The organism is Actinocorallia herbida, assembly GCF_003751225.1.
Classification (GTDB): Bacteria; Actinomycetota; Actinomycetes; order Streptosporangiales; family Streptosporangiaceae; genus Actinocorallia; species Actinocorallia herbida.
This window is the reverse complement of sequence record NZ_RJKE01000001.1, coordinates 4138475-4588665: the sequence shown is the minus strand read 5'-3', so window position 1 is coordinate 4588665 and position 450191 is coordinate 4138475. Positions and strand designations below refer to the sequence as shown.

General features: G+C 72.5%; 432 protein-coding genes and 4 pseudogenes (2 of these 436 running past the window's edge). 209 read left to right on the top strand and 227 right to left on the bottom strand.

The genetic code is table 11. The features are described 5' to 3' along the window. The 6 genes in view from EDD29_RS21240 to EDD29_RS21215 are tightly spaced (at most 50 nt apart) and all read right to left on the bottom strand, a layout consistent with a single transcriptional unit that may run on beyond the window. On the bottom strand, positions 1 to 36 hold the start of the coding sequence (locus tag EDD29_RS21240; RefSeq protein ID WP_123666098.1) for a hypothetical protein. It extends 1065 nt beyond the left edge of the window; the window shows 36 of its 1101 coding nt (coding positions 1-36); the start codon lies at positions 34 to 36; its stop codon lies beyond the left edge, outside the window. After that, positions 33 to 1226: a DegT/DnrJ/EryC1/StrS family aminotransferase gene (locus EDD29_RS21235; RefSeq protein WP_123666097.1), complete on the bottom strand. Its 1194-nt coding sequence runs from the start codon at positions 1224 to 1226 to the stop codon at positions 33 to 35. Before EDD29_RS21235 ends, EDD29_RS21240 begins: the two co-directional genes overlap by 4 nt. 9 nt (positions 1227 to 1235) lie before the next feature. Then, positions 1236 to 2153 (bottom strand): DegT/DnrJ/EryC1/StrS family aminotransferase, encoded by a 918-nt coding sequence (locus EDD29_RS21230; RefSeq protein ID WP_123666096.1) that lies wholly within the window; start codon positions 2151 to 2153, stop codon positions 1236 to 1238. Continuing rightward, positions 2140 to 3132 carry a GNAT family N-acetyltransferase gene (locus tag EDD29_RS21225; RefSeq protein ID WP_170201492.1) on the bottom strand — a complete coding sequence of 331 codons (993 nt, stop codon included), beginning with the start codon at positions 3130 to 3132 and terminating at the stop codon, positions 2140 to 2142. Before EDD29_RS21225 ends, EDD29_RS21230 begins: the two co-directional genes overlap by 14 nt. A gap of 50 nt (positions 3133 to 3182) precedes the next feature. After that, positions 3183 to 4088, bottom strand: coding sequence for a hypothetical protein (locus EDD29_RS21220; RefSeq protein WP_123666094.1), 906 nt, complete (start codon positions 4086 to 4088; stop codon positions 3183 to 3185). Between the two features lie 4 nt (positions 4089 to 4092). Continuing rightward, positions 4093 to 4950, bottom strand: coding sequence for an NAD(P)-dependent oxidoreductase (locus EDD29_RS21215; RefSeq protein WP_281280913.1), 858 nt, complete (start codon positions 4948 to 4950; stop codon positions 4093 to 4095). A 359-nt stretch (positions 4951 to 5309) separates the two neighbouring features. Between EDD29_RS21215 and EDD29_RS21210 the strand changes: the two genes are divergently transcribed. Next, a complete protein-coding gene (locus EDD29_RS21210; protein ID WP_148086036.1) occupies positions 5310 to 5837 on the top strand; it encodes a hypothetical protein in 528 nt (175 codons plus the stop codon). A gap of 4 nt (positions 5838 to 5841) precedes the next feature. On the opposite strand, the gene EDD29_RS21205 is transcribed toward EDD29_RS21210, so the two are convergent. Continuing rightward, positions 5842 to 6489, bottom strand: coding sequence for a CoA transferase subunit B (locus tag EDD29_RS21205; RefSeq protein ID WP_123666091.1), 648 nt, complete (start codon positions 6487 to 6489; stop codon positions 5842 to 5844). Position 6490: 1 nt separating this feature from the next. Then, positions 6491 to 7210 (bottom strand): CoA transferase subunit A, encoded by a 720-nt coding sequence (locus EDD29_RS21200; RefSeq protein ID WP_123666090.1) that lies wholly within the window; start codon positions 7208 to 7210, stop codon positions 6491 to 6493. A gap of 170 nt (positions 7211 to 7380) precedes the next feature. On the opposite strand from EDD29_RS21200, the gene EDD29_RS21195 reads away from it, so the two are divergent. Beyond that, on the top strand, positions 7381 to 8133 hold the full coding sequence (locus tag EDD29_RS21195) for an IclR family transcriptional regulator (protein WP_211359819.1): 753 nt from the start codon (positions 7381 to 7383) through the stop codon (positions 8131 to 8133). Positions 8134 to 8148: 15 nt separating this feature from the next. On the opposite strand, the gene EDD29_RS21190 is transcribed toward EDD29_RS21195, so the two are convergent. Then, positions 8149 to 9120 carry a helix-turn-helix transcriptional regulator gene (locus EDD29_RS21190; RefSeq protein ID WP_123666089.1) on the bottom strand — a complete coding sequence of 324 codons (972 nt, stop codon included), beginning with the start codon at positions 9118 to 9120 and terminating at the stop codon, positions 8149 to 8151. A gap of 95 nt (positions 9121 to 9215) precedes the next feature. On the opposite strand from EDD29_RS21190, the gene EDD29_RS21185 reads away from it, so the two are divergent. The 4 genes from EDD29_RS21185 (at position 9216) to EDD29_RS21170 (ending at position 12371) form a co-directional block, all read left to right on the top strand. Beyond that, positions 9216 to 9950, top strand: a complete 735-nt coding sequence (locus EDD29_RS21185; RefSeq protein WP_123666088.1) for an NIPSNAP family protein — start codon at positions 9216 to 9218, stop codon at positions 9948 to 9950. 124 nt (positions 9951 to 10074) lie between these two features. Continuing rightward, positions 10075 to 10407, top strand: coding sequence for a HEAT repeat domain-containing protein (locus tag EDD29_RS21180; protein ID WP_123666087.1), 333 nt, complete (start codon positions 10075 to 10077; stop codon positions 10405 to 10407). Between the two features lie 59 nt (positions 10408 to 10466). Beyond that, a complete protein-coding gene (locus tag EDD29_RS21175; protein WP_123666086.1) occupies positions 10467 to 11303 on the top strand; it encodes an alpha/beta fold hydrolase in 837 nt (278 codons plus the stop codon). Positions 11304 to 11339: 36 nt separating this feature from the next. Further along, the gene (locus EDD29_RS21170) at positions 11340 to 12371 is read left to right on the top strand and encodes a dipeptidase (protein ID WP_123666085.1); all 1032 of its coding nucleotides are present in this window, start codon (positions 11340 to 11342) and stop codon (positions 12369 to 12371) included. Between the two features lie 28 nt (positions 12372 to 12399). On the opposite strand, the gene EDD29_RS21165 is transcribed toward EDD29_RS21170, so the two are convergent. Continuing rightward, positions 12400 to 12813: a hypothetical protein gene (locus EDD29_RS21165; protein WP_123666084.1), complete on the bottom strand. Its 414-nt coding sequence runs from the start codon at positions 12811 to 12813 to the stop codon at positions 12400 to 12402. Between the two features lie 297 nt (positions 12814 to 13110). On the opposite strand from EDD29_RS21165, the gene EDD29_RS21160 reads away from it, so the two are divergent. The 8 genes from EDD29_RS21160 (at position 13111) to EDD29_RS21125 (ending at position 20011) form a co-directional block, all read left to right on the top strand. Further along, a complete protein-coding gene (locus EDD29_RS21160) occupies positions 13111 to 13632 on the top strand; it encodes a DUF4760 domain-containing protein (RefSeq protein ID WP_123666083.1) in 522 nt (173 codons plus the stop codon). Positions 13633 to 13788: 156 nt separating this feature from the next. Next, on the top strand, positions 13789 to 14172 hold the full coding sequence (locus tag EDD29_RS21155) for a hypothetical protein (RefSeq protein ID WP_123666082.1): 384 nt from the start codon (positions 13789 to 13791) through the stop codon (positions 14170 to 14172). A 65-nt stretch (positions 14173 to 14237) separates the two neighbouring features. Continuing rightward, positions 14238 to 14927 carry a response regulator transcription factor gene (locus tag EDD29_RS21150; RefSeq protein WP_246052901.1) on the top strand — a complete coding sequence of 230 codons (690 nt, stop codon included), beginning with the start codon at positions 14238 to 14240 and terminating at the stop codon, positions 14925 to 14927. After that, entirely contained in the window at positions 14924 to 16363 is a 1440-nt protein-coding gene (locus EDD29_RS21145; RefSeq protein ID WP_123666081.1) for a sensor histidine kinase, read from the top strand. The genes EDD29_RS21150 and EDD29_RS21145 overlap by 4 nt, the downstream gene beginning before the upstream one ends. A 63-nt stretch (positions 16364 to 16426) precedes the next feature. Next, positions 16427 to 16957, top strand: coding sequence for a hypothetical protein (locus EDD29_RS21140; RefSeq protein ID WP_148086035.1), 531 nt, complete (start codon positions 16427 to 16429; stop codon positions 16955 to 16957). After that, entirely contained in the window at positions 16954 to 18114 is a 1161-nt protein-coding gene (locus tag EDD29_RS21135; RefSeq protein ID WP_123666079.1) for a peptidoglycan-binding protein, read from the top strand. The genes EDD29_RS21140 and EDD29_RS21135 overlap by 4 nt, the downstream gene beginning before the upstream one ends. Further along, positions 18111 to 18800, top strand: coding sequence for an ABC transporter ATP-binding protein (locus EDD29_RS21130; protein ID WP_246052899.1), 690 nt, complete (start codon positions 18111 to 18113; stop codon positions 18798 to 18800). Before EDD29_RS21135 ends, EDD29_RS21130 begins: the two co-directional genes overlap by 4 nt. Further along, positions 18797 to 20011, top strand: a complete 1215-nt coding sequence (locus EDD29_RS21125) for an ABC transporter permease (RefSeq protein WP_123666078.1) — start codon at positions 18797 to 18799, stop codon at positions 20009 to 20011. The genes EDD29_RS21130 and EDD29_RS21125 overlap by 4 nt, the downstream gene beginning before the upstream one ends. A 439-nt stretch (positions 20012 to 20450) precedes the next feature. Here the strand turns inward: EDD29_RS21125 and EDD29_RS21120 are convergent, their stop codons facing one another. Further along, the gene (locus EDD29_RS21120; protein ID WP_123666077.1) at positions 20451 to 22250 is read right to left on the bottom strand and encodes an ABC transporter ATP-binding protein; all 1800 of its coding nucleotides are present in this window, start codon (positions 22248 to 22250) and stop codon (positions 20451 to 20453) included. Between the two features lie 79 nt (positions 22251 to 22329). On the opposite strand from EDD29_RS21120, the gene EDD29_RS21115 reads away from it, so the two are divergent. Next, positions 22330 to 22746, top strand: a complete 417-nt coding sequence (locus EDD29_RS21115; protein WP_123666076.1) for a MarR family winged helix-turn-helix transcriptional regulator — start codon at positions 22330 to 22332, stop codon at positions 22744 to 22746. Between the two features lie 151 nt (positions 22747 to 22897). Here EDD29_RS21115 and EDD29_RS21110 read toward each other — a convergent pair whose 3' ends face one another. The 10 genes from EDD29_RS21110 to EDD29_RS21065 all read right to left on the bottom strand — a co-directional run bounded on the left by EDD29_RS21110 (position 22898) and on the right by EDD29_RS21065 (position 33574). Then, entirely contained in the window at positions 22898 to 23260 is a 363-nt protein-coding gene (locus tag EDD29_RS21110; protein WP_123666075.1) for a hypothetical protein, read from the bottom strand. Positions 23261 to 23317: 57 nt separating this feature from the next. Then, on the bottom strand, positions 23318 to 23932 hold the full coding sequence (locus tag EDD29_RS21105) for a nuclear transport factor 2 family protein (RefSeq protein WP_123666074.1): 615 nt from the start codon (positions 23930 to 23932) through the stop codon (positions 23318 to 23320). A 41-nt stretch (positions 23933 to 23973) separates the two neighbouring features. After that, complete coding sequence (locus EDD29_RS21100; protein WP_123666073.1) at positions 23974 to 24960, bottom strand: PhnD/SsuA/transferrin family substrate-binding protein; 987 nt, start codon at positions 24958 to 24960, stop codon at positions 23974 to 23976. Then, complete coding sequence (locus EDD29_RS21095; RefSeq protein WP_123670598.1) at positions 24957 to 25703, bottom strand: ABC transporter ATP-binding protein; 747 nt, start codon at positions 25701 to 25703, stop codon at positions 24957 to 24959. The genes EDD29_RS21100 and EDD29_RS21095 overlap by 4 nt, the downstream gene beginning before the upstream one ends. Further along, a complete protein-coding gene (locus EDD29_RS21090) occupies positions 25703 to 26533 on the bottom strand; it encodes an ABC transporter permease (protein WP_211359818.1) in 831 nt (276 codons plus the stop codon). Before EDD29_RS21090 ends, EDD29_RS21095 begins: the two co-directional genes overlap by 1 nt. Beyond that, positions 26530 to 27951 carry an FAD-dependent oxidoreductase gene (locus EDD29_RS21085; protein WP_123666072.1) on the bottom strand — a complete coding sequence of 474 codons (1422 nt, stop codon included), beginning with the start codon at positions 27949 to 27951 and terminating at the stop codon, positions 26530 to 26532. The genes EDD29_RS21090 and EDD29_RS21085 overlap by 4 nt, the downstream gene beginning before the upstream one ends. 220 nt (positions 27952 to 28171) lie before the next feature. Continuing rightward, positions 28172 to 29083 carry an enoyl-CoA hydratase gene (locus EDD29_RS21080; protein WP_123666071.1) on the bottom strand — a complete coding sequence of 304 codons (912 nt, stop codon included), beginning with the start codon at positions 29081 to 29083 and terminating at the stop codon, positions 28172 to 28174. Positions 29084 to 29117: 34 nt separating this feature from the next. After that, the gene (locus EDD29_RS21075; RefSeq protein ID WP_123666070.1) at positions 29118 to 30584 is read right to left on the bottom strand and encodes an AMP-binding protein; all 1467 of its coding nucleotides are present in this window, start codon (positions 30582 to 30584) and stop codon (positions 29118 to 29120) included. Then, positions 30581 to 32035, bottom strand: a complete 1455-nt coding sequence (locus tag EDD29_RS21070) for an AMP-binding protein (protein ID WP_123666069.1) — start codon at positions 32033 to 32035, stop codon at positions 30581 to 30583. Before EDD29_RS21070 ends, EDD29_RS21075 begins: the two co-directional genes overlap by 4 nt. 3 nt (positions 32036 to 32038) lie before the next feature. Beyond that, positions 32039 to 33574: a carboxylesterase/lipase family protein gene (locus EDD29_RS21065; protein WP_123666068.1), complete on the bottom strand. Its 1536-nt coding sequence runs from the start codon at positions 33572 to 33574 to the stop codon at positions 32039 to 32041. A gap of 191 nt (positions 33575 to 33765) precedes the next feature. Here EDD29_RS21065 and EDD29_RS21060 point away from each other — a divergent pair, with 191 nt between their 5' ends. Beyond that, entirely contained in the window at positions 33766 to 36606 is a 2841-nt protein-coding gene (locus EDD29_RS21060; RefSeq protein ID WP_170201491.1) for a helix-turn-helix transcriptional regulator, read from the top strand. 16 nt (positions 36607 to 36622) lie between these two features. Here the strand turns inward: EDD29_RS21060 and EDD29_RS21055 are convergent, their stop codons facing one another. Genes EDD29_RS21055 through EDD29_RS21035 form a run of 4 tightly spaced genes read right to left on the bottom strand, consistent with a single transcriptional unit; the run spans position 36623 to position 41119 of the window. After that, on the bottom strand, positions 36623 to 37468 hold the full coding sequence (locus EDD29_RS21055) for an enoyl-CoA hydratase/isomerase family protein (protein ID WP_123666066.1): 846 nt from the start codon (positions 37466 to 37468) through the stop codon (positions 36623 to 36625). Further along, positions 37465 to 38502 (bottom strand): ABC transporter permease, encoded by a 1038-nt coding sequence (locus tag EDD29_RS21050; RefSeq protein WP_123666065.1) that lies wholly within the window; start codon positions 38500 to 38502, stop codon positions 37465 to 37467. The genes EDD29_RS21055 and EDD29_RS21050 overlap by 4 nt, the downstream gene beginning before the upstream one ends. Further along, positions 38499 to 40022, bottom strand: a complete 1524-nt coding sequence (locus tag EDD29_RS45550; RefSeq protein WP_170201490.1) for a sugar ABC transporter ATP-binding protein — start codon at positions 40020 to 40022, stop codon at positions 38499 to 38501. Before EDD29_RS45550 ends, EDD29_RS21050 begins: the two co-directional genes overlap by 4 nt. Then, positions 40019 to 41119 carry a sugar ABC transporter substrate-binding protein gene (locus EDD29_RS21035; RefSeq protein WP_123666063.1) on the bottom strand — a complete coding sequence of 367 codons (1101 nt, stop codon included), beginning with the start codon at positions 41117 to 41119 and terminating at the stop codon, positions 40019 to 40021. Before EDD29_RS21035 ends, EDD29_RS45550 begins: the two co-directional genes overlap by 4 nt. 265 nt (positions 41120 to 41384) lie before the next feature. Between EDD29_RS21035 and EDD29_RS21030 the strand changes: the two genes are divergently transcribed. Beyond that, positions 41385 to 41915, top strand: a complete 531-nt coding sequence (locus EDD29_RS21030) for a DM13 domain-containing protein (protein WP_123666062.1) — start codon at positions 41385 to 41387, stop codon at positions 41913 to 41915. 221 nt (positions 41916 to 42136) lie between these two features. On the opposite strand, the gene EDD29_RS21025 is transcribed toward EDD29_RS21030, so the two are convergent. Then, positions 42137 to 42961 (bottom strand): alpha/beta hydrolase, encoded by an 825-nt coding sequence (locus tag EDD29_RS21025; RefSeq protein ID WP_123666061.1) that lies wholly within the window; start codon positions 42959 to 42961, stop codon positions 42137 to 42139. A 166-nt stretch (positions 42962 to 43127) separates the two neighbouring features. On the opposite strand from EDD29_RS21025, the gene EDD29_RS21020 reads away from it, so the two are divergent. The 3 genes from EDD29_RS21020 (at position 43128) to EDD29_RS21010 (ending at position 46555) form a co-directional block, all read left to right on the top strand. Beyond that, positions 43128 to 44102, top strand: a complete 975-nt coding sequence (locus EDD29_RS21020; RefSeq protein WP_123666060.1) for a hypothetical protein — start codon at positions 43128 to 43130, stop codon at positions 44100 to 44102. Between the two features lie 109 nt (positions 44103 to 44211). Further along, complete coding sequence (locus tag EDD29_RS21015; protein ID WP_123666059.1) at positions 44212 to 45417, top strand: acyl-CoA dehydrogenase family protein; 1206 nt, start codon at positions 44212 to 44214, stop codon at positions 45415 to 45417. 16 nt (positions 45418 to 45433) lie between these two features. Then, entirely contained in the window at positions 45434 to 46555 is a 1122-nt protein-coding gene (locus EDD29_RS21010) for an acyl-CoA dehydrogenase family protein (RefSeq protein ID WP_123666058.1), read from the top strand. 122 nt (positions 46556 to 46677) lie between these two features. Here EDD29_RS21010 and EDD29_RS21005 read toward each other — a convergent pair whose 3' ends face one another. After that, positions 46678 to 47250, bottom strand: coding sequence for a TetR/AcrR family transcriptional regulator (locus tag EDD29_RS21005; protein ID WP_123666057.1), 573 nt, complete (start codon positions 47248 to 47250; stop codon positions 46678 to 46680). 173 nt (positions 47251 to 47423) lie between these two features. On the opposite strand from EDD29_RS21005, the gene EDD29_RS21000 reads away from it, so the two are divergent. Further along, entirely contained in the window at positions 47424 to 48074 is a 651-nt protein-coding gene (locus tag EDD29_RS21000; RefSeq protein ID WP_123666056.1) for a pentapeptide repeat-containing protein, read from the top strand. 48 nt (positions 48075 to 48122) lie between these two features. On the opposite strand, the gene EDD29_RS20995 is transcribed toward EDD29_RS21000, so the two are convergent. Further along, positions 48123 to 49058: a LysR family transcriptional regulator gene (locus EDD29_RS20995; RefSeq protein ID WP_123666055.1), complete on the bottom strand. Its 936-nt coding sequence runs from the start codon at positions 49056 to 49058 to the stop codon at positions 48123 to 48125. 137 nt (positions 49059 to 49195) lie between these two features. Here EDD29_RS20995 and EDD29_RS20990 point away from each other — a divergent pair, with 137 nt between their 5' ends. Both EDD29_RS20990 and EDD29_RS20985 read left to right on the top strand, forming a co-directional pair. After that, positions 49196 to 50440 carry an MFS transporter gene (locus EDD29_RS20990; RefSeq protein ID WP_123666054.1) on the top strand — a complete coding sequence of 415 codons (1245 nt, stop codon included), beginning with the start codon at positions 49196 to 49198 and terminating at the stop codon, positions 50438 to 50440. A 133-nt stretch (positions 50441 to 50573) separates the two neighbouring features. Next, entirely contained in the window at positions 50574 to 51380 is an 807-nt protein-coding gene (locus tag EDD29_RS20985; RefSeq protein WP_123666053.1) for a VOC family protein, read from the top strand. Here EDD29_RS20985 and EDD29_RS20980 read toward each other — a convergent pair. Next, a complete protein-coding gene (locus EDD29_RS20980) occupies positions 51377 to 51964 on the bottom strand; it encodes a TetR/AcrR family transcriptional regulator (RefSeq protein WP_123666052.1) in 588 nt (195 codons plus the stop codon). The genes EDD29_RS20985 and EDD29_RS20980 overlap by 4 nt on opposite strands. A gap of 80 nt (positions 51965 to 52044) precedes the next feature. Here EDD29_RS20980 and EDD29_RS20975 point away from each other — a divergent pair, with 80 nt between their 5' ends. Together EDD29_RS20975 and EDD29_RS20970 are read left to right on the top strand one after the other, a co-directional pair. Next, the gene (locus tag EDD29_RS20975) at positions 52045 to 52998 is read left to right on the top strand and encodes a quinone oxidoreductase family protein (protein ID WP_123666051.1); all 954 of its coding nucleotides are present in this window, start codon (positions 52045 to 52047) and stop codon (positions 52996 to 52998) included. Between the two features lie 426 nt (positions 52999 to 53424). Next, entirely contained in the window at positions 53425 to 53775 is a 351-nt protein-coding gene (locus tag EDD29_RS20970; protein ID WP_123666050.1) for a hypothetical protein, read from the top strand. Between the two features lie 34 nt (positions 53776 to 53809). Here EDD29_RS20970 and EDD29_RS20965 read toward each other — a convergent pair whose 3' ends face one another. From EDD29_RS20965 to EDD29_RS20945, 6 genes are all read right to left on the bottom strand, one after another. Further along, entirely contained in the window at positions 53810 to 54256 is a 447-nt protein-coding gene (locus tag EDD29_RS20965; protein WP_123666049.1) for an OsmC family protein, read from the bottom strand. 170 nt (positions 54257 to 54426) lie between these two features. Further along, complete coding sequence (locus EDD29_RS45545) at positions 54427 to 54588, bottom strand: hypothetical protein (RefSeq protein WP_170201489.1); 162 nt, start codon at positions 54586 to 54588, stop codon at positions 54427 to 54429. 39 nt (positions 54589 to 54627) lie between these two features. Next, the gene (locus EDD29_RS20960) at positions 54628 to 55773 is read right to left on the bottom strand and encodes a DMT family transporter (RefSeq protein WP_246052897.1); all 1146 of its coding nucleotides are present in this window, start codon (positions 55771 to 55773) and stop codon (positions 54628 to 54630) included. A gap of 113 nt (positions 55774 to 55886) precedes the next feature. After that, on the bottom strand, positions 55887 to 57113 hold the full coding sequence (locus EDD29_RS20955) for an oxygenase MpaB family protein (RefSeq protein ID WP_123666047.1): 1227 nt from the start codon (positions 57111 to 57113) through the stop codon (positions 55887 to 55889). Between the two features lie 237 nt (positions 57114 to 57350). Further along, positions 57351 to 58496 carry a bifunctional glutamate N-acetyltransferase/amino-acid acetyltransferase ArgJ gene (gene argJ / locus EDD29_RS20950; RefSeq protein WP_123666046.1) on the bottom strand — a complete coding sequence of 382 codons (1146 nt, stop codon included), beginning with the start codon at positions 58494 to 58496 and terminating at the stop codon, positions 57351 to 57353. Between the two features lie 106 nt (positions 58497 to 58602). Next, a complete protein-coding gene (locus EDD29_RS20945; protein ID WP_170201488.1) occupies positions 58603 to 59049 on the bottom strand; it encodes an Lrp/AsnC family transcriptional regulator in 447 nt (148 codons plus the stop codon). A gap of 156 nt (positions 59050 to 59205) precedes the next feature. Between EDD29_RS20945 and EDD29_RS20940 the strand changes: the two genes are divergently transcribed. The 3 genes from EDD29_RS20940 to EDD29_RS20930 all read left to right on the top strand — a co-directional run bounded on the left by EDD29_RS20940 (position 59206) and on the right by EDD29_RS20930 (position 64577). Beyond that, a complete protein-coding gene (locus tag EDD29_RS20940; RefSeq protein ID WP_211359817.1) occupies positions 59206 to 62622 on the top strand; it encodes an indolepyruvate ferredoxin oxidoreductase family protein in 3417 nt (1138 codons plus the stop codon). 753 nt (positions 62623 to 63375) lie between these two features. Beyond that, positions 63376 to 63810: an AbfB domain-containing protein gene (locus EDD29_RS20935; protein WP_123666044.1), complete on the top strand. Its 435-nt coding sequence runs from the start codon at positions 63376 to 63378 to the stop codon at positions 63808 to 63810. A gap of 182 nt (positions 63811 to 63992) precedes the next feature. Next, positions 63993 to 64577 carry a TerD family protein gene (locus EDD29_RS20930; RefSeq protein WP_123666043.1) on the top strand — a complete coding sequence of 195 codons (585 nt, stop codon included), beginning with the start codon at positions 63993 to 63995 and terminating at the stop codon, positions 64575 to 64577. A gap of 325 nt (positions 64578 to 64902) precedes the next feature. Here the strand turns inward: EDD29_RS20930 and EDD29_RS20925 are convergent, their stop codons facing one another. Beyond that, on the bottom strand, positions 64903 to 65892 hold the full coding sequence (locus EDD29_RS20925) for a helix-turn-helix transcriptional regulator (protein ID WP_123666042.1): 990 nt from the start codon (positions 65890 to 65892) through the stop codon (positions 64903 to 64905). Between the two features lie 106 nt (positions 65893 to 65998). Between EDD29_RS20925 and EDD29_RS20920 the strand changes: the two genes are divergently transcribed. Further along, positions 65999 to 66415: a VOC family protein gene (locus tag EDD29_RS20920; RefSeq protein ID WP_123666041.1), complete on the top strand. Its 417-nt coding sequence runs from the start codon at positions 65999 to 66001 to the stop codon at positions 66413 to 66415. Between the two features lie 57 nt (positions 66416 to 66472). Here the strand turns inward: EDD29_RS20920 and EDD29_RS20915 are convergent, their stop codons facing one another. The 13 genes from EDD29_RS20915 to EDD29_RS20860 all read right to left on the bottom strand — a co-directional run bounded on the left by EDD29_RS20915 (position 66473) and on the right by EDD29_RS20860 (position 80002). Beyond that, entirely contained in the window at positions 66473 to 67168 is a 696-nt protein-coding gene (locus EDD29_RS20915) for an SAM-dependent methyltransferase (protein ID WP_123666040.1), read from the bottom strand. Next, entirely contained in the window at positions 67165 to 67482 is a 318-nt protein-coding gene (locus tag EDD29_RS20910; protein WP_123666039.1) for a hypothetical protein, read from the bottom strand. The genes EDD29_RS20915 and EDD29_RS20910 overlap by 4 nt, the downstream gene beginning before the upstream one ends. Before the next feature lie 26 nt (positions 67483 to 67508). Then, the gene (locus EDD29_RS20905) at positions 67509 to 68033 is read right to left on the bottom strand and encodes a nuclear transport factor 2 family protein (protein ID WP_123666038.1); all 525 of its coding nucleotides are present in this window, start codon (positions 68031 to 68033) and stop codon (positions 67509 to 67511) included. Beyond that, complete coding sequence (locus EDD29_RS20900; RefSeq protein ID WP_123666037.1) at positions 68030 to 69277, bottom strand: aromatic ring-hydroxylating oxygenase subunit alpha; 1248 nt, start codon at positions 69275 to 69277, stop codon at positions 68030 to 68032. The genes EDD29_RS20905 and EDD29_RS20900 overlap by 4 nt, the downstream gene beginning before the upstream one ends. A 10-nt stretch (positions 69278 to 69287) precedes the next feature. Continuing rightward, entirely contained in the window at positions 69288 to 70799 is a 1512-nt protein-coding gene (locus EDD29_RS20895; protein WP_123666036.1) for an amidohydrolase family protein, read from the bottom strand. After that, positions 70796 to 71242, bottom strand: a complete 447-nt coding sequence (locus EDD29_RS20890) for a (2Fe-2S)-binding protein (RefSeq protein ID WP_123666035.1) — start codon at positions 71240 to 71242, stop codon at positions 70796 to 70798. The genes EDD29_RS20895 and EDD29_RS20890 overlap by 4 nt, the downstream gene beginning before the upstream one ends. Further along, complete coding sequence (locus EDD29_RS20885; protein WP_170201486.1) at positions 71239 to 74160, bottom strand: molybdopterin cofactor-binding domain-containing protein; 2922 nt, start codon at positions 74158 to 74160, stop codon at positions 71239 to 71241. The genes EDD29_RS20890 and EDD29_RS20885 overlap by 4 nt, the downstream gene beginning before the upstream one ends. Positions 74161 to 74234: 74 nt before the next feature. Beyond that, the gene (locus EDD29_RS45540; RefSeq protein ID WP_170201485.1) at positions 74235 to 75374 is read right to left on the bottom strand and encodes an ABC transporter substrate-binding protein; all 1140 of its coding nucleotides are present in this window, start codon (positions 75372 to 75374) and stop codon (positions 74235 to 74237) included. A gap of 109 nt (positions 75375 to 75483) precedes the next feature. Next, on the bottom strand, positions 75484 to 76350 hold the full coding sequence (locus EDD29_RS20880; protein ID WP_211359816.1) for an ABC transporter permease: 867 nt from the start codon (positions 76348 to 76350) through the stop codon (positions 75484 to 75486). A gap of 47 nt (positions 76351 to 76397) precedes the next feature. After that, on the bottom strand, positions 76398 to 77183 hold the full coding sequence (locus tag EDD29_RS20875; RefSeq protein ID WP_123666032.1) for an ABC transporter ATP-binding protein: 786 nt from the start codon (positions 77181 to 77183) through the stop codon (positions 76398 to 76400). Further along, positions 77180 to 78034: an aspartate dehydrogenase domain-containing protein gene (locus EDD29_RS20870; RefSeq protein WP_211359815.1), complete on the bottom strand. Its 855-nt coding sequence runs from the start codon at positions 78032 to 78034 to the stop codon at positions 77180 to 77182. Before EDD29_RS20870 ends, EDD29_RS20875 begins: the two co-directional genes overlap by 4 nt. 124 nt (positions 78035 to 78158) lie before the next feature. Next, complete coding sequence (locus tag EDD29_RS20865; RefSeq protein WP_170201484.1) at positions 78159 to 79568, bottom strand: gamma-glutamyltransferase; 1410 nt, start codon at positions 79566 to 79568, stop codon at positions 78159 to 78161. Then, positions 79565 to 80002: a VOC family protein gene (locus EDD29_RS20860; RefSeq protein ID WP_123666030.1), complete on the bottom strand. Its 438-nt coding sequence runs from the start codon at positions 80000 to 80002 to the stop codon at positions 79565 to 79567. The genes EDD29_RS20865 and EDD29_RS20860 overlap by 4 nt, the downstream gene beginning before the upstream one ends. A 277-nt stretch (positions 80003 to 80279) precedes the next feature. On the opposite strand from EDD29_RS20860, the gene EDD29_RS20855 reads away from it, so the two are divergent. The 3 genes from EDD29_RS20855 to EDD29_RS20845 all read left to right on the top strand — a co-directional run bounded on the left by EDD29_RS20855 (position 80280) and on the right by EDD29_RS20845 (position 86545). Further along, positions 80280 to 80933 (top strand): GntR family transcriptional regulator, encoded by a 654-nt coding sequence (locus EDD29_RS20855; protein WP_123666029.1) that lies wholly within the window; start codon positions 80280 to 80282, stop codon positions 80931 to 80933. 1260 nt (positions 80934 to 82193) lie between these two features. Beyond that, complete coding sequence (locus EDD29_RS20850) at positions 82194 to 84974, top strand: helix-turn-helix transcriptional regulator (RefSeq protein ID WP_211359814.1); 2781 nt, start codon at positions 82194 to 82196, stop codon at positions 84972 to 84974. A gap of 110 nt (positions 84975 to 85084) precedes the next feature. Beyond that, positions 85085 to 86545, top strand: coding sequence for a glycoside hydrolase family 5 protein (locus tag EDD29_RS20845; RefSeq protein WP_123666027.1), 1461 nt, complete (start codon positions 85085 to 85087; stop codon positions 86543 to 86545). A gap of 128 nt (positions 86546 to 86673) precedes the next feature. On the opposite strand, the gene EDD29_RS20840 is transcribed toward EDD29_RS20845, so the two are convergent. Genes EDD29_RS20840 through EDD29_RS20820 form a run of 5 tightly spaced genes read right to left on the bottom strand, consistent with a single transcriptional unit; the run spans position 86674 to position 92152 of the window. After that, the gene (locus EDD29_RS20840; RefSeq protein ID WP_123666026.1) at positions 86674 to 87774 is read right to left on the bottom strand and encodes a ferritin-like domain-containing protein; all 1101 of its coding nucleotides are present in this window, start codon (positions 87772 to 87774) and stop codon (positions 86674 to 86676) included. Between the two features lie 46 nt (positions 87775 to 87820). Next, positions 87821 to 89554: an L-aspartate oxidase gene (locus tag EDD29_RS20835; RefSeq protein ID WP_123666025.1), complete on the bottom strand. Its 1734-nt coding sequence runs from the start codon at positions 89552 to 89554 to the stop codon at positions 87821 to 87823. Positions 89555 to 89605: 51 nt separating this feature from the next. Further along, positions 89606 to 90367: an SDR family oxidoreductase gene (locus EDD29_RS20830; protein WP_246052891.1), complete on the bottom strand. Its 762-nt coding sequence runs from the start codon at positions 90365 to 90367 to the stop codon at positions 89606 to 89608. Positions 90368 to 90372: 5 nt separating this feature from the next. Beyond that, positions 90373 to 90786 (bottom strand): cupin domain-containing protein, encoded by a 414-nt coding sequence (locus tag EDD29_RS20825; RefSeq protein WP_123666024.1) that lies wholly within the window; start codon positions 90784 to 90786, stop codon positions 90373 to 90375. Between the two features lie 46 nt (positions 90787 to 90832). After that, a complete protein-coding gene (locus EDD29_RS20820; protein ID WP_123666023.1) occupies positions 90833 to 92152 on the bottom strand; it encodes an NAD(P)/FAD-dependent oxidoreductase in 1320 nt (439 codons plus the stop codon). A 168-nt stretch (positions 92153 to 92320) separates the two neighbouring features. On the opposite strand from EDD29_RS20820, the gene EDD29_RS20815 reads away from it, so the two are divergent. The 4 genes from EDD29_RS20815 (at position 92321) to EDD29_RS20800 (ending at position 95776) form a co-directional block, all read left to right on the top strand. After that, entirely contained in the window at positions 92321 to 93754 is a 1434-nt protein-coding gene (locus EDD29_RS20815) for an aldehyde dehydrogenase family protein (protein WP_123666022.1), read from the top strand. Positions 93755 to 93858: 104 nt separating this feature from the next. After that, complete coding sequence (locus EDD29_RS20810; RefSeq protein WP_123666021.1) at positions 93859 to 94722, top strand: helix-turn-helix transcriptional regulator; 864 nt, start codon at positions 93859 to 93861, stop codon at positions 94720 to 94722. A gap of 16 nt (positions 94723 to 94738) precedes the next feature. Then, positions 94739 to 94990 carry a GntR family transcriptional regulator gene (locus tag EDD29_RS20805; RefSeq protein ID WP_123666020.1) on the top strand — a complete coding sequence of 84 codons (252 nt, stop codon included), beginning with the start codon at positions 94739 to 94741 and terminating at the stop codon, positions 94988 to 94990. Between the two features lie 120 nt (positions 94991 to 95110). Beyond that, on the top strand, positions 95111 to 95776 hold the full coding sequence (locus EDD29_RS20800) for a hypothetical protein (protein WP_123666019.1): 666 nt from the start codon (positions 95111 to 95113) through the stop codon (positions 95774 to 95776). 139 nt (positions 95777 to 95915) lie between these two features. Here EDD29_RS20800 and EDD29_RS20795 read toward each other — a convergent pair whose 3' ends face one another. Continuing rightward, positions 95916 to 96236, bottom strand: coding sequence for an enoyl-CoA hydratase/isomerase family protein (locus EDD29_RS20795; protein ID WP_123666018.1), 321 nt, complete (start codon positions 96234 to 96236; stop codon positions 95916 to 95918). Here EDD29_RS20795 and EDD29_RS20790 point away from each other — a divergent pair. Beyond that, positions 96235 to 96549, top strand: a complete 315-nt coding sequence (locus EDD29_RS20790; protein WP_123666017.1) for a hypothetical protein — start codon at positions 96235 to 96237, stop codon at positions 96547 to 96549. The genes EDD29_RS20795 and EDD29_RS20790 overlap by 2 nt on opposite strands. A 4-nt stretch (positions 96550 to 96553) precedes the next feature. On the opposite strand, the gene EDD29_RS20785 is transcribed toward EDD29_RS20790, so the two are convergent. Together EDD29_RS20785 and EDD29_RS20780 are read right to left on the bottom strand one after the other, a co-directional pair. Further along, positions 96554 to 97480 (bottom strand): WD40 repeat domain-containing protein, encoded by a 927-nt coding sequence (locus tag EDD29_RS20785; protein WP_123666016.1) that lies wholly within the window; start codon positions 97478 to 97480, stop codon positions 96554 to 96556. A 191-nt stretch (positions 97481 to 97671) separates the two neighbouring features. Continuing rightward, a complete protein-coding gene (locus tag EDD29_RS20780; protein WP_123666015.1) occupies positions 97672 to 98472 on the bottom strand; it encodes a hypothetical protein in 801 nt (266 codons plus the stop codon). 205 nt (positions 98473 to 98677) lie between these two features. On the opposite strand from EDD29_RS20780, the gene EDD29_RS20775 reads away from it, so the two are divergent. Further along, positions 98678 to 99529, top strand: a complete 852-nt coding sequence (locus EDD29_RS20775) for a hypothetical protein (RefSeq protein ID WP_123666014.1) — start codon at positions 98678 to 98680, stop codon at positions 99527 to 99529. A 71-nt stretch (positions 99530 to 99600) separates the two neighbouring features. Next, entirely contained in the window at positions 99601 to 99783 is a 183-nt protein-coding gene (locus tag EDD29_RS20770) for a hypothetical protein (RefSeq protein ID WP_148086032.1), read from the top strand. 34 nt (positions 99784 to 99817) lie between these two features. On the opposite strand, the gene EDD29_RS20765 is transcribed toward EDD29_RS20770, so the two are convergent. Beyond that, entirely contained in the window at positions 99818 to 101323 is a 1506-nt protein-coding gene (locus EDD29_RS20765) for an alkaline phosphatase D family protein (RefSeq protein ID WP_123666012.1), read from the bottom strand. A gap of 183 nt (positions 101324 to 101506) precedes the next feature. Between EDD29_RS20765 and EDD29_RS20760 the strand changes: the two genes are divergently transcribed. The 5 genes from EDD29_RS20760 (at position 101507) to EDD29_RS20740 (ending at position 107344) form a co-directional block, all read left to right on the top strand. Beyond that, the gene (locus tag EDD29_RS20760; RefSeq protein ID WP_246052889.1) at positions 101507 to 101755 is read left to right on the top strand and encodes a UBP-type zinc finger domain-containing protein; all 249 of its coding nucleotides are present in this window, start codon (positions 101507 to 101509) and stop codon (positions 101753 to 101755) included. Positions 101756 to 101801: 46 nt separating this feature from the next. Beyond that, positions 101802 to 103211 (top strand): serine hydrolase domain-containing protein, encoded by a 1410-nt coding sequence (locus EDD29_RS20755; RefSeq protein WP_123666010.1) that lies wholly within the window; start codon positions 101802 to 101804, stop codon positions 103209 to 103211. A 125-nt stretch (positions 103212 to 103336) separates the two neighbouring features. Next, positions 103337 to 105079 carry a 3-oxosteroid 1-dehydrogenase gene (gene kstD / locus EDD29_RS20750; RefSeq protein ID WP_425454979.1) on the top strand — a complete coding sequence of 581 codons (1743 nt, stop codon included), beginning with the start codon at positions 103337 to 103339 and terminating at the stop codon, positions 105077 to 105079. 98 nt (positions 105080 to 105177) lie between these two features. Then, positions 105178 to 105963, top strand: a complete 786-nt coding sequence (locus EDD29_RS20745; protein ID WP_123666008.1) for an IclR family transcriptional regulator — start codon at positions 105178 to 105180, stop codon at positions 105961 to 105963. A gap of 175 nt (positions 105964 to 106138) precedes the next feature. Continuing rightward, entirely contained in the window at positions 106139 to 107344 is a 1206-nt protein-coding gene (locus tag EDD29_RS20740) for an MFS transporter (RefSeq protein WP_123666007.1), read from the top strand. A gap of 96 nt (positions 107345 to 107440) precedes the next feature. Here EDD29_RS20740 and EDD29_RS20735 read toward each other — a convergent pair whose 3' ends face one another. Beyond that, complete coding sequence (locus EDD29_RS20735) at positions 107441 to 108076, bottom strand: TetR/AcrR family transcriptional regulator (protein WP_123666006.1); 636 nt, start codon at positions 108074 to 108076, stop codon at positions 107441 to 107443. Positions 108077 to 108162: 86 nt separating this feature from the next. Here EDD29_RS20735 and EDD29_RS20730 point away from each other — a divergent pair, with 86 nt between their 5' ends. Continuing rightward, positions 108163 to 109167 carry an oxygenase MpaB family protein gene (locus EDD29_RS20730; protein WP_123666005.1) on the top strand — a complete coding sequence of 335 codons (1005 nt, stop codon included), beginning with the start codon at positions 108163 to 108165 and terminating at the stop codon, positions 109165 to 109167. Positions 109168 to 109220: 53 nt separating this feature from the next. On the opposite strand, the gene EDD29_RS20725 is transcribed toward EDD29_RS20730, so the two are convergent. Together EDD29_RS20725 and EDD29_RS20720 are read right to left on the bottom strand one after the other, a co-directional pair. Further along, positions 109221 to 109856, bottom strand: a complete 636-nt coding sequence (locus tag EDD29_RS20725) for a DJ-1/PfpI family protein (protein ID WP_123666004.1) — start codon at positions 109854 to 109856, stop codon at positions 109221 to 109223. After that, complete coding sequence (locus tag EDD29_RS20720) at positions 109856 to 110821, bottom strand: GlxA family transcriptional regulator (RefSeq protein ID WP_123666003.1); 966 nt, start codon at positions 110819 to 110821, stop codon at positions 109856 to 109858. Before EDD29_RS20720 ends, EDD29_RS20725 begins: the two co-directional genes overlap by 1 nt. Positions 110822 to 110950: 129 nt before the next feature. Here EDD29_RS20720 and EDD29_RS20715 point away from each other — a divergent pair, with 129 nt between their 5' ends. After that, a complete protein-coding gene (locus tag EDD29_RS20715; RefSeq protein WP_123666002.1) occupies positions 110951 to 111445 on the top strand; it encodes a DUF1877 family protein in 495 nt (164 codons plus the stop codon). 190 nt (positions 111446 to 111635) lie between these two features. On the opposite strand, the gene EDD29_RS20710 is transcribed toward EDD29_RS20715, so the two are convergent. Then, on the bottom strand, positions 111636 to 112499 hold the full coding sequence (locus EDD29_RS20710; protein WP_123666001.1) for a mycofactocin-coupled SDR family oxidoreductase: 864 nt from the start codon (positions 112497 to 112499) through the stop codon (positions 111636 to 111638). 89 nt (positions 112500 to 112588) lie between these two features. On the opposite strand from EDD29_RS20710, the gene EDD29_RS20705 reads away from it, so the two are divergent. Both EDD29_RS20705 and EDD29_RS20700 read left to right on the top strand, forming a co-directional pair. Then, on the top strand, positions 112589 to 113149 hold the full coding sequence (locus EDD29_RS20705; RefSeq protein WP_123670594.1) for a TetR/AcrR family transcriptional regulator: 561 nt from the start codon (positions 112589 to 112591) through the stop codon (positions 113147 to 113149). A gap of 207 nt (positions 113150 to 113356) precedes the next feature. Further along, positions 113357 to 114565, top strand: coding sequence for a cytochrome P450 (locus EDD29_RS20700; protein ID WP_148086030.1), 1209 nt, complete (start codon positions 113357 to 113359; stop codon positions 114563 to 114565). 398 nt (positions 114566 to 114963) lie between these two features. On the opposite strand, the gene EDD29_RS20695 is transcribed toward EDD29_RS20700, so the two are convergent. Then, on the bottom strand, positions 114964 to 115482 hold the full coding sequence (locus tag EDD29_RS20695) for a hypothetical protein (RefSeq protein ID WP_123665999.1): 519 nt from the start codon (positions 115480 to 115482) through the stop codon (positions 114964 to 114966). A gap of 141 nt (positions 115483 to 115623) precedes the next feature. Here EDD29_RS20695 and EDD29_RS20690 point away from each other — a divergent pair, with 141 nt between their 5' ends. Continuing rightward, positions 115624 to 116553: an NADP-dependent oxidoreductase gene (locus tag EDD29_RS20690; protein WP_123665998.1), complete on the top strand. Its 930-nt coding sequence runs from the start codon at positions 115624 to 115626 to the stop codon at positions 116551 to 116553. 87 nt (positions 116554 to 116640) lie between these two features. Continuing rightward, a complete protein-coding gene (locus tag EDD29_RS20685; RefSeq protein ID WP_123665997.1) occupies positions 116641 to 117939 on the top strand; it encodes a metal-dependent hydrolase family protein in 1299 nt (432 codons plus the stop codon). A gap of 5 nt (positions 117940 to 117944) precedes the next feature. On the opposite strand, the gene EDD29_RS20680 is transcribed toward EDD29_RS20685, so the two are convergent. The 6 genes from EDD29_RS20680 to EDD29_RS20655 all read right to left on the bottom strand — a co-directional run bounded on the left by EDD29_RS20680 (position 117945) and on the right by EDD29_RS20655 (position 124952). Then, positions 117945 to 118895 carry an NAD(P)/FAD-dependent oxidoreductase gene (locus tag EDD29_RS20680; RefSeq protein WP_123665996.1) on the bottom strand — a complete coding sequence of 317 codons (951 nt, stop codon included), beginning with the start codon at positions 118893 to 118895 and terminating at the stop codon, positions 117945 to 117947. Between the two features lie 185 nt (positions 118896 to 119080). After that, positions 119081 to 119833: a PP2C family protein-serine/threonine phosphatase gene (locus EDD29_RS20675; RefSeq protein WP_123665995.1), complete on the bottom strand. Its 753-nt coding sequence runs from the start codon at positions 119831 to 119833 to the stop codon at positions 119081 to 119083. Positions 119834 to 120207: 374 nt separating this feature from the next. Further along, the gene (locus tag EDD29_RS20670; protein ID WP_246052886.1) at positions 120208 to 121356 is read right to left on the bottom strand and encodes a Gfo/Idh/MocA family protein; all 1149 of its coding nucleotides are present in this window, start codon (positions 121354 to 121356) and stop codon (positions 120208 to 120210) included. Positions 121357 to 121390: 34 nt separating this feature from the next. Next, entirely contained in the window at positions 121391 to 122440 is a 1050-nt protein-coding gene (locus EDD29_RS20665) for an ABC transporter substrate-binding protein (protein ID WP_123665994.1), read from the bottom strand. Positions 122441 to 122478: 38 nt separating this feature from the next. Next, positions 122479 to 123474, bottom strand: coding sequence for an ABC transporter permease (locus EDD29_RS20660; RefSeq protein ID WP_123665993.1), 996 nt, complete (start codon positions 123472 to 123474; stop codon positions 122479 to 122481). Further along, positions 123471 to 124952, bottom strand: a complete 1482-nt coding sequence (locus EDD29_RS20655; RefSeq protein WP_246052884.1) for a sugar ABC transporter ATP-binding protein — start codon at positions 124950 to 124952, stop codon at positions 123471 to 123473. Before EDD29_RS20655 ends, EDD29_RS20660 begins: the two co-directional genes overlap by 4 nt. A gap of 104 nt (positions 124953 to 125056) precedes the next feature. Between EDD29_RS20655 and EDD29_RS20650 the strand changes: the two genes are divergently transcribed. Both EDD29_RS20650 and EDD29_RS20645 read left to right on the top strand, forming a co-directional pair. Then, complete coding sequence (locus EDD29_RS20650) at positions 125057 to 126274, top strand: ROK family transcriptional regulator (protein WP_246052883.1); 1218 nt, start codon at positions 125057 to 125059, stop codon at positions 126272 to 126274. A gap of 107 nt (positions 126275 to 126381) precedes the next feature. After that, complete coding sequence (locus EDD29_RS20645) at positions 126382 to 127389, top strand: sugar phosphate isomerase/epimerase family protein (protein WP_123665990.1); 1008 nt, start codon at positions 126382 to 126384, stop codon at positions 127387 to 127389. Positions 127390 to 127393: 4 nt separating this feature from the next. Here EDD29_RS20645 and EDD29_RS45535 read toward each other — a convergent pair whose 3' ends face one another. Further along, complete coding sequence (locus EDD29_RS45535) at positions 127394 to 127567, bottom strand: hypothetical protein (RefSeq protein ID WP_170201483.1); 174 nt, start codon at positions 127565 to 127567, stop codon at positions 127394 to 127396. 316 nt (positions 127568 to 127883) lie between these two features. Between EDD29_RS45535 and EDD29_RS20640 the strand changes: the two genes are divergently transcribed. Next, positions 127884 to 128555, top strand: coding sequence for a hemerythrin domain-containing protein (locus EDD29_RS20640; RefSeq protein WP_123665989.1), 672 nt, complete (start codon positions 127884 to 127886; stop codon positions 128553 to 128555). Here the strand turns inward: EDD29_RS20640 and EDD29_RS20635 are convergent. After that, entirely contained in the window at positions 128530 to 130854 is a 2325-nt protein-coding gene (locus EDD29_RS20635; RefSeq protein ID WP_123665988.1) for an ATP-binding protein, read from the bottom strand. The two genes, EDD29_RS20640 and EDD29_RS20635, sit on opposite strands and share 26 nt — an antisense overlap. Positions 130855 to 130965: 111 nt before the next feature. On the opposite strand from EDD29_RS20635, the gene EDD29_RS20630 reads away from it, so the two are divergent. Continuing rightward, positions 130966 to 131382, top strand: coding sequence for a hypothetical protein (locus EDD29_RS20630; protein ID WP_123665987.1), 417 nt, complete (start codon positions 130966 to 130968; stop codon positions 131380 to 131382). A gap of 35 nt (positions 131383 to 131417) precedes the next feature. Here the strand turns inward: EDD29_RS20630 and EDD29_RS20625 are convergent, their stop codons facing one another. Continuing rightward, positions 131418 to 132047 (bottom strand): TetR family transcriptional regulator, encoded by a 630-nt coding sequence (locus EDD29_RS20625; RefSeq protein ID WP_123665986.1) that lies wholly within the window; start codon positions 132045 to 132047, stop codon positions 131418 to 131420. A 308-nt stretch (positions 132048 to 132355) separates the two neighbouring features. Between EDD29_RS20625 and EDD29_RS20620 the strand changes: the two genes are divergently transcribed. The 6 genes from EDD29_RS20620 to EDD29_RS20595 all read left to right on the top strand — a co-directional run bounded on the left by EDD29_RS20620 (position 132356) and on the right by EDD29_RS20595 (position 138348). Further along, positions 132356 to 133432: a hypothetical protein gene (locus EDD29_RS20620; protein WP_123665985.1), complete on the top strand. Its 1077-nt coding sequence runs from the start codon at positions 132356 to 132358 to the stop codon at positions 133430 to 133432. Positions 133433 to 133471: 39 nt separating this feature from the next. Beyond that, the gene (locus EDD29_RS20615; RefSeq protein ID WP_123665984.1) at positions 133472 to 133996 is read left to right on the top strand and encodes a hypothetical protein; all 525 of its coding nucleotides are present in this window, start codon (positions 133472 to 133474) and stop codon (positions 133994 to 133996) included. A 151-nt stretch (positions 133997 to 134147) separates the two neighbouring features. Continuing rightward, entirely contained in the window at positions 134148 to 135926 is a 1779-nt protein-coding gene (locus tag EDD29_RS20610) for an N-acyl-D-amino-acid deacylase family protein (RefSeq protein ID WP_123665983.1), read from the top strand. Beyond that, positions 135927 to 136547, top strand: a complete 621-nt coding sequence (locus EDD29_RS20605; protein ID WP_123665982.1) for a TetR/AcrR family transcriptional regulator — start codon at positions 135927 to 135929, stop codon at positions 136545 to 136547. 135 nt (positions 136548 to 136682) lie between these two features. Next, a complete protein-coding gene (locus EDD29_RS20600) occupies positions 136683 to 137828 on the top strand; it encodes a magnesium and cobalt transport protein CorA (protein WP_123665981.1) in 1146 nt (381 codons plus the stop codon). A 67-nt stretch (positions 137829 to 137895) separates the two neighbouring features. After that, on the top strand, positions 137896 to 138348 hold the full coding sequence (locus EDD29_RS20595) for a hypothetical protein (protein ID WP_123665980.1): 453 nt from the start codon (positions 137896 to 137898) through the stop codon (positions 138346 to 138348). Positions 138349 to 138388: 40 nt separating this feature from the next. Here EDD29_RS20595 and EDD29_RS20590 read toward each other — a convergent pair whose 3' ends face one another. After that, on the bottom strand, positions 138389 to 138955 hold the full coding sequence (locus EDD29_RS20590) for a TetR/AcrR family transcriptional regulator (protein ID WP_123670592.1): 567 nt from the start codon (positions 138953 to 138955) through the stop codon (positions 138389 to 138391). Between the two features lie 119 nt (positions 138956 to 139074). On the opposite strand from EDD29_RS20590, the gene EDD29_RS20585 reads away from it, so the two are divergent. Continuing rightward, complete coding sequence (locus tag EDD29_RS20585) at positions 139075 to 140478, top strand: MFS transporter (RefSeq protein WP_211359812.1); 1404 nt, start codon at positions 139075 to 139077, stop codon at positions 140476 to 140478. Positions 140479 to 140666: 188 nt separating this feature from the next. Here the strand turns inward: EDD29_RS20585 and EDD29_RS20580 are convergent, their stop codons facing one another. Next, positions 140667 to 140999, bottom strand: a complete 333-nt coding sequence (locus EDD29_RS20580) for a hypothetical protein (protein WP_123665978.1) — start codon at positions 140997 to 140999, stop codon at positions 140667 to 140669. A gap of 96 nt (positions 141000 to 141095) precedes the next feature. Between EDD29_RS20580 and EDD29_RS20575 the strand changes: the two genes are divergently transcribed. After that, entirely contained in the window at positions 141096 to 142019 is a 924-nt protein-coding gene (locus tag EDD29_RS20575) for a MerR family transcriptional regulator (RefSeq protein ID WP_211359811.1), read from the top strand. A gap of 111 nt (positions 142020 to 142130) precedes the next feature. Here the strand turns inward: EDD29_RS20575 and EDD29_RS20570 are convergent, their stop codons facing one another. Next, positions 142131 to 142952 (bottom strand): SDR family oxidoreductase, encoded by an 822-nt coding sequence (locus EDD29_RS20570; protein WP_123665977.1) that lies wholly within the window; start codon positions 142950 to 142952, stop codon positions 142131 to 142133. Between the two features lie 77 nt (positions 142953 to 143029). Between EDD29_RS20570 and EDD29_RS20565 the strand changes: the two genes are divergently transcribed. Then, the gene (locus EDD29_RS20565; protein ID WP_123665976.1) at positions 143030 to 144313 is read left to right on the top strand and encodes a TetR/AcrR family transcriptional regulator; all 1284 of its coding nucleotides are present in this window, start codon (positions 143030 to 143032) and stop codon (positions 144311 to 144313) included. A gap of 73 nt (positions 144314 to 144386) precedes the next feature. On the opposite strand, the gene EDD29_RS20560 is transcribed toward EDD29_RS20565, so the two are convergent. Both EDD29_RS20560 and EDD29_RS20555 read right to left on the bottom strand, forming a co-directional pair. Next, complete coding sequence (locus tag EDD29_RS20560; protein ID WP_123665975.1) at positions 144387 to 144797, bottom strand: nuclear transport factor 2 family protein; 411 nt, start codon at positions 144795 to 144797, stop codon at positions 144387 to 144389. A gap of 72 nt (positions 144798 to 144869) precedes the next feature. Next, complete coding sequence (locus tag EDD29_RS20555) at positions 144870 to 146216, bottom strand: MFS transporter (RefSeq protein ID WP_170201482.1); 1347 nt, start codon at positions 146214 to 146216, stop codon at positions 144870 to 144872. Between the two features lie 302 nt (positions 146217 to 146518). Between EDD29_RS20555 and EDD29_RS20550 the strand changes: the two genes are divergently transcribed. Beyond that, a complete protein-coding gene (locus EDD29_RS20550) occupies positions 146519 to 147382 on the top strand; it encodes an LLM class F420-dependent oxidoreductase (protein ID WP_123665973.1) in 864 nt (287 codons plus the stop codon). Between the two features lie 58 nt (positions 147383 to 147440). Then, on the top strand, positions 147441 to 148703 hold the full coding sequence (locus EDD29_RS20545; RefSeq protein WP_123665972.1) for an amidohydrolase family protein: 1263 nt from the start codon (positions 147441 to 147443) through the stop codon (positions 148701 to 148703). Positions 148704 to 148756: 53 nt separating this feature from the next. On the opposite strand, the gene EDD29_RS20540 is transcribed toward EDD29_RS20545, so the two are convergent. After that, positions 148757 to 149533 (bottom strand): SDR family NAD(P)-dependent oxidoreductase, encoded by a 777-nt coding sequence (locus EDD29_RS20540; RefSeq protein WP_123665971.1) that lies wholly within the window; start codon positions 149531 to 149533, stop codon positions 148757 to 148759. 269 nt (positions 149534 to 149802) lie between these two features. Between EDD29_RS20540 and EDD29_RS20535 the strand changes: the two genes are divergently transcribed. Together EDD29_RS20535 and EDD29_RS20530 are read left to right on the top strand one after the other, a co-directional pair. Continuing rightward, complete coding sequence (locus tag EDD29_RS20535; protein ID WP_123665970.1) at positions 149803 to 150336, top strand: FAS1-like dehydratase domain-containing protein; 534 nt, start codon at positions 149803 to 149805, stop codon at positions 150334 to 150336. Between the two features lie 17 nt (positions 150337 to 150353). Then, a complete protein-coding gene (locus EDD29_RS20530) occupies positions 150354 to 150809 on the top strand; it encodes a MaoC/PaaZ C-terminal domain-containing protein (RefSeq protein WP_123665969.1) in 456 nt (151 codons plus the stop codon). Between the two features lie 120 nt (positions 150810 to 150929). Here the strand turns inward: EDD29_RS20530 and EDD29_RS20525 are convergent, their stop codons facing one another. The 5 genes from EDD29_RS20525 to EDD29_RS20505 all read right to left on the bottom strand — a co-directional run bounded on the left by EDD29_RS20525 (position 150930) and on the right by EDD29_RS20505 (position 155768). Then, on the bottom strand, positions 150930 to 151859 hold the full coding sequence (locus EDD29_RS20525) for a VOC family protein (protein WP_123665968.1): 930 nt from the start codon (positions 151857 to 151859) through the stop codon (positions 150930 to 150932). A gap of 13 nt (positions 151860 to 151872) precedes the next feature. Beyond that, a complete protein-coding gene (locus EDD29_RS20520; RefSeq protein ID WP_123665967.1) occupies positions 151873 to 152208 on the bottom strand; it encodes a hypothetical protein in 336 nt (111 codons plus the stop codon). 51 nt (positions 152209 to 152259) lie between these two features. Then, positions 152260 to 153675 carry a carboxyl transferase domain-containing protein gene (locus tag EDD29_RS20515; RefSeq protein ID WP_123665966.1) on the bottom strand — a complete coding sequence of 472 codons (1416 nt, stop codon included), beginning with the start codon at positions 153673 to 153675 and terminating at the stop codon, positions 152260 to 152262. After that, positions 153665 to 154519 carry a 3-hydroxyacyl-CoA dehydrogenase family protein gene (locus tag EDD29_RS20510; RefSeq protein ID WP_123665965.1) on the bottom strand — a complete coding sequence of 285 codons (855 nt, stop codon included), beginning with the start codon at positions 154517 to 154519 and terminating at the stop codon, positions 153665 to 153667. The genes EDD29_RS20515 and EDD29_RS20510 overlap by 11 nt, the downstream gene beginning before the upstream one ends. An 85-nt stretch (positions 154520 to 154604) precedes the next feature. Then, on the bottom strand, positions 154605 to 155768 hold the full coding sequence (locus EDD29_RS20505) for a thiolase family protein (protein WP_123665964.1): 1164 nt from the start codon (positions 155766 to 155768) through the stop codon (positions 154605 to 154607). Between the two features lie 233 nt (positions 155769 to 156001). Here EDD29_RS20505 and EDD29_RS47745 point away from each other — a divergent pair, with 233 nt between their 5' ends. Together EDD29_RS47745 and EDD29_RS46375 are read left to right on the top strand one after the other, a co-directional pair. Continuing rightward, positions 156002 to 157039 carry a LacI family DNA-binding transcriptional regulator gene (locus tag EDD29_RS47745; RefSeq protein WP_281280910.1) on the top strand — a complete coding sequence of 346 codons (1038 nt, stop codon included), beginning with the start codon at positions 156002 to 156004 and terminating at the stop codon, positions 157037 to 157039. Between the two features lie 166 nt (positions 157040 to 157205). Further along, on the top strand, positions 157206 to 158042 hold the full coding sequence (locus tag EDD29_RS46375) for an FAD-binding protein (RefSeq protein WP_211359810.1): 837 nt from the start codon (positions 157206 to 157208) through the stop codon (positions 158040 to 158042). 76 nt (positions 158043 to 158118) lie between these two features. Here the strand turns inward: EDD29_RS46375 and EDD29_RS20490 are convergent, their stop codons facing one another. Then, positions 158119 to 158916: an enoyl-CoA hydratase/isomerase family protein gene (locus EDD29_RS20490; RefSeq protein ID WP_123665962.1), complete on the bottom strand. Its 798-nt coding sequence runs from the start codon at positions 158914 to 158916 to the stop codon at positions 158119 to 158121. A 62-nt stretch (positions 158917 to 158978) separates the two neighbouring features. Then, positions 158979 to 159377: an ArsR/SmtB family transcription factor gene (locus EDD29_RS20485; protein WP_123665961.1), complete on the bottom strand. Its 399-nt coding sequence runs from the start codon at positions 159375 to 159377 to the stop codon at positions 158979 to 158981. A gap of 336 nt (positions 159378 to 159713) precedes the next feature. Here EDD29_RS20485 and EDD29_RS20480 point away from each other — a divergent pair, with 336 nt between their 5' ends. The 17 genes from EDD29_RS20480 (at position 159714) to EDD29_RS20400 (ending at position 177306) form a co-directional block, all read left to right on the top strand. Continuing rightward, positions 159714 to 160850 carry an acyl-CoA dehydrogenase family protein gene (locus EDD29_RS20480; protein ID WP_123665960.1) on the top strand — a complete coding sequence of 379 codons (1137 nt, stop codon included), beginning with the start codon at positions 159714 to 159716 and terminating at the stop codon, positions 160848 to 160850. A gap of 5 nt (positions 160851 to 160855) precedes the next feature. Then, the gene (locus tag EDD29_RS20475) at positions 160856 to 162100 is read left to right on the top strand and encodes an acyl-CoA dehydrogenase family protein (RefSeq protein ID WP_123665959.1); all 1245 of its coding nucleotides are present in this window, start codon (positions 160856 to 160858) and stop codon (positions 162098 to 162100) included. Between the two features lie 11 nt (positions 162101 to 162111). Continuing rightward, positions 162112 to 163611: a class I adenylate-forming enzyme family protein gene (locus tag EDD29_RS20470; protein ID WP_123665958.1), complete on the top strand. Its 1500-nt coding sequence runs from the start codon at positions 162112 to 162114 to the stop codon at positions 163609 to 163611. A 105-nt stretch (positions 163612 to 163716) separates the two neighbouring features. Next, entirely contained in the window at positions 163717 to 164487 is a 771-nt protein-coding gene (locus EDD29_RS20465; protein ID WP_123665957.1) for an SDR family NAD(P)-dependent oxidoreductase, read from the top strand. Positions 164488 to 164782: 295 nt separating this feature from the next. Next, positions 164783 to 166003, top strand: a complete 1221-nt coding sequence (locus tag EDD29_RS20460; RefSeq protein ID WP_123665956.1) for a CaiB/BaiF CoA transferase family protein — start codon at positions 164783 to 164785, stop codon at positions 166001 to 166003. Next, positions 166000 to 166830 carry an NAD(P)-dependent oxidoreductase gene (locus EDD29_RS20455; RefSeq protein ID WP_123665955.1) on the top strand — a complete coding sequence of 277 codons (831 nt, stop codon included), beginning with the start codon at positions 166000 to 166002 and terminating at the stop codon, positions 166828 to 166830. Before EDD29_RS20460 ends, EDD29_RS20455 begins: the two co-directional genes overlap by 4 nt. Next, entirely contained in the window at positions 166827 to 167651 is an 825-nt protein-coding gene (locus EDD29_RS20450) for an NAD(P)-dependent oxidoreductase (RefSeq protein WP_123665954.1), read from the top strand. Before EDD29_RS20455 ends, EDD29_RS20450 begins: the two co-directional genes overlap by 4 nt. Before the next feature lie 29 nt (positions 167652 to 167680). Continuing rightward, on the top strand, positions 167681 to 169147 hold the full coding sequence (locus EDD29_RS20445; protein ID WP_246052880.1) for an aldehyde dehydrogenase family protein: 1467 nt from the start codon (positions 167681 to 167683) through the stop codon (positions 169145 to 169147). A gap of 62 nt (positions 169148 to 169209) precedes the next feature. Continuing rightward, entirely contained in the window at positions 169210 to 170073 is an 864-nt protein-coding gene (locus EDD29_RS20440) for a mycofactocin-coupled SDR family oxidoreductase (RefSeq protein WP_123665953.1), read from the top strand. A 16-nt stretch (positions 170074 to 170089) separates the two neighbouring features. Beyond that, the gene (locus EDD29_RS20435) at positions 170090 to 170281 is read left to right on the top strand and encodes a ferredoxin (protein WP_123665952.1); all 192 of its coding nucleotides are present in this window, start codon (positions 170090 to 170092) and stop codon (positions 170279 to 170281) included. Between the two features lie 33 nt (positions 170282 to 170314). Beyond that, the gene (locus EDD29_RS20430; RefSeq protein ID WP_123665951.1) at positions 170315 to 171682 is read left to right on the top strand and encodes a cytochrome P450; all 1368 of its coding nucleotides are present in this window, start codon (positions 170315 to 170317) and stop codon (positions 171680 to 171682) included. 44 nt (positions 171683 to 171726) lie between these two features. Beyond that, positions 171727 to 172056 carry a ferredoxin gene (gene fdxA / locus EDD29_RS20425; protein ID WP_123665950.1) on the top strand — a complete coding sequence of 110 codons (330 nt, stop codon included), beginning with the start codon at positions 171727 to 171729 and terminating at the stop codon, positions 172054 to 172056. Beyond that, entirely contained in the window at positions 172053 to 173717 is a 1665-nt protein-coding gene (locus tag EDD29_RS20420; RefSeq protein WP_123665949.1) for a thiolase C-terminal domain-containing protein, read from the top strand. Before fdxA ends, EDD29_RS20420 begins: the two co-directional genes overlap by 4 nt. A 47-nt stretch (positions 173718 to 173764) precedes the next feature. Next, positions 173765 to 175246: an NAD-dependent succinate-semialdehyde dehydrogenase gene (locus EDD29_RS20415; protein ID WP_211359809.1), complete on the top strand. Its 1482-nt coding sequence runs from the start codon at positions 173765 to 173767 to the stop codon at positions 175244 to 175246. Positions 175247 to 175279: 33 nt separating this feature from the next. Next, complete coding sequence (locus EDD29_RS20410; RefSeq protein WP_123665947.1) at positions 175280 to 175582, top strand: hypothetical protein; 303 nt, start codon at positions 175280 to 175282, stop codon at positions 175580 to 175582. A gap of 4 nt (positions 175583 to 175586) precedes the next feature. Beyond that, positions 175587 to 176780: an NAD(P)/FAD-dependent oxidoreductase gene (locus EDD29_RS20405; protein WP_123665946.1), complete on the top strand. Its 1194-nt coding sequence runs from the start codon at positions 175587 to 175589 to the stop codon at positions 176778 to 176780. Positions 176781 to 176787: 7 nt separating this feature from the next. Then, complete coding sequence (locus EDD29_RS20400; protein WP_123665945.1) at positions 176788 to 177306, top strand: DoxX family protein; 519 nt, start codon at positions 176788 to 176790, stop codon at positions 177304 to 177306. 194 nt (positions 177307 to 177500) lie between these two features. Here the strand turns inward: EDD29_RS20400 and EDD29_RS20395 are convergent, their stop codons facing one another. Next, entirely contained in the window at positions 177501 to 178469 is a 969-nt protein-coding gene (locus EDD29_RS20395; RefSeq protein WP_123665944.1) for a GlxA family transcriptional regulator, read from the bottom strand. A 97-nt stretch (positions 178470 to 178566) separates the two neighbouring features. Between EDD29_RS20395 and EDD29_RS20390 the strand changes: the two genes are divergently transcribed. Together EDD29_RS20390 and EDD29_RS20385 are read left to right on the top strand one after the other, a co-directional pair. Further along, entirely contained in the window at positions 178567 to 178980 is a 414-nt protein-coding gene (locus tag EDD29_RS20390; RefSeq protein WP_123665943.1) for a hypothetical protein, read from the top strand. A 439-nt stretch (positions 178981 to 179419) separates the two neighbouring features. Beyond that, the gene (locus tag EDD29_RS20385; protein WP_123665942.1) at positions 179420 to 180523 is read left to right on the top strand and encodes an NAD(P)-dependent alcohol dehydrogenase; all 1104 of its coding nucleotides are present in this window, start codon (positions 179420 to 179422) and stop codon (positions 180521 to 180523) included. 165 nt (positions 180524 to 180688) lie between these two features. Here the strand turns inward: EDD29_RS20385 and EDD29_RS44945 are convergent, their stop codons facing one another. Together EDD29_RS44945 and EDD29_RS48140 are read right to left on the bottom strand one after the other, a co-directional pair. Next, on the bottom strand, positions 180689 to 180910 hold the full coding sequence (locus EDD29_RS44945) for a hypothetical protein (RefSeq protein ID WP_148086029.1): 222 nt from the start codon (positions 180908 to 180910) through the stop codon (positions 180689 to 180691). A gap of 46 nt (positions 180911 to 180956) precedes the next feature. After that, positions 180957 to 181571, bottom strand: a complete 615-nt coding sequence (locus EDD29_RS48140) for a DUF6896 domain-containing protein (RefSeq protein WP_425454978.1) — start codon at positions 181569 to 181571, stop codon at positions 180957 to 180959. Between EDD29_RS48140 and EDD29_RS20375 the strand changes: the two genes are divergently transcribed. Beyond that, positions 181570 to 181953 carry a hypothetical protein gene (locus tag EDD29_RS20375; RefSeq protein WP_123665940.1) on the top strand — a complete coding sequence of 128 codons (384 nt, stop codon included), beginning with the start codon at positions 181570 to 181572 and terminating at the stop codon, positions 181951 to 181953. The genes EDD29_RS48140 and EDD29_RS20375 overlap by 2 nt on opposite strands. A gap of 398 nt (positions 181954 to 182351) precedes the next feature. After that, positions 182352 to 183656 (top strand): hypothetical protein, encoded by a 1305-nt coding sequence (locus tag EDD29_RS20370; RefSeq protein ID WP_123665939.1) that lies wholly within the window; start codon positions 182352 to 182354, stop codon positions 183654 to 183656. Positions 183657 to 184074: 418 nt separating this feature from the next. Here EDD29_RS20370 and EDD29_RS47740 read toward each other — a convergent pair whose 3' ends face one another. Then, a complete protein-coding gene (locus EDD29_RS47740; protein ID WP_123665938.1) occupies positions 184075 to 185541 on the bottom strand; it encodes a cytochrome P450 in 1467 nt (488 codons plus the stop codon). Positions 185542 to 185620: 79 nt separating this feature from the next. Between EDD29_RS47740 and EDD29_RS20360 the strand changes: the two genes are divergently transcribed. Next, positions 185621 to 186229: a TetR family transcriptional regulator gene (locus EDD29_RS20360; protein WP_123665937.1), complete on the top strand. Its 609-nt coding sequence runs from the start codon at positions 185621 to 185623 to the stop codon at positions 186227 to 186229. Between the two features lie 192 nt (positions 186230 to 186421). On the opposite strand, the gene EDD29_RS20355 is transcribed toward EDD29_RS20360, so the two are convergent. From EDD29_RS20355 to EDD29_RS20345, 3 genes are all read right to left on the bottom strand, one after another. Beyond that, on the bottom strand, positions 186422 to 186859 hold the full coding sequence (locus EDD29_RS20355) for a DUF4279 domain-containing protein (protein WP_123665936.1): 438 nt from the start codon (positions 186857 to 186859) through the stop codon (positions 186422 to 186424). 134 nt (positions 186860 to 186993) lie between these two features. Further along, positions 186994 to 187596 (bottom strand): nucleoside deaminase, encoded by a 603-nt coding sequence (locus EDD29_RS20350; protein WP_123665935.1) that lies wholly within the window; start codon positions 187594 to 187596, stop codon positions 186994 to 186996. Positions 187597 to 187917: 321 nt separating this feature from the next. Next, a complete protein-coding gene (locus EDD29_RS20345; RefSeq protein WP_123665934.1) occupies positions 187918 to 189087 on the bottom strand; it encodes an MFS transporter in 1170 nt (389 codons plus the stop codon). Positions 189088 to 189197: 110 nt separating this feature from the next. Between EDD29_RS20345 and EDD29_RS20340 the strand changes: the two genes are divergently transcribed. From EDD29_RS20340 to EDD29_RS20330, 3 genes are all read left to right on the top strand, one after another. Next, positions 189198 to 189668, top strand: coding sequence for a MarR family winged helix-turn-helix transcriptional regulator (locus tag EDD29_RS20340; RefSeq protein WP_123665933.1), 471 nt, complete (start codon positions 189198 to 189200; stop codon positions 189666 to 189668). A gap of 186 nt (positions 189669 to 189854) precedes the next feature. Beyond that, the gene (locus tag EDD29_RS20335) at positions 189855 to 190922 is read left to right on the top strand and encodes a DUF6745 domain-containing protein (RefSeq protein WP_123665932.1); all 1068 of its coding nucleotides are present in this window, start codon (positions 189855 to 189857) and stop codon (positions 190920 to 190922) included. A gap of 29 nt (positions 190923 to 190951) precedes the next feature. Continuing rightward, complete coding sequence (locus EDD29_RS20330) at positions 190952 to 191392, top strand: hypothetical protein (protein WP_211359808.1); 441 nt, start codon at positions 190952 to 190954, stop codon at positions 191390 to 191392. 71 nt (positions 191393 to 191463) lie between these two features. On the opposite strand, the gene EDD29_RS20325 is transcribed toward EDD29_RS20330, so the two are convergent. The 12 genes from EDD29_RS20325 to EDD29_RS20270 form a co-directional block, all read right to left on the bottom strand. Beyond that, on the bottom strand, positions 191464 to 192303 hold the full coding sequence (locus EDD29_RS20325; protein ID WP_123665931.1) for an HpcH/HpaI aldolase/citrate lyase family protein: 840 nt from the start codon (positions 192301 to 192303) through the stop codon (positions 191464 to 191466). Next, positions 192300 to 193463 carry an acyl-CoA dehydrogenase family protein gene (locus tag EDD29_RS20320; protein WP_123665930.1) on the bottom strand — a complete coding sequence of 388 codons (1164 nt, stop codon included), beginning with the start codon at positions 193461 to 193463 and terminating at the stop codon, positions 192300 to 192302. Before EDD29_RS20320 ends, EDD29_RS20325 begins: the two co-directional genes overlap by 4 nt. Positions 193464 to 193466: 3 nt before the next feature. Beyond that, entirely contained in the window at positions 193467 to 193916 is a 450-nt protein-coding gene (locus EDD29_RS47735) for a Zn-ribbon domain-containing OB-fold protein (protein ID WP_281280909.1), read from the bottom strand. After that, the gene (locus tag EDD29_RS20310; RefSeq protein WP_123665929.1) at positions 193913 to 195055 is read right to left on the bottom strand and encodes an acetyl-CoA acetyltransferase; all 1143 of its coding nucleotides are present in this window, start codon (positions 195053 to 195055) and stop codon (positions 193913 to 193915) included. The genes EDD29_RS47735 and EDD29_RS20310 overlap by 4 nt, the downstream gene beginning before the upstream one ends. Then, positions 195052 to 196143, bottom strand: a complete 1092-nt coding sequence (locus EDD29_RS20305; RefSeq protein ID WP_123665928.1) for a RidA family protein — start codon at positions 196141 to 196143, stop codon at positions 195052 to 195054. Before EDD29_RS20305 ends, EDD29_RS20310 begins: the two co-directional genes overlap by 4 nt. Next, positions 196133 to 197473 (bottom strand): MmgE/PrpD family protein, encoded by a 1341-nt coding sequence (locus EDD29_RS20300; protein ID WP_123665927.1) that lies wholly within the window; start codon positions 197471 to 197473, stop codon positions 196133 to 196135. Before EDD29_RS20300 ends, EDD29_RS20305 begins: the two co-directional genes overlap by 11 nt. Next, positions 197470 to 198669: a CaiB/BaiF CoA transferase family protein gene (locus tag EDD29_RS20295; protein WP_123665926.1), complete on the bottom strand. Its 1200-nt coding sequence runs from the start codon at positions 198667 to 198669 to the stop codon at positions 197470 to 197472. Before EDD29_RS20295 ends, EDD29_RS20300 begins: the two co-directional genes overlap by 4 nt. Beyond that, positions 198666 to 199694, bottom strand: a complete 1029-nt coding sequence (locus tag EDD29_RS20290) for an LLM class flavin-dependent oxidoreductase (protein ID WP_123665925.1) — start codon at positions 199692 to 199694, stop codon at positions 198666 to 198668. Before EDD29_RS20290 ends, EDD29_RS20295 begins: the two co-directional genes overlap by 4 nt. After that, on the bottom strand, positions 199691 to 200242 hold the full coding sequence (locus EDD29_RS20285; protein ID WP_123665924.1) for a MaoC family dehydratase: 552 nt from the start codon (positions 200240 to 200242) through the stop codon (positions 199691 to 199693). Before EDD29_RS20285 ends, EDD29_RS20290 begins: the two co-directional genes overlap by 4 nt. Positions 200243 to 200345: 103 nt before the next feature. Continuing rightward, positions 200346 to 200804, bottom strand: a complete 459-nt coding sequence (locus EDD29_RS20280; protein ID WP_246052878.1) for a MaoC/PaaZ C-terminal domain-containing protein — start codon at positions 200802 to 200804, stop codon at positions 200346 to 200348. Next, complete coding sequence (locus EDD29_RS20275) at positions 200801 to 201301, bottom strand: FAS1-like dehydratase domain-containing protein (protein ID WP_123665923.1); 501 nt, start codon at positions 201299 to 201301, stop codon at positions 200801 to 200803. Before EDD29_RS20275 ends, EDD29_RS20280 begins: the two co-directional genes overlap by 4 nt. A 107-nt stretch (positions 201302 to 201408) precedes the next feature. Next, the gene (locus EDD29_RS20270) at positions 201409 to 202128 is read right to left on the bottom strand and encodes a FadR/GntR family transcriptional regulator (protein ID WP_170201480.1); all 720 of its coding nucleotides are present in this window, start codon (positions 202126 to 202128) and stop codon (positions 201409 to 201411) included. Between the two features lie 395 nt (positions 202129 to 202523). Between EDD29_RS20270 and EDD29_RS20265 the strand changes: the two genes are divergently transcribed. The 3 genes from EDD29_RS20265 to EDD29_RS20255 are packed head-to-tail and all read left to right on the top strand — an operon-like array spanning position 202524 to position 206014. Further along, on the top strand, positions 202524 to 203945 hold the full coding sequence (locus EDD29_RS20265) for a hemolysin family protein (protein ID WP_123665921.1): 1422 nt from the start codon (positions 202524 to 202526) through the stop codon (positions 203943 to 203945). Next, a complete protein-coding gene (locus EDD29_RS20260; RefSeq protein WP_211359807.1) occupies positions 203942 to 204967 on the top strand; it encodes a hemolysin family protein in 1026 nt (341 codons plus the stop codon). The genes EDD29_RS20265 and EDD29_RS20260 overlap by 4 nt, the downstream gene beginning before the upstream one ends. 24 nt (positions 204968 to 204991) lie before the next feature. Further along, a complete protein-coding gene (locus EDD29_RS20255) occupies positions 204992 to 206014 on the top strand; it encodes an NADP-dependent oxidoreductase (protein ID WP_123665920.1) in 1023 nt (340 codons plus the stop codon). 134 nt (positions 206015 to 206148) lie between these two features. Here the strand turns inward: EDD29_RS20255 and EDD29_RS20250 are convergent, their stop codons facing one another. The 4 genes from EDD29_RS20250 to EDD29_RS20235 form a co-directional block, all read right to left on the bottom strand. After that, positions 206149 to 206655 (bottom strand): hypothetical protein, encoded by a 507-nt coding sequence (locus tag EDD29_RS20250; RefSeq protein WP_123665919.1) that lies wholly within the window; start codon positions 206653 to 206655, stop codon positions 206149 to 206151. 261 nt (positions 206656 to 206916) lie between these two features. Continuing rightward, positions 206917 to 207519, bottom strand: a complete 603-nt coding sequence (locus EDD29_RS20245) for a sulfite oxidase-like oxidoreductase (protein ID WP_123665918.1) — start codon at positions 207517 to 207519, stop codon at positions 206917 to 206919. A 41-nt stretch (positions 207520 to 207560) separates the two neighbouring features. Continuing rightward, positions 207561 to 208985, bottom strand: a complete 1425-nt coding sequence (locus EDD29_RS20240; RefSeq protein ID WP_246052877.1) for a basic amino acid/polyamine antiporter — start codon at positions 208983 to 208985, stop codon at positions 207561 to 207563. A gap of 113 nt (positions 208986 to 209098) precedes the next feature. Continuing rightward, positions 209099 to 210496, bottom strand: a complete 1398-nt coding sequence (locus EDD29_RS20235; protein WP_123665917.1) for a sulfatase family protein — start codon at positions 210494 to 210496, stop codon at positions 209099 to 209101. A gap of 151 nt (positions 210497 to 210647) precedes the next feature. On the opposite strand from EDD29_RS20235, the gene EDD29_RS20230 reads away from it, so the two are divergent. Beyond that, complete coding sequence (locus tag EDD29_RS20230) at positions 210648 to 211181, top strand: hypothetical protein (RefSeq protein ID WP_148086028.1); 534 nt, start codon at positions 210648 to 210650, stop codon at positions 211179 to 211181. Continuing rightward, positions 211178 to 211699, top strand: a complete 522-nt coding sequence (locus EDD29_RS20225) for an OmpA family protein (protein ID WP_123665915.1) — start codon at positions 211178 to 211180, stop codon at positions 211697 to 211699. The genes EDD29_RS20230 and EDD29_RS20225 overlap by 4 nt, the downstream gene beginning before the upstream one ends. A gap of 10 nt (positions 211700 to 211709) precedes the next feature. On the opposite strand, the gene EDD29_RS20220 is transcribed toward EDD29_RS20225, so the two are convergent. The 5 genes from EDD29_RS20220 to EDD29_RS20200 are packed head-to-tail and all read right to left on the bottom strand — an operon-like array spanning position 211710 to position 216919. Next, the gene (locus EDD29_RS20220; RefSeq protein ID WP_123665914.1) at positions 211710 to 213143 is read right to left on the bottom strand and encodes a rhamnulokinase; all 1434 of its coding nucleotides are present in this window, start codon (positions 213141 to 213143) and stop codon (positions 211710 to 211712) included. Beyond that, positions 213140 to 213733, bottom strand: a complete 594-nt coding sequence (locus EDD29_RS20215) for a LutC/YkgG family protein (protein ID WP_123665913.1) — start codon at positions 213731 to 213733, stop codon at positions 213140 to 213142. Before EDD29_RS20215 ends, EDD29_RS20220 begins: the two co-directional genes overlap by 4 nt. Continuing rightward, positions 213730 to 215178 (bottom strand): lactate utilization protein B, encoded by a 1449-nt coding sequence (locus EDD29_RS20210; protein ID WP_246052874.1) that lies wholly within the window; start codon positions 215176 to 215178, stop codon positions 213730 to 213732. The genes EDD29_RS20215 and EDD29_RS20210 overlap by 4 nt, the downstream gene beginning before the upstream one ends. Then, complete coding sequence (locus EDD29_RS20205; protein ID WP_123665912.1) at positions 215175 to 215903, bottom strand: (Fe-S)-binding protein; 729 nt, start codon at positions 215901 to 215903, stop codon at positions 215175 to 215177. Before EDD29_RS20205 ends, EDD29_RS20210 begins: the two co-directional genes overlap by 4 nt. After that, positions 215900 to 216919, bottom strand: a complete 1020-nt coding sequence (locus EDD29_RS20200) for a LacI family DNA-binding transcriptional regulator (protein WP_123665911.1) — start codon at positions 216917 to 216919, stop codon at positions 215900 to 215902. Before EDD29_RS20200 ends, EDD29_RS20205 begins: the two co-directional genes overlap by 4 nt. A 200-nt stretch (positions 216920 to 217119) precedes the next feature. On the opposite strand from EDD29_RS20200, the gene EDD29_RS20195 reads away from it, so the two are divergent. From EDD29_RS20195 to EDD29_RS20160, 8 genes are all read left to right on the top strand, one after another. Continuing rightward, entirely contained in the window at positions 217120 to 218631 is a 1512-nt protein-coding gene (locus EDD29_RS20195) for a sugar ABC transporter ATP-binding protein (protein ID WP_123665910.1), read from the top strand. Continuing rightward, entirely contained in the window at positions 218628 to 219683 is a 1056-nt protein-coding gene (locus tag EDD29_RS20190; protein ID WP_123665909.1) for an ABC transporter permease, read from the top strand. Before EDD29_RS20195 ends, EDD29_RS20190 begins: the two co-directional genes overlap by 4 nt. Further along, positions 219673 to 220692 (top strand): ABC transporter permease, encoded by a 1020-nt coding sequence (locus EDD29_RS20185; RefSeq protein ID WP_123665908.1) that lies wholly within the window; start codon positions 219673 to 219675, stop codon positions 220690 to 220692. The genes EDD29_RS20190 and EDD29_RS20185 overlap by 11 nt, the downstream gene beginning before the upstream one ends. Positions 220693 to 220769: 77 nt before the next feature. Next, positions 220770 to 221858 carry a rhamnose ABC transporter substrate-binding protein gene (gene rhaS / locus EDD29_RS20180; RefSeq protein WP_123665907.1) on the top strand — a complete coding sequence of 363 codons (1089 nt, stop codon included), beginning with the start codon at positions 220770 to 220772 and terminating at the stop codon, positions 221856 to 221858. 65 nt (positions 221859 to 221923) lie between these two features. Beyond that, entirely contained in the window at positions 221924 to 222247 is a 324-nt protein-coding gene (locus tag EDD29_RS20175; protein ID WP_123670583.1) for an L-rhamnose mutarotase, read from the top strand. A gap of 62 nt (positions 222248 to 222309) precedes the next feature. After that, positions 222310 to 223467: an L-rhamnose isomerase gene (gene rhaI / locus EDD29_RS20170; RefSeq protein ID WP_123665906.1), complete on the top strand. Its 1158-nt coding sequence runs from the start codon at positions 222310 to 222312 to the stop codon at positions 223465 to 223467. A 4-nt stretch (positions 223468 to 223471) separates the two neighbouring features. Next, positions 223472 to 225532: a bifunctional aldolase/short-chain dehydrogenase gene (locus EDD29_RS20165; protein ID WP_123665905.1), complete on the top strand. Its 2061-nt coding sequence runs from the start codon at positions 223472 to 223474 to the stop codon at positions 225530 to 225532. A gap of 189 nt (positions 225533 to 225721) precedes the next feature. Then, positions 225722 to 225991, top strand: coding sequence for a hypothetical protein (locus tag EDD29_RS20160; protein ID WP_123665904.1), 270 nt, complete (start codon positions 225722 to 225724; stop codon positions 225989 to 225991). A 24-nt stretch (positions 225992 to 226015) separates the two neighbouring features. Here the strand turns inward: EDD29_RS20160 and EDD29_RS20155 are convergent, their stop codons facing one another. Continuing rightward, the gene (locus tag EDD29_RS20155; RefSeq protein ID WP_123665903.1) at positions 226016 to 226516 is read right to left on the bottom strand and encodes a hypothetical protein; all 501 of its coding nucleotides are present in this window, start codon (positions 226514 to 226516) and stop codon (positions 226016 to 226018) included. A gap of 256 nt (positions 226517 to 226772) precedes the next feature. On the opposite strand from EDD29_RS20155, the gene EDD29_RS20150 reads away from it, so the two are divergent. After that, positions 226773 to 230216 (top strand): NACHT domain-containing protein, encoded by a 3444-nt coding sequence (locus EDD29_RS20150; RefSeq protein WP_123665902.1) that lies wholly within the window; start codon positions 226773 to 226775, stop codon positions 230214 to 230216. Between the two features lies 1 nt (position 230217). On the opposite strand, the gene EDD29_RS20145 is transcribed toward EDD29_RS20150, so the two are convergent. Further along, positions 230218 to 231135: a LysR family transcriptional regulator gene (locus EDD29_RS20145; protein WP_123665901.1), complete on the bottom strand. Its 918-nt coding sequence runs from the start codon at positions 231133 to 231135 to the stop codon at positions 230218 to 230220. 117 nt (positions 231136 to 231252) lie between these two features. Here EDD29_RS20145 and EDD29_RS20140 point away from each other — a divergent pair, with 117 nt between their 5' ends. Continuing rightward, positions 231253 to 232404, top strand: a complete 1152-nt coding sequence (locus tag EDD29_RS20140; RefSeq protein ID WP_123665900.1) for a CaiB/BaiF CoA transferase family protein — start codon at positions 231253 to 231255, stop codon at positions 232402 to 232404. A gap of 64 nt (positions 232405 to 232468) precedes the next feature. Here EDD29_RS20140 and EDD29_RS20135 read toward each other — a convergent pair whose 3' ends face one another. The 7 genes from EDD29_RS20135 to EDD29_RS20110 form a co-directional block, all read right to left on the bottom strand. Further along, on the bottom strand, positions 232469 to 233035 hold the full coding sequence (locus tag EDD29_RS20135) for a GTP-binding protein (protein ID WP_123665899.1): 567 nt from the start codon (positions 233033 to 233035) through the stop codon (positions 232469 to 232471). Continuing rightward, entirely contained in the window at positions 233019 to 233483 is a 465-nt protein-coding gene (locus EDD29_RS20130; protein WP_246052872.1) for a DUF742 domain-containing protein, read from the bottom strand. Before EDD29_RS20130 ends, EDD29_RS20135 begins: the two co-directional genes overlap by 17 nt. Continuing rightward, positions 233480 to 233728 carry a roadblock/LC7 domain-containing protein gene (locus EDD29_RS47005; protein WP_246053426.1) on the bottom strand — a complete coding sequence of 83 codons (249 nt, stop codon included), beginning with the start codon at positions 233726 to 233728 and terminating at the stop codon, positions 233480 to 233482. Before EDD29_RS47005 ends, EDD29_RS20130 begins: the two co-directional genes overlap by 4 nt. Further along, positions 233725 to 233901, bottom strand: coding sequence for a roadblock/LC7 domain-containing protein (locus EDD29_RS47000; protein ID WP_246053757.1), 177 nt, complete (start codon positions 233899 to 233901; stop codon positions 233725 to 233727). The genes EDD29_RS47005 and EDD29_RS47000 overlap by 4 nt, the downstream gene beginning before the upstream one ends. Beyond that, the gene (locus tag EDD29_RS20120; protein WP_123665898.1) at positions 233898 to 236291 is read right to left on the bottom strand and encodes a sensor histidine kinase; all 2394 of its coding nucleotides are present in this window, start codon (positions 236289 to 236291) and stop codon (positions 233898 to 233900) included. The genes EDD29_RS47000 and EDD29_RS20120 overlap by 4 nt, the downstream gene beginning before the upstream one ends. Before the next feature lie 234 nt (positions 236292 to 236525). Beyond that, a complete protein-coding gene (locus EDD29_RS20115) occupies positions 236526 to 237560 on the bottom strand; it encodes a phosphotransferase family protein (protein ID WP_211359806.1) in 1035 nt (344 codons plus the stop codon). Positions 237561 to 237571: 11 nt separating this feature from the next. After that, entirely contained in the window at positions 237572 to 238855 is a 1284-nt protein-coding gene (locus EDD29_RS20110; RefSeq protein WP_123665897.1) for an acyl-CoA dehydrogenase family protein, read from the bottom strand. Between the two features lie 159 nt (positions 238856 to 239014). Here EDD29_RS20110 and EDD29_RS20105 point away from each other — a divergent pair, with 159 nt between their 5' ends. Continuing rightward, positions 239015 to 239647 (top strand): helix-turn-helix domain-containing protein, encoded by a 633-nt coding sequence (locus EDD29_RS20105; RefSeq protein WP_246052870.1) that lies wholly within the window; start codon positions 239015 to 239017, stop codon positions 239645 to 239647. 64 nt (positions 239648 to 239711) lie between these two features. After that, positions 239712 to 241367 (top strand): collagen-binding domain-containing protein, encoded by a 1656-nt coding sequence (locus EDD29_RS20100; RefSeq protein WP_148086027.1) that lies wholly within the window; start codon positions 239712 to 239714, stop codon positions 241365 to 241367. A gap of 15 nt (positions 241368 to 241382) precedes the next feature. On the opposite strand, the gene EDD29_RS45530 is transcribed toward EDD29_RS20100, so the two are convergent. Then, positions 241383 to 241520, bottom strand: a complete 138-nt coding sequence (locus EDD29_RS45530; RefSeq protein ID WP_170201478.1) for a hypothetical protein — start codon at positions 241518 to 241520, stop codon at positions 241383 to 241385. Next, positions 241517 to 242161, bottom strand: coding sequence for a hypothetical protein (locus tag EDD29_RS20095; RefSeq protein WP_123665894.1), 645 nt, complete (start codon positions 242159 to 242161; stop codon positions 241517 to 241519). Before EDD29_RS20095 ends, EDD29_RS45530 begins: the two co-directional genes overlap by 4 nt. A gap of 184 nt (positions 242162 to 242345) precedes the next feature. Here EDD29_RS20095 and EDD29_RS20090 point away from each other — a divergent pair, with 184 nt between their 5' ends. The 3 genes from EDD29_RS20090 to EDD29_RS20080 all read left to right on the top strand — a co-directional run bounded on the left by EDD29_RS20090 (position 242346) and on the right by EDD29_RS20080 (position 246503). Continuing rightward, positions 242346 to 244445, top strand: coding sequence for a sensor histidine kinase (locus EDD29_RS20090; RefSeq protein ID WP_123665893.1), 2100 nt, complete (start codon positions 242346 to 242348; stop codon positions 244443 to 244445). Continuing rightward, positions 244442 to 245092, top strand: a complete 651-nt coding sequence (locus tag EDD29_RS20085) for a response regulator transcription factor (RefSeq protein ID WP_123670580.1) — start codon at positions 244442 to 244444, stop codon at positions 245090 to 245092. Before EDD29_RS20090 ends, EDD29_RS20085 begins: the two co-directional genes overlap by 4 nt. 142 nt (positions 245093 to 245234) lie before the next feature. After that, positions 245235 to 246503 (top strand): SGNH/GDSL hydrolase family protein, encoded by a 1269-nt coding sequence (locus tag EDD29_RS20080; RefSeq protein ID WP_123665892.1) that lies wholly within the window; start codon positions 245235 to 245237, stop codon positions 246501 to 246503. Positions 246504 to 246573: 70 nt separating this feature from the next. Here the strand turns inward: EDD29_RS20080 and EDD29_RS20075 are convergent, their stop codons facing one another. Beyond that, positions 246574 to 247050 (bottom strand): GbsR/MarR family transcriptional regulator, encoded by a 477-nt coding sequence (locus EDD29_RS20075; protein WP_123665891.1) that lies wholly within the window; start codon positions 247048 to 247050, stop codon positions 246574 to 246576. Between the two features lie 61 nt (positions 247051 to 247111). Here EDD29_RS20075 and EDD29_RS20070 point away from each other — a divergent pair, with 61 nt between their 5' ends. Then, complete coding sequence (locus EDD29_RS20070; RefSeq protein ID WP_123665890.1) at positions 247112 to 248017, top strand: ABC transporter ATP-binding protein; 906 nt, start codon at positions 247112 to 247114, stop codon at positions 248015 to 248017. Continuing rightward, the gene (locus tag EDD29_RS20065) at positions 248014 to 249597 is read left to right on the top strand and encodes an ABC transporter permease (protein ID WP_123665889.1); all 1584 of its coding nucleotides are present in this window, start codon (positions 248014 to 248016) and stop codon (positions 249595 to 249597) included. The genes EDD29_RS20070 and EDD29_RS20065 overlap by 4 nt, the downstream gene beginning before the upstream one ends. Positions 249598 to 249781: 184 nt before the next feature. Here EDD29_RS20065 and EDD29_RS20060 read toward each other — a convergent pair whose 3' ends face one another. Both EDD29_RS20060 and EDD29_RS20055 read right to left on the bottom strand, forming a co-directional pair. After that, positions 249782 to 250084 (bottom strand): hypothetical protein, encoded by a 303-nt coding sequence (locus tag EDD29_RS20060; protein ID WP_246052868.1) that lies wholly within the window; start codon positions 250082 to 250084, stop codon positions 249782 to 249784. Positions 250085 to 250203: 119 nt separating this feature from the next. Continuing rightward, entirely contained in the window at positions 250204 to 250635 is a 432-nt protein-coding gene (locus tag EDD29_RS20055) for a VOC family protein (RefSeq protein WP_246052867.1), read from the bottom strand. Between the two features lie 149 nt (positions 250636 to 250784). Between EDD29_RS20055 and EDD29_RS20050 the strand changes: the two genes are divergently transcribed. Continuing rightward, positions 250785 to 251012 (top strand): DUF2630 family protein, encoded by a 228-nt coding sequence (locus tag EDD29_RS20050; RefSeq protein WP_123665887.1) that lies wholly within the window; start codon positions 250785 to 250787, stop codon positions 251010 to 251012. A gap of 100 nt (positions 251013 to 251112) precedes the next feature. Here EDD29_RS20050 and EDD29_RS20045 read toward each other — a convergent pair whose 3' ends face one another. Both EDD29_RS20045 and EDD29_RS20040 read right to left on the bottom strand, forming a co-directional pair. After that, the gene (locus EDD29_RS20045) at positions 251113 to 251745 is read right to left on the bottom strand and encodes a histidine phosphatase family protein (RefSeq protein WP_123665886.1); all 633 of its coding nucleotides are present in this window, start codon (positions 251743 to 251745) and stop codon (positions 251113 to 251115) included. A gap of 90 nt (positions 251746 to 251835) precedes the next feature. Beyond that, a complete protein-coding gene (locus EDD29_RS20040) occupies positions 251836 to 252624 on the bottom strand; it encodes a carbon-nitrogen hydrolase family protein (protein WP_123665885.1) in 789 nt (262 codons plus the stop codon). 170 nt (positions 252625 to 252794) lie between these two features. Here EDD29_RS20040 and EDD29_RS20035 point away from each other — a divergent pair, with 170 nt between their 5' ends. Beyond that, positions 252795 to 253808, top strand: a complete 1014-nt coding sequence (locus EDD29_RS20035; RefSeq protein WP_123665884.1) for a hypothetical protein — start codon at positions 252795 to 252797, stop codon at positions 253806 to 253808. Here EDD29_RS20035 and EDD29_RS20030 read toward each other — a convergent pair. Then, positions 253731 to 254345 carry a TetR/AcrR family transcriptional regulator gene (locus tag EDD29_RS20030; RefSeq protein ID WP_123665883.1) on the bottom strand — a complete coding sequence of 205 codons (615 nt, stop codon included), beginning with the start codon at positions 254343 to 254345 and terminating at the stop codon, positions 253731 to 253733. The genes EDD29_RS20035 and EDD29_RS20030 overlap by 78 nt on opposite strands. A gap of 115 nt (positions 254346 to 254460) precedes the next feature. Here EDD29_RS20030 and EDD29_RS20025 point away from each other — a divergent pair, with 115 nt between their 5' ends. After that, the gene (locus EDD29_RS20025; protein WP_123665882.1) at positions 254461 to 255483 is read left to right on the top strand and encodes a glycoside hydrolase family 113 protein; all 1023 of its coding nucleotides are present in this window, start codon (positions 254461 to 254463) and stop codon (positions 255481 to 255483) included. A gap of 415 nt (positions 255484 to 255898) precedes the next feature. On the opposite strand, the gene EDD29_RS20020 is transcribed toward EDD29_RS20025, so the two are convergent. Then, complete coding sequence (locus EDD29_RS20020) at positions 255899 to 257578, bottom strand: ABC-F family ATP-binding cassette domain-containing protein (protein WP_123665881.1); 1680 nt, start codon at positions 257576 to 257578, stop codon at positions 255899 to 255901. 265 nt (positions 257579 to 257843) lie between these two features. Continuing rightward, entirely contained in the window at positions 257844 to 258530 is a 687-nt protein-coding gene (locus EDD29_RS20010) for a nitroreductase family protein (protein WP_123665879.1), read from the bottom strand. Positions 258531 to 258665: 135 nt separating this feature from the next. Between EDD29_RS20010 and EDD29_RS20005 the strand changes: the two genes are divergently transcribed. Beyond that, on the top strand, positions 258666 to 258974 hold the full coding sequence (locus EDD29_RS20005; RefSeq protein ID WP_211359805.1) for a glyoxalase/bleomycin resistance/dioxygenase family protein: 309 nt from the start codon (positions 258666 to 258668) through the stop codon (positions 258972 to 258974). A 52-nt stretch (positions 258975 to 259026) separates the two neighbouring features. Here EDD29_RS20005 and EDD29_RS20000 read toward each other — a convergent pair whose 3' ends face one another. The 3 genes from EDD29_RS20000 to EDD29_RS19990 form a co-directional block, all read right to left on the bottom strand. Then, positions 259027 to 261051 carry a phosphocholine-specific phospholipase C gene (locus tag EDD29_RS20000; RefSeq protein ID WP_123665877.1) on the bottom strand — a complete coding sequence of 675 codons (2025 nt, stop codon included), beginning with the start codon at positions 261049 to 261051 and terminating at the stop codon, positions 259027 to 259029. 111 nt (positions 261052 to 261162) lie between these two features. Further along, positions 261163 to 262227 (bottom strand): DNA polymerase III subunit beta family protein, encoded by a 1065-nt coding sequence (locus EDD29_RS19995; protein WP_123665876.1) that lies wholly within the window; start codon positions 262225 to 262227, stop codon positions 261163 to 261165. A 60-nt stretch (positions 262228 to 262287) separates the two neighbouring features. After that, complete coding sequence (locus tag EDD29_RS19990) at positions 262288 to 262971, bottom strand: HAD family hydrolase (protein ID WP_123665875.1); 684 nt, start codon at positions 262969 to 262971, stop codon at positions 262288 to 262290. Between the two features lie 119 nt (positions 262972 to 263090). Between EDD29_RS19990 and EDD29_RS19985 the strand changes: the two genes are divergently transcribed. The 4 genes from EDD29_RS19985 to EDD29_RS19970 all read left to right on the top strand — a co-directional run bounded on the left by EDD29_RS19985 (position 263091) and on the right by EDD29_RS19970 (position 267756). After that, positions 263091 to 263912, top strand: coding sequence for a phosphatase PAP2 family protein (locus EDD29_RS19985; RefSeq protein ID WP_211359804.1), 822 nt, complete (start codon positions 263091 to 263093; stop codon positions 263910 to 263912). A gap of 132 nt (positions 263913 to 264044) precedes the next feature. Further along, entirely contained in the window at positions 264045 to 264566 is a 522-nt protein-coding gene (locus tag EDD29_RS19980) for a (2Fe-2S)-binding protein (protein WP_123665874.1), read from the top strand. Then, on the top strand, positions 264566 to 265555 hold the full coding sequence (locus EDD29_RS19975; RefSeq protein WP_123670578.1) for an FAD binding domain-containing protein: 990 nt from the start codon (positions 264566 to 264568) through the stop codon (positions 265553 to 265555). Before EDD29_RS19980 ends, EDD29_RS19975 begins: the two co-directional genes overlap by 1 nt. Continuing rightward, entirely contained in the window at positions 265552 to 267756 is a 2205-nt protein-coding gene (locus tag EDD29_RS19970; RefSeq protein ID WP_123665873.1) for a xanthine dehydrogenase family protein molybdopterin-binding subunit, read from the top strand. Before EDD29_RS19975 ends, EDD29_RS19970 begins: the two co-directional genes overlap by 4 nt. A gap of 34 nt (positions 267757 to 267790) precedes the next feature. Here EDD29_RS19970 and EDD29_RS19965 read toward each other — a convergent pair whose 3' ends face one another. Beyond that, positions 267791 to 268402, bottom strand: a complete 612-nt coding sequence (locus EDD29_RS19965; protein ID WP_123665872.1) for a TetR/AcrR family transcriptional regulator — start codon at positions 268400 to 268402, stop codon at positions 267791 to 267793. 107 nt (positions 268403 to 268509) lie between these two features. Here EDD29_RS19965 and EDD29_RS19960 point away from each other — a divergent pair, with 107 nt between their 5' ends. The 3 genes from EDD29_RS19960 (at position 268510) to EDD29_RS19950 (ending at position 271191) form a co-directional block, all read left to right on the top strand. Then, positions 268510 to 269142: an FMN-dependent NADH-azoreductase gene (locus EDD29_RS19960; protein WP_123665871.1), complete on the top strand. Its 633-nt coding sequence runs from the start codon at positions 268510 to 268512 to the stop codon at positions 269140 to 269142. 138 nt (positions 269143 to 269280) lie between these two features. Further along, complete coding sequence (locus EDD29_RS19955) at positions 269281 to 270156, top strand: acyl-CoA thioesterase (protein WP_170201477.1); 876 nt, start codon at positions 269281 to 269283, stop codon at positions 270154 to 270156. Between the two features lie 54 nt (positions 270157 to 270210). Beyond that, on the top strand, positions 270211 to 271191 hold the full coding sequence (locus EDD29_RS19950; RefSeq protein WP_123665869.1) for an LLM class F420-dependent oxidoreductase: 981 nt from the start codon (positions 270211 to 270213) through the stop codon (positions 271189 to 271191). A gap of 7 nt (positions 271192 to 271198) precedes the next feature. Here EDD29_RS19950 and EDD29_RS19945 read toward each other — a convergent pair whose 3' ends face one another. The 8 genes from EDD29_RS19945 to EDD29_RS19910 all read right to left on the bottom strand — a co-directional run bounded on the left by EDD29_RS19945 (position 271199) and on the right by EDD29_RS19910 (position 279237). Further along, complete coding sequence (locus tag EDD29_RS19945; protein WP_123665868.1) at positions 271199 to 272140, bottom strand: winged helix-turn-helix transcriptional regulator; 942 nt, start codon at positions 272138 to 272140, stop codon at positions 271199 to 271201. Positions 272141 to 272222: 82 nt separating this feature from the next. After that, positions 272223 to 272627 carry an SgcJ/EcaC family oxidoreductase gene (locus tag EDD29_RS19940; RefSeq protein WP_211359803.1) on the bottom strand — a complete coding sequence of 135 codons (405 nt, stop codon included), beginning with the start codon at positions 272625 to 272627 and terminating at the stop codon, positions 272223 to 272225. Positions 272628 to 272629: 2 nt separating this feature from the next. After that, a complete protein-coding gene (locus tag EDD29_RS19935) occupies positions 272630 to 274354 on the bottom strand; it encodes a class I adenylate-forming enzyme family protein (RefSeq protein ID WP_123665866.1) in 1725 nt (574 codons plus the stop codon). Between the two features lie 83 nt (positions 274355 to 274437). After that, positions 274438 to 275706 (bottom strand): ABC transporter substrate-binding protein, encoded by a 1269-nt coding sequence (locus EDD29_RS19930; RefSeq protein ID WP_123665865.1) that lies wholly within the window; start codon positions 275704 to 275706, stop codon positions 274438 to 274440. Positions 275707 to 275714: 8 nt separating this feature from the next. Continuing rightward, on the bottom strand, positions 275715 to 276845 hold the full coding sequence (locus tag EDD29_RS19925; protein WP_123665864.1) for a branched-chain amino acid ABC transporter permease: 1131 nt from the start codon (positions 276843 to 276845) through the stop codon (positions 275715 to 275717). Then, entirely contained in the window at positions 276842 to 277738 is an 897-nt protein-coding gene (locus EDD29_RS19920; protein WP_123665863.1) for a branched-chain amino acid ABC transporter permease, read from the bottom strand. The genes EDD29_RS19925 and EDD29_RS19920 overlap by 4 nt, the downstream gene beginning before the upstream one ends. Positions 277739 to 277750: 12 nt before the next feature. Further along, the gene (locus tag EDD29_RS19915) at positions 277751 to 278461 is read right to left on the bottom strand and encodes an ABC transporter ATP-binding protein (protein ID WP_123665862.1); all 711 of its coding nucleotides are present in this window, start codon (positions 278459 to 278461) and stop codon (positions 277751 to 277753) included. Next, positions 278458 to 279237, bottom strand: coding sequence for an ABC transporter ATP-binding protein (locus EDD29_RS19910; protein ID WP_123665861.1), 780 nt, complete (start codon positions 279235 to 279237; stop codon positions 278458 to 278460). Before EDD29_RS19910 ends, EDD29_RS19915 begins: the two co-directional genes overlap by 4 nt. 216 nt (positions 279238 to 279453) lie before the next feature. On the opposite strand from EDD29_RS19910, the gene EDD29_RS19905 reads away from it, so the two are divergent. From EDD29_RS19905 to helR, 6 genes are all read left to right on the top strand, one after another. Then, positions 279454 to 280020: a nuclear transport factor 2 family protein gene (locus tag EDD29_RS19905; RefSeq protein ID WP_211359802.1), complete on the top strand. Its 567-nt coding sequence runs from the start codon at positions 279454 to 279456 to the stop codon at positions 280018 to 280020. Next, entirely contained in the window at positions 280017 to 280769 is a 753-nt protein-coding gene (locus tag EDD29_RS19900; RefSeq protein WP_123665859.1) for an SDR family oxidoreductase, read from the top strand. The genes EDD29_RS19905 and EDD29_RS19900 overlap by 4 nt, the downstream gene beginning before the upstream one ends. Beyond that, entirely contained in the window at positions 280766 to 281464 is a 699-nt protein-coding gene (locus EDD29_RS19895; protein WP_123665858.1) for a VOC family protein, read from the top strand. Before EDD29_RS19900 ends, EDD29_RS19895 begins: the two co-directional genes overlap by 4 nt. Continuing rightward, on the top strand, positions 281461 to 282516 hold the full coding sequence (locus EDD29_RS19890; protein ID WP_123665857.1) for an NAD(P)H-dependent amine dehydrogenase family protein: 1056 nt from the start codon (positions 281461 to 281463) through the stop codon (positions 282514 to 282516). The genes EDD29_RS19895 and EDD29_RS19890 overlap by 4 nt, the downstream gene beginning before the upstream one ends. After that, on the top strand, positions 282513 to 284114 hold the full coding sequence (locus tag EDD29_RS19885) for a long-chain-fatty-acid--CoA ligase (RefSeq protein ID WP_123665856.1): 1602 nt from the start codon (positions 282513 to 282515) through the stop codon (positions 284112 to 284114). The genes EDD29_RS19890 and EDD29_RS19885 overlap by 4 nt, the downstream gene beginning before the upstream one ends. Positions 284115 to 284382: 268 nt before the next feature. Next, positions 284383 to 286548, top strand: a complete 2166-nt coding sequence (helR, locus tag EDD29_RS19880; protein WP_123665855.1) for an RNA polymerase recycling motor ATPase HelR — start codon at positions 284383 to 284385, stop codon at positions 286546 to 286548. A gap of 37 nt (positions 286549 to 286585) precedes the next feature. Here helR and EDD29_RS19875 read toward each other — a convergent pair whose 3' ends face one another. The 6 genes from EDD29_RS19875 to EDD29_RS19850 all read right to left on the bottom strand — a co-directional run bounded on the left by EDD29_RS19875 (position 286586) and on the right by EDD29_RS19850 (position 293927). Next, on the bottom strand, positions 286586 to 287431 hold the full coding sequence (locus tag EDD29_RS19875; RefSeq protein ID WP_148086026.1) for an aldo/keto reductase: 846 nt from the start codon (positions 287429 to 287431) through the stop codon (positions 286586 to 286588). A 168-nt stretch (positions 287432 to 287599) separates the two neighbouring features. After that, complete coding sequence (locus EDD29_RS46995; protein WP_246053756.1) at positions 287600 to 287863, bottom strand: hypothetical protein; 264 nt, start codon at positions 287861 to 287863, stop codon at positions 287600 to 287602. A gap of 768 nt (positions 287864 to 288631) precedes the next feature. Beyond that, positions 288632 to 290152 carry an AMP-binding protein gene (locus EDD29_RS19865; protein ID WP_123665852.1) on the bottom strand — a complete coding sequence of 507 codons (1521 nt, stop codon included), beginning with the start codon at positions 290150 to 290152 and terminating at the stop codon, positions 288632 to 288634. Between the two features lie 33 nt (positions 290153 to 290185). Next, positions 290186 to 291166: a winged helix-turn-helix transcriptional regulator gene (locus EDD29_RS19860; RefSeq protein ID WP_211360435.1), complete on the bottom strand. Its 981-nt coding sequence runs from the start codon at positions 291164 to 291166 to the stop codon at positions 290186 to 290188. Positions 291167 to 291182: 16 nt separating this feature from the next. After that, positions 291183 to 292697 carry a carotenoid oxygenase family protein gene (locus EDD29_RS19855; RefSeq protein WP_123665851.1) on the bottom strand — a complete coding sequence of 505 codons (1515 nt, stop codon included), beginning with the start codon at positions 292695 to 292697 and terminating at the stop codon, positions 291183 to 291185. 12 nt (positions 292698 to 292709) lie between these two features. Further along, the gene (locus EDD29_RS19850) at positions 292710 to 293927 is read right to left on the bottom strand and encodes an acetyl-CoA acetyltransferase (RefSeq protein ID WP_123665850.1); all 1218 of its coding nucleotides are present in this window, start codon (positions 293925 to 293927) and stop codon (positions 292710 to 292712) included. A gap of 193 nt (positions 293928 to 294120) precedes the next feature. Here EDD29_RS19850 and EDD29_RS19845 point away from each other — a divergent pair, with 193 nt between their 5' ends. The 3 genes from EDD29_RS19845 to EDD29_RS19835 are packed head-to-tail and all read left to right on the top strand — an operon-like array spanning position 294121 to position 297028. Further along, positions 294121 to 295329: an acetyl-CoA C-acyltransferase gene (locus EDD29_RS19845; RefSeq protein ID WP_123665849.1), complete on the top strand. Its 1209-nt coding sequence runs from the start codon at positions 294121 to 294123 to the stop codon at positions 295327 to 295329. Continuing rightward, positions 295326 to 296216, top strand: a complete 891-nt coding sequence (locus EDD29_RS19840; protein WP_123665848.1) for an SDR family NAD(P)-dependent oxidoreductase — start codon at positions 295326 to 295328, stop codon at positions 296214 to 296216. The genes EDD29_RS19845 and EDD29_RS19840 overlap by 4 nt, the downstream gene beginning before the upstream one ends. Next, the gene (locus tag EDD29_RS19835; RefSeq protein WP_246052865.1) at positions 296213 to 297028 is read left to right on the top strand and encodes a DUF1295 domain-containing protein; all 816 of its coding nucleotides are present in this window, start codon (positions 296213 to 296215) and stop codon (positions 297026 to 297028) included. The genes EDD29_RS19840 and EDD29_RS19835 overlap by 4 nt, the downstream gene beginning before the upstream one ends. Before the next feature lie 58 nt (positions 297029 to 297086). Here the strand turns inward: EDD29_RS19835 and EDD29_RS19830 are convergent, their stop codons facing one another. After that, positions 297087 to 297770, bottom strand: a complete 684-nt coding sequence (locus EDD29_RS19830; protein ID WP_148086025.1) for a SpoIIE family protein phosphatase — start codon at positions 297768 to 297770, stop codon at positions 297087 to 297089. Positions 297771 to 297962: 192 nt separating this feature from the next. Between EDD29_RS19830 and EDD29_RS19825 the strand changes: the two genes are divergently transcribed. The 5 genes from EDD29_RS19825 (at position 297963) to EDD29_RS19805 (ending at position 306079) form a co-directional block, all read left to right on the top strand. Then, positions 297963 to 300026, top strand: a complete 2064-nt coding sequence (locus EDD29_RS19825; RefSeq protein ID WP_123665846.1) for an ATP-binding protein — start codon at positions 297963 to 297965, stop codon at positions 300024 to 300026. A 125-nt stretch (positions 300027 to 300151) separates the two neighbouring features. Then, positions 300152 to 301786, top strand: coding sequence for a serine/threonine-protein kinase (locus tag EDD29_RS19820; protein WP_170201476.1), 1635 nt, complete (start codon positions 300152 to 300154; stop codon positions 301784 to 301786). Positions 301787 to 301789: 3 nt separating this feature from the next. Next, the gene (locus EDD29_RS19815) at positions 301790 to 303247 is read left to right on the top strand and encodes a serine/threonine-protein kinase (RefSeq protein WP_123665844.1); all 1458 of its coding nucleotides are present in this window, start codon (positions 301790 to 301792) and stop codon (positions 303245 to 303247) included. Then, positions 303244 to 304527 (top strand): protein kinase family protein, encoded by a 1284-nt coding sequence (locus EDD29_RS19810; RefSeq protein ID WP_123665843.1) that lies wholly within the window; start codon positions 303244 to 303246, stop codon positions 304525 to 304527. The genes EDD29_RS19815 and EDD29_RS19810 overlap by 4 nt, the downstream gene beginning before the upstream one ends. Then, entirely contained in the window at positions 304520 to 306079 is a 1560-nt protein-coding gene (locus EDD29_RS19805; RefSeq protein WP_123665842.1) for a serine/threonine-protein kinase, read from the top strand. Before EDD29_RS19810 ends, EDD29_RS19805 begins: the two co-directional genes overlap by 8 nt. A gap of 181 nt (positions 306080 to 306260) precedes the next feature. On the opposite strand, the gene EDD29_RS46985 is transcribed toward EDD29_RS19805, so the two are convergent. From EDD29_RS46985 to EDD29_RS19785, 5 genes are all read right to left on the bottom strand, one after another. Then, a complete protein-coding gene (locus EDD29_RS46985; RefSeq protein WP_170201475.1) occupies positions 306261 to 306476 on the bottom strand; it encodes a helix-turn-helix domain-containing protein in 216 nt (71 codons plus the stop codon). Next, entirely contained in the window at positions 306473 to 306961 is a 489-nt protein-coding gene (locus EDD29_RS45520) for a recombinase family protein (RefSeq protein WP_170201474.1), read from the bottom strand. The genes EDD29_RS46985 and EDD29_RS45520 overlap by 4 nt, the downstream gene beginning before the upstream one ends. A 31-nt stretch (positions 306962 to 306992) precedes the next feature. Continuing rightward, the gene (locus EDD29_RS19795; RefSeq protein ID WP_123665841.1) at positions 306993 to 307340 is read right to left on the bottom strand and encodes a hypothetical protein; all 348 of its coding nucleotides are present in this window, start codon (positions 307338 to 307340) and stop codon (positions 306993 to 306995) included. Positions 307341 to 307390: 50 nt separating this feature from the next. Continuing rightward, positions 307391 to 307906: a hypothetical protein gene (locus EDD29_RS19790; protein ID WP_148086024.1), complete on the bottom strand. Its 516-nt coding sequence runs from the start codon at positions 307904 to 307906 to the stop codon at positions 307391 to 307393. 304 nt (positions 307907 to 308210) lie between these two features. Continuing rightward, on the bottom strand, positions 308211 to 309413 hold the full coding sequence (locus EDD29_RS19785; protein WP_123665839.1) for an MFS transporter: 1203 nt from the start codon (positions 309411 to 309413) through the stop codon (positions 308211 to 308213). A 96-nt stretch (positions 309414 to 309509) separates the two neighbouring features. Here EDD29_RS19785 and EDD29_RS19780 point away from each other — a divergent pair, with 96 nt between their 5' ends. The 3 genes from EDD29_RS19780 to EDD29_RS19770 all read left to right on the top strand — a co-directional run bounded on the left by EDD29_RS19780 (position 309510) and on the right by EDD29_RS19770 (position 311693). Further along, positions 309510 to 310133, top strand: a complete 624-nt coding sequence (locus EDD29_RS19780) for a TetR/AcrR family transcriptional regulator (RefSeq protein WP_123665838.1) — start codon at positions 309510 to 309512, stop codon at positions 310131 to 310133. 500 nt (positions 310134 to 310633) lie between these two features. Continuing rightward, positions 310634 to 310918: a hypothetical protein gene (locus tag EDD29_RS19775; protein ID WP_123665837.1), complete on the top strand. Its 285-nt coding sequence runs from the start codon at positions 310634 to 310636 to the stop codon at positions 310916 to 310918. A 274-nt stretch (positions 310919 to 311192) separates the two neighbouring features. Then, on the top strand, positions 311193 to 311693 hold the full coding sequence (locus tag EDD29_RS19770; protein WP_123665836.1) for a peptidylprolyl isomerase: 501 nt from the start codon (positions 311193 to 311195) through the stop codon (positions 311691 to 311693). 305 nt (positions 311694 to 311998) lie between these two features. On the opposite strand, the gene EDD29_RS19765 is transcribed toward EDD29_RS19770, so the two are convergent. Beyond that, complete coding sequence (locus tag EDD29_RS19765) at positions 311999 to 312970, bottom strand: Tn3 family transposase (protein ID WP_170201473.1); 972 nt, start codon at positions 312968 to 312970, stop codon at positions 311999 to 312001. A gap of 110 nt (positions 312971 to 313080) precedes the next feature. Beyond that, the gene (locus tag EDD29_RS19760) at positions 313081 to 313533 is read right to left on the bottom strand and encodes a MerR family transcriptional regulator (RefSeq protein WP_123665834.1); all 453 of its coding nucleotides are present in this window, start codon (positions 313531 to 313533) and stop codon (positions 313081 to 313083) included. Between the two features lie 47 nt (positions 313534 to 313580). On the opposite strand from EDD29_RS19760, the gene EDD29_RS19755 reads away from it, so the two are divergent. Beyond that, on the top strand, positions 313581 to 314393 hold the full coding sequence (locus EDD29_RS19755; protein WP_123665833.1) for an MBL fold metallo-hydrolase: 813 nt from the start codon (positions 313581 to 313583) through the stop codon (positions 314391 to 314393). A gap of 233 nt (positions 314394 to 314626) precedes the next feature. Here the strand turns inward: EDD29_RS19755 and EDD29_RS46980 are convergent, their stop codons facing one another. After that, positions 314627 to 315673, bottom strand: coding sequence for a hypothetical protein (locus EDD29_RS46980; protein ID WP_246052863.1), 1047 nt, complete (start codon positions 315671 to 315673; stop codon positions 314627 to 314629). A gap of 50 nt (positions 315674 to 315723) precedes the next feature. Next, positions 315724 to 316071 (bottom strand): annotated as a pseudogene (locus tag EDD29_RS48135) (DUF4158 domain-containing protein); the annotation flags it as partial. 461 nt (positions 316072 to 316532) lie between these two features. Between EDD29_RS48135 and EDD29_RS19740 the strand changes: the two are divergent. The 14 genes from EDD29_RS19740 (at position 316533) to EDD29_RS19675 (ending at position 330483) form a co-directional block, all read left to right on the top strand. Continuing rightward, complete coding sequence (locus EDD29_RS19740) at positions 316533 to 317765, top strand: MFS transporter (RefSeq protein ID WP_170201472.1); 1233 nt, start codon at positions 316533 to 316535, stop codon at positions 317763 to 317765. A gap of 364 nt (positions 317766 to 318129) precedes the next feature. Continuing rightward, on the top strand, positions 318130 to 318843 hold the full coding sequence (locus tag EDD29_RS19735) for an N-acyl amino acid synthase FeeM domain-containing protein (RefSeq protein ID WP_123665829.1): 714 nt from the start codon (positions 318130 to 318132) through the stop codon (positions 318841 to 318843). Between the two features lie 12 nt (positions 318844 to 318855). Continuing rightward, a complete protein-coding gene (locus EDD29_RS19730) occupies positions 318856 to 320460 on the top strand; it encodes a tryptophan 7-halogenase (protein WP_170201471.1) in 1605 nt (534 codons plus the stop codon). Beyond that, positions 320447 to 321013 (top strand): carboxymuconolactone decarboxylase family protein, encoded by a 567-nt coding sequence (locus EDD29_RS19725; protein ID WP_123665827.1) that lies wholly within the window; start codon positions 320447 to 320449, stop codon positions 321011 to 321013. Before EDD29_RS19730 ends, EDD29_RS19725 begins: the two co-directional genes overlap by 14 nt. After that, positions 321010 to 321699: a ferritin family protein gene (locus tag EDD29_RS19720; protein WP_123665826.1), complete on the top strand. Its 690-nt coding sequence runs from the start codon at positions 321010 to 321012 to the stop codon at positions 321697 to 321699. Before EDD29_RS19725 ends, EDD29_RS19720 begins: the two co-directional genes overlap by 4 nt. Before the next feature lie 2 nt (positions 321700 to 321701). Continuing rightward, positions 321702 to 322370, top strand: coding sequence for an iron-containing redox enzyme family protein (locus EDD29_RS19715; RefSeq protein ID WP_123665825.1), 669 nt, complete (start codon positions 321702 to 321704; stop codon positions 322368 to 322370). After that, the gene (locus EDD29_RS19710) at positions 322367 to 323929 is read left to right on the top strand and encodes an AMP-binding protein (RefSeq protein WP_123665824.1); all 1563 of its coding nucleotides are present in this window, start codon (positions 322367 to 322369) and stop codon (positions 323927 to 323929) included. Before EDD29_RS19715 ends, EDD29_RS19710 begins: the two co-directional genes overlap by 4 nt. Positions 323930 to 323946: 17 nt before the next feature. Then, positions 323947 to 324732, top strand: coding sequence for an alpha/beta fold hydrolase (locus EDD29_RS19705; RefSeq protein ID WP_123665823.1), 786 nt, complete (start codon positions 323947 to 323949; stop codon positions 324730 to 324732). After that, a complete protein-coding gene (locus EDD29_RS19700) occupies positions 324729 to 325610 on the top strand; it encodes an alpha/beta fold hydrolase (protein ID WP_123665822.1) in 882 nt (293 codons plus the stop codon). Before EDD29_RS19705 ends, EDD29_RS19700 begins: the two co-directional genes overlap by 4 nt. Beyond that, a complete protein-coding gene (locus tag EDD29_RS19695) occupies positions 325607 to 326344 on the top strand; it encodes a TauD/TfdA family dioxygenase (protein ID WP_123665821.1) in 738 nt (245 codons plus the stop codon). Before EDD29_RS19700 ends, EDD29_RS19695 begins: the two co-directional genes overlap by 4 nt. Beyond that, positions 326341 to 327060 (top strand): aspartate/glutamate racemase family protein, encoded by a 720-nt coding sequence (locus EDD29_RS19690; protein WP_123665820.1) that lies wholly within the window; start codon positions 326341 to 326343, stop codon positions 327058 to 327060. The genes EDD29_RS19695 and EDD29_RS19690 overlap by 4 nt, the downstream gene beginning before the upstream one ends. Continuing rightward, complete coding sequence (locus tag EDD29_RS19685) at positions 327057 to 328463, top strand: DUF6025 family protein (protein ID WP_123665819.1); 1407 nt, start codon at positions 327057 to 327059, stop codon at positions 328461 to 328463. The genes EDD29_RS19690 and EDD29_RS19685 overlap by 4 nt, the downstream gene beginning before the upstream one ends. Further along, positions 328460 to 329176, top strand: coding sequence for a hypothetical protein (locus EDD29_RS19680; protein WP_123665818.1), 717 nt, complete (start codon positions 328460 to 328462; stop codon positions 329174 to 329176). The genes EDD29_RS19685 and EDD29_RS19680 overlap by 4 nt, the downstream gene beginning before the upstream one ends. Continuing rightward, positions 329173 to 330483: a cation:proton antiporter gene (locus tag EDD29_RS19675; protein WP_123670575.1), complete on the top strand. Its 1311-nt coding sequence runs from the start codon at positions 329173 to 329175 to the stop codon at positions 330481 to 330483. Before EDD29_RS19680 ends, EDD29_RS19675 begins: the two co-directional genes overlap by 4 nt. A 19-nt stretch (positions 330484 to 330502) precedes the next feature. On the opposite strand, the gene EDD29_RS19670 is transcribed toward EDD29_RS19675, so the two are convergent. After that, positions 330503 to 331456 (bottom strand): DMT family transporter, encoded by a 954-nt coding sequence (locus tag EDD29_RS19670; RefSeq protein WP_123665817.1) that lies wholly within the window; start codon positions 331454 to 331456, stop codon positions 330503 to 330505. 99 nt (positions 331457 to 331555) lie between these two features. Between EDD29_RS19670 and EDD29_RS19665 the strand changes: the two genes are divergently transcribed. Further along, the gene (locus EDD29_RS19665) at positions 331556 to 332467 is read left to right on the top strand and encodes a LysR family transcriptional regulator (protein ID WP_123665816.1); all 912 of its coding nucleotides are present in this window, start codon (positions 331556 to 331558) and stop codon (positions 332465 to 332467) included. 19 nt (positions 332468 to 332486) lie between these two features. On the opposite strand, the gene EDD29_RS19660 is transcribed toward EDD29_RS19665, so the two are convergent. Continuing rightward, on the bottom strand, positions 332487 to 333332 hold the full coding sequence (locus EDD29_RS19660) for a glycoside hydrolase family 16 protein (RefSeq protein WP_123665815.1): 846 nt from the start codon (positions 333330 to 333332) through the stop codon (positions 332487 to 332489). 103 nt (positions 333333 to 333435) lie between these two features. Continuing rightward, complete coding sequence (locus EDD29_RS19655) at positions 333436 to 334584, bottom strand: tyrosine-type recombinase/integrase (RefSeq protein ID WP_123665814.1); 1149 nt, start codon at positions 334582 to 334584, stop codon at positions 333436 to 333438. 170 nt (positions 334585 to 334754) lie between these two features. On the opposite strand from EDD29_RS19655, the gene EDD29_RS19650 reads away from it, so the two are divergent. After that, the gene (locus EDD29_RS19650; protein ID WP_123665813.1) at positions 334755 to 335888 is read left to right on the top strand and encodes a coiled-coil domain-containing protein; all 1134 of its coding nucleotides are present in this window, start codon (positions 334755 to 334757) and stop codon (positions 335886 to 335888) included. A gap of 357 nt (positions 335889 to 336245) precedes the next feature. Further along, a complete protein-coding gene (locus tag EDD29_RS19645) occupies positions 336246 to 336671 on the top strand; it encodes a VOC family protein (protein WP_211360311.1) in 426 nt (141 codons plus the stop codon). Between the two features lie 84 nt (positions 336672 to 336755). On the opposite strand, the gene EDD29_RS19640 is transcribed toward EDD29_RS19645, so the two are convergent. The 4 genes and pseudogenes from EDD29_RS19640 to EDD29_RS19630 form a co-directional block, all read right to left on the bottom strand. Next, entirely contained in the window at positions 336756 to 337547 is a 792-nt protein-coding gene (locus EDD29_RS19640; RefSeq protein ID WP_246052861.1) for a transposase, read from the bottom strand. 10 nt (positions 337548 to 337557) lie between these two features. Beyond that, a pseudogene (locus EDD29_RS48130) lies at positions 337558 to 337677 on the bottom strand (Tn3 family transposase); the annotation flags it as partial. 33 nt (positions 337678 to 337710) lie between these two features. After that, a complete protein-coding gene (locus EDD29_RS19635) occupies positions 337711 to 338001 on the bottom strand; it encodes a DUF4158 domain-containing protein (protein WP_123665810.1) in 291 nt (96 codons plus the stop codon). A 293-nt stretch (positions 338002 to 338294) separates the two neighbouring features. After that, positions 338295 to 338894, bottom strand: coding sequence for a hypothetical protein (locus tag EDD29_RS19630; RefSeq protein WP_123665809.1), 600 nt, complete (start codon positions 338892 to 338894; stop codon positions 338295 to 338297). A 247-nt stretch (positions 338895 to 339141) separates the two neighbouring features. On the opposite strand from EDD29_RS19630, the gene EDD29_RS19625 reads away from it, so the two are divergent. Next, the gene (locus tag EDD29_RS19625) at positions 339142 to 339480 is read left to right on the top strand and encodes a YrdB family protein (RefSeq protein WP_123665808.1); all 339 of its coding nucleotides are present in this window, start codon (positions 339142 to 339144) and stop codon (positions 339478 to 339480) included. A gap of 92 nt (positions 339481 to 339572) precedes the next feature. Here EDD29_RS19625 and EDD29_RS19620 read toward each other — a convergent pair whose 3' ends face one another. The 6 genes from EDD29_RS19620 to EDD29_RS19595 form a co-directional block, all read right to left on the bottom strand. After that, entirely contained in the window at positions 339573 to 341171 is a 1599-nt protein-coding gene (locus tag EDD29_RS19620; RefSeq protein ID WP_148086022.1) for an amidohydrolase family protein, read from the bottom strand. Between the two features lie 95 nt (positions 341172 to 341266). Beyond that, complete coding sequence (locus EDD29_RS19615; RefSeq protein WP_148086021.1) at positions 341267 to 343054, bottom strand: protein kinase family protein; 1788 nt, start codon at positions 343052 to 343054, stop codon at positions 341267 to 341269. A gap of 94 nt (positions 343055 to 343148) precedes the next feature. Continuing rightward, the gene (locus EDD29_RS19610) at positions 343149 to 344423 is read right to left on the bottom strand and encodes an RNA polymerase sigma factor (RefSeq protein WP_123665805.1); all 1275 of its coding nucleotides are present in this window, start codon (positions 344421 to 344423) and stop codon (positions 343149 to 343151) included. A gap of 2 nt (positions 344424 to 344425) precedes the next feature. Continuing rightward, entirely contained in the window at positions 344426 to 344776 is a 351-nt protein-coding gene (locus tag EDD29_RS19605; protein ID WP_123670574.1) for a YciI family protein, read from the bottom strand. A 126-nt stretch (positions 344777 to 344902) separates the two neighbouring features. Continuing rightward, positions 344903 to 345364 carry a pyridoxamine 5'-phosphate oxidase family protein gene (locus EDD29_RS19600; protein WP_123665804.1) on the bottom strand — a complete coding sequence of 154 codons (462 nt, stop codon included), beginning with the start codon at positions 345362 to 345364 and terminating at the stop codon, positions 344903 to 344905. Positions 345365 to 346061: 697 nt separating this feature from the next. Beyond that, positions 346062 to 347039 carry an NAD(P)/FAD-dependent oxidoreductase gene (locus EDD29_RS19595; protein ID WP_123665803.1) on the bottom strand — a complete coding sequence of 326 codons (978 nt, stop codon included), beginning with the start codon at positions 347037 to 347039 and terminating at the stop codon, positions 346062 to 346064. A gap of 193 nt (positions 347040 to 347232) precedes the next feature. Here EDD29_RS19595 and EDD29_RS19590 point away from each other — a divergent pair, with 193 nt between their 5' ends. Further along, complete coding sequence (locus EDD29_RS19590; RefSeq protein ID WP_123665802.1) at positions 347233 to 347823, top strand: helix-turn-helix domain-containing protein; 591 nt, start codon at positions 347233 to 347235, stop codon at positions 347821 to 347823. Positions 347824 to 347945: 122 nt separating this feature from the next. On the opposite strand, the gene EDD29_RS44935 is transcribed toward EDD29_RS19590, so the two are convergent. Next, positions 347946 to 348440: a hypothetical protein gene (locus EDD29_RS44935; RefSeq protein WP_148086020.1), complete on the bottom strand. Its 495-nt coding sequence runs from the start codon at positions 348438 to 348440 to the stop codon at positions 347946 to 347948. A gap of 86 nt (positions 348441 to 348526) precedes the next feature. Between EDD29_RS44935 and EDD29_RS19580 the strand changes: the two genes are divergently transcribed. Next, entirely contained in the window at positions 348527 to 349594 is a 1068-nt protein-coding gene (locus EDD29_RS19580) for a helix-turn-helix domain-containing protein (RefSeq protein WP_170201470.1), read from the top strand. On the opposite strand, the gene EDD29_RS19575 is transcribed toward EDD29_RS19580, so the two are convergent. From EDD29_RS19575 to EDD29_RS19565, 4 genes are all read right to left on the bottom strand, one after another. Next, entirely contained in the window at positions 349591 to 350427 is an 837-nt protein-coding gene (locus EDD29_RS19575; protein WP_123665799.1) for an alpha/beta hydrolase, read from the bottom strand. The two genes, EDD29_RS19580 and EDD29_RS19575, sit on opposite strands and share 4 nt — an antisense overlap. Before the next feature lie 14 nt (positions 350428 to 350441). After that, a complete protein-coding gene (locus EDD29_RS46370; protein WP_211359801.1) occupies positions 350442 to 350651 on the bottom strand; it encodes a hypothetical protein in 210 nt (69 codons plus the stop codon). Between the two features lie 228 nt (positions 350652 to 350879). Then, a complete protein-coding gene (locus EDD29_RS44930) occupies positions 350880 to 351119 on the bottom strand; it encodes a hypothetical protein (RefSeq protein ID WP_148086018.1) in 240 nt (79 codons plus the stop codon). Continuing rightward, positions 351116 to 351385 (bottom strand): DUF6343 family protein, encoded by a 270-nt coding sequence (locus EDD29_RS19565; RefSeq protein ID WP_123665798.1) that lies wholly within the window; start codon positions 351383 to 351385, stop codon positions 351116 to 351118. The genes EDD29_RS44930 and EDD29_RS19565 overlap by 4 nt, the downstream gene beginning before the upstream one ends. A gap of 152 nt (positions 351386 to 351537) precedes the next feature. Between EDD29_RS19565 and EDD29_RS19560 the strand changes: the two genes are divergently transcribed. Continuing rightward, positions 351538 to 352800: a sensor histidine kinase gene (locus EDD29_RS19560; RefSeq protein ID WP_123665797.1), complete on the top strand. Its 1263-nt coding sequence runs from the start codon at positions 351538 to 351540 to the stop codon at positions 352798 to 352800. Here EDD29_RS19560 and EDD29_RS19555 read toward each other — a convergent pair. Beyond that, positions 352778 to 353815: a chitinase gene (locus EDD29_RS19555; protein WP_123665796.1), complete on the bottom strand. Its 1038-nt coding sequence runs from the start codon at positions 353813 to 353815 to the stop codon at positions 352778 to 352780. The genes EDD29_RS19560 and EDD29_RS19555 overlap by 23 nt on opposite strands. Before the next feature lie 209 nt (positions 353816 to 354024). On the opposite strand from EDD29_RS19555, the gene EDD29_RS19550 reads away from it, so the two are divergent. From EDD29_RS19550 to EDD29_RS19530, 5 genes are read left to right on the top strand one after another with little or no spacing between them, the layout of a single operon-like run. Then, positions 354025 to 355068: an NAD-dependent epimerase/dehydratase family protein gene (locus tag EDD29_RS19550; protein WP_123665795.1), complete on the top strand. Its 1044-nt coding sequence runs from the start codon at positions 354025 to 354027 to the stop codon at positions 355066 to 355068. A 52-nt stretch (positions 355069 to 355120) separates the two neighbouring features. Continuing rightward, positions 355121 to 355366, top strand: a complete 246-nt coding sequence (locus EDD29_RS19545; protein WP_123665794.1) for a hypothetical protein — start codon at positions 355121 to 355123, stop codon at positions 355364 to 355366. 21 nt (positions 355367 to 355387) lie between these two features. Further along, a complete protein-coding gene (locus EDD29_RS19540; RefSeq protein ID WP_123665793.1) occupies positions 355388 to 355792 on the top strand; it encodes a DUF2795 domain-containing protein in 405 nt (134 codons plus the stop codon). A 9-nt stretch (positions 355793 to 355801) separates the two neighbouring features. Continuing rightward, the gene (locus tag EDD29_RS19535) at positions 355802 to 355984 is read left to right on the top strand and encodes a hypothetical protein (RefSeq protein WP_123665792.1); all 183 of its coding nucleotides are present in this window, start codon (positions 355802 to 355804) and stop codon (positions 355982 to 355984) included. Positions 355985 to 356015: 31 nt separating this feature from the next. Continuing rightward, a complete protein-coding gene (locus tag EDD29_RS19530) occupies positions 356016 to 356210 on the top strand; it encodes a Tn3 family transposase (RefSeq protein WP_123665791.1) in 195 nt (64 codons plus the stop codon). Positions 356211 to 356623: 413 nt separating this feature from the next. On the opposite strand, the gene EDD29_RS19525 is transcribed toward EDD29_RS19530, so the two are convergent. Further along, the gene (locus EDD29_RS19525) at positions 356624 to 359350 is read right to left on the bottom strand and encodes a hypothetical protein (RefSeq protein ID WP_123665790.1); all 2727 of its coding nucleotides are present in this window, start codon (positions 359348 to 359350) and stop codon (positions 356624 to 356626) included. Between the two features lie 719 nt (positions 359351 to 360069). Between EDD29_RS19525 and EDD29_RS19520 the strand changes: the two genes are divergently transcribed. The 15 genes and pseudogenes from EDD29_RS19520 to EDD29_RS19450 all read left to right on the top strand — a co-directional run bounded on the left by EDD29_RS19520 (position 360070) and on the right by EDD29_RS19450 (position 373061). Then, positions 360070 to 361032: a tyrosine-type recombinase/integrase gene (locus EDD29_RS19520; protein WP_123665789.1), complete on the top strand. Its 963-nt coding sequence runs from the start codon at positions 360070 to 360072 to the stop codon at positions 361030 to 361032. Between the two features lie 265 nt (positions 361033 to 361297). Then, positions 361298 to 361489 (top strand): annotated as a pseudogene (locus tag EDD29_RS48125) (pentapeptide repeat-containing protein); the annotation flags it as partial. A gap of 44 nt (positions 361490 to 361533) precedes the next feature. Further along, positions 361534 to 361869 (top strand): annotated as a pseudogene (locus EDD29_RS48120) (pentapeptide repeat-containing protein); the annotation flags it as partial. A 284-nt stretch (positions 361870 to 362153) separates the two neighbouring features. Further along, positions 362154 to 363122 carry an HAD-IA family hydrolase gene (locus tag EDD29_RS46975; RefSeq protein ID WP_246052859.1) on the top strand — a complete coding sequence of 323 codons (969 nt, stop codon included), beginning with the start codon at positions 362154 to 362156 and terminating at the stop codon, positions 363120 to 363122. Positions 363123 to 363287: 165 nt separating this feature from the next. Then, positions 363288 to 363716: a DoxX family membrane protein gene (locus tag EDD29_RS19500; RefSeq protein ID WP_123665786.1), complete on the top strand. Its 429-nt coding sequence runs from the start codon at positions 363288 to 363290 to the stop codon at positions 363714 to 363716. 90 nt (positions 363717 to 363806) lie between these two features. Continuing rightward, positions 363807 to 364124 (top strand): YciI family protein, encoded by a 318-nt coding sequence (locus EDD29_RS19495; protein ID WP_123665785.1) that lies wholly within the window; start codon positions 363807 to 363809, stop codon positions 364122 to 364124. Positions 364125 to 364130: 6 nt separating this feature from the next. Continuing rightward, on the top strand, positions 364131 to 366083 hold the full coding sequence (locus EDD29_RS19490) for a sigma-70 family RNA polymerase sigma factor (RefSeq protein ID WP_123665784.1): 1953 nt from the start codon (positions 364131 to 364133) through the stop codon (positions 366081 to 366083). A gap of 76 nt (positions 366084 to 366159) precedes the next feature. Further along, the gene (locus tag EDD29_RS19485) at positions 366160 to 366552 is read left to right on the top strand and encodes a GntR family transcriptional regulator (protein WP_123670573.1); all 393 of its coding nucleotides are present in this window, start codon (positions 366160 to 366162) and stop codon (positions 366550 to 366552) included. Beyond that, the gene (locus EDD29_RS19480) at positions 366549 to 367442 is read left to right on the top strand and encodes an ABC transporter ATP-binding protein (RefSeq protein ID WP_123665783.1); all 894 of its coding nucleotides are present in this window, start codon (positions 366549 to 366551) and stop codon (positions 367440 to 367442) included. Before EDD29_RS19485 ends, EDD29_RS19480 begins: the two co-directional genes overlap by 4 nt. Beyond that, the gene (locus EDD29_RS19475) at positions 367439 to 368455 is read left to right on the top strand and encodes an ABC transporter permease subunit (RefSeq protein WP_123665782.1); all 1017 of its coding nucleotides are present in this window, start codon (positions 367439 to 367441) and stop codon (positions 368453 to 368455) included. The genes EDD29_RS19480 and EDD29_RS19475 overlap by 4 nt, the downstream gene beginning before the upstream one ends. Before the next feature lie 182 nt (positions 368456 to 368637). Continuing rightward, positions 368638 to 369597 carry an ABC transporter substrate-binding protein gene (locus EDD29_RS19470; RefSeq protein ID WP_123665781.1) on the top strand — a complete coding sequence of 320 codons (960 nt, stop codon included), beginning with the start codon at positions 368638 to 368640 and terminating at the stop codon, positions 369595 to 369597. Next, positions 369594 to 370415, top strand: a complete 822-nt coding sequence (locus tag EDD29_RS19465) for an ABC transporter permease (protein WP_123665780.1) — start codon at positions 369594 to 369596, stop codon at positions 370413 to 370415. Before EDD29_RS19470 ends, EDD29_RS19465 begins: the two co-directional genes overlap by 4 nt. Beyond that, entirely contained in the window at positions 370412 to 371233 is an 822-nt protein-coding gene (locus EDD29_RS19460) for an ABC transporter permease (protein ID WP_211359800.1), read from the top strand. Before EDD29_RS19465 ends, EDD29_RS19460 begins: the two co-directional genes overlap by 4 nt. Next, positions 371230 to 372042, top strand: coding sequence for an ABC transporter ATP-binding protein (locus EDD29_RS19455; RefSeq protein ID WP_425454977.1), 813 nt, complete (start codon positions 371230 to 371232; stop codon positions 372040 to 372042). The genes EDD29_RS19460 and EDD29_RS19455 overlap by 4 nt, the downstream gene beginning before the upstream one ends. Positions 372043 to 372413: 371 nt before the next feature. After that, positions 372414 to 373061: a SnoaL-like polyketide cyclase gene (locus tag EDD29_RS19450; protein WP_123665778.1), complete on the top strand. Its 648-nt coding sequence runs from the start codon at positions 372414 to 372416 to the stop codon at positions 373059 to 373061. Between the two features lie 615 nt (positions 373062 to 373676). Here the strand turns inward: EDD29_RS19450 and EDD29_RS19445 are convergent. The 3 genes from EDD29_RS19445 to EDD29_RS19435 form a co-directional block, all read right to left on the bottom strand. Then, positions 373677 to 376106, bottom strand: coding sequence for an FdhF/YdeP family oxidoreductase (locus EDD29_RS19445; RefSeq protein WP_123665777.1), 2430 nt, complete (start codon positions 376104 to 376106; stop codon positions 373677 to 373679). A gap of 174 nt (positions 376107 to 376280) precedes the next feature. Next, on the bottom strand, positions 376281 to 377009 hold the full coding sequence (locus tag EDD29_RS19440; protein ID WP_123665776.1) for a GNAT family N-acetyltransferase: 729 nt from the start codon (positions 377007 to 377009) through the stop codon (positions 376281 to 376283). Positions 377010 to 377101: 92 nt separating this feature from the next. Next, positions 377102 to 377368 (bottom strand): helix-turn-helix domain-containing protein, encoded by a 267-nt coding sequence (locus EDD29_RS19435; protein ID WP_123665775.1) that lies wholly within the window; start codon positions 377366 to 377368, stop codon positions 377102 to 377104. Positions 377369 to 377426: 58 nt separating this feature from the next. Between EDD29_RS19435 and map the strand changes: the two genes are divergently transcribed. Next, a complete protein-coding gene (map, locus tag EDD29_RS19430) occupies positions 377427 to 378194 on the top strand; it encodes a type I methionyl aminopeptidase (RefSeq protein ID WP_123665774.1) in 768 nt (255 codons plus the stop codon). 41 nt (positions 378195 to 378235) lie between these two features. Here map and EDD29_RS19425 read toward each other — a convergent pair whose 3' ends face one another. Continuing rightward, complete coding sequence (locus EDD29_RS19425; RefSeq protein ID WP_123665773.1) at positions 378236 to 378823, bottom strand: TMEM165/GDT1 family protein; 588 nt, start codon at positions 378821 to 378823, stop codon at positions 378236 to 378238. Positions 378824 to 379226: 403 nt separating this feature from the next. On the opposite strand from EDD29_RS19425, the gene EDD29_RS19420 reads away from it, so the two are divergent. After that, positions 379227 to 380669, top strand: a complete 1443-nt coding sequence (locus tag EDD29_RS19420; RefSeq protein ID WP_123665772.1) for an MFS transporter — start codon at positions 379227 to 379229, stop codon at positions 380667 to 380669. Positions 380670 to 380721: 52 nt separating this feature from the next. Here EDD29_RS19420 and EDD29_RS19415 read toward each other — a convergent pair whose 3' ends face one another. Next, positions 380722 to 381027, bottom strand: coding sequence for a GNAT family N-acetyltransferase (locus EDD29_RS19415; protein ID WP_123665771.1), 306 nt, complete (start codon positions 381025 to 381027; stop codon positions 380722 to 380724). Positions 381028 to 381214: 187 nt separating this feature from the next. Here EDD29_RS19415 and EDD29_RS19410 point away from each other — a divergent pair, with 187 nt between their 5' ends. Both EDD29_RS19410 and EDD29_RS19405 read left to right on the top strand, forming a co-directional pair. Continuing rightward, positions 381215 to 382771: a long-chain-fatty-acid--CoA ligase gene (locus EDD29_RS19410; protein ID WP_123665770.1), complete on the top strand. Its 1557-nt coding sequence runs from the start codon at positions 381215 to 381217 to the stop codon at positions 382769 to 382771. A 110-nt stretch (positions 382772 to 382881) separates the two neighbouring features. Beyond that, positions 382882 to 383652, top strand: a complete 771-nt coding sequence (locus EDD29_RS19405; RefSeq protein ID WP_246052857.1) for a DUF3152 domain-containing protein — start codon at positions 382882 to 382884, stop codon at positions 383650 to 383652. 3 nt (positions 383653 to 383655) lie between these two features. Here EDD29_RS19405 and EDD29_RS19400 read toward each other — a convergent pair whose 3' ends face one another. Then, complete coding sequence (locus tag EDD29_RS19400) at positions 383656 to 385236, bottom strand: GMC family oxidoreductase (protein WP_211359799.1); 1581 nt, start codon at positions 385234 to 385236, stop codon at positions 383656 to 383658. 251 nt (positions 385237 to 385487) lie between these two features. On the opposite strand from EDD29_RS19400, the gene EDD29_RS19395 reads away from it, so the two are divergent. After that, positions 385488 to 386915 (top strand): hypothetical protein, encoded by a 1428-nt coding sequence (locus EDD29_RS19395; protein WP_123665768.1) that lies wholly within the window; start codon positions 385488 to 385490, stop codon positions 386913 to 386915. Here EDD29_RS19395 and EDD29_RS19390 read toward each other — a convergent pair. Both EDD29_RS19390 and EDD29_RS19385 read right to left on the bottom strand, forming a co-directional pair. Continuing rightward, entirely contained in the window at positions 386902 to 387264 is a 363-nt protein-coding gene (locus EDD29_RS19390; RefSeq protein ID WP_123665767.1) for a hypothetical protein, read from the bottom strand. The two genes, EDD29_RS19395 and EDD29_RS19390, sit on opposite strands and share 14 nt — an antisense overlap. 263 nt (positions 387265 to 387527) lie before the next feature. Further along, a complete protein-coding gene (locus EDD29_RS19385) occupies positions 387528 to 388076 on the bottom strand; it encodes an FtsX-like permease family protein (protein ID WP_123665766.1) in 549 nt (182 codons plus the stop codon). Between the two features lie 32 nt (positions 388077 to 388108). On the opposite strand from EDD29_RS19385, the gene EDD29_RS19380 reads away from it, so the two are divergent. From EDD29_RS19380 to EDD29_RS19370, 3 genes are all read left to right on the top strand, one after another. Then, positions 388109 to 388528 carry a hypothetical protein gene (locus EDD29_RS19380; RefSeq protein ID WP_123665765.1) on the top strand — a complete coding sequence of 140 codons (420 nt, stop codon included), beginning with the start codon at positions 388109 to 388111 and terminating at the stop codon, positions 388526 to 388528. 74 nt (positions 388529 to 388602) lie between these two features. Next, positions 388603 to 389439 carry a DUF817 domain-containing protein gene (locus EDD29_RS19375; protein ID WP_246052855.1) on the top strand — a complete coding sequence of 279 codons (837 nt, stop codon included), beginning with the start codon at positions 388603 to 388605 and terminating at the stop codon, positions 389437 to 389439. A gap of 28 nt (positions 389440 to 389467) precedes the next feature. Continuing rightward, positions 389468 to 389980 (top strand): DUF6790 family protein, encoded by a 513-nt coding sequence (locus EDD29_RS19370; protein WP_123670570.1) that lies wholly within the window; start codon positions 389468 to 389470, stop codon positions 389978 to 389980. Here the strand turns inward: EDD29_RS19370 and EDD29_RS19365 are convergent. Next, complete coding sequence (locus tag EDD29_RS19365) at positions 389971 to 391284, bottom strand: metallophosphoesterase (RefSeq protein ID WP_246052853.1); 1314 nt, start codon at positions 391282 to 391284, stop codon at positions 389971 to 389973. The genes EDD29_RS19370 and EDD29_RS19365 overlap by 10 nt on opposite strands. Positions 391285 to 391512: 228 nt before the next feature. Continuing rightward, positions 391513 to 391887, bottom strand: a complete 375-nt coding sequence (locus EDD29_RS19360; RefSeq protein WP_123665763.1) for a hypothetical protein — start codon at positions 391885 to 391887, stop codon at positions 391513 to 391515. A gap of 246 nt (positions 391888 to 392133) precedes the next feature. Here EDD29_RS19360 and EDD29_RS19355 point away from each other — a divergent pair, with 246 nt between their 5' ends. Next, positions 392134 to 393144 carry an SMP-30/gluconolactonase/LRE family protein gene (locus EDD29_RS19355; protein WP_123665762.1) on the top strand — a complete coding sequence of 337 codons (1011 nt, stop codon included), beginning with the start codon at positions 392134 to 392136 and terminating at the stop codon, positions 393142 to 393144. 50 nt (positions 393145 to 393194) lie between these two features. Here the strand turns inward: EDD29_RS19355 and EDD29_RS19350 are convergent, their stop codons facing one another. The 4 genes from EDD29_RS19350 to EDD29_RS19335 are packed head-to-tail and all read right to left on the bottom strand — an operon-like array spanning position 393195 to position 396939. Further along, entirely contained in the window at positions 393195 to 395432 is a 2238-nt protein-coding gene (locus EDD29_RS19350) for a heavy metal translocating P-type ATPase (protein WP_123665761.1), read from the bottom strand. Between the two features lie 33 nt (positions 395433 to 395465). After that, a complete protein-coding gene (locus EDD29_RS19345; RefSeq protein ID WP_123665760.1) occupies positions 395466 to 396392 on the bottom strand; it encodes a hypothetical protein in 927 nt (308 codons plus the stop codon). After that, complete coding sequence (locus tag EDD29_RS19340) at positions 396392 to 396604, bottom strand: heavy-metal-associated domain-containing protein (protein ID WP_123665759.1); 213 nt, start codon at positions 396602 to 396604, stop codon at positions 396392 to 396394. The genes EDD29_RS19345 and EDD29_RS19340 overlap by 1 nt, the downstream gene beginning before the upstream one ends. 26 nt (positions 396605 to 396630) lie before the next feature. Then, positions 396631 to 396939 (bottom strand): metal-sensitive transcriptional regulator, encoded by a 309-nt coding sequence (locus EDD29_RS19335; RefSeq protein WP_123665758.1) that lies wholly within the window; start codon positions 396937 to 396939, stop codon positions 396631 to 396633. Positions 396940 to 397094: 155 nt separating this feature from the next. Between EDD29_RS19335 and EDD29_RS19330 the strand changes: the two genes are divergently transcribed. Then, complete coding sequence (locus EDD29_RS19330) at positions 397095 to 397685, top strand: HD domain-containing protein (RefSeq protein ID WP_123665757.1); 591 nt, start codon at positions 397095 to 397097, stop codon at positions 397683 to 397685. Positions 397686 to 397807: 122 nt separating this feature from the next. On the opposite strand, the gene EDD29_RS19325 is transcribed toward EDD29_RS19330, so the two are convergent. Next, a complete protein-coding gene (locus EDD29_RS19325; RefSeq protein WP_123665756.1) occupies positions 397808 to 398647 on the bottom strand; it encodes a DUF4253 domain-containing protein in 840 nt (279 codons plus the stop codon). Between the two features lie 95 nt (positions 398648 to 398742). Here EDD29_RS19325 and EDD29_RS19320 point away from each other — a divergent pair, with 95 nt between their 5' ends. Then, positions 398743 to 399102: an MmcQ/YjbR family DNA-binding protein gene (locus tag EDD29_RS19320; RefSeq protein ID WP_123665755.1), complete on the top strand. Its 360-nt coding sequence runs from the start codon at positions 398743 to 398745 to the stop codon at positions 399100 to 399102. A 277-nt stretch (positions 399103 to 399379) separates the two neighbouring features. Here the strand turns inward: EDD29_RS19320 and EDD29_RS19315 are convergent, their stop codons facing one another. The 4 genes from EDD29_RS19315 to EDD29_RS19300 all read right to left on the bottom strand — a co-directional run bounded on the left by EDD29_RS19315 (position 399380) and on the right by EDD29_RS19300 (position 405457). After that, positions 399380 to 400468, bottom strand: coding sequence for a zinc-binding dehydrogenase (locus tag EDD29_RS19315; protein ID WP_123665754.1), 1089 nt, complete (start codon positions 400466 to 400468; stop codon positions 399380 to 399382). Beyond that, a complete protein-coding gene (locus tag EDD29_RS19310) occupies positions 400465 to 401109 on the bottom strand; it encodes a TetR/AcrR family transcriptional regulator (protein WP_170201469.1) in 645 nt (214 codons plus the stop codon). The genes EDD29_RS19315 and EDD29_RS19310 overlap by 4 nt, the downstream gene beginning before the upstream one ends. A 128-nt stretch (positions 401110 to 401237) precedes the next feature. Continuing rightward, positions 401238 to 404873: a methionine synthase gene (gene metH / locus EDD29_RS19305; protein WP_123665752.1), complete on the bottom strand. Its 3636-nt coding sequence runs from the start codon at positions 404871 to 404873 to the stop codon at positions 401238 to 401240. A gap of 206 nt (positions 404874 to 405079) precedes the next feature. After that, positions 405080 to 405457 carry a DUF2255 family protein gene (locus EDD29_RS19300; RefSeq protein ID WP_123665751.1) on the bottom strand — a complete coding sequence of 126 codons (378 nt, stop codon included), beginning with the start codon at positions 405455 to 405457 and terminating at the stop codon, positions 405080 to 405082. A 456-nt stretch (positions 405458 to 405913) separates the two neighbouring features. Here EDD29_RS19300 and add point away from each other — a divergent pair, with 456 nt between their 5' ends. Then, positions 405914 to 406894, top strand: a complete 981-nt coding sequence (gene add / locus EDD29_RS19295) for an adenosine deaminase (protein ID WP_123665750.1) — start codon at positions 405914 to 405916, stop codon at positions 406892 to 406894. Positions 406895 to 406965: 71 nt separating this feature from the next. Here add and EDD29_RS19290 read toward each other — a convergent pair whose 3' ends face one another. The 9 genes from EDD29_RS19290 to EDD29_RS19250 form a co-directional block, all read right to left on the bottom strand. Beyond that, entirely contained in the window at positions 406966 to 407334 is a 369-nt protein-coding gene (locus EDD29_RS19290; protein ID WP_123665749.1) for a histone-like nucleoid-structuring protein Lsr2, read from the bottom strand. Positions 407335 to 407495: 161 nt separating this feature from the next. Next, positions 407496 to 408716: an ROK family transcriptional regulator gene (locus tag EDD29_RS19285; protein ID WP_246052851.1), complete on the bottom strand. Its 1221-nt coding sequence runs from the start codon at positions 408714 to 408716 to the stop codon at positions 407496 to 407498. 88 nt (positions 408717 to 408804) lie between these two features. Beyond that, positions 408805 to 409911, bottom strand: a complete 1107-nt coding sequence (locus EDD29_RS45515) for a S8 family serine peptidase (protein WP_170201468.1) — start codon at positions 409909 to 409911, stop codon at positions 408805 to 408807. Next, on the bottom strand, positions 409905 to 410633 hold the full coding sequence (locus EDD29_RS19275; RefSeq protein ID WP_123665747.1) for a hypothetical protein: 729 nt from the start codon (positions 410631 to 410633) through the stop codon (positions 409905 to 409907). The genes EDD29_RS45515 and EDD29_RS19275 overlap by 7 nt, the downstream gene beginning before the upstream one ends. An 84-nt stretch (positions 410634 to 410717) precedes the next feature. Beyond that, positions 410718 to 411341, bottom strand: coding sequence for a nucleotidyltransferase domain-containing protein (locus EDD29_RS19270; protein WP_123665746.1), 624 nt, complete (start codon positions 411339 to 411341; stop codon positions 410718 to 410720). Between the two features lie 67 nt (positions 411342 to 411408). Then, a complete protein-coding gene (locus tag EDD29_RS19265) occupies positions 411409 to 412239 on the bottom strand; it encodes a hypothetical protein (RefSeq protein ID WP_123665745.1) in 831 nt (276 codons plus the stop codon). A gap of 49 nt (positions 412240 to 412288) precedes the next feature. Then, positions 412289 to 413734, bottom strand: coding sequence for an L-fucose/L-arabinose isomerase family protein (locus EDD29_RS19260; RefSeq protein WP_123665744.1), 1446 nt, complete (start codon positions 413732 to 413734; stop codon positions 412289 to 412291). A gap of 411 nt (positions 413735 to 414145) precedes the next feature. Further along, positions 414146 to 415132, bottom strand: a complete 987-nt coding sequence (locus EDD29_RS19255) for a LacI family DNA-binding transcriptional regulator (RefSeq protein ID WP_123665743.1) — start codon at positions 415130 to 415132, stop codon at positions 414146 to 414148. Positions 415133 to 415195: 63 nt separating this feature from the next. After that, positions 415196 to 416107 (bottom strand): LysR family transcriptional regulator, encoded by a 912-nt coding sequence (locus EDD29_RS19250; protein WP_123665742.1) that lies wholly within the window; start codon positions 416105 to 416107, stop codon positions 415196 to 415198. Positions 416108 to 416225: 118 nt separating this feature from the next. On the opposite strand from EDD29_RS19250, the gene EDD29_RS19245 reads away from it, so the two are divergent. Beyond that, entirely contained in the window at positions 416226 to 417185 is a 960-nt protein-coding gene (locus EDD29_RS19245) for an EamA family transporter (RefSeq protein WP_211359797.1), read from the top strand. A gap of 194 nt (positions 417186 to 417379) precedes the next feature. Next, on the top strand, positions 417380 to 420121 hold the full coding sequence (locus EDD29_RS19240; protein WP_148086017.1) for a BTAD domain-containing putative transcriptional regulator: 2742 nt from the start codon (positions 417380 to 417382) through the stop codon (positions 420119 to 420121). Here EDD29_RS19240 and EDD29_RS19235 read toward each other — a convergent pair. The 5 genes from EDD29_RS19235 to EDD29_RS19215 form a co-directional block, all read right to left on the bottom strand. Continuing rightward, on the bottom strand, positions 420118 to 420579 hold the full coding sequence (locus tag EDD29_RS19235; RefSeq protein ID WP_211359796.1) for a molybdopterin-dependent oxidoreductase: 462 nt from the start codon (positions 420577 to 420579) through the stop codon (positions 420118 to 420120). The two genes, EDD29_RS19240 and EDD29_RS19235, sit on opposite strands and share 4 nt — an antisense overlap. A 169-nt stretch (positions 420580 to 420748) precedes the next feature. Beyond that, positions 420749 to 421804: a 4-hydroxy-2-oxovalerate aldolase gene (dmpG, locus tag EDD29_RS19230; protein WP_246052849.1), complete on the bottom strand. Its 1056-nt coding sequence runs from the start codon at positions 421802 to 421804 to the stop codon at positions 420749 to 420751. Next, positions 421801 to 422775: an acetaldehyde dehydrogenase (acetylating) gene (locus EDD29_RS19225; protein WP_123665740.1), complete on the bottom strand. Its 975-nt coding sequence runs from the start codon at positions 422773 to 422775 to the stop codon at positions 421801 to 421803. The genes dmpG and EDD29_RS19225 overlap by 4 nt, the downstream gene beginning before the upstream one ends. Before the next feature lie 11 nt (positions 422776 to 422786). Continuing rightward, positions 422787 to 423599, bottom strand: a complete 813-nt coding sequence (locus EDD29_RS19220) for a 2-keto-4-pentenoate hydratase (protein ID WP_123665739.1) — start codon at positions 423597 to 423599, stop codon at positions 422787 to 422789. Between the two features lie 116 nt (positions 423600 to 423715). Further along, positions 423716 to 424495 carry an IclR family transcriptional regulator gene (locus tag EDD29_RS19215; protein ID WP_211359795.1) on the bottom strand — a complete coding sequence of 260 codons (780 nt, stop codon included), beginning with the start codon at positions 424493 to 424495 and terminating at the stop codon, positions 423716 to 423718. Positions 424496 to 424618: 123 nt separating this feature from the next. Between EDD29_RS19215 and EDD29_RS19210 the strand changes: the two genes are divergently transcribed. Next, positions 424619 to 425581, top strand: coding sequence for a zinc-binding dehydrogenase (locus EDD29_RS19210; RefSeq protein ID WP_123665738.1), 963 nt, complete (start codon positions 424619 to 424621; stop codon positions 425579 to 425581). Between the two features lie 44 nt (positions 425582 to 425625). Here EDD29_RS19210 and EDD29_RS19205 read toward each other — a convergent pair whose 3' ends face one another. Together EDD29_RS19205 and EDD29_RS19200 are read right to left on the bottom strand one after the other, a co-directional pair. Then, positions 425626 to 426198, bottom strand: coding sequence for a TerD family protein (locus EDD29_RS19205; protein WP_123665737.1), 573 nt, complete (start codon positions 426196 to 426198; stop codon positions 425626 to 425628). 71 nt (positions 426199 to 426269) lie between these two features. After that, on the bottom strand, positions 426270 to 426725 hold the full coding sequence (locus tag EDD29_RS19200; RefSeq protein ID WP_123665736.1) for a tellurite resistance TerB family protein: 456 nt from the start codon (positions 426723 to 426725) through the stop codon (positions 426270 to 426272). 278 nt (positions 426726 to 427003) lie between these two features. Between EDD29_RS19200 and EDD29_RS19195 the strand changes: the two genes are divergently transcribed. Further along, on the top strand, positions 427004 to 427381 hold the full coding sequence (locus tag EDD29_RS19195; protein ID WP_123670563.1) for a BlaI/MecI/CopY family transcriptional regulator: 378 nt from the start codon (positions 427004 to 427006) through the stop codon (positions 427379 to 427381). A 315-nt stretch (positions 427382 to 427696) separates the two neighbouring features. Here EDD29_RS19195 and EDD29_RS19190 read toward each other — a convergent pair whose 3' ends face one another. The 5 genes from EDD29_RS19190 to EDD29_RS19170 form a co-directional block, all read right to left on the bottom strand. Further along, positions 427697 to 427918: an MbtH family protein gene (locus tag EDD29_RS19190; RefSeq protein WP_123665735.1), complete on the bottom strand. Its 222-nt coding sequence runs from the start codon at positions 427916 to 427918 to the stop codon at positions 427697 to 427699. A gap of 122 nt (positions 427919 to 428040) precedes the next feature. Beyond that, positions 428041 to 428931 carry a M56 family metallopeptidase gene (locus EDD29_RS19185; RefSeq protein WP_211359794.1) on the bottom strand — a complete coding sequence of 297 codons (891 nt, stop codon included), beginning with the start codon at positions 428929 to 428931 and terminating at the stop codon, positions 428041 to 428043. Positions 428932 to 429496: 565 nt separating this feature from the next. Next, complete coding sequence (locus EDD29_RS19180) at positions 429497 to 429916, bottom strand: hypothetical protein (RefSeq protein ID WP_123665734.1); 420 nt, start codon at positions 429914 to 429916, stop codon at positions 429497 to 429499. 286 nt (positions 429917 to 430202) lie between these two features. Further along, the gene (locus EDD29_RS19175; protein ID WP_123665733.1) at positions 430203 to 431411 is read right to left on the bottom strand and encodes a ferredoxin reductase domain-containing protein; all 1209 of its coding nucleotides are present in this window, start codon (positions 431409 to 431411) and stop codon (positions 430203 to 430205) included. Between the two features lie 839 nt (positions 431412 to 432250). Continuing rightward, entirely contained in the window at positions 432251 to 434629 is a 2379-nt protein-coding gene (locus EDD29_RS19170) for an alpha/beta hydrolase family protein (RefSeq protein WP_123665732.1), read from the bottom strand. A 208-nt stretch (positions 434630 to 434837) separates the two neighbouring features. Between EDD29_RS19170 and EDD29_RS19165 the strand changes: the two genes are divergently transcribed. Beyond that, complete coding sequence (locus tag EDD29_RS19165; protein WP_425454976.1) at positions 434838 to 436268, top strand: FAD-binding oxidoreductase; 1431 nt, start codon at positions 434838 to 434840, stop codon at positions 436266 to 436268. On the opposite strand, the gene EDD29_RS19160 is transcribed toward EDD29_RS19165, so the two are convergent. After that, a complete protein-coding gene (locus tag EDD29_RS19160) occupies positions 436265 to 437674 on the bottom strand; it encodes a glucose-6-phosphate dehydrogenase (RefSeq protein WP_170201467.1) in 1410 nt (469 codons plus the stop codon). The genes EDD29_RS19165 and EDD29_RS19160 overlap by 4 nt on opposite strands. A 73-nt stretch (positions 437675 to 437747) precedes the next feature. Further along, positions 437748 to 439391: an amidohydrolase gene (locus EDD29_RS19155; RefSeq protein WP_123665730.1), complete on the bottom strand. Its 1644-nt coding sequence runs from the start codon at positions 439389 to 439391 to the stop codon at positions 437748 to 437750. 228 nt (positions 439392 to 439619) lie between these two features. Between EDD29_RS19155 and EDD29_RS19150 the strand changes: the two genes are divergently transcribed. The 6 genes from EDD29_RS19150 to EDD29_RS19125 are packed head-to-tail and all read left to right on the top strand — an operon-like array spanning position 439620 to position 445009. Then, complete coding sequence (locus tag EDD29_RS19150) at positions 439620 to 441134, top strand: ABC transporter substrate-binding protein (RefSeq protein ID WP_123665729.1); 1515 nt, start codon at positions 439620 to 439622, stop codon at positions 441132 to 441134. Between the two features lie 2 nt (positions 441135 to 441136). Further along, positions 441137 to 442126 (top strand): ABC transporter permease, encoded by a 990-nt coding sequence (locus EDD29_RS19145; protein ID WP_170201466.1) that lies wholly within the window; start codon positions 441137 to 441139, stop codon positions 442124 to 442126. Continuing rightward, positions 442123 to 442959 carry an ABC transporter permease gene (locus tag EDD29_RS19140; RefSeq protein ID WP_123665728.1) on the top strand — a complete coding sequence of 279 codons (837 nt, stop codon included), beginning with the start codon at positions 442123 to 442125 and terminating at the stop codon, positions 442957 to 442959. Before EDD29_RS19145 ends, EDD29_RS19140 begins: the two co-directional genes overlap by 4 nt. Beyond that, positions 442952 to 443860, top strand: coding sequence for an ABC transporter ATP-binding protein (locus tag EDD29_RS19135; RefSeq protein WP_148086016.1), 909 nt, complete (start codon positions 442952 to 442954; stop codon positions 443858 to 443860). The genes EDD29_RS19140 and EDD29_RS19135 overlap by 8 nt, the downstream gene beginning before the upstream one ends. After that, a complete protein-coding gene (locus EDD29_RS19130) occupies positions 443853 to 444599 on the top strand; it encodes an ATP-binding cassette domain-containing protein (RefSeq protein WP_123665726.1) in 747 nt (248 codons plus the stop codon). Before EDD29_RS19135 ends, EDD29_RS19130 begins: the two co-directional genes overlap by 8 nt. 11 nt (positions 444600 to 444610) lie before the next feature. Then, positions 444611 to 445009 carry an ACT domain-containing protein gene (locus EDD29_RS19125; protein WP_123665725.1) on the top strand — a complete coding sequence of 133 codons (399 nt, stop codon included), beginning with the start codon at positions 444611 to 444613 and terminating at the stop codon, positions 445007 to 445009. A gap of 4 nt (positions 445010 to 445013) precedes the next feature. Here EDD29_RS19125 and proC read toward each other — a convergent pair whose 3' ends face one another. The 5 genes from proC to EDD29_RS19100 all read right to left on the bottom strand — a co-directional run. Beyond that, a complete protein-coding gene (gene proC, locus EDD29_RS19120) occupies positions 445014 to 446429 on the bottom strand; it encodes a pyrroline-5-carboxylate reductase (RefSeq protein ID WP_123665724.1) in 1416 nt (471 codons plus the stop codon). Between the two features lie 71 nt (positions 446430 to 446500). Next, positions 446501 to 447379, bottom strand: a complete 879-nt coding sequence (locus tag EDD29_RS19115) for a pirin family protein (RefSeq protein WP_123665723.1) — start codon at positions 447377 to 447379, stop codon at positions 446501 to 446503. A 72-nt stretch (positions 447380 to 447451) separates the two neighbouring features. After that, positions 447452 to 448081: a DUF305 domain-containing protein gene (locus EDD29_RS19110; RefSeq protein WP_123665722.1), complete on the bottom strand. Its 630-nt coding sequence runs from the start codon at positions 448079 to 448081 to the stop codon at positions 447452 to 447454. Next, positions 448078 to 449589: an LVIVD repeat-containing protein gene (locus tag EDD29_RS19105; RefSeq protein WP_148086015.1), complete on the bottom strand. Its 1512-nt coding sequence runs from the start codon at positions 449587 to 449589 to the stop codon at positions 448078 to 448080. The genes EDD29_RS19110 and EDD29_RS19105 overlap by 4 nt, the downstream gene beginning before the upstream one ends. A gap of 176 nt (positions 449590 to 449765) precedes the next feature. Continuing rightward, on the bottom strand, positions 449766 to 450191 hold the 3' end of the coding sequence (locus tag EDD29_RS19100; protein WP_123665720.1) for an enoyl-CoA hydratase/isomerase family protein. Its footprint extends 444 nt past the window's final position; 426 of the gene's 870 nt are visible here — the last part of the coding sequence; its start codon lies off the right edge, out of view; its stop codon occupies positions 449766 to 449768.

Sequence of the window (450191 nt, the reverse complement as noted above, 5' to 3'; positions counted from 1 at the left end):
GAACGCCGTGGCCAGCACGGCCACCCGCGCGGTCACGACGCCCCGTTCCGCGCGCTCTCGGCCAGCAGGCCCCGGTTGGCGCGGACGGCCTCGGCGACCGCGGCCAGTCCGGCCTCGGTCACGTACTTCGACGACGGCACACTGAGGATCCGCGGGGCCAGCTCCTCCGCCGTCTTCGGCCCCGGCAGCGCGGCGAGGTGCTTGCGCAGCCCCTCGTCGCGCCGGAACACCCCGAATTCGGGGAAGGTCTTCCGCCAGACCACGCGGGCCAGCACCTGCTCCGCGCGGAGCGCGGCGCAGAACCGCTGCGCGCTCATCGCGTCGCGCGCCAGCAGCAGGGTGTGCGTGGCCGCGTCCCGGTCCGGGGCCTCGCTGTCGATGACGGCCGGGGCGACGTCGGCGCCGAGCAGCTCCCGCAGCCGCGCGCGGTGGGCCCGCTGCCGGGAGATCGTGTCGTCGAGCATCCGCGCCTGGTCCATGACCAGTGCCGCCTGCAACTCGGTCATCCGCAGGTTGTCCCCGAGGACGGCGCGCTCGTCGTCCCAGTCGGGCAGCCCGCCCGCGCCGCGCACCGCGCCCAGGTCGGCCATCCGGTACACCTTCTCGACCAGGTCCGCCCGGCCGGCGACCAGGCCGCCCTCACCCGAGGACACCTGCTTGGACTGCTGGAAGCTGGTGACCGCGACGTCCCCGAGCGTGCCGGCGACGCCGTGCAGGGTGCCCGCGCCGAGCGCCTGGCTCACGTCCTCGATCAGCGGCACGCCCAGCCGGTCGCACAGGTCGCGCATCCCGCGCACCGCCACGGAGTGCCCCTGGACGTGCACCAGCATCACCGCCGCGACGGGGAACGGCGGGGCCACCAGCAGATCGGTGCTGTCCGTCAGCGGCTCGACCAGGTCCATCGGGATCGGCACCGCGCCGACGGAGGCGATCGCCATGGCGCACGCGATGAACGAGTAGGCGCTGACCAGCACGCGGTCGCCGGGACCCACGCCCAGCGCGCGCAGGGCGAGCCGCAGGCCCACGGTCCCGTTGGCGACCGCGGTCGCCGCCTCCTTACCGAAGTGCTCGGCGAAGCGGGCCTCGACGAGGCTGTTGAGGGACTCCCGTTCGGTCTCCACGTAACGGAACAGCTGCCCGTCGCGCAGGACCGACCGCAGGCAGGTCAGCGAGTCGGGTTCTTCGCGCGACAGGTCGAAGAACTGGTGCGGGTTCACGAAGGTCATGGCGTCGGCTCATCCGATCTTGACGAGGAAGGGGTCGGCCGGTCTACCGGGACCGCGGACCACCCGTTTGGCGAAGTCCTGGAACATGGGGAGCCCCGAGGGAGGCACCGGGTGCATCGGCTGCACGCCGCCGAGCGTCCGCCGCAGCCGCGGTACCTGCGCCGCCGACCCGGGCCCCACGGGGTACAGCGGCACCCGGGTCCACCCCGCGCTGCTGTCCGGCGGCCGCGGCGGCAGGCGGAAGTGCGCGGAGAGGTCGCTGTCGAGGAACGCGGCGACCGCGGCCCGCCGCGCGGCGAGCCGCCGGTCGGCGGCCGCGATCGCGGCGGGCAGGTCGTCGAGCAGCCGGACGGGCAGGCGCGCCGGAGACGAGGGCCGAGGCGATCGCCTGTCCCTTACGTCACCGTGGGAGACGGCCCCGCGCAGCACGCCGGGCGGCCCCAGCAGCGCACCACCGCCGCCCAGCGACACCGGCTTCGACGACCCGAACGACGTCACGGCGAGCGTGCCCACGGAACCCGAGATCCGCCCCCGCGCCAGGGTGCCCCAGGTCTGGGCCACGTCCTCGATCACGGTGATGCCCGGGGGCAGCGTGTCGACGATGCCGCGCACGTCGCACGGCAGGCCGTAGTGGTGCGCGGCCACGACCGCCCGGGTCCGCGCGGACAGCGCGGCCGCCACGTCGTCCGGGCTCAGCGTCAGCGCAGGGCCGACGCCCACGAACACCGGCACGGCGCCCCGGCGGACGACCGCGGCCGCGATCGAAGGGCAGCCGAGGTCGGGGACGACGACCTCGTCGCCCGCGCCGACCCCGAGCACCTCGAAGGCGACCTCGAGGGCGGCGGAGCCCGAGGCGGTGAAGACCACGTCGGGCTGGCCGAACCGGCGCGCCAGCTCCACCGCTCCCGGGTGCTCACTCGAAGGCATGGCGCAGCCCCCTTCCGCCGTCACGGGCCCGTCCGGTCCGCTCGTCCAGCGCGCGCCGGTCGCGGGCCTGCGCGGCGCCGAGTTCCGGGTCGCCGCACCAGACGTCGATCCGGGGGACCCGGTGGGTGTGCAGCAGGTCCTTGACGGTGTCGGGGCCGCCGAACAGGTCGACCACGCGCAGCCCGCGGTCGCCCCACTGCCGGACCAGGCCCTCGGTGAGCAGGTAGAGGCCGGGGGAGTAGCGCCGGTAGGACTCGTCGTAGGACCACTTGAGGCAGGTCAGCCGGTCGCCCGCGCGGGAGTCGAGCCGGAACGCGACGGGAGCGCCGCCGTCGCGCAGGAACGTGACGCCGACGACGCCGTCGCGCACCAGCCCGCCGTAGAGCGCCGCCTGGTCACCGCGCTCGCGCATGCTCTGGCCGCGCGCTGCCTTCCACGACCGGTCGTCGACGGCGAGCATGTCCCGCGCGGCGGCCTCGCCCGTCGTCCCGTGGTCCAGCACCAGCCCGTCGCGTTCGACGAGGCGGCGCTTGCGGTCCGGCTGCGAGGTGCCGCGCTCGCGGACCCGGTCCCGCAGGTCCAGGCCCTGCCGGGTCCAGTCGATCAGCGAGTTCGGCGGCCGGTCCCAGCACGCGAACTCACCGTGCCCGGACACCTCCGCGTACCGGTCGTCCACCAGCGGCAGGTACACCGGCAGGCCGGTGGCCCGCCGGACCGCCGCGACCACCGGCACCAGCCGCGCGGCGCACGGCTCCGTCGTGCCGAGAAGCGGCTCGTCGGCCCCGACGGCCGAGCACATCGCCGGACCGCGGGTGAACGCGGCGACCACGTCGTCGCCCGTCGCCACGAGGATCCGGCTCCCCGCCGCGCTCAGGGCACGCGCGTAGGCGGGCGACTGCTGCACCCGCACGCCCGTCCGCTCGTACGCGTCCTGCCAGCGCTGGACCCGGGCGGGCGAGAGGTCTTCCAACGCCGCCACTTGGATCGTTCCCGTGCGTGCGGACGCGGGGGCCGTCCGCTCCGCGCCCGTCATCCGAGCTCCGCCTCGGACCGCGCGGACCGCTGCCACCGCACCTGCGGGTACGCCGCGGCGCGGGCGCCGAACCCCGCCATGAACCGGTCGATGCCGGGGATCACGCTGCCCTCGAAATCGAAGCTCAGGGCCGAAAGCTCCGCCGCGGACCCGCTGATCGCCGCGTCGACGAGCAGGCTGGGCACCCCGCGCGTGCCGTCGCGGTCGAACCAGGAGTGCAGGAGGATCGCGGTGGCCGCCGAGCGCAGGACGAACACCTGGCCGCGGCAGACCCCGTCGCCGTCGACCGCGGAAAGGCACAGCGTCGGGTGATCCCGGTCGACCTCCAGGCCGGACCTGCGGCGTGCGGCGACGGCCTCCGCGGGCTGGCCCACGATCGCCCGCGCGAAGTCGAACCGTTCCGGCGGCACCCGCTCGACCGTGTGGCGGACGGCCGCCGCGCGGATGTGGTTGTGCACGGTCGGCAGGTAACCGGAGCGGACGGCGGCGCCGTCGGTGGTGTCGAGCACGCGGGTGTGCCGGCACAGGACGTCGGCACCCGCTTCGAGCAGCGCGGCGACCTCGCCGAACCGCGGATCCATGGGCAGCTCGACGGCGTCGGCGCGCTCCATCAGGGTGGCGGCCATCGCCATGACCACCCGGTGCCGCGCGCTCGGGTGCAGCTCCGGGTCGACCCAGGGGGAGGCGTAGGGCAGCAGACGGAACGCGCGCCGTGCGAAGACCGGGTCCTGACCGTCGAGGGGACAGACCCAGGTGCCGACGGCCTTGCCCTGCCGGGAGAGGCAGACCAGGTCGAGGGTGCTCCCGTAGAGCCGGGACGCCGCGAGGGAGTTCCACACCTGGACGGGCAGCTCGCGGGTCAGGGCGTCCAGCTCCCCGTCCTCAAGGATCCGACACCGCATGGGCCTATCCCCGGCCGCTCAGACCGACCTCGGCGGTCGCCTCCGCCGGCCGCATGGTGTCGAGCAGGGCGAAGGTCTCTTCCAAGGTGGTCGGCACCGCGCCCGCGGCGGTCGTCATCTCCCGCACCATGCCCAGCTCCGCGGCCGTGCGGTCGCGCACGACGGCCGGCGCGCCCCGGCCGTCGAGGATCGCCGCGTCGAGATCCGAGTAGTGCAGCAGGGCCCAGCTCGATCCGGTGGAGGCGGCCAGCGCCCCGCGCAGCACGTCGACGTCGAGGCCCATCGACCGGCCCGCTTCGAGCGCCTGCAGGGCCGCGTGCCGGTTGCTGTAGAGCAGCCAGTTGTTGCAGAGCTTGGCGGCCATCCCCGCCCCGGGCGCCCCGACGTGCACGACGTTGTCGGCGTAGGTCTCCAGCACCGGCCGGGAGACGGCCAGGTCGGCGTCCGTGCCGCCGACGAGCAACGACAGCGAGCCCTCGCTGATCTTTCCGTCGCGGCGGCTGAGCGCGGCGTCGACGAGCGTGTGCCCGTAGCGGTCCGCGACACGGCGCCGCAGGTCGAGCACGAGCTGCGGGGTGACCGTGGTGTGCAGCACGATGAGGGAGCCCGGCATGGCGCGGGCGCCCAGACCGTCGTCGGCGAAGAGCAGCGCCTCCAGGTCGGGCAGCCGCTTGACCACGACCAGGTGCGCCGGTGCCGTCGCGGCGACCTCGCCGACCGACCCGCCGCAACGGAACCCGGGCGAGACGATCTCCGGATCGGCGACCGGATCGTACGCGGCGAGCGCGGACCCGCGGCGCACCAGGCACCGGGCGATCTCCGCACCCATCTCACCGAGGCCATAAATGGCGATATCCGGCAATTTCTCCCCCTTGGACAGTGGCGCTCGGCGGCAAGGTCACGCGATGCGGACGGTCCTTTCGGCATTCCGCATTCACCCGCAACCGCACCAGCTGCAACCACCAGGATGGTACTCCAGGGGTGAGATTCTCCTAGCGGTTCACGCGCCGCGTCCCCGGCCTTTCCAAAAGCGCAGGAATGAACCGCCCGAATTCCTTTCCTGAGCACCACTGAGCGCAATTCCACCCTGTCCCGGGCGGCTCGGGACAGGGCACCCTGCCGGTCGTGCGCGGCGGCCTCTAACGTCGGCGCGGAGATCCGCGCCGGAAGCCCGCGCTTCGGGGCGCGAAGGAGCGTGCGAGGGAAGGGATGGTCGGGGACGTGGGCGCTAGGGCGATCTCGGTGCGGCTGTCGGGCGACGGGGCGAGGCACGCGTGGGCGGAGGCCGTCCACCACAAGGCGACCGAGGCGATCTGGCGGGAGGTCGGGCTGGACCCCGCCGGCGATCTCGCCTACTACGCGGGGGCGGAACTGAGCCGCACGGTCGACGGCGACGCGGCGTCGTGGTGGTTCGGCGACCCCGGCGGATGCTGCGGCCGCTCCGCCCACGCCTGGGCGCACTGGTTCGAGCACGTGCTGTGCGCGGGCTGGCCGCTCTTCACCCACCTGGCCGGGGAGCACGGACTCGTCCTCGAAGGCTCCCCACCGGCTTACGCCGACCTGACCGCCGGCGGAGCCCTCGTCGTCCTCCGCCGCGGCCTCTGGATCGCCGAGGAATCCGGCCTCTTCGGCGACGACGCCCACGTCCCCCTGGCCGACCTGACCCCCGGCGAACGCGCCGCGCACGCCTCCGCCCGACGCCACTGCCAGTGCACCCTGTGCGTCGACCTCCCCCCGGAAGTCCGCTGACCGGTCAGCCGGTGAGGGGGCGGCCGTCGGTGATGGGGGCGGCGGTGGCGGTGCGGAGGGTGTCGAGGTCGACGCCGGGGGCCAGGCGGCGCAGGACGAGGGCGTCGGGGGTGACGTCGAGGACGGCGAGGTCGGTGATGACGCGGTCGACGACGGCCACGCCGGTGAGGGGGAGGGTGCAGGTCTGGACGATCTTGGGGGTGCCGTCCTTGGCGACGTGGTCGGTGAGGACGACGACGCGGCGGGTACCCGCGACGAGGTCCATGGCGCCGCCCATGCCCTTGACCATCTTGCCGGGGACCGACCAGTTGGCCAGGTCGCCCGACGCGCTCACCTGGAGGGCGCCGAGGATCGCGATGTCGACGTGGCCGCCGCGGATCATCGCGAAGCTCTCGGCCGAGTCGAAGAAGGACGCGCCGGGCACCGTGGTGACGGTCTGCTTGCCCGCGTTGATCAGGTCGGCGTCCTCTTCGCCCTCGTAGGGGAAGGCGCCCATCCCGAGCAGGCCGTTCTCGCTCTGGAGCAGCACCCGCACCCCGTCGGGGAGGAAGTTCGCGACCAGCGTCGGGATGCCGATCCCGAGGTTGACGTAGTCGCCGTCGCGCAGTTCGCCCGCGGCGATGGCGGCCATCTCGTCACGTGTCCAGGCCATGTCAGATCCCCTGTCCCACGGCGGCCGGGCGGGGCCGGACCGTGCGCTGCTCGATGTCCTTGGGCCGGTCCGACGCGCGGACGACGTGGTCGACGTAGATGCCGGGCGTCATGACGTCGTCGGGGTCGAGGAATCCGGGGTCCACGATCTCTGCCTGCACGACGCAGACCCTCCCGGCCGCGGCGGCCGGCGGGTTGAAGTTCCGGGCGGTGCGGCGGTAGCGCAGGTTGCCCTCGGCGTCGGCGACGCGGGCGTGCACCAGCGAGAGGTCGGCGACGATGCCGCGCTCCAGGATGTGGACGTGCCCGTCGAACACCTCGTGCGGCTTGCCCTCCGCGACCTCGGTGCCCACGCCGGTGCGGGTGTAGAAGCCGGCGATGCCCGCCCCTCCTGCGCGCAGCCGCTCCGCGAGCGTGCCCTGGGGGCAGAACTCCACGTCGAGCTCCCCGTCCAGGTACTGCCGGGCGAACAGCTTGTTCTCCCCGACGTAGGAGGAGATCGCCTTGACGACCTGCCTGTTCTCCAGGAGCAGGCCGAGGCCCTTGCCGTCGACGCCCATGTTGTTGGACACGATCGTCAGATCCCGCACGCCTGAGTCGCGGACCGCCTCGATCAGGTCGCTCGGGATCCCCGAGAGGCCGAATCCGCCGACCGCGATGACCATTCCGTCGCGCAGGACACCGGTCAGCGCCTCGGACGCGCTGCCACGCAGCTTCGACATCCGCGCTCCCTTCAGGATGGACGCGATCCGACCGGATCACCGTCCGTTCAGTGGACGGGTCCATTTATCCCGCTGAGCTGTACTGACCGTCAATCAGCGAGCGAGATCCTCCCACCTGGCAGACGGCGCACCGGCCAGACGTCCACTCAGTGGACGCTAGGATAAGGACCGTGAAGGACGCGGGTGTCGTGCAGCGGTCGGCCGCGCTGCTGCGCGAGCTGTCCAGGCACACGGCCGAGGGCGCGACCACCACGGTCGTGGCTCGCGAGACGGGCCTGCCGCGCGCGACGGCCCACCGGCTGCTGGAGTCCCTCGCGGCGGAGGGCCTGGTCGACCGGGACGCCAGAACGGGCCACTGGCACCTGGGACCGGAGACCTACGTCCTGGGCATGGCCGCCGCGTCCCGCTACGGGATCACCCGGGAGGCCCGGCGCAGCGTGCTCCGGCTGGCGAAGGAGACCGGCGAGAGCGCCTTCTTCTCCGTCCGCCGCGGCGATGAGACCGTCGTCCTGCTCCGGGAGGACGGAGACTTCCCCATCCGCTCCTACGTCCTCTACGAAGGCGCCCGCTTCCCCCTCGGCGTCGTCTCCGCCGGCCTCGCCCTCCTCGCGTACCTGCCCGACCGCGAGATCGACGACTACCTGGCCAGAGCCGACCTGGCCGTGCGCTGGGGCCCCGGACACGCGGAGCCCGCGGTGCGCGAACGGCTGGCCGCCACTCGCGAGCACGGCTGGTCCGTCAACCCCGGCCTCGTCGTCGAAGGCTCCTGGGGCATGGCCGCCGCGGTCTTCTCCGCCGCCGGAACCCCCGAATACGCCCTCACCATCACCGGCATCGAACCCCGCTTCCGCCCCGACCGCCTCCCCTCCCTGGGCCGCCTCCTCCTCGAGGAATCCCACCGCCTCACCCGCCTCGATCCCTGACCGCGGCCCGCCCGCTCAGCCGTAGGCCCCGGCGAGCGTCCGTACGGTCTCGGCCATCGCCGCGCGCAGTTCGGGCGGGGCGACCACCACGACGTCCGCGCCCAGCCGCAGCAGTTCCCCGCAGGCGTGCCCGACGCCCTCGGTCGGGATGACCGCCTCGACCCACCCGTCCTCGCCGACGGCGGTCGCGGTGGCCTCCACGGCCCTGACGACCTCCGGCGGCAGGTTGTCCGGCAGCCTCCGGAGCCCGGCCGGGGACAGCCGGACGGTGGCCGTGCCGGTGAAGCGGCGGCCCTGGAAATCGGCGAGGTAGGCGGCCCAGTGCACACGGAGGTCGAAGTCCCGTGGTCGGTCGAACCGGTCGCCCGTCGGCGTCGCGGCGAGCACCTGGCCCACCCGGTAGGTCGCGGCCCCGTCTCGCGTGGCGGCCACGAGGTACCAGACACCCGACTTGAGCACCAGCCCGTAGGGGCGAAGGCGGCGTCGCACCTCCTGCGGCGTACGCCACCTGCGGTAGCGCACGTCCACCACGGTTCGGTCGAGCACCGCCGCGACGAGCACGGGCAGGAACGGGGTCTCCTCGGGCTCCCGGTACCAGCCGGGCGCGTCGAGGTGGAACACTTCGGCGGTCCGCGCCGCGGCCGCGCGGGGGCCCGCCGGGAGCGCGGTGAGCAGCTTCAGCCGGGCCGCCGTGGCCTCCTCGGCCAGGCCCACGTCGGCCGCGGCGCCGGGCAGCCCGGCGAAGAACAACGCCCGCGCCTCATCCTCGCTCAGCCCCGTCAGGCGGGTGCGGTAGCCGTCGACCAGCCGGTGGCCGCCGCCCCTGCCGGGCTCCGCGTAGACGGGGAACCCCGCCTCCTGGAGCCGTGCGAAGTCGCGGTAGGCGGTCCGCACGGAGACGCCGAGGTCGGCGGCGGCCGTCCGGGCGGAGACGCGGCCGCGTGTCTGGAGCAGGAGGAGCAGCGACAGAAGACGACCGGTGGACATGGACCGATTCTCCCGACGAACCCTGACAGATCCTGGCACGCCGCGCTCGTACCGTCGGTCCCCGTCCTCGATCGAAGACCGTGAAGGAGACCGCCATGACCGCGCGAGCGCCCGCCGCCGTACCCGTCGCACCCGCCGTGATCGAACTGCGCCGCTACACCCTGCGCCCAGGACGGCGCGACGAACTCGTCGACCTGTTCGACCGGGAGTTCGTGGAGACCCAGGAGGCCGCCGGGATGAGCGTGCTCGGCCAGTTCCGCGACCTCGGCGACCCCGACCGGTTCGTCTGGCTGCGCGGCTTCCCTGACATGGAGGCGCGGCGCGACTCGCTGACCGCCTTCTACGGCGGTCCCGTCTGGGCCGAACACGGCCCCCGGGCGAACGCCACGATGCTCGACTCCGACGACGTGCTGCTCCTGCGCCCCGTGTCCGGGGGTTTCGGAGTCTCCTCCGCGGTGCGGCCTCCGGCCGGGGCCGCGCCGCCGGACGGGTTCGTCGCCATCGTCGTCTGGTCGTTCCCCGTCCAGGAGTCCGAGGGAGCCGCGGCGATCCGGGACCGCCTCGTACCCTTGCTCGGCGAGACCGGGCCCGCGCCCATCGCCGTGCTCGTCACCGAGCACGCGCCCAACACCTTCCCACGGCTGCCCGTGCGGAGCGGTGAGAACGTCGTCGCGGTCCTCGCCTCCTACCCGGGCGAGGCCGCCGCGCGCGCCCACCTCGCCGCGGTGCGGGCGCACCCCGTCGTCAAGGAGGAGGCCACGGCCGGTATCGCGGGAGCGAGGGTGGAGGTGCTCCGGCTGGCCCCCACCGGCCGCTCCCTGGTCCGCTGAACCGCCTGGAACGTCGGCGCGCCCGCCCGGCCGTCCGCGGGGCGCCCGGCGCGGGCCGTCATCACGACCTGAGACCCACGGGTCCCCGACCGGACTGTCGGCCGTTCGGGCTACCGTGCTGTCCATGTCCCAGCGCCACTTCGACCGCGCCCTGTCACGCCTCCGCGACCCGGACCCGGCCGCCCGCCGGTCGGGCTTCGACTTCATCCTCGAACACGCCGACTCCTACGCCGCCCCGCTGGCCGAGGCCTTCACCGCGGAGACCTCCCCGGAACTCCGCCGACTCCTCCTCGAGCTCATCGCGGAGGCCCGCTCTCCCACGACCCTCGACCTCCTCGCCGCCCATCTCGCAGACTCCGACCCCCTGATCCGCGTCTGGTCCGCCCGGGGCCTGGAAGCCCTGGACACCCCCGACGCCCGCCGAGCCCTCGCGACCGCCCCGGCGGACCTCCCCTGAGACGCGCCCGCGGAGGGCCCGGAAACCGGTGATCCACCGCGGCGTCGTACGGTGTATGGATGACTTCTGGTCGGATCGTCTCGTTCGCCCGTGATGGGCTGGTCTTTGACGTCGTCGACGAAGGGCCCGCGGACGGGGAGGTCGTCGTCCTGCTGCACGGTTTTCCGCAGACGTCCGGGTCGTGGAGGATCCTGGCCCCCCACCTGCACGCGGCCGGGTACCGGACCCTGGCGCCGGACCAGCGCGGGTACTCGCCGCGGGCGCGGCCGCGCGGACGCTTCGCCTACCGGATATCGGCGCTCGTCGAGGACGTCGTCGCCCTCATCGAGGCGGCTGGAGGAGGCCGGGTGCACGTCGTCGGCCACGACTGGGGCGCCGCGGTCGCCTGGTCGCTGGCCGCGGCACGACCCGACCTCGTCGCGACGGTGACCGCGCTCTCGGTCCCGCACCCCATCGCCTTCGTCCGCGCGCTGTTCACCAGCCGCCAGTTCTTCCTGTCCTGGTACATGTTCTTCTTCCAGCTGCCCTGGCTGCCCGAGCGCGTCCTGCGCGGCCTCGCCGCGTCCGAGGCCGTCCGGTCACGACTGGCCAAGGGCATGAACCTCCGCGACGTCGACCATCTCCGCGACCCGGCGAACACCACCCCCGCCGTCAACTGGTACCGCGGCATGCCCTTCAACGGCCCCTCCCGCCTCACCAGAAGCACCATCACCGTCCCCACCCTCTACATCCACAGCGACCGCGACCCCGCCCTCGGCGCCAAGGCCGCCGCCCTCACCCGCCGCCACGTGGCGGCCCCGTACGCCTTCCACACCCTCGAAGGCGTCAACCACTGGATCCCCGAAGAGGCGGCCCCCCAGGTCGCCGCCCTCCTCCTGCCGCACCTCGCCCGGTAACGAAGCCTCCGTCGCCGACGGGTTACAGTGCCGGTCATGCCTGCTGAGTTGCATGCGAACGCGGTCGTGGCCGACGCGCACAACGACCTGCTGATGGCGGTAGTGGCCCGTCCGCCCGCACGGTGGGCGTCGTTCTTCCGGGAGCGGTGGCTGCCGCAGCTCCGCGCGGGCGGAGTCGACCTGCAGGTGCTGCCGGTGTTCATCGACGACGGGTTCAGGCCCGAGGGGGCGCTGCGCGAGACGCTCCGGATGATCGAGTGCGCGCACGTGATCGCCGAGGGGAACGCCGAGGATGTCCGGCTCTGCCTCGACGGGCCGCAGATCGACGCGGCGCTGACCGAGGGGAAGATCGCGCTGGTCCTGGCGCTGGAGAGCATGCCGGGGCTCGACGCGAACGTCGAACTCCTGCCGACCCTGCACCGGCTCGGCGTCCGGATCGCCTCGCTGGCGCACTGGGGACGCACCCCGCTCGCCGACGGCAGCGGCGAGGACGCGACCGCGAGCCGGCTGACCGCCGCGGGCGTCGCGGCGGTGGCCGAGATGGAGCGGCTCGGCGTTCTGCTGGACATCTCCCACCTGGGTGCGAGCGGGGTGGCGCACGTCCTGGAGCTCGCGTCCAGGCCGGTGCTCGCCACCCACTCCAGCGCCCGCGCGTTGCGCGACCACCACCGCAATCTGACCGATGACCAGATCCGGGGCGTCGCGGCCACCGGCGGCGTGGTCTGCGTGAACTTCCTGCCGGGCTTCCTCGCCGCCGATCCGGCCGACTACACCGTCGCCCGGCTGGCCGACCACATCGAGCACGTCGCATCGGTGGCGGGCGTCGACCACGTCGGCCTCGGCCCCGACTTCGTCCACGAGGTCTTCACCGACCTCACCCCGCCCTGCTGCGAGGATCCCGCGGCCACCGTCGACTTCGACGTCATGGCCACCCTCCCCGGCCTCGCCGGACCCTCGGGCCTGCCCCTGCTCACCGCCGAACTCCTCGCCCGCAAGCTGCCCGAGCCCGACATCCACAAGATCCTCGGCGGCAACCTCCACCGCCTGCTCACCACCTACCTGACCTGACCTGACCCGCCCGCTGAGGCCGCCGGTCTCAGCGCCAGTGGGCGGAGTCGGTGAGGAAGTGGTGGAGGCGGGCCATGGCTTGTTCGGCGTCGGTGAGCTGGTCGGGCGTCGGGATGACGGTGCCGTAGTCGTGGCCGGCCACTTCGGGCAGGGACCGCCACGACAGGATGGGGTTGAGCGCCAGGATGACCTGGCTGAGACACCAGGCGAGGGGCCCATGGCACGAGGCGACGCAGATCGCGGCGGCGGCCAGCCCCTCCCGCAGATCCTCCAACCGCTCCCGCACCCCCGCCACCTCGGCCGACGGCCGACCGAACGACCCGAGCGTCACCCGGAGCTCCTCCGCACGAGCCCGCTCGGTCCTGGACATACGCCAGTGCCCCGCCGCCAGATCCCGCAACGCCTCATCGATGACGCCTTCGACCGCGCCGTCCATGCCCATAGAAGGACCGTACTGATCAACCCGCCCCCGAGTAGAGCCTTTGGTCCCGACCGAGCCTTCCGGCACGAACGGGTGAGCTCGGCACCGACACCGCCTACGGTGTTTCCGCAGCCTGGAGCCGGTCCGTACCTCTGCGGCTTCGTCGAACACAGAGCCCACCTGCCCAATGCCGACCCCGACACCCCAGCAAGACGTCCTTCCGATGCTGTACATCAGAGCGCTCCAGTAACGGGGCCGACTATGGGCAGATCGTCAAAGTCGCGGCAGAGGTGCGGAATCCGTCCGTAGTTTGGGTTCGTGGACTCGACCGTTGTACTGAATCTCGCCGCGCTGTCGATCTCCCTGACGGCGCTCGTCATCTCGATCCGCCTGGGTCTCCGGCAGATCCGGGTGGCCAGTGGAGGGCTGCATCTGCCCGTGGTGCTGGAGACCTTTGACTACTCACGCAGTACCGCGTGGTTCGAGGCGCAGGAATATGTGCTGACCACGCTGGCGCACGAACACCACGCCGAAACCGGCTGGCGCGGCCTGCCTGAAGAGGCGCGCACCCACGTGAACATCATCGGGTTGTTCTATGACGACCTGGGAAAGCTGGTGGCGCACGGGGTGATCGACCAGAGTTTGGTGATCGGCTCTTACGGCATGAACATTGTGCGCCTATGGGATTCTTTGGCTCCCTTCGTCTATACGGAGCGGCGTGAGCACGTACCGCAGTTCTGGATGTACTTCGAAGATCTCGCGGCACGGACGGCCGCTCTGCCTCCGGAGACCGTTTACGCGGAACTGCAGATGCGATCACGGCCACCCCGACTGGACTGAGCGCATCGACGACCTATGACGTGGCCGCGCATGTGGTGAGCCGGTCGGCCGGGTCGTGGCGCAGGGCCTCGTCGCGGTCATCGGCGTGGAGCGTGCACTGTGTCCGGATATGTCGGCTGTTGGTCTTCGGGTGGGGGGTGTGGGATGGTCCCGGGCATGATCGAGGGGAACAGGCCGGGTGGCGAGGGTGGGCGGCCCGATGATCGGGTGGCGTCCGGGTTGCGCTTCGGCACGGAACTCGTCGCTTGGGTCGGCACGCCTTGGGCGCTGGCCGGCCACTCGTGGTGGGCGGCGGTGGTGTCGGTGGTGGTGTTGATCGGGCTGCCGACGGTCTTCGCGACGCCGGGGGACAAGACGCAGGTGATCGTCGCGGTGCCCGGGTGGGTGACCGTTCTGCTGGTGCTGCTCCAGCTGGTCGCCGCGGTGGTCTCGTCCTGGGTGGTCTGGCCCGGCTGGGTGGCGGCGGGGGTGGCGGTGCTCGCGGTCGCGGCGCTGTGCGCCGAGCTGTCGCGCTGGCGGTGGCTGCTCGCCCGCCGGTGAGGCGTCAGGTGAGGCCCACGGCGGCTCCCATCGGATTCTGAGGTTTCTCAGGTATTCCTTGGGGCGTGAGTGAGACGACGCGGATTCTCGTGGTGGACGACGAGCCGAGCATCAGGGAGCTGCTGGTGCAGACGCTCCGGCTGGTCGGATTCGAGGTGTCGGCGGCCGGATCGGGGCGCGAGGCCGTCGACGTCGCGGCGAGGACGGCCCCGGCGCTGGTGGTCCTCGACGTCATGCTGCCGGACCTCGACGGGTTCGAGACCGCGCGGAGGCTGCGGGGGTCGGGCCGGGACGTGCCGATCGTCTTCCTCACCGCCCGGGACGCGGTCGAGGACCGCATCACCGGGCTGACCGCCGGCGGGGACGACTACGTCACCAAGCCGTTCTCCCTGGAAGAACTCGTGCTGCGGATCAAGGCGGTCCTCAGGCGGGTCTCCGGCGGCGGCGTGGCCGGGGAGCGGCTGCGGTGCGGCGACCTCGTCCTCGATGAGGACTCGCACGAGGCATGGCGCGGCGACCGTCCGATCGAGCTGTCGCCGACCGAGTTCAAACTGCTGCGGTACCTGATGGAGAACGCCGGACGGGTGGTCAGCAAGGGGCAGATCCTCGACCGGGTCTGGAAGTACGACTTCTCCGGGGACAGCCGGATCGTCGAGACCTACGTCTACTACCTGCGCAAGAAGATCGACCTCACCGGCCCGCCGCTGATCCACACGGTGCGCGGCGTGGGCTACCGCCTCAGGGAGGCGCGATGAGGCCGCGGGGTCCCGGCCGCTGGTCGCTGCGCTCCCGGCTCGCGCTGACGGCCGCCGTCCTGACCGCGTGCGGGCTGCTCGCGGCCAACGGGGCCGGGCTGTTCCTGCTGCGCTCCCATCTCATCGCCCAGGTCGACGAGCGGCTCGGCACGATGACGTCGAGCGTCACCAGCGTCACGCCGCAGCAGATCGAGCGGTTGCGCGAGATCCTGGTGGAGCTCGCGCCCGTCCGGCTCAGCGCAGGCGCCCTCGATCCGCAGGAGTTCCAGCTCTACTTCCTGGCCGAGGAAGGAGCCAGGAGGATCCTCCCGCCGGACGACGCCGAGGCCGGGCCCGACCTTCCGGGGCGGACCGCGCTGGCAGGACGAGCGGGAGACGGTCCGTTCACCGTCTCGGGCACCTCGGGCGGATCCTGGCGGGTCGAGGTGATGACGCTGCCCGGCGGTTTCCTGGCGCTCGGCGCGTCGTCGCTGGCGGAGGCCGACACCACGTTCCAGCGGATGCTGCTGATCAATCTCGTGGTCATGGTCGGGGTGCTCGGCGCGCTGGGCCTGGTCGCCCGGCTGGTCGTCGGGGTGGGGCTGCGGCCGCTGTCCCGGATGGAGGCCGTCGCGGCGCAGATCGCCGCGGGCGACTACGCGCGCCGGGTCGCCGACGCCGATCCGCACAGTGAGCCGGGCCGGCTCGGCCGCGCGATCAACACGATGCTCGACCGGGTCGAGAGCGAGATCGGCGCGCGCAAGGCGTCCGAGGAGTCGATGCGCCGGTTCCTCGCGGACGCCTCGCACGAGCTGCGCACGCCCCTGACGTCCATCCGGGGCTTCGCCGAACTCGCCCGGTGGGGCGGATCTGCGGACGCGGCGCTGGCGAAGGTGGAGGCGGAGGCCGCCCGGATGGGCGTCCTGGTGGACGATCTGCTGCTCCTGGCCAGGATGGACGAGCGGCGCAGGCTCGAACTGGCACCGGTCGACCTGCTCGCGCTGGCCGCGGAGCTCGTCCGTGATGTGCATATGCGGCATCCGTCCCGGAAGGTACGGCTCGCCGGACTCGACCAGGACCGCGCGTATTTCGAACCCGTCCTTGTCCGGGGGGACGAGCTGCGGCTCCGGCAGATCGTCGGGAACCTCCTCGACAACGCGGTGCGGCACACGCCCGAGGACGCCTCGGTCACCGTCCGGGTGGGGTCGGCGCGGCCGGGCCGGGCGGTCGTCGAGGTGGCCGACACCGGGCCGGGGGTCGCGCCGGCCGACGCGCCGCACATCTTCGAGCGGTTCTACCGGGCGGACCGGGCGCGATCGGCCGACGGCGGGACGGGGCTGGGGCTGGCGATCGCGTCGGTCCTCACACAGGCGCACGAGGGGCGGCTTGAGCTCGGGGAGACGCCGGGCGGCGGCGCCACCTTCCGGCTGCTGCTGCCGATTCCCAGCGGGCTCTGACCTTCGTCTGACGGTCCGCTGAACCTCCTTCACCAGGATTCCCCTTCGACGAAGGGAATCCCTGTGCGAAGAACGATGACCGCGGTGTGCGTGCTGGCGCTCGGCCTGCTGACGGGCTGCGGCGGCGGTGACGGAGGCTCGAAGGTCGCGACCCTGTCCACGGACGGGCCCTCGGGAGCGACGGCCTCCGCCGCGCCGGGCGACGCGGACCAGGCGAGGGCGTTCACCCAGTGCCTGCGGGACAACGGGATCCAGATCGACGACCCCGACCCGAAGACCGGGCGGCTCGACCGAGACTCACTCGGCGGCGTGGACGAGGCGAAGGCGGGGAAGGCGCTGGAGGCGTGCCGCGACCTGATGCCGCAGCAGAACGAGGCGCTGGCCGCCCTTCAGAACCCGGACGCCGAGACCAAGGCGAAGATGGTGGATTTCGCCCAGTGCATGCGGGACGCGGGGCATGACTTCCCCGACCCGGGCCCCGACGGCTTCGATTTCACCGAGCTCGCCGGCGGCGGAACCGACGAGGGGCTCAGGGACGACGCCCTCGCCTGCCTGAAGGAGCACCCCTTCGCCGACCTCGGAGGCCTCGGATGACCCTCCTGAGCGAGGACCCGAAAGCCGGGGAGACGGAGCGACCCACGGTGCCGTCGAGCCCCCGACCGCGTCGAAGGGTTCGCGTCCTCGTCCTCTCCGCCGGGGGCCTCGTCGCGGTGGGCGCGGTGGCCTGGGCGGCGATCGGCTTCGACGCGGGTGCCGACCCGGGTCCGGAGGCCCCGTCCGGGCCTCCCGCGACCGCGAAGATCGAACAGCGCACCCTGACCGAGACCGAGACGGTCTCCGGCGCGCTCGGCTACGGGGACGTCCACACCGCCTCCGTCGCCGCGGGCCAGGCCGGCGTCACCGGGACGATCACGTGGATCCCCGCGGAGGGCGACATCGTGAAGCGCGGCGGGACCGTCTACGGCGTGGACGGTCGCAAGGTACCGCTCCTGTTCGGGACCACGCCCGTCTACCGGACGCTCTCCTCCGGCGTCGAGGGCAAGGACGTGAAGATGCTGGAGCGCAATCTCGCGGCGCTCGGCTACGCCGGGTTCACCGTCGACGCGGAGTTCACCTCCGCCACGTCCGACGCCGTCTCCCACTGGCAGGAGGACCTCGGCCTTGACGAGACCGGCGTCCTCGCCAAGGGCGACGCGGTCGTGGCCCCGGGCGCCGTCCGCGTCGCCCAGGTCCACCTCGGCGTCGGCGACGCCGCGACCGGCCCCGTGGTCGGCTGGACGGACACCGCCCGCCTCGTCACGGTCGACCTCGAACCGCGGTTCGAGGATCTGGTCTCCCGGGGCACGAAGGCCACCGTCGAGCTGCCGAACGGGGACCGGGTCGACGCCACCGTCACGTCGGTCGGCACCACCGCGACCGCGGCCGCCCCGGGTGGCGCGGGCGCCGCCGCGCCCGCCGCCGAGGACGCCACGGTCGCGGTCGAGCTGGCGGTCGGGGACCAGAAGGGGCTGGGCCGATACCAGGCCTCGCCGGTCGACGTGACGTTCACCTCCGCGGAGCACAAGGACGTCCTGGCCGTCCCGGTCACCGCGCTCGTCGCGCTCCGCGAGGGCGGCTACGCGGTCGAGGCGGTCGGCGAGGACGGCACGACGGGCTATGTGTGGGTCGAGACCGGGGCGTTCGCGAACGGCCTGGTCGAGATCCGCGGTGAAGGTCTCGCCGCCGGCATGACCGTGGGGGTGCCGAAGTGATCAGCCCCCCTCCGGTCGTGGAGCTCGCCGGGGTCTCCAAGAGGTACGGCGACCTGTTCGCGCTGCGCGACGCCGATCTGACGATCGCGCGAGGCGAGCTGCTCGCGGTCGTCGGGCCCTCGGGCTCGGGCAAGTCGACCCTGCTCAACATCATCGGCACGCTGAGCCGCCCCACGTCCGGGTCGGTGCGGATCGACGGCTGGGACGTGGCCGACCTCGGCGACCGCGAGCTGTCGGCGCTGCGCGGCGGCACGATCGGGTTCGTCTTCCAGCAGTTCCACCTCGCGGCCGGGATCCCGGCGCTCGACAATGTCGCCGACGGCCTGCTCTACCGTGGCGTGGCCCGCGCCGAACGGCTGCGGCTCGCCGAACGGGCGCTGCGCAGGGTCGGGCTCGGCGGCAGGCTCGGCCACCGGCCGCACGAGCTGTCCGGCGGGGAGAAGCAGCGGGTGGCGATCGCCCGCGCCGTCCTCGGCGATCCGCCGCTGCTGCTCGCCGACGAGCCGACCGGCGCGCTCGACTCGCGTTCCGGCCGGATCGTCATGGACGTGCTGCACGACCTGAACGCCGCGGGCACCACCATCGTCATCATCACCCACGACACCGACATCGCCGCGTCGCTGCCCCGCGCCGTCCGGATGAGGGACGGCCGGATCGCTGAGGACACCCCGGCGGCCGTCAGATGACCGCGGTCGTGCGCGACCGGCCCAGGCCCCGTCCGGCGCGGCTCGCCCCCGCCGACGTGTTCGGGCTCGGCGTCTCCGGGCTGCGGTCCCGGCCGCTGCGGGTCGTCCTGTCGGCACTGGGCATCGCCATCGGCATCGCCGCGATGGTCTGCGTGGTGGGCATCTCGACGTCGAGCCGGGAGGAGCTCAACCGGCGGCTGGCGACGCTCGGCACCAACCTGCTGACCGTCGAGACCGGCCAGTCGTTCGGCGGCGACGCGCGGCTGCCCGCCGAGTCGGTGGCGATGATCGGCGCGATCGGGCCCGTGGAGTCGGTCTCCGCGATCGGCGAGACGGACGCCAAGGTCTACCGCAACGACAGGATCGGGGCCGAGCACACCGGAGGGATCGGGGTCTACGCGGCGCGCACCGACCTGCCGGCGACGGTCGGCGCCGAGGTGGTGGCCGGTCGCTGGCTCGACGAGGCGTCCGCCGGATACCCGGTGACGGTCCTCGGCCCGGAGGCGGCCGCCGTGCTCGGCGTGCACTCCGTCGGCGTCGACGTCCAGGTCTGGCTCGGCGGCCGCTGGTTCACCGTCGCCGGCATCCTCGCGCCCAACGAGCTCGCCCCCGAGCTGGACACCGCGGCCCTGGTCGGCTGGCCAGAGGCCGCCGCGCAGCTCGGCTTCGACGGCCGCCCCACGACGATCTACACCCGGGCGGAGAAGGAGGCGGTGGCCGACGTCCAGGCGGTCCTCGGCGCCACCGCGAACCCCGAGGAGCCGAGCGCGGTCACGGTCTCCCGCCCGTCGGACGCGCTGGCCGCGGGCCGGGCGGCGGACGAGACGCTCGGGGCGCTGCTGCTCGCGCTGGGCGCGGTGTCCCTGCTGGTCGGCGGCGTCGGCGTGGCCAACACCATGGTCATCTCCGTCCTGGAACGCCGGGCGGAGATCGGCCTGCGGCGCTCCCTGGGCGCGACGCGGCCCCAGATCCGCGTCCAGTTCCTCGTCGAATCCCAGCTCCTGTCCCTGCTGGGAGGCGTCGCCGGCGTCCTGATCGGGGTGGTGGTCACCTTCGGATACGCCACGGCCCAGGGGTGGCCCGGCGTCGTCCCCGCCTGGGCCGTGCTCGCCGCGGTCGCCTCGACCCTCGGCATCGGCGCCATCGCCGGTCTCTACCCCGCCATCCGCGCCTCCCGCCTTCCCCCGACGGAGGCCCTCTCCTCGGCCTGACCCGCCCGGCCCGCGGACGGTCCGCGCCGGATGGCACGTGCCCGAACGTTCCTCCCGACCCGCACACCCCCTTGGCCGGACGGCCACCTCGGCCTGTGCGGAGTGCCCCCGCGACCGGCTCGTTCGGTCCAGGGGGCACTTCCGTTCCTCCGATGGGGCCCGGCCCGGCCATCGGGGTGCGTCCGGCCGGCAGGCTCGGGTCGGTGGGCGGGGCCGAAGACGGATCTGACGCTCGGAGACGGTGGGCCGCGGTCGGCACCTGGTCGGTGAGGCAGGGGCGTCGGGCGAGCCGATGCCGTGCTCGCCGGAGAGATCCGGGGCCGCATGAGGGAGGTCGGCGAACTCGGCGGGGGCCCGGCCGCAGTCCCCGCGCACGTGGTGCCGTGCCGGGCCGCTCCTGGTGGGCCGCCCACGAAGGCCCCGGGGACGGCCGCTCGGGTCAGGGGGCGGGGGCCAGGTCGGGGGAGCGGCCGGCCAGGGCGGCGTAGGGGCCGCCCGCGGTGACGAGGTCGGCGTGGGTGCCCTGGTCGATGACCCGGCCGTGGCCGAGGACGATGATCTGGTCGGCGTCGCGGATGGTGGAGAGGCGGTGCGCGATGGTGATGGTGGTGCGGCCCCGGGAGAGGGCGTCGAGCGCGTGCTGGAGCTCGCGTTCCGTGGTGTTGTCGAGGGCGCTGGTCGCCTCGTCGAGGACGAGCACGGGCGGGTCGCGCAGGAGGGTGCGGGCGATGGCCAGGCGCTGCTTCTCGCCGCCGGAGAAGCGGTAGCCGCGCTCGCCGACGAGGGTGGCGTAGCCGTCGGGGAGGGACATGATGTGGTCGTGGATGCGGGCGGCGCGGGCCGCGCGCTCCAGCTCGGCGTCGGTGGCGTCGGGCTTGGCGAAGCGGAGGTTGTCGGCGATGGAGGCGTGGAAGAGGTAGGTCTCCTGGGAGACGACCCCGACGGCGGCGGCGAGGGTCTCGGCGGACAGGTCGCGGACGTCGACGCCGTCGATCGTCACGGTCCCCGAGGTGGCGTCGTAGAGCCGGGGGATCAGGTAGCCGAGGGTGGTCTTGCCGGAGCCGGTGTGCCCGACGACGGCGAGGCTGCCGCCCGCGGGGACGGTGACGGTCACGTCGTCCAGGGCCTTGCGGTCGGGGGTGTAGGCGAAGCCGACGTGGTCCAGGCGCACCTCGCCGCGCACCTCGGGCAGCGCGACGGGGTCGGCGGGCTCGACGACGTCGGGCCGCAGGTCGAGGTATTCGAAGATGCGGCGGAACAGGGCGGTCGAGGTCTGCAGGTCCACGCCCGTGGACAGCAGCATCATCAGCGGCCGGAAGAGGTTGCCCTGAAGGCTGGTGAACGCGACGAGCGTGCCGATCGACACCAGCGGGCTGCCGTGCGCGGACGCGAAGCCGGCCACCCAGTAGAGGATCGCCGGGATGGTCGACATGACCAGCTGGATGTTGGAGATGCGCCAGCGGCCCGACGTGTCCGCGCGGATCTCCAGGTCGGCGAGCTTCTCGGACTGGGCGGCGAACGCCTCGGTCAGCGAGGTCGAGCGGCCCATGGTGCGGCCGAGCAGGATGCCGCTGACCGACAGGGACTCCTCGACCGTCGAGGACATCCGGGCGAGGTGCTTCTGGCGTTCGGTGGTGATCTTCTTGCGCTGCCCGCCGACCTGCTTGCTGATCAGCACGAACAGCGGCAGCATCACCAGGGACACCAGGGTGAGCCGCCAGTCGAGGGCGATCATGGCGACGAGGGTCGCGGTGACCGTCGTCAGGTTGGAGACGAGCTGGTTGGCGGTCGAGGTGACCGTCGACTGCATGCCGCCGATGTCGTTGGCGATGCGCGACTGGACCTCGCCGGTGCGCGTCCGGGTGAAGAACGCCAGCGACATGCGCTGCATGTGCGCGTAGACGGACGTGCGCAGGTCGTGCATGATCCGCTGGCCGACGCGGGTCGAGAGATAGGTCTGCAGGACCGTGAACACGTTGGTGACCACCGCGACGGCGATCATGCCGAGCGCGAGCAGGCTCAGCAGCCCGACCCGGCCCTGAGGGAGCGCGGTGTCGAGGATCTCGCGCAGCAGGAAGGCCGAGGCCACGGACACCAGTGAGGACAGCACCACGAAAAGGGTGATGACCAGCAGTGGGCCGCGGTAGGGCGTGAACAGGCGCAGGATCCGAGGGATGTCGGTGCCCCGGGAGGTCTCCTGAGCGGGTTTCTGGACGGTGTGGGGTTTCCGGAAGGTCATCGTCGCCTCCTTGATGAGTTCAGCTCTTAGTGAGGTTACCTCATATTCTTCGGAGCGAACAATGAGATAGACTCTGACCATGGACTCAGCCCAGTTGGCCGACCTCCTGATGCAGGCGGCGCACCGCATCAGGCGCGGGGAGAAGCAGGCGATGGCCCCGCTCGGGCTCACCCCCGCCCAGGCCAGGGCGCTGCGCGTCATCCTCAACGCACCCGAGCCGCCCCGGATGGCGGCCCTCGCCGACGCCCTGCGGATCGTCCCCCGCTCGGTCACCAGCGTCATCGACGCCCTGGAGCGGGAGGACCTCGTCACCCGGGCCCCCGATCCGGGCAACCGCCGCGCCATCCTCCTGCACCCCACCGCGAAGGCCCGGGGCGTGGGCGCCCGGATGCGCGAGGCCCGCCGCATCACCGCCGAGTCCCTCTTCGCCGCCCTCTCCGAGACCCAGCGCGCCGAACTCGGCACCCTGCTCACCGCCCTGACCGCCGACCGCTGAACGCACCGGCGATACGGTCGCGGCCGCTTCGGCGACGCGGTCTCGGCCACCGACGCCGGTGCCTGCGAAGGCCCCGGCCTCCGACTCCCGCCGCCGTGACATGCCCAGGGCCCGCCGCGCTTCCGCGCGGCGGGCCCTGGGCGGTGCGGGGTCAGAGGCGGGTGATGACGGGTTCGCGGGCGAAGGACCGGACGGCGAGCCGGAACACGGCGAGGTCGACGAGCAGGACCGCGGCCGAGGCGGCGAGCGCGATCCGCACGTCGAACAGCGGCAGTCCCGTCGCCTGCCCGAGGACGAGGGCGAGCACCGGCAGGACGACGGGCACCGACGCGCCCTGGGCGCCCTGCACGGTGGTGGAGCGGCCGGAGACCGCGACGATGACGCTCGCGGCGAGGAAGCCGATGAGCGGCGCCGGCAGCAGGACGAGGACGCACCGCCAGGTCGGGAAGAAGAGGCCGTCGAAGAGCAGGCCCGCGAGCACGTGGACGAGCACCGTGCAGACGAGGAACGACACCCAGGTCGGGGGATCCCGACCTGTCCGGCGCGCCGTCGATTGAGGCCGTCTCGGCGGCTACCGGGCCTCCTCCTGGAGATAGACCGGCTTCTCCTGGATGGTCCGTTCGGCGACGGAGCCGGGGCGCAGCCGGTCGCGGAGGGTGTACCAGAGGTCGTCGGGGTGGTATCCGCTGGCGAGATCGGGGCTGGCGATGCCCGTGAAGGGGGAGGGCGCGGCGGGCTCCCAGCGTTCGTAGCCACCGCTGACGACCAGGCGGTGGGCTATGCGCCACCGACCGTCACGGCGCTCGAAGCGGTCGAGGAAGCGGAGCGAGCGCAGGTAGTCGTGGCGCACGCCGTTCTGGTTCACCGGGTTGAGGCTCAGAGCGGACGAGTCCGCGAAGGCGATGTCGCCTTCGAGCTCGACGTAGGTGGAGGGCACCATCAGGCCCTTCGACGTGATGGGCGCCGCGGCCCACGCCTGGACGACGAAGTCGAGGAATCCCGCGAGGTCGCCGTTGATGCGGTACGGCTCCATCTCGTAGTGCTCGTAGATCCCGTCGGGATGGAAGACCGTCGAGAGCAGCTCGCGGTCATGCCGTTCCTGGGCGCGCGCGTAGCGCAGCACCACCTCGCGGATGTCGTGCTCGTCGACGAGCTCGCGCAGGCGGGTCTCAAGGTCGCCGGACATGGGGTCCTCCTCAGCTCGGCGGCGGGCGACGGCGTCGGCCGTCACTCGCCGATCCGGTCGTTGTACTGGGCGTCGAAGTGGTCGGCCACGGCGACGCCGGACTTGACCCGGCCGGTGGTCGCCAGGGCGTCATAGGTGTCCTGGAGCCCCTGGGTCACCGAGGCGTCGAGCGGGACGGGCTGGATCGGGTCGGCGAACGACAGCCTGAGCTGCTCGGCGGGGACCTGGGTGGCCTTCGACAGCTGCGCCAGGAGCTCGTCGGTGTGCGCGTTGGTGTACGTCAGGGACTTCTTGAACCTGGTGATGTAGTCGAGCGCGGCCTCGACCTTCTTCGGGTCCTCGCGCGCCTTGTCGGACAGGACCCAGTAGTTCTGGGCGTTCCACAGGCCGTCCTCGCCGGTGACCAGCCAGCGGGCCTTGCCCTCCGCCACCAGCGAGCCGCCGGGCGGGGTGCAGGTGGCCAGCGCGTCGACCTTGCCGCTGACGAACGCGGCCTGCTGCTCGGGGATGGTCGCGAGGTCGACCTTCTCGACGTCCTTCAGGTAGTCGAGCCCGGCCCGCTGGAAGGAGCGGATCGCGATGATCTCGCCCGCGGTGGACACCCCGTTGCCGACGGTCTTGCCCCGCAGGTCGGCGACGGTCTTCGCGGTCGAGCCCTTCGGCACGAGGACGCCGCAGAAGCCCTTCGCCCGCTGCTGCGCGTACACGATCGTGAACGGAAGGTCCTGGCCGGCGAGGGTCGAGGTGATCACGTCGCCGAGCAGGAGCAGGTCGGCCCGGCCCGAGGCCAGCGCGGAGGCGAGGTCCTTCGGCGTCGAGGCGTTGACCTCCTCGACGGTGTAGGGGGTGTCGAACTCGTTCGCCGTCTTCAGGAACGCGTTGGTCGTCGCGCCGACGGAGACCGCGAGCTTCGTGGAGGAGAGGTCGCCGTCGTCGGCGCCGCCGCCCGGGGGCTCGGCGCCGGTGCAGGCACTGGCCAGCAGCGCGGTGGCCGCCGCGGCCGCGAGGAGGAGCCGGGATCCGATCATGATGCTTCCTTTGTTTCGCCGGAGCGGAAATCGGTGGTGGGCGCGGCGCCGAGCTCCGCGAGCAGCAGGCGCCGCAGCCGGTCGAGCTCGGGCGCCGAGGACGGGTCGCGCCCGATGTGCCGGGTGTCGACGTCGTGCTCGATGCGCCCCGCGGACATCACCAGGACGCGGTCACCCAGGAGCACGGCTTCCTCGACGTCGTGGGTCACCAGCACGGTGGCGGGGCGGTGCCGCGCGGCGAGCCGCTGGACCAGGTCCTGCATCCGCAGCCGGGTCAGCGCGTCGAGCGCGGCGAAGGGTTCGTCCAGGAGGAGCAGGCGGGGCTCGCGGACCAGGGCCCGCCCCAGCGCGACCCGCTGGGCCTGGCCGCCGGACAGCGTGGCGGGCCACGCGTCGGCGTGCCCGTCGAGTTCGACCTCGGTCAGCGCGGCGAGCGCCCGGGGCCGGGCGTCCGCGCCCGCGCCGCCGCCGAACAGCACGTTGTCGAGGACCCGGCGCCACGGCAGCAGCCGGGGCTCCTGGAAGACCACGGCGGTCGGGCTCGGCGCGCTGACCACCCCGGAGTCCGTCTCGTCGATGCCCGCCAGGATCCGCAGCAGGGTGGTCTTGCCGCACCCGCTGGGGCCGAGCAGGCAGACGAACTCCCCGGGGCGCACGTCGAGGTCGAGGCCGTCGATCACGCTGCGTTCGCCGAAGGACCGGTGCACGTCCCTGAGGACGACGCCGTCGGTGGAGGCCGGCATCAGCGACCCCCGAAGGACGCGCGCCACACCAGGAAGCGGCGCTCCAGCGACCGGACCAGGACGTCGACCGCGATGCCGAGCAGGCAGTACACGATGACGCAGGCGAAGATCGTGTCGGTGTCGACGTACTGCTGGGCCGTCATCAGCAGGTAGCCCAGACCGCTCGTCGCGTTCAGGGTCTCGGCGATGACGAGGGCCAACACGGAGATCGAGAAGGAGAAGCGCAGGCCCACCAGCGTCTGGGGCATCGCCCCGGGCAGCAGCACGTGGCGGATGACCTGCCATTGCGTCTTGCCCATCGCGCCGGCCATCTCGATCAGCCCGCGGTCGACGCCCCGGACGCCCGCGTAGACGTTGAGGTAGACCGGGAAGAAGCACGCCATCGCGATCAGCAGGATCTTCGGCAGCTCGCCGAACCCGAACCACACGACGAACACCGAGGTCAGCGCGAACACCGGCACCGTGCGCACCATCTGCACGGTCGAGTCGATCAGCTCCTCGCCCAGGGTCCACAGGCCCGCGGCGACCCCGAGCAGGAGGGCCGTGGCGACCCCGAGCCCGAGGCCGAGCGCCGCGCGGCACACCGAGATCAGCAGGTTGCCCGGCAGGGTCCCGTCGACGGTCAGCTCCACCAGCCGGGACGCGGTCCGCACCGGCGAGGAGAACAGCCTGACGTCGATGACGCCGGAGGCCGCGGCGGTCTGCCAGGCGGCGATCAGGAACACGGGCACGATCGCCCGGCGCACCAGCGCGGCCGCGTCGCCGGGCGGCCCGCCCGACTGGGCCTGACGCGAACTCGGCCGTGCCTTCGTGGCGGCGAGCCCGGTCACGCGGTCTCCCGCAGGGCGGTCGCGACGAGTTCGAGGGTGCGGGCGCGGTCGGGTCCGGGCGAGGCCGCGGCGACCCCTCGGGCACGGGCCTCCCGCGCGCGCTCGACGACGGCGGGGTCGTGGAACAGGGCGTCCGGTGGGTCGATGAGCGCCATGCTGCGCAGCACCGCGCGCAGGAACTCCGGCTGCTCGCCGAGGAACGGCAGCACCCCGTGACTGAGCAGGCTCTCCTCCTCGGCCGCCGCCGCGTCGGCGGGCGGGACGGGCAGGCCGCGCCACCGGTAGCGGCGGAGCCGGTCGGTGACCGCGGAGATCTCGTGGATGAGCCGGTTCTGCGCCTCGACGGCCCGGTGGTGGGCGAGTTCCACGCCGTCGTCCGAGGCGAGGGCGGGCGCCACCGCGAACGCGTGCGTCAGGGCCATCGCGATGCCCCAGGCGCGCATCGGGTTGGTGGTGCTCAAGGCGTCGCCGACCGCGACGAGCCCGCGGACGAGCGGCCGGTCGCCCACCACGTAGTGGTGCCGCGTGTTGTGGTTGTTGGCCATCACCTGCGGTTCGTGCAGAGGGGTGCCGTCGAACCTGCCGGTCCAGGCGGCCAACGCCGGGATCTCGGCGGCCAGCGCGTCCCAGGAGGCGCCGTGGCGGAGCTCGCGCAGTTCGTGGTCCCAGGTCGGGACGCCGAACACGGCGCCGTAGGTCCGGTGGTCGCCGACGAAGGTCCAGTAGTGCAGGTGGCCCAGGTCGCCGCGCGGCATGCCCAGGTAGTCCGGCCGCCGGTCCGGCGCGGCCCGGAAGTAGCGCGAGTAGTAGATGAGCTCGCACGGCTCCGAGTCGGTCCGGAGGTCGGCCCCCGCCTCGCGGAGCCACTGCGGCACCGGAGTGCGGCGGCCTGCGGCGTCGACGACCAGATCGGCGTCGAGGCGGGTCCCGTCGGCGAGGAGCACTCCGTTGACGACGGGCGTCGCGCCCGGCGTGAGGCCCAGCGCGTGCACCTTGCCGACCAGGAGGCGCACCTTCCCGTCGTGCTCGAGCGCGCGGCGGAGCGCGAGTTCGAACGCGGGACGGCGGCACACCAGCCCGGTCAGCGCGGCGTCCTCGGGACGGCGCAGCTCCGGCGGCAGCAGGGCCTCGATCGGGTTGACCTCCTCGATGCCGTCGGCCCGGAGCAGGTCGAGGACGTCGGGCGCCTCCGCCAGCAGCAGCTCGCGCACCCGGGCGGACAGGTTGTGGACGAGCCGCCACTGCGGCACCGACGGGCGCGCCCAGTGCGTGAAGGCCTCGTCGCCGTCGCGGAGCGCGGGCATCGCGTCGCGTTCGACGACCACGACGTCGTGTCCGGCCCGCGACGCGGACAGCGCGGTGGCGAGGCCCGCGAGACCGGCTCCGATGACCACGAGGCGGGCGGGTGTGGCTGACATGGGGCTCTCCTGTGATTCCTGCGGTATTAAGTCTTTTATTCCGATAGGAATAGTCGTGATTCGGCATGGCCTGCGCACCCGGGGTGAAGACGCCGGGTGAGCCCGGGCGACCCGGGGGCGGACGGCGGCCGATCATCCGGCCGGCCGCCGTCCGTTCAAGCGGGGGAGACCGGCGAGGAGCCGGGGCCGGGCCCCGGTCCCTCCGCCGCGTCGCCGGACGTCACGCCCAGGCGCCGCCGACGCTGTCCTTGACCGCGAGCGCCACCGGCGGCGCGGTGCGCCAGTCCGGCACCCCGTCCTCCTCCTTGGCCAGCGGCCAGTCGCTGCCGTGCAGCTCGGCCCAGTGCGCGTGCAGCACGTGGTGCAGCGAGAACGCCGCGGAGAGCGCGATCTGGAAGCCCTGGGCGTCGACGCTCTGGTTGACCGCCTCCTTGGTGCCCAGCGACGCCGCGGTCGGCACCAGCGCGATGCGCTGCGCGAACTCGAGGGTCCGCTGCGCGAGGTCCTCCACCGGGAACACCTTGCTGACCATGCCCAGGCGATGCGCCTCATCGGCGTCGATCGCGTCGCCGGTCAGCAGCAGCTCCTTGGCCTTGCGCGGCCCGAACTCCCAGGGGTGCGCGAAGTACTCCACGCCCGCGCCCCCGAGCCGGGGACCGACCGGGTCGGCGAACCGCGCGTTCTCCGCGGCGACGATGAGGTCGCACGCCCAGGCCAGCATCAGGCCCGCTGCGAAGATCTCGCCCTGCACCTGAGCGATGGTGATCTTGCGCAGGTTGCGCCACCGCTTCGTGTTCTCCTGGAAGTAGTGGTGCTCCTGCAGCATCCGTCGCTCGGCGGCGAGGCGGGTCCCGCCGTTGAACCCGTAGGTGGGGTGCTGGGACGGGCCGGGGGTGCTCTCCGCAAGGTACTCGCGCGAGCCGAGGTCGTGGCCCGAGGAGAACGTCGGACCCTCCCCGGCGAGGATGACGACCCGGACGACGTCGTCGCGCTCGGCGCGCAGGAACGCCTCGTCCAGCTCGACGAGGAGGCCGCGGCTCTGCGCGTTGCGGCGCTCCGGCCGGTTCAACGAGATGCGCACGACCTTGCCGTCGTCGAACGTCTCGTACTTCAGGTAGCGGTACTCGGTCATGGGGCTCCTTCTTCCAGGTCGATCCGGATTGACGTCAAGACGAGAGCAGGGCGAGCTCACGCTCGCGCACCTCCGCGCGCCGCACCTTCCCCGCCTCGTCCCGCAGGGGGTGGTCCACGAAGCGGAAGGAGCGCGGCACCTTGTAGCGGACCAGGCGCTCGCCCACGAACTCCGCGAGCGCCTCGGCGGACAGCTCCCCGTCGGCCTGGACGACGGCGTGCACGCGCTGCCCCAGGTCGTCGTCGGGCAGCCCCACCACGGCCGCGGTCAGCACCCGCGGGTGTTCGAGGATCGCCGCCTCGACCTCCGCCGGGTACACGTTCGCGCCCCCGGAGACGACGAGGTCGAGGCGGCGGTCGCTCAGGAACAGATAGCCCTCTTCGTCGAAGTGCCCGAGGTCGCCGATGGTCTCCCAGCCGCCCGGCTTCTCGACGGTCTCGGCGCCGAGGTAGCGGTAGGTCGGGGGCGTGCCGGCGGGACGGCGCATCTGGATCTCGCCGATCTCCCCGGCCGGGAGCGGGCGGCCCGCCCCGTCGACGACGCGCATCTCCCCGGCGGCGACCCGGCCGACGGAGCCGGGATGGGCGAGCCAGTCGGTGCCGTCGATCGAGGTGATCGCGATGCCCTCGGTGCCGCCGTAGCCCTCGTGCAGCCGGGCGCCGCCGACCAGGTCGATCCACCGCCGCTTGAGCCAGGGAGGGCAGGGCGCGCCGGTGTGGAAGACGTGCTCCAGCGAGCCGAGGTCGTAGGCGCCGGGGCGCTCATCGACGAGCTGGACGATGCGGTGCATCATCGTCGGCACCAGGCTGAGCCACTGCACGCGGTGGCGCTGGACCGCCTCGAGGACCGCCTCGGCGTCGAACCGCGGCAGCACCACCACGTGCTGGCCGAGGTGGGAGCCGAGCATCGACCAGGCGAACGGCGCGTTGTGGTACAGCGGTCCCGGCACGAGCTGCACCTGATGGGACCGCATCCCGAAGACGGCGGCGGACGCCTCCACGTTGAACGCGCTCGACGCCCCCGAAAGGATGATCTTGGGCACGCCGGTGCTGCCGCCCGAGGTCGGCGCCTTCCACGACGGCGAGACCCGCGAAGGCAGCGGCGTCTCCTCCAGCGTGGCATCCGGCTCGAATCCGGCGGGCAGGCAGGCGCGTCCACCGGCCACCGCGGCGTCGAACCCGATGACCAGCGACGGGTCGGCGAGCTTCAGCACCTGGGCGAGCTCGGCCGGGGGGAGCCGGTAGGACAGCGGCTGGGGGACGGCGCCGAGCTTCCAGATCGCGTAGCAGGACTCGTAGAACTCGACGCCGTTGGGCAGGCCGACGCTCACCAGGTCGCCCTGCGCCACACCGAGGCGCCGGTAGGCGCGGGCGAGGCGGTTGGCGCGCGCCTCGAGCCGCGCGAACGTCACGGTGCGGCCGTCGCCGGTCACCGCCGGATCGTCCGGTCTCGCCGCGGCGTGTGCCGTCAGGAGGTCCCCGACGGGGAGTGGGTCGGTCATGTGCGGGCCACCTCTCGATCGCGCAGCGCGCTGCGCCGTACTTTTCCCGCGTCGTCGCGCAGGACCTCCTCGACGAACCGCACGGTGCGGGGGACCTTGTAGCCGGCGAGCCTCGCCGCGGCGAACGCCTTGACCTCGTCCTCGTCCAAGGGCCGCCCGCCGGTCTGCACGAGCGCGTGCACCCGCGCGCCCAGATCTTCGTCGGGCAGGCCGATGACGACGACGGAGGCGACGTCCGGGTGCTCCTGGATCGCCGACTCGACCTCGGCCGGGTAGACGTTCGCGCCCCCGGTCACGATCATGTCGACGCGCCGGTCGGCCAGATAGAGGTATCCGTCCTCGTCGAGGCTGCCGAGGTCGCCGAGCGACTCCCAGCCGTCGCCGAACTCGCGGGGTTCCGCGCCGATGTACCGGTACGTCGGGGGCGTCCCGGCGCTCCGGCGGAGCACGACCTCGCCGACCACGCCGGGCGGTGCCGGCGTGCCGTCGGGGTCGAGCACCGCGATCTCGCCCGTGACCGGGCGGCCGACCGAGCCGCGCCGCCGCTGCCACGCGACGCCGTCGATGGTCGTGAAGGCCTGGCTTTCCGTGCCGCCGTACAGCTCCCAGATCCGGGCCGCGCCGACCAGCTCGATCCACCGGTCCTTGAGCCACTCGGGGCACGGGCCGCCCATGTGCCAGACGACCTCGAGCGAGCTCAGGTCGTACCTGCCGGGATCGGCGTCGATGAGCCGCAGCATCCGCAGCATCATCGTCGGCACGAGGTTGACGATGGTGACGCGGTGCTCGGCGATCGCCGTGAGCGCCGCGGCGGCGTCGAACCGCGGCATGACGACGACGTGCTGGCCGAGGTACGAGCCGACGGTGGAAAGGGTCAGCGGCGCGTTGTGGTAGAGCGGTCCGGGGACCAATTGCACCTGTCCGGGCCGCAGCAGGAAGATCCGGGCCAGCGCCTCGACGTCGGGTGCGCCGGTGTGGCCGGAGACGATCAGTTTCGGGCGTCCGGTGCTGCCGCCGGAGGTGGGCGCCTTCCAGGACGGGGACACCGCCGACGGCAGCGGGCCGTCGGAGAGGTCCGGGTCGGGCTCGAACCCCGGTGCGAGCACCTGTCGGCCGGGCACGAGGTCGGCGACCGCGCCGATCACCAGGGACGGATCGGCGAGCGCCACGATCCGCGCCAGCTCGGGGCCCGGCAGCCTGGCGGACACCGGCTGCGGGACCGCGCCGATCTTCCAGAGCGCGTAGAAGACCGCGAAGGTCTCGATGGAGTTCGGGAGCGCGACGGTGACCAGGTCGCCGTGCCCGACGCCGCGCCGCTGATAGGCGCGGGCCAGCCGGTTGGCGCGGGACTCCAGCCCCGCCCAGGTGATCGACCGGTCGCCGCAGGTGAACGCGAGCTCGTCCGGCCGCCTCGTGGCGTGCCCGGTGAGGATGTCGCCTACGGGACGCAACGCTCAGGCTCCCGACGCGGCGGTGTCGGACCACAGCGCCAGCTCGTCGCCACCGGGGTTCGCGACGACCCGGTGGTCGGGCGACAGCTCGAGCACCGGCCGGGTGTCGCCGTCGTACGCGGGCCACTCGGGCAGGCCCGCGTGGTTCGGGTCGCCGGTGCCGATGAAGGCCACCCAGGCCCGGTGGATGTCGTCGGCGAGCCGCTGTGGCGCGTCCGGCCCGGTCAGCGCCTCGGCCATCGGGGTGCCGAGCGCGTCGAACACGAACGGGAGCTCGACCGAGTGCGCCGCGCCGATCGCCCCGCCGAACGCGGTCGACGGCCAGGTGAACCGGTAGCAGAACGTGCTGCCGGGCCGCTGCGCGGCGTGCGCGTCGGCGAGCCGGGTGGAGCCCACCCGATAGGAGCGGTCGGTCTCCAGCGCCGCGAGCAGGTCGACCTTCGAGGCGTCCGGCCGGTCCTGCGCGTAGACCTTGAGCGCTTCCGCGCCACGCCCCGGGAAGGTCGCCTCGAACAGCGCGTCCACCAGCTCGTCGGCCACCGACATCATGCCGAGGGCGAACACGATGCGGAACTCGTCGCGGTTCGTGCCGATGAGCAGGTCGACGTCGGCGAGCCTGCCGTCCCGCGCCACCTCCAGCGGGCGCTCCGGGAGCACCGCGCCGCCGACGACGGGCATCAACGGGTTCATCTGGGCCGCGATCTCCGGGCCGTACCGGGCGGCGTCGCGGTTCGCGACGTCCTCGAACAGCTCCTTGACCGCCTGCAGCACGTATTCGGGGTGCAGCTCCCGCACCTCGCCCACCGAGTCGAGATCGGGCGCCAGGGCGGCGAGCCGCTCCTTGAGCTCGCGGGCGATGATCCGGCCGGACTCCTGGGAGAGCAGCGGATCGGGGTAGGCGCTCTGCGCGATGGCACGGGCGAACAGGCCCTGTGCCGCCGGTGCGGCGAGCAGCGCGCACACCGCGGTGCCGCCGGCCGACTCGCCCGCGACGGTGACGCGGTCCGGGTCGCCGCCGAACGCGGAGATGTTGGCGCGCACCCACCGCAGCGCCGCGATCTGGTCGAGCGTGCCGTAGTCACCCCCGTCGGGGTCGTCCTCCACGAACAGGTAGCCGTCCACGCCGAGGCGGTAGTTGATCGTCACCGTCACGACGCCGGAGCGCGCGAACGCGCCGCGCTCGATGAGGTCGTCGGCGCTGCTGCCGAACAGGAACGCGCCGCCGTGGATCCACACCAGCACCGGGAGGCCGCTCGCGCCGGGATCGGGGGTCCAGACGTTGACCGAGAGGCAGTCCTCGCCGGTGGGGTGGCCCGGGGAGAAGATGTCGCCGACGGCGCCGTCCGGCCGCGGCTGCGGCGCCGCCGCGCCGTAGGCGAGGGCCGGCCGCACGCCGGTCCAGCCCTCCGGCGCGACGGGGGGACGGAACCGGAGCGGACCCACCGGGGCCTGCGCGTAGGGGATGCCTCGGAAGACCGCGATCCCGTCCTCGACCGTTCCCTCGACCTGTCCGTAAGTCGTCGACACCAACACACTCATGCCAGCCTCCTCGCTGTCGTTGCCGCAGTCGATGATCCGGAGAAACCGGCACCCTGGCACAGAGGGTGCCACCCGCGAATTAAGCGGGGGCCTGTCCAATGCCAGGGGAAAGAGCCGCTGAGGCGGAAAAGCCTCGACATTCACAGGATGTTACGCCTGTGTTACATTCATCCCGGAAGTCGAGGAGAGTGGTGACGACGCAGCCGCGCGGGGGCCTGGTGGCCGGTGACGACGTGCCGCTGACCGGCCGGGCCGAGGATCTGAAGACCGTCGAAGAACGCGTCGGAGACCCGGCGGACCCGGCCGGGCGCGCGGTGCTGATCGTCGGTGAGGCGGGCATCGGCAAGTCCCGGCTCCTCGCGAGCGCAGGCGCGGCCATGCGCGAGCGCGGCTGGACGGTGTTCGACATCCAGGCCGATGAACTCGACCACATGGTCCCCTACGCGGGTCTGCGGCACGCGATCGTGAAGGGGCTGCCCGCCATGGACGACGACCTCGCGTCGTCGGCCCGGGACCTCCTCACCGCGCTGGACGTCGCCGCCGCGCACTCGACCGCCTCGGTGCGTGCGACCGCGTCGCGCTTCTTCACCGCCCTGACCGCGGAGCGCCCGGTGGCGCTGGCGTTCGACGAACTGGCGCAGTCCGACGTCGACACCGTCGTCCTGGTCGGCCATCTCCTGCGGCTACGCGGAGGGCACGCGCTGGTCCTGCTCGGCAACATGCGCGACCGCGAGCCGGGGACGCCGTCCGCCGTCACGCCGCTGCTCGAACGCCTGCGGGGCGAGAAGCGGATCTCCGAGATCGCGCTCGGCCGGCTGTCCGACGACGCCATCGAGCGGATCGCCGCCACGGTGCTCGGACCCGCCGCCGACACCGCCGCGTGGATCGACACCATCCACCGGCTGAGCGCGGGCAACCCGCTGTTCGCCATCGAGGCGAGCCTCAGCGTGCGCGAGTCCGGGGCGGCGGGGGAGGCCGCGGGCTTGGGCGCCGCGGAGGGCATCGAGTTCACCGAGGACCGGCGCCGCGCCTTCGTGCGCCGGGTGCTGCGGATCGACCCGCCCGCCGCCGCGCTGAGCCGTGCGGTGGCGCTCCTCGGTGTGGTCGGCCACGCCCGGGTGGGCCTGGCCGCCATGCTCGCCGGTCTCACCCACGAGCAGGCCGACACCGCCTTCGACAGCCTGGTGAGCCGCGGCGTCCTGCGCCTGCGGGACCGCAACGGGTACAGCGTGAGCCACGAACTGGTCCGTGAGGCGCTCTACCAGGAGATAGGCCCCGCCCAGCGGTGGCGATGGCACCGGACGGCGGCCGAGCAGCTGGCCGCGCTGCCGTCGTCGCCCGCGGTCGACCTGGAGATCGCGCACCACATCCAGCATGTCGCCGAGGTCGGCGACGAACGGGCGATCGCGACGCTGACCCGGGCGGCCGAGCGGGCCTGCGACGCCGCGCCCGGGTCGTCGGTCGGCTGGTACCGGAAGGCGATCGGCGTCCTTCCCGATGAGGACGCACGGCGTCCGGCGCTGCTCGCGCGCCTCTCCCGCGCCTACCTGCTGGCCGGGCGGCCCGACGAGGCGGTCGGCGCGGGGCTGCGCGCCCTGGCCCTGATGCCGGAGGGCGTCGCGCGGACTCGCCTGGTGACCCAGGTCGTCGACGGCATGGTGCTCGCGGGCGAGATGCACGACGCGGTCGGCCTCATCGACGACGAGCTGCCCAGGTCCGCCTCCAGCCTGACGTTCCTGGCCAAGGCCGCGCACATCCACATGGGCGTGGGCCGGGCCGGCGAGGCGCTCGACCGGGCACGGGAGGTGGAGGCCGGGCTGCCCTCGCTCTCCCCGCAGGAGCGGATCGTCGCGATCGGCCACCTGATGCGGATGCGTTTCGTGCAGCGGCGCGTCGACGAGCTCCCGCGGCTGTGCGCGATGATGGAGCGGGCCGCCGACGAGGCCCCCGCGCCGTTCGAGCTCGCCGCGCTCGCCGTCGTCAGCTACGCGCACGCCGGCACGGGGGAGACCCGCCTCGCCTCGGCCGCCATCGCGCGGGCCCAGCAGGTGCAGGCGACCGTCGGGTGGACCCTCTACAACAACGACCTGGCCACCGCGCAGGTCCAGAACGCGGACCACCTCGGTGACTGGTCGGCGGCGCTGTCGATCATCGACGCCACCGCGCACGACCTCGAGCTGACCGGCTCGCGCATGCACCTCGGCGTGATGCGCACGGCGGAGATCGAGATCCTGGCCAACCGCGGCGACTGGGCCGCGGCGCGCCGCGCGGCCGAGAAGCCGCTCTCCGGCGACGCGCACTGCGACGCGATCCAGGTCTGGGCGCGCGCGGGCTTCCACCTGCTCAGCGGCGACCTGGAGGCGGCCCGCAGCGACCTCAAGCTCCAGCTGGAGCGGCCGACGATGCCGCGCTGGGTGCGCGCGCTGCTGCTGAGCCGCCTCGCCGACACCGAGATCGCCGCCGGCCGGTCGCGGCTCGCCGCCGAACTGGTCGCGGACCTGCTGGACGAGGGGCGCGACGTCGTCGACCACCCCACCTATGTGGCGGTCCGGCTCGCGCACGGCCGCGCCACCGGGGACGTCGCGGAGCTGCTCGAGGCGATGCGGGTCGCCGACGCGCACGCCCTGGCCCTGCACCGCGGCTCGGTCCGGCTGGCGCTGGGGATGCTCGACCACGAGGCCGCGGAACACCTGACCGAGGCCGCCCGGATCTTCCAGACCCTGGGCGCGGCGCCGTGGAAGCAGCGGGCCGTTGCCGAGCTGCGCCGCCGCGGCATGCCGCTGCCGCGCCTGCGCACCAGGCCGAGCCGGCTGCTCACCGAGACCGAGGAGCAGATCGTGCGCCTGGTCCAGCAGCGGTTCACCAACCGCGAGATCGCCTCGGCCGTCTTCCTCAGCGTGAAGACGGTCGAGGCGTATCTGAGCCGCATCTACACCAAGACCGGCTGCGGCAACCGGGTCGAGCTGGCCCGGGCCGTCGAGTCGGGCCACCTGCGGCCCGCCGGAGAGGCGGGCCCGCCCGGCCCGCGCTGACGGCCCGGACCGCCCGTCACTCGATCCCGAACGCCTCGCGGAGCGGACCGCTCAGCGGGGCGGGCGGGCCGATCGCCGCGCCGAGGCACTCGTGCGCCATGCCGAACGCGATCTCCTTGACGAACAGCTCACGCCACGGCTGGATCAGGGTCGCCCGCGCGAGCCTGCGCTGCACCCGGCTCTTGGTCATGAACCACTCGCGGGCGATCTGCCAGGCGCGCTCCAGCACCTGGTCGGCGGGCAGCACCTCGCCGACGAGCCCGAGCGCGAGCGCCTCCCGGGCGTCGATGACCTGCCCGGAGTACAGGAAGTAGCGGCCGCGGTTGTGCCCGAGGAGTTCGCGGAACACGGTGTGGACGCCGTCGCCCGGCACGATCCCCAGGCCGTCCCAGTGGCCGTCGGAGAACACCGTGGTGTCGGAGCAGATCACGATGTCGTTGAGGAGGGCGAGCTCCGCGTGGGTCAGGACGGGGCCGTTGATCGCCGCGATGACCGGCACCTGGAGGCCGAGCAGCGCCATCGGCTCGCGGACCTGGTCGCGGTAGGTCAGGTCGTAGCCGGTGTTCCAGTTGTCCCAGCGCTCCAGCATGCCCCGGCCACGGTACTCGTCGGTGTCGATCGCGGCGTTGAACGTGTCCCCGGTGCCGGTGATGATCACGACCTCGACGTCCTCGTCGTGGTCGATGGCCTGGAGCAGCGGGATCAGCTGGCGGTGCGGGCCGCCGCCCCAGCGCAGGGGGCCGTCCTTCGTGTGCATCCGGACTTCGAGGATGCCGTCCTCGAAGCGGAGCTTGAAGAATTCCCCGAAATGCGGTGCGTACTGGTCGAGCCGGGTCCGGAAGAGGGGGTCGAAGGTCGTCATGCGAGGTCTCCGTTTCTTGGTCTGACGAGTGCGAGCAGGCGGCCGCCCCACAGGGAGAGCCCGACCGCGATGATGAGGGCGAGGCCGTTGAAGAGATCGGTGATCCAGTCCGGCGTCCCCGCGAGCTGGAGGCCCTTGACGCCGGTGGCGAGCAGGAAGATCGCGAGGAGCGTGCCGACCACGTTGAACTTCCCGGGCTTGATCTGCGTGGTGCCGAGGAAGGCCGCCGCGAACGCCGGGAGCAGATAGGCCGGGCCGAGCCCCGGCGTGGCCGTGCTCAGCTTCGAGGCGAGCAGGATCCCGGCGCACGAGGCGAGGGCGGACGAGACCACCAGCGACCCGGCCACGACGCGGCCTGTGCGCACCCCGGCCAGCCGGGCCGCGTCGGGCCCCGCGCCGGTGGCCCCGGTCCGGCGGCCGAGCGGAGTGTGTTCGAGGACGTACCAGACGACGGCGGCGATGCCGAACATGTAGAGCGCGATCGCCGGGACGCCGAAGGGCATCCCCGAGGTCAGGTTCGTCAGCGAGTCGGGCACGCCGCTGATGATCTGATCGTGCGACAGCGCTCGGGCCGGTGCGACCAGCACCGAGCTCATCGCCAGGGTCGCGATGAGGCTGTCGATGCCGACCACGACGACGAGGAAGGCGTTGACCGAGCCGACGAGGACCCCGGCGCCGACGGTCAGCACCACGGCCGGGAGCAGGGGCATCCCGGCGTCGGCGGTCAGCGCCGAGACCATGACGGCCGACAGGCCGAGCGTCGCGCCGACGGAGAGGTCGAACGCGCCCGCGGCCAGGGCGGGCAGCACGCCGATCGCGACGATCGCCGTGATGGCCTGCTCGCCCGCGAGCGTCTGCACGGTCAGCTTGGTCAGGAAGGTGTCGGGCACCCATGCCGCGAACAGCGCGATCAGCGCCGCCCAGATGATCAAGCCCGTGTAGTCGGACAGTTGCGAGGTCCACGGGCGGCGCGCCGGACTGGGCGTCGGCGGTCCTGCGGTCTCCTCGGCCGACGCGATGTCGGTGGTGGTCATGCGCGGTCAGCGCCCCTCTGGTTCACGGGGTCTCCCGGCCTCGCCAGGATCCCCTTGCTGATGGCGTCGGCGGTCAGTGCGCGCCCGCTGAGCTCGGCCCGGATCCGCCCCCCGGCGACCACGAGCACCCGGTCGCAGATCGCGGCGAGCTCCTCGTGGTCGGTGGAGGCGACGACGACGGACAGGCCCTGTCCGGTTCGCTCGGTGAGCTGCTCGTAGATCGCGGCCTTCGATCCGACGTCGATGCCCTGGGTGGGCTCGTCGAGCAGCAGGACCGCCGGGTCGCACCGGAACCAGCGGGCGAGCATGACCTTCTGCTGGTTGCCGCCGCTCAACCGGGACAGCGGCGCCTCCCCGTCGGCCGGCACCACGCGCAGCCGGTCGAGCCAGGCCGAGGACTCGCGGCGTTCGCGGCTGAGCGACATCCACCCGGCCCGGTTGCTCCGCAGCCGGGGGAGGGTCAGGTTCTCGCGCAGCGACATCGACGGCGTGGCGCCCTCGCCCGCGCGGTCGGCCGGAATCAGGGCGAGGCCGTGCGCGATCGCGGCCGGCGGGGTGAGCGCGTCGTACGTCGTGCCGCCGAGCCGCAGTTCGCCGCCTGTCCACGGGCGGGCGCCGAACAGCAGGTACGGGATCTCCTCCCGGCCCGACCCCGCGAGGCCGGCGATCCCGAGCACCTCGCCGCGGTGGACGTCGAGGTCCACCTCGGTGACGGTCCGGCCGGTCAGCCCGCGCGCGGAGAGCACGACCTCGTCCCGGGAGTGCGGCGCGGCCGGATAGAACTCGTCGAGCCGCCGTCCCACGATGAGCTCGACGAGACCGTCGTGGTCCAGCCGGCCCACCGGCGAGGTCGCCACCCGGCGGGCGTCGCGCAGGACGGTGACCCGGTCGGCGATGGCGAACACCTCCTCAAGGCGGTGGGTCACGTAGAGGACGGTGCCGCCGTCGTCGCGGATCCTGCGGATCAGGGCGAAGACCTGCTCGACCTCGGTCTTCGGCAGGGAGGCGGTGACCTCGTCCAGGACCAGCACCCGCGCCGGGGGGGCCGCGGGGTGCAGCGCCCGCACGACCGCGACCATCGTGCGCTGCGACGACGACAGCTCCCCGACGAGCCGGTCGGGGTCGAGGTCGATCCCGAACGCGGCGAGATGGGCCGCGGCGGCGGCGCGCTCGCGGCGGTGGCCCAGCCAGCGGCGTCCCGCGTACCGCTCGCCGAGCGCCAGGTTGTCGGTGACGTCGAGCTTGTCGATCAGCGCGAGGTCCTGGTGGACGAAGCGCAGTCCGGCGGCGTAGGCGGCCGCCGCGTCCCCGAGGGCGAGCGGCGCGCCGAGCACCGACGCCTCGGCCGGGCCGTCCGGCGCGTGGAAGCCGGCGAGCACCTTGATCAGCGTCGACTTGCCCGACCCGTTCTGCCCGAGCAGCGCGTGCACCTCACCGGCGTGGAGTTCGAGATCGACGCCCGCGAGCGCCCGCTGCGACCCGAACACCTTGCTCACCGAGTGGAGCTCGAGTGCCTTCACCCGAGTCCCCAGGCCGTCAGGAAGGCGGTGCGGCTGTCCGGGACGTCCCAGGCGTGCTCGAGGTCGGCCTCGTCGATGTTGGCCTTGTCGAACAGCTGCCGCTGGCCGACGGGGTCGGCCAGGTCTTCCGGGAGTTCCGCGCCGGACAGGAGCCGGGCCGCCGCGTCGACCATGCGCCAGCCGACCGAGATCTCCTCGTTCGGGATGGCGGCGGCCTGCAGCCCCTTCTTGACCTCGGCGAGATCCTGCAGCTGCGCGTTCGAGGTGACCAGGTGGACCTTGCCGAGCCCGGCGCTCTTCAGCGCCTGTGCCACGCCGAGCGCGCCGGATCCGGTGGTGATCACGTAGTCCACGTCCGGGTGGCGCTGGATGTGGCTGATGACCTGGCCGGGGATGGTCTTGCCCGCCTGGGCCAGCTGCACCTCGAGTTCGGCGAAGGAACAGCCGGGACAGGTCGCGGCGGCCTCCTTCGCGGCGTCCCGGACGCTGAGCTGCAGCGGGATCGAGGGGTCGAAGGCGAGCAGGATGTGGGCCTTGCCCCCGGAGTCGGCGATCGCGTACTCGGTCATCGCCGTGGCGTTCGCCTTGCGGAAGGCCACCGAGCCGATGGACGCGTCGACGCCGTGTTCGCCCGGCTTCGTGGGCCCGGCCGTCAGGATGACCCGGATGCCTGCCTTCTCCGCGTCGTCGAGCTGCTCGGCGATCGCCTGGATCGGCAGCACGTCGATCGCGAGGATGACGTCGGGCTTCGCCGCGACCGCCTGCGTCCAGGCCGCCAGGATCGCCTCCGGCGTGACCTCGGGACGCAGCGTGGTGAGCTTCCACCCGAGCGCCTCGGCCGCGGGCTCGATGCCGCTCGTGACCGTCGCGCACTCGGGATACTTGCACCCCAGCCAGATCACGCTCTTACCGCTCGGCGGGCTCTTCTCCAGCTTGGGCAGCGCGATAGGCACCGGATCCCGTCGCAGCGCGTCGACGTCCGTCCGGACCTGTGCGGGCACCGTCGCGGCGACGCCGTCGGCATCGCCGCCGTCCGCGCCGCCGCTGCCGCAGGCCGCGAGCACCGAGGCCATCGCGCACACGGCGACCGCCAGCACGCCCGCTCTTCCAGAACCCCACAGACCGCCACTGATGCCATTGCTCCGTGAGCGCATTTCCGTTCCTCCCTCATCCGAACACCGCGCCGTCCGGCCGTCCTGGCCGCCGGCGCACCGACCCCGCCCGGCGATCCGAGACTCGCGCGGACGTGACGGGGAACACAGTGGGGAAGAACCCCCGGCATAACGCGCCGCAACCCCTCACCCGGAAGCGCCGCGCGCCGCATGATGGTGGGACACCCCGTCCGAACCGGAGGAACACCAGGTGGAACGCCGCACGAGAAGGGCCGTACTGCCGGCCGTCGCCATCGCGGGCACGGCCCTGCTGGTGGCCGCTCTCCTGGTCTTCGAGCCCTGGAAGCTCTGGGTGAACGAGACCGTCCAGGAGCCGCTTCCCACGGCGGTCCCCACCTCGACGGCCGGTCCCGGCCCGGCGGCGGCCCCCGTCGCCGTGGCGCAGGGAACCTTCGTCAGCCACGAGCACTCCACGACGGGTACCGCGAAGGTCATCCGCCTGCCGGACGGCTCGCACACCCTGCGCCTCGAGGGCCTGAACACCAGCAACGGCCCGGACCTGCACGTCTGGCTCAGCGACGCCCCGGTCAAGAAGGGCCGCTCAGGCTGGACCGTCTTCGACGACGGAAAGCACGTCGACGTGGCCGAACTCAAGGGCAACCGAGGCGACCAGAACTACCCGCTCCCCGCGAACCTCGACTGGCCGGCCTACCCCAGCGTCAGCATCTGGTGCGCCCGCTTCCACGTCTCCTTCGGCGCCGCCCCCCTCACCCGCACCTGAACCCCGCCCGTGTCCCGAGCGCCGGGGCCAGGTGTCCTCGGGGAGGGCTGGTCTCCCACCAGGCTGAGTCGGAGGGCCGGGCGGTGCGCAGGGCCTGGGGGCGGTGGTCTCGACGAAGCCGAGGAGGCTCGTGAGCTGGGCCGAGACCGCCTGACGGCAACGCACGGGCCCGATCACCGTCGTGGTGATCGGGCCCAGGGGTCGGCGGGGTTCGGAAGGGGCTATGCGGGGGCCGGCGGGAGGTGGGCGTCCAGCCAGGCGACGATCTCGGTGAGGACCTCGGCCTTCTCGGGTTCGTTGTGGGGCTCGTGGTAGAGGCCGTCGAAGACGCGGACGGTGAGGTCGGGGGAGGCGGCGTGGGCGCGGACCACCTCGGTGGCGCTGACGGGCATGAGGCGGTCTGCGCCGCCGTGGACGAGGAGGAGGGGGAGGGTGAGGCCACGGAGGCGGGCGGGCATGGCGGTGGCCGCGGTGAGGATCTCGGCGCCGGTGCGGGCGACGATCTTGCCGGTGTGGTTCAGCGGGTCGGCGCGGTAGGCGGCGACGACCTCCGGGTCCCGGCTGACCGCCTCGATGTCCAGCGCCAGCACACCGAGGTCGGGGAGGAAACGGGACAGGACGGGCGCGAAGGCGCGCTGGACGGCGTTCGACGCGCTCGTGTCGAGCGCGGGCGCGGAGATGACCGCGCCGACGACGCGCGGGTGCCGCTCGCCGGTCAGGTAGGTGAGGGCGACGAGCCCGCCGAGGCTGTGCCCGTACACGAACACCGGCACGTCCGGGTGACGGTCCGCCGCCATCGTGACGAGGGCCGCGACGCCTGCCACGGTCGTGTCCATGCCGTCGATGTTGCCGCGGTTGCCGGGGGATCGGCCGTGCCCGGGATGGTCGACGGCGTAGCACGCGTAGCCCGCCTCGCCCAGCCGGGCGGCGACGGGCGCGTAGCGGCCGCCGTGCTCGTGCACCCCGTGCACGAAGACCACCACGCCGACCGGCGCCTCGACCGTCCAGCCCTGCCAGTACTGCCCGTTCTCCAGCCGGCCTTCCATGTCCGTGCACCCTTCTGTCCGGGGCGAGCCGGGCCACCGCCCCGCTCGTCCCGGCGACGCTACAAGGTGAGGCCGCCCGAGCGCACGATCGGGCAGGTCGCGCCCGGGGTCGAAATCTGTCGGTGACCGCTGGTAGATCTTGGCCTCCCAGAGCGAGGAGGCCATCGTGCGGTTCGTCAGCCCGCCCCGCAACTTGAACGTCGCGGCGCTCTTCCCCGGGATCGAGCGGTTCGCCAGGGAGGCGGTGCGGCTGCATCCGAGGGCGGGAGCGCCGGGCACCGGCGAGAGCTCGGTGGGCGGTCCGCTGCTCTGGCCGTCCGACGAGGAATGGCCCACCTGCTCGGAGCCGCACGCCGAGTACGCCCTGTTCTGCCTGGCCGAGGCCCGGGAGCGGAGGACGATCCTCGCCCAGGTGAAGACACAGGGGCACGCCCCCACCGGCGCGCTGCGGGCCCGCATGTACGAGCTGCTGTCCAGGGAGTTTCCGCTGTCGTCGGTCGAGGCCCCCGTGCCGATGCTGCCCGTCGCCCAGCTGTACGCGCGGGACGTGCCCGGCCTGCCCTGCCCCGAGGGCGCGGACCTGCTTCAGGTGCTGTGGTGCCCGCTCGATCACGAGTCCCTGCCGTACACGGCCTACGGACCGGACGTCCGCCTGCGCTGGCGTGAGTCTGGAGCGGTCGCCGATCCCCTCGCCGTCTACCCCGAGCCACGCGTGATCGCCGAGCCGTACCTGGTGAGCCCGTGCGCCGTGTACCCGGAGACGGTCGTCGAGTACCCCTACCCGCAGCAGCTTCCCGTGCCGTTGGAAAGGGCCATCGAGGCGTGGGAGACGGAGGTGGACGGGGACTACGCCTTCGTGCTCGCCCTGCGCAAGGGCGTCAAGGTGGGCGGCTGGGGCGACTGGTCGCTGACGGACCACTTCGAGATCGTCTGCCCCGAGTGCGGCTCCCGCATGGACGAGAATCTGCTCCTCACCCTCGGCGGCACCGAGGGCGACTCCGACGACCGGTGGCTCGTCGAACGGGATCGGGGAGCCCACCACGCCGACGACGTCGGTTTCACGATCGGCGACGACTACGCGCTCTACGTCTACCCGTGCCCGGCCTCCTTCGACCACGCCCCGGCGATCGTCATCCAGTGACCCGGGCGCCGGGCGGGGTTCGGTGGTGGCCGGTGTGGGGGCACCGGCCCTGAGGGCGTACCGTGCGCATCGTGATATTTGTGTTTTCAGATGGGAGGGGAGCCGCGCGATGAATCTGGAACCCAAGCCCGAACTCGAGGCCTTCCGCCAAGAGGTCGCGGAGTTCCTCGACACGGCGCCGACGGACGTCATCCGGGAGGCCGGGCGCAAGACGACGAGCGTCTTCGCCCCCTTCGACGCGACGATGGCATGGCAGAAGATCCTGAACGGCAAGGGCTGGGCCGCGCCGGAGTGGCCGGTGGAGCACGGCGGCACCGGCTGGTCGGCCGAGGAGCGCTTCGTCTTCGCCGAGGAGTACTGCAAGCGGAACCTGCCCCCGTTGCTGCCCAACTGCCTGAAGATGATCGGCCCGCTGATCATCGACCTCGGCACCGAGGAGCAGAAGGCCAGGTACCTGCCTCGCATCCTCGCCGGGGACGACTACTGGACCCAGGGCTACTCCGAGCCTGAGGCCGGTTCCGACCTGGCCTCGCTGACCTGTTCCGCGGTGGCCGACGGCGACGACTACATCATCAACGGCAGCAAGACCTGGACGACCCTGGCGCACCGGGCGAACCGGATGTTCATGCTGGTCCGCACCAGCAGCGAGGGCAGGAAGCAGCAGGGGATCACGTTCCTGCTCCTGGACCGGGTCGACTACCCCGGCATGGAGATCAGGCCCATCGTCGGCCTGGACGGCTTCCCCGAGCAGTGCGAGGTGTTCTTCGACGACGTCCGGGTGCCCCAGTCGGGCCGTGTCGGGGCCGAGAACGAGGGCTGGACCGTCGCCAAGCACCTGCTGAAGTACGAGCGCGGCTCGTCTTCGCAGGCCCCGTGGCTGTACCGGTTCGTCCGGATGATCCGTGAGGCGGCCGCGACCCGCACCTCTCCGTTCGGCGGCACGCTCGCGCAGGACCCGGTCTTCCAGCGGGAGCTCGGCGAGCTCGAGGCGGACGTGGCGTCGGTGGAGGCGGTCGAGAAGCTCGCGGTGAGCGGCCACCCCCTCGCGCACGACCTCGCCTTCCCCTCGTTCAACAAGACCGTCGGCACCGAGCTGATCCAGCGCCTGACCTCCCTGATGGCCAGGGTGAGCGGACTGGAAGGGCTCTCGCTCCAGCTCCAGGCTCTGACCGTCGGCGGCGGGACCGCGCCCCTGGGCGACGGCTTCGACCTGATCGCCATGCCCTACTACCTCAACAGCCGGGCCGCCTCGATCTACGCGGGCACCAACGAGGTGCAGCGCGACCTGATCGCCCGCTCCCTCATGAGCCGCTGACCGCAGGAGAGCGACGATGGACTTCACCTTCACCGACGAGCAGACGATGCTGCGCGAGAGCGTCGCCCGTTACCTCGCGAAGAACTACGCCTTCGAGGCGCGCCAGGCGATCGTGCGATCCGATCGCCCCTTCTCGGCCGAGGTCTGGCAGGCCCTCGCCGACTTCGGGCTGCTCGCCCTGCCGTTCCCCGAGGCACTCGACGGGCTGGGCGGCTCGGTCGTCGATCTCGTCGCCGTCGGCGAGCTGTTCGGCGAGCACCTGGTGGTCGAGCCCTACCTGTCCTCGATCCTGCTGGCCGGGCGGGCGCTGGCCGAGGTGGGCGACCACCCCCGGGCCGAGCACTGGCTCGGCCGGCTCATGGCGGGCGAGGCGCTCGCCGCGTTCGCCCACGAGGAGGGCGCGGGCACGGCCGACCCGTCGCTGGTGGCCGTGTCGTGCACGAAGGCGGGCGGCGGGTACCGGCTCGACGGCGAGAAGCGCCTGGTGCTCGGCGGCGCGAACGCCGACGTCCTGGTGGTCACCGCGCGCGTCGACGGAGCCCCCGGAAGCCCCGACGGACTGGCGCTGCTGGTCGTCGAGCCGGGCGCCCCCGGCGTCCGGATCACCCCCTTCAAGACGCTGGACGGCAGGAGCGCCGCCCACCTCGCCTTCGACGGGGTCGAGATCCCGGCGGACGACCTCCTGACGGCCGACGCCCACGGGGCGATCACCCGCACCCTGGACGGCGCCGTCATCGCCCTGGCCGCCGAGGCGGTCGGCGCCATGACGGCCCTGCTCCGCCAGACCGGCGAGTACGCCGGGTCACGGCGGCAGTTCGGTGTCCCGATCGCGACCTTCCAGACCGTCGCCCACCGGCTGGCCGACATGAAGATCGCGCACACCAAGGCCCGCGGCACCCTGCTCTACACCGCCGCGCTCGCCGAGGCCGGCCGGGCCACCCGGCGCGACGTGTCGGTGCTCAAGGCCCAGGTCGGCAGGCTCGGCCGCGCCCTCGCCGAAGCCGCGGTGCAGACCCATGGCGGCATCGGCATGACCGACGAGCTCGCCATCGGCCACTACCTGAAGCGCCTCCTCGCCATCGACGCCATGTTCGGCGACAGCGACTACCACTACCGCGTGGTCGGCGCGGGCGCCTGACGGACGCCGGGCCCGCCCACCGGACCTGCCCGGTCCGGTGGGCGGGCCCGGGGGTCGGGAGGCCGAAGGGGCCGGCGCCCGGACGGCTCCGGCCACGTCGAGCCCGCGCTCGGGGAGACCGGTCAGGGCCTGGCGAGGAAGGACCGGACGAGGGTCTCGGCGAGGAGGCGGCCCGCCTCGTCGGGCGTGCGGCGGCCGGTCAGGGCCTGGTCGTTCGCGGCGACGGCGAGGGCGTGCACCATCGCGTAGGTCCAGTCGGGCGGGAGGCCGCGCTCGAGCTCGCCGCGGTCCTGGGCGGCGGTGATCCAGGCGAGCAGCGGCTCCTGCGGGTCGGGGTCCTTCCAGGGGCCGGCGACGGACAGGTCGCGGTGCGCGTCGAGGAAGCGGAAGCGCTCGCCGACGCGCACGATCTCGGGACCGAGCCTGCGCAGCACCGCGGCCGCGGAGCCGCCTTCGGCGACGGCCGCGGTGACGATCGCGCGCTGCTCCTCGATCGCCCGGCCGAACAGGGCGCGGACGAGGTCCTCGCGGGTGGGGAAGTGCCGGTAGACGGTCGTCCGGCCGACTCCGGAGGCCGCGGCGATCTCCTGCATGCTCGCGTCGGGGCGGGTCCCGAGCATGCCGATCGCGGCGGCGAGAACGGCGTCCCGGTTGCGCTGCGCGTCGGCGCGCAGGGGCTGGTTCGGCGGTGTCATGGGCAGGTCGGCTCGCAGAGGGTCGGCGGAGTCAAGTGGAACACCACAGTACCAAGTGGTACTGTGCCGTTCCGTTTATCGGTGGCAATGGTGGCCATCCTGCCACGGGCTCCGCGCGCGGGACCCGAACGGCGGGGCCGCCCGCCCGCCGCCCCGGCCCAGGAAAGGGACCCATGCCCAAGCCGCGCTCGCTCACCGACCTGCCCTACGCGAGGTTCCTGGCCGCCGCCGACGGGCCGCCCGTCCGGTCGGGCGACTACGAGACCGTCCATTTCGCCGACCTCGACCTCACCGGCGTCCAGGCCGACGGCGCGCGGTTCCTGGAGAGCGCGTTCTCCTCGGTGGACCTCACCGACGCCCGGCTGCGGAACGCCCTGTTCAACGAGGTGTGGATGCAGTCGGGGCGGCTGGTCGGCACGAATCTCGCCGAGTCCCGGTGGCTGGACTCGGAGGTCTGCGTGGCCTCCCTGGCCGGCACCGCCCTCTACGGGGCGGAGCTGACCCGGGTGGCGTTCTTCGGCTGCAAACTCGTCGCGGTGAACCTCCGCGAGGCCCGCCTGCGCGATGTCGTCTTCGCCGACTGCTCGCTCGACGGCGTCGACCTCACCGGCGCGACCCTCACCAACGTCTCGTTCCCCGGGTCCACGCTCCACGACGTCGCCCTCGACCGCACGACCATGCGGCACGTCGACCTCCGCCAGGCCCGCGACCTGTCCTTCCAGGCGGGCCGCGACTCCCTCGCCGGTCTCACCGTGAACCCACACCAGCTCCTCGGGCTGGCCCCCGCCTTCGCCCAGATCCTCGGCGTCACCGTCGCCGACTGACCGAGACGACGGGGGTGCGCACCTTTCGGCCCGGCGTCGCCCCGGTCGTCAGCGCGGAGTCGCCCAGTCCGGCGCCCAGGTCCCGGCGGCGTCCCGGTCGGCCGCCGTGGCGGCGAGGTGGGTGCGGAGGGCGGCCAGTGCCGGGTGGGGGTTGTCGCGGTGCCAGAGGAGCGAATGCGGGTAGACGGGGGTCGGGTCGGTCACCGGGATGCGGCGCAGGCCGTGGTCGGCGGGCCAGACGAGGCGCATGTGCGCGCCCATGAAGGTGGCCAGGGAAGGGGTGTCGGCGATGGTGTCGAGGAGCGCGTCGGAGCCGAAGTTGGGGCCGGTCACCTCGATGGTGAGGCCGAACTCGGCGACGAGGTCGTCGTAGTAGACGGTCCACTCGGTGCCGGGGGTGAGGCCGGGCATCCAGATCCGCTGCCCGGCGAGCTGCGCGACGGTCACCGACTTGGCGTTCGCCAGCGTGTGGGCGGGACCGGTGAGGAGCTGGAGCGGCTCGTTCAGCACCCGGACGGACTCGAGGTCCTCGGGAAGGGGCCGGCCGGGCACGCCGACGGCGCGGAAGGACGCGTCGATCGCACCGGAGCGGAGGGCGGCGACGGCCACCTCGAGGTCGAACAGCATCAGCACGTCGAGGTCGATCTCGGGGTGCGCGCGATGGAAACCGCGCATCAGGCCCGACTGGGCGCTGCGCGAGGAGAGCACATCGACGCGCAGGGGACGGCGGCCGGGACGCACGGACGCCTCCGCGCGCTCCGCGGCGCGCAGCAGCTCGCGCGCGTGGGGCAGGAACGCCTGCCCGTCGATGGTGAGCTCGGCGCCGCGCGGGGTGCGCGTGAACAACCGCACGCCGAGGGCGCGCTCCAGCACGGCGACGCGCTTGGAGACGGCCTGCTGGCTGACCGAGAGCTCCGCGGCGGCCTCCTGGAACAGCCCGGCTTCCGCGACGGCGACGAAGGTGCGTACCGCTTCGATATCCACGCCGACCCACCCTAGTGAACAACCGATGGTTGTGCATGACCGGCAGATTGGTTGTTTGACCAGTAATGCCGCGCCCGCTTAGCTCTCAATGGTCAACGTCAGGTTGTTCACATGAGGTTTCGAGGGGTGCGCTGAGCATGGCGGGCAGAAGACGGTTGGGCCGGCGGTTCGGCTGGTTGTGGACGGCGTACGCGGTGAGCGCGTACGGGACCGGGCTGGGGTTCGGGGCGCTGCCCCTGATCGCCGTACTGGTGCTGCACGCCGGTCCCGCCGAGGTGTCCGCGCTGTCCGCGGTAGGGCCCGCGGTGGGTGCGCTGGTCGCGGTGCCGCTCGCGCCGTGGGTGGAGTTCCGGCGCAAGCGCCCGGTCATGATCATGATGGATCTGGCCCGGTTCGCGGCCATGGCGACGATCCCGGTCGCCTACGCCTTCGGACGGCTCGGGTTCGTCCAGCTGCTCGTGGTCTCGATCGTGGTCGCCGCGGCCAAGATCGCGTTCGGGGCGGCCGGCGGGGCCTACCTCAAGTCCCTCGTACGGCCGGATGACCTGCTCGTGGCCAACGCGCGGTTCGAATCCACGAACTGGAGCTCCATCGCGGTCGGGCCGCCGCTGGGCGGGGCGGCGATCGGCCTGTTCGGACCGGTCGTCACCGTGGCGGCCGACGCCTTCAGCTACCTGTTCTCCGCGCTGGCCGTCACCGCGATCGGCGGCGGGGAGGAGGCGCCGCGACCGGCCGGTGCCAAGACGGTCGGGTCCGGTGGGGTGCTCGACGGCTGGCGCCACATCATGGGGCATCCCGGGCTGCGGGCGCTCTACCTCAACAACATGCTCGTCTCCGGCCTGATCATGGCGACCGAGCCCGTACTGGCCGTGCTCCTGCTGCGCGAACTCGACTTCGCCCCGTGGCAGTACGGCCTCGCCTTCGCCGCCCCCTGCCTGGGCGGGCTCATCGGGTCCCGGCTGGCCCGGCGGGTCGTGGTCCGCCACGGCAGGGACCGGGTGTTCCGGGTCGTCGGCACCCTGAGGGCCGTCTGGCTGATCGGCCTGGCCTTCGTCGGCCCCGGCGTGGTCGGCCTCGTCACCGTGATGGCCGTCGAGCTGGCGATCATCATCAACATGAGCCTGTTCACCCCGGTGCTCGCCACCTACCGGCTCGAACAGACCCCGAAGCATCTCCTCGCCCGCACCCTGACGGCCTGGTCGATCGGCCAGCAGGCGGCCATCGCCGTCCTCACCGCGCTGTCCGGGCTGCTCGCCGCCGCCACCGGCCCGCGCACCGTTCTCACGGTTGCGGGACTGCTCATCCTGACCACCCCGCTCCTGCTTCCCCGAAGGAACCACCCGTCTCAGCACGAGCCGGAACCGTCCCGAAGCCACTCGTGAGCCCCGCAACCGCCGCCGAAGCCCGCAGCCGTCCGCGTCGCGGGGCCGCGGGCCGGGCGAGAGGTTGGCTAGGGGTGGCAAAGGTCTGGTTCGGTGGTGTTCGGGGTGGTGCGGGGGCGGTGACGATGAAGGTATGCCGCGACGAGACCGGTATCCGCCGGGAGCACCCTGCTGGGCGGAGCTGACCGCCCAGGACCTCGGGGAGGCGGTGCGGTTCTACGGGGAACTCTTCGGGTGGGAGATCGTTCCGCTGCGGGAGGGCTACCTGCGGTTCACGCTCGACGGCGCCGCGGTGGCGGGGGTCTGGCCGGAGCCCGCCTCGAGCGGGGCCGCGGGCTGGACGGTGTACTTCACGGTCGAGGACATCCGGGCGCTGACCCTTCTGGTGGAGGAGGCGGGCGGCCGGGTCGTCATGGAGCCGACCGAACTGGAGGACTACGGGGTGCTCGGCGGTTACCTCGATCCCGAGGGCGTGCACTTCATGGGCTGGCAGCCGCGGAGCAAGGCGGGCGCCGAGGTCGTCGCGGAGGACCGCACCTGGGCGTGGACCGAGCTGTTCACCCGCGACATGGAGGCCGCCGAGTCTTTCTATCCGCGGGTGTTCGGCTGGGGGAGGGCCAGGCAGGGGCTGCGCGTCCGGTGGATCACCGAGGGGCGCCCGGTGGCCTCCATGCTGCCGATCACCCCCGAGGTCCCCGACGAGGCGCTCGCGACCTGGCTCGTGCACTTCTGCGTGCCCGATGTGGAGGCCGCGGCGCGGCGCGCGGAGGAGCTGGGCGCGCATCGCATCGCCACCTACACCGACCCGCTCTACGGACTCGGTGTGTCGCTCACCGACCCGCAGAACGCCACGTTCCTCCTGACCTCGACGTCCACCGCGCTGGCGCGCGCACGACCACCCTCCCGCGAGCCGGACGAGGACGGGCCGGAGGGGTTCTAGGCTTCGGCGTCGTCCGGCAGGGGCGCGCCCGTGAGCGTCAGGTGGGCGACGCGGATGATGCCCTCCCGGATCTCCTCCGGTGACCTGCCCTGGGTCTCGACGAGCAGGTCGACGAACTGGCCGCGGGGGAGGTTGAGGATGGAGTGCGCCACGAACTCGGCGTCCTCCGCCCGGAGGTCGGGCCGGGCCTCCGCGACCACCTCGGCCATATGGCGCTGCCAGATCACATAGTGCCTGATCCGCTCGGCCCCGGGACCCCCGGACATCGCGCGCAGGAGCGGCCGTCCCGGCACCGTCATCCGGTCGTAGAGCTCGGCGACGAACCGGAGGATTCTCGGCACGGGCGGGACGCTCCGGTCGTCCAGCCGGGCCAGTGCGCCCGGCGCCCAGTCCTGGGTGAGCTGCTCGAACACCGCCGCGATCAGTCCCTCCCGGTCGGTGAACCGCCGGAAGAGCGTGCCCTTGCCCACGCCGGCCTCCGCCGCGATGTCGTTCATGGACACCTGGTCCGCGCCGTTCTCCACGATCAGCCGGTAGGCGGCGGACAGGATCGCGCGCCGGTTCCGTTCGGCGTCCGCACGCATGCCGATCACTCCCTTGACATAACCGGACCATCGGTCCGTATGCTTAACCGGACCAGCGGTCCACTATCTGGGAGACTCTAATGCGCACCGTCCGCTTCCACCAATACGGCGGCCCCGACACCCTCCGGGTGGACGAGGTCCCCGACCCGGTGCCCGCCGCCGGAGAGCTGCTGATCCGGGTCGAGGCCGCGGGCATCGGCTTCGCCGACCTCCAGCTGCGCTCCGGCGCCCTGCGCGCCTGGGCCCCCGGCCTGCCCCTGCCGTACAACCCCGGCCACGAGGCGGTCGGCACGGTCGTCGACGCCGGGGCCGCCACCGCCCTGATCGGCACGCGGGTCATGGTCGTCTCGCCCGCCGGCGGCGCCTACGCGGACCTGCTGACGGTCCCCGAGGCCGCCGTCGTCCCCCTGCCCGACGGCGTCGACGCCCACCACGCCCTCGCACTCCTCGGTCAGGGCACGACCGCCGTCGGCGTCCTGGACAAGGCCGGCGTCGCGCCCGGCGAACGCGTCCTGGTCGAGGCGGCCACCGGCGGCGTCGGCAGCCTGCTCGTCCAGCTCGCCAAGCACGCCGGGGCCGAGGTGATCGCCGCGGTCCACGGCGAGGCCAAGGCGGCCGTCGCCCGCGACCTCGGCGCCGACGCGATCGCCGACCTCACCGACCCCGAATGGGCCGCCGGCGTCGGCCCGGTCCACGCGGTCCTGGAATCCATCGGCGGCCCCGTCACCCGCACCGCACTCGGCCTCCTCCAGCCCTCCGTGGGGCGCATGGTCGTCTACGGCGACCTCAGCGGCCTGCCGCACGCGATCGACACCGAGACCGTCTACCTCCGCGCCCTGTCCGTCCTCGGCTTCGCCACCGCCCTCATGCCCCCCGAACGCCTCGCCCCGCTCCGCGACCGCGCCTTCGCCCTGGCCGCCACCGGCACCCTCAAGCCCCTCATCGGCTCGACCCGCCCCCTCACCGAGGCCGCCGCCGCCCACACCGCCATCGAATCCCGCACCACGATCGGCAAGAACACCCTCGTCCCCTGACGCCCCCGGGCCATGACGGGGGCGGTCGACTCCAACGGCTCGATCGCCCCCGCTTCCCTCCGATGCGGCGGTCCTCGACACCTGTTGCCGCCGCGGCTCATCTGAGCTCATCGACCCGCGCATCGGCGACTTGAGGGGCCGGAATCTACGACCTGCGCACCGATCCGGATGAGGTGCGCGACCTCGCCGCCGACCCCGGCCACCGCGCCGTCCTCGACGCCCACCTCTCGACGTCGGCGACAACGGCTTCATCCCCGAGGGCTCTCCCACCGAGGGCCACGACCAGAGCCGCGCCCCCGGCGTCTACCCCCTGCCCCGGGTCCTGGCCGTCGCCGCCACCGCCATCCGGCGCGACCCGGTCGAGCCGCCCCGGCTCGTGGCCGACCTGGACGACGCCAACGAGGTCGTCCGCTACCCGGCCTGCTGATGCTCGACGCCGAGGCGGCCCCCGCCGCGGAGTCCCTGGCCGGGCACCTGGAGACCGACACCTCACCTCACGTGGGCGTCGTCCTGGCCGAAGTCCTGGCTCGCCTGGGGCGCGCCGAACACGCCGTGCCCTTCCTGACGGACACCCTGGACCACCACCCGAACGCCGGGGTCCGCCTCCAGGAGCTCAACGCCCTCACCCACCTCGGCTCCGCCGCCCGTCCGGCGCTCCCCGCGATCACCAGCGCCGCCTTCTCCTCCGACGAGTACCTCCGCAACGCGGGGCGCCATCTCCTGCTCGTCCTCAACGACGTCTATCGCCCCGGCTTCCCGGCCTACTTCCCCTTCTGATCTGAGCCGACGGGCCCGGCCCGGGTCCGCCGGGTCAGTGCAGGGACTGGGGGGTGCGGGCCGGTTCCGCGGCGCGGTCGGTGGGGGAGCAGGTGACGGTCGCGGTGACCTTGGGGGCGACGTCCAGGGAGGCGAGGATCGGGCAGGGATCGATGGCCTTGAGCAGGTCCTCCTGGTCGCTCGGCCTGAGCGACCAGGGGAGGCGGACGTCGAGGGAGATCGATCCGACGCGGAGCGGCTCGCCCGCGAGCAGGGTGAAGTGGGTGCCCACCTCGAGCCCGGTGTGGGGGAGACTGTGGTCCTTCAGGTGGTGGCGGGCGTAGTAGGCGACGCAGGCGGCGAGCGACGCGGCGAAGAGTTCGAGCGGCGTGGGCCCCGAGTCGTACCCGCCCGCGCGCGGCTGGTCGACGTGCAGGACGTGGTCGCGGATGAAGATGGCGTAGGCGTCGTCCTCCTGGTGGACGACCGTGATCTCGTTCATGGCGAAGCCCCTCGTTCGGTCGGCTCGGTCCTGCGGTGGCGAGGGGCTGTAGGGACGGGACGGTGTCGAGCCGGGCGACCCGTCCCCGGCGAACGCCGTACCTTATATCCCGATTGTGCGGGTATGTCCGCCGAACCGACAGTGTTCGTGGGGCCGCCTTGCCCAGACCTTTAGCCCACGTTGCCCCGACGGCCCGCCGGGCGGCCGCCGGACGTCCTGCGGGTGCAGGGGCTCTCGGGCTTGGCGATGGTCGCCGAGGTGCCGGTGGGAAGGCGCATCCGCAGCGCCCTGGTGACCCGGGCCCGGTGGCCGACCTCGTGTGCGGCGCGCACGCCCGCACCCGCGCACTCGGACCGGAATCCGCACGGCCGTCATGGCAGGTCCTTCCGTGAACGGATGGGGAGCGACGGCTGGGTGCCCTCGGTCCGTCGGGTGCGGTGGGCAGGAGGGCCGGGGGGCTCGGGCCGGAACCGGGGTTCCGGGCCCGAGCCGTCCCGGGCGGCCGGGGGAACGGTGTCGCCGGGGAAGGCGGTCGGGGGGTCTTCGGTGAGGAGGGCGGCGAGCCGCGCCCGCACCGCGGGGGTCAGGATCTTCTTTCGGGCGGCGCCGCGCCGGGCCGCGAGCGCCGTCCCGTTCTGCTCGTGCCGGGGGAAGGCGAGGACCGCGAGGACGGCGAGGGCGAAACCGGTCCAGCGCAGGGAGGTCCCGCCCGTGTCGGAGGGCCACGTCTCGTCGTAGAGCACCGTGCTCGAGAGCACGACAGCGGTGCGGCCGCTGACGGCGATGAGCACGGCGACGACGATGAGCCTGCACCGCTGGAGGGCGACCTGGAGCTGGATGAGGGTGACCCCGGCCATGCCCAGGATCAGGAGCGGGTAGGGCGAGGACACCACGCCGGCGACGGAGCGTTCGACCGACCAGATCGCGGCGATCCCGCGGGCGCCGGCCTCGGCGATGCCCGCGCAGAACCCCGCGCTGAGCCCGTAGGCCACGCCCGCGAGCGGCCTGCCGTGCCGCCCGCCGGCCTTCCGGTCGCCCACGAGCCAGACGAGACCGGCGATGGCGGCGGGCGGGACGATGACGAGGATCAGCGGCGCGGGGAACCACGCGTCGGTGGTGTTCAGGTCGGCGGCGGACGAGCGGCCCGACAGACCGAGCAGGACCACCGCGAGCACGGCGAGCGCGGCCATGGTCCACTCGCGCCGGCTGAGGCGCTCCCGCAGGACGACCGCGGCGTAGGCCAGCAGGAGCAGCAGGCTGAACCCGAGCAGGGGCTGGGCGATGTTAGAGGGCAGCATGGCGAAGGTGACGATCTGCCCGGCGAGCCCGACGAACAGCAGCAACCCGCCCGTGAACCAGACGGGGTCGCTCAGCATGGACATCGTCGTATGGATCGGTCGGCTTCCGCGCAAAGGCGGCATCCTTCGCGCCGCTCGCTGGAACAGAAGGAAAGACGCGAAGTAGACGCATGTTCCCGCGACGGCCAGGAAGGCCCAGCCGAGACCCGTTCCTTCCACGGCCGGATCCTCCTCGTCTCGGCGTCGTGCCGTCCCGACCCCCGATGTCGGGACGGGGCCTTGCGGTGGGTGCGGCCTGGTTCCCGGGGTGAGGGCCGGGCCGCACGGCGCGATCAGTAGTTCGGGTTGTTCATGACGGGGATCTGGATGCTGATCGGGAACTTGGCCCCGGACAGCAGGAACAGGACGCCCAGGCGGAGGATCTCGTCGAAGGCCCAGTAGGACTTCTGAAGGATGCCGGGCGCGTCCTCCAGGGACAGGAGTCCTTCGCGGACGGCCACGAAGGGCTCCCAGGCCGTCTCGAAGACCTCGTCCCAGAAGGGGGTGTCGCGGATCTGGAGCCAGTCGGCGATCTCCTCGCCGAGGGTGTACCGGGTGAGGGCGGCCAGGATCGGCTTGGTGAGGACGGTGCCGTCGATGAAGGACGCGAGGCCCAGGAGCGTGTCGGCGAGCTTGATGCCCTCGGGGGTGGGCGCGAGGATCGGGGTGAGGACCTGGGCGGCCTGCGCGTTGGCCTCGTCCCAGGAGGCGGGGATGTACTCGTCGAGGATGCCGAGCATGTGCGCGGTGAGCTGCCAGGAGTGCAGGAACGCCTCGGACTCGGCCGGCTCGATCGGCACCTTCCACTTGACCAGGTTCTGCATGACCGAGGTGGGGAGGCTGTGCCAGGTGACCATCATGTCGGCCTGGGAGATGGGGATCTCCTCGTCCGCGGCCTTCTGCCAGTAGATGGACTTCGGCAGCAGGTGCCGCACCCCGGCGTGCGCGAGGCGGGTCTTGACGCAGGTGACGATCATCTCGCCGTCGGGCTGGAAGGCGTTGGCCGAGCCGACGTCGTACCCGAGCTTGGCGGTCTTGGTGATGCGGTCGCGCATGTCCGCGCCGCCCTTGGAGTAGTACACGGCGCGGGCTTCGCGGGGGATGACCGTGCTCATCATGCCGGAGACGAATCCGTAGGAGACGCCGAGGTACAGGCCGCGCTTCTCGTTGAAGTCGACGGCCTTCTCGAGCTTGGCCTGGTCGGTCCACGCGGGGAGCCGCCTGGCCTTCTCGATGAACGCGACGAGGTCGGCGGGCAGCCCGGCGGGGAGCGCCTGCCCGTTCTTCGTCCACTTCTTGAGCAGCTTGTTGACCGCGTCTGTCTCACCGCGTTCGATGATCCCCGCGACGACGGGGTCCGCGTCGGCGTCCCACACGTACTTGGGGTCCAGACCCGCGCCCTCGCCCACGACCGAACCGGCCGGCGACCACGACCACGCGGGCATCGCCGACGCCAGCGCGCCGACCGCGCCCAGCGCCCCGCCCGCCACCAGCACATCACGCCTACTGCGCTCGACCATCGTGCATACCTCCAACAGCCAATGGGGTGGACTGATACGGTGATACATGGATTGCATCTCCGTATCAGCTAGCGAAACCCATCAGAGCACACGGAGTCAGGCGAGACAAGACCTATCTTGTGTCTCGAAAAAGGAAACCCTCCAGTGAGGGCGCGCGACGACGACGGCCCGCCCTTTCCCGGCACCGGGAAGGTGCGAGGAAGGGCGGGCCGTCAGGGGATTCGGGCGGAGGCCGGGTCAGGTGGTGTAGTCGGCGTTGATGCGGACGTAGCCGTCGCTCAGGTCGCAGCCCCAGACGCGGGCCTGGGCGTGGCCGGTGTTCAGGGAGACGTGGATGAGGACCTCGTCGGCGGACATGACGGCGGTGAGGGCATCGAGGTCGGGGGCGTCGGCGGGGTAGACGGTGAGGGAGCCGAAGCGGATCTCGACGCGGTCCGGGTCGATGTCGGTCTCGTCCTTGCACTTGCCGACGGCCATCGCGACTCGGCCCCAGTTCGGGTCGCCGCCGTGGACCGCGGTCTTGACCAGGGGCGAGTTGACGATCGCCTTGGCGACCGTGCGGGCCTGGGCCTCGTCGCGGGCCCGGTCGACGAGCACCTCGATGAGCTTGGTGGCGCCCTCGCCGTCCTTGGCGACCTGCTTGGTGAGGTCCAGCGCGACGGTGTGCAGCGCCTCCTCGAACTCCGCGAGGTCGACCTCGCCGGCCAGCCCGTTCGCGAGGATGACCGCGCTGTCGCTGGTGGAGGTGTCGGTGTCGACGCTGACGCAGTTGAACGTCCGGTCCATGACCCGGCGGAACATCGCGTCGAGCACCGGCGCGGGGATCCGCGCGTCGGTGAAGTAGTAGGTGAGCAGGGTCGCCATGTCCGGCTCGATCATGCCGACGCCCTTGGCCACCCCGACGAGGGTCGCCCCGCCGATCGTCGCGCGGACCAGCTTGGGGTGGGTGTCGGTCGTCATGATGGCCTCGGCGACAGCCTGGAAGTCGGGCTCGGGAGCGGGCTCGACCTTCCCGATCCCGGCGCGCATGACGTCCATCGGGTAGCGCCGGCCGATCACGCCCGTCGACCCGATCGCGATCTCCTCGGGCGCGCACCCGACCAGCTCCGCGGCCAGCGCGACGACCTCGGCGGCATCCTCGCGCCCGCGCTCACCCGTCGCGACGTTCGCGTTCTTCGACACCGTGACGACCGCCCGCACCGACCCGTCGCCGAGGTGCTCCCGGCTCAGCAGCACACTCGGCCCGGCGAACCGCGACCGCGTGAACACCCCCGCCGCCGCGCACGGCACCTCCGACGCCACCACCGAGAAGTCCCGAGTCCCGTCCTTGATCCCCAAGTTCGCCACGAACGTCCGGAATCCAAGTGGGTTCGACCGCTGCACGTGATTCCTCCTGCACCCGAGTTACGACCCCGATGACCAAGGGTCGCCTCCGATGTTAAGCCCCCGCCTTCCCCCCGCCCCGAGAAGGGCGCGAGGGGAGGGCGGGTCAGCGGGTCCAGGAGGCGAGGACCATGAGGGTCTTGGTGCCGGTGACGTCGCCGGCGCGGCGGAGGCGGTCGATGATCTTCTGGAGGTGGCCGAGGTCGCGGGCGCGGATGCGGATGAGGGCGTCGGGGTCGCCGGCGATGGTGAATACGGCCTGTACTTCGGGGATCTCGGTGGCGGTGCGCATGATGCGGTCGACCGGGGTGGTGCCCTGGTAGCGGAGTTCGGTGAACGCCTCGATGCCCCAGCCGAGCTTGGCGTGGTCGATCTGCACGGTGAAGCCGGTGATCACGCCGGTCTCGCGGAGGCGGTCGACCCGGCGTTTGACCGCGGCGACGGAGAGCCCGATCTCGGCGGCCATCTCGGAGAAGGTCCTGCGGCCGTCCTCCCTGAGCAGGCCGAGTATGCGGTGGTCCAGGGCGTCCACGTCGGGCATGGGCTCGGGCATGGGCCCACCTTTCGGTGCAAAAGATTTCGGTGAAGTGGCGATCAGCCTAGTATTTTTTGCGTCTTGTCCGCTATCTCGCGCGCATTACTTGCGTGCCGGCCTTCGGGTTGCTGTGCTGGGGATCACACCGCAGGCCCGCTGGACCAGGAGGATCGCGTGAGCGTCTCGCCCCGAACGGTGACCCTCGAAGACAAGTACGCGGCGACGGACGGCACGGTCCTCGTCTCGGGAGTGCAGGCGCTGGTCCGGCTGACGCTGGAGCAGCGCCGCCTCGACGCCGAGCGCGGCCTGAACACGGGCGTCTTCGTCTCCGGCTACCAGGGCTCCCCGCTGGGCGCCGTCGATCTGGAGATGGGCCGCGCCGCGCGGCACCTCGCGCCGATGGGCGTGGTGTTCCGGCCCGGCCTGAACGAGGAGCTCGCGGCCACCGCGGTGGCCGGCACCCAGGTGCTCGACCGCCTGCCCGGCCGCCGCCACGACGGGATCGCCGCCTTCTGGTACGGCAAGAACCCGGGGCTCGACCGGGCCGCCGACGCGATCCGGCACGGCAACGTCGCGGGCACCGCGCCGCTCGGCGGGGCCGTGGCCTGGATCGGCGACGACCCGGGCAGCAAGTCCTCGACCGTGCCCAGCTCGTGCGAGCCGATGTGCCAGAGCCTCACCATGCCGCTGCTCGCGCCCGGCTCGGTGGCGGAGGTCGTCGAGCTCGGGCTGCACGCCGTCGCGCTCTCCCGCGCCACCGGCCTGTGGACCGGGCTCAAGATCATCGCGGACGTCGCCGACGCCTCCGCCACCGTCGACCTCGCCCTCCTGCGCAAGGGCGTCCCGCTGCCGGACGGCGCCCCGCGCGGCACCCGGCCCGCGCTCGTCGGACCCGCCTCGCTGGACGCCGAGCACGACATGCTCACCCGTCGGCTCGACCTCGCGCGCGCCTACGCCCGCGCGCACTCCCTCAACCGGGTGACGTTCGACGCACGGCACGCCACGCTGGGCGTCCTCGCCTCCGGCACGTCCTACGCCGTCGTGGAGCGCGCGCTCGACGACCTCGGCCTGGACGAAGCCGCCATGGACCACCTCGGGCTCCGGCTCATCAAGCTCGCCATGCCCTTCCCGGTGGCGTACGACGACCTCGCCGCCATGACGTCGGACCTCGACACCGTGCTCGTGGTGGAGGACAAGGTGCCGTTCCTCGAAGGGCACCTCAAGCAGGCGCTGTACGGCGGCGCGCGGTCGCCCCGGGTGCGGGGCAGGGATCTGCTGACCGCGCGCGGCACCCTCGCGGCCGAGGACGTGGCCGAGGCGCTCGCCGTGTGCGTCGGCCGCGACAGGCTGCCCCGGACCACCGCCGTCCTCGCGCCCGCGCCCGCGCCGCGCCGTCGGCTCCCGCTGGTCGCGGCCCGCACCCCGTTCTTCTGCTCCGGCTGCCCGCACAACGCCTCGACGCGCACCGGCGATGGCACGCTCGTCGGCGTGGGCATCGGCTGCCACGCCATGATCGCCCTGGACGGCGAGGGCCGCGGCACCCAGGTCGGCCTCACCCAGATGGGCGGCGAAGGAGCCCAGTGGATCGGCCTCGCGCCGTTCACCGACGACCCGCACTTCGTGCAGAACCTCGGCGACGGGACCTTCCACCACTCCGGCTCCCTGGCGATCCGCGCCGCCGTCGCCGCCGGGGTCTCGCTCACCTACAAGTTGCTCTACAACGACGCGGTGGCGATGACCGGCGGCCAGCGGGCCGAGGGCCGCCTCGACGTCCCCGCCCTGACGCACTGGCTGGCCACCGAAGGGGTGCGCCGGATCATCGTCACCACACCCGAGCCCGAGTCGTACCGCGGTGTCCGGATCGCCCAGAACGCCGTCGTGCGCCACCGGGACGACCTGCCGGAATCCGAACGGGAGCTCGCCGAGGTCGAGGGCGTCACGGTGCTGATCCACGACGACCGGTGCGCCGCGGAGGAGCGGCGGCTGCGCAAGCGCGGAAAGCTCCCCACGCCGACGGCGAAGGTCGTGGTGAACGAGCGGGTCTGCGAAGGCTGCGGCGACTGCGGCGAGGTCTCGACCTGCCTCTCGGTGCACCCCGTCGAGACCGAGTTCGGCCGCAAGACGCGCATCCACCAGGCGTCCTGCAACGCCGACCTGAGCTGCCTGAAGGGCGACTGCCCCTCGTTCCTGCTCGTCGAACCCGGTGCCCGCAGGCCGCGCCGGGCTCCGGCGGCCCCTCCCGTCGAGCTGACGGAGCCGGTCTCCCGGTTCCCGGACGGGCCGGTGCTGCTGCGCCTGCCGGGGATCGGCGGCACCGGGGTCGTCACGGTCTCGCAGATCCTCCAGATGGCGGCGCACCTCGACGGGCTGCACGCGGCGGGCCTGGACCAGACGGGCCTCGCGCAGAAGGGCGGCCCCGTCGTCAGCGACGTCCGGATCTCCCCGCACCCCGTCGAAGGCTCGATCCGCGCCGCGCGCGGCACCGTCGACGTGCTCCTCGGCTTCGACCCGCTCGGCGCCGCCGCGGACGGCAACCTCGCGACCGCCTCCGCCGGCCGCACGATCGCGGTGGTGAACACCGCGGTCGTGCCCACCGCCGCCATGGTCACCGGCCGCGCCGAGACGCCCGTCTCGTTCGCCGCCGCGACCGCGCGGATCGAGTCCGCGACCCGGGCCGCCGACAACCTGTACCTCGACGCCCACGGTCTGTCCGAGGCCCTGTTCGACGACCACATGCCCGCGAACCTCCTGCTCGTCGGCGCCGCCTACCAGCACGGCTGCGTCCCGGTCTCCGCCGAGTCGATCGAGCACGCGATCCGGCTCAACGGCGCGGGCGTCGAGAAGAACCTGGCGGCCTTCCGGTGGGGCCGCGCCGCGGTCCTCGACCGCGCGGCCGTGTCCCGCGCCGCGCTCCCCGCGCCTCCCGCCGAAGCATCCGACGAGGCCGCGACGTTCGAGGAGGTCCTGTCCCGCCGCACCGCGGATCTGACCGGCTACCAGAACGCGGCTTACGCCCGCTCCTACGCCGACGATGTGCGCCGGGTCGCCGCGCTCGCGGTCGACCGCGCAGGCGAGGACGACGGCACGCGCATCGCCCTGGCCTACGCCCGGGGCCTGCACAAGCTCATGGCCTACAAGGACGAGTACGAGGTCGCCCGGCTCCACCTCGACCCCGCCGAGAAGGCCCGCCGCGACCACGAGTTCGGCCCCGACGCCGTCATCTCGGTTCTGCTGCACCCCCCGCTCCTGCGCGCCATGGGCCTTAAGCGCAAGATCACACTACGCCGCTCCGCAGGCCCCGTCTTCCGCGCTCTGCGCGCCGCCCGGTTCCTCCGCGGCACCCCCTTCGACCCCTTCGGCCACGCCGAGCTCCGCCGTGTCGAACGCGCCCTCATCACCGAATACCGCACCCTCATCGACGCGGCCCTGCCCCACCTCACCCCCGCCACCGCCGCCACCCTCACCACCCTCGCCGGCCTCCCCGACCGGATCCGCGGCTACGAGCACCTCAAACTCACCACCATCGCCACCTTCCGCACCCAGGCCCAGACCCTCCTCACCCACCTGACCACCTCGGCGACCCCGGTCTGAAACGACCGCCTCGCGAACACCGACGGTCCAGCGCGAGGTGATCGGTCGGCCGGACGGGGCACGGAGATCGCGATCCACACCCTGCCATCGCGTCGTCCATCGAGACGGACTCGCGTCCTGCGACGCGACGACCGACGACAGGACGGCGGCCCGTGGCGTTCGGGACGAGGCACCGGTCAGCGGGAGGCGGGGCGGGGCCGGTGCTGGTGCGAAGGACGATCGGCGGGATGACGCAATTGATCGAACCGGTTCTCCTGGTTCGTCTCCGTCACCCCGTACACCCCGTAGGTCGCCTCCATCAGGGAGGGCCGCCCGTCGGTGCGGGCGGCTCCGCCCCTTCGCGCGGTGGGAAGGCCGGGTGCGGTGATCGGTGCGGGATTTCTGTTCTGCGGGCGGACGGTGGGCGGCCTCCTTGAGTGGGCCCGGTCGAGCGGCGGGCCCCTGTGGAACGAACGTCCCTCGTCGGCTCTGGAGCCCTCATGCTGCTGCGACCCCTTGCGCAGATGCCGGCGCCGGTCTTCGCCTCCTGCGCGCTTGTTCTCGGCGCGTCGCCGGAAGCGTCGGCGGCGGTGCCGTGTGATCCGCCCGCGCCGGTGAAGGAGCCCGCCGCGAGCAGGGCGGTGGGGAGCGGGACCGCGGCCGTGCCGGGCACGGCGTCGAGCGCTTCGCCCGAAGCCGCGGCCTCCGGCCCCGGAACCGAGCCCGTCGACCTCGACGCGGCCGACGCCCTCGCGCCCCGCGGCGCCGACGACGCTGCCCCTCGGATCGTGGTCACTGGAGTCGGCCGGCCGGCGCGGCGGCTTCCTCGTGGCCGAGGGCGATTTCCCCGTCCTCGCCCCGGTGACCGGCGCCGGCGGCAGGACCCTCAGGAGCCGCGCGACCTACACCGTCGTCCGCGGCCTGGCCGCCCCCCGCTGCGTCTCCCTGCGCGCCGCCGACGGCCGCTACCTGCGCCACTCCGGCATGCGGCTCCGTCTCTCCGCCGCCGAAGCGACCGCCCTCTTCGGCGAGGACGCCACCTTCTGCCCCGAACCGGGACGCCGGAAGGGCACGGTCGCGCTCCGCTCCCACAACTACCCGGAACACGCCCTCCGGGCCCACCCCGACGGCATCCGGCTCGACTTCCTGGGCGCCGCGAGAGCCGACCCGTCGGGCTCCTTCCTCGTCCGCGCCCCCTGGGCCCGCTGACCTTCGCCCGTCCGCTCGGCTCCGGCGGCCCGGGTGGGGAACTCTCCGAAGGGCGGATACGTTTGTTACTACGCCTGTAGTAGGAGCTGGGTCACAGATCCGGCTCCCACCGCGCGCGCACCACGCAGCAATAAGGGCCTCACCCCCCAGACGGCTCGCAACGAACGGTTGGAGAAGGACCCATGGCCATCACCCTCACCAAAGAAGACGGCGCCGCCGACCTCACGGGCATCACGCACATGTCCGTCGGGGTCTCCTGGGATCCTTCCGCGGGGGCCAGCGGCGGCATCCTCGGCCGGGCCCGCCGCAAGAAGGGCGTGGACCTGGACCTGATCGCGGTGCTCCTGCAGGGGGCGGAACCCGTGCGCTTCGCGGGCCTGGACTCCCTGGACCCGCTGGGCAACGGCTCCGTCAAGCACTCCGGCGACGAGCAGACCGGCGCCGCCGAGGGCGACGACGAGACCGTCCACGTCACCTTCGCCGACGTCCCCGCCGCGATCACGTCGATCGTCTTCATCGCCGCCGCGTTCAAGCGGGGAAGCTCCTTCGACAAGGCCAACAACGTCTCCTTCAAGATCTACGACGCCACGGGCGGCTCCAGCAGCCAGGTCGCCGACATCTGGCCGTCCCTCCTCGGCACCGACAACGCCAACGCCATCTGCCGCGCCTTCCGGAACGGCGGCTCCTGGCAGCTTGAGGTCATCAACCGGGTCGGCAAGATCAAGCAGGGCGACCGCCCGGCCCTGATCCGCTTCGCGGTGCAGTAAGCCCCTCAGGGCGCCGCGCGGATGCCGCCGCCCAGTGAGGAGAGAGCCCGGTGCCGGTCCAGGCCACGGACGGCGAGGGCGGCCAGGGCGGCGGCTCGTCGGGCGGGGTCGACGCGAACAGCATGACCGGCCCCGACCACCCGCTCAACGTGGAGGCCGTGATCGCCGTCCGTCGACGTCGCCGTCCTGCGCCGTCAGGCCATCGCGTTCACCGAGGCGACGCTGGAGCTGTGCGCTGTGCCGTGGGAGCAACTGCACGCACGCCTTGATACCAGAGCATTTCGGATACCGGAGCATTTCGCCAGGCGTGATCCCGGCACTGTCGTCAGCGTCCTGCGGAGTTCGCGTGCGGGTCTTCGGCGGCGGCCCCGTACCGGGCGGCGAGGAGCGCGAAGGCGGCGGTGAGCTCGGGAGGGGAGACGACGGTGAGGGGCGCGTCGAAACGGCCCAGGGAGGCGGCGAGGGCGACCCAGGACCACGAGCCGGTGATCAGGCGGCAGCGGTCGGGGCCCACGGCTTCGACCAGGCCGTCGCCGACATAGGGGAGGACCTCGTGGGCGGGGAGGGAGAGGACGACCTCGCCGGTGCAGGCCCAGGCGTCGGCGGTGCCGGAGCCCTTGAAACGGGCGGACAGGAACGTGGCGAGGTCATCGCCGGGGACCTGGCGGGGAGCGAACCGGGGGCCTGTCGGGGTGCGGGGCGTCATCCGGTCGAGGCGGAACAGCCGCCAGTCCGCGCGGTCCAGATCCCACGCGACGAGGTACCAGCGGCCGCCGCTCGCGACGACGTGGTGCGGTTCGACGCGTCTGGGGACCGCCGCCCCGTCCGGGGCGCGGCCGACCGGGATGTGGTCGAACCGCAGCTCCTCGCGAGCCGTCACGGCGGCGCTCACCTCGACCAGCACGCCCGGATCCGGCGCGGGGCCGCCGGGGAGCGCGGTGACCGCCACGCCGTCGACACGGTGCCGCAGCCGGGCGGGGAGCACCTGCCGGACCGTCGCGAGGGCCCGCGCGGCGGCCTCGCCGATCTCGGTGCCCCCCACCGCAGACGCCGTCCGCAGCGCGACGGCCAGCGCGATCGCCTGCTCGTCGTCGAACAGCAGCGGGGGAAGCGCCGCGCCCGCGTCCAGCCGATACCCGCCGTCCGGGCCTTTCGCCGCGCTGATCCGGTACCCGAGCTCCCGCAGCCGGTCGACGTCCCGGCGCACCGTCCGGACGCTGACGTCCAGCCGCTCGGCGAGCACCCGGCCGGGCCAGTCCCGCCGAGTCTGGAGGAGCGACAGCAGCGTCAGCATGCGGGACGGGGTTCCGGTCATGCCGTGCATCCTCCCTCGAATGGCGGACAGGAACTGACCGCCACCGCTGCGAGGCTCCGTGACGCCCGGGATCCACCGGGCGCACTCAACGAGCACGGAGCGCATCATGACCATCGCCGTCACCCCGCACCTGAACTTCCGCGGCACCGCACGCGCGGCCCTGGAGTTCTACCGGTCGGTCTTCGGCGGAGAGCTGACGATCATCAGCTACGCCGACATGGGCGACGCCGCCGCCGAGACCGCCGATCACGTCGCCTGGGGCCAGGTCGCCACCGCCGACGGCTTCCGCATCATGGCCTACGACGTCTACCCCCACCTCGACTGGGACCGGGGCCGCGACCCGTTCTTCGTCTCCGTCCGAGGCACCGCCCCCGAAGAACTCCGCGCCTGCTGGGACGGCCTCGCCGCCGACGCCGTGATCAAACAGCCCCTCGCCCCCTCCCCCTGGTCCCCCCTGTACGGCCTGCTCACCGACCGCTTCGGCATCACCTGGACCCTCGACATCGCCGCCGCCCCGGCCTGACCGCTCCCTGCCTCCTCCGTCCGGGTGGCCGTCCGGATGGAGGAGGCGCGGGCGGGGTCATTCGGGGAAGGTGAACATGCGGGCTCCGGGGGTGAAGGCGGGGGGAGGGACGGTGAGGCGGTGGGTTCCGGCGGCGAAGGCGTTGGCGTCGGGGGTGCGGGACGCACCGGTGAAGCCGGCGGTGGTGAAGGCGTCCAGGACCAGGGACAGGTCGGTCAGGGCCTGGCCGTGGGTGGACCAGATGACCGCGGCGTGCGGGGCGCAGAGCCGGGGGAGCATGCGGATCGTGCGGAGGGTGTCGGTCCGGCCGATGTGCGCGAACGGGCCGCTGATGAGGACGAGGTCGGCGGGCACGGCGCCGACGTAGGCGTCGGTGAGTCCCGCGTCGGCCACCAGGACCTCGACGTGTTCGAGGTCGGTGCTGCCGAGCGCGCCGTGGAGGAACGACGCGTTCAGCGGCTCCAGTTCGATCATCCGGGCGGCCACGTCACGTCCGCGAGGGTGCGTGATCAGCATCGGCAGCAGGTCGCGGGCCTGGCCGGCGCAGACGCTGACCGCCTTCAACGGGCCCGGCGGGGCGGCGTCGAGCGCTTCGGCGATGAGCTCCTGCACGGCGTCGAGCCGGTCGGTCTGCGCCGAGCCGATCTCGTCGTACGGGGCGTGCCATCGGTACCAGGACCGGTCGGTGAGCACGCCGCCCGGATCCGCGCCGGGCGGGGGACCGGGCGGCGTCGTCGGCTCGGGGGCGCTCATCGGGCGGCGAGGCCGAGGCGCTGGAGGCGGTCCTCGGCCGAGCCCTCGATGACGCACGCGAGCTGCTCGGCGTTGATCGTGGCCATGCCCTCTATCTGCTTCTGCGCCAGGTGCTCGGTCTCGAACGCGGCCATCGACGCGAAGTGCGCCTCGAGCACCATGTGGTGCAGGCCGCCGAAGGCGGGCGCCCAGACGTCGTACGGGGTCAGCCCGGCTTCGATCAGCAGCTCGTTCTTCTGCTTCTGCAGCGCGACGAACCGGGGAAGGGCGCCGAACTTGAGGTTGCGCAGGATCTGGTGACGGTAGGGAAGCACTGTTCTCTCTCCAGGGTGGAAGCGGTTCAGGGGGTCTGCAGGTGGGGGACCTTCACCCAGCCCTGGTCGAACGGGGTGGTGAAGAAGTTGTGGACGCGCATGTACGACAGGAGCCAGGTGCCGTCGACGCGCCTGAAGTCGTTGTGGTACTTGCCGGCGATCCACAGCGGCCGGTCCCCGCGATAGGTGCACGCCTGGAAGTACATGAACTGGCCGGTCGCCCGGTCCGGGTCGCCGTCCACGCCGAGCTGGATCGCGGTGTTGGTCACGAAGTGCGCGGAGAACGGCATGCGCTCGACGTTCCGGTCGAACTTCCTGGTCAGCGCCTCGTGGCCGGTCGCCGCCCAGCCCGGGTTGCCGTGCGGGCCGATGCTCTCCCAGGAGCCGTCCTCGGTGAAGAGCACGGCGACCTTCGCGCCTTTGCCGGACTCGGCGTCGGTCGCCGCCATGTAGTCGACCATCAGCTGTTCGATCGCCCTTTCGGACTCCAGGGCGTCGACCTTGGCCGCGAGGGTCGCGACGAGGGCGGCGAGGTCGGTGGTGGTGGTCATGCGAGCTCCTTGAGTGCCTTCTGGTAGCGGGCCAGCAGCCAGGTGTTGAGCTGCGGGATGTTGGACTCCATCCAGGAGAGCGGGCCGCGCGGCGCGTAGCGGGAGTTCAGGCCCTGCTGGAGCGCGGCGGTGGTGACGGCGTCCTGGTGGATGGCGAGGGCCTTGCGCTCCATGAACTTCTCGTACGCCTCGTGGAATCCGGGCTCCTCGACCGCGCTCCTCGGGTAGAGGTTGACCCGGCGCAGGTCCATCGAGCCGGGGCCGTTCGGGTGGATGAAGGCGAGCTGCACGAAGGTCGGCTGGAGGATGGAGAACAGCATCGGCGGGATCGACGCGAACATGACGCGCTTGCGCTGCTCCTCGCCGAGGCCGGGGATGATCTGCGTGGTGCGCCTGCCGTCGGTGCTGGCCAGCCCGGCGTTCTCGTCGAGCAGGTAGGTCGGGTGCATGACCTGGCCGTCGCCCTCGTCGAACGTGATGAACCGGGCGTTCTTGGCGGGCGCCGCCTCGTGCACGCCGCGGTGCACATAGCTGGTGTGGTAGGGCTCGAGGGCGTTGTCGTGGTGGATCTTCCAGTTCCACCGCTGGTCCTTGAACTCGAACGGCTCGAGCGGCACCAGGTCCGCGATGTGGAAGGTGCCGAGCTCCTCGTCCATCTTCGCGACGGTCGGGGCGAGCGGCGCGGCGTCGTCGTCGAAGTTGATGAAGACGAGCCCGTGGAAGATCTCGTGCCGGATCCGCGGTAGCCGGATCGTCTCGCGCAGCCGCTTCACCGGAACGGTCTCGGTCATCGACGGGGCCGCGACCAGTCTGCCGTCGAGGCCGAACTGCCAGTTGTGGTACGGGCAGACCATCCGTGTGGCCGACACACAGGTCATCGACTTGCCTTCGGCCGCCCGCTTCTCGGCAGCGAGCCCGCCGAACAGCGGGTGGCCCCGGTGCCGGCAGACCGCCGACATGACCCTGACGTCGCCCTCGGTGTCGCGCAGCATGACGATCGGCTCGCCGAGGACGGTCAGCGGGAGCTGGTCGCCCGGCTCGGGCACCTCGCCGACGTGCCCGATGCACAGCCACTCGCGGGAGAAGACCGCCTCCTTCTCGAACTGCCAGAACTCCTCGCTGGTGTACACCTCGGGCGGCAGCAGCCGGGCCGTGGCGACGGGATCGGTGACACGGTCGACGTCGGCAAGGATCCGGCGGGCCTCCGCGATCACACGGGGGTCCAGGGGCGCGGTGCGACTCATGGTTCTCCTCTCAGCTTTCCGGTCGAGCACTCGACGGGATCTTGTATCCAAAACTCGATGAGGTCTTCCCCGGTGCCAAAGCCCGGCGGGGGACACGGCTGCGCCAGGGGCGGACGGCCGGGATGCCGGCCTCGGCGGTGATCCGCGCGGCCCGTTCGTTCACCTCGTCCACCAGGGACGTCTCCGCGGCTGGATCGAGCCAGTCGGCGACGCCGTCGCGGATCACCACGCGACCGGCGACGAGCACGGTGCGGACGTCCCGTCCCGTCGCCTGCCAGGCGAGCATCGCGGGCAGGCCGGGCGCCGGATTGAGGTGCGGCGCGGCGGCGTCGAGCAGGATCACATCGGCCTGGAGGCCGGGGACCAGGGCGCCGACCGTGCCTTCGAGCCCCGCCGCGCGGGCGCCGCCGAGGGTGGCGGTCTCCAGCAGTTCCTCGGCGGTGAGGGCGCCCGCGTCGCGGTTGACCGCGCGCTGGACCACGCCGAGGGTCTTGAGGTCGGCGAGCACGTCGCAGCCGTCGTTGCAGTTGGCGTCGTCGGTGCCGATGCCGACCGTGATCGCGGCCTGGAGCATCGCCGGGACGGGCGCGACGCCCGAGCCCAGCACCCCGTTGCTCACCGGCTGGGTGGAGATCCTGGTGTCGGCGGCCGCGATGAGCCGCAGGTCGCGCGGGCCGAGGTGCACGGCGTGGCCGAGCAGCAGGCGGTCGTCGAGGAGGTGGTGGGAGGCCAGGTACTCGACGGCCGACATCTCGCCGACGGGCCTGTCGTCCGGGGTCTCGGCGAGGTGCAGCGCCCAGATGCCGTCGTGCTCGTGCGCCAGGGCACGGCTGCCGACCAGCGCGCGCAGGCCGGCCGTGCTGGCGGTGGACGGCGAAGCGCACACCCGGATCCGGCCCGAGGCGGCCCGGTCGTGCCGCCGGTACATCTCCGCGAGATCGGCGAGGACCGCGTCGGTGTCGCGCAGGACGGACGCCGGCCGCACACCGGGCTCGCGGGCCCGGATCGTGTCCATCAGCTCGGGCGAGCCGGGCCGCCGGGCATCGGTGAACATCCGGGCGTAGACGGCGCGGATGCCCGTGTCGCTGAGGACGCGCACGGCGGCGTCGATCGCGGGAAGCGGGTCGAAGGGGTGCACATGGTCGTTGAGGACCACGGTCGTGACACCCGCGCGGAGGCTTTCCAGGACGAAGTGGCGCAGCGCCGTCTCCAGGTCGGCGAGCGTGTACCGGGCCAGGCCCGGATAGAGGTCGTTGAAGAGCCAGTCGGTGAGGCCGCGGTCCTGGTTGCCGCCCGCCCGGAGCAGGATCGGGGACCCGTGGGTGTGCGCGTTGACCAGACCCGGCATGACGACCGACCGGGACGCGTCGATGATCTCGCAGCCCGGCGGGATCGCGACGGTGTCGGCGGGCCCGACCGCGACGATGGAGTCGTCCTCGATCAGGACCGTGCCCCGGTCCAGGACGCGGCGCTCGGCGTCCATGGTGAGGACCCGGCCGCCGACGATGGCCTTCCCGCTCATGCGGCCGCCTCTCCGTGCGCGCGGAGGGCCGCCGCGACGATCGCCGCGTAGCCGGTGCAGCGGCAGAGGTTCCCGTCCAGCGCGCGGCGGACCGTCTCGGCGGCCAGCGGCTTCCCGCGCCGCTCGCGCAGGAGCGCCGACAGGGTGACCAGCATGCCGGGCGTGCAGTAGCCGCACTGGACCGCGCCTTCTGCGGCGAACGCCTCGATGAGCCGGGCATCGGCGGAGGTCCGCGCCGTCGCGACCGCGCGCCCGTCCGCCTCGACCGCGCCGACCAGGCACGACGGCGTCGGCGCGCCCTCCAGCAGGACCGTGCAGCTGCCGCAGTGGCCGGTGTCGCAGCCGGTCGGCAGGGGGTGCGCGACGTCTTCGATCAGCTGCCGCAGACTCGACCAGGGCCGCGGCTCGGCCTCGACCGTCCGGCCGTCCAGGGTGAACTTCAAGGGGTCTCCTCCAGAATGCGGCGTGCGAGGACGCCGAAGGGGCGCGCGTGCCCGGTGCAGGCCGCGGCGACCTCGTCGAGGGGGGCGCGCCGTTCGAGCAGCCGCTCGGCGTCGCGCAGCCGCTCGGGCCGCGCCGCGCGCAGCCGGGCGACGACCCGGACCCGGTCCGCACCCGGGGGCCGGGGCAGCCACGCGATCGCGACGGCCGCCTCGGGCGGCGCGACGGAGGGCCGCACACCGGTCCGGGCGTAGCCCAGACGCCGGGGGACGTCCGTCTCGATCGCGGTGACGAGACCCGGCGCGGCACCGTCGAGCACCTCGTCGAGGCCGACGTCGCCCTCCGGGGTGAGCAGGACGGCGTCCACGGCGAGGAGGGGAACGGCGAGGTCACGCCGCCCGCCTTCGGCCGCCAGGAGGTTCCCGACGACCGTCGCCCTCCGCCGGACCGCGGGCGTGCCGAACCAGCCGAGATCCTCCGGGAGGCACCGGGCGACGGTCCGGGCCTCGCCCACCGTGGTCCGCGCGTCGAACCTGATCCTTCCGTCCCCGATCCGGGGCGGCTCAGGGCTGATGCCGCTGAGCAGGATCACCGTGGACGGCCGGAGCCCGCCCGTGTTGAACCGGGGCAGCAGCGCGGTGCCTCCGGCCAGCACCGTGGCGTCCGGATGCGCGCGGAGCAGCGCCGCGGCCTCCGTCCAGGAGGTCGGCCGCAGCACGACGCCAGGGCCCGGGTCGTCCCCGGCCCGTCGTTCGGCGTCCTCGCCGGGCGGAGAGGGGGCGAGCCGGTAGGCGGGGACGCGGTCCACCGGGGAGCCGTCGGCGGCGCGCAGCGCGGCGGCGACGGCGGCCGGGCTGGAGACCAGCGGCCCCTCGCCGATGCCCTTGGCGCCGAAGGCGAGCCGGTCGTCGGCGTGCTCCAGGGGGACCGCGATCACCTCGGGGACGTCCGAGGCCAGCGGCAGCAGGTAGTCGCCGAAGCCCTTGGCGCGCGGGCGGCCTTCGCCGTCGACCGGGATCTCCTCGAACAGCGCGAACCCCGCGCCCTGCACCGAGCCGCCGACGAGCTGCCCGCGCACGCCGACCGGGTCGATCGCCCGGCCGACGTCCTGGGCGGCGACGAGCTGGACCAGCCGGGCCGTGCCGAGCTCGGGATCCACGTCCACCACGGCGCGATGGGCCGTGAGCTGGAAGGCCTGGTGGAGGTGCCCGGTGCCGGTGCGCGCGTCGGTCTCCTGCGTCGGCAGGCCGGGGTTCACCGCCTCGGCGGTCAGCACGGCGCCGTCCAGGAGTTCGGGCAGGCCGACCGACCGCCAGTCCGGGAGCCCGCGCGCCTCGGCGAGGCCGTTGAGCCGGGCGAGCAGGTCGCGGCAGGCCAGGTCGGCGGCCCCGCCGCTGGCCATCGACTGACGGCTCGCCTTGGACCCGCCCGCGACCGGAAGCCCGGTCGTCGACTCGGCCAGGCGGACGGGGACGTCGGGGAAGTGGCTGCCGACGATCCGGGCCAGCACCGCGCCGATGCCCTGGCCGACCTCCGCCGCCGCGCTGCGCACGGTCAGGCCGGTCGCGTCGAGCCGGAGCCCGATGCCCGCCGGGTCGGGGCGGCCGTCGCCCAGGCCCGCGCTCTTGATGCCGATCGCGTAGCCGACGCCGCGGCCCGGCGCGTCCGGCGGCAGCGGGACGCCGTCGAGCGCGGCGAGCACCGCGGCGGGGGCGGCCGTGCCCGTCAGGGGCTGACGGCTGGTGGCCAGCGGCTCGCCCTGGGCCAGGAGGTTCCGGCGGCGCAGCTCGCGCGGGTCGAGCCCCAGCTCGGCGGCGAGCAGGTCGATCGTGGACTCGATGCCGAAGCACGCCTGGGTGGCGCCGAACCCGCGCAGCGCGCCCGAGACGGGATTGTTCGTGTGAACCGTCCGGGTACGGACGCGCACCGACGGGATACGGTAGGGTCCCGCGGCGAAGTAGTGCACGATCTTGCTGATCGGCAGCGACGTGCTGGCGTACGCGCCCCCGTCGAGCAGGAGATCGGCGTCGAGCGCGACGAGACGCCCGGCGCGGTCGGCGGACAGGGCGTAGTCCATCGTCGCCGGGTGCCGGTGCGGGTGGGCGTGCAGTGACTCGGCCCGGCCGTACACGGCGCGCACCGGCCGTCCGGTCCGCAGCGCGGCGAGGCAGAGATGGACGTGCAGGGTGATGTCCTCGCGTCCGCCGAACGCCCCGCCCACCCCCGCCAGGCGCACGAGCACCTTCTCCGGCGGCAGGCCCAGCGCGAGCGCGATCGAGCGGCGGTCCTCGTGCACGTCCTGGGTGGCCACGTCGAGGACGACCGAGCCGTCCGGTCCCGGAGACGCGAGCCCGGCCTCGGGGGCGAGGAACGCGGCGTCCTGCCGTCCGGTCCGCCACCGGGCGCTCACCTTGACGGCCCCGTGCACGCCGTCTCCGTGCGCCAGCTCCAGCTCCGCGACGAGGTTCGACTCCGCCCCGACCAGAGGCGCTCCGGCCTCCAGTGCCGCGAACGGGTCGAGCAGCGGCTCGGCAGGCCGGATCACCGGCTCGACCAGCAGGGCCATCCGCCGCGCGGCCTCGGCCGTCTCGGCCACCACGAACGCGACGGGCTCGCCCGCGTACCGGACCCGGTCGATCGCGAGGACCGGGGTGTCGGCCGTCTTGAGCCCGAGATGCCGCGCGCCGGGAACGTCCGCGGCCGTCAGCACGAGCCGCGCGCCGGGCACCCGCAGCGCCGCGTCGGTCCGGACCGCGTCCAGCATCCCGCTCGCGACGGTGCCGCGCACCGTCGCGCCGTGCAGTTCGCCTGCGGCGTGCAGCCCGGTGGCATAGGCGAAGTCCCCGGCGAGTTTCGCCGCGGCGTCCGGCCGGACACCGCGCGACCCGACCCGGAGGCCCCGCGAGGCGTTCCTCGGCACGGTGCTCCTTCCTGCGTTGACGGGGTGGGGAGGACCGGGCCGTCGGCGCGTCCGACGGCCCGGGTGACCGGTGCTCAGTCGGTGAGGCCGATGGACGGGTCGACGAACTCGTTGGTGAAGAGGTCCGCCGGGGCGAGGCCGTCCTTCACCTGCTTGTTCTGGTTCGCGAAGATCGGCCGGAGGATGTCGATCATCTTCTGCATCCGGGCCTCGTCGAAGTTGCCGAGCGTGCCCTCGGCGTCGTCGGCGATCAGTTCGCGCTCCTTGATCACCTTGATCGCGTCGGCGTTCAGCCCGGTCGAGGTCTTGCCGGGCGAGTTGAGCTCCTCGTTCATCTCGGTGATGCGCGCGGTGATGGCCGTCGGCTCGGCCAGATAGTCGGCGGTGGCCTGCTGCGCCATCGGCACGAACGCCTTCAGGCAGGAGGCGTACTTCGTGATCTGGTCCGGCAGCATCGAGAGCATCGACGCGTAGTTGTGGTAGCCCGAGTCGTAGACGAGCAGGGAGCCGATCGGCTTCTTCCACTGCGCGTACTCGTTCTCGAACTTGTACGGCTCACTGGTGATCAGGCCGGACTGCACGTCCTTGCCGGCGTCGGCGATGAACGTGTCCGGCCCGCCGCCGTAGGACCCGTCGAGCTGCTCCTCCTTGATCTGGCCGGAGCCGACCAGGTAGTCCATGTAGGTGGAGCCCTCGAAGAAGAGCACCTTGGCGTTCGACTCGCCGATGTCGGCGATGGACTTGAAGTCGTAGGTGGCCGGGTCGAAGACGAGGACCTGCGGGTCCTTGTCGAAGTAGTTCATGACGGCCTTGGTCGGCTGCTTCGCCGAGTTCTGGATCGCCTCGTCCGAGGCGAGCAGGCCGATGTTCATCGTGTCGGCGTCGTCGGCCGTGTAGAGCTGGGTGGTGACCTGCTGGTTGCCGGTCAGCGGGCCGCCCGCGCGGACCTCGACCCTCACGCCCCCGAGGTCGCCGGAGTAGACGCCCGCGCTCGAGTCGAACGCGCCGTCCGGGCCGATCAGGTTGTACATGCCGCCGTACTCGGCCTCGGGATACCAGCTCGTCTGGATCGCGATGGTCGCGGGGCAGCCCGCGTCGACCAGCGCGCCGGTGCCGGTGCCGGCCCCGGCGTCCGATCCGTCGTCGCCGCCGCAGGCGGCCGTCGCGGCGAGCGCCAGCAGGGTCGGCACGACGAGAAGCTTGGTGCGCTTCATGGTTCTCCTAAAGGGAGGAGGGGAGGGGGGAGAGGCGGGGCGGGAGGTCTTCTGGGCACGGCCGGGCCGCCGGGTCGCTACGGAGAGCGGCTCGGCGCGTTCGGACGGGTCAGTCCCGGGCGGAGGCGTGCCAGTTCCGCAGGACCCGGTGGGTGATCACCGTGTTCAGGACGAACAGGGCGAGCCCGAGCAGGGAGGAGAAGAGCAGCGCCGTGTAGAGCCGCTCGGTCTCGAGGTTGGTGCGGTAGACGTCGAGGAGCCTGCCGATGCCCGGCTCGCCCTGGCGGAAGAAGAAGTCGGCGACGATCGCGCCGATCACGGCGAGCCCGCCCGAGGTGCGCAGGCCGGTGAGGATGCTCGGGAGGGCGGACGGCAGGCTCAGCCGCCAGAACCGCTCGAGGCGGTCGGCCTTCATCAGGGTGAACAGGTCGCGCTGGCTCGGCTCGACCGACTTCAGGCCGAACAGGGTGCTGGTGATGATCGGGAAGAGGCCGAGGATCGTGCAGATGATGATGCGGCTCGACGTGCCGTAGCCGAACCACAGGCCGACCAGCGGGGTCAGCGCCAGGATCGGGAGGGTCTGCAGGATGACCGCGTACGGGTAGAAGGAGCGTTCGACCCACTTCGCCTGCGACATCATGACCGCGAACACCGTGCCGATGCCGATCGCGAGCGCGAAACCGGACAGCGCGACGATCGTCGTCATCCGCAGCCCTTCGAGGATCTCGCCGAGGTTCGCCCAGTCGAGCATCCCGACCCTGACGACCTCATGCGGGGGCGGCAGCAGGAACCTGCGGCGCTCGGACAGGAGCACGTAGGAGATCAGGTACCAGATGCCGATCGCGGCGAGGAAGACGCCGACCGGGGGCAGGACGTTCTTCACGGTGCCGGTCAGCCGGCCGGGCTTCTTCACGCTCGGGGCGGCGGCCTTCGGGATGGCCGCCGCGGCCGCGGCCGGGGTGTCGATGGTGGTCACCGCTCCGCCTTTCATGTGGTCCGGTTCCGGGTCGGGTGACGGCGCGCTCATGCGGCGTCCCGCAGGCACTCGCCGATCTCGCCGGTCAGCCGGGCGAAGGCGGCGTCGGCGCGCAGCGCGGGTTCGCGGTGCCCGTCGAAGGGGACGTCGAAGCTCCCGACGACCCGGCCGGGCCGGGCCGACATCACCACCACGCGGGTGGACAGGAACACCGCCTCGGCGATCGAGTGCGTGACGAACACGCCCGCGAAGCGCTGGGCCCGGAAGATGCGCAGGAGCTCGCCGTTGAGCCGCTCCCTGGTGATCTCGTCGATCGCGCCGAAGGGCTCGTCGAAGAGGAACAGCTCGGGGTCCAGGGTCAGCGCACGGGCCAGGCTGGCGCGCATCTTCATGCCGCCGGAGAGCTGGCTGGGATAGTTCTCCTCGAAGCCCCTGAGCCCGACCATGTCGATCGCGTCGAGCGCCTTCCGTCGCCGCTCCGCCTTGCCGACGTGCTGGAGCTGGGTGCACAGCTCGACGTTGGCCAGCACCGTGCGCCACGGCAGCAGGGTCGGGTCCTGGAACACGTAGCCGATCGCGTCGGTCGACACGTGCATGCTTCCGCCCGTCCGGGACTCCAGTCCCGCCGCGATCCGCAGCAGCGTGCTCTTGCCGCAGCCGGACGGGCCCACGAGGGAGACGAACTCGCCGCGCCGCACCGCGAGGTCCACGGCGTCCACCGCGTGCACCCCGTTGCCGAAGTGCATGTCGACCTCCCGCATGCGCAGCAGGGTTCCGTCGGGGGCCCAGTCCTGCTCGGCCGCGGCCGGGGCGCCTGTCGCCGTTGTGCTCATGTTCTGTCCTCGGTGTCGTGACGGGAATCGGTGCCCCGGCGCGGTGCCACCAGCAGTCCGGCGCCGTGGCCGGCGGCCAGCGACTCCAGCAGGGTGACCACCGACCAGGGGGTGACGGCTGAGGTCCGGCCCCCGGAGCCCGGCGCGACCGCGTTGGCCACGCTCAGCTCGTAGTCGCCGAGTGGCGACGCCATCGTCACCACGTGGCGGGTCATGGCCGCCGCCGGATCGGCGACCATCACCACGGTGACGCCGTCGAGCCCGAGGGTGGCCAGCGCCAGCGCGACGGCGACGTTGGCGGTCTTGGGATGCGCCAGCGCGGCGGCCCGCGCCGAACCGCGGAAGACCTCGACCGGGCGGTCGGCCTCGACGCCCAGCGCGGCGGGCCGCTTCGTCGTGGTCAGCACCACCGACGCCGGCGGGCCCTCGGGCCGCCCGTCCAGGGCGCGTGCCGCGGCGGCGAACAGGTCGAGCCCGCCGATCGCGCCGGACGGCACCAGCACCCGCCCGGGTCCCTCGGGCAGATCCCGGGTGAACTCCGGGTCGGCGAGGACGCCACAGGAGCAGAGCACGACGTCGACCCCGGCCTCGACCGCGCGCGGCACCCAGGCACGGGCCGCCTCCGCCCCCGCCGCCTCGACCAGGACCTCGGTGCCGCGCAGCAGCTCGGCGGGCCGTCCGGCGGTGGTGGAGCGGACGACGCCCGCGAGCGAGCAGCCCGCGACGTCACCGGCGCGGAGCAACCCGGCGAGCGTGCCACCCAGCGCGCCGACCCCGAGAAGCCGGACCCGCAGACCCGCACCTGCCCTCGCTCGCGCCGGCTGCGGCCGGTGCGCGGCGACGGCGTTCACGGTGTCACCGCCGAGGTGTTCACGCGGGGGGCGGCGACGGCGAGCGGTGCGCCGCTGAGGAGCCGTAGACGGAAGCCTGCGGGGCTCGGTCGTGTCGGCTGCGACCGGTGGGTCGTGATGGCGTTCACAGGGCCACCGCCGCGGTGTCCTGGCGGGGGTCGGCGACTGCGGTGAGGGTGCCGTCGGCGTCGCGCCGGACGATCGTGTGGGCGGAGCGGGCGCCGAACTCGGGGAGGCGGTCGCCTTCGCGGAGGAGGTCGCCGGAGGCGGTGAACTCCCAGCGTGGGGCGGCCAGGGCGGTGGCGAGCGCGGCGGGGGCCAGGTCGGGGGCCAGGTCGGGGGGCAGATCGAGCAGACGGCGCAGCGTCTGGGTGTTCCAGGGCACCTGCTGCTCGCCGCCGGGGGTGGCGCCGAGCACCCAGGCGCCCGAGGAGTCCTTGGCCGCCCAGGCGTGGAGCGTCGTCGGGGGCCGGGATCCGGGGAGGGGGGCGTTCGGGTGGCCGGGCAGGAAGGTGAAGCCGCGGCCCGCCCGGTTGGACAGGACCAGGTCGAGGCCGGGGACGACGAGCCCGCTGCCGTAGCGGGGGAAGGAGTTGGAGTGCACCAGCACCACGAGGTTGCCCTCGGCGTCGGCCGCGGCGACCGTGGAGGTGCCGTCGACGAGCGCGGGCGGGAGGCCCGTGGGCGCGCGGAGTCCCGCGAGGGCGGCCCGCACCGCCTCCGGAGCGCCGCCCTCGGCCAGGGCCGCGAGCAGCGCCGGACCGTAGGTAGGGGCCGGAGTGGCCCAGACGTCGGTGCCGTCGATCGGCGCGTGCCCCGCGGGCGTCTCCAGCGGCGGGACCGGGCGCAGATCGGCCGGTTCCACGACGCCGCCGTGCCCGGTGACGTAGGCGACGACCCGCTCGCCGAGCGCGCCCGTGAAGAGCTCGGCGCCGCGGTCGGCGAACTCGGTCAGCACATCGGCCAGGCCGGGCAGGCGCACCCGGGACCCGAGCGGTAGGGGGCCGTCGGTGGGGGAGTAGCGGGTGCCCTGCGGCTGCCACTCGGTGAGGACGTCAAGGGACTCGGCGACCAGCCGCCGATTGACGGACGACCAGATGATGCCGCGCCGCGCCAGGTCGATCGCGGGCCGGGTGAGCGCGGCGAGGCCGAGCCTGCCGCGCGCGGCGAGGGCGCTGTATCCCGCGGGGGCGCCCGGCACGCCGACCGACAGCGGGCCGGTCACGCAGGGGGCCCAGCCCGTCGCCTCGGCCGCCCCGTAGAGCCGGGCCGGGGCCTTGCCGACGGAGATCAGGGAGGCCGGACGGTCGGCGTCCGCACCCAGGTGCAGGGCCACGACGTCGCCGGCCGGCCCGCACTTCGACGGCAGCAGGACGGTCTCGGCCAGGGCCGCGGCGACGGCCGCGTCGTACGCGTTACCGCCCTGGAGCAGGATCGCGGTGCCGATCGCGGCGGCGGGGCGGGCGCCGGCCGCGACCGCTCCCAGGGTGCCGGAGGCGACCGCGCGGCGCGCCAGTTCAGTGTGCTGCGTCATGCGCCCGGGTTCACCTGGCTCGGACCGTAGTGGCGGAGTTCGATGGTGTTGCCGTCCGGGTCGTTGATGTAGAGGAGGTCGGCGGGGCCCAGCGCGCCCCATCGGCGGTAGGGGCCCTCCGCGACCTCGAACCGCTCCTTCAAGGCGAACAGGTCGGTCTCGCCGATGACCAGCGCGAAGTGGGAGACGTTCGTGCCGGTCTTCTCGCGACGGGCGTCCAGGTCGAGGATCTGGCCGGGACGCACCTCGACGGACGGGAAGGGCACGGTCCCGGCGCGGAACTCCTCCAGCCGGTGCACCATGAAGCCGAACTTCTCCGTGTACCAGCGCACCGACGCCTCGGGGTCGGCCACGCGGAGCACGATGTGATCGATCTGCTCGACCCGCACCACGGCGGTGTCGGGCGTGGCAGGGATGAAGGTGTACGCGGTCATGGGGATTTTGTATCCCGTGATCGTGAACGAAGAAGACGCGGTTTGTAACTAAGCTGTTTCGTGGCGTCCGAAATGTCGCTTCGCGGCTGAGAGCGGGGGCGCGGGGTGCCCCGATCCGGGGTCTCGGGGCCGGTCTTCGGGTGGTGTCTCGCGATGATCCACTACCGAACGCTGTGCACAGGTAGGGCGGTTAGTGCATCATGTATCCAGAGAATTGACGGGTCGTTGGTGATGCCGTCCGGTCTGAGGCCGGGCGGAGGGCGGATGGAGAGCACGAGTGACGACGATCGGTGCCCGGCACCGCAATCTGCGCGACGAGACGGTCGACGAACTCCGCCGGCTGATCCTCGGGGGCGACCTGGAACCGGGCGCCCACCTCACCGAGCTCGCCATCTCCGAACGTCTCGGCGTGTCCCGCCTCCCCGTGCGCGAGGCGTTCCGCCGCCTGGAGGCCGAGGGCCTGCTCGAGGCGATCCCCCGCCGGGGCGTCCGGGTCGCCCAGCTCGACAGCGACGAGCTGGAGACGGTCCGCGAGATCCGCGTCGCCCTCGAACTGATGGCCGTCCGCCGCACCGTCGAACGCGGCGACGACGAGGTCCTCGCCGAGCTGCGCGCCCTGCTCGAAGCCGGCAACGGACAGTCCCCGGACTCCGGCGCCGCGAAGCTGGACGAGCTGAACGACGAGTTCCACGAGCTTCTCTCCCGGGGCAGCGGCTCCCGCTTCCTCTCCGACTCCCTCCGCTCCGTCCGCAACCAGGCCCACCACCTCGTCGGCGGCAAGAGCGCCGCGGTCGCCCGCTCCTGGGAAGAGCACGCCCGCATCATCGAGGCGGTCCTCGACCGCGACGCCGAATTCGCCATGCTCCTCATGCGCCGCCACCTCGCCGTCCGCCACGAGAACCAGGGCCTGCCCAAGCCCGCCGGCTCCTAGGGCCTGTCTGATCGTTCGCGGGTCCAGAGGATGAGGCCGGCCGGCAGCACGCCTGCTCGGTAGCGGCCAGCTTGTCGTAGCGGGTGGCGATGGCTCCGAACTGCTCGAGCCGGTTGACGCAGCGCTCGACCTGGTCTGCGGTCGTGGTGGCCATCGGTGTCCAGTGCGGGTGGCCGTGCCCTTCACGACCAGGTGCGTCTTGCGCGTCGGTCCGCCGTGGGAACGGCCGATCCCTTGTCTGGAAAGTGCCTTGCCGTGATCATCCTGCTCGGTCGTCCCCCGCAGGGCCCCCCTTTTGAGCGGCTCCCGCCGAATGCTGATGGGCCCGGGGCGATCGTGGAGTCGACCGCGAACGTCCCGACGATCCTGCCGGCCGCGTCGTCCTTGACCTGGACTTCTTCCAGCGGACGCGCCCACGTGCCGTCCTCGTCCCACCGTTCGGACCGCTCGTAGCAGGTCTGCCAAGCCGAGGTCCCGGGGCGTCGGGTGCGGATGAGTCTGTCGATCTCATCTCTTCGTGTGATGTCGGGGGTCGGCGTTCCGGCGAACATTGAGGTCATGCGGGTGCGGACCTCCCGCGGAGGGCGAGGGGAACCCCGCGAAAGGTCCGCACCCCGGTCGAGGGACGCGTGGCTCGGTGCGACGAGGCACCGGGGCACGCGTAGGCGCCCCCACTTCACTCGGTCCTCCGTGCCCGGACCGAGCGGAGTGGGGACACCGCCGCCCGGCGATCTTCAGGCCGGAGCGGGCGACCCGTCTCTAAGGACGGCTGACGGCCCGGGTCTCCGCACCGTCGGGTGAATCCGCCGCCGTCCCGGGGATCGACGCCTCTCGGCCACGCTCTCTCGGAGACGTCCGCCCTTGCGGCGGGCGGGCCGCTCCCAGGGGCCCTCTACGCCGACGGTCATCCGCGCCCTCGGTCGGTGCGTCGCGTGCGGACTTCTCGGGAGAGACCTCGCGGATCCCCGCGAAGCCCGCGGCTCCGCGACTCTCACCCGGCGCGCATACGGGTTCACGATGTGCGCCGGAAGGCCGGGGCCGCGCGCTGGTGGGCGTCTGTCCGCAGGGATTTCGCCGCTCCGGCCCGTCCCGGGGATCATGCACCGGGTGCATGACGGGGTCCGCGGGATCGGAACGCATGAACTTTAGGCGCGGGTTCGCTGAGCAGGCCGATGTGATGAGATATTGCATTGAATGCAAAGTCGGGCATGGTTTTGGCCGGTGATGCGTGATGTGGAACATATGGCGGGGGTGTCCGAGATGTCTGGTGTGGGCCGTGGTGGCAGACGGTCGGCGGTGGGCGGCGGCCCGCAACCGATGCTGCTGGGCCGCGAGGCCGAGTGCGTGAAGCTCGACCGGCTCCTGGCCGACGTCCGGAGCGGGGAGAGCCGGGTGCTGGTGCTGCGCGGCGAGGCCGGGGTCGGCAAGTCGGCGCTGCTCGACCGGCTCGTCTCCCGGGCCTCGGACTGCCGGGTCGTGACGGCCGCGGGAGTCCAGTCGGAGATGGAGCTGCCCTTCGCGGCGGTCCACCAGCTGTGCCTGCCGATGCTCGACCTCCTCGACACCCTGCCCGAGCCGCAGCATGACGCCCTCGGCACCGCGTTCGGGATGCGCTCAGGCCCGGCGCCCGACCAGTTCCTCATCAGCCTCGCCGTCCTCAACCTCCTGGCCCAGGCCGCCGACGAACGTCCCCTCGTCTGTGTGATCGACGACGCGCAGTGGCTCGACCGCGCGTCCGCCCAGGTCCTCATGTTCGTGGCCCGCCGCCTCATGGCCGAGAGAGTGGCCTGTGTCTTCGCCGTCCGCGAGTCCGGCGAGACTCACGCGCTGCCCGGGCTGCCCGTGCTGGAGATCGGCGGCCTGCGCGACGCCGACGCGCGGACCCTCGTCCGCCGGGTGGTCCCCGGACCGCTGGACGAGGAGGTGCGCGACCGGATCGTCTTCGAGTCGCGCGGCAACCCCCTCGCCCTGCTGGAACTGCCGCGGTCCGCCTCCGCGGGCGGATTCCTGGCCGCCCCGACCGGTCAGTCCCTGTCGGGCCGCCTCGAGGACGGCTTCCAGCGAAGGCTCAGCGGGCTGTCGGCCGACACCCGGATGATGCTGCTGCTGGCCGCCGCCGAGCCGCTCGGCGATCCGGCCCTGCTGTGGCGTGCCGCCGACGTGCTCGGGGCGGACACCTCGGCGGTCGACGCGGCCGACGAACTCGTCGACTTCGGCGACCGGGTCCGGTTCCGGCACCCCCTGGTCCGCTCCGCGGTCTACAACGCGGCGGCCCCCAGGGAGCGCCGGGAGGTCCACCGCGCGCTGGCCGAGGCGACCGACGCCGCCACCGACCCGGACCGGCGGGCCTGGCACCGCGCGCAGAGCGCAGCCCACCCCGACGAGGACATCGCCGCGGAGCTCGAGCACTCGGCCGGCCGCGCCATGGGCCGCGGCGGCCTGGTCGCCGCCGCCGCTTTCCTGGAGCGGGCCGTCGGGCTCACCCCGGACCCCCGCGCCCGCGCCGACCGCGCACTGGACGCCGCCCGCGCCAAGCTCCTCGCCGGCGCGCCGGAACCCGCCCTGGCGCTGCTCGCCGCGGCCGAGGCGGGGCCGCCGGACGAACTGCGCCGCCTCAAGGCCGAGTCCCTGCGCGCCGAGATCTCCCTGACGTCCAACCGCGGTGCCTCTGCTCCCGCGATCCTGCTCAAGGCGGCCGAACAGCTCGAACCGCTCGACACCGAGCTGTCCCGCGACACGTACCTCCAGGCCCTGTCCGTCGCGATGAGCGTCCTGCCCACCTGGGAGGGCATCATCGAGGTCGCGGCGGCGACCCGCGCGGCGCCCCCCGTGACCGGTGCCCCCCGCGTCACGGACCTCATCCTCGACGGCCTGTCCCTGCTCTACACCAAGGACGCCCTGACGGCCGCGCCCGCGCTGCGGCGGGCCGTGACCGTCGTCCTGGGCGAGGAGACCGACCCCGCGGAACAGCTCAGATGGCTCTGGTTCATCAACTTCTTCGCCATGGCGGTGTGGGACGACGAGACCTGCCGAGACCTCGCCGACTCGTCCCTCCGCCTGGTCCGCGACTCCGGCGCGTTCGCGCTGCTGCCTTTGGTGCTCAGCCTCTCCACGATGATGTACATCTTCGAGGGCGACCTCGCCGAGGCCGAGACCCTGAACGAGGAGGCGAAGGCGCACGCCGTCGCCGCCGACGTCTGGACGACCTCCGGAACCATGGTGCAGACGGGCGGTGACGTCGGCCTCGCCGCGTTCCGCGGCGAGGTCACCGCGACCGAGCAGCTCGCCGAGGCCATCGCGAAGGAGAGCGCGGTCCGTGGCGAGGGCCGGACGCTGGAGATCTGCCAATGGGTCAGGTCGGTCCTCTACAACGGGCTGGGCCAGTACGACAAGGCGCTGGAGGCCGTCCTCCTGTCCACCGTGGACCACACCGCGCCGAGCGGCGTCGGCGTCCACTGGGCGCCCCTCGAACTGATCGAGGCGGCGGTGCGCACCGGCCGCCTCGAACTCGCCGAGCAGGCGCTCGAGCGGTTCTCCTGGTCGACCCAGGCGGGCGGCGTCGACTGGGGACTCGGCCTCGAAGCCCGCTGCCGGGCGCTGATCAGCGAGGGGGACGAGGCCGACCGCCTCTACCGGGAGGCGATCGAGCGGCTCGGCCGCACCCGGATGCGTCCCGACCTCGCCCGCGCCCACCTGCTCTACGGCGAGTGGCTGCGCCGCGAACGCCGCCGGGTCGAGGCCCGCGAGCAGCTCCGCACCGCGTTCGACCTGTTCACCGAGATCGGCATGAAGGCGTTCGCCGAGCGGACGGAGCGGGAACTCCTCGCCACCGGTGAGACCGCCAGGAAGCGGAACGTCGAGACGACCGAGGAGCTCACCCCGCAGGAGGCGCAGATCGCCAGGCTCGCCCGCACCGGCCTCACCAACAAGGAGATCGCCGAGCGCCTGTACGTGAGCCCCCGGACGGTCGAGTACCACCTGCGGAAGGTGTTCGCGAAGTTCGGCGTCACCTCCCGGCACCAGCTCGTCGACCTGCCCTGAGCCGCGCGTCCGGCGCGCCGCCGGAGGCCGACAGGGGACAGGGCACTTCCCGGGTGGAGTGACGCGGGGCACAATGAGCCGCCCCTCGGCACTGCGACGGTGGAGGTGACATGACACTGCGGGCTCTTCTCGTGACGGGTGCGCTCGTCCTTTCGGCACTGTGGGCGCCCGCTCCGGTGGGCGCCGACAGCGGGTGGACCCTGCCCCGGCTGACGGTCGAAGGCCGCGTCATCAAGGACGTGACGGGCCGGACCGTGCTGCTCCGCGGCGTCAACGTCAACCAGCTGAACGACTACGCCGACAACGGGCAGGACCTCCCCACCGTCGTGCCCCTCGACCGGACGGACTTCGCGGAGATCGCCGCGCTCGGGTTCAACGTCGTCAGGTTGAACCTCGCCTGGTCCGCGCTGGAACCGACCCCCGGGGCGTTCGACCCGGAGTACGTCGCCCGGATCAGGCAGGCCGTCGGGGACGCCGCCGACCACGGCCTCTACACCGTTCTCGACATGCACCAGGACGCCTGGGGCAAGACCGTCGGGACCCCGCCCGGCAAGACCTGCCCGTCCGGGACCGTCCCCGGGATCGGGTGGGACGGCGCCCCCGCCTGGGCGACCAGGACCGACGGCTGGTCCACGTGCACGGTGCTGGTCCGCGAGGTCTCCCCCGCCGTCGCGCGCGCCTTCCAGCACTTCTACGACGACACCGACGGCGTCCAGACCCACCTCGTCCGCACCTGGGGACGGCTCGCCGCCGAGTTCCGGGACGAACCGGCCGTCGCGGGCTACGACCTGCTGAACGAGCCGAACCCGGGCCTGCGCACCCCGGTCGCGGCCGCCCGCCAGATCGGCGCCTTCTACCGGCGCGCCATCGACGAGATCCGCGCCGCAGAGACGGGCGGATTCCCGCACCTCGTCATCTTCGAGCCTTCCGTCCTCTGGTCGGGTTTCGGCCTTGACGCGCTGCCTCCCCGCGCCTCCATCGCCGACCCTCTCGCCGTCTTCTCCCCGCACCTGTACAACGAGTCCATCACCGTGGCGCCCTTCCCGTCGATAGAGACGGGCTTCGCCCTGGCCGATGCCTCCGCGGCCTTCCTCGGCGTCCCCCTCTGGACCGGCGAATGGGGCTGGTTCGGCGACCCCGCGACCGACCGCCCCAAGGTCGACCGCTTCCTGGACGCCCTCGACACCCGCCACACCGGCGGCGCCTGGTGGTCCTGGAAACAGGCCTGCGGCGATCCCCACGCCGTCCGGGACGCCAACACCCACGACCCCCAGAACAACCTCTCTCGCATCGACTGCCCCTCCGGCACCTCCCTGGGCGTCCACCCCGACCGCGCCGCCCCGCTCTCCCGCCCCTACCCCCGGGCCCTCCCCGGCACCGCCCTCAAGACCACCCCCACCGAGATCTCCGGTACCCGCCACACCGGCTCCTGCCTCCTGGAGGCCTGGTACCCCACCCGCCCCACCGTCCTCACCACCCGGAACCTCACCGACCTCCAGCTCACCGAGCTCAACGGCGGCTGGCGCCTCACCGCCTGCGCCACCTCCACCTACACCCTGAAGACCACCTGACCCCGAACCCGTCGCCCCGGCCACACCCGAGGACCAGGGACCGCCTGCCGCCCGCGCAGGGCAGGCGATGCGCAGGATTCTGCACACCGGCTGACCTGCCGGGGGAGGATCGTTTCGGTGCAGCGGCTTCAGCGGGGGAGTGGGGCCAAGGGGAGGCGGCGTTTCAGTGGGGGTGCGCCGTAGGAGAGGTAGGGGGCGTCGGGGTGGACGGTGAGGTGGCGGGGGTCGGCGGGGCCCCAGCGGCGGGATTCGGGATAGACGTATTCGAAGGTGGGGCCTGCGGTGGTTCGGGGGGTTTCGGGGGTGTTCATTAGGGCTTGGGCTTGGGCTTTGAGGCCGTAGAGGGTGGCGGTGGCGGTGGGGAAGAGGCGGGGGACGCCGGTGAAAGACTGCTCCAGGAGATGGAGGACGGCGCAGTAGGTGTGGTTGAACTCGTCCTGGGCGGTGCGGACCCGGGTGCCGGGGGCGTGGTCGGCCAGGCGGGGGTCGGCGGCCATGGGACGGACCGCGGTGAGGTCGACCGTGAGGGGGCTGCCGGTGGGGCCGGAGCGGGGGGTGTCGCCGTAGCGGTAGCGGCGGCCCGACCGGAGTTCGCGGAGCCCGGGGCGGCGGCCGTGTCGTGTGCGCGGGCCGGTGAGCTCCTTGAGCGCGGCCTGCGCCGACGCCAGGCCGTCGACGCGGATCAGGTGTCCGGCGGCGGGACCGAAGGGGGCGGAGGCCACCTGGCGGGCGGGGTCGCCGCCGAAGACCTCGGGTTCGCCCAGGTCGGCGCACAGGGTGCGCAGGCCGTCGCCGATCGCGGCGTGGAGTTCGGCCGGTGCGGTGAACCGCCCGGACTCCGCCGACGCCCAGGGCGGCGCCGGGTCGTCGAGCCTGAGGAACATGTCGAGCGCCTCCGGACCGAAGGGGAGGAGCGAGACCTCGAGGGACGGGTCGCAGTGGGGGAGCGGCCGCGGATACGGGTGGGGCAGCATCCGCGGCGAGTCCAGCCGGGGCGTGCCGCCGACGGCGTTGAGCAGGTTCGCGGCCAGCGCCAGGTGGAGCAGCCGCTCCGCGATGGCGCCGGCCATGACCGTGACGGCGTCGGGGTTGCGTCCCGCGTCGAGCGAGAACAGCGCGCACAGGTACGCGGGCAGCACCGCGTGCTCGACTTCGAGAGCCCATTGCAGATGCTCGCGCAGGTCCTCCGGAGTGCGGATGCGCCTGTCCTGGGCTGCCGGGTGCTGCACGGATGCCTCGCTTCGACGAGAACGGGTGGGTCTGCGCGCGAAGCGGCTACTCGACGAGCTTGTGCCCGGACGTGTCGACCTCGCGCATCAGCGAGGCGATCTCCTCGGGAACCGGCGGCAGTTCCTCACGCTCGATCTTGCCCGGCCCCGCCCACACCAGGTTGACGCGGAGGTCGGGATCGAGCGCCGGATAATCCGACCGGTTGTGGCACCCTCGCGTCTCCCGGCGTTCCAGTGCCGCCTCGAGCGTCGCCCGCGCGGCCAGTGCGGTCCCCTTGACGTCGAAGGCGTGCGCGAGGTCCTGATATCCAGCGATATCGGGGTGGATGCCGAGATCCGCGAACCGCTCCTCGACCGCGTCGAGTTCGGCGAGCCCCTTCAGCAGCCCCGTCTCGTCCCGGACGACCCCCGCGTGCTCGGTCATGATGTCGCGAACACCCCGCTGGAGAACGCGCACGTTCTCCCGTCCGTCGCGCGTGAGCAGCTCGTCGATCTCCCGCCGAGCCTCCTCGACCGCCCACGAGGACCGCTGCTGCGCCGAGAGCGAGGCCGAGTACGAGGCCGCCGCCGCGCCCGTGATCCGCCCGTAGACCAGCAGCTCGATCAGCGAGTTCCCGCCCAGCCGGTTGGCCCCGTGCAGCCCGCTCGCCGCCTCCCCGATCGCGTACAGTCCCTCGACGTCCGTGCTGTGGTCCTCCGGCCGCACCCAGACCCCGCCCATCGAGTAGTGCGCCGTCGGGGCGATCTCGATCGGCTTCTCGGTGATGTCGAGCATCTGGAGCTCCAGCAGCGTCTGGTGCACGCGCGGCAGCCGCTCCATGATCGTCTCGCGCGGCAGGTGGGACACGTCGAGCCAGACCCCGCCCTTCGCCGTCCCGCGTCCCTCCCTGATCTCGGTGAACGCGGCGAGCGCGACCCGGTCCCGTGTGGACAACTCCATCCGTTCCGGGTCGTACCGCCGCATGAACCGCTCGCCGCGCGCGTTCAGGAGGTGCCCGCCCTCGCCGCGCGCCGCCTCCGACACCAGCGTGCCCGCCGCGTCGTCCGGTTCGAGCAGCCCGGACGGGTGGAACTGGACGAGTTCGGGATCCCGCACCCGGGCCCCGGCGAGGACGGCGAGCCGGAACGTGTCGCCGGTGTTCTCGTCGCGCCGGGAGGAGGTGCGCCGCCAGATCCGCGTGTGCCCGCCCGTCGCCAGGATGACGGCGTCGGCGTGGATGACGTACCGGGTCCCGTCGTTCAGGTCGAACCCGTAGGCCCCGAAGACGACGTTGTCCCGCACCAGGAGACGGGTGATGTAGACCGTGTCCAGGATCGGCACGGCCAGCTCCGTCGCCCGGTGGACGAGCGTCCGCTGGATCTCCAGCCCGGTGTAGTCGCCGCTGAACGCGGTGCGCCGCCACGTGTGCGCGCCGAAGAACCGCTGGGAGATCCGCCCGTCGGCCTCCCGCGCGAACGGCATCCCGTACCTGACGAGGTCGTCGATGCCCCGCGCCGCGTTCTCCGTGACGATCCTGACGACCTCGGGATGCGCCAGCAGGTAGCTCTCCTTGATGGTGTCGGCCGCGTGCTGGCGCCAGCTGTCCTCCGGGTCCATCGTGCCGAGCGCCGCGTTGATGCCGCCCGCCGCGAGCGTCGTGTGCGCGTCGGTTCTGGGCCGTTTGCCGACGGCGAGCACACCGACGCCGCGCTCGGCGAGCTCGATCGACGCGCGCAGCCCCGCGCCGCCGGTGCCGATGACGAGGACGGGGGTGGAGAGCCGCCGCTCGGGGACGTTCATGTGTCGTTCTCCTTCGTTGACGTCCGGTCCCTGGAGGGGCCGGCGGGAGGTTCAGTGCGGAAGGCGGAGCCAGCTCTCGAACCGGGTCGGGGTGATCCGGGCACGTCCGGCGTCGGGGATGAGCCCGCGCCCGCGCGCCGGTGCGCCGAAGTACCGCGCGTACGGGTCGGTGACGACGAGGCGCGGATCGTCCCGCGCGCTCAGCGCGCGGGCGACGAGCTGATCGAGCCGGAACCTTTCGGGCCCCGCCACCTCGACGGGCTCGTCCAGCGGCTCCCCTTCGACGGTCCGGCACAGCTCGGCCGCCACATCGTCGACCGCCACCGGCTGGCACGGGACCGGCGCGACCCGGACGGTCCTGCCCTCGGTCGCGGTGTCGGCGACGTCCGGCGTGGACTCGAAGAACTGGGTCGCCCGCACGATCGAGTGCGGTACCGGACTCCGCCGGATCAGCCCCTCCTGCGCCACTTTCGCCCGGAACCAGCCGTCCCCGGGGATCCGCCCGACGCCCACCATCGACAGCGCGACATGGTGGGACACCCCGGCCGCCTCCGCCACCGCGAGCACATTGCGCGTGGCGGCGGTGCAGAGGGCGAGCACCTCCTTCGCGTCGGCGCCGGGGTGCCCGATCACGTCCACGACGACCCGGGCCCCGTCGAGCGCCGCGCGCAGCCCCGCCCCGGTGAGCGGGTAGGCGTCCGGGCCCGGCGCGACCGCGACGGCCTCGTGGCCTCGGGCGCGCAGCCGGTCCACCACCTTGGCGCCGAGCAGCCCGGTCCCGCCGATGACCGCGACCTTCATCGGGCGCGTCACGGCCTTCACGCCGGCCGCCGCGCCGACGCCCGCTCGGCGAGCTCGGACTCCTCGACGAGGGTCAGCATCGGCTGCCCCGGCGCGCAGAGCATGGTGACGAGGAAACGCAGCCGGGTGTCCGTCCGGTTGTTGCCGTCCTGGTAGTGGATGACGTCGCCGCCGGGCTCCCAGAACGTCTCCCCGGCGCGGACGACCCGGGGGGCCTCGCCTTCGATCTCCAGCAGCATCTCGCCCTCCAGCACGTACCCGAAGGCGGGACCGGAGTGGCGGTGCGGGGGCGTCCCGGGATCGCCGGGCGGGTACTCGATGACGACGGTCATCACGTGCGGGCCGTCGGGGATGGACGCCGGATGGGCCTCCTGGAGCACGGTCAGCGCGTTCTGCCAGGCCCCGTACGGCGGACGGTCGGTCGTTCCCATGATGGATTCCCTTCGTTGGATTCGTGGGTCTGCGTGCCGAGCGGCCTCAGCGGCCGGAGACGAACGCCTCGCGGGGGTTCTGCCCTGCGGCGAGCGAGACGATGTCGCGGCCGAACACGGCGGCCGTCAGCCAGACCGCGAAGACACGGCTCTTGCGCTCCCAGGTCGGGATGGCCAGCACGTGGTAGCCGCGGTGCATGACCCAGGCGGCGAAGCCCTTGATGACGACGCGGCGGTGCTCGAAGACGCCCCGGCCGATCCCCAGCGTCGCGACCGCGCCGAGGCTGCGATGCAGGTACGGCCGCGGCTCCTTGCCGCGCAGGACCGCGACGACGTTGTCGGCGAGCAGCCTGCCCTGCCGGACCGCGTGCTGGGCGTTCGGCACGGTCAGCACGCCGGGCGCGGAGGAGTCGGGCACCGAGAGGTCGGGGATCGCCGCGTCGTCGCCCGCGGCCCAGGCGTCGAGCACGGGCGCGTCGTCGGTGCCGACCCGCAGGTCGGCCCGGACGGTGAGCAGGCCGCGCCCGTTGATCGGCAGATCGGTGTGCCGGTGGACGAGCGCGGTCGCGGCGTTCCCGGCGGTCCAGACGATCAGCTCCGAGTCGAACTGCTCGCCGGTCGACAGGACGATATGCCCGTCCTCCGCCGAGACGACCTGGGTGCCGAGGTGGACGAGCCCGCCCCGTCGCTCGAGTTCGCGCACCACCCACGCGCCGGGCCCGGCGGAGACCTCGGGGAGGATCCGCTCGGCGGCCTCGACCAGGTGGAACCGCAGCTCCGTCGGATCGAGCTCCGGATACTTCCGGACCAGCGACGCCGCCAGCGACAGGAGCTCCCCGAACCCTTCGACGCCGGAGAAACCGCCGCCCACGAACGTCACGGTGAGCAGCCGCTCCCGCAGCGGCGACCCTTCCGGGAGCTGCGCCGCCTCGTCGAACGCGGTCAGCAGCCGGTCCCGGATCGCCACGGCCTCCTCGACGTGCTTGAGGCCGATCGCGTGCTCGGCGATCCCCGGCACGGCGAACGTGCGCGTCACCGCCCCCGCGGTGACCAGGACGATGTCGTAGGAGAGCTCGAACTCCTCGCCCCGCGCCGGGCGCACCGTGACGGTCTTGCGTGCATGGTCGATCCCGGTGACGGTCCCGGCGAACAGCCGCGTACGGCGCAGATGCCCGCGGTGCGCGACGGCGGCGTGCCGGGCCTCGATCGAACCGGCGATCACCTCGGGCAGGAACGGCTGGTACGTCATGTACGGACGCGGGTCGATGAGGACGATCTCCGCCTCGTCGCGGCGGAGCCTCCGCTCCAGCCGCCGGGCCGCGGTGAACCCCGCGTAACCGCCTCCCACCACCATGATCGTCCGCATTTCGCCCCCGCATCCCGGTTCGGTCCTGATGTCATCCACTGAGACCGATGGGCGGTGCGGTTTGTGACCGGACGTCCGGCACGGCGGCGCTCGCGGCTCCGAGTGTGGCGGCGATCACGGGACATGTCGTCCCTGGTTGCCGGGGTTCCCGCGAGGTCATATGGACCCATGAACGAGACAGACACCAAGGTCTTCCCCGCCCCGTCCCACTGGATCGACGGCAAGGCGGTCCCCGCCTCCGGCGACCTGATCGACGTCACCGACCCGGCCACCGGCAAGGTGATCGCGCAGGTTCCCGCCGGCACCGCCGCGGACGTCGACACCGCCGTCGAGGCCGCGCTCGCCGCCTTCCCCGCCTGGTCGGCCACCTCGCCCGAGGAGCGGGCGACCGTGCTCCAGAGGGTCGCCGACCTCATGCGGGAGCGCGCGGAGGACATCGCGACGACCATCTCCGCCGAGATGGGCGCGCCCATCTCCCTCGCCCGCAACGCGCAGGCGGCGCTGCCCGTCCTCGCCACCGAGGTGAGCATCGCCGCGGCCGCGGACTTCCCGTGGACCGAGGAGATCGCGAACTCGCTGATCGTGCGCGAACCGATCGGCGTGGTGGGCGCGATCACGCCCTGGAACTTCCCGCTCCAGCAGCTGGTGACGAAGGTGGTTCCGGCGCTGCTGGCCGGCAACACCGTCGTGTTGAAGCCGTCGGAGGTCGCGCCGCTGAGCGCCCGGATCTTCGCCGAGATCACCACTGACGCGGGGCTGCCGGACGGCGTGCTCAACCTCGTGAACGGCACGGGTCCCGTGGTCGGCGAGGCGATCTCCGGCCACCCGAAGATCGACATGATCTCCTTCACCGGCTCCACCGCGGCCGGCAAGAAGATCACCGTGGCGGCCGCCGCGAACGTCAAGCGGGTCGCGCTGGAACTGGGCGGCAAGGCGGCCCACATCATCCTGCCCGACGCCGACCTCGAAGAGGCGGTCGTGCGCGGCCTGTCCTACGCCTGGATCAACGGCGGTCAGGCCTGCGGCGCCTGGTCGCGGATGCTGGTCCCCGCGGAACTGCACGATCGGGCGGTGGAGATCCTCCGCGAGGCCGCGGCGAACTACACCGTCGGCGACCCGACCGACCCGGCCACGATCATCGGCCCGCTGGCCTCGGAGACCCAGCGGCAGCGCGTCGAGTCCTACATCGAGAAGGGCATCGCCGACGGCGCGACCCTGATCGTCGGCGGACCCGGCCGGCCCGACGGGCTCGACACCGGCGCGTACGTCAAGCCGACCATCTTCGCGAACGTCGACCCGTACTCGGTGATCGCGCAGGAGGAGATCTTCGGTCCCGTCCTCATGGTCATCCCCTACGTCGACGACGACGAGGCGGTGGAGATCGCCAACAGCACGATCTACGGGCTGAGCGCCGCCATCGCGGGCGAGCCGGAGCACGCGATGGCCATCGCCAGGCGGCTGCGGGTCGGCCAGGTCGACGTCAACCACGCCGACCTGAACTTCCTCGCCCCGTTCGGCGGGTACAAGCAGTCCGGCAACGGCCGCGAGCTGGGCCACGAGGGACTCGCCGAGTTCCTCGAGACCAAGGCCATCGGCCGCTGATCCACCGACGCCCGCCGGTCCCGGTCGCCCGGGGCCGGCGGGCGTGGAACAAGCACCCGCCCCCGTGCGTTGACGGAGATCCGGACGGTACGGGGAGGAACTGGATGGACCGCGGCGAACTCGCTCGATTCCTGCGCAGCAGGCGCGAGGCTCTGCAACCCGAGGACGTCGGACTGCCGCGGAGCAGACATCGCAGGACGAGCGGACTGCGCCGCGAGGAGGTCGCCGAACTCGCCGCGATCTCCGCCGACTACTACAGCCGGATCGAGCAGCAGCGCGGGCCGCGCCCGTCGGCGCAGGTCCTGGGCGCCATCGCGGACGCCCTCCGGCTCACCCCGGAGGAGCGCGACCACCTGTTCCGCCTCGCCGGGCACCCGGTGCCGGCGCGGGTCGCGGCCGATCCCGTCGACGCGGGCATCATGCAGATCTTCCAGCAGCTCGAGGACTCGCCCGCGCAGATCACCAACCAGCGCGGCGAGGTCCTGGCGCAGAACCGGCTCTCCCGGCTGCTCCTCGGCGACCAGACCCGGCACGAGGGTTTCGCCCGCTCCTTCGCCTACCGCTGGTTCACCGATCCCGCCGAGCGTCTGCTCACCCCGGCCGAGGACCGCGACCGGCACAGCCGCACCCTCACCGCCCAGCTCCTCGCCGCGCGCACCCGGGACCCGAAGGACGCCGGCACCGCGGCCCTGGTCGACGAACTCCGCGACGCGAGCCCCGAGTTCGCCGCCCTCTGGCACGACCGCCCCGTCGTCGGCCCGTACTGCCCGGCCAAGCATCTGGACCACCCGCTCGTCGGCCCCCTCACCCTCAACGGCCAGACCCTCCTGGACCCGGCCCACCCCCACCGCCTCACCGTCTTCACCCCTGCGGACCCCGACACGGACAGCCGCCTGGCCCTCCTGTCCGTCCTCGCCGACGAGACCCCGATGATCCACACCCGTGCCCACGCCCAGACCACGCCCTGACGTCGAAGAAGGCGACATGAGCTCAACCGCGAGGGGCGCCTCCTCGCAGATCGCGGAATCCCTCAAACACCGCGTCACCGACGGCGTCTACGCCCCAGGCACCAAGCTCCCCTCGGAATCGGCCCTCTGCGCCGAGTTCGGCGTCACCCGCAACACGATGCGCCGAGCACTCTCCGCCCTGGAGAAGGCGGGTCTGGTCGTGACGATCCCCGGCACGGGCCGCACGGTCCGCGACCCGGACGGACCCACCAGGCCCTCTCCGCCGTAGAAGGCGCCGATCTCGTCCGAGATCCCCACCTGGCCTTTGGTCACCCGAGGGGAGCATTCGATTTCGGAACGTTGCACATTGGGCCTATCGGACCGCCCGTTCCGCGCCTAGTGTGACGGCATGGGCGGCAGGGACGAGGCGCTGCGCTCGGTGGCGGGGTTCTACCGGAGATCGGGCTGCATCAGGGGGCCGATTCCGGAGAGGCTGCTGCGGGACCGGTGGCGGTACCACACGGGCTGGGAGATGCGGATCTCCGTCGAGCCCGCGGACATCGAGACGCTCCAGACCGCGATGCGCTCCGCGGGGATCAGTGTGGCCTCGGCGTTCCGGGAGCGGGGCCGGTTCGTGCAGCCGATCTACCAGAGGCACGTCGTCGCCGCGCTGGTGCGCGAGGCGCGCGAGGAGATGCCGCCGGGCCTCGGCCCGCAGTCCTGGGGGAGCGCGGAAAGCCGGCCGCCGACGCCGGAGCGGCGGACCGGCGAGCGGGACCGGGCGCTGCGGATGGTCGGGCACTTCTTCCGCGAGGGCGGGACGGTCTACGCGCCCGTCCCCGATCCGCAGGCTTCTCCCCGCCTGACGTGGCGGCGTTCCGCGAGGTGGAGCGCCCACATCGCGGTGGCTCCCGACGCCCGGGTGGTCGCCACCTTGCAGGGCCACCTCGCCAAGGCGGGACTGCGAACGGCGAAACTCATCCCCCGTCCGGGCGTCGTGGTGCAGCCGGTGCACGGCCGGGAGCAGGTCCTCGTCCTCCTCCGCGCGGCCGGCGTCGAGACCCGCGGCCTGTGAGCCCGCCGCTCCGGCGCCTCCCCGAGGTCCCGGTGAGAGAAGCCCGCCGCTCTTCTTCCACCGCGCGGCGCCTACGGGAGGACGGCTTCCAGGTCGAGTTCGGCGGGACGGGTCTGGGCACCGGCGGCGAGGACGGCGGTCATGCGTTCGACGGCTTCGGGGGAGGTGAACACCTGGCGGATGAGGGTGTCCTCGATGAGGAGCCCTCGGGCAGGGGAAGGGCTGAGGCTTCAACGGCCTCGACGGCCGCGGCGACGGCGTGCGGAGGGCGGCCGGCGATGCGACGGGCCAGGCCGGCCACGAAGGCGTCGAGCCCGTCGGCGGGCAGGGCGCGGTTGATCCATCCGTAGCGTTCGGCGAGGTCGGCGTCGAACGCGGCGCCGCCGAGGATGATCTCGAGGGCGCGGGCCCGGCCCGTCAGGCGAGGCAGGTGCTGGGTGCCGCCCGCGCCGGGGAACATGCCGAGCGGCCTCGGGCTGGGCGAACAGGGCGGTGCCGCGCGCGGCGAAGCGCAGGTCCAGCGCGAGGAGGAACTCCGCGCCCGCGCCGCGCGCCCGTCCGGCGACCTTGCCGATCGTGATCTGCGGGAGCGTGCGGATCGCTTCGAACAGGGTCGCCGGCGGCGCGAGCGTGCCCGGCTCCTGGGTGGCGAACGCCGCCAGCACCTCGGGCTGCTCGACCACCGACAGGTCGCCGTGCGCGATGAAGAACCTTCCGACGTGGACGTGGAACCGGGTCCCCTCCTCCGCTCCCTCCCTCCCGAAACCCCCTGACACCTCAGGTGAGGCGGACCTCAAGCGCGCTTTCGGGAACCCTGTGGCAGAGAACGGACTCCGCCGGGCCGATGTGGATCCGGTGATCCGCCAGCCGGACGCCCCCGAGCGGCTCCCCTCCCCACGCGCCGCCCCTGAAGAAGCCGCTTCCGAACGACCTGCCCAGGTACCGCCCGGTGACCGGATTCCAGTGCCGCACCTCATGTCCGAGAGAGAAGGAGACACCAAGACGAACCTCTCCTTCGACGACCACGAAGGACAGGTCGTGGACGGCCGCGCTGAGCACGGCATCGCAGTCCACCAGAACCGGCTTCGCGCCCGCACCGGCCCGGACGTCCCAAATGGCGATGACGCCGCCCTCCTCACAGACGGCGAGTACCTTCTTTCCATCGGAAAGAGCGCCGAAGGCGATCCGGTTCGCCGCCATCCCGATATCGAGCGGCCTGCCGAGCGGCCGACCGCTCTCCAGATCCCAGTAGCGGACGATCTCGTCGTCGGAGCTGCCAATGATGACCGTCTGCCCTTCGGCCCCCTTCTGGACCTCCACCGCAAGAACCGGGCATTCGGTCCGCAGCGGCTCCCCGAACGGGTTTCCGTGGGCGTCCCACCGCAGTACCTCACAGAAGTGGCTCGGCGCGACGATCACCACGTCACCGCCAGGAAGCTCCCCCTGTCTCAGGCGCCCGAGTCGGCCTCCCCAGCTGGATGTGCCTATTCCTCCGGCGATCGGCGAGACGATTTCCTCCCCGACGAACGGGTTCCACGACCGCAGCCCTCTGCCCGTAGCACCCGCCAACGCGACGGAACCGTCCGCGTTCCGTACGAACATCAGATCGCGACTGCGGTCGCGGCCCTCGGCGACCGACCACAGCAGGAGCCCCGTGGCGGCGTCCCAGCATTTCACCGTCCGGTCGACGACCCCCGCGAACAACGGCGGCCCGCCACCACCCGCCGGTGCATAAGCCGGATACCGAAGCCGGTCATCCACATTCGTCAGAACGACCGAACCCACATTGCTCCCATCGATAACAATGGGAGCAATGGTACCGTCCGTCCCGATTCAAGCGCTTCCCGTACCCCAGGCGTGCCCGCCTCCCGCAACACCCGCCCGAGCCGAGCGGTCTAACCCATTTGGTCCTCTAGAGGGGCCCCTAGCAGGCCGTCCAGTTCGGCATACGGAATCTTGATCTCCTGACTGTTGCACGACATCGGGTATCCGAGCTTCCACAACGCCAGGCGAAACGTGAGGCCTTGCTTCGTCGGCCAGACCGAGGCCACCTTTTCAGCGGGCTTGTCGGACACGAAGTCCGTCGGTTCGAACGGCCGTGTGCCTTCGACGGTCCCGCAGAGCTTTCCGCCTTCGCCGTTCCGCACCAGAAGGTCCTCCAGCGTTCGTGTGCCGTCCGGAGTGCCGATCCGTTCCGCGAGCAGCTCGCGGGTTCCCAGCTCGCGGCCATCCTTGAGATCGATGGTGAGATAGGTGCTCGACCAGCTGACGTATCTGCCGAACTCCCCTCCATCCGTGTCGAACTTGTAGCTGACCGACACCAAGCGGGGGCCGTGCAGACCGACGGTCGCCCTGCTCGTCAGCAGCCGGGTCTTGGGGATCGACGGATCGAGCGGCTCCGGGTCGTCGGGAAAGGCCAGTTGGTCCAGGAACCTCTGCAGCGGCTCGGTCGCCGCGCCCTTCAACCGCTGGTTGATGCGGTCGGCCAGTGCCCGGTCGCTCAGTCCGTTCACTTGAGCGTACTGAATCTTCTGTCGGATTTCGAGGTCGACATGTCTTTTGCGAACGGTGCGGAGTTCGACGGTGATCTCTTCGGCGGGAGTGGGTGTCGTGGAGCCCGGTTCGTCGCCGGAGCAGGAGGAGGAGAGCGAGATTGCCAACGCCGTCACGATGACAATGCGAATGATTGGCCGCATGTGGCCTCCAAGGCCGTGGAGGAGCTTCTCCGGGTGAAATTTGCCATGCCTCCGCTATTTTGACTTCGTGCCGCGCAGCAACGCCACACGGCGACGAAATAGGAACCAGCGCACCAGGAACACCGCTCCTCCGTCCACGCCTCCCGCTTCGGGCGACAAGCGGTATGCGCTGTACACGGCGGTCATCACGAGCACCGTAGGGGCGGTGATCACCGTGCTCCTGCTCTACGTTCAGCCCTGGGTGACCAACGTGATCCCGCCACCGCCCACCCCGACTCCGAAGTTCCAGGGCGAAGCCGTGAAGGTCACCAAGGTGACACCGGTCGAGCGGGAGGACGACCATTCGTGGCTGCTTCCCGGTCCGACGGACGACGCCGCCGTCGTCGCGCTCAACCGTGAGATCGACGCCGCCGGCGGGCTGGGGAGTCGGGGCGGAGACAGGGCCATGCGCGAGTTCGGTGCGGTCGAGGCCAGATACTCCACCGTTGAAGTGGAGTTGGAGGGCAACCGTGCAGGGCCTGTCAGGATCACCGACATCCGGGCCGTCGCCGACTGCAGTGAGCCGTTGTCCGGTACGTACTTCGACGGTAGCCCGCAGGGGGGAGAGAAGGTCGTCAAGATCGGATTCGACCTGGACTCCAGATCTCCGGTGGCGCAGAAGATGGAGCGCCGGGCGGGTGAGGACGAGCCCCGCTTCGCCGGCCCCTACTTCGCCGACGAGAAGTACAGTCTGCACAATGGTGAGCAATTGACCGTCCGGCTCACCGCCCGGGCATTCAATGGCTTTTGCGAGTACCGCTACGAGCTCGAGTTGATCGTGGCGGGAAAGCCGACGACCCAGCTCTTTCCTTCGAAATCAGACGAGCCATTTCGGGTCTCCGGATTTCACGTGCTGCGCGGCTACGAGAACCTGCCGCCGTACGCTCGATCGCAGAACGTTGATTGCACCCGCTATCAGAGCGTCTACGCGGGTGGTTTCTACCAGGCCTCTCAGCCGGATACGCCATGGGTGCCGTCCAAGGACGCAGAGCATCGCTGTACTGGCCAAGGCGGCTGATATCGACGGCGGGGAGCCGGCGGGAACGGAATTCTCGTGGCAGTGATCAGGTCGAAGCACCCGCGATGTGCATGACGACCGCGGTGCCGCGGATGCGCGAGAGGGGCTTCGACGAGTTCCACGGCGCGCCCACCGCCGACCGGGTCGGAGACCTGGAGCGGCTCCTCGGCGAGCAGTTCGAGTCGGACGAGGCCCGATGGGGAGCCGGGGAGCGAGGCCAGGGGCCCGGCTCCGGGTGGGAGGCGGGCCCCTGAGGGACCTCGGGTGAGGAGGCCCGAGGGGGTGCGGTCAGGGGGTGAGGGTCTTGGTGTAGAGGGCGGTGCCGTTGAGGTCGATGAGCTTGACCGTCAGGGCCTTGGTGCGGGAGTCGATGGCCACGTGCCCGAAGAACTGGGCGCCTTCTGCGGGGGAGGCGTTGGCCCGGGGGCCCACCTTGATGAACTCCTGGGACGGACCGAGGCTCGGGTCGAGGGCGTTCGGGCCGAAGGTGCCCGCGTTGAGGGGGCCGGCGACGAACTCCCAGAAGGGGGTGAAGTCCTTGAAGGTGGCACGGTCGGGGGAGTAGTGGTGGGCCGCGGTGTAGTGGACGTCGGCGGTGAGGAAGACGATGCCGGTGACGTCGTGGCGGTGGGCGTGGCGGAGGACGTCGGCGATCTCGCGTTCGCGGCCCTTGGGCAGGCCCGGGTCGGTGTTGCCGACGCCTTCCTGGTTGACGGCGCCGTCGGGGACGATCAGGCCGATCGGGAGGTCGTTGGCGATGACCTTCCAGGTCGCGCGGGAGGAGCGGAGCTCGCGCTTGAGCCACGCGGTCTGCTCCGGGCCGAGGAGGCCGGGGCCGTCGGTCTCCAGGTTCGCGGTGTTGGGGTTCTTGTAGGTCCGCATGTCCAGGACGAAGACGTCGAGGTCGGGGCCGTAGGAGAGCTTGCGGTAGAGGGTCTTGCCGGGGGTGATGGGCAGGTACTCGTGGGCGGCCTGGGAGGCACGGGCGGCGAGGACGTCGACGTTCTTCTCGGTGTAGCGGACGTCGTCGAGGATCTGGCCCGGATACCAGTTGTTGCGCACCTCGTGGTCGTCCCACTGGTAGACGATCGGCACCTGCGCGTTGAAGGCGCGGAGGTGCGCGTCCAGGAGGTTGTAGCGGAACTGGCCGCGGTACTCGGCGAGGGTCTCGGCGACCTTGGCCTTCTCGGCGGTCACGAGGTTGCGCCAGGCGGTGCCGTCGGGCAGCGCGACGGTCTCGGTGAGCGGGCCGTCGGAGTAGACGAAGTCACCGCTGCACAGGAAGAAGTCGGGACGGGTCGCGGCCATCGCGGCGAAGATCTTGTAGCCGCCGAACGCCTCGTTGATGCCCCAGCCCTGTCCGGCGAGGTCGCCGGCCCAGACGAAGCTGACGTCCCCGTGCCGCTCCGGCGCGGTCCGGAAGGAGCCCCGCTCGGCCGCCGACTCCGACCGGCCGTCGTCGAGCGTCACCCGGTAGTGGATGTCGCGCCCCGAAGGCAGGCCGGAAAGGCGGACCTGCCCGGTGAGGTCGCTGCCGGGGGCGAGCCACGGACCCCGGACGGTCCGGGAGCCGCGGAAGTCCGGCCGGGTGGCGTACTCGACGAACATGCGGGACGGGCGGTCGGCGCGCGTCCACACCAGGGCGCGCCCGCCGGAGACGTCGCCGGACTGGACGCCGTGCGTGATCGACGGGCGGACCCGGGCCAGTGCGGGGGCGGCGAAGGCCCCGGGGACGGCGAGCGCGCCCCCGGCCACGAGGCCGGTGCGCAGCAGATCGCGGCGGGAGAAGGACATGGGTGCTCCAAGAACGGTTCGGGTGCCGACCAAGATCGTGCTGGCAGCGTCCGTCCGGCGTGTGACGTGCGGGTGAACCGGGGATGAGGTGCGCGCGGAGGTCACGCGACACGAGGGGGAGCAATGCGGTGGAGGGTCGCGGCGGACGAGAGATACGTGCCGACGGACCGGAGTTGCGTTCACGTGGACGACGCGGCCGCCGCGTCCGTCGGCACGGCCCGCGGCTGTGATGGCTGCGCGCGGGCCGGGACCCGCTGGGTGCACTTGCGAGAGTGCCTGACCTGCGGGCATGTGGGCTGCTGCGACACCTCACCGTGGGGGCATGCCCGGGCGCACTTCGCTGCGCACGGGCACCCCCTCGTCCGTTCGACGGAGCCCGGCGAGAAGTGGGGCTGGTGCTTCCACGACGAGGTCTTCATCGTCCCGTCGTGACGGCCGGGCCGCTTTCAGGGGATTCGTTCGACCGGGGGAGGCCGCGATGGCTCGAGGTGCGGGAAAGCGCGGGGCCGTCGCCGTCGCGGTGGCGCTGCTGCTGACGGCGCAGGGGTGCGGGGAGGAGAACTCCTCCATGAAGGCGCTCCAGGTGCTCAAGTCGCCCACCGCGTCGCCCGCGCCGCTGGACGCCGCGACCATGGCCCGGCTCGACGGCGCCGTCAAAGGCGTGATGCGGGAGGCGAAGGTCCCCGGCGTCATCGTGGGCTTCTGGCGGCCCGGGAGCGATCCGTACGTCCGTGCCTTCGGCATCGCCGACAAGGAAGAGAACACCGCGATGAGCACCGATCTGCACATGCGGATCGGGAGCGTCACCAAGACCTTCACCGTGACGGCCGTGCTCAAGCTCGTCGACGACGGCCTGATGGGCCTGGACGACCCGATCTCCGACTACGTGGGCGGCGTGCCGAACGGCGACGGGATCACGCTCAGGCAGCTCGCGGAGATGCGGAGCGGCCTGTACAACTACACCGAGGACCCGGCCTGGGAGAAGGCGCTGGAGAAGGATCCGCGGCGCGCCTGGACGCCCCGCGAGCTGCTCGACCACAGCTTCGACCATCCGCCGGTGTTCGCGCCGGGCGAGCGGTTCCAGTACAGCAACACCAACACGGTCCTGCTCGGCCTCGCCGTCGAGAAGGCCTCCGGCCGGGATCTCCAGGACTACCTGACGACGGAGGTGATCGAGCCGGCCGGGCTGAAAGACACCACGTTCCCGACGAACGCCGACATCCCGAATCCCCATGCGCACGGCTACACCGCCCAGGACGAGTCGGGGAAGGTCGTCGACGCCACCGACTGGGACCCTTCGTGGGCGTGGGCCGCCGGGGCCATGACGTCCACCTTGGGCGACATGAAGAGGTGGGCTCCCGCACTCGCCGAAGGCGCCCTCCTGAAGCCCGAGACCCAGGTCGAGCGTTTGAACGCGCCGGCTTCGGGCGTTCCGGGGCTGCGGTACGGGCTCGGCATCTTCGACGACCACGGGTGGCTCGGCCACAACGGCTCGATCCCGGGATACCAGACGGTCGTCGTCCAGCTCCCGGAGGAGGACGCCACCCTTGTCGTCCTCGCCAACACCGACGTCCCGCACGAAGGCAACGAGGTGAGCACCCTGTTCGCCCAGGCCGTCACCTCGATCGTCACCCCTGAGCACGTCTACACACTGCCGCCTTCGCCGGTGGCCTCGCCGACGGCCACGGCGACCTCTCCTACACCCACGGCCACCGAATCGCCCACAAGAACGGCAACGCCCACGAGGCCCGCCACCCCGATCGCCCCGGCTCCCAGGACCACACCGCCCACGTCACCCCGGACGTTCGAGACGCCCACTCCCGCGACGCCGCCGACGACCGCGCGCCCGCCCGTCACACCCACCGTGCCCGCGTCGCCCGGAGGCTGAGCGCGGCCGGAAGCGGGTGTTGACAAGTGGGTCCGTGAGAACGGATGCTCTCGATGTGACTCATGTCACATGATCGCGGCACTCGGCGCGAGGTGCCTCCGTCCCCGCGTCGAAAGGTGTTCCTCGTGCCCGTGCGACCCCCCACCCCCAGCAGACGCCAGGTACTCGGCGGCGCGATCGGCACCCTCGTCGGTGTCGCGGTCGCTCCGCACACGGCGGCCCACGCCGCCGCGGCCACCTACGACGTGGTCGTGGTCGGTGCGGGAGCCGCCGGGATGACCGCGGCGCTCACCGCGGCCGAGCGCGGCCTCAGCGTGCTCGTCGTGGAGAAGGCCGCCAAGTTCGGCGGCTCCGCGGCCCGCTCCGGCGCCGGGATCTGGCTGCCGAACAACTCCGTCATCCTCGCCGCCGGGGTGCCCGACACCGCGGCCAAGGCCGCGGCCTACCTCGACGCAGTGGTCGGCTCCGACGTCCCGGCCGACCGGAAGGCGGCCTTCCTGGCCAAGGGTCCGGAGATGCTGGACTTCGTCATGGCCAACAGCCCGTCCAGGTTCCTGTGGATGGAGGGCTACTCCGACTACTATCCCGGGCTCGCGGGCGGCATGCCGAACGGCAGGTCCATCGAGCCCGCGATGTTCGACGGGAACCTGCTCGGCGCGGAGCGGGCGAACCTGAACCCGTCCTACATCCCGACTCCCGACGGCGTCACGATCTACAGCCACGAGTACCGGTGGCTGAACATCGCGCTCGTCAACGCGACGGGCGCGGCGGTGTCGACCAGGACCGTCGCCCGGTGGGTCGCGGCGAAGTCGGCGGGCAAGGACCCCCTGACCATGGGCCAGGCCCTCGCGGGCGGCCTGCGCGCAGGGCTGCTGCGGTCGAACGTGCCCGTGTGGCTGAGCAGCCCGCTCACGGAGCTGCTGCACGACGCCTCGGGCCGGGTGACCGGCGTGACGGTCGACCGGAACGGCACGGCCACCACGGTCAACGCGACCCGCGGCGTCATCGTCTGCTCCGGCGGCTTCGAGCGCAACGCGGCGATGCGCGCCCAGTACCAGCAGCAGCCGATCGGCACGGACTGGACGGTCGGCGCCCACTCCAACACCGGCGACGGCATCCTCGCCGGGATCGGGGCGGGCGCGCAGGTCTCCCTCATGGAGGACTCCTGGTGGGGTCCGGCCATCCCGCTGCCGGACGAGCCGTACTTCTGCCTGTCCGAGCGGACCCTGCCGGGCGGCTTCATCGTCAACCAGCAGGGCAGGCGGTTCGTCAACGAGGCCGCGCCCTACAGCGACGTCGTCCACATCATGTACCAGCAGAACGCGACGGCGCCGGACATCCCGTGCTGGCTGATCGTCGACCAGAACTACCGGAACCGGTACCTGTTCAAGGACCTCTCCCCGACGTACCCGTTCCCGGACGGCTGGTACGCGGCCGGCGCGGTGAAGAAGGCCTGGAACATCCCGGCCCTCGCCGACGCGATCGGCGTCCCCCGCACGAACTTCTGGAACACCTACACCCGCTTCAACGGCTTCGCCTACTCCGGCAAGGACCTGGACTTCAAGCGCGGTGACTCGGTCTACGACCACTACTTCACCGACCCGGGCGTCTCCCCGAACTCCTGCCTGGCCCCCCTCCTCACCGCCCCGTTCTACGCGCTCAAGATCGTCCCCGGCGATCTGGGCACCAAGGGCGGCATGGTCACCGACGCCCGCGCCCGCGTCCTCAACGGCTCCGGCGCCGTGATCCCCGGCCTGTACGCCGCGGGGAACTGCTCCAGCGCCGTCATGGGCCACAGCTACGCCGGCGCAGGCTCCACCCTCGGCCCCGCCATGACCTTCGGCTACATCGCCGCCAAGGACATCTGATCCCGGCCCGGCCCGGGAGCCGTCCCACCCGGCGGCTCCCGGGCCGGCCGCGGCGGCCGTGCGCGGAACGGGTTTCCCCGGTCGCCTAACGTGAAGAGATGAACGAGGCGAAGGCTCCCGGGGTGGCGGCGAAGGTCATGGGAATTCTCGACGCGTTCGCGCCGGGCGATCCGGCGCTGACGCTGACCGAGATCTGTCGGCGGACCGGGCTGCCGCTCGCCACCGGGCACCGGCTGATCGGCGAGCTGGTGGCCGGGGGCTTCCTGGAGCGGCGCAGGGACGGGTCCTACCGGGTGGGGCTCCGGCTGTGGCAGATCGCGGCCCAGGCGTCGGCCGCGACCGTGCTGCGGGAGCTGGCCCTGCCGTTCATGCAGGACCTGTACGAGGCGACGCACGAGAACGTGCAGCTGGCGATCGTCCGGGAGGGGCGGGCGCTGTACCTGGAGCGGATCCGGGGCCCCCGGTCGGTGCCGATCGTCTCGCGGGTGGGCACGGAGCTGCCGCTGCACGCGACCGGGGTCGGGAAGATCTTCCTCGCGTTCGGGCCCGCCGAACTCCTCGAACGGGCGATCGGAGACGGTCTCGGGGCGCTCACCCGGCAGACGATCACCGATCCCGCGCGGCTCCGCGCCGAGCTGGCGGAGGTACGGCGGGAGGGCTTCGCGGTGACCCGGGAGGAGATGACGCTCGGGTCCTGTTCGGTGGCCGCTCCGGTCCGCGACGCGCGTGGCGGGGTGGTGGCGGCGCTCTCCCTCGTGGCACGGAGCGGAGCCGTCGACGTCCGGCGGCTGGCCCCGGTGGTGGTCGCCGAGGCCAGGGCGCTGTCACGCGACATCGCGACCCGGGGCAATCCGGAGATCCTGGCCGAACCCTCCTTCCGCTGAGCGGAATTCCTGGCGCGGGTCGCCGGGCCATGTCCAAGAAGTTCCCTGGGGAGTTTCAGGTTTTGCCTGGATCTTCCACTCAGCGGAAGTTTCCGTACGGTGTGGGCCGCATCACTGGAAACACTGGCAACTCGTGGGACTCAGCTCACACCCGCCCATCCCCCGAGAGGTCCTCATGAACAATCAGTCCGGACGCACGGTGACGCTGCTGTGCTGGGCGGCGGTCCTCCTGGACGGCTTCGACCTCGTGGTGCTCGGCACCGTCCTGCCCGTGCTGCTCGGCGACGAGGTCTGGGGCCTGACCCCCGCCACGGCGACCACGGTCACCACGGTCGGCCTGATCGGCATGACGATCGGCGCCCTCACCATCGGCCCGGTCACCGATCGGATCGGCCGCCGTAAGGCGCTGATCGCCTCCATCGTGATCTTCTCCGTCCTCACCCTCCTGTGCGCCTTCGCCCAGTCGGCGGCGATGTTCGGCGCGCTCCGGTTCCTCGCCGGCCTGGGATTGGGCGGCTGCCTGCCGATCGCGCTCACGCTGGCCAACGAGTACGCGAGCAGCGGGCGGCGCAGCAGCTCCACCACGCTGATCATGACCGGCTACCACGTCGGCGCCGTCCTGACGGCCCTGCTCGGCCTCCTGATCCTGCCGCACTGGCAGGCCATGTTCGTGATCGGTGCGCTGCCCGCGCTCGTGCTGGTCCCCCTGATGCTGAAGTACCTGCCGGAGTCCGCGGCGTTCGAGCGGTCCACCGGCCACTCCGGCCTGGAGTCCATCCGCACCCTGTTCCGCGGCGGCCTCGGCCTGTCGACCCTGGCGTTCTGGGTCGCGTCCTTCATGGGCCTGCTGCTGGTCTACGGCCTCAACACCTGGCTGCCGACGATCATGCGGTCGGCGGGCTACCCGCTGGGCGCGTCCCTCGGCCTGCTGCTGACGCTCAACGTCGGCGCCGTCACCGGCCTGCTGATCGCCGGGTTCGTCGCCGACCGGATCGGCGTGCGTCCTTCCGTCCTCGCCTGGTTCGGCGGCGCGACGGTCTTCCTGGCGCTGCTGAGCATCAAGCTCCCGGGCGGCGCGCTGTACGCGGCGGTGTTCCTCACCGGCTGCTTCGTCTTCAGCGCCCAGGTGCTGGTCTACGCCTATGTCGCCGCCGTCTACCCCGACCGCGCCCGCGCCACCGCGATGGGCGCCGTCGCCGGCGTCGGCCGCCTCGGCGCCATCGCGGGGCCGATCCTGGGCGGTGCGATGGTCACCGCGGGCACCGCCTACCCCTGGGGCTTCTACGCCTTCGCGATCGTCGGCGCCCTCGGCGCGACCGCGGTCCTGGCCGTCCGCGCCCGGACCGCCGCCCCGGCCCGCGTCAAGGCCGCGCAGCACTGACGGAAGGTTCGCCGACGGGATGCGTCGTCCGATCGGACGACGCATCCCGTCGGCGTTCTCGATGTCGGGGGCGGCGCGGGCCACCGGGGCGAGAGGTCAGGAGGAGGCCGCGCGGACCGCGGCGTCGTGGAAGGCGAGGGCGAGGGACACGGCGGTCTCCACGACGGGGTCGAGGTCGTCGCCCAGACGGCCCTCGGCCCACTGCCTGGCCAGCTCCGACATGGCGCCGGTGAACATCGTGGCGGCGACGACGAGGGCGAGGGACGGGTCGGGGACCCGGGTCATCGCGAGCAGGCCGTCGAGGAGGTCGGTCTGGGCGGCGCGGCGGCGGTCGGCGAGCACCTCGTTGCCGCGGGCCTCGGCGAACAGGATGCGGCCGCGGCGCGGGTCGGCGCTGAGGAAGCGCAGCACGGCGCTGACGCCCGCGCGGGTGCGGGGCTCGGGCTGGGGGCCCGCGTCCTCGAGCGCGCTGAGCAGGGCCTCGCCCAGGGCCGTCGCCTCGCGGTCGTGGACGGCGGCGAGCAGGCCCGAGGTGTCGGTGAAGTTCTCGTAGAAGTAGCGGGTGTGCAGGCCCGCCTCGCGGCACACCGCGCGCACGGTGAGCGCGGTCTCGCCCTCGTCGCCGAACAGCCGGAAGGCGGCCTGGACGAGCATGTCGCGCCGCTCGTCCTTGCGGCGCGCTACGGGCACCCCCGCCCAGCGCGTGGCCGCGCCGCCCCGCTGTGTCGCCATGAAGGCAGCCTACCAAGTCTGGACACGACCGTGCCCAGAAACCTATTCTGGTGACACTCGTAGCCACAAAATTCAGGGAGCACGGGATGGCCGTCGCGAACCCCATAGCCACGCGCTTCGACAAGGCCTTCGACGCGGAGGTCCGCCGAAGGTTCTTCCGCGGCCTCGACTTCGCCGAACCCAAGGGCGACCCGGGCTGGTTCGGGCCCGACAGCGCCGTCTGGTACGTGCACTCCCACCTGCCGACACTCGTGCTCGGCCTCGTCGCGGCCGCCTACATCGAGGGCCTCGACCCGAGCATCAGCTGGATGGGACACGACCACTCGCGGCTCGTCGAGCGGGTGGACGGCAAGGCGACCGGGGGGATCGACCCCGAAGGGGCGGCCGTGCGCCTCGGGCACTCCGTGTCGTTCTTCGTCGGGACGGCCTACGGGTCCACCGCGACCGCGGAGAGGCTCGCGAAGACCGTGCGGGCGATGCACCACACCGTCAAGGGGGTCCGCCCCGACGGGCTGCCCTACGACGCCGACGACCCCGACTGGCTGCGGTGGAACTACGCGACCGTCGTCTGGGGCCTGGCGACGGCGCACGAGCGATACCACGCCAGGCCGCTGCGCGGGGCCGACCTCGATCGGTACTACGGCGAGTTCGTCCGGGTAGGCGAAGCGCTCGGAGGCACCGACCTGCCTACGACCAAGGCAGAGGTCCTCGAATGCCTGGAGTCCTACCTGCCCAAGCTCGCGGTGACGCCCATCAAGGCGTTCGCCACCGGACCCAACGTCGAAGGTAACGGGATCCCTCCGTGGGCCCCCGGCAGCGCGTTCATGGACTGGGCCGCGCGCGACCTCCTTCCGCGCTGGGCCCAGAAGCTCTGCCTGTACCGTCCGCCCAACCGGGTCGAGCTGAAGTTCAAGCGCAGCGCGCTGTGGCTGGCGCTGAACGGGCTGCACGAGGCCGCCGGGCCCATCCGGGAGTTCCAGGAGGCGAAGGGCCGCGTCGCCGGGGGGACCACCAGCAAGCCGGTCGCCTCCACCGCGCCCCTGGAGGCCGACCCCTTCCGCAGCAGGGAAGAGGTCGAGGCGGGCATCTGACGGGACGCGGGTGACGGACCCCGTACGTCACCCGCGTCGCCGTGCCGTCCGCGTCAGGCCGTCACGACGAGGTTGCTCTCGCGCAGGCTCTCGACAAGAGAGGCCGGGGCCTTGGCGGGGGAGCCCATGTCGTAGGGCGGCTGCGGGTCGTACTCCACGACGAGCTGGATGGACTCGGCCACCCGGTCGCCCGCGAGCGCGCCGCTGAGCGTCAGCGCGAGGTCGATCCCGGCCGACACCCCCGCGGCCGTCGCGTACTTGCCGTCCATGACGACCCGGTCGGTGACGGCGACGGCCCCGAACGCCTCGAGCAGTTCCATGCAGATCCAGTGGGACGTCGCCCGGCGCCCGGTGAGCAGGCCCGCCGCGGCGAGCAGCACGGATCCCGAGCAGACCGACGTCGTCCACGAGGTGCCCGCGTCGACGCCGCGAAGCCACTCCAGGTACGGCTCGCTGTTCAGCGCCTCCGCGGTGCCCGGACCGCCGGGAACGAGGACGATGTCCGGAGAGGGCACCTCCGCGAGGGACGCGTCCGCGGTGAGGGCGAGGCTCCGCATGTCCGTCCTGACGGGTCCGGGACGGACCGCGGCGAAGACGACCTCCGCCCCGGGGATCCGGGACAGGATCTCGTAGGGGCCGACGGCGTCGAGGGCGGTGAAGTCCTCGTAGAGCGGGATGGCTATCTGCATCAGGTACCTCCGGTCGGGTGAGGGTGGAAGCGGCGGCGGTACTCCGCGGGCGGGACATGGAGCGCGCGCAGGAACGCGCGCCGCATCGCCTCGGGAGTGCCGTACCCGCAAGCACGCGCTATCTGCGCGATGCCTTCGTCGGTGTCCTCCAGCAGCCGCCGGGCCGCCTCGACCCGGACGCCTTCGACGTACCGGCCGGGCGTCATGCCGACCTCCGCGGCGAAGGCGCGGGCGAAGTGCCGGGGGGACAGGGCCGAGCGCCTGGCGAGCGTCTCCACCGACAGGTCCTCGCCGGGGTGCTCGTCGATCCAGCGCTGCACGTCGCGCAGCGGGCGCCGGGCGGCGGTCTGCGCGGCGAGATGGGCGCTGAACTGGGCCTGGTCGCCCGGCCGCCGCAGGAACACCACGAGATGGCGGGCGGTGAGCAGGGCGAGGTCGCGGCCCAGGTCGTCCTCGACCAGCGCGAGCGCGAGGTCGATGCCCGCGGTGACGCCCGCCGACGTGGCGATGCGCCCGTCCCGGACGTAGATCGGGTCGGGATCGACGGTCACGTCCGGATGGCGGCGGGCGAGCGCCGCGCAGTAGGCCCAGTGGGTGGTCGCGCGACGCCCGCTGAGCAGCCCCGCCTCGGCGAGCAGGAACGCGCCCGTGCACACCGACACCACGCGGGCGGCACCCTGCGCCAGCGCGCTGATGCGCGCCGCAAGGGCGGGCTGCGGACGCACGGTGCCCGCGCCGCCGGGCACGACGAGCGTGTGCGGGGCGTCGACCCGCGCGAGGTCGGCGTCCGGCAGCAGGCGCAGACCCGAGGTCGTGCGGACGGCGGCCCCGCCCGGCGACGCGGTCGTGACCGAGTAAGCGCCGGGGACGGCCACGGCCGCGCCCTGGAAGACCTCCAGGGGACCGGTGACGTCGAGACTCTGCACCCCGTCGAAGAGGACGATGAGGACACCGCGTGCTGCCATGCCGTCAGCCTCGCAGCGGAGCCCGATGGCGGCAATGACAGGTCTCCCACCTTTCCTGCCATCGTCGCGGGCCGTGTCCGCGCGGTTCCGGAAAATGTCGGACCCTGCTCGTAGCCTGGCCGGGTGAGCATGAACGGCAGGTACGCGAGGATCACGGCGCGCAAACTCGGCGCGGCCATCGTCGACGAGAAATGGGCCCGCGGATACGTCGAGGCCCTGGCCGAGGCGGCGGCCGAAGCGCCCGCGCCACCCGAGCGCGCCCGCACGCTCGGCATCGCCTGGACCTGGCAGGCCCTGGCCTTCCTCCTGGCCCGCGCCGCCTTCCCCGTCGACCTCGTCCACGGCGGCAAGGAGTTCGCCGCCGACGGCTGGGGCCACGGCCCGCCCCGCTACCTCGAACCCGACGAAGTGACCCAGGCCGCCCAAGCCCTCGTCGGCACCCCCTTCACCACCCTCGCCGAGGGACTCTCCCCAGCCGACCTCGCCGCCGCCGACCTCTACCCGTCGGCCAAGTGGACCTCCCCGGACGCCCTGATCGAGGTGCAGTCCTTCTACGAGCCCCTCCGCGCCTTCGTTCGCGCCGCCGCCCGCGAACGCGAAGCCCTCCTCCTCTGGATCGATTGATCCCGCGTCGGGCGGGCCCGGCCGCCGGATCGGGACATGCCGATGCCGACTCCTGAGGTGCGCGCCTGAGGAGTCGGCCTATGCGCGATCCGCTTCGGGTCCCCGCTCCCGTCGGCCCTGACTTCGGCGGGGTCCGAGGTCGGCGGGTGGGAAGGGCGGGCGCTCGACGGTGCCGAGCGCCCGGGGCGGATCAGGGGGTGCCGGCGGTGGTCTGGGTGAGGAGGGTGCCGGCGTCGACCTTGAGCTGGAGGCCGGTGACCATGCGGGAGGCGTCGGAGGCCAGGAAGAGGACGGCCTCGGAGATGTCCTCGGGCTGCATGGTGGGGACCGGGAGGCGGTGCATGGACTGGAAGCCGGGCTGGGCGTCCTCCCAGGTGGGGTTCTCCAGGTCGGGGCGGAACAGGCGGTAGAGCGCGTCGTTGCGGATCATCGCGGTGTCCACGTTGCCGGGCAGGACCGCGTTGACGCGGATCGACCGCGGGGCGAGCTGCAGCGCCAGGTCGTGGACGAGCCGGGAGACGGCCCGCTTGGAGTGGCTGTAGGCGGCGCCGCCGGGGCCCGCCGCGGGGCTGTCCACCGAGCCGGCCATCATCGCGGCCATGGAGGAGATGCAGATGAGCGACGCGTTCTCGCGCAGGTGCGGGAACGCCGCTTCCAGGGTGTTGATGACGCCGCTGAGGTTGATGGAGACGGTGTCGAACCAGCCGATCATGGGCACGGTCGGGCCGACCATGCTGACGCCGGCGTTGGCGACGACGATGTCGATGCCGCCCAGTTCCGCCACGGCCTCGGTGACGGCGGTGGCCAGCGGCGTCCGCTCGCGCACGTCGGCGACGCGGGTGACCACGCGCCTTCCGAGCTCGCGTACGAGGCGGGCGGTCTCCTCCAGGTCGGCCTCGGTGGCGAGGTCGTAGGGGGAGGACGGGATCTGCGCGCAGATGTCGACGGCGATGATGTCCGCGCCCTCACCCGCGAGTTTCACCGCGTGGCTGCGTCCCTGACCGCGCGCCGCACCCGTGATGAAGGCGACCTTGCCTTCGAGCTTTCCGGCCATGCTTCGACTCCTCGAACTCCCGGTCGACTTACCGACCGGATTGGTCGGTGAATCTACCGCAAAGCTCACCAAAAGGTAAGATGGCGGTCATGGCGAGAGTGTTCCGGCAACAGATCGACGAGGGCATCCTCGACCGGGCGGCCGGGCTGTTCGCCCGGCACGGGTTCACCCAGACCTCGGTGCAGGCGGTCGCCGACGCCGTCGGCCTGTCCAAGGCCGGCCTGCTGCACTACTTCCCGTCCAAGGAGGCGCTGCGCGAGGCGGTCTTCCGGCGCAGCCTGGAGTTGCAGCGGGAGGTCCACGACCAGGTCGCCGACCTCCCGCCGGGCCCCGAGCGCGACCGCCTCGCCATCGAGACCATCGTCGACCAGGCCATGGCCCGCCCCGGCCTCGTCTCCCTCACCCTCGGCCTGCACACCACCCTCGACGCGTGGGCCGTCGAGACCCGCACGCTGGTCGAGGCCTTCGGCACGGGCCCCGACCCCGAGCCGGAACGCCTCATGCGCATCACCGGAGCCCTCGGCGCCCTCTCCATCCTCGTCCTCGCCGCCCATCGGGCCGGCAAGGGCTCCGCCTGGCGCCCCCACGTCGTCGCCACGAGCTACGACGCCCTGGGCCACTCGCGTGAGATCCCGGAGGCCGCGCGCTAGACGTGCCGGGCGGAGGCGGCGCGTCTCCTGACGGGCGTGCCGGGCGGGGACGGGGTCTGACAACGATGGTTGCGGGGGGCGAGGGAATGAGTGCGGGGCGGCCCTTACTGCAAAAGGGGAAGATCGCGGCTCTGTTGATCACATCGAGTGGGCGAATTACGATCATTTCGGTAAGCAGACGGATTCTCGCCGTTCGGAGGATGCCAGGTGACCGAAGCCGCTTCGTTGACGTGTCCCTATAACGGGACGCCCAGATATCCGTTCGACGGGGGCGAGCCGACGGCATACCTGAACGAGGTGTACTTCGCGCTGGGGCCGGGCGTCTGGCCGATCTGGCTCGACCTCGCGGACCGGCCCGCGTTCCTCGTCAACGGGCACGCGCTGCTGACCGAGGTGTTCACCAGGTCGGAGGACTTCCTCCAGCCGGTCGATCCGATGCCCGGCGTCGTCCCGATCCAGGGCACCATGCTGGCGATGACCGGAAAGGACCACCTGCGGGTGCGCAGGCCCTCCGCCCGGCCGTTCGGGCGGGCCGAGGTCGAGCGGCGCCGCGCCCGCGTCCGCGGGTTCGTCGACGAGCGGCTCGCGGCCTTCGAGGGACGGGAGCGCTTCGACCTCGTCGCGGAGTACGCGACCCCGCTGACCCTGCAGGTGCTCGGCGAGATCATCGGCGTGCCCGAGGAGGACCTGCCCCTGTTCGTGAGCTGGGGCGACAGGTTCCTCAACTTCTCCGACCCGCTCGACGCCCGGGCCGCGGTCCAGGAGATGTGCGCGCACATCGGGAGCCTGCTGGAGCAGCGGCGCGGGGGAGCGTCCCGCGACGACATCCTGTCGGCCTACGCGGGTGGGCAGGGCGCCGACGTCACGACGGCGGAGGCCGTCATGGTCGGCGCGAACATCGTCTCCGGCGGGTGGGAGACCACCACGACCGCGATCACCTCGATCGTCCTGCATCTGCTGACGCACGGACCGGTGCCGGGCCGCACGTTCTGGGACGCGCTGCGCGAGGACCCGTCGCTCATCCCGAACGCGGTCCAGGAGCTGCTGCGCACCCGGCCCGCCAGCGGCGACGACGGTCCGCCGCGCATCGCCGCCCGCGACCTGGAGCTCGGCGGGGTCGCGATCCCGGCCGGCAGCGTCCTGATCCTCGGCAAGTACGGCGCGAGCTCCGACCCCGGCGTGTTCCCCGACCCGCGCACGGTCGACCTGACGCGTCCCAACGCCCGCGACCACCTGGCCTTCGGCGCGGGCCCGCACATCTGCCCGGGCAAGTGGCTCGCGATCGTCATCCTCGAGGAGACGATCGCCGCGCTGGTGGCCCGCTTCCCGTCGCTCCGGCCGACGGGCGACCCGCTCGCCTGGCGCAAGCGCTCCGGCGCCCGCCGCCCGGAGCAGCTCTGGCTGCAGCCCGCCTGACAGGGCGGTACCGCGCCCCGTGCCGACGGCTCCGGGGCGCGGTTCTCCGCCGCGACGAGCCCGGCGAATTCGCCATGACAATGGTGGTTTTCGGTGTGGGGCAGAGCGGGATCGCCGCTCGGGAAACCACCTCCGCGGCCGGCAACGCGGATATCGCCCCGATCGGCTTATCCCGGTCCCGCAGATCGCGTTGAATTTCTTGCGTTAGTGGAACGGTCGAGAGCGCCGTCCGCTCAGCCGGATCGGCGTCGGTGGAGACCGACGGGTCGTGCGGGGCGGAGAGTCGGCCCGCGCCGGAGCCGTCGTCGGCGTGCCGCCGACGGGATCACGCCCGCAGGGTGCGGCGCAGCGGCAGATCGAGCGGCGTGGCACTGCGGCGTCGGCGCGACGGGCGCCGTTCAGCGGACGGGGCCGCGCACGGTGTCGGCGGCCCAGGCCGTGATGCGGCCGGCGAGGGAGGCGCGGCCGTCGAGCAGGTGCCGGGAGAAGGCGGTCCGCTCGTGCGCGAGGACGGCGGCCTCCCAGACGCACGGGGCGAGGCCGACGTGGCCGGGCCGCAGCAGTTCCGGCTTGCCCACCGGGCCCGTGAAGATCGCCAGATCGGCCCTGCGCCCCTCGATCCACGTGTGGACGAGGACGTGGTCGCCGTCGCCGCCCGCGTGGCAGATCAGCACGGCGAGGCCGAGGGAGCCGCGCGCGGCGCCGAGCTGGAGGTGGGTCCCGGCGAGGCGGAGCGCGGCCTCCAGATCCTGGTCGGTGACGGACCGGCCGGGCGCCTCGACACCGTACACCTTCACCAGATGGCCGCCCGCCTCACGGGTCCCGCACGCCCGCACCTCCCGGTCGTGGTGGTCGTCGGCGAGGGCGAGCAGCGCCTCCTCGTCCAGGGAGGCCGGTAGCTCTCGGTGCTCGATCATGTACCTATGATGCCTGAACGTCCGGTTGGCGGGTCGCGGAGGCCCCGCCCGAGGCGGCACGGCTTCGGGGAAAGACCGGCGAAGATCGTCGTCCGCGCGGCATGCTTGACCTGCGGAGCAGTGCGATTCTTTGGAGAAACGATGAAGGCAGTGCGGTTCCACGGCTACGGCGACGCCGACGTGCTCGTGCACGAGGAGGCCGACCGGCCGTCGCCCGGCCCCGGCCAGGTGCTGCTGCGGGTCGCGGCCACCTCGTTCAACCCGGTCGACGCGCAGATCCGGGCAGGGCTGCTCCAGCAGGCCTACCCCCTGGCGCTTCCGCACATCCCCGGCATCGACGCCGCGGGGACCGTCGAGGAACTCGGCGAAGACGTGACGGGCTGGGCGGAGGGCGCCGCCGTCCTCGCGTTCCTGCCGCTGGGCGGCCCCGGCGCGTCGGCGGAGTTCGTGCTCGTCCCGGCCGGGCTCCTCACCGCGGCGCCGACCGGCATCCCGCTCGCCGACGCCGCGGCGCTCCCCGCGCCCGGTCTGACGGCCTGGCAGGCGCTGTACGAGCACGCGAGCCTGGTCCCGGGCCAGACCGTGCTGATCAACGGGGCGGGCGGCGCGGTCGGCGGGTACGCGGTGCAGCTCGCCGCCCGGGCGGGGGCCACGGTCACCGCGACCGCGGGCCCGGCGAGCGCGGCGCGGCTCACCGCGTTCGGCGCCGCCCACCTCGTCGACTACACCGCGACCCCGGTCGCGGAGTCCGCCGACAGATACGACGTCGTGCTGAACCTCGTGCCCACCGGTCCGGACCAGTCGGTCGGGCTCACCGGGCTGGTCGCCGACGACGGCGTCCTGGTCAGCGCGACGACCCCCGCCCCGGAGGACGCCGCCCGCGGGGTGCGCGCGGTCCGCATGTTCGCCCGCTCCGACGCCGCCCAGCTCGCGGCCCTCGTCGCCAAGGTCGACGCGGGGGAGCTCACCGTGGACGTGGCCGCCCGCCGCCCCCTGGCCGACCTCCCCGCCCTCCACACCGAGTACGCCGAAGGCACCCGCCTGGGCCGCACCGTCATCACCGTCCCCTGACGTCTCCGGGCCCGGCGGCCGCATCGCCGCCGGGCCACCGGTCCCGTGTGCGGGGCCCGCGCGCTGGGGAGAGGAGGGGAAGGGCGGATGGGGGCATCCGCGGGGAGTGAGGGCGCGGTGGGGTCCGACGCGATCGTCTTCGAGGACGTGCGGGTGTTCGACGGGGTGGGAGAGGGGCTGAGCGAACCGCGGGAGGTGTGCGTCGAGGGCCGGAAGATCGTCGCGCGGGTGAGCGCGACCGAGCCCTTGCGAATCGCGGGGGGCGGGCGGGTGCTGATGCCGGGGCTCACCGACGCGCACGTCCATCTGTTCGCGGCGGCGAGTTCGATGCAGGGGCTGCTGTTCGGGGGCGACGGGGTCGGGTACTACAGCGCGCTCGCCGAGGCCGGGCGGATGCTGATGCGGGGGTTCACCACGGTCCGCGATATGGCCGGGGACGTCAGCGCGCTCAGGCAGGTCCTCGACGCCGGGGCCTTCCCCGGACCGCGCATCTACCCGAGCCAGGCGGCGCTCTCCCAGACGGCGGGGCACGGCGACTTCTCCGGGGCGCACGACGACGCGACGGTCTTCTGCGGGCGGCCTTCACGCGCGGAGGGGATCGGGTTCATGCGCGTCGCCGACGGCCGGGACAGGGTGCTCGCGGCGGTCCGGGAGCAGCTCAAGCGCGGCGCGACCCAGATCAAGGTGATGGCGGGGGGCGGCGTGACCTCGTACTACGACCCGCTCGACGTCGTGCAGTTCACCGAGGACGAACTGCGCGCCGCCGTCGAGGCCGCCGCCGACTGGGGCACCTACGTGGCGGCGCACGTCTACAACGACACGGGCATCCGCCGCGCGGTCGCCGCCGGGATCAAGTCGATCGAGCACGGTCATCTCGCCGGGAGCCGCGAGACGGTCGAGCTGCTCGCCGAGCACGACGTGTGGCTCAGCACCCAGCCGTTCGTCGAGAGCGACGACGCCCGCTACGACCCGGCCGCGCTCGCCAAGCACAAGCAGGTGTGCGAGGGCGTCGCCCGGACCTTCGAGTGGGCCCGGGCGTCTGGGACGAAACTGGCCTTCGGTACGGATCTCCTGCTCGACCCGCAGACCGCCGCAAGGCAGGGCGAGATGTTCACCCGCCTGTCCGGGCATTTCGGATTCACCCCGGTCGAGGCGCTCCGGATGGCGACCTCCGGAAACGCCGAGTTGTTCCGCCTCTCCGGCGAACGCGACCCCTACAAGGAGGCGCGCCTCGGCGTCATCGAACCCGGCGCCTGGGCCGACCTCCTCATCGTGGAGGGCGATCCCACCCGCGACCTCGCCATGTTCGCCACCCCTGAGACGGGCCTCGCGGTGATCGTCAAAGACGGCCGCATCTACAAGAACACCCTGACCGGGGCGTCGTGACGGCGTTAGAGACCGTGGTGGCGGTCGGCGCGGTTCGCGCAGATCCGGGCTTCCACGGCCGCGGAGAACGGGCCCTGGGCGAAGAGGACCGCCTCAGCGGTCTCCTCGGCGACGAGATCGGCGTTGATCGCGGTCGCGGCGAGGGCGCCCTGAGCGCGGGCGGCGGCGAGGGGGGAGGCCGGGTCGGTGACGTCGCCGGCGGCCCAGACCCCGGGAGCGCGGGTGTGGCCCGCGAGGCCGCTCGGCAGGAAGGTGCCGTGGCCGTCGGGGTGCTCGACGGGGCGGAGGCCGACCGCGGCGAGGAACCCCGCGCGTGCGGCCTTGCGCGGGTCGACGGCGACGACGTCGCGCGGGATCACCGTCCCGTCGTCGAGCCGGACCCCGGTGACGCGGTCGGCCGCCTCGATCGCGGTGACCCTGCCGTCGACGAGCGTGATCCCGCGTGCGGCGAGCCGCTCGGTGTCCTCGGCGGACGGTTTCCCGGTCCCGGTGAACAGGGCGACGTCGGCGCTCCACTGCCGCCACAGCAGCGCCCGGCCTACGCCTTCCGGCCCCTCGCCGAGCACCCCGATCGCCGTGTCGCGCACCGCCCAGCCGTGCCGGTAGGGGCAGTCGACGGCGTCGCGCCCCCACCGCGCGGCGAGCCCGTCGATCGAGGGCAGTTCGTCCTCCGCGCCCGTCGCCACGAGCACCCGGCGCGCCGAGACCCGCCGTCCGTCCGCGAGCAGCACGGAGAAGCGGCCGAGGCGCCGGCCGACCGCGGCCACCTCGCCCTGCACGACCCTGCCCCCGTGCCTGCGCACCTCGACCACCATCGTCGCGTCGCGGCCGCCCCCCACGTCGTACACGAGGACCGACCGGCGTGCCCGCGCGAGCGTCAACGCCCCGCTCAGGCCCGCCTCGCCCCCGCCGACGACCACCACGTCGTAGTCGTCGCGCAGCCCGCGCTCACCCACCCTTGACCTCCCGGTCCAGCAAAGTCCGTTGCCGATACGGCACGCCGGAGCACGGCGTTCCCCAGCGCTCTGGGACGCCCGGACCCCCGCCCGGGAACGCCCCGACAATGGAGACGGCGAAACCCGTCGCTTCGTTCGATCGTCTTGCGCCGAGCCCCCGAAGCGGCGCCGCCGCGCCGCCGCGCTCAGGAAAGGAAGGGGCTCCGGAAGGGCAGGGCACGGCCGAGCGGACGGGCGGGGGAGGTGCGCTGGGCGAGGAGGACGCACGCGTCGTCCCGCCGGTCGGTGAAGTCGAGGGCGGCGAGCGCGGCCTCCGGAGCGCGGGGCGCGGCGGCCAGACGGGCGCGGAGGGCCGCGATGCCCTGCTCGATGCCGTGGGGGCGCTCGACCATGCCGTCGGTGTAGAGGCAGAGGGTCGCGCCGGGCGGGAGGCGGAGAGCCCGCTGGTCGTAGCGCTGGTCGGGGAAGGCGCCCAGGAGGAGGCCGTCGGGCGCGGGCAGGGGACGGGCGCCCGAGGCGTCGGTGAGCAGGATCGGGGGATGCCCGGCCCTGGCCCACGTCACGGTGCCGGTCGACGGACGGAAGCGGGCGACGACCGCGGTCGCGGTGACGTCGGGGTGCCGGGCGCACACCGCGTCGTTGAGGAGGCGGAGGACGGTCGCGGGCGGGTGCCCCGCGGCGGCGAACCCGGCGAGGGCGTGCCGCAGCGCGAGCATGGCGGCGGTCGCGGGCAGACCGTGGCCGACGACGTCGCCCACCGACAGGACCACGTCGCCGCCTTCGAGCGGCTGCACGAGGCACCAGTCCCCGCTGAGGTCGAGTCCGGGCGAGAGACCCTGGTTGCACGCGGCCAGGCGCAGCCCCTCGACCCGTGGGAGCAGCCGGGCCCGGACGGCCAGGCGACGCGGTGGCGGTGCGGTCGTCATGGCTGGTGTCATGCCATGACGCTAGGAGATCGGGCAGCGCGGTACATCGGTCAACTGACTGCTCCCGTGACGTACCGGAACGTCCGGTGGTCCGGGCGGGATCCGGGGTGGCACTCCCCGCGCGGCGTCTCGACGCGACGGCCGCACGGGGACCCGGGTCCCGCCCGTACTCACTGGACCCGGTGTCGGGCTCTTGAGAGCCCGGCTTCGCCGGGGAGCCCGTCACCGGGCTGTGTTCAGGGGCCCGGTGGACGGGCTCTTGAGAGCCCGGCTTCGCCGGGGAGCCCGTCACCGGGCTGTGTTCAGGGGCCCGGTGGACGGGCTCTTGGGGAGCCCCGCTTCGCCGGGGAGCCCGTCACCGGGCCGGACGGCGGGGTCGGGTGGGGTCAGGTGGGGATCGGTGTCCAGACGCTGGAGGCCGCCGCGCTCGCTTCGACGGCGGCCAGGACGCGCTGGACCTGGAGCCCGTCGGCGAAGGACGGGCTGGGCGGTTTCCCGGCGGCGACGCAGTCCAGGAAGTCGCGGATCTCGTGGGTGAACGTGTGCTCGTAGCCGAGTCCGTGCCCTGGCGGCCACCAGGCCGCGGCGTACGGGTGGCCCGGCTCCGTCGCGAGGATGCGCCGGAACCCGGCTTCCTCCGGCGGAAGGGTGTGGTCGTGGAACTCGAGTTCGTTGAGCCTTTCGAAGTCGAAGGCGAGGCTGCCGAGGGATCCGTTGATCTCCAGGCGCAGCGCGTTCTTCCGGCCCGCGGCGAACCGGGTCGCCTCGAACGTCGCCAGCGCCCCTCCGGACATCCGGGCGAGGAACACCGCGGCGTCGTCGACCGTGACGGGCCCGCTGCCCGGACCGTCGGCGAGCGGGCGTTCCTTGACGAAGGTCTCGGTGAGCGCCGAGACCCCCGTGACCGCCTCTCCCGTGACGAACTGGGCCAGGTCGATGATGTGCGCGCCGATGTCGCCGAGCGCCCCCGACCCGGCCCGCGCCCGGTCCAGCCGCCAGACCAGCGGATGGGCGGGATCGACGATCCAGTCCTGAAGGTACGTCGCGCGCACGTGCCGGATCGAGCCCAGCCGTCCCGAGGCGACGAGCCGCCGCGCGTACGCGACGGCCGGGACCCGCCGGTAGTTGAACCCGACCATGCTGAGCACCCCGTGCGCCTCGGCCTGCTGCGCCGCCTCGGCCATCTCCTCGGCCTCGGCGACGGTGTTGGCCAGCGGCTTCTCGCACAGCACGTGCTTGCCCGCCGCGAGCGCCGCGAGGGCGATCTCGGCGTGCGCGTCGCCGGGCGCGCAGATGTCCACGATGTGCACGTCGTCGCGTGCGACGAGGTCGCGCCAGTCGGTCACCGCGTGCGCCCAGCCGAGGTCGGCCGCGGCGCGCTCGACGCGCCGCGACCGCCCCGCGAGGACCGTCATCGAAGCCCGCACCGGCAGGTCGAAGAACGCCCCGACGCTGCGCCACGCCTGCGCGTGGACGCGGCCCATGAAGGCGTACCCGACCATGCCGACCCCGAGCGTGGGCCTGTCGTCGGTCACGTGTGGTCCCTTTCTTCTCCGGATGCGAACCGGCTCAGGATTCGAAGCCGAGCGGCAGGTAGGTGTCCACGTTGTCCTTGGTGATGGTCTCCGAGGCCAGCGTGATCGACTGCGGCACCTGGTGCTCGACGAGGTCGCTCATGCCCTTGCCCTGCGCGATGAGCCTGGCGAGCTTCACGGCCGACGACGCCATCGTCGGGCTGTAGGTGACGGTCGCCTCCAGCACGCTGGAGCCCGACTGGATCTCCCGCATCGCGTTGGCCGACCCGGCGCCGCCCACGAGGAAGAACTCGGTGCGGCCCGCCTCCTTGATGGCCGCGAGGACGCCGACGCCCTGATCGTCATCGTGGTTCCAGATCGCGTCGATCTTCTTGTGCGCCTGGAGCAGGTTGCCGGTGACCTCGTTGCCGGACTGCACGGTGAACTGCGCGGCCTGCTGGGCGGTGACGGTGAACCCGTAGGTCTTGAGCGCGTCGGCGAAGCCCTTCGACCGGTCCTGGGTGAGCGGGAGCGTCGCGATGCCCTGGATCTCCAGGATGACGGGCTTCGCGACGCCCTTCTCCTTGAGCTTCGCGCCGACGTAGTGCCCGGCCGCGACGCCCATGCCGTAGTTGTCGCCGCCGATCCACGTCCGGTAGGAGAGCTTGTCGGGGAAGATCCGGTCGAGGTTGACGACGGGGATGCCCGCGTCGCTGGCCTTGCGCGCGATCTGGTTGAGCTGCTGGCCGTCGTTCGGCAGCAGCACGAGCGCGTTCACCTTCGCCGCGATGAGCGACTCGACGGCGGCGATCTGGGTGTTGATGTCGTTGGTCGGCTCGACCGCCTTGAACTCCACGTCGGAGTACTGGCCGGCGGTGGCCTCGGCGTTCTTGGCGATGGCCGCGATCCAGCCGTGGTCGGCGGCGGGCGCGGAGAAGCCGATGACGACCTTCGCGCCCGGCTCGTCGTTGGCGCCCGTCGCGGCGGCGGCGGGGGCCGCGGGCGCGGAGGCCTCGGGGTCGTTGCCGGTGCAGGCGGTGGCGAGGGCGGCGGTGCCCACGACCGCCCCGCTGAACAGGAAGCCGCGGCGTCCTAGCTTGGACATGGTTCTCCTTGCTGATGGGTGGGGGGAGGGGAAGGAGGTCACGTGGTGCCGGGGAGGCTGCGGCGCTGGAGCAGCACCGCGGCGACGATGATCAGGCCCTTGGCGACGAGCTGGTCGCTGGTGTTGAGCCCGTTGAGGATGAAGAGATTCGTGATGACGGTGAAGATCAGCAGCCCGAGGATCGAGCCGATGATGGTGCCGCGGCCCCCGGTGAGCAGGGTGCCGCCGATGATGACCGCGGCGATGGCGTCGAGTTCGTAGAGGTTGCCGTGGGTAGAGGAGCCCGTCGTCGTGCGGGCCATGATGAGGAGCGCGGCGACGCCGCAGCAGAACCCGGACAGCGCGTACAGCAGCAGCGTGTGCCGCCGCACGTCGATCCCGGCGAGCCGCGCCGCCTCGGGGTTGCCGCCGACCGCGTAGGTGCGGCGGCCGAACGTGGTGCGGTTGAGCAGCACCCAGCCCGCCGCGACGACCGCGGCGAAGACGTAGACGAGGATCGGCAGCCCGAGGAACCGCTCGATCGACAGCGCCACGATCGCGTCGTTCTCGGGCTTGACGAGCTGGGTCTTGCGGTCCGACAGCCGCTGCGCGAGCCCGCTCGCGGCGACCATCATCGCCAGCGTCGCGATGAACGGGACCATCCGCCCGTAGGCGACGAGCAGCCCGCTGACGGCCCCGGCCCCGGTTCCGACGAGGATCGCGCAGACCGCCATGACGACCGGCCCGTACGACTGGGTCGCCAGGGTCGTCGCCCACACCGAGGCGAGCGCCATCACCGCGCCGACCGACAGGTCGATGCCGCCGCCGATGATGACGAACGTCATCCCGACGGTGATGACGCCGATCGTCGAGGCGAGCGCGAGGACGCTCACGAGATTGGCCGAGGTGGCGAAGGAGTCGGGCCGGGTGAGCAGCCCGACGAGGGCGAGCAGCGCGAGCGCCGCGAGCAGGCCGAGGTGGCGGCGTCCGGCGCGGAGGCCCGTGAGGGAGACGGCGAGGGCCTTCGGGGCGGCGAGGGTGGGGGAGCCCTTCACAGCGCGCTTCCTTCCATGATCATGTCGAGGACGCGGTGTTCGTCGAGGTCGGCCGCGGGGGCGGTGCGCACCGCTCTGCCCTCGCGCAGGACGACGACGCGGTCGGCGAGGCCGAGGACCTCGGGTAGTTCACTGGAGACGAGCAGGACGCCGATCCCGTCGTCGGCGAGGGCGCGGATGACGGCGTAGAGATCGGCCCGCGCGCCGACGTCGACGCCCCGGGTGGGCTCGTCCAGCAGGAGGAGCCTGCGGCGGTCCAGGAGCCAGCGGGCGAGCACGGCCTTCTGCTGGTTGCCGCCGGAAAGGGTGCGGATCGGACGGTCCGGGTCGGCGGGGCGGAGGCCGAGCGCGTCGATCTGGGCGACGGCCTCGGCGCGCTCCCGGCGGCGGTCGAGCCAGCCGAACCTGGCATAGCGGCCGAGCCCGCTCAGCGTGATGTTCCGGGTGACGCTCTCGTCCAGAAGGAGGGCCTGTGCCTTGCGCTCCTCGGGGGCGAGCCCGATCCCGCGCGCCACCGCCGCGCCGATCCCGCGCACCGGCTTCCCGTCGAGCAGCACCTTCCCGCCGGACGGACGGGCGCCGTAGACGGCTTCCAGGATCTCCGACCTGCCCGAGCCGACGAGCCCGGCGAGGCCGACGATCTCCCCGGCCCGGACGGTGAACGACACGTCAGAGACGACGCCGGGGACCGTCAGCTCCTCGACGCGCAGGACCTCGGGCCGGCCGTCGTGCGAGCCCGGCACGGGGCGTTCGGGGAAGACCTCGGCCATGTCCCGGCCCGTCATCAGCGCGACGATCTCGCGGGTGGGCGTGCCGCGCGCGGGCAGCCCGGACGCCACGGTCCTGCCGTCCTTGAGCACGGTGACGCGGTCGCCGATCTCGCGGATCTCCTCGAGCCGGTGCGAGATGTAGACGACGGCGACGCCCTGCGCGGTCAGCTCGCCGATGATCCGGAAGAGGTTCGCGACCTCGTCGTGGGCGAGGGCGGCCGACGGTTCGTCCATGACGATGACGCGGGCGTCGTGGGAGAGCGCGCGGGCCATCGAGACGACCTGCTTGCCCGCCGGGGACAGCGACCCGACTTCGGCGGCGGGGGAGACCTCACCGTGCCCGAGCCGGGCGAGCAGCGCCGAGGCGGCGCGCCGGGCGTCGCCGGTGCGCACGAACCCGAGCCGGGACTTCTCGTGCCCGAGGAAGACGTTGTCGGCGACGCTCAGCCCGTCCACGAGGTCGAGCTCCTGGTAGAGGGTCGCGATGCCGCGCCGGAGCGCCGCGACGGGCGTCGGCAGCCTGACCTCCGCGCCGCCGAGCCGGATCGTCCCCTCGTCGGGCTGGTGGGCGCCCGCGAGGGTCTTGATGAGCGTGGACTTGCCCGCGCCGTTCTGCCCGAGCAGGCAGTGGACCTCGCCGGGAAGTACCGCAAGATCGACGCCGTCGAGGGCGCGGACCCCGGGAAACTGCTTGACGATGCCGGTCATTACGAGGATTGGACTGCTTATGTCCTCCATGTTTCGGGACGATAGAGAGAACTTATGATTCTTGTCAACGAAAGTCCGAGGCTGGCCGCGATAACATGGCGGTCATGCCACAGGATCCCCAGATCGCCGGAGCGGGGGCGCTGCTCGCGATCCTCCGGGACGGCCGGGCCCGCACCCGCGCCGAACTCGCCCAGCTCACCGGGCTCGCCCGCTCGACGGTGTCGCAGCGGCTCGACGCGCTGATGCAGGACGGCTGGGTGGTGGCGACCGAGGACGCCATCTCCTCCGGCGGCAGACCCGCCGCGGCGTTCGTGTTCAACGAGTCGGTCCGGGTCGTCCTCACCGCCGACCTCGGCGCGACCCACGCCCGGCTCGCGGTCCTCGACCTGGGCATGTCCGTGCTCGCGGAACGCGCCGTCGAACTGCACGTCGACCGGGGACCGCGCGACACCCTCGGCAGGGTCGTCGCCGAGTTCGAGACGCTGCTCGCCGGGCTCGGCCGCGAGCTCGCGCAGGTGTGCGGCGTCGGCGTCGGCCTCCCCGGACCCGTCGACCACGGCACCGGACGGCCCGCCAACCCGCCGATCATGCCCGGCTGGGACGGCTTCCCCGTCCCCGAATGGCTGGGCGAACGGCTCGGCGCGCCCGTGCTCGTCGACAACGACGTGAACATCATGGCGCTCGGCGAGCACTGGACCGTCGGGCAGGACACCGACCATCTCATCTTCATCAAGATCGGCACCGGCATCGGCTGCGGCATCATCTCCGGGCGGAGGCTGCACCGGGGCGCGCAGGGCGCGGCGGGCGACGTCGGGCACATCCGAGCCGTCCTGGCCGATGGCGGCTCGGCCGGCGACGCGGTGTGCCGGTGCGGGAACATCGGCTGCCTCGAAGCGGTCGCGAGCGGGGCGTCGATGGCGGCGGAGTTGCGCGCGCAGGGCGTGGCCGCCGACGGCAGCCGCGACGTCGTCGCGCTGCTGCGCGCAGGGGACACCCGCGCGGCCCGGCTCATCCGGCAGGCCGGCCGCGAGGTCGGCGGGGTCATGGCCGCGATCGTCAACTTCTTCAACCCGTCCGTCATCGTCATCGGCGGGGACATCGCGGACGCGGGCGAGCACGTCCTCGCCGGGGTCCGCGAGGCCATCTACAGCCGCTCGCTGCCGCTGGCCACCCAGCATCTGACGATCCGGGCCAGCCGCCTCGGGGACCGCGCGGGCGTCATCGGGGCCGCCGCGATGGTCGTCGAGCACGTGCTCGCGCCGGACATGATCGACCAGTCCGTCCAGGCGCGGGCCGTTGACCCGGCGGCGCCCGTCGGGTGACAATGCCGGTGTTCCGGACGCGGGCGGTGGCACGCCCCGCACGTTCGGACGCCCACCCGTGACGTGGTCGACGCACACGTCCCCGCAGCTTCGCGAGGAGACCCGTCATGCCGCGTCCCGTCACGCTCTTCACCGGCCAGTGGGCCGACCTGCCGTTCGAAGAGGTCTGCCGCCTCGCCTCCGGGTGGGGCTACGACGGGCTGGAGATCGCCTGCTGGGGCGACCACTTCGAAGTCGACCGGGCGCTCGCCGAACCCGGGTACGTCAAAGGCCGTCGGGAGATTCTCGAGCGGCATGGGCTGAACGTCTGGACCATCTCGAACCATCTCGTAGGACAGGCCGTCTGCGACCACCCGATAGACGAGCGGCACAAGGCGATCGTCCCCGAGCGCATCTGGGGGGACGGGGAGGCCGAGGGGGTGCGTCAGCGGGCGGCGAAGGAGATCGCGGACACCGCGCGGGCCGCCGCCCTGCTCGGCGTGGACACGGTCGTCGGGTTCACCGGATCCTCGATCTGGCACACCGTGGCGATGTTCCCGCCCGTCCCGGACGAGGTGATCGAGCGCGGCTACGCCGACTTCGCCGAGCGCTTCCACCCCATCCTCGACGTGTTCGACGCCGAGGGCGTCCGCTTCGCCCACGAGGTCCACCCCAGCGAGATCGCCTACGACTACTGGACCACGGTCAAGGCCCTCGACGCGATCGACCGCCGCCCCGCCTTCGGCCTCAACTGGGACCCGAGCCACTTCGTCTGGCAGGACCTCGACCCCGTCGGGTTCCTCCTCGACTTCGCCGACCGGATCTACCACGTCGACTGCAAGGACACCCGCCGCCGCACGGGCAACGGCCGCAACGGCCGCCTGGGCTCCCACCTCCCCTGGGGCGACCCGCGCCGCGGCTGGGACTTCGTCTCCACCGGCCACGGCGACGTCCCCTGGGAAGACGCCTTCCGCGCCCTCAACCACATCGCCTACACCGGCCCCATCTCCATCGAATGGGAGGACGCCGGCATGGACCGCCTCCAGGGCGCCCCCGACGCCCTCACCTTCATCCGCTCCCTCACCCGCATCGAACCCCCCGCCACCTCCTTCGACTCCGCCTTCTCCCGACACTGACCCCTCAGCGGAGCCCCGGCGAACCGAGCCGGGGCTCCGCGAGGTCGGGCGAGCGCAACAGCGGCGGCTGGAGCAGCCTCGCGGGCCCGCGCCGGTAGAGCGCAGCGGGCCTGCCGATCCCGGAACCGTCGCGCTCACCCGTAGCAACGACGAACCCCTCGGCCCTGTATCGGATCATCCTGACCGACCGGGTCGCTTATTTGACGCTCTACTCCGAGGTGGAGCATGGGCGGAACTCGCCCTGCTTCCGGGTTCGCCGCCCCGGCGTGCTCTACGACTTCGCGCTTCGCGCCTTCGCGATGGCCTGGGAGACCGGTCGGGCACCCGGCGCCTGAACCGTCGGCCGTCTGAGCGGAGGCGGGCGAGGTTCCGGCAGGGCGGCGCGGCGCCGCGCGCCGGTCCCCGCGGGCGGCGTGGGGTGCGGCGCAGGTGTGGGTCCAGTGGTGGGGTGCTGTGGGTTCTGGTGGCGGGGGCGGCGCGCGCACGCTTGGCCCATGAACACCACCACGAGTTCCGGCCCTGCCCTCATCGACGTCCACGACATGGTCGTGGTCCACCGCGCGTTCCGTCGCGAGTTCCGGATCCTGGCGGAGCTGCTGCGCGCCGTTCCGGCCGGCGATCTGGCCAGGGCGGCCGTCGTCGCCGAGCACGCCAGGCTCGCGCTCGCCGGGCTGAGCCTCCATCACGGCAGTGAGGACGACCTGCTGTGGCCGCTGCTCCTGGAGCGGGCCGCGCCGTCGGCCGAGCTGATCGGCCGGATGGAGGCGCAGCACGGTGAGGCCGAGTCCCTGATCACCCGGATCGAGCCCGCGCTCGCCCGGTGGGAGGCCGAGGCCCGTCCGGCGGCGGGCGAGGAGGTGGCCGTGCTAATGGGCGAACTCGCCACCACGCTTCTGGCGCACCTCGACGAGGAGGAGCGGTCGGTCCTGCCGCTGGCGGCGCGCTGCCTGACCCAGGAGGAATGGGCGTCGATCGGGCAGGCCGGGGTCGCCAAGATGACCAAGGCGGAGCTGCCGATCATGTTCGGCATGGTCATGGAGGACGCGACGCCCGAGGAGCGCAGGGCGCTGCTCGGCGGCCTGCCCCTGCCCGTGCGGCTGCTGCTGCGGACGTGGGGCGCCCGCGCCTACCGGCGGTACGTCAGCCGGGTCCGCGACGGACGCTGATCCGGGCGACCAGGTCGAGCACCTCATCGGTGCGGAGGGTTCTGCCGTGCTCCCAGGCGCGGCGGAACTCCTCCTCCGGCAGCCGCCGGCGCAGGGCGTCCAGCTGCGTCTCGGCCGCGTCGGAGTCGGGCCGGAACGCCACGGTGAGCAGCGACGCCTCGGCGGTCGCGGAGGCGGCGGCGAAGAGCGACGCGGCGACCGCGGGTTCCGCGTGGCGGACCGCCACCCCGGCGAGCGCGGACAGTGAGTAGACCAGGGTCCACGTCGTCCGGACCTCGACGGCCAGGCGCGTGGCCTCGGTGAGATGCCGGAGGGCCGCCCCGTCGTCGTCGGCGTGCAGCGCCAGCGTGGCCTGCATGTTCAGGGCCGTGGCGAGGGTGAACGCCAGCTCGGCGCCGCGCGCGGTCCGCTCCGCGGCGTCGAGCGCCGCGACGCTCGCGCCGGGCTCGCCGCGCAGCAGCAGGAGCTGTGCCTCGACGATCCGGGCGTGCGCCGCGGCCCAGGGGTCGCCGAGCGGGCCCACCAGCGCCGACAGCTCGGCGACGCGCGAGCCCGCCTCCGCGAGGTCTCCGGCGAACACCGACGCCATGCTCCAGAGGATCAGCGCGTCGGCCAGCAGGCCTTGGTCTCCGCCCGCCCGCGCGTCGGCCACCGCGGTGTCCGGCATCTCACGCACTGCGGCGATGTCCCCGGTCGCCAGCCGCAGTCCGGCCAGGGCGACGCGCGCCGCGGCCCGGCCGAGCCCGTCGAGACCGCCTTCGTCGGCGAGGGCGAGGATCTGCTCCCACCACCGGATCCCCTCGCCCGCGTGCCCGCGCAGGGCCCAGTACAGCCAGGTGTCGCCGCCGAGACGCGCCGCCGTGGCCAGGTCGCCCGCCGCGATCAGGGTGCGCAGCGCCGAGCGGAGGTTCGCGTGCGTCTCCTCCAGCCGGTCCAGCCACGCGCCCTGGTCGGCCCCGCGCAGCCCCGCCCTGGCGTCCCTGCCGAGCTCGGCGTGGTAGCGGGCGTGCCGCTCCGCCAGGGCCGCCGCCTCCACGGGGTCCGCCAGCGCGGCGGCGTAGTGGCGGACGGGTTCGAGCAGCCGATAGCGGCCCGGAGCCTGCGGGGCCACCAGGGACTGGTCGACCAGGCCGTCGAGCGCGGGGAGGACGCCCGTTCCGCCGACGACCGCCTCGACGGCGTCGAGGTCGAACCCGCCGCGGAACACCGAGAGCGCCCTCAGCAGGCTCTGCTCGGCGTCGGTGAGCAGCTGGTAGCTCCAGTCCAGCGTCGCGCCCATGGTGCGCTGCCGCGTCGGCAGGTCGCGGAGCCGCGCGGTGCCGAGTGCGGTGTCCAGCCGGGTGAGGAGCTGCGCGGGCGGGAGGTGGCGGAGATGCGACGCGGCGAGCTCCAGCGCCAGCGGAAGCCCATCGAGCCGACGGCAGATCGCCGCCACCGCCGCGGCGTTGCGGTGGTCGATCGTGAAGTCCGGCGCGACGGCCCGGGCCCGGTCGGCGAACAGCTGCGCCGCGGCCGACCAGGCGACGGCGTTCACGTCGGCCTCGCGCGGCAGCCCCAGGGGCGCCAGGGGGTACTCCTGCTCGGCGCGGATGCGCAGCGGCGCGCGGCTGGTGGCCAGGATGACGAGCCCGGGACAGCGGCCGAGCAGGTCGGCGATGCCGGGGGCGATCTCCAGCACGTGCTCGAGGTTGTCCAGCACCACCACCTGCGCGCGGTCGCCGAGGAACGCCGCGATGGCGTCGGTGGGGTCGCCGGTCGCGGCGTGCAGCCCGACCGCCCTGGCGACGGTCGGCAGCACGAGTTCGGCCGAAAGCACCGAGGCCAGCTCGGCGGCCACCGCCGCGCCGCCGCCGTCCCCGCGCAGCGCCGCGGCGACCTCCCACGCCAGCCGCGTCTTGCCCACCCCGCCCGGTCCGGTCACCGTGACGAGCCGGGCGGGCCCGGTCCGCAGCAGCGCGACGACCTCGGCGAGCTCCCTGTCGCGGCCCAGGATCGGGGTCGGCGGCACCGGGAACGCGGTGCGGCCGATGACGGGCGCGGCCCGCGGCTCCGGTGGCGCCGGTGGGGGAGATCCGCCCTGCGCGGCCTCGGCGAGGATCCGGCGGTCCTCGTCGGCCAGGCCCAGCGCGTCCGCGAGGGCCCGGACCGTCGTCGGGTAGGGACGCCGCCGCTCGCCCCGCTCCAGGGAGCCGACGGCCTTGGCGGTCAGTCCCGCGCGTTCGGCGAGTTCCTCCTGGCTGAGCGCCGCGGCCTGGCGGAAGCGGCGGAGATGCGCGGCGAACGCGCCTGCCGGCCTCATCCCGCGGCGCACCGGATGTGGCTGTGGTGTGGACCCGCTGTGGGTGTCGGGCGGGACCGCGGCGATCGACACTCAGACCACAGCGACGGACGATCCAGAACGGGAACCGACATGCGCACCACCTCCACCCTCACGGCCACCCCCACCGGCCGGACCACCTACTCACGTCAGATGTTCGCGGTCCTCGCCGCGGCCTTCACCCTCTCCGTCGTGCACACCGGGTACGCGTGGGCCGCCGACCTGGAGAGCCCGGACTTCAACGTCCGGACGCCGCTCGCCTGGATCTTCTACGCGGTGTGCTTCGGGATGACCGCCCTGTCCCGCAACGACAAGCGCTGGGCCCAGTGGACGGTGCAGGTCTTCCTCGTCGTGGTGCTCGTCATCGGCGTCTTCGTCTACCCGCAGATGTTCGAGCTGCGCCAGCAGACCGTCTTCGGCTGGTTCGAGAACGACGTCTACGTCGGCCTGCTCATCGTCGCGACCTACCTCAGCGTACTGCGGCTGCGCCGCGTCGACCTGGTGAGCTGAACCGCCCCAACCGTACAGGACGGGAGATCCGCGGCCTAGCGGGGAAAGGCCGCGGACGGGGGCAGCGGCGCGTACTCCGGGAGGGGATCGCCCTCCAGCGCGCGGATGAAGTCCTCGACCATGGCGAGGGTCTCGGTGTGGCCGGTGACGAATCCGAGCGCCTCCTCCATGAGGACGACCCGGGAGACCGCGGTCAGCAGCACGATCATGACGCTCGGGGGATACCTGTCGCTCGGCAGGTCGTAACGGGCGAGCACGTCGGAGAGCGCGGCGGTCTGGGCGGTGCGGAACTTCTCGGAGTACGCGGCGATCTCGGCGCGGACCGCCTCGCGCCGGCTGGCGAGGCCGACGAAGGCCATGGTGATCGCGACCGCGTACGGGTCGGTGCTGAACCGCCACAGCGCCCACAGCGGCTGGGGAGAGGCGAGGGCGGCGGCCTGCGCGGCGAGGCCGTCGTCGGCGCGGCGCCGGAAGACCGCGAGGACGAGCTCGTCCATCGTGCGGAAGTAGTAATGCACGAGCTGGGGCTTGAGGTTCGCTCTCGCCGCGACCCTGCGCGAGCTGATCGCGGTGTGCCCTTCCTCGAGCAGCAACTGCTCGGCCGCGTCGAGGAGAAGTCTCCGGTTCTTCGCCTCGGGCGCACCGATCCGGCGCGGCGATGCCATGGCGTGACCTCCCGTACGTCGACCCGGATGATCTTCCGAGCGCTGCGCGAACATCGTAATGGCACTTCACCTGCTCCTCAGCCCGCGATCATCCCATCATGCTGGGCATCCGCTCAGCAATGCTAGGCGGATGCCCAGCATCGGCCGCGCCTACGAGGAGTGAGAATGCCCGGCTCGCGCACCCGCGGAAAGATCACCGTTTCCCGGCGCGGGAGCCCCGTGGACATCTAAAGTCGCAAATCCCCCATTGAGCGCCATTGGCGGGCGCGCCACCCGCGCGTCTCCGTTCCACCCCCTGGAGCACGTCCGTGAAGCGAACCCTCTGCCTGCTGCTGCCGGCCGTTCTGACGGCGCCCTTCGCCGCCACGCCCGCGGTGGCCGCACCCGAGTTCTGGAAGACCCACCTCGAGAGCCCGGACTACGACTTGGACCGGGTCGAGTCCTTCGGGAAGGCCGACACCTGGTTCTACGGGGAGGCCGTCGTCGTCGGCGAACAGGCACCCGTCTGGCACTGGAACGGCAAGCGCCTCGTGAAGACGAAGCTGCCCGCCGCGTTCGAAGGGTCGCTCGCCGACGTCGATTTCGCCGCCCGCACCAATGGCTGGGCCGTCGGGTTCGACCGGGAGCCGAGCGGTCGGGCGAAGGTCGTCGTTCTGCGCTGGAACGGGAAGAAATGGCGGATCGTTCGGAAGGGGAACACCGGCACCCGTTCGTCGGGCGGTCCCGCGATCAAGGTGCTGGGCGGCGGGGCCGTCGTCGTCACCGGCCTGTCGCGAGGAAAGACGCTGCTCCAGTGGCGGTTCAACGGCAAGACGTGGAAAGAGGTCGAGACGAAGGCGGATCTCACCGCTTTCTCCGGGAGGTACGCCGTCGGCGTCTTCGGGAACGGGCCGGGTCTGGCCCGCTGGACCGGGAAGTCCTGGAAGCGCGTCAAGGTGGGTGCGCTCCCCGCCGTCGGCGCGAAGGACTTCCTGGAGATGGAACACGTGGAGGCCGCCTCCGCGAAGGACGTCTGGGTCACGGCGGACGTGTACAAGGCCGACGAAACCGGTGGCACCTACGTTGTGCACTGGAACGGCGAGCGGTGGAAGCGCATCCGGGTGCCGATTCCCGTCACGGGGGTCGTCCACGACATCGCCTCAGACGGCCGCGGCGGGCTGTGGGTCGCCGCCGAGCCCGCCAACCGGGACATCGACACCGTGGGCACCACGACCCGGCTCCTGCACCGGCTCCCGTCGGGCAAGTGGAAGCAGATGCCGACCGACGTCCTCGCCTTCGGCCTCGCCCGGGTCCCCGGGTCCACGGCACTCTGGGCCGTGGGCGAACGGCTGCCCTCAGGTCCGCTGAACGTCCACGGAATTTTCACCCGCGGCGGAGCCGAGTAGCCCGCGCCGGCGATCGGAGCAGGGCACTAAGGTCGGGGCATGCCTGACGCCGACGCCCTGCTCCGCCGTATCGAGGCCACCCCGGAACTCGCCGAACTCCTCGCCTGGCCCGCGGACTTCGACCTCGCCCGGCGCGATCCCGTCGAGGAACTGCGGCTGCCGTCGGGCCTCGCGCTCACCCCGGTCGCGGGCGACGGGGCCGGCGGCACGTTCTTCCTGTGCGGGCCGGACGGCGCCATACGGCCCGTGCTCTACGCCGATTCCGAGGGGCAGGCCGCGCTGATCGCCGCGGACCTGCCGGAAGCCGTCGCCCTGGTCGCCGCGCACCCGTACTGGCGCGACCTCCTGCACGGGCACCCGGCGGCCGAGCTCGAAGCGGAGTTCGCCGACGACGACCCGGACTTCCCCGAGACCCGTGCCCGGCTCCTCGCCCTCCTCGAAGTCGACCCTCCCTCGGCGGAGGACGCCCTCGCCCGGCTGCGCGCCGCCGTCGCGCGGACCGTTCCTGACTTCGTGCCCTTCGCGACCCACCCCGAGGGCAAGACGTCCTACGAACTCCTGTGACGCTGTATTCACTGGGCCCGGTACGCGGGCGCTTTGAGAACCCGGCTTCGCCGGGGCGCCCGCGTACCGGGCTGTATTCACTGGGCCCGGTACGGACGGGAACCGCGCGCGGCCATTGACATGTAGCGACCGATCGGTTTCTCTCTTGGGCATGGCTCATGACGTGGTGATCAGAGGCGCACGGTGGTTCGACGGGACGGGCGGGCCGTCGGCCGTCCGGGACCTCGGGATCAAGGACGGGCGGGTGGCCGCGGTGTCGGCCGAGCCGCTCGACGGCGACGGCGCGCGGGTCATCGAGGCCGCGGGCAAGTGGGTGATGCCGGGCTTCATCGACATCCACACGCACTACGACGCGGAAGTGCTGTTCGGCCCTGGGCTGGGGGAGTCCCTGCGGCACGGGGTGACGACGGTGGTGTTCGGGTCCTGCTCCCTGTCGACGGTCCACGTTGGGCCGCTCGACGCCGCCGACCTGTTCAGCCGGGTCGAGGCGGTGCCGCGCGAGCACGTCATGCGGTCGCTGGAGGAGCGCGGCGGGTGGACCGACGCCGCCGGATACCTCGCGGCCCTTGAGGAACTGCCTCTCGGCCCGAACGTGACGGCGTTCCTCGGCCACTCCGATCTGCGCGCCGCCGTCATGGGCCTCGGCCGGGCGACGGACAAGGCGGTCCAGCCGACCGCCGAAGAGCTGCGCAAGATGGAGCTCCTCCTGGTGGACGCCCTCAAGGCCGGCATGCTCGGTCTCTCGGAGATGCGCAATCCGTGGGACAAGCTCGACGGCGAGCGCTACCGCTCCCGCACCCTTCCCTCCACGTTCGCGAACCGGAAGGAGCGCCGCAGACTGCACCGGATCGTGCGGAGCGCGGGCCGGGTGCTCCAGTCGATCCCGAACCTCGTCTACCCGTACGAACTGGTGCCCGCGCTCGTCGAATCCATCGGCCGGGGCCGCAAGAAGCCCCTGAAGACGAGCTTCCTGACCGCCGCCGACGTCAAGGCCAACCCCGCGGCGATGCACCTCATGGGCCCGCTGGCCCGGCTCGTCAACCGGCTCGGCGCGGACTTCCGGTGGCAGCACCTGCCCGTCCCGTTCCAGGTGCACGCCGACGGCATCGACCTCGTCGTCTTCGAGGAGTTCGGCTCCGGCGCGGCCGCCCTGCACCTGAAGGACGAGGTCGAGCGCAACGCCCTCCTCAAGGACGAGGACTACCGCCGCCGCTTCCGCCGCGACTACGAGAACAGGTGGACGCCGCGCGTCTGGCACCGCGATCTCTACGACGCCCACATCGTCGCCTGCCCCGACGCGTCCGTCGTCGGCAGGACCTTCGGCCAGGTCGGCGACGAGCGGGGCCTCCACCCCGTCGACGCGTTCCTCGACCTCGTCGTCGAGCACGGCCCCGAGGTCCGCTGGCACACCACGATCTCCAACCACCGCCCCGCCGCGCTGAACAAGCTGAGCAGCCTGCCGGAGGTCCAGATGGGCTTCTCCGACGCGGGCGCGCACCTCAGGAACATGGCCTTCTACAACTTCGGGCTCCGGCTGCTCCGCCGGGCCCACCACGAGGGCTTCATGACGATCGAGCGCGCCGTGCACCGGCTCACCGGCGAACTCGGCGCCTGGTACGGCATCGACGCGGGCTTCCTGCGCGAGGGCGACCGGGCCGACCTCGTCATCGTCGACCCGGCGGGACTGGACGCGAGCCTGGACGAGGTCCACGAGGCCCCGGCCGACGCCTACGACGGCCTCGTCCGCATGGTCAACCGGAACGACGCGGCGGTCGCCGCGGTCCTCGTCGCGGGCACCGAACTGTACGGAGACGGCGCGTTCGGCCCCGACTTCGGCGTCCGCCGGACGGGCCGGTTCCTGCGCGCGGGCGAGACCGTCGGCACCGTCGATCCCCGCACCCTGCCCGGCCCGGCGGCTACGCTCGGCTGAATGCAGACCGACGCGCCCCGCCGCCGCACCCAGCGCGAACGCAAGGAGGCGACCGTGGCCCGTCTCGTCGACGCCGCCATCGCGGCCCTCGCCGAGACGGGCTACGCGGGCACCTCCCTGGGCGAGATCTGCGCCCGCTCCGGCGTCTCGCGCGGCGGCCTGTTCCGCCACTTCGACTCGCGCCTCGCCCTCCTGCTCGCGGCGGCCGAGGAGGTCGCCCGCCGCCACCTCGCCGTGGTCGGCGAACGGATCGCCGCGGACCCGCCGGCCGACGCCCGCGCCGCCCTGGCGCTGATGCGCGAACGGCACAGGGCCGCGGAGAACGTCGTCTGGTTCGAGCTGATGGTCGCCGCCCGCACCGACCCCGCCCTCCACGCGGGCCTCGCCCCGATCGCCGAGCGCTTCCACGCCGACATCGCCGCGGCCGCCCGCTCGATCCCCGCCCTCGCCGCACTTCCCGACGCGGTCCTCACCCTCCTCGTCACCGCGGCCCGCAACCACTTCGACGGCGAAGCCATCTCCCGCACCCTCACCCCCGACCCCGTCGCCGAAGACGCCGCGCTGGCCTTCCTCGCCGACTACGCCGCCCACGTCCTCACCCGGCTCCCGGAGCGCTGCTGATCCCGGCCGCGGGTCCGGGCCCGCCAGGAACCCGGGTGGGGCGATCCGCATAGACTGGGGCCGCCGGGACGGCGGAGTCCGGGGGACGCCGGAGTCCTCGTCGGCGCTCGGGCGCGGGGAGGACGAGGGGGTTCGATGGCGGATCAGCACCGGATGCGCGGGCTGCTGCGCAAACGCCAGGAGACCCCGGGAGGCAAGGCCGAGCGGGCGCCTGAGCGGGACATGGACCCGGAGGCAGGGGAGGACCACCCGCCGGTCGAGAACAGCCTCGTCGACACCGCCCTCTACGTCGGCGGAAGGCGGATCGACTCGCCGCCGACGCTCGCCGACACGTTCAAGCGCCTCCAGGAGCGGCCGGGGAGCATCGCCTGGATAGGGCTGTACCGGCCCGCCGAGTCCCAGCTGCTCACCCTCGCCGAGCGGTTCGGCCTGCACGAGCTCGCCGTCGAGGACGCGATCGTCGCGCACCAGCGGCCCAAGCTGGAACGGTACGGCGACACCCTGTTCGCGGTGCTGCGCGCGGCCCGCTACGACGACGCCGACGAGGAGGTCGACTTCGGCGAGCTGCACGTGTTCGTCGGGCCGAACTTCGTGGTGACGGTCCGGCACAGCGAGGCGCCCGACCTCGCCATCGTGCGCCGCCGCATGGAGGACGACCCCGACCTGCTCAGGCTGGGCCCGGAGGCCATCCTCTACGCCGTCATGGACGCCGTGGTCGACGGGTACGCGCCCGTCGTCGCCGGCCTCCAGAACGACATCGACGAGATCGAGACCGAGGTGTTCCGCCTCGAACCGGGCGTCTCCCGCCGTATCTACGAGCTGTCGCGCGAGGTCGTCGAGTTCCAGCGCGCCACCCGTCCCCTCCTGCGCATGCTGGAGGCCCTGTCGGCGGGATTCGCCAAGTACCACACCGACGAGGAGCTCCAGCGCTACCTGCGGGACGTCGCCGACCACGCCACGATCGTCGCCGAACGCGTCGACACCTTCCGCCAGGCGCTCACCGACATCCTCACCGTCAACGCGACGCTGGTCACCCAGGCCCAGAACGAGGAGATGCGCAACCTCGCCCTGGCCAACACCGCCCAGAACGAGGAGATCAAGAAGATCTCCTCGTGGGCCGCGATCCTCTTCGCCCCGACGCTCATCGGCACCGTCTACGGCATGAACTTCGACCACATGCCGGAACTCCACTGGCGCGTCGGGTACCCCTTCGCCCTCTCCCTCATGGCCGCCACCTGCGTCACCCTCTATATCCTGTTCAAACGCCGCGACTGGCTCTAACCGCCCCGCGCCGCCGCTGTGGCATGATGCCGAACTCGTGGCCGCTCTTTGAGGGGGTTCGCCGGGTATGGCGGTGGTGCTGGTCTTCGTCCTGCTGTTCCAGCTCATCTGGGGCCACACCCAGCGCGTCCGGTTCCGGACCGCGCTGTGGCGCCCGCTGCTGCCGGTCGCGCGTGACAGCACCCTTCGCGCCGCGCTCCTCGCCCTCGCTCTGCAGGCAGAATCCGGGCTCGCCTACCTGGCTGTCGCGGTCCTCGGCGCCCTGGCCGCCGACGCGCTGGGCGCCCCCTGGCTCGCGCTGGCCGTGGTGGCCCTCGCCGGCCTCCTCTACTGGCCCGTCATCACCATGGCGGTCCCCGACAAGTCCACCTACTACGCGGAGGTCCGCGCCGCCCTCGCCGCCGCGGGCGCCACTCCCGCCCAGCAGCGTGCCGCCGCCTGGACCGGCGGCGCCGCCGCCCTCTTCTGGGGCCTCCCCCTCGCCCTGACCACCCCCGCCGTCCTCGCCCTCGCCCCCTGACCTTCCGCGCCGAGGGCCTACCGGGTGGCGGACGGGCCGGTCAGCGGGGGCGGAGGCCGTCGACGGCGAAGCCGAGGACGCGGTCGCGCTGGTCGTCGTCCTCGTAGACGACGCCGGCGATGCCCGCGACCAGGCGGATCACGTCCTGGATGTCGGCGTCGGACCGGGCGGTGCCGGCCTCCTGGGCGCGGCTGAGGATCGGCTCGCCCGATTCGAGGATGACGGTGCGGCAGTTCTGGATGACCTCGGAGTCGCGGTTGAGCGCGTCGAGCAGCACGTGCTTGGTGCCCACGTACTCCACGAAGCTGCCGAGCCAGGCGACCAGGGCGTCCCACGGCTCGGCGTTGAGGAGCCGTTCGGACGCCTCGGCCAGCCGCGCCACCTCGCTCACGTAGACGGCCTCGATGAGGTCGTCCCGGGTGGGGAAGTTGCGGTAGAGCGTACCGATTCCGACTTCGGCCCGGCGGGCGATGCCCTCCAGGGAGGCCTCGGTGCCCTGCTCGGCGAAGGCGTCGCGGGCGGCGGCGAGCAGGGCCTCGTAGTTGCGCCGGGCGTCGGTGCGGCGTGGTCTGCGGGCCGTGATCTTCTCGAAGGCGCTCGTGCTCATGACGGACATTCTCCCCTAGGGGAACAAAGTGGAGGGGTCCTCCGCTATAGTGCAAAACGGAGGTACCCTCCGATCGGAGGATGCCTCCACTCTACCCTTCACGTGACGAAACGAGCATGATGAACTCCGCACGTACCTTCACCGCACTCGCGGTGACGGCGCTCACGTTCGCTACCCTGCAAAGCCTCCTCGTGCCCGTGCTCCCGGTCATCCAGCAGGACCTGCACACCGACGCCGCGGGCGCCACCTGGACCCTCACCGCCTGGCTGATCACCGCCGCCGTCGCGACGCCCCTGCTGGGCCGGATCGGCGACCTCGCCGGAAAACGCCGGATCTTCCTCGTCACCGTGGCCGCCGTCGGCGTCGGCAGCGTCGTCGCCGCACTGGCGCCGACCCTCGGCGTCCTCCTCGCCGCCCGTGTCCTGCAGGGACTCGGCGGCGCCATGTTCCCGCTGGCCTTCGGCATCCTGCGCGACACCTTCCCCGCCGCCAGGCTCCCCGCGGGCATCGGCGCGTTCTCCGCGCTCACCGCGGTCGGCGCCGGACTCGGCACCGTCCTGGCCGGACCCCTCGCGGCGGCGCTGGGCTGGCGCGGACTCTTCCTCATCCCGCTCGTCGGGATGCTGGTCGGCGCCGTGCTCACACTGCGCTGGGTGCCCGACTCCACCACGCGCGCCGGTGGACGCGTCAACGTCCCGGCGGCCGTCCTGCTCGCGGGCTGGCTCGTCGCGCTGCTGCTGCCGCTGAGCTCCGGCGCGCAGTGGGGCTGGGGCTCCCCGGCCGTCATCGGCCTGTTCGTCCTCGCCGCCGTCCTGGTCGCCGCCTGGGCACTGGTCGAACTGCGCTCGCGCACCCCGCTCGTCGACCTGCGGACGCTCGCGGCCCCGGCCCTGTGGTCGACGAACCTCGCCGCGGTCTTCTTCGGCGCCGCCATGTTCGGCGTCTTCGCCTACTTCCCGCGCTTCGCCCAGACCCCGGCCTCCAGCGGCTACGGGCTCGGCCTGACGGTCGGCGAATCCGGCCTGCTCATGCTCCCCATGCTCATCACCATGGCGGCGATGGGATTCCTCGCCGGCCCGCTCACCCGGTTCGTCGAACCCCGCAGGCAGTTGATCGCCGCCGCTCTGCTCCTCGCCCTCCCGACCGCCTCGCTCGCCCTGTTCCACCACAACGCCTGGCAACTGGGCACCGCGGCGGCCTTCTTCGGCATCGGCCTGGGCGCCGGCTTCGCCGCGATGACCACGGTCGTCGTCCAGAACGTCCCGCCCACCGAGACCGGCGTCGCCAGCGGCGTCAACGCCAACCTCCGCACCATCGGCAGCGCGCTCGGCACCGTCCTCCTCACCGCCATCGTCACCGGTACCGCCGGGCCGACCGGCATCCCCACCGAATCCGGCTACGAGTACGGCTTCCTCACCCTCGCCGCCCTCGCCGTGGTCTCCGCCCTCATCGTCATCACCGCCCGCCCCCACCGCCGGCCCGCGCCCGCCCCCGTCGAAGCCCTGACCCCAGAACCCGTCTGATCCCGGCACTCCGACGCCGACACCGCGGCGGCCTCCCCAGGCCGCCGCGGTCGTCGTGCGTCTCCTGGCAGGCCACGGGCCTACGCGACGCCGCCGGTGCGCTCGGTCCGAGTACGTTGAGCAGGGCCGGCGTCTCGGCGGCCTCCATGAGCGCGGCCGCGAGGTCGTTCGGGGCGGATGCGGGCGAGTCAGTCCAGGTCGCGGCGGGAGCCTGTGGCGCGGGCTTGGCGGGCGTCGGCCCAGGCTTCTTCGAATTCGGTCTCGGACAGGGGTTCGGGGTCCGTGTAGTCCCAGTCCGGTGATGCCGCGCTCCAGGAGAGGGGGACGCCGTAGGTCTCGCCGTACTCGTTGATCGTGTCGTTCCGGAAGGCGGCTTCCACCTCGTCGAGGGAGCACGCGATGACCGCGAGGCGCTCGGGTCCTTCGAGCATGACCACGCGACGGAAGTAGCCGTCGTGGTCGATCTCGAAGAAGAACGACAGGTCTTCGTCGTCCTGCCGCGCGTGAACCCACCGTCTCATGGGCCCATGATGCGGCACATCGCCGGATTCGGCCATTCGTCACCCTCTCGGAGCGCGGGTTGCATCTCCTGTTACGGGAGGTGGGACGGTGGGGGAGTGCGGTATTCGATCGGTGAGGTCGCCCGGCTGGCCGGGTCGACGGTCAAGACGGTCCGGTTCTACTCGGATGAGGGACTGGTTCCGGTGGAGGGGCGGGATCCGTCGGGGCACCGGCGGTACGGGGCGGACGCCCTTGCCCGGATCGGGTTGATCAGGACCCTGCGGGAGCTGGGGATCGACCTGGGGACGGTGCGGAAGATCCTCGACCGGGAGACGGGGCTCGCCGACGTCGCCGCCGCGCACGCCGAGGCCGTGGCCGTCCAGCTGAGAGCGCTGCGGTTGCGGCACGCCGTCCTGACGGCCGCCGCCCGGCGGTCCGCGACCCCGGAGGAACTGGAACTCATGCACAGTCTCGCCCGCCTGTCCGCCGCCGAGCGCGACTCCCTCGTCGCGTCCTTCCTGGACAGCACCTTCACCGGTCCGGTGCTGCGCGGCATCCGCACCTCGCTGACGCCCGCGCTGCCCGACGACCCCACCCCCGACCAGCTGGACGCCTGGGTGGAACTGGCCGAACTCATCCAGGACGAGCGGTTCCGCCACCTCATGCGCGACGTCTACGAGGAGTACGCCGCCTCCGCCCGTGGCCACACCGGCCCGCCGCGCCGCCACATCGTCGCCGTCATCCAGGCGGCGACGGCGCCGGCTCTCGCCGCGGGCACCGCCCCGGACTCGCCGGAGGCCGCCGCGCTCGTCGACGAGGTGCTCACCGCCTACGCGGCACTCCTGACCGACCCACCCGGGGACCGCGCCCTGCGCGCCAAGCTCCGCGCCCACCTCCAGGCGGCCAACGACCCCCGCCGCGAGCGCTACTTCACCCTGCTCGCCCGCGTCAACGGCTGGGGAGACTCCAGGCACCCCCGCCGCGAACTCGACTGGCTCCTCAGCGCCCTCGACGCACCGCGGAGGACAGGCGCTCTCTAGCGAGCCGCTGCCCCGCACGCGCCCCGAATCGACGATGCCGGTCGGGGCTCGCGGGGTCTTGTCCTGTCCGATCGGCCAATATTGACCGATCGGACAGGACAAGGGGTGGGGTCAGACGGGGGTGGTCACGCCGGCGGTGGCACCGCCGTCCACCAGGAGGTCGGTGCCCGAGATGAAGGTCGCGTCGGGGCCCAGGAGGAAGGCGGCGGCGGTGGCGATGTCCTCGGGGGTGCCCACGCGCTTGGCGTTGGAGGCGGCGATCATGGCGCGCATGTTGTCGCCGCTGTCGCCGGAGAGTTCCTCCATGCCCATGGGGGTGGCGATGACGCCGGGGCTGATGGAGTTGACGCGGGCGCCTCGGCGGGACCAGGTCGAGCTCGCGGCGCGGACGCGCAGGTGGTTGGCGTGCTTGGCGAAGACGTAGGCGAAGCCGCTGTTGCCGGCGAACTTGGCGGGGTCGGTCAGGGGGAGGGACAGAAGGTCGTCGGCGGGGGCCGTGGCGAGGAGGGCCGCGTCCTCGGGGGGCAGGGCGGGCATGTGGTGGCCGGCCATGCTGGAGATCACGAGGCCGGCGGCGCCCTCGGCGACGATCGTGCCGAACTCGTCGAGGACGAGCGCGACGCCCAGGAGGTCGACCGCGAGGATCGCCGCGACGGGGGCCTGGACGGGGGAGAGGCCCGCGGTGTGGACGACCTTGGCGACGTCGCCGAGGCCCGCGGCGGTCTTCGCGAGGGCCGCGACGGACTCGCGCGAGGTCACGTCGACGAGCTGGGTGGTCACCCGCTGGCCTTCGCCGGAGAGCCGGGCGGCGGCGGCCTCCAGGACCCCGGCGTCGAAGTCGGCGAGGAGGAGGTGCGTGCCGGAGCCGACGCGGCGGGCGATCGCCTCGCCCATGCCTCCGGTGCCGATGACCACTACCACCTGGTCAGCCATGGATTCTTCCCTTCGGGGGCGGGTAATTCCAACATCTGTTGGATTTCCAACAGCCGTCGGAATAATACCCTGGGATCGTGACCGTTCACCCGACCGCCAACCCCCGCGCCCAGCGCACCCGGGCGCGGCTGCAGGACGCGCTGCTCGACCTCGTCGCCGAACACGACCTCGACCAGATCTCGGTGTCCGACGTCACCAAGCGCGCGGGCGTCAACCGCTCGACCTTCTACGAGCACTTCACCGACACCCACGATCTCGCCGCGCACGCCTGCACCGCGCTGTTCGACGGGATCATCGCGGCCGCGCCCGTCGTCGGCCCCGGCTCCCCGCCCGAGGTCCTGGGCATCGGCGGCGACGCCCTCGCCGACCTCTTCGCCCGCATCGGCGAACGCGCCGACCTCTACCGGGCCCTCCTCGGCCCGACCGGCAGCGCCCGCGTCATCGACCATCTCCGACGCCGCCTCACGATCGCGATCCACGTCAACTTCACCCACCCCACCGCCGCCAGCCACGCCGACGACCCGGCCGACATCCCCGACGACCCGACCGCGGCCCTCCTCGCCGGCACCCTCCTGTCCGCCGCCACCGACTGGCTCCACCGCGCCCACCCCGAGACCCCCGCCGAACTCAGCGCGCGGATAGCCCCCGCCTTGGCCGCCCTGCTGGCCGACCACCCTTCCCTCATCGAAATGGGCCTCGTCCCGCCCGCCCCGTCCGACGGACCGGAGCCGGGCGACGCCCAGGGCACGTCCGCGCCGGAGGCCGGAACCGCACCGGGCGTCCCGGAGGCACCTCGGACACGCGGAAGCGGAGCGCATCCGCGCGGGGCGGCGCTGCACGACAAGCTGCTGGACGCCGCCCTTCGCCTGTTCGTCGCGCGCGGGTACCGGGGCACCTCGCTGCAGGACATCGCGTCCGAGGTCGGCTGCGCCAAGGCCTCGGTGCTCTACCACTTCTCCGACAAGCAGGCGATCCTGCGCGAACTGCTCACCCCCGCCGTCACGGAGTTCCTCGCGCTGGGCGCGCGCCTGACCCTCTTCCCCGACGACCAGGTCGCCGAGGCGACCGTCCGGGGGTTCGCCGACATCACCCTGCGCCACCGCCGCCAGGTCGGTCTCCTCCTGTCCGACGTGGCGGAGACCACCGGCGCCCTCGACGTAGACGACGGTCTCGACCTGGGCGAACTCCTCATCACCTCCCTTTCCGGCCGGTCCGCCGACCCCCAGATCCGCATGCGCGCCTGGATGGCCCTCGGCACGATCCTGCTGGGCAGCGCGGGCAGCACCCACCTCGCCCTCCCGCCCGCCGACGCCCACGCCGCCCTGGTCCACGGCGCCCTCCGCGCCCTCACCCCCGACTGACTCCGGACCGGCTCCCCGGCGGCTCTGCGGCCGCCCATCCTCCGACGGCGGACGAGGCCGGATCCGGGGCGCGTCAGGACTTCGGCGGAACGATGTCGAGACGGAGGCGGGTCAGGCGGGTGGTCTTGATGCGCCAGCCGTCCGCGGTGCGGACGTAGGTCTCGTGGTAGTGGCCGAAGCCCGTGACGTCGGTTCCGTCGGGGAAGCGCAGGCGGTCCTCCATGGCCCAGACGCCCTGCGCGGTGGAGGCGGAGGGGAAGGAGATCTCCGGCATGTAGCAGTGGTGGACGGTGACCACCCCGGTGAGCTGGGGGACGAGGAACGCGAGGAACGCCTCGGCGCCCTCGATGACGCGGCCGCCGCCTTCGCTGAGGTCCACGACGACGTCGGCGGTGAAGAGGCCCGCGTAGGCGGTCCAGTCCTTGGCGTCGAGGAGACGGCAGTAGCGGGCCTTGAGCTGCTTGACGGCTTCGAGATCGTCCACGGGGAGTCCTTTCGGGGGACGAGAGGGGCCGGTCCCCCCAGAGAACAGGAGGAACCGGCCGGGTGGAAGGGGTCAGACGGGGTCGGGCGCCGGCTGGGACTCGGCGGACGCCGGGTCGGCGGAGTCCACCCCAGCGACGTAGTGCACGGCCCGGAACGAGAGCGCGACGAACGCGATGAGGCAGACGGCCACGATCCAGAGCCCCGGGCCGAGGGTCGAGCCCGTCGCGGTGACGAGGACGGCGGCGACGAACGGGGCGACGCCGCTGCCGAAGACCGTGCCGATGTTCTGGCCGAAGTTGGCGCCGGTGTAGCGGACCCGGGCGGGGAAGAGCTCGGCGATGTAGCTGAAGGCGGGCGCCTGCACGAGCGCGCCGAGCAGGCTGAACGAGCCCATCACCACGATGAGCTGGAGCACCCCGTCGGCCCGCGAGATGAAGTGCAGCACCGGGAACGACACCACGAGGTAGCCGCACAGCACCGCGGCGAGGACGCGGCGCTGCCCGAAACGGTCGCACAGGCGGCCCGCCACCGGGGAGAGCAGGGCGATCGGAAGGCCCATCAGCGCGCTGGCGGCGAACACCTGCTCGCCGGGGATGCCGCGTTCGCCGACCAGGTAGGAGTGGAACCAGATCGCGGTGTTCGGCGCGCCGTTGGCGGCCATCGCGATGCCGCCCGCGATGAGCAGGTTGCGGCGGTGCGTCCGGAAGATCTCGCGCAGCGGCGTCTTGACGACCTCGCGCTGCGCGGCGATCTCGGTGAACTCGGGAGAGTCCTCCAGCCGCGACCTGATGAGCAGGGCGAAGACGGCGAGGGGAGCCGCGAGGAAGAACGCGATCCGCCAGCCGTAGGACGTCATGGCGTCGCCGCCGAGCGTGCCCGCGAGGATCGCGGCGACGACCGAGCTGACGGTACCGCCGGCGAGCGCCCCCATCGGGGTCAGCGACGCCATGAAGACCCGCCGGGACCTGGGCACGGACTCCAGGACATAGGTGATCGAGCCCAGCATCTCGCTGCCCGCCGAGATGCCCTGCCCGAGCCGCAGCAGCACCAGGAGGACCGGCGCCGCGATCCCGATGCTGTCGTACGTCGGCAGGAGGGCGACGAGCGTGCTGCACAGGCCCATCAGCAGGACGCTCGCGACGAGGGCGTGCCGGCGGCCGTGCCGGTCGCCGATCCTGCCGAAGATGATCCCGCCGACGGGCCGGGCGACGAAGCCCGCGCCGAAGACGGCGAGGCCGGTGAGCAGGGACGTCGAGGGGTCGTCGGCCGGGAAGAAGAGCGGCGAGAAGTAGACGGTGAGGACGCCGTACAGGGCGAAGTCGTAGTACTCGATGAAGGTTCCGACGAACCCTGCGAAGGCCGCCTTGCGGGCGGCCGGGGGCAGGGGTTCACGGGGGACTGACGGATCGCGTCGCATGTGGGGGGTCTCCCGAAGAAATGGCGGGCGCGAGCGCACGCCGGGTGGGGGTCTGTCGGGACGATCCCGGCCGAGGCAGCTCCGGTGACTCAGCTCACAGATCGAGAGATTTAAATCTAAGGAACGGTATGTCCGGTCTGTCAAGCATCCGGCGGTGCCGATCCTGGCCCCGTGTGATCCATCGATCCACCCGTCTCGTCTCGCCCGACCCATTGCGTCCGCCCCGGTCGGTGCGCAATGATGCGATAGATGGATGCATATCGAATTATCCCGCAACGCAGCGGGGAGGCCCGGAGCACCCCATGAGACTTGCCCTGCACATCAACGACTACGCGAGCTTCGGCGAGCCCCGGCAGATGGCCGGCGCGCTGACCCGCGTCGCGCGGACGGCCGAGGACGCCGGTTTCGCCAGGCTCAGCCTCACCGACCACCTGTGGCAGATCAGCCTCATCGGCGAGGAGAACGAGCCGATGCTGGAGGCCTACACGGCGCTCGGCTTCCTCGCCGGGCAGACCCGGAAGATCGAGCTCCAGACGCTCGTCACCGCGGCGACGTACCGCGCGCCCGGCCTGCTCGCCAAGATGGTCACCACCCTCGACGTGCTGTCGGGTGGCAGGGCCTGGCTGGGCATCGGCGCGGGCTGGAACGACGAGGAGGCCCAGGGCCTCGGGCTCCCGTTCGCCCCGCAGCGCGAGCGCTTCGCCCGCCTCGAGGAGACGCTGGAGATCTGCCTCCAGATGTGGAGCGAGAGCACCTCGTCCTATCTGGGCCAGCACTACCAGCTCGCCAGCACGCTGAACGAGCCGCGCCCGGTCTCCTCGCCGCGGGTCCTCGTCGGCGGCGGCGGAGAGCGGACGACCCTGCGCATCGCCGCGAAGTACGCCGACGCCTTCAACGTCTTCGGCGGAGCCGACGCGGGCCAGAAGATCACCAGGCTGCTCGAGCACTGCGACCAGCTCGGCCGCGACCACCGCGAGATCGAGAAGACCGCGGTCCTGCCCGTCGCGACCGAGGAGGCCGGCTGGGTCGACGCCCTGATGGGCGAGCTGGACCGCCTCCACCGGACGGGCTTCACGACCGTCTACTGCGCGCTTCCCGCCGTCGCGTCCCTCACCCCGCTGGAGACGCTCGGCACCAAGGTCATCCCCGAGATCTCCCAGTGGTGACCGGCGCTCCGACGCGCCCCCACGACCTCCCCGACCGGACCTAGAGAGGAACACCCCCGTGAACGTCGAAGACCTGATCCTGGTGAGCATCGACGACCATGTGGTCGAGCCGCGCGACATGTTCGACAACCATGTGCCGGCCAAGTACAAGGACCAGGCGCCCAAGTCCATCATGGACGAGAACGGCTACGAGAAGTGGTGGTTCCAGGGTGTCGCCAGCGCGTCCAGCAGCCTGAACGCGGTGGTCGGCTGGCCGAACGAGGAGTGGGGGATGAACCCCTCGACGTTCGCCGAGATGCGGCCCGGCAGCTACAACATCCATGAGCGCGTCAGGGACATGGACCGCAACGGGATCCTGGCGTCGATGTGCTTCCCGTCGTTCGCCGGCTTCAGCGCCAGGTTCTTCCAGGAGGCCGAGGACAAGGACCTGGCCCTCATCATGCTGAAGGCCTACAACGACTGGCACATCGACGAGTGGGCCGCCACGTACCCGGGCCGCTTCATCCCGATCGCGCTCGGCCCCGTGTGGAACCCGGAGGAGCTTGCGAAGGAGGTGCGGCGGGTCGCGGCCAAGGGCGTCAAGGCCGTGACGATGCCGGAGCTGCCGCACATCCAGGGCCTGCCGAGCTACCACGACCTGGAGTACTGGGACCCGTTCTTCCGCGCGGTGTCGGAGACCGGCGTGGTCATGTGCCTGCACATCGGGCAGGGCTTCGGCGCGATCAAGATGGCGCCGGACGCGCCGATCGACAACATGATCATCCTGGCCACCCAGGTGTCGACGTTCGCCGCGCAGGACCTGCTGTGGGGCGGGGCGATGACGAAGTACCCGGACCTGAAGATCGCCTGGTCGGAGGCGGGCATCGGCTGGATCCCGTTCTACCTGGACCGCTGCGACCGGCACTACACGAACCAGAAGTGGCTCGGCCACGACCTCGGCGGCAAGCTGCCCAGCGACATCTTCCGCGAGCACTCGCTGGCCTGCTACGTCACCGACCCGACCGCGCTGAAGGTCCGGCACGACATCGGCGTCGACATCATCGCCTGGGAGTGCGACTACCCCCACTCGGACTCCATCTGGCCGAACGCCCCCGAGTTCGTCCTCGACGAGATGCAGGGCTCCGGCGTGCCCGACGACGAGATCAATAAGATCACCTGGCAGAACACCTGCCGATTCTTCGACATCGACCCGTTCGCGGTCATCCCGAAGGAGCAGGCGACGGTCGGCGCGCTGCGCGCGCAGTCCCCGGACGTCGACACCACCATTCGTTCGAAGCACGAATGGCGCGAGCTCTACGCGCAGAACCACGCGTCGTCCTGAGCGTGCCGGGAGCCGTCGGCGCGCGACCCGCGAGGGCCGCGCGCCGACGCGTTTCACAGGGCGAAGGAGTAGCCGCCGTTGACGGGGTAGGTCTGGCCGGTCACCCATCCGGCCTGCGGCCCGGACAGGAACGCGATCATCGCGGCGACCTCGTCGGGCCGCCCCGAGCGGCGGATCACGTACCGGCTGACGGCCTGGGCGAGTTCCGGGGCGTCGGGGTCGTCCTCGGCCCGGTCGGGGCCGACGGTGCCGAGGGAGACACAGTTGACCGTCACGCCGTACCTGCCGACCTCGCGGGCCAGCGCGCGGCTGAACCCCGCCGCGCCCGCCTTGGCCGCGGAGTACGCCGCCATGGTCGGCTCACCGAGGCGGCCGGCGTCGGAGATGATCGTCACCACCCTGCCCCACGACCGCTCGATCATGGCGGGCACGAACGCGCGGGCGGTGTGCATCACGCCGTACAGGTTGACGTTGAGGAAGCCGTCCCAGTCGGCGGGGTCGGTGGCGACGAAGGGGGCGAAGTCGTCGCGGGTGGGCCCGGTGACGCGGCCGGCGTTGCCCGCGTTGTTCACCAGGACGTCCAGGGGCCCGATCGCCTCGGCGGCGGCCCGCACGGAGCCGAAGTCCGTCACGTCGAAGACGGTGCCGGAGGCCTTGCCCCCGGCCGCGGTGATCTCGGCGGCGACGGCGTCGGCCCGGTCCCGGTCGAGGTCGTTGACGATCACCTCGGCGCCCCGGCGGGCCAGCTCGCGGGCGATCACGCGGCCCATGCCCTGGCCCGCGCCCGTCACCAGGGCGCGCCTTCCGGCGTGCGTCTGCTCTGCGGTCATCTGGGAGCCCTTCTCTCGGGGTGGGCTCCGCGGTCGCCGACGGCTCTGCTCCGGCCGCGCGGCGGCGCGGAGAGGTCTCTGGTGCCCGGCCGACGCGAGTCGGCTCGGGCCCGCCTCCACCGTAGAAGGCGGCACGCGGTCCGTCCATAGTTGATTCGAGATTTCTACATCTATCCATCAATACAGTACGATCAGCACGTGAAAGCACGACTCACCCGGCGCTTCGGCCACCAGGGCGCGCAGGGGAGAGGGAAAGGGACAGACGGCACATGAGCGAACGCGAAGACAGCCTCATCCGGCCCGACATGCTGGAGGTCATCGGCAGGCCCTACCGGCGGCAGACCTCCTATCCGGTCGGCGCGTCCGACATCCGCCGCTGGGCGGCCGCGGTCCACTTCCCGGCCAAGCCCCCCGCGCGGTACACCGACCCGCGCGCCGCGCAGGAGGGCGGCCTGGTCGCCCCACTGGACTTCAACCCCTTCGCCTGGGGCGCGGCGGAACTCACCGGCACGGGCGTCGAGATCGACCTCGACCCCTCCTACCGCAGCTCCGGCGCGATGGAGCACTTCCTCGGCGTCCGGCCACCCGAGCTCAAGCGCGCGCTCAACGGGGGTGTCTCCGCGACCTACACGGGCGTGCCCGTCCGTCCCGGTGACGTGATCACCTCCGCGTCGGCCGTCGAGCGGTACTCCGAGCGCACCGGCCGCCTCGGCCGGATGCTGATGACCGACACCGCCACTCTCTGGACGAACCAGGACGGCGACGAGGTCAAGACCTTCCGCATGACCCTCATCCGCTACTGACCTTCCGGGAGGAACCGATGACCGACACCGCCGTGCACGCCGCCCTCGCGGAGTCCGCCGCGACCGAAGAGACCACCGAAGGCACCTCCGTCCCGGGCTTCACCCGGACCGCGGGCCTCGAGGCGTGGAACCGCTACGCCGCCGTCAACGACGAGTTCGTGGGCATCCACATGGACGACGAGGCGGGCCGGGCCGCGGGCTACCCGGGCGCCATCGGCATGGGCAACCTCATCTGGGGCTGGCTGCACTGCATGCTCGACGAGTGGGTCGTCGGGCGGGGCAGGCTCGAGCACCTCGAATGCCGGTTCAAGGCACCCGCGCTCAAGGGCGACGAGGTGGTCTGCGGAGGCGTCGTGACCGCGCGGGAGACCGCCCGCGACGGAGCCGTCTCCCTGACCGTCGAGGTGTGGGCCGACCGCCAGAACGGCGACAGGCTCGTCGCCGGCACGGCCCGCTTGATCCTCAACGCCTGACCGGGCGAGTGAAAGGCCCCTGAGACGGAATCCGTCTCAGGGGCCTTTCTGGTCGTACGACCGGTAGGAGCGGACCGACCAGCGCCGGAGGACGGCCCGCCCCTCGCGGGGAGTCGCGGATCAGGCCGGGCCGACCTCGAACTCCTCGCTGCCGAAGTACAGGGGAGCCCCGAAGGAGTCCTCGACGTTCGTCACCAGGAGGTCGGGCCGGAGCCGGGTCGTGCGGACGTCGTTCTTGTTGAGCCAGGTCTCGGCCGCGTCCACGTCGCCGACCTTGAACCGCAGGCTGAAGATCATGTTGCCCCATCGGGCGACATGCCGTCCGAGGTCGGAGTCCTCCTCCAGTGGCTCGACCAGCTGGAGCAGGCAGTCACCGAGCCGGAGGATCTCCGACTTGGCCTGGAGGTCGGCGTCCACGCCCGAGCGGATCGGCACGGCCTGCATGGTGTCGGCGTAGATCTTGACCGCCGACTCCAGGTCCTTCACGCCGAGCGTCACGCACTCGAACTTCTCGAGGGTGAGCGGGTGGGTCTGCCACATCTTCGCCAGCGACGACCAGGTGTCCAGGTCGCGCGGGTCCTGCGGCATGTCCGTCCGGCACAGCTCGACCATGAGTCCGGCGGTGTCGCGCGGGCTCGGGAAGACGTAGGCGGTCTCCGGGTCGAACGTCTCGATCCGGCCGCCGCCGGGCTTGCCGATGTAGATGCCGGCCTCCAGCATCCGCTCGGCGAGGCCGACGAGGTCGTCCACCTTGTAGCCGACCGAGTGCAGGTGCCTGCCGAACTTCGTGTAGAACTTGCCGACCGGGAGCTTCGGATTGACCGGCTCGGCGGGCGACATCGTCTCGATGCACAGGTCGCCGATCATGAGGAGGGTCGCGTGTCGGTCCTCCCAGGGGAGGTAGTTGGGCTCCTCGACGCCCATGTAGACGAACCCGCCGAAGACCCGCTCGTACCACTCGCGGAGTTCCTGGGCGTCATCGGACATGTGCACGACATGGACCATCCGGCCGATGCCGAAGTCGCCGGTCAGCTCGGGCTGCTGCTTCATCGGTGTGTCTCCCTCAGTCCTCGGCCGATTCGACGACGGCCCACTCCAGCACCGGCGGACGGGTGGTGTAGTCCATCAGTTCCGACTGCCTGAGCCGTCCCGCCTTGGCGGCCTCGACGAGCTGCGCGGCGGCCTTCGCCACGTCGTCGTCGGCGAGCTCGTAGACGGTCAGGAACCGGGGCTGGTCCGTCGAACCGGGCTCCGCGGCGACGCGGTGGCGTACGACCCGGTCGATCGCCGGGATCGCGGCCCGGACGTCGGGGATGTGGACCTCGTCGTACCACTTGGCGAACGCGTCGGCGCCGTCCGGAACCGGGCTGCTCCACGCGAACAGCGTTGCTCTGCCCATGTCGGGTCTCCTTCTCTCGATGTGCGGATGCTGGGGAAGGCCTGAGGCGGCCTAGGACGTCACGGCGGCGGCGGTGGCCGCGTCGGGCCTGCCGTCCCGCGCGCCCGGCCGCGCGTGCGCGAGGGCGTCGGCGACCGCGGCCCGGACGGCCGCGGTGTCCTCGGCGACCACGGCGTCGGCGACGCCGAGCCGCACCAGGTCGCGGGGGGTCATGCGCAGCGCCCGGGTCAGCTCCGGGGCGCGGGCGGAGTCGCGGTACAGGACCGCGGCCCCCGCCTCGGGCCCGATGACGGAGAACACGGCTCCGTCCAGGACCAGAAGGTGGTCGGTGTGCGCGAGCGCCATGGCCCCGCCGCTCCCGCCCTCCCCGACCACGAGGCAGACGCTCGGGGACCTGAGTTCGGCGAGCGCGAGCAGGGTCCTGGCGATCTCGCGCGCCACCCCGCCCGCCTCGGAGTCCGGCCGCGGGTCGGCGCCGGGGGTGTCGACCAGGGTGACGACCGGCAGCCCGAGCCGGTCGGCGAGCCGGACCGCGCGCTGGGCGAGCCGGAAGGCGCCGGGGCCGGGGGCCCCGGGCGTCCGTCCGGCGAACCTGTCCATCGCGACGACGACCGCACGGCGTCCGCCGAGGACGGCGATCCCCGCCCGGATCGCCGGGTCGGACCCGCCGATCCCGGTCCAGGAGTCGGTGAGCCAGGCCGCCCACTCCAGGCCGGACGGCCGCAGCGCGCCCCTGGCCCGGATCAGATGGTCGTAGGGGTCGGGCCGGGACGGGCTGGTGTCCGGCGCGGCCGGGCGGCCCTCCGGCAGGACCAGCGGGCCGCCGTCGGCCGCGCCGACCGCCGCGGCGAGCCAGTCCCAGCACTCCTCCGGCGGGACGATCGCGTCGATCAGGCCGTGGCCCAGCGCCGACTCCGCGGTGTGCGAGGTCGGCGGCGGGTACGCCCCCGTCACCTCGGCCACCACGCGCGGGCCGCCGAAGCCGATGGTCGCGTCCGGCTGGGCGGCGCGCAGGTCCGTCAGCGACGCGAACGACGCGAAGACGCCGCCGGTCGTGGGGGAGCGGAGGTAGGCGGCCGAGCGGAGCCCCGCCGCCGCGTGCCGCGCGGCGGCCGAGACCGTGCGCGGCATCTGGAGCAGGGAGATCATCCCCTCCTGGAGCCGCGCGCCCCCGGTCGAGACCGTCTGGACGACCGGGAGCCCGGCCGCCGAGGCGCGGTCGAAGGCCCGGACGATCCGGACCCCGGCGACCGCGCCCATCGTGCCGCCCGAGCGCCGGAAGTCGCAGTCGATCCAGACGGCCGGGGACCCGGCGAGGTCCACCAGGGCGGTGCGCACCGACTCGTCGGCCGAGGCGGGCGCGGTGTAGCCGGGGAACTCCAGGACGTCGGCCGAGCGCAGGTCGTCGTCCCAGGACTCGACGACCTCGGCGGCGCCCCGTTCGGGCGCGAGCGGATCAATCGTCATAGGTGTAGAAGCCCCGCCCGGTCTTGCGGCCCAGCCAGCCGAGCCGCACGTACTGCTTGAGCAGCGGCGGCGGGAAGTAGCGCGGGTCCTTGTACTCCTCGTACATGGACGCGGCCATGTCGTGGACGATGTCGAGGCCGATGAGGTCGGAAAGCCGGAACGGTCCCATCTTGTGGTTGAACCCGAGGGTGATCACCGCGTCGATGGACTCCATGTCGGCTACGCCGCGCTCGAAGGCCCGGATCGCGTCGAGCAGGTAGGGGACGATGAGGAGGTTGCCCACGAAGCCCGGGACGTCGTTGACCAGGACGGGCGACTTGCCGAGGCCGGTGGCGAACTCCGTCAGGGCGTCGATGCAGTGCTGCTCGGTCACCGGGGTCTTGATGACCTCGATGAGGCGCATCGCCGGGACCGGGTTGAAGAAGTGCAGGCCGACGACCTGCTCGGGGCGGGACGTGGCCGCGGCCAGGATGACCAGGGGGATGGTGGAGGTGTTGGAGGCGATGAGGGTGTCGGGGCCGACCAGCCGGTCGATCTCGCCGAGCAGCCGCTTCTTGAGCTCGACGTCCTCGTAGACCGCCTCGACGACGAGGTCGGCCTTGGTGATCTCGGTGAGGTCGGTGGTCAGGGTGAAGGCCGACATGGCCAGTTCGACCTGCTCCGGGGTGATCTTGCCGCGCGCCGCGGTGGCGGCGAGCCCCGCGCTGATCCGTTCGCGGGCCGCGGCGACCCCGGCCTCGGACGCCTCGACGCCGACGACCTCCAGGCCGTGCTGGGCGGCGAGCTGCACGATGCCGCCGCCCATCGTGCCGCAGCCGACGACGGCGATCTTGCTGATGTTCATGGTGGGATACCTCGCCGATCGGGTGAGCTCAGGGTGAGCAGGGTGGACGGCCGCACCGTGGCCGGTGCGGCCGGAAGCGAAGGGGTCAGGGCACTTCGATGATCACGGCGCCGCCCTGGCCGCCGCCCGCGCACATGGTGGCCAGGCCGCGGCCGCCGCCTCTGCGGCGCAGCTCGTGGACCAGCGTGGTGACCATGCGGGCGCCGCTGGCGGCGATCGGGTGGCCGAGGCTGCACCCGCTGCCGTAGATGTTGACGCGGGCCTCGTCGATCCCGAGTTCCCGGCAGGCCGCGACGGGGACCGAGGCGAACGCCTCGTTGATCTCCCACAGGTCGATGTCGGCCACGCTCAGCCCGGTCTTGTCCAGGATCTTCGTCGCGGCGTCGATCGCGCCGACACCGGTGTACTTCGGGTCGACGCCGACCGAGGCCCACGCCCGGACGACGGCGAGGACGGGGATGCCCTCCTCGCGGGCCAGGTCGTCGGCGAGGACGGCGAGCGCGGCGGCCGCGTCGTTGGTGCCGCAGGCGTTGCCGGCGGTGATCGAGTAGCCCTCGATCTCGGGGCGGAGCGGCTTGAGCGAGGCCATCTTCTCCGCGGTGGTCGTCGCCCGGGGGTGCTCGTCGGCGGCGAACTCGACGATCTCGCCGTCCAGGCGGGTCACCTTGATCGGGGCGATCTCGTCGGTGAACAGGCCGACGGCCGTCGCGGTGACCGCGCGCTGGTGGGAGCGCAGCGCCCAGGCGTCCATCTGCTCGCGGGTGAGGCCGTACTTCTGCGCGACGTTCCAGCCGACGGTCATGTCGGTGAAGTCGTTGGCGTCCTCGGTGTAGGGGAAGGTCGGGGGCGTGCGGCGCTCGGGGGAGTGCGGGGCGGCCCAGGTGAGGGCCGGGCCCAGCGACGACGAGTTCGCGCCGCCCGCGACGACCGCCCGCTCCGATCCGGCGCGGATGCCCGCGGCGGCCATGCCGAGCGCGGTGAGGCTGCTGGCGCAGTGCCGGTTCACCGCCACGCCGGGGACGTGGGTCATCCCGGCGGCGACCGCGGCGTAGCGGGCGAGATCGCCGCCGCCGTACAGGGTCTCGCCGAAGATCACGTCGTCGAACCGCTCGGGCGCGAGGCCCGAGCGGCGGACCGCCTCCTGCAGCACGTGGACGGCGAGGTCCTCGGCCGGGGTCGCGGCGAGCGTGCCCTTCCTCGCGGTTCCGATGGGGGTGCGGACCGCACTGACGATCACGGCTTCGGGCACGGGGCCACCTCACTCCTGGGGGTCGATGTGGCCGCCGGGCGCGGCGCCGCCCGGCGACGACTCGAACCATAACCGATATTTCTAAAGTCGTAAATGTATCCATCGACATGATCCGTAAGATCGATGCCTCCCGGCGCGCGCCGGCGCCGCCGACTGCCGTACGGTGGGAGTTGCGGAGTCGGGGACCCGCGCCGCGCGCGGAGCCGTGCCGGCTTCGACCCTCAGGAGACGATGTGTCCAGGCAGCCGACGGGTGAGGACGCCCCGTCCGGCCGCGCGCGCCCCGCCACGAGCGCCGACGTGGCAAGGGCCGCCGGAGTCTCCCGGGCGACCGTCAGCCATGTCCTGAACAACCAGGTGGAGCGGTTCAGCGCCGAGACCGTGGAACGGGTCCGTGACGCGGCGCTCTCCCTGGGCTATGTCCGTTCGGCCGCGGGCCGGGCGCTGGTGATGGGCCGTAGCGACTTCGTCGTCCTGGTCCTGCCCTACACGACGTTCACCAACGTCCAGGACGTCATCGAGGTGCTGTCGTCCGAGGTCGAGAAGATCGGGCTCAGCCCGGTCGTCCACTTCAGCGTCCCGCGCGCCCAGACCGCCACGTCGCGGCGGCTCCAGCACATGGTCGAGACGCTGCGGCCCGCGGGCGTGGTCGATCTCGGCGGCCTGTCGCCGCACGACATCGCGTTCCTCGACGAGGTCGGCTGCATGCTCGTCAACGGCGAGGGCCAAGGACAGCAGCAGCCGGACTACAACACCGCGATCGGCGACTTCCAGGCCCGCCACCTCAGGGCCAGGGGCTATCCCACGCTCGCCTACGGCTTCCTGTCCGACGCGCGCGACGACCCCTACGGCCAGATGCGCGCCGACGCCGTCGCCGCCTACTGCGCCCAGGAGCGCCTCGCGCCCCCGCTCTACCTCCGCGTCCCCCTGGAGCAGGAGGGCGCCCGCAAGGTCCTGGAAGAGGCGCTGCCCCGCACCGGCGTGCCCCTGGCCGTCGCCTGCTACAACGACCTCGTCGCCCTGGCCCTCGCCGACGCCGCCAAGTCCCTGGGCCTCGACGTGCCGCGCGACCTCGCCGTCATCGGCGTCGAGTACGCCCCCTTCGGCCAGGTCATCACCCCCCGCCTGACCACGATCGCCGCCGACGTCCCGGTCTCCCTCTCCCACATCATTCAGGCGCTCGACGAGGGATTCGGCGGCTTCCGCGCCTCCGAGATCCGGGTCGGCACCGCGGAAGAGGCCTTCCGCATCGTTCAGGGCGAAACCACCTGACCCGACCCGGAGCGGACCACGGCGCGGAGATTCCCCCCGAGGTCAGGCCCCTTTCCCTCCGACCGTTGACACGTGTCACCCAGGTTCATAGGGTGGGCGGCGTCGACGAGAATCAGCTCTGCGGGATCACCCCCCCCGCGGGCCGTGCTGGCGAGGAGGCTGGCCGATGGCGCTGGACGGACATGTCGATGTGGTCGTCGTCGGATTCGGCGTGGCGGGAGCCGCGGCGGCCTTGGCGGCGGCGCATGCCGACGCCCGGGTGCTGGTCCTCGACCAGGATCCCCTGACCGAGCGGAGACCCGGAATCCCCCGCCCCGAACGTCCCCGCGAGATGCTGCGGGCCGGACTGCGCGCCGCCGCGCGGGAGGCCGGCGTCGAGGTGCGCCCGCACGCCAGGGCGCACGAACTGCTCGTCGTGGGCGGTGAGGTGTGCGGGCTCGGCTACGCGACCCTGCCGTCCCGCGCCGCCGCGCTCGGCCACCGGATACTGCGCAGGATGGGCGAGCGGGCCACCACCCGGGTGCGCCCGGTGCTGGCCAGGGCCGCCGAGGCGGTGTGGGAGGCGGGATTCAGCGTCGCCGAGGTGGACTGCTCATCGGTCGTCCTCGCGATGGACTCCCGGCACTGGGAGTTCGTCGGCCCCGCGACCTGGTCGGCCGCGCACACGGCCCGCGCCGAGGCGGCCGCCCCGGGCACCCGGTCGCGGTGGCCCGAGTTCCCGGCCGACGGACCCACCCCGGAACTCGCCGTCCGCGCCTGGTGCGCCCACGGCGACGGCTCCCTCACCGAGGTCCAGAGCGAACTGGGCGTGGACGAGGAGACCGGCGCGATCCTCGTCGGAGGGCATCTCCCGGTCCCCGGCCTCTACGCCGCGGTCCGCACCTGCCGCGCGGACGCCGCCGACCCCGGCGCGCACGCGGTGATGACCGCGGGCCGTCGCGCCGGCAGCGGCGCGGTCAACACCGACGGCAGATACGGCACCCGCATCAGGGCTGTCGGCTGACCGCCGCCTTCGCCGGCCCGCCCGCTCGGGCCTCAGCCGGTGCGAAGGCCGGAGGCGCTTTCACACCGGAGTTCGCTCATCTGCCGCGGAACTGCGGCGCCCTGTTCTCGCGGAAGGCGGCGATGCCCTCGTGCAGGTCCGAGGTGGTCATGGTGACGGGCTGGGCGAGGGCCTCCCACTGGAGGGAGGCTTCGAGGCCGGCGGCGGACTGTTCGAGGCCGGTCTTGGTGAGGCGCAGCGCGATCGGGGCGGCCTCGGCGATCCGGGCGGCGGACTCCAGCGCCTGCTGGAGCGCGTCGTCGCCGACACCGGTGACCAGGCCCCAGTCGAGTGCCTGGTCGGGGGCGACCTCGCGGCCGGTGTAGAGCATCTCGCGGGCGCGGGTGACGCCGATCGCCTCGGGCAGCAGCCAGGTCGAGGCCATGCCGCCGTGGGTGCCGCGATAGATGAACGGCACGCTGAAACGCGCGGTGCGGGAGGCATAGCGCAGGTCGCAGGCGAGGGTGAGGCACACGCCCGCGCCGACGGCCGGGCCGTTGACCGCGGCGATCACCGGGAAGGGCAGGGCGCGGGGCCGCAGCCAGCTCCGGTAGAAGGGCAGCATCCGCTCGCGCAGCCGGTCGATCGTGACGTCCTCGGCCGATCCCTGGTCGAGCCAGGAGAGGTCGGCGCCGGAGCAGAACGAGCTGCCCGCGCCGGTCACCACGAGGACCCTGGTCTCCCGGTCGGCCGCGACGGCGTCGATGGCCAGGTCCCAGGCCCGGGTCATCTCCTCGGTCATCGCGTTGCGCACGCCCGGCAGGTTCAGCGTGACGAGCCGGACCCCGGGTCCGGGATCGCTGAGCACCACCGCGTCACTGGAGGCGGCCGCCATGAACGGATCCCTTCTGTCGTCAGGGCCGAAACGCTATCGCAGGACCGCGCGGGTCCCGCGTGCTACCAGGTGAGGAGTCCGGCCGGGGCGTCGGTGTCGCCCGAGGCGGCGGCGAGGCGCGGCTGCTCGGCACGGGCCGGCGCGGCGGACTCGGCGGGCGCCGGGGCCTCGACGAGGCGGGGGCCGGGAGCCAGCTTCCACAGCTCGTCGATCACCTCGCGCAGGACCTCGTGGCGCAGTGTGTAGAAGTAGTTCCTGCCGCGCTTGTGCACCTCGATCAGCCCGGCCTGGGTCAGGATCTTGGTGTGGTAGGAGATCGTGGTCTTGGAGACGGGCAGCGTGTCCTCAAGGACGCTGCACGCGAACTCCTCCTCCTGCGCGATCTGCTGGACGATGTTCCACCGGATCGGGTCGCTCAGCGCTTTCAGGACCTCGGTGGTGGCGACGGTCTCGCGTGGCATGACGGCCCCTCCTCTCCACGGGTCAGCGGGCCGGTGCTCCGACCGGGCAACGTTCTCCGGATCGATGCTTCGAGCATTCGGCAACCATGAACTTATCTCAACGGAAAGCATACGGCTCGGCCCCTGGGCGTGACCCTTCCCACAGGGATGATCTAGGACCCGCGCTTACTCACCGGAGTGATAGTGACGGATACTTCGATACATTGACAAGTGTATGTCCGTCGTGTTCAGTAAGGGCATATCCGCTAGTGGCGCCCGGCCTCCGTGATGTCCACCCCCACACCCCCCGGACCGCGAGGCCGCGCCCTTCGTTGTGCACACGTGAGAGGAGTCTCGATGGAGTTGACGCTCTCGTCGGATCAGAAGCTCTTCCAGACCTCGGCCCGACGGCTCCTTGAGAAGGAGTACCCCCTGGACCGGATCCGGGCCATGCGGGACGGCGAGCCGCGCTGGAGCCGGGACTGGTGGCAGCAGGGCGCCGAGCTGGGCTGGGCCGCCGCCATCGTGCCCGAGGAGCTGGGCGGCGGCAGCGTCTCCGGCGAGGGCGTCCGCGACCTCGCCGTGCTGGCCGAGGAGCTGGGCGCGGGCGTGAGCCCCGGCCCGCTGCTCCCGGTCAACGTCGTCCTCGCCGCCCTGGTCGAGACGCACGGCGCGGGCCCCGACCACAGCGCGGAGGTCGAGGCGTTGGTGGCGGGGGAGAGCGTCGCGAGCTGGGCGGTGTACGAGCCCGGCGGCGAGTGGTCGCCCCTGGCGCCCGCGCTCACCGCGACCCCCGACGGCGACGGCTACGTCCTCGACGGCCTCAAGGACCGCGTCCAGGAGGCCGAGCAGGCCGATCTGCTGCTGGTCACCGCGCGGACCCCCGACGGCGTCGCGCAGTTCCTCGTCCCGACCGGGGCCGACGGCGTGACCGTCACTCCGCAGTGGAACGTCGACCTGTCGCGCACCTACGGCGAGGTCGCCTTCGCCGGCGTGCGCGTCGGCGCCGACGCCCTCGTGGGCGCGCCCGGAGCGGACGAGGTGATCGAGCGGCAGCTCCAGATCGCGGTCCTGATCCAGTGCGCGGAGGTCTGCGCCGTCCTGGAGCGGGTCTTCGCGATGACCGTCCAGTGGGCGTTCGACCGCTACTCCTTCGGCCGCCCGCTGGCGTCCTACCAGGAGCTCAAGCACCGCTTCGCCGACATGCGCACCTGGCTGGAGGCGTCTCACGCCACCACCCAGGCCGCCGCCGCGGCCATCCAGGAGAGGTCGCCGGAGGCCGCCGAGCTGGCCAGCGTCGCCAAGTCCTTCGTGGGCGAGAAGTCCCTGCTCATCGTGCAGGACTGCGTGCAGATCCACGGCGGCATCGGGGTGACGTGGGAGCACGACCTGCACCTCTTCCTCCGCCGCACGACGGTCGACCAGGCCCTGTACGGGACTCCTGAGGACCACCGACTGCGCCTCGCCGACCTCGCCGCCACCCCGAAGGGCTGATCAGCATGACCGACACCACGATGGAGAGCGTCGAGTCGTTCCGCCTCCGCGCGCGGGCCTGGCTCGCCGCGCACATGCCGCGCCGGGACGCCGAGGCGGAGGCCGCCGAACTCCCCGAGGACGACATCGGCGACTGGCTGCGGGCCCGCGAACTCCAGCAGCTGCTGTACAGCGGCGGGTTCGCCGGGATCTGCTTCCCCAAGGAGTACGACGGCCTGGGCCTGACCCCGGCGCACCAGCTCGCCTTCAACGAGGAGAGCGCCGGCTACGAGATGCCGCTGGCGCTGAACCTCCCCTCGTTCGCCATCTGCGCGGCGACGATCCTGGACTGCGGCACCGAGGAGCAGAAGCGCGACCGGATCGGCGGGGCCATCCGGGGCGAGGAGATCCTCTGCCAGTTCCTGTCCGAGCCCAGCGGCGGCTCCGACCTGGCCGGCCTGATCACCAGGGCCGACCGGGACGGTGACGACTTCGTGATCAACGGCTCCAAGACCTGGAGCACCTCGGCCTACGCCGCGGACTGGGCGCTGTGCCTGGCCCGCACCAACTGGGACGTGCCGAAGCACCGCGGCCTCACCATGTTCCTGATGCCGACCAAGGCACCGGGCATCACGATGAACCGCGTCCGCATGGTCAACGGCTCTTTGGAGTTCTGCGACGAGTTCTTCGACAACGTCGTCCTGCCCGCGTCCGCGGTCGTCGGCGAGGTCGACGGCGGCTGGGCGGTCGCGTCCCGGCAGCTCTTCCACGAGCGCAACTCGATGGGCGGCGGCTCCCCGTACGTCAGCGGTCAGCGCGACAAGGGCGGCATGTCCCATGTCACCCCGTTCGACGTCGCCGCGGTGTCGGGCCGCTCCGCCGACCCGCGGGTGCGCGAGATGGTCGGCCGCAGCCTCGTCATGGAGAAGGTCGCCGAGCAGACCGCGACGCGGGTCACCCGCGGGATCGCCTCGGGCGCGCTGCCGCCCACCGCGGCCTCTCTCCTGCGCCTGCTGCACGCCGAGTACTCCCAGCTGAACGACGACCTCGCCGTGCGGATCGCCGGATCCCGGATCGGGTTCGGCGAGGCCGGGGGGCAGGGCCCCACCGGCCGCGCCTCGATCGGCTACCTCATGCGCCAGGGCGGCAGCCTCGGCGGCGGCAGCACCGAGATGGCACGCAACGTCATCAGCGAGCGGGTCCTCGGCATGCCCCGGGAGGCCGCGCTCGACCGCGACGTCCCGTTCAACCAGGTCAAGCGCGGACGCTGAGGGCGGGCACGATGAACCTCTCGATGATCCTGGACATGGTCGCAGACGGCCTGGGCGACCGGGTCCTCGTCGGTGACCCCGTCAGCGGGCTCACCGGCGCCGGGCTGCGCGACCGTGCCAGGGCCGGTGCCGCGAAACTCCACGCGGAGGGCGCCGACCGGCTGGTCTACCTCGGCCCGAACGGCCCGGCGTTCCCCGTCGCGCTGTTCGCGGCGAGTCTCGCCGGGGTGCCGTTCCTGCCGGTCAACTACCGGCTGGGCGCCGAGCAGCTCGCCGACATCATGGCCCGGCAGGACGCTCCCCTCGTCGTCACCGACACCCCCGAGCGGGTGCCCGGCGCGCGGACCCTCGGCGTCGCGGAGTTCCTCGCGCTGCCCGCGAGCGACCACGGGTCCGACGCGGCCCTGACGACCGACCCCGAGTCCGTGGCCGTCCTGCTCATGACGAGCGGGACGACCGCGGCCCCCAAGAGCGCGGTGCTGCGGCATCAGAACCTCACCGCCTACCTGTTCGGCTCGGTGGAGTTCGCCTCGGTGCCCGACACCGACGCGACCCTGGTGAGCGTGCCGCCGTACCACATCGCGGCCGTCGCCAACGCGCTGTCGAACCTCTACAGCGGACGCCGGATCGTCTACCTGGACCAGTTCACGCCCGCCGGCTGGCTGGACACCGTCGGGAGCCAGCGTGTGACGCACGCGATGGTGGTCCCGACCATGCTGGCCAGGATCGTCGCCGAACTGCGCGACCGCGACGTGCCGGGCCCGGAGTGCCTGAAGTCGCTGTCCTACGGCGGTGCGAAGGTCGCGGCCGAGGTCGTCGAGGAGGCGCTGACGCGGTTCCCCGGCACGGGGTTCGTCAACGCCTACGGGCTCACCGAGACCGCGTCCTCGATCGCCGTCCTGGGGCCCGACGACCACCGCACCGCGATCGAGGCCGCGGACCCCGACGTCCGGGCCAGGCTCGGATCGGTCGGCAGGGCGCTGCCGTCGGTCGAGATCGAGGTGCAGGGCGAGGACGGGACGCCCTGCGCGCCCGGCGTCGTCGGCGACATCGTCGTGCGCGGGCCGCAGGTGGCCGGGGAGTACCTGGAGGCGGGCAGCAAGGTCCGCGGGGACGGCTGGTTCCCCACCCGTGACCGCGGCTACCTCGACGCCGAGGGCTACCTCTTCGTCCGGGGGCGCGCCGACGACACGATCATCAGGGGCGGCGAGAACATCGCGCCCGCCGAGATCGAGGACGTGCTGAGCGGGCATCCCGCCGTCGCCGACGCGGTCGTGGCGGGCGTGCCCGACCTGGAGTGGGGCCAGCAGATCGGCGCCTTCGTCATCGTCCGGCCCGGCCGGACCGTGGACGCCGAGGAACTGCGGGCCTGGGTCCGCGAGCGCCTCCGGGGCTCGAAGACCCCGCGCTACGTCGAGTTCCTCGCCGAGTTCCCGGTGAACCCGACCGGTAAGGTCCTCCGCCGCGACCTCGTCGCCCTCGTGCACCCCGACGCCTCGGTCTCCGCCTAGCGCGCTAGGCAAGGGCCCTGCCTCGTGGCAGGGTCCTGCGCCCGGCGCCGAGCCGGGCGCACATCACCCCCGCGGGCGCGTGCGCCCGCGCCAGAGGAGGACGCAATGAATCTGGAAGGCGCATCCGCCCTCGTCGTCGGCGGGGCCGGCGGCTTCGGTGAGGCGACCGTGCGGCGGCTGGTGCAGGCCGGCGCGGTCGTGGTGGTCGCGGACATGGCCGAGGACAAGGGCAAGGCCCTGGAAGCCGACCTCGGCGGGGACAAGGTGCGCTTCCTGGCCACCGACGTCACCAGCGAGGAGTCCGTGGCGGCGGCGGTCGCCGCGGCGCAGTCGCTCGGCACGCTGCGGGTCTCGGTGATCGTGCACGGAGGGCCCGCAGCGGGCCGCCGGATGGTGAACCGGAACGGCGAGTTCTACCCGCTGGAGACTTTTCGGAAGACCACCGACATCTTCCTGGGCGGCACCTACAACGTGCTCGCCCAGTCGGCCGCGGCGATGACCAAGAACGAACCCCTGGAGTCGGGGCAGCGCGGCGTCGTCATCATGACCGCGTCGATCGCGGGCTTCGAGTCGCAGGTCGGGCAGACCGACTACGCGGCGGCCAAGGGCGGCGTCATCAGCCTGACCCTCGCCGCGGCCCGTGACCTCGCGCCGACCGGCGTGCGCGTCATGTCGATCGCGCCCGGCACGTTCTTCACGCCCGCGTTCCGGATGGCCGAGGAGGACGCCCAGGCCAAGTGGGGCCCCGGCGTGCCCAACCCCAAGCGGATGGGCCATGTCGACGAGTACGCGCGGCTCGCGCTGCACATCGTGGACAACGACTACCTGAACGGCGAGGTGATCCGCGTCGACGGCGCGGTCCGCTTCAACGTCTAGGAGTCTCTGAGACCGCCTGCCGGGGTTCGCGACACCCGCCGGGGCATCCGTGCGGATGCCCCGGCGGGTGTTCGTGCTTTCACGCTTCGAACATCATCGAAATATTCTTCAAGAGCAGGCGGGTGAGGTCTTGCTCACTAAATAGTTCGATGGATATTGTTCTATCGAACCGAGGGTCACCCGGGGCACCGCGAGAGCGGCCCGGCCCCGGTCGTCCACCCCTTCCGATTCCGCAGTCTTCGCCGGATCTCCGACCGGCGTGAGGAAGTCGAGGTCTCTTCCTGTGTTCCTACCGATGCAAGGCGTCCGGGTCATCGAGGTCGCCCAGTTCACCTTCGTGCCGTCGGCCGGCGCCGTCCTCGCGGACTGGGGCGCCGACGTCATCAAGATCGAGCACGCGGAGAAGGGCGACGCCCAGCGCGGTCTGGTGAAGGTCTACGGCCAGAGCGTCGTGGACGACGCCTCCACCTTCGCGCCGATCATGGACGGCCCCAACCGCGGCAAGCGCAGCCTCGGCCTGTCCCTGGAGAAGCCCGAGTCCAAGGCGATCCTCGCCGAGCTGGTCCGCGGCGCCGACGTCTTCCTCACCAACTTCCTGCCGGGCGCCCGCAAGCGGCTCGGCATCGACGTCGAGGACATCCGCGCGCTCAACCCCGAGATCGTCTACGCGTCCGGCACCAGCTTCGCGCACAGCGGCCCCGAGTCCGACAACGGCGGCTACGACGGCACCGCCTTCTGGGCCCGCGCGGGCAACGCCGACAGCTCCACCCCGCCCGGCTACGACCGGATCATCTCCCAGCCCGGCGGCGCCTTCGGCGACAACATCGGCGGGATGACGATCGCCGGCGGCATCGCCGCCGCGCTGTTCGCCCGCAGCCAGGGTCAGGGCGCGCCCACCGTGGACATCTCCCTGCTCGGCGTGGGCGCCTGGGCCAACCAGCTCAACGTGAACATGGCGCTGCTCGCGGGCGCCCCGCTGCCCAAGTACGACCCGCGCCAGGCGCAGGCGGTGCCGAACCCCCTGTCGAACAACTACCTGACCGCCGACGGCCGGTGGCTCAGCCTGATCATGCTCCAGCCGGGTCGCTACTGGGCGGACTTCTGCGTGAAGGTCGGCCGCCCCGACCTCGCGACCGACGAGCGCTTCGACACCGCGGAGAAGCTGACGGCGAACTCCGCCGAGGCCGTCGCGATCATCAAGGACCTCCTGCTCCAGCGCACCAAGGACGAGTGGGTCAAGGCCTTCGAGGACATGGAGGGCCAGTGGTCGGTCGTCCAGAACAACTTCGAGGTCGGCCATGACCCGGCGCTGCGCGGGATCGGCCAGATCGCCGACGTCGTCGACGCCGAGGGCAGGACCCAGAAGCTCGTCGCCAGCCCCGTCCAGTTCGACCGGGAGCCGATCCGCCTCAAGCGGGCCCCCCAGTTCGCCGAGCACACCGACGAGATCCTGCGCGAGCTCGGCCTCAGCGACGAGGAACTGATCACGCTGAAGATCGCGGGTGCCGTCACATGAGCGACGTGGCGTCCGTCGGGTTCATCGGACTCGGCAGCCAGGGCGCGCCGATGGCGCGCCGCATCATCGAGGCGGGCTTCCCGACCACGCTGTGGGCGCGCCGCCCCGAGACCCTCGAGCCCTTCGCGGACACCGCGGCCTCGATCGCGGTCTCGCCCGCCGAGGTCGGCGCCGCCAGCGACCTCGCGTGCGTCTGCGTCCTCGACGACGCGGGGGTCGAGGAGGTCGTCTCCGGCCCGAACGGGCTGCTGGAGGGCATGCGCCCCGGCGGTGTGATCGCGGTGCACAGCACCGTCCATCCCGAGACCTGCGCCCGGCTCGCCGAGCGCGCGGCCGAGCGCGGCGTCGGCCTGGTCGACGCCCCGGTCAGCGGCGGCGGACCCGCCGCCGAGGTGGGCAGCCTCCTGGTGATGGCGGCCGGAGAGGCCGGGACCGTCGAGCGCTGCCGGCCGGTCTTCGCGACCTACGGCGACCCGATCGTGCACCTCGGCCCCGTCGGCGCCGGACAGCGGGCCAAGCTGATCAACAACCTGCTGCTGGCCGCCAACCTCGGAGTCGCCGAGAGCGCCTTCGCGCTGGCCCGCGAGCTGGGCGTCGACCCGGCGCAGCTCGCCGTGGTGCTGTCCCGCGGCTCGGGCTCGAGCTTCGCGACGGGCATGCTGCCCCGCGCCGGATTCGTGCTCGCCCCGATGGGCGGCAAGGCGGGCCCGCTGCTCCAGAAGGACGCCCGCATCGTCGCCGAACTCGCCGAGGCGAACGGCGTCAAGGCATCTTCGGTCTTCGCCGCCGCCGACGCCGCCCTGGAGTCGATGGGCTGCGCCCGATGAGCGCGCTCAGGCTCGGCTTCGTGGGCGCGGGCCGGATGGGCGGCCAGATGGTCCGGCGGCTGCTCGCCGCGGGCCACGAGGTGACCGTCCTCGAGGCGTCCGAGGAGGCCCGCGCGGAACTCGCCGCCGCGGGCGCCAAGGCCACCGCGAACGTCGCCGACCTCGCCGACGCCCAGATGGTCGGCGTGTGCGTGCACACCGACGCCCAGGTCCGGTCGGTCTGCCTCGACGGCGGGCTCATCGACACCCTCGCCGAAGGCGCCGCGCTCATCGTGCACACCACGTGCAGCCCCCGGACCGTCGAGCTGCTCGGCGGGTACGCGGCCAAGCGCGGGATCGCCGTCGTGGACGCCGCGATCAGCGGCGGCCCGCACGACATCGCCGCCGGGACGATCACCCTCCTCGTCGGCGGCACGGCCGAGGCGTTCGCGCAGGTCAGGCCGTTCCTCGCCGCGTACGGCGACCCCATCCTGCACCTCGGCGCGCTCGGCGACGGCCAGCGGATCAAGCTGCTCAACAACGCGGTCTTCGCCGCGAACATCGGCATCGTCGGCCAGGCCGTCGCCGTCGCCGCGCAGCTCGGCGTCGCCGAGACCGCCCTGCTCCAGGCGCTGGAGCACGGCAGCGGCGCCAGCCGGGCGCTCGCCGGGATCGCCGGGCGCGGCTCGGTCGCCGGGTTCGCCTCCGCCGTCGCGGAGTTCCTCGGCAAGGACCTCACCGTCGTCCGCGAGACGGCGGCCGACCTCGGCGCCGACCTCGGCGCGCTGAACGACGCGCACGCGGTCCTCGCCCCCCTGCTCTGGCCCGCCCAGGACGCCTGAGCCCCACCCCGAACGCACCTGGAGAACCTGTGACCAAACTCGGTGAGCGCATGTTCATCGGCGGCGAGCTGGTCGCCGCCGCCGGAGGACGCACGTTCGACAACATCAACCCGGCCACGGAAGAGGTCATCGGCGCGGTGCCCGAGGCGTCGGCCGCCGACGTCGAGCGCGCGATCGCCTCCGCCCGCCGCGCCTTCGACACCACGAGCTGGTCCACCGACGTGGAGCTGCGCCGCCGCTGCCTCGTCCAGCTCCGCGACGCCCTGCGCGCGAACGTCGAGGAGCTGCGCGGCCTGGTCGTCGCCGAGATCGGCGTGCCCGTCATGCTCACCGGCGGGATCGCGCTGGAGGCCGCGATCGGCTACTTCGACCACTACATCGGACTGCTCGACACCTACGAGTTCGAGCGCGTCCTGCCGGCCAAGGACATCTTCGGCGGGCCGAGCGAGCGGATCATCCGGCGCGAGGCGGCCGGGGTCGTCGCCGCGATCACCCCGTGGAACTATCCGTTCTACCTGAACATCTGCAAGGTCGGCGCGGCGCTCGCGGCGGGCTGCACGGTCGTGCTGAAGCCCGCCCCGGACTCGCCGTGGAGCGCGCTCGCGCTGGGCGCCATCGCGGCCGAGCACACCGACCTGCCCGCCGGCGTGTTCAACGTGGTCACCACCAGCGACACCCGGGTGGCCTCCCTGCTCACCTCGCATCCCGACGTCGACGCCGTCACCCTCACCGGCTCGACCGTCACCGGCCGCCGGGTCATGGCCGCGGCCGCCGACACGGTCAAGCGGGTCACCCTGGAGCTGGGCGGCAAGTCCGCCGCGGTGCTCCTGGACGACGCCCCGCTCGAGGCGATCATCCCGGGCCTCGCCGGGGGCGTCTGCACGCACGCGGGCCAGGGCTGCACCCAGCTCACCCGGCTCCTCGTGCCCCGCTCCCGCCTGGACGACGCGGTCGGCCTCGCCGCCGCCGTCATGCCGAACATCCCGTGGGGCGACCCGACCGACCCGAAGAACCTGATGGGCCCGGTCATCAACGCCGCCCAGCGCGACAGCATCCACCGCTTCTACGAGTCCGCGGCGAAGGACGGCCGCGTGGTCGTCGGGGGTAAGCCCACCGAGCGCTTCGACCGCGGCTACTTCGTGGAGCCCACCCTCATCACCGACATCGACCCCAAGGCGTCGGTCGCCCAGGAGGAGATCTTCGGCCCCGCCCTCGTCGTGCTGCCCTACGACGACGACGAGGACGCCCTCCGCGTCGCCGACGGCACCATCTTCGGCCTGTCCGCCGCGGTGTTCAGCGCGGACACCGACCGGGCGATGGCCATGGCCAGGCGGTTCCGCACCGGCACCGTCAGCGTCAACGGCGCCCAGTGGTTCGACGTCGAGTCCCCCTTCGGCGGCTACAAGCAGAGCGGCATCGGCCGCGAATGGGGCACCGAGGGCCTTGAGGACTTCCTCGAGGTCAAGACCATCTCCCGTCCCCCCGTCGCGGGCTGACCGGTCCCCGGATCCCCCCGGCGGTCCCGCTTCACCACCCCCACAGAAAGAGAGGCACCATCATGGGCCGAGTAGAAGGCAAGGTCGCTTTCATCACCGGAGCCGCGCGCGGACAGGGCCGCAGCCACGCGGTCCGGCTCGCCGAAGAAGGCGCCGACATCATCGCCGTGGACATCTGCCACGACATCGAGACCAACATGTACCCGCTGGCGACCCCCGAGGACCTCCAGGAGACCGCCCGCCTCGTGGAGAAGCTCGGCCGCCGCGTCGTGGCGGTCCAGGCCGACGTCCGCGACCGCTCCCAGCTGACCGCCGCGCTGGAGCGGGGTGTCGCCGAGCTCGGCGGGCTCGACGTGGTCGTCGCCCAGGCCGGGATCATGCCGTCGCACGGCGAGCCGCCGACCATGACCGGCTGGATCGACGTCGTCGACACCAACCTCCTCGGCGTCATCAACGCCTCGCACGCCTCCATCCCGCACCTCAAGGAAGGCGGCGTCATCATCGCCACCGGCTCGGCCGCGGCGTTCATGACGGGCATGCAGATCGCCCAGCCCGGCAAGGACCCGGGCGGCGCCGGCTACCAGTACGCCAAGCGCGCCCTGTCGGAGTTCATCCACGAGCTGGCCCGCAACCTCGCGCCCCGCTCGATCCGCGCCAACGCGGTGCACCCGACCAACTGCAACACCGACATGCTCAACAGCGAGCCGATGTACAAGGCGTTCCGGCCCGACCTGGAGAACCCGACCCGCGAGGACGCCCTCCCGGCGTTCCCGGCACAGCAGGCCATGCCGATCCCCTACATCGAGCCCGTCGACATCAGCAACGCGGTCGTCTACCTCGCGTCTGAGGAGGCCCGCTACGTCACCGGCCTCCAGCTCCGCGTGGACGGCGGCTCGTACCTGAAGTTCCACGACTTCCACGTCTGATCCCGGAGGAGGACCAATGAAGGTTCGCGTCGACGGAGAACTGTGCCAGGGGCACACCCTCTGCGCCATGAACGCGCCCGCGCTGTTCGCGCTGCGCGACGAGGACGGCCACGCGTACGCGCTGCACGAGGACGTCCCGGCCGAGCTGGAAGGCGAGGCCAAGGAAGCCGTCCGTTCCTGTCCCGAGCAGGCCGTCGTCCTGTTCTGACCCCCGTCCGATCTCGGGGGAGGAGAGAGAGACTTGAGCACCGAGGAAGAGCGGTCCGCGGACGCGGAGCGCAAGAAGCACGTCATCAGCCTGGACCGGCACTCGCCGCGGTACCGCGTCGAGTTCGAGGAGCTCGCCACGGAGTTCCACGGCAAGTGCCCGGTCGCCTGGAACGACACGCACGACGGCTACTGGTTCGCCAGCGGCAACAAGGAGCTGTTCGACATCGCGCGGCGCGCGGATGTGCTGTCGAACGACCACGACGTCACCGGCACCAAGCGGGGCTACCGCGGGATCAACATCCCGCCGCCCCCGGCCGGCCAGGCCCGCCGCGGCGGCTTCCTGGAGATGGACCCGCCGGAGCAGCGGTACTACCGGCAGGCCCTGAACCCCTACCTGTCGCCCGCGGCGGTGGCCCGGTGGAAGCCGGTCATCGAGGAGCTGACCCGCGCCTGCCTCGATGAGAAGATCGAGTCCGGGCAGATCGACTTCGTCGACGACCTGGCCAACATCGTCCCGGCGGTGTTCACCCTGGCGATGCTGGGGCTGCCGCTCAAGGACTGGGACATCTACTGCGAGCCCACCCACGCCGCCGTCTACACCCGGCCGAACACGCCGGAGGCGGACCGGGTGCGGCAGCTCCAGATGGAGATGGGCGTGACGCTCATGAAGAGCGTCTACGACATCCGGGACAACCCCAAGCCCGGCCTGGTCCACGAGCTGCTGACCGTCGAGATCAACGGCTACCGGCCGGACGACAACGAGATCTTCGGTGTGCTCGGGCTGCTCATCGGCGGAGGGTTCGACACCACCACCGCGCTGACCGCGCACGCCCTGGAGTGGCTGTCGGAGAACCCCGAGGAGCGCGACCGGCTGAGCCGGGAGCGGGACACGCTGCTGGACAGCGCGACCGAGGAGTTCCTCCGGTTCTACACCCCCGCCCAGGGCGACGGCCGCACCATCTCCGAGAGCTGCGTCATCAACGGGACGGAGTTCGAGGAGGGCGACCGGATCTGGCTGTCGTGGGCGATGGCCAACCGGGACGAGACGGTCTTCGAGGACCCGCACAACGTCCACCTGGACCGCAAGGGCAACCGGCACGCCAGCTTCGGCCTCGGCATCCACCGGTGCATCGGGTCCAACGTGGCGCGCGCGGTGTTCAAGATCATGCTCGCCGCGGTGCTCGACCGGATGCCCGACTTCGTGTGCACGCCCGGCGGCGGGGTGCACTACGACACCACCGGCATCATCAACGGGATGAAGCACCTCCCGGCGACCTTCACCCCCGGAAAGCGGCTCGGACCGGGCCTGGTGGAGACGATCGCCCGGATGCAGGCTGTCTGCGACGAGCAGCGCCTCGCCGAACCCGTCACCGTCCGCGCCGCGACGGCCAAGCTCTAGGCCGCCGGCACCAACTCAGCAAGACAGACGAAGGGGAGTGCGTCGTGGCCTATGTGGTGGCCCAGCCCTGTGTCGACGTTCTCGACAGATCCTGTGTGGACGCCTGTCCGGTCGACTGCATCTACCCGGGCGAGCGGATGGCCTACATCCAGCCCGACGAGTGCGTCGACTGCGGCGCCTGCGAGCAGGTGTGCCCCGTGGGGGCCATCTACTACGAGGAGGACCTCCCGGAGGACTGGGGGACCTACACCAGGATCAACGCGGAGGTCTTCATCGAGGTGGGGGCGCTCGGTGGCGCGTCCGGCATGGCGACGGACGCTCTGCCCGACCACGAACTCGTCGCGGCCCTGCCGCGCAAGGAGGCAAGCGCATGAGCGAGCGACCGCTCCCCTTCGTCACCCCTTGGAACGACTACTACTGGCGGTCGGGGGCCGACGGCGTCCTCCGGATCAAGGAGTGCGCCGCGTGCGCGGCCCTCGTCCACCCGCCCAAGCCGGGGTGCCCGTCGTGTCCGAGCGCCGCGCTGGAGGTCCGCGAGGTCTCCGGCCGCGGCACGCTCTTCGGCTTCACGGTGAGCCACCGGTTCCAGCTCCCGGGGGTCCCCTCGCCCGTGATCGTCGCCCAGGTCGCGCTGGACGAGGACCCCCGGGTCAAGCTCTCCACCCGGCTGGTGGACTGCGCGGAGGAGGACCTGTACCTCGGCATGGCCGTGGAGGTCGCCTTCGAGCAGGTCGAGGACGTGTGGCTGCCGAACTTCCGGCCCGCGCCCGACCAGCCCGCCGAGCCCGCGGCGCTGCCCGAGGACGAGCTGCCCGCCGAGCGGGTGCGCGAGTTCGTCAGGCCCGCCGTGACGACCCGCAGGTTCGAGGACGACGCGGTCCTGTCGGGCGTCGGCAGGTCGGTGTCCGGGCGGCGGCTGATGACCGACCCGCTCGCCCTCACCGTCGAGGCGTGCCGCGCGGCCGTCGCCGACGCCGGGCTCACCATGGCCGACATCGACGGCCTGGCCACCTACCCGGGCGGCGGCCTGGAGCACGGCATGGGCGAGGGCGGAGTCACCGCACTGGAGGCCGCCCTGTGCGTCCGGCCGACCTGGTTCAACGGCGGCGGCGAGACGTTCGGGCCCGGCGGCTCGATCATCGCGGCGATGCTCGCGGTGTCGGCGGGGCTCGCCCGGCACGTCCTGTGCTTCCGGACGGTCTGGCAGTCCACGTCGGAGACCCTGATGCGGACCGGCGCGATGCCGCCCCCGCCGCGCGGGCGCTCGGCCGGCGACATGGGCTGGACCATGCCCTTCGGCGGCACGTCGGCGGCGCACACGCTCGCGCAGACCGCGCAGCGGCACTTCCACAAGTACGGGACGACCCGCGAGACGCTCGGCTGGATCGCGCTCAACCAGCGCGCCAACGCGGCGCTCGATCCGACGGCCGTCTACCGCGAGCCGATGACGATGGACGACTACCTCGGCGCCCGGCCGATCACCACGCCGTTCGGGCTGTTCGACTGCGACGTCCCGGTGGACGCGTCCATCGCGGTCGTCGTCTCGGCCGCCGAGACCGCCGGGGACCTGCGGGTCCGGCCGGTCCGGATCGAGGCGGTCGGCACCCAGATCGTGGAACGGCTGGAGTGGGACCAGAGCACCTCGACGCACGAGCCGCAGGTGCTCGGCCCGGCCGCGCACCTCTGGACGCGGACGGATCTGCGGCCGTCGGACGTGGACGTCGCCGAACTGTACGACGGTTTCACGTTCAACTGCCTGTCGTGGATCGAGGCGCTCGGCTTCTGCGGCATCGGCGAGGCCAAGGACTTCCTCGACGGCGGCAAGAACATCGCCCGCGACGGCGTCCTGCCGCTCAACACGCACGGTGGCCAGCTCTCGCACGGCCGCACCCACGGCATGGGCCTGGTCCACGAGGCGATCACCCAGCTCAGGGGCGACGCCGGGGACCGCCAGGTCGCCGGCGCCCGGGTGGCCGCGGTGAGCAGCGGCGGCCTCACCCCCAGCGGGGTGCTGCTGCTGCGGACCGACTCATGAGCGGCCGGTCTTCCGCCGGGACGGAACCCTCGGGGATCATGGACACTATGACTGATGTGCAACCGTCGATCGGAGAGCGCGTGCGGACCGGGGAGACCCTGTTCATCGACGGCAAGTGGCAGGGCGCCGACGACGGGCTGGCCTTCGACGTCACCGACCCGGCGACCGGCCGGGTCATCGGCGCCGCCGCCGACGCGGGGGCGGCCGAGACCGACCGGGCGATCGCCGCCGCGTCCGAGGCCTTCGAGCCCTGGCGCAAGGAGACCGCTTACAGGCGCGCCGAGGTGCTGTGGAAGGCGCACGCGCTGATGGCCGAGCGCGCCGAGGACCTCGCGGCGCTGATGACCCTGGAGCAGGGCAAGCCGCTCAAGGCGGCCCGCAACGAGGTCAGGTACGCGCTCGGCTTCCTCGCGTGGTTCGCCGAAGAGGCCAAGCGCGTCTATGGCAGCTCGATCCCTTCGGCGCGGGCCGACCAGCGGTTGACGGTGCTGCGCCAGCCCGTGGGCGTGGTCGCCGCGATCACGCCGTGGAACTACCCGATCTCGATGATCACCCGCAAGGTGGGCCCCGCGCTGGCGGCGGGCTGCACGGTCGTGCTGAAGCCCGCCGAGCAGACGCCGCTGTGCGCGGTGGCGGTCTTCGAGATCCTCGCCGAGGCGGGGCTGCCCGCCGGGGTCGTCAACCTGGTGACGACCTCGCGTCCCGAGGCCGTCGGCGACAGGCTGCTCGACGCGCGTGAGGTCAGGAAGCTGACGTTCACCGGGTCCACCGAGGTCGGCAAGCTGCTCGGCGCACGGGCCGCGGCCACCATGAAGCGGGTCTCGATGGAGCTCGGCGGGCACGCGCCCATGCTGGTGTTCCCCGACGCCGACCCGGTCCACGCGGCCAAGGGCGCGGCGCTGGTGAAGTTCCTCAACACCGGCCAGGCGTGCATCAGCCCGAACCGGATCTTCGTGCACCGGTCCGTCATCGAGGCGTTCACCGCGGAACTCGTCGCGCGGGTCGGCAAACTCGCCGCCGGGCCGGGGGACCGGGCCGGGGTCTCGATCGGGCCGCTCGTGGACGAGGCCGCCGTCGCGAAGGTGTCCGGGCAGGTCGAGGACGCCGTCGCCAAGGGCGCCAGGCTGCTGGTCGGCGGCCACCGCCTCACCGAGGACGGCCTCGACGCCGGGACCTTCTACGCGCCGACCGTCCTGGCCGACGTGGACGAGACCATGCGCATCTACCGCGAGGAGACCTTCGGTCCCGTCGCCGCGGTGATCCCCTTCGACGACGAGGACGAGGCGATCCGGCGGGCCAACGACACCGAATACGGCCTCGCCTCCTACGTCTACACCACCGACCTCGGCCGGGCCCAGCGCGTCTCGGAGGCGCTGCGGTTCGGCATCGTCGGTGTCAACGACATCGACCCGACCGGCGCCGCGGCCCCGTTCGGCGGCGTCGGCGCGAGCGGCCTCGGCCGCGAGGGCGGCGCCCAGGGCATCGACGAGTACCTCGACGTGAAGCTCGTCGGCACCGTCGCCCGCTAGAACCCCCTGTACACAGGCAAGAAGGAGCACCCGATGAAGCTGCGTGTGGGACAGACCCTCCGGAGCACCGTGGACGGGACCGCCCTGGTCGTCGTCCGGGCCCCCGAGGACGACCTCGCCGTCACCTGCGGCGGGCTCGACATGTCCGAGGAGCAGGTCGCCGCCAAGTCCCCGGCCCTCGCCGGGGCCGGCTCCGGCGTCCTGCTCGGTAAGCGCTACACCGTCGACGGGGTCGACGTGGAGCTGCTGTGCGTCATGGGCGGCGACCACGCGGTCTCCGTCAACGGCGCCGAGGTCGCGCAGAAGTCCGCCAAGCCGCTGCCCGCGTCGGACTGACGCGATGGCCAAGCAGGCACATGTGGTCGTCGTCGGCGCGGGCCTCGGCGGGATCAGGACGATCGAGCGGCTGCGCGCCGAGGGCCACACCGGCCCGATCACCCTGGTCGGCGCCGAAGCCCACCCGCCTTACGACAGGCCTCCGCTGTCCAAGCAGATCCTCAAAGGCCAGTGGGAGCCCGAGCGCGTCGTGCTGCGCGACGACTCGGCGCTCGCCGAGCTCGACGTCACGGCCCGGCTCGGTGCGCGGGCCGTGGGCCTGCGCGGGACGACGGTCGAGCTGGCCGACGGCGAATCGGTCACCGGGGACGCCGTGGTCGTCGCGACCGGCGTCGTCGCGCGGACTCTTCCCGAGCAGCCTTCCGGCGTGTTCACCTTGCGCACCCTCGACGACGCGCTCGCGTTGCGCGACGCGCTGGAGACCGCGCGCTCGCTCCTCATCGTCGGGGCCGGGTTCATCGGCGCCGAGGTGGCCTGCGCCGCCGCGGAACGCGGCATCGAGGTGACCGTCCTGGAGGCGGGCACCGTGCCGTGCGAACGGGCGCTGGGCCCGCGCGGTGGAGGGCTCGCGGCGCGGCTCTTCACCGAGGGCGGCGTGAAGCTGCTGTGCGGCTCGGCGTTCGCCCGGTTCGTGGACGCCCGCACGGTGGAACTCGCCGACGGCGCCACCCTGACGGCCGACGTGATCCTGGTGAGCGTCGGGGCGGTCCCCGACCTCGCCTGGCTGGACGGCACGGGCCTCACCACCCGCGACGGTCTCGCCTGCGACGCCTCCGGCAGGGTCGTCGGCACGGAGAACGTGTGGGCCGTCGGCGACGCCGCGGCCTGGTGGGACGGCGACGCGGCGGGCCACCACAGGGCCGAGCACTGGACGACCACGATCGACCAGGCCGCGGCCGTCGCGTGCGGGATCGCCGGCACCGAAGCGCCGACTGCGGGACCCGCCTATGTGTGGTCCGACCAGTTCGGCATGAAGGTGCAGACGGTCGGCCGTACGGGCGCCGCCGACGAGGTGGTGACGCTGCACGGTGAGGGACTCGAAGGAGGCCCGGTGAAGGGCACCGTCCTGGGGTACTTCACCGGGGGCGTGCTGAGGGGCGTCGCGTCCTTCGGGGCGCCCGGCCTGTTCGTCAGGTACCGCGCGCACGTCGCCTCCGGCGCCGACCGCGCCGCGGTACTCGCGCAGGCGGGGCGGTGACCGGCCGATGATCGAGATCGACCTCGCCGCGGCCCTGCTGCGCGCCACCCTCGGCATCACCATGCTCGCGCACGGCTGGAACCACGCGTTCGGCGGCGGGAAACTGCCCGGCACCGCGCGCTGGTTCGAGTCCATCGGCATCCGCCCTGGACGCGTCCACGCCCTGTTCGCCACCCTCGCCGAACTCGGCGCGGGCGCCCTGCTGCTCCTCGGCCTGCTCAACGCGCTCGCCGCGGCCGCCGTCGTCGGCACGATGACCGTCGCCCTGATCGCCAACCACATCAGGAACGGCTTCTTCATCTTCCGCCCCGGCGAAGGCTACGAGTACGTCCTGATGATCATCATCGCGGCGTGCGCCCTCGGCGCGCTGGGCCCCGGCCGCTGGTCCGCCGACCACCTGATCGGCTTCACCCTCGACGGCCTCCCCGGTCTGGCCGTCGCGGCCCTCCTGGGCGGTGGAGGCGGCCTGGCCCTCCTCGCCGCCTGTTGGCGCCCGAACCGCCCCAAGGCGGATCCCGCGCCCTGAGAACGTCCGGCGGCCCGGAGGACGGGCACCCCTCCGAGCCGCCGGCCGACCCCTTCCTCGCCCTGCGCCTCCCTCTTCCGCCCTCGGCCTTCTCCTCTGACGAGCAGGACCTCGCCGACCTCCGGCCCATGAAGCTCCGCCGCTTGAGTCTCCGAACCCACGGCCGCGGGCGGACGGCTCGGTGGAGCACGCGGTCAGTCTTCGGGTGGGGACTGGGTGTGGCGGTAGCGGCTGGGGGAGAGCCCATAGCGGTCGGTGAAGGCCTGGCGGAGGGTTTCGGGGGTCTTGAAGCCGCAGCGGACGGCGATGGAGGGGAGCGGGAGGGCGGTGCCCGACAGGAGGTGGGCGGCCGCCTCAGTGCGGGCACGGCGGACGTAGCGGCCGGGGGTGAGGCCGGTGTGGCGGCGGAAGAGCCGGGTGAGGTGGCGTTCGCTCACACCGGCCAGGGCGGCGAGGGAGGCCGCGGTCAGGTCTTCGTGGAGGTGGGCGACTATGTGCTCGACGACCCCGTCCACCACGCCGTCGCCGACGGGCGCGGGCGCGGTGTGGATGCTCATCTGCGCCTGATTGCCGGGCCTCTGGAGGTACGTCACCAGATGCCGGGCGATGTCCCGGGCGAAGGCCGGGCCGTGGTCCTCGGCGATGAACGCCAGCGTGAGGTCCAGGGCGCTCATGACGCCCGCGGCGGTGCTCACCGCGCCGTCCCGGATGAAGATCGGGTCGGGGTCCACGGTGACCGCGGGATGCCGCGAGGCGAGGCGCTCGGCGAAGCTCCAGTGGGTCGTCGCCCGCCGCCCGTCGAGGAGGCCCGTCGCCGCGAGGACCGTCGCGCCCGTGCAGACCGAGGCGACGCGCCGGCTCTCCCGGGCCAGCCTGCGCACATCACCGACGAGCCGCGCGTCGGCGGCGGCCTCCTCGTGCCCCAGGCCACCGGAGACGATCAGGGTGTCCAGCGGCCCGGTGACGCGCTCCAGGGCGCACTGCCCCCGCAGCGTCAGCCCGCTCCCGCAGGTGATCGGCGCTCCGCCCGGCGTCGCGAGCACGGTGTCGTAGTGCGGCCGCCGAGCGCGGACGTTGGCGGCGGCGAACGCCGACGTGACGCACGCGATGTCCAGCAGCTCCGCCGCGTGGTAGCCCACGACGACGATCCTCCGCCCGTCCATGCCCGGACCCTACGCCGGACGGACCTGGTGTCCAAGATTCCGGACCCGTTCCGGCCGCGGGCTGGGCCGCCGGGATCCCGCACGGGATCGTCGGGGCATGGAAGAGACGACGCCGGCACGGCCGGCCCGGCGCTGGGGGCGCTTCGCGCTCCACTACCTGGAGATGGTCCTCGCGATGTTCGCGGGCATGCTGCTGCTCGGCATGCTCCGCTCGGCCCTGGGAGTCCTCGACTTCTCCTACGAACGCGACCCGGAGCCCGCCTACCTCCTCATGGCCTTCGACATGTCCGTCGGGATGGCCGCCTGGATGCGCTTCCGCGGCCACGGATGGCCGGCCACCCTGGAGATGTGCGCCGCCATGTTCCTCCCGGCCGTCCCGCTGTTCCCGCTCCTGTGGCTGGACGTCATCGACGGCGAGGGCCTGATGGTCGCCGCGCACGTCGCCATGTTCCTCCTCATGCTCGCCGCCATGCTCCGCCGCCTGGACGAGTACACCCACGCCCACCACTGAGCCCGTCCGCCCGAGCCGCAGCACCGGCGTGGGCGCGGCCTGGAACGGGGACCGCCCGCAGCGCTCCTCCGGTCGGGGTCGGGAAGGGGCGCGGGTGCAGCGCCTCCGGCCCGATGCCGAAGGAGCGCACCGCCTCGTAGGAGGATGCGAGCGTCCGGCCCGGAGGGGGAGAGCGGACTCGGGCCCGTTCGCCAACGCGCCGGGCTTCAGGCCGCGCGAGCCGCGGGCCATCGGCGCGCGGTGGGAGTAAGTGATCGTTGACAGAACGGGGTTCGGGGTTAAGAGTGGCCGCAGCGTGGAGTGGGTCATCGGGCCGGGGCGGACCAGAGGAGGGCACCGCGCGGCGTGTGCCGTGGGGACCGGTTCGCCGGGCTGTCGGGCCGGCTCCGTGCGCCCGTCGGCCTTCGGGCCGAGCCGCCGCCCCAGATTGGATCTTCGCATGACCGAGTCCCGCGCCGCAGTCCTCCGTGACACCGCGGCAGCCTTCAGCATAGAGACCGTCACCGTCGACGCGCCGGGACCGGGGGAGGCGCTGGTCCGCGTGGTCGGCGCGGGCATGTGCCACACCGACCAGCTCGGCCGCGCCGGGGTGTTCGGCGAGACGTTCCTGCCCGCGGTCCTCGGCCACGAGGGTTCCGGGGTCGTCGAGGCGGTCGGCCCCGGCGTCACCGCGGTCGAGCCCGGCGACCATGTCGTCCTCACCTTCGAGTACTGCGGCAAGTGCCCGGCCTGCATCTCCGGTGCGCCCGCCAACTGCGCCCTGTTCGAGCTGAGCAACCTGACGGGCCTGCGCCCCGACGGCACCGGCTCGGCCAAGGACGCCTCCGGCGCGCCCCTCACCAGCCGCTGGTTCGGCCAGTCGTCGTTCGCCGAGTACACGCTCGCGACCGAGCGGAACATGGTGAAGGTCGACAAGGACATCCCCCTCGCCCTGCTCGGCCCACTCGGCTGCGGAATCCAGACCGGCGCGGGCGCCGTCCTCAACTCCGCGAAGCTCTCGCCGGGCGAGTCGATCGCGGTCTTCGGCGTCGGCGCGGTCGGTCTCGCCGCGATCATGGCCGCGAAGGCGTCCGGCGCGAGCGACATCGTCGCCGTCGACCTCAACCCCGCCCGGCGCGAGGCCGCGCTGGAGCTCGGCGCCACCCGTGCGGTGGACGGCGCCGACCCGAACCTCGCCGCCGAGATCCGCGCGGGCGGTCCCGGCGTCGACATCACCTTCGACACCACCGGCGTCACCGCCGCGATGAGCGCCGCCGTCGACGTCCTCAACCGTCCCGGCCGGTGCATCCTCGTCGGCGCGGGCATGGACATGTTCACCGTCCACCCCGCGGGCCTCGTCGGGAAGACCGTCACCTACGTCTACGAGGGCGACGCGATCCCGCAGCTCTTCATCCCCCGCCTCATCGGGCTGTGGAAGCAGGGCCTCTTCCCCTTCGACAAGCTCATCACCTCCTACCCGCTCGACCAGATCAACCAGGCCGAAGCCGACACCCACAAGGGGACCGTCATCAAGCCGGTCCTGCTGATGGGCCCCGAAGCCTGACCCGCGTCCCCGTCGCCGGCCGCCCGCCACCGGTCGCGGAGCCGCTGTCCGCTTCGGCCGTTCCCCTGGGCGCCGACGTCCGTCTGCCCGGCCGCACGCGGCCGGGCAGACGGCGAGGAGGACGGAGGGCGGTGGTCAGGGCGGCCGCGACCGCCATGGCCTCCGCTATGACGGGCGGGCGGGCTTGCCGTAGAGCGAGACCCTGTCGTCGACCTCCATGTCGTACGCGCGCCCGAGGAACAGGTCCGCCCGCACCGGTTCTCGCGCGACCTGGACCGTCCACTCGCAGTACGTCCAGGTCATCGAGTACCCGGCCCATCGGAAGTTCGCCCGGTAGCGCACCGCCTGCCCCGGTCCGAGCCCGGCCAGCGGAAGCACCCGCCCCATCACGGGAAAGGAGGCACGCACCGGCTGCCGCTCCACGCGCACCACATCATCCGCTTCCGGTCGCAGCCTCAACCACCCCAGATCCGCCGGCCTCGGGAGCACCCGGACCTCCTCCTGCGGCACGTACCCCCTGGCCTCCCGAAGCATCACCTCGTGCACGAGCACCTCCCCCTCCACCCTGTCCGGCACGGGAACCGGAAACGCCCGGGGAAGTCGGCCGCGCGCCGTCGCCTCCGCAGCCCCTCTCCCGGCCGAAGTCCACTCCGTCCGCACCCGCTGCACCACGATCACGCCGAACTCCTCCTCGCCGAACCCGCCTGCCCCACCGTGAGGTACCACCCGTACGTCGACGGCACCCGCTCGACCACTCCCTCCCCGGCCACCTCGTCCAGCGCCCGGGAGACCTCCGCGACGTCAGCGCCTCCACCCCGATCGACTGCGCGAACCCGCGGCCGCGCCAGGCGTCGAACCGGACCGACGGAGCCTCCGGTCCCGGATCCACATCGACCTCGCCCCCGTCGACCGCCGTGAACGGACACCCGAACCCGTGCACGCCGTATCCCACCCCTCCTTCCCGCACCCCGCCCGATCCCGCCGATCCAACCGGTCTTCCGAGCCCGACCGGCCCGTATGCGTACCGATTCACCGAGAATGGTCGCATGATGGACCGGGTCATTGATCTCGATCGAGCCGCCGCCGAGATCGTCGCGCGGGCGGCCGTCTGGACGGAGGTCGGGCTCGGCGTCAGTCCTGTGACCTGGCGGGACGGGCGCACGGCGTGGCCGTACAGGCTGGAGAACGACCGTGCCCTCATCACCGATCCCGACTCGCTCGGGCTCCGCGTACACGGCCCGGACGGCGAGGCCGAACTCGTGCTCGTCCTCTACCGAGGTGGCTGGGCCGACCTGGACCTGCTGATCGCCGACGAGATCGTGGTCGAAGTCGCAACGGTCGAGACCCCGGACGCTTTCGGCGCGTTCCTGGACGCCGTGATGACACGCTTTCTCGGCGCCCCCAGCGAGTCTGGCACCATCACGCCCTGACGACCGACCCATCCCGTCGAGCCGGACCGTCCATCCGGAGCGTCGCTCCGGGGGCGCGGTCCGCTGTCGGCCTGCCTGCGCGCGGGTCGATCGCCCGGACCGTCGTCTTCGGGGGAACGGTGCCGGGGCGCTGCGCCGTCGTTCCTGAACTGCCTTGTGCGTGCGGATCGTCCCGTGCGGATCGTCGTACTCAGGGCGGCGTTGTGTTCTGGGCGGGTTCCAGGCGCTCGCGCTCGCCGCCGAGTTCGTCCCGGACGTCGTGGGTGAAGGAGCTGCTCGTCGGAGAGGTTCTGGGCGGGGGCCCGGTGGACGGAGGGAACGGGGGTCGGGGTGGGGCGAACCTTGGGGGAGCGGGCGGCGTCCGAACTCGGCGACGGGGCGATGAGACGGAGGGTGTCGTGGGCGGAGTCGGGTGGGGGAAGGTCGTCGCGCGGGGCGCGGTGCTGGTGGGCGGCGGGCTCGTGGTGTGCGCGGTCACCGGGTGGGCGTCGGGGGCGGGCGGGCTCGTCGGGGGCGCGATCGGGCTGGGCGCGGCGTTGACGCTGGTGGGGGCGTGGATGCTGCTGGACGACTGGGGGCCCGCGTGGGCGGCGGTGGCCACCTGCCTGCTGGCGGGTCTGCCCCTGCTCGCACTCCAGCAGGCAGGCGTCCCGGCGAACCTCTACCTGCGGGCGGCCGGAGACCGCACGCAGGCGGTCGTCGTCGGCGTGGAGCATGTGACGACGAAGCGCGGAGGCTACGACGTCTACCGGTTGGCCGGAGCCGACGGGCGCACGATCGACGGAGACCTCGAGGGAGCCGCCGACGGGCTCGCGCCGGGGGCCCCGCTGGACGTGGTCGTCGATCCGGCGGGGATCCTCGAGCCCCGGCTCGCGGCCGAGACCGACGACCGGGACCACGACATCCTCGGCCTCGTGGCGTTCGCGGCCTGGACCCTGCTCGTCGCCATGACGCTGGTGCTCGGTGAGCTCGCGGCACGCCGCGGCACCCCTGAGGCGCGCGGCGGCGCACCCACGGCGGCGGGGCCGCGCCGGTTCGTGCCGGAGAGCGTGGGCGTGCGGGCGGCGCTCATCACCGTGGGGCTGGCGGCGGCCTCCCTGCTGGAAGGCTGGGCGATCGCGGCGTTCCCCTCGCCGGTCCCGTGGATCCTCGGGGTGCCGCTCGGGATCGCCGCGCTCGGCGCGCCGTTCCTGCTCGCGGCGGCGACGAAGGTCAAGGTGGACGGGCAGCAGGCGTGGTGGCCCGCCTGGACCGGTCTCCTGTTCGCCGGGGCGGTCTTCATCGGCGGCTGCGTCATCCCCAAGGACGCCTACCTGAACGCCTTCGGCGACCGCACGACCGGCACCGTCGCCGGGACCGTCTGCGAGCAGACCGATGCGAACGCCTCGGGCTGCTACTACGAGTACACCCTGACCGACCCCGAAGGCCGCCCCTACGACGGCACCCTGGGTGCGCCCCGCCTGTACGGCCAGGGCACCGAACTCCCCATCCTCGCCGACCCCCGCGGCGACGTCGCGCCGCAGCTCGTCACCGACGACCGCGCGGACTTCGCCTACCGCTTCGCCGCCGTGGGCCTCGTCGGCTTCGCCGCCACCTCCCTGGCCGCCACCCTCAAACACCGCTCCCAGCAGCGCACCCCGGCACCTCCTCCCCGAACCCGCCGCCGCACCCGCCCCCCAACGGTCAAACGCAGGAAATCCTGACAGCACCCCTCCGCAGCGGCCCCTGGCAATCGCACCGCCAGTCCGACCCCATCGCCGCGCTCGGGGACACCGGACCGTCCTCAGCTCGCCGCGGCACAGCGGCGCCGCCCAGAAGCGGGTCCTTCTCGCCCTCGGTGGCGGCCCGGGCCTTGAGGTCCGCGGGCTCTTCGTGAACGTCGCGTCGTTGCAGGTGGTGTCGACGTGCCGGGCCATCCCGGCCCGCCCGTCGCACCCGCGACGGCATCGCGATCCGCAGCCGGTGTCGGCTCGGCACGGGCTACGCCCCGCTCGCACCCGCACCCGCACTCGGACGGGCGGAGGGCCCGTGTCCGGGCGGTCCGAGACACGGCCTCCCCGAAATCGTCACCCCGGCGACCGTGGGATCCGCCCCTTGATCCGCGGCGGCTGCCTCAGGTGGCTACGGGCCGACCGTCATCGCCGTGCCGGCCCTCACCCCGGTTCTCCGCCCGCCCGACGGTACGCTCCGCGCCCGCCGCATCGCACACTGCCCCTCTGCGAGGCCAGGTGCGCCGCGAGCCTCGCTCGCGCAGGCGAACAGGTGCCCCGGCCCGCTCTGGCGCGTCGTGTGCGCTCCGGCCGGCTCCGAACGCTTACGCCCGTCCATCCGAGGACCGCGCCGCGCTGGACCGAGGTGGGTCGCCACGGCACGGCGGCCCGGCCCGGCCGGTAAGGACGGGAGGAGGCCGGTGGCGGGTAGGGAGTGCCAGCCTCGGGTGAAGGGGGAGGAGATGCGTTCGGCGGTGGAGAGGTCGACGCCGATGTGGGGGTGGCGGGAGTAGAGCTCTTCCAGGGCGATGCGGGCCTGGAGTTTGGCCAGGTGGGAGCCGATGCAGAAGTGGACGCCGCTGGCGAAGCCGAGGTGGCGGCCGATCGAGCGGGTGATGTCGAGATCGCCGGCGGTGGGGCCGTACTCGCGTTCGTCGCGGCCCGCCGAGCCGTAGAGCATCATCACCTTCTCGCCCTCGGGGATCTCGACGTCGTGCAGCACGACGGGGCGGGTGGTGGTGCGGGCCAGGGCCTGGACCGAGCCTTCCAGCCGGAGGAACTCCATCAGGGCGTTCGGGATGAGGGACGGATCGGCGACGAGGAGTTCGCGCTGGGCGTGGTCGGCGTCGAGCAGCATGACGCCGTGCGAGATGAGGTTGCCGGTGGTGTCGTTGCCGCCCGCGACCATGACGAAACAGAACCCGAGGATGTCCCAGTCGGTGAGGCGTTCGCCCTCGACCTCGGCGGCGGTGAGGGCGCTGATGAGATCGTCGCCGGGATCGGCGCGGCGGGCGGTGATGACGGCGCCGAAGTACTCGAACATCTCGGCCACCGCGGTGACGGCCGCCTCGTCGTCGAGCTTCAGGCCCTCGTCCTGGATCGTGGTGAGCGCGGAGACCCAGGGATCGAAGCGCGTGCGGTCGGCCTCGGGCACGCCGAGCAGGTGCGCGAGCGCGAAGGTGGGCAGGGGCGAGGCGTAGTCGCGGTGCAGATCGGGGATCCGGCCGTCGGCCGCTTTGCGCTCCATCAGCGCCAGGCGCTCGCGGACGAACGCGCGCAGCAGCTCCTCCATCCCGCCTATGCGCCGTGGCGTGAACCCCGCCGACACGAGGCGGCGCAGCATGCTGTGCCGCGGAGGATCGAGCATGACGATGGTCGGCGCGAGGCCGAGCGCGGTGATCTCGTCGGGGAAGAAGGTGAGGCCCTGCGCCGACGACCAGGTGCCGGGATCGCGCACGGCCTCCCAGATGTCGGCGAACCGGGACAGCGCCCAATAGTGCGGGGACTCGTGCCGATGGACGGGATCGGCGTCGCGCAGCGCGCGATACGCGGGATACGGATCGGACTGGAAGTCGGGATCGAACGGGTCGTAACGCATGGCAGGACCTCGCGTTCCGGATTCGGCGACACACGATTTAACGGCACTCGTTATTAACGCCCTCTGTTAGTATCACCCCATGGCCAGGAACGCAACCGAGACCAGGGCCAGGCTCGTGCAGGCCGGGGCCCGGCTGTTCGCCGAGCAGGGCGTGGCCGCCGCCAAGACGCGCGACATCGTCTGGCTCGCGGGCCAGGCCAACGACTCGGCGATCACCTACCACTTCGGCTCACGCGAGGGCCTGCTCGAGGCGATCCTGCGCGCGGGGATGGACCGGATGGAGCCCGTCCGCGCGTCCGCCGACCTCGCGGGCGCCGATGTCCGGGGGGTCGTCGCGGCGATCGTCGAACCGATCGCGGCGGAGCTGGAGACCGAGGAGGGCCGGGACTTCCTGCGCGTCGTCGCCCAGGTCTCCGGCCAGGCGGGCGTCCGCACCCGTGAGGCCCCGCCGTTCCTCGCGGGCACCGAGATCGCCCGTCAGCTCTCCGTCCTGGAGAAGTCCCTGGCCGCGCGTCTCCCCGAGCCCGTCGCCCTGGAACGCGTCGCCGCCCTCATCGCCTTCCTCACCGCGGCCCTCGCCGACCGCGCCGCCCGCCCCGAACCCCACCTCCTCCCGCACGCCGCCTTCACCGCCGATCTCACCGCCATGCTGTCGGCCGCACTCCAGGCCCCGCCCCCACCCCTGTGACGCCGTGCGGTTGCTCGGCGGAAGACGGTGGTGCGTCCAACCACGGGGAGGCACGGCCGCGAACCCGCCCGGCGAGTGGACGCGCTCGTTCCGGCTGCGGCCGGATGCGCCGGACGCCTTCCTTGACGAGTCAAGGCCTCTCTGGCCTGACCGGCGCGGAGCCGTTCGAGGCCGATCGGGGGTGAGGGTGAGTCAGTCGCCGGTGAGGTCGTATTCGTCGACGTCCGAAGAAGCACCGGTCTCGATGAGGAAGTCCAGCACGTCCGTATCGAGGTGCCGGCCGAACAGGTCGGGGCCGTCCGCCTCGCCGGACGGAGGCCGTTCGTCGGTGAAGCAGCGCACGATCTCGAGGACGGCGCCGCCCCCCGGGGACTCGCCGCGCAGCCGGCGGGCGAGGTCGGCGAGGCCGTCGAGGTGGGGCCGCAGTCCGGTGAGGACGCAGGAGATCTGTTCGTCGACGCAGAGGCCCGGTTCGCGGCAGGAGATCTCCCAGCGGTGCGTGACGGGGACGGCCGGGCGGCTGTCGCGGACGGTGGCCTCATCGGGTTCGACGCCGAGGTGGGCCGTCACCGCAGCCGCTGAGGTGCGCTCGCTGAACAGTGCGAAGTGCACATACTGGCTGGTCGGCACGCGCAGAGGATAGCGCCGGGCCGATCTCCCCCCGGGGACGGCGACGGCACTCGTCGCGGAAGCGATGCGGACCCGGCGGTTCCGTGAGGGCGTCCGCCCGGACGGGCTCCGGGCGGACGTGGCGGGCGAAAGGGTCAGGAGGCGCCCCGGGCGTTGTAGACGACGGCGTCTTCGCGGGAGCCGTATTCCTTGAAGACGGCCACGGCCTCATGGGGGGAGTCGCCGTAGGCGACCTCGATGCCTCGAGCGGCGAACTGGGCCTGCCAGTCGTCGCGCATGGGGCCTTCGTCGAAGCCGGTGAGCTCTTCCAGTTCGGGGCCGTCGCCGGCCAGCAGGAGGCGGCGGACGCCGGACCACATGGCGGCGCCGTAGCACATGACGCAGGGGCGCCAGTTGACGACGAGCTCGAGGTCGGGGGTGCCGGGAGCGCCCAGGTCCCAGCGGCCCAGACGGGTCTGGGCGAGGGACAAGGCCGTCACTTCCGCGTGCACGGAAGACAGGTCGGACGCCAGGACGACGTTCACGCCCGCCGAGATGACGCGTCCGCTCTCCCGTTCCACGACGAGGGCGGCGAAGGGGCCGCCTGTGTCCTCGCGGTGGTTGCGCGAGGCGAGCCGATTGGTGAGGTCGAGCCTTTCGCGGTCCGTGGGCAGGGCTTCGGGCACGTCGGCCATCTCCTCCAGCACCCAGGCGGGAAGGCGGGCGCCGAACGAGGTGGCGAGTGCGGAAACGTCCATGGGAGTCCTCCGGGCGGGATCGGGCGGTGCAGAAGTGGGTTGCGGCCGGTACGCGGGCGCGTCCGGACCTCGGATCAGGCCCGCGGGGCCCGCGCCCGATGGCTCCCGTGGGCCACGCGGCCCCTGGTCCACGCGGTCCGGTGGACGAGCCGCCGCAGATCGCCCGCTGTCCGCACCCGTCTCACCTCCGCTCGTCTCCGGCGCCTTCGCGGTGCCGGGCCCGTGGATTCCGTCGAGAACAAAGTCTCCCATGCCGGTGTCCGCTCAGTTCCACCCTGGTTACGGATGGATTGCCCGGCTGGGCGGGCGCGAATCCGGACGTCAGGCCGGCGAAGGCAGCGCGACGGGGGCGCGCCGCTCCAGCCCGTGCGACACGCCGGCGACGCCGAGTGCCAACGCGGCGAGGATCGCGCCGACGATGTTCGGCGAGGTGTACCCGTGCCCGGCCGCGATGACGAGGCCGCCGAGCCAGGCGGCGAGGGCGTTCCCGAGGTTGAACGCGCCGATGTTGACCGCGGAGGCGAGGGTGGGCGCGCCGGCCGCGTGGTCGAGGACGCGCTTCTGGAGCGGCGGCACCGTCGCGAAGCCGAGCGCGCCGACGAGGACGAGCGTGACGGCGGCGGGCACGGGGGAGCGCGCGGTGAAGGTGAAGAGGGCGAGGACAAGGGCGAGCCCGCCGAGTGAGGCGTACAGCATCGGCATCAGCGCGCGGTCGGCGTACTTCCCACCGACGAGGTTCCCGACGACCATGCCGATGCCGAACAGGACGAGCAGCCAGGTGACCGACGACTCGGCGAACCCGGCGGCCTCGGTCATCATCGGCGCGATGTAGGTGATCGCGGCGAAGACCCCGCCGAAGCCGAGCACGGTCATCGCCATGGCCAGGAGCACCTGGACGTCGCCGAGCGAGCGGATCTCGTGCCGCAGCCGCACCCCGGACGGGGCGGGGATCTCCGGGACGAGCCGGGCGATCCCGACGAGGGCGGCGAGGCCGAGCAGCGCGACCCCGCCGAACGCCACCCGCCAGCCCAGGGTCTGGCCGATGAACGTGCCCAGGGGGACCCCGACGACGTTGGCCACGGTCAGCCCGGTGAACATCGCCGCGATGGCCCCGGCCCGCCGCTCGGGGGCGACGAGCCCCGCGGCGACGACCGAGCCGATGCCGAAGAACGCCCCATGGGTGAGGGAGGCGACGATCCGCCCGAGAAGCATCACCCCGAAGACGGGGGCGACCGCCGACAGGGCGTTCCCGGCGATGAACAGCACCATGAGCAGCATGAGCATCTTCTTGCGTGACACGCGGGTGCCGAGGGCCGTCATGAGCGGGGCGCCCGCCATGACGCCGAGGGCGTAGCCGGTCACGAGCCAGCCCGCGACGGGGATGGAGACCCCGAACTCGGCGGCGGTGAGCGGCAGCAGGCCCATCATCACGAACTCGGTGGTCCCGATGGCGAAGGCCCCGATGGCCAGGGCGAGGAGCGCGAGAGGCACGAGGGCCCTCCTGAATCATTGCACGAGTATGTATCCAGCGCTGACAATAGTTGCAAGCGCTGGCTACGTGCAAACGCGGTATATCGGCTCGGCTTTGATACCCTTGCCGCATGACCGCCACCGACCCCGCCCTGACCTCGCTGGCCCAGGGCTGGTGCGCGCTGTCGCTGCTGCACGGCAGGATCGAGGCCCACATCGAACGGGCGCTGGAGGCCGGGCACGGCCTGAGCGTCCGCGAGTACTCCCTGCTCGACGTGCTGAGCCGCCAGCACGACGGTGAGGGAGGCCACCTCCAGATGAAGCAGGTCGCCGACGCCGTCGTGCTCAGCCAGAGCGCCACCACCCGGCTCGTCACCCGCCTGGAGAACCGCGGGCTCCTCGCGCGCTACCTCTGCCCGACGGACAGGCGCGGCATCTACACCAACGTCACCTCCGAGGGCCGGGCCCTCCTGGAGGCCGCCCGCCCCACGAACGAGCGCGCCCTGCGCGAGGCCCTGGCCGAAGCCGCCGAGTACCCCGAACTGGCCCCCCTCGTGGAGGCGGTCTCCGCGGTCCCCGCCGCCCGCCGCGACCTCGTCTGACGGCCCGTGCGGCCCCGTCCAGAAGCGCCTCAGCGGCCGTGATGGGTCCGCCCGGGTCGAGACCCCCGAACGAGCACCGCTGTCCTCCCAGGGTGCTCCCTGGCCGCCTCGGGGCTGGACAGGCCCGGAGATGTCTGCCACCCTGAACCACATGATCAATGGAAAGGGGCGTCACGCCCTAGTGAGATGACGGGATCGCTGCGACGGGAAGTCGCGCTGATCCGTCAGGAATGGCTGGGCAGGACGCTGTCGACGTCGCCCGCCGATCATCCGGCCGCCGAAGCGGCCATCTCCTCGCTGTACCGAGAAGCCGGGTTCGCTCCGCCGCGTTTCCACTGGGCCGACTCGCCGCTGTCGGCGCTCAGCACCCTTCCCCCGGGCGTCCGCTCCCTCCCGCAGCAAGTCGACGCGCTGCCGGTGGCGATGGCGCTGCGCCGCCGGATCTTGGACACCGGGCACGCCGTGGACTCCCTGGTCAGGCCGTACGGCGCGCTCGTCGAGGCACGCCGCTCGATCCGCTTTCCGGTCGAGTCCGCCGCGGCCGCGGTCCTGGCCCCGGGCGTCGCGGCCGCCCTGGACGCGCGGCGGGGCCTCTCCGGCGCCTGGTACCAGGTGATGTCGGGCGGCTGGGCGGCGGAGGTGGAGGGAGCGCGCCGGTGCTTCGATCCGGCGCTCCCACCGGACGCCGTCCGGTTCCTCGACCTGTGGATGTCCGCCGCGTCGTCCGCGGGCTGGTGGTGGCCGCACGAGCATGTGTGCGTGGTGTCGGAGCGGCCCGTCGAGATCCACACCGAGCCCGACGGCGATGGCGGGAGGGTCCGCCTTCACCGCGCCGACGGCCCGGCGGTCCGCTACGCCGACGGCTGGGCGGTGCACTCCTGGCACGGGAGGACGGTCCCGTCATGGGTGATCGAGGATCCGTCGGCCGGACGGATCTCCCGGGAGGACAACGTGGAGATCCGGCGCTGCGCGATCGAGCGGATGGGCTGGGGCGACTACCTCGACCAGGCCGGGCTCGCCCTGATCGCGACGGCTGCCGATCCCGGCAATTCGGGCTTCGAGCTGCACCTCTACAACACCGAGACCGCCGGTACCCGGGTGCTCCTCGCGGTGAACGGCTCCGTCGAACGCGACGGGCGGCGCCGCCGGTACGGCCTGACCGTGCCGGGGCACCTCACCGATCCCGTCGCCGCTGCGGGCTGGACCTACGGCCTGACCCGCGACCAGTACGCCACTCTCACCCGCCGGACCTGAGGTCCGCCGAGAACCCCATGGTGATGCGCATGAACGTGACCCTTGTCGACCTCTGTCACCAGACCGGCCTCGTGCCGCTCGACCACCTCGACTTCGAGGCGGACATCCCCGTCATCGACGGACTCCAGGCCCAGGGCGATCTCATCGTCGTCCCGTCGGCGATGCTCGCCGGCGTCGTGTCGACCCCTGACAGGGCGGGGTGGACCGAGGTTCCGCCCGAGGGCGTCGTCCTCCTGCGCGGCGAGGACGGCGGGAACCCGCACACCCTCGTCGCCGACCCGGGCGTCTGCCGGTGGATCGCGGGAGCCCACGACCGGGACCGGCTCGCCCTCGGCCTCTTCGAGGCGACCGCGCCGGTCTACCTCCTGCACCCCGAGCACGGCGCGTCGGGCTGCGCGCCCGGCACCTACGTGGTGCGGCGGCAGCGCGAGCTGTCGGGCCGCCGGGAGGTCCGGCTCATCGCCGACTGAGAAGGCGAGAGCCCGCCGGGGTCCCCCGGCGGGCTCATAAGACGACCTCGCGCGCACGGGGGCGCGCGAGGTCACCCGAGGAGGCGGCGTGCGGAGCGGACCACCGCCTCGTCGATCAGGCGGCCCTCGGCGTCCACGCAGACACCGGAGCCCGACGCCAGCGCGACCGCATAGCGCGCTAGGACGTCCTTCGCCTTGGCTACCGCCTCGGCGGAATGCGTGAAGACCTCGTTCACGACCGCGACCTGCGCCGGGTGGATGCAGGCGCGCCCCCAGAACCCGAGCCGCCGCAGCGCCTCGGACGACTCCCGCAGCCCGTCGAGGTCACGGAAGTTCACGCTGACGGGCGCGATCGGCGCGGCGATCCCGGCCGCCGCGCTCGCCGCGACGACCTGGGACCTGCACCACAGCAGCTCGACGCCCTCGGGCCCGGGCTCGATCCCGAGGTCGGCCGCGAGGTCGGCCTCGCCCAGCTGGAGCCGCGTGACGCGCGGGGCACGCGCCAGGTCGCGGGCCCGGAAGACCGCCTCGCCGGACTCCAGCAAAGGCACCACGCCGAGCGGGGCCACCGAGCGCTCGCCCTCCAACGACGCGAGGAGCGCGTCGAGCGCCACGAGGTCGTCCGGCTCCTCGGCCTTGGCCACGCACACGCCCGCGACCCCGGGCGCCACGACGGCCCGCAGGTCGTCGTGCCCCTGCTCACCCGGATTGATCCGGATCCACACCGCGGGCCCCGAGAGGTCGTCACGTGAGGCGAGCCAGGACGCGACGGTCGCGCGCGCGGCCTCCTTGCCGCTCTGCGGAACCGCGTCCTCCAGGTCGACGATCAGCTCGTCCGCGCCCCGGCCGAGCGCCTTCGCGAGCTTGTCCGGCGCGTCCCCCGGGACATAAAGGGCAGAGCGGGCGGTCATCCGACGGAGCCCTTGCCGCTGATGAGCGCCTTGGCGATGACCGTCCGCATGATGTCGTTGGTGCCCTCGCCGATGCTCATCAGGGGCGCGTCCCGGTACAGGCGCTCCACGACGAACTCCTTGGAGTATCCGTAGCCGCCGTGGACCTGCATGGACGTGAGCGCGCACTCGATCGCGGCCTCGGAAGCGAACGTCTTGGCCATGCCGGCCTCCATGTCGATCCGCTGGCCCGCGTCGGCCTGGGAGGCGGCCCAGTAGACGAGCAGCCGCGACGCCTGGACCTTGATCCCCATTTCGGCGATCTTCAGCTGAATGGCCTGGAAGTCGTGGATGGGCTTGCCGAACGCCTCGCGCTGCGCGGCGTAGCCGAGGGCCTCGTCGTAGGCGGCCTGGGCGATGCCGAGCGAGCGCGCGGCGACGTTGATGCGCCCGGTCTCCAGCCCCGAGAGCACCTGCTGCATGCCGCGCCCCTCGACGCCGCCGAGCAGGTTCTCCTTCGGCACCCGGCAGTCGCTGATGGTGATCTCGCACGACTCGGTGCCCTTGTAGCCGAGTTTGGGCAGGTCGCGGGAGACCTCGAAGCCGGGCGTGCCGGCGTCGATGAGCAGCACCGACATGCCCTTGTGCGCGGGCGAGGCGGTCGGGTCGGTCTTCACCAGCACCGGCAGCGGGTCCGCGTACCGCGCGTTGGTGATCCACGTCTTCGCGCCGTTGACGACGTAGTGGTCGCCCTCCAAGCGCGCGGTGGTCGAGATGCCCTGGAGGTCGGTGCCCGCGCCGGGCTCGGTGAGGCCGATGCCGGTGCGCCGCTCGCCCGTCGCCAGGGAGGGCAGCAGCCGGGACTTCTGCTCCTCGGTGCCGTGCCTGGCGATCATCCAGCAGGCCAGGGAGTGGCTGCCGAGGATGCCCGCGATGCCCATCCACGCCTTGGAGATCTCCTCGAAGACCAGCGCGAACGACACCATGTCGACGCCGAGGCCGCCGTACTCCTCCGGCACGGTCAGCCCGAACAGCCCGAGCCGCTTCATGCCCTCGACGATCTCGGTGGGGTAGCGGCCGGAGGCCTCCCACTCCATCGCCACGGGGAGGATCTCCTTGTTGGCGAAGTCCCGCAGCGTGTCGCGGAAGAGCTTCTGCTCCTCGGAAAGGGCGAAGTCCATCGGTCAGTCCTTGTTCTCGGCGGGGACGGGCCCGGCGGGGTCGGGCTCGGCGGGATCGGGCTCGGCGGGGCGGAACACGGGCAGATGGCGGCCGTCGGGCAGCACCCGCCAGGCGACCCGCACGGGGTCGTCGCACCGCCAGGAGCCGGGCTCGGCGCCCTCCAGGTTGGTCAGCAGGATCGGCCCCTCGGCGAGCCGGACGCGCGCGACGACATAGGGCGCTTCGAGGTCGGGCCGGGGGGAGCGGTGCACGATCGTGTACGCGTCGACGGTCGCGTCGCCGGACACGTCGGTGAAGTCCAGGTCGGTGCCGCCGCAGGAGGTGCACAGCGCGCGAGGGTAGTGCTGGAGGCGCCCGCACGCGACGCAGTGCTGGACGGTCAGGCGCCGCTGCCGGGTGGCCTCCCACCAGGGCTCGGTGATCTCGTCGACGGGGATGTCCGGAGCGCTCATCGGTCGGCCCCCAGCAGGACTGTGGCGTGGGTGGAGAAGATGCCGCCGGTACCGTGCGCGAGCGCGATCTCGGCGCCGGGCACCTGCCGGTCGCCGCACTCGCCGCGCAGCTGCCGGACCGCCTCGACCAGCAGGAGCAGCCCGAACATGCCCGGGTGGTTGTAGGACAGGCCGCCGCCCGAGGTGTTCGTCGGCAGGGCTCCGCCGGGACGCGTCGCGCCGGAGGCGACGAGCGCGCCGGCCTCGCCCGGCTTGCAGAACCCGAGCCCTTCGAGGGTGAGCAGCACCGTGATGGTGAACGAGTCGTAGAGCTGGAGCACGTCCACGTCCGACGGCTCGAGTCCGGCCATCGCGAAGGCCGCGTGCCCCGAGGCGAACGAGCCGGGCCGCAGCAGGTCGTCCGCCGCGATCATGCCCGCGTTGGTGGTCGACTCGCCGTACCCGAGCACCACGACGGGCGGTTGAGGCAGGTCCCGGGCCCGTTCCAGCGAGGTGAGCACGACCGCGCCGCCCCCGTCGGTGACGAGGCAGCAGTCCGCGACGGTGAGGGGAGAAGACACCGGCTTGGCTCCGAGCACCTCTTCGAGGGTCAAGGGCCCGGCCTCGTAACGGAACGCCTTCGGGTTGCGAAGGGCCCACTCCCGAGCGGCGACGGCCACTTCGCCCAGCCATTCCCGGCCGCCCTTGTAGGTGTGCAGGTACCGCTGCGCGGCCATCGCGTAATACGACAGCGGGAACAGCGGCCCGTACGGGTCCTCGAACTGGGCCTGGGGGAGGTGCGACTCCTGCACCCCGCCGAGCGACCGGGAGCGGGCCGACCGCTGGTTGGAGCCGTAGGAGATGACGACGGTCGAGCACTGCCCCGCCTCGATCGCCTGCGCGGCCCGGGCGAGGTACATCTCGAAGGCGGAGCCGCCCGCGAACGTCGAGTCCGACCAGGCGGGCTCGATGCCGAGGTACTCGGCGAGCTGTGGCGTGGAGAACCGGGAGACGCCCGAAGTGGCCAGGCCGTCCACGTCGGCGAGGGTGAGCCCGGCGTCGGCGAGCGCGCGGGTGACGCCCTGCGTCTGGAGGGTGAGGATCGACTTGTTCGTCACCCCGAGGTCGGACTCGGCGGCCCCGACGATCGCGACGGTCATGCCTCGCCGCCGGGGAAGACCGCGGTCGGCACGACCTCGATGAGGAACTCCGGCCGCAGCAGCGCCGAGCACACCACCGACGTCAGGGCAGGGGTGTCGCCGAAGTACTTGCGCCGGATCTCCGCGACCTCGGGGTACCGCGGGACCGCGTCCGGGGTGATGTACTCCACGAGCCGTGTCACGGAGCCGTAGGGCAGGTCCTCGCCCAGTCCGGCCTCACGGAGCACGGTGGCGATGCTCGCGTACGTGTACTCGGCCTGCGCGAGGAGGTCGTCCTCGAAAATGGCCTTCTGGGTGGCGGGCTCCAGGGAGCCGAACCCCGACATGAACAGGGTCCGACCGTTGGACAGGCCCGGCTTGTACGTCAGGGTCGCGTACCGCTTCCAGCCCGGGTTCACGGCCTGGAACGGGACGGTCGTGGCGATCGCGTCGAGGGAGACCATCGCGCCCGGCACCACGGCCTGGTCGATGACGATCCCCGCCGCGCCGGGGTGGATCGGCCTGCCGTCGCTCCCGGTGCCGCCGAGGAGTTCCTTGCGCGGCCGTCCGCAGCGCGGGTACTGCGACCGGGTCGCGCGCGCCGTGTAGTCCGTCGTCTGGACGAGGGCGTCCAGACCCAGCCCTGCGGCCTTCAGCAGCTCGCCGGTCTTCTCCAGCGTGTACCGGTACTGCTCGCGGAAGTCGTCGGCGTGCACGATCGCCGTGCCGTCGTGCGGGTGGACGCTCGGCAGGTAGACGATGTCGTCCGCGATCCGGACGGTGCCCCGGTGGAAGCCGGAGTCGGGGTGCGCCTCGATGAGCGTGCCGCCGCCGGGGAAGGCGGTCAGCTCCACCGCGAGGACCGCGCCGGCCTCGGGCAGCGCCTCCACGCCCACGGTCGCCACGGGCACGAGCTGCCCGTCGAGGGCCGCGGTCCGGGCGGTCTCGACCTCGGCGTACCCGTTGAGCGCCGTGCCGGTGGCGTACTCCACGACGTACACGACGTCGGACGGGCCGAGGCCCGCCTCGGCGAGCGCCGTGAACGCGCCGGCGTAGGCCGCGGCGACGTCTCCCGAGACCGCGGACAGCCGGGTGGTGCTAGAGCTCATGGTTCTCCAATGCGCTGATGAGGGCGGCCGGGGACGCCGCGTCGGCCAGGGAAAGGATCGCGTCGACGACGGCCTCGCCGCCGGGCCCCAGGTTGGCCAGGGCCTTGGCGCGCACGAGCGCGTCGATCGCGGGGTCGTCGGGCCCGCCGCCGCTGCGGCCGACCTCGCCCGCGACGGTCTCGCCGGAGTCGAGCCGGACGAGGACGCGGCCCGGCTGGTCTGCGGCGACGCCGGGGAAGTCGACGACCTCCGTGCGCACCTTCGCGGCGAGGGCGCGCAGTTCCGGCCGCTCGATCCGCCGATAGGTGCCGATGGTGACCTCGCCGTCGGTGAGCATCGCCGCGACGCTCCACGGGAGGCTGAACTTCGCGTCGTAGGACGTTCTGGGCGTCTCCTTGCCCGGACCGCACACGATCTTGGCCGCGTCCGGGTGGGCCCGCACGGTGATCTCCGCGACCCGGTCGAGCGGCACGCCGAGCGCGCGCGCCTCGCGGGCCGCGTCGAGCTGGGCGTGCATGAGCTGGCACGCCGGATACGGCTTGACCGTGATCCGGGCCGCCTCCCAGCGCTCGCCGAGCCCGCCGAGGATCGCCGCACGGTCGGCGTCGCGCCGGGCGAGCGCGCGGTAGAGGCCGTACTCGCCTTCGAAGACCGTGGCCGGGCCGGTGGCCCCGGCGGAGGCGAGGGCGGCGGCGGTGAGGCCGTCGGAGGCGGCGAAACCGGGGTGCAGCTGCTTGGTGGAGCTGCCCGTGTTGAGGAATTCGAGCAGGCCGCCCGCGCGGCTGCCCGCGACGCCGAGCGCCTGCACCGTCTCCGTGACGGTCAGGCCGCGCAGCCGGGCCGCGGTGAGGGCCGCGGCGAAGACGCCGCACGCCTCGGTGGCGTGCAGGCCGACCGCGTGGAAGGCGTGCGGGGCCGCCGCGCCGAGCCGGCAGATCGTCTCCAGCCCGATCACCAGGGCCGTCACCGCCTCCGCGCCGGACACCGCGCCGCCCTCGGCGAGCACGACGGGCACGACCGGGGCCGAGGCGTGCACGAGGCCGCCCGCGTGGGTGTCGTCGAAGTCGAGCGCGTGGATGAGCACACCGTTGGCCAGCGCCGCGGCGTGCCGGGAGACGCGGGAGCGCCCGCCGAGCACGAGCGCGTCGCCGGGTCCCATCGCCCCGGCCGTGCGCACCGCGGCGTCCGCCGCGCCCGCCCGGGCCCCGGCGAACGCGTTTCCGACCGCGTCGAGCAGATGCCGCAGCGCGGCCGCGCGCACCGGCTCCGGCACGTCCTCCGGCCGCAGCGCGAGCGCCCAGGCGGCGAGTTCCTCGGCGATCGTGCTCATGCGGGCGTCCCGAACGCGCCCTCGCCGGTGAGCGCGGCGATCCGCTCGGCGGAGTAGCCGAGCCCGGACAGCACCTCGTCCTGGTGCTCGCCGCGCTGCGGGGCCCTGACGTACTCGGGCTGCTGCGCTCCGACCCGGACGGGTGAAGCGAGGTTCTTCAGGGTGCCGTACCGGGGGTGCTCGGTCTCCACGATGAGGTCGCGGGCGAGGGTGTGCTCCTCGGCGAGCGCCTGGGACACGTCGTTGATCGGCCCGCACGGGATGGCGGCGGCCGTCATCGGCGCCAGCCACTCCGCGACGGTCCGGGTCGCGAGGATCTTCTCCAGCTCGGGGAGCAGGATCCCGGCGTTGCGCTGCCGGTCGGCGAAGGCGGCGAACCGCGGGTCCTCGGCCAGGTCGGGACGGCCGATCACGACGGTCAGGCGCTCCCAGAACTTCTGCTTGGCGCATCCGACGACGATCCAGCCGTCGGCCGCCTCGAACGCCTGGAACGGTACCAGCGACGGGTGCGCGGAGTGCCGGGTCCGGACCGGGGTGAATCCGGCGTTCAGGTGCCAGGTGCCGGGATAGGTGAGCATCGAGACCGCCGTGTCGTACAGCGACACGTCGCAGTCCATGCCGACGCCGTCGCGCCGGGCCGCGTGCAGCGCCGTCAGCAGCGAGAGGGCCGCGACGTACCCGCCGGTGTAGTCGACCAGGGAGAGGCCGGACTTGGCGGGCGGCCCGTCCGGCTCTCCGGTGAGGTCCATCCAGCCCGCGAGGCCCTGGAGGATGTAGTCGTACCCCGGCTGCGCCGCGCGCGGGCCCGTCATCCCGAACCCGGTCAGCGAGCAGCAGACGATCTTCGGGTTGACGTGCTTGAGGTCGTCGTAGGTGATCCGCAGCTTCTTCGGCACGTCACCGCGCAGGTTGGAGTACACCGCGTCCGCGCCCCGGACCAGGTCCTCGAACACCGCGCGGCCCGCGGGCGTCGACATGTCCAGCGAGATCGACTTCTTGTTCCGGTTGAAGGTCTCGTAGAAGATCGAGTCCTCGTCCTCGGCGTACGGCGGCACGTACCGTCCGACGTCCCCGCCGGTCCGCGGATCCTCGATCTTGATGATCTCCGCGCCCTGGTCCGCCAGGTGCAGCGAGCCGAACGGGCCCGCCCCGTACTGCTCCAGGGAGATGATCCTGACGTCCTCCAGCGGCTTCACGACAGCTCCCTGATGAGGTCGATGATGCGGGCCTGGGCGGCCCGGATGTCGGCGGGGTCGAGGCCGTGGGTCGGCGGGGTCAGCTTGACGGAGTCGGCGAGGCCCGCGTAGGCCGAGACCCGTTCCGCGACCTCGTCGAGTGTGCCCGTCAGGGTAAGGGCGTCGGTCATCCGGTCGGAGACCGCGGGGGCCAGGAAGTCCGCGCCCGCGCCCGCCCGGAATGCCGCGATGACCTTCTCCTGGTCCTCGGCGAGGCCGTGGAAGGCGAAGAACTCCGCGTAGGTGCGTACCGAGGCGTAGAACCCCGCGGTACCGGCGGCCCTACCGCGTGCCACCGCCTTGTCGTCGTCGATCGAGCAGGCGGCCGAGACCACGACGTCCAGGGACGCCCGGTCCCGGCCCGCCTCGGCCAGGCCCTCGGCCAGCGGGGGAAGGGAGCGCTCGGCCAGCCAGGAGGGGGAGCACAGTTCGTGCGAGATCCAGCCGTCGCCGATCTCGCCCGCGAGCTTGGTCATCGCCGGGCCCATCGCGGCCACGTACACCGGGATCTCCTTGCGGGCCTGCGGGTAGGGCCGCTGGTAGCCGCGGATCCTGACGGGCTCGTGCTCGCCCTCCAGCGCGATCGGCGCCCCGTCGGCGGCGTGCGCGACGATCTCCCGGACCGCCGCGACGGTCTCGCGCAGATGGGTCACGGGCCTGCCCCACCGGGCGTTGTGCCAGTCCTCGTTCAGCCGCTTGACCCCCGTGCCGAGGCCGAGGACGAACCTGCCGCCGGACATCTCGTCGAGGTCCATCGCCTCCAGGGCGGTCACCATGGGGCTGCGGGTGAACGCGAGCGCGATCGCGGTGCCGACGCGGGCCCGGGTGGTGCCCGCGGCGAGCGCCGCCGCCGAGACGGTGGCGCTGCGGTGCAGTTCGGGCACCCACAGGGTGGTCGCGCCGGCCTCCTCGGCCGCCCGTCCCGCCGCGACGAGCTCCGCCAGGGTCTCGCCCCAGGGACCGAAGGTGATCTTGAGCTCGCTCACGCGTCGGCCTTGTCGCCGGAGGCGGGAGCGGGCAGCGTCATCTCGCCGCTCTTGGCCTTCGGGAAGTAGCCCTTGTCGTTCTTGGCGCCGCGCTTGTAGACCATCGCCGACCGGGTCCAGGAGACGACCTCGTCGCCGTCCTGGTTCAGGCCGCGGGTCTTGCAGGTGAGGATCCCGGCGTACGGCCTCGACTTGGACTCGCGCTTGTCCAGCACGATCGACTCGGCGTACAGGGTGTCGCCGATGAACACCGGGTGGGGGAGCTTGATGTCGGTCCAGCCGAGGTTGAACATCGCGTTCTGTGACATGTCGATCACCGACAGGCCGACGACCAGGGCGACGGTCAGCCCCGAGTTGACGATGATCTTGCCGTAGGGGGCGCGGGCCGCGAAGTCGGCGTTGAAGTGGTTCTGATTGGTGTTCAGCGTGAGCAGCGTGAACCAGGTGTTGTCGGTCTCGTTGACCGTCCGGCCGAAGGGGTGCTGGTAGACGTCGCCGATGACGAAGTCCTCGTAGTACTTGCCGATCCCGGCCTCGTGAACGGTCATGGCGTCTCCTTCTGGGACAGGGCCGTAAAAAGTCAGACCTTTACTCCGGAGAATAAAGGTCTGAGGTATTCGGGATCAAGTGCCCGAGCGGGATCGGTGCCGGTCAGCCCGCCGCGGGGCCGTCAGGGGTGCCCAGCAGGACGCGCGCGCGGGCGGGCGCCGCGGCCACCCTGGCCGCCTCGCCGTCCGGCCCGACGACGACCACGCGCTGCTCCAGCACCAGGTAGTCCTCGCCGACCTCGGTCACCGACCCCTCGCACCTGACGATCTCCTCGGCGAAGACCAGCGCCTTGAACGTGAAGTCCAGCTTGTGCACGAACGACTGCGGGCCGAGCCAGTCCTGGATCTGCTCCACCAGGAGCGCCCCGAACACCTGCCCGTCGACGACCGGGCCCGGGACCTGGGCCTTCTTCACGTACTCGGGGTCGTAGTGCAGCCGATACCAGTCCCAGGTGGCGCCCGCGTAGGCGACCATGTCGGCCAGGCCGATCCTGCGTTCCAGCGGCGGGACCGTGTCTCCCACCGAAAAGGTCCCGACCGCGTACTTCCCGGCCTCGGTCACTGCCCGCCCTCCAGTTCCACGAAGATGATCGTCTCCTCGTTCTCCGCGAGGAGGCCGCCGTTCCGGTCGGTGTAGGTCGCCTTGGAGGAGATGATCAGCATCTCGGCGCCCGACCTCGTCGTCTTGCCCGTGACGTCGGTGATCTCCCAGGTGGCGGTGACGACGTCGTCCGGGCGGATCCTGCGGTGGAAGGTGTAGGAGTTCCCGCCGCGCACCTTGCGGGTGCCGGGGATCTCGATGCCCCACTCGTGCCCGGCGTAGCCGTCGGCCGGGATCGGCAGGTTGGCGTACTGGTTGGTCTCGCAGATCAGGGTGAGCGGCGCGGTGACGCCGCGCAGGCCCTGCGCGCGGGCGTACTCGGGGTCGGAGTAGAGCGGGTTGTGGTCGCCGATGGCGAGGCCGAAGTACCGGCCGGCCGCGCCGCCGAACTCCTCCGGCGCGGTGTAGACCCGCTTGCTTCCGACGAGCGCCCGGACCTCATCGGTCAGGAGTTTCATGACTCGTCCCCTACAGGAAATGAGGTTCGATGGGAGCCGTCCGACGGTCAACGTCAGACATATCGCGGAGTCTAGGGGAGCGGACCGGGCGCGGGTCAAGCCTCCGGCTACTCCCGGTAGGCCCCGCGGATGTTGCCGAGGTGGGTGCGCATCGCCGCGCTGGCGCCCGGTCCGTCGCCCGCCTCGATCCGGTCGATGATCAGCTGGTGGTCGTCGTCGACGAGGGACCAGAACTCGGGCTGCTCGGGCTTCAGGAATCTGGTGCGCAGCACGTGGAAGACCGGCTCGGTCATCATCGTGAGCAGGCCGTTGCCGCTCGCGTCCATGACCACGTTGTGGAAGTCGCGGTGCTCGCGGAACTTGCTGCTGCGGCCGCGGGAGCGCTTCTCCCGGTCCATCGCGGTGCGCAGCGCCTCCAGGTGCCGCTCCTCGCGGCGCTCGGCCGCCAGCGCCGCCGCCGGGACCTCCAGCAGCTCGCGCGCCTCGAGGATGGCCACCAAGGGCAGGTCGTCCGAGCCGGACATCAGGCCGAGCCCGACCTCCAGGTAGTCGCTGATCTGGTCCGGGGCGATCCGGCAGACGAACGTGCCGCCCGTCGTGCCGCGTGTGGTGCGCACCAGCCCCTGCGAGGTGAGGACCCGCAGCGCCTCCCGGACCGTGCTGCGGCTGACGCCGAAGTTCCCGCCGATCTCGTTCTCCGGCGGCAGCCTGTCGCCCGGTGCCAGGGAGCCGTCGAGGATGAGGTCGCGGAGCTGGTCGGCCACCTGCTGGTAGGCCGGGCGCAGCCGGGTCACCGGCAGCGACGGGGCCGCGCCCCCCTCGGTCACTCTCGCCATGTTCCGCCCCGGTTCGCAAAGGTCAGACGTTGAAGACGGCGGGCCCGCGAGAACGGGCGCACGGCCGTGTGCCCCATCATCGCACGCGCCGCAGGGACGCACCACGGCCGCCGATCGGGCCTCCGGGCGGAAAAATCTGACCTTTTCCGACCCGCGGCGAGGGGGGAAACGGGGTGAGGGGCGGAAAGGGGAGGGCGCTGCTTGTGAGAGCCGGGTGGCAGGGTATGACCTGAGTGATCAAAGTCGTTCCGGTGGGAACCGGACGAACCACCTGATCGTTGTACACATCATCCCGTTCGATCACAGAGAGCCATCTTGGACCCCGACCATCCCCACTCCAGGCCCCGCAAGACCCCTGCGTTCTCGGCTCCCGGGTCGGGCCGCCGATGATCACAGTGCTCTCCCTGCTGCTCGGCGTCGCCGTGGTCCTCGCGATCACCGCCCTGACCGGCTACTTCGTGGCCCAGGAATTCGCCTTCATGTCCGTGGACCGCTCGCGGCTCCACGCGCGCGCCGACGCCGGTGACAAGACCGCGGGCCGCACCCTGAAGGTCACCCGCCGCACCTCCTTCATGCTCTCGGGCGCCCAGCTCGGCATCACCGTGACGGGCCTGCTCGTCGGTTATGTCGCCGAGCCCCTGATCGGCCGCGCGTTCGGCGACATCCTCGGCGGCACCGGCGTGCCGACGGGCGCGGGCGTCGCCATCGGCACGGTCCTCGCCCTCGCCTTCTCCACCCTCGTGCAGATGGTGTTCGGCGAGCTGTTCCCCAAGAACCTCGCCATCGCCCGGCCGGAACCCGTCGCGCGCTGGCTGACCAGGTCGACCCTCGTCTACCTCAAGGCGTTCGGCTGGCTGATCCACGTGTTCGACGCGGCCTCCAACCTGCTGCTGAGGATGCTGCGGATCGAGCCCGTGCACGACGTGGAGCACTCCGCCACCGCGCGGGACCTCGCCCACATCGTCAAGGACTCCCGGCGCAGCGGCGATCTGCCGCCCGACCTGTCGATCCTGCTCGACCGGATCCTCGACTTCCCGCACCGGGACGTCGAGCACGCGATGATCCCGCGCTCGCGCGTGGACGTCGTGGAGACCGACGAGACCATCGCCGACGTCCGGATGCAGATGAGCACCGGCCACTCCCGGTACCCGGTGCTGGACGAGGACGACCACGTCATCGGCGTCGTCCACCTCGAGGACGTGCTCGCCGCCCCCGACAACACCCTGCCCGCCACGTCGATCATGCGCCCCGCGACGGTCCTGGCGACCCTGACGCCGCTGCCCGCGGCGCTGGAGCGGATGACCGCGGACAAGGCCCAGCTCGCCTGCGCCATCGACGAGTTCGGCGGCTTCGCCGGCATCCTCACCCTCGAGGACATGTCGGAGGAGCTGGTCGGCGAGATCACCGACGAGCACGACGTGGACGAGGAGGCCTCGGCCACGGTCGCGGGCGACGCCTGGATCATCCCGGGCGACTTCCACATCGACGAGGTCGAGCGGACCATCGACAGCCGGCTCCCCGAGGGCGACTACGAGACCATCGCGGGCCTCGTCATCGCCGCCCACGGCGGGCTGCCCGAGGCGGGGGTCAAGCTCGACATCGAGCTGCCCGCCGACCCCGCCGATCTCGCCATGACCGACGAGCCGCCCACCCGCTGGGTGCACGTGGAGGTCCTGGAGATCGACAACCATGTCCCGTCGTCCATCCGCCTGGAGGTCGACCCGCCCGAGGACCACGTGCACGACGACCCGGCACCCGACGACCGTGAACTGAAGGACCTCGACGTGAAGGAAGGCGAGAGCGCGTGACCGGCAACCCCTGGATCGTGCTCGCGGTGACCGTCGCGATCATCGTCCTGAGCGCGTTCTTCGTCGCCGTCGAGTTCGCCCTGATCGCGGCCAAGCGGCACCGGCTGGAGGACGAGGCGCAGACCAGCAGGTCGGCGCGGGCGGCGCTGCGCAGCGCCTCGGAACTCACGGTGCTGCTGGCGGGTTCCCAGCTCGGCATCACCGTCTGCACCCTGGCGCTCGGAGCGATCACCAAGCCCGCGGTGCACCACTGGCTCACCCCCGTGTTCGAGCACTGGGGCGCGCCGCTGTGGGTCGCCGACGCCGCGGGGTTCGTCCTCGCCCTGGTGATCGTGACGTTCCTGCACCTGGTCATCGGCGAGATGGCGCCCAAGTCGTGGGCGATCGCCCACCCGGAGAGGTCCGCGACGCTGCTGGCGCTGCCGATGCGCGGCTTCATGTGGCTGACCAGGCCGCTGCTCACCGGGCTCAACAACCTCGCCAACCGGTGCCTGCACCGGGTCGGCGTGGACCCGGCCGACCAGGTCGCCGCGGGCCAGGACCCGGCCGCGCTGCGCCATCTGGTGGAGCACTCGGCGAACGTCGGGGCGCTCGACCCGCGCTACTCGTCCCAGTTCTCCGGCGCGATCGACCTCCAGAACCTGAGGATCGGCGAGCTGGTGAAGCGCGGCGTCCGGCCGACGTCGGTCGAGCGCGCCGCGACGGTCGCCGAGGTGCAGGAGGTGAGCCGCGGGTCCGGCCATCTGCGGATCCTGGTGCCGGGGCCCGGCACCGACTGGGGCGTGGTCCATGTCCGCGACACGCTCGCCTCGCCCGACGACGCCCCGATCGAGGAGCTGATCCGCCCGGCGTACGCCATGGACGGGGGGACCCCGGTCTATGCGGCGCTCACCCAGATGCGGGAGACCGCCAACCAGCTCGTGCTGGTCACCGAGGACGGCGAGGTCGCCGGCGTCGTCACGATCACCGACGTGCTGCGCCGCCTCAACCCCCGACAGGGAGGGGCCTTGACCCCGGCATGACGCCCATGGGGTAGGGGTAGAGGCATGGCTTCACTCATTGGCCGCGAATGGCGGCTCCAGCGCCGTCCCGTCGGCGTTCCCGTGCCCGAGGACTTCTCCCTCACCGAGGTCGAGGTCCCCGGGCCGGGCCCCGGACAGCTCCTCGTACGCAACCGCTTCCTGTCGGTCGACCCCTACATGCGGGGGCGGATGTCGGACGCCAAGTCCTACGCCGCCCCCTACGGGCTGGACGAGCCCATGACGGGCGGCGCGATCGGCGAGGTGGTGGAGAGCGAGGCCGAGGGGTTCGCCCCCGGCGACCTCGTGCGGCACGGCCTCGGATGGCGCGAGTACGCCCTCCTGGAGTCCGGCGAGGCGTCCGTGCTCCGGCCCACCGAAGGCGTCCCGCTCAGCGCCTACCTGGGCGTCCTGGGGATGACCGGGCTCACCGCCTACGCGGGGCTGATGCGGGTCGCGGACTTTCGGCCCGGCGACCGGGTCTTCGTGTCCGGCGCGGCCGGGGCCGTCGGCAGCACCGTCGGCCAGATCGCGCGGCTCAAGGGCGCGGAACTCGTCGTCGGCTCGGCGGGCAGCCCGGAGAAGGTCGCCTGGCTGCGCGACGACCTGGGCTTCGACCGGGCCTTCGACTACAAGCGGGGCCGGGTCGACGAGCAACTCGCCAAGGCCGCGCCCGAAGGGATCGACGTCTACTTCGACAACGTCGGCGGCGACCACCTCGAGGCCGCGCTCGGCGCGCTCCGCCTCAAGGGCAGGATCGCGGTCTGCGGCATGATCTCCCGCTACAACGACACCGAACCCGCGCCGGGCCCGAACAACCTCGTCAGGCTGATCCAGACCCGCGGCAGGATCGAGGGATTCCTCGTCGGCGACCACGCCGACCTCGCCGGCGAGTTCCACCGCGACATGGGCCCGAAGGTCGCCTCCGGCGAACTCAAGCACCGCGAGACCTTCACCGACGGAATCGAAAGCGCCCTCGACGCCTTTCTCGGCGTCCTGGAAGGCGCCAACACCGGCAAGATGATCGTCCGCCTCGACCATTCCCGCTGAATTGGTGCAGAACTGATCGGCATATAAAAGCCTGGCACGAGAGCGTGCGGGATCGCGCCCTCCCGGACGGATCTGTCGCCGGGAGGGCGCGGAGGAAAGGAAGGGCGGCATGGTGCCGCCCTTCCCGCGTTCGGTCAGGGGTAGGAGACCGAGAGGACGGGCGTGCCGGCGGTCCGGTTCAGCAGGAACGTGTGGTTCAGCGTGTAGGGGCTCGGGCACAGGAACCCGCCCGAGGTCTTGCTGATGCTCGCGTTGATGAACCGCAGTTCGACGCCGCCGGAGACGTTGAAGAGGTGGCCGACGACGCTCCCCGCGTAGGTGCACGACGGGGTGGCGACGTTCACGCTCACGCCCAGGGTGACCTTGGCGGCGGACCCGGCCAGCGTGGCCGTGCTGAGGGGGCCGGACCAGGGCGACGGGATCGTGATGCCGGCGCAGCTGAAGTTGACCGTGCTCAGCGAGAGCGCGTTGGGCGAGATGCTGCCGGCGACCGTGGTCGGGCTGCACAGGGACGAGGTCAGCGAGGTGCCGCTGATGGCGCCGGAGGTGGGCGTGTTCCAGTCGGCGAGGGCGGGGGCCGCGAGGACGATGGAGGCGGCGCCGGCGGCACCGACGGTCGCGAGGGCACGCGAGAAGCGCATGGGGTGTCACTACTCCTGACAGGGTGGGGAGTGAGACCCATTTCCGCACATGTCGGGTGCGCGGCGGCGGGTCTCTTTTCATTGAAAGTAAAGAACCCGTGGAATGCCGTCAATTGGAAGAGTTGCATGGTGCGTGTCCGGAATGTGACACCCATCCAGAGTTTCGGGCCCGGCGCCTTATTAAGGTGCCGGATCCGAGGGGAAAGGGCGATTCCGCTTCGACGTCGGCGGTGAAGTCGGGGAACGGAGGGAGGGCGGGGCTCAGTCGCCCTGGAGGCGTTGCTCGCGCCACGGGTCGCCGTAGTCGTGGTAACCGTCCGTCTCCCAGAAGCCCGCGATGTGCCGGGTCGTCAGGCGGAGGCTCTTCAGCCACTTCGCGGACTTCCAGAAGTACAGGTGCGGGACGAGCAGCCGGGCCGGGCCGCCGTGCTCGGGTTCGAGCGGTTCGCCTCCGTAGGCGTGGACGAGCCAGGCCTTGCCGCCGGTGAGGTCGGCCAGGGGGAGGTTGGTGCTGTAACCGCCGTAGGAGTAGGCGAGCGCGTAGTCCGCCTCGGTCTCGATCCCGTCGAGGAGGACGTCGAGGGAGACGCCGCGCCACCGGGTGTCGAACTTCGACCAGCGGGTGACGCAGTGGATGTCGGCGCGCACGTCCTCCTGCGGCAGCGCCAGCATCTCCGCCCAGGTCCAGACCCGCTCCGCGCCCGTCTCGGTCTCGATCGTGAACCGCCAGCGCGCCTCGGTGACCGTGGGGGTGGGCCCCGCGGACAGGACGGGGAAGCCCGTGGTGAGGTACTGGCCGGGCGGCAGCCGGGGGCCGGACGGGGTTCTGGGCCGTCCGTGGAATCCCGGCGAGAGTTCGTTCATGAGCCGATTCTCCCGCGTTCCGCCCGAGGTGGCGCGGCGGGTCAGATGGTGAGCGCGCGGGTGGCGAGCAGGACCACGCCGACGGCGGCGCCCGCGAGGATCAGGAGGAAGAGCGCGGCCTCCGGGGCGCTGAAGACGCGTCTGCCCTGCTCGCGGCGGGTGAGCGCGAACAGGATCGTGCCCGGCGCGTAGATGATGCAGGAGAGCAGGAGGAAGTCCAGGCCCGCCGCCCAGATGAGGAACGCCGTGTAGAGGACGGCGAGGCCCGCGATCAGCAGGTGCCTGGTCCGTGGCGCCGGGTCGTCACGGTAGGTCTCCCGGGTCACGGCGAGCTTGAGAGAGTAGGCGGCGGCCAGGAGGTAGGGCACGAGCGACAGCGAGCTGCACAGCTTGAGGGTGAACGTGAACGCGTCGTCGGAGAACAGGGTCGTGAGGAGGACGACGGTGGTCAGCGCGCTGGACAGGACGATCGCCGCCACCGGGGCCTCGGCGGCGTTCTGCCGCGACAGGAACGTCGGCATGTCGCGGTCGGCGGCGGCGACGAACAGCACCTCGGCGGCCATGAGCGTCCAGGCGAGGTAGGCGCCGAGGACGGAGATGATGAGCCCGACGCTGATGAACGCCGACCCCCACGACCCGGCCGCCGCGCTCAGCACCCCGCCCATCGACGGCTGCCGCAGGTCGGCCAGCTCGCCGCGCGGCAGGATCCCATAAGACAGCAGCGTCACCGAGGCGAAGAGCGCGAGCACGCTGAGGAATCCGAGCACGGTCGCCCGTCCGACGTCCCGGCGGCGCCGCGAGTACCGCGAGTAGACGCTCGCGCCCTCGATGCCGAGGAACACGAACACGGTCACCAGCATCGTGTCGCGGACCTGCGCGACCAGCCCCGGCGAACCCGGGCCGCCCCACAGGTTCCCGGAGAAGACCCCCGCGTCCAGGGAGACCAGGACGACCACGACGAACACGAGGATCGGCACGAGCTTGGCCCAGGTGACGATCTTGTTGATCGCCGCGGCCTGCTGGACGCCGCGCAGGATCAGCCAGGCGAACGCCCATACGCCGACCGCCGAGATGACGACCGCGAGCAGCGTGTCGCCCTCCCCGAGGCCGGGGAACAGCTGCCCGAGCGTCGACTTGATGAGCACCCAGTAGGTGACGTTCCCGACGCACGCGCTCGCCCAGTACCCGAAGGCCGAGAGGAACCCGGGCCACTCGCCGAATCCGGCCTTCGCGTAGGCGTACACGCCCGCGTTCAGGTCGGGTCGCCGCACCGCGAGGATCTGGAACACGAACGCGAGCATGAGCATGCCCGCGCCCGCGATGGCCCAGGCGATGACCGCCCCGACGACCCCCGTCGCCTGCCCGAAGTTGCCGGGCAGCGAGAACACGCCCGCGCCGACCATCGAGCCGATGACCATGGCCGTCAGCGCGGGCAGCGCCATCGTGCGCTCGTGCTCCGCCGCCACGGCACCTCCCGTCCCGTCTACGGGGGCCTTTCCCGTGGCGGGGGAGGACACGCCGGGTTTGCCCCGAGCCGCCGCGATCATGGCCGGGCCATGACGCCCGGGGAGCGGACCCGTCAGGCGGCGCGGTCGGCTTTGAGGCGGGCGGCGAGGGCGGGGATGCCCCAGGCGCGCTCCTGCGCCCGGGTGGCGCGGTGCAGCTTGTTGACGAGCTGGTACGGGTCGCGTTTCAGGTCGTAGTACTCGCGGAAGAGCACCTTGCCGGTGCCGACCTCGTCTCCCGCGGCGTCGGTGCGCAGGGCGTAGTACTCGGTGTACTGCCCGGTCCTGCTCACGTGGGCGGCCCAGGAGTTCGGCGGCCGGTCGTCGCCGCCCTGCCGCCAGAACTCGATGAGCAGGTGGTCGCGCGAGGCCCGGCCGAGGAGCGAGTGGCCGTCCTGCGGAGTGGTCGGCTCGATCCCCGCGGCGTCCAGGACGGTCGCGGAGATGTCGATGTTGGCGACGAGCCTGCCGTCCTTGGTGCCGGAGGCGAGGCCGCCGGCGGGCCACGACAGGAGGAAGGGGACCTCGTAAGCGGGGCGGTAGGGCACCGACTTCCTCGTCCAGCCGTGGTCGGCCCACAGGTAGCCGTTGTCGCCGATGAAGATGACGAGGGTGTTGTCGAGCTGCCCGGTGGCCTTGAGCTCGTCGTGGAGCGCCCCGACGGCGTCGTCCACGGACCGGAGGGTGCGCAGCTGGCCGCGGCGGATGGTCCGGCCCCGGGACAGCGACGCGTGCGCCTCCCGGAGGTAAGGAGGCTTGTCGCTCTTGTCCTTCTCCGTGACGGACGGGCGGCCCGCCCACCCCGGCACCTTGAGGTCCTCGTACTTCTCCTCTGGGGTGAAGGGGGCGTGCGCGCCGTAAGGGGCGACGTAGGCGAACCAGGGCCGAGGGTCCGTCGCGCCCTTCCGGATGAAGGCGCGCGCGAAGTCGCGGATCCGGTGCGTGGTGTACCCGGGCAGCTCGGCGATCTTCCCGTTGCGGTTGAACCTGCCGTTGACGTAGCCGACCGGGCTGAGCAGGGCGTAGTCCTCGAAGTGCTCGGGCGGCATGGCTATGCGCCACTCGTTGAGGTACTTGCCGAACATGCCGTTGCGGTATCCGGCGTCGGCGAGATGGCGCTGGAAGGTGGTGCTCTGGTCGAGGTTCAGCTTGTGGAAGTTGTCGCGGACCCCGTGGTTATGGGCGTAGCGGCCGGAGAAGATGGAGGCTCTGGACGGCGCGCACAGCGGGGTCGTCGCGTGCCCGCGGGTGAACTCCACCCCGCTGCCGCCGAGCCACTTCCGCGTCTTGCGCAGCGCCCAGGCCAGCTGCTTGGGCTGGTCGTCGGTGACGATCACCAGGATGTTCGGCCGCGCGCCCGCCCGCCGCACCGGTGGGGCCCCGGCCGCCGCGCCCGCCGTCCCCGCCGCGGCGATCGCGGCCGCCGCTCCGGCCAGGAACCCGCGCCTCGCCAGGCTTCCTTCCGCACCCAAGCGGCACCCCTCTCCGTCGCGGCACGGGATCTCGGCCCGGGCCGTCAGGGCCTAAAGCATACTTTTCCGATAGGAAAGGAACAAGAGTCGCCCGGGAATCTCGGGAATCGGTCGAACTTATCCAGATCGTCGGGCATCCCAAGATCACATGATGAGACTTCAGTGGCCGGTGTGCGCGGTGGTGCTGGCGTTGTCGGCGGGGTGCAGCACGGCCGGCCCTTCGGAGGAGAGCCCGGGGAGCCCGGAGACCGCGGCGGCGACGCAGGCCCCGCAGTCCGCGCAGGTCGCCGACCCGGCCAAGGTGCTCGCCCAGGCCACCTTCGACGGGCCCCGCGGGAAGTTCGAGCTCGGCGTCGTGAGCCTCACCGCGCGCGGGAGGCTCGCCGACCTCACGCTGACGATGACGCCGCACTACCCGGGCTTCGCCGAGAAGTCCGTGCTGGCCGTCGGCTACTTCACCGGCGTCTACCCGGAGGTCACCCTGGTCGACCCGGTGAACCTCAAGCGGTACCTGGTGGTCAAGGACTCCGCGGGCGCCATGCTCGGCGCGGGCAACGAGGCGTACAACATCGACCGGCCGAACACGCTGAGCTACACGTTCGCCGCCCCGCCCGGGGACGTCGGGACCCTCGACGTGTACTTCGCGAGCTTCCCGCCGTTCCGCGGCGTCCCGGTCACCCGATGAGGCGTACCGTCGCCGCGGCCCTGTGCCTGCTGCTCCTGCCCGGCGCGGCGGTCGCCGCCGAGCCGGACGTGCCGAATCCGGAGTCCTCGATCACGACGCTGACCCCGGAAGCGCTCGATCTGCTCCTTGAGGAGTCGGTGATCCCGCTGGAGCACGAGGAGCAGCGCGGTGCCGCCACCACCGTCCGCATCAGCTCGGACGTGCTGTTCGAGTTCGACTCGGCCACGCTGACCCCCGAGGCGGCCGCCCACCTCGCCCGGATCGCCGCCCGGCTGACGGGCGGGCGGACCGAGATCGCCGGCTTCACCGACTCCCTCGGCGCCCCCGCCTACAACCGGAAGCTGTCCCGGCAGCGCGCTGAGGCCGTCAAGGCCGAACTCGCCGGGCTCGGCGTCGAGAACCTCACGGCGCGGGGCCGCGGTGAAGCCGACCCCGTGGCGCCCAACCAGATCGGCGGCCGGGACAACCCGAGCGGCCGCGCCGAGAACCGCCGCGTGGAGATCACCTTCACCCCCTGAGGCCCCGGACCTAGACGGTGGTGAAGGACTCCAGCCGGGAGGCGGCGTCCAGCCACGGGGTCTCGGGGGTCGAGGGGAAGTAGCGCGCCAGCGGCTGGGTCTCGGCGATGAGGGCGCGGAGCGACGGCAGATCGGGGATCAGGCCGAGCGCGCGCGCCTGCATGCCGATGTTGCCGAGCGCCGTGGCCTCGGCCGGACCGGCGATGACGGGCAGGCCCGTGGCGTCCGCGGTGAGCTGGCAGAGCAGTGCGTTGCGCGAACCGCCGCCGACCAGGTGGACCGCGTCGATCCGGCGGCCCGACAGCGCGGCCGCCTCGCGCAGCACGGCGCGGTGCGCGAGGGCGAGGCTGTCCATGATGCAGCGGACGGTCTCGGCCCGGGTGCCGGGCACCGCCTGGCCCGTCCGCGAGCAGTACGCGGCGATCCGGGAGGGCATGTCGCCGGGCTGCATGAACGACGGGTCGTTGGGGTCGACGACGCTGCGCGGGCCGGGCACCTCGGCGGCGGCCGCCAGCAGGGCGGGCAGCTCGGACGACGGCATGCCCCACACCCGCATGGACTCCGAGACCAGCCACATGCCCATGACGTTGCGCAGGTACCGGACGGTCCCGTCGACGCCCGCCTCGTTGGTGAAGTTCGCCGTGCGGCTCGCCTCGGTGCGGATCGGCGCGGGCAGCTCCACCCCGGCCAGGGACCAGGTGCCGCAGGAGATGTAGGCGAAGTTCGCGTCGGTCGCGGGCACCGCCGCGACCGCGGAGGCGGTGTCGTGGGAGGCGACGGCCGTCAGCGGCACCCCGGGCAGCCCGGTGGCGGCCTTCAGGAGCCCGGAGGGGCTCCCCGGCTGCCTCAGCTCCGGCAGGAGGCCCGCGGGGATCCCGAGGGCCCCGACGACCTCGGCCGACCACGCGCCCGTGCTCGCGTCGTACAGGCCCGTCGTGGACGCATTGGTGGCCTCCGCCCCGCGCTCGCCGGTCAGCCAGTAGGCGAGGAGGTCCGGGATGAGCAGCATGGTCTCGGCCCGGTCCAGCAGGCGCTCGGCGGCGAGCTGGTACAGCGTGTTGAACGGCAGGAACTGGAGGCCGTTGACCGCGTACAGGCGCTCGGGCGAGATCTTGGCGTGGACGTCGTCGATGACCGCCTCGGTCCGGTCGTCCCGGTAGTGCACGGGGTTGCCGAGCAGCGCCCCGGAGGCGTCGAGCAGCCCGTAGTCGACGGCCCAGCTGTCGATGCCGACGGAGGAGATGCCGGTCCCGGCCTGCGCGAGCCCGTCGAGGACGTCCCGGTAGAGCCCGAGGATGTCCCAGTGGAGCGTTCCGGAGACCTCGACGGGCCGGTTCGGGAACCGGTGGACCTCGGTCAGATCGAGCAGGCCGTCACCGACCCGCGCGGTGATGACGCGCCCACTGGTCGCGCCAAGATCCACGGCGGCGATGCGTGCGGTCATACGAGGAAAACCTCCAGGGTGCGGGGGCCGTGGACGCCCTCCACGCGCGACAGTTCGATGTCGCTGGTCGCGGAGGGGCCCGAGATGAAGGTGAGCGGCCGGGTGATGTCCAGCCGGCCGAGTCCGTCGGGGAGGTCGGCGGCGACCTGGTCGGCCCGCACGACGACGAGGTGGTGGTCGGGCACGAGGGTGAGCGCCCGCCGCCCTTGCGCGGCGCCGTGGTCCAGCACGATCGTGCCGGTCTCGGCGATGCCGACGGCGCAGCCGGTGATGGTGCCGGAGACCCGTTCCAGGTCGGCGTCCGGGCCGAGGCGCCGGGACGGCTCGATCGAGCCGGTCCAGGCGGCCGGGACGCCCTCGGGCACCACGTACGCGCCGAGCCGCAACGCCGCGGCGAGGGCTCCCGGCAGCTCGGCCTCGGTCACCCGGTGCACGATCGCTCGGTAGTGCGCGACCCGCTCGGCGAACAGCTCGACGAGCCCGTCGCCGTGGTGCCGTTCCAGGTAGCCCCGGTGCAGCAGCAGGTACTCGGCGTCCGGGTCGCCCTCGGGCGCGCCGAGGCGGCCGAGGATGGCGTCGCGCGCGCTCATGAGGCGTCCTTCCGGTCTGCGGAGTCGCCATGGGTGCGCTTCCACCAGGCGCGGAACGACTCCTTGGGGATGGGCGGCAGGTCGCGGGTGTCGGCCCACGCGCGCGGGAAGCGCAGGTGCGGCGCGAGCGACCGGGCCCTGCCCGCGAGGGTCTGGCCGAGCGCGAGCCGGGCGGGGGAGCGCAGCCCCCACGCCGCCACCTTCATGACGGTCTTCTCCGGAAGCTTCTTGGCCGCTTTCGCCCGCAGGTGCACCAGCACCTCGGGGATGTCGATGGCGACCGGGCACACCTCGTAGCAGGCGCCGCACAGCGACGACGCGAACGGCAGCGAGGCGTCGACCTTCGAGCCGATGCCCCGGATCTGCGGCGAAAGGATCGCGCCGATCGGGCCCGGGTAGGGCGAGCCGTAGGCGTGGCCGCCCGCGCGCGCGTAGACCGGGCAGACGTTCAGGCAGGCCGAGCAGCGGATGCAGCGCAGCGCCTGGCGGCCGACCTCCTCGTCGCGGACGTCGGTGCGCCCGTTGTCCAGCAGGACGAGGTGGAAGTTCTGCGGCCCGTCGCCGGGCGTGACACCCGTCCACGCCGACGTGTAGGGGTTCATCCGCTCCGCCGTCGAGGAGCGCGGCAGGAGCTGGAGGAACACCTCGAGGTCCCGGGCGCTCGGCAGCAGCTTCTCGATGCCCATGACGGTGATCAGCGTCTCCGGCAAAGTCAGGCACATCCGCCCGTTGCCCTCGGACTCCACCACGAGGATGGTCCCGGTGTCGGCGATCGCGAAGTTCGCCCCCGAGACGGCGACCTTCGCCGACAGGAACTTCGCGCGCAGGTGGCGGCGGGCCGCCTCGGCGAGGTCGGCGGGCTCGTCGGTCAGGCCCTCGGGCGCCGACGGCATCCGGTGGCTGAACAGGTCACGGATCTCGGCCCGGTTCTTGTGGATCGCCGGGACGAGGATGTGCGACGGCCGGTCGTCGGCGAGCTGCACGATGAGTTCGGCGAGGTCGGTCTCCAGCGCGGTGATGCCGTGCTCGGCCAGCGCCTCGTTGAGCCCGATCTCCTGCGTGGCCATCGACTTGACCTTGACGACCTCGGTCTCGCCGGTCTCCTTGATGAGCCGCGCGACGATCGCGTTGGCCTCCTCGGCGTCGCGCGCCCAGTGCACCACGCCCCCGGCCTCGGTGACCTTCCCCTCCAGCATCCGGAGGTAGTGGCCGAGGTACTCCAGGGTGTGGTCCTTGATGCGCTTGCCCGCGTCGCGCAGCTCGGCCCAGTCGTCCAGTTCGGCGACGGCGGCGGCGCGGCGCTCGCGGATCGTGCCGGTGGCGTGCGCGAGGTTGCGGCGCAGCCTGGTGTCGGCGACCGCCTCGTGGGCGGCCTTGGGGAACGCGGGCATCCCGACGTAGGTCGGCATCCGTGACGCGGTGGCGTCCTTGGCGATGTCGCTCATCGGTCGCTCGCAAGGATCTCGGCGAGGTGCATGACCCGCACCCCGCTGCGCTGCCGGGACAGGGTGCCGCCGATGTGCATCAGGCACGAGTTGTCGACGGCGCACAGCACCTCGGCGCGGGTCTGCTTCACGGCGGCGGTCTTGTCGGCGCACATCGCGGCCGACACGTCCGCGTTCTTCAGCGCGAAGGTGCCGCCGAAGCCGCAGCACTCGGTCGCGTCGGGCAGGTCCACCAGGTCGATGCCCCGCACCTCGCGCAGGAGCTGGAGGGGCTTGTCGCCGAGCTTCAGCATGCGCAGGCCGTGGCAGGTCGGATGGTAGGTGACCCGGTGCGGGAAGACGGCGCCGACGTCGGTGACGCCCAGGACGTCGACGAGCAGTTCCGCGAGCTCGTGGACGCGGGGCGTCAGCGCGAAGGCGCGCTCGGCGAGGCGGTGGTCGCCTTGCCGGGCCGCGGTCTTGCCGTGCCAGTCGCGCACCATGGCCGCGCACGAGCCGGACGGCGCGACGATCGCGTCGTACTCCTCGAACGTGTCGGTGAACGATCTGACGAGCGGCAGCGCCTGCTCGGGGTAGCCGGTGTTGAGGTGCATCTGCCCGCAGCAGGTCTGCGCCTCGGGGAAGACCACCTCGTGGCCGAGCCGCTCCAGGATCCGGACCACGGCCTTGCCGGTTCCGGGGAAGAGCGTGTCGTTCACGCAGGTGGCGAATAGGGCGATCTTCACGGTCTTGTCGACTCCCGCACGACGAGCTCGGGTTGGAAGAGGATCTGCTGGTGCGCGTGCCCCTCGGGGTCGTCGCACTCGTCCAGCAGCAGTTCGGCGGCGATCCTGCCGAGTCGGTAGGTCGGCTGGCGCACCGAGCTGAGCTGGACCGAGGACGCCGTGGCGTACTCGATGTCGTCGTACCCGATGACGAGCACGCGCTCGGGCACGCGGACGCCCTGCCGGAGCAAAGTTCGCAGGACGCCCATGGCCAGCAGGTCGTTGGCGCAGAAGATGGCGTCGGGCAGCTCGGCCAGCAGGTGGTCCGCGGCCTCCTGCCCGGACGCCGGGGTCATGTCCGCGACGGTCACGTCCCGGATCGAGCCGTGCCCGGCGAGCTCCACGGCCTTCTGGGCGCCGGAGCGCCGGTCGGCGCACTGCCTCAGGGACATCGGCCCCGAGACGTAGGCGATGTCGCGGGCGCCGGTCTCCAGCAGGTGGGTGACGGCCATCTGGCCGCCCGCCACGTCGTCGACGGTGACCGAGCACTGCTGCGGCCGGGTGGCGGCGTGGTCGAGCATGACGGCGGCGATGTGCCGTTCGTAGAGCAGGTCGAGCCGGTCGGGGCCGCCGCTGTCGACGGGGGTGACCAGCACGCCCCGCACGCCCTGCTCGGCGAGCATCCGCAGGTTGCGGTGCTCGCGGTCGGGCGAGGTGGCGGAGCTGCACAGGATGACGGCGTGGCCCCGCTCGCTCATCAGGTCCTCGACGCCGCGCGCGAGGCTGGTGAAGAACGGGTTGGCGAGGTCGTGGACCATCAGCCCGATCAGGCGGCCCTGGCCCGCGCGGAGGCTGGAGGCCGATCCGTTGCGGACGAAACCGAGCGCCCGGATGGCCTCTTCGACCCGTTCCCGGGTGGCCGTGGCGACCCTTTCGGGCCGGTTGAGCACGTTGGAGACGGTTCCGGGGGAGACGCCGGCGGCCTTCGCGACCTGCTTGATGCCGACGGTCCCCGGGCCGGGCGGTGACGTCGCCATGGGGCTCCTCGTAGATCGGGGGGTTCGTGGGCAGAAAGCATCACATACTTTGAGACCATCTTTAAAACGTGTCAAGTACGTAAATTTGCCGTGACGTGGGACTTGACGGGCTGGTCACCTCGGATCTACGTTCATCCACCAACACAGCATTAAAACGATTTTCGTCAGAAGGAACCCGCTATGAGATCAGGAGGCCGCGAGTGAGCGAACAGTCACCCGTGCTGGCGCTGGTCGACGTGAGCAAGTCGTTCGGCGCCGTGCGCGCTCTCAAGGGCGTGCGCCTTGAGCTGTATGCGGGCGAGGTCCATGCTCTTGCCGGTGAGAACGGCGCCGGCAAGTCGACCCTGGTGAAGACCTTCGCGGGCGTGCACCGCCCCGATTCCGGCCGCATCCTCCTGGGCGGCGAGCCGGTGGTCTTCAACAGCCCCGCCGACGCCCAGCGCGCCGGCGTCGCGGTCATCTACCAGGAGCCCACCCTGTTCCCCGACCTCTCGGTCGCGGAGAACATCTTCATGGGCCGCCAGCCCCGCTCCGCGCTCGGCCGGATCGACCGCAAGACCATGCACGCCAAGGCCGCGGAGCTGTTCCGCCGCCTGGGCGTGGCGCTCGACCCGCGCCGCCCCGCCAAGGGCCTGTCGATCGCCGACCAGCAGGTCGTGGAGATCGCCAAGGCCATCTCGCGGGACGCCAGGGTCCTGATCATGGACGAGCCGACCGCGGCCCTCACCGGCCAGGAGACCGCTCGGCTCTTCAACGTCGTCGCGGCGCTGAAGGCCCAGGGCTGCGCCCTGCTGTTCATCTCGCACCGGCTCGAGGAGATCTTCGCGATCTGCCAGCGGGTCACCACCCTGCGGGACGGCGCCTGGATCGCCAGCGAGCGGATCGAGGAGCTGGACGAGGACAAGCTGGTCAACCGCATGGTCGGCCGCGACCTCGACGAGCTCTACCCCAAGCAGGACGTCGTCCCGGGCGAGGTCGCCCTGAAGGTCTCCCGGCTCACCCGCGAGGGCACCTTCACCGACGTCTCCTTCGACGTCCGCCGCGGCGAGATCGTCGCCCTGGCCGGACTCGTCGGCGCGGGACGGACCGAGGTCGCCCGCGCGATCTTCGGCATCGACCGCTGGGATGCCGGGAGCGTCGAGGTCGCCGGCAGCCCGCTCAAGAACTCCAGCCCGACCGGGGCGATGGCCGCAGGCGTGGCGCTGGTCCCCGAGGACCGCCGCCAGCAGGGCCTGGTCATGGAGATGTCCATCGAGCGCAACCTCGGCCTCACCCGGCTGAAGGCGCTCAGCAAGGGCCCGTTCATCTCCCGCGCCGCCGAGCACGCGAACGCCGCGGACTGGGCGGTGCGCCTCCAGCTCAAGTACGGCAAGGCCACCGACCACGTCGGCGTCCTGTCCGGAGGCAACCAGCAGAAGGTCGTCCTGGCCAAGTGGCTGGCGACCGACCCGTCGGTCCTGATCGTCGACGAGCCCACCCGCGGCATCGACGTCGGCACCAAGGCCGAGGTGCACCGGCTCCTGTCGGAGCTCGCCGCCCAGGGCCTGGCCGTCCTCATGATCTCCTCGGACCTGCCCGAGGTCATCGGCATGGCCGACCGAGTCCTCGTCATGCACGAGGGCCGGATCACCGCCGAGATCCCGCGTGCCGAGGCGACCGAGGAGTCCATCATGTCGGCCGCCACCGGCCGCCCCGGCAAGGAGGCCGCATGACCGCCGTGACCGCTTCCCCGACGGCGACGCCGCCCACACCGCCCGCCCCGATCCAGGACAAGGACGGCCTGCTCGACAAGGTGCTGCGCGCCCGCGAGCTGACCATCGCCGCCGCCCTGATCCTCCTGGTCGTGGCGACGACCATCGCCAACCCGCGGTTCCTGTCGGCCCAGGGCGTCGAGGACATCTTCCTCAACGCCTCGATCCTGACGCTCCTCGCGGTCGGCCAGACCCTCGTGGTCGTCACCCGGAACATCGACCTGTCCGTCGGCTCCGTCGTCGGCCTGGTCGCGTTCGTCACCGGCAAGCTCGTCACCGACGGGCACTCGATCGCCTTCGCCGTCATCGTCGGCCTGGTGATCGGCGTCGTCTGCGGCCTCGTCAACGGCCTGCTCGTCAGCTTCTGCCGGGTCCCGGCCCTCGTGGTCACCCTCGGCATGCTGTACGTGATCAAGGGCATCGACTACTACATCGCCGAAGGCCAGCAGATCAACGCGGCCAATGTCCCGCAGGGCCTGCTGGACCTGGGCAGCGGCGGCTTCCTCGGGGTGCCCTACCTGCCGGTCATCGCCGTCGCGATCATGTTCATCGTCGGCTACTACCTGCGGGCCTACCCGTCGGGCCGCGAGTTCTACGCGATCGGCTCCAACCCCGAGGCCGCGCGCCTCGCGGGCGTCCCGATCAGCAAGCGCGTCCTCACCGCCTACGTGGTGAACGGGCTCCTCGCCGGTGTCGCGGGCGTGCTGTGGCTGTCCCGCTTCGGCACCGTCGTCGCGGACAACGCCGCGGGCTGGGAGCTGACGGTCGTCAGCGCGGTCGTCGTCGGCGGTGTCGCCATCGTCGGCGGCGTCGGCACGGTCTACGGCGCGGCGCTGGGCGCGCTGCTGCTCACCACGATCGGCAGCGTCCTCGTGGTGCTGAAGGTCAACTCGTTCTGGCAGGACGCCCTCACCGGCCTCCTGCTGCTGCTGGCGATCAGCGCGGACCGGCTGGTCTCGCTGCGCGTCGCCCGTACCCTGCGCAAGAGGAGTGCCGCACGCCATGGCTCCTGACCTCATCGCCCGCCGCGCTCCCGCGCTGGGCAAGATCCTCCGCTGGGACGTCCTCGTCGGCGTCATGCTCGTCGCGGTCTTCGGCGCGGGGCTGGGCACCAACGAGAACTTCGGGAACTCCGACAACATCGCGTTCGCGCTGAGCGACCTCGCCGAGATCGCCCTCATCGCGCTGCCGATGACCCTGCTCGTCGTCTGTGGCGAGGTCGACCTGTCGGTCGCCTCCGTCCTCGGCCTGTCGAGCGCGCTCACCGGATACCTCTGGAACGCGGGCTGGACGTTCGAGACGATCGTCCCGTTCGTCCTGGTGGTCGGCGCGATCTGCGGCCTCGTCAACGGACTGCTCGTGACGAAGCTCGGACTCCCGTCCCTGGCCGTCACCATCGGCACGATGACCCTCTACCGGGGCCTCGCCTACGTCGTCCTCGGCACCGAGGCCGTCTCGGAGTTCCCCCAGGTGTACTCCGAGTGGGCCACCGAGACCGTCCCGGGCACCGCGATCCCCTACTCGGTCGCGCTGTTCATCGTCCTGGCGATCATCACCGGCCTGCTGCTGCACGCCACCGGCCTCGGCCGCAGCCTGTTCGCCATCGGCAACTCCGAGGACGCCGCGTTCTTCGCCGGCATCCGGGTGAAGCGGATCAAGCTGATCCTCTTCGTCGTCACCGGCTTCGTCGCGGCCTTCGCGGGCATCGTCTTCACCCTGCGCTACGGCAGCGCCCGGGCCGACAACGGTGCGGGCCTGGAGATGAGCGTCATCGCCGCGGTCCTCCTGGGCGGCGTCGACTTCGACGGCGGCAAGGGCACCCTCGGCGGCGTCATCGCCGGCGTCCTGCTCATCGGCGTGCTGCGCAACCTCCTCATGCTCGACGACGTCTCGACCGAGGTCCAGGCGATCGTCACCGGCCTGCTGCTGGTGATCTCGGTCCTCGCGCCCCGCCTCGCGGTCCTGTACCGCGAAGGCAGATCGCGAAGGCGCGCGGTCGCCGAGGCCTCCGCATCGGGCTGACACGGCCCCGAGAACCTTCCCTCCCCGAGAACCACACGGTTCCCTCCACCCCTTCCACCCTGGAAAGGCCACTGAAAGTGATCACTCCCCTCCGCGGCGTGCGCACCACGCTGTCGATCGCGACCGCCGGCTTCCTGGCGCTGAGCCTGGTCGCCTGTGGTGGCGGCACGACGAAGGACTCGGCGAGCAACGACGCCGGATCCAACAGCGGCACGACCGCGACCGCCGACCCCAACGCCCCGATCAAGGACGGCCTGAAGCTCGCCTTCCTGCCGAAGCAGATCAACAACCCGTACGAGACGATCGTCGACCACGCGGGCATCGAGGCGGCCAAGGAGTTCAAGGGCGAGGCCAAGGAGGTCGGCCCGTCCGACGCCTCCGCGTCCTCCCAGGTCTCCTACGTCAACACCCTCGTCCAGCAGGGCCACGACGCGATCCTGATCGCGGCCAACGACGCCAACGCCGTCTGCGGCCCGCTCAAGTCCGCGCGTGACAAGGGCGTCAAGGTCGTGGCCTACGACTCCGACACCAACCCGGACTGCCGCGACATCTTCATCAACCAGGCGAGCTCCGAGGCCATCGGCCGCAGCCAGGTCCAGCTCCTGTCCGAGCAGATCGGCGGCGAGGGTGAGATCGCGATCCTGTCGGCGACGGCGAACGCGACGAACCAGAACACCTGGATCGAGTTCATGCAGGACGAGCTCAAGAAGCCCGAGTACGCGAAGATCAAGCTCGTCAAGATCGCCTACGGTGACGACGACGACCAGAAGTCCTTCCAGCAGACCCAGGGCCTGCTCCAGGCGTACCCGAACCTGAAGGGCATCATCTCGCCCACCACGGTCGGCATCTCCGCCGCCGCGCGCTACATCTCCTCCTCGGAGTACAAGGGCAAGGTCGTCCTGACCGGCCTCGGCACCCCGAACCAGATGCGCAAGTACGTCAAGGACGGCACCGTCGCGTCCTTCGCCCTCTGGAACCCGAACGACCTGGGCTACCTGGCCTCCTACGCCGCCGCTGCCCTGGCCTCCGGCCAGATCACCGGTGCCGAGGGCGAGGTCCTGAAGGCCGGCAAGCTCGGCGAGCGCACGATCGGCGCCAACGGGGAGATCATCCTCGGCGACCCGTTCACGTTCGACAAGAGCAACATCGACCAGTTCGACTTCTGATCCGTGCGCGGGCCCTCCTCCGGGAGGGCCCGCCCCCTCTGGCAGTGCAGAAAGGCCTGACGAAGATGCGACGTGTGTGCTTCCTGCTGAAGGTGCGCAAGGACCGTATGGCGGAGTACAAGGAGCGGCACGCCGCGGTCTGGCCCGAGATGCAGGCCGCGCTCCGCGACACCGGCTGGCACAACTACTCCCTCTTCCTCCGGGAGGACGACGGCCTGCTCGTCGGCTACCTGGAGACCGACGACTTCGACAAGGCCCTGACCGGCATGGACGCCACCGCGGTGAACGCCCGCTGGCAGGCCGAGATGGCCGAGTTCTTCGAGGACCTCGACGGCGCGGCGCCCGACACCGGGATGCTGCCGCTCACCGAGGTGTTCCACCTGGCATAACGCCCCTTTGTGACCGAGCTTCGACGACTACCCGCACCACCTGTGATTTTCGGGGATGGAAAATGACTGACATCAGCGCCGGGCTGGACCGCCTGGCCATCGAGACGCCTTCGTGGGCCTACGGCAACTCCGGCACCCGCTTCAAGGTGTTCGCGCAGGCGGGCGTCCCGCGCGACCCGTTCGAGAAGATCGCCGACGCGGCCCAGGTGCACGCCTACACCGGCGCCGCCCCGACCGTCGCGCTGCACATCCCCTGGGACAAGGTCGACGACTACGCCGCGCTCGCCGCCTACGCCAAGGACCAGGGCGTCGAGCTGGGGACGATCAACGCCAACGTCTTCCAGGACGACGACTACATGCTCGGCTCGGTCACCCACCCCGACCCCCGGGTCCGGCGCAAGGCGACCGACCACCTGCTCGAGTGCGTCGACGTCATGGACGCCACCGGGTCGCGCGACCTCAAGCTGTGGTTCTCCGACGGCACGAACTACCCGGGCCAGGACGACATCCGCGCCCGCCAGGACCGCCTCGCCGAGGCCCTCGCCGAGGTCTACGCCAGGATCGGCGACGACCAGCGCCTCCAGCTCGAGTACAAGTTCTTCGAGCCCGCGTTCTACACCACCGACGTGCCCGACTGGGGCACCTCGCTGCTGCACTGCCTCGCGCTCGGCCCGAAGGCCGTGGTCTGCGTCGACACCGGCCACCACGCGCCCGGCACGAACATCGAGTTCATCGTCGCCCAGCTGCTGCGCGTCGGCCGCCTCGGCGCCTTCGACTTCAACTCCCGGTTCTACGCCGACGACGACCTGATGGTCGGCGCCGCGGACCCGTTCCAGCTCTTCCGGATCATGCACGAGGTGATCCGCGGGGGCGGCCTCGACGCCGACTCCGAAGTGGCCTTCATGCTCGACCAGTGCCACAACATCGAGCCTAAGGTCCAGGGCCAGATGCGCTCTGTCATGAACGTCCAGGAGGCCACCGCCAAGGCCCTCCTGATCGACACCGCGGCCCTCAAGGCCGCGCAGAACTCCGGCGACGTGCTGGGCGCGAACGGCGTCCTCATGGACGCCTACAACACCGATGTCCGTCCGCTGCTCGCCGAGTGGCGCGAGGCCAAGGGCCTGGCGGGCGACCCGATCGCCGCCTACAAGGCGTCCGGGTACCTCGAGAAGATCTCCGCCGAGCGTGTCGGCGGCAACCAGGCCGGCTGGGGGGCTTGATCAGATGAGCGACGCTGTGAACACCGTGGTGCAGGACCTGCTGAACCGCTGTCACGAGCTCGGCGCCGACCCGCGCAACACCAACTACGCGGGGGGGAACGCCTCCGCCAAGGGCGTCGAGACCGACCCGGTCACCGGCGAGCCCGTCGACCTCATGTGGGTCAAGGGCTCCGGCGGCGACCTGGGCACCCTCAAGGCGGCCGGCCTCGCCGTGCTCCGCCTCGACCGGCTGCGCGCCCTCGTGGACGTGTACCCGGGCGTGGAGCGCGAGGACGAGATGGTCGCCGCGTTCGACTTCTGCGCGCACGGCAAGGGCGGCGCGGCGCCGTCCATCGACACGGCCATGCACGGCCTCGTCGAGGCCGCGCACGTGGACCACCTCCACCCGGACAGCGGCATCGCCATCGCGACCGCTGCCGACGGTGAGGAACTGACCCGGAGGATCTTCGGGGACAAGGTGGCGTGGGTGCCGTGGCGGCGCCCGGGATTCCAGTTGGGGCTGGACATCGCGGCGATCAAGGCGGAGAACCCGCAGGCGATCGGCGTGATCCTGGGCGGCCACGGCATCACCGCGTGGGGCGAGACCTCCGCGGAGTGCCAGGCCAACTCCCTCGAGATCATCCGCGCCGCGGAGGCCTTCCTGGCCGAGCACGGCAAGGCCGAGCCCTTCGGCCCGGTCATCGCCGGGTACGAGGCGCTGCCGGAGGACGTCCGGCGCGCCCGCGCGGCCGAGCTGTTCCCGCTCATCCGGGGCCTGGCCTCCACCGACCGTCCGCAGGTCGGGCACTTCACCGACGCGGACGTCGTCCTGGACTTCGTCTCGCGCGCCGAGCACCCGCGCCTCGCCGCGCTCGGCACCTCCTGCCCGGACCACTTCCTGCGCACCAAGGTGTCGCCGATGGTCCTGGACCTGGCTCCCGACGCGCCGGTCGAGGACGTCAAGGCCCGGCTGAAGGAACTGCACGCGCAGTACCGCGAGGACTACGCGGGCTACTACGACCGCAACAAGGTCGAGGGCTCCCCGGCCATGCGCGGCGCCGACCCGGCGATCGTGCTCGTGCCCGGCGTCGGCATGTTCTCCTTCGGCGCGAACAAGCAGACCGCGCGCGTCGCGGGCGAGTTCTACGTCAACGCCATCAACGTGATGCGCGGCGCCGAGTCCGTCTCGACCTATGCGCCGATCGACGAGAACGAGAAGTTCCGCATCGAGTACTGGTCCCTCGAGGAGGCCAAGCTCCAGCGGATGCCCAAGCCGAAGCCGCTCGCGACCCGCGTCGCGTTCGTCACCGGCGGCGGCTCCGGCATCGGCGCGGCCACCGCCCGTCGGCTGGCCGACGAGGGCGCCTGCGTCGTCGTCGCGGACCGGGACCTCGCCGCGGCCGAGAAGATCGCCGCCGAGCTGGGCGGAGGCGCGCTCCAGGCGTCCGACGTCGCCATCGCGGTCGCCGCGGACGTCACCAGCGAGGACGAGATCAAGGCCGGCCTCGCCGAGGCGGTCCTCGCCTTCGGCGGTGTCGACCTGATCGTCAACAACGCGGGCCTGTCGCTGTCCAAGCCGCTGCTGGACACCACGGTCGCCGACTGGGACCTCCAGCACAACGTCATGGCGCGCGGTTCGTTCCTGGTCTCCCGCGAGGCCGCCCGGATCATGATCGACCAGGCGATGGGCGGCGACATCGTCTACATCTCCTCGAAGAACTCGATCTTCGCGGGCCCGAACAACATCGCCTACAGCGCGACCAAGGCCGACCAGGCCCACCAGGTCCGCCTCCTGGCCGCCGAACTCGGCGAGTACGGCGTCAAGGTGAACGGCATCAACCCCGACGGCGTCGTGCGCGGCTCGGGCATCTTCGCCGGAGGCTGGGGCGCCAAGCGCGCCGCCGTCTACGGCGTCGACGAGGAGAACCTGGGCGAGTTCTACGCCCAGCGCACCCTCCTCAAGCGCGAGGTCCTTCCCGAGCACGTCGCCAACGCGGTCTTCGCCCTCACCGGCGGCGACCTCACCCACACCACCGGCCTCCACATCCCCGTGGACGCCGGCGTGGCGGCGGCCTTCCTCCGCTAGAACTCCCCTCCCGGGGAAACGACCGCGTCCGGCCTATGGGGGGCCGGACGCGGTTCCCTTTCCCCCGAAGCGCACCGAAGAGCACCGCCGAGAGTCGGATTTGCCGCATTCTCCGGGCGGGGCGAAGTGGGCTTTGCGCGGGGCGGCTTAGGCTGGGAGGGGGAGGGTGCAGCCGAGAGGAGCACCATCATGGCGGAGTACATGGGAGACGGGATGTCTCCCGAACAGGCGAGACTGCTCGACGAAGCGCAGGTCGCGATCGGGCAGGCCCTCGATGATGTGCGCAAGCGCATGCCCGACCTGGAGGTCCGGCTCGCGGAGTGGCCGGGTCCCGGCGACGCGTCCTGCATGTCCGAGGACGGGTGCGAGGGCTTCACGGGCACGCCCTCGAAGCCCTGCCGGACGCTGATCCCCGGAGGTAGGTGCGGGCACGCCTTCACCCGGCACTGGGTGTACTGAGACGGCGTCCGTCGCGTCCGGGCGTCAGGATTCCCGGCCGGTGAGGAAGTGCAGGTTCAGCCAGGGCAGTTCCGGCGCCTCGCCTCCGGTCCAGTGGGCGACCGCGTCGAAGACCGCGTGGTGCCACTGGAGGAACCCGAGCGCGGCCATCACCAGCAGGAGAACGGCCATCGTCGCGTACGTGCCCGCGTCGGACTGCGCGTGCTCGGGCACGACGATCCGCGGATCGGACCTGCGGTAGCGCACCTGGACGATGTCGTGCGGAAAGACCGGCGTCTCCTGCCCGGCGACCGCGACGACCTGGGCGCCGTGGCCGGTCGTGAACCGGACCCGGGTCCGGTAGGGCGCGTCCAGCGAGACGTCCGGGGGCGTCGGCGCGCACTCCAGCACCTCGCCGGACGTGTGGGACACCCCCTCCCGCAACCGCGTCCGCACGACGGCCTGCACGGCCGCGTACACCGAGCAGGTCAGCAGCGCGCCGACGACCACAACACTGAGCATGACGAGAACGACCTCGACCGGCACCGCGCACCTCCATGGGGGGACCGCCTCACACTAGGCGCGCTCGCCCCTCCCTTCCAGGGGCCTGTGTCCCTCTCGCACGGCCGGAGTGGGACTCCGGTCCCGTCACGCGTCCCGGTCTCCGGTGATCCGTACTACCGGACACAGACGCCATTTCGGATCTGTCACGATGTCGCCACTCTGCGGGGGCGATGACCGTGCCTCGGGAGAGGGTTGAGCCGGATGATCCCCCGGAGACGAAAGCTCACTGGCCTCCACAATGCGCTCGATCCTGTACACGGTTCTGACCCTGATGTCGGCGTTCACCCTCGTCGCGGCGGGCGTCGCGGTCAACCAGATCCTCGATGACGGCGAACTCAGCCGGCACTGGGCATATCTGGCCTTCGGCCTGGCGGTGGCGGGCGCGCTGTTCGCGACCGCGCTGACGCAGACCGCGAGAGAGAGCGCTGCATCCCCGGGCGTCAGACGGCGCGCTTACATGAGACGGGTAAGGGCCGCCGTGTCGGACATGGAGACGATCGGCGTCGTCACCCAGGGCGAGTTCGTCCTGCGTTCCGAGCAGGTCTACGTGGACGTCATGCTCCAGCCTCGCCCGGCCGCCGACATCGCCGCCGACAGCGGCATCGGAACCGACGAGCCCGACGATACGGACGCCGGGGAACCGGGGAATGATCCGAGCGAAGCCGATCGCCGCTCGGTGGGCGACCTGCTCGCGGGGAGGCGTCAGCCCCTCGGCTCGTTCCTGAAGAGAGGGTCGGTGCTGGCCGTCCTCGGCGCGGCGGGATCGGGCAAGACCACACTCGCCAGGCACACCACCCTCGATCTCGCCGGCCGGCGTCCGTGGGGATTCTGGCGGCACCGGCCCGTGCCCGTCCTGCTCTACCTGCGCGACCACGCCACCGGGATCCTCGGCGAGAAGCCACAGGACCTCGCAGAAGCCGCCGCCTCGGCACGGTGGCTGCGGGGCGTGATCCCGGCGAACTGGTTGCGCGCCCGGCTCGACCGCGGTAGGTGCGTCGTCCTGCTGGACGGGCTCGACGAGGTGGCCTCGGAGGCGGACCGGAGGCGGGTGAGGGATTGGGTGACCGATCAGATCGGCAGGTATCCCGAGAACTCCTTCGTGATCACGTCACGGCCGCACGGCTACCTGTCGAACCCGCTGCCGAACGCCGATGTCCTTCAGGTACAGCGCTTCACGGTCGACCAGATCGCCCGGTTCCTGCGCGCCTGGTACCGCGCGGTGGAGCAGCGGGCCCGGCAGGGCTCCCCGGCCGACGTCCAGGCACACGCCGACCGGAAGTCCGCCGACCTCATCGCCCGGGTCCGTGACACTCCGGCCCTCCAGGACCTCGCGGCCAATCCGCTGCTCCTGACGATGATCGCGCTCGTGCACCGCTACCGGGGCGAACTGCCGGGGAGCCGTGCCGGCCTGTACGCGGAGATGTGCATCGTGCTCCTGCACCGGCGGAGCGAGGCCAAGAACCTCGCCGACCCGACCGAGCTGAGCGGTTCGCAGAAGGAGACGGTGATCCGGCATCTGGCCCTGCACATGATGCGGAATCAGCGGCGCGACATCCGGGACGGGGAGGCCTGGGACGCGATCGACCAGCCGCTCAAGGCCGTCACGGAGCGGCTGACGGCGAGGGCGTTCCTCGACGGGATCAGGGCCTGCGGCCTGCTCGTGGAGCGGGAGAGCGGCCTGTACGGCTTCGCCCACCTGACGCTCCAGGAGTATCTCGCCGCGGCGCACCTGCGGGCCGAGCCCGGTGAGGCGGGCCTGCTCACGTCCGGCGTGGACGACCCTTGGTGGAGGGAGACGACGCTGCTATGGGCGGCCGGAGCCGATGCGACCCCGGTCGTCGAGGCATGCCTGGCGTCGGGGACGGTCCGTGCCCTCGCGCTCGCCTTCGACTGCGCGGACCAGGCCGAGCGCCTGACCCCGACGGCCCGTCAACGCCTCAACCGGCTCCTCACCGAGACGGGTGCCGACGATCCGGCGCGGACCAGGCTGACCTCGGCCGTGGCCGCTTCCCGTGTCCTGTACGCGACGGTTCGTCTGCCGAACGGCACCGGGGTCTGCGCACGTCCGGTGATCGGTGACCTGTGGCACCGGTTCGTAGCGGACGCGCGCCGCCGCAGACTCAGCCTGCCCGACCACGCCGGCGGACAGGAGGTGGCGACCGGAATGTGGGCGACCGACGCCGTTCTCTACCTGGACTGGCTGAACCGCCTCTTCGATGACGGCACGGGCTACCGCTTCCCCGATCAGGAAGAGATGGCGCACCCGGGCGTTCTGGAAATCCCGTCCTTGGCGAGGCGGCCGGTGTGGGTCCGGCGCGACGCGGAACTCGTCCTGCATGTACCGCCCGGCGTCGCGCACCCCTACGCGCTGCGAAACGAAGTATCCGTCCGGCTCGCTCGCCTGATCGCCGATCATCTGCACTTCCCCCTCGCGCTCGCCGGAGGCTCGTCGCTTCTCGGTCTTCCCGAGCTGCTCGTCTACGCCCGCTTGGACGAAGGCGTCGGCGACATACCGGTGAGGCGCCAGGCCACCCTGCTCGAACTCGTCGTCACGGTGCAAGCGCTCGTCGCGTTCGCTCGCGAGCCTGGCGCCGGCCTACGTGCTCGCACCTATGCGTTCGGCCGGGCTCGGACACTGCTCGAGGGGTTCCCGGTCCCGCAGCAGGGTTGGGAGGCGTCGGCCGGGGACCTGCGGTTGGCGGAGCTCCACGCGGATTCCACGCGCGAGATCACCCGCATCGAGGGCCTCGCCCAGCGGTTCGGCGGTGGCTATGACCAGGCACTCGGCCGGGACCTGCACCGCCTGCACAACGCACTCGTCGGCTACCTGCGTGAGTTCCACGGTCCGGCGGGCGTCGGGTATCAGGGCATCTTCTCGGACCTGTCGGTCGGGCCTCGGTTCGCGTTCGACCCGCTCGGCCCGCTCCGCACCGTCCTTCAGCCGACGGTTCGGCTGGGCCTGCCCCGCGGACGCTCCCGTGACCTCAGCGTTGCGTGTGCGCGGGTCAAGGAGTCGGCAGACCCTGATCCCGCCAGGCTCGCTCTCGCGCGCGAGATCGCTCTGCAGCGCCCGATCGATGGTTCGGACGGCGGCGGCTTCGGCCTCACGCTCGCCCGCACTTTCACCGATGCCCTGAACGGCGCGGAGGAGGAGAGCACCGGAGCGCGGGCTTTCAAGGAGCTGGCGCTGGCCCGGGCCCACCGTAGGAAGGGCCTGTCCCTGGATGAGGTCATGATCGCCGTGGCGGAGAGCCTGACCGGGGCCTGGACGGAAGCACAGGGCGGGCGGCGCCGTGCCGCCAGAGCGGCCCTGTTCGAGGATTTCCTCCGTACGGCGCTGGAGTCGCTCCTGCCCGGGACGCCCTGGGCGGGGGATCCACTCGCCGCACTCCAGCACGCGCTGGAAGAGCTGCCCGCCGACTGCCCCAGGGAGGTGACCGACCTTCTCAGCGGGGCTCAGCGACTGCTCGGGCCGGTCTGGGACCGCCGTCAGCACGCCGTGCGGACGGCCGACGTCGCCATGGCCGCGGCCGCGGTGCTCACCGCACTCCTGCTTCTACGGAGCTCCGGTGCGCCGGCACCGGTGGCCGTCGAAAGGCTGCGGGGACTGCTCGGCATGCTCGCGGTCATCGCGACAGGGCAGGAGGTCGGCGGTCAGGCCGTTGTTCTCGTGCGGGTTTGAGTCAGGCGTCCGGCGCGTCCTGGCCGGTGGCCTCGGTCCAGAAGAGGTGGGTCGAGGGGTTGGGGGAACGGGGGAGCATGACGAGGCGGAGGGAGGTCGGGGAGGGGGCGGGGGTGAGGGGGCGGATGACGGTGCCGCGGTAGCGGGTGCGGAGGGGGGCGGGGAACTCGCCGTAGGTGAGGAGGCCGCGTTCGGTGGCGAACGAGCTGAGGGCGTCCGGCATGGCTTCGGGGCCGGTGACGAGGAGGGCTCCGGCGTCACGGAGGGCGGCGTACCGGGCGTCGTAGAGGGCGGGGTTGAGGGCGCGGTCGAAGGTGGCGACGGAGTGGCCGGCGAGGTCGGCCAGGGTGAGGGGGCCGGAGTCCGAGGCCAGGGGGTGGCCGTCGGGGGCGGAGACGGCCTGGACGAGGGTGTCGACGACGTAGGTGCGCAGGCCGGTGGCGTCGAAGGGTTCGGAGGCGAAGGCGAGATCGAGCGACCCGTCGCGGAGCAGGTCGAGGAGGCGCGGCGTCCAGTGGTAGTCGAGGTGGACGGGGATGCCGGGGTGCGCGGCCATGAACCTCGAGACGACACGGCGCCTTCCCGGATAGCGCGTGGTGTAGAAGGGCGCGCCGATGCGGAGGCCGTCCTGGCTGCGCCGCACGACCTGGGCCTCGGCGGCGAGGTCGCGGGCCGCCTCGACGAGGCGCCGCGCGGCGGGCAGGAGGCGGGCGCCCTCGTCGGTGAGGCGGATGCGCCGGCGGGCGCGGTCGAACAGGCGCACCCCGAGATCCCGTTCGAGGTGGCGGACCTGGGTGGACACCCACGGCTGGGCGAGCCGCAGGTGCTCGGCCGCCTCGATGAACGAGCCGTGCTCGGCCACCGCGAGGAAGCACGTGACCCGCGAAAGGCTGAGCTGGAGACCGGCCTCTGACGCCATGACCTGAGGGTATACGAGATCGCTATAGGTCGGCCCCGAACCCGTATTGGACGCGGGACCCCCAGAGGCGCTGGACTCGTCCCACACACCCCACCCCACGCACGAGGAGGACGCCCCATGAGCGCAGGCGGCAGGCCGTTGGAGGGCTTCCTGGTCCTGGACTTCACGCAGGTCGTCGCGGGCCCCCTCGCCGCGATGATCCTCGCCGATCTCGGCGCCCGCGTGATCAAGATCGAGCCGCCGCAGGGCGACGCGGCCCGCCAGCTCGGGCCGAACCCCAAGCGCGGCTACCTCGGCGGCATGTTCGAGACCTACAACCGGGACAAGGAGTCCATCGTCCTCAACCTGACGGACGAGGCGGACCGGGCCCGCGCGCTCGAACTCGTCGACAGGGCGGACGTGCTCCTGGAGTCCTCCCGCGTCGGCGTCATGGACCGGCTCGGGCTCGGCGCCGAGGCGATGACGGAGCGGAACCCGCGCCTGGTCTACGCGTCCATCACCGGGTACGGCGAGCGGGGCCCGAACGCCGAGCGTGGCGGCGTCGACATGTCGCTCCAGGGCGAGACCGGCTGGATGTCGATCACCGGTGAGCCCGACGGCCCGCCCACCAAGCTCGGCGCGGTCCCCATCGACGTGTCCACCGGCCATGTCGCCGCGCAGGGGATCCTCGCGGCGCTCCTCGGCAGGACCCGGCACGGCAAGGGCGAGATCGTCCGGGTGTCGCTGTTCGACGTCGGCTGCCACCTGCACGCGCACGACTTCACCGACTACCTGATGATGGGCTGGACGGCCCGCCGTACCGGCAACTTCCCTGCGGTCACCGCCCCCGCGGGCGTCTACGAGACCGCCGACGGCTCTCTCGTCCTCGCCGCCTACATGCCGCACCACTGGAAGGCGGCTCTGGCGGTGTTCGACGACTCCCGCCTGGAGGACCCGGCTTTCGCGTCCATGCGCGACAGGGTGATGCACCGGGAGACGCTGGTGCCGATCCTCCAGTCGATCCTCAAGACCCGGCCGACCGCCGAGTGGGTCGCCCGCTTCGACGCGGCGCGCCTCACCACCGGCGAGGTCCGCGACACCGGGCAGGCCGCGGACTCCGACCAGTTCGCCGCCGCGGAACTCGCCCTGGAGTTCGGCGGCGCCGAGGGCCGGGACGTCCGCACGCTGCGCACGCCCGCCCGGTTCGCCTCGTTCGGCCCGCGCGAGCACGCCCGCGCGCCGCAGCTCGACGGCGACCGCGACGACGTGCTGACCTGGCTCAACGACTGACGAAGGCGCGTGGGGACGGGCGCCGCGCGCCCGTCCCCACGGCTCCCTGCCCGCGCGCAGGGGGTCAGTGGGCACCCGCGGTGATGGCGCTGTCGAGCAGGGCGATGACGACCTCCTTCACCGAGTCGCGGCGCCGCGCGTCACAGGCGACCAGGGGCACGTGGCCGGGCAGCCCGAGCGCCTCGCGTACCTCCTCGACCTCGAAGTGCTCGGCGTCGGGGAACCGGTTGACGCCGACGGCGAAGGGGACGCCCATGTCCTCGAAGAAGTCCAGGGACGGGTAGCACTGGTCGATCCTGCGGGTGTCGACCAGCACGACGGCGCCGATCGCCCCTTCGATGAGGTCGTCCCACAGGAAGGCGAACCGCTCCTGTCCGGGCGTGCCGAACAGGTACAGCACCAGGGAACGGTCCAGGGTGACGCGGCCGAAGTCGAACGCCACGGTGGTCGTCGTTTTGCGTTCGACGCCCGTCGTGTCGTCGATGCCCGCCGACGCGTCGGTCATGGCGGCCTCGGTGGTGAGCGGCTCGATCTCGGAGATGGCGCCGACGAACGTGGTCTTCCCGACCCCGAATCCGCCCGAGATGATGATCTTCGCCGACAGCGGCGACGGTTCAGAGGGCGCGGACACCTTCACGGATCCTTTCCAGCAGTTCCCTGGACCGCAGGTCCTGCGGGTCCGCCCGGTCATGGACGGTGGCCAGCCGTTCGGACACCAGATCGGCGATCAGCACCCGCGCCACCCCGATCGGGACGCGGAGCCGCCCGGCGACCTCGGCCACCGAGACGGGCCGCTGGCACAGCTCGACGATGCGGCGCCGCTCGAACGTCAGCGGCGCGGACAGTGCGGCGGGCGCCGCGCTGACCAGGGTCTCCACCCGCAGGCGCTCGTCCACCGGACGGGTCCGCCCGCCCGTCACGATGAACGGCCGGACGAAGGAGCCGGACTCCTCCTCGGCGCCGTCCCGCGGCACCGGCACGGTCGGCGTCCCGGGCAGGACGGGGCGGCGCCGCTCCTCCCGGATCTCGATCATGCGCGGATCGGGCAGCCGCGGCCCGTTCTCGTCGCGCCCGCTCATCGGAGCGCCTCGTGCTTGAGCCGGGCGACGATCTGCGGGGTGAGCAGCCCGCCGAACCGCTCGCACAACAGGGCGATCTCGTGGCCGACCAGGCCGAGGTCGCAGTCGGCGGTCGCCACGACGCCCAGACAGCTGCCGTCCGAGATGGACGACACGAGCAGGAAGCCGCGCCGCATCTCCACCATCACCAGCCGCATGCCCTCGAACCCGTACTCGTGGGACGCGCTGCGGGCGAGGCTCGTCAGTCCGGAGACGATCGCGGACAGCCGCTCCGACCCTTGCGGTCCAGCCCCGCGGAGCGGGCCATGAGCAGCCCGTCGGAGGAGACGGCGACCGCGTCGGCGACGCCGTCGGTGGCACGTACGAAGTTGGCGAGCAGCCAGGTGAAGGACTGCACCTCCGATGCCGTCTGCGTCATCGTCCAGCTCTCCTTTCCGAACCCGGGTGGCCGGGAGCGTTCCTGTGGCGCTCTGCTGAGCCTTGGCCTGCCTCGTCGTGCTCTGCCGGGATGCGCCGTCCCGCGCCGGGCTCCGTGGCACGGTCCGGCTCGGCCCGCCGGAAGCCCGACCGCAGGCCGTTGAGCATCGACTGGACCTCGCCGGGAGTCCGGTCGGCCGCCGCGGGTGCCTGCCCGCTCGGCTGCTCCGGCGCGGCCCGGCGCCGGTGCCCGCCGGGGGAGCGGGGAGGTCGTTTGGCCAGGCCGCCCGCGGTCCGCCCGGCCGGAGCCGTCTGGCCCGTCGGCACCGCGGGCCGGGACGCCACGGCGAGGTCCGCGGCGGAGCCCGCGCCGACCGCCACGGGCTCGGGCACCGGCCCGGCCTGCGGCTCGGGCCCGCCCAGCAGAGCGCCGGGCAGCACGATCCGGGCGGTGACCCCGTTGAGCGGCGACTCGTGCAGCCAGACCCGGACGCCCAGCCGGTCGGCCAGCCTGCCGACCACGTAGTGGCCGAGATCGCGCGTCGGCCGCATGAGGAAGCTCCGCCGCCCGGCCAGCCGGGCGTTGGCCTCGGCGAGTGCCTCGGGCGACATGCCGATGCCCTGGTCGACGATCGCGATCTGGTACTCCGCGCCCGTCACCCGGGCCGACACCTCGACCTCCTGGTCGGGCGGGGAGAAGGACAGGGCGTTCTCCACCAGCTCGGCGAGGAGGTGGGAGAGCTCCGCGGCGATCGTGCCGCGCACGAGGCCGTCGTCGACGCGGCGCAGCAGGACCCGCCGGTAGTCCTCGACCTCTGCGAACGCCGACCGCAGGACGTCTCCGACGGGGACCGCGCCGGTCCAGCGGCGTGGACTGTGCTCCCCGACGAGGACGAGCAGCGACTCGGCGTTGCGGCGCATCCGGGTGGCAAGGTGGTCCAGTTCGAAGAGGTTCGCGAGCTGGTTGGGATCGGCCTCCTCCTTCTCCAGGGTGGAGATGAAGCCGAGCTGGCGGCGTACCAGGTTCTGGTTGCGGCGGCCCAGGTCGGCCAGCGACTCGGCGGTGTTGCGGCGCATCACGGCCTGCTCGACCGCGAGCCGCACCGCGGTCTCTTGGAGGTGGTCGAGGGCCGCGGTGATCTCGGTGAACTCAGCCAGTTCGGTCGGTTCCGCCGCGCGCCGGCCGCGCAGGGCCCGGGAGTGCGCCAGCACGACGGCGTCCGGGTCGTCCGCCGCCTGGATTCCCGCGACCGCCGCGGGCAGCCGCTGCTCGGCCGCGCCGTGCGCCTCGGTGGTCAGCAGCCGCAGCGGCCGGATGATCGACCGGAACGTGGTCAGCCCGAGGGCCACGGCCATGAGCAGGACCGCGAGCACGCCGCCGCCGTAGCGCAGGAGGGCGATGCGCGCGTCGGCCTCGACCTCGGCGGCCCATGCCCGGACGTCCCCGGCGACCTGCCGCTGCACCTCGTAGAGCGCGTCGATGAACCCGGTCGCGGAGTTCCACCAGTTCTCTGGGCGGATCCGCAGGCGCGCGGTGGGGTCGGCGAGAGCCCGCTGCTCGAACGCCAGCATCGCGGCGCCCTGCTGGGCGTGCTGCGCCGAGGCGAACCGCTGCGCCCACGCGGGCTCGGCCAGCCTGGTGAACTCCGCGAAACCGGCGATCCGCCGTGCACGGATCTCCGCGACCTGTGCGTACTCTCCTTCGCCGAACCGCCCCGTCGCGAACACGCCGTTGAGCGCGCCGCGCTCCTGCCCGGTGGCCTCCTTGCCCGCGCTGAGCGCGCGCAGTGCGGCGAGCCCGGTGCGGAGCCGCGGGTGGTCCTGCCCGGCGCCACCGGCGAACGCCGCCTCGTCGAGCGTGGCGATCGCGGAGGTGTAGAAGGCGAAGACCTCCGCCTTGGTGGTGCGAACCGCGTCGACGGCGCCGCGCTGGGCGGCGAACTCCGCCGACGGGGTGAGGGCCGCGCGGATCCGGGCGGCTTCGGCCGAGCCGGTTTCGGTGAGCAGGTCCTCCAGTGCCGACCTCGCCGCGTCGGACCCGGTGCGGGCCCGCGCGAGATCGGCGCGGTAGCCGCGCTCGCCGCCGATGAGCCCCACGCTCAGGCCTCGTTCGCGCTGGAGCGCGTGGTCGAGGTCCTGCGCGGACAGCACCAGCGCTATGTTGCGCGCGGTCGCTGCGGCGTCCCGCAGGACCGCCGGCTGGCCGAGCACCCCGAAGCCCGCCACGCCCACGAAGAGCAGCGTCGGCACCGCGAGCACCGTCGCGATCCGCGCGCGGACGGTGCGCGGCCCCCGGCGCCCGCGCCGCCGGGCCTCCGTGGCGTTCGGGACGGGCGCGGGTGCCTCTCCGTCCGAGGCCGGTGCGGTCGCCGCGCGCCTCCGCGCGCTCATCGCCGTTCCCAGGTTGCGTTCATGACGCCGGAAGCTAGGCGCCCCGTATTTCCCGGGTGCTGCCTGACCGTGTGGCAGCCGTGCACGTCGCGTCACGGTCCCGCGGCGCCCGCGTGAGATCACCCAGGCGGGCACAGGGCGCGGCAGAACATGCGTTGGCGCGGGCCGCCGCGCCGGACGCCGACGTTCGCCGCGCCCGGTCGACGAACCGGGCGCGGCGCGCCGTGCCGGTGCTCAGCCGGTGATGCCGCGGGCCCGCTCGAACAGGCCGAGGGTCATCGCGTGCAGGAGGTCGCCGGTGTCCTTGGGGGCCTTGCCCGCGCAGGCGCGGGCATGCGTGCCCTCCAGGACGATGCCGAGCTTGAAGCAGGCGAGCACCTCGTACCAGTCGACGGCGTCGAGGTTCCTGGTGCTGCGCTCCGCGTAGGCGGCGATCAGCTCGTCCCGGGTGGCCAGGCCGCCCGCCGCGCCGAGCGGACCGGCGATCGAGACCGCGTCGCCGACCGGCCAGGTCGCCAGCAGCCAGCCGAGGTCGAGCAGCGGGTCGCCGATGGTCGACATCTCCCAGTCGACGATCGCCGCCACCTGGGGCCCGGTCGGTGAGAACATCAGGTTCGCCAGGTGGTAGTCGCCGTGCATGACGCCCGGCCGCCACTCGGACGGCCGGTGGTCCTCCAGCCAGGACGCGACGTGCTCCAGACCCGGGATCTCCGGCCCCGGGTAGCCGTCGAGCTTGCCGTAGCCCTCGAGCTCGCTCATCCAGCGTGGCACCTGGCGTTCCAGGAACCCCTCGGGCGAGCCGTAGTCGGCCAGCCCGACGGCCTCGTGGTCGACCGCGCCGAGCTTCGACAGCGCGACGACGGCCTCGAGGCCCATCCGGTGCCGCACCGAGGCGTCACCGGCGTGGAGGTCGGGCAGGTACGTGGTCGCGTTGAACCCGTCGACGGGCGTCATCAGGTAGAAGACCGCGCCGCCCATGACGTTCTCGTTCCCGCAGACCGCGATGATCCGCGGCGCGGGCACGCCGGTGCCGTCCAGGGCGGTGAGGACGCGCGCCTCGCGGCGCAGCACGTCGTTGGTGCGCGGGCGCAGGTGCCGCGGCCCGCGGCGCAGCACGTACGTGGTGCCGCCCCGCCGGAACCGCAGCAGGATGTTCTGGGTGCCGCCGCCCAGCTCCTTGATGTCCTCGATGGGCCCGAGGGGCAGGCCCTTCTCGTCCATCCAGGAGGCGAGTACGGCGAGGTCGACGGCTTCCGGCGGGGTGGTCATGGGCGGCTGCCTCAGGTCGGGGCCGGACCGGCGTACTTGGCCCTTGCGGCTTCGCGCCGGTGGGGCAGGTACTGGGTCGGCCATTCGGTCGGGGAAGGCTCGTGGTCGGCGAGCAGGCGCCGCGCTATCGAGCTCTGGTGCACCTCGGTGGGCCCGTCCATGATGCCCATCAAAGGCGCCTGCTGCCAGAGCCGGGCCAGCGGGGTGTCGCTGGAGACGCCCAGCGCGCCGTGCAGGTGCATCGCCTTGTAGACGACGTCGTGGAAGACGCGCGCGGCCGCGACCTTGCACATCGCGATCTGGGTGCGGGCGTCCTTGGTGGAGGACTGGTCGATGAGCCACGCGGTGTGCAGGATCATCAGCCGGAACTGCTGGATCTGGATGTGGCAGTCGGCGATCGTCGCCTGCACGAGCTGCTTGGAGGCCAGCGGCCGGCCACCGTAGACCTCGCGGGACAGGGCCCGCTCGCACATCATGTCGAAGGCGAGGTTGACCGCGGCGACCGTGCGCATCGCGTGGTGGATGCGCCCGCCGCCGAGCCTGGCCTGGGAGACCGCGAAGGCCCCGCCGCGCTCGCCGAGCAGCGCGTCGCCGCCGACCTTGACGTCGTTGTAGCGGATGTGCGCGTGGTGGCCCTGGCCGGACCGCTCGCCCATGGTGGCGACGTTGCGCAGGATCTCGATGCCGGGCGTGTCGGTCGGCACGAGGAACATCGACATGCGCCTGCGCGGGTCGGCGTCGGGGTCGGTGACCGCCATGACGATGAGGAAGTCGGCGATGTCGGCGTTGGAAGTGAAGTACTTCTCTCCGCGGATGATCCAGCCGTCGCCGTCGGGGAACGCGGCGCACTTGAACGTGCGGGGGTCGGCGCCGCCGGTCTGCTCCGTCATGGAGAAGGCGCTGAAGCAGCGGCCGTCCAGCAGGGGCTCGAGGTAGCGCTTCTTCTGGTCCTCGGTGCCGAACATGGCGATGATCTCGGCGTTGCCGGTGTCGGGGGCCTGGCAGCCGAAGACGAACGAGGCGAGGTGGGAGCGGCCGATCAGCTCGTTCATCAGGGCGAGCTTGAGCTGGCCGTATCCCTGGCCGCCGAGTTCGGCGCCGAGGTGGCAGGCCCACAGGCCCTGTTCCTTCACCTTGTCCTTGAGCGGCTCGATGATCGGGCGCAGGTCGCCCTTGAGCCCTTGGTGGACCTTGCCGCCCCAGACGAGTTCGAGGGGTTCGACCTCGTCGCGGATGAACGCGTCCATCCAGTCGAGTTTCTGCTGGAACTCGGGGTCGGTCGAGAAGTCCCACATGGGCGCCTCCTGGGGGTGGGGAGCACTGAGCCCAAGGGGCCGGGCGCCCCGGCGTGACCGGGGTTCGCGAGCGTCCGGCTCCTGGGGCGGAAGACACTGCGCCGCGAACGTATAATACGTCCGTATTAATGGTCAATGCGGACGCATGGGAGTGGGCCTGTGGAAGGCACCCGGGAACGGCTCATCACCGCAGCGGAGGAGCTGTTCGCCGCGCAGGGCGTCGACGCGGTCAGCCTCCGCGAGATAGTGCGCAGCTCGGGCGCGCGCAACGCGACGGCGCTGCACTACCACTTCGGCGACCGCGACGGGCTCGTCCGGGCCGTCCTCGCCAAGCACACGCCCGGCGTGGAGGCGGGGCGGCACATCCTCCTGGACGCTTACGAGGCGGCGGGGGCGCCCGACGTGCGCGCGCTGGCCGGGGCGCTGGTCCGCCCGCTCGCGGCCAAGCTCGCCGACCCCGCCGGCGGGCCGTCCTATCTGCGGCTGCTCGCCGACCTCGCCAACCGCCCGCGCCCCTGGATCGACCCGGCCGCGATGGAGGACCCCGCCAACAGCCTGTTCCGGTGGCGCGCGCTGCTGACGCCGCTGCTGGACGAGACCTCACTCCAGCTGCACCGCCGCTTCGTCACCTACCGGTTCACCATCACCGAGCTGGCTCGGCGCGCCCAGGCCGCGCCGAGCGCCGACGCGCGGCTGTTCACCAGCCACACCGTCGACCTCGTGGCCGCGCTGCTCCAGGCGTCGCCGTCGGCGGAGACCGCCAGGCTCACCGCGGAACGGCCCAGGTCCTGACCCGTACCGGCGTGCCGTGATCACGGTGGTTGCCCGGAAGGTCGCGCTGCGTGATCATCGGACGATGAAGATCAACTACACCGTCCGCGGCGTGCTGGGCATCGCCATCGCGGGCGCGCTCGCCGCAGCGGTCGGTGGGATCGCCGTCGGCGCCGTCGGCGAGTCCCCGGGCGCCGTGCCCTACGCGCCCGTCGACCCGATGGCCGACGCCCGGGGCTTCAACGTCGTCGTCGAGGGGAACGCCCGCGTCACCGGCAACGAGAACGAGGCGACGATGGCGATCGGCGGGAACCTGTCGATCGGGGGGACCTACAACGTCGGCAACGAGGGGAGAGGCGGGTTCACGTTCCCCGGGGACGCCGCGGCGACGGCCCTGGTCGTCGGGGGCCGGGTGAACTTCGCGGACAGCGTCGCCGGTGGTGTCGTGCGGGTCCTGGACAACGGGTACCTGAAGGTCGGCGACGTCTCCAACGGGGACGTCCTCGTCACCGACGCCAACAACGCGCTGCGGGACACCCGGGAGGTGCCCGACGGCGCCGGGTACGACGCCACCCCGCACGTGGAGCTGACGACGCGGCAGCCGGTCGCCTCCGTCAGCGCGGCCACGGGCCTGGACTTCGCCGCCCTGTTCGGGGAGTTCCGCGCCAGGTCCGCCGAACTCGCCGAGTGCGAGAACACCGTGATCCTGCGCGACACCGCGGGGGACCCGCTCCCCGACCAGGACACGGTGCCCACGCAGAGCAACCTCAGGATCGAACTGACCGAGGGCGTCACCAACGTCCTGAACATCACCGCCGAGAACCTGGCGAACATCGCGAGCATCACCTACTCCCCGGTGCCGTCGGCGGACACGCCGCTGCTGGTCAACGTCGACACCACCGGGGTGGGCGACACGTTCACCTGGCCGGTCAACACCGACAACATCGCGGGCCCGCAGGCGCCCTACATCCTCTGGAACTTCCCGACCGCCACCTCCATCACCATGCCGGAGAGCGGCGCCGACAGCCTTGAGGGCACCCTGTACGCGCCGAACGCGCACCTGACCGACCTCGACTCCTCCAACATCGAGGGCGACATCGTCGTCGCGGAGCTCACGCACGGTTCGGCCACGGCCAACGGCGGCGAGTTCCACTACTTCCCGTTCGCGGCGACCCTCGACTGCGGGGCGAGCCCGAGTCCGAGCCCGACGGTGACGACGCCCACCCCCACGGTGACGCCCACGCCGACGACCGTGCCGATCGCGGACGGCGGCCTGGTCGTCGAGAAGCGGGCGGACCGGACGCACGCCGACGTCGGGGACATCATCGACTTCACCATCACCGCGCGGAACGTCACCGACCAGACCCGCGCGGAGACCCTGACCGATGACCTGTCCGACCTGCTCCAGTTCGCCTCCGTCGTCGGCACCCCGACGGCGTCCCTGCCCGAGCTGACCTTCGACTCGCCCCTGCTCACCTGGAACGGCGACCTGGACCCGGGTGAGAGCGTCACCATCTCCTACACGGTCCGGGCGACGGCCGAGGGGGAGATCCACAACGTCGTCACCTGGCCGGGCGGCAGCGAGTGCCTGGAGGTGTGGGTCTGGGACCGCGACCGGCCGTACCCGTCCGGCGAGCACCACCCGTCCGGCCGGCCACGCCCGGGCGCGCACTGCAACCCGGGCGGGAACGGCGTGCCCGAGGACCCGAACCACTGGCACCTGTCACGCCCGCCTCAGTGACTCCCTCAGGGCACCTCACGCAGGGCCGCGCATCCGCACCGGGGACGCGCGGCCCTGCCGCATCGAGCGGCCGATTCCCGCGATGCCGGCCGACAGGCCGCTGCCGGACTCGATGACGGTGAGCGCCCGGCCGAGGGCGCGCTCCGATCTCATGGCCCATCGCGGTCGCTCGGCACGGTGGTGGCGGGCGGTCTGATGAGGAGGATGACGCCGAGGACCGTGTAGGTCGCGCCCGCCCACGCCGCCAGGAGCCACGCGGCGGCGTCCTCCAGGGCGAGGACGCGGCCTATGGGCTCGACCGGCAGGGAGAGGGCACCGGCGAGCGGGAGCCAGCGGGCGGGGCCGTGCCAGCGGCCCGTCCGGGCGATCGCGAGGCCGACGGCGAGCACGCCGGCCTGCGCCGCGAGCCAGACCGGCCGGGTGCCCGCGAGCCACTCGGGCCGGTCCTCGGTGTCCATGGCGAGGCCGACGAGCATGATCGCGAAGGTCGCGCCCAGCGCGCCGACCAGGGGTCCGAGCGCCGCCCACGCGATCCGGCGGCCCAGGCGCGGCCCGGCCGCGCCGCTCCGCGCGGCCAGGACGCACAGCGCGAGGAGCGCGGCGAGGTAGGGCAGCCGGGTCAAGTACTCCACGTAGGTGACGCCGCCTCCTTCGGGCTCGTGGGTCCGGCCCACCGTCGCCATCAGGGGGCCCGCGGCCAGGAGCAGTCCGGTGACCGGGGCGGCGACGACCGCGCCCCGGTCCGGCGGTTCCGGCAGCGGGTAGACCTCGCTGCGCTCGACCCAGATGGGCATGCTCGGCTCCTTCCGCGGATCCCGTCTTCGCGCTCCACGGTCGGGCAGGGCGGTCCCGGGCGGCCAGGGAGCGGAGCCGCCGTGTCCGTCCCGCTTCGGAGGGACGCCGCGGCGGCCGTTGTCCCTGGCAGGACGGGACACCGCTCCCGCGAGCGCGGGCCGTCGGGAATGGGACGCTGGGCCCATGCCTCCCGAGGACCTCCCGGCGCCGAGCACGGCGGACCGGGCGCTGCGCGCCGCGGCCGTGCTCGCCGCGGCCGGCTCGCTCGCCGCGTCCGCGGCCTCGGCGTGGCTGTCGGAGACGAGGCCGCCGGGTCCGATTCCGTGGGCGCTGGACTGGGGGTACTGGAGTTCGGCGGGCTCCGGCCTCGCCCTCGTGCTGCCCGGGGTGCTGCTGGTGCTGCGGCTGCCGCGGCTGTGGATCGGCTGGCTGCTCGTCCTGGCGGGCGGCAGCTCCGTCCTCGCCGCGTTCGGCGCCGAGTACGCCAAGTACTCGCTCGTCGCGCAGGGCGGCGACCTGCCGCTGACCGGCCTCGCGCTGTTCACCGGGGGCAGGTTCGGGCCGATCATCCACATCGGGGTCCCCGCGCTGCTCGTGCTCTTCCCGACCGGGCGCCTGCCGCGCGGCCGGACCCGCTTCCCCGGCGCGGCCTCGCTGGTCGCGATGGTCGGCGCGGTCGGGCTGATCCTGATGCTGCCGTGGGCGATCTACACCGAGCAGGACCCACCGGGGCCCGACCTGGGCCGCTACGACCTCGACCTGCTCACGCCCCCGTTCGTGCCCGACGCGCTCTGGCACTCCTACGGCTCGCCGGTGTTCCTCGCCGTCGCCACCGCGTCGCTGCTCGGCGGCATCGCGGTGTTCGCGGGGCGGTTCCGCGGCGCGGATGCGGAACTGCGCGCCCAGCTGCGCTGGATGCTCCTCGCCGGGGCCTTCGTGGTCGCCTCGATGGTCGGCACGATGCTGCTCCAGATCCACTTCCCCTACGACGGGCACGACGGGTTCAGCGTCTTCGTCGACGGGGTCTTCGTGATGGAGAACGCGCTGCTGGCGGGCGCGGTGCTCATCGCGGTGACCCGCTACCGGCTGTACGACGTCGACCTGCTCATCAGCTGGACGCTGCTGTACGGGGCGCTCGCGGCCGCGGTCGTCGGGATCGATCTCGCGGTGTTCGTCGGCGTCGGCGCCCTGGTGCAGGACAGGGTCGCCGGGGTGCTCGCGGCGGCCGTCGTCGCGGTGCTGTACGCGCCGCTGCGGGTGCGGCTCCAGCTGCTGGTCCGGCGGCTCCTCACCGGGCGGGCGGAGCCCTACGACGTGGTCTCGGCGCTGGCGCGGCGCCTCGAGGAGTCCCCGGGGCCGGACGAACTCCTCGAGGCGACGGCCCGGGGCGTCGGGGCGGCGTTCCGGTCCCCGTACGTCAGGGTCGAGCTGGATCGCCCCGACGGCACCACGGTGGTGGTCGAGGAGGGAGGGCCGCGGCCGGGCGCGGTCGTCCTGCCGTTCGCCTACCGGGACGTGCCGATCGGGCGGCTGACGCTGGTGCCGCGGCCGGGATCCCCGCTGTCGGACGCCGACCAGCGGCTGCTCGCCGACGTGGTGCGGCAGGCCGCGGCCGCCGCGCGCGCCACGGCGCTCACCGAGGAGCTGCAGCGCAGCCGCGAGGAACTGGTGAAGGGGATCGCAGAGGAGCGGCGCAGGCTGCGCCGGGACCTGCACGACGGGCTCGGCCCCGCCCTCGCCGCGGCGGGCCTGAAGATCCAGGCGGCGCGCAACCTCGCCAGGCGCGACACCGCGGCGGCCGACCGGACCCTCGGCGAGGTGGGCGGCGACCTCATGTCGGTCCTCGCCGACGTGCGGCGCCTGGTGCACGACCTGCGCCCGCCCGCGCTCGACCAGTTCGGCCTGGTCGGCGCGATCGAGCAGCAGGCGGCCCGCTTCACCGGGGGAGCGCTGGCGATCGGCGTGGTCGCCGAGGGGGACCTCGGTGAGCTGCCCGCGGCGGTGGAGGTCGCGCTGTTCCGGATCGCGGGGGAGGCGATGAGCAACGTCGCGCGGCACTCGGGCGCCGAGCGCTGCACGGTAAGGCTGGAGTCGGAGGAGGGCAAGGTGCGGGTGGAGGTCAGCGACGACGGCAGGGGAGTACCCGACCGCGCGCTGGTGGGGGTGGGCCTCGTGGCGATGCGCGAGCGGGCCGAGGAGCTGGGCGGCAGGTGCGCGATCGCGCCGCGGCCGGGCGGCGGCACCCTGGTGAGCGCGGTCATCCCGGTCGGCGGCGCGGCGTGACCCCGCGGGTGCTGATCGCCGACGACCACCCGGTCTACCGCGACGGCCTGCGCCTGATGCTGACCACGACGGGCGAGGTGCAGGTCGTCGGCACGGCGCGGGACGGGGCAGAGGCGCTGGCGCTCGCCGCCGAACTCGCCCCGGACGTCGTGGTGATGGACCTGCAGATGCCCGTCCTCGACGGGATCGAGGCGACGCGCCGCCTCGCCGCGGCGGCGGACGGACCCGCGGTGCTCGCGCTCACCATGCACGACGACGACGAGAGCGTCTTCGCGGCGATGCTCGCGGGGGCGCGCGGCTACCTGGTGAAGGGCGCGGACCAGGACGAGATCCTCCGCGCGATCACCTCGGTAGCGCACGGCGAGGTGATCTTCGGTCCGGCGCTCGCCGCCCGCATCAGCCGGTACTTCGCGCTGCTCGCGGGGTCCCGGCCCCCGGAGGAGGAGCCGTTCCCGCAGCTCACGGTGCGGGAACGGGAGGTGCTCCAGCTGATCGCGGCGGGACTGGCCAACCCGCAGATCGCCGAGCGGCTGTTCCTGTCGCCCAAGACGGTGCGCAACAACGTCTCGGCGATCTTCGCCAAGCTCCAGGTCGCCGATCGCGCGCAGGCCATCGTGCGGGCGCGCCAGGCGGGGTTCGGCCGCTGACGCGGAACCTTACTGCGTAAAGGCGCCCGCCGGCGATCTCCGGCGGGATCTGATCCGGCCGAGATCTTGACGGTGAACTTCCCTCATGTTTCGATCAATCCCGTTTGTATAGATTTCCTACAGGGATTGTGGGTGAATTGCGGTGTCCGTGTTCCGTAAACTCATCGCCGGGGCGGCCGTCGTCCTGGCGGCGGGTCTGGTCAGTGCGGTGCCGGGGGCTGGCGCCTCCGCGGTCCTGCCGACGGCCGCGGTGGCGGTGGGGGACAGTTTCATCAGCGGCGAGGGCGCGGGAAGCTACCAGAACGTCACCGACGTCCAGGGCGTCTCGCAGGGCTTCCCCGGCTGGTCGGCGGCCAACTCCAACGCGTTCTTCTGCCACAGGTCGGCCAACGCCTCGATCTTCAAGGCGACGCTGCCGGGCATCCAGAACCGCTTCAACATCGCGTGCTCCGGCGGCAAGCCCGCCGACATCGCCACGAACTCGATCGCGCGCGAGAAGGGCCGCAACGTCACCGCGCAGCTGACCCAGCTGCGCGCGCTCGCCCTGACCAACGACATCGACGTCGTCCTCGTCGGCCTCGGGTCGAACAACAGCTCCTTCACCTTCGGCGACGTCGCCATCGGCTGCGCCACCCGGTTCGCCGCCGACGCCTGGACCGGCTGGTGGGAGTTCTGGGCCTACATCAACGGCCCCGTCGAGCAGGAGCCCTGCACCAACGACGACCTGGCGACCACGGCCGAGATCGCCGCCGCCACCACCGAGACCACCACGGCCCTGCGCAGTCTGCTGACCACCTTGGACGAGATCGACACCGACGGCCGGCACCGCGTCGTGTTCCAGGACTACACCAACCCGCTGCCGTTCGACGTCGCGAGCGACTACCTGACCGAGGCGGACGCGGTCGGCGACGAGCGCGACGACACCCGCGACAAGTTCCGCGCCCTCGGCTCGGAGCGCTACGAGGCGGGCTGCCCGATCCACCGCGCGAGCCTGGCACCCGGCCACGTCTTCTCCACCCGGCTGGGCGGGCTCGTCGAGTCCTCCTTCACCGCCCTGCGGTCCGAGTTCCCGGCGGCAGACCTCCAGTACCTGAACGTCCAGCAGGCCTTCGACGGCGCCCGTCTGTGCGAGAAGAACGGCAGCCCCGCCAACGCCCTCGCCAGCCCGATCCGGCTCCAGGACGGGCCCACCGGCACGTTCCTCACCACCCTCGACGGGTTCGACAAGATCGACATCCAGCGCATCGCCACCGCCTGCGTGACCTACTACCAGACCTGCCAGGAGTCCTGGCACCCCAGCGCCGCGGGCCACGCCGTCCTCGGCCAGTGCCTGGGCGGCGCGGTCGCCTCGGCCGCCCGGACCGTCAAGTGCGTGCGCAACGCCACGACGGGGGCGCTCACCCTGTCCTGACCCGCTCCACCCCGGACCCGGCCGACGCCTGACGCGCGGCCGGGTCCCGGCTTTCCCTGGGCGCCGGGTCTCAGGGGCCTTCGGCGGTGTCCTGCTGGGCGTGCCAGCGCTCGATCAGGGCGCCCATCTCCCTGTCGAGGAAGGCGAAGAAATCACGCATCTCGATGAGGCGGCGGCCGCCGGGGCTGTCGGGGCCGGTGGCCTTCACGCCCTCCTCGGTCAGGCCGGCCAGCGCCGTGTAGAAGCCGCTCTTGGCCGTCGCCTCGTACCAGGTGTCCTCGTGCAGGCTGTAGGCGTGCTCACGGGAGCCCGGCAGCGGGTGGCGCTGCAGCATCCTGATCTGGATGAGGTAGCGGACCGCGCCGGAGATGGCGCCGGCGCTCGCGTCGAGCGCTTCGCGCAGCTGGGCCGCGGTGAGCGACTCGGCGTCGGAGGCCATGAAGGTCATGAGCACGCGGGCGGCCATCTTGGGGAATCCCCAGTCCGCCCACATCAGTGCCATCCGCTCGACAAAGTCCCTGACCGCCGAGTCATCCCGTTGTTCCATAGGCCTATTTTACGCCTTCAGAACGTTCACAAGTTAGTGAAAGCTGTGTAGCTTATTCGTCATGAGCGATGTCATCGAGGTCTCCGGCCTCGTCAAGGACTTCGGCCCCACCCGGGCCCTGGACGGCCTCGACCTTGCCGTCCGCCCGGGCGAGGTCCACGGCTTCCTCGGCCCGAACGGCTCAGGGAAGTCCACGACCATCCGCGCCCTCCTGGGCCTCCTGCGCACCGACGGCGGCACCGCCCGCCTGCTCGGCGGCGACCCGTGGAAGGACGCCACCCGCCTGCACCGCAGGCTCGCCTACGTGCCCGGTGAGGTCACCCTGTGGCCGCACCTTTCCGGCGGGGAGACCATCGACCTGCTCGGCAGGCTGCGCGGGGGAGCCGACCCGGCCAAGCGCGCGGCGCTGCTCGACAGGTTCGAACTCGACCCCCGCAAGAAGGGCCGCGCCTACTCCAAGGGCAACCGACAGAAGGTCGCCCTGGTCGCCGCGTTCGCCTCCGACGCCGAACTCCTCATCCTCGACGAGCCGACCTCCGGCCTCGACCCGCTGATGGAGGAGGTCTTCCAGGAGTGCGTCCGCGAAGCCCGCGACGCCGGGCGCACGGTCCTGCTGTCGAGTCACATCCTGTCGGAGGTGGAGCGGCTGTGCGACCGGGTCACCATCATCCGGTCGGGCAAGGCCGTCGAGACCGGGACCCTCACGTCCCTGCGCCATCTGACCCGCACGTCCGTCGAGGCCGATCTCGCCTCGCCGCCGGAGGGGCTGGAGGCCCTGCCCGGCGTGCACGACCTCGTCGTAGAGGGCACCAGGCTGCACTGCCAGGTCGACACCGACCGGCTCGGCGACCTCCTCACCGCCCTCGTCCCGCTCGGCGTGCGCGGCCTCGACAGCCGCCCGCCGACGCTGGAGGAGCTGTTCCTGCGGCATTATGAGACCGCCGAGACGGCCGGGGCCCGGGCATGAGCGCGCTCGCGGGCACCGCCCCGCTGCTGCGTCTGTGGCTCCGCCGCGACCGCGTCATGATCCCGCTGTGGGTCCTCGCCCTCACGGCCACCGCGGCCGGGACCGCGAGCAGCTTCGCCACCCTGTACGGGACCCCCGCGGAGCTGCACGTCTTCGCCGCGGGCGTCAAGGGCAACGCCGCCACCGTCGCGCTGTACGGGCCGGTCGGCGCCGAGACCGTCGGCGGCCTGGTCGCCTGGCGCAACGGCGTCATCGGCGCGGTGCTCGTCGCGGTGATGAGCGTGCTGCTGGTCATCCGGCACACCCGCGCCGAGGAGGAGGAAGGCCGTCTGGAGCTGGTCGGCGCGACCGCCGTCGGGCGGCGGGCGCCGCTGACCTCGGGCGTGCTCACGTCCCTCACCGCAGGCGCGGTGCTCTCCCTCACCACGTTCCTCGGCCTCACCGGGACCGGCATGGCCGTGGCGGGCTCCGCGGCGTTCGCGCTCGCCTGGTTCGCCTCCGGCCTGGTGTTCACCGGCGTCGCAGCGGTGACCGCCCAGCTCAGCGAGAGCACCCGCACCGCCCGTGGCATCGCCTTCGCCGTCCTCGGCGGGGTCTACCTGCTGCGCGCGGCAGGGGACACCGCGGACGCGGCCTGGCTGAGCTGGCTGTCACCGCTCGGCTGGGCGTCGCTGCTGCGCCCGTTCGCCGACGAGCGGTGGTGGGTCGCGGGGTTGTCGCTCGTGCTGGCCGCCGCCCTGCTCGCCGCGGCCTTCGCCCTCGCCGACCGCCGCGACGTCGGCGCGGGGATCTTCCCGCCGCGCCTCGGCCCGGCCGCCGGGAGCCTCTCCGGCTCCGCCGCGCTGGCGTGGCGGCTGCAGCGCGGCTCGTTCTTCGGCTGGCTCGCCGCGTTCACCGTCTACGGAGGCGTCATCGGCGGGATCGCGCCGAGCGTCGCGGACCTGGTCGGCGAGAGCACCGCGACTCAGGAGATCTTCGCGACCCTGGGCGGGGAGGGCGCGTTCACCGACGCGTTCCTCGCGGTGACGTTCGGCATGCTCGCGCTCATCGCCACGGTCTTCACCGTGCAGAGCGTGCTGCGGATGCGCGGCGAGGAGAGCGGCGGGCGGCTCGAACCGCTCCTGGCCACGGGCCTGAACCGGATCCGGTGGGCCGCCGGGCACACCGTGATCGCCCTCGCCGGAACACTCGTGCTCCTGACCGTCGGCGGTCTCGCCTGCGGCGTCGTCTACGGCCTCGCCTCGGACGACCTGGGCCAGATCGGCAGGCTCGCCGCGGCAGGGGCCGTGCAGGCCCCGCCCGCCTGGGTCGTCGGCGGCGCGGCGCTCCTGCTGTTCGGCGCCCTGCCCCGCCAGGCCTACGCCGCCTGGGGCCTCTTCGGCGCCTGCATCCTGCTGACCCTGGTCGCCCCCATCCTCGACCTGCCCGCCTGGGTCCTGGACCTCTCCCCCTTCGCGCACGCCCCGGCCCTGCCGGGCGGCGAGATCGAGCCGCTCCCCGTCACGGTCCTCCTCGTCCTCGCCGCCGCCCTGGCGGCGGCGGGCCTCACCACCTGGCGCCGCCGCGACCTCACGCCCTGACACGGGAGGGACCACGCGGATCCCGGCCTTCGAGAAGCCCGAGCGCGGAATGCGAAGCTGGGCGGGGTCGGCGGCCTGCGCACCGCCGAGGACGATCAGTGCGCCTCGAAGAGGACCTCGATACCCGGAAGACCCTGCTGAGCGGCATGCTCCGCAGGGTCTTCCGGGTGGCGCGCCGGGTCCTTCAGGGCCTGCGGCCGTGGAAGGCGCGGCGCAGGTCGCTCGTCCAGGCGTCGGGGTACTCCCAGGGGATCAAGTGGCCGCCGTGGTCGTGGGCGTTGACGTGGTCGAACCAAGCGGCCTGCGGGCCGCGCTCGAACGCCCGGACGCGCTCGTCGGCGGTGCGGACGCCGCGAGGATTCTCGTACGCGACGAAGGTGAGGCCGACCGGGGCCTGCACGACCCGGGCGCGATCGTGGGAGGGTGCCCAGGGGTAGCGGTCGGCGTTGGCGTAGTAGCGCCTCGACGTGGCGATGGAGTTGTTCACCCAGTAGATCGTGGCGTGGGTGAGCAGGTCGCCCGCGGTGAAGACGGACTCGACGTCGCCGCCGTTGTCGCTCCAGGCGTTCCAGCGCTCCAGCAGCCAGGCGAGGAGGCCGGGGCCGGCTAGGCGCGGGCGGTGATCTGCTGGACGGCCCAGGCGTTGCCGTCGGGGTCGGTGAAGAAGAGGAACCCGACGTTGTCGAGGTCGTCGCCGAGGTCGGAGGGGCGCTGCCCATGGGGACCGAGGACCACGATGTCGCTGGTCTCGACCCCGTTGCCGAGGAGTTCCGCGTGGGCGGCGCGTAGGTCGTTGACGACGAGCTGGAGGCCCTGGAGGGCGCCGGGGGGCATGTCGGTGAGGCCCTGGGCGATGACGATGGAGCAGCCGGAGCCGGGCGGGGTGAGCTGGAGCATCAGCCGGCCGTCGGGGAGCGGGGTCTCGTGGTCGATGTGCCAGCCGAGCCTCCCGGCGTAGAACTCCTTGGCGCGGGCGACGTCGGACACGGGCACGATGACGACTTCGAGGGTCCAGTTCATCAGTGCGCCCTTCCCCACCGTGGCCAAGAGTAACCTTACTGCGTAAAGGCGCTGGGGCGGCGGCTCCGAAGGGTGCGAGACCCGGGAAAGGACTGAAGACTCGGTGGAACAAGGGTTTCCGGGCGAGTGCGATGTCTGGATTCGGGGCTATTGGGAATGCTGCGCACATGAGTGACGAGCAGATCCTGGACCGGATCAAGCGCATGATCGACGAGGAGCACGAGCTGCGGACCTCCGCCGAGCCCGGGCACGCCGCACGCGTCAAGGCGATCGAGGAGGAGCTCGACGTCTGCTGGGACCTGCTGCGCCAGCGCCGTGCCGCCCGCGAGTACGGCGCCAATCCGGGGGAGGCGCACTCCCGTCCCGTCGGCGAGGTCGAGGGCTACCAGCAGTGAGCCGGCGCGGGTCGTGCTGATCGCGCCTGGTGGCGGGCTCTTGGGAGCCCGCCACCAGGCCGTGGGGTGACCCGGCGCCCGGGGCCGGGCCGGCGGTCGCTCAGCGGTAGGTGCGGAGGTTCTCGGCGTCGCCGGTGAAGTGCGCGTGATCGTTCAGCGTGAGCAGGTTGAGGCCGCGCGCCCCGACGAGCAGGGTGGTGATCGAGGTGTTGACCATCACCCGGTTCACCGCGACGACCCCCGCCGGCGGCAGGCCGAGCAGCGCCCCGCAGATCGCCGCGATCACCCCGCCGGACGTCACCGCGATGCCGTCCCGGCCCTGGCCGAGGCGCGCGCCCAGCTCGGTGACGGCCGCCAGAGCCCCGCCGGAGAAGGCCTGCCACCCGTCGGGCGCGTCCTGCTCGATCCAGGCGAGCAGGAGCCGATCGAGCGCCTTCTGCGGGTCCCCGTCGGTGGCGACCTTGCCGCCGGACACCATGGTGATGAAGTCGTACTCGTTGAGCCGCAGGTCCTCGCCGACCGGCTCCGCCGCCCCGACGGCCTCGGCCACGGCCCGCGCGGTCTCGCGCTGCCGGGTGAGCGACCCCGCGACGACGAGCGGGTCGCGCGGCTTGCGCGCGGCGAGGGCGCGCCCGGTCGCGGAGGCCTGCTCGGGCCCGATCGGCGAGAGCACGTCGTAGTCGGCGGCGCCGAACGACGCCTGGGCGTGCCGGACCAGGTGGATGACGGGCATGGCTGGAGACCCCCGGGGGATTGAGCGGGCGCGCGACGGCGGAGCTTCGACGTTACCGGGCGTGCCTTCGGCCGTCGGCGACCGGGGGCGTCAGGCGGCGCCGCGCGGGAAACCCGCGTCGGCGTCCCCGGCGCGCAGCGCGGTGAGGTCCGCGCGGTCGAGGCCCACCAGGACGAGACCGGGCGCGGTTCCGGCGTCGGACAGGCGGCTTCCATCGGGGTGCCACGCGCCGCTGCCGCCGCACGACTCCCAGCCCGCGCCGAGGCCGGCGCCGGGCCCGCCCGGATAGTTGGCGGCGACGGCGTACATCCGGTGGTCCATGGCCCTCGCGGCCAAGTGGACGTCGAAGCGGCGCGGGTTGTCGTACAGGACCGACGCGGCGTACACCTCGGCGCCTCGGCGGGCCGCCTCCTCGGCGTGGGAGGGGACGCCGGCGTCGTAGCAGATGGCCAGGGCGACGATCCATCCGTCGACCTCGAGGAGCGGGCCGGGCGGGGCGGGGTCGAAGATGTCGCGTTCCCGGCCGTGCAGGTGGCGCTTGCCGTGGGGGAGGAGGGTCCCGTCGGGGAGGGCGGCCAGGGAGGCGATCCAGGTGCCGGTGGGGGAGTGGCGGTAGGCGCCGCCGACGACGGCGGTGGCGCCCGCGGATCGCGCGGCCTCCCGGACGGGGTCGAGGCGGGCGTCGTCGGCCGTGACGCCCAGGGCGGGATCGGGGAACAGGTCAAGGTCGTAGCCGGTGAGGGACAGCTCGGGGAAGAGGATCAGCCGGGCCCCTTCGGCGGCGGCCCTCGTCACGGCTTCGGCCGCGATGCGGGCGTTCCCCGCGACGTCGCCGGGTACGGACGGGAGCTGGGCCAGCCCCACGCGCAGCGTGTCCATCGTTAGCTTCTCCACCCTCAGTAACCTTACTGCGTAAAGGCGTCGGGTCGGTTCGCCCCTGACGTACCCCGAAAAGACCTTATAAAGGACTGAAGACTCATTGACCGGGGGAGTGGCCTGGGCTGGCGAAACGCCCGCGATCTGGCGGTTTGCTCCACTAGGCTCCCGGGGTGGCCGACTTTCCCAGGATCATCACCAGGACCGTCGACGGGCGTGTGTGCGCGTACGTCATCGCCCGGGACGTCTATGGAGTCCTGTCGCCTTCGGCGGTGTTCGAGCCGGTGAAGGGCGACGAGGTGGACGGCCACGCGGTCACGCCGGACCTGCGCCGGGCCGTCTACACCACCTCGAACGCGGTCGTGAGCGTCACCGAAGGCGCCGAGTCGTGGCGGGTGCCGTTCGAGCCGGGCGAAGGTCACGCGTTCATCAACCACGCGGGATGCGTCGTGTCGGCGGACGGGCGCGACGTGTGGGTGTTCCGGCCCGACGACATGGCCGGCCGGGGCACGCCCGACCACTGGCTGGTCCTGGACGCCGGGACGGGGGCCGTCCGCGCGATCGCGGAGATCGGCACGTCGGGGCACGGCGCGACCCAGCTCGTCCATCCGGCGGACGGGCGGGTGCTGCTCTCCGTCGGCGAAGGGCAGGACGGCGCGCCACTGTTCCGAGGCGCTCTGAAGGGCGGGTCCCTGGACCTCGCGCCCTTCCCGTGGCCGGACAGGGTGCTCGTGGATCTCTCACCCGACGGGAGCCGGTTCATGACGGTGGACCACGGCTGCCAGGACGTCGCCTTCCACACCTATCCCGAGGGGGAGGTCCTGCTGAGCCTTGAGGTGGCGGACTTCGGGCCCGAGGAGGACCGCTACCTCGAATTCGGCGGAGGCTTCCTGACGGGCGGCACCGCGGTCGTCGCCTTCGTCGGGGAGACCGAGGACGGCGAGGACTGGTTCGGCTTCCGGCTCGTGGACCTGGCCGAGGGCGTCCCCGGCCCTGAACTCGCCACGGCAGCCGCCGACGCGTACGACCTGGTCCCCCTGGGCGACGGGTCGTGGCTCACCGCGGACCCGTCCGGCCACCCCGTCCGCTGGGCGGGCCGACCCGGCCCGTCAGGCGCCGCCCCGGACGCGGACGAGGGGAAGGTACACCTCGTCGACTATCTCGATGAGGACGGTGTCGGGGGCTGACGGTACGCCGCGTACCGCGAACTCGTTGCGGAGCAGGTCGACGGCCACGGTGGCGACCCTCGGGTGGAGCGCCTCCGGCGCGACCTCGCCGCGGGCTACCGCGCGGCCCAGGATCGTCAGCCAGGGGGCCGCGGCGGTTTCTCCGGACGGGTCCTGGAGCCGGCTGAGGAACTCGGCCGCGCCGCCGGCCGCGGCGAGGAGCTCCCGCAGGATCGCGCCCAGGGGGGAGCTCCAGTAGCGGTTGGCGCGGCGGAGCTGTTCCAGGACGTCGCCGCGCAGGTCTCCGGTGTCGGGGGGCGGGACCGTCCTGGTGAGCCGCGCATAGGCGGCGGTGCCGAGAGCGAGGCGGTTCGGCCAGCGGCGGTAAAGGGCGTTCTTGTTGGTGCCGGCGCGGGCGGCGACCTTGTCCATGGTCAGGCCCGCGTAGCCGGACTCGGTGAGTTCGGCGACCGCGGCGTCGAGGATCGCCTCCTCCAGGGCCGTGCCGCGGCGCCGCGCGGGGCCGCCGCCTTGGTGTGTGCTCGGATCTCCGCTCATGGCCCTTTCCCGTCGCAGGGTCTCGATCGTACCGGTCGGCGGCCGCTTGCGGGATCTGCTCCTTGCCGCATACGGTACTCGACGTACCCTATGTGTTCTCAACGGGAGGTCTTCCATGCGTGCCTACGGGCTCACCTACGACACCGGTTTCTGCTCCGGCGGGGCCACCACTCACGAACCGTTCGACGCCGACGCGGTCGCCCGTGACCTCCGGGTGATCCGGGAGGAGTTGCACTGCGACGCGGTGCGGGTGACCGGCGGCGTCCAGGACCGGCTGGAGACGGCCGCCCGGCACGCCGCCGCCGTCGGGCTGGAGGTCTGGTACTGCCCCTTCACCAACGGTCTCAGCCGGGCGGAGCTCCTGGACTTCCTCCTGGACGGGGCCGAGCGGGCCGAGCGCCTGCGCCGGGAGGGCGCGGAGGTGGTGTTCGTGACGGGGTCGGAGATCTCGCTGTTCACCGAGGGGTTCCTGCCGGGGGAGTCGCCGGCGGAGCGGGCGGCGGCGCTGGCCGATCCCGTCCGGCTCCGGGAGCTGATTCCGGGTGTGCAGGCGGCGGTCAGGGGGTTCTTCGCCGAGGTGGTCCCGCAGGTGCGGGCGCGGTTCGGCGGCCGGATCACGTACGCGTCCCTGCCGATGGAGGGCGTGGACTGGGCGCCGTTCGACCTGGTCGCCACCGACGCCGCTTATCGGGACGCCCGCACGCCGGCCGACCACCGCGAGCGGCTGCGCACGCAGACGGCGGGCCCGAAGCCGTACGCGGTCACCGAGTTCGGCTGCACGACCTACCGGGGCGCGGCGGCGCGGGGCGGCCGCGGCGAGGACGTCGTGGTGTGGGGCGACGACGCCCGTCCCGTGGGGCTGCGCGAGCCGGTGGTGCGCGACGAGGGGGAGCAGGCCGCCTACGTCCTCGACTCCCTCGAGTGGTTCGCCGAGGACGGCGTCGACACGGCCTTCGTCAACACGTTCATCCGCCGCGACATGCCCGCCTCCGACGATCCCTCCCGCGACTTCGACCTCGCGAGCTTCGGCATCGTCAAGGCGCTCCCCGCCCCGTCGGGCACCCTCACCTGGACCCCCAAGGCGGCCTTCCACGCCCTGGCCCACTACGGCCTCACCCGCAAGACCGCCCGCTCCTGACGCGTTGGTGACGAGGCGTGTCGAGCCCTGCGGCCGAACAGCCCTCCCGTGCGGGTCCTGAGGCCGCCTGTGCGTTGCTTCAGGACCAAGGTTCTCCCCTGAGAACCTTACTGCGTAAAGGCGGCGGGGCGGGCTGCGCCCACAGATCCACCCCACAACCCCTGAATGCAAAAGGACTAAAGACTCATTCGATAGGGGAGGGCCGCCCGGTTCGCTCCCTTCGGCAGGTCCGGTGCCCCTCCCCGTCTCTCGGTGAGGGGGCGGGGCACCGGCCTTCGGCCGTCGTCGGACGGCCTGCGGCTTGCGGACTCCCCTGGGAAGGGCCTGGGGTTAAGGTGTTATTTGAGTGGTTTGCGGTATTAGAGATGTCTTAGTCCGTGATGTCGATCTATGGCGGGATGCTCGCACTCTCCCCTTATGGGGTGTTTGTCGGCTCGGTCGGGTCGCTCCCCTGGGGCTCGGGGTCGAGATGGGCGAGCAGATCGTCGCGGGTGGTCTCGGTGAGGGTCTCCCCCGTGACGAACCAGCGGGTGATGGCGAGGGTGTCGAGGAACGGGAGGTCGTGGGAGGCGACGAGGAGGGCACCCTGGAAGGAGGCGAGGGCTTCGGTGAGCCGGCGGACGCTCGTGGTGTCGAGGTTGTTGGTGGGTTCGTCCAGGATGAGGAGCTGCGGGGCCGGTTCGGCGAGCATGGTCGCGGCGAGGGAGGCGCGGAAGCGTTCGCCGCCGGAAAGGGTTCCCGCGGGCTGGTCGGCGCGGGCGCCGCGGAAGAGGAAGCGGGCGAGGCTGGCGCGGATCTGGTTGTCGGGGGCCTGCGGGGCCGCCTTCTTGACGTTGTCGTAGACGGACAGGGCGGGGTCGAGAGTGTCGAGGCGCTGGGTGAGGTAGCGGGTCGGGACGTGGGTGCGGGCCTCCCCCTCGGCGGGTTCGAGGTCACCGGTGAGGGTGCGCAGGAGCGTGGTCTTGCCTGAGCCGTTGCGGCCGACGAGTGCGATGCGCTCGGGGCCGTGGATGTGCAGATGGGCGTCCTGGAGGGCGCCGTGCCGGGGCCTGACGTGGTCGAGGGTGAGGACGGTGCGTCCGGCGGGGACCGCGGTGTGGGGCAGGTCGACGCTGATGCGAGCGTCGTCGCGGAGGGCGTCGGCGGCGGCGTCACGGCGTTCGCGGGCCTCGGTGAGGCGGTCCTCGGCGAGGGTGCGGAGTTTGCCCGCGCTCTCCTGGGCGGAGCGCTTCTTGGCGCCGGCGACGATGCGTGAGGCGCGGCGCTGGTCGTCCATCTTCTTGTTGTGGCGTTCGCGGCGGGCGTTCTTGGTCTGGGCGTCGCGGAGTTCGCGTTGCTGGCGGCGGACGTCGGCTTCGGCGGTGCGGAGGGTGCGGGTGGCGGCTTCCTCCTGGGTGGCGAGGGCGTTCTGGTAGTCGGTCCAGGTGCCGCCGTGGAAGGTGAGTGCGCCGTTGCGGAGTTCGGCGATGCGGTCGACGCGCTCCAGGAGTTCGGTGTCGTGGCTGACGATGAGGAGGGTGCCGGTGCGCCAGGTGTCGACGGCGTCGTAGAGGCGGCGGCGGGCGTGGAGGTCGAGGTTGTTGGTGGGTTCGTCGAGGATGAGGATGTCGGGGCGTCGCAGGAGGAGTGCGGCGAGGTGGAGGAGGACGGTCTCGCCGCCGGACATGGCGCCGACGGTGCGGTCGAGGTCGAGGTCGAGGCCGAGTGCGCCGAGCGTGGCTTGGGCGCGTTCTTCGACGTCCCAGTCGTCGGCGAGGGTGGTGTAGTGGCGTTCGTCGGGGTCGCCGGATTCGATGGCGGTGAGGGCGGCGCGTTTGGCGTGGATGCCGAGTGCCTCGTCGACGCGTGCGGTGGTGTCGAGGGTGAGGTCTTGTGGGAGGTAGGCGAGGGTGCCCGGGGTGGTGATGGTGCCGCGGGTGGGGTGGAGGTCGCCTGTTATGAGGCGTAGGAGTGTGGTCTTGCCTGTGCCGTTGGCGCCGACGAGGCCGGTGCGGCCTCGGGGGATGGTGGTGGTGAGGCCGTCGAAGACGGGGGTGTCGTCGGGCCGGTGGTAGGTGAGGTCGGCCAGGGTGATGCCGGTGAGTTGCTGGGACATGGTGTTCTCGCTCGTCGCTGCGCGGGTGTGCGGGTGGGCGGCGTTTTGCGAGCATCACGCGGCGACCTGGCCGGTGGAGAAGGGTGGTGCGGGTCCTGTGTGGAACGTGGGCACCGAGGTCGCTGTTCGCGCGGGCCACTCGCCTCTGATGGGCGTTGGGTGGCGGCGTACGGCGTGGCCGTACCGCGCGATGGTCGCGGACCTCAGATGAGCAACGTTCCCCCGATCGGAGACGACAGGACCCTTCCAGTGTACCTGAGGGTGTCTAGTGGCCCCAGCGGTTCCAGTGGATCAGGGTGTCGGGGTCGGGGCGGGTGACGGGCTGGAAGGTGTCGCCGGTGTAGTGGGCGACGGGGGTGAGCATGAGCTGGCTGACGGTGTCGTAGGGGATGCCGAGGAGTTCGGCGGCGGCTTGTTCCTGCTGGAGGTGGACGGAGGTCCAGCAGGTGCCGAGGCCGTGGAGGCGGGCGGCGAGCATGAAGGACCAGAGGGCGGGCATGGCGCTGGCGTGCATGGAGGCGGTGACCCAGCCGGGCATGTTCTCGGGGCGGGTGACGCCTTCGACGCAGCCGATGACGATGGCGGGCATGTGGGGCATTTTTTCGGCGAGGTCTTCGGCGGAGGCGGCGGTGCGTGCTTGCTGGGCGGCTTCGGCGGGGTCGTCTTTGTGGATGCTGCCGATGTAGATGCCGTCGAGGCCGCGGTAGACGTCGAATCCGGCCTGGTAGAGGGCGCCGAGTTTCGCGATGAGTTCGGGGTCGTCGACGATGAGGTAGCGGATGGAGACGTTGTTGGAGCCCGCGGGGGCTTGGAGGGCGATGCGGACGCATTCGCGGAGGGCGTCGCGGGAGACGGGCCGGGTGGTGTCGAGGCGTTTGCGGACGGCGCGGGTGGTGGTGAGGAGGTCGAGTCCGGTGAGCGGGAGCACGGCGTCGTTGTCGAAGGCGGTCATGGTCGCTCCGGGGGGTCGGGTGCGCGGTGCGCCGCGGTGCGGCGTGTAGTTGATCTTAGGCGGAGGTGGGCGGGCGAAGTGTGTTATCCACAGGGTCGGATGCGGGGTGGGGTGGGGTGTGGCAGGGTGGTGGGCGTGGAAGCGTGGTTGGTGCTGGTGGTGGTGTACACGGAGCGGTTGGCGGAGTGCCGGGCGTTCTATGCGGGGTTGGGGCTAGGGTTGGTGGCGGAGCGGCATGGGCGGGGTCCGGCGCATTTCGCGGCGGAGCTGGGGTCGGGTGTGGTGTGCGAGTGGTATCCGGTGTCGGAGCGGGTGCCGGCGACGGGTGCGGGGTTGCGGTTGGGCGTGGTGGTGGGGGTGGGTTCGTGCGGGTTGTCGGTGGGGCGGCATGTGGTGGTGGATCCGGATGGCCGGAAGGTGGATGTGGAGGTGGTGGAAAGGTGAGGGCCCCCGCGGCCCGTGGTGGGCGTGCGGAGGCCGGGGGTGTGTTGCGGGGTCAGGTGGTGCGGAGGCCGGGTTCGCTCTTGCTGGGGCGGCCGTCTTCGATGTGGCCTGCGACGCGGCGGCGGTAGGCGGGTGCGTCGGTGGCGGTGATGGTGAGGTCGTACCAGGAGGAGGTGCGGTCGAGGCGGTGGTGGGTGGTGCGGGTGGTGCCGGGGCGGAGGCGGATCTTGTCGTGGTCGCCGGTGTAGGCGTCGGTGATCTGGAGGGTGTGGGTGTTCTTGGTGTGGTTGGTGAGGGTGAGGCGTAGGTCGTCGCCGTGGTGGTCGGCGCGGATCTCCAGGCCGGGGGTGGTGGTGTCGCCGGCGAATTCGCGGAGGAAGCCGTTGGGGCCGTAGGCGGTGATGGCGTAGGCGGTGGTGGCGTCCCAGGTGCCGGTGAGTTGTTTGCCGGGTTCGACGGTGTAGGTCCAGGGGCCGGTGGTGTCGGTGGTGGAGGTGATGTAGAAGCAGGCGCCGGCTTTGCCCTTGCTGGCGAAGGTGACGTTGAGGGTGCCGTCGTCGATGCGGCCGTCGGCGTGGAGGTCGTAGGGCAGGGCGCGGGCGGGGCGGCTGCCCTTCTCCTGGGCGGGGAGTTCGGGGGCTGCGGGGATGGCCGGGTAGTAGGTGGGGTGGCGGAGGCGGTCCTTGGGTTCGTAGGCGTCGGTGTCGGGGAGGCGGGCGGGGCGGGTGTCGGTTCTGGCGAAGTCGAAGGCGGTGGTGAGGTCGCCGCAGACGGCGCGGCGCCAGGGCGAGATCTGGGGTTCGCGGACGCCGAAGCGGCGTTCCATGAACTGGAGGAGGGAGGTGTGGTCGAAGGTCTGGGAGTTGACCCAGCCGCCCTTGCTCCAGGGTGAGACGACGAGCATGGGGACGCGGGGGCCGAGCCCGTAGGGGCCGGGGGCGTAGGTGGTGTTGCCGGGGAAGCGTTCGGTGGTGGTGTCGGCGGTGGAGGCGCCGTTGGCGGAGGCGTGGGGCGGGACGATGTGGTCGAAGAAGCCGTCGTTCTCGTCGTAGGTGATGAACAGGGCGGTCTTGGCCCAGACGTCGGGGTCGGCGGTGAGGGCGTCGAGGATCTGGGAGATGTACCAGGCGCCGTAGTTGGTGGGCCAGTTGGAGTGTTCGGAGAAGGCTTCGGGGGCGGCGATCCAGGAGATCTGTGGGAGGTTTCCGGTGGTGACGTCGGCGCGGAGGATGTCGAAGTAGCTCTGGCCGTTCTTGGCGTCGGTTCCGGTGCGGGCCTTCTCGTAGAGCGGGCTGCCGGGTGCGGCGTTGCGGTAGTTGTTGAAGTAGAGGAGGGAGTTGTCGCCGTAGTTGCCGATGTAGGGGTCGCTGGTCCAGCCCCAGTAGCCGGCGGCGTCGAGGCCGTTGCCGGCGTCCTGGTAGACCTTCCAGGAGATGCCGGCTGCTTCGAGGCGTTCGGCGTAGGTGGTCCAGCCGTAGCCGAGTTCTTCGTTGGCGAGGACGGGGCCGCCGCCGGTGCCGTCGTTGCCGGTGTGGCCGGTGAGCATGTAGTAGCGGTTGGGGTCGGTGTTGCCGATGAAGGAGCAGTGGTAGGCGTCGCAGATGGTGAAGGCGTCGGCGAGTGCGTAGTGGAAGGGGATGTCGGCGCGTTCGAGGTAGGTCATGGTGGGGGCGGTCTTGGCGGGGATCCACTGGTCGTATCGGCCGTGGTTGAAGGCTTTCTGGCCGCCGTGCCAGTCGTGGTTGAGTCCTTGGAGGAACTGCATGCCGAGGTCGTCGGCGTCGGGGTGGAAGGGGAGGATGTCGCGGGTGCCGTCGGATTGGTGCCAGACGGTCTTGCCGCCGGGGAGGACGACCGGGCGGGGGTCGCCGAAGCCGCGGACGCCGCGCATGGCGCCGTAGTAGTGGTCGAAGGAGCGGTTCTCCTGCATGAGGACGACGATGTGTTCGATGTCGCGGATGGTGCCGCTGCGGCGTGCGGCGGGGATCTGTGCGGCGCGGGCGATGCTCTGGGACATGGCGGAGAAGGCCGCGGTTCCGCCGGTGATCTGGAGGAAGCGCCGTCTGTTGAGGTCCATGGGCGGTCACCCCACCATTCACGTGCGAAACCCTTGCCACGGTGGTCCGAATGGTTCGCCAACGGGCCTTGAACAGCTTCGGGTGAGGGGTGTGCCGTGGTGGTGCGGGGGTCAGGCGCGGACGGGCATGACGAGGGTGGTGAAGCTGCCTTGGTCGGCGGAGCGGACGATGACGGGGAGGTCGGGGGCGGTGATCTCCAGGAGGGTGTCGGGGCCGAGTCCGGTGTCGAGGGCGGGGAGGAGGACTGTGGGGTCGAAGGACAGGCGGGTGGGTGGTCCGGTGCAGAGGGCGGGTTGGGTGTGGTCGGGGGTGTCGGGGCTGGTGAGGGTGAGGTGGTCGGGTGCGGTGTGGAAGGTGACGGGGCCGTGGGCGGTGGTGAGGGCGGCTTGGAGTGCGGCGCGGTCGGTGATGAGGCGTTGGCGGGGGGTGGGGAGGTCGTCGAGTATGCGGCGGTAGTCGGGGAAGGTGGTGTGGAGGGTGGGCAGGGGGTGGGTGTGGTCGTGGTGGCGGAGGCGGCTGCCGGTCTGGTCGGTGTCGAGGTCGATGTGGGGGTGGTGCAGGGCCCAGGCGGCCGCGGTCTGGAGGGCTTCGACGGGGATGAGGAGGGTGTGGGGTTCGCCGTGGTGGAGGGTGGCGGGCAGGGCGCGGACGGCGAGGCGGTACCGGTCGGTGGCGGCGAGCCGGATCTCGGTGGTGTCGATCTCGAGGAGGATGGCGCCGAGTGCGGGGTGGGCGTCGCGGGTGGGTCCGGTGGCGGTGGCGGGGGCGACCTGGCGGACGGCGCTGGCGAGGGCTGCGCCGTCGAGGCGGGCGCTGTGTGCGGGGTGGGGGGTGTGTTCGGCGAGGAGGTCGTCGATGGCGTTCTGGGTGGCTTGGGCGGTGGTTCGGGCGCGGTGGGCGTGGTGGTGCAGGAGGGTGCGGGCGGTGTCGGGTGTGCCGTCGAGGATGGCGGTGGCGTCGGTGAGGGGGATCTGGGCGTCGCGGAGGCGGCGGAGGGTGCGGGCGCGGGTCTCCTGGCGGGTGCTGTAGTAGCGGTAGCCGGTGGCGGGGTCGACGTGTGCGGGGGTGAGGGCGCCGCAGTCGTCGTAGAAGCGCAGGGCGCTGGGGGTGAGTCCGACGGCGCGGGCGAAGGTCCCGATGCTCATGAGGTCGTCGTGGTGGTTCATGGGGTGCATGGGAGCCGATTGTGGGCCTTGGACCTGGTCGAAGGTCAAAGGCGGGCCGGGGCGCGCCGGTCAGAGGGCGGTGAGGAGTGCGGGGAGCGCGGTGAGGGTGGTGATGCGGTGGACGCCGGGTGGGAGTGGGGGCGGCGGGGTGGGGGTGCGGTCGATCCAGATGCCGTGCAGGCCTGCGGTGCGGGCGGCGTGGGCGTCGATGTCGAGGCGGTCGCCGATGTAGGCGACGTCGGCGGGTGGGAGGCCGAGGGCGGCGCAGGCGTGGTGGAAGGCTTCTGGTGCGGGTTTGGCGTGGCCGATCTCGTCGGAGCAGGCGAGGAATTCGAAGTGGTGGCGTAGGCCGAGGGTGGTGAGTTTGCGTTCTTGGAGGGGGGTGGTGGAGTTGGACAGGACGGCGTGGCGGTGGGGGTGGGTGAGTGCGGTGAGGGTGGGGGCGGCGTCGGGGAAGGCGGTCCAGGCGGCTTCGAAGTGGGTGAGGTAGCGGGCGAACCAGGCGTCGGCTTCGGTGTCGGGGGTGGTGGGGCCGAGGTAGGCGCGGACGCGTGCGCGGCGTTGTTCGAGGAAGGTGAGTTCGCCGGTTTCGAAGCGGGCGTAGTGGGTGGTGGTGAGGGTGCGCCAGTGGGTGAGGGCGTTCTGGTCGGCGGGGAGTCCTTCGGCGGCGAAGTGGCGGAGGGCTCCGGTGCCGTCGGCTCCGGCGTAGTCGAAGAGGGTGTCGTCGACGTCCCACAGGATGGCTTTGACCACGTGTCCCACGATACCGCCGGTGTCGGGTGGTGGCCGGGTGGTGGTCGTGGGCGGGGTGGGGCGGGTGGGTCTGTCGGTTTATGTTGGGCTGATGGTCGATCTTCGTACAATTGTTGTTCATGGGGATTTGGTATGGACGTGAGGTCGGCCGTCGGCTGTGGGGCGCGGTCGCCGTGCTGGTCGCGGGTGCGGGTGTGGTGGTGCTGCTGACTCCTGGGGGGTCGGGGTCGCCGCTGCGGGTGGCGGACGGGTGGTCGGCGTCGCTGTACGGGTCGGTGGTGGGGGCGGTGGCGGGGTGGCCGTCGTGGTCGGCGCCGGTGATGGAGGTGGCGACGGACGCGGCGCTGATCACGCTCGTGGTGCTGTACACGCTGGTGTCGGTGGTGACGCTGCTGCGGCGTGACGTGGTCGGTCTGGCGGGGTTGTCGCTGGTGGTGGCGGGGTCGACGGCGGCGTACGGGGCGAGTGAGGTGCTGAAGGAGGCGGTGGCCGAGGAGCGGCCGTGCCGGGTGGTGGCGGCGGAGATCGCGGCGCACTGCCCGGAGGCGGGTGACTGGTCTTTTCCGAGCAACCATTCGGTGATCGCGATGGCGATCGCGACGGGCCTGGCGATGCTGCGGCCGCGGTGGGCGTGGCTGGTGCTGCCGTTGGGCGTCGTCGGGGTGGTGCTGCGGGTGCTGGTCGGCGTGCACTACCCGCATGACGTGGTGGCGGGCGCGGTGTGGGGTGCCGTGGTGGTCGCGGCGGTCCTGCTGTTGTTCGCGGGTCCGGTCGGCCATGTGTTCACCTTCGTGCTGACGCCTTGGTCGTTCTTCGCGCCGCGTGCGGGCCGTCATGCCGCGGGTGCCGTGGTGCGGCCGCGTGCTTCGGAGGTGCCGCGGGGTGCGCAGGACACGGTGGTGGATCTGCCGGTGTTCCGCGACGACGTGCCGCGCCGCTGACGTCCGTCCCGCCCGGGCCGGGGTGCGGGCGGGTTCGCCGGGATTCGTTGGGCGGGGGCGGGGGTGGGGTTTGCGGTGGTCGGGCAACGATTCTTCCGTCGGGTATGACCTGCTGGGAGGAGTCGGGGCGGCATGGACAGGACGGGCAGTGAGGTGCGGCCTTCGGGCGGGACGGTCGCGGGGGCGGTCTTCGAGGTGGAGGTCGGCCTGACGGTGAACGGGGCGGCGCGCCGGTTGCGGGTGGATTCCCGGGTCACCCTGCTGGACGCGCTGCGTGATCATCTGGGGTTGACGGGGGCGAAGAAGGGGTGTGATCAGGGGGCGTGCGGTGCGTGCACCGTGCTGGTGGACGGCCGGAGGGTGGTGGCGTGCCTGATGCTCGCGGCGCAGTGCGAGGGCCGTGCGGTCACGACCGTGGAGGGCCTGTCCGGTGGGGGTGCGGCGCATCCGGTGCAGGAGGCGTTCGCGCGACGGGACGCGTTCCAGTGCGGGTACTGCACGCCGGGTCAGATCATGTCGGCGGTCGCGCTGCTGGCCGAGGGGCGGGCCGGGTCGGCGCGGGAGATCGCGGAGTTCATGAGCGGGAACCTGTGCCGGTGCGGGGCGTACCAGAACATCCGGGCGGCGATCGGCGATGTGGCGGGGGGCGTGTGATGGGGCCGTTCGAGTATGTGCGGGCCGAGGACGCCGAGCGGGCCGTCGCGGTGGTGACGGCGGATCCGCGGGCGGCGTTCCTGGCGGGCGGCACGACGCAGGTGGATCTGATGAAGGACGGGGTGCTGGCGCCGTCCCGGCTGGTCGACGTCACGCGGCTGCCGTTGGGCGGGATCGTCCATGGGGACGGGGTGGTGCGGGTCGGGGCGCTGACCACGATGGAGGAGCTGGCCGCGGATCCGGTGGTGGGGGCGCGGCTGGGGTTCGTGCGGGAGGCGCTGCTGGCGGGGGCGTCGCCGCAGTTGCGGAACATGGCGACGATCGGCGGGAATCTGCTGCAGCGGGCGCGCTGCCGCTATTTCCGGGATCCGTCGGTCGCGGCGTGCAACAAGCGTGCTCCGGGTTCGGGGTGCGCGGCGGTCGCGGGGCCGGCGCGGATGCACGCGGTGCTGGGGACGAGCCCGCACTGTGTGGCGCTGCACGCCTCGGACGTGGCGGTGCCGCTCACGGCGGTGGACGCGGTCGTGCACGTCCTGGGGGTGGCCGGGCCGCGGACGGTGCCGCTGACGGACTTCTATGTGCCGCCGGGCGACACTCCGCATCTGGAGAACGTGCTGCGGCGTGGTGAGCTGATCACGGCGGTGGAGGTGCCGCTGCTGCCGGAGGGGGCGCGCTCGCATTATCTGAAGGTGCGGGACCGGGCGTCGTATGAGTTCGCGCTGGCGTCGGCCGGGGTGGTGCTGGAGCTGGACGGTGAGACGATCGTGCGGGCGCGGGTGGCGCTGGGCGGGGTCGGCACGATCCCGTGGCGCTCCTGGGACGCCGAGGACGTCCTGACGTGGGCGAGTGTGGACCGTGCGGTGTTCCGGGACGCGGCCGAGGCGGCGCTGGCGGGGGCGCGGACCCTGCCGGGCACGGAGTTCAAGGTGGAGCTGGCCAGGCGGACGCTGGTGCGGGCCCTGGAGACGGCGGCGGGGGTGGTGTCATGACGTCGACGCGGATGCGTCCCATGGTCGGCGAGGGCCTGGTGCGGGTGGAGGCGCCGTTGAAGGTGACCGGCCGCGCCCGTTACTTCAATGATGTGGACGTGCCGGGCATGGTCCATGCCGTCGTGGTCCGGTCGACGGTCGCGGCGGGCCGGGTCACCCGGCTGGACACCGCGCGGGCGGGGGCGGCGTCGGGGGTGCTGGCGGTGCTGACGCACCGGAACATGCCGCGTCTGGCGGCGGGCCCTATGACGATCATCGGCGCGTCCCCGCCCGTTCCGCTGCGGGACGACCGGGTGCTGTATCACGGGCAGCCGGTCGCGGTGGTGGTCGCGGCGAGCGCGGAGGAGGCCCGGTACGCGGCGTCGCTGGTGGAGGTCGGGTACGCGCCGGCCGAGCCGGTTTTGCACGTGGACGACCCGCGGGCGGAGCTCATCGACGACCCGTGGGGTCTGGATCATGTGCGCGGTGACGTCGAGGCGGGGTTCGCGGCCGCGGACGTGGTCGTCGAGGGGCGGTTCACCACCGCGGACAACACCAACAATCCGCTCGGGCCGATGGGGACGGTCGCGTACTGGAACGGGGAGGCGCTGACGGTCCATGACGCGACGCAGTGGCCGCACAACGTCCGGTCCACGCTGGCCGCGGTGTTCGGGGTGCCGGAGGCGGGGGTGCGGGTGCTGGCGCCGTTCGTCGGGGGCGGGTTCGGTGCGGGATTGCGGGTGTGGCCGCATGTGCTGCTGGCCGCGGCGGCCGCGCGGGAGGTCGGGCTGCCGGTGAAGTTGGTGTTGAGCCGGCCGGAGATGTTCAGCTCCGTAGGGCACCGGCCGGACAGTGTCCAGTGGATTCGGATCGGGGCGCGCGGGGACGGCGTGCTGACCGCGATCAGCCACGAGAGCGTGTCGAGCCTGGGGATGGAGGACGAGGACTTCGAGCCGGTGTCGCGCTGTTCGGCGGGTGCGTACGCGTGTGGGAGCGTGCGGACGCGGGACCGGCAGGCGCGGCTGCACATTCCGGGCCCGGGGTCGATGCGGGCGCCGGCGGAGGCGCAGGGGAACTGGGCGTTGGAGTCGGCGATCGACGAGCTCGCGTACGGGCTGGGGATGGATCCGCTGGAGGTGCGGTTGCGGAATCTCGCGGAGGTCGATCCGGTGTCGGGGATGCCGTGGTCGAGCAATGCGTTGCGCGAGTGCTATGCGGAGGGTGCGCGCCGGTTCGGGTGGGCGCGGCGGTCTCCGGAGCCGGGGTCGATGCGGGACGGCCGCCGGTTCGTCGGGTACGGGCTGGCGGCGGTGTCGTATCCGGGCTACCAGGTGGCGTGTCAGGCGCGCGCGTCGGTCGGCCGGGACGGGTCGGCGTTCGTGCGGAGTGCCGCGACCGACATCGGTACGGGCACGTACACGGTGATGACGCAGCTCGCGGCGGGTCTGCTGGGGCTGGATCCGGGACGGGTCAGGTTCGATCTGGGTGATTCCGACATGCCGTATGCGCCGCAGGCGGGCGGGTCGGGGTTGACGGGGGCGCTGGGGAACGCGGTCCATTCGGCGTGCCTGCGGCTGGTGCAGGAGTTCTGTGATCTGGTGCGCGATGATCCGGCGTCGCCGCTGTGCGGGGCGGGCCCGGGTGAGGTGGCGGTCGGTGGTGGCCGGATCCATCTGGTGGCCGATCCGTCGCGGGGCGAGGCGTTCGGGGAGATCCTGGTGCGGCACGATCTGGTGGAGCTGGCCGCGGACGGCCGGAGCGTCCCGCCGGACTCCGGGGAGCTGGGGATGGCGTGCGCGGGGGCGTTCGGTGCGAAGTTCGTGGAGGTGCGGGTCGATCCGGAGCTGGGGTTGCTGCGGGTCGTGCGGGTGGTGTCGGTGATCGACGGTGGCCGGATCCTCAATGCCGAGACCGCGGCGAGTCAGATCGTCGGCGGGACGGTCGGTGGCATCGGCCAGGCGATGTTGGAGGAGACGGTCACCGATCCGACGGGGCGGATCGCCAATGCCACGTTCGGCGACTACCTGATCGCGGTGAACGCCGATGTGCCGGACGTCGATGTCGTGTTCGTCGGGGGCCCGGACCGGGCGACCGCGACGGGTACCAAGGGTGTCGGGGAGGTCGGCCTGGTCGGGATCGCCGCGGCCGTGGGCAACGCGGTGTTCCATGCGACCGGTCGGCGGATCCGGGATCTGCCGATCACGATCGACCGGCTCCTGTAGGCGTGCGGGGCGGGCCCGTTCCTGCCGTGTGGGGTCAGGGGCGGGTGAGGCGTTCGATGAGGAAGCGCCAGCTGGTGGACAGGAGGGCGATGGCGGTGTCGTCGGGGTCGTCGCGGCCGGGGTCGGCGAGGTGCAGGAGGAAGGGGCCTTCGAGGGCGGAGGCGAGCTGGACGGCGAGGGGGCCGGGGTCGGGGCGGGTGAGGCCGGCCTGGATGAGGAGCATGCGCAGGTGGATGCGGGAGATGTTGCCTTCGCCGGCGGGGGCGGGGTCGTCGCGTTCCAGGGAGGCGCGGGCGATGGCGTGGCGTTCGGCGAGGAAGGTGATGCGTTCGTGGCCGAAGGCGATGAGCCGGGCGACGGGGTCGGCGCCGGGGCCGAGCGGGGGCGGGCCGGACATGACCTTTTGCTGGAAGGCGCGTTCGTCTTCGTCGATGAGGGCGCGGAAGATGCCGGCGCGGGTGCCGAAGCGGCGGAAGACGGTGCCTTTGCCCAGGCAGGCGTGGTCGGCGAGGGCGTCCATGGTGAGTTTTTCGACGCCGTGTTCGGCGATCATCGCGCGGGCGACTTCCAGGAGGTGCGCGCGGTTGCGTGCGGCGTCGGCGCGTTCGGGTCGGGGGCGGCCGAAGGGCACTACGGGGCGGTCCACAGTGCAGAATCTACACAGCCCTACAAAAACGGGGTGAAGTCCGCTTATGCTGTGGGGGTGCGGCGGCGCCGAGAAGCGGCCCGCCACTACCCCCTCGAGGGACCGCCATGACCCTGTTCCGGCTCGACGCCAGCATCCTGCCCGCCACCTCCGCCTCGGCCGAGCTCGCCGACGTCGTCGAGGCCGAGTGGCGCGCGGCCCGCCCCGGCGCGCCCGTCGTGCGCCGCCACCTCGGCACCGACCCGCTGCCCTCCGACGCCTGGGCCAACGCCACCACCGCGTCCTTCACCCCCGAGGCCGACCGGACCCCCGCCCAGAAGGAGGCCCTGGCCCTGGTCGCCGAGCTCGCCGACGAGCTGCGCGCCGCCGACACCGTCCTGCTGGCGGTCCCGCTGTACAACTACGGGGTGTCCCAGCACGTCAAGGTGTGGATCGACCTCGTCCTGGCCGGCGCGGGGGCCGCGACCCCGGTCCTCAAGGACACCCCGACGATCCTGATCACCACTCTGGGCGGCGGCTACGGGCCGGGCACGCCCCGCGAGGGCTGGGACCACTCCACCGGCTACCTGGAGCGGATCGTGCGCGACGTGTGGGAGGCCGACCTGACCCTCATCAAGCGGGAGCTGACCCTGGCCGAGTCCACCCCCGCGATGGAGCCGCTGCGCGACCTCGCCGCCGAGGCCCGCACCGCGGCCCTCGACACCGCCCGTGAGACGGCCCGCGCCCTCGCCCGCGGCTGATCCGCGCATCCCCCGTGCCCGCATCCCCGACGCGCCGGGGGATGCGGGCACGCGCGTCACCGGGGGCTGGCGCTCCAGGGGTTGGCTCTGTTTATGATAGTGACTTCGGCAGGGCAGGACTGGAGAAAGCGGGCGCGCATGGGCGGGATCGACGGACGGGCGGCGACACACGAGACCGCACCGATCAACGGGGTGCTCGAGGCGCTCGACCTCGCCGAGACCGGCCCCGACACCTACACCGCGCCCGCCTTCCACGGCATCGACGCCCCCCGCTCCTACGGCGGCCAGCTCCTGGCCCAGGCCCTCGTCGCCGCCGCGCGCACCGTCGCGAGCGCGATCCCCGCCCACTCCCTGCACGCCTACTTCCTGCGCGGCGGCGACCCCCGCAAGGACACCGCGTTCGCCGTCCGGCGGCTGCGCGACGGACGGCGCCTGTCGAGCAGGTCGGTCGAGATCAGCCAGGACGAGCGGGTCCTGGCCACCATGACGGTGTCGTTCGCCGTCCCCTCCGAAGGGCTCGACCACCAGGCGGCCGCCCCCGACGTCGCACCCCCCGACGACCTGCCGACCCTGGTGGAGTGGAGCGGCGGCCACGGCGCCGACCCCGAGCACCTGTGGGACATGCCGACGGTCGACACCCGCGTCGCCCCCGACACCCCGCCGCACGGCAGCACCGCCTGGCACCGCATGGCCGGCGCCGCCCCCGACGACCCCGCCCTGCACCAGGCCCTGCTGGTCTACCTGTCGGACGTGACGACCCTCGCCGGCGCCCTCGTCCCGCACGGCATGCCGCTCGGCGTGGAGGAGCGCGACGGGGAGGTCTGGGACGCGGTGTCCCTCGACCACGCCGTCTGGTTCTACCGCCCGGTCCGCGCCGACGACTGGCTCCTGTTCGTGCAGGACTCGCCCGTCGCCGCCGACGGCCGCTCGCTCGTCAGGGCCGACGTGTTCGGCGCCGACGGGCGCCTGGCGGCCTCCCTCGCCCAGGAGGGCCTGTTCTTCCGCCGCGGCTGACCCCGGCGGACGCGGCGGCCCGGAGGGGCCGCCCGGAAAGGTAAGGAGACGCCCATGAGCACGCTGCCGTCGCTCGCGGTATCACTGGGGTTCTGGCAGGACCGGCCGCCCGGCGAGGCCCTGGACACCGCCCGCCACGCCGACGAGCTCGGCTACGGGCGGCTGTGGATCGGCGAGATGGCCACCTACGACGCGTTCGCCCTGGCCACCCGGATCGCCGCCGGCACCCGCCTGCGCCTGACGGTCGGGCCGCTGGCCGTCGCGGTCCGCGACCCCATGCTCATCGCCCGCGGCGCCGCCTCGGTCGCCGACCTGTCAGGGCGGCCCGTCGACGTCGCCGTCGGCACCTCCAGCCCCCTGGTGGTCTCCCACTGGCACGGCAGGCCCCGCGAGCGGTCCGCGACGGCGCTGCGCGAGTCGGTGCAGGCGCTGCGGCCCCTGCTGGCGGGCGACAAGGCCGACTTCCGCGGCGAGGTCGTCACCACCCGCGGCTACCACCTGCGCCTGGCCCCTCCCGGCAGCGAGCTCGCCGTCGCCGCGTTCGGCCCCGCCGCCGTCCGGACCGCCGCCCGGCACGCCGACCGGATGGTCCTCAACCTCCTCACGCCCGCCTCCGCCGCGGCCCTCGTCACCGCCATGCGCGAGGAGGCGGGGAAGGCGGGCCGGACCCCGCCGCGGGTGACGGCCTGGGTGACCGCCGCCGACGCCGCCGACCCCGAGGCCGTCGACCAGGTGCGGCGCGGCGTCGTCGGCTACCTCGCCGCCCCCGGCTACGCCGAGATGTTCACCGCCGCCGGATTCGCCGACCTCGTCGCGTTCGCCCGCACCCGCCCCCACCCCAAGGAACTCCTGGCCGCGGTCCCGCGCGCGCTCGTCGCCGCCGTCGGCCTGGTCGGCGACGACACCGAGGTGAAAGCGCAGCTCGCCGCCTATGCCGCGGCCGGGGTCGAGGAGGTCGCGGTCATCCCCGCGAGCGTCGACGGCGACCCCGGCGGCCGCGCCACCCTGGAGCGGCTGCGCCGCATCGCGGGCTGAGGGCCGCTCACCGGCCGGCGGGCGCGGCCCCGCCGGCCGGCGCGAACCCCACGGCGGTCCGTTCCAGAGCCTGCCCGCAGCCCCGGCAGCGCAGGAACGGCCGCAGCCGCCGCCCGCACGCCCGGTGGACCAGCCGCAGGTCGGTGCCGGGCGGGCCGGTGTACCAGCGCTGCGCCCAGTCGGTGAGCAGCGCGAACACCCCGAAGAAGGCGAGGCCCTTGTCGGTGAGCCGGTAGCGGGGCCTGCCGTCGGCGGCGTCGAGGGCCAGGACGCCCAGGTCGGTGAACCGGCGCAGCCGGCCGGCCAGGACCGACGGGGCGACGCCCAGCTCCCGCTCGTAGTCGGCGAAACGCCGGACGCCCAGGAGCGAGGCCGCCAGGAGCACGGTCGCCCACCGGTCGCCGAGGATCTCGAACGTCTCGGGGAAGTACGACAGCGGATCGTCCTGCGCCGGGGGCCGGACCGTCCTGCGGTGCAGGCGCGGAACCGCGACCTGCGCGAACGTCGCGGCGCCCCGCTCGGTGGCGACGTCGCGGGCGGTCACCGGCGCGGCCCCGCAGGCCGCGCAGCCGAGATCGGCGTCGGTGGGGGCGCCGCAGCCATGGTGCAGCAGCGCGGGCAGGGCCGCGCGGCGGGGCACCCACGCCCGCTCCCACGACCACAGTGCGATCAGCAGCGGCCACAGGTCCAGGGACTTCTCGGTGAGGAGGTACTCGGTGCGGGTCCGGCCGTCGGTCCGGTAGGGCGACGGGGCCAGGAGGCCGCCGGCCTGGAGCTCCTTGAGGCGGGCCGACAGGACCGATTCGGAGACGCCCAGGGCGTCGCGCCAGTCGGCGAAGCGGCGCACCCTCAGGTGGAAGGCCCGCTGGAGGATCAGCAGCGTCCACTGGTCGCCGATCGCCAGCAGCGCCTGGCCGACCGCGCCCGCCCGCGCCGTCTCGCCCGCCATGGGCCCGCCTCCCTCCGCCGCCTGGCGCCGATGCTACCCGGATCGCTGGCTTTCGTTGCCGAAGTGGAGGCGGGCGGGCCGGTCAGGCGTCGAAATCGGTGGCGGCGGTCCTGCCGAACCCCGCCAGCAACGTCGCCCGGTCGTAGTACTCCAGCCATTCGGCGACGAGCCCGGCGTCGTCGTAGGCCAGGACGCCCACGACGGGGACCTCGGTGCGGCCGTGCGCGTTGGCGAACACGTCGCGCCGCTCCACGAACACCCGCCCGCCGATCACCCCCAGCGCACGGACCTGCAGGTCCAGGTGGGTGAGGCCGGCCGCGAGCAGCCGGAGCCGCGCCGCGATCGCCGCCCGGCCCCGCAGCGGCTCCTGCATGACGCTGTGCAGGACGCCGTCGGGCGCGAACAGCGCGACGATGCCGTCCCAGTCCCTGGCGTTCCAGGCGGCCACCATCGCCTGGGCGGCGGCGATCTTCTCTTCGTCGGTCACGGTCACTCCGTATCGTCGGGGCTCGAAGGTCGGGACAGCGCGGCGCGCAGCTCGCGCTTGAGGATCTTGCCGACGGGGTTGCGGGGCAGTTCCGCGCGGAGCTCCAGTCGCTCGGGCAGCTTGAACGACGCGATCCGGCAGGCCCGCAGGAACTCCACGAGGTCCGCCAGCGCGGGCGCCGCGCCGGGCCGCGGCACGACCACCGCGCACACCTTCTCGCCCAGCACCGGATCGGGGTAGCCGACGACCGCGACCTCCGCGACCGCCGGATGCCCCGCCAGCAGGCCCTCCAGCTCGGCGGGCGCGATGTTCATCCCGCCCCGGATCACCAGGTCCTTCGCCCGGTCCACGTACCGCAGGAACCTGCCGTCCTCCCCGGCGACGACGAACACGTCGCCGGTCTTCAGGTAGCCGTCCTCGTCGAACGGCGACGGCAGGGCGTCCCCGCCCAGGTAGCCGGAGAACACCATCGGCCCCTTGATCCGCAGCTCGCCCGGCACCCCCGGCTCGGTGACCAGGGCGCCGGTGTCGGGGTCGACGAGCCGGACCGCGACCTGCCCGGAGATCCGCGACGACCAGGTCACGCCCGGCGCCCCGAAATGCGGGAAGTACAGGGCCCGCTCCTCGGGATCGGGCACGTCGTGCGGGTCGGTGAGCAGCGCGATGCCCTCGTTCGAGCCGAAGAAGTTGATGATCCCGATCCCGTGCCGCTCCTGCCAGCCGCGGACCATCGGCGGGGCCAGCGGCGCCGACCCCGAACCGATCAGCCGCAGCGACGACAGATCCGTCGCCGCCAGCAGTTCCTCGCGCGCCAGCAGCATCGTCAGCAGCGCCGGAGGCGCCACCGTGTAGGTGACCCGTTCGGCCTCGATCTGCGCCAGGAACGTCGGCAGGTCGAACGGATGGTGCTGGACCAGGACGCCGCCGACCCGCAGCCACGGCAGGAACATCCCGTTGATCCCGGCCATGTTCACCATCGGAAACGGGTTCAGCAGCACGTCGTCACCGGTCAGGCGGGGCGCGTCCACGGTCGCCCAGCTCATCGCCAGCCAGTCCAGATGTGTGCGCGGCACCCCCTTCGGGGTGCTCTCGGTCCCCGACGTCCAGCAGATCGTCACACAGTCGTTCGGATCCGCCGGATGCGCCGCCATGTGGGCCGCGACCCGCGCGGCCGCACCCGGCGCGTAGGAGACCGGGAGGACCCCTTCGGGCAGGCCGTCGGGGCCGTCGCCGAACGCCAGGACCGTCCGCAGTGCCGGAAGGGCCCCGCGCAGCGCCGCGATCTCCGCCGCCGGACGCCGCTCGCCGACCCGCGCCGCGGTGAGGAACGCCGCGAACCCGGCCAGCGTGCCGAGCTCGGTGATCTCCCGCTCCCGGTACTGCACGGGCAGCGGCGAGACGATCGCGCCGATCCGCCAGCACGCCAGATAGGCCACCACCAGCTCGACGGTGTTGGGGAGCTGGAGGCCGACGACGTCGCCCGCGCCGATCCCGTGGGCCAGCAGCAGATCGGCCAGCCCGTCGGTCTCGGCGTCGACCTCCCGCCAGGTGAGGCGGCGCGGGCTCTGGCCGGTCAGCGCCTCCTTGTCGGCCGGGTCGAGCAGCGCCTCCCGGTCGGGGCCCGCCGCGACGCGGGCCCGGAACAGGCCGTCCATGGTCTCGTCGCCCCACCAGCCGCGTGCGGTGTAGTCGGCGACGCGGTCGGCCGGATGCAGGCCGCGGTGCATGAGGTGCTCCTTCGCAAAGTCCGGAATGGAGGGGAGGAAAGGGGGGCGCGGTCCGCGCCGACCGCGCCCCGGCAGGGGACGGCTCAGTGGCCGTCGATGGTGATGACGTCGCCCGCGGGCTCGAACGCCTTCTTGGCCGCGCTCCAGGTGAACGGGCGGAACGCGCCGATGCCCAGGGACGTCTCGGGTGTCATCTTCCAGTCGATGCCGTCGATGAACATCGGCGGCGAGTACGTCTGGGTCCGGGCGACCTTGATGATCCCCAGGCGGCTCAGCCCGTCCTCGGACGCCGCGGCCTTGGTGAACGCGTCGACCATCAGGTCGCCGATCGCCCACCCGTTGACGGTGTAGTTGTTCAGCGGCGCCTTCACCCCTTGCGCGGCGGCGTCGGTGAGGTACTGCTTCACCCCGGCGTCATCGGCGTAGATCGGGTTGGCCGGGTCCTTCAGCCACACCATGACCTGCTGGCCGTCGGCGGCGGCGCCGGCCGGCTCGTAGAGGCTCTTGCCGTCGACGCAGTTCGCGGGCTGCACGAACGTCTCGGGCTTCCAGCCCGACCTGCCGACGGCCATGCTGAGGGCCAGGCAGTCGGTGGTGACGCCCGCGTCGATCAGGACCGGCGCGCCGCTCTCCTTGAGCGTGGTGACGGCCGCGTTCGGGTCGGTGAGGGGAGCCTCGGCCGCGATCGTGACGTTCGTGCCCTCGATGGCCTTCTTGAAGCCGTTGGCGTAGCTCTGCCCGGACTCGGTCTGGTTCGCCGCGAGCGCGACCTTCACCCCGTCCGGGTACTTCTGCTGGAGCTGCGCGACGACGACGGCCATCTCGACCTCGCTGGAGGGCAGGTACTCCGTCGTCCACGGGAAGTTCGCGGCGTCCCGGTACTCCGGCACCGCGGCCTGCGCGTACAGCAGGGGCACGCACGCCTCGTTCTGGTCGTCGGCCGCCGCGTTCAGCTGCCCCGACCCGAACACCTCGAGGACGTGCACGCCGTCCTTCTGGATCAGCTCGTTGACGTTGGCCTTGGCGCGCTCGGGGTTGAACGCGTCGTCCTTGGCGACGACCTCGAGCTTGACTCCGCCGATGCCGCCCGCGGCGTTGGCGACCGCGAAGCGGGCCTTCATCCCGTCGATGACGGCGCCCGCGGCGGCGGCGAGCGGGCCGGACAGCGGCGCGCTCCACCCGACCTTGAGGGTGCCGCTGATCGCGGCCTCGGCGGCTGCGGGGTCCAGGCAGTCCTCGGCGGTGACGACGCCGCCCGCGGCGGCCTCGGTCTCTTCGCTCGCCCCGGTGCCGCAGCCGGCGAGCAGCAGCGCCGCGGCGGCGCCGACGGCGGCGAGTCGCATCGTTGTCATGGTCGTACTCATTTCTTTCGCGCGTCGCCCTGGGGCGCGCGGGGGGTGGGATCGGAGGGGAGGTCAGGGGTGCCGGGGCGGGATTCGACCCGGACGAGGCGGCGCGCGGTCGCGCCGAGCCGTCCGACGATGCCCTCGGGCATGAGGAACACGATCGCGATGAGCACGGCGCCGAAGAGGATGCCCGACACGTGCCCGGACACCAGGTCGGCGGTGAAGTACGGCAGGAACACCACCGCCAGGGCGCCGGCGACGGGCCCGTAGAGGGTGGCGGCGCCGCCGAGGAACAGGCCGGTGATCAGCTCGATCGACTTCAGGAGGGTGAAGGACCCGTCCGGGGACAGGGCGCCGACGTACATGGCGAACAGGCCGCCCGCCAGGCCCGTGACCGCGCCGGACAGGCCGAACGCGAGGGTCTTCACCGAGGCGATGTGCACGCCGGAGGACGCCGCGGACAGCTCGTTGTCGCGGACCGCGAGCATCGCCATGCCCAGCCGGCTGCGGGTGAGGTTGCGGAGGAGGACGATCACCAGGATCAGCACGACCGCGCTCACCCAGTACAGCCACAGGTAGCGCTGCCCGGCGCCCAGCCCCGTCCACTGCGGCGGGGCGAGCTGGCGGGAGCGGATCACCAGGCCCGCCGCGCCGCCGGTCAGGTCGGTGAACCGCTTGACCAGCTCGGGGAACGCCACGCCGACCGCCAGGGTCACCAGGGCGAGGTACAGGCCGCGGATCCGCAGGGCGGGCAGGCCGACGATGAAGCCGAGCACGAAGCACAGCACCGCCGCGACGGGCAGGGTGAGCAGCGGCTCCACCTGATAGGAGACGATCATGACGCCGGTGGTGTAGGCGCCGAGGCCGAAGAACGCCGAGTGGCCGATCGACAGGAGGCCGGTGTAGCCGGTGACGAGGTTGAGGCCGCTGATCGCGATCGCGAAGATCAGCACGCTGGTGAGCTGGCCGACCCGGAACGGCTCGAGGCCCGACCCGAGGTACAGGGCCGCCAGCGCGAGGACCGGCCCTGCCGCGACGGCCGCGCGGTGGCGCGGGGTGCCGCGCACGAGCGTGAGGAGCGGGCCGCGCGGGGCCTTGGCGGGGGCGACGGCGGGGGCGGGGGGTTTGGCGGAGGTGGTGGTCACAGCCGCTCCATCTGTCGGGTGCCGAACAGGCCGGTCGGCCGGAAGAGCAGGATGAGGACGATGACGACGAGCGCCGCGGTCTGCTGGAGGGTGCCGCCGATGACGTCGACGTAGCCGGTGAGCATCGACTCCAGCAGGCCGATCGCCAGACCTCCGACGACCGCGCCCACGGGGCTGTCGAGTCCGCCGAACAGGGCGGCGGCCGAGGCGTAGATGAGGATCGGGAACATCGTCGTCAGGCTGAGCTGCTGCGACGACAGCGGCGCGATGAGGATCCCGGCCAGCGACCCGATGACCCCGGCCAGGCCCCAGCCGAGCATGAGGATCCGGCCGGTCGGGACGCCGCTGAGCGCGGCGGACTCGGGGTTGTCGGCGACCGCCCGCATGTGCAGGCCGAGGCGGGTCCGGTTGAACAGGGCGAACACCAGGCCGATGAGGACGGCGACGACCAGCCAGACGCCGAGCGCGTCGAAGTACAGGCGGGCCCCGCCGACGGACAGGTAGTCGTCCTGGCCGCCGGGGAACAGGCCGGGCAGGGTCTTGGTGTCGGCGTCGAACAGCAGCCCGGCCAGCGCGTTGAACCCGGTGAACAGGCCCAGTGCGACGATGAGGGTCGCCATGTCGTTGCGGCGCCGCACGGGCCGGATCAGCGTCCGTTCGGTGATCGCGCCGAGGAGGAACCCGACCGCGCAGGCGACGAGGGCGGCGGCCCAGATGGGGACGTCCTGGGTGGTGAGGGCCCAGGCGATGTAGGTGGTGAACAGCGCCATCTCGCCCTGGGCGAAGTTGATGGTGCCGGTGCCGCGGAACACCACGACCAGGGCCAGCGCCATGATCGCGTAGACGGTTCCGTTGGTGACGCCGTCGAAGAGGCGTTCCAGGAAGATGTCCATCTCTGTCTCCCCTTACAGGCCGAGGTAGGCGCGGCGGATGGACTCGTCGCCGCGGAAGCGGTCGGCGTCGCCCTCGGCGACGACCCGGCCGACCTCCAGCAGGTAGACGCGGGAGGCGAGGCGGAGTGCGAGGTCGGCGTTCTGTTCGACCAGCAGCAGCGCGGTGCCCTGCTCCCGGTTGACCTCGGCGAGCACGTCGAACAGCTCCCCGACGATCTTGGGGGCGAGGCCGAGGCTCGGCTCGTCGCACAGCAGGAGTTTGGGGCGGCTCATCAGCGCGCGGGCGACCGCGAGCATCTGCTGCTCGCCGCCCGACAGGGTCCCGGCCTCCTGCCCGGCGCGGCGGGCGAGGATCGGGAACACCCCGCACCAGGTGTCGATGTCGGCGGCGATCCCGGCGGTGTCCTTGCGCAGGGCGGCGCCGACCCGCAGGTTGTCCAGGACCGACAGGTGCGAGAACGTGCCGCGGCCTTGCGGGACGAGGCTGACACCGGCGGCGACGATCTGGGGCGGGGCGAGCCCGTCCAGCGGGGTCCCGTCGAAGGAGATGGCGCCGGTGTGCGGGATGAGCCCGGACAGGGCGCGCATCGTGGTGGTCTTGCCGGCGCCGTTGGCGCCGAGCACCACGACGACCTCGCCCGCCTCGACGGTCAGGTCGAGGCCGTGCAGGACGCGGGCCGGGCCGTATCCGGCGCACAGGCCGGTGACCTCGAGCAGGCTCATGCGGTCCTCCCCAGGTAGGCCGCCAGGACCCGTTCGTCGGCGCGGACGTCCTCGGGGGTGCCGTCGGCGATCTCGCGGCCGGACTCCATGGCGACGACGTGGTCGCTGATGCCCATGACCAGGCCCATGTGGTGCTCGACCAGGAGGGCGCCCAGGCCGCGTTCGGCGCGCAGCCGCAGGATCAGTTCGCCCAGCTCATCGACCTCGGCGTGGGTGAGGCCGCCCGCGGGCTCGTCGAGCAGGAGCAGGCGGGGGTGGCCGGCGAGGGCGCGGGCGAGTTCGACGCGCTTGAGGGTGCCGAACGGGAGCCCGGCCGCGGGCTGGTCGGCGACGTCGGACAGGCCCAGGTCGGCGAGGATCTCGCGTGCCTCGGTGGTGAGGCGGCGGTGCGCCGAGCGGGTGGCGGGCAGGCCGAGCAGGGATGCGGTGAACCCGGATCCGTCGCGGGAGTGCGCGCCCAGGAGGGTGTTCTCCAGGACGGTCAGGGACGGGAACAGCGCGAGGTTCTGGAAGGTGCGGGCGATGCCGAGCCGGACGATCCGGTCGGGGCGGGTCCGCAGCAGGTCGTGCCCGGCGAAGGCGATGGTGCCGGAGTCGGGCCGGTACAGGCGGGTGACGCAGTTGAACAGGGTGGTCTTGCCTGCGCCGTTGGGCCCGATGAGACCGCAGATCTCGCCGGGGGCCACGGTGAGGGACACCCGGTCGAGTGCGGTCACTCCACCGAAGCTGAGCGTCAGGTCGCCGACCCTCAGTTCGGGGGGCGGATCGTGGGACATGGGCGGCGGGCTCCTCTCGCCGTTCACACTTCAGTTGTGAGTGTGGGTCCGGTCACACCCTTGCTACAACAAAAAGAGTGACCACGTCAACGGCTTGTTATGAGGCCGATATGTCGATCTTGCCGGTTCGGCGAAGAGACCCCTTGGCCGATTCACTCTCTTAGTTGTAGCGTGAGGGAGGCGGGGGTCACACCCCGCGAAAGAGGAGGAGGTCCCATGTCCCACCCCGACCACGACAGCGCCGTACGCGCCCTGCTCGACAAGCAGGAGATCACCGAGCTGCTGACCCGCTACCTGCGCTCGGCCGACCGCGGCGACGCCGCGGGCCTCGCCGCCTGCTACCTTCCCGGCGCCACCGAGGACCACGGCGGCGTGTTCACCGGCACCGCCGAAGACTACGTCGCCGACATCACCCCGGTCCTCACCCACCCCCGCGGCCGGACCATGCACTGCATGACCAACGTGCTGATCGACCTCGACGGCGACACCGCCGCCGCCGAGTCCTACGTCGTCACCTTCAGCGCCGTCCGCACCCCCGACGGCCCCGGCAGCAGCTTCGTCGGCGCCCGCATCCTCGACCGCCTCGAGCGCCACGACGGCCGCTGGGGCATCGCCCACCGCGCCCTGCTGTGGGAGTGGAGCCACGACGCCGCCGCCGCCGAGACCTGGCTGTTCGGCATGCTCGTCCCCGACACCGACGTCCTCACCCGCGGCGCCAAGTACCCCGCCGACCCCGTCTACGCCGGCACCGCCCGCGCCCAGGCGAACGGGGCCGCCCAGTGAGCGACCTCAAGGACTTCACCGCCCTGGTCACCGGCGCCAACCGCGGCATCGGCGCCGCGTTCGCCGCCGAACTCCTCGCCCGCGGCGCCAAGGTCTACGCCGGGGCGCGCGACCCCGGCTCCGTCCCCGCCGAACTCCTCGACGCCGGCGCCGAGGCCGTCGCGATCGACGTCACCGACCGCGACCAGGTCGCCAAGGCCGCCGCGGCCTGCTCCGACGTGTCCCTGCTCATCAACAACGCCGGCTACCACGCCGGGCAGCGCCTGGTCCTGGCCGACGACCCGGACGCCGCCCGCCAGGAGATGGAGGTCAACTACTTCGGCCCCCTCAACACCACCCGCGCGTTCGCGCCCGTCCTGGGCGCCAACGGCGGCGGCGCCATCATCAACGTGCTGTCCGTCGCCGCGATCGCCCCCACCCCCTTCATGGGCGGCTACTCCACCTCCAAGGTCGCCACCCTCTACCTGAGCGGCATCACCCGGGACGAACTCGAGCCCCAGGGCACCCGCGTCACCGCCCTCATCGTCGGCTCCGTCGACACCCGCATGGCCGGGCACGTCGCCGGCGACAAGGAGCAGCCCTCCGACATCGCCAAGGCAGGACTGAAGGCGATGCTGCGCGGCGAGCACGTCTGCGACACCGACTGGATGGCCGTGGACTCCCGCGCCCGCCTCGCCCGCGACCCCGCCCGCTACCAGCGCGGCCTGGCCAGGCTCCTGCACGCCACCGAACTGCGGACCGGCCGATGAGCGGGCCGCTCCTCGTCCAGGCCACCGTCGCCGCCGCCGACCTCGCCCCGGCCGCGGCGGCGGCCCGCGCCCTCCTGGGCGTGCCGCCCGGCTTCCCCGACCCCGAACTGGCCTCCTGGGGCATCGTCAACGAGATCCTCGGGCTCGGCGACGGCACCTACCTGGAGATCGTCGCCCCCGCCACGCCCGAATCCGCCCTGCACGGGTTCCTCAAGCGCGGCGAAGGCGGCTACGTCGTCGGCGTGAAGGTCCCCGACACCGACGCACTCGTGGAACGCGCCGCGAAGCTCGGCGTCGAGGTCGCGCACCGGCAGGACTTCCACGGCGCCGACATCGTCCAGTTCAAGCCCGGCAGGCTCGGCGCGATGCTGGAGGCCGACCGGCTGCCCGACGGCGCCCACTGGCACTACGACACCTGGGACACCCCCGCCCGGCCCGCCGACGCCCCCACCGGCCGGCTCCTGGCCGTCGACCTCGCCGTCACCGAACCCGAGCAGGCCGCGGCACTGTGGGCCGAACTCCTCGACGCGGAGCCCGCCGGGCCCACCGCGATCACCGCCGGGGACGCCGTGATCAGGTTCGTCCCCGCCACCGGGCGGCGCGGCCTCGTCGCCGCCGACATCGCCGCGCCCGAGGCCGCCGAGCACACCGTCGCCGGGCTCCTCCTGCGCCTCACCCCGAAGGAGACCGCATGACCCTCCGCGTGATCCAGTGGGCCACCGGCGCGATCGGCAAGACCACCCTGCGCGCCGTCCTGGACACCCCCGGCCTGGAACTCGCCGGACTGTTCGTCTACGGGGACCGCAAGGCCGGCCGCGACGCCGGCGACATCGCCCGCCGCGCGCCCACCGGCGTCATCGCCACCCGCGACCGGGCCGAGATCCTCGCGACCCCCGCCGACGTCGTCATCCACGCGCCCCGCCTCCAGGTCCCCTACGAGACCCACGACGCCGACCTGTGCGCGCTCCTGCGGTCGGGCAAGAACGTCATCACCACCGCCGGCCACCACTTCCCGCGCGCCCACGGCGCCGACCGCGAACGGATGTTCCTGGACGCGTGCGAGGCGGGCGGCACGACCCTGTACGGGGTCGGGATCAGCCCCGGCGTCGTCGGCGAACGGATCGCCCTCGCCCTGACCGGCGCCTGCCTGGACGTCGAGCACGTCCAGATCGACGAGGTCCTGGACGCCAGCCGCGTGCCCGACCCGAACTTCGTGTTCGACGTCATGGGCATGGGCGCCGACCCCGCCACCGTCGACCTCACCGGCGGGGACCTGCCGGTGATGTACGGGATGCTGTACGGCGAGACCCTCGCGTTCATGGCCGAGCGGATGAACCTGCCCGTCGACCGCATCGAGTCCGACCACAAGGTCCGGGCGTCGGTCCGCGACCTCGAAGTGCCCGCCGGGACCATCAAGGAGGGCACCGTCGCGGCCACCGAGTGGCGCTGGCACGTCGTCAGCGGCGGCCGCCGCGTCCTCACCCTCGCGATCATCTGGACGATGGACCCCGACCTGCCCGAATACGCCGGACGCGACCACTGGACCATCACCGTCCAGGGCAGGCCCGGCATGACGATGACCCTCAACCTCATCGAACCCGACGACCCCTCCAGCAGGACCACCGCGGGCCAGTTCATCACCTCCGGACCCGTCATCCGGGCCCTGCACGAGGTCGTCGCCGCCCCGCCCGGCATCTTCGAGCCGCCCGTCTTCGCCCCGTTCGACTTCAAGGGAGGCACCCGGTGAGCGCCACCGCCGTCCAGGAGGCCAGCCCCCACCCGCACTACGCGCTGCACGCCGACGGCACCCGCGTCGAGCGGTTCGCCGACCTGCTGCGCCGCCGCGCCGCCGCCACCCCCGACCTGCCCGCCGTCCTGGAACCCGGCAGGACCACCACGTTCGGGCAGCTCGAAGCACGCGCCTCCCGCGTCGCGCGGGCCCTGCTCGCCGACGGCGTCGGCCCCGGAGACCGGGTCGCCTACATCGGCGTGAACTCCGCGGCGTTCCTCGAGGTCCTGCACGGCGCCGCGAAGATCGGCGCGATCGCCACCGCCGTCAACAACCGGCTGCACCCCCGCGAGGTCCTCCAGATCCTCCGCGACGCCGAACCGTCCGCAGTGGTGTTCGGCGCCGGAGACGGTGGCCTCGCCCCCGAGGCCGGGACCGTCCCGTCACTCGCGCGGGTCGTCACCGCCGACGCAGCCCCCGGCACCACCGGGTACGAGGCGTGGCTCGCGGCCGCGCCCGACGGCGGCGACCCCGGCCACCGGGCCGACCCCGAGGACACCGCGCTCATCTTCTACACCTCCGGGACGACCGGGCTGCCCAAGGGCATCATGCTGAGCGGCCGGAACCTCGGCCAGGCCCTCGCCACCATGCACTACGGCATCGAACTCGACACCACGTCGGTGGCGATGGCGCCGATCCCGTACTTCCACGTCTCCGGATTCGGCCTCGCGATGGTCGCGCTCGTCAACGGCGCAGCCCTCCTCCTGGAACTCGCCGCCGACCCCGAGGGCCTGCGCGACCTGCTGATCGCCCGCCGCGTCTCGCACGCCGCGCTCGTCCCCACCCTCATCCAGCGGCTCATCGCCCTGCCCGGCGTCCAGGACGCCGACTGGAGCGCGCTCAAGTACGTCGTGTACGGGGCGTCGCCCATCCCGCTGCCGGTGATCCACGAGGCGACCCGCACGATCGGCTGCAAGTTCCTCCAGTCCTACGGGCTCACCGAATCCACCGGCGGCGTGACCATGCTCGCCCCCGCCGACCACCTGCCGGAACCCGGGCAGGAACGGCGGCTGGTGTCGGCCGGCAGGCCCATGCTGGGCGTGCCGATCCAGATCGTCGACCCCGAGACGCTGAAGGAGCTGCCCGCCGGGGAGCGCGGCGAGGTCGTCATCGGCGGCGGGCACGTCATGCAGGGGTACTGGCGGCGGCCCGAGGCCACCGCCGAGGCGCTCCTGCCCGACGGGCGGCTGCGCACCGGCGACGGCGGATCCTTCGACGAGGACGGATTCCTCTACCTGCACGACAGGCTCAAGGACATGATCGTCACCGGCGGCGAGAACGTCTACCCGGCCGAGGTCGAGAGCGTCCTCACCGAGCACCCGTCGGTGCTGGAGGCCGCGGTGATCGGGATCCCGTCGGCGCGGTGGGGCGAATCCCCGTACGCGATCGTCGTGCGGCGGCCCGGCGCCCGGCTGGAGGAACGGGAGCTGATCGCGTTCGCCCGGGAACGCCTCGCCCACTTCAAATGCCCGTCCGGCGTCGCGTTCTGCGACGCCCTGCCCCGCAACGCCTCGGGCAAGCTGCTGAAGAACCGGCTCCGCGAAACCCACCGCTGACCCTGCGGGAGTGCGGAAACGGCGCGAGGGGGACGGAATTCCGTCCCCCTCGCGGGCGATGATCAAGGGAAAGGGCACAGACCGCTCCCCTCCACTCTTAACCTATAGCGCATAAGGGGGCTTGCCACAAGACCCCCGTCATGCCCGACAATCGTCGAGCTCAGCGAAATCGACGTGCGGGGGACAGGAATGCGCAGTACAGGGGCGACCTACAGGTCGTGCGGGAACGGGGACACCCGGGCCACGGCGACGGATCGGGGCTGATCACGTGAACCCGCTCACCTCCGGCGTCTTCGCCCTGCCCGGCAACCTCGCCGCCAAGGCCGACCCGAAGCTCATCTCCGGCGACGAGCGGCACTTCGCCGCCATCGACGCCAGCCTCCGGCACGCGATCGGGGAACTGTCCGACCGGCTGGAGGACCTGCGGCTGGCGCCCGGCGGGCTCGGCCAGGCCGCGCTGGACCGCGACCTGGAGATCCACCGGCTCGCCTCCCGCCTGCGCACCCTGCGCCGCTTCGGACTCGACCTGTGCCTCGGCCACATGGTCGGCGACGACGGCGCCGACCCCGTCTACGTCGGCCGGCTCGGCCTCACCGACGCCGACGGCCGCCGCCTCCTGCTGGACTGGCGCTCACCGGCCGCCGAACCGTTCTTCGGCGCCACCCACGCCAAGCCCATGGGCCTGGCCAGCCGCCGCCGCTACCGGTGGACCCGCGGCCGGATCAGCGACTACTGGGACGAGGTGTTCACCGCCGACGGATTCGAAGGGCACGCCGCCCTCGACGACCAGTCCGCGTTCATCGCCAGCCTCGGCACCCACCGCTCCGCCCGCATGCGCGACGTCCTGGGCACCATCCAGTCCGACCAGGACGCGATCATCCGCGCCGGATCCACCGGCGCCCTCGTGGTCGACGGCGGACCCGGCACCGGCAAGACCGTCGTCGCGCTGCACCGCTCGGCCTACCTGCTGTACTCCGACCCGCGCCTGGGCCACCACCGCGGCGGCGTCCTGTTCGTCGGCCCCCACCAGCCCTACCTCGCCTATGTCGCCGACGTCCTGCCCAGCCTCGGTGAAGAAGGCGTCCAGACCTGCACCCTGCGCGACCTCGTCCCCGAAGGCCCCGCCGCCCGCACCGAACCCGACCCCGAAGCGGCCCGGCTCAAGGCGTCGGCGGACCTGGTGAAGGCCGTCGACAAGGCCGTCGCGTTCTACGAGAAGCCCCCCACCAAGGGACTGCTCGTGGAGACCCACTGGTCGGACCTGCGGGTGACCGTCGAGGACTGGGCCGAGGCGTTCCTCGCCCCAGACCCCGGCACCCCGCACAACGAGGCCCGCGAGCGGATCTGGCAGGAACTCCTCACCATCCTCATCGACAAGCGCGGCGACGACGTCCCCGAAGACCAGCTGCGCAGGTCGCTGGAACGCCACCGCGAACTCCACATGGCGCTCAACTCGGCGTGGCCGATCCTGGAGCCGACCGACGTCATCGGCGACCTGTGGACGGTGCCCGCCTACCTGCGGCTGTGCGCGCCCTGGCTCACCCCCGAGGAGATCCGCGCACTCCAGCGCGCGGACGCCGACGCCTGGACGGTGTCGGACCTGCCGCTCCTGGACGCCGCCCGCCAGCGGCTCGGCGACCCCGAGTCCTCCCGCCGCAAGCGCCGTCAGGACGCCGCCCTGGCCGCCCAGCGCGAGCACATGGCCAAGGTCGTCGACACCCTCATCGAAGCCGCCGAACGCGTCGAGCCCGACGAGTCCGGCCACGGCCTGGTCACCATGCTGCGGGGCCAGGACGCCCAGGTCAGCCTGATCGACGAGACCGTCCTGCCCGAGGTGAGCCCGGACATGCTCGCCGGGCCGTTCGCGCACATCGTCGTCGACGAGGCCCAGGAACTCACCGACGCCGAATGGCAGATGCTCCTGTCCCGCAACCCCTCCCGCAGCTTCACCATCGTCGGGGACCGCGCCCAGGCCAGGCACGGGTTCACCGAGTCCTGGCAGGAGCGGCTGGAACGGGTCGGGCTCGACCGGATCACCCAGGCGTCCCTCACCGTCAACTACCGGACCCCCGAGGAGGTCATGGCAGAGGCCGAACCCGTCATCCGGGCCGCCCTCCCCGACGCCAACGTGCCCACCTCGATCCGCGCCAACGGCGTCCCCGTCCACCACGGCTCCACCGCCGAACTCGACGCGCTCCTCGACACCTGGCTCGCCGAGCACACCGACGGCACCGCCTGCGTCATCACCACCGCCCCACTCCCGCCCCGCCCCCGCGTCCGCACCCTCACCCCGGAACTGTCCAAGGGCCTCGAATTCGACCTCGTCGTCCTCCTGGACCCCGACGATTTCGGCGACGGCATCACCGGCGCCGTCGACCGCTACGTCGCCATGACCCGCGCCACCCAGCGCCTGGTCGTCCTCACCACCCCCTGACCCCGGCCCGGCCCCGCCCGGCCCTCACCGGGCGGGGTCACCGCAGGCCGTCCAGGACGGTCAGATCCTCCGGATCCAGCAGATGGTCCGCGCCGCACACGAGCTCGCGCAGACGCGCCGGGTCCGCGGCCGCGGGGACGGCGAGGGTCGCGCGGGAGCGGCACAGCAGCCAGGCCAGCGCGATCTGCGCGCGCGTGGCCTCATACCGGGCCGCCACACCGTCCAGGACGGCCAAGGCGGACGGAGACAAGGAGCCAGGAGCGAGCGGGGAGGAGACCGCGAAGGCGATGCCCTCGTTCTCACACAGCTCAAGGACGTCGTCGTCACGCCCGGCTCGGGCGAACCGCCGCGGTCCGCGGGGTCCGGGGAACACGTCGCGGTGGACGGCCGCCACCGGGGCCACCGCGCAGGCGTCCGCTATCTCCTCCACGCCCGCTCCTCGCAGCCCGAGCCGGCCGACCAGGCCCGCCGCGCACAGGTCGGCGAGCGCGCCGAACGACTCCCGCACCGGCACCCCGTCGGCCGCGCGCAGGTGGACCAGGCCGATCCGGTCGGCGTCCAGGACCCGCAGCATCCGCTCCACCTGCCCGCGCAGGCTCTCCGGCCGCGCGTGCGCGCCCTCCGCCGCACCGACCGTCACAGCCAGGACCACCTCCCGCGGGTAGGGGTGCAGTGCCTCCCGCACCAGGTCCCCGGCACCGGCGCCCACCTCGAAGTAGGTGATCCCGAGCCGCAGTGCCCGCCGCAGCACCGCCCGCCCCGCCTCGGCGCCGCCCGCCGGGGCCACCGCCGCACACCCCATCCGGGTGACCACCGGCCCGTCGCCGAGCCGCACCGCGCCGAACCGGCCGTGCCCGGCCGCCCGCTCACCGGAAGGAGACACCGAGGGCCCGCCTCGAACGAACCCGGGAGGACGAGGCCCTCCGGCGCCGTGGCGGGTTCCGGCTCGTCCTGCCGTGCGCGAGGGTCATGGTGGTGATGGTGGCACGCCGCCGGTCGCGCGCGGGCGGATGCAGCGGACGGAGACCATCAGCACCGACCGGTGTGCGCCCTACATGGGTATCGTTCCGAGGTTGACCACCGTCCCGCCGCAGCTGGTCGGGAAGTTGTTCAACGTGCATCCGACTTCAAGGAGCTGATCGGTGCTGGTGCGCACGGTGACGTACACATTGGCGTTGCCCTGAATTGCCACCGATGCGCAGTCCACCGAAATTGCACCAAATGCCGCGGTGAAGTTGGTCAGTGGGGTAGGCGTAGGCGGATTTGTGGCCTCGTTGACCGTTTGGCCGAACACCTTCCCATTGCGGACGGCCACGACGGCCTTCGTCTGGCCTTGGGCGGCCGCTGTACCGACGCACTTGGCAGGACCTGCCGGTCCCGTTGGTCCGGGAGGCCCAGTGGCCCCGTCGGGTCCGGGGGGGCCTGCCGGCCCCATGGGCCCGGTAGGCCCGTCGGGCCCGTCGGGTCCCGGGGGGCCCGCCGGCCCCATCGGCCCGGCAGGCCCATCGGGTCCAGCAGGCCCGACCGACCCGTCAGGTCCCGGGGGACCCGCCGGTCCCATCGGTCCCATCGGTCCGGCAGGCCCATCGGGACCGGCAGGTCCGCTAGGCCCAGTGGCCCCGTCGGGTCCCGGCGGGCCTGCCGGCCCCATCGGTCCAGCAGGCCCGTCGGGCCCGGCAGGCCCGACGGATCCAGGGGGCCCGGGGGGTCCCGGAGGTCCTGGCTTGCCGTGACACTGCTTCCTGTGGCAATCGGGCTCGTTCGAGAATGCGGAGGCCGCGGGAGCGTACGCCGACACCACAATGGCCGCCACTGAGAGGGGAAGCAGGAGCGGGGTCGTGAGCCACGTGAATTTTGACGGCTTGGGGTCGATCATGGCTGGTGTCCAGATCTATATGGGCAGATGGAAAGTGATCATGCAATTCTCAACTACCCCGTGGTCAATGACACCAGGCCAAGATCGGTTCTTCTTATGTCGAGACGAAGGCAATTTCTGGTAGGCGGGTTCCAGGTCCGTCCGGAGATCTCCCCGAGAAGGGCCCGGCGGCGGCGGGTGCGGGGCCGCCGCCGGGCACTGCCCGGGTCAGCCGACCTGGCGGTCGGCGTTGTGCCACCAGGGCTCGCGGAGCTCGCGCTTGAGGAGCTTGCCGGAGGCGTTGCGCGGGAGGGCGTCGGCGAACTCGACGGCGGTCGGGCACTTGAAGTGGGCGAGGCGGTCGCGGAGCCAAGCGATCAGGTCGGCCTCGGTCGCGTCCACGCCGGGGCGGCGGACGACGACGGCGAGGGGCGTCTCCCCCCACCGCTCGGACGGGATGCCGATGATCGCGGACTCCAGGACCGCCGGGTGGCCCGCCAGGACGCTCTCGACCTCGGCCGGGTAGACGTTCTCGCCGCCGGTGACGATCAGGTCCTTGAGCCTGTCGTGCAGGTAGAGGTAGCCGTCGGCGTCCAGGGAGCCGGCGTCGCCGGTGCGGAACCAGCCGTCGGGGGTGAACGCCTCCGCCGTCGCCGAAGGATTGCGCCAGTAGCCCGGCGTCACGCACGGGCCCTTCACCACGACCTCGCCGACGACGTCCGGTCCGGCGAGCTCATCCGTCGCCAGGTCCAGGACCGCGACCCGCATGCCCGGCACCGCCGCGCCCGCCGACCGCAGCCGTCCCGCGACCGGGTTGTCAGGACTGTGCTGGTCGGGGCCCAGCAGCGTCGTCACGCCGATCGTCTCGGTGAGGCCGTAGGACTGGAAGAACTCCGCGCCGAACAGCGCGACCGCCCGCGCCAGGAGGGGCTCGGAGATCGGTGAGGCGCCGTAGACGATCTGGCGGAGCGCGGAGAAGTCGGCGTCCTTGGCGGCGGGCATCTCGCAGATCACCTGGATCACCGCCGGGACCATCGCGGTGTGCGTCACCCGGTGCTCGGTCAGCTGGGCGAGCATGGAGGACGGCGTGGGCTCCCGCGACTGCACGAGGGTGCCGCCCCGCGCGAGGGTGATCAGCGCCCAGCCCGCGCCCGCGATGTGGAAGTACGGGATCGGGACCATGCTGCGCGAGCCCGCGTCGACGTCGAAGCAAGCGCCGAACAGGTCGGCGGCCGAGGCGAGGCCGTCGGCGCTGATCCGCACACCCTTGGGGCGTCCGGTCGTGCCGGAGGAGTACATGAGGACCAGGAGGTCGTCGCCGGAGGCGTCGCGGCGCGGGTCCACGGGCCTGCCGGAGGCGACCCACGCCTCGTACGGCGCGCCGACTTCGATGACGGGCACGTCGAGCCCGGCCAGGGCGGGTGCGTGCTCGGGCGCGGTGACGACCAGGGACACCTCGGCGTCGCCGAGGATCCACTGGATCTCCGGCGGCGACAGGCGGAAGTTCAGCGGGACGAGCGCGACCCCGGCCTTGGCCGCGCCGAACAGCAGCTCGAAGTACTCGGTGGCGTTCCGGTCGAGGTAGCCGACGCGGGAGCCGGGCGGCAGCGCGGACAGCAGGTCGGCGACCCGGTCGGACCGTTCGGCGAGCTCGCCGTAGCGGATCGGGCGGCCGTCTCCGGTGACGGCGAGGGCGTCGGGGCGCGAGGACGCGGAGTGGCGGAGGAGTTCGGGGACGGACAACGGCACGGTGTGCTCCTCACCAGGGGTGGGTGGGGTGGATCAGTCGAGCAGCACGGACACCTCGGTGCCGCGCAGCACCGCGGCGCACTGGTCGCAGGTGAGCCTGATCTTCAGGTCCTGGCCGCAGGCGCGGTGGGTGTAGACGAGGGCGGGGCCTTCGGCGGCGCGGAACCAGCGCTGGCCCCAGTCGATGGCGGTCATGACGGCGGGGAAGAAGGCGCGGCCCTTCTCCGTCAGGCGGTAGTCGGGCCAGTCGGCGCGCTCGGCGCCCGGCGACTGGGCGAAGACGCCGAGATCGCAGAACACCCGCAGCCGGTCGGCGATGATGGTGGGCGGCGCGCCGAGCCACTGCTCGAAGTCGCGGAAGCGCTGCGCGCCCTGGAAGGACGCGCCCAGGAGGGCGGCGGACCAGCGGTTGCCGATCAGCGCCATCGTCTCGGGGAACAGGCCCGCCTCACCGGCGGTCTGCGAGCGGCGGCGGGTGGTCGCGGTGGGGACCGAGCGGCTCCACGTGCCGCTCGGCCCGAATCCGCCGGTGACGTCGCGGGCCTCGGCCGGCCGGCCGCAGGCGCCACAGCCGAACACCGGCCGGAAGTCCTTTCCGCACGTCTGGTGCACCATCCGCGGCAGCCGCTCGCCGTGGTCGGGCACCCACGCGGCCTCCCACGCCCAGATGCACAGCAGCACCGGCCACAGGTCGCGGCCGCGCTTGGTGAGGAGGTACTCGTACCGGCGGGCGCTCGCCTGGTACTCGGCCTTCTCGAACACGCCCATCGCGGTCAGCGACGCGAGCCTGCGGGTGAGAACCGCGTCGGAGATCGGCAGCGCCTCTTTCCAGTCGACGTAGCGGCGGGCGCCCAGCATCGCGTACCGAAGGATCAGCAGGTTCCACTCGTCGCCGATCAGCCCGAGGGTCAGGCCGACGGCGTTGGTGCCGCCGCGCGGGAGCCGGGTGGGCCGGTCCGGCGGGTGCGCCAGTTCGGTGGTCGCCGCTGCCGGGGTAGCGCTCTGCCGGGTCACGAGAGAAGGTCGCCTTTCACAGTCCGACGGACGTCGCCGGAGAATCCGCGCCGGCCCAGCCGGGGATGGCGGATCCGGGCGCCCAGGTGGCGTGCGTGCCGCTGGAGATGCGTTCGGGCAGCAGGAGGCGGGCGAGCGGGCCGTCGGCCGGGCGGGCGGCATCGAAGATCAGACACTCGGAGCGATCTTCGTTCATGTCGGTCGTCAGGGTAACAAGGTAGCCGTCGTCCTCGGCGGTGGATCCGACCCTTGGCGCCATGGCGGGTTCGCTGCCGTAGACGCCTTCGGGAAGGGTGTAGCGCTCTTCCTTTCCCGTCAGCAGGTCGTGCTTGACCAGGCCGTTGAACAGGAACCAGCCCTCGACGCCGCTGGCGGCGTAGGTGTAGCGGTTGCGGCGGCCGCCGTAGGTGTTGTTGAGGACGCCGAACTCGGTGATGGAGTCGGTGAGCCGCTCCTCCCGGCACTGGCCGGTCCGCAGGTTCAGCCGCCAGCGGTGCAGCCGGGTCTGCATCCGGTCGAGGGCGAGGAACCGGAACATCCGCTGGTAGAAGCTGCCGTCGCCGGTGTCGCGCGGCTCGGGGTCGCCCTGGAAGAACCCGTCGAGGACGATCTCGTCGCCCTCCTCGTAGGCGTTGACGAAGTGCAGCACGTAGGTGGGGGCGGCCTCGAACCAGAGGATCTGGGCGGAGGTGCCGCGCCGCGGGATCACGCCGAGGCGCAGCGGCAGGTCGGGCCGGAACCGGGCGGCGTGGTGGCCCTTGGCGAGCAGGTCGGCGTCCCAGAACAGCGGGCAGTCGTTGAGGATCGCGTAGTTCTCGGTGAACGCCATGTCGTGCGGCAGGCGCGGGCCGGGGAGCGGGACCTCGGTGTAGTGGACGAGCCTGTCGTCGGCGTCCACGACGCCGTAGTGCATGTAGGGGGCGTCCTTGCCGTAGTTGAAGAACAGCAGTTCACCGGTGTTCTCGTCCGACTTGGTGTGCGCCGACACCCCGCAGGACGGGAACTCACCGCCCCAGTCGGACTTGCCGAGGGTCTCCAGGGTGAGCGGGTTCAGCCGGTACAGGTCGCCGCACTGGTAGAAGCTGGTGAGGGCGACCCCGGCGTGCACGACCACGTCGGTGCTGGAGGCGTCCTTCATCCTGCCGCGCGCGCCCCAGCCGTCCTGGCGGGGCGATTTCTCGGGGCGGTCGGCGATGCCGGCCCACAGGGGGACGCCCGCCTCACGTTCGGCGATGAGCCCGTCGGTCTGCACGAACCGGTTGCGGTAGAACGCCTTGCCGTCGCGGAACCCGACGGCGTGGATCATGCCGTCGCCGTCGAACGGGTGGTAGCGCTCCAGGGCGGGGTGCACCGGGTTCTCGGTGTTGCGCAGGTACAGGCCGTCGAGGTCGGCCGGGATCTCTCCCTCGACGACGGTGAGGTCGTCGGCCTTCCACTCCGTCGTCTGGGGCCGCCACGGACCGGTCCGGTAGGGGTGGTCGTCGTCATCGGGCAGGGTCGACAGGACCCTGCCGAGAATCTCCACGTCCATGGGGGGACTCCTTCAGTCGGTGCCGATGATGAGGCTGACGGCGGTGGTGGTGCTGCCGCCGATGTTGAGGGTCGCGACCCGGCGGGCCCCGTCCACCTGGGTGGCGCCCGCGGCGCCGGTGACCTGCGCGGCGGCGTCCACGAGCATCCGCACGCCGGTCGCGCCGACGGGGTGGCCGCCGCCGATCAGGCCACCGGACGGGTTCACGGGGATGCGGCCGTCCTTCTCCAGGTCGCCGCTCTCCACCGCCTTCCAGCTCTCGCCGGGCGCGGTGATCCCGAAGTGGTCGAGCGCCATGTACTCCGACATGGTGAAGCAGTCGTGCGTCTCGATCGCGTCCACGTCGGCCACGCCGCCGATTCCGGCGCGGGCGAACGCGTCGGTGACGGTCCGGCGCACATGCGGCAGGACGTAGGCGTCGTCGCGGGACCGCTCGGTCTTCTGGCCCAGCGGCAGGCCGACGGTGCGGTGGCCCCAGCCCTGGACGCGGGCGAGACCGCGCAGCTCGGGGCGGCGGGCGAGGTAGCGGTCGCTGACCAGGACGACCCCGGCGCCGCCGTCGGTGATCTGACTGCAGTCGTGGCGGCGGAGCCGTCCCTCGACCAGGGGGTTGACCTTGTCGTCGGCTGTGAAGCTCGCCTCGGTCAGCTCCCAGCCGCGGGTCTGGGCGAGGGGGTTGGCGCGGGCGTTGCGGAAGTTGAGCTCGCCGATCGCGCGCAGGTGGGCGTCGTCGATCCCGTAGCGGCGGTCGTACTCGTCGGTGAGGGCGCTGAACATGTACGGCCACATGAAGGACGCGTCCTGGCCTTCGTGGCCGACCCAGGCGGCGGCGCCGAGGTGGCGGGCGGCCTGGTCGCCGTGGACGGTCTTCTCCAGCTCCAGGCCGAGGACGAGGGCGACGTCGTAGCGGCCGGACTCCAGGTCGGCCATCGCGGCGAGGATCGCGATGCCGCCGGACGCGCAGGCCGCCTCGTGCCGGGAGGAGGGGACCTCCCACAGCTCGGGCAGGACCGTCGCGGGCATGCCGCCGAGCTGGCCCTGGCCGGTGAACAGCTGGCCGAAGGCGTTGCCGACGTGGATCACCTCGACGTCGCCGGGCTCGATCCCCGCGTTCTGGAGGGTCCGCGTCGCGACCTCCTCGGTGAGATCGGAGAATTCCAGGCCGGCCCGGGACCAGTTGCGCGCGAAGTCGCTCTGGTACCCGCCCAGAACCCATGTTCCAGCGGTCATCTGCTCGCTCCCTCCGGGGGTGGTGCGGCCGGGAGGCCACCCGAACACTTACTACAACAAAGAGAGTAAGCCGTCAATGTACTCGCTGCGGGAGCCCAGTACAGAGCCGAAGTCTCCGCGAAACCGGGCCTTGTCCCGACCGGTGGATCTCACTACATTTAAAAGAGTAACCGAGGAGGAGAGGAGAGGCCGCATGGCCGAGGCCCTCGTATTGGACTACGTGCGGACCGCCCGCGGGAAAGGATCACCGCGCGGGTCCCTGCACGGCATCGGACCGGTCGACCTCGTCGTCCGGCTCCAGAAGGCGCTCGCCGAGCGCACCGACCTCGACACATCGCGCGTCCAGGACGTGGTCGTCGGCTCGGCGTCCCAGGTCGACGAGCAGGGCGCCAACCTCGCCCGCACCGCGACCCTGCTCGCCGGATGGGGCCACGGCGTCCCCGGCGGAGTGCTCAACCGGTTCTGCGCCTCCGGCATCGACGCCGTCGCGCAGACCGCGGGCCGCATCCGCGGCGGTGACCTGAACCTCGCCGTCGCCGGCGGCGTCGAGAGCGTCTCGCGCGTCGCGATGTTCAGCGACCGCGGACCTTTGTGGAACGACCCGGCCACCATCCAGGCCGTCGGCTCGGTCCACATGGGCATCGCCGCCGACCTCAACGCCACCCTCGCCGGCCTGACCCGCGAGGAACTCGACGCCTACGGCGCGGAGACCCAGCGCAAGGCCGCCGCGGGCTGGGACGCCGGCCACCACGACGGCGCCATCGTGCCCATCGCCCTGGACGACGGCACCGTCTTCGCCCGCGACGAACTGATCAGGCCCGGCACCACCCCCGAGGGCCTCGCCAAGTTCCCGCCCGCCTTCACCGAACTCGGCGCCCAGGGCCAGGACGCGATCGCGCTCGCCGCCCACCCCGAAGCGGGCGAGATCCGGCACCTGCACACCGTCGGCACCTCACCCGCGCTCGCCGACGGCGCCGCCCTGCTCCTGCTCGGCGACGCCGACGCCGCCAAGGCCGCGGGGCTGCGGCCCCGCGCCCGGATCGTCGCCTCCGCGACCGCCGCCACCGACCCCGTGATCATGCTGACGGCCGGGCAGCAGGCCGTCGAGGCCGTCATCGCCCGCGCCGGGCTCGCCCCCGACGACATCGACGTCTACGAGTTCGCCGAAGCCTTCTCCGCCCTGTGCCTGAAGCTCCGGCGCGACCTCGGCGTCGGCCCCGACCGGCTCAACCCCAACGGCGGGACCATCGCGATGGGCCACGCCTTCGGCGCCACCGGCGCGATCATGGTCGGCGGGTGCCTCGCCGAACTGGAACGCCGCGAAGGCCGCTACGGCGTCGCCGCGGTCTCCGGAGCCGCGGGCCTGGGCGTCGCGGTCCTCATCGAAAGGATCCCCGCATGAGCGGCCTCGACGGACAGGTCATCGTCATCAGCGGCGGCGGACGGGGCCTCGGCCGTGCCTTCGCCCTCCACCTCGCCGAGCGGGGCGCCCGCCTCGTCGTCAACAACCGCAACCGGATCGTCGACGACCAGGGACTCGGCCCCGCCGACCATGTCGTCGCCGAGATCAGGGCGCTCGGTGGCGAGGCCGTCGCCGAACACGGCGACGTCGCCGACCCCGCCACCGCGCAGAACCTCGTCAAGCTCGCCCTCGACACCTGGGGCCGCCTCGACGGCTGCGTCACCAGCGCCGCCGTCTCCGGCCCCGCCATGTTCCACAAGTCGCCGCCCGAGGACTTCGCCGCGGTCCTGCGCACGAACGTGCTCGGCACCTCCCAGATCGCCGCCGCCTGCGCCGCGGTCATGCGCGAGCGCGGACACGGCAGGATCGTGCTCGTCGCCTCCACCGCGGGCCTGCACGGCGAGCCCACCGTGTCGGCGTACGCCGCCAGCAAGGGCGCCGTCATCGCGCTCGGTAGGACCATCGCCGTCGAAGGCGCCCCGCGAGGGGTGTTCACCAACGTGCTCCTGCCGTACGCGCTCACCCAGATGACCGACCGGGGCATGGACCCCGACCACCGCGGCCTCATGGACGCCGCCGCCGTCGCGCCCCTCGTCGCCGCCCTGTGCGACCCGGCCTCGACCGTCAACGGGCAGGTCATCGTCGCCGCCGCCGGAGGGCTGCGCGTCGCCGACGCCGTCGAGTACGGCACCGTCCGCCACGACGGGCCGCTCGACGGGGCGGGCCTGGCCGCACTGCTGGAGCTCAGCCGCTCCGGCCCCGCCCACTCCTACGTCCACGCCCAGGACGCCTTCCAGGACTTCGCCCGAGAGCTGAGCACCCCGTGAACCTCATCCCCCTGCTGGTCAACCTCGCCGGGACGGCCCTCGCCGTCGCCGTCGCCATGGGCCTCACCATGGCCTACGCCCTGCGCACCCGCACCCACAGCGTCGTCGACGTGGTGTGGGGGCTCGGGTTCGTCGTCATCGCGCTCACCTCGTTCGCCCTGTCGGGCGTGCAGGGCGAGGGCGTCACCGGGCGGCGCGTGCTCGTCCTGGCCCTCACCGCCCTGTGGGGGCTGCGGCTCGGCGCCTACATCTTCCGCCGCAACCACGGCAAGGGAGAGGACCCGCGCTACGCCGCGCTCCTGCGCCGCAACAAGGGCCCGGTCGTGCCGTTCGTGCTGCGGCACATCTACTTCGCGCAGGGCTGGATCATGTGGATGGTGTCGCTGCCCGTCCAGGTGGCGATGTACCAGAACGCCTCGCTCGGCGTGCTCACCTGGCTCGGCGTCGCGGTGTTCGCGGTCGGGTTCCTGTTCGAGAGCGTCGGCGACCGGCAGCTCGCCCGGTTCAAGGCCGACCCCGCCAACCAGGGCAAGGTGATGGACCGGGGACTGTGGGGCTGGACCCGGCACCCGAACTACTTCGGCGACTCCGTCGTCTGGTGGGGGCTGTTCCTCGTCGCCTGCTCCCACTGGACCGGCCTGCTCACCGTCATCGGCCCGGCGTTCATGACCCACCTGCTGGTCAACCGCAGCGGCAAGGCGCTCCTGGAGCGTCAGATGGCGCGTCGCCGCGGCCAGGAGTACACCGACTACCTCGCGCGGACCAGCGGCTTCTTCCCCCGGCCGCCGCGCCGCCCCAAGCCCGCGGCCTGACCCCGCGTTTCCGCACCGAAGACCGGTTCCCCGCCCCGCGGGGAACCGGTCTTCGGTCTCAGAAAGCGGAGAAGTCAGACCAGCCGGGGCCGAGGGTCGGCACGCGCGGCTGGGGCCGCCGCACCTGGGACACCGGCGTTTCGGGCAGCAGGAGGAGCAGTTCGAGGTCGTCCTCGGAATGGCCGGCGAGTTCCCCGGCGAGCCTTTCCACGAACACCGCGGGATCGCCGTTCGCGAGCCGGGGAATGCGGGTCAGATAGGGGAACGGCCGTTGTGCCGCGCGCACTCCGCCGGTGTGCAGGAGGAGGCCGTCGCCCGAGCTGAGCGGCACCCACGTGGTGGTGTACCAGCCGTCGTCGTCCAGTGCCTGGAGACCCAGCGGCAGCGCGGCGGGCAGCGCGTAGGGGTCGGCGCCGCCGGCGTCGCGGACGACGACGGGCGGGGCGTGCCCGCAGCAGGTCACCTCGGCGTCCAGGCCGTGCTTGCCGAACTCGACGAGCACCGCGGTCGCGTACTCCTCTTCGCGGTCGGCCAGGAAGCCGTCGATGCGGAACGCGATGCCCGCGACCGAGGTCTCGTGCATCGCCAGTTCCCGGAAGCCGCGCAGCACCTCGTGCAGGAGGGCGCCGCGATCGGGACCGACCGCGCGCACGGCCGCCGCGCGCACCCCGAAGGGCGAATGGATGACCTCGCACCGGGTCCCGCCCGTGCCGGCGCCATTGGAGGCACGTCTCCTTTCCACCCTGACCGATCCGCAATACGCGGACGTCACCTGTGCGTCGAACGATTCCAATGCCCAGCCTCTCGTGACCAAGCCGAGTGTTCATATTAGCGGTCCGTGAGGCGGTGGACTCAAAGAGCGAACAAGTCGGCATTGCGGGGAGTATCGTCGCAATTCCTCGACGTCACCATCCCCCCAGTGAGCGGAGAACGCATGACCAGGGAAACGCACCCGCGCCGCGGCAACATCTCCACCGATCTGTCGAGTTTCGTGGGCAGGGACGCCGAACTCGTCGCGATCGAACGGGTCCTGCGCACCGAACGGCTGGTCACGCTGACCGGGGTCGGCGGCGTCGGCAAGACCAGGACGGCGCTGGAGGCCGCGGTCACGGCGGCGCCCGACTTCCCCGACGGGGTGTGGGTGGTGCGCCTGTCGCAGCTGCGCGACGGCACCCTGCTGCCGCACCTCATCTGCCGGGAGATGCGGCTGCAGGACCAGACCACGCGGCCGATGGCCGAGGTCCTCGCCGACCGGCTCGCCGGGGCCCGGTGCCTGCTCGTCCTGGACGGGTGCGAGCACCTGCTGGAGTCCTGCGCCATGATGATCATGCTGCTGCTGGGCGTCGCGCCCGGCGTCAAGATCATCGCCACGAGCCGGCAGCCGCTCGGCGTCCGGGGCGAGTCCCGCATCGACCTCACGCCCCTGGCCGCCGACCGGGAGGCCGTCCAGCTGTTCGCCGAACGCGCCGCCGCCGTCGCCCCCGGCTTCGCGCTCACCGAGGCCACCCGCCCGATCGTCGCCGGGGTCTGCGCGCACCTGGACGGCATCCCGCTCGCGGTCGAGCTCGCCGCCGCGCTCGTCGCGGAACTGCCCGTCGCCGACCTGGGCGCCCGCATCCAGGACAGGTTCGCCCTGGAGACCGAGCGCAAGCGCGGCGGAGGCGCCCCGGCGCACCACGCGACGCTGTGGACGGCCATCGGCTGGAGCCACGAGCTGTGCACGCCGGAGGAACGGCTGCTGTGGGCGCGCCTGTCGGTCTTCGCCGGGTCCTTCACCTCCGCCACCGCCCAGGACGTGTGCTCGGGCGGCCCCCTGACCCCCGAGGACGTGCGCGGCACGCTCGCCCAGCTCGTCGACAAGTCCCTGGTCAAGACCCGCGACGGCAGGTACGCCCTGCTCGACACCATCGCCGAGTTCGGCGCGCACTGGCTGCGCGAACTCGGCGAGGACCGCGCCCTGCGGCTCGGCCACCGCGACCACTACCGCGCCGCCGCCCGGCACGCGTTCGGCCTGTGGTTCACCGCCGGCCAGGCCGACCTCGCGCAGCGCTTCGCCCAGGACTTCGCCGACCTCCAGGTCGCGCTGGAGACCTGCTTCACCGAGCCCGGCGACGCGGTCCTGGAACTGCTCGGCGCGCTGTGGTTCTTCTGGTACTGCTGCGGCCACCAGCGCGAAGGCCGGCACTACTTCGAGCGCGCGCTCGCCCACGACGCGACCCCCGGCTACCACCGGATGCGCGCGTCCTGGGCCTACGGGCTCGTCGTCCTGGCCCAGGGCGACGTCGAGGCGTGCAACGGCGCCGTCGAGATCTGCACCTCCGCCGCCGTCGGCGAGGACAAGCCGCCGACCGGGGTGTCCGCGCGCGCCTCGGCCTACCTGCGCGGCACCGCGTGGTCCATCCGCGGCGACGCCGACCTGGCGATGCGGATCGTCGCGCCGTTCGACACGCTGCCCGAGGCCGGCGGAGCGCACGAGGCCGAGGGGATGCGGGAGGCGACCGCGCTGATGGTCCAGGCGTGCGTGTCCTACATCCACATCGTCCGCGGCGACTACGCGGAGGCGGTCGCGCTCGCCCGCTGGATCCGGGCCGAAGGGGAGCGGCGCGGCGAGTTCAAGTACCGGTCCTGGGGCGACTACATCTGGGCGCTGGCCGCGCTCGGCACCGGCGACCTGCCGACCGCGGTCGACCACGCCCGCCAGGCGCTGGAGGCCAACCGGCGGCTCGGCGACTACTGGGGCATGGCCCTGGTCCTGGACTCCCTCGCCCTCGCGCTCGCGGGGCTGGGCGAGAGCGAGCAGGCCGCGACGGTCCTGGGCACCGGCGAGCAGGCCTGGCGCGCCACCTTCGGCACCGCCCAGTTCGGCTCGCCCGAACTCGCCGCCGCCCGCCAGGCCTGCGAACAGCAGATCCGCGCCGCCATCGGCGACGCCGACTACGAGAAGGCGTTCCTGTCCGGCCTGGACACCCCCCTGACGCCCGCCCTGCCCACGGTCTGACGGCCCGGCGGCCGTCCGCACCCCGAGATCCCGACGCCGGTGGGGAGGACCGGAAACGGGATCTCGGGTGACGGGACGGGCCATCTCCGTGATCTCCCCAGTGATCTTGTCCTAAGATGCCTCGCATGCCAGGAGAGATCGGGACAAGGCTGGCCGACCGTTACCTCCTGCTCGAGGTCCTCGGCAGCGGGGGCATGGGCACGGTGTGGCGGGCCACGGACGAGACCCTCGGCCGCGACGTCGCCGTCAAGGAACTGAAGATCGCGCCCGACCTCGACGCGACCGTGCGGGCCGAGGCCGCCGAGCGGGCCGTCCGGGAGGCGCAGGCCACGGCGCGGCTCCGCCACCCCGGGGTCGTGGTCGTGCACGACGCGTTCCTCGACGACGGCCGACCGTGGATCATCATGCAGCTCCTGGACGGCGCCACCCTCGACCGGGTGCTCGCCGACCGCGGCGCCCTCACCCCCGAGCACGCCGCCCGCGTCGGCCTCGACGTCCTGGGCGCGCTGGAGGCCGCGCACGCCGTCGGCATCCTGCACCGCGACATCAAGCCCGGCAACATCTTCCTCACCTCCGACGGGCGCGCCGTCGTCACCGACTTCGGCATCGCCACCGTCGAAGGCCAGGCCACCATCACCCGGTCCGGGATGCTCGTCGGCTCACCCGGCCACATCGCCCCCGAACGGCTGCGCGGGGAGCGCCCCGGGCCGTCCTCGGACCTGTGGTCGCTGGCCGCGACGCTCTACCGCGCCGTCGAGGGCCACCACCCGTTCCCCGGCGCCGGTCACATGGCCGTCCTGGCCGCGGTGCTCACCGCCGACCCCGTCCCGCCGACGCGCGCTGGGGAGCTGGGGCCCGTCCTGCTGCGGCTGCTCGGCCGCGACCCCCGCGCCCGGCCCACCGCCGAGGTGGTACGGGCCGTCCTGGAACGGGTCGCGACGGGGCAGCCGTCCGGCGACATCGCGCTGCCCGACCTGCCGGCCCCGGCCGCGCCCGCCGCACCCGCGGGGCCGCCGCCCACCCTCCCCGGCGCGCTGCCCCGCCGCTCCCGGGCGGGCCAGGTGCTGCTGGCCGGCGGCGTCGTGGCGACCGCCGCGCTGGTCGCCGCCGCCCTCGTGGTCGTCGCGACCGACGACCGGGAGCCCGCCGCCGCCGTGACCGCCGCCCCCACGGCGACCGTCACCTCCCCGCCCGCCCCCGCGGTGACCCCGACGGAGGAGGCCGCCCGGTTCACCGTGCCGATCGACCTGTGCGGGCTGATCACCGCGGAACAGATACGGAAGGTCGTCCCGCGCTACAAGAAGGCCGAAGGCGTCGCGTCCGGCGACACCGACGCCCCGGCCTGCTCCTGGGACGCGCCGGGCGCCGGTGTCAGCGTCGAGGTCAAGAAGGACTACGACAACCCCGACCCGTGGACGGGCCGGACCCCCGCGCAGGCCCACGACGCCTACCTCGGCTCCCTGCGCGCCGCCGACGGCTCGGACAAGATCATCTGGCATTACGACGGCATCGGCGGGGAGTCCATCACCTCCGGGCCCGGCACCAAGGCCAAGAAGATCGACGACCTCGGCGACGAGGCGCACACCACCGACACCTACGGACGGCTCGGCGCGCAGATGACCGACGTGGTTTTCCGCGTCAGCAACCTCATCTTCGAGGTCACCTACGCCGACGTCACGAACAAGACCAAACCCGCGAAGATCCGCGAGAACGCGCTGACGACGGCCCGCTGGGTCGTCGCGGCGCTCGACAGGGGCTGAGGCGTGCACACCAGGATCGGCGGACGGTACGTCCTCCAGCAGCCGCTCGGACCGCGCCTGCACCTCGCCTACGACGAGAGCACGGGCGCCGCGGTGTTCGCCCGGCACGTGCCGCTCCCACCGGAACTGAGCGAACGGCTGCGCGAGACCCTCGCCCAGGACGTCCTGCGCGACGCCGCCGCCGCGGCCCGCGTCCGGCACCCGGCCGCCCACCCCGTCCTGGACGCCGTCGTGCACGACGGCGACCCGTGGATCATCGGCCCGACCATCGCCGGACGCCCCCTGAGCGACCTGCTCGCCCAGACCGGGCCGCTCCCGCCGCAGGCCGCCGCCCGCATCGCCGCCGACCTCGCCGGGGCCCTGGACCGCGCCCACCTCGTCGGGATCGTGCACGGCGACGTCCAGCCCGACCACGTGTGGGTGACCGCCGACGGGCGAGGCGTCCTCACCGGCTTCGGCTGCGGCGCCACCACCCGCGCCCACGACGCCTCCCTCGTCGGCACCCCCGGCTACACCGCCCCCGAGCAGACGGCCAAGCCCGCCCCCGCCGCCGACCTGTGGTCACTCGGCGCGACCGTCTACCTCGCCGTCGAAGGGACCTCCGCCTTCCCCGGCGACGACCCCATGTCGGTGCTCAGCGCCGTCCTGGCCGCCGAACCCCGCCCGCCCGAACGGGCCGGAGACCTCGCGCCCGTCCTGCTCGACCTCCTGGCCAAGGACCCCGCCAAGCGCCCGCCCGAGGTGTCCGCGACCCTGGACCGGCTCGCCACGCCCGCCCCGCGCGGGCCGCGCGTGCCCGTCCGCCCCCCGATCCTGGCGGCGGCCGCCGCCTGCCTGGTCGTCTCGGTCGCGGCGGCCACCACGATCGCCACCGCCCTGCTCACCTCCCCGCCCGCCCCCGCCGTCGCGCCGTCACCCGACGCCGCCGACGCCGACCCCGGCCGGTACGCCGCCGCGCCCCGCGCCTGCGGCCTCCTGACCGACGAGCAGTCCGAGGAACTCGTGCCGGAGTTCTCCCGCAGCGAGACCGGCGGAGGCAGCGACCGCGAGGCGGGCACCTACTGCCGGCTCTCCGACGGCGACTTCGACAAGGACCTCGGAGTGACGACCGAGTTGTACGTGCTGCGGCCCGGACCGCTCGGCGGCGGCCCCGCCACCGCCCGCGAATTCATCACCGGAGAGCGCGCGGACGCGCCGAGTGAAGCGCTGAGCAGCGGCACCGTGTCCCCGGTGCGCGAGCTGACCGGCATCGGCGACCAGGCGATCGCCTACGACGTGTACCGGGAGAGCCTCAAGGACCAGTCCACCCGGCTCGTGTTCGTCGTGAGCAACATCGCCGCGCGGGTGACCTGCGAACAGAACGCCGAGACCGGGCCGCAGCAGCAGCTCACCACCGACCTCGCGGCCTGCGCCGAGAAGGCCGCGGGCTGGGTCGCGGCAGCACTGGAGAAGAGCGGATGACGCCCCACGCCCCCCTGGCCGGACGCTACCGGCCGCTGCGCCCCCTCGATGCCGAGGGCAGCGCCTGGCACGCCGCCGACGAGCTCCTGCACCGCGACGTCACCGTCCGGCGCGTCCCCGCCGACACGCTGGCCGCCGCCCGCGCCGCGACCGCGCTCAAGCACCGCGGCGTCGTCACCGTGCACGACGTCGTCACCGACGACGAGGGTGCCGCCTGGGCCGTCACCGAACCCGCCGACGGGACCACCCTGTACACCGCGGGCCTCCTGCCGCAGCCCGTCGCCGCGGCGCTCGGCCTCGACCTGCTCGACGCGCTCGCCCACGCGCACGCGCTCGGCATCGTGCACGGCGGCGTCGAGCCCGGCACCGTCGTGCGGTGCGCCGACGGCAGGTTCGCGCTCACCGGATTCGGCACCGCCCGCCCGTCGCCCGCCTTCACCCCGCCGGAACCCGACCGGACGCCCGCCTCGGACCTGTGGGGGCTCGCCGCGACGCTGTGCGCGGCGGCCGAGGGCCGTCCGCCGTTCGCGGGCCCCGACGCGCTGCGCTACGGCCAGCCGCTCCCCGCAGTGCGCGCGCCCCGCCTCGCCGCGGCGGTCCAGCCCGCCCTGCACCCCGACCCGGCGGGGCGCGCCACCGCACCCGCGCTGGCCGCGGGGCTGCGCCGGCTGGTGCCCTCGGCCCGGGACCGCGGCCCCCTGCGGATCCACCCGGCGCTGCTGGGCGCGGCCGCGCTCGCGCTCCTCGCGGTGACCGTGCCCGTCACCGTCGCGTTCGCCTCCCCGGACCCGGTGGCCAAGAGCACGACGACGTCGCCGAGACTCACCGCGGTCCCCGACGCCTGCAAGCTGCTCACCGACGAGCAGATCGCGCAGCTCGTCCCCGGCACCGACGAGCCCATGAACTACATGGCGGGCACCTGCAACTGGCGGACCGCCACCGGGCTCGGCGACCTGCCCGGCACGCTCAGCCTCTCCCTCGACGTGAAGGTCGCGCTCGTCAACAACCCGGGCGACAGCCTGAAGAGCGAACGCCGGATGGCCTCCTACGGCGGCGGGGAGGTCATCGAACTCGGCGGCCCCGGCGACGACGGCTTCGTCAAGGAGACCCTGATGAACCTGTCGGGCTCGGGGGACCGCTTCATGACCGAGGTCGTGTTCCGGCAGGCCAACGCGGTCGTCACCGTGGAGTTCACCCGCTCCGGCCCCGCCAGCGCCGCCCTGCGCCAAGCCGCCATCCGCGGCGCCTACTGGATCGCCGAGGAGCTCAGACGTGCATGACCGCCCCCCGATCGCCGGACGCTACCGGCTGGAGAGCAAACTCGGCAGCGGCGGCATGGGCGACGTGTGGCGGGCCCGCGACGAGTTCCTCGGCCGGGTCGTCGCCGTCAAGGAGGTCAGGCCGCCCGAGGGCCTGGACGCCGCCAAGCACGCCGAGTTCTGCGAACGCCTCCTCAGCGAGGCCCGCGCCGCGGCCGCGCTGCCCCACCCGTCCATCATCACCGTGCACGACGTGCTGCGGCAGGACGGCCGCCCGTGGATCGTCATGGACCTCATCGACGGGCCGTCCCTGGAGGCGGTCAGGACCCGGCAGGGGCCGCTGCCGCCGCGCCGCGTCGCCGAGATCGGGCTGCAGCTCCTGGACGCGCTCCTCCTGGCCCACTCGCGTGGCATCGCCCACCGCGACGTCAAACCCGCGAACGTGCTCCTGTCGGGCGACCGGGCCATCCTCACCGACTTCGGCATCGCCACCGTCGCCGGCGATCCGGGCGCGGCGGCCGAACAGGGCATCGTCGGCTCGCCCGGCTACATGGCGCCCGAACGACTCGGGGACGGACCCGTCAACGGGCTCGCGTCCGACCTGTGGTCGCTCGGCGCGACCCTCTACACGGCGGTCGAAGGCCGTCGCCCGTACGAGCGGCCCAACGCCCTCGCGATGATCGGCGCCGTCCTCACCGAGGACGCCGAGACGCCTCGGCTCGCCGGGCCGCTCGGGCCGCTGCTGCTGGCGATGCTGCACCGCGACCCGCACCGGCGGCCCGCCCCCGCCGAGATCCGCCGGACCCTCGAAGGCGCGGCGGGCGTCGTCCCGGCCCCGATGGCGTTCTCCCCGCCGCAGGCCGCGCCCCCGGGGTTCCCGCCCACCGTCCCCATGGCCGGGCCGTCTGCGGGCCGCTCCGGGGCGGGCGCGCTGCTGGCGGTGGGCGCAGGGGTCGCCGCCGTCGTCATGGTCGCCGTCGCCGCCGGAGCGTTCTTCGTCCTGCGAGGCGGCGACGGAGACCGGCCGCCGACCGGCGGAGGCCCGTCTTCGGCCCCGCCCGCCGCGGGCGGCACCCCGGCGCCCGCCGACCCGGACGCGGCCCCCGAACCGTGCGCCCTGCTCACCGAGGACCAGGCCCGCACCCTCATCGGCGACCCCGAAGGCACGGCGGCCAACGCCACCACCTGCACGTGGGGCGACGCCGACGACAAGCTGGAGATCACGTTCCGGGTGCTGCCCGAGCAGAACGGCAAGTCCGCGGAACAGGTCGCGAAGGACACCTACGCCCTCCGCAAGCGCCAGGCCGCGGGCGAGGCGGGCACCTCCTCCGAGCCCGCCATCAAGGTCGTCACCACTCGGCCGCAGGACCTCCCCGGCGTCGGTGACGAGGCCTTCGCCCAGTCCGAGACCTCCACCGGCTCCTTCGGCGACACCGCCACCACCACCGTCCACGCCCGCTCCGGCCCGCTCCTCCTCCAGCTCACCCGCTCCGGCCCCTCCACCCTCGCCGAGAGCATCCGTGACACCGCCCTCCAGGCCGCCCGCCACGCCCTGGACAACCTCACCCCCTGACCCCGGGCCCGCCCGGATCAGGCGGAGGCGGCCGGGACGAGCCGGAGGACGGGGATGTCGCGGCCGGATGTCGTGGTATCGGGGCTCGACGAACATCGGAACGAAAAGTCCCGCTAAGCGGGCTGGTTCGGGCTCGTTAGCGTGACTTTTCGTTTGTCGTTCGGGGCGGTGTTGGTACAGGTCAGAGGGCGGCTGTCGGGCCCTCGCCGGGTGCGGCTTGGAGTTCCGGCCGGGAGGGTGCGGCTTGGAGGGCTTGGCGGCCGCCGTCGTCCTTCAGTTCGGGGATGTACTTGTAGATGGTGGAGCGGGAGACGTTCAGGAGGCGGGCGATGGAGGCGATGGTCGCGTCGGGCTGGGTGAGCAGCGCTTTGGCGTGCCGGATCTGCTCGGGCGTCATCGCGGGAGGCCGCCGAGTTTCACGCCGCGGGCGCGGGCGGCGGCCAGGCCCTCGTTGGTGCCCTCGATGATGAGCTCGCGGATGAACTCGGCCGGGGCGGCGAAGACGTGGAAGACCAGGCGCTCTCCGGGCGTGGTGGTGTCGAGGGCTTCCTTCAGCGAGCGGAAGCCGATTCCGCGTCCGCGCAGGCCGGAGACGAGGGCGATGAGGTCCTGGAGGGAGCGGGCGAGCCGGTCCAGGGAGGGGACGACGAGGGTGTCGCCGGGCCGCATGTAGTCCAAGGCCTTCCAGAGTTCCTCGCGCTCGGCGTTCTTGCCGGACTTCTTGTCGGCGAAGATCCGCTGGCAGCCGACGGCGTTCAGCGCGATGAGCTGCCGGTCCAGGCGCTGGTCCTTGGTGGAGACCCGCGCGTACCCGATGAGCGCGCCGGACAGGCCGGCGGGCTCGGCGAGCAGGAGGCCCCGCCGGGGCCGGGCGGCGCCCACGGCACGGCCACCTCGTCGTCGGGAACCGGGGTCATGAGGTCCGGCCGGGCAGCAGGAGGACGAAGGTGACGTCGAACGGCGCGTCGGGCCCGGTGCCGCCGGGGTGGCTGACCGCGCGCGCCGCCAGCGCGGGGCCTGCTGCGCTGGTGTGGTTGGGCAGGCGCGTGTCGGCGCTCCAGCTGGTGCCGTTGAAGGCGGTCCACCACAGGTCGGCGTCCTTGTCGCCGCGGGTGACGCAGTACAGCCGGTCGTTGAACACCGCCAGCGCGGGGCCCGCCGCGGTGCCGTGGCGGGGGATGGCCTGGGGCCGGGTCCACGTGCTGCCGTCCGCGGTGGAGCGCCACCAGATGTCGGCGTCGGCGTTGCCCTTGAAGACCACTTGCCGTTGTAGACGGCCAGCGCGGGGTTGGCGGCGCTGCCGTGGGGGGGCTACATCTCGTCCTCGCCCCAGCCGCTGCCGGACTCGAAGACGGTGAACCACAGGCTGGTGTCCTCGGCCGGCGCGCCAGTGGCGACCGGGATGAGCATGGTGGGCGAGATCCACGGCGACACCAGCGTGCAGCCGCGCCCCTTGGAGACGGACTTGATCCACAGATGCGCGGTGACCACCAGGCTGATCGCCTGCGCCAGGCCGGACGGCAGGAACGCGCCGACCACGTCCGCGATCAGGCCGCGCAACGACCCGATCGTGTCGATCGCGGCCTGATTGCAGACGAGCTTGAACCCCCACCACTTGCTCTCGAACCTGATCTCCTCTCCCCGCATCGCCAGCTCGTCGTGAGCCCGCCTGGCCCGCTCCAGAGCCTCCGGCGACGCAACGAAGTCGGCGACGTCCGCCTCGCCGGACGGCCCGCCCTCGATGCGGGATGCCTCAGGGTCATTGCGCGATCTCCCCTCCGCCGCGCGCCTGCGCCCTCCGCCGGGCCAGAACACGACATTGCTCAAAGTGTGAGTGCAGACACTTTCGGCAACGCCTTGCCCCGTGCCGCGCCCGCCACACCGATCCGGTTCACCGGCCCCTGGGTTCCGACCCGGGTCGCGCGCCCTGCAGCCCCGAGGAGGGCCTGCGGCCGCCCTACGGGCCCTCCACTCGGGTCGGTGAGACGAGCCCCAAAGTAGCTCTACGCGACGGCGATGACGGCTCGGGCAGCGCACCCGGCCTCCGCCCCGGCGCCTACGACGTCCCCCTGGCCGTCTGACCCGCGCTGGGCGGGCCGCCCGGCCCGCCCAGCGCACCACCCCGCGCCGGTCAGCCCAGCCGCTGATCGGCGCGGGCCGTCCAGACGGCCAGGGCCGCGGCCAGGCAGCACGCCCCGCCCAGCCACAGCACCCCGCGCGCCGACACCGCGTCCACGACAAGGCCGCCGACCAGCGCGCCGAGCCCGATCGACAGGTTGAACACCGACACCCACAGCGCCGAGGCCGCCTCGACGGCCCGCGGCGCGACCCTGATCATCCAGGTCTGCAGGCCCACCGACACCCCGCCGTAGGCCAGACCCCAGACCAGCAGCAGGACGATCCCGCCGACCGGACTCCGGCCCAGCAGCGGGAACAGCGGCAGCACCGCCGCCAGCGCGATGGCGATCACCAGGACCGTGCGGTGCGCGCGCCGCGCCAGCGCCGCCCCCGCCGCGAAGTTGCCGGCCATGCCCGCCACGCCGAACCCGAACAGCAGCGGTCCGACCAGGCGCGCGTCGATCCCCGACAGGTCGCGCAGCGCCGGGGCCACGAACGTGTAGGCGGCGAAGTGGCCCGTCACTAGCAGGAAGGTCGCGAGGATCCCGACCCGGACGGCCGGGTTGCGCATTTGCGCGGCGAGCAGCGCCGGCCGCACCGGCCGGGCGGCCGCCAGCGGCGGCAGCACCGCGAGCAGGGCCACCAGCACCGCCAGCGCCAGCGCGCTCAGCGCCGTGAACGCGATCCGCCAGCCGGTGAACTCGCCCAGCAGCGTGCCGATCGGCACCCCGAACACGTTCGCCGCGCCGACCCCGCCGAAGACGACGGCAGTCGCGCGCGGCACGTGTGCCGGGACCGCCAGCCGGACGGCGAGGCCGCCGGCCACCGCCCAGAACCCGCCGACCGCCACACCCACCAGCACCCGCGAGGCCACCAGCACCGCGAACCCCGGTGCGAGCGCCGTCCCCACGTTCGCCGCGGTCATCAGCGCCAGCAGGGCGAGCAGCAGCACCCGCCGGTCCAGCGACCCGACCAGCACCGGCACCAGCGGAGCCGCGACGGCCGCGACCAGGCTCGGCACGGTCACCATCAGCCCGGCCGTGCCCTCCGACACCGACAGCTCCGACCCGACCGCCGTCAGCAGCCCGATCGGCAACTGTTCGGCGGTCACCACAAGGAACGTGCCGAACGCCACCGCCGCGACCGCCGCCCACCGGGTTCGCTCCGGCCCCGGGCCGCCGACGGTCTCGGCGGCGTCCTGTTCCGCAGTCGTCACCGTCCACCCCCTCACTATTTGGGAGCGATCGCTCCCGTATGTCGAGGGACCCTAGTACGGGAACGAACGCTCCACAACTCGGCTAGAGTGACGGACATGGCCCGACCCCGGCAGTTCGACGAACACGACGCCGTCGTCCAGGCGACCGACCTGTTCTGGCGGCACGGCTACCACGCCACCTCCGTCCGCGACCTCGGCGCGGCACTCGACCTCACGCCCAGCAGCCTCTACCGCACCTTCACCGACAAGCACACGCTCTTCCTGCGCGCCCTCGACCACTACCGCGCCACCGAGTCCGCCCAGGCCCGCGCCCTCCTCGACCGCATCGACGATCCCGTCCGCGACACCCTGCGCGACTGGCTGCTCTGGCTCGTCACCTGCCCGGTCCCCGCCGACGACGGCTCCGGCGCTTCCGCCGACGGCCCCCGCAAGGGCTGCTTCATCGTCAACACCGCCACCGAACTCGGCGCCACCGACCCCGACGTCACAGCCCGCACCGAAGCCGCCTTCGACGTCACTCGCCAGGCCCTGTGCGATCTCCTGCACGCCGCCCGAACCCGCGGCGAACTCACCCCCGCCACCGACCCCGACACCACCGCCGAACTCCTGTTCACCACGGTCCTCGGCCTGCGCGTCCGCGAACGGGCCGGCCACGACCCCGTCCTGCTCACCACCACCATCACCGCGACCCTCACCGCCCTCCTGCCCGCCCCCGCCTGACGCCCGCCACCGCAGGGACGAGGAATCGGCGTCGAGGTGTCAAGGATCGATCGCGGTCTCAAACGGCCGACCAATCGTGCTGCCCGACCACCGGTAGTCCGCGAACGCCACCGCCTCATCCAGCGTCCAGCACTCGATCAGGTCTTCCGGACTTCCACTCACGCCGCACCGCAGGCCCTTCCTCCCGAACCACACCAGAGATCCAAGAGAAAGTTCATCCGTAACAAATCCACTACCAGGCGCTATCACCCGCCCTTGACCGTTACGTTCCGATCCAGAAACATCACATAGCGCTACTTTGGGGCTCGTCGCACCGACCCGAGTGGAGGGCCCTACGGCAGGAGGCGGCCAGCGCTCAACGCGCAGTTCCCGCGCGTCTTTGCTCCGGGTCGCGGCCGGTCGCGCTCACTGACGCGGCCCGCTCCCGTCCGATTGCCGCCCAGGCCCGCACTGAAGTCCAGGCCCCCGGCGTCCCACCCGTCGACGGCGCGCCCGGCGGCATGCTGCCCGGCTTCAAGATCCTCGCCGACGCCCTCAACGCCATCGACGCCGAGCACGGCCTGGGCGTCGGCGCCGACAACCCGATCGCCCAGCACTGCTTCGTCCCGACGGGCAGCGCCGTGGCCATCCGCGACATCACCGAAGCCGACCTGCACACCGACATCGAAGCACTCGACCCCGAGCAGTCCGAGCTCGACGACTTCCTGTGCGCCACCGACAACCACTTCCACACCCAGATCACCGAACGAGCCGCCACCTGGCTCCTGGACCGCCTGCCCGACTAGCACCACCCGCACCACCACGGCCCCGCACCCCGGGCAGACCCAGGGGATGCGGGGCCGTCTCCGTTGATCAAGGTGGCGTGTTCGCAGACTGCTTCAGCGGCGAGTGGGAGAGGATTCGGGCATCCATTGGTGATCTTGTAGTGGGGGCGCCGAGGGCGGCAGGCCTGACCCCGGCTGCGGATCCGAGGCCGCAACACCGCGCCCGAACACCCGGCCGCTCCACTGCCACCAGGCCCGAGATCACCGCGCAGACATCCGACAGGAGGCGACCTTCATGTCCAAGGTCAAGCTGACCACCAACCACGGAGACATCACCATCCACCTGGATGCCCAGAGCGCCCCTGCGACGGCCGAGAACTTCCTCCGATACGTCAAGGAGGGCCACTACAACGGGACGATCTTCCACCGGGTCATCAAAGGCTTCATGATCCAGGGAGGCGGCTTTGAGCCCGGCATGGGGCGGAAAGGAACCCGCGAACCGATCCAGAACGAAGCCGGCAACGGGCGGAAGAACACCAGGTACAGCGTCGCCATGGCCCGCACGATGGACCCGCACTCGGCCACGGACCAGTTCTTCATCAACACCGCGGACAACGACTTCCTGAACCACAGCGGCAAGAACACCCAAGGCTGGGGATACACCGCCTTCGGCCACATCATCGAGGGCCAGGACGTCGTTGACGCCATCGAGGCCGCCCCCACCGGCTCCAAGGCCGGCCACCAGGACGTCCCCAAGAACGACGTCGTCATCGAATGCGCCGCGATCATCGAATAGCCCGCCCACTCCCGCGAGGACATCAACCGGCAGGGGCCGCAGCACCCCCGCCGGTCCATCGGCAGAACGGGCGCGCACGCACGGGCCGGGCCGTCGCACCCGGCCCGCCACCGCTCATCCAACCGCCACCACGACACCACGTTGAAGCCAAGCGGCCGCCGTCCCAGCATGCTTGACAAGTTCAGACAAGCCACATGTCCGGCTTCGGCTCGAACGTGACAGGCCGGCCGCCAGGCAAGATCCGCACTACCAGCGGGAAGATCAACGGTCGCCTGGCAGCACTCCTGGTGGCCTGTCGCGAGTTGCTAGAGCTCGTCGTCGCCCTGGTCGGTGTCGGGGTCACGGAGCGGGCGGATGCCGGTGGGGCCGAGGTCGGGACGGGCGAAGGAGTAGGTGCCGTTGACGTTGATGTGCGCGCGTACGAAGGGCGACAGGCGGGCCACGTCTTCGTCGCGCACCGGGTAGCCCTGCGCTTCGAGCTGGTGCAGGGCGGCGTCGAGGTAGCAGGTGTTCCACAGGGTGACGCAGTTCAGGACGAGGCCGAGGGCGCCGAGCTGGCCCTCCATGCCCTTGTAGTAGCGCTGGTAGAGCTCCCCCTTCTTGCTGTGGAAGATCCGGCTTGCGAGGGCGTGGCGGCTCTCCTGGAGGTTGCGGATGCCCTTGATGTCGCGGCGGTAGGGCTCTTCGACGGCGTAGGTGAGGATGTGGAGCGTTTTGAAGATCCGGCCGTAGTGGGCGATGGCGTCGCCGAGCGGGGTGGGGTTGCCGTCGCGCTGGATCATCCGCAGGACGTCGTGGGCGCGGACCTCGCCGGTGTAGATCGACACGACCACCCGCAGGATGTCGCCCCAGTGGCGGCGGATCTTGTCCAGGTCGATCTTGCCGCGCACGAACCGGTTGAGGGGCCCGTAGTCGGTGTTCTGGATCCGCCATCCCTTCTGGTCGGGGATGTCGGCCAGGGCGGGCTGGTAGCGCATTCCCAGCAGGTGCACGAGCCCGAACACGATGTCGGAGTAGGAGCCGGTGTCGGTGACGAGCACTTCGGGGCGGGTGTAGATCGGGACCGGGACGACGAACCGCATCCCGTCGATCGCCGCGACCAGCCCGCCGCCCAGCGACGCCGCGAAGCCGATCCGGGCCTGGCGTTCGATGAGCGGCGCGTTCGCGGCAGTGTAGGTCTCAGCCGACAGATACCTCTGGGCGACGTGGGAGAGCCGTCCGCGCTCCAGCGCCGCGGTGCCGGGCTGGGGTTCCGGTAGTAATGGCCGTGAATCCAACGATGTTGCCGCTGACCTGCAGGAACTTTCATGACGCACGGCCATGCGGTGAACTTGAGGAAGTCCATCTGCGCAGGTCAGACCCATATCCGTGGGATTTTCGGCGATTGCTACCGGGACCCCAGGAACGGCGGCGCGGTGGAACCGTCAAGGAGTGTGCCGGACGCCGGGCTCTCCGGGGGGCGGATGGCGGCTGCGAAGTCGGGGCATTCGACCAGGGGCTCGTGGTCGCAGCCCGCCGCGTGGCGGAGGCTGTCGCGCATGCGGGTGAGCTGGGCGATCCGGTCGTCGAGTTCGCGGGCGCGGGTCGCCATGCGGGCCTTGAGCTCGACGTCGCCGGGGCCGGAGGCCAGGAAGCGGGCGATCTCGGCGACCGTGAAACCCGCGGTGCGGGCGCAGACGATCAAGGCGAGGCGGTCGAGGACCGCGACGCGGTAAGTGCGACGGAGTCCGTTGCGGCCGTCGGACGCGAGCAGGCCACGCTTCTCGTAGAACCGCAGTGCGGAGGGCGCGACACCGGACACGCGGGCGACCTCTCCGATGTCCAGAAGATCCTCGGCCACGCCACCTCCTTGACTTGAACCGCGCTTCAAGTAGCAGGCTATCCGACATGAGAATCCATCACCTCAACTGCGGGTCGGTGCGCCGGATCGAGGCAACCTACGACGGGCCGCCCGCCGCGCACGCCGTCAACCACTGCCTGCTGCTGGAAACGTCCGCCGGGCTCGTCCTGGTCGAGACCGGCCTCGGCCTCGGCGACGTCCGCGACCCCGACGGCACGCTGGGCGCCGACTGGGTGCGGATGAGCGAGCCGGTGCTGGCCGAGGAGGAGACCGCGGTCCGCCAGGTCGCCCGGCTCGGCTTCGATCCCTCGGACGTCGCGCACATCGTCCTCACCCACCTGGACATCGACCACTGCGGCGGTCTCCCGGACTTCCCCGACGCCACGGTCCACGTGCTGGCCCCCGAACTGGACGCGGCCCTCGCCCAGGCGCCGAGCTTCCGCTACCGGCCCGCGCACTGGGCCCACGGCCCCCGCTGGGCCGCCTACGCGCCGGACGGAGCCGAAACCTGGTACGGGTTGCCCGCGATCCGCCCGCGCCGCCTGCCGTCGGACATCCTGCTCGTCCCCCTCGGCGGCCACACCGCCGGACACACCGGCGTCGCCGTCCGGGGCGCGGACGGCTGGCTGCTGCACTGCGGCGACGCCTACTACTACCACCGCGAACTCCACCCCGATCCCGAGCCCCACCCCCTCCTCGACCTGGTCCAGGTCAGCTCCGAAATCGACCGCGACCTGCGCCTGGACACCCAGTCCCGGCTCCGCGCCCTGGTCCGCGATCACGGGGACGAAGTGACGCCTTTCTCCGCCCACGACCCCTGGGAGTTCGCGGCGGTGACGGACCAGCAGGCGGCGGTGTAGGCGACCTCGTCGCCTCGGACGAAGGGATCGAAGGCCGGGCGGACGGTCCGGGGTCCCGGTAGCAATCGCCGAAAATCCCACGGATATGGGTCTGACCTGCGCAGACGGACTTCCTTCAAGTTCACCGCATGGCCGTGCGTCATGAGAGTTCCCGCAGGTCAGCGGCAACATTGTTGGATTCACGGCCGTTGCTACCGGGACCCCGGGCTTCACCACCGGCGCGTACCCGAGGTTCAGCGCCTGCGCGGTGAGGCAGGCGGCGAGCGAGACGTCGAAGTCCGCGAGCCTGCTGTCCGCGCCCGCGGCCGACCCGAACGCCGCGGTGAAGGCCGACACCCGGCCCATCGTCTCCAGCAGCACTTCGGGCAGGTCGACGCGCGGCAGCATCCCGGCGACCCGCTTGCGCAGGTCCAGCAGCGACGGCGGCTCGGGCAGCGCTGACAGCGCGGCCACATGCAGCCGGCCCTGCTCGTCGACGGACGCGCCGACGCCGTCCTCCCCGAGGCGTGAGGCGACGTCGCGCAGCGCCTGGTGCAGCACGAGGGCGTGCTCGGCCAGGAACTGGCCCGCCTCTTCCGGCAGGCCCAGGTCGGTGAGCGCCGCCCCTTTGGCGGCCTGCCACTTCGCGCCGTCCAGGAGCTGGCCGCGCGGGTCCTTCCACCGGGCGGAGGCCTCCGGGTAGATGTCCCGGCGGCGCAGGTGCCGGTGGACTGGGTGAGCACGCACATCACGTAGGCGTTCTTGTCGACCGTCGAGCCGTCGGAGCGGGTCTTGAACACCAGCCGCTGCCACGACCCCGACACCAAGACCGGGTCGATGTCGGCCTGGGTGACCTTCTTCTTGCGGCCGTCCAGCAGCCGCGGCAGCTGCTTCATCGCCGCCAGCACCCGCTGCGCCTCCGCCGTGGCGCCGAACTCGATGACGGTGGTGAGGGTCTTCACGAACCCCGACACCGTCGAGATCCGCGCGGCGAGCAGCGCACGGACCTCTCCGTCGGGGTCGGCGCCGGGCGGCGGCACCATGTCGGTGACCGCCTCGACCGCCTCCCGCAGCTCCTTGCGCGAGACGATCTCGTCGATCGCCTCCCACACCTGCTCCAGCACCGTACGCTGCCGCGCCGAAAGCACCCCGTGCAGCGCCTCATGCAGCCGGTCGGTCGCCTCGTCCCGCACCCGCGCCAACCGCGCCAACCTCGAGACCCCGGGCAGCAGGACGTTCCGCTCCCGCAGCCACACAGTCCCCTCATGGAACAGGAGCTTCTTGCCGTTCCGGTCGTCCACGCCCGCGCGTCCACCCACGCGGTGAACTCAGCCTCCACCTCCCCGAACTCCCGCAGCCCATAAGCCTCCCGAATCCTGTCCTGATGCTCGAACGGCGTCGCCCGCCGCTCGGCGTACCGCTGGAACACCGAGACGTCCCCGATCCCCAGCTGCCCCGCCACATACGCCACGACCTCAGGCGGGACCTCCAGCGGATCGGTCAGGAACCGGCCCACGAACCGCACCGTGCACACCTGCAACGCCCACCCCAACCGGCTGGGCGCACCACGCCGCTCAGAGACCAGCGCCCGGTCCGCATCGTCCAGGAAGAAGAACCGCTCCAGCTCCGCCCGCGACGGAACCCCCGAGAACCGGTCATACGCAGCCGCCTCGACATCACTCAAGAACTCAACAGGCATCAGCCCAGAAAGTAGAGCGCACCCAAGCGCACGCCCGGCCCGAAGATCGAACTGTTACGAGCCCAGCCGCCCGAACACACCCGACCCGACACGAATGCCCAGCTCACAGGAGCACAAGAGCCTCGAAAGGATCTCCCTGCGAGCACAGCCCTTAGCGGGACTTTTCGTTCCGATGTTCGTCAAGCCCCGTATCAGGCGGGATGGGCCGGGGCGCCGGCATGGGAGGCGACGCCGACGATCCGGTCGCCGTCGTGGAGGCAGACGACGGCGTTTCGACGTACCGGATGGTCTGACGGTCCGCCATGTCCGACTCCCGGCCCCGGGTAACTCCGGCTCCGCCCACCCTGACCACGGCCCGCCGAAGCCTCCCTCGGGGCGGGGCCTGCACGTCGGGGTGCGCGGGGCGTTGCCGATGGGGCTCGGGCGTTGCAGGCTGGGAAGGGGGCGGGCTGAGGGGGGTCATGGGCGGGGACGCGGGGCCGGAAGGGGAGGGCGGGTCGCTGCGGGGGAACCGGGACTTCGTGCTGCTGTGGGGCGGGCAGCTGGTCTCGGAGCTGGGGGTGCGGGCCACGGGGGTCGCGCTCCCGTTGCTGGTGATGGCGATGACGGGGGCGCCGGCGTTGGCGGGGCTGGCCGGGTTCTGCGGGGCACTGCCGTATGTGCTGTTCTATCTGCCCGCCGGGGTGCTGGTGGATCGGTGGGACCGCAAGAAGGTGATGCTGGTCTGCGAGGCGGGCCGATGCCTTGCGCTGGGCGGTATTCCGGTGGCGGTGTGGGCGGGACGGCTGACGTTTCCGCATCTGATGGTCGCGTCCTTTGCCGCGGGCACGTTCTTCGTGTTCTTCAGCGTGGCCGACAAGAGCGTCGTTCCGGCGCTGGTGCCCGCCCGTCAACTGCCCGCGGCAGTGGCGCATCTGGAGGCCAGGTCGCGTGCGGCCGGGCTGGCCGGACCACCGCTCGGCGGCCTTCTCTACGGGATGGGGCAGGCGTTGCCGTTCGTCTACGACGCCCTTTCTTATGCCGTCTCCTTCACCGCGACCTTCCTCATCCGCACGGACCTGAGGGTCGAGCGGGCACAGCCTCCGGCCGGTCTGGGCCACGAACTCCTCGAGGGGCTCCGCTGGCTCGCGCGCGAACCGTTCATCCGGCTCTCCACCGCCCTCGTCGGCGCGATCAACCTCACGGTCGAGGCGCTGAAACTGACCCTCGTCGTCCTGGCCGTGAGGCACGCCGGATCGAGTGCGACGGCGGGCCTGATCCTGGGCTGCTACGGCGCGGGCGGGCTGGCCGGAGCGCTGGCGGCGCCCCGGCTGACCCGGCGCGCCTCGCCCGGGCGCGTCGCGATCGTCCTGACCTGGCTGTGGGCGGTCCTGCTGCTCCCGCTGGCCCTGGTCCCGCCGGTCCCCGTGCTGTGCGGGCTCGCGGCGGCGATCGCGTTCGGCGGGCCGCTGTGGAACGTCGTCATGGTCGGCCACCAGTACCGGCTGATCCCCGACGGGCTGCTGGCCCGGGTCAAGAGCGTCGTCCTGCTCGTCAGCTGGGGGACGATCCCGCTGGGCGCCCTCGCGGGCGGACTCCTGCTCGACCAGGCGGGCGCCCGGACGACCGGATTGTGCCTCGCCGCCTTCATGGCGGCGATCGCGGCCGCCGCCACGCTCAGCCCGACGATCCGGGCCGCCGCTCCCGCCCCCTGACGGGGCCCGCAGGGCCGGACAGGGTGCGGGTGCCGTGTGCGGTGCCGGGGCGGCGGCCGGCGGGGGTTTCCGGCGCGGGGGAGCGCGGCCGCCATTTCGAATCGTTCGGGCGCGGCCCCCATATCGGTGCACATGAGGCCGGGTCATTGATTCTCCGAAGCTTGAAGAAGTCTCATGGAAAATGTATTCAAGGTGTTGCAGCCAAGTTAATTCTTGCGTTTGGATGCGGGTCCGGACTGCCCTTATAGCCCACCGTGACAGTCTCGTCACGAAGTCGCCGTTGACATGGCTTTGCCGGATTTGTTTTGGTTGCACTCGTGACCGCATCCCCGGATGATCGTCATTTCGCACGGAAGGCATATCCGTGAATCCCGCTCTTCCGAAAGAACAGCAGGCCACCCGATCGACCGGCTGGACATTCATCGAACAGCCCAAAGACCCGGATTCTCCACAGCGGGTCTACCCGGCCGCGGACGACGCCGATCTCGAGGCCGTCGACATGCTCTGGAACGCGGTCTACGGCACCGAGTTCGGCTGGCTGCCGCCCGGTGGTGGACCGTGCCACAAGGACCGCTACGACGACCACTCGACGTATCTCATGGTCCGGGTCGGACACCAGGTCGTCGGCACCATGCGACTGGTCGCGGACTCGGCCGACGGCCTGCCCGTCGAGCAGTTCGTCAACATCGACGAGCTCCGGCCGCCGGGCCGCCGGCTCATCGAGTGCCAGCGGCTGATGATCCTTGAGGAACACCGGAACCAGCGCTACCCGAACCTGCCCTACGGCGTCCTCGGCGGGCTCGTCAAGGCGTGTGTGCACTGGTGCGTCCGCAAGGGGATCACGCATATTCTCGCCGATCTCTTCACCGAGACGCCGACCACTCCCATAGGCCCACTGAAAGCACTCGGATTCACCGAGACCGGTAAAGAATTCATCGACACCGAACTTCAGCAGGCGGGCACCAGCGTCGCGCTCCTCCTGGATGTCGGAGAACTGTTCTCCCGCCCTTTCCGGACGACCAATCCCTTCTATCGGTACCTGATGGAGTACGACGAAATCGTCGACGTCTACCACTGAATGGAGTGCATCGTGAGTCCTGTCGAGGAATTCGACGTCGTGGTCATCGGGGGCGGCCCCGGGGGTTCCATGGCCGCGACCCTGCTGTCCGACGCCGGAAAACGCGTCGTGCTCTTCGAGTCCGCGAAGTTCCCGCGCTACCACATCGGCGAGTCCCTGCTGTCGGGCACCGCGGACCTGATGAAGCGGATCGGCGTCCTGGAGACGCTGGAGAACGACGGCTACATCAAGAAGTACGGCGTCGAATGGGTGTGGGGGGAGCAGCGCGAGCCCTGGAAGGTCTACTTCAAGGACGCCCTGGCCATGCCGTACGACTACGGCTACCAGGTCGAGCGCTCCTCGTTCGACGAACTGCTGCTGAACAACGCCCGCGAGCACGGCGTCGACGCCCGTGAGGAGCACCGGGTCGCCGACTTCGCCATCGCCGACGACGGCACCGTCACCGTCGACTACGAGGCCACCGCCGAGGGCCGCCGGGGCCGGGTCACCGCACGCTGGATCGTCGACGCCTCCGGGCAGGGCGGGCTGGTGACCAAGCGGCTGCACGAGCAGCAGTGGGACACCTCCCTGCAGAACATGGCGATCTGGAGCTACTGGCGCGGCGCCGACCGGGGCGAGGGCCTGGACCGGGGCAACACCTTCCTGCCGACGTTCTCCGACGGCTGGTGGTGGTTCATCCCGCTGCGCGATGACATCACCAGCATCGGCGCGGTCGTCGACCGGCAGGCGTTCAACGAGAACAAGGGCATCGGCCTCGAGGCCTACTACAAGGAGTGCCTGGAGAAGACCCCGGAGATCGCCGCCCGGCTGGAGGGCGCCGAGCAGGTGGACACGGTCCGCGTCCAGCGCGACTGGTCCTACATCTACGACAAGTTCGCCGGGGACGGCTACATCGCCGTCGGCGACGCCGCCTGCTTCATCGACCCGCTGTTCTCCACCGGCGTGCACCTGGCGATGCTCAGCGGCTTCCTCGCCGCGGCCACGGTCAACACCGTGCTCGACAAGCCGGAGCTCGACCGCGCCCGGGTGCTGGAGTTCTACGAGAACGCCTACCGCAAGGAGTTCGCCCGGCTGCGCGCCCAGGTCTACTTCCTGTACAGCGGCCACGGCAGCAGCAAGGACTCCTACTTCTGGCACGCGCGCAGCCAGTTCGACGTGCCGGGGCTGGCGCCGGAGAAGGCGTTCATCTCGCTCATCGCCGGCGCCTTCACCCACCGGTCCTGGTATCGGCGCTACCTGGAGCGGCTCGACGTCCCCGAGGAGCTGCGCGGCACCATCGAGGGGATCTTCGAGGGCAAGTCCACCGGCGTCGGCGTCGATGTGGAGACCCCGCTGACGGCAGGGTCCGCGGTGATCGTGGACGACCTGGCGATCGACGGCGCCTACCTGCGCGAGGCCCGCTCGCTCAGCACCCCCGACGGGGCGGTCGTGCCCCTCTCGCCCGCGCTGGAGGCGCTGCTCGCGGGCGCCGACGGCCACCGCACCGGCACGCAGCTCATCGACCTGCTGGTCGAGAGCGGCGTCAGCACCCCCGACCAGGCGCAGGCCCTGGTGCACGAGGCGGTCAGCTACGGGTTCCTGACCACCGCCAGGGAGGCGCCCGATGGCGTTCGTTGAGCTGACGGACGGCGCCGACGCGCCCCCCGAGGTCCAGGCCGCGTTCAAGGCGGTCGAGGAGCAGTACGGTTTCGTCCCGAACATCCTGCGCGCCCTCGCGCACTGCCCCGACCTGCTCCAGACGTTCGTCCCGTTCTGGGGCCAGGTGTACGCCTCGCCGACGATCGGGCCGAGGCTGCGCGCGCTGGCCGCGCTCGGCACCGCCCAGACCCAGGAGTGCGCCTACTGCATGGCGCACATGACGGCCTCCGCCCGCCGGGCGGGGGTCGCCGAGAAGGAACTGAGCGCGATCGGCGACTCGCTGATCCGGGCGACCGTGTTCGAGGAGCGCGAGGCGCTCATCCTGGAGCTGGCCGAGACGCTGACGCGCGACCCGGACGGCACCACCCCTGAACTGCGCGAACGGCTGCGCGCGCGGTTCAGCGAGGCCGAGATCGTCAACATCGTCGTCGCGATCGGCATGTACAACCTGACCAGCCGATTCCTCAAGGCGCTCGACATCGAGGTCGAAGACCTCTTCGACGCCGCAGCGCGCGACGGGAGCGCCCCATGAGCAAGACGCCGATGGAAGAGATCATCGAGACCTACGGCGAGGACGTGTGGAACCTCATCCTCACCGTCTACGTCAACTTCCACTCCTCGGAGCTGGAGATCATCGACCTGTGCGCGCGCTGGATCCCGCGCCGCACCGACCTGCGGGAGAAGTCCTACCTGGTGCACCACGCCTCGGACGAGGTGACGCACGCCAGGCTGTTCCGGGAGGGCGTCGAGCGGCTGGGCATGCCGTGGGACGGCTTCGACCACGAGAAGTACCGGATCCAGGACATCGACGACCGCTTCCGCAAGCTGTTCGAGAGCGACGACGAGCTCGAGGTCCTCATCGGGCTCAACCTCTACGCCGAGGGCGTCCTGGCGATGGAGGAGCTGTACCAGCTGGGCCGCAACAAGCCCGAGTACTTCTACCAGTTCGACCGGATCGAACGGGAGGAGCGGCGGCACGTCGGGTTCGGGGTGACCGTCGCCCGGCGGCTGCTGGCCGAGAGCGAGGACAACCGGCGCCGCGCCACCGAGTACTGCAAGTGGTACCAGGACCACCTGGAAAGCTACCTGAACGGGGAACTCGCCGAGAAGATCGGCTGGGCCGCCGACGCGGGCTTCGTCAGCGACGACTACATCCCCCGCACCCGCGCCCGCTTCACCGAGACCATGTCCCAGCTCGGCATCCTGGAGGTGGCCTGACGATGGCCGGAGCCTACGACAGCGCCCTCGCCGAGGTCGCACCCGTCCTGAAGAACCTCGTGGTGGAGCACCCGTTCATCGACACGATCGTGAACGGCGAGCTCACCAGGCCCGTCTACGCGGCCTACCTGCGCGAGACCTACTTCCTCGTCGGGCAGACACCGTACTTCCTGTCCGCGGCCGCCGCGCACGCCAAGGAGGAGTGGCTCCAGGACTGGTTCCTGGACCTCGCGATCGACGAGCGGCACCACGACCGGCTGTGCGTGCGGGACCTGCGCCATCTCGACTACGACCCCGACGCCTACCTGTCCGGGCTGCCCGGACTCGGCGCCTGGACGATGATCGGCCAGAACCACTACCTGGCGCGGATGTCCGATCCGGCGGCGATCGTCGGGTTCGCGGCGGCGACCGAGGGGCTCGGCGCGTCGCTCGGCCCGCAGGCCGCGGCGGCGATGGGGCAGTACGAGTTCGCGCAGACGGCCAACTCGTTCCTGCGCGTGCACGCCGCGGAGGACCAGGAGCACATCGAGACCGTCAAGAAGGCGTTCGAGCAGTGCGCGCAGAGCCCTGAGCGCTACCGGCTCATGACGACGACCTGGGAATACACGCTGCGGGCCTACGCCCAGCTGTTCACCGACGCGCTCGAGGGCGCCACCAGGGGAGCGCCGTGACCGGAGCCTCCTGCCGGCTGCGGGAGATCGTGGGGGCGATGCCGGATAAACCCGGCAGCGCCCTCCACTTCCGCAGGGACGGCGCTCTCACCAGCGCCTCCTACCCGCAGTGCCACCGGGACGCCCTCGCCGTCGCCGCCCTGCTGCGCGCCCGCGGGGTGCGCGGCGGGGACCGCGTCGCCGTCCACGGCGACACCTCCTACGCCTGGGTGCTCGCCGACCTCGGCTGCCTGCTGGCCGGGGCCGTGTCGGTCGCCCTGTACCCCAGCGCACCGCCCGAACGGGCCACCGCGACCGCCGCCGAGAGCCGCTGCCGGATCGTCTTCACCGACCGCGCCGCCTACGTCGCGGAGTTCACCCGCGCCGGATTCGAGGTCATCTTCCTCGGCGGGGGCGGGCCGGAGGGCGTCCCCGCCGTCGACGGCGAGCTCAAGCCGGCCACCGAGCCGCTCTTCGCCGACGAGCCCGCACCCGACGGCCCGTTCACCATCGTGTCCACCAGCGGGACCCTGTCGGAGCCGAAGCTGTTCGCGGTGCACCCGGCGCCCCTGCTGTTCACCATGGACCGGTTCGCCGAGCTCTACGGCTTCGGCGGCGCCGACCGGCTCCTGCTCTACCTGCCGCTGTCGCACCTGCCCCAGCGGATGATGCTGTACTGGGGCCTCGGCGCGGGCATGGACTTCATCCTGTCCGATCCCGCGCACTTCGCCGCCGACACCGCGGCGCTCTCCCCGACCCTGCACGTCGGGGTGCCGCGCTCACTCCAGCACCTGCACTGGCGCGCCCGCGAGGCCGCCAAACGCGACGGTGGGGACACCGACGCGCACCTGCGTGCGGTGTTCGGCCCGGCGATCCGCGCGGTGTTCGTCGGCAGCGCCGCCACCGACCCGGCGGTGCTGGGCGAACTGCTGGCGGCCGGCGTGCCGGTGTTCGAGGTCTACGGCACCACCGAACTCGGCATGGTCGGTCTCAACACCCCCGGCGGGACCCGGGTCGGCACCGTCGGGCGGCCCATCCCGTGGGGCGCGGTCCGGCTCGCCCCCGGCACCGACGAGATCCTGGTGCGGACCCCGACCCCGTTCCTGCACGGCAGGCTCGTGGACGGCGAGATCGTCCCGGCCGAGGACCGGGAGGAGTGGGCGGCCACCGGAGACGTCGGAAGCCTGGACGCCGACGGGTTCCTGACCGTCCGCGGCAGGCTCCGCGACTTCCTGGCCCTCAGCAGCGGCGAGAAGGTCTTCGTCCGGCCCATCGAGGAGGCCGCCGTACGCGCCACCGGCGCCGCCGAGTGCGTCCTGACCAAGCTCGACGACGCCCCGCTGGGCGCGCTGCTGTTCTTCGACCCCGCGGCGCCCGGCGACCCCGAGGCCTGCCGGGAGCGGCTCGCCGAGCTGAACACGGCGATGCACCCGTGGGAGCGGGTCCGCCGCTTCGCCGTGGTGGACCGGCTGCCGTCGATCGCCGAGGGCACCGTCACCGAGACCATGAAGATCCGCCGGCACAAGATCGACGAGCGGTACGGGCGCACCGCGCACTGGCGTCCCGTGCGGACCGGCTGAAGGACGGAGAAGAGCCCGTGATCACAGACACCGTCGAACTCAAAGAAGGCGCGATCCGCTACCGGGCGCGCGGCGAGGGCCCCCCGCTGGTGCTGCTGACCACCCTGGGCGGCACCTGGATGCGGCAGACCGCCGTGCTGAGCAAGCAGTACACCGTCATCACCTATGACATGCGCGGGTTCGGCGACTCCCCGTCGACCACCGGGTTCCCCACGAACGCCGAGCACGCCGACGACCTCGCCGAGCTGCTCACCGCGCTCGGGCACGACAAGGCGGCGGTCGCCGGGCTGTCCCACGGCGGCCTCGTCGCCCAGCACTTCGCGGCCCGTCATCCCGAGCGGCTGTCGGCGCTGGCGCTGGTCGCCACGTTCGCCAAGGCCCGCGAGTCCACCGAGCTGTTCCTGCGGATGCTGTACGGCTTCCTGGAGCGCGACGACCTGGCGAACTTCTGGGAGGTGCTGAAGAGCTTCCTGTTCTCCGCCGCCAACTACGAGGTGCTCGACCGCAGGCAGGGCGCGCTCAAGCAGGCGATGTTCGACCAGTACACCACCGCCGCGCTGCGCAGCATCTACGGGCAGGCCCGCACGCACGACAGCACCACCTGGCTCACCGAGCCGCCCTGCCCGACGCTGGTCGTCGGCGGGATCCAGGACATGCTCTTCCCCGTCGTGGCCACCGAGGAGCTCGCCGGCCTCGTGCCGGGCGCGCGCACCGTCCTGCTTCCCTCCGCGCACATCCCGCCGGTCGAGTCGCCCCGCCTGTTCAACGACGCGCTCCTGGACTTCCTGAAGGAGGCGCGATGAGCACGGCCGCGCCCGACCGGGCCCGCGGCCGCCTCCTGCGGCTGCGCGACGCCGACGTGCACGTCCGCGAGGAGGGCCCGGCCGACGGGCCGCCGCTGGTGCTGCTGCACGGCTTCCTCACCTCCGCGCACACCTGGCGGAACGTGAGCCCCGCGCTCGCCCGCGACCACCGGGTGATCCTCGTGGACCTGCCCGGCAGCGGCGAGTCCCCGGCCCCGCGCGGCCGCGCCTGGTCCGCCGACCGGTCCGCGGACCTGCTGGCCGACCTCCTCGACGCGCTGGACCTGCCCGAAGCCGTCCTCGTCGGCAGCCAGATGGGCGGCTCGCTCGCCGCCTGGTTCGCCGCGCGCAGGCCGGAACGGGTGTCCCGGCTCGTCGTCATGGCCGCGGGGGTGCTCGGGGAGACCGCGGCCAACCTCACCCTCTACCGGCTGCTCGCCACGCCCGTCGCCGGGCGGCTCCTTGCGCGGGTCTTCCCGCGCGGCCCGTTCGAGGAGCGCTGGCGGGCCGCGCACGGCCCCGGCCACCAGCACGACCCCGAGGCGCTCGCCTACTACCACGCCCACCTGCGGCGGCGCGGCCACTCGATGGCGGTCTTCGGGCTCGGCATGCGGATGAGCTACGGACCCGGCTTCGACGCCCTCGCCGAACCGCTCCGCGGCCTGCCCGTGCCGACCCTGCTCGTCTTCGGCGAGGCCGACCCGCTCGTCCCGGTCACGACCGGCCGCCGCTTCGCGACCCTCCTGCCGCACTCCCGGCTGCTCGTCCTGCCCGGCTGCGGCGACTTCCCCCAGGAGGAACGCCCCGCCGAAGTCACCGACGCCGTCCTGAGGTTCCTCGCCGAGGACACCGGAACCCGCCCGGACGACGGCACATGACCGCGCGGCACGCGGACCGGACCAGCGCACCGGCCACCGGCCTGGCCTCGGTCCGGCACGGCCTCGACACCCGCGGCTACGCGCATCTGACCGGCCTGCCCGACGGCTTCGACCACCTGGACCTGCTGCGCGGACTCGGCCGGGTGCTCCCGCAGTACGACGGCCGCCCGGTGTGGGACCTCGTCCCCGAACCGGACATGGACGACGTCTACCACTCGCGCAACACCCGGGCGCTCGTCCCGCACACCGAGGGCTATGAACTGCCGGGAAGGCCGCCCCGCTACGTCGCGCTGTGGTGTGTCCGCCCGGCCGAGGGGCCGGGCGGCGAGACCACCCTCGCCGACGGCCGAGCGCTGCTGGCCAGGTTCAGCGCGGCCGACCGGGGCCGGATGCGGCGGACCCGCTATGTCTGGCGGTCCAGCGAGGGCCTGGCCCGGCGCGGGGTGGCGCTGCGCGCGGGCCACCCGATCCTCGCCGAGCACGACGGCAGGGCGATCCTGCGGTACTCGCAGAACAACGTCCGCCCGGCGCCGGACGCCTCCCCGTCCGGCGCGGACGGGGAGCTCCTCGGGCGCTACCTGCGCGAAGGCGCCGCGCTGTTCGCCGCCGCGCACACCCCGGTCGCGCTGGCCCGCGGTGACCTCCTGGTCTGGGACAACTGGCGGATGCTGCACTCCAGGAACGCGTTCCTGGACCGGCGCCGCCACCTCAAACGGGTGCTGCTGGGCACATGACGTCCTACGCGCTCTCCATCGGCGTCATCGGCGGGCTCGGCCCGCTGGCGGGCGCGACCTTCTACCGGCACCTCGTCGAGGCGGCGGGCGCCGTCGACGACGCGGGCCATCCCGAGACCGTTCTCATCGCCGACCCCGCCGTTCCGAGCAGGCTCGACCACCTGCTCGGCCGGGGCCCGTCCCCGCTGCCCCGGCTCAGCACCGTCGCCCGCCGCCTGGAGGGCCTGGGCTGCGGGGTCCTCGCCCTCACCTCCATCACCACCCACGCCTACTACGACGAGTTGCGCGCCGCGGTGGGCGTCCCGCTCGTGGACGCCCGCACCGCGGTCGCGGCGGCACTGGCGCGCGCCGGGGTGCGGCGGCCCGCGCTCGCGGGCACCGGTCCCGCCCGGCGCCTCGCGCTGCTGGACGGTCCGCTGCGCGCCGCGGGCCTCGACCCGCGCCACCCCGACGACCCCGCCCAGCACGAACTCGACGCCCTGGTCCGCGAGGTCAAGGCCGAGGGAGTGACGCCCGGCGCGGCCCGCCGCCTCACCCGCGTCCTCGCCGAACCCTGGCAGGCCGACGCCGACGCCCTGGTCATCGCCTGCACCGACCTGTCGCCCCTCGCGGAGGCCGCGCGCACCGGCGGGCACGACGTGTCCCGGATCCTGGCCCGCGCCGTCCTGGACCGGGCGCGGCACGCAGCCCCGGCCGAAGGGGCGGCACCGCCGTGAACGGACTCGACCTCCTGGCCGGCCTCGGGTTCGGCGACGCGTCCACCCGCGCGGACTGGGCCGCCCTCACCACCCGGTCGCGCGGCCTCGCCTGGCGCCACCTCGGCAGGTCCGACCTGCCGCTCGGCGCCGCGGTCGAGACGCTGCGCGCCGCACCCGGCAGCCCGCCGCGCACCGGCCACGCCGCCGACTGGGGCGACATCTGGAGCGGCCGCAGCACCATGCTGGACTACAACGCGGTCGTCTGCCGCGACCTCCGCGCCGGCCGCCCCCTCCTGTACGACTTCACCCAGACCGAGACCGCCGCGCTCGACGGCGGCGACACCCTCTTCCTTCCCGGCTCCCTGGTCCGCGGCGGGATCCGCGAGACGCTGCCGCTACTGCGCTGGAAAGGCGGCGGGTTCGTCCCGCACGACCGGGCCGAGCCCCTGTTCCTGCCGCTGGTGAAGACCCGGTGGAACGGGACCGAGCTCCCGCTGCTGCACCTGCACCGCACCCGCGAGCGGGCGCCCGTGCCCATCGAGTACCACTCCGACCTGTGGGCGCGGCACCGACACCGCGTCACGCGGATCCTCACCACCCTCGTGGAGCGGGCGCCCGACGACCGCGCGCTCGCCCAGGTGTTCTCGCGGGCCGCCCGGCGCGACGGCCGGGTGGTGCGGGCCCCGCTCGTCCGGGACGGGCGGGGCTTCCGCATGGGCGACACCTGGTACGGGTCCGCCGCCGACGTCGCGCGGACCGCCCTGCTCGCCGTGGACGCGGCGACCGCGACCGACGACTTCGACGCGGTCATGCGCGCGCTGCCCGAAGCCGTCCCGCTGGCGGGCGTGGACGTCGTGGCGCTCACCTACGCCGTCCTGGGCGCGCACCGGCCCGAAGGCCGCCCGGCAGGGGACGGCCGGCCGGACGTGCACGTCCAGTGGGGCGCGCTGGCCATGGCCGGGCACCCGCCCGGATCGAAGGGCTACTTCGCCCGGCACGCCCCCAAAGCCGCCTGGATGTACGACGCGCTGGTGGAGTCCCTGCCCTGGGTGTCACCCGTCATGTTCGTCATCGCGCCCGTCGCCCCGTTCCTGCTGTGGGCGCCGGACCGGGACGGCGCCGACCTCGCCGCCCTGGAGGACCTCCTGGCCCGGGTGCGCGGACGCGCCGCCGCCGTGTCCGCACCGGCCCGCCTCGCACCCGAGGTCCGCCGCACCGTCGCCGCGTGGACCGCGGACCGGCCGCTGTCCACAGCCCTGCGCGACCGCCTCGCGTGGCGCAGCCGCCTCAGCGCCGCGCCCCTGCCCGAGGCCAAGCTCCGTGAACCCGCGGGCCTCGCCGCGCTGAGCGTCGCCCAGGCCTGCCTGACGGTCGACTCGCTGATCAATGCCGCAGCCGCGGCCGGAAAGGAGAACCGATGAGCAAGTCAGTCGACGCCGCCCCCGCGGCGCTCGACCGCGTCCTGGTGACCTCCCGCGACTTCGCGGAGTACCGGGCGATGTTCGCCCTCGACGACACCACACTGGACACGGCACGGATCCTCGACTGCCCGGGCGGGGCGGGAGACTTCGGATTCCGGGTCAGAGAACGCGGAGGCCGGGCCGTGTCCGTCGACCCGATCTACGCGCTCGAGCCCGCGGCGCTGACCCTGCGCGTCCAGGAGGAGCTCGACCGGGGCGTGCGCCGTGCCCACGCAGTCCCGCACCTGTACGACTTCTCCTGGACGGGCGGGCTCGCGCAATACGTGCGGCGCAGGGAACGGGCCGCCCAGAGGTTCCTCGTCGACTACGCCCTCGACCGGGAGAACTACCTCGACGCGGCCCTCCCGGACCTGCCGTTCCCCGACGGTGCCTTCGACCTCGCCCTGGTGCCGAACCTGCTGTTCGTCTACGCCGGCCTGTTCGACCCCGCATGGCACCGGCGCGCGGTCGCCGAACTCGTCAGGGTGGCGCGCGAGGTCCGGATCCACCCCGTGACCGACGCCGACGGCCGCCCGTACCCGCACCTGCCCGCGCTGCGCGCCGACCTGGCGGCCGCGGGGATCGGGACCTCCCTCGTCGAGGCCGACTACCGGCTGCATCCGGGCACGCAGCGCACCCTGGTGTGCCGGGCCGCCGGGCGGTGGCGCCGATGAGCGCGGTCCCGCCGATGAGCAGCCACACCCTGCTGCTGTTCCTCCTCCAGACCGGCCTGCTGCTGGCCGTCGCCGTCGGGCTCGGCAGGCTCGCGGTCCGGCTCGGCTGGCCCGCCGTCGCCGGGGAGCTGCTGGCGGGCGTGCTGCTCGGCCCCTCGATCCTCGGGCAGACCGCGCCCGGGGCGATGGAATGGCTGTTCCCCCGTGACCCCGCGCAGTTCCACCTGCTCGACGCCGTCGGGCAGATCGGCGTCCTGCTGCTGGTCGGGATCACCGGCGCGCAGATGGACCTCGGGCTCGTCCGCCGCAGGGGCCGCACCGCCGCCTACGTCAGCGGCGCGAGCCTGGTCATCCCGCTCGCCCTCGGGATCGCCGTCGGACTCGCCCTGCCCGTCGCGTTCCACGGCCCGGCGGCCGACCGGACGGCGTTCGCGCTGTTCCTCGGCGTCGCCCTGTGCGTCAGCGCCATCCCGGTGATCGCCAAGACGCTCACCGACATGAACCTCCTGCACCGCAACACCGGCCAGCTCACCCTCGCCGCCGCCATGGTCGACGACATCGCCGGCTGGCTGCTGCTCTCGGTCGTCTCGGCCATGGCGGCGTCCGGGGCGGGCGTCGGCCGGACCGCGCTGTCTGCGGCCTGCGTCGTGGTCGTGGGGCTCGTCGCGTGGCTGGTGGTCAGGCCCGTCGCCCGCACCGTGCTGGCCAGGGCCGATGTGGCGGGGGAGCCGCCCGTCGCGACCGGCGTCGTCGTCCTGCTGATGCTGCTGGCGGCCGCGGGCACCCACGCGCTCGGCCTCGAGGCGGTCTTCGGCGTGTTCGTGTGCGGGATGGCGATCCGCGCGAGCGGCGCGGCACGACCCGCCCTGCTCGCGCCGCTGCGCACGGTGGTCCTGGGCGTCCTCGCGCCGGTGTTCTTCGCCACGGCGGGACTGCGCATCGACCTGTCGGCGCTCGCCTCGCCCGCCGCCCTCGGCTGGGCCCTGCTCGTGCTGCTCCTGGCGATCGTCGGCAAGTTCGTCGGCGCCTACCTCGGCGCGCTCCTGGCCGGGCTCAACCGGTGGGAGGCGATCGCGCTCGGCGCCGGACTCAACGCCCGCGGCGTCATCGAGATCGTCATCGCCACCGTGGGGCTGCGCATCGGCGTCCTGTCGTCCCGCATGTACACGATCATCGTGCTGGTCGCGGTGGTGACGTCGCTGATGGCCCCGCCCGTCCTGCGGTGGACCATGCGCCGGGTGGAGCAGACGGCCGAGGAGGAGATGCGGGCCCGCGAGTTCGGCCTGAGCCGGGAACCCGCGCCGTGAGCACGCGGGACCCGGGCCGTCAGGGCTTGCCGTGGTCGCCGTCGGGGACGGCGGCGGCCGGGGCCTCCGCCGGAGCCGGGACGGGTCCGGGCGCCGGGACCGGCGGCGAGGGCGTCGGCCGCCGGTCGGTGACCAGGAACACCGCGGCCAGCACCATCGCCATCCCGAACGGCATGCTCCAGCTGAGCGGCTCGCCGAGGAACGCGGTGCCCCACAGCAGCCCGAACAGCGGCACGAGGAACGTGACGGACAGGGCGCCGGTCGGGCCCATCCGGGTCACCAGCCGGAAGAACAGGAAGAACCCGAGCGCGGTGGAGGCCAGGGCCAGGGTCACGACGGACAGGACGATGCCGCCGCTCGGCGTCTCCCGGGGCGGCAGCGCCAGGGAAGGTACCAGGAGTATGGCCGCCGCGGCGAGATTCTGCCCGGTTGCCGTGACCAGAGGATGGGTATCAGGAAACCTGATCTTGGTGTAGACGCCGCCGAGCGCGTAGAACAGCGCGGCCAGCAGACTGGCGCCGACCGCGAGGAGCATCATGCCGTCGATGTGCAGGGGCCCCAGGCCCACCAGCACCGCGACCCCCGCGACCCCCAGCAGCACCCCGGCGATCTGCGGACCCGACGGGCGGACGCGTCGGCGCACCGCGGTCACCGCGAGCGCGAACAGCGGCGTCGTGGCGTTGAGAATCGCCGCGAGAGACGCGGTGATCTCCAGTTCCGCGACGCCGATCAAGGTGAACGGAAAGGCGGCCATCAATGCGCCGAGGATGAGGAAGCCGCCCAGATCCCGCCGGATATCGGGCACTTTCCGCAGCAGCAGGCCGACCGCGAGCAAGGCCAGCCCGGCCAGCAGCACCCGCGCCTCGGTCATGCTCACCGGGCCGAGCACCGGCGCGGCCTCCCGCATGAACAGGAAGGACGCGCCCCACAGCGCGCCCACGGCGAGAAGGTACACAAAGTCGATGACGGCCATGGAACTCCCCGGGAAGCGACGGCGGAACGGTCCTTTGATATGCCACTACGATTGTTCGCGGCAAACAAAAGCAATTCATGCTGAGGATGCGGAAGGCTCATGAATCTCGCGCAACTCCGCGCCCTGCGCGCCGTGCACGAGGCCGGCAGCGTGACCGGCGCGGCCGATCTGCTGGGCGTCACGCAGTCCGCGGTGAGCCACGCGCTCACGTCCCTGGAGAACGAGCTCGGGATGCGGCTCGTCGTGCGGGAGCGGTCCGGGTGCTGCCTCACCGACGTCGGCCGGCGGCTGCTGCCCCATGTCAGCGCGGCGCTCCACCACGTCGAACGCTTCGCCGAGGAGGCGGCCGCCGCGTCCGGGCTGCTCGACGGGCGGGTGCGGATCGGCGCGTTCCCCAGCGCCTTCCGGGTCCTGCCCGGGGTCGTGCGCGCGTTCCGCAGACTGCACCCGGCCGTCGAGGTGGTCCTGCTGGAGGGCAACGACGCCGAAGTGGACGAGTGGATCCGCACCCGCGTCATCGACCTCGGTGTGGTCTCCGGCCCGCGCCCCGACCTGCGCACCGTACCGCTGGCAGCCGACGAGTTCCTCGCGGTGCTGCCCTCGGCGCACCCGCTCGCCGCCGAATGCGGCATCGCGCTGGCCGACCTTGCCGACGACCCGCTCCTGCTGTCGGGGGCGGGTTGCGAGCCCCTCATCAGCGCCCTCTACCGCGATCTCGGCCTGGAGTTCACGCCCGCGCGCCGGGTCCAGCGGATGGACACCCTGCTGGCCATGGTCCGCGAGGACCTCGGCGTCAGCGTCGTCCCGTCCCTGTCCCTGCCGGAGTCCTTCGACGGGATCAGGGCGGTCCCCCTGCGTCCCGCCGTCCCGCGCACCCTCTTGGTCGCCGCCCCCGCCGACGCCGATCCCACCCCCGCCGCCTGCGCCTTCCTCGACGCGCTCCCCGCCCACCCCGTCGGCCGCCCCGCGGCGCCCGCGCTCCCGCCGCCCGTCCCCGCCGCCGCGCCCTGACCCCGGGCGCGGCCGCCGATCAGGTGAACTGGTAGACGCGGACGTAGTCGACCAGCATCTTGGCCGGGAACGGCGTCTTGGTGTTCGGGCTGCCCGGGAACGGGCCGCCGACGGCGAGGTTCAGCACGAGGAAGAACGGATCGTCGAACACCCACTCGCCCGGCACCGCGGAGCGCTTGACGGTGTGCACGCGGACCCCGTCGACCTTCCACACGATGCTCTGCGCCGTCCAGTCGATCGTGAAGGTGTGGAAGGCCTTGCTGAAGGACTTCTTGTCCGGCTGCAGCTTGTACTGCTTGGTGAGGCCGACGCCGGAGTAGCCGGGGCCGTGGATCGTGGCGTGCGCGCGGCGCTTGTGGTCGCCGCGGCGCTCCATGATGTCGATCTCGCCGCAGTCCGGCCAGGGGTTGCTCAGGTAGTCCGCGCCCAGCATCCAGAAGGCGGGCCACAGCCCCTTGCCGTCGGGGCTCTTGACGCGCGCGGTGATCCGCCCGTGCGTCGTGCTGAACTTGCCCTCGGTGGTGATCCGCGCCGACGTGTACTTCTTGCCGTGCGACGCCTTCTTCCGCGCCGTGATGACCAGGTTCCCCTTGCCGTCGAGCCCCACGTTGTCACGCGAGTTGTACTCGAGTTCCCCCGTGTCGGGCGTCCCCGTCTCGATGATCCACCGCGACGCGGCAGGCTTCGCCCCGGCCTTCCCCGTGAACTCGTCGCTCCACACCAGTCGCACCCCGCGCTCGCCGCCCAGTACCGCCGCGGGCAGCGCGATGCCGGGAACGTCCCCCCGCACGACCACGGCCGTCCCGCCCACCGCGGCGACCGCCACCCCCGCCGCCACCACGACCCGTTGCACTTGATTCCTCATCGCCCCGCCCTCCCCGCCTCGCCCGTCCCCGACCTGGGAAGAATAGGACCATTCCCCACTCCGCGCCCACCCCTACCGGCGGTATCGGCAGTGGTCGGACGGCTCAGTGGTCGTCGAGGAGGCGTTCCATGTCGTAGGCGGCGTGGGAGGCGAGGGTGGCGGTGCCGCGCTCGTAGCGCTGGGTGGTGGTGGAGGAGGCGTGGCCCATGGCCTCCTGGACCTTCTCGCGGGGGACGCCGGCTTCGCGCAGGAGGCTGGCGAAGGTGGCGCGGGCGGTGTGCGGGGTGAGGCCGTGGGAGCTGACGCCCGCGGCGGTGGCCGCGCGGCGCAGGGCGGTGTAGGCGCGCCACCGGTCCCAGGGGCGGCCGTCGTCGGTGCGCAGGATCGGCTCGTAGGACGGGCGGCCGGAGATGAGGGGGAGCAGCAGGACGGCGAGAGCGGGCGGGATGGGCACGCGCGCCGTCTTGCCGCCTTTGCGGGCGAAGACCAGGACGCGGTGGCCCGCGTCGTCCTGGAGCTGGCCGACGGTCAGGGCGGTGACCTCGCCGACGCGCATGCCCGTCATGAACAGCAGCGTGACGCAGACGGCGTCTGCCGGATAGCGCACCAGGAAGTCGTCGGAGGCGGCCGCGGAGGTCAGGCCCTGTGCTTCTTCCTTCGTGCGCATCGGGGTGCGGCCTTCTCCCGACACGATGGGGCGTTCCACGAACCCGGGGTCGGCGGGGTTGGCGCGCAGCCCGGCGCGGCGCATCGCGTACCGGTAGAAGGACGACAGCGTCGACAGCCGCCGGGCCACGCTCGCCGCGCTCAGCGGCTTGCCCACGTCGCGGACGCCCGCGCGCGCCCGCCCGGTGGCGATGGTCTCCCGGTAGCCGACGATCGTGTCCTCGCTCACCGCGAGCAGTCCGATACCCGCTGCGTGCGCGTCGAGCCAGCGCAGGAACGCGGCGACGTCCTGCAACCGCGCCCGTCGGGTCTGCACCGATTTGGCCGCGGTGAGCCAGGCGGCGACGGTCGGCCAGGCGAGATCCCGCGGCAGGGCGTCGATCAGATCCACGTCCGCGCCTGGCACCTCCCCTCCGTCACCGCGCGCCCTGCGGGGTGACAGTCCGGCGATCGCGCCGACGCTCTCGACCATCGGCGCGGGCGCGGTGATCTCACGGCCGTCGTCGAGCCGGATCGTCTGCGGGGGGCGCACCCCGCTCGCCGGGCTGAAGACCGCGGACGGGACCAGGGCGTCTTTTTCGCTCACGCGGGTGTGCTCCTCGCTCGTGCCCAGGGTCGTTCTGACCCGGTTTCAAGATCATAAGCGTCTCACATAATTGAGATTATGTGAAGTCGCCACGCGGAAACACTTACGCGTATCGCGACACGCGTTAATGGTTACGCGCGAGCTGCACGCGTAAATGTAGGATCTTGGTCATGACCGAAGAGACCACCACCGCAGAACCGCAGGTCACCGCAGCACAGGGGCCGGACGGCGTCCCCGTCCCCCCGCCTCGCGGAGTGTGCGGGCTTGACGGGTGTGAGCTTCCGCTGCCGCCAGCCGGACGCGGAAGGCCGCCGAAATACTGCAGCAAGGCGCACGCCGACCAGGCGAGCCGGGAACGCCGCGCCGCCGATGCCGCCCTCGTCGACGAACCGCTCAAGCACGCCGAGGCCTTGGCCCAGCACGTCCCCGCCGCCATCGCCGCGCTACAGGCACAGCTCGGCCAGGTGACGGATCTGCTCGGCCAGGCGCAGACCGGCGCGCTGGCCCGGGTGGAGCGCGCCGAGGCCGAGACCCGCTCCGCGCGTCAGGCCGTCGCCGACGCCGAGGCGCGGGCCGACGCCGCGGAGGCCAGGGCCCAGCGCGCAGGAGAGGAGGCGCACGCCGACCGGACCGCCAAGCACACCGCGGAGCGCCGCGCGGCCGCCGCGCTCACCGACGCGGAGCGCGTCCGCGCCGAGGCGGCCGACCGTGTCGCCGCCCACCAGCAGGCCCGCACCACCGCGGAGACCGCGCTCACCGCCGCCGAGCAGGCGCGCGACAACGCCACCGCCGACCTCGTCCAGGCTCGTCAGGCCCACGACCACGAAGCCGACCGGCACCGCGCCCAGGCCGCCGCGCTCACCGCCCGCCTCGACGCCCAGAGCGCGGAGGCCGCCGGGCTCCGCGACGACCTCCGGCGAACCCGCGACGATCTCGCGGCGTCCCGCGAAGCCTTGGCGTCCGCGCAAGGACAGGCCGCCGCCCAGCAGGCCCGCGCCGACGCCGCCGACCAGGCGACGCAGGCGGCGCGGCGCGACGCCGACCAAGCCCGCCTGCGGGACGCCCGCGCCCTCGAAGAGTCCGGCGCGCAGGTCTCCGCCGCCCGCGCCGAAGCGGACCAGGCCCGCCGCGACCTCGCCGCGGCCCACGCCCGCTCCGCCGCCGACCAGGCCCTGCGCACCCGCCTGGAAGAAGACCTCGCCGCGGCCCGCGCCGAGGCCTCCACCCAGCGCGAACGCGCCGCCCGCGCCGAAGCCCGCCACACCCCGCCCACCGCGGCCGACCCCTCCAAGCCACCGGCCTGACCCAGTCGACGGGTAGGGCACGGTTCACCGCGCCCTACCCGTCAGCCGATGGGCATCCTGCTCACGAACGCGACTCGGCCGACGACCCCCTCCCCAACGGTGCGCGGGAGATCCGGGACCTCTGGCACACCGGAATCACCGTCGACCTCCGCTAACGGGAACCGATCTCTGCTGTTCGGCGACGCGGCGATCAACCGCGATCTCGGGACCTTCAACCCCAGCTCAAAGCGCCGCTCAACACCTTAGGATCGCGCCATTAGGGGTTTGGGCTTCTGTGGGCTGCACCCCTCCTGGGTACAGCAGCGGCCACGGCAGGCCGCGCGACGGAGAAGGAGCACTCTCATGGCGATTCTACGGATGGACAACGTCGGCATCGTCGTCGACGATCTCGAGGCCGCGGTCGCGTTCTTCGGTGAACTCGGCATGGAGCTGGAGGGCAAGGCGCAGATCGAGGGCATCTGGGCGGACCAGACCGTCGGACTCGACGGAGTCCGCTGCGACATCGCGATGATGCGGACCCCGGACGGCCACAGCCGACTCGAACTGGCGAAGTACCACAACCCCGCGGCGATCAGCTCCGGACCGCACAACCCGCCGCACAACACCCTGGGCATGCATCGCGTCATGTTCGCCGTCGACGACATCGAGGACGTCGTGGCCCGCCTGCGCACCCACGGCGCCGAACTCGTCGGCGAACTGGCCCGATTCGAGAACAGCTACCGGCTCTGCTACGTCCGCGGCCCCGAAGGCATCATCGTCGCCCTAGCCGAACAGCTCAACTGACCCCTTGCCACGTTCCGCCCGGCGCCGGTACCGAAACCCCGGCGACGCGGAGCCGTGCCGATGAACGCGCCGCCGCCACTCGCCTCAACCTGTGGACCATCGGCCGTGCAGAGAACGAGGGAGCCTTCCGGGCTGACGAAACGGCCATCCGCGTCGCCGCCGCGAAGCCCGACCTCGTCTGACGGGCGAGGCGGCGTCGTCCTGCGCGCGGCGTTCGGACTTCGGGGTGTCGGTAACGAAGCTGTCATGAAGTACACGCGTTGACGCTCGCCCCGGTGCGCGGTGGGATCTGCGCTTGGCGCTGTGCGCCGAGATCGACGGCTTGTTCGTCGCTCCCGAGCCGCCCCGGCTCCGGAGCACTTCACCCTGATCGGCTGCGAGCCGACCGGAGCCCTGCGGGAGGTCCTGCCGCACGCCGGAACCGACCGGGCCTGGCTGGCCGGCATCGCGCTGGACCCGGTGCACGACCCCCGGCAGCCGCCACCACGCGGCTGCCAACGCTACGACCACCATCCGCAGCATGTCGTCCCAGGTGCCGGCGATCAGGTCCTCGTTCCACCGGTCGGCCAGCAGCGGCCCGGTGTGCGGGTAGAGGGTGTTGGTGGTGTTCGGGTCGTCGACCCGCAGCATGGTGATCTTTCCCAGGTCGCGGATTCTCGGGGTGAGCGACTTGCCGACGAGGTCGAACAGCCCGAAGTTCACCAAGGTGGCGCCGTGGGTGTCGGTGGCGTGCTCGTGGATCGGCAAGTCTGTCTCGTTGCCGAGCAGCTCGTCCAGGGTGCAGTTGGCCTCGCGGGTGGTGGGGACGATCTGCTTGGTGCCGTAAGTCGACCGACTGGTCGGACACGTGGGTGTAGGTCGATAGAACGCGTCCACCGTGGATGTTCATGTCCCGGCCCGTGAGGCTCTTGCCGCGGACGGGGAAGCGCTGGCCGTCGGAGGAGGACATGGTGCCGCCGCTGAACTTCCCGGCCAGCTCCAGCTGGTAGTGGTGGTTGACCAGCACGGTGTTGGCCTCGCGGAGCGTCTCCTCGCGCACTTACCACTCCTGGGTCCAGGCGAGGGTGTCTCGTAGGAGACGCTGGTTCGCCAGACGCAGCAGCGCAGCTTGCGGGATCTCCAGAAGATCGTCAGGGATGTAACCGAGCCAGGGCAACGTGCACAACTGCACGGCCAACCCCAACCTGGCCTCCGGCCCCCGGCCCGGCGCGTCCAGGAACCCATGCTCGCGCGGCGTCAACGTGAAGTACTTCGTCAGCTCCTCACGCCCGATGTCCGGGAACGACCGCAGACGCTCCAACTGCTCATCCGACAGGAACCGAGCCGACATCAACCACCTCGCACGTCACAGAACACACGAACCATGACGAAACGTAGCCAAGGAGATCAACAACCGTCCCCGGAACCCAAATAACCGCAGTTCAGAGACATATCCGTTGGATTTCCGCCGTTTGCTACGGGGACCCCCTCACCGGCGGGCGTCGTCTCCGACGTGCGGTGGAGGAGTCCCGCTCTGTCGCGCCGGCGGAGCGGGACTCCTCGGTCGGGGGCGGCTCGGCGGTGCGCGGGGCCGGCGAGTCGCGGGCGTGGGCCGGCGGCTAGGGCCGGGCGGTCACGCGGGGGCTAGAGGGCGAGGGCCTGGTCGAAGGTGCCGGAGTTGGCGGTGGTCTCGCCGCGGATGGTGTAGGCGGCGGTGACGTTGGCGGTGCCGGGGCACAGGAAGCTGCTGCCGGACTGCTTGGCGAGGGACTGGTTGATGGTGACGTCGAGGTTGGCGTTGTTGTTGCCGTCGGCCGTGACGGTGCCCGCGTAGATGCAGGTGATGCTGAAGACACTGACGACGGCGCGGACGCGGAAGCCGCCGATGGTGACGGTGCCCTCGCGGCCGCCGACGACCGCAGTGGTGTTGTCGAACGAGCCGCCCGTCCAGGGGAGGCTCTGCGCGGTGACCGTGGTGTCGCCGCAGTCGGTGAAGGACGCGGTGTTGATGGTCAGCGCGCCGCCGGAGGTGACGGTGCCGAGCAGGGTCGAGGCGTTGCAGGTGCCGCCGCCGAGGGTGGTGGTGACCGAGGCGGTGCCGGACAGGGCGCCCTGGACGTTGCCGGAGTAGGTGGTGCTGGTGCCCGCCTTCTTGACCGGGGTCGCCGCGTACGCGGGCGCCGCCAGCGCCACCGCGGCGATGGACGCCGCGCCGATGACGACGGCCTTGCGAAGGGTGTTCATGAGTGGCTCCTTGGTCGGGGTGGGGATGCCAACGTGAACGTAAGAAATCATGACAGCCCGGTCAATATCTGAACGTTCTTCATCTCTGACCGGAAGATGACACTGTTTCGCGTTTGCCCGCCCCGTACTGCCCCACCCATCCCGATACTCGACCTACGGCGATCCATGTCGCAGAAACACATGGTTCCTGGATGATCGTCGGTGTTGTCATGGAACGGTCCTGCAACGGGCGGACGAGGGGTGGACGATGGGTCGCAGGTTGTTCTACGCCAACGAGGCACTGGCCTTCGTGCTGGAGATCGCCGCGCTGGTGGCACTGGGCTGGTGGGGGTTCACCCGCGACGGCGGGTTCGCCCTCCGGGCCCTGCTCGGCGTGGGTGCGCCGCTGGCCGGGGCCGTCATCTGGGGGTTGTTCGCCGCGCCGCGGGCCACCTTCAAGATCCCGGCGGCCGGGGTCCTCGCCGTCAAAGCGGTCTTCTTCCTGGCCGCCGCACTCGCCGCGGACGCGGTCTGGAACCCCACGACCGCCGCGGTCTTCGCGGTGATCGTCGTGGCCAACATCGCGGTGGCCACGACGGGCCGCTGATCCGGACGGCCGCCACGGTCGTCCCGGGCGCGAGGCCCGGTCCGGGGGTGCGGGTGCTGCCCCCGGACCGGGGCATTCGTCGCGGAGACGGGTCAGCGGCCGGTGCGCGCGCGGGTCCACATCTGGAGGTAGGCCTCGGGGCCGTTGGCGAGGTCGGTGAGCATCTCGGGCGGGGCGGTCTGGCGGAGGTCTTCGAGCCAGTCCGGGACGAGGCCGTAGTTGGCGACGCCCTCGGTGTTGTAGTCCCAGGTGCGCCGACCGGTGGTGAGCCGGTCGAAGGTGATGGACGGGTCGAACGGCGAGGTGAAGGGGTAGGCGACCTGGCTGCCGGTGCGGGGGCCGGGCAGGCTGGCGAAGCCGTTGGCGTCCAGGCCGACGCCGTAGCCGAACAGGTGTCCGGGATCGGAGGCGGCCTTCAGGGTGCGCCAGTAGGCGACGGCGCTGTCGGGGCGGGGCTGGATCTGGGTGGCCATGCCGCCGAGCCGGTAGAGGCGCGGCAGGAAGGACCGATCCGTCCAGTTGTGGGAGGACATGACGCCGCTGTAGCCGATCTTCTCCAGGAGGGTGAGGGTCTGGCCTGCGGCTTTGGCACTCATATGGTCGATCTCGACGATCATGCCGCGTTTCGCCATGCCGCGGATGGTGTACTCGCCGAGAGCGGTGAGGCCGTTCTTGTTGCAGTGGGGGCCGGCCGGATAGTTGGGCAGGACCGCGAGGGGGACGTCGAGCCACTCGCCGAGCGGCGGGGGCAGGGACCGCAGCGACATGAGGGTGTTGTCCGGGGGGCCGGTGCAGGGCTCGACCTGCCAGAACCGTCCGGTGCTGAGGAAGTTCCCGGCGTTGACGAGGAGGCCCGCGGTGCCGCCGTCGAATCGGACGCCGCACAGCGCGTTGTCGAACTTGTGGCAGATGAACATGCTGGACACGCCCAGGGCCTTGACCTCGTCGAGGCCGCGGTCGATCTGCGCCTTGGTGCACTTGGGGACACCGAGGAACTTGCCGCAGCCGAACGGCTCCGACGTCTCCATGCCGGTGACGACGGCGAGCCTGCCCTGGGCGATGACCTGGCGGGCCTGTTCCGGTGAGGTGACGAGCCGGAACCAGCCCTTGCCGGGTCCGCCGTTCAGGTCGTCGATGTAGGACTGCATCTCGCGGGCGCGCCGCATTTCGAGGCGGACGGTGTCCATCTCGTCGCAGCTGTTGAGCTTGAGCGGGTAGACGTCGCACAGGATCCGGTTGGCGACGAGCTGGTCCACGAGGATGCGCAGGCCGCCGCGCCAGGCCCGCTCCAGCCACTCGTGGTAGACCATCTGGTGGGTTTGGGAGTTGTGGGCGGGCCAGTAGCCGAAGGTCGGGTAGCCGTCGGTGGCGTGGGTGCCGGTGGGGGTGCCGTTCATGAAGAAGTTCTCGATGACGGCGTATTCGCCGTTCGGTCCGTGGTCGGGGCAGTCCCGCAGGGCCTCCTCGATCCCGTCGGGATCGAAGGGCTTGCCGCAGATGATCCGGCCGCCCATGTTCTCGTGGCCTTCGACGTGCGTGTGCGCGTCCAGTAGGCCCCGTACGGGTCCGTCCGCCGCGACCTCGAGGACCGCGGCGGGTTCCCGGGCCTCGGCGCGCCCGGGTTCCGCCACCGATCCCCAGCACACGAGGAAGGCGGCGAACCCGGCGAAAAAACGCGATGTCCTCCACATAACGTGAGAGTAATTCGCCTTATCGTGCCGGAGGGGACCCCATCTCGCCGGGCCCGTCGGCAGGACCGGAAACGGTCACCCGCCCCGGGGCGGCTTCACAGCTCCCAGAGCAGGACGGAACCGTCCAGTCCCCCCGCGACCGCGATCTGTTCGCGAGGGTGGAAGGCGACGGACATGATGACGCCGTCGTGGCCCAGCAGCGGGCTTCCGGTGGAACGCAGGAGTCCGTGCACGTCCCAGAGGGTGACCGACGGTTCTTGGCCGACCGAAGCGACCTTCTCACCCTCCGCGTCGAAGGCGACGTCGAAGACCACGCCCTTCCACTCCGTCACGAACGGGTCGCCGAGCGACCTGCCGGTGGCCGTGTCCCACAGGCGTACGGTGCGGTCGGCGCTACCGGTGGCCAGCGTCCTCCCGTCGGGGCTGAACGCCCCGCAGGTGACGCCCCCCGCGTGGCCGGTGAGAGGTTCACCGAGCCGGTCGCCGGAGGCGGGATCCCACAGCGACGCCGACCCGTCCTGGCCGCAGGTCGCGAGAACGGATCCGTCGGGGCTGTAGGTGACCGCCGAGGCGGACCCGCCGTGACCGGTCGGCACCCGGTCGGAGGTCCGGCCGGTGGAGATGTCGAGGAACACCAGGAGGCCCTTGCCGTCGACCGTCGCGATGGTGCGGCCGTCGGGACTGAACGCCGTCGTGCACTCGCTGCCCAAGACGTCGGGGAAGCGGTGCAGGGTCTCGCCGGTCCGCGGATCCCAGACCGCGGGTCCGGACAGGAGCGCCGCGCCGGGCCCGAAGTGAAGGCTCCCGGCGTACCCGTCCTCGATGGTGCGGACCAGGATGCCGGCGGGCATGTCCCAGACCCTGATGGCGCCGTTCTCGTCGGCGACCGCCAGGAGGGAGCCGTCGGGTGAGTAGGCGAGTGCCCGGACGCCGGCCCCGTTCGCCTTCATCACGACGCGGGGCCGGATCATCGCGGTGTCGATCCCCTTGGCGATCGGCACCGCCGTGGACAGGACCTTGCTCGCCAGAATGCCGCCCCCCGCGACGACGACCAGCGCGCCCGCGCCGATCAGCAGCCGCCGCCGGAGCACCGGGCGGGCGAGCGGCGCGGCCGGAACAGGTACGAAGCCGGTCAGGGGCGGCGGCGGGGCGGGCGCGACGTGGGGTACGGGGACCACGGCGGAGGCCGACGGCCCGGCGGGCGGGGCCCATCCCGAGGCCGTCACCGGGGGCAGGTACCGGCGCAGGGCCGCCGCGATCCGCGCCGCGGGCGGACGCCGGGCCGGGTCCGGGTCGGTGAGGGCGGCGATGAGCGGGCCGAGCGGTCCGGTGCGGGAGGTGGGGCGGGGTTCGCCCGAGACCGCGAAGGCCAGGAGCACGCCGAGCGACCACAGGTCGTCGACGGCCGTGGCGGTGTGGCCACCGCCGAAGCCGATCAGGACGGTGCCCTGCTCCGCCAGCAGGACGCGGCCGGGTGTCAGGCCACCGTGGGCGAGGCCGGCGGCGTGCACGACGGCGAGCGCGTCGGCGATCCGGGCTCCGACCCGGGCCGCGTCCTCGAGGGTCATGACGCCGTCTTCGGTGACGGTCCTGGCGAGGGTGCGACCGGTGACGTGGTCGGTGACGGTCCACCCGCCGTCCACCTCGGCGACGAGCGCGTGGACCGCGGCGATGCCCGGGTGGCGGAGGGCCGCGATCCGGTCCGCGGCCCTGGCCGCGGCGGCGGCCCATGCCTCGGGGTCGGCGTCGCGCGGCCGGGCGAGCCAGGCGAGGGACACGTGCCGGCCGACCCGTTCGTCGTGTGCCGTCCACACCGTCCCGGCGTCGATGGATTCGAGCATGCGGTAGCGGCCCGCCACGAACCCGCCTGTCCTCTGTGTCACGCAGGCAGACAACCACCCCGAGGACCACCGTGAGAAGTCAAGATCGACAATTGTGATCAGGGAGCGGTGATTCCCCGTCTGTTCTTTCCCGGGTTCAGGGTGGGCCGGGCCGGGTGAGGGCGTCGATCTTGCGGAGCAGGTGGGCGCGGTCGGGGGCGGTGCCGGCGAGGTCGAGGGCCTGGCGGTAGGCCGTGACGGCTTCGGGGACGCGGTCGAGGCGGGTGAGGAGTTCCGCCCTGGCGACGAAGAACGGGTGGTGGCGGCGCAGACGGGGGTCGTCTGCGAGGGCGTCGAGGAGATCGAGGCCGGCTTGGGGGCCGTCGCGCATCGCCACCGCGACGGCGCGGTTCAGGGCGATGACGGGGGACGGGGTGACGGCGAGGAGGACGTCGTACAGGGCGACGATCTGGGACCAGTCGGTCGCGTCGGCGTCGGCCGCCTCATCGTGGAGGGCTGCGATGGCGGCCTGGACGCCGTAGGGGCCGGGTGGGCCGCCCGTCAGGGCCTGGACGGTGAGGGCGGCGCCCTCGTCGATCATCGGCCGGTCCCAGAGGGCGCGGTCCTGGTCGGCGAGCAGGACGAGGGCGCCGTCGGGGCCGGTGCGGGCGGCACGGCGGGCGTGCACGAGGAGCATGAGCGCCAGCAGGCCCGCGGTCTCGCGTTCGCCGGGCAGCAGCCGGTGCAGGATACGGGCCAGCCGGATCGCCTCCTCGGCGAGGTCGGCGCGTTGCAGGTGCGGGCCGGAGCTCGCCACGTACCCCTCGGTGAACAGCGAGTAGAGCACCTGGAGGACGCCGGGAAGCCGGGCGGGCAGCTCGTCGGAGGCCGGGACGCGGAACGGGATGCGGGCCCGGCTGATCTTCTTCTTCGCGCGGACGATCCGCTGGGCCATGGTCGCGGTCGGCGTGAGGAACGCGCGGGCGACCTCCGGCGTGGTGAGCCCGGCCAGGCAGCGCAGGGTCAGCGCGCCGCGGTCCTCGGCCGCCAGCGCCGGGTGGGCGCAGGTGAAGAACAGGGCGAGCCGTTCATCCGGCAGGCCGCCGTCCTCGGCCGGGGCCGCCTCGCCCTCCCGTTCGGCTTCGGCCTGGAGGATCGCCAGCCGGGCCGCGTACGCCTGGTCGCGGCGCAGCCGGTCGACGGCGCGGCGCCGGGCCGTGGTCAGCAGCCAGGCGCCGGGCCGTTCCGGGACACCGTCGATCGGCCAGCGCGCGAGCGCCGCCTCGATCGCCTCGGAGGTGACGTCCTCGGCGAGGTCGAGGTCGCCGAACCTGCGGACGAGGGCGGCGAGGAGCCGTCCGCGCTCCTCCCGGAACACGTGCTCCACCGAGGCGTTCGCCCGGGACTCCTCGCCGGTGCCCTCGTCCGGCACGGTCAGGCCCCGAAGTCGGCGATCGGCCGGACCACGATCGCGCCGCCGCCGCGGGAGCCCGGGCAGCGGGCCGCCCACTCCAGCGCGACGTCCAGGTCGGGCACGTCGATCACGTAGAAGCCGCCGATGAGCTCCCGGGTTTCGGCGAACGGCCCGTCGGTGACGGTCCGCTCCCCGTCCGGGCCGACCCGGACCATCGTGGCGGTCACCAGGTCGGCCAGGGACTCGCCGGCGACGAGGATTCCCGCGTCGCGGACCTGCTTGTCGTAGGCCATCCAGTCGTCTGGCGTGCAGCCCTCGGCCGCTCCGCTCTCGTCGGCCGCTCCCGCGTGGATCAGCAGCAGGTACTTCATGTCGGGCTCCCATCGATGGTGCTCGGCTGCGCGGCGGGCGCCGCACGTCATGACGACGAACGGGATCACGCCCTATCGACGGCCTCTCCGGTAAAACTTCCGCCAAGGCCGGGGACGGCGGCGCGTTCAGCCGCCGACGGTCCAGCGGCCGTCGCGCATGAGGTCGCGGCCGGTGAGTTCGTCGGCCTCGCGCCAGGCCTGGACGAGCCGTGGCCGCACCCGGAAGTACGCGTAGGGGCTGGTGAGGGTCCGTGGATCGAACCCGGTCTTGGCCGCGAAGGCGTCCCCGAGCGCCTCGGTGAGATCCCCAGGTCCAAGGGTCTCCACGGTGCCCTCGATGAGGACGACGTCGCGGGTCGGGCCGATGCCTGCTCGGACGCGTCCGGTGGCGCGCAGGTTCCGCGCGGTGGGGCTCCCGGCAGGGGTCGACAGGAGCAGCGTGGCCCCGTCCCAGAGGAAGGACAGCGGGACCAGGTAGGGAAAGCCGCCTTCGGGGTCGGCCGTGGCGATCCAGGCGTCGACGTCGCTCTCCAGCCGGGCCAGGGTGTCGGCCTTGCGCCGGTCCGGAGTGCGGGGCGGCGGTGTCATCTGTTCCTCCGGAGCGGCCGGGCCCGGCCGTCGCCTCGGCCGGGGTGGACGACGACCGTACCGCCCGCCTCCGACAGTTCCGCGAATCCGCTGGTCAGCGCGTCGGTACGGCGTCCAGGAGCGCCCGGATGACGGCTGACCGCCGCGGGGGAGGTCTTCCGTCCCGTGATATGCCTGCCGCGTGAAGGGACCCCCACGACCGCCATCGCCGTTCGGCGCGGTCAGGGAATCGTTGGGGGAGCGGTGGAAGGGTGAAGGCCCGGGGGAGTCGGGTACGAGCTGGGCGGCGCGTCAGGGCCATGAGGGTCGTCGCCGTTCGAGCGGTCGATCAGGCACGGGAAGGAGGACGCGATCCGGTTCTCCGCTCTGCGCCGGGTCCCGATCCGCCTGACGGGTGAACCCGTGCGGTGCCGCCATTGCCACCTGCACGAGCCCCGGACTCCCGCGGCTCCTTGAGGGCCGCAGGGCTCGCCTCTCCTAACGCCCACCCGACGGCCCCGGTTCCCCGGCCGGGAGATCTCGACCGAAACCATCACCACCGTCCCGAACGGCACCGGACACGGAGAACCCGACATCGCGGAAGGCGATCTCCCTTCCCCGCGCCCGAACCGTGCGACAGGTCCTCGACACGGCGGGCACGCGGCCCGGCACCGGGCCATGGGGGAGACCTCCCCGGCCGGGGCCTTCGGCTTCGGGGTCAGGTGCGGGCGCGGAGGGCGGTGACGGCCTGGTCGGTCTCCTCGGTGATCAGGTCGGCGTTCAGGTGGGCGGCGGCGAGGGCGGCCGCGGCGGCCGCTCCCCCGACCTGTGCCGACAAATCGGACACGTTGCCCGCGACGAAGACGCCGGGGACCGCGGTGCGGCCGGTGGGGTCGGCGGTGATCTGCTCGCCCATGCCGCTCGGGTGCGGGTCCGGGGCCAGGCCGAGGGGGGCGAGGAAGTCGGCGCGGGCCCGCATCGGGGCGCCGACCGCGACCGCCGCGCGCTTGACGACGGTCCCGTCGGCGAGGCGGACTCCGGTGAGGATTCCGTCGTCGGCTTCCAGCGCGGTCACTTCGCCGTCGATGATCGCGATGCCGCGGGCGGTGAGCTGTTCGGCCTGTTCGGGGGTCGGCGGGGCCGCGGTGTGGGTGAACAGGGTGACGTCCGCGGTCCACTGCCGGAAGAGCAGTGCCTGGTGGACGGCCATGGGCCCGACGCCGAGGACGCCGATGGGCTCGTCGCGGATCTCCCATCCGTGGCAGTAGGGACAGTGCACGACCCCTCTCCCCCACTGCTCTAGCAAACCGGGCATATCGGGCAGTTCGTCCACGAGTCCGGTCGCGACGAGGATGCGCCGCGCCTTGACGGCCCGGCCGTCGGCGAGCGCCACGGTGAAGTCCCCCGAGGCACCGGTGATCGCGGCGACCTCGCCGGACGCCACGTGGCCTCCGTAGGACCGGACCTCGGCCCTTCCCCGCGCGAGAAGCTCGGCGGGCGGCACGCCGTCTCGGGCGAACAGGCCGTGCACCGCCTCGGCGGGCGCGTTTCTGGGCTCACCTGCGTCGATGACGGCGACGGAGCGCCGGGCGCGGGCGAGCATCAGCCCTCCGCTGAGCCCGGCCGCTCCCCCGCCGATGACGACGGCTTCGTAGTCCGCGCCGAGGGTGTCGGACGCGCTGATCTGGTCGTTCATGTCGTGTACCTCCACTCCCCCACCCTGCGGGCAACCCGGCAGAACCCGCAAGCTTCCTTGCCGTTCCAGCAAACCGAAGGACGATCGGCGGCTCGGGTGTCCGGCCGCGGTATCCGCACGTCGATGGGGTGTGCCCGCCGCCGCGCTGCCGGGACCGGACGGGGGTCGTCGCCGGTGTGGCAAGCTCGGGAGGGTGGACGAGGATCTGGACCGGGCGTTGGAGGCGGTCGGGCCGCGGCTGCGGTCGTTGCGGCGGGAGCGGGAGCGGACGCTCACGGATCTGGCGGCGGCGACCGGGATCTCGGTCAGCACGCTGTCGCGGCTGGAGTCCGGCGCCCGCAAGCCGACGCTGGAGCTGCTGTTTCCGCTCGCCCGTGCCTACGGGGTCACGCTGGACGAGCTGGTGGACGCGCCGCCGACGGGTGATCCGCGCGTCCATCTGCGGCCGGTGTCGCGGTACGGGATGACGATGCTGCCGCTGACCCGCCGCGCCGACGGGATCCAGGCCTTCAAGCTGGTGATCGCCGGGGGCCCGCGACGCGAGCCCGATCCGCAGACCCATGAGGGCTATGAGTGGCTGTACGTCCTGAACGGCCGCCTGCGCGTGGTCCTGGGAGAGCACGACCTGATCCTGTCCCCCGGTGAGGCCGCCGAGTTCGACACCCGGGTTCCGCACTGGTTCGGCGCGGCCGACGCCGAGCCCGTCGAGTTCCTGTCCCTGTTCGGCAGCCAGGGTGAGCGCGCCCACCTGCGGGCCAGGCCGAAGTCCCGCCCCGGCTCCTGACCCGCCCGGCCGCGGAAGACCCGCGGTGCGGATGTGACGACGCGGGGTCCCGCGCCACGAAGCGACCGGCGGCACGTCGGGGAGGTGACGCGTTTCGTCGGATCCCAGGGGCCGAGTCGCTGTCAGGTGAGCTGGCCGACGACCTGAAGGTGCCCGGTGCGGTGGGCCGAGCAGGGGACGGCGTTCGACGGCGCGCAGACACCGCTTCTGCTGGCTGGCGGGGCGTCCAGGGCACGGGCCGCGAGCTCGGGTGCGTCGTCCCGCCGGACGACCGCGGGACCGAGCCCGAGCTCGGTGAAGAAGTGGTCCAGCGCGGTGAGGTGGGCGTCGACGGAGTCGGAGGCGCGGTGGAGGACGGTCTTCATCTGGGTCTTGTAGTCGCGCACGGCGAAGTCGCGGACGGCGAGGTCGCGGACGGCGAGGTCGCGGTCGTGGGAGTCGGTGAGCGGATTGCCGTCCAGGCCGCTCGCGTCGCGCCAGGCGAGGAGGGCTCGGACGCGGGAGTCGTAGGCGCGTCGGTGTCGCCGTCCGGCGGGGCCGCGGCGTAGGCGGCGTGGATCGTGGTGAACGCCTCGGGTACCGCTTGGTGCTGCCGCCCCACATGGTCCTCGCAGCATCAGAGGCATCTCGGGCGGTGGCGCGGAACGGCTCTCCTCGGTGTGGGACTCGGGTGACGTTGTTCATGTCTGTATGCGCGAGGGTCGTGTCTGTTCGTGCGGAGAAACATGACTGGCGGCGTGCCGATTTACACTCGGTGCATGGAGCGGAGATGACCTTCATCCTCGACACTCGGGAGGTGGCTCCCTCTGATCGCGAGGAGGCGATCAGGGAGGTGATCTGGGGGTCGGTGGTGCGGGTGGAGATCGATCACCATCGGGATCCGGAGCGGATCGCGGCGTGGGGGCGGATCGGTGATGTCGCGGGGGTGAACATCTGCACGATCCGATCGAACGCGACGACGATCCGGCGGACGCCGGCGCTGGTCAACGATGATCTGGAACCGTCGGTGTTCGTGAGCCTGCAGCGGTCGGGCACCAGCGCGGTGATCCAGGGGGACCGGCAGGCGATCCTGCATGCGGGAGACCTGGCCGTCTACGACACCGAGCAGCCCTACGTGCTGCTCAACGACGGGGGCATCGATCTGCACTACTTCCGGATCCGGCAGCGGGATCTGGGATTGAGCCCGGACGCGGTCGCGGCGGTCACCGCGGTCAGACTCGGTGCGGGGGATCCCGTCGCGGAGCTGGCGGCCGGGCATCTGCGGCGGCTGGCCGAAGCTCAGGGACGGCTGACCGTCAGGCAGGCTCAATTGCTGGCTCCGCCGACCTTGGACCTGCTGCGCGCGGCCCTCACCAGCGTGCTCGGTGACGACCGCGCCTCGGCGCAGCCCTGGGGCGCGGTGCTGGAGGCACGGATCTTCGAGTTCGTCCGCGAGAATCTCACCGATCATGGGCTGACTCCGGCGCGGATCGCGCACGCTCACGGGATCTCGCTGCGGCGGTTGTACGCGGTGATGGCGGGCGCCGGGGTCAATCTGGCCCCGTGGATCCGTGACCAGCGGCTCGCCCACGCCCGGCGGCTGCTGATCGCGCCGAGCGCAGACCGGCTGACCATCGAGGCGGTCGCCCGCCGGTCGGGGTTCGTCAGCGCCGCTCACTTCAGCCGCGTCTTCAAGACCGCCTACGGCCTGTCCCCGCGCGACTGGCGGAACGACAAGCTTCCCGGCCACCGGACGCCGGCGGCCGGGAGGATGACTCCGCCGGCCCGTTAGGGGAACCGCTGGACGAACCGCAGCGCGGTCTCGGCGACCTCCTTCCAGCCCGAGTCGATCGTCAAGGCGTGGCCACGGCCGGGGATCTCGACGATCTCGGTGACCGCCTCGTTACCGGACTGCTTCTTGTAGGCGGCGTTGGTGAGCGCCCACGGCACGGTGTGGTCCTTTTCGCCCGAGATCAGCAGGAGCGGCCCGCGGTCGGGGTTGCCGGTGTCGACCTTGGTCTGCGACCAGGGGTTGAAATTCGCCGCCGCCGCCTGGAACAAAGGCTCGCCCGGCGCCGGGACGGCGAACGTTTCATACAGCTCGCGGGCCTCGGTCTCGGCGACGGCGTTGGCGAAGGCGTACCGGAACTGCTCGAAGGTGAGCGGGACGGCGCGGTGATAGTTGGCGGGGTTGCCCAGCACCGGACGGGCCGAGCGCAGGGAGGAGATCGGGAGCGGCAGGACACCCTGGAAGGGGGCGGGGTCGATCGCGACCGAGACGGCCGACAGGCCGCGCCCGGCGAGAATCTGGGTGATGAGGCCGCCGAAGGAATGCCCGATCACGACCGGTGTGCGGGACAGCCGTCCGATCACCTCGGCGAAGTGATCGGAGACCTCCGCGACGCCCTTCCCTGCGAACACCTCAGGATGGGCGTTGGCTTCTTCGACGGTCTCGGGATCACCGGGCCAGCCCGGCGCCAGCGCGATGTAGCCGGCGTCCTCGAACAGGGTCGCCCAGCGGTCCCAGCTGGACGGCAGGAGCCACAGGCCGTGGACGAACACCACCGGAGTGCGGCCCGAGGTGTTCGCGCGTTCGACGGCGACGAGTTCGTGGTCGGTGAGCATGGGTTCTTCTCTTCTCAGCGGGTATGCAGAACGTCGGACAGGAACGCGGTCGCCTGGGCGATCGCGGCGCGGGCGGCAGCGGTGTCGCGCTGGGCCTTGGGCATCACGAAGTCGTGGATGATGCCCTGCTCCGGCCCGAGATCGAACAGGAACGACGGAGCTGCGGTGGCCTCCGCGAACGCCCGCGCCGCGGGCTTCCGGTACCTGTCGTGCACCCATCGCATCTCAGCTCTCGCCTCACGGCCGCTCCACCCCTTGGCACTGCGCCCTTCCAAGAAATGATCACCGCAGGGGCCGTAGACGGCCTTGCCTCGGCCTGCAGACCCCTTGCCGGTCTGTGCGCGTTCTCCACCACGTTCAGCCCGAAATCGGTCTCCCGCCGGAGATCGCGGTGGCGTACTTCAGGATGACGTCGTAGCTGCTGGTGATGATGTCCCACCGGATCGGCCTGGTCAGCGCAGAGCCGAGCAGCGGGCTGGCACCTTCGGGGCGACGTCGGCGAACGGGTCGTCCGACAGGCCGACCTTGCGGATCGCGGTCAGCTTGGTCACCTCCCGCTCGATCGTCTTCACCGACACGTTGCCCGGCTCCTCGAGGATCGTCGCGAACACGTCCACCGCGTTGGCATCGGCCTGGCCGCCAATTCCTGTACCGAGCCTCCTCGCGGGTCGGCTCGCCAGGGGCGGGGTCATTGCTCCTTGGCCCGGCGGTAGATCACCGCGAGGTCTATCGCGGCGATGAGGGCGGTGGCCGTGGTGATGGCGGCGATGACCCAGGGGGCGGCGCCGGGGCCTGAGCCGTGCAGGGCGCGGAGGGTGAAGACGATCGTGGCGATGACGGCGGCGACGAGGGCGATGGTGGACAGGACCGCGCGGAAGCGGAGGGCGCTGCGGGCGGTGACGGGTTCGGTGCCCGGCCGCTGGTGCGATCGACCATCATGCTTGTCGCGATTGTCCATACAGGTCCGGTTTCCTGTGGTGTGCGGGTGAAACCGAGGATCCGGGCTTGGCGCTGCCACGGGGCTGGCTTGGCGCGACGGTGGGCCTGAAGTGGGGAGGTTTTCCCTAGCGGACGTGTGCGCGGGCACGTCCGACGGGGAGGGAGGGGCGCATGGACGAAGTCGATTTCGCCGCGGTCTTCGACGCCATGCCGATCCCCACGAGCGTGCTGTCGCCCGACGGGACGTTCCTGACGGTCAACCGCGCCTACGAGAAGGCGTCCGGGCGATCTCGCGAGGAGCTGGTCGGGGCGAAGCTCATCGAGCGGTTCCCGGGAGGTCCGGCCGACCAGGGCCCGGAGGCGGTCCAGGCGTCGCTGGCCCGGGTCGTCGCCGAGCACCGCATCGATGTGATGCCGCTGCTGCGCTACGACGTGGAGTCGCCGGAGGGCGTGGTGGAGGAACGGTACTGGAGCCTGATGAACGCGCCGGTCTTCGGCCCGGACGGCGAGGTCAGGTACATCATCCACCGGGGCGAGGAGGCCACCGACTTCGTCAGGAAGGTCCGCGGGCGGCGTGCCGCGTCCCGCGCCGCGACCCCGGAGCCCTCGGGCCGGGGCGGCCTGTTCGGGCTGGAGGCGCGCCTCCAGGTCATCGAGGCCGACCTGTACGCCCGCACCTCCGAGCTCCAGGCCGACAATCTGCGGCTGCACGGCGCGCGTGAGCGCGACACCCGCGACGCGGACCGGTTGCGCCGCGAGATGGAGAAGCAGCGCAGGGCCGTCGCCGACACCTCACACGACCTGCGCGGCCCGATCACGGGCCTGCAGACCCGGCTCCAGGTGGCGCTGGAGGATCCGCTGGCCGACCCGCAGGACATCCTGCGGGCGGCACTGCTGGACGCCGAGCGGCTCGGCGCCATCGTGGGGGATCTGCTGGAGCTGGCCCGGCTCGACGCCAGGGCGCCGACGAAGACCGCGCCGGTGGACCTCGCCGAGATCGTCCGGACGGGTCTGGGGCACCGTTCGGCCGGGGAGCCGGAGATCGGGACCCTGCTGGCGAAGGGCGCGGTGGTGCAGGGGTCGGCGGTGCGGCTGGCGCGGGTCGTGGACAACCTCATCGACAACGCCGCGCGGCACGCCGGCACGCGGATCGAGGTGGAGGTGGCGGTCGAGGGCGGGCACGCGGTCCTGCGGGTCCACGACGACGGTCCGGGCATCCCCGAGGAGGACCGGGAGGCGGTGTTCGCCCGGTTCTACCGCCGGGCCGACGCGCGGGCGGCGGACCCGTCGGGGACGGGGCTGGGCCTGGCGATCTCCCGCGAGATCGCGCACGCCCACGGCGGCACCCTGCACGTGGCCGACAGCGCGACCGGCGCCCTGCTGGAACTGCGGATCCCGCTGCGCGTCTCCCCTACTGCCGGAAGCCTGCGGTGATCTTGCCGAACTCCCAGGGGTGCTGCTCGGTTCCGCTACAGTCCGTGACGGGATCGCCGCCTGAAGGGCAGGGGCGGTCGCGGTTGACCGACCAGAAGGAGAGCCTGCCGAGGCCGCGGGCGGACGCCCAGTCGCGCAGGCGGGTCCAGGTCTGCGGGGTGGTGATCTCGCCGTCGTCGGAGACGCCGTTCATGCCGGAGACACCGGTCATCCGGTAGGCGGTGGCGGCGTCCCAGCCGTGCACGGCCATCAGCCGGTCCTTGAGGTTCTCGGCGGCGGCGACGGTGTCGGCGTACATGTCGCTGCTGCCGCCGAAGTTGAACGGCATCACGGTGTAGTTGTCGACCGGGGCGTCCAGGGCGGCGGCCCTCTCCAGGAGGCGCTGCCCCCACTTGTCGAGTCCCTTTTTGTCGGTGCTCGTGGTGATGATCAGGGCGATGTCGGGGTTGTCGGCCTTGATGATCTTCAGGGCCTTGAGGATGCGGTCCTGGACGGCGGCGTTGCCCAATTCGTCGTCATTTTCGATGTCGAAGTCGAGCGCGGTGGGCGCGAGGGCGTCGATGACCTTCTGGACGGCGCCCGCGTACGCCTCCGGGGTGGCGCAGCGCGGGCCGAGCTTGCGGCCGGACCAACCGCCGAACGACACGTGGACCTGCCCGCCCGCGTCCTTGATCGCCTGCGCGGTCTCGGCCTCGGGCCCGCCGCGCAGCGGGCGCTTGCCGTCGAACGCGGGCGCGCACCCGCCGCCGGACAGGGCGAAGGCGAGGGTGAAGGCGGTGATGCCGGTGGCGTCCATGACCTTGTGCGGCTGCGGCGGCCTGCCCCAGCCGAGGTGCAGGTAGGGCGCGGAGGCGATCGGCGCGGCGCCGGGCCCGGTGTCCTGCGCCGCGGTCGTGGTGGGCGAGGTCGGGGGCGGCGCGGGCTCCTCGTCGCCGACGGCGGCCAGGACTCCGACGCACAGCGCCCCCGCGGCGACGCCCGCGGCGATCCCGATGCCCAGGTGGACGCCCTTCATGCGCTGATTCCTCCGGATGCCCTCAGCGGCGCCCCCGCGTGCCGTCGGGGGCGGTCCCCGTCGCGTCCCCGGGGAGCGTTCCGCCCAAAGCCTAGAGGGCGTGCGGCCCCCCGGACGCCGGAGGTCCGTCCCGGTTCGCCGAGTTTCCGGATGGCGGGCGCGGGGAGAGAGGTCATAATCACTCTGAGTGATCAAGGAGAGGGGTCAGGATGCGGGTCGTCGTCATCGGCGCCACGGGGAGTCTCGGTCTCAGCACCATGCGGGCGCTGTCCGCAGAACCCGGGGTCACCTCGTTGCTGGGGGTCGCCCGGCGCCGTCCCGATCTCGAGGTGGAGGGCGCGGGCTGGGCGCGCGCCGACATCACCACGGACCCGCTGGACGAGCTGTTCGCGGGCGCGGGCGCGGTCGTCCACCTGGCGTGGGCGTTCCATCCGGCGCGCGATCCGGTGGCGACCTGGCGCACGAACGTGCTGGGGACCACGCGGGTGCTCCAGGCCGCGGCGCGCACGGGCGTCGGCGCGGTCGTGTACGCCTCGTCCGTCGCCGCCTACGCGCCGGGACCGCCCGACAGGCGGGTCGCCGAGGACTGGCCGACCTTCGGCTACCCGACCTCGGCCTACAGCCGCGAGAAGGCCTATGTGGAGCGGCTGCTGGACACCTTCGAGATCGACCGGCCCGATATCCGGGTGGTGCGGCTGCGGCCCGGCCTGGTGTTCGGCAGGCACGCCGCCTCGGCGCAGCGGCGGGTCTTCGCCGGTCCGCTGCTGCCCGCGGTGCTGCTGCGTCCTGGCCGGGTCCCGGTGATCCCCGACGTGCCGGGGCTGCGGTTCCAGGCCCTGCACGGCGACGACGCGGCGCGTGCGTTCGCGCTGGCGGCGCTGCGGCCGGTGCGCGGTCCGTTCAACCTGGCGGCCGAGCCCGTCCTGGACGGCCCTGCGGTCGCGGCGGTGCTGGGCGCGCGCACGGTCCGGATGAGCGCGGGGACGGTGCGGGCCGCGCTGGCCGCCGCCTACCGGCTGCGCCTGGCGCCGGTCGGGCCCGAGCTGTTCGACCTGGTCCTGCGGCTGCCGCTGATGGACACCGCGCGGGCCCGCGCGGAGCTGCACTGGACTCCGCTGCGTTCGGCGGCCTCGGCCCTTCCGGAGCTGATCGAGGGGCTGCGGGACGGGGCGGGCGCGGCGACGCCGGTCCTGGCACCGAGCCCGTCGGGGGCCGAGCGGGTGCGGGAGCTGTGGTCGGGGGCCCGAGGGTGAAGGGCGGGTAGATCTCTCGTTGGTCCCGGGCCGCACGGGGTAGGGCTCATATATGGACGAAGCGGACAAGCGATGGGAGCCGGAGGAGACCCACGACAAGTTCTTCGCCCCCGTCACCCGCGGCGGGGACGCTCGAGGCCGCACGATCCCCTCCGAACGCGACAAACCCGGGGTGAGCGGCACCGGAGTTCGCGGTGTCACCAAGCCGGCCCCCGATTCCGGCACCGCCGACGAGGCGGGCGTGCGCGCGGCCGAGAAGCACGACGCGTCCCGCCGCCACCCCCGCAGGTCCCCCTGAACACCAGAAAGGCATCAGACCATGGACAAAAGCGGCAACAAGCACGGTGCCCGGCTGGACGAGGAGATGCGGCGCGAGACCCGGCCGCTCACCCGCAGCGGCGGCCCGGTGCGCTCCCGCCCGTGGGACGACCCGGAGCCGATCGACACCGACACCGGCCGCGATCCCACCGCCACCCTCGCCGATCTGCGCGGTGCCCCGCCCGGGCTCAGCCCGCAGGAGGTCGAGGAGCGCAGCGCGTTCGCGTCCCTGCTGGCGGGGATCCGGTACCCGGCGAGCCCCGGAAGCCTGGCGACGCACGTGCGGGACGCGGGCGGCCCGGACGTCGCGGTCGACCGCCTGTCGCAGCTGCCGGAACGGTCGTACCACGCGCTGCCCGAGGTCGTGCGGGACCTCGGCATCGGCCATGAAGACCGCCGCGTGTAGGCGGCCGTCATGAACCGCGAAAAGGACGACCGGACGATGGCCGACCGGCGCGCCGCACTCGGCATCCCGCAGGAGGAGGACGAGCCGGACTTCGCCGAGGAGCACGCGCCGGGCCCGTCCTTCCCGCCGATCGCGCCCGCCGACGGGCGCGGCGGGCAGGCCGAGGGATACGAACTGCAGACCCGCGTCTGACCGCCCGCCCGCCACCGGTAGGAACGCCGTCGTGTGGTGGAACAGCCTCTACCTGGACGCCGCCGTCAAGCAGATCCGCGCCGGCCGGTTCCCGGTGACGCAGGAGATGTGCGCGAGGTTGTCGCCGATCGCGTTCGAGCACATCAACTTCCTGGGCCGCTACGCCTTCACCCGAACCGATGCGGCGGCCGGGCTGCGGCCGTTCCACGATCCGCAGGCGCTCTGAACAGGGCCCAGCCGTGGAACGAAAGCCGCGCCGAGACCGACGCCCCCGGTCAGGGGACGGCTCCACTGCTGCCCCACGTCTCACCCGGCCGCAGTGACAGCACCCACCTGTTCGGCGCCGTCCTCGCCGGGAGGGCGGGGACGGCGCCGCGGTGTCCAAGGGCAGCGGGTGGGATGGGTCTGCTGTTCAGGGCCCTGCGCAACGCGTTCCCCGAGCCGAAGTGGAGCTCGCGGGTGTTCTTCGCGCTGGTCGGGGTCTCCGCCCGCGCCCGTCGGGAGGTCCTGTTGATCAGGCATCCGCCGCCGGCGGTAGCTGGTGGAGTTTCTCAATGGTGGCGCTGTGCGGTTTGGGACCGGCCCCTGTCAGCTTCCTGCGGCGCTGGCAAGGGCCGGGTGGCGGGTGTGGGTGTCGTGTCAGGGAAGGGGGGTGTCGGTGGGGAGGATCTCTTCGCGGGTGGCGTCGGCTTGGGCTTGGATGTCTTCCAGGACGGGGGCGGGGACGTCGTCGCGGAAGTGGTCGACGAGGCGGACGAGGACGGCGTCGGCTTCGGCGAGGTCGCCGGCTTTGGCGTGGACGGTGGCCAGGCGGCGCATGGCGGCGTTGAGGGTGATGTTGTTGAGGCCGTCGGGGCCGGTGGAGGCGTCGATGGCGGCGGTGAGCTGGGTGACGGCGTCCTTGGTGTCCGGGGGGCGGACTTGGATCCGGCCGTTGACGATGTGCTGGTAGTCGCGTCCGGCGTTCGCGCCCTGGGCGAGGTGGGAGTAGACGGCCAAGGGGTGGCCGGCGAACCGGTCCGACAGCTCGGCCAGGGCGTCGTTGCCGGCCTGGAGGGCGGGTGAGTCGGAGCCGAGCAGGGCCATCAGGGTGCCTGCCTGGTCGTCCATGAGCAGTTCTCCGGCGAACTGGTCGTCGCCGGTGAGGGGCAGCCGGATCCGGACGGTCAGGGTGTTGGACACGACGGTGGAGCCGTCGGGCGCGGAGTAGACGGCGCGGACGCGGTAGAGGCCGGGGTCGGTGAAGTACTGGCCGTCGGCGCCCGAGCCCAGGTAGGCCGACTCGTACAGGGCGGGCGCCTCGGCGGTCAGGTTGGTCAGGGTGTCCTCGCCGTGCCCCTTGCAGTGGCGGGCCAGCGGCCGGAACGGCCGGGTGACGCCGGAGGGGGCGGTGATGGCGATGGTGAGGTATTCGCTCTTGGGCGACAGCTCGCGGTGGACGATGACGTCACGGCCGTCGCGGGCCAGTTTGATCTCGATGGTGACCGGCTCGCCGTAGGCGAACGGCCGGGCCGACAGGGTGAGGGCCAGGCCGGAATCGTCGGCGATCGGGTCGTCCATCGCGGCCAGCGCCCGGTCGGTGGTGGCGTAGGCGGCGCTGCCCTGCGCGGCCCAGTTGGCTCCGCCGGGGATGATGTCGTAGCGGAAGGCGTGCCGCAGGTGGGCGAGCTCGTTGGGGGTGAAGGTGAACGGGAACCGCCTCCAGAAGACGTCCCAGCCGCTGCTGCCGTCCTCGGCGATGTACATGTTCCAGTACTGCATCCAGGACAGGTCGCCGCGGCCGTCGCGGAGGCCGAGCGGGGCGCCGGAGTCGTTCTTCTGCCACGAGTGCTGCAGGTTGAGGCAGTGGCCGAGCTCGTGGACGTACAGGCCCAGCTTGAAGTAGCCGCGTTCGTTGTTGATCTGGTCGTAGAAGACGGCCATGCCCTGCCGCTGCTTGCCCTCGTTGACGTCGAACATGACGCCCGTGCTGTTGTTGACGTGCTGGCTGGCCACGAACGCCCACAGCTTCCACTGCTCGGTCTCGGCGTGGCCGGAGAAGTTGTGGAGCATGGCGGTGTGCAGTTCGGAGTCCGACCACCTCAGGTCGATGCCGGAGTCGGCGGTGCCGACCTCGTTGACCGTGCCCGCGGCGCGCAACTCGATGCCGGCCTCGGCGAAGGCGGAGGCGATGGTCAGCTGCCGGTCGGCGTAGTCGGGCGGGCCGGCCTCCGCATCGGTGGCGGTGTTGTAGGAGGCCAGCGCGGCCCGGCCGGCCATCGCGTCGATCTCCAGGTCGATGGTGCGCAGGTGCACCGACTGGTAGGGCAGATCGTAGGTGGCGGTGTTGCCGTCGTCGAAACGAAACTCCACCCGCAGGGCGGGGTCGGAGGCGGACTGCGCCACCCGCGGAATGGTGATCTTGGCGGTGCAGCCGACCCAAGCCGGTTTCCACTGCACCCTGCCGGTGGCGGTCACCCCGGTGGCCGAGACGGCGATGTCCGGCGTGCTGACGCGGAAGGAGTACAGCGGGCTTCGCGTCGCGCCGCTGATCTGGTCGATGTCGCCGCTGAACTGCCGCGTCGCGCCCAGGCCGTCCAGATCGCCGCGCACGGTGACCGGGTTGGGCGCGGCCGAATTGCCCCAGCGGCCCACGATCGGTTTGTACTGCGTGGTGTAGGGCGCGGGCAGTTTCGCCAGCTCGGGCAGCACCGTGGTGAGCGCGCCGGTCTGCTCCGGGCCGGTGTTCCAGTTGAACACGCACCCGTTGCCGCCCTTGATCAGCAGGCTGCGCTTGGCACCCGCCACGCTCGGCAGCGGCAGCACGTGGTCGTAGTCGCGCAGCCACTCGGCCGGCAGGCGCGCCCAGCCCGCGGTCGGCTGCGCGCCCTCGTAGATCCGGCAGTCCCGGGTGGATCCGGTCGCCCAGTCGATGGTGGCGACCCGGTCGCCCTTGAACACATACGTCCGCCAGGCCGCCGACTCCTCGACCGAGTCCATCAGCAGGGCGTCGACGTCGGACCTGTACCCGGCGGGCAGCATCGTGTTCCAGGTCGGGCCGCCTTTGGCGAGGGCCGTCCACGGCCCGTTGCTGACGACCTTGTTGTCCCAGTGGTACCAGCAGGCCTGGTCGCCCTTGAAGAACACCGTCTGCCAGGATCCGCCGGTGGTCGGGAGCATCAGCATCCCGTCGCACGCGCTCTTGAACGGCTCGGGGATCGCGTTCAGCTTCTCCGAGTCGAACCCGCCGATCAGGCCCTCGTACCTGATGTTCGTTCCCGAGGTCGCCACGAGGCGGTCCCCCCGCAGGAACATCCCGTGGAACGCATCGGACGGCAGTGCCGCCGCCGAGTTGAAGCCGGTGTTCTTGTACCGCATGAATCCCATCGCCGTGCCTCCCGGCCGTCGCGAATCGCCGGCAGACCCTGATGGATCCACCGGCCTGCGGCATGTCCGGCCCCAGGGCCGGGCAGCCCGGGACGACCGGGAAAGAAGAACGCGATCACCTGGCGCACCGCATCGTCGAAGCGTGGTCGGGCTCCGACGCCACCAGAACCATGCTCACTTTCGGTGAGTACGGGAGCACTTTCCGGGCCGTCCGCGGACAGCGTGCATCACCTCCCCGAACACCACAAACACCGAAATTTCCCTATATCCAACCCCTCCGCGTCCCGAACTGCGTCACCCTCCGCGCCCGAACAGCCGGCCTCGCCGCCAAGGACATCGATCACCGGGACTTCTTGAGGAGACAGGGCGGGAACTCTGTGACTGGACTTCCATTCCTGAGAAGTTCTCCGCGAGGTCGGAATGCACCGCCGCCGGGCATCTCCTCCGGCGAAACGGCCGCCGCCGACGTCCCCGCCCGCCCCGCCACCTCCCGGCGACGCACGGCCAAGAGGAGACGAGAGCCGCGCCGATGCCGTGACCGGATCGGTGACGGCCCCACGCAAGCCCGGGCTTTCGGATCACTCATGTACGCGATAACGGATTATTATCGCTTACATGAATGCCGAACGATCGTTGCCGACCCGGGGATCCGCCCCGACGCACGATGCGCGGCTCGGGCACGTTATCCGGTACATCGCGCCCGCGCCGGGCGGCCGCCGATGAGCGCGGCAGGCGCGAAGGCCACCGCCCTGCGAGGCGGCGTTGTCACCCTCGCCGACGCGTCGGATGAGTTCCTGTCGACGCACCGGGTCGCCAACGACAACACCCGCCGCGCCTACGCCTCGGCGATCGACCGGACCATCGGCGCGGTCGGCGGCCGCGACCGGCTCCTGGCCGACGTCACCGACACCGAGATCGGCGAGGCGCTCACCGCGCTGTGGGGCGGGTGCGCGCCGGCGACCTGGAACCGCAACCGCGCCGCGGTCTCCTCCTGGCTCACCTGGTGCGCGAGCAAGAAGCGGTGGGCGGCGCCGTCGATCCCCGCCGACGCCGAACGGCGGCGGGAGAACGTCGACCACACCAAGGCCGTCGCGAAGACCCGACTGGAGCGGCTGCTGTCCCGGCGCGACATCCCGCTGCGCGACAAGACGCTCTACCGGATGCTGTACGAGACCGCCGCCCGCACCAGCGAGGTCCTCTCCCTCGACGTGCAAGACCTCGACCTGGAGAACCGGCGCGCACCGCTCACCTCCAAGGGCGGCGACACCGAATGGGTCTACTGGGACGCCGGCACCGCCTGCCTGCTGCCCCGCCTGCTGCGCCTGCCCGACGGCCATCCCGACGGGCCCGTCCGCACTCGAGGACCACTCTTCCTCGCCGACCGGCGCCCCGTCCCCGCCCGGCGGCCCGGACCCGAGCACATCTGCCCGCACACCGGACGGCCCCGCCTCGGCTACGACCGCGTCCGCGTCCTCATGGACACCCACCTCGGCCTCGACCCCCACCAGCTCCGCCATTCGGCCGCCACCCACCTCGGCGAACAGAAGGTCCCCCTCCAGCTCATCATGGCCAAGACCCGCCACAAGAACCCCCGCACCGCCATGCGCTACACCCGACCCGGCGGCGGCGAAGCCGTCGCCGAGATCACCGGCATCCTCGCCCCACCCCGCCGCACCCACTGAACACACATCGACACAAGGCCAGAACCGACTCCGTTGGATTCACGACCGTTCCTCAGCCGACCCCTGGAGGCCGCCCGTTCTTAGGGAAAGTCGGCGGGCACCGCCCCGTCTACGACGACGACAAACGCGCCGCCGTCCTCGACCGCCTCAGGCCGCTACCGCCACAATCCGTTCCGATCCTCCTCGCGGGCCTATCTGCGCACGGCTCCGGTCGGCGGATCCGTGCGTCGACCGGGTCGGCGACACGGCCCGGCTGGCCGCGGCGGTGCGGGCCGCGGGCACGGCGCCGCCGCTGGAGCTGGCGGGGGTGCTGCTGGCCGGGGCCGACTTCGCCGGGTGCCGCCCGGACGCGGGCGATTTCACCGGCGCGGTCTTCGACGGCGGCGCGGACTTCTCCGACACCTGGTGGCATCGGCCCGCGGTGTTCACCGGCGCCCGGTTCTCCGGTGATCTGGAGTTCGCGCGCTCGGTCGTCGGCGGCCGCGCCGATTCACGGGTGCGATGTTCGAGGAGGCCGCGGTGTTCGGCCGGACCCGGTTCCGCACTCGGGCGTCGTTCGACCGGGCGGTGTTCGGCGACGTGGCGTGGTTCGGGCGGGGCGAGTCGTCCCTGGCGGAGCACGATCCGGCCTGGGAGGCGCTCGAGGACGTGCCGGTGTGGCCCGCCGAGCCCGGGGAGGACGATCCCGGCTGGCCGGTGGCGGTGCCGGTTGAGGACTACCAGGACCTCCTGGAGGGCGGAGACGGGGCGAGGTTCGGCGCGGCGGCGTCGTTCCGGGAGGCCCGGTTCGGCTCGTGGGCGTGGTTCGGCAAGGCGCGGTTCGGCGGTGCCGTCTCCTTCGCGGGGGCGGTGTTCGAGGGCGAGGTGGTCCATCTGGCGGACCCGTGCGCGGATCTCGCGGGGGCGCGGCGCCGGAGGCGGACGGGCTGTGGCCGTTCGGCTGGACCGGCCCGGCCGCCCGTCCGTCCGGCCGGTTCCGACCCGGAGGTCCGGCATGAGGCGGTCGCCGAGATCGTCGCGGCTGGGGACCGCTCCCCCGTGCTGCGGCCGTCGGTCCTGCTGGCGCTGTGCGCCTATCTGCGCCGCCCCTGGCCCGTCGGCGACACGGGCGCGAGGAGGCGGTGCGGCGGGCCGTCCAGGACGTCCTGGCGGAGCGGGCGCGGCCGTCGTCCGGGTGGGAGAAGGTCGACCTGTACCTGTCGGGCGCCCGGCTCGTCGATTTCGACCTGTCGGGGGCGCGGGCCCGTTACGGGGACTTCACCGGCGCGCAGTTCCACTTCGTCACGCGGTTCGACGGGGCGGAGTTCGCCTCGCGGGCCGATTTCCGTCTCCCCTCGACCGGTGACGGCGTCGCGTCCTTCCACGGGCCCGTGTCGTTCGAAGGCGCGGTGCTGGGGCGGGACGCTTTGAGGGGTGCGTCTTCCACGGATGAGGCCGGTCACGCGGGCGCCCTTCGTAGACTCGGGGGCATGGACCTGGCGAAGATCGACGCGATCCTGTTCGACATGGACGGCACCCTCGTGGACTCCGATGCTTCGGTGGAGCGGTCCTGGACGCAGTGGTCGGCCGCCTATGGGGCCCCGTTGGCGCGCGTCCTGGAGGTAGCCCACGGCAGTCCCTCGGAGGTGACGATCCGGCTCCTGTTCCCGGACTGGGACGCCGAGACCGTCGCGGAGGCCGCCGCCCGTCAGCTGGCGCCCCAGTACGAGGACCTGTCCGACGTGGTCCCCACCCCCGGCGCGCACGCCCTCCTGGCGCGTCTGGAGGAGATCGCGATGCCCTGGGCCGTCGTCACCAGCGCCGACCAGCGCCTGGCCAAGGCCCGTCTGGGCGCCTGCGGAATCATCCCGCCGCTCCTGATCACCACCGATGAGATCAGCCGGGGCAAGCCCGACCCCGAAGGCTTCCTGCGCGCCGCCGCCGAGCTCGGCCTGCCCCCGTCCCGCTGTCTCGTCGTCGAGGACTCCGCACCCGGCGTCGCCGCCGGCCGCGCCGCGGGCTCTCCCGTCGCCGCCCTCAAGGGCCTGCACGCCGATCTCGACCTCACCGGCGGCCTCCCCGACCTCCTGTCCCTCCTCCCGCCCCGCTAGCCCGCCCGCGCCTTCACCCCGCAGGACCCCGCTCCTGCTCCCTTGGCGGGTTTTGGGGGGTGTTGAGGGGTGCGTTCCGCTCGCGTGGGGCGGCGCGGGGTATGCGCGCTTGTGAGAACGCGGCTTCGACGAAGGGGACTGCATGGGCAGGCACGGGGGTGCGCGGTGAAGGCGGGGCATGTGCCGGGGCGGCTCGCCGCGGGGGCGTACATCCTGCATTCGGGGCTCGGGAAGTGGAGCGGGGACGAGCAGGAGGCGGCGGGGGTGCACGGGATGGCCGCCAGCGCGTACCCGTTCCTGGGGCCGGTGCCGCCGAGGAGGTTCCTGAAGGCGGTCGCGGCGGCGGAGATCGCGACGGGGACGCTGCTGCTGACGCCGTTCGTGCCCGCGTTCGTGGCGGGGGCGGCGCTGGCGAAGTTCTCGGCCGGGCTGCTCGGCATGTACTGGCGGACGCCCGGGATGCACAAGCCGGGCAGCATCTGGCCGACGCAGGAGGGCATGGCCGTCAGCAAGGACGTGTGGCTGCTGGGGATCGGCCTGGGCCTGGTCGTCGACGGCCTGGCCGGTCGCCGGGCGGCCCGGTCGGGTTCCTGACGGTACGATCCGGTTCCCCGGGCGCGTTCCCTGTCACATCGCTGGTGCGTCGTCCATGTGTAAGGCAAGGACGACGAAAGGGACACCACGATGCGCTACCTGATGCTCTCCGAGGCCGGCGGCAACGCGCCCGACGAGAAGCTGTTCGCCGAGATGGGCGCGTTCGTCGAGGAGATGACGGCCAAGGGCGTCCTGCTCGCCACGGGCGGCCTGGCCCCCGACCCGACCGTGCTGTCCTCGGTGGGCGAGGACATCACCGTGACCGACGGCCCGTTCGCCGAGTCCAAGGAGGCCGCCGCCGGGTTCGCCCTGGTCGAGGTGACTTCCCGCGAGGAGGCGCTGGAGCTGGCCCGCCGGTTCCGCCGGATCGTCGGTGACGGCCGCAGTGTCATCCACCAGGTCTTCTGACCGCCGATGGACGCCGTCCGCGCCCGCCTGGACGCGGTCTGGAAGCTGGAGTCCGCGACGATCGTCGCCGCCGCGGCGGCGATCGCCGGGGATGTCGGCGCGGCCGAGGACTGCGCGCAGGAGGCGCTGCTCGCCGCACTCGACTCCTGGCCGAAGACGGGCGTGCCGGACAATCCCGGCGCTTGGCTGACCGCGGTCGCCAAGCGCCGGGCGCTGGACCACCTGCGGCGGCTGCGCCGCACGGAGCCCGACAGCGACGCCGTCGCCCGCGCGGGCGAGGAGGAGGAGCCGGGCGCGGAGGCCGAGGGTGATGAGGTCCTGCGGCTGATGCTGGTCACCTGCCATCCGGTGCTGCCGACGCGCGAGCGCGTGGCGTTGACGCTCCGGCTGGTGGGCGGCCTGTCGGCGGCGGAGATCGCGCGGGCGTTCCTGACGACCGAGCCCGAGGTCGTGCGGCGGATCGCCGGTGCGCGGGCGTCGCTGGCCCGGGCGGGGGTGGCGTTCGACCGGCCGGAGGGCGCGGAGTTCACGACGCGGCTGCGGTCGGTGCTGGGCGTGGTCTACCTGGTGTTCAACGAGGGCTACTCCGCGACGTCCGGCGCCGACCTCCTGCGGCCCGACCTGGTGCGGGAGGCGCTGCGGCTGGGCCGGACGCTGGCGGCGCTCGCGCCGGGCGAGAGCGAGGCGCACGGGCTGGCGGCGCTGATGGAGCTGCAGGCGTCGCGGTCGGCGGCGCGGGTCGGCCCGGACGGGCTGCCGGTGCCGCTGCACGAGCAGAACCGCGGCAGGTGGGATCCGCTGCTGATCCGGCGGGGGTTCACCGCGATGCTGAAGGCCCGCGATCTGGGCGGGCCGCCGGGCCCGTACCTGGTGCAGGCGGCGATCGCGGTGTGCCACGCGCAGGCGTCCGGGGAGGCCGACACCGACTGGCGGAAGATCGCCGCGCTGTACGGCGCGTTGGAGGCTCTGCTGCCGACGCCGGTGGTCCGGCTGAACCGGGCGGTGGCGGTCGGCCGCGCGGACGGCCCGCAGGCGGGTCTGGCGCTGCTGGACGGGCTGACGGCCGATCCGGCGTTGCAGGACTACCATCTGCTGCCCGCGGTGGCGGCGGACCTGCTGGAACGGGCGGGCCGCCCGGCCGAGGCGCGGGTGCAGTACGAGCGGGCCGCGGCGCTGACCGCGAACGGGCCCGAGCGGCTGTTCCTCGCGCGCCGCGCCGCCGCGTGCGGGGCGGCGCGCTCGCCGGGGCCGCTTCTCGGTGCGGCCGCGGCGGCGTTCCTGGCCGGTCTGGAAGGCGAGACCGCCCGTTCCTACGGCCAGACGCTGCGCCGGCTGTGCCGGACGCTGGGCGAGGCGCTCCCGCTGGCCGGGGTCGACGCGGCGTCCGTCGCGCGGGTGGCGGCGACGGCGTGGGGCGGCGCCGCGCCCCGGACCTGGAACCGGCACGCCTCGGCGCTGCGGTCGTTCGCGGCGTGGGCGGACCGTCCGGATCTCGCGGCGTCGCTGTCGCGCCGCCCGGTCGGCCGGGAGCGCGTCGCGCCGTTGGAGGGGGCCGTGCTGGCGCGGGTGCGGGCGCTGCCGGGCGTGGCCGTGCGCGAGCGCGTCCTGTGGCTGCTCCTGCAGGAGTCGGCGGCGCCGGTCCGCGCGGTGCTGGCGTTGAACGTCGAGGACGTGGACGTGTCCGCGCGCCGTGCGGGCGCGATCGGCTGGTCGGCCGGGACGGCGCGCCTGCTCCCCGCCCTCCTGGGCGCGCGTACCCGCGGCCCCCTGTTCCTGACCGACCGCCGTCCGGGTCCGGCCCGCACCCCGTCCGATCCGCGGGATCTGTGCCCGGACACGGGCAGGTCCCGTCTGTCGTACGGGCGCGCGGAGTACCTGTTCAAGCGGGCGACGGCCCCGTTGGACCCGTCCGGTGAGGGTTTCACGCTGCGCTTGCTGCGCCCGTCCCGTCCGGCCTGACCGTCCCTGTCCTGATCTCCGCCTTATCCCCCATACATCTATAGTGCTAGTTAACTAGATGAATGGAGGTGTGCCGGTGATCGAGTTCCATCTGGACGCCCGCTCCGGCCTCTCGCCCTATCAGCAGATCGTCCGGCAGGTGCGGCACGCGCTGCGGCTGGGCCTGCTGCGGGAGGGCGATCGCCTGCCGACGGTGAAGGAGGTGGTGGCGATACTGGCGATCAACCCCAACACGGTCCTCAAGGCCTACCGGGAGCTGGAGCACGACGGGCTGGTCACCGCCCGCCAGGGGCTCGGCACGTTCGTCACCGCGACGCTCGCGGACGCCTCGCTCGCCGCGCACGAGCCGCTGCGCAAGGAGCTGCGCCGCTGGCTCGCCAAGGCCCGCATGGCCGGCCTCGACGACGAGAGCATCGAGGCCCTGTTCCAGGACACGTTTCAGGCCGCCACCCGGGAGGAGACCGCATGACCGCCCCCGTCCTTCGGGCCCGTGACCTCGGCAGGAGGTACGGGCGCAGGCACGCGCTCCAAGGCTGCACCCTCGACATCCCCGCAGGGCACGTCGTCGGCCTCGTCGGCCCCAACGGCGCCGGCAAGACGACGCTCCTCAGCCTCGCCGCGGGGCAGCTCGCCCCGACGTCCGGGACCATCGAGGTGCTCGGGCGGACGCCCGCCGCGACCCCGGGCCACCTCGCACGGGTCGGTTTCGTCGCCCAGGACACCCCGACCTACGCCGGGCTGACCATCGCCGAGCACCTGCGGCTCGGCGCGCGCCTCAACCCCCGCTGGGACGCCGCCCTGGCGGCCGACCGCATCGCCCGGCTCGGCCTCGACCCGTCGGCCAAGGCGGGAAGGCTGTCGGGCGGGCAGCGCGCGCAGCTCGCCCTCACCCTCGGCGTCGCCAAGCGGCCCGAGCTGCTGATCCTGGACGAGCCGGTCGCGGCGCTCGACCCGCTGGCGCGCCGCGAGTTCCTGCGGAGCCTCATGGAGGCGGTCGCCGAGCAGGAGATGAGCGTCGTGCTGTCGTCCCACCTGGTCGCGGACCTGGAACGGACCTGCGACCACCTGGTCGTGCTCGTGGCCTCCCGCGTCCAGGTCTGCGGCGAGGTCGAGGAGCTCCTGGCCACCCACCACCGGCTGACGGGCCCGCGCCGCGACGCCGACCGGCTGCCGGCCGACCAGCACGTGGTGTCGGCGAGCCACACCGACCGGCAGTCCACGTTCGTCGTCCGGACGTCCGGGCCGATCCTCGACCCGGCGTGGAAGGTCAGCGGGGTCGACCTGGAGGACCTCGTCCTGGCCTACATGTCCGCCGACGCGCAGGCGCCGGCCCGGCCCGTCCTGGAGGTGCGCCGATGATCTGGCTGACCCTGCGGCAGTTCCGTCCCTCGGCGCTGGTGGCGGGCGTCATGCTCGCGGCGCTCGCGGGTCTCCTCGCGCTGACCGGGCCCGGCCTGGCCGACGACTGGGCGGACGGGACCGCGGAGTGCGCGGCCACGGGCTGCGACTCCTTCATCCGGCTGTACCTCACCGAGCACCAGACCATGCGGGTGGCGCTGTCGACGGTGGTGCTGCTGGTCCCCGCGCTGATCGGCCTGTTCTGGGGCGCTCCGCTGGTCGCGCGGGAGCTCGAGGCGGGCACCCACCGGCTGGTGTGGAACCAGAGCGTGACCCGCACCCGCTGGCTCGCGGTCAAGCTCGGCGTGGTCGGCGCGGCCTCGGCCGCGGTATCGGGCCTGGTCAGCCTCGCGGTGTTCTGGTGGGCGAGCCCGCTGGACGAGGCCGCCGTCGACGAGCTGCCGCGGATGTCGCCGTTCATCTTCAGCGCGCGCGGGATCGTGCCCGTGGCGTTCGCGGTGTTCGCGTTCGCGCTGGGGGTCGCGGTCGGCATGGTGGCGCGGCGCGCCCTCGTCGCGATGGCGGTGACCCTCGCGGTGTTCGCCGTGGTGCAGGTGGCGATGCCGTTGCTGGTCCGCCCGCATCTGGCGGTTCCGGTGGAGCAGACGGTCACGGTGACGCCGGACAACCTGGCGGGGCTCCATTCCCAGGGCCCCGGCACGCCGTTGCACGTCAGCACCGATGCCCCGGCGGGCGCCTGGGTGCTGGCGAACGAGACGGTGGACTCCTCGGGCCGGGTGAGCGAGACCGTGCCGCTGCGCATCGGCGAGGGGCCGTGTGCGACGGAGGGCGCGCGGGGCCCGTCGGAGCAGTGCATCGCCGCGATCGGGGAACTCGGCTACCGGCAGCGTCTCGTCTACCACCCGGCGGGCCGGTTCTGGGCCCTCCAGTGGGCCGAGAGCGGCGTCTACGCGGGCCTGACCGCCCTCCTCGCGGGATTCTCGTTCTGGTGGCTGCGCCGCCGCGTCTCCTGAGGACCGACGAGTGCGGGCCCCACCCGGTCGGGTGGGGCCCGCACCCCGTTCCGGACATGATCACCGAAGGGCGTTCGAAAGAGTGGAACAGCGTTGACCTGTGACACGCCTTACACCTACCGTTCGCCGTGAACTTTTGTGCGCTCGGCGCACACATCCCCCAGGGTTCGTGGAGGCCACCCATGCTTCGCATCTTCTCCAGACTCGCCGGGACGGCCGCGGCGGCCGTACTACTGCTCGGCGCCGCGGCCTGCGGCGGCGCCGATGACGGCGGCGACGGCGACGACAAGGTCAAGGTCGGCGTCATCCCCATCGTCGACGTCGCCCCCATCTACCTCGGCAAGGACAAGGGCTTCTTCTCCTCCCGCGGCATCGACCTCACCCTCGACAGCGCCCAGGGCGGCGCGGCGATCGTGCCGGGCGTCGTCAGCGGCCAGTTCCAGTTCGGGTTCAGCAACGTCACCTCGCTGCTCATCGCGCAGACCAAGAACGTGCCGGTCAAGGCCGTCGCCAACGGCGTCGCCTCCACCGGCGAGGCCGGCGCGGACTTCGGCGCGGTCGTGGTGAAGAAGGGCAGCCCGATCACCTCCGCCAAGGACCTCGCGGGCAAGAAGGTCTCGGTCAACACCCTCAAGAACATCGGCGACACCTCGGTCCGCGAATCGGTCCGCAAGGACGGCGGCGACCCGTCGAAGGTCGAGTTCGTCGAGATCGCGTTCCCGCAGATGCCCGCGGCGCTCGACGCGGGCCAGGTCGACGCGGCGTGGATGGTCGAGCCGTCACTGTCGCAGGCCAAGGCCGCGGGCGCGGTCGAGATCGCCTCGAACTTCGTCGACGTCGCGCCGAACCTGACGGTCGCGCTGTACTTCACCTCCGAAAAGACCATCGCCGACGACCCCGACCTCGTCCGGCGGTTCACCGAGGCGATGAAGGAGTCACTGGCCTACGCCGACGCCAACCCGGCCGAGGTCCGCCGCATCCTCACCACCTACACCAAGATCGACGCCGCGACGCTGGACACCATGCGGATGCCGCGCTGGCCCGCCGAGCCCGACCGGCCCTCGCTCCAGGCGCTGTCGGCGCTCGGCCAGAGCGACGGCCTGTTCGCCACCGCCCCCGACCTCGACGCGCTGCTTCCATGACGAAGGCGAAATCCGCGCCCGTACCGCACCGGGCCCAGGGGCCCGGTGCGGTACGCGGCCCTCTGCTCGGCGCGGCGGGCCTGGCCTGCCTCCTGCTGGTCCTGGAGGCGGTCCCGAGGCTCGGCCTGGTCGACGACGCCTACCTGGCGCCGACCAGCCGGATCGCCGTCGCGCTCGCCGGCGAGGCGGGCGACGGCGAGTTCTGGACGGCCGTCGGCGACACCCTCACCGCGTGGATCGTCGGCCTGGCCATCGCGGTGGCCGCCGGGATCGTCGTGGGGGTCGTCCTCGCGACGGTCCCGTACCTGCGGGAGGCGACGTCCTCGACCGTGGAGTTCCTGCGGCCGATCCCGTCCGTCGCGCTCATCCCCCTGGCCATGCTGCTGTACGGCACCGGCCTGCGCTCGACGCTCCTGCTGGTCGTCTACGCGTCGTTCTGGCAGATCCTCATGCAGGTGATGTACGGCGTCCAGGACGTCGACCCGGTCGCCGAGGAGACCGCCCGCGGCTACGGCCTCGGCCGGTGGGCCAGGATCCGCCATGTGGTGTGGCCGTCGGCGCTGCCGTACGTGATGACGGGCGTGCGCCTGGCCGCGGCAGTCGCGCTGGTCCTCACCATCACCGCCGAGCTGATCATCGGCTCACCCGGGCTCGGCACCCGCATCGCGGTCGCCCAGAACTCCGGCGCGGTGCCCGACATGTACGCACTCGTCCTGGTGACGGGGCTGCTCGGCGTCACCATCAACGTCGGCGCGCGGATGCTGGAGCGGCGCGCGCTGCGCTGGCACCAGTCGGTGCGCGGGGAGGTCGCCCTGTGAGCGCCGCGAAGACCGCCGGGCCCGGTGGCAAGGGCGGCGCCGTGAAGTCCCTGGCCGTGCGCGCGCTTCTGGCGTTCGGCCTTCCCGGCGTGCTCCTGGCCGCCTGGTGGCTGTTCAGCGCCGGATCGACCGACATCTACTTCCCGCCCCTTTCCGAGATCTTCGCGGCCTTCGGCAGGGAGTGGACCGGCGAGCGCCTCACCCACGATGTGCTGCCCAGCGTCAGCCGCCTCCTCGCCGGGTACGGCCTCGCCGCGATCATCGGCGTCGCGGCGGGCCTGGCGATCGGCTCGTCGCCGACGATCCGGTCCTTCACCGAACCGGCGCTGGAGCTGCTGCGGGCGGTGCCGCCGCCCGTCCTCGTCCCGGTCATCATGCTGTTCGCCGGGATCGGCGACGGCATGAAGGTGTTCGTGATCGTGTCCGGCTGCGTCTGGCCGGTCCTGCTCAACACCGTCGAGGGGGTCCGCGCGGTCGACTCCGTGCAGCGCGAGACCGCCCGCTCCTACGGCATCACCGGCCCGGCGCTGCTGCGCAGCCTGGTGCTGCCCGCGGCGTCGCCGCAGATCTTCGCGGGGCTGCGCCAGGCCCTGTCGATCGGCATCATCCTGATGGTCATCAGCGAGATGTTCGCCGCGTCCTCCGGGCTCGGCTTCACCATCGTGCAGTTCCAGCGGTCGTTCGCCATCCCGGAGATGTGGAGCGGCACCCTCGTCCTCGGCCTGCTCGGGGTGGCGCTGTCCCTGCTGTTCCGCCTGGGCGAATCCCGCGCCCTGGCCTGGTACCACGGCCACCGCCGCACCCGGAGGGCGCAATGAGTCTCCAAGCAAGGAAGGGCTCCGCGATGCTCGACGTCCGCGGCCTCAACAAGGTCTACGCCGACCGGCACCGCACGGTGGAGGCGGTAGGCGACCTCACGTTCGCGCTGCGCCAGGGGGAGCTGGCCTGCCTGGTCGGCCCGTCGGGCTGCGGCAAGACCACCCTGCTGCGGTGCGTGGCGGGCCTGCTCGCCCCCACGGCCGGGTCCGTCTTCCTGGACGGCAGGCCGGTGACGGGCCCGCCGCCCGGCATGGCGGTGGTGTTCCAGGAGTACGGGCGGAGCCTGTTCCCGTGGATGACCGTCCGCGACAACGTGGAACTGCCGCTCAAGCACAAGAAGATCGCCAAGGGCCGGCGCCGTGAACTCGTCGACCGGGCCCTGGCCGCGGTCGGCCTGCCCGACGCGCACGCCGCCTACCCGTGGCAGCTGTCCGGCGGCATGCAACAGCGCGTCGCGATCGCCCGCGCCGTCGCCTACGAGCCGCAGGTCCTGCTGATGGACGAGCCGTTCGCCGCGGTCGACGCGCAGACCCGCGCCGATCTGGAGGACCTCATCCGGCGGCTGTGGCGGGAACTGGACATGACGATCCTGTTCGTCACCCACGACATCGACGAGGCCGTCTACCTGGGCGAACGGGTCCTCATCCTGTCGGCGTCGCCCACCCGGGTCCAGGACGACGTCGCGATCGGCCTGCCCGACGACCGCGACCAGCTCACCACCCGCGCCCTCCCGGAGTTCACCCGGCTGCGCACCCACGTCTACGAGCGCATCCAGGCGGCCAGGCTCGCCAAGACCGCGCGGGGCTAGGCCTCCTGCGGGCGCCGGGATCGCGGGGCGGCCCGCGATCCCGGCGCCGCGCCCCGCGCGGCCACACCAGGACGCGGGCGCGCCGCCGCCCGACCGCCGGAATCCCCGCACGAAGGTCACCGCGAAGCCCTTTCCGCCGCGCCCCGGCCGGACCGCCCGTGATCTTGATGAGTGAACGGCACGGAATTCCGCGCATTCGGCGCACCCTCTCCATGAATGGACCGTTCCGCCGCAGTAAATGCGGAAGAAACAAAGCCGCCGGGCCTTGCCCCGCTTTCCATTCCACCGGCATGATCACTCCTTGTCTTCGCGGCGGTCGTCGCACCGGAACACGGAAACGCTCTTCTTTCGCCCACGGAAAGGACCGAACGATGACTTCAGCGCCCGAGACCCCGCTGTGGCTGCGGGGCCGCGAGGCAGTGATCGCCGCGACCCCCGCCGAGCATTGGCGGGACGGGGAGACCCCCGACTACCACCTGTCGCATGAGATCATGCCCGGCCAGCGGACGTCCTTCCCCTCGGAAGGCTCCCTGGAGGCCATCGTCGAAAGCATCGTCCAGGTCTTCGAGATGGAGGTGTCCTACAAGAAGGAGCCCGCCACCTGGGTGTCCATGGTGACCGAGCGGTTCCGCACCAACGTCAACGGCGGCCCGTGGGCCGACCCCGCCGCGATCGCCGACCAGGGCAGCTACAACATCCTCATCGGCGACAGCCCCTTCTACGCCGCCGAGACCTTCGAGTCCTCCCATCACGTCTTCCACACCGCATTTCCCACCGGCTTTTACTGGGAAGTCCTCGAAGTCCTCTCACCCCCTCCCGTCATCGCCTTCAAATGGCGGCACTGGGGCGCTTTCACCGGCGAATACAAAGGCCGCCAGCCCACCGGCGAGACCATCGAGATGTTCGGCATGAGCGTGGCCCGCGTCAGCGCCGACCTCCGCCTGGAAGAGGTCGAGCACTACTACGACCCCAACTCCTTCCTCGGCAACCTCACCGGCGGCTGCCCCCTGTCCACCTGACGCCCCGCGGCGTCCGGGACACCGGGCCGGTGACGACCGAAGGCCCGACGGGGCGGCGAGCGGACGGCGAGCGGCCCTGGATCTCCTGCGAGAGGCCGCCACCGAGCCGACGACGGCCCGCGCGGCGCTCGACCCGCTGGCCGAGCCGCGCCGGCGACTCGCGCTCGACGTGGTGGTGCGGGCCGCCGGGCGGGCCGAGACTCCGCCGGCGTTGGCGATCAGCGCCTGCGCCTCCGATGGAAGGGTCCACGAGCGGGCGGTCCGGCTGCTGCCGAAGGAAGAGGACCTCCTGCCGCTGTTCGCGGTGCACGCCACGAACTGGGTCCCCTCGGTCCGGAGCGCGGCGCTGTACCGGCCGGCCGATGTCCTGGCCGGCCCGCGCCCCGCTTCGTCGCCCTGCCGACGGCTGCGCGGGCGGAACGGGCGCGCTCGGTCGGACGCCGCGCTGCTGCGCGTCCCCGACCGGCTGGATCGGCCGGGGGCGCCCCTGGCCGCTTCCCGAACGCGGCCCCGATCACGCCGTCGGCCACCTCACCGAGGCGCTGCGTCTCCTGGTGGCACGAGCACGGGACGAGAGGCATCCGGACAGGCCGTGAAGCGGCCGTCCGGGGGCGCTCAACCGGGGTTGTCGTGGACGTGGGCCGCGGTTCGGTCGGCGGGGGCGGACAGCGGTTCGGCCGTCAGGTCGGCGGGGGCGGCGGCGGGGTGGGAGGGGGCGATGGTGATGAGGAGGTGTTTCGTCAGGGGCTGGTCGCTCTGGGTGCTGAAGTCGCCGGTGGCGCACAGGACGTTGAGTTCTGGCATGTAGCCGATGGCGCTGCCCCGGGGGAGGTCGTAGGGCAGGGCGGTGTAGCCGTGGACGGTGCGGCGGGTGCCGTCGCGGGCGATGGAGGTGATGTCGATGAGGGTGTGCGGGGCGAGGTTCCGTTCGGCCATGTCGGCGCGGTTGAGGAACAGCGCGGTGCGCAGGTTGGCCAGGCCGCGGTAGCGGTCGTGGTCGGTGTAGATGGTGGTGTTCCACTGGTCGTGGGACCGGACGGTGGCCAGCACGAGGTGTCCCGCGGGCGGGACGGCAGGGGTGAGCGGCGCGCTGGCGAACTCGGCCTTGCCCGTGGGGGTGCGCCAGACGCGTTCGCGGGCGGGTTGGGCGAGCCGGAACCCGTGGGGGCGGCGGACCCGCCGGTTGAAGTCCTCGAACCCGTACAGGACATGGGACATGGTGTCGCGGATGCGGTCGTAGTCGTCGGCGTAGTCCTCCCAGGGGGTGGCGCTGTGCGGGAGGGTCGCGCGGGCCATCCCGGCGAGGATCGCGGGCTCCGACATCAGATGGGGCGAGGCGGGGTCGCGCCGGCCGATCGACAGGTGGACCATGCTCATGGAGTCCTCGACGGTGACGCCCTGGACGCCGCCGGGCCGCATGTCGCGCTCGGTGCGGCCCAGGCACGGCAGGATGAGGGCGCGCCGCCCGTGTTCGAGGTGGCTGCGGTTGAGTTTGGTGCTGACCTGGACGGTCAGGTCGAGGCCGCGCAGGGATTCCGCGCTGCGGACGGTGTCGGGGACGGCGAGCGCGAAGTTCCCGCCGAGCGCCACGAACGCCTTGACGCGGCCTTCGCCCATGGCCTGGAGGGTCCGGACGACGTCGAGGCCCGGCGTGCGGGGCGGGGTGATGCGGCAGACCTCGGCGAGCCGGTCGAGGAAGTCGGCGCCGGGGTGGTGGTCGATGCCGCAGGTCCGGTTTCCCTGCACGTTGCTGTGCCCGCGGATGGGGCAGGCTCCGGCGCCTTCGGTGCCGATGTTGCCGCGCAGCAGCAGCACGTTGGCGATCTCCCGGATGGTGTCGACGCCGTGCTCCTGCTGGGTGATGCCGAGGCACCACGCGATGACCGTCCGCCTGGAGGCGCGGTAGACGCGCGCGGCGGCGCGGATGACGGCCTCGGGCACGCCGGATTCGTCCACGATGAGCGCCCACGGGGTCGACTCGACCAGGGACCGGTAGGCGGCCAGGCCGTCGGTGTGGCGGGCGAGGAACTCGGTGTCGAGCGCGCCGGGGTCGGCGGCGGCCATCTCCAGCAGGGCCTTGGCGAGGCCGCGCAGGAACGCCTGGTCCCCGGCGATCCGCGGCTGGATCGACATCGTGCCGGTCGGGGTGGCGTGCAGGGTGCCCATGGCGACGAACTCGTGCGGCACGATCGTCTTGCGGGAGGCCGCCTCGACCATCGGGTTGACGTGCACGATGTCGGCGCCGTTGCGGTAGGCCTTGGCGAGCGCGGTGAGCATGCGGGGCGCGTTCGAAGCGGCGTTCGCGCCGATGACGAAGATCGCCTCCGCCTTGTCGAAGTCGTCGAGGTCGACGGTGCCCTTGTTGGTGCCGATGGAGGCCTCCAGGGCTTTTCCACTGGCCTCGTGGCACATGTTGGAGCAGTCCGGCAGGTTGTTCGTGCCGAACTCGCGCACCCACAGCTGGTACAGGAACGACGCCTCGTTCGACAGCCGCCCGGAGGTGTAGAACGCGGCCTCGTCCGGGGAGGCGAGGCCGCGCAGGGTCTCGCCGACGGTCGCGAACGCCGCATCCCACCCGATCGGGACGTACCGGTCGGTGGCGGGGTCGTAGGCCATCGGCTCGGTGAGGCGCCCGGCGGCCTCCAGCGCGTGGTCGCTCCAGCCGCGCAGCTCGGTGACGGTGTGCGCGGCGAAGAACTCGCGGCCCGCCCGGTGATGGGTCATCTCCCAGGTGGCGTGCTTGACGCCGTTCTCGCAGATGTCGAGTCTCAGGCCGTGCTGGTCGTCGGGCCAGGCGCAGCCGGGGCAGTCGAACCCGCCGTCCTCGTGGTTCATCTTGAGGATCGCCCCGGTACCGGCGAGGGGCTCGCGGGTGCGGTACAGGACCTCGCCGACGCTGCGGGCCGCGCCCCATCCGGCGGTCGGGTGCGTGTCGGGCCGGAACGTGAACCCGCCGCCCCGGTGCGGCCCCCGCCCGGGATTCGGCTCCCCCGCCGTGCCGATCCCGAATTCGTCGCGCTTGCCCGACTCGTCCCGCTCGCTCATGTCCGGTTCCCTCGCCGGACCCGCACCCCGCTACGCCCCGGACCCCGCCAAGATTCCCGCAAGATCCCCGGCGCACCCCCACGGAGACGCCCCACCGGGGAGGGCGCGGCGCGCGGAAGGCGCTGCCGGGCGAAGGCCGCGTCAGCGGTCGACGAGCGCCCCACGCCGCGGCCGTCAGCCTTCGGTGGCCGTCCGGGTGCCGGGTGTGCGCAGGGCGGCGAGGGGCTGGATTTGGCGGCCGTCGGGGGTGTGGTTGGCGGGGGCGAGCCAGGTGCGGAAGGCGCGCTTCGCGGCGGGCCATTCACGGTCCAGGAGGGAGTACCAGGCGGTGTCGCGGTTGCGGCCCTTGTAGACGACGGCCTGCCGGAAGACGCCCTCGAAGGTGAAGCCGAGGCGTTCGGCGGCGGCGCGGGAGGGGGCGTTGAGGCTGTCGCACTTCCACTCGTAGCGGCGGTAGCCCAACGTGTCGAAGACGTAGGACATCAGAAGGAACTGAGCCTCGGTGGACAGGGGCGACCGGCGCATCGGCGGGGAGAACGCGATGCCGCCGACCTCGATGACGCCGTGTGCGGGGTCCTGCCGCATCAGCGCGAGCGTGCCGACGGCCTGGCCGGAGTCCGTGGCGACCACGGCGTAGTGGCGGGGGTCGGCGCTGCGGGAGGCGCCGTCGGCCCAGGCCCGGTAGTCGGCGGCGGTCGCGAACGGGCCGGCCGTCAGGTACGTCCAGTCGCGGTCGTCGGGCGCGCTCCGGTAGGCCGCGTGCAGATCCGCGGCGTGCCGCGCGGGGTCCAGGGGCTCGACCCGGCACCGGGTCCCCTCCAGGACGACGGGTCCGGGCGGCCGGCGCGGCTCCCAGCCGGGCAGCGGATCGCCGATGGGCTGCCCGTGGGCGTTGAGCGGCATCGCTCCTCCTTGTCAGGTCCCGGCAAGGCTACGGGGCGGCCCGCCGTGCCCGCGCGGACGTCCCGTGCCCGTGGTCACGGCGGTGGCGCGGGTCAGGAGGCGCGGGGCTGGACGGCAGGCGTGCCGGTCGCCTCGGCGATCTGGTCGAGGGACAGGTCGAGGGCTCCGGCGAGGGCGGAGATGGTGAAGAACGCGGGGGTGGGGGCGCGGCCGGTCTCGATCTTGCGGAGGGTCTCGGGCGAGATGCCGGCGCGCGCGGCGATCTCGGTCATGGGCCGGGGGCCGCGGGCACGGCGCAGGAGTTCGCCGAGGAGTTCGCCGCGGAGCCGCTCTTGCGGGGTCAGGGGTGGTCGCACCATGGACGTGATACTAATACCGGTATAACTATTGGTCCAGTCGAGTGGCGGGAGTGTCGCGATGGTGGAGATGAAGAGCCGGGCGGATCTGGCGCGGATGCGGGAGGCCGGAAGGGTCGTGGCGCGGGCCCTGGCCGCGGCCCGGGACGCCGCGGCGGTCGGCGTGTCCCTCCTGGAACTCGACGAGGCGGCCCGCGCCGTGCTCCAGGACGCCGGGGCCTCCTCCCCGTTCCTGGGCTACCGGCCGTCGTTCGCGCCCACCCCGTTCCCCGCGGTGATCTGCACCTCGGTCAACGACGCGATCGTGCACGGCATCCCCACCGCCTACAGGCTGCGCGACGGCGATCTCGTCAGCCTCGACTGCGGCGCCCACCTGGACGGCTGGACGGGCGACGCCGCCATCAGCTTCACCGTCGGCACGCCCCGCCCCGAGGACGTCGAGCTCATCGCCCGCACCGAGGCGGCACTGCACGCCGGTATCGCGGCGGCCGTGGCGGGCGCCAGGATCGGCGACATCTCCGCCGCGATCGGCGCCGTCGCCAAGGACGCCCGCTGCGGCATGCCGCGCGACTTCGGCGGCCACGGCATCGGCCGCACCATGCACGAAGACCCGCACGTGCCCAACCGGGGCAAGCCGGGCCGCGGCTACCCCCTCAAGCCGGGCCTGACCCTCGCGATCGAGCCGATGCTCATGGCGGGCGGCTCCGACTTCTACGGCACCGACCCCGACGGCTGGACCCTGCGCACCTCCGACGGGTCCAGGGCCGCCCATGTGGAGCACACCGTCGCCGTCACCGAGGACGGCCCACAGATCCTCACCCTGCTGTAGCAGGGGCCGGGCGGCCGACGCCGGGCGCCGCCCGGGCCGGATCAGACGAACGCCTCGATGAGGGTCCACACGCACAGGCCGAGCATGCACACGCCGCCGATCCGCTGCACGACCTTCAGCGGCACCCGCTTGGCGATGAACCTGCCGACCAGCAGGGCCAGCGCCGAGACCGTCATGAGGGCGGCGGCGGCGCCGATCGCGGTCGGCAGGGCGGGGTTGGTGGCGGCGAGGTTGGCCGTGGTGATCTGGGTGAGGTCGCCCCACTCGCTGATGAACACCGCCATGAAGGCGGTCGTGTAGACGGGCCAGAACCCGGTGACGATCTTGCCGCCGCCCGCCTCGTCGGCCTCGTCGCCGCCGCCGTCCCCGCGCAGCAGGAGGAACGCGCCGAACCCGAACAGGGCCGCCGACACCAGCTTCACCAGGAGTTCGGGCAGCAGGCCCAGGAGGCTGCCCGCGCCGATGGCGATCGCCACGTGCACGATGAAGGCCGTCGACGTGCCGAACCACACGTACAGGGGCTTCATGCGCGTGCCCATGGCCAGGGACGCGAACATCGTCTTGTCCGGGAGTTCGGCCAGGAAGATCAGGCCGAACGCGGTGAACATCGCGAGGAAATCGAAGGACATGCGCTGTCTTTCCGGAGGTGCCGGACCTCACGGAACCCCCGGGGGAGACGACACCGTTCGGCCCGGCACGACGATGACGCCCGTCGAACGGCGGGCGCCGGTCATGCCTTGCCGAAGGTCTCGTCCACCACCCTGAGCGGGTGGCCCGATGGCCGGGCCGCCAAAGACGGCCAGTATGTCGACACACCGGTATCGCGGGACTACTCCCCTTCGCGGTATCCAGTGTAGGGCACCCCGCAACCTCCGGTTTCACCCGCGCGGCGGCCCCGTGCCCGTCGCGCCCCTCCGCCCCGACCTGCCCGTCCGACGGGGCCCGCCTCGGGCGGGGGCCGCCCGCGGGGCCGGATGTGCATCATGCATATGATGGCGCGGTCCGCGTGATCCCCCCACTCGTGGAGCGAACTTGAGCGAGTCCACCGCCGCGGCGCGCCCGCGGGTCGTCGTCGCCGTCCTTGCCGGAGCGGGGATCACCGTCTCCCTCATGCAGACGCTCGTCGTGCCGATCCTGCCCGAGCTGCCGCGCATCCTGCACACCAGCGCCGCCAACGCCTCCTGGGCGATCACCGCGACCCTCCTGGCGGGCGCGGTCGCCACCCCGGTCGCCGGCCGCCTCGGCGACCTCTACGGCAAACGCCGCATCCTCCTGGCCTGCACGTTCCTGCTCACCGCGGGGTCCCTGGTGTGCGCGATCGGTGCGTCCCTGTGGCCCGTCGTCATCGGCCGCACCCTGCAGGGCCTCGGCCTGCCCGTGATCGGCCTCGGCATCTCCGTCATGCGCGACGTGCTGCCGCCCGAGCGTCTGGGCACCTCCATCGCGCTGATGAGCAGTTCCCTGGGCGTCGGCGGCGCGCTCGGCCTGCCGATCGCCTCGGTGATCGCCGAGCACACCGGCTGGCAGGCCCTGTTCTGGGTGTCGGCGGGCGCGGGCGCGATCATGACGGGCCTCGTGGCGTTCCTCGTCCCGGAGTCCCCGCTGCGCGCGGGCGGCCGCTTCGACTACCTGGGCGCGCTCGGCCTCACCGCGGGGCTCCTCCCGCTCCTCCTGGCGATCTCCAAGGGCGGCGACTGGGGCTGGAACGCGCCACTGACCCTCGCCCTGTTCGCGTTCTCCGCCGTGTCGTTCGCCGTGTGGGCCTGGTGGGAGCTGCGGGTGGCCGCGCCCGTGGTGGACCTGCGCGCCACCGCCCGCCGCCAGGTCCTGGTGACGAACCTGGCCTCCATCCTCATCGGCTTCACCATGTACGGGATGTCGCTGGTCACCCCGCAGATCCTCCAGCTCCCCCCGTCCACCGGCTACGGCCTCGGCCTGTCGATGACCGAGGCGGGCCTGTGGATGGCGCCCGGCGGGCTCGGCATGATGGCCGTCTCGCCGTTCGCCGCCCGCGTCTCGCGCCGCCACGGCCCCCGCACGTCCCTGCTCGCCGGCGCGCTGATCATCAGCGCCGGGTACCTGCTGGCGCTGCCGCTGATGGCGTGGGCGTGGGGCGTGGTGGTGTTCTCGCTGGTGATCAGTATCGGGGTCGGGTTCGCGTTCGCCGCGATGCCCGCGCTCATCATGGCGGCGGTCCCGGTGTCCGAGACCGCCGCGGCCAACGGCCTGAACTCCCTCGCCCGCTCCCTGGGCACCTCGACCTGCTCGGCCGTCGTCGGCGTCGTCCTGGCCCACATGACCACCCGGGTCGGCCCGCTGTCCGTCCCGTCCGAGGAGGGCCTGCGCACCGTGCTGATCATGGCGGCGTGCACGGGCGCCGCCGCGGCCCTGACCGTCCTGGCCGTCCCCCGCCGCTCCCGCCCCGTGCCCGAGGCCGCGGTTCCGGCCGCGGCGCCCGTCCCCGCCGAGGGCTAGTCCGCGTTTCCAATCCGCCCGGCGGGGCCGGCCGCCGGGCGGATCGGGCCCGCTAGTCCACGACGACGCTGCGGGCCCGGTAGTGCAGGTCGGAGTACCCGGGGTGGGCGGCCATGTAGGCGGCGATGAACGGGCAGGTCGGCAGGACCTTCAGGCCGCGCGCCCGGGCGTCGTCCAGGACGGCGCGGGCCAGCGCGGAGCCCAGGCCGCGGCCCTCGTGCTCGCGGTGCACGACGGTGTGCGGGTAGACGACGAGGGACGGGCCGCGCATGTACTCGGCGAATCCGGCGAGGACGCCGTCGAGGTGGACTTCGAACCGCTCGCGTTCGGGGGCGTCGGTGATGACGGGTTCGGCCACGGGGGCTCCTCACAAAGATCACAGATAAGGCTTGCGGGGACATTTTGCCTGTTCTGCGGGCACCTCGCATTTCCGTCTCCCGAGCCATGGGTGCATCATGCACGTAAGCACTTACCGACCCGGTAGCGCACGACCAGCACGCACCACCTGACGCCGCACCCGTCAGCCGAAGAAAGGGAGACGTCCCATGACCTCCACCGCGCAGCGCCCCGACGGGGCCGGAACGCACTGGGTCGACAGCGTCGCCCGCCACGCCCACGGCCGCCCCGACCGGATCGCCCTCCGCTTCGAAGGCGCCTCCACCACCTACCGCGACCTCCACACCCGCCTCACCGCCCTCGCCGGCGCCCTCCACGCACGCGGCGTCACCCACGGCGACCGGGTCGCCATCCTCATGACCAACCGGCCCGAGTTCGCCGAGACCCTCCTGGCGATCAGCCGCCTCGGCGCCATCGGCGTGCCCGTCAACTTCCGGCTCACCGCCCCCGAAGTCGTGCACATCATCACCGACTCCGGCGCCAAGGCCCTCATCACCGAAGCGGCCCTCGCGCCCCTCGCCGCCGAGGCCCGCGCCTCCGCGCCGGTCGCCGCGCTCGTCGTCGCCGGGCCCACCGACGTCCCCGGCACCCTCGACTACGCGACCCTGCTCGCCGAGGGCGCACTGCCGCCCACCGTCCAGGTCGCCGACACCGACACCGCCCTCATCATGTACACCTCCGGCACCACCGGAGCCCCCAAGGGCGCGATGCTCACCCACCTCAACCTGCTCATGCAGTCCTTCACCGTCATCCGCCACTGGCGGCTGTTCGGCGACGACGAGGTCGGCCTCCTGGCCTCGCCCCTGTTCCACATCGCGGCCGTCGGCTGCCTCGCCCCCCACCTGCTCATCGGCGCCACCACCGTCATCGTTCCCAGCGGCGCGTTCGACGCCGCCGCCACCTTGGACCTCATCGACGGCGAGGGCGTCACCAACGCGTTCTTCGTCCCCGCCCAGTGGCAGCTCCTGTGCGACGACCCCTCGGCGTCCAGCCGGGCCGGGAGCCTGCGCATCATCAGCTGGGGCGCCGCGCCCGCCACCGTCACCCTCCTGGAACGGATGGCCGCGACGTTCCCGCAGGCCGCCAACGTCGCCGTCTTCGGCCAGACCGAGATGTCCCCGGTCACCTGCGCCCTCGACGCCGCCGACGCCCTCCGCAAGATCGGCTCCATCGGCCGGCCCATCCCCACCGTGTCCGCCCGGGTGGTCGACGGCGACATGAACGACGTCGCCCCCGGCGAGGTCGGCGAGATCGTCTACCGCGGCCCCTCCACCATGCAGGGCTACTGGAACAACCCCGCCGCCACCGCGGAGGCCTTCGCGGGCGGCTGGTTCCACTCCGGCGACCTGGTGCGCGCCGACGAGGAGGGCTTCCTCTACGTCGTCGACCGCAAGAAGGACATGATCATCTCCGGTGGGGAGAACATCTACTGCGCCGAGGTCGAGAACGTCCTGGCCGCCCACCCGGGCGTCGGCGAGGTCTCCGTCATCGGCGTCCCCCACCCCAAGTGGGGCGAGACGCCCCTGGCCGTCGTCGTCACCCGCGCCGGAGCACCGGCCCCCACTCTGGAGAGCCTCACCGACTTCTGCCGCGACCGCCTCGCCTCCTACAAGAAGCCGACCGCGCTCGTCGTCGTCGACGCCCTGCCCCGCAACGCCTCGGGCAAGGTGCTCAAGCACGAGCTGCGCGCCGCCCACTCCGGCTGACCCGCCGCCGCGCCGCCCGCCGGGAGGCGGGCGGCGCGGGGCACACCGGACCCACCCGTGTATTCCCGGCTCGCGCACCCCATCGGCACGGGTAAGATCGCTTACGCTCAGTGATCAACCAGAAAGAACGACCCCTCGTGCGCTCCCTGCGGGTTCCGGCCGGAATCGCCATCGTCATCACCGCCACCGTCGCCGCGGCCCTCATCGCCCGACCCGGCGATCCCGCGCGCACCCCGGCCGCAGCGCCCACGACGCCGTCGGCGACCCCGACCGCGGCATCCACGCCCGCGCCCGGTCCCACCCCGACGCCCACGAAAGCCGCAGGACGCCTCCAGCCGCTCCCGCGCATGGTCCCCACGCACGCCGACGGCGCCTACAAGACCGCCCCCGGCACCGCCAAGGCGCACGACGGCGACGGCACCACGGTCCGCTACCTCGTCGAAGTCGAACGCGGCCTGCCCTACACCCCCGCCGAGTTCGCCGAAGCCGTTCACCTGATCCTCAACGACCCCCGCGGCTGGGGCCACCGCTTCGTTCGCGTCGCCGAAGGCCCCGTGGACCTGCGCGTCTCGCTCACCAGCCCGGCCGAAGCCCGGCAGCGCTGCCTGCCCCTCGACGTCGGCCTCGCCCTGTCCTGCTTCCAGGGCGGCCGCGCCGTCATCAACGCCGACCGCTGGAACACCGGCGCCCCGTCCTACGGCCGCGACATCGCCACCTACCGCGAGTACCTCATCAGCCATGAGGTCGGCCACGGCCTGGGCCACGGGCACACCACCTGCCCGGGACCCGGCCGCGCCGCCCCCGTCATGGTCCAGCAGACCAAGTCGCTCTACGGCTGCGACCCGAACCCCTGGCCGCACCCCGGCCGCGCCGACCGGTAGCCGCTACCCGCGGATCAGGTCGGCGGCGTGCCACGCGATCGCCATGATCGGACCGTTCAGGTTCCCCGCGACCATCGTCGGCAGCACCGAGCAGTCCACCACCCGGACCCCTTCGACGCCCCGCAGCCGCAGCAGCGGATCCACCACGGCCTCCTCCTCGGGTCCCATCGCGCACGTCCCGACCGCGTGGTACCCGCAGTACCCCCGGTCCAGGGACGCCTCCACGATCTCCTCGTCCGTCGCGACGGCCGGGCCCGGCAGCGTCTCGGACGCGATCCGCGACGCGATCGGCTCGGCTTCGAAGAGCTCGCGCATCCGCCGGAACACCGCGGCGCCCGTGGCACGGTCGCGCGCGTCGCCGAAGTAGTTCGGATCCACCAGCAGGGGAGCGTCCGGGTCGGCGGACGTGATCGCGACCCGGCCGGTCGCCTCGGGCCGCAGCACCACGCCGACGCAGCTCAGCCCCGGCTCGCTCTCCACCGCGACCTTCTCGCCGGCCTCGAACGTCCGCGGCGACATCGGCCCCAGCAGCAGCTGCCCGTCCGGCCGCTCCAGTGACGGGTCGGACTTCACGAACGCGATCACGTCGTACGCCGGCGTCGCCAGCGGGCCCTTGCGCGTCGCCAGGTACCGCATGCCCGTCACCGCCTGGCGCAGCGGTGACGACAGGTGCCGGTTGTAGCCGACGTCGTCGCGCAGCCGGTACTTGGCGACCAGGCACCGGTGCTCACGCAGGCCCGCGCCGATCAGTTCCCGCTCGACCCTGACCTCGACCCCGGCCTCCTTCAGCACCGCGGCCGGGCCGATCCCCGACTGCTGGAGCAGCCGCGGCGTGTTCAGGCTGCCCAGTGAAAGCACCACCTCGCGCCGCGCCCGCAGCTCGCGCACCGCCCCCTTGCGGTCCCGCACCTCCACCCCGACCGCCCGCTCGCCCTCCAGCAGCAGCCGCGTGGCCGTCTGACCGGTCGCCACCTTCAGGTTCGGCCGCCCCATCGCCGGACGCAGGAACGCCCGCGCCGCGCTCACCCGCCGCCCCTTGTGGATCGTCGCGATCGAGTACCCGATCCGCTCGTCGTCGGCGTCGTTCGCGTCGTCGGTCACCCGCAGCCCCAGCGCCGCCCCCGCCGCGATCATCTCCTCGCACAGAGGCTCGGGACCCGCCGGGCCCCCCACCTTCAGCGGCCCGCCCGCACCGCGCGTCTGCGACCCGCCCAGCGCGTGGTCCTCCATCGCCCGGAACGCCGGCAGCACCGCGTCCCACCCGAACTCCTTGTTCCCCAGCTCCACCAGGGCGTCCCAGTCCGCGCGCTGCCCCCGGTTGTAGACCATCCCGTTGATCGCGCTCGACCCGCCCAGCACCCGCCCCCGCGGCCAGACCTCGTTCGTCGCGCGCGGCCCGAACGGCGCCGTCGGGTACAGCCATGCCGCCTTCGGATCGGTCATCGCCAGCCCGAACCCCTTCGGGATGTGGAACATCGGGTTGCGGTCCGACCCGCCGGCCTCGACCAGCAGGACGCTCACCTTCGGATCCGCCGACAGGCGCGCCGCGAGCACGCACCCCGCCGAACCGGCACCTACCACCACGTAATCAAACATCCGGTGTACCCTTCCGCTCCGTGACGACCCCGTCACGCTAGCGCAAAACCCCCCGCCCCACCCGGAAAACCACGCACAGCCGCGACCGGCGCCCACACCCGTGCGAAACCGCGGGACAGGGCCCGGACGGCGGCCCCGAGGTGCGGGTCCCGAGAAGCCGCATGATTCCGACTAGATCAGTCGGCAAAGTATGACTTATGATCATGGGCGCATCGCCCCCACGATCAAGCGGAGTCACCTTGCGCCCCACCGGCATCACCCGCGCCGCCGCCCTCGCCCTCGGCACCCTCCTCATCGCCACCGCCACACCCGCCGCCGCAGCCGGACCCTTCGACCCCCGACCGCCCGCCAACCCCTACGCCGGGCCCGCCGGAACCGCCACCATGCACGGCGACACCGCCTCCTCCAAGACCTCACCCCACGCCGGACCCGCCGCCGGAGACCTCACCTCCAGCCGCGCCGCCCTCGCCTCCGCCTGCCCCACCGTCCTCGTCGGCTCCGACGGCCACCCCGTCGCCCTGTGCACCGAGATCTTCGGCCAGAACCCCACCGTCCACCTCCTCGACCCCACCGACGGGCAGTCCATCACCGACCTCGGCCTCACCAAGGGCTCCCTCCTCGGCGGCGTCTACGCCTACCTCGACGACCTCGACCGCCTCGTCGTCATCGACGGCAGCCGCGACCTCCTGCGCGTCGGCCACCGCAAGAACGCCTCCGGCGACTGGGAGCTCCACATCGCCTCCCGCCTCCCCCTCGACTCCGTCATCGCCGAAGACGACGCCGTCATCGGCATCTCACCCGACTGGCAGGGCCGCGTCTGGTTCGCCACGAGCAAGGGCGTCGTCGGCACCGCAGACGACGCCACCGGCACCATCAAGACCACCACCCTCCCCGCCGGCGAGAAGATCGCCAACAGCATCTCCACCGTCCCCGACGGCACCGCCGTCGTCACCACCCACGCCACCTACCTCCTGCGCGCCGACACCACCGGCACCCCCACCGTCATCTGGCGCCGGACCTACGACCGCGGCCCCGGCCGCAAGCCCGGCCAGCTCAGCTGGGGATCCGGCTCCACCCCCACCTTCTTCGGCCCCACCGGCACCGACTACGTCACCATCGTCGACAACGCCAACCCCAAAGTGAGCCTCATCGTCTACAACGCCGCCACCGGCGCCCAGATCTGCAAACTCCCCGTCCTGTCCGCCGGAGGCAGCGGCAGCGAGAACTCCCCCCTCGCCTCCGGCAGCGCCGTCTTCCTCGCCAGCACCTACGGCTACCCCTACCCCGCCCTCCCCGACGACGCCGGCACCAGCGTCCCCGCCTCCGCCGACTTCCCCGGCGGCCTCACCCGCGTCGACGTCACCGCCACCGGCTGCACCGTCGCCTGGGACATCGTCCTCCGCTCCGCCGCGGTACCCCGTCTCTCCCTCGCCGACGGCCTCCTGCGCACCGTCATCCGCAAACCCGTCATCTCCGGCTCCACCTCCACCGGCATCTTCGACACCTTCGCCTACACCGAGATAGACCCCGCCACAGGCGCCACCGTCCGCACCAAGAACCTCGGCGTCGGCTTCATCTACGACTCCCTCCAAATGGCGGGCACCATCACCCCCGGCGTCTACTGGCAGGGCACCACCACCGGCGTCCTCCGCATCACCAACGACTGACCACCCGACACCCCGCAGCCCGGAGCGGTGCCCGGGCACCGCTCCGGCACGGCCGCCCCCGTCGACGCACCCGCTCCAGAAGGCGGCGGCCACCGGGGACGGACCGAACGGCGGTCAGCGCGGCCACCACCAGCACCATCGCCACGATCAGGCCGACGAGCCGCCAGGGCACCGGAAGCGTGACGTTGACGCCGGTGAGGAGCATCCACCCGGCCGGGAAGACGCCCAGAACTGCGCCACCGAGCACGGACAGCACCTGCACCGCCGCCAGCACCCCGGTCACCTCCACGGAGTGGCACCGAGCACTTCGCGCCAGCACCGACACCTGCCGGTCGCCGAGCACCGTCACCCAGGTAACGACACCATGACGTGGACCGCCGCCAGGGCGAGCAGGACGACCGTCCAGACCGGCAGGACCCGCCGGAGCGTCTCGACCTGGTCCCGGTGTAGCCACCGGTGCCGTCTAGGCCCCCAGGAACGTGTTCAGCACCAGCAGAACGTAGAACCCGCCGACCGCGACACCGACCACGCCCGGCAACCGCCCGCCGCGGCCTGCGGGCGGTGACCCGCACGGCGAGCAGCAGCGGGACGGCAGCCGCCATGAGACGGCGATCAGCCGGCCGGTGCGGTGCGGCGGGCGTGCCGCGTCGGCCAGCGCGCGCCGACCGTGCCGGACCGGACCGCGCACACCTCCGGCACCGAGGTCGCCGCCGCGACGCCGAGCGCGACGGCCGTCACCAGGCCGATCGTGGACCAGCTCAACGACGCCGTCCCCACACCACCGACGAGACCGGCGCTGGACTCGGTGAGCAGCGGAGCGGTCAGCGCCCCGATCGCCGGCCCGGCCGCGGCCGCCACGACGGCCACGAGCAGATACTCCGCGAGCGCCACCGCCGCGACCAGGCCCGGGGTACCGCCGACGGCCTTCAGAAGTCCGACACGCCGGGTCTGGCCGGCCATCCGGCCACCGACCGGCACCGCGAGACCCGCCACGGTGCGAAGGCCGAGCAGCCAGGCGCCGATCAGCAGGATCTCGGAGCCCTTGGCCAAGTCGGTGGCATCGGCGCGGATGCCCTGCCAGATCCGCGTCATGAGGTCGTCGCCGTACCGGTCGGCGCAAGCCCCCGCTCCGTCCGGGTCGGCCGACTTCAGGTTCATCATGTGGGAGAGCGCGTTCCCATCCGAGGTGGGCGATGCCGCGCGCAGAAGCACCCGCCGGGTCGATCTTCACCAACGGCGGCGACCGCAAGCCCCTGATGAAGGAGATCCTCAGCAGGGTCGTCGAGTCACCCGCCGACCCCGTCCCGGATCCCACGGCACGCCCCGACACCCGGCGCTGCGCGGGCGTCTACCGCTCGAGCACGAGCCAGACCACCGTGCACGAAGACGAACAGGGACGGCTCTGGCTCGAGCAGATCCCCCTCGGTCTCGCGGCGGAGACCGGCGACGAGCCGTACCGGACGGAACTGCTCGCCTGGCGAGGAGACTCCCTGCTGCCCGCCGAGCCCGGCCACAGGCCCGTCGCGTTCCTGGGGGACGACGGCCAGGGCCGCGCGCGCTACCTGCACACGGGCCGGGCCGACGTTCGCGCGGCCGGACGAACCGAAGCCTGAACGCTCGCACCCCCATAAACATGACCGACCACCACAAAACGAACTTTCCGATAGGTGCGGCGGTCGCACACAGCGTGGGGTACTTCATCGCGCAACTCCTGCGCTTCGCCTGGGCCGAGGCCCGGGCCTGCGCCTTCGCCGTGGCACTCTTCCTCGGGCTCGCCCTCTTCTCCATCATCGACACACCCCTCCCGCGCTACGACGCACTCCTCCTCTACGCGCTCGCCATCACCGGACTCTTCTACCTCCTGCGCTGGGAGACCGCAGGCGAAGTCGCCGTCATCGGCGGATTCCACCTCGTCGGCCTCATCTTCGAAATCGTCAAAGTCCACCTCGGATCCTGGAGCTACCCCGGCGACGCCTGGACCAAGATCGGCGGAGTACCCCTCTACAGCGGCTTCCTCTACGCCGCCGTCGGCAGCTACGTCTGCCGCGCCTGGCGCACCCTCGACCTCCGCCTCACCGGCTACCGCACCACCGCGACGGCCACCGTCTCCGCCGCCATCTACCTCAACTTCCTCACCCACCACTTCCTCCCCGACCTCCGCCTTCCCCTCGCCCTCCTCCTCATCGCCGCCACCCGGCGCACCGCAGTCCACTTCACCGTCGGCCAAGCCCGCTACCGCATGCCCCTCGCCCTCTCCTTCGTCCTCATCGGCTTCTTCCTCTGGATCGCCGAGAACATCGCCACCTACCTCGGCGCCTGGCGCTACCCCTACCAACAGGACACCTGGAACCTCGTCCACGCCGACAAATTCGGCGCCTGGGCCCTCCTCGTCTCCGTCGCCTTCGTCCTCGTCGCCGCCTGGCAAGCCCGCCACGGCCGACTCACCGAACCAGCACCCGAAACCACTGCCGAACCCACCCCCGAACCCCGCACCGACCAGCACCAACCACAGAACGTACAGTGATCACTACTGTGAACACTCAGGGGTGGTCATGCAACTCGTCGCCATCGCGGCCATCGCCCTCATCGGCGCCGCGATCCACTGGACCCGCAAACGCCGCACCCCCACCCGCCCCGGCGAAGCCGCCGACACCTTCCTCGTCTGGTGGCTCGCCGTCGCCATCGGCATCGGCGGCATCCTCGGCGCCTGCGCCCACCTCTTCGACGGCCCCGGCACCGCCGAAATGATCGGCTACACCCGCGGCAACGGCGGCTTCCAGTACGAGAACGCCATGGGCGACCTCTCCATCGGCATCGCAGGCGTCCTGTGCATCTGGTACCGCGGCAACTTCTGGCTCGCCGTCATCATCATCATGTCCATCCAGTACCTCGGCGACGCCGCAGGCCACCTCTACTACTGGTTCGCCGAAGACAACACCCGGCCCGGCAACATCGGCGCCCCGCTCTACCTCGACTTCCTCGAACCCATCCTCGCCTGGATCCTCTACCGGATCTCACACGAACACGGCGGCGACGCCCTCCAGCGGCCCCGGCGTCACGCCTGACGCGACGCCAACTCCACGACCGTCACGTCCGAAGGCGCCCCCACCCGGGTCGGCGGACCCCACGCGCCCGCACCCCGCGACACGTACAACTGCGTGTCCCCGAAACGGTCGAGCCCCGCCACCGTCGGATTCGCCAGCCCCGCCACGAAGTTCATCGGCCACAGCTGACCGCCATGGGTGTGCCCCGACAGCTGCAGGTCCACCCCGTGCGCCACGGCCTCATGCACGAACACCGGCTGATGCGCCAGCAGCACCGACGTCCGCGAAGGATCCCGGTCCGCCAGCGCCGCCGCCAGATCCGGACCGTCCCCGTAGTCCTCGCCCGCCACGTCGTTCACACCCGCCAGATCGAACCCGGGCAGCTCTACCCGCTCGTTCGCCAGCAACCTCAGCCCCAACTCCCGCACGTGGCCCACCCACGCGTCCGCATCAGAGAAATACTCATGATTGCCCGTCACGAAGAACGCCCCATGACGCGCCCGCAACCCGCCGATCGGCTCCACCGCCGACCTCAGGTCGTCGACCGTCCCGTCCACCAGGTCACCGACCACCGCGATCAGATCCGGCTGCGTCGCGTTCACCGTCGCCACGACCCGCTCGGCGAACCCGCGCCCCAGGATCGGACCCAGGTGGACGTCGCTCACCACCGCGATCCGGAACCCGTGCGCCGACCGGGGCAGCCGCGCCAGCGGTACCGTCACCCGCTTCACCCGCGGCCCGCGCAGCACCCCGTACGTCCCGTATCCGGCCGTGCCGACCGCCACGGCGGCCGCGGCGCCGCCCACGACCCGCGCCACGAACACCCGCCGCGACGGGTCCGCAGGGACCTCCGCGCCGGGCTCGGACTCCGCGGCAGGCTCCGCGGCCAGGGCGACGGCCGACGCCTCGCCGGGCACGGTGATCGGGACAGGGGCCGGAGCCTGCGCACCCGCGGTCTCCCGCGCCGCCCGCCGGCGCAGCCACCACCGCAGCGCGGGCCGGACCGCCTCGCCGACGAGCACGCCGAGCAGCAGATACAGGGCGACCGCCACCCACAGGTACCCCGGCCACGCGAGGACCTTCACCAGCCAGAACGGCAGCCCCGCCCGGGAGCCGATGAACGTCGCGAGCATGAGCAGGGGACCCGCCACGAACACCGCGGTGCCTAGGCGTCGCCACGGCGTCCCGGCCGAGGTCGTCTCCCTGACGACCCTGCGCCACACGTACCGGTGCAGCCCACCCAGCACACCCAAGATCACCAATAGGACCAGAACGAACACGACACCCACGGCGCAGCCCTCCCCGACGTTCAGCGCACGGCTCACGAAGGGCGACACCACACGATTCCCCCAAGCCAGGTGCAGTATCCCGCAGCTTCACCCACCCCGCGAACCCTACGAACAGCGACGAGACGACCACACCGATCATCGGTTTAACCGATGATGAGTCTTTAGTCCTTTGTGTTTTTGAGGGGGTTCTCGGGCTTGTCCCGACCGGCGCCTTTACACAGTAAGGTTAATGCGGGTGAGGAGAAAGAAGGCGAACGGGTCGCTTTACCGATCGAGATCCATCACCAGTTCATGGCCGACCCGCGAGTGATAGTCGGCAAGCCACAGCACCGCCTCCGACAGAGCGCGCTCCTCCTCCGGCATTCCCGCCTCGATGAGCATCTCCCGGACCACGGGCGCCTCGACCGCGAGGCTCATCCGCGGCGGCTCATCGGCGGCCGCGTAGAGCGCGAGGACCTTCACACAGAACCGGGTGAGCTCGTCCGCGTTGGCCAGCGGCGAGGCGATGACCGTCTTCGCCACCCCGACGACACCGTCATAACGAGACCTGGCATCGAGTGGATCCTCCACCAGGCTCCGCGGTGCCTCCGCCCAGAACTCGGCGGCCATCTCGTCAACGCGCCGCCACGCGGCGGCCATAAGATCCTGACCGCCTTTTCCCCGCCTACGCCGGAACACGCCCACGCGCCACACCCTTCCGCACAGATCCCGCCGATCATAGCCACCCGATCCCCGCCCAAGGATCACTCCGCTCCTCACCCTCACCGGTTCACCGGTTAACGGCCGCCCGAAATCCGCGGCACCCGGATCCCACCGAAGCCTCCCGCGTTCCTCTGCTCCCCTCGACGCCCTGTGCGACGATCGGCACACCGATCGGAGGCAGCGATGACCAAGCCCGCGCTCGACCCGTTCCAGCGGCGCATCCCGGCGGCTCCGCCGCGCAGCAGAGAAGAGCGCGGGCCCACGCCGTTCCCCCGGACGTCGGCGCTGCCGCTGCGCGGGCGGGCACCGGAGGACGTCGTCGTGGACGGGCACGGAAGGCTGCTGTGCGGGGTCGAGGGCGGCGCGGTCCTCCGGGTCGACCCCCTCAGCGGGGCGCAGGAGGAGGTCGGGAACACCGGCGGACGGCCGCTCGGCCTCGAGACACTCGACGACGGACGGGTCCTGGTGTGCGACGCCGATCGCGGACTGCTCAGGCTCGACCCCGAGACCGGACACGCCGAGACCCTCGTCGCCGACGTCGCGGGCGTCCCTCTGCGGTTCTGCTCCAACGCCGTCGCCGAAGCCGACGGGACCGTCTGGTTCACCGAGTCCACCACCCGGTTCGCCTTCGCGCACTACATGGGCGCGATCCTGGAGCACCGCCCGTCCGGCCGCCTCCTGCGCCGCTCCCCCACCGGCGAGGTCGACGTCGTCCTGGACGCCCTGTACTTCGCCAACGGCCTCTCCCTCACCCCCGACGGCGCAGCGCTCCTCCTCGCCGAGACCATCGGACCGACCCTCAGCCGCGTCGCCCTCACCGGCCACCGCGCGGGCGTCCGCGACGTCGTGGCACCCAACCTGCCCGGCTACCCCGACAACCTCTCGCGCTTCACCGACGGCCGCGCCTGGGTCGCCCTCACCAACCCCCGCGACCCCGCACTCGACCGCCTCGCCTCCGCCCCGGCCTGGGCCGCCCGCGCCCTGTGGGCACTGCCCGACCGGCTGCGCCCCGCAGGCCGCGCCACCACCTGGATCCTCGCCGTCGACGAGCACGGCGCCGTCCTGCACGACCTCCAGACCCCCGACGCCGCCTACCCCATGGTCACCGGCGTCGCCGAACACGACGGCGACCTCTACCTCGCCGGGCTCCCCGGCACCGCTCTCCTGCGCGTCCACCTGTCCGAGACGCCCTGACACGGCGAGGCCCCCGCCTTCCTGCGAAGACGGGGGCCGGAGAAGAACCGCTACTCGAACGAGCGGAGCCGCAGGCTGTTCGAGACGACGAAGACGCTGGAGAACGCCATCGCCGCGCCGGCGATCATCGGGTTGAGCAGGCCCGCCGCCGCCAGCGGCAACGCCGCGACGTTGTAGGCGAACGCCCAGAACAGGTTCCCCTTGATCGTCCGCAGCGTCCTGCGGGACAGCCGCAGCGCGTCGGCCGCGGCCCGCAGATCACCCCGGACCAGCGTCAAATCCGACGCCTCGATCGCCGCGTCCGTCCCGGTGCCCATGGCCAGGCCGAGATCCGCGCGGGCCAGCGCCGCGGCGTCGTTGACGCCGTCGCCGACCATCGCCACGACCCTGCCCTCCTCCTGGAGCCTGGCGACCTCGGCGACCTTGTCCTGCGGCAGCACGTCCGCGATCACCCGGTCGATCCCGACCTCACGCGCGACGGACTTCGCCACCGCCTCGTTGTCGCCCGTCAGCAGCACCGGCGTCAGGCCCAGCTCCCGGAACCGCGCGACCGCCTCGGCCGAGGTCGGCTTCACCGTGTCGGCCACGACCAGCACGGCCCGTGCCGCGCCGTCCCAGCCGACCGCCACCGCGGTACGGCCGCCCGCCTGCGCCTGCTCCAACGCGTCCTGAAGGCGCGCCGGGAGCCGCTGCGACCACTCTTCGAGCAGCCGCGGCCGGCCCACCAGAACGGCGTGGCCTTCCACCATGCCCTGGACGCCCAGGCCCTCGACGTTCGCGAAGTCCTCCGGCACGGGCAGCTCCCCCGCCCGCTCCGCCGCACCCCGTGCGACGGCCCGCGCGATCGGATGCTCCGAGGCGTGCTCCAACGCGCCGGCCAGCCGCAGCACCTCCTCCTCGGACTCACCCTCGGCGAGGTGCACCTCCACGAGGGTCATCCGGCCCTCCGTGACGGTGCCCGTCTTGTCCAGCACGATCGTGTCGACCGCACGGGTCGACTCCAGCACCTCAGGGCCCTTGATCAGGATGCCGAGCTGCGCGCCCCGCCCGGTGCCGACCAGCAGCGCCGTAGGCGTCGCCAGACCCAGCGCACACGGGCACGCGATGATCAGCACCGCCACCGCCGCGGTGAACGCCGCGGTGGCGCCCGCGCCCGCGCCCAGCCAGAACCCGAGGGTACCCAGCGACAGCGCGATCACGATCGGCACGAACACCCCGGAGATCCGGTCGGCCAGCCGCTGGACCTCGGCCTTCCCGGTCTGCGCCTCCTCCACCAGCCGCGCCATCTGCGCGAGCTGCGTGTCGGCGCCCACCCGGGTGGCCCGGACCACGAGCCTGCCGCCCGCGTTCACCGTCGCGCCCGTCACCCCGTCACCGGGGCGGACCTCGACCGGCACCGACTCGCCCGTCAGCATCGAGGCGTCCACGGCCGACGACCCGTCCTCCACGACCCCGTCCGTCGCGATCTTCTCGCCCGGACGGACCACGAAGCGATCCCCGACTCGCAGCCGATCCGTCGGGATCCGCGTCTCACGCCCATCGCGCAGCACCGCGACGTCCCGCGCGCCGAGCTCCATCAGCGCCCGCAGCGCCGCACCCGCGCGCCGCTTCGACCGCGCCTCGAAGTACCGGCCCGCCAGCAGGAACGCCGTGACGCCCGCCGCGGCCTCCAGATAGATCATCCCCGCGCCGTCGCCGCGCGAGATCGTGAACTCGAACGGGTGCGTCATGCCGGGCTCGCCCGCCGTCCCGAAGAACAGCGCCCACAGCGACCAGCCGAACGCCGCGAGGGTGCCCAGCGACACCAGGGTGTCCATCGTCGCCGCGCCATGCCGCAGGTTCGTCCACGCCGCCTTGTGGAAGGGCCAGCCCGCATAGACGACGACGGGCGCCGCGAGCGTCAGCGAGAGCCACTGCCAGTACGTGAACTGCAGCGCCGGAACCATCGCCAGGACGATCACCGGAACGCTCAGCACCACCGCGGTGACCAACCGCTGCCGCAGCGGCCGCGACTCGTCCGCGGGCTCGGCGGGCCCGGCCGCCGCGCGCGGCGGCTCGGGCAGCGCCGCGGTGTACCCGGCCTGCTCGACGGTCTCGATCAGCCTCTGCGGGTCGAGCTCCGCCGGGAAGGTCACCTTCGCCTTCTCGGTCGCGTAGTTGACCGTCGCGGCGACCCCTTCGAGCTTGTTCAGCCTGCGTTCGATCCGGTTCGCGCAGGACGCGCAGGTCATGCCGCCGATCAGCAGCTCGACCGAGCCATTCGGCGGCGCGTCGGTGAGGGAGGACATCACCTCTCCTTTCCTCTCATCTCGTCCGCGCGGTCAGTGGGTGTGGCCGTGGTCGTCGGTGGACACCGACGGTAGCGGCGAGGGGGCGGCCGGAGCGTCGCCGGCCCGCACGGTGAACGCCGCGGTCCGCACCACACCGTCGATCTTGAAGTCCAGGAAGAGCCGGTAGGCGCCCGCGCTCGGGGCGCTCACCGCGAACCCGACCTCGGAAGACGCCGAGACCCCCTCCCCCGCCTCCTCGGCGGGGTGGACGTGCAGATAGGCGAGGTCCCCGGAACGCAACGCGACCAGATGGCCGTAGGCGCCCAGATAAGGTTCCAGACCCGCTACGGGCTTCCCATCGCGGCGCACCGCGAACGTCAGCGTGCTCGACGCGCCGCCCACCACGGAACCCCGCATCTCCACGGTATAGCCGTCCGCCTCCGCCGTCGCCGACGGCTCCGGAAGATCGGCGGGCTCGTAGTCGCCCGGGACGGCGAGGTCGGCGCCGAGCACGAGGGCCTGGGCCGCGCCCTCGGGGGTGAAGTCCGCGAAGACCCGGTGGCTGCCCGCGGACGGGAGATCCACGGTCGTGCTCCAGACGCCCGCCGCGTCCCGGGAGGGGTGCAGGTGCCGGAAGACGGTCAGATCGCGGTCGGCGACGATCAGGTGGAGTTCCTTGTCGTGGACGGTCTCGTACGCGGTCACGGGATCGCCCTCGGCGTCCCGGACGGTGAAGCGGAGCGGGCTCTGCGTGCCCGCGGCCGCCCTGGTCGTCGCCAGGTCGAGGGTGTAGCCGCCCCCCGACACCTGAAGCCCCCCGGGGGTGTCCGCGGCGGCTCCGGGGGCCGCCGCGTTGTGGTGGGCGGGCGCGTCGTCCGGCGGGCCTCCGTCGCCGACCATGCCGCCGAGACCATAGGCGGCGGCGAAGACCGCGACGAGACCGGCGACGTAGGCGCCGACCTTGACTGGGGTGTTCATCAGGGCTCCACCAGGGCGTATCCGGCCTCGGCGACGGCGGTGCCGAGCGCCTGGAGGTCCACGGGGCCGTCACTGGTGACGGTCAGCAGACCGCTCGCGAGATCGACCTCCGCGCCGGTCACCCCGGGCACCTCGGCGACCTCCTCGCGGACGGAGCTGACACAGTGCCCGCAGGTCATGCCCTTGACGGTGAGGGTCGTGGTCGTGGTCATGGCGAAGACTCCTTTCAGAACGGTGATCAGGACCGGACGAGCCGGGCGATGGCGTCGGTAGCCTCTTTGACCTTGGCCTGCGCCTCCGGCCCGCCCTTCGCGGTCGCCTCGGCGACGCAGTGGACGAGGTGCTGTTCCAGGAGCTGGAGGGAGAAGGACCGCAACGCGCTCGTCGCGGCGGAGACCTGCGTCAGGATGTCGATGCAGTACTTGTCCTCCTCGACCATCCGTTGCAGGCCGCGTATCTGGCCCTCGATCCGCCGCAGCCGCTTCAAGTGCTGCTCGGCGGTGTCGCTGTATCCGTGCACGGCCTTGTCCTCCTCCCCTGTCCCCACGTCTGTGCAACACCATACCCCCGTAGGGTATTCCACGCGAGGGGCGCCCCGCCCGAGATCCAGAACGCCGACCGCGCCGGAACCCCTCAGGGGTATCCGGACCGGTGCGGGCCGTACGCTTGACGCCGTCCGTTCGCTCTCCCGCAAGGCAGGCCATGATCCCCTCCGACGAGGACATCCGCGCACTCCACGAGAAGCACGCGCCCACGCCCGAGGCGTTCGAGGCCGTCTACACGCACTGCCGGATCGTGTGCGCGATCGCCGAGCAGCTCCTCCCCCGGTTCCCCGAACCGGTCGACGCCGCCCTCGTCCGCGCCGGATGCCTGCTGCACGACCTCGGCGTCTACCGGCTGTACCGCGACGGCGTCCTGGACTACAAGCGGTACATCCGGCACGGGGTGCTCGGCCACGAGATCCTCGCCGAGGAGGGCTTCCCCGAGGAACTGTGCCGGTTCTGCTCCTGCCACACCGGCATGGGCGTCACCCGGGCCGACGTGACGGGCCAGGGCCTGCCGATCCCCGTCGCCGACTACGTGCCCGGCACCCCGGAAGAGCGCCTTGTCATGTACGCGGACAAGTTCCACTCCAAGTCCGCCCCTCCCGCCTTCGTCTCCCCCGAGTCCTACGCCGCCCGGGTCGCCCGCTTCGGCGACGACAAGGTCGCCCTCTTCCAGCACCTCCGCGACACCGTCGGCGACCCCGACCTGGCTCCCCTGGCCGCCCGCTACGCCCAGAACATCGTCTGACGCCGCCGTTTCCTCCCGCTCTGAAGCCCTTTGATGAGTCTTCAGTCCTTTGGATCTTCCGGATCTTCGTCGGTGGCGTTCCGCACTCTCGACCCGGGGCCTTTACAAAGTAAGTTTCTCATTCAATCCCACCAGAAGCGCCACTCATGGAGATCGACCAGTTCCCGCGCGTAGCTCCTCAGGTCGTGGTGGCGCCCCTGCCAGACGCTGTCCGGGCAGAACGCGAAGTGCTCGGCGGCGATGGGAAGGGCCTCCGTCGGCGTCGTGGGCGGCGCCGCGATGCTGAGGTACAGGTCCGCGAACCCGACGCCCACCACGATCGCGCCGAACCGGTCCTCCCAGGAGCGGACGACCGCCGCGATCTCCGCGGTGTCCTCCACATGGTTCACCGGCCCGATCCACCCCGCCGCCGCGACCGAGTCCGCGCCCCTGCCGGTGGCGACGAGGCCGAGCCGCCACTCACGGCCGAGGGTCATCAAGTGGGAGGCGTACTCCTCCGCCGCGAGGACGGGGTCCGCCCCCTTCAAGCCCGGTGCGAGCCCCGGCCATCGGCGTCCGTACGGCGCCGTCACCGCCTCGCGTTCGGACTCCGAAAGGTGGTCATCGGGATCGCCGGACGCCGTGCAACCCTCCCACGACGCCGACAGGACCCGTTCGGGGTCATAGGACGAGGGCGCGCCCATGCGATCCGGAGCCAGTTCACCGGACGCCCACGGCCGGAAATCGTCATCGCGTGCCAGCGGCTCCAGGAGCAGCGGCCACAGCCCGGTCCGGGCGTGCAGCGCCCGGACCGATGCCCACAGCCCGTCCGTCGCCCGCTCCCCCGACAGCCAGAGCACCGGGTCGCCCTCTTCGGTGGCGATGAGCCCGCCGCCGGGCAGGAGGGAGAGCAGCTCGGCGATGTCGGCCTCGGGGCCGGCCAGGGACATGAGATCGGCTTCCAGCCGGGCGTCGGAGATCATGCGAGCAAGGTAGAGCAGGGATCCGACAGAACACGAGGTCAGGGTCCCTCCCGCGTGACCCGGATTCTGTCGGACCCGCGTTCTAGGCTTGCCGCATGGACGAGACGGTGATCACACGGATCCGGGAGATCTGCCTGCGCCTGCCCGAGGCCCTGGAGAAGCCGTTCGGCGGGCACACCTCTCCCGCCTTCCGGGTGCGGAACAAACTGTTCGTCATGACGAGCGAGGACGGTCTGAGCATGACCTTCAAGGCCGGCCCAGGCGTCCAGGAGGCGCTGGTCTCCGACGCCCCTGAGCAGTTCTTCGTGCCGCCCTACGTCGGCTCGAAGGGTTGGGTGGGCGCCCGCCTGGACGTTCCCCAGGACTGGGCCGAGATCGCCGACCTCATCGAGGACTCCTACCGCCTCATCGCCCCCAGACGCCTCGGTGCGAGCATCGTCCGGCCGGCCGGGTGACGCTGCGCCCGACCCGCGCCTTCACCCGGCAAGGCGCCGGCACCCCGGCGAGGTACCCGTCCAGAACACGGGCGGAGCCCGCACCCGCGCGACGGCGGCCGTCGGACTTCGGGCCACGGCCCAGGGAAACCGCGCGAGGGGGAAAGGGTGCGCCGTCGTCGGGGAGGGCGGTGTCGATTCCGTCGGTCACGCGTCCCGGACCGGTCCGGCGCACTCCGCGGGAGACGGGAAAGGCGGAGGCGCCGCGCGGGGACGCGGCGCCTCGGGGAAGGTGGGGTCAGGCGAGGTCGGTGATGACGACGCGGGCGGTCTTGCCGTCCTTGAGGGACTCGTAGCCCTCGTCGATGTCGGCGAGGGCGATCTCGCGGGAGACGAGCTCGTCGAGGTGGAAGCGACCCTGGAGGTAGAGGGAGGCGTACAGGGGGATGTCGCGCTTGAGGTTGGAGGAGCCCATGTAGACGCCCTGCACCTTCTGGGAGGCGGTCAGGGCGGCGACGGAGTTCACCTCGATGCCCGCGTCGGCGCTGCCGACGCCGATCAGGTAGAGGCCGCCCCCGAACGCGAGCATCTCCATGGCCTGCGCGGTGACCGCCCGGATCCCGACGAAGTCGAAGACGTGGTCGGCGCCGCGGCCGGTGATCCGGCGCACCTCGGCGACCGGGTCCGTCGTGCGGGAGTTGACGAGGTGGGTCGCGCCGAACGTCTTGGCACGTTCCAGCTTGGCGTCCTCGAGGTCCACCACGATGATCGTCTCGGCCCCGGCGATCCGGGCGCCGCTGACCGCGTTCATGCCGACGCCGCCCGCGCCGATGATGACGACCGAGTCTCCGTGCCGCACCTCGGCGCTGTTGAGCACCGCGCCCGCGCCGGTGAGGACGCCGCAGCCCAGGAGGGCGGCGGGCGCCCACGGCATCGCGTCGGGGACGATGGCGAGCTGGTTCTCGTGGATGAGGGCCTGCTGGGCGAACCCGCCTAGCCCCATCCCCTGCGCGACGGGCCTGCCCCGCCAGGACAGGCGCGGGGCCTCGTCGGCGCCGCGGACGGTCCGCTCGGGACGCCGGCAGATCCAGGTCCTGCCGGACAGGCAGGCGACGCACGAGCCGCAGTACTGGATGAGGCTGCCGACGACATGGTCGCCGACCTTCACCTGGGTGACCTCCGGACCCACCTCGGCGACGACGCCCGCGACCTCGTGGCCGAGCACGATCGGGAAGTCCTGGCCGAGGAAGGTCGCGACGCTGAGGTCGGAGTGGCACAGACCCGAGGCCTTGACCTCTACGCGGACCTCGTGGCCGATCGGGGCGGCGAGGTCGACGTCCTCGATGACGAATCCCTGGCCGAGCCCCTTGGTGACCGATGCCTTCATGACGTGCTTCTTTCTTGCGATCTATGGGAGGTGCCTTCAGCTCCGGTCAGCCACGGCGGGAGCACGGCCAGGACCGTCGCGACGAACAGGCCGGGGTCGCCGGTCCCCGTCGTGCGCAGCCATGACTCCATGACCCCCGTGACGCCGTGCGCGAGGAACGCGCTGTACATCGCGACGGAGACCGCGTCCCCGGACGCGCCGGGCGGCATGCGGTCGGCGCGGCCTTCCAGCAGTGCGGTGAACGAGGCGATGGAGTGCTCGTTCAGCAGGGCGTGCAGTGCGCCGCTGGAGTGGTCGACCAGGCCCGTCGTGTAGAGCGCGGAGAACCGCACGACGTGCTCGGCGAGGCCGTGCAGACCGTGTTCGAGCGCCTCGGAGAGGGCCGTCCCCGGCGCCGCCAGGGCGAAGATCTCCGCGCGGAGGCCGTCGAGTTCGTCCCAGATGACACGGCGCAGGAGGTCGGCCGGGCTGGAGGCGTGTTTGTAGAAGGTCGAGCGGTTGATCCCGGCCTTCTTGGTGAGGTCGGAGACGGTGATCTCCTCGACCGGGGCCCTGGACGCGAGATCGAGCACCGCCGCGCGCAGTTTGGCGCGGGTCTGCACGACGCGGAGGTCCGCGGGATCGGGGCGAGTTACCTTCACCTCAAGATAGTACCTCTGACCTGGGGTAATCCACACCTGTTGCTTATCTCCCCAGCCCCGTCACACGGAAAAGGCCCGCCCCGGCGGTGCCGGAACGGGCCTTTCTGGGTCGCGCTGGGTCGTGCGGGTCAGGCCTCGGGCTCGTAGGCGAGGTTCGGGCGCAGCCAGCGCTCGGTCTCGGCGACGGTCAGGCCGGTGCGGGCCGCGTAGTCCTCGATCTGGTCGCGGCCGAGCCGTCCGACGGTGAAGTACCGCGACTCGGGGTGGGCGAAGATCAGGCCGCTGACCGCCGACGCCGGGATCATCGCGAACGACTCGGTCAGCGCGATGCCGTGCGCGTTCGCGTCCAGCAGCTCGAACAGGGTCTTCTTGCGGCTGTGGTCCGGGCAGGCCGGGTAGCCCAGCGCCGGGCGGATACCACGGAAGCGCTCGGCGTGCAGGTCCGCCAGCGCGGGGGCGGCGTCGGGCTCGAACCAGGCGCGCCGGGCCTGGAGGTGGATCAGCTCCGCGAACGCCTCGGCGAGCCGGTCGGCCAGGGCCTTCACCATGATCGCCCGGTAGTCGTCCTTGGCCTCCTCGTACTTCGCCGCGAGCTCGTCGGCGCCGTGCACCGCGACCGCGAAGCCGCCGAGGTGGTCGCCGGACGGGGCGAGGTAGTCGGCGAGACTGCGGTTCGGGCGGCCGTCGGGCTTGGCCGTCTGCTGGCGCAGCATCGGGATCGTCGCGCCGTTCTCCAGGACGAGATCGTCGCCCTCGGCGTGCGCGGGCCAGAAGCCCAGGACGCCCTCGGCGCGCAGCGACCCGTTCGCGATGATCTCGTCCAGCATCGTCTGCGCGTCGTCGTACAGCTCGCGCGCGACCGGCTGGTCGAGGATCGCCGGGTACTTGCCCTTGAGCTCCCACGCGAGGAAGAAGAACTGCCAGTCGATCATCTCGCGCAGCTCGGTCAGCGACGGGGTGACCGTGCGCAGGCCGGTGAACTCCGGGGTCGGCAGGCCCTCGAACGACGGCTTCTCGGCGTTGGCGCGGGCCTGCGCCAGGGTGAGCATCGGCTGTGCCCTGCGGTTCTCGTGCGCCTCGCGCAGCTTCTGCTGCTCGAGGCGGTTGGCGGTGTCCAGCGCCTCGGCGCGGTCGGCGTCCAGCAGGTCCGACACGACGCCGACGACCCGGGAGGCGTCCAGCACGTGCACGACCGACCCGGTGTAGGCGGGCGCGATCCGGACCGCCGTGTGCTGGCGGGACGTGGTCGCGCCGCCGATGAGCAGTGGCAGCTTCAGCCCGCGCCGGTCCATCTCGGCGGCGACCGACACCATCTCGTCCAGCGACGGGGTGATCAGGCCGGACAGGCCGATCGCGTCCGCGCCCTCGGCGACCGCGGTGTCGAGGATCGTCGCGGCCGGGACCATGACGCCGAGGTCCACGACCTCGTAGTTGTTGCAGCCGAGCACGACGCCGACGATGTTCTTGCCGATGTCGTGGACGTCGCCCTTGACCGTGGCCATGACGACCTTGCCCTGGCCGCTGCGCACCTGCTCGCGGCCTTCGGCGAGGGCCTTCTCCTTCTCGGCCTCCATGAACGGCTCGAGGTAGGCCACCGAGCGCTTCATCACCCGGGCGCTCTTGACGACCTGCGGCAGGAACATCTTGCCGGAGCCGAAGAGGTCGCCGACGACCTTCATGCCGTCCATCAGCGGGCCCTCGATGACCTCCAGGGGGCGCGGCAGGAGCTGCCTGGCCTCCTCGGTGTCCTCCTCGACGAAGTCGGTGATGCCGTGCACCAGCGCGTGGGACAGCCGCTCGGCGACGGGCAGTTCACGCCATGACAGGTCGATCTCGCGCTTGGTGCCGCTGCCCGACACCGTCTTGGCGAACTCGATGAGCCGGTCGGTGGCGTCCTCACGCCGGTCGAACAGCACGTCCTCGACGTGCTCCAGGAGATCGGCGGGGATGTCGGCGTAGACGGCGAGCTGGCCGGCGTTGACGATGCCCATGTCCAGTCCCGCGCGCACGGCGTGCAGCAGGAACGCCGAGTGCATGGCCTCGCGGACCACGTCGTTGCCGCGGAAGGAGAACGACAGGTTCGAGATGCCGCCGGAGGTCAGCGCGCCGGGGCAGCGCTGCTTGATCCGCGGCAGCGCCTCGATGAACTCCTTCGCGTAGGAGTTGTGCTCGCTCATGCCGGTGGCGACGGCGAGCACGTTCGGGTCGAAGATGATGTCCTCGGGGGCGAAGCCGACCTGCTGGGTGAGCAGGTCGTAGGCGCGGCCGCAGATCGCGACCTTGCGGTCGGCGGTCTCGGCCTGGCCCTTCTCGTCGAAGGCCATGACGACGACGCCGGCGCCGAACGCCTTGACCTTGCGCGCCTGCGCCAGGAAGGGCTCCTCGCCCTCCTTGAGGCTGATGGAGTTGACGACGCCATTGCCCTGGACGCACTTGAGCCCGGCCTCCAGCACGCTCCACCGCGAGCTGTCGATCATCACCGGGATCTTGGCGATCTCCGGCTCGGTCGCGATGAGGTTGAGGAAGGTGGTCATCGCCTCCTCGGAGTCGAGGAGGTCGGCGTCCATGTTCACGTCGAGGAGGTTCGCGCCGCCGCGGACCTGCTCGGCCGCCACGTCGGCGGCGGCCTGGAAGTCGTCGGCCTCGATGAGGCGGCGGAACCGCGCGGAACCGGTGACGTTGGTGCGCTCGCCGATCATGACGAAGCCGGTGTCCGGGCCGATCTCGAAGGTCTCCAGGCCGGAGAAGCGGCTGCGCTTCGGCGGGCTCGCGATCGGGCGGGGGGCCTTGCCCGCGACGCCCTCGGCGATCTTCGCGATGTGCGCGGGGGTGGTGCCGCAGCAGCCGCCCGCGATGTTCACCAGGCCGTCGAGCGCGAACTCCTCGAGAAGGCGGCCGGTCTGCTCGGGGGTCTGGTCGTAGCCGCCGAACGCGTTCGGCAGGCCCGCGTTGGGGTGCGAGGCGGTGTAGGTGCCGGCCATCCGGGCCAGGTCCTCCACGTGCGGGCGCATCTCCTCGGCGCCCAGCGAGCAGTTGACGCCGACGACCAGGGGGCCGGCGTGCTTGACCGAGTTCCAGAACGCCTCGACGGTCTGGCCCGACAGGGTCCGGCCGGACTTGTCGACGATGGTCACCGAGATCCACAGCGGCAGGTCCGGCGCCACCTCGGCGGCCGCGGCGATGGCCGCCTTGACGTTCAAGGTGTCGAAGATCGTCTCGATGAGCAGGAGGTCGACGCCGCCCTCGGCGAGCGCGGAGATCTGCTCGGCGTAGGACTCCTTGACCTTGTCGAAGGAGACCGCGCGGTAGGCGGGGTCGTCGACGCGCGGGGACAGCGACAGGGTGACGTTGAGGGGGCCGACGGACCCGGCGACGAACTTGCCGCCCGCCTCGTCGGCGGCCTGGCGGGCCAGCCGGGCGCCCTGCACGTTCATCTCGCGGACGTGCGCCTCGAGGCCGTAGTCGGCCTGGGCGATGCTCGTCGCGGTGAAGGTGTTGGTGGTGGTGATGTCGGCGCCGGCCGCCAGGTACTGGCGGTGGATGTCGAGGATGACGTCCGGACGGGTGATGTTGAGGAGGTCCGGGTCGCCGGTGACGTCCATCGGGTGGTCGGTGAAGCGGTCGCCCCGGTAGTCCTCGGGCTTGAGGTTCGCGTTCTGGAGCATCGAGCCCCACGCACCGTCCAGGACGGCGATGCGCTCGTCCAGGATCTCCCGCAGCCGCCGCGTGCGCTCCGCGCGCGTCTCGGTCGCCGCTACCGTCATTCGGGTGTCCTCCCAGCTCGTCGGGAGGCGCCCTTGTCCGTCGGTCAGGTCGAGCGTGGCGGGCATGTGGCCCGTTGCAGCGCCTCTCGGCCCGCCCCCGATCTTACCGCGTTCACACGGGCTCGCAGTAATCGGATCGTGCAATGTGCGGCCGGTGCGCGAGGGCGGGCCGGGCCTCTCGCGGACGCCCGGCGCGCGATCGGCGATCAGCCGTGCGGGACCAGCTTGAGGGTCGACGCGCGGGCCTTGTCGCTGATGACCGAGCCGACGATCTCCTCCGGGTAGCGGCGGTACTTGAGCCGGTACTCGGCGTCGAGCTTGTCGTCGATGGCGTGGTCGGCGTGTGCGAACTCGACGTCCTTGCCCATCCCGTCGGCCTCGATGTGCCCCTCGTGACTCTCCTGGGTGCTCCGGTACCAGTTGCCGTTGGGCCCGTTCACGGCCCGGACGTAGACGTCCTCACCGTGCCGGACGACCCAGATCGTCGTGGGCTCGCGCAGGGATCCGTCGGCCAGCTGTGGCTGGAGGTGCAGTTCCTCGGCCTCCCCGATCTTGCGCAGTTCGTCCTTCGTCCACCCGGCCATGGGCACTCCCCTTTCCCTACCCGGCGCCAGACGGCACCGCTTCCTTCGGGAGGTACCCGAGATCAGACAAACCGCTGGAAATCCCCTCGTTTGATCTCGGCAAACCGCGAGACGCACCGGCCCGGCGCCTTTACGCAGTAAGGTCACCCGGGGTCACGGGGCGAGCTCCTCCTCGACGGGACCGGTCGTCCAGGCGAGGCGGTGGCGCTGTAGGTCCGACGCGCAGGCTCACGAGGTAGACGACGGGACGGCCGAGGACCGCCGGCTCGATCACGTTACCTCTCCGAAACGTCCCGGTTCGGTTTCCGCCATGGAGCCGGTGTTCTTTGTGGGCGTGGAGCAGATCACCGAAGAATCCACAGCCCCTACGACGGAGACCCGGACCCAGCCGTCGCTTCCAGGCCCGTCCGCATCCCCTGAACCCCGGCCCTGCACGTCCGACCTTAGGAGTCCGCTATGACCCGCGACCTGCGCGCCCTTCCGAAAGCGCACCTGCACATCCACTTGGAGGCGACCGTACGGCCGGGCACCTTGGCGGAGTTCGCCGCGGAGTCCGGTGTGGCCGTACCGAAGACCCTCGTGTTCGCGGACTTCACCGAGTTCATCGAGGCGTACCTCGCGCTCGCCGCGCTCATCGACTCCCCCGCGAGGCTGGCCCGGGTCGTCGCGGAGGCCGTCGGGGACGCCGCCGCCGAGGGGGCCGTGGTGATCGAGCTGGCCACGACGCCGACCTGGTACACGGACCTGTACGGGTCGGTGGAGGCGGCCGTCGAGGCGGTCTGCGGGTACGCGGCCGAGGCGGCCGGCCGGTACGGGGTGTGGACGGGGGTGATCGTCGCGATCGACCGGACGCTGGGGCCCGAGCACGCGATGACCATGGCCGGGACCGCGGTGGAGTTCGCCGGGCGCGGCGTCACCGGGCTCGGCCTGCACTCGGAGGAGCGCGGCTTCCCCGCCGCCGGCTTCGGGGCGCCGTTCGCCCTCGCCCGCGAGGCCGGGCTGCTGGCGGTGCCGCACGCGGGGGAACTGGTCGGCGCGCAGTCGGTCCGCGAGGCGCTCGACGTGCTGGGCGCCGACCGGATCCAGCACGGCGTCCGGGCGGTCGAGGACCCCGCGCTCGTCGCCGAGCTCGCCGCGCGCGGCACCTGCCTGGACGTCTGCCCCACCTCGAACGTCCTGCTCGGCGTCTTCCCGTCGCTCGCCGACCATCCGCTGCCCGCCCTGCTCGCCGCGGGCGTGGCCTGCTCGATCAACGCCGACGACCCGACCCTGTTCGGCCCCGGCCTGCTCGCCGAGTACACCACCGCGCGGACCGGGCTCGGCCTGGACGACGCCGCACTCGCCTCCTGCGCCCGGAGCTCGATCACCGCGAGCGCGGCGCCCCAGGCCGTCAAGGAGGCGGCGCTCTCCGGGATCGACGGCTGGCTCGCGGGCTGAGGCGCCGGGAAAGACGAACGAGGCGGCACGGAAGATCCGTGCCGCCTCGCCGCGGTCCCGTGGGACCGCGATCAGGCCTGGTCGGGCCTGGCGTCGGGGTGTGCGACGACGAACTGCTCGTACACCTCGTCCGCGATCTTGCCGCGGACGCTCACCTCGATGCCCTGAGCGGTCGCCCACTCGCGCACGTCGGTGTTGGTGTAGCCCTGGAGGCGCGGCGCGGTGTCGGCGGCCGACTTGCGGGACCGCCCCGCCTGCTTGACCTCGACGGCACGTTCCACGAAGGGCGCGAGGGAGGCCATCAGGTCGGTGAGCAGCTTGAAGTTGGCGTCGCCCAGATCAATGGCGTACTTCGAGCCGCCCAGCTCGAACTCTCTCCGGGTGACGTCCTCGCCGTCGTACCCGTCGATGTCGTCCACCACTATGGTCTTGGTTGCCACTGTGCTCTTTCACCCTTTCGCTCGTTTGTTCGCAACGAGCCTAAGGGACCCGGCCGCCTCCTCGCGCCGTTTCCTCCGCTCACCCCTTGCGGGCGATTCCGCCCAGCTCCCGGGACGGCCACGGCCCGTCCCCTCGGGAGAGGACCAGGTGGGGCCGGGTGTCACGCCGGTCTGACGGCGTGCGCCCTGCGGGCCTCCAGGATCGTCAAGGGGTCGGCGAGGAGGGCGGCGAAGGCGAGTTCGGCGGCTCCGGCGAGGGTGGTGTCGTCGCCGAGGGCCGCGGTGGCGAGGCGGACGCGTTCCCGGGAGACGGGCAGGACGTGCGCCTCGATCCTGGCGCGGACGCGCGGGGCGGTCCCGTCGAACAGGTCGCGGAGCATCCCGCCGAAGACGACGACCGCCGGGTTGAACAGGTTGATCAGGTTGACGACGCCGACGCCGAGCCAGTCGCCGATCCTGTCGATCGCCTCGACGGCCCGGGTGTCCCCGGCCTCGGCGAGCGCGACGACCTCGCGGATCCCGGCCCGTCCGACGAGGTCGTGGGCGCGTCCCGCGTAGTCGAGCAGGGCGCCCTCGCCGACCTCGGCCTCCAGACAGCCGTGCGACCCGCACAGGCAGGGCCGCCCGTCGAACGGGTTCACCACCATGTGGCCGACCTCGCAGCCGTAGCCGCCCGCGCCGTCCAGCAGCTTGCCGCCGACGATGATGCCGCCGCCGACCCCGACGTCGCCGTGCAGGTAGACGAGATCGTCGAGGCCGGTGCCCGCGCCCCGGACGTGCTCGGCGACCGCGCCGAGATGAGCCTCGTTCCCGACCCCGACCGGCAGGCCGAGACCGAGCCTTTCGGCGAGGTCGGGGCCGAAACGCTGGTCCGCCCAGCCGAGGAACGGGCCGTAGCGGACCGTCCCGTCGGGGCGGACCATCCCGCAGTAGGACACGCCCACCCCTGCGCACACCGTGTCCGGGCCCGCTTCGGCGACGAGGTCCCTGCCGAACTCGGCGAGGACGCCCACCACGTCGTCGAGGTCGAGGACCGCGCGGGGCCGGACCGCCTCGCGCCGGGCGAGGATCCGGCCGCCGAGCCCGACCCTTGCGGCGGTCACACCGTCGACGGCGACGTCGAAGGCCAGCGCGTGGATCCGCTCCGGCTCGGGTGCGACGACCAGGGACGGCCGTCCGGCCCGGCCCGTCTCGGCGGGTTTCTCCTCGCTGACGAGCCCCGCGCCGGCCAGATCCGCGATGAGGCTCATGATCGTGCTGCGGTTCAGGCCGAGCCGCTCGCCGAGCGACGCCCGGGTGAGCGGCCCCTCGACGTGCACGCGCCGCAGCACCTCCGAAAGGTGCCTTTGGCGCATCTCCTCCTGCGTCCGTCCGACCCTCACCCAAGTCCTCCTCACCGCCGCGATCCCGCCCAGTATCGCCCGCGGTGAGCCTCTCCCGTGCCCCCGCCCTCCGCGCGGCGGCACGGGATCAGGGCGCGGGCTCCACGGCGGGGGCCTCCGGGCGCGTCCGTCCACGGCGGCCGAGGACGGCGGCCGCGCCGAGCAGGACGAGTCCGCCGCCGAGGGCCCCGGCGGGCACGGCGAAGGCGACGGGCCGGTGCCCGACCGCGGCGATGACGGGCGGCTCCCCTGCGGGGAAGGAGGCGGGATCCAGTCCGGCCTCCGTCTCGGTCGATGTCCTTTCCGGGACCGCGCGGAGTGCGGCGGCGGGGTCGATCAGGCCGAATCCCACCGAGGGGTCGTAGCCGCCCTTCGGGTGGCGGGCGGACGCGGCGAGCGCGGCGGCGACCTCGGCGGGGCCGGCATCGGGGTGCTCGGACCTGACCAGCGCGGCTGCCGCGGCGACGAGGGAGACCGCGGGGCCTTCACCCCAGAACGTCCAGGTCCGTCCGTCCGGGCCGGTGGCCGCCCGCCGGTGGCCGGGGGCGGCGACGAGCGAGGCACTGGTCAGCGCCGAGTCCCTGTCCGGCCTGCCCTGCGCGTCCACGACGGCGACCCCGACGACGCCGGGATCTCGTGCGGGGACCACGGGCTCCCGGCGTCCCGGCAGGCTCCCGCCGCTCGGCCGCAGCCGCACGTTGGGGGCGACGACCACCGCGCCCTTCGACAGCGCGTAGGAGATCTCGCGGCCGGAGTCGATCCCTCTCCATGCGCGGCTCACCACGATCACGTCCGCGCCTTTCTCCGCGGCCCACCGGAGCCCGTCCGAAGGGGTTCCGACGCCGCCGCAGTGGGTCACGTCCAAAGGCGCACCGCCGTCACACGTGATCTGGACGGGCAGGATCTTCGCCTCGGGGGCCAGCGAGTGGATCATCGAGGCCATGAGGGTGCCGTGCACCGGGCGTCCATGGGGCTTCACGAAGCTCTTGCCTGGCAGCACGCGGTCCCCGAGCGCGGGCAGGTCGCGGGCCACCCCGGACCCCAGGACGGCGACGGTGACGCCCTTTCCCCGAGAGGATCGCCGAGCCTTCTCAAAGGACGCGCGCAGGTCGTCGTCGACCGGGGCGGCGGCCAGGACGGGCGCGGGGGCCAGGAGCGTCAGAGCGGCGACGGAGGCCGCGAGACTGATCAGCATGCGACGCGCTCCGCTTCGCACACCGACGCGGCGGGGTCGCCGAGGAACGCCGACAGGGCGGCCAGCACGGCGCTCCCGTGCCCGAACCGGGAGACCACCGCCTCCGGCGGGAGCGCGGGGCGGTCGTCCAGCCATCCGCTGGTCTGGAGCAGCAGGTACCTGCCGGTGCCTCCGGCGACGAACGCCTGGCGCGTCGCGTCGGTGAAGGGCGCGCTCGCGGTCTCGGGGAAGCCGACGGCGCGCAGGCCCTCGCGTTCGCGGCCGGACATCTCCCGGACCGCCGTCCGCCCTGCGTCGGCGTCGCGCAGCGGCACGAGGCCGACGGTGGTGACCTGGGTGCCCGTGGCATCGACGTAGGTGGCGCGCAATACCGTCCGGCAGCCGTGCGCGGCGAGGGCCCGCGCGGCGTCGGTGTCGAGGGCCTCCGCGCACGACGCGGCGGACGCGATGCCGACGCGCCGTGCGATGGGCTTCACCGACCCGTCCGCCGCGTCGCCGTAGGGCACTTCGGCCGGGAAGACCTCGCCGACGGGGCGCAGCCGCCAGCGCTCGTGGGTTTCGCGCTCGGCGGCCGCGGCCAGCTCGGCGCGGGTGGGCTCGCGGGTCAGTTCCCCGGTGAGCAGGACGCCGCCGGTCCCCAGCGCGGCCAGGCCGACGAGCGCGAGCGCCGCGGCCGGGACGTGACGGGACCTGCGACGCGCGGGGGGTGGGGCGTCGGACATGGGGCGGAATCCTAGCCGCGAACCCGCCGAATGATCTAGACGGCCGGCCTGTTCCCGATACTGCACCGACCGTGACTCTTCGGGTCAGGTGCACCGCGAAAGGCCGTCGCGCCACGGGTGGCCCGGTGAGGAGAGGGCGAGGGCGGCGGAAAGCCAGGTGCGGGCCTCGGCGTCGAGCAGGGGCGAGACCCGGGCGAAGTCGAGCGCGTCCTTCTCCCTGACGGCCTTCGCCTTGTAGTAGAGCTGCACCTCGGGCCGCAGGTAAGGGATGCCGTCCCCGGTGACCCGCCCGAGGTGGGCCAGCGGCATCCTGATCCGGGGATCACGCCGGGACACCCAGTCGGCGCCATCGGCCCCGTCGAGCATGAACTGCACGGCCCAGGGCTCGCCCGGCGCACGGCGGCACCACACGTCGTGCACACCCTCCGGCACCTGTCCGCCCTCCGGCCAGGCCCGCAGCGTTCCGGGCGGATCGGCGAGCCCGGCCTCCCACCCGCCGAGCCGACGCCGCAGCTCCGCGTGGTCCCGGTGCAGCACCAGCACGTCGAGGTCCGCGTGCGCGCGGAACGCCTCCCCGACCGCCAGCTCGATCGCGTGACCGCCCGCGATCCACCACGGGAAGCCCGCGCCGCGCAGCAGCTCGGCGGCCTCACCCGGCGTCAGCGGCGCCCACGGTCCCCGCACATCGAAAACCGCGTCCTCCCCCATGCCTCCGACTCCACCACGTCCGGACCTTCCTGTCAGCCCGTCCGCGCCACCACCGCGCACGGAAGTCTCACGCGGCCGCTCCGTCGGCCGGGACCGCGTCCGCCACCGGAGCCGGCGGCGACGGGCGGGAGGCGCGCCTGCGGAGGAGGAAGGCGGCGACGAGGACGCCCGCGCCCCGGCCGAGCAGGGCGGCCGGTGGCAGGAGCGCGGCCCGGGCGTGGCGGACCGCGGTGATCGGGACGGGCGGGGTGCCGAAGGTCGCCGTCCCGCCGGACGCCGACGGTTCGGGCAGTGCCTGGTCCGGCGCGACGGCCAGGGCGGCGGCCGGGTCGATGGGGCCATGGCCGACCGTCGTGGTGTAGCCGCCCTTCGGGTGGCGGGCCGCGTCGGTGACCGCCGCCGCCGTCCTCGGGAAGGCCGCGGCGCGCACGCCGCCCTTCCCGTCCAGCGCGTCGGCCGCCTCCCGCGCCGCGTCGGCGTCGCGCAGGGGCAGGACGCCGACGGTCGTCACCTCGGTGCCCGACGCGTCGACATAGCCGGCCCGCAGAACCGTCTCGCAGCCCCGCCCCGCGACGGCTTTGAGGGCTCCGCCATCGAGCCCTTCCTTGCAGTCCGCCTCCGGCGCGACCCCGACGCGACGCGCCGTCTGCGCACCCCCGCCCTGCGCGCCACCCCCATAGGAGACCTCGGGAGGAAACAGTTCGTCGGCGGTCCACAACCGCCGGCGCTCGTGTCGCTCCCGCTCCTTGGCACCGGCGAGTTCCGCGGCGGTCGGCTCTCGGGTCGGTTCCAGCGTGAGCAGGACGGCGCCGGTCCCGAACGGGCACGCGCCGGCCACGAGGGCGGCAAGGGCGGCGAGGCGGGACCGGCGACGGGCGGGAGGTGATGCGTCGGACATGGCGACGCATCTTAGAACGATCTTCGAGAATTCGGTGGATCTTCCCGGGTCAGACCTCGCGGTAGGGGATGCCGAGGAGGTCGGCGGCGGCGCGGTAGTCGGCGGCGCGGTGGCCGATGGACAGGGACCAGTGGTGGCCCACGCCGGTGGCGGACCAGGCGTCGACCCACTCGCCGGGGTCGCGGCCGAAGTCGACGCGGCTCGTGGTGTTGCCGATCTCCAGGAGGGGGCCGGGGACGACGGTGCCCTCTGAGGCGATGAAGGACAGGGTGCCGTCGGCGTCCTGGCCGAGACCGAGCACGGTGACGGGGCCGTGCTGGACGTCGAACTCGACGCTGACGCCCCAGCCGCGCTTGCCGTGGTAGACGCCGAGGCCGCGCAGCAGCGGGTCGCGGGCGCTGACGGCGAGGTGGGCGGGGCCGTCGTGGCCCATCTCGACCACGTTGTCGGCGAAGTTCAGCGCCTGGATCTCGGTGAACGAGCCGCCCGCGCCCACGGCCTGCGAGGCGAGCTGGGCGACCGTCGTCCGCAGCTCGTACTCGCCGGTCGCCGGGACGCCGCGCGCGGTCAGCAGGGACGCGCCGAGGATCATGCCGGCGCCGAGCCGCTCGTGCTGCTCGCCGTCGAGGCCGCGGTGGTAGTAGGCGAGGGTGTCGATCTCGAAGTCCTCGACCAGCCGGTCCAGCGCGACCGAGACCGTCGCGCCCCAGGCGAAGTCCTCCTCCACGACCGTGTCGTCGAGGGCGAAGATCTGGCGGGCGAGGTCCATCCGGGCGCGGGTCTCGGCCTCGGTCACCTGCTCGACGCGGTGCCGCAGGTCGTCGAACTCCAGCACTTCGACGTGCGAGCCGAACGTGGCGGGCAGCAGGGTCAGGTCGGTGGAGACGTCGAGCATGCCCGGGTACAGGTGGCCCATGAGGCCGTGGCGGGCGTGCCGGAGGGCCGCGCGGACGTGCGCGGCCCGGATCCACTGGCCGATCCGCGCCCAGGCCGAGTCCTGCTTCAGCCAGCCGGAGACCGAGCGGAACGGGACGCCCGCGCGGCGGAACACGTTGCCGACCTCGGGCACCGGGCACTGGCCGCAGTAGGCGAGCCACGCACCAGTGTCGAACGCGGTGTGGTCCATCTTCTCGGTCGGCTGGAGGTCGATGACGAGCACCGGGGTGTTCGCGCGCTGGGCGATCGGCAGCACCATCGACGAGGTCAGGTAGGTCGTCAGGAAGAGCACGATGAGGTCGCAGTCCGCCTTGCGGAGCTGCTCGGCCGCCGCCGCGCCCTCCTTCGCGTCGGAGATGAACCCGACGTCGGTCACCTCGGCGTCCATCTCCTGGAACCTCTCGGCGACGTACCGGGCGCTCTCCTGGAGCTGCGGGAGCAGGCCGGGGAACTGCGGCCAGTAGGTGCCGAGGCCGCCCGCGACGAGCCCGATGCGGGTCTTGCGGCGGGTGACCGGGGCGAGGAGGTCGAGGACCGGGGTACGGGCGGGGGAGGTCATCGAGACGGGTCCCTTTCGTGCGGGGCGGGCGGGCACCGGGGCAGGGGAACCGACTTTTCGGACACCGAGCTCCGGTTCGAGGGACGATAGGCGGTGTAGAACGTTTTTACAAGCCGGAGACGGGGCGGGGTCTGCGTTCTCCAGAAGGCCGATGGACCGAGGGAAGGGCATTGGAGCTGCGGATTCATCGATTTCACGGGATGTTCTCGGAGCTCGGGAAGGGCGGGGCGCAAGCCGTCACCTGACCTTGGGTGAAGGTGCCGACCCGATGTTCCATGATCCAAGACTCCCGGTGGTCCCGATGTGGCGACACCTCCCCTGCTCAGTGCGGTACTCGGACGGTCCGCCACCTGATGTAAAACGTTTTCTGCCGAGGCCGGAGGAAGCCCCGGACAGGGTCGGCGGGCCGCGTCAGGGGGCGCTGGCGCGGACGACGAGGGAGGGTGCGAAGACACGGGCCTCGTGGATGTGATCGGGACCCGCCTCGACCTCGTCGAGCAGCAGCTCGATCGCGGCGGCGCCGAGATCCTCGACGGGCTGGCGGACCGTCGTCAGGGCGGCCACTCCCGCGGCGTCCAGATCCCCGTAGCCGACGAGGCGGACGTCACCGGGGACGGCGAGGCCCCGCTCGGTCAAGGCGCGCAGCACCCCGACGGCCAGGAAGTCGTTCGTGCAGAACACGGCGTCGGGCGCCGTCTCGATCGCCAGCCCGGCCTCGTACCCGCACTCGACGGTCATCCGGGGCGTCACGACCTGCTCCAGGACCGCCCCGCGGACCCTCCGGGCCGCCTGTCTGGCCCCCTGGTGGCGGTCGGCGCACTGCCGGATCTCGCGCGGGCCGTTCACCACGAGGACCGAGCGCGCCCCGCCCTCCAGCAGATGCGCGACGGCCAGGGCGCCGCCCGCGACGTCGTCCACGGAGACCGAGCAGCCCTCGGCCGTCGGCCTGGTCCGGTCGGCCAGGACCAGCGGCACGCCCCGCCGCCGCAGCCGCTCCAGCCGTCCCGGGTCGGCGCCCAGCGGGGCCACGACGACGCCGCTGGCCCGCTGCGCGACCAGCATCGAGAAGTACTCGGCCTCCCGCTCGGGGTCGTCGCCGCTGTGGCAGAGGGACAGCGCGTAGCCCTGCCGGAAGGCCGCGTCGGACGCGCCGCGCGCGATCCGCGCGTAGAAGGAGTTGGCGATGTCGGGCAGGACGAGGCCGATCGAGCGGGCGTGCGCCGCGCGCAGCCCGGCCGCCCCCGGATGCGGGACGTAGTCGAGTTCCGCGACGATCGCGAGGACCTTCTCGACGGTCCCGGCGTTCACCCGCTCGGGCCGGTTCAGCACGTTGGAGACGGTCGAGACCGAGACGCCCGCCGCGGCGGCGACGTCCTGGATGCGCGCGGGACGGGGCATGATCGTGTTCCCCCCGTCCTCGCCGCCTCCGGGCGGAGGCCGTCGCCCGGAAATTCTAGGCGTTCACGCTCCGTCGAGCGTCAGCGAGCCGCGCAGGGCAGCCAGGGAGTTCGCCAGCGCGGCCCGGCACGCCGTGACGGCCGGGTGGCGCTCGGCGCCCTCGCGGACCGCGGTGAAGATCGTGCGGACCGGCGCGCCGGGAAGGGTGAGCAGGCAGGACGGGGCGGGGACCGACGCCCACAGCAGGTCGGGCAGGATCGAGGCGGCGTGGCCGGTCTCGACCAGCCTGGCGTGCAGCAGCATGTCCATGGACTCGAACCTGACATCCGCCTCGAACCCCGCCTTGCGGCAGACGCTCCGCGCCCAGCGGCTCGGCACCGTCCCGTCCGGCTCCATGGCCATGGGGAGGCCGGCGAGATCCGCGAGGCCCTCGACGGCGAAGGAGTCGGGGACGGCGAGGCGCAGCGGATCCCGGCCCAGCGGGCTCCAGGACAGGCCGGGCAGCCGGGGCTGCGACTCGTCGGGGTAGTCCTCGCCCACCACGAGGTCGAAGTCGCGGGCCTGGAGCGCGGGCAGCGCCTCCTCGGCGTCGATCTGGCGGACGCGCAGCCGCAGCCCCGGGTGGGCGGCGGCCAGCTCCGTCACCGCCGCCGGGATGAGCGCCAGCGCGGCGGTCTGGAAGACGGCGATCCTGAGCCGTCCGGTGATCTCCCGCAGCGAGGCGGCGAGCTCGGCCTCGGCGAGCTCCAGTTGGCCGAGCACCTTCTCGGTGTGCCGGACGAGGATCTCGGCCTGCTCGGTGAGCCGCACCCGCCGACCGGCCCGCTCCAGCAGCACGACCCCGGTCTCGGTCTCCAGCTGGGCGAGCTGCTGGGAGATCGCCGACGGGCTGTAGGACAGCGCCTCGGCGACCGCCGCGAGGGTGCCCCGCTGGCGCAGTTCCCGCAGCAGCCGGAGCCGGTGCAGATCGAGCACGGCGCCTCCTTCAATTCATCAGCACAACTTAACGATATCGCGCAGAAACCATCGCTGGACCTGAACTAATGCCGCGTCAGACGATGTTCGCAGCACCCCTCGATCAGGAAGCACCGCCGTGACCCTCTCCGCGCCCGTCCGTGTCCCGCGAGCCGGATCCGCCATCGGCGTCGCCCTCATGCTGACGTCGGCGACCTCCCTCCAGGTCGGCGCGGTCGTGTCCGCGTCGCTCTTCCCGCGCGTCGGCGCGGCCGGGACCACGGTCCTGCGGCTGACCCTCGCGTCGCTGCTGCTCCTGGCCCTCACCCGTCCCGCCGTCCTCCGCTGGGACGCCCACCGCCTGAGGTCCGTCGCGCTCCTCGGCGTGACGATGGCCGGGATGAACGGCCTGTTCTACGAGTCCATCTCCCGGATCCCCCTCGGCACGTCCGTGACGATCCAGTTCGTCGGGCCCCTCGCGCTGGCCGCCTTCCTGTCCCGCCGGGCCCGCGACCTCGTGCCCGTCGCCGCGGCGATCGCCGGAGTCGCCCTCCTCGGCCTCCAGCACCCGCCCACCGGCCCGCTCGACCCCGTCGGCGTCGCCTTCGCCGCGGCCGCCGGCGTCTTCTGGGCCCTGTACATCCTCGCCGGCTCCCGCATGGCCGCCACCGGCGCGGGCGCGGGCGGTGTGGCGGTCGCCATGGGCGTCGCCGCCCTGGTCGCCCTCCCCTTCGGCGCCGTGAGCGCGGGCCCCGCCCTCCTCTCCCCCGGGATCCTCGCCTTCGGCGTCGTCATCGCGGTCATGGCCTCCGCGATCCCCTACGCCGCCGAGATGGCCGCCCTCTCCCGCCTCCCCAAGAAGACCTTCAGCGTCCTGCTCGCCCTCGAACCCGCCGTGGCCGCCCTCGTCGGCGCCCTCTTCCTCGCCCAGCCCCTCACCCCCGCCACCTGCGCCGCCGTCCTCCTCGTCCTCCTGGCCGCGACCGCCTCCGCCGCCATGGCACGCCCCCGGAAGGCCTCCCGCGGAGACGCGCCGGAAGCGGAGCCGGTGAGCCCGCCCGTCCGGCCCGCCGCCGACCTGGTGAAGGCGGGAGCCTGACCGCCTCCCGAAGGCCCGAGGTCCGCGGAACTCCCGGAGTCCGCCGGCCTCGGCCCGTTCGCTGCCGGGTCAGGGGGTGGCGGCCTGCTTCGCGGTGGACTGGTGTCGATCTCCGATGGCATTCTTGGCTGATCCGGGCAAAGTGAAGAAGGCGAAGGCTGCGCGTGGTGGTGGGGATCGGGGTCCTCGGGCCGATGACGGCGACCGTGGGCGGGGAGCGGGTGGCGCTCGGCGGGCCGCGGCAGCGGGCGGTGCTCGCGGTGCTGGTGGCGGCCGGCGGCCGGGCGGTGTCGGAGGAGCGGATCCTCGCGGACGTGTGGGCCGACGGCGAGGCTCCGGGAAGCGGGACGCTCAAGTCGTACGTGTCGGTGCTGCGCCGGATCCTGGAACCGGGGAAGGCGCCGGGCGAGGCGCGGACGATCGTGCGGGAGGGCAACGGCTACCTACTGCGGGCGGGGTCGGCCGAGGTCGACGCCGAGGTGTTCGCGGACCTCGTCGGCAGGGGCGCGGAGCTGCTGGCCGGAGGGAACGCCGCCGAGGCGGTGCCGGTGCTCCGGAAGGCTCTCGCGCTGTGGCGGGGCGAGCCGTACGCGGAGTTCGGGGACCTGGGGTTCGCGGCGCCGGAGCGGGCGCGGCTGGAGGGGCTGCGCCTGACGGCCGCCGAATACCTGTACGAGGCGCGGCTCACCCAGGGCGGGAACGGCTCCCTCATCGGGGACCTGGAGAAGCACACCCTGGAGCAGCCGCTCAGCGAGCGCGGCTGGGAGCTGCTGGCGACCGCGCTGTACCGGGCCGGACGGCAGGGGGACGCCCTCGCGGCGCTGCGCCGGGCGCGGGCGGTGCTCGCCGAGGAGCTGGGCATCGACCCCGGTCCCGCGCTACGCCGTCTGGAGGCGTCGATCCTGGCGCAGGAGGAGCAGATCGAGGCCCTGCCCGTCGCCGCGCCGAAGCCGCGCGGCCGCAACCTGCCGCACGCGCTGTCCCGGTTCGTCGGACGGGGCGGGGAGTCCGCCCGGATCGAGGCGCTCCTGGCCGAGCACCGGCTCGTCACTCTCACGGGGCCCGGCGGCATCGGCAAGACCCGGCTCGCGCTGGAGACCGCCCGCGCCCGTACCGACGCCGACGGGCCCTGGCTCGTCGAACTCGCCGAACTGGAGGACCCGGCGCTGCTCGCGGTGACGCTCGCGGGCGTCCTCGGCGTCGCCGGGGCCACCACCGCCGACCGCCTCGGGGAGGTGCTCGGCGACCGCGAACTGCTCCTCGTCCTCGACAACTGCGAGCACCTCGTCGCCGAGGCGCGCGCCGCCGTCGGAACGCTGCTGGCGCGCGCGGGCGGTCTCCGGGTCCTCGCCACCAGCCGGGAGACGCTGAATCTTCCCGGCGAGGCGGTCTACGAGGTCAGACCGCTGCCCGCCGACGACGGCCGTGCCCTGTTCGTCGCCCGCGCCGCGGCGTCCCTGCCCGGCTGGGCGCCCGACGCCGACGAGGAACGTCTGGTCCGCGCGCTCTGCCGGGAGCTCGACGGGCTGCCGCTGGCGATCGAGCTGGCCGCCGCCCAGTGCCGGATGCTGTCGGTCCGGCAGATCGCCGAAGCGCTCGACGACAGGTTCGCGATCCTGCGCGACGGGCCGGGCCCCGACCGGCACCGCACCCTCCAGGCCACGGTCGAGTGGAGCTACGGCCTGCTCTCCCCCGCCGAGCAGACCGTGCTGCACCGGCTCGGCGTGTTCGCCTCCGCCTTCGACCTCGACGCGGCGATCGCGGTCTGCGGCAGGCAGGTGATGCCCGAGCTGAGCGGGCTCGTCCGCAAGTCGCTGGTCACCGTCGAGGCGGGCACCGCGCCGCGCCGCTACCGGCTGCTGGAGACCATCCGCGAGTTCACCGGCGGCCGGCACGACCCGGACGTCCAGGCCGCGCACCGGGTCTGGGTGCTGGCCGAGGCCGCGGCCGCGGCGCCGCAGCTGCGCGGGCACCGGTCGGCGGCGATCGTGCGGCGGCTGCACGCGCAGCAGCCCGAGCACCGGGTGGCGCTGACGTCCGCGCTGCTCGTCGGCGACGGCGACTACGCGCTCAGGCTGGCGGGCCTGCTCAGCTGGTTCTGGTACGCGCAGGGCATCGTCGCCGAGGGACTCGGCTGGATCAAGTCGGCGATCCAGCTGAGCCCGTCGGCCGGACCCGACCTGCGGGCGCCGACGCTCCTCGCCGAAGCCCGGCTGTCCTACCTCGCGGGCGACTTCGCCAACGCCCGGCGCGCCGCCGACGACGCGATCCGCGCGGGCCACGCGCTGGAGGACCCCGAGGTCATCGCCGAGGCGATGCTGCACCGCGCCCTGTTCGACGCGCTGTGCGGCGAGACCGACTTCCTCGACCTCGCCAGGGCGGGCCTCGAACTGGCCCGTGAGCAGCACGAGGACTGGCTGGTCGCCGAAGGGCTGATGATCACCGGCATGCTGCTCCGGTTCGCCGGGCTCATCACCGAGGCCCGCGCGCATCTCGCCGAGTCCGTCACGGTCGCGGACGGGTGCGGCTACGTGTTCATCCACTGCTCGTCGCTGTGGCTGCTCGCCAAGATCGACATGGATCTCGGCGCGCCGGAGAAGGCGCTGACCGGCAGCTGGGACATGCTGCTGCGGCTCGACGAGAACGGTGACGTCACCTCATGGGTGGTGGCCGTGCACACCCTCGCGGCGGCGCTCACCCTGTCCGGGCGGCCCACCGACGGCGCGACCCTGCTCGGCGCCGCCGACCACCACGGCTCCCGGGTCGGTTTCTCCCCCGCCGAGATGGACCCCCTCGACGCGCCCCGCCAGGCCGCGATCGTCCGCGAGGGCCTGCCCGCCGACGAGTTCCAGACGTGGTACGCCCGCGGCCGCTCCCTCACCCGAGCCCAGCTCCGCGCCCTCGCCGAGTCCTCGCACACCGCCCAGACGGGCTAGCGGCGCGCGGGTCGGCCGTCGGACCTGACGGTCACCGCGGCGACGCGGCCGAGACTGCGGGCGCCGCAGCGGTCGCCGGGAACGGCGAGCTGAGGGCCTTCCGCGTCCAGGGAGGCGCCGTCCCGGCTGACGGCGAGCAGCAGGGGGGCGGCGCCGAAGTCCGGGTCGAGCTCGCCCCACGACAGGACGACGCGGTGCCCGTCGACGGCCTCCAGCACCAGGCGGAAGCGGAGCCGGTTCATGCGGTCGCCGTGCGCGGGCTCGGGATCGGCGGCGGCCACGACATCGCGCAGCAGCGGCCCGGTGAAGGTGTGCCGCCGGATCCCCTTGCTCCCGCAGGAGAAGACGACCTCCGCCGTCCGCTGCGGCAGATCACGCAGGTCCGCCATCCGCAGGACGCCCGGCGCTCGCACCTCCCCGCCGATCCGCAGTCCGGGACCGTCCTCCGCACTCGCCAACGCCGTCTCCCCTCATCGCGATTTCCCTGATGACCGGCACGGCCGCCTCGCCCGGGACCGGTCCACCGAAATCCTAGGGTTCGCGGCGCCTTGCGCCGCCGGACAGGGAACCGCACCGCTCCCGGTAGCGGATGCCGGGGCGGTGCGGAGCTCTGGGCGGCCGGAAGGGTCAGGCGGACGCGGCCTGGGCCTTCAGGTCGAGGGCGATGTCGATGATCATGTCCTCCTGGCCGCCGACGAGGTTGCGGCGGCCGACCTCGACGAGGATGGTCCGGACGTCGATGCCGAATCGCGCGGAGGCGGCCTCGGCGTGGCGCAGGAAGCTGGAGTAGACGCCCGCGTAGCCGAGCGTCAGCGTCTCCCGGTCCACCTGGACGGGCCGGTCCTGGAGCGGGCGGACGAGGTCGTCCGCGGCGTCCTGGAGGGCGAACAGGTCGCAGCCGTGGTCCCAGCCCTGGAGGTCGGCGACCGCGATGAACGGCTCGATCGGGGCGTTGCCCGCGCCGGCGCCGTGCCCGGCGAGGGAGGCGTCCACCCGGGTCACGCCCTCCTCGACGGCGACGACGGAGTTCGCCACCGACAGGGACAGGTTCTGGTGGGCGTGGATGCCGATCTCCGTCTCCGGGTTCAGCACCTGCTTGTAGGCCCGGACGCGCTCGCGGACGCCGTCCATGGTCAGGCGGCCTCCCGAGTCCGTCACGTACACGCAGTGGGCGCCGTAGGACTCCATCAGCTTCGCCTGCTCGGCGAGCTTCTCGGCCGGGGCCATGTGGCTCATCATCAGGAAGCCGGAGACGTCCATGCCCAGGTCGCGGGCGGCCGCGATGTGCTGGGCGGAGATGTCGGCCTCGGTGCAGTGGGTGGCGATCCGGATCGAGCGGACGCCGAGGCTGTAGGCGTGCTTCAGCTCCTCGATCGTGCCGATGCCGGGGAGCAGCAGGGTCGTCAGCTTCGCGCGGGAGATGTTCGCCGCGGCCGCCTCGATCCACTCCCAGTCGGTGTGGGATCCGGGGCCGTAGTTCACCGAGCCGCCCGCGAGGCCGTCGCCGTGCGCGACCTCGATCGCGGCGACGCCCGCCGCGTCGAGGGCCGCGACGATCTTCGCGACGTTCTCCGGGTCGATGCGGTGGCGGACGGCGTGCATGCCGTCCCGCAGGGTGACGTCCTGGATGTACAGCTTCGGGCTCATCTTCGTGTTCTCCGTGCTCACAGTCTCCGCGCTCACTTCGACACCTCGGCGAACCGCTCGGCGGCGCGCAGCGCGGCGGAGGTCATGATGTCCAGGTTCCCGGCGTAAGCGGGGAGGTAGTGGGCCGCGCCCTCGACCTCCAGGAACACCTGGACCTTGGTGGTGACGGCCGGCGCGCCCTCCGGCAGGAGGGTGTGCACCGGCTCGTCGGCCGGGATCGGCGTGAACTGCACGTCCTGCTTGAGGCGGTAGCCCGGGACGTACTCGGCGACCTCACCGACGATCTTCTCGATCGACGCGCGGATCTCGCCCTGGTCGGCGTCGCCGATGAGCGCGAACACGGTGTCGCGCATGATCATGGGCGGCTCGGCCGGGTTGAGGACGATGATCGCCTTGCCGCGGCCCGCGCCGCCGACCTGCTCGATCGCCTTCGACGTGGTCTCGGTGAACTCGTCGATGTTCGCCCGGGTGCCGGGACCGGCGGAGCGGGACGAGATCGAGGCGACGATCTCGGCGTAGGCGACCGGCGTCACCTGGGAGATCGCGTGCACGATCGGGATGGTCGCCTGGCCGCCGCACGTCACCATGTTGACGTTGCTGGCGTCCGCCGCGAGCTGCTCCTCGAGGTTCACGACCGGGACGACGTACGGGCCGATCGCCGCGGGGGTGAGGTCCACGAGCTTCTTGCCGTAGGGCGCGAGCTTCGCCGCGTTCGCGACGTGGGCCTTCGCCGACGTGGCGTCGAAGACGATGTCGATCTCGTCGAACCCGTCCATCGCGATCAGGCCGTCGACGCCCTCGTGGGTCGTGGGGACCTTCATGCGGCGGGCGCGGGCCAGGCCGTCGGAGTCGGGGTCGATGCCGACCATCGCGCCCATCTCCAGGGTCTTCGACAGCCGGATGACCTTGATCATCAGGTCGGTTCCGATGTTGCCGGAGCCGATCACCGCCACCTTCGTCTTCTCCCCGGAGGGGCTCTTCCCGGTGGGATTCTTGACGTCGCTCATCAGGGTTTCCTCTACTTCGCGAAAACTGCGGTCACGGTGCCGAACGCGGACAGCTCGGCGCGGACCACGGTGCCGGGGGTGACGGGGACCATCGGGCCGAGGGCGCCGGACAGGATCACCTGGCCCGCGCGCAGCGGCTCGCCGAGGTCGCGGGCGGTGCGGGCGAGCCACACCAGGGCCTCCAGCGGGTCGCCGAGGCAGGCGGCGCCGTTGCCCTGAGAGACCAGGACCTCACCGTCGTACAGCTCCATGACGGTCTCGATCGGCTCGAACTCGTCAAGGGTGAGCTTCTTGTCGCCGAGGACGTAAAGCGCGCTGGAGCCGTTGTCGGCGATCGTGTCGGTGATCGTGATGTCCCAGTTCGCGACCCGGCTGGCGACGATCTCCAGGGCGCCGACCGCGTAGTCCACGGCCGGGCGGACGTCCTCGACGCCGTTGATCTCGCCGTCGAGGTCGGCCTTCAGCACGAACGCGACCTCGGCCTCGACCTTGGGCTGGAGCAGGTTCGCGGTGTCGACCTCGGTGCCGGAGACGTCCATGTCGGCGAACAGGACGCCGAAGTCGGGCTGGTCCACGCCGAGCTGCTTCTGCACGGCCGGGGAGGTCAGCCCGATCTTGCGGCCGGAGACGACCGCGCCCTGGGCCAGACGGTGCTCGGCGAGGCGCTGCTGGACGGCGTAGGCGAGGGCCAGATCGGTCGTGCCGAGCAGGTCGCGCACGGGAGCGCAAGGGGAGAGCGTCTCCTGGGCGTTCTCCAAGCGCGCGGCGGCGGCGGTCACGGCGGCCTCGCGGTCCTGGCCGGTCAAGGGTGCGTCGGTCGTCATCACGGTCCTCGGTTAGGTGGGCGTGACTCCACCTTCACCGATGGCCCCCCGGAACACGCACCCTCATGTTCCACTCAGTGGAACCCTCTTCACGTGCGACCCCGCGCCGCCTGGCGTCAGTCCGCGTGCGGGATCAGCGCGGCGCGGCGCGCGAGCGTCCCGGCGATGCCCGCGGCGGCGGCCTTCACCGACACCTGGTGGGCCTCCGGCCGGAACCGCGCGACGGGCCCGGTGACGCTGATCGCAGCGACGGGCCGGTCATAGGGGTCGAGAACGGGTGCCGCCACGCACACGATCCCGGTGGCCGACTCCTCGTACTCGAACGCCACCCGGGTCTCGGCGATCCGCTCGACCTGGCGCCGGAGCAGCCCCGGCGCGGTGATCGTCCGGGGCGTCCTGCGGACGAGTTCGCCGTCGAGGACCCCGGCGAGCACGTCGGGCGGGGAGAACGCCAGCATCGCCTTGCCGATCGCGGTGCAGTGCGCGGGCATCCGCCCGCCGATCCGGGACGGCGACGTCGCCTGCCGGTGCCCGCCCAGCTTCGACACGTAGACGACCTCGGCGCCTTCCAGCACCCCCAGGTGGACGGTCTCGTGCGTCCGCTCGTAGAGATCTTCCATGAACGGCGTGGCGACCTCGACGAGCCCCCGCTCGACCGAGGCCCGCATGCCGAGTTGGAACACCTGCCCGCTCAGCCGGTACCCCCGTCCGGCCCGCTCCAGGAGCCGCACCTCCACCATGTCGCCCACGATCCGGTGCAGGGACCCCTTGGGGATCCCGGTCCGCCGCCCCAGCTCCGCGAGGCTCACCCCGTGGTCGTCCGCCGTGAACGCGTAAAGAACCGCCGCGACCTTGCCCAGCACGGACTTGGTCCCGATCTCCGGCGCCCCCGCCACCGCACCCCGCCTCTCCCCTGCCGCCTTTCCCTCGCAGTCTATGGACGTGCCCGCCGAGCCCTTGACCTCAACGTCACTTGAGGTCGGAGGATCGTCGTGACGGCGGCGGAAAGGGGAGGCGGCATGCGGAAGATCGAGGTCAAGGAGTTCGGGGGCCCGGAGGTCCTGGAGCCGGCGGAGGGAGCCGACCTCCGGCCCGGCGCGGGTGAGGTCGTCGTGCGGGTCGAGGCGGTGGACGTCCTGTTCGTGGAGGCGGTCATCAGATACGGCCTGGCGACGGATCACTTCTCCTTCACCCCGCCCTACGTGCCGGGCGGCGGTGTCTCCGGCCGGGTGGAACGGGTGGGCGCGGACGTCGACCGCGCCTGGGAGGGGCGCCGGGTCTGCGTCCGGACGGACGGCGGCGGGTACGCCGACCAGGTCGCGGCACCCGCTCAGGATCTGATTCCGGTACCCGACGGGCTGGGGATCCGCGAAGCCGCCGCACTGCTCCACGACGGGGTGACGGCGCTGGGCGTCCTGGACGCAGCCCGGATCACGGAGGGTGAGCGGGTCTTGGTGACGGCGGCCGCGGGCGGGATGGGGATCCTCACCGTCCAGCGCGCGGTGGCCGCCGGCGCGGTGGTCGTGGGCGCCGCGCGAGGGGGGGCGAAACTGCGCCTCATCGAGTCGTTCGGGGCCTACGCCGTGGACTACTCCCCGCCGGACTGGGCCGAGCGAGCGGTGGAGGCACTCGGCGGGCGGCCCGACGTCGTGCTGGACGGGGCGGGCACCTCCGTGGGACGTGCCGCGTTCGCCGTCGTCGCCGACGGGGGGAGGTTCTCCGCGCACGGCGCGCCGAGCGGAGGGTTCGCCGAAGTGGACGCGGCCGAGGCGGCACGGCGCGGCATCACCCTGCGCGGGATCGCCGACGTGCAGTTCACCCCGGAGGAGATCCGCGCGTTGGTCCGGCGTGCCTTCGCCGAGGGCGCCGCAGGACGGCTGCGTCCGGTGATCGGACAGCTCCTCCCCCTGGAGAGGGCCGCCGACGCGCACCGCGCGCTCGAGGCGCGGGCGACCGTCGGCAAGACCCTCCTCCTGCCCTGAGGACGCGCGGCGGCTCCGGGGAAGGGGAGCCGCCGCGGAGGCCGTCAAGCGTGCGCGGACAGCGTGGGGAGGATGTCCTGGAAGGTGCGGCCCATGGCCGGCTCGCCGATGGCGTTCATCTTCCAGGCGTCGCCGTTGCGGTAGATGCGGGCCATGACCATCGCCGTGTGGGAGCCGCCCCCGGTGAGGGTGTAGCGGGCCAGCTCGGCGCCGGTCTGGTCGTCGACGAGGCGGCAGAAGGCGTTGGCGACCTCGTTGAACGTCTGGCCCTGGAAGGAGTTGACGACGAAGACCAGCGACGTCACGTGGACGGGCAGGCGGGCGAGGTCGACCTGGATGGTCTCGTCGTCGCCGTCGCCCGCGCCGGTCCGGTTGTCGCCGGTGTGCCGGATCGAGCCGTCGCGGCTGGTGAGCTGGCCGAAGTAGACGACATCGGCGATCTGGTCGCCGGCGTAGACGACGACCGTGGCGTCGAGGTCGATCTCCTGCTCGCGCGAGCCGAAGAAGCCCTTCTTCTTGATCGCGTCCCAGCCGAGGCCCATCCTGACCTTGGTGAGGCCGCCTCCGCCCGGCTTCTCCAGCGAGATCCGCTGGCCCTTGACCATCGACACGGCCATGTTGCGGCACCTTTCGTAGGGGTGGTTCTCTCGCCGCGGGCTTCCCCCGCGGCGAACCGATGAGATCTGGATCAGACGTCGAACTCGGCGGGGTCGAGGCCGAGGGCGAAGCACGCCTCCCGGACGACGGCCCGCTCGGCCGCGTCGAAGTCGCCGTCGGCGCCGCCGATGACGATGCCGATCTGGATGACGGCGCGGGCCTCGGCGGGCTTCTTGCGCGCCTTGCCGACCTCCTGGAGGACGGTCACCTTGCCGAACGCGAAGTCCGCGGCGAGCCGGGCGCAGTTGTCCTCGAACCTGCGGCGCAGGTCGTCGGCGGGGAAGTCGGAGAGCACGTCGTTGCCGGTGATGAGGGCGGCGACCCGCTGCCGCTCGGCGGGGTCGACACTGCCGTCCGCGGCGGCCACCAACGCGCACATCGCCATGCTCGCGTCGCGGAACGCACCGCTCTTCAGGTCGTTCTTCTTGGCGACGAGCTGGTCCTGCATCGTCAGGGTGGACTGCCTGATCCGGTCCCACAGCGCCATTGCCGGGTCCGCCTCTCTCGTTGGTGGACGACCTCGCGCCCAGATTACTACTACATTTGTAGTAGATACTGCCCGGGGCGGTCCGCCCCGACGGACCGTTCCATGATGAGAACGGTCCACGCGCTCAGGGTGACAACGAATCGGCGGGAGAACGGGTTTCCACGGACGCATGGCGTGAATGAGCCGGAAGTCACATGGAGATCGGGAACCCGGAACGGTCGAACCAGGAGAATCGCCGTGGCACACTGCTGCGATCGGATGTGGTGCGGGAGGTGCGCATGGGCGGCGCGAAACGGGCGCCCGGGGATCTGGAGCGGGAGATAACGGCGGCGCTGCACGCCGCCGACCGAGCGCTGACACCGCGCGAGGTCCGCTCGGCCCTCGGCGAGTCCCTGGCCTACACGACGGTGCTCACGATCCTCGTCCGGCTGGAGGGCAAGGGCGTCCTGGAACGTGAGCGGCGCGGCCGGGCCTTCGCCTACCGCCCGGTCGCCGACGATCCGGGCCTCGCCGTCCGGCGGATGCACCAACTGCTCGACGAGCGCCCCGACCGAGAGGTCGTCCTCACCCGTTTCCTCGGCTCCCTGTCGGACGACGACGAACAGCTCCTCCGCCGGATGCTCCACGACCTGGACACCGAAGACCCCGACACCTGACCCGAAATCGCCGGACGGGCCCCTCGTCCGCGGACCCCCACCGGCATCGCGGCCGCCGATGTCCGGCGCGTGACCATGACCGGCTTCCGGATCCCGCCCTCTTCGGCGGGATCCGGCCGCTCGCGCGAACCGGCCGAGCGCGCGGGCGTCGCCCGCAACCGGGCCGTCAGCCACGGCTCCCCGAACACGACACGCGCCGAGGCCGCCGAGCTCTCCGTGCTCGGCGGCCGTTACGCGGGCCCGCGACCGGCCGTGGTCGGTGCCGCCCACCCTCGGGGACCTGAAACGGTCGGCGCCCGGCCCCGTCGGGCGGCGTCAGTCCGCCCGGTCCGCCATCGCGGCGGCGAGGCTCGCCGGGCGCATGTCGGTCCAGGTCCGTTCGACGTGGTCGAGGCAGGCCTGGCGGGAGTCGGGGCCGTGTGCGGTGGTCCAGCCCGCCGGGACGTCGGCGAACACCGGCCACAGGGAGTGCTGGCCCTCGGCGTTGACCAGGACGAGGAAGGTGCCGTTCTCGTCGTCGAAGGGGTTGGTGGACATGGACGCGGCCTCCAGTTAGGTAAGGCTAAGCTAAGTCGCATCAAGCTTGGATCGATCCCGCACTTCCTGTCAAGACGGGACGTATCAAGACACGAGTCAGCCGCTGGGGAGCGTCGCCCGCGTCACCTGCGGTAAGCGAGCAGTTCGTAGAAGTCGTAGGCGCACTCGCCCGTCCATACGATCGTGCTCGCGGCGAGCAGCACCGGCATGCCCAGCAGCCAGCGGCGGCGCACCTCGGGGCCCGTCATCGCGGCCATCCGCCGCGGCACGACGCCGGAGCTCATCGCGAGCAGGCCCGGCGGCCGCGCGCTCGGCCCCGCCCCGTTCACCGCCAGGGCGGCGTGCGCGATCGCCCGCGCGACGTCGGCCCGGCTGCCGGTGACCCGCGCGGCCTCCTCGTCGGCCGCGCGTTCGACCAGGTAGGCGACCTTCTTGACCAGCGGCCACAGCAGCGGCTGGGCGTACGCGGCGAGACGGGTGAACCACACGAGCTGGTGGTGCCCGCCGTCGAGGTGGGCGCGCTCGTGCGCGAGGACCGCCGCGTACTGGCGCTCGCTCAGCGCGTCGCGCAACCCGGTGGTGACCACGACCCTGCCTTCGGCGTCGGGCCGTCCGGGCAGGGCGAAGGCGTCGACGCGGTCGTCAGGGACGACCACGACCTCGTCCCCTTCGCCTTCCCCGGCGTCCAGGTGGTCGACCTCCTCCCACGCGCCCCGCAGGGACGCCCGGTAGCGCCGCCAGCCGAGCAGGACCGCGACCACGCTGACCGCGAACCAGACCACCGAGAGACCGGTCGCCCAGGGCACGTGCGCGGTGTCGGCCTTCACGACCTCGGCCGACCAGCCGCCCCATCCCGCCACGACCGGCAGTTCCGCCAGCGCCTTCAGCGCGAACGCCACGACGTTCGTCGTGGTGCACACCGCGGCCGCGACGGCCGACCAGGCGAACACCCGCGCGGCGAACGCGGGCCGCAGCCGGTCCGCCAGGGGCCAGGTCACCAGGAGCACCAGCACCGGAGCAACCAGAACGGAGTATGCGAAATGGTCGAACATCATTACCTCTCGGGCGGGTCGCGGCCGCCAGTTTCGCACAGTTCCCGGGGCCCACTACCTACTACAGACCTGCAGTAGGTAGGCGCGCCTTCCTTCGGCCGGGCCCGTCCCGCCGCACCGGAGCGCCACGGTGCGACGACGGGGGAAGACGCATGCGTACCGCGGTATCCGGCGACGACTCGGCGGTTCCCGCGCCCCGCAGGCGCGCGACGGCGCGGGACGGCACCCCGCCGCGCACCCGCCCCGAGCTGCTGCCCTTCACCGGCTCCCTCCCCCAGGTGGCGGCCGGCGACCTCGTCCGGTGCCGCGACGGGCCGCGGCTGGAGCCGACGGATCGCGCTCGACGTCCCGTGCCACGACCAGGCCGCCGCCTACCGGACCCGCCGGCCTACGGTGCCCACCGCGAACGAGCACGACCCGCACGAGCACGGCGCCGAAGCGCCCCGCGTGAACCGGCCCGCCGAGGACGTGGCCCGCGCGGACCTGCCCGTCCCCGGCCCCATCATGGCGTCCGGGGCGGGACGCCTCAGGTACCGACCAGGCCGAGATCCGCCCGGAGCGCGTGGAAGAACTGGACGGCCCGCGGCAGCTTGTGCGGCTTGTACCCGAACCGGGCGAAGCTCGCCCGCAGCTCCTCCTCGCCCGCCCCGGCGGCCGCGAGCCCGAGCTGCTCGGCGTACACCTCGCGCGCCCACCCGGTGAGGAACTCGCGCCACCGGGCCTCCCCCCCGACGACCGCCCGCATCGACTCGCCCACCACCGCGCCGTCCGCGTCCAGCAGCCCCATCCGCTCCATCAACTCCAGCAGCTGCGGGCCGATCGACGGCGGATACTCCGCCACCGCGCTCAGATCGAACCGCGCGGGCAGCGCCCCTCGCCCCGCGAGATCCCCGAAGAACGCCACGAACGTCCGGTACGAGAACGACGGCGGCATCCACCCCTGCATCAGCGACACCTTTCTCACACTTCCCGACCCATCTCCACCATTCTGCCGGACCCCCGCGACCTCCCACCGCACCCGGAAGCGGCCGCCCCGGCACGGGAAGCCGCCCATCGGGACCTCCGGCGCACGGCTTCCGGTGGTGTGGCCGTCCGGCCGGGAGCGACGTCGGTGCGGGCCCGACCGCCTCTCCGATGGGTTCCCTCCGGCCTCTGTACCGCGCGCCCCGGCGGTCGACGAATCAGGGCTGCGTTTCTCGCAGGCCGGTGCTGTTCCGGGCGGGCGGGGTGGGTCACAGGTAGGCGTCGGAGCGGTATCCGCCGTGGTCGAGGCGGAGCGTCAGCCACTCCTCGGCCTCGCCCGGGGTGGCATCGGTGGCCTCGGCGTATATGCGGGCGCAGGTGTCGGCGACGGCGGGGGCCATACGGCGGCCGTCGCCGCAGACGTAGAAGACCGCGTCGCGCCGCAGGAGGTTCATGACGTCGGTGCGGTCCCGCCACAGCCTTTCCTGAACATAGCGGACACCGTCCTCCGGGGCCGCGGAGAAGGCGGGACGGACGTCCACGATCCCCGCCTCGGCCCAGCCGGCCAGCTCGTCACGGTAGAGGAAGTCCGCCTCCGGGCGGTCGCACCCGAAGAACAGCAGCGACGGCGCGGGCGCCACGCCCTCGTCGAGCGCGCGCAGGGCACGGTCCTGGAGGAAGCCGCGGAAGGGCGCGATCCCCGTGCCCGCGCAGGCCATCACCATCGGCGTCATCAGGGACTCCGGCGGGTGGAACGCCTTCCCCGACCCGGCCACGGACACCGCGACCCGCGTACCCGGAGCGGCGTCCCCGAGGAACGTCGACGCCGACCCCGCGAAGGCCCCTGACGGGTCGCGCACCACGGCGACCGTCAAGGACACTCGGCGCGGGTTCCAGCGCGGCGAGGACGAGATCGAGTACCTGCGCGGCACCAGCGGGGCGTGCAGTCCGAGGAACTCCGTGAAGTCCACCGCGCAGCCGGGGTGCCGCTCCAGCAGGTCGAGCACCGTGGGCCGCCGCTCCCCCGCCTCCGGTTCGCGGGCGGCCAGCGCCGCAAGGTCGTCCCTTCCCGCGTGCGCCGGAGCCGCCGCGGCGAGCCGGGTGATCCCGCCGCGGGTCGCGGGCTCCGCGAGCGCGACGTGCCCGGCGAGGAACTCCCCCGCCGTCAGGGTCTCCCGGCCGCTCAGCACGAGCCGGGTGTCCTGGGCCAGCCCGAACCTGGCGAGCACGCGGTCCACCACGGCGGCGGAGTTCGGCGGCAGGACCGCCAGGTAGTCGCCGGGAAGGTACGAGACGCCGTCGGGCAGGGCGATCTCCAGATGCCGCTTGGACCGCGCGCCGTTCGCGACGAGCTCCCGGTTCACCACGACGGTGCCCACGCCGAGCCGTGCCGCCGAGCCGAGGGCGGCCCCCGCGCACTCGATCTCCGGCGACGGGGCCGCCCCAGCCTGCGCCATGTCCCTCAGCACGTCCGCCACGGCCCCTCCCCGAGCGCAGAACCCTCACGTGTCCCCGAGTCCTCTCACCGACCATCCCCCCGCGATCCCCCACCAAACGACGCAGCCCACCGGCCTGCCCCCGGGTACGGTCTCCGGATGCCGCGCGGCGTGGCCGAGTGGCACCTGCCCTTCACCGTCGGGTGGACCGGCCCTCTTCGACGATCCTCGGGCGCGGGCGCAGCCGAGCCGCGCCGGGCCCGCAGGCGCGTCCGCGCCGGACGATCGCGCGCGACGACCAGCGACCGACCCCGCCATCCGGCGGGGAGAATCCGCCGCGCGGTCGGCGCGCCGACGGCCGAAGGGCGGCGATCATGGTGGCTCCGGTCACATCGCCCCTGGGATCCGACGATGACCACCACCGCGACCGCCTCAGGATGCGGGTAAGCCGAACACCCGGCCCGCAGGTGGGCGGACGCTCGATGCGGATGACGGGATGCCCGTGCAGGTGAGTGGGCCTCCAGGTGGGCGGAACCAGGGCACGGCGGTGCGAGTGATCGGGTCTCGGACCGGGCGGGGCCAGGAGGCGGCTGACTGGAGGGCCCCGACGACGGCGTCCGGGTCGAGCGGGGCGGGCGCGGGGACCGCGGGCAGTTCTACCGCGCGCCACCTGCCGCCGTCCCAACGGCGAACTTCTTGAAGAACCGCACAGCCCATCCCCCCGAACGCCTCAGCACCACATGATCACCAGACGCTAACGTCCGTCGAACAACGTGCACATCCCTCATGCGAGGGAGACGAAAAGGCCCGGGTTCGGAGGGTCGGTACCGAACCCGGGCCGCGGATCGCCAGGCCCGGGGGGAGGGCCTGGCGGAGGCGGGTCAGTCGTCGTCGGTGACGACGAGGCGGGCGAAGCCGGCGCCGATCGTGGCGTTGGCGGGAACCGTGGCGATGACCTGGTAGGACTGCGCCGCAGTGGCGACGGTGTCGTTGCCGACCAGCGGGATCGTGAAGGTGCCGGAGGTCCTGCCCGCCGGAATCGTCACGACCGCGGTGTTCTGGGTGATCACCGGGGCGGTGCCGGTCGCCAGGGACTGGAGGTTCACGGTGACCGGGACGCGGGTGCGCTCGGACAGGGAGACCCGCACGGTGGCGGTACCGGGCCCGTCGCCCTCGACGACGGTCGCGCCCTCGACGGAGACCTGGGGCAGCTCGTCAAGGGTGGCCCTGCCTACGCGCAGGTCGGTGAAACCGAGGTCGGCGAGGTAGACCGCGCCGGTCGCGCTCGCGCCGCCGAGGACGATCGAGCGGATGTCCTTGGTGTCGACCTTCGCGAAGCCGTCGACCGGGATCCGGACCGAGCGCAGCCAGGTCTTGCCGAGCGGCGAGGCGGTACCGGGGAAGGCGGTGAGGGAGTCGCCGACATCGGCGACGTTCACCGTGGCGGTCCTGCCCCGGCCGTCCACGACGGTCACCGAAAGGTCCAGCTCGGCGTCCGCGGCGACGGTCTCGTCACGGGCCACCCGGAAGGTCAGGTAGTCGGACCTGTCCGCCCTGCGGTCCTTCTTGGCCACCGAAGCGGTGAGCCTGCCTGTGGTGTCGGCCCACGAGAAGCGCATGACCGGGGTCGCCGCGACGTTCGGGGCGTAGGTCGCCGGGGTCCACGAGGGGGCCTGGGACGTGGTCAGGCGGGTCGCGCAGGACGGGAGTCCGGTCTGCGGGGAGCGGTCGAGCATCGAGGCGCAGATGGCGGCGGTGGCGTTGCCGGACACCTTCGCGGAGGAGGCCGCGGAGGTGAAGGCGGCCACGTCGGTGCGCTCGGAGGCCGGTGCCTGCGCGACGCCGTGGACCTCGGCGCGGCCCGCGGAGGCCGGGACCTCGTCGCTGCCGTCGAACAGCGGCAGGAACTGGTTCTCGCCGCCCTGGACAAGGCGGAAGAAGCCGGCGATGTAGGCGGTGCCGACGGCGTACTGCTCGGCGGCCGTCAGCCGGGACGCCGAGGCGTTCAGGCCACAGACCGCGTCGTTCTGGTTGCCCCAGTCGTCGTTGGCCGGGGCGGTCGCCACACCGGGCGTCCACTCGGTGTTGAAGTAGTTGTGGTTGGTGCCCATGATCATGAGCGACGACTTGAAGGCCGTGTCGTCGGCGTCCGCGTAGAGCGAGTCGTCGTAGAAGTGCTGCCCCTGCTGGTTGGAGACGTCGCCGTCGCAGTAGGGCAGGACGACGGCCATGGGCACGTCGGGCAGGGTGGCCCGCGCGAAGTCGGTCGGGGCGAGCGGCAGGACCGCCTCGATGCCGTACGGGTGCTTGCGGCCCGCGTTCATGAGGGCTGCCTTGACGACGCCCTCACCACCGCGCGAGTGGCCCATGAGGCCGATGTCGTCCATGTCCAGTCTGCCCTTGAACAGAGAGACGAGCCGGGCGTCGCCCTTCCCCCTGTTCGCCTCCGCCAGAAGGTCGAGGTGGCGCATGACGACCTCGCCGCGGGCGAGCGCGCCGCGGTCCTCGGAGTAGTTCGCGTCCTGCGCGTTGACGCCGTTGGCGGCGACGGACACGACGACGTAGCCGTGGCCGGCGAGGACGTCCGCCGGGCCGGTGTACCCGGTGTCGCTGAGGATCGGCTGGTAGCCGGTCGGGCACGGCCAGGCCGAGTTGCCGGTGCGGCGCGTGACCGGGTCGTAGCAGGCGGAGTGGCGACCGTGCAGGAAGACGACGACGGGCCGCTCGCCCTTGGCGTTCACCGGGAGGTACACCGAGGCCTTGATCTCGGCTTTACGGCCGCCGAGTCCCTCCAGCGTGATGGCCTCGTCGCCGAGGTCGTACTCGGCGTGCTGGACCGAGTAGCGGCCGGGCTCCGCGGGGTCGGCGTCGGCCTTCTCCGGCTTCTTGCCGGGCTTCGGCAACAGGCCGAAGGAGCGGGCGGAGATCGGGCTCTCGACCTCGCCGTTCCAGGCGACCTGGACGCTGCCGGGGTCGGCGGCGCGCGGGTCGGAGGTGAGCAGGGTCAGCGTCCTGCCGTCCTGCGACTCGATCGCGGGGCCGAGGGACTCGCCGTCGACGGCGAGTTCGGGTGCCGCGTCCCGGACGGGCAGGGCCTCGTCGAGACTCAGGGTGATCAGGTGGCCGCCGTCGACCTCGGCGACGGTCCAGTCGCCACCGGGGGCCGCCGACGCGGGAGCCGTCAGCAGGGTAGTGGTCAGGGCGGTCGCGGCCGATACTGCGAGGGCCGCGCGCGCCCAGGCCCGGGGGGCCTTTCGCATGCGTTCTGTTCCTTTCGAGCGCGAAACAGCTGTGACACGGGAGGTGAGCAGTGCTCATGTTTCGCGGGTTCGCGCCCGATTAGACCGATCAAGAACGTCACAACTGTTAAGTGGGATTCCACTGGTGTTAAATCACCCTTGACACAGTGATCACACTCTGTACAAATCGCGGGTTGATGTGCAGGTGAGGGGTACTTTCGAGGTGAAAGTGAGGTGCGTCATTTCTCTCTCGACCATCGACGACCTGGCCAAGGCCCTCCCTGACAGCGGCCTCATCACCGATCCCGACGTGCTCGCGGGCCTCGGCCACGACGAGGCCGAGTGGGCCCCCGTCGGGGCTCCCCTCGCGGCGCTGCGGGCGCGCTCCGCCGACGAGGTGTCCCGCGCCGTCGCGGCCTGCGCCGACCTCGGCGTGCCCGTCGTCCCGCGCGGCGCGGGCACGGGCCTGTCCGGCGGTGCGAACGCCGTGGACGGGTGCCTCGTGCTCGACCTGTCGAAGCTGAACGCCATCGTGGAGATCGACCCCGAGAACATGCTCGCGGTCGTCCAGCCCGGCGTCGTCAACGACGATCTGAAGGCCGCGGTCGCCGAGCACGGCCTGTGGTATCCGCCGGACCCGGCGAGCGCGCCCTGGTCGACGATCGGCGGCAACGTCGCCACCAACGCGGGCGGCCTGTGCTGCCTCAAGTACGGCGTCACCCGCGACTACGTGCTCGGCATGGAGGTCGTCGTCGGAGGCCCCGGCGGTGAGTACGGGACGCGGCTGCGGCTCGGTAGGCGGACCACGAAGGGCGTCGCGGGCTACGACCTCACTGGGCTGTTCGTCGGCTCCGAGGGCACACTCGGCGTCGTCACCGAGGTGACGCTCCGGCTGCGCCCTGCCCGGCGCGACGCCCCGCGCACGGTCGTCGGCTCGTTCTCCGGCCTGGTGGAGGCGGGCAGGGCGGTCGCCCTGGTGACCGCGCGCGGCCTCGTGCCGGCCGCGCTGGAACTGCTCGACCGGACGTGCCTGGAGGCGGTGGAGGACTGGAAGCACCTCGGTGTGGACCCGTCGGCCGAGGCGATGCTGCTGGCCAGCGTCGACTCCCCCGGCGCTGCAGGCGACGAGGAGGCCGAGGCGGTCGCCGCGGCGTTCCGCGACGCGGGCGCGCTGTGGGCCGAGCGGTCGAGCGACCCGGTCGAGGCTGAGGCGCTGTTCTCCGCTCGGCGCCTCGCCTACCCGGCGCTGGAGCGGCTCGGGCCCGTCCTCACCGAGGACGTGTGCGTGCCGCGGTCCGCGGTCCCGGCGATGCTGGGCAAGGTCGAGGAGATCGGCCGCCGCCACGGGGTCGGGATCGCCACCATCGCGCACGCGGGCGACGGCAACCTGCACCCGCTGCTCATCACCCCGCCCGGCGACGCGGCCGCCCGTGCCGCGGCCCAGGCGGCGTTCGACGACCTCATCGCCGCGGCCCTCGCCCTCGGCGGCACCGTCACGGGCGAGCACGGGATCGGGCTGCTCAAGCGCGCGGGCATGCAGCAGGAGATGCCGGTCGGCGTCCGCGCGATGCAGCGGGCCGTCAAGGACGCCCTCGACCCGCTCGGCCTGTTCAACCCCGGCAAGGTGATCGGCGCGGACCCGGCCTTCACCCGGCCTTAGGGCGCGGGGGTGTACCAGTGGCGGCCGGGCGTCAGCCGGGCCGCCTCCGCCGGTCCGTCGCTCCCCTTGCGGTAGGGGATCGGCGGGTCCGGGAGGTCGAGGAGGGGGCCTACGACGCGCCAGCACTCCTCGATCGCGCGCATGCTCGCGAATCGGCGGGTGTCGCCCGTCATCACGGCGGCCATGACGCGCTCGTAGGCGGTGACGTTGCTTCCGGTCAGGTGGGGGAAGTCCGCGGCGGCGGCGACCCCGTCGACCAGTTCGGCCGACGGGGCGGGCAAGGCGGGCCAGGGACCGTGCGCGGCCAGCAGCTGGACGGTGACGCCCGCGTCGGGCTCCAGGCGGAGGCGGAGCAGGTCCGGCGGCGCGTCCGCCACGGCCCGCGTGAGGCGCGAGGCGGGCACGGGACTGCGCAGCTCCACGACGATCTCGGTGGCGGTGGCCGCGAGGCCCTTGCCCGCCTGGACGCAGAAGGGAACGCCCGCCCACCTCTCGGTGTCGACGAACAGCCGCAGGGCCGCGTACGTCTCGGTGGTCGAGCCGGGCCGGACGCCTTCGGTGTCCCGGTAGCCCTCGTACTGGCCGCGTACGTAGTCCTCAGGGGTGACGGTCCGGAACGCGCGCAGGGCACGGACCCGTTCGGCGACGACGTCTTCGGCGGCGTTCGTCTCGGGCGTCTCCATGACGAACATGGCGAGCGTCTGGAGCAGGTGGTTCTGCACGACGTCGCGCAGGCATCCCGTGTCGTCGTAGAAGCCGCCCCGCCCTTCGACGTCGAGGTCCTCGATCCCGAAGACCTGGACCGAGCGCACGGCGTCGCGGTGCAGGGTCCGGTCGATGAGGGTGTTCGCGGCGCGGAAGGTGAGGAGGCTCTCGACCGCGTCCTTGCCGAGGAAGTGGTCGACGCGGCGGACCTCCTCGGCGGGGAAGCAGCGGGTCAGCCGCGCCTCCAGGGCGCGCGCCGAGGCGAGATCCCGCCCGAACGGCTTCTCCACGACGAGCCGGGCCCGCTCGTTCAGGCCCGCCGCGGCGAGGGCTTGCGCGGTCTCGGCGTACCGGTCCGGGGGGATCGCCAGATAGTGGGCCAGGAACCTGCGGTCGGCGACCTCCGCGACGATGCTCTGGAAGCTGTCCGGATCGTCGTAGTCCACGGCGGCGAGCCTGAGCAGCCCCGCGAACTCGGCGAACACCGCGTCGTCCACCGGCCCCTGGGCCTCGACCGCCTTGCGTGCGTGCTGCCGCAGGTCGTCGAGGGTCCGGCCGCCGCGCGACACCCCGACGATCCGGCCGAGCGGGAACCCGTCGCGGACCAGCCGGTACAGCGCGGGAAGGACCATCTTGGCCGCGAGGTCCCCGGTGATCCCGAACAGCACGAGCGCGTCGGCCCTCGCTCCGGCTCCGTCCATGTGGCCTCCCCCGGTCCTTGAAGGGCCCCTTACCGTCGTCGCCGGATCGGGAAACCCTTCGGGGCCGACGGGGTCAGGCCGTCGGGGAGGCGTAGACGCGGGCGCCGTCCACATAGGTGAGGGCGACGCGCGTCTCTGCGAGGGCTTCGGGAGCCGTGTAAGGGTCGCGGTCCAGGACGACGAGATCAGCCCGTTTCCCAGGCACGAGGGAGCCTGAGTCGTCGAGGTGGTTGGCGTGGGCGGAGCCCGCCGTGTAGGCCGCGAGCGCCGTCGTCAGGTCGAGCCGCTGGTCGGGGAGGAAGGCCGGGCCGTCGGCTTCGGGCAGAACCCTGTTGACGGCGACGTGCAGGGCCTCGAAGGGGTCGGGGGTGGACACGGGCCAGTCGCTGCCCATCACCAGGGTGGCGCCCGCCCGGTGGAGGTCGGCGAACGGGTACTGCCAGGACGCGCGTTCCGGGCCGAGGAACGGGATCGTCAGCTCGTCCATCTGGGGCTCATGGGCGGCCCAGTACGGCTGGAGGTTCGCCAGGGCGCCGAGGGCCCGGAACCTGGCGACGTCGGAAGGGTGCACGACCTGGAGGTGGGCGAGCTGGTGGCGGGTGTCGCGGAACCCGTTGGCGGCGCGGGCCGCCTCGATCGCGTCGAGCGCCTCCCGGACGGCCCGGTCGCCGAGCGCGTGGAAGTGGACCTGGAAGCCGTGCGCGTCCAGTGCCGTGACGTGCGAGCGCAGCGCCTCGGGGTCGACGAAGCTGAGGCCGCTGTTCCCGGTGAGGCAGCCGCACCCGTCGAGGTAGGGCGAGGTCATCGCGGCGGTGAAGTTCTCCGCGACGCCGTCCTGCATCACCTTCACGGTCGAGCAGCGCAGCCGCCCGACGGTGAGGAGCTCGCGTCTGTCCAGCAGCTCGGGGATCTGCTCGGCGCCCTTGGTCCGCGACCACCACAGCGCCCCGACGACCCGGGCCGTCAGCAGCCCGTCGCGGGCGGCGGTCAGGTAGGCGTCGGAGATGTCCGGGTAGCCGTCCGTGCCGCCGACGATGGCGTCCTGCCAGGCGGTGATGCCGAGCCCGTGCAGCATCTCCTGGGCGCGCAGGAGGCCCTCCAGCCGCTCGCGCGGGGTGTCCGGCGGCACGTGCGCCCCGACGAGTTCCACGGCGCCCTCGTGCAGGGTCCCCGACGGGTTCCCTCCGGCGTCCCGCTCGATCCTGCCGTCCGCCGGATCCGGAGTGTCCGCGGAGAGGCCGGCGAGTTCCAGCGCACGGGTGTTGGCCCACGCCCCGTGGTGGTCGCGGTTCTGGAGGAGCACCGGACGGTCGGCGACCGCCCGATCGAGCAGCGCCGCGGTGGGGGTGCCGCCCGGGAAGCTCTCCATCGACCAGCCGCCCCCGGTGATCCACGGCAGCTCGGGGCGGGCGTCGGCGTAGGCGCGGATCCGGCGCAGGTACTCGGCGACGTCCGTGGTCCCGGTGAGGTCGCAGCGCGCGAGCTCCATCCCGCCCATGACCGCGTGGACGTGCGCGTCCTGGAACCCGGGGAGCAGCGCCCGCCCGCGCAGGTCGACGACCTCGGTGCGGTCCCCGATCAGATCCTCGACCTCGTCGTGCCCGACCGCGAGGATCCGCCCGTCCCGGACGGCCAGCCGGCTCGCCCGGCTGCGCGCCGCGTCCATGGTCAGGACCGGTCCCCCGGTGAAGACCAGATCGGCGGGACGGTCGCTCATGCCTGCTCCTTCGCTGCCCGTGCGCACCTCGCGCACCGCACCAAGGATGCCCGAAACCTGCCTGTGAGTCCTACTCCTCGCCCGAGAAGCGAACTCCCGCCACTCCGGTAACCGCCGTGTTAAGGGTGATCGCGGCACGGGGTCGGCATCGCGCGCTCTCTTGACGGCCTCCCAGCGCCTGACTTACGTTCCCTTCAGCGTAACGCGGTTTCTGAGAAGGAAACGAAAATGGGCGAAGTGTTGTTCTTGAGCCGCAGGCGGCTCCTCCAGCTGGGTGGCCTCGCGGCCCTGACCGTGGCGACCGGGTGCGCCACAAGCGCGGAAGAAGGCGGCGATGCGGCCGCCACCCCGTTCGTCTTCGCCTCGACCTCCATCACCAACTCCCTCGACCCGCTGATCGCGCTGTCGAGCGTCGGCACGACGTTCACCACCCAGGTGTACGACCCGCTGGTCGGCCTCGGCGCCGAAGGCAAGGCCGAGCCCGCGCTCGCGACCGCCTGGAAGCAGGTCGACGACCTGACCGTGGAGTTCACGCTCCGCGAGGGCGTGGTGTTCCACGAGGGCGGCGCGTTCGACGCGGCGGCGGTCGTCGCCAACATCGAGCGCGTCCTGTCGGACAATCCGGCCTTCGCCGCGCGCAAGGGCGAGATGGGCTTCCTCAAGGGCGCGGAGGCGGTGGACGCCAAGACCGTCCGGATCACCACCTCCGAGCCCGACCCCGTGCTGCTCAACCGGCTGAGCCGCCTCCACATCGTCGATCCGGCGATCTTCGCCAAGGACCCGGCGAAGATCGCATCCGGCACGGGGCCGTTCAAGGTCGCCAAGTACGAGGTGAACAAGAGCATCGACCTCGAGGCGTTCCCGCGGTCCTGGCGCAAGCCCGGGGCGGTCGCCTCCGCGCGGCTCGTCGCCATCCCCGACTCCGGCACCCTGACGACGGCGCTGCGCTCGGGCGAGATCGACGCCGTGTTCGGGCTGCCGCCCGCGGTCGCCGCCCAACTCAAGGACTTCACCGTCCAGGCGCCTCCGGCGGGGTCGTGCGCGATCCTGTCGATGATCCCGGCGGTCGAGGAGAAGCTCGGCGACAAGAACGTCAGGATCGCCCTGAACCTCGCGATCGACAAGGACGAGTTCGTCAAGGAGGGACTGTCGGGCTTCGGCGAGGTGCCGACCGGCCAGCTCCTCCAGCCCGGCTACCCGGGCTACGACGAATCCCTGAAGGGCTACGGGTTCGACGTCGCGAAGGCCAAGGAGCTCCTGGCCGGCGCGGGAGCCGACGGACTCACGCTGAACATCGCCACGACCGCGCTGTTCAAGCAGCAGGCCGAGATCGCCGCGGGCTACCTGACGGCGGTCGGCATCAAGAGCGAGGTGATCATCCAGGACCTGGCCACCTTCATCACCTCGTTGCTCGGCAAGAGCGAGGTGCCGCTGCTGTACTGGCAGACCGACTACTTCGACCTGAAGGACATCGCCAGCGTCAGCCGGTTCGGCCCGCAGCCGAAGGGCGTGCAGAGCCACTTCGAGAACGACGACTACACGTCGCTGTTCGCGAAGTCCGGCACCGAGCTCGACCCCGACGCCCGGGCCGCGACGATCCGGGAGATGGCCGGGATCCTCAACGAGGAGGCCGGCGTGGTGTTCCTCGCCTGGCCGAAGACCGTCTACGTGCACGGCAAGGACGTCGACCTGGGGCTCACCCCGAACGGCAACGCCGACCTCGCCGACTCGAAGAAGTCCTGACCTTGGCGACCGCCTCACTCAAGCGGCCGGACGCGTCACGCGCGCGTCCGGCCGTGCCCGCCTGGCTGCCGTGGACCGTCCTGCTGTGGGCGGTCCGCCTCGCCGTCACCGTCCTCGGCATCCTCACCCTGCTGTTCGCGCTGCTGCACCTGTCGGGCGACCCTGCCGCGGTGCTCGTCGGTCCGGGCGGCAGCGCCGAGGACCTCGCGCGGGTCCGCGCCCAGCTCGGCCTGGACGACCCGTTCCTCGACCAGTACCTGGCCTTCCTCGGCGACGTCGCCCGGCTGGACTTCGGGAACGCCCGCGGCAGCGGCGAGGCGGCCCTCCCGTCCGTGCTCGCGAAGCTGCCGCTCACCCTCCAGCTCGTCGTCTCGACACTCGCCCTGTCCCTCGCCCTCGGCCTGCCGCTCGGCGTCCTCGCCGCGGCCCGCCGCGACGGCCTTCTCGGCCGGGTCGTCTCCGGCGCCGCCGCGCTCGGCCAGGCGGTCCCCAACTTCGTGCTCGGCCTCGTGCTGCTGCTGGTGTTCGCGCTCTGGCTCGGCTGGCTGCCCTCCTACGGTTCCACCACGCCCGCGCACACCGTGCTCCCGGTCGTCACGCTCACCCTCTTCACCCTCGCCCGGGTGGTGCTGCTGACCCGCGCGGGCGTCCTCGATGCGCTGTCCCAGGACTTCTGCCGCGCGGTCACGGCCAAAGGCGGCAGCCACGCGCGGGTGCTGTGGCGGCACGCGCTGCCGAACGCGTTCCCGCCGGTCCTGGCGTTCCTCATCACCGACACGGGCTACCTGCTGTCGGGCACCGTCCTGGTCGAACAGCTCTACGCCTATGACGGCATCGGACGCGGCCTCGTCGTCGCGATCGGCGAGCAGGACTATCCGACGGTCCAGGCCACCGTGTTCACCGTAGCCGTCATCGTGGTCGCCGTCAGCGCGCTGGGCGACCTCCTCGGGAGGGTCGCCGACCCGCGCGTAGGAAGGGAGTCCGCGGGATGACCCGCCTTACGACCTCCGCCCGCATCGCGCTCGCGGGGCTGATCCTCCTCGGCGCGGCCGTCGCGTTCGGGCCGCTGCTGCTGTCCGCCGACCCGCTGGAGCAGCACCTCGCCGATGGGCTCGCGCCGCCCTTCTGGATGGACGGGGCGATCTCCGGGCACCCCCTCGGCACCGACCAGCTCGGCCGCGACCTCCTCGTCCGCACCCTCGCGGGCGGCCGGACGTCCCTGCTCGTCGGATTCGTGGCCGCGACCCTCGCCTGCGCGCTCGGCGTCGTCGCCGGGCTCGTCGCCGGTTACCTCGGCGGACCGCTCGACCGGCTGATCATGGGCGTGGGCGACCTGTGGATCGCCTTCCCGTTCCTGGTCCTCGCGCTCGCCGCGATCACCGTCGTCGGGTCCTCTACGCCCGTACTGATCGTCCTTCTCACCCTCGCCGGGTGGGTGACCCCTGCACGGGTCACCCGCGCGCTGGCACGACGGTTGAAGGGCGAGGACTACGTGAGCGCGGCCGTCGGGTTCGGCGGCGGCCACCGGTACGTCCTCACCCGGCACCTGCTGCCCGCCGTCGCGGGCGCGAACGCCGTCATCTGGACGTTCATGGTCGGCGCGCTCATCCTCATCGAGGGCGGGCTGTCCTTCCTCGGCCTCGGCGTCCGGCCCCCGACGCCGTCGTGGGGCACGATCCTCAACGACGGGCGCGACCTCATGGAGACCGCCTGGTGGGTGCCGCTGTGGCCGGGCCTCGCCCTCACCCTGACGGTCCTGCTCGTCAACCTCCTCGGCGACGGCCTGCGCCGCGTCTTCGACGTCAAGGAGAGCGACCGTGCTTGAAGTAAGCGACCTCCGCGTGACGGCCGGGAAGACCGTCCTCGTCGACGGGATCTCCTTCTCCGTCGGGCACGGCGCGATGCTCGGGCTCGTCGGGGAGTCGGGATCCGGCAAGACCACCGCGGTCCTCGCCCTCGCCGGGCTCCTGCCCGACGGGGTCGAACGGGCCTCCGGAGAGATCTCCCTCGACGGGACCCCGCTCACCGACGCCAGGCTCGCGAAGGTCCGCGGCAAGGACGTCGGCCTGGTGTTCCAGGACCCGTCGTCCTCACTCGATCCCCTCATGCGGGTCGGCTCACAGGTCGCCGAGGTGTTCCGCATCCACGGCGCCTCCCGGGGCGAGGCCCGGCGGCGGGCCGTCGCGCTGCTCTCCCGGGTCGGCATCGAGCGGCCCCGCGCCCACCCGCACCAACTGTCCGGCGGGCAGCGCCAGCGCGTCGGGATCGCCGTCGCGATCGCACTCGGGCCCCGCCTCCTCATCGCCGACGAACCCACCACGGCCCTCGACGTCACGGTCCAGGCCCAGATCATGGAGCTGCTGCTGTCCGCGCAGAAGGAGACCGGCGCCGCGACCGTCCTGGTCAGCCACGACCTCGACCTCGTCGCCCGGCACGCCGACACGGTGGCCGTCATGTACGCGGGGCGGCTGGTCGAGACGGGGCCCGCCGCGAAGATCTCGGCGCGGCCCGGACACCCGTACACCAAGGCCCTGCTGGAGTCCCGGCCGAAGCTCGGCGCGGGACGCGGACCGCTTCCGGTGATCCCCGGGCAGGCGCCGCATCCCTCGGACCGACCGTCGGGGTGCGCGTTCTATCCGCGCTGCCCCATCGCGCTGGCGCGGTGCGCGAGCGAGACGCCCGCGCTGAAGAACGGCGTCGCGTGCTGGGCGGCCGCCGATGAGTGAGCCGCTGCTTTCACTGACCGACGTCCGCAAGTCCTACGGGCGGCACGAGGCCGTCGCCGGCGTCAGCCTCGACGTCGGCAGGGGCGAGACCGTCGCGGTCGTCGGCGAGTCCGGATCGGGCAAGTCCACGCTCGGGCGCTGCGCGGTACGGCTGACCCGGCCGACCTCCGGGAGCGTCAGGTTCGACGGGATCGAGCTCGCCGGGCTGTCCGGGCGGCGGCTCAGGCCGCTGCGGCCCAGGTTCCAGATGGTGTTCCAGGACCCGTCGGGGTCGCTCGATCCCCGCTGGACCATCGGACGGTCGCTGGCCGAACCGCTCGGGCTCCAGCGGCGCGACGCCGACGTGGGCGCGCTGCTCGGCGAGGTCGGGCTCGATCCGTCGTTCGCCGGGCGCAGGCCGCACGAACTGTCCGGCGGGCAGCGGCAGCGGGTCGGGATCGCCCGCGCGCTGGCGCTCTCGCCCGACCTGCTGGTCCTGGACGAGCCGGTCACCGCCCTCGACGTCTCGGTCCAGGCGCAGATCATCAACCTGCTGCTCGAGCTCCAGGAGTCGCGGGGGCTGGCGTACCTGCTCATCTCCCACGACCTCGCGGTCGTCGGCGCGCTCGCCCACCGGACCGCGGTGATGAACGCCGGGCGGGTGATCGAGGCAGGGCCCACCGGGCAGATCCTTGGCGCGCCCGAACACCCCTACACGCGGATGCTGCTGGCTTCGGCGGGCGGCGCGGAGGCCGTCTAGACTGGGCGCCCGTGACGCCCGAGACCGACCTCGCCAAGCTGCTCGCCGGCATGCGGCCCGGACTCTCCCCGGGCCGCTACGTGTTCACGAGCGTGCCCGGACCCGTCCCCGCGGGCCTCGCGCCCATCGTCACGGTCGCCGAGGACGAAGGACTGACGCTCGTGCTGCGCCAAGAGGAGGCCGACGCGGCGTGCCTCCCCTATGACTACGTCGCGGCCCGGATCACGCTGCGGGTCCACTCGGCGCTGGCCGCCGTCGGGCTGACCGCGGCGGTCTCGCGGGTCCTCGCCGAAGCCGGGCTGAGCTGCAATGTCGTCGCGGGCTTCCACCACGACCACCTGTTCGTGCCCCACGAGGCCGCCGACCGGGCCGTCGCGCTGCTGACCGCGCTGGCCGAAGGCGCCCCCTGACGCGTCAGCCCGTCCGGTGCAGGAGGCTCTCCGCCACGGAGGCGAGCTTGCCTTCGTCGAGCCGGTGCAGCGACTCCGAGACGTTCACGCCGACCCAGGTCGGCACCGCCCCGCCCGTCGCGGGCACCGTCCACGCCGCCTCCAGCGCGACGGGCGTCGGGTGGGCGGCGAGCCGCAGCGCCTCGCCGAGCCGCCGGGCGTCCGGGCCCGGCTCGCCGCGCCGCCAGAGCAGGGACGGGCCGACACTGTGCCAGGCGTTGACGACCCCCACCTCGAGCTTCTCCGGACGATCTCCGGACAGCAGCGGCGTCCCGTCAGGCAGCCTCCAGTGGGCGGGCGCGTCGCCGAGGGTGCTCCAACGGCCCCGGGCCGCGGCCTCCACGACCGCGTGCAGGAACGCGGGGTCGGCGACGCGGGCGCCGAGGAAGAGCTCGTCGGTGCAGAACACCTCGACCGCGACGTCCTCGCCCGCCGCGCCGAGCCACTCGTCGAGCTCCCGCACCGACGCCGCGTGCGGCCGGACGACGAACGGCTCCTCCCAGACGCCGCCGGAGGCGAACTGGAGGCGGGTGACGGGCAGCGCGGCCCGGGCCCGCAAGAACCCGGGCAGCCGCGCGTCGGCGGGCTCCGCCCTCTCCGCCGCGGCCCGCACGGCCTGGCGCACCGCCCGCGCGACCTGGCCCCGGTCGAGCCGGTCGACCGCCGCCGAGGTGGTGCCGCCGGGCGTCGTCACCTCGGCCAGCAGTTCGCCCGGCGCCGCTCCCTCCTCGCGCAGCAGGATGCCGGCCCCCGCGAGGGTCCGGGTGACGAGCAGACGGGCGGTGTCCCGGTCGAGGCCCTCCCCGGCCGCGGCGTCCACGAGCGCGTCGGCGACGTAGTAGAGGTAGGCGGGGCCGGATCCTGCGACCGCCGTGGCGGCGGGCTGCTCTCCCTCGGGCAGCCAGACGACGGCGCCCATCCTGCCGAACAGCGCCTCGACCCGTTGCCTGATGTCCGGCGCCGTACCGGCCGGCGCGGACAGCACGGTCATGCCCGCCCCGTAGGCGACGGGGATGTTCGTCATCGCGCGGACCACGGCGACCCCGCCGGGCAGCCCGCCGGTGAGGCGCTCCAGCGAAACGCCCGCGGCGAGCGACACGACGACCGCGCCGGGCCGCAGCGTGCCCCCGATCCGTGCCAGCACCCCGGCGACCCCGGCCGGGGGCACCGCGACAAGGATCGTCGCGGCCTCCTGGACCGCCGTCACCGGGTCGGTGCCGACCGCCACGCCCAGCCGCTCGGTCAGCCGCGCGGCGGCGTCCGCCGACCCCGACGACCCGGCGATCGCGGCGGCCGGGAGGCCCCCGCGCAGCAGCCCTCTGACGACCGCCTCACCGAGCCGTCCGACTCCGACGACCGCGACCTCGACCCCACTGCCCATAGGGCGGGTCTTGCCGCCTGGAGCCCGTCACATCCAGGATTCTCCTGATCTTTACCGGGCGCTGACCGGGCTCACCTGTCGTAGGCGAGCCGCGCCTGGCGCGGGACGGGACCGAACAGGCCCGCGTGGAAGTCCTGGAACGCCTGGGTGATCTCGGCCGGTTCGTTCATGACGAACGGGCCGCCCATCACCACGGGCTCCCGGAGCGGCGCGCCGCTGTAGACCATGATCTGGACCTCGCGGTCCCGGTCTGCGGCGGCGAGGTCGAGGACGGTGCCCGGGGCGTCGGGCACCGGGTCGGACCACGCGGTGCGGCCCTCCGCGACGGGGCTTCCCGCTATCTCGGCGTCGCCCTCGACGACGTAGGCGAACAGCCGGTGGGCGGCCGGGACGGGCAGCCCGTAGCGCGCTCCGGGATCGAGCGTGACGAGGACACCCTGGACCGGGTGGTGGTCGAGCGCGAGACCGGTGACGCCCTCCACCGTCCCGGACACGACGTCGACCACGGCGCCCGGACGGGTGAACCTCGGCCTGGCCGCGGCCAGGACGTCCCGGTACCGGGTCTCGGCCATCTTCCGGCCCGCCGGCAGGTTGAGCCAGAGCTGGAGGGTGTGCGCGTGCTCGTCGCGGTAGGCGAGTTCGCGGTGGATGATGCCGCGCCCGGCGGTCATCCACTGGACGTCGCCCGGCTCCAGCGCGCCCGCGTTGCCGAGATTGTCCCCGTGCTCCAGAACCCCGCCGAGGACCGTCGTGACGGTCTCGATCCCCCGGTGCGGATGCCATTCGAAGCCCGGGGAAGAGAACCGGTCCTCGGCGAGCAGCAGGAACGGATCGGTGCTCGCCGGGTCCGTCGGCACGATGATCAGTGCCTTGTCGTCCACCTGCGCGTCCGGGCCGAGCCTCCGCTTCGCCGTGATCCGATCCACTCCACGCGCTACGGGGGCTGCCACCGGGGTTCTCCTTCGTTCCTGGCGGACGCGCGTCCGCACGCGCCGCCCTCCCGACGCTACTCCTGCGCGCGCTCAGGTGGGAGACGGGAGAGGTTCCGCGCCCAGGGCTGCCAGAAGACCGGTCATGGTGGCGGCCTCCTGACGCTGCTCGGTGGCCATCCGGACGGCGAAGGCGCGGACGTCCGGGTCGGTCGTGAGGCCGACCACGGCGTCCGCCATGAGCAGGCCGCCCTGGTGGTGGCGGATCATGAGCTGGAGGAAGCGGGTCTCCAGGGCCGCGCCTTCCAGCTCGCCGAGGGCGTTGACCTCGTCGGTGGTGGCGAGGCCGGGCATGGTGGCGGTGCCGCCGTGGGCGTGGCCTTCGGCGTTCATCCAGGCCATCGGCCGGCCTTCACCGATGTGCGGGGCGTCCCAGAGCGCGAGGAAGCCCTCCAGCCGGCCGATCTCGCGAAGCTGGGCGAGCTGCATGCCCGTCGCGAGCTGGGACACCGCGTCCCCCGCGCCGCCGCCGAGCGCCGCCTGGGCGAGCGTCACCGCCTGCCCGTGGTGGACGATCATGTCCTGGGCGAACCCGATCTCGACCTTCCCCGCCGGGCGGACCCGGTCGCCACCGCCCGTTCCGGTGACGAGGAGGGCGGCGACCGCGCCGAGCGCGAAGAGGGCTACGGCGACGAAGGCCCGCCCGGCGAGCGCCCGTGTCACAGCGGGTACACGCCGTTGCGGAAGCGCAGCAGGAGCGCGCCGTTGTCGTCGCACGCGACGTACAGCCGGCTTCCGGCGAAGCGCGGCGGGGACATGCACCAGTCGGCCGTCATGTCGGTCTCGCCGGTGTACAGGGGCTCGTCGTCCGGCCTGAGGTTCAGCAGATCGGAGAAGTAGCCGCCGAACGGGACGAACGCGTGCGCGGAGTTGGTGAGCTTCGCGCGCCTGCCGACCTGCGCGGGAGGGTTGAAGTAGGCGATCTCGCTCGGGCGCTCGAGGTCGCGGATGTCGAAGACGCGGATGCCCGACTGGGCCCAGCCGCACGCCAGCGCCGTCGGGTTCACGGTCCGGTCCATCGTGCAGTAGTGGGAGTCGTAGCCGAAGATGCCGTTCTTGGCGAGGTCGGCCTTGCGGGCGTTGGTGTGCTCCGGCCGGTTGATCTCCAGCTTGATCTTGCGCACGAGCTTCGGCCTGCGCTCGTTCGTGAGGTCGAAGAACCTGACGCCGCCCGAACCCAGCTCGTCGACGGCGATCATGTAGGTGCGGCCGTTCTGAGTGAACGGGTGGGCGTACTGGCTGACGATGCCGTCGTCCCACGACACCTTGGAGACGAGCCGCAGCCTGGCGTCGGGCTTGCGCCGCTGGATCTCGCTGGAGTCGAAGACGCTGATCCCGGCGGGGATGCCGGAGTTGGCGATGAACAGGCGGTTGCCGTCCGGGCTGACATGGACGCCGTGGGAGAGGGTGTCGGTGAGGCCGTTGAAGACGACCTTGGGCTTGCGCGGGTTCGTCATGTCGAGGGCCGCGACGACACCGCCGACCAGGCCGGTCGTCCAGTAGGTGCGGCCGTCGGGCGACCAGGCGGCCTCGTGGCCGGGGAACGCGCCGGGCATCGTGAGCTGGGTGCCCTTGATCCCGTTCAGCAGCCGCGGGTGGGCGCAGTCGGTCTTCACGTCGTAGACCGAGACGAAGAAGCCGCCGACGGCCGCGCCCACGGACACCGCGGCGAGCAGTCCGCGGCCCTCGTGGACGCGCAGGGTCTCCCAGGTGCCGCCGAGGGTCGCGGGACTCACCAGTGACGTCGTCAGCTTCGGCTTCTTCGGGTTCTTGAAGTCGATGACGTTCACGCCGCGCTTCTTGGCGGTGACCGCGCTCGGCAGGATGGTCCCGAGATACTGGCAGGTCCCGTAGGCCGCGCCCACGGTGGCCTGCCCTTGGCTCTGGTAGCGGCTGACGAGTTCGAGGTTGCACTCGTAGCCGCGCTTGCTGCGGCCGCTCTTGCGGTCTTTCAGCGGGACCTGGCCTTGCAGGCCGGTCTCCGGCCGCGAACCCGGGCCGCACTCGGCGCGCGGCACCTTCGCGCTCACCGCGGCGCCCGCCACCGCGGGCGACCCTCCGGCCGCGCCCAGCCCGACCGCCAGGATCAGGCCCGCGAGGCCCGCTCCGGCCCGCCGCCACCGTCCGGGACCGTCCTCGCCCGACACCGTCCGTCGCGCCACAGGTCTCACCAGCCCTCCGCCTCGGCATGTTTCCAGTGAGTAACTTAAGTGAGCCCTTACACACCGGATAGAGTCAGATTCGCGAAAAGCGAGAACGGCGTTTCGTTGCAAAATGCGTAGACGGGTAAAAACCGACACACCCGCCGCGGCCGCCCCAGGGCCGGGACGGACGCGGCGACCGACCGTCAGGAGTCGGTGTAGGTCGCCGGACGGCGCTCCAGGAACGCGCTGATCTGCTCGGTCTGGTCGCGCGTGTAGGAGGTGAGGATCTGGGTCCGGTTCTCCAGGTCGATGCCCGCCTGGAGGCTGCCGACCTCGAGCTGGCTCCAGGCCACCTCCTTGGTCATCCACACGCCCATCGGGCTGTTCGCGACGATCTGCGCGGCGATCTCCAGCGCGGCCTCGAGGACCTTGCCGTCGTCGACGACCCGGCTGACCAGGCCGATGCGCAGCGCCTCCTCGGCCTCCACGAAGCGGCCGGTCAGCAGCAGCTCGTGCGAGATGCCCGCGCCGACGAGCCGGGGCAGCAGCCAGCTCACGCCGATGTCGCAGCCGGACAGGCCGATCCGGACGAACGCCGCGTTGAACCTGGCCGACGCGGCGCCGACCCG

Coding starts and splice junctions, on each gene's coding strand:
- EDD29_RS21235 (WP_123666097.1), bottom strand. CDS start 1,226: ATGACCTTCGTGAACCCGCACCAGTTCTTCGACCTGTCGCGCGAAGAA.
- EDD29_RS21230 (WP_123666096.1), bottom strand. CDS start 2,153: ATGCCTTCGAGTGAGCACCCGGGAGCGGTGGAGCTGGCGCGCCGGTTC.
- EDD29_RS21220 (WP_123666094.1), bottom strand. CDS start 4,088: ATGCGGTGTCGGATCCTTGAGGACGGGGAGCTGGACGCCCTGACCCGC.
- EDD29_RS21205 (WP_123666091.1), bottom strand. CDS start 6,489: ATGGCCTGGACACGTGACGAGATGGCCGCCATCGCCGCGGGCGAACTG.
- EDD29_RS21200 (WP_123666090.1), bottom strand. CDS start 7,210: ATGTCGAAGCTGCGTGGCAGCGCGTCCGAGGCGCTGACCGGTGTCCTG.
- EDD29_RS21190 (WP_123666089.1), bottom strand. CDS start 9,120: ATGTCCACCGGTCGTCTTCTGTCGCTGCTCCTCCTGCTCCAGACACGC.
- EDD29_RS21185 (WP_123666088.1), top strand. CDS start 9,216: ATGACCGCGCGAGCGCCCGCCGCCGTACCCGTCGCACCCGCCGTGATC.
- EDD29_RS21180 (WP_123666087.1), top strand. CDS start 10,075: ATGTCCCAGCGCCACTTCGACCGCGCCCTGTCACGCCTCCGCGACCCG.
- EDD29_RS21175 (WP_123666086.1), top strand. CDS start 10,467: ATGACTTCTGGTCGGATCGTCTCGTTCGCCCGTGATGGGCTGGTCTTT.
- EDD29_RS21170 (WP_123666085.1), top strand. CDS start 11,340: ATGCCTGCTGAGTTGCATGCGAACGCGGTCGTGGCCGACGCGCACAAC.
- EDD29_RS21165 (WP_123666084.1), bottom strand. CDS start 12,813: ATGGGCATGGACGGCGCGGTCGAAGGCGTCATCGATGAGGCGTTGCGG.
- EDD29_RS21155 (WP_123666082.1), top strand. CDS start 13,789: ATGATCGAGGGGAACAGGCCGGGTGGCGAGGGTGGGCGGCCCGATGAT.
- EDD29_RS21145 (WP_123666081.1), top strand. CDS start 14,924: ATGAGGCCGCGGGGTCCCGGCCGCTGGTCGCTGCGCTCCCGGCTCGCG.
- EDD29_RS21135 (WP_123666079.1), top strand. CDS start 16,954: ATGACCCTCCTGAGCGAGGACCCGAAAGCCGGGGAGACGGAGCGACCC.
- EDD29_RS21125 (WP_123666078.1), top strand. CDS start 18,797: ATGACCGCGGTCGTGCGCGACCGGCCCAGGCCCCGTCCGGCGCGGCTC.
- EDD29_RS21120 (WP_123666077.1), bottom strand. CDS start 22,250: ATGACCTTCCGGAAACCCCACACCGTCCAGAAACCCGCTCAGGAGACC.
- EDD29_RS21115 (WP_123666076.1), top strand. CDS start 22,330: ATGGACTCAGCCCAGTTGGCCGACCTCCTGATGCAGGCGGCGCACCGC.
- EDD29_RS21105 (WP_123666074.1), bottom strand. CDS start 23,932: ATGTCCGGCGACCTTGAGACCCGCCTGCGCGAGCTCGTCGACGAGCAC.
- EDD29_RS21100 (WP_123666073.1), bottom strand. CDS start 24,960: ATGATCGGATCCCGGCTCCTCCTCGCGGCCGCGGCGGCCACCGCGCTG.
- EDD29_RS21095 (WP_123670598.1), bottom strand. CDS start 25,703: ATGCCGGCCTCCACCGACGGCGTCGTCCTCAGGGACGTGCACCGGTCC.
- EDD29_RS21085 (WP_123666072.1), bottom strand. CDS start 27,951: ATGTCAGCCACACCCGCCCGCCTCGTGGTCATCGGAGCCGGTCTCGCG.
- EDD29_RS21080 (WP_123666071.1), bottom strand. CDS start 29,083: ATGACCGAGTACCGCTACCTGAAGTACGAGACGTTCGACGACGGCAAG.
- EDD29_RS21075 (WP_123666070.1), bottom strand. CDS start 30,584: ATGACCGACCCACTCCCCGTCGGGGACCTCCTGACGGCACACGCCGCG.
- EDD29_RS21065 (WP_123666068.1), bottom strand. CDS start 33,574: ATGAGTGTGTTGGTGTCGACGACTTACGGACAGGTCGAGGGAACGGTC.
- EDD29_RS21055 (WP_123666066.1), bottom strand. CDS start 37,468: ATGACGACCTTCGACCCCCTCTTCCGGACCCGGCTCGACCAGTACGCA.
- EDD29_RS21050 (WP_123666065.1), bottom strand. CDS start 38,502: ATGACCACCACCGACATCGCGTCGGCCGAGGAGACCGCAGGACCGCCG.
- EDD29_RS21025 (WP_123666061.1), bottom strand. CDS start 42,961: ATGGAAGGCCGGCTGGAGAACGGGCAGTACTGGCAGGGCTGGACGGTC.
- EDD29_RS21015 (WP_123666059.1), top strand. CDS start 44,212: ATGAATCTGGAACCCAAGCCCGAACTCGAGGCCTTCCGCCAAGAGGTC.
- EDD29_RS21010 (WP_123666058.1), top strand. CDS start 45,434: ATGGACTTCACCTTCACCGACGAGCAGACGATGCTGCGCGAGAGCGTC.
- EDD29_RS21005 (WP_123666057.1), bottom strand. CDS start 47,250: ATGACACCGCCGAACCAGCCCCTGCGCGCCGACGCGCAGCGCAACCGG.
- EDD29_RS21000 (WP_123666056.1), top strand. CDS start 47,424: ATGCCCAAGCCGCGCTCGCTCACCGACCTGCCCTACGCGAGGTTCCTG.
- EDD29_RS20990 (WP_123666054.1), top strand. CDS start 49,196: ATGGCGGGCAGAAGACGGTTGGGCCGGCGGTTCGGCTGGTTGTGGACG.
- EDD29_RS20985 (WP_123666053.1), top strand. CDS start 50,574: ATGCCGCGACGAGACCGGTATCCGCCGGGAGCACCCTGCTGGGCGGAG.
- EDD29_RS20980 (WP_123666052.1), bottom strand. CDS start 51,964: ATGCGTGCGGACGCCGAACGGAACCGGCGCGCGATCCTGTCCGCCGCC.
- EDD29_RS20975 (WP_123666051.1), top strand. CDS start 52,045: ATGCGCACCGTCCGCTTCCACCAATACGGCGGCCCCGACACCCTCCGG.
- EDD29_RS20970 (WP_123666050.1), top strand. CDS start 53,425: ATGCTCGACGCCGAGGCGGCCCCCGCCGCGGAGTCCCTGGCCGGGCAC.
- EDD29_RS20965 (WP_123666049.1), bottom strand. CDS start 54,256: ATGAACGAGATCACGGTCGTCCACCAGGAGGACGACGCCTACGCCATC.
- EDD29_RS20955 (WP_123666047.1), bottom strand. CDS start 57,113: ATGGTCGAGCGCAGTAGGCGTGATGTGCTGGTGGCGGGCGGGGCGCTG.
- EDD29_RS20945 (WP_170201488.1), bottom strand. CDS start 59,049: ATGCCCGAGCCCATGCCCGACGTGGACGCCCTGGACCACCGCATACTC.
- EDD29_RS20930 (WP_123666043.1), top strand. CDS start 63,993: ATGGCCATCACCCTCACCAAAGAAGACGGCGCCGCCGACCTCACGGGC.
- EDD29_RS20925 (WP_123666042.1), bottom strand. CDS start 65,892: ATGACCGGAACCCCGTCCCGCATGCTGACGCTGCTGTCGCTCCTCCAG.
- EDD29_RS20920 (WP_123666041.1), top strand. CDS start 65,999: ATGACCATCGCCGTCACCCCGCACCTGAACTTCCGCGGCACCGCACGC.
- EDD29_RS20915 (WP_123666040.1), bottom strand. CDS start 67,168: ATGAGCGCCCCCGAGCCGACGACGCCGCCCGGTCCCCCGCCCGGCGCG.
- EDD29_RS20905 (WP_123666038.1), bottom strand. CDS start 68,033: ATGACCACCACCACCGACCTCGCCGCCCTCGTCGCGACCCTCGCGGCC.
- EDD29_RS20900 (WP_123666037.1), bottom strand. CDS start 69,277: ATGAGTCGCACCGCGCCCCTGGACCCCCGTGTGATCGCGGAGGCCCGC.
- EDD29_RS20895 (WP_123666036.1), bottom strand. CDS start 70,799: ATGAGCGGGAAGGCCATCGTCGGCGGCCGGGTCCTCACCATGGACGCC.
- EDD29_RS45540 (WP_170201485.1), bottom strand. CDS start 75,374: ATGAAGCGCACCAAGCTTCTCGTCGTGCCGACCCTGCTGGCGCTCGCC.
- EDD29_RS20875 (WP_123666032.1), bottom strand. CDS start 77,183: ATGAGCACAACGGCGACAGGCGCCCCGGCCGCGGCCGAGCAGGACTGG.
- EDD29_RS20865 (WP_170201484.1), bottom strand. CDS start 79,568: ATGACGCAGCACACTGAACTGGCGCGCCGCGCGGTCGCCTCCGGCACC.
- EDD29_RS20860 (WP_123666030.1), bottom strand. CDS start 80,002: ATGACCGCGTACACCTTCATCCCTGCCACGCCCGACACCGCCGTGGTG.
- EDD29_RS20850 (WP_211359814.1), top strand. CDS start 82,194: ATGTCTGGTGTGGGCCGTGGTGGCAGACGGTCGGCGGTGGGCGGCGGC.
- EDD29_RS20845 (WP_123666027.1), top strand. CDS start 85,085: ATGACACTGCGGGCTCTTCTCGTGACGGGTGCGCTCGTCCTTTCGGCA.
- EDD29_RS20835 (WP_123666025.1), bottom strand. CDS start 89,554: ATGAACGTCCCCGAGCGGCGGCTCTCCACCCCCGTCCTCGTCATCGGC.
- EDD29_RS20825 (WP_123666024.1), bottom strand. CDS start 90,786: ATGGGAACGACCGACCGTCCGCCGTACGGGGCCTGGCAGAACGCGCTG.
- EDD29_RS20820 (WP_123666023.1), bottom strand. CDS start 92,152: ATGCGGACGATCATGGTGGTGGGAGGCGGTTACGCGGGGTTCACCGCG.
- EDD29_RS20815 (WP_123666022.1), top strand. CDS start 92,321: ATGAACGAGACAGACACCAAGGTCTTCCCCGCCCCGTCCCACTGGATC.
- EDD29_RS20810 (WP_123666021.1), top strand. CDS start 93,859: ATGGACCGCGGCGAACTCGCTCGATTCCTGCGCAGCAGGCGCGAGGCT.
- EDD29_RS20805 (WP_123666020.1), top strand. CDS start 94,739: ATGAGCTCAACCGCGAGGGGCGCCTCCTCGCAGATCGCGGAATCCCTC.
- EDD29_RS20800 (WP_123666019.1), top strand. CDS start 95,111: ATGGGCGGCAGGGACGAGGCGCTGCGCTCGGTGGCGGGGTTCTACCGG.
- EDD29_RS20790 (WP_123666017.1), top strand. CDS start 96,235: ATGCCGAGCGGCCTCGGGCTGGGCGAACAGGGCGGTGCCGCGCGCGGC.
- EDD29_RS20795 (WP_123666018.1), bottom strand. CDS start 96,236: ATGTTCCCCGGCGCGGGCGGCACCCAGCACCTGCCTCGCCTGACGGGC.
- EDD29_RS20780 (WP_123666015.1), bottom strand. CDS start 98,472: ATGCGGCCAATCATTCGCATTGTCATCGTGACGGCGTTGGCAATCTCG.
- EDD29_RS20770 (WP_148086032.1), top strand. CDS start 99,601: ATGACGACCGCGGTGCCGCGGATGCGCGAGAGGGGCTTCGACGAGTTC.
- EDD29_RS20765 (WP_123666012.1), bottom strand. CDS start 101,323: ATGTCCTTCTCCCGCCGCGATCTGCTGCGCACCGGCCTCGTGGCCGGG.
- EDD29_RS20755 (WP_123666010.1), top strand. CDS start 101,802: ATGGCTCGAGGTGCGGGAAAGCGCGGGGCCGTCGCCGTCGCGGTGGCG.
- EDD29_RS20745 (WP_123666008.1), top strand. CDS start 105,178: ATGAACGAGGCGAAGGCTCCCGGGGTGGCGGCGAAGGTCATGGGAATT.
- EDD29_RS20740 (WP_123666007.1), top strand. CDS start 106,139: ATGAACAATCAGTCCGGACGCACGGTGACGCTGCTGTGCTGGGCGGCG.
- EDD29_RS20735 (WP_123666006.1), bottom strand. CDS start 108,076: ATGGCGACACAGCGGGGCGGCGCGGCCACGCGCTGGGCGGGGGTGCCC.
- EDD29_RS20730 (WP_123666005.1), top strand. CDS start 108,163: ATGGCCGTCGCGAACCCCATAGCCACGCGCTTCGACAAGGCCTTCGAC.
- EDD29_RS20725 (WP_123666004.1), bottom strand. CDS start 109,856: ATGCAGATAGCCATCCCGCTCTACGAGGACTTCACCGCCCTCGACGCC.
- EDD29_RS20720 (WP_123666003.1), bottom strand. CDS start 110,821: ATGGCAGCACGCGGTGTCCTCATCGTCCTCTTCGACGGGGTGCAGAGT.
- EDD29_RS20715 (WP_123666002.1), top strand. CDS start 110,951: ATGAACGGCAGGTACGCGAGGATCACGGCGCGCAAACTCGGCGCGGCC.
- EDD29_RS20710 (WP_123666001.1), bottom strand. CDS start 112,499: ATGGCCGGAAAGCTCGAAGGCAAGGTCGCCTTCATCACGGGTGCGGCG.
- EDD29_RS20705 (WP_123670594.1), top strand. CDS start 112,589: ATGGCGAGAGTGTTCCGGCAACAGATCGACGAGGGCATCCTCGACCGG.
- EDD29_RS20695 (WP_123665999.1), bottom strand. CDS start 115,482: ATGATCGAGCACCGAGAGCTACCGGCCTCCCTGGACGAGGAGGCGCTG.
- EDD29_RS20690 (WP_123665998.1), top strand. CDS start 115,624: ATGAAGGCAGTGCGGTTCCACGGCTACGGCGACGCCGACGTGCTCGTG.
- EDD29_RS20685 (WP_123665997.1), top strand. CDS start 116,641: ATGGGGGCATCCGCGGGGAGTGAGGGCGCGGTGGGGTCCGACGCGATC.
- EDD29_RS20675 (WP_123665995.1), bottom strand. CDS start 119,833: ATGACACCAGCCATGACGACCGCACCGCCACCGCGTCGCCTGGCCGTC.
- EDD29_RS20665 (WP_123665994.1), bottom strand. CDS start 122,440: ATGTCCAAGCTAGGACGCCGCGGCTTCCTGTTCAGCGGGGCGGTCGTG.
- EDD29_RS20655 (WP_246052884.1), bottom strand. CDS start 124,952: ATGACCGGCATCGTCAAGCAGTTTCCCGGGGTCCGCGCCCTCGACGGC.
- EDD29_RS20650 (WP_246052883.1), top strand. CDS start 125,057: ATGCCACAGGATCCCCAGATCGCCGGAGCGGGGGCGCTGCTCGCGATC.
- EDD29_RS20645 (WP_123665990.1), top strand. CDS start 126,382: ATGCCGCGTCCCGTCACGCTCTTCACCGGCCAGTGGGCCGACCTGCCG.
- EDD29_RS45535 (WP_170201483.1), bottom strand. CDS start 127,567: ATGATCCGATACAGGGCCGAGGGGTTCGTCGTTGCTACGGGTGAGCGC.
- EDD29_RS20640 (WP_123665989.1), top strand. CDS start 127,884: ATGAACACCACCACGAGTTCCGGCCCTGCCCTCATCGACGTCCACGAC.
- EDD29_RS20635 (WP_123665988.1), bottom strand. CDS start 130,854: ATGAGGCCGGCAGGCGCGTTCGCCGCGCATCTCCGCCGCTTCCGCCAG.
- EDD29_RS20630 (WP_123665987.1), top strand. CDS start 130,966: ATGCGCACCACCTCCACCCTCACGGCCACCCCCACCGGCCGGACCACC.
- EDD29_RS20625 (WP_123665986.1), bottom strand. CDS start 132,047: ATGGCATCGCCGCGCCGGATCGGTGCGCCCGAGGCGAAGAACCGGAGA.
- EDD29_RS20615 (WP_123665984.1), top strand. CDS start 133,472: ATGCCTGACGCCGACGCCCTGCTCCGCCGTATCGAGGCCACCCCGGAA.
- EDD29_RS20610 (WP_123665983.1), top strand. CDS start 134,148: ATGGCTCATGACGTGGTGATCAGAGGCGCACGGTGGTTCGACGGGACG.
- EDD29_RS20605 (WP_123665982.1), top strand. CDS start 135,927: ATGCAGACCGACGCGCCCCGCCGCCGCACCCAGCGCGAACGCAAGGAG.
- EDD29_RS20600 (WP_123665981.1), top strand. CDS start 136,683: ATGGCGGATCAGCACCGGATGCGCGGGCTGCTGCGCAAACGCCAGGAG.
- EDD29_RS20595 (WP_123665980.1), top strand. CDS start 137,896: ATGGCGGTGGTGCTGGTCTTCGTCCTGCTGTTCCAGCTCATCTGGGGC.
- EDD29_RS20590 (WP_123670592.1), bottom strand. CDS start 138,955: ATGAGCACGAGCGCCTTCGAGAAGATCACGGCCCGCAGACCACGCCGC.
- EDD29_RS20585 (WP_211359812.1), top strand. CDS start 139,075: ATGAACTCCGCACGTACCTTCACCGCACTCGCGGTGACGGCGCTCACG.
- EDD29_RS20580 (WP_123665978.1), bottom strand. CDS start 140,999: ATGAGACGGTGGGTTCACGCGCGGCAGGACGACGAAGACCTGTCGTTC.
- EDD29_RS20570 (WP_123665977.1), bottom strand. CDS start 142,952: ATGGCTGACCAGGTGGTAGTGGTCATCGGCACCGGAGGCATGGGCGAG.
- EDD29_RS20555 (WP_170201482.1), bottom strand. CDS start 146,216: ATGCGACGCGATCCGTCAGTCCCCCGTGAACCCCTGCCCCCGGCCGCC.
- EDD29_RS20550 (WP_123665973.1), top strand. CDS start 146,519: ATGAGACTTGCCCTGCACATCAACGACTACGCGAGCTTCGGCGAGCCC.
- EDD29_RS20540 (WP_123665971.1), bottom strand. CDS start 149,533: ATGACCGCAGAGCAGACGCACGCCGGAAGGCGCGCCCTGGTGACGGGC.
- EDD29_RS20535 (WP_123665970.1), top strand. CDS start 149,803: ATGAGCGAACGCGAAGACAGCCTCATCCGGCCCGACATGCTGGAGGTC.
- EDD29_RS20530 (WP_123665969.1), top strand. CDS start 150,354: ATGACCGACACCGCCGTGCACGCCGCCCTCGCGGAGTCCGCCGCGACC.
- EDD29_RS20525 (WP_123665968.1), bottom strand. CDS start 151,859: ATGAAGCAGCAGCCCGAGCTGACCGGCGACTTCGGCATCGGCCGGATG.
- EDD29_RS20520 (WP_123665967.1), bottom strand. CDS start 152,208: ATGGGCAGAGCAACGCTGTTCGCGTGGAGCAGCCCGGTTCCGGACGGC.
- EDD29_RS20515 (WP_123665966.1), bottom strand. CDS start 153,675: ATGACGATTGATCCGCTCGCGCCCGAACGGGGCGCCGCCGAGGTCGTC.
- EDD29_RS20510 (WP_123665965.1), bottom strand. CDS start 154,519: ATGAACATCAGCAAGATCGCCGTCGTCGGCTGCGGCACGATGGGCGGC.
- EDD29_RS46375 (WP_211359810.1), top strand. CDS start 157,206: ATGGCGCTGGACGGACATGTCGATGTGGTCGTCGTCGGATTCGGCGTG.
- EDD29_RS20490 (WP_123665962.1), bottom strand. CDS start 158,916: ATGGCGGCCGCCTCCAGTGACGCGGTGGTGCTCAGCGATCCCGGACCC.
- EDD29_RS20485 (WP_123665961.1), bottom strand. CDS start 159,377: ATGCCACGCGAGACCGTCGCCACCACCGAGGTCCTGAAAGCGCTGAGC.
- EDD29_RS20480 (WP_123665960.1), top strand. CDS start 159,714: ATGGAGTTGACGCTCTCGTCGGATCAGAAGCTCTTCCAGACCTCGGCC.
- EDD29_RS20475 (WP_123665959.1), top strand. CDS start 160,856: ATGACCGACACCACGATGGAGAGCGTCGAGTCGTTCCGCCTCCGCGCG.
- EDD29_RS20470 (WP_123665958.1), top strand. CDS start 162,112: ATGAACCTCTCGATGATCCTGGACATGGTCGCAGACGGCCTGGGCGAC.
- EDD29_RS20465 (WP_123665957.1), top strand. CDS start 163,717: ATGAATCTGGAAGGCGCATCCGCCCTCGTCGTCGGCGGGGCCGGCGGC.
- EDD29_RS20460 (WP_123665956.1), top strand. CDS start 164,783: ATGCAAGGCGTCCGGGTCATCGAGGTCGCCCAGTTCACCTTCGTGCCG.
- EDD29_RS20455 (WP_123665955.1), top strand. CDS start 166,000: ATGAGCGACGTGGCGTCCGTCGGGTTCATCGGACTCGGCAGCCAGGGC.
- EDD29_RS20450 (WP_123665954.1), top strand. CDS start 166,827: ATGAGCGCGCTCAGGCTCGGCTTCGTGGGCGCGGGCCGGATGGGCGGC.
- EDD29_RS20440 (WP_123665953.1), top strand. CDS start 169,210: ATGGGCCGAGTAGAAGGCAAGGTCGCTTTCATCACCGGAGCCGCGCGC.
- EDD29_RS20435 (WP_123665952.1), top strand. CDS start 170,090: ATGAAGGTTCGCGTCGACGGAGAACTGTGCCAGGGGCACACCCTCTGC.
- EDD29_RS20420 (WP_123665949.1), top strand. CDS start 172,053: ATGAGCGAGCGACCGCTCCCCTTCGTCACCCCTTGGAACGACTACTAC.
- EDD29_RS20415 (WP_211359809.1), top strand. CDS start 173,765: ATGACTGATGTGCAACCGTCGATCGGAGAGCGCGTGCGGACCGGGGAG.
- EDD29_RS20410 (WP_123665947.1), top strand. CDS start 175,280: ATGAAGCTGCGTGTGGGACAGACCCTCCGGAGCACCGTGGACGGGACC.
- EDD29_RS20405 (WP_123665946.1), top strand. CDS start 175,587: ATGGCCAAGCAGGCACATGTGGTCGTCGTCGGCGCGGGCCTCGGCGGG.
- EDD29_RS20400 (WP_123665945.1), top strand. CDS start 176,788: ATGATCGAGATCGACCTCGCCGCGGCCCTGCTGCGCGCCACCCTCGGC.
- EDD29_RS20395 (WP_123665944.1), bottom strand. CDS start 178,469: ATGGACGGGCGGAGGATCGTCGTCGTGGGCTACCACGCGGCGGAGCTG.
- EDD29_RS20390 (WP_123665943.1), top strand. CDS start 178,567: ATGGAAGAGACGACGCCGGCACGGCCGGCCCGGCGCTGGGGGCGCTTC.
- EDD29_RS20385 (WP_123665942.1), top strand. CDS start 179,420: ATGACCGAGTCCCGCGCCGCAGTCCTCCGTGACACCGCGGCAGCCTTC.
- EDD29_RS44945 (WP_148086029.1), bottom strand. CDS start 180,910: ATGGGGCGGGTGCTTCCGCTGGCCGGGCTCGGACCGGGGCAGGCGGTG.
- EDD29_RS20375 (WP_123665940.1), top strand. CDS start 181,570: ATGATGGACCGGGTCATTGATCTCGATCGAGCCGCCGCCGAGATCGTC.
- EDD29_RS48140 (WP_425454978.1), bottom strand. CDS start 181,571: ATGCGACCATTCTCGGTGAATCGGTACGCATACGGGCCGGTCGGGCTC.
- EDD29_RS47740 (WP_123665938.1), bottom strand. CDS start 185,541: ATGCGTTACGACCCGTTCGATCCCGACTTCCAGTCCGATCCGTATCCC.
- EDD29_RS20360 (WP_123665937.1), top strand. CDS start 185,621: ATGGCCAGGAACGCAACCGAGACCAGGGCCAGGCTCGTGCAGGCCGGG.
- EDD29_RS20350 (WP_123665935.1), bottom strand. CDS start 187,596: ATGGACGTTTCCGCACTCGCCACCTCGTTCGGCGCCCGCCTTCCCGCC.
- EDD29_RS20340 (WP_123665933.1), top strand. CDS start 189,198: ATGACCGCCACCGACCCCGCCCTGACCTCGCTGGCCCAGGGCTGGTGC.
- EDD29_RS20335 (WP_123665932.1), top strand. CDS start 189,855: ATGACGGGATCGCTGCGACGGGAAGTCGCGCTGATCCGTCAGGAATGG.
- EDD29_RS20330 (WP_211359808.1), top strand. CDS start 190,952: ATGAACGTGACCCTTGTCGACCTCTGTCACCAGACCGGCCTCGTGCCG.
- EDD29_RS20325 (WP_123665931.1), bottom strand. CDS start 192,303: ATGACCGCCCGCTCTGCCCTTTATGTCCCGGGGGACGCGCCGGACAAG.
- EDD29_RS20320 (WP_123665930.1), bottom strand. CDS start 193,463: ATGGACTTCGCCCTTTCCGAGGAGCAGAAGCTCTTCCGCGACACGCTG.
- EDD29_RS47735 (WP_281280909.1), bottom strand. CDS start 193,916: ATGAGCGCTCCGGACATCCCCGTCGACGAGATCACCGAGCCCTGGTGG.
- EDD29_RS20310 (WP_123665929.1), bottom strand. CDS start 195,055: ATGACCGTCGCGATCGTCGGGGCCGCCGAGTCCGACCTCGGGGTGACG.
- EDD29_RS20305 (WP_123665928.1), bottom strand. CDS start 196,143: ATGAGCTCTAGCACCACCCGGCTGTCCGCGGTCTCGGGAGACGTCGCC.
- EDD29_RS20300 (WP_123665927.1), bottom strand. CDS start 197,473: ATGAGCACGATCGCCGAGGAACTCGCCGCCTGGGCGCTCGCGCTGCGG.
- EDD29_RS20285 (WP_123665924.1), bottom strand. CDS start 200,242: ATGACCGTTCACGAGGCCGGGATCGGCAAGTACTACGAGGACTTCGTC.
- EDD29_RS20275 (WP_123665923.1), bottom strand. CDS start 201,301: ATGAAACTCCTGACCGATGAGGTCCGGGCGCTCGTCGGAAGCAAGCGG.
- EDD29_RS20265 (WP_123665921.1), top strand. CDS start 202,524: ATGATCACAGTGCTCTCCCTGCTGCTCGGCGTCGCCGTGGTCCTCGCG.
- EDD29_RS20255 (WP_123665920.1), top strand. CDS start 204,992: ATGGCTTCACTCATTGGCCGCGAATGGCGGCTCCAGCGCCGTCCCGTC.
- EDD29_RS20250 (WP_123665919.1), bottom strand. CDS start 206,655: ATGCGCTTCTCGCGTGCCCTCGCGACCGTCGGTGCCGCCGGCGCCGCC.
- EDD29_RS20245 (WP_123665918.1), bottom strand. CDS start 207,519: ATGAACGAACTCTCGCCGGGATTCCACGGACGGCCCAGAACCCCGTCC.
- EDD29_RS20230 (WP_148086028.1), top strand. CDS start 210,648: ATGAGACTTCAGTGGCCGGTGTGCGCGGTGGTGCTGGCGTTGTCGGCG.
- EDD29_RS20225 (WP_123665915.1), top strand. CDS start 211,178: ATGAGGCGTACCGTCGCCGCGGCCCTGTGCCTGCTGCTCCTGCCCGGC.
- EDD29_RS20220 (WP_123665914.1), bottom strand. CDS start 213,143: ATGACCGCACGCATCGCCGCCGTGGATCTTGGCGCGACCAGTGGGCGC.
- EDD29_RS20215 (WP_123665913.1), bottom strand. CDS start 213,733: ATGAGCGCGCGCGACGCCATCCTCGGCCGCCTCGGCGCGCCCGAGGGC.
- EDD29_RS20210 (WP_246052874.1), bottom strand. CDS start 215,178: ATGAGCGACATCGCCAAGGACGCCACCGCGTCACGGATGCCGACCTAC.
- EDD29_RS20200 (WP_123665911.1), bottom strand. CDS start 216,919: ATGGCGACGTCACCGCCCGGCCCGGGGACCGTCGGCATCAAGCAGGTC.
- EDD29_RS20190 (WP_123665909.1), top strand. CDS start 218,628: ATGACCGCCGTGACCGCTTCCCCGACGGCGACGCCGCCCACACCGCCC.
- EDD29_RS20185 (WP_123665908.1), top strand. CDS start 219,673: ATGGCTCCTGACCTCATCGCCCGCCGCGCTCCCGCGCTGGGCAAGATC.
- EDD29_RS20175 (WP_123670583.1), top strand. CDS start 221,924: ATGCGACGTGTGTGCTTCCTGCTGAAGGTGCGCAAGGACCGTATGGCG.
- rhaI (WP_123665906.1), top strand. CDS start 222,310: ATGACTGACATCAGCGCCGGGCTGGACCGCCTGGCCATCGAGACGCCT.
- EDD29_RS20165 (WP_123665905.1), top strand. CDS start 223,472: ATGAGCGACGCTGTGAACACCGTGGTGCAGGACCTGCTGAACCGCTGT.
- EDD29_RS20160 (WP_123665904.1), top strand. CDS start 225,722: ATGGCGGAGTACATGGGAGACGGGATGTCTCCCGAACAGGCGAGACTG.
- EDD29_RS20150 (WP_123665902.1), top strand. CDS start 226,773: ATGCGCTCGATCCTGTACACGGTTCTGACCCTGATGTCGGCGTTCACC.
- EDD29_RS20145 (WP_123665901.1), bottom strand. CDS start 231,135: ATGGCGTCAGAGGCCGGTCTCCAGCTCAGCCTTTCGCGGGTCACGTGC.
- EDD29_RS20140 (WP_123665900.1), top strand. CDS start 231,253: ATGAGCGCAGGCGGCAGGCCGTTGGAGGGCTTCCTGGTCCTGGACTTC.
- EDD29_RS20130 (WP_246052872.1), bottom strand. CDS start 233,483: ATGAGCGGGCGCGACGAGAACGGGCCGCGGCTGCCCGATCCGCGCATG.
- EDD29_RS47000 (WP_246053757.1), bottom strand. CDS start 233,901: ATGACGCAGACGGCATCGGAGGTGCAGTCCTTCACCTGGCTGCTCGCC.
- EDD29_RS20120 (WP_123665898.1), bottom strand. CDS start 236,291: ATGAGCGCGCGGAGGCGCGCGGCGACCGCACCGGCCTCGGACGGAGAG.
- EDD29_RS20115 (WP_211359806.1), bottom strand. CDS start 237,560: ATGACCACCCCGCCGGAAGCCGTCGACCTCGCCGTACTCGCCTCCTGG.
- EDD29_RS20110 (WP_123665897.1), bottom strand. CDS start 238,855: ATGTGGGACTTCTCGACCGACCCCGAGTTCCAGCAGAAACTCGACTGG.
- EDD29_RS20100 (WP_148086027.1), top strand. CDS start 239,712: ATGAAGATCAACTACACCGTCCGCGGCGTGCTGGGCATCGCCATCGCG.
- EDD29_RS45530 (WP_170201478.1), bottom strand. CDS start 241,520: ATGAGATCGGAGCGCGCCCTCGGCCGGGCGCTCACCGTCATCGAGTCC.
- EDD29_RS20095 (WP_123665894.1), bottom strand. CDS start 242,161: ATGCCCATCTGGGTCGAGCGCAGCGAGGTCTACCCGCTGCCGGAACCG.
- EDD29_RS20090 (WP_123665893.1), top strand. CDS start 242,346: ATGCCTCCCGAGGACCTCCCGGCGCCGAGCACGGCGGACCGGGCGCTG.
- EDD29_RS20075 (WP_123665891.1), bottom strand. CDS start 247,050: ATGGAACAACGGGATGACTCGGCGGTCAGGGACTTTGTCGAGCGGATG.
- EDD29_RS20070 (WP_123665890.1), top strand. CDS start 247,112: ATGAGCGATGTCATCGAGGTCTCCGGCCTCGTCAAGGACTTCGGCCCC.
- EDD29_RS20065 (WP_123665889.1), top strand. CDS start 248,014: ATGAGCGCGCTCGCGGGCACCGCCCCGCTGCTGCGTCTGTGGCTCCGC.
- EDD29_RS20050 (WP_123665887.1), top strand. CDS start 250,785: ATGAGTGACGAGCAGATCCTGGACCGGATCAAGCGCATGATCGACGAG.
- EDD29_RS20045 (WP_123665886.1), bottom strand. CDS start 251,745: ATGCCCGTCATCCACCTGGTCCGGCACGCCCAGGCGTCGTTCGGCGCC.
- EDD29_RS20040 (WP_123665885.1), bottom strand. CDS start 252,624: ATGGACACGCTGCGCGTGGGGCTGGCCCAGCTCCCGTCCGTACCCGGC.
- EDD29_RS20030 (WP_123665883.1), bottom strand. CDS start 254,345: ATGAGCGGAGATCCGAGCACACACCAAGGCGGCGGCCCCGCGCGGCGC.
- EDD29_RS20025 (WP_123665882.1), top strand. CDS start 254,461: ATGCGTGCCTACGGGCTCACCTACGACACCGGTTTCTGCTCCGGCGGG.
- EDD29_RS20020 (WP_123665881.1), bottom strand. CDS start 257,578: ATGTCCCAGCAACTCACCGGCATCACCCTGGCCGACCTCACCTACCAC.
- EDD29_RS20010 (WP_123665879.1), bottom strand. CDS start 258,530: ATGACCGCCTTCGACAACGACGCCGTGCTCCCGCTCACCGGACTCGAC.
- EDD29_RS20000 (WP_123665877.1), bottom strand. CDS start 261,051: ATGGACCTCAACAGACGGCGCTTCCTCCAGATCACCGGCGGAACCGCG.
- EDD29_RS19995 (WP_123665876.1), bottom strand. CDS start 262,227: ATGCACCCCATGAACCACCACGACGACCTCATGAGCATCGGGACCTTC.
- EDD29_RS19985 (WP_211359804.1), top strand. CDS start 263,091: ATGGGGATTTGGTATGGACGTGAGGTCGGCCGTCGGCTGTGGGGCGCG.
- EDD29_RS19980 (WP_123665874.1), top strand. CDS start 264,045: ATGGACAGGACGGGCAGTGAGGTGCGGCCTTCGGGCGGGACGGTCGCG.
- EDD29_RS19975 (WP_123670578.1), top strand. CDS start 264,566: ATGGGGCCGTTCGAGTATGTGCGGGCCGAGGACGCCGAGCGGGCCGTC.
- EDD29_RS19970 (WP_123665873.1), top strand. CDS start 265,552: ATGACGTCGACGCGGATGCGTCCCATGGTCGGCGAGGGCCTGGTGCGG.
- EDD29_RS19960 (WP_123665871.1), top strand. CDS start 268,510: ATGACCCTGTTCCGGCTCGACGCCAGCATCCTGCCCGCCACCTCCGCC.
- EDD29_RS19955 (WP_170201477.1), top strand. CDS start 269,281: ATGGGCGGGATCGACGGACGGGCGGCGACACACGAGACCGCACCGATC.
- EDD29_RS19950 (WP_123665869.1), top strand. CDS start 270,211: ATGAGCACGCTGCCGTCGCTCGCGGTATCACTGGGGTTCTGGCAGGAC.
- EDD29_RS19945 (WP_123665868.1), bottom strand. CDS start 272,140: ATGGCGGGCGAGACGGCGCGGGCGGGCGCGGTCGGCCAGGCGCTGCTG.
- EDD29_RS19935 (WP_123665866.1), bottom strand. CDS start 274,354: ATGCACCGCGGCCTGCATCCGGCCGACCGCGTCGCCGACTACACCGCA.
- EDD29_RS19930 (WP_123665865.1), bottom strand. CDS start 275,706: ATGACAACGATGCGACTCGCCGCCGTCGGCGCCGCCGCGGCGCTGCTG.
- EDD29_RS19920 (WP_123665863.1), bottom strand. CDS start 277,738: ATGGACATCTTCCTGGAACGCCTCTTCGACGGCGTCACCAACGGAACC.
- EDD29_RS19915 (WP_123665862.1), bottom strand. CDS start 278,461: ATGAGCCTGCTCGAGGTCACCGGCCTGTGCGCCGGATACGGCCCGGCC.
- EDD29_RS19910 (WP_123665861.1), bottom strand. CDS start 279,237: ATGTCCCACGATCCGCCCCCCGAACTGAGGGTCGGCGACCTGACGCTC.
- EDD29_RS19905 (WP_211359802.1), top strand. CDS start 279,454: ATGTCCCACCCCGACCACGACAGCGCCGTACGCGCCCTGCTCGACAAG.
- EDD29_RS19895 (WP_123665858.1), top strand. CDS start 280,766: ATGAGCGGGCCGCTCCTCGTCCAGGCCACCGTCGCCGCCGCCGACCTC.
- EDD29_RS19890 (WP_123665857.1), top strand. CDS start 281,461: ATGACCCTCCGCGTGATCCAGTGGGCCACCGGCGCGATCGGCAAGACC.
- EDD29_RS19855 (WP_123665851.1), bottom strand. CDS start 292,697: ATGGACGTGGAGATTCTCGGCAGGGTCCTGTCGACCCTGCCCGATGAC.
- EDD29_RS19850 (WP_123665850.1), bottom strand. CDS start 293,927: ATGACCGCTGGAACATGGGTTCTGGGCGGGTACCAGAGCGACTTCGCG.
- EDD29_RS19845 (WP_123665849.1), top strand. CDS start 294,121: ATGGCCGAGGCCCTCGTATTGGACTACGTGCGGACCGCCCGCGGGAAA.
- EDD29_RS19840 (WP_123665848.1), top strand. CDS start 295,326: ATGAGCGGCCTCGACGGACAGGTCATCGTCATCAGCGGCGGCGGACGG.
- EDD29_RS19825 (WP_123665846.1), top strand. CDS start 297,963: ATGACCAGGGAAACGCACCCGCGCCGCGGCAACATCTCCACCGATCTG.
- EDD29_RS19820 (WP_170201476.1), top strand. CDS start 300,152: ATGCCAGGAGAGATCGGGACAAGGCTGGCCGACCGTTACCTCCTGCTC.
- EDD29_RS19810 (WP_123665843.1), top strand. CDS start 303,244: ATGACGCCCCACGCCCCCCTGGCCGGACGCTACCGGCCGCTGCGCCCC.
- EDD29_RS46985 (WP_170201475.1), bottom strand. CDS start 306,476: ATGACGCCCGAGCAGATCCGGCACGCCAAAGCGCTGCTCACCCAGCCC.
- EDD29_RS19780 (WP_123665838.1), top strand. CDS start 309,510: ATGGCCCGACCCCGGCAGTTCGACGAACACGACGCCGTCGTCCAGGCG.
- EDD29_RS19775 (WP_123665837.1), top strand. CDS start 310,634: ATGCTGCCCGGCTTCAAGATCCTCGCCGACGCCCTCAACGCCATCGAC.
- EDD29_RS19770 (WP_123665836.1), top strand. CDS start 311,193: ATGTCCAAGGTCAAGCTGACCACCAACCACGGAGACATCACCATCCAC.
- EDD29_RS19755 (WP_123665833.1), top strand. CDS start 313,581: ATGAGAATCCATCACCTCAACTGCGGGTCGGTGCGCCGGATCGAGGCA.
- EDD29_RS19740 (WP_170201472.1), top strand. CDS start 316,533: ATGGGCGGGGACGCGGGGCCGGAAGGGGAGGGCGGGTCGCTGCGGGGG.
- EDD29_RS19725 (WP_123665827.1), top strand. CDS start 320,447: ATGGCGTTCGTTGAGCTGACGGACGGCGCCGACGCGCCCCCCGAGGTC.
- EDD29_RS19720 (WP_123665826.1), top strand. CDS start 321,010: ATGAGCAAGACGCCGATGGAAGAGATCATCGAGACCTACGGCGAGGAC.
- EDD29_RS19715 (WP_123665825.1), top strand. CDS start 321,702: ATGGCCGGAGCCTACGACAGCGCCCTCGCCGAGGTCGCACCCGTCCTG.
- EDD29_RS19700 (WP_123665822.1), top strand. CDS start 324,729: ATGAGCACGGCCGCGCCCGACCGGGCCCGCGGCCGCCTCCTGCGGCTG.
- EDD29_RS19695 (WP_123665821.1), top strand. CDS start 325,607: ATGACCGCGCGGCACGCGGACCGGACCAGCGCACCGGCCACCGGCCTG.
- EDD29_RS19690 (WP_123665820.1), top strand. CDS start 326,341: ATGACGTCCTACGCGCTCTCCATCGGCGTCATCGGCGGGCTCGGCCCG.
- EDD29_RS19680 (WP_123665818.1), top strand. CDS start 328,460: ATGAGCAAGTCAGTCGACGCCGCCCCCGCGGCGCTCGACCGCGTCCTG.
- EDD29_RS19675 (WP_123670575.1), top strand. CDS start 329,173: ATGAGCGCGGTCCCGCCGATGAGCAGCCACACCCTGCTGCTGTTCCTC.
- EDD29_RS19670 (WP_123665817.1), bottom strand. CDS start 331,456: ATGGCCGTCATCGACTTTGTGTACCTTCTCGCCGTGGGCGCGCTGTGG.
- EDD29_RS19665 (WP_123665816.1), top strand. CDS start 331,556: ATGAATCTCGCGCAACTCCGCGCCCTGCGCGCCGTGCACGAGGCCGGC.
- EDD29_RS19660 (WP_123665815.1), bottom strand. CDS start 333,332: ATGAGGAATCAAGTGCAACGGGTCGTGGTGGCGGCGGGGGTGGCGGTC.
- EDD29_RS19650 (WP_123665813.1), top strand. CDS start 334,755: ATGACCGAAGAGACCACCACCGCAGAACCGCAGGTCACCGCAGCACAG.
- EDD29_RS19645 (WP_211360311.1), top strand. CDS start 336,246: ATGGACAACGTCGGCATCGTCGTCGACGATCTCGAGGCCGCGGTCGCG.
- EDD29_RS19635 (WP_123665810.1), bottom strand. CDS start 338,001: ATGTCGGCTCGGTTCCTGTCGGATGAGCAGTTGGAGCGTCTGCGGTCG.
- EDD29_RS19630 (WP_123665809.1), bottom strand. CDS start 338,894: ATGAACACCCTTCGCAAGGCCGTCGTCATCGGCGCGGCGTCCATCGCC.
- EDD29_RS19625 (WP_123665808.1), top strand. CDS start 339,142: ATGGGTCGCAGGTTGTTCTACGCCAACGAGGCACTGGCCTTCGTGCTG.
- EDD29_RS19620 (WP_148086022.1), bottom strand. CDS start 341,171: ATGTGGAGGACATCGCGTTTTTTCGCCGGGTTCGCCGCCTTCCTCGTG.
- EDD29_RS19605 (WP_123670574.1), bottom strand. CDS start 344,776: ATGAAGTACCTGCTGCTGATCCACGCGGGAGCGGCCGACGAGAGCGGA.
- EDD29_RS19600 (WP_123665804.1), bottom strand. CDS start 345,364: ATGACACCGCCGCCCCGCACTCCGGACCGGCGCAAGGCCGACACCCTG.
- EDD29_RS19595 (WP_123665803.1), bottom strand. CDS start 347,039: ATGAACGACCAGATCAGCGCGTCCGACACCCTCGGCGCGGACTACGAA.
- EDD29_RS44935 (WP_148086020.1), bottom strand. CDS start 348,440: ATGCTGCGAGGACCATGTGGGGCGGCAGCACCAAGCGGTACCCGAGGC.
- EDD29_RS19575 (WP_123665799.1), bottom strand. CDS start 350,427: ATGCTCACCGACCACGAACTCGTCGCCGTCGAACGCGCGAACACCTCG.
- EDD29_RS46370 (WP_211359801.1), bottom strand. CDS start 350,651: ATGCGATGGGTGCACGACAGGTACCGGAAGCCCGCGGCGCGGGCGTTC.
- EDD29_RS44930 (WP_148086018.1), bottom strand. CDS start 351,119: ATGACCCCGCCCCTGGCGAGCCGACCCGCGAGGAGGCTCGGTACAGGA.
- EDD29_RS19565 (WP_123665798.1), bottom strand. CDS start 351,385: ATGGACAATCGCGACAAGCATGATGGTCGATCGCACCAGCGGCCGGGC.
- EDD29_RS19560 (WP_123665797.1), top strand. CDS start 351,538: ATGGACGAAGTCGATTTCGCCGCGGTCTTCGACGCCATGCCGATCCCC.
- EDD29_RS19555 (WP_123665796.1), bottom strand. CDS start 353,815: ATGAAGGGCGTCCACCTGGGCATCGGGATCGCCGCGGGCGTCGCCGCG.
- EDD29_RS19550 (WP_123665795.1), top strand. CDS start 354,025: ATGCGGGTCGTCGTCATCGGCGCCACGGGGAGTCTCGGTCTCAGCACC.
- EDD29_RS19545 (WP_123665794.1), top strand. CDS start 355,121: ATGGACGAAGCGGACAAGCGATGGGAGCCGGAGGAGACCCACGACAAG.
- EDD29_RS19540 (WP_123665793.1), top strand. CDS start 355,388: ATGGACAAAAGCGGCAACAAGCACGGTGCCCGGCTGGACGAGGAGATG.
- EDD29_RS19535 (WP_123665792.1), top strand. CDS start 355,802: ATGAACCGCGAAAAGGACGACCGGACGATGGCCGACCGGCGCGCCGCA.
- EDD29_RS19525 (WP_123665790.1), bottom strand. CDS start 359,350: ATGGGATTCATGCGGTACAAGAACACCGGCTTCAACTCGGCGGCGGCA.
- EDD29_RS19520 (WP_123665789.1), top strand. CDS start 360,070: ATGAGCGCGGCAGGCGCGAAGGCCACCGCCCTGCGAGGCGGCGTTGTC.
- EDD29_RS19495 (WP_123665785.1), top strand. CDS start 363,807: ATGCGCTACCTGATGCTCTCCGAGGCCGGCGGCAACGCGCCCGACGAG.
- EDD29_RS19490 (WP_123665784.1), top strand. CDS start 364,131: ATGGACGCCGTCCGCGCCCGCCTGGACGCGGTCTGGAAGCTGGAGTCC.
- EDD29_RS19480 (WP_123665783.1), top strand. CDS start 366,549: ATGACCGCCCCCGTCCTTCGGGCCCGTGACCTCGGCAGGAGGTACGGG.
- EDD29_RS19475 (WP_123665782.1), top strand. CDS start 367,439: ATGATCTGGCTGACCCTGCGGCAGTTCCGTCCCTCGGCGCTGGTGGCG.
- EDD29_RS19470 (WP_123665781.1), top strand. CDS start 368,638: ATGCTTCGCATCTTCTCCAGACTCGCCGGGACGGCCGCGGCGGCCGTA.
- EDD29_RS19465 (WP_123665780.1), top strand. CDS start 369,594: ATGACGAAGGCGAAATCCGCGCCCGTACCGCACCGGGCCCAGGGGCCC.
- EDD29_RS19455 (WP_425454977.1), top strand. CDS start 371,230: ATGAGTCTCCAAGCAAGGAAGGGCTCCGCGATGCTCGACGTCCGCGGC.
- EDD29_RS19450 (WP_123665778.1), top strand. CDS start 372,414: ATGACTTCAGCGCCCGAGACCCCGCTGTGGCTGCGGGGCCGCGAGGCA.
- EDD29_RS19445 (WP_123665777.1), bottom strand. CDS start 376,106: ATGAGCGAGCGGGACGAGTCGGGCAAGCGCGACGAATTCGGGATCGGC.
- EDD29_RS19440 (WP_123665776.1), bottom strand. CDS start 377,009: ATGCCGCTCAACGCCCACGGGCAGCCCATCGGCGATCCGCTGCCCGGC.
- EDD29_RS19435 (WP_123665775.1), bottom strand. CDS start 377,368: ATGGTGCGACCACCCCTGACCCCGCAAGAGCGGCTCCGCGGCGAACTC.
- map (WP_123665774.1), top strand. CDS start 377,427: ATGGTGGAGATGAAGAGCCGGGCGGATCTGGCGCGGATGCGGGAGGCC.
- EDD29_RS19425 (WP_123665773.1), bottom strand. CDS start 378,823: ATGTCCTTCGATTTCCTCGCGATGTTCACCGCGTTCGGCCTGATCTTC.
- EDD29_RS19410 (WP_123665770.1), top strand. CDS start 381,215: ATGACCTCCACCGCGCAGCGCCCCGACGGGGCCGGAACGCACTGGGTC.
- EDD29_RS19385 (WP_123665766.1), bottom strand. CDS start 388,076: ATGATGAACCTGAAGTCGGCCGACCCGGACGGAGCGGGGGCTTGCGCC.
- EDD29_RS19380 (WP_123665765.1), top strand. CDS start 388,109: ATGCCGCGCGCAGAAGCACCCGCCGGGTCGATCTTCACCAACGGCGGC.
- EDD29_RS19370 (WP_123670570.1), top strand. CDS start 389,468: ATGCAACTCGTCGCCATCGCGGCCATCGCCCTCATCGGCGCCGCGATC.
- EDD29_RS19360 (WP_123665763.1), bottom strand. CDS start 391,887: ATGGCCGCCGCGTGGCGGCGCGTTGACGAGATGGCCGCCGAGTTCTGG.
- EDD29_RS19355 (WP_123665762.1), top strand. CDS start 392,134: ATGACCAAGCCCGCGCTCGACCCGTTCCAGCGGCGCATCCCGGCGGCT.
- EDD29_RS19350 (WP_123665761.1), bottom strand. CDS start 395,432: ATGTCCTCCCTCACCGACGCGCCGCCGAATGGCTCGGTCGAGCTGCTG.
- EDD29_RS19345 (WP_123665760.1), bottom strand. CDS start 396,392: ATGAACACCCCAGTCAAGGTCGGCGCCTACGTCGCCGGTCTCGTCGCG.
- EDD29_RS19340 (WP_123665759.1), bottom strand. CDS start 396,604: ATGACCACGACCACGACCCTCACCGTCAAGGGCATGACCTGCGGGCAC.
- EDD29_RS19330 (WP_123665757.1), top strand. CDS start 397,095: ATGATCCCCTCCGACGAGGACATCCGCGCACTCCACGAGAAGCACGCG.
- EDD29_RS19325 (WP_123665756.1), bottom strand. CDS start 398,647: ATGATCTCCGACGCCCGGCTGGAAGCCGATCTCATGTCCCTGGCCGGC.
- EDD29_RS19320 (WP_123665755.1), top strand. CDS start 398,743: ATGGACGAGACGGTGATCACACGGATCCGGGAGATCTGCCTGCGCCTG.
- EDD29_RS19315 (WP_123665754.1), bottom strand. CDS start 400,468: ATGAAGGCATCGGTCACCAAGGGGCTCGGCCAGGGATTCGTCATCGAG.
- metH (WP_123665752.1), bottom strand. CDS start 404,873: ATGACGGTAGCGGCGACCGAGACGCGCGCGGAGCGCACGCGGCGGCTG.
- EDD29_RS19300 (WP_123665751.1), bottom strand. CDS start 405,457: ATGGCCGGGTGGACGAAGGACGAACTGCGCAAGATCGGGGAGGCCGAG.
- add (WP_123665750.1), top strand. CDS start 405,914: ATGACCCGCGACCTGCGCGCCCTTCCGAAAGCGCACCTGCACATCCAC.
- EDD29_RS45515 (WP_170201468.1), bottom strand. CDS start 409,911: ATGCTGATCAGTCTCGCGGCCTCCGTCGCCGCTCTGACGCTCCTGGCC.
- EDD29_RS19275 (WP_123665747.1), bottom strand. CDS start 410,633: ATGTCCGACGCCCCACCCCCCGCGCGTCGCAGGTCCCGTCACGTCCCG.
- EDD29_RS19270 (WP_123665746.1), bottom strand. CDS start 411,341: ATGGGGGAGGACGCGGTTTTCGATGTGCGGGGACCGTGGGCGCCGCTG.
- EDD29_RS19265 (WP_123665745.1), bottom strand. CDS start 412,239: ATGTCCGACGCATCACCTCCCGCCCGTCGCCGGTCCCGCCTCGCCGCC.
- EDD29_RS19260 (WP_123665744.1), bottom strand. CDS start 413,734: ATGACCTCCCCCGCCCGTACCCCGGTCCTCGACCTCCTCGCCCCGGTC.
- EDD29_RS19255 (WP_123665743.1), bottom strand. CDS start 415,132: ATGCCCCGTCCCGCGCGCATCCAGGACGTCGCCGCCGCGGCGGGCGTC.
- EDD29_RS19240 (WP_148086017.1), top strand. CDS start 417,380: ATGACGGCGACCGTGGGCGGGGAGCGGGTGGCGCTCGGCGGGCCGCGG.
- EDD29_RS19225 (WP_123665740.1), bottom strand. CDS start 422,775: ATGAGCGACGTCAAGAATCCCACCGGGAAGAGCCCCTCCGGGGAGAAG.
- EDD29_RS19220 (WP_123665739.1), bottom strand. CDS start 423,599: ATGACGACCGACGCACCCTTGACCGGCCAGGACCGCGAGGCCGCCGTG.
- EDD29_RS19210 (WP_123665738.1), top strand. CDS start 424,619: ATGCGGAAGATCGAGGTCAAGGAGTTCGGGGGCCCGGAGGTCCTGGAG.
- EDD29_RS19205 (WP_123665737.1), bottom strand. CDS start 426,198: ATGGCCGTGTCGATGGTCAAGGGCCAGCGGATCTCGCTGGAGAAGCCG.
- EDD29_RS19200 (WP_123665736.1), bottom strand. CDS start 426,725: ATGGCGCTGTGGGACCGGATCAGGCAGTCCACCCTGACGATGCAGGAC.
- EDD29_RS19195 (WP_123670563.1), top strand. CDS start 427,004: ATGGGCGGCGCGAAACGGGCGCCCGGGGATCTGGAGCGGGAGATAACG.
- EDD29_RS19190 (WP_123665735.1), bottom strand. CDS start 427,918: ATGTCCACCAACCCCTTCGACGACGAGAACGGCACCTTCCTCGTCCTG.
- EDD29_RS19180 (WP_123665734.1), bottom strand. CDS start 429,916: ATGCAGGGGTGGATGCCGCCGTCGTTCTCGTACCGGACGTTCGTGGCG.
- EDD29_RS19170 (WP_123665732.1), bottom strand. CDS start 434,629: ATGCGAAAGGCCCCCCGGGCCTGGGCGCGCGCGGCCCTCGCAGTATCG.
- EDD29_RS19160 (WP_170201467.1), bottom strand. CDS start 437,674: ATGGACGGAGCCGGAGCGAGGGCCGACGCGCTCGTGCTGTTCGGGATC.
- EDD29_RS19155 (WP_123665730.1), bottom strand. CDS start 439,391: ATGAGCGACCGTCCCGCCGATCTGGTCTTCACCGGGGGACCGGTCCTG.
- EDD29_RS19150 (WP_123665729.1), top strand. CDS start 439,620: ATGGGCGAAGTGTTGTTCTTGAGCCGCAGGCGGCTCCTCCAGCTGGGT.
- EDD29_RS19140 (WP_123665728.1), top strand. CDS start 442,123: ATGACCCGCCTTACGACCTCCGCCCGCATCGCGCTCGCGGGGCTGATC.
- EDD29_RS19130 (WP_123665726.1), top strand. CDS start 443,853: ATGAGTGAGCCGCTGCTTTCACTGACCGACGTCCGCAAGTCCTACGGG.
- proC (WP_123665724.1), bottom strand. CDS start 446,429: ATGGGCAGTGGGGTCGAGGTCGCGGTCGTCGGAGTCGGACGGCTCGGT.